Origin of the sequence: Variovorax paradoxus, assembly GCA_016806145.1 — a bacterium.
In the GTDB taxonomy this organism is placed as follows: Bacteria; Pseudomonadota; Gammaproteobacteria; order Burkholderiales; family Burkholderiaceae_C; genus Variovorax.
Map to the genome: position 1 here is coordinate 492501 of CP063167.1, position 455108 is coordinate 947608.

Below are 455108 nucleotides of genomic sequence, written 5' to 3' on the forward strand. Positions count from 1 at the left end.
ATGGGTCTTGTCTCTCGTCTCGTTGTAGGAAGGAAAAGCAGGGCTTCAGCCGGCCAGCAGCGCGCCGGCACCAGGCACCACCGGCGCCAGGTCCAGGTGCTCCAGCATCCGGCGCACGGTGCACACCGCCGTGGAGACGGTGGGAATGCCGGTCGCGTCCTGGATGCGCTGCACCGCCGGCAGCGACGGCATCTGCACGCAGGCCGAGGCGACGATGACGTCGGCACGGCGGGTGTCCAGCCGCTTCACGTCGTCGAGCAGCTGCAGCGGGTCGCGCCGTCCCACCTCGAGGTTGTCGGGGATCTCGAAGCAGATGGCATCGACCACCTCGATGCCCTCGTGCTCGATGTACTGCACGACCAGGTCGGTCAATGGCTTCATATAAGGCGCCATCAGCGCGATGCGCCGCGCCCCCAGGGTCTTGAGGCCCTCGACCAGCGCGCCGGCCGAGGTCATCACCGGCGCCAGGCATCGGTTGGCCCGCGCCACCTCGGTCAGTTCGCGCTCGGTCTGGCGGTGGTAGCCCAGGCCCATGGCCATGATGGCCACGAGGCAGGCCGTGCTCATCACGTCCACCTGCGCGTCGGCCAGTTCGGCGGCGCAGCGCAGGCTCTCCTTGTTCATCGCCGCCAGCTCCTCCTTCGTCACCTTGTGCATTCGCATGCGGCTCGAATGGAAAGTGAAGCGTTCGCCGGGTCGCTGCGCCTCGCGCGCGCGCAGCATGGCCGGGATCTCGGTCTCCATGGTGATGTTGGAGCTCGGCACGATCTGGCCGATGCGGAAGTTGCGGTTCATGGGTTCTCCTTCGATGGGCTCAATCGAGTGCGATGCGGGCGCGCTGCACCACCTGGGCGTAGCGCTGGGTGTCGGCGGCCTGCGCCCGCGCCAGCTCGGCGGGCCCGGCGCGCCAGGGTTCGAAGCCGAAGCCGGCCATGCGCTCGCGCACCGCGGGCTGCATCAGCGCCTTGGCGACGCCGGCCTGGATGCGCTCCACCGCCGGCGCCGGCGTGTTCTTCGGCGCATAGATGGCCACCCAGGTGCCGACCTCCATGCCCGCGGGCCCGCCGGCCTCGGCCAGCGTGGGCACGTTCTCGTAGCCGGCCAGGCGCTTCGCACCGCCGGCATAGGCCAGCAGCTTGACCTTGCCCGCGCGGTACAGCGGCCCCACGGTGGCGGCCGAACCGAAAGCCCAGTCGACCTCGCCGGTGGCCACGGCCGTGTAGAGCTGCGGCAGCTCCTTGAAGGGCACGTGCATCATGCGGATGCCCGCGGCGGCCTCGAACTGCGCGGTGCCCACATGGGCCACGCTGCCCTGCCCCCAGCTGCCATAGCTCACGCCCTCGGGTTTGGCCCGGGCCGCATTCACCAGGTCGGCCACCGATTTCCACGGCGAGTTGGCCCCCACCACGACGAAGAAGCCGGTGGTGTAGAGCCCCGCCACCGGCTCGAAGTCGCGCACCGGATCGAAAGGCAGCTTGCGGTACAGGTGCGGCTGCAGCGCCATGTAGGTGCTGTCCAGCGTCAGCAGCGTGTGGCCGTCGGGACGGGCACGGTTCACCTCGCCGATGGCCAGCCAGCCGTTGGCGCCGGGCTTGTTGTCCACCACCACCGACTGGCTCCAGTCGCGCGCCAGCAGCTCGCCGACATGGCGCATCACGGCATCGGGCCCGCTGCCCGCGGAGTACGGCAGCACGCTGCGCACCGTCTGCGTCGGGTAGCTGCCCTGCGCCAACAGCGGGGTGGTGGCCAGCGCGAGGGCGCAGAACGCCATCGCGCGACGCGTCGTCGCGCGAAAAATCGGGAACATGGTCGTCTCCTGTGGAAAGGCCGCGTCAGGCGGCAGGCTGCAGCGCCTCGCAGGCGCGGGTGAAGTGCGGGTCGCGCTGGCGCAGGTCCTCGTGGCTGACCTTGCCGGTGCGGCGCATGTAGTCGTAGGCAAAGGGCAGTGGGTCCAGGTGCATGCGCTCGCCCACGTTCTCGTACCAGTCGAGGCTGCGGCTGGCCGACTGCTGGAAGCTGCTCGAGGCATCGCGCCGCGCGGACTCGAAGGCCTGCAGCGCGGCCGGCAGGTCCTGCGGATGGGCGGCCACGCCGCGATGCAGCGCGATCGCGTCCTGCATCGCCATGCGGGTGCCCGATCCCAGCGAGAAATGCACCGTGCGCAGCGCATCGCCGAGCAGCACGATGTTGCCGTGGCTCCAGCGCTCGTTGCTGACGATGTTGGCCTCGAACCAGAGCGAGCGGTTGGTCAGCAGCTCGTTGCCGCCGAGCTCGGGACGGAACACCTCGGCGCAGAAGCGCCGGCTCTCCTCTTCGCTCGCGCTGTCGAGCCCCGCGCGCCGCCAGGTGTCGGGATCCACTTCGACCAGGAAGGTCGACAGCTCCGGCCCGTACTGGTAGCTGTGCGCGATGAACACGCCATGCGCGGTTTCACGAAAGATCAGCGAGACCGGATGGAAGCGCTGGTGCGTGCCGTACCAGGCGAACTTGTTGCGCCGGCGCACGAACCGCGGGCGGAACTGCTCGGCCATCTGGGTGCGCACCGCGCTGTTGCCGCCATCGGCCGCGACCAGCAGGTCGCAATCGGCCGCCAGCGCCCGAGCGTCCTCGACGCGCCGGCCATACTCGATGCGCACGCCCTCGCGCTCGCAGGCCTGCTGCAGCACGCGCAGCATGTCGATGCGCGAGGTGCGCGAGAAATGGTTGCCATGCACCTGCACATGGGTGCCGCGATGGACGATCTCCATGTAGTCGCAGCGCTCGTGGTGCGCGATGAAGGCCTGGAAGAAATCCGGATCGGCCTCCTTCAGGAACGACAGCCCGATGTCGGAGAAGACGACGCCCCAGCCGTAGGTGGCGCCCTCGGGGTTCTGCTCGTGCACCGTGATCCGGTGCGAGCGATCGTGCTTCTTCGCCAGCAGCGCGAAGTACAGGCCGGCCGGGCCGGCACCGATGATCTCGATCTTCATGGGGTGGACTCCTCGGGTGTCGATGGAACGCCCGCCGCGGAGCAATCGCGCTGGTAGTCCAGCAGCGCCTGGCGGAACGCGGGCGGTATCTCGATGGAAGTGCGCTCGGGCCGCGCCACGCACACCGGCGTGAGCAGCGCGTCGAACACCGGCTCGCCCTGCGGCGTGGTCGCGGCGATCGCCAGCACGTAGGTGCGGCTTCTCACCTCGGCCACGCGCACCGTCATGTCGAATTCGTCGTCGGGCCGCAGCGAGCGCACGAAGTCGAAGGACAGCGCCCGGCTCGGCGTGCCGAAGCCCTGCGCGTTCTTCGCCTGCTGCGGCGTGGTGCCGAACAACACGCCGTAGAACAGCTCGGCGGCCGAGATCACGTAGTCGGCGAAGGTCGCGGTGTAGACCACGCCGGCCGGGTCGCACTCGCCCCAGCGCACGCGGCGACGCACGACCAGCGGGCGTTCGCTGCGCAGGTACTCGATGGGCACGGGCGCGCTCATGGCTGCTGCTCCTGCTGCAGCAAGGCCGCGATGCGTTGCTTCATGGCGGGCTTGTCGACCTTGCCCACGCGCGTGAGCGGGAACTCGGCCACCACCTCCACGCGCTCGGGGCATTTGTATTTCGCCAGCCCGCGCTCGACCAGGAAGCGCCCGAGCGCCTGCACGTCCGGTGCCGCCATGCCGGGGCGCGGGATGATGAAGATGCAGCCCTTCTCGCCATAGAAGGGATCGGGCATCGCGACCAGCTTGGCATCGGCCACGGCCGGATGCTGGCTCGCATGGCCCTCGACCTCCTCGCAGCCGATCTTCTCGCCGCCGCGGTTGATGTTGTCGCGCAGGCGGCCCTCGAATGCGTAGTGCAGCACGCCATCCACGCGGTGCGCCGTCACCATGTCGCCGGTGCGGTAGAAACCGTCGGCGGTGAACGACTCGGCATTGGCTTGCGCGTTGGCGAAATAGCCGGTCAGGCTCGACGGACCGCGAAAGCACAGCTCGCCCGCCAGCCCCTGCGGCACCGGCTCTTCGGACGCCGGCTCGAGCAGGCGGATCTCGTCGTCGTCGCAGCCCGAGCAGCCCTGCGTCCGATGGCGCGCCTCCACCGATGCATCGGCGGGCGATCCCAGCAGCAGGCCCTCGGTGATGCCGTAGAGGTTGGAGCACGGCACGCCGAGGTGCGCCTCCAAGGTGTCGGCGCGGCTCATGGTGGAGAACAGCCGCAGCGACGACAGGTCGTGGCGCGCGATGTCGCGGTAGGCCAGCAACTGCGGCGCGATGGGACCGATCGACAGCGCATGCGTCACGCGGTGCTTGCCGATCAGGTCGAGCATGCGCGGGATGTCCACCTTCGACATCAGCACCACCGGCACGCCCATCAGCACGGGCGGAATCAGCGCATAGAGCTGGCCGGCGTTGTGCATCAGCGGCAGCGACCAGATCAGCCGGCTGTCGGCATCGATGCGGTAGCGCCGCATCCAGCCCGCCGAATGCCCCAGGTACTCGGCATGAAAGCGCGGAATGATCTTGGGCACGCCGGTGGTGCCGCCCGACAGCTGGAAGCTCAGCACGTCCGCCAGCCCGAGCCGCACGCGCGCGAGCACCTCTCGTGCCCGCGCGAGCGGCATGTCGTCGATCAGCCCCTGCAGGCTGGCCGCACCCGGCCGTTCGCCGCGCACCACGACAAGGTGCCGCAGGGACGCATGGCGCGCCATCATGGTTTCGGCAAAGGCCGGCAGGTCGAAGCTGGTGCCGAAGTCCGCCTGCACGAAGTAGCCGCGCGCGCCCGATTGCGTTGCGAGCTGGCCGATCTCGATCTCGCGATGCTGCGGCAGCGAGCACACCGGCACGATGCCGGCCTTGAAGCAGGCCAGCAGCGCGATGGCGGTCTCCACCGTGGTGCCGAGCTGGAAGATCGCGCGGTCGCCCGGCGCGAGGCCCAGGCTCAGCAGCGCGGCGCCGAGCCGCTCGGTGGCATCGTCCAGCTGCGCGAAGTCGATGGAGCGGTCGTCGCCGATGAAGGCCAAGCGCTGCGGATGGCGCCGCGCGGTCGCGCGCAGCGCATCGCCCACGGTGCTCGAAATCCAGGCGCCGCTGGCCAGCGCGGCTTCGGCCCGCGCCGCCGCCGGGTAGATCACGCCGGCGATGGGGTGTTCGACAAGGGTCGGCATGTGTGTCTCCTGCGTGCCCGGCTCAGGCCCGCGCCGGCGCGATGCGCAGCACGTCGCGGTCGAAGCGCTCGATGCGCCCGTGCACGCCGCCGGTCAGCATGCCGTACCACAGCGCCGGTTTGAAGCCCAGCGCCTTGCGCTCGAACTCGATGGCGGCGTCGGCCTCGATCAGGTCGTACTCCGCGCCTTCGCGCACCCGGCAATCGGGGTGCCGCCGTGCGGCACTCACCAGCGGCGCGAACTCCTCCACGCGCGGCACCGGCAGGCGGATCGGCGCCTCGGACGCCACGCCATGCGCGGCCACCAGCACGGCCTTGCGCTGCCAGATCGCGTCGACCGGGCCCAGTGCATGGCCGGTTTCGCGCACCGCGTCCTCCGCCGCCATCGCGGCCTCGAGCGTGAGTCGCGCATCGGTGGCGTCGAGGGCCGTCAGCGGGCGCAGCTTGTGCGTGAACTCGACGAAGTAGCCGTTCGGATCGCGCACGTAGATCGACTCGATCACCTCGTGCCGCGTCTCCACCGAGACCTCGAGGCCCTGCGACTCCAGGCGCTGCTTCCAGGCGCGCAGCGCCTCGGGCCCCTCGACGAGCCAGGCCGTGTGCGTGGCATCGGCGACATGGTCGTCGGGCAGCGGCCGGGCGGCGGCACGCTCGCGCAACCCCGCCGGTTCCTCGCTGCCCAGGTAATAGAAGAAGGCGATGGTGCTGCCGTTGCCGCTGTCGAAGAAGAAGTGCAGGAAGTCCGGATGCGTGGCCGGCCCCCAGCCGCGCGCGGAGATCACGTGCACCAGCGGCAGGCCGAGCTTGTCGCGGTAGAACTCGACGGTCTCGCGCAGCCGCCAAGTCGGGCGCGCCGTGTGGTCGACGCCGCGCAGGGGCGGCGGTGAAAGGTCTGGAACGGGCATGGCGGGGCCTCCTCGAAGAAAACAGGATGTCGATGGGCGGGCGCCGCGGCGCCCGGATAAAGGAAATCAGCTCAGTGCGGAAACCGCGCCTGCAGCCACTCGGCCAGCAGCCGGCCAGCCTCGAGCCGGCCTGGCGGCTCGCCGCTCGCCAGTGCACGGCCGTGGTGGTCGCCGCGCACGCTCAGGTGGCGCTTGTCCGGCGAACCGATGGCCTCGACGATGCGCTGCACATCGCTCGGGAAGCAGGCCTGGTCGCCCGTGTACTCGATCACCAGCACGGGCTGGGTGATGGCGGGCGCGGTCTTCGCCAGCGAGGCGTTGGACGACAGCGCCGACCAGGTCGACAGCCAGCTCTCGGGCGTGCACTGGCGCGCGAAGCCGACGGCGCCGTAGTTGGAGGCATAGGGATCGGCGCCCCACAGCGAACCGAACCGGCGCTCCGAGGCATCGAGCGACAGGTCGAAGCAGCGCAGGTCGGCGTCGGTGCGCCAGACGTTGAAGATCGGCGTGTGGCCGGCGAGCCGCTGGTCTTCCGCGTCGGGCGTTCCATCGGCGGCCAGCGCCTCCTTCACGCGCTGTCGCGCGGCCTGCCGACGCGCGACGAGCGTTCGCGCGCGCTCGTCGATGCGGGCCACGCGGGCCCGCTGCGCCTGGCGGTAGCGCGCCACGAACTCGGCGCCGTAGCGGGTCTTGCCCTTGCCGGCATAGCCGTTGGCGGGCGACAGCGGATCGAGCGCGGGATCGACCGACAGCGGATCGTTCTCGTCGACCACGCTGGGATCGATGCAGTTCAGCAGCAGCGCGCCCTGGCCCGGATGCGGGCCGACCAGCACGAAGCCGTCGGCCAGCGGCATCTCGAGGTCGGCCAGCTGCGTGGGCCGGCCACCGGGCGTGCGCGCGATGCGCTGCGCGCCCGGCAGCGCCGACTGCTGCGCATACAGCGCATAGAGCCCGGCCCCGCCGGAATTGCCCAGCAGCACGATGCGGCGGAAGCCCGCGGCGCGCAGGTACTGCAGGCCGGCGGCCACGTCGTGCAGCGCCAACTCGTGCTCCAGCCGCAGGTCGTTGCCCACGGAGCGCGGCGACTGCGACCAGGCCGCATGGCCCGCGCCCACGATGTCAGGGATCAGGTAATGGCAGGCCATGAACTCGCGCGGATGCATCACGCACACCACCGTATCGGTGGGCGTGGCCGGGCGGTACAGCGAACCGCCGGTGGCGGCCTGGTCGGCGGTGCGCAGCACCACGTTGGTGGTGACGGTGCCAGGCGGCACATCGCGCGGATTCCAGTCGGTGTTGAGAAAGCCGGCGGTGGCCTGGGCGGCTGGTGGGGAAGACGGGCTTGGACGGCTCATTGGGGCGAATCGCGCGCAGGCGCTCCTGGCATTGACGTGCGCCAATGCTAGGCCTCTTTGACACTAACGTCAAATATTTGACGTTGGTGTTAATACCGATTCGCGGGCCGTGCGATCAGCCCTTGGTGCCGAGCGTGCTCTCGAGCTGTTCCAGCGCATCGCGCATGCGCGACAAGGCCTGGCCGACCTCCGCCTGCCCGGCCGCGCCGCGTGTCGACGCGCGCGCTTTTTTGACGGAACTGTCGACACGCAGCATCCGCAGCCCCAGCTCGGCGATCAGTTCGGCCACGGGCTCGACCGGCTCGTTGCGGCGGCTGTCGAACCACCACGCCGACCAGTTGCACATGCCGATGATCGAGAAGGCCGCGACGTCGGCATCGACCGGCACGAACACGCCCTGCGCGATGCCGCGCCGGATCACGTTCACGAAGTCGTCCCGCACGGCGCGGCGCGCCGCCTGCGCGGCCAGGCGCTGCGCTTCGGGCAGGCTGCTCTCGCTGCGCTCGACCACGCGAAACTGCAGCGGGTGCGCGAGGATCAGGCCGGCGTGGTGCAGGATCAGTTGGCGCAGGCCTTCGTCGGGAGAGATTTCCGCGCGCCGCGCCACTTCCTTCGTGAGGTCGCTGGCGCGCTCGGTCACGTCGCGGGTCAGCGCCTCGAGCATCGATTCCTTGCTCGGGAAGTAGTAGTAGAGCGCCGTGCGCGTCATGCCGACGGCATCGGCGATGTCATTGATGTTGGTGCCGCCGAACCCCTTCTCGATGAACAGCAGCGAGGCCGCGTCGAGGATCGTCTGGCGCTGCGCATCGCCGCGCGTGGGGCGGCTTTTCTTCGCCGGTGCCGGTGCTTTGCTCATGGGCTTTCGCGCCGGCTCGCTCAGGCCGCGGCCCGTCGTCGGCCCGCGCCCGCTTCCTGCAGCTTGCGCACCTGCACGTCGCGCCCGGTGACCAGCGTGCCATCCTGCGCGTGAATCTCGATGCGGCGCAACGGGCGCCCCCCGGAGCGATCCAGCATCTCGGAATGCTTCTCGCCCTTGCGGTACATGAAGCGTTCGCCCCACTGGCGGAAGGCGACCACGAGCGGGAACAGTTCCTCGCCCTTCTTCGTCAGCATGTATTCCTGGTAGGCCGAGCCATCCGACGCCGGCGCCAGCTCGAGCACCTCCTCGTCCACCAATGTCTTGAGCCGGTCGGCCAGGATGTTCTTGGCCACGCCCAGGTCGCGCTGGAAATCGGAGAAGCGGCGCGTGCCGTCGAAGGCATCCCGAACGATGAGCAGGGACCAGCGGTCCCCGACGATCGACAGCGCGCGCGCCATCGGGCACGGGTCGACCCGCATCGCTTCTGACTTGGCCATGGCCTGGACCTCCTTCGTTAGTGGTTGTAATTCTAAACCACTTGGCATATGCTCGTTCTGGTTTTGTTATGAAACCACATAGGCCCACCTCACAACCCGAGACGCTCCTCACCTCCACGAGGCCAACGATGACCCTCATTGATTTCTCTCATGCGCCTTCCGTCCGCGACGCACGACGCACACGCCGGACCTCCCTGCTGCACGGCCTCCTTCTCGCGGCGTGCTGCGCGTTGATGCCCGCCGCCGCGAATGCGGCGGACCCGGTCAAGGTCGGATCGATCTTCGACCTGACGGGCGGGCTCAACATCTACGGCCTGCAGCAAAGCCGGGCGCTGCGCCTGGCGGTCGACGACATCAATGCCCAGGGCGGACTCCTGGGCCGGACGGTGGAGGTGGTGCAGGCCGATGCGCAGTCGGAACTCAACAAGTACCCGCAGTACGCCAACACGATGGTCATGCGCGACCGCGTGGCCGCGCTGTTCGGCGGTCTCACCAGCTCCGCGCGCGAGGCGGTGCGCCCCGTCGCGCGGCGCAGCAACACGCTGTACTTCTATTCGTCGCTGTACGAAGGCGGCGTGTGCGATTCGCACACCTTCCTCACGGGTCCGTCGGCCTCGCAGCAGCTGAGCGTGCTCATCCGCTGGGCGGTGCAGCGTTATGGCAAGCGCATCTACGTGATGGCCGCCGACTACAACTTCGGCACCATCTCCGCCGCCTGGGTGCGGGAGTACGCGCGCCAGGCCGGCGCCGAAGTCGTCGGTGTCGAGTTCCTGCCGCTCACGGTGACCGATTACTCCTCGACGATCCAGAAGATCGAGGCGGCCAGGCCGAGCTTCGTGTTCGCACTGCCCGTCGGCGCCAACCAGACCGGCTTCATGGAGCAGTTCGCCGCGGCGGGCCTGGGCCAACGCATGGGCATCGTGTCGACCAACTTCGGCTCGGGCAACCAGCAGATCGTGGTCTCGCCCCAGGCCACCGCGGGCGTCGTGGTGTCGCTGCCCTACTTCGAGTGGATCGACAACCCGCAGAACAAGGCCTTCCGCTCCGCGTGGCGCCAGGCCTACGGCGAGAAGGAGCCGATCGTCGAGGCCGCGGTCGACGTCTGGAATGCCGCGCAGCTGTGGGCCGCCGCCGTGCGCAAGGCCGGCGCCTTCGACACCGCGAAGGTGCGCGCGGCGCTGGAGAGCGGACTGGAACTGAAGGCACCGAACGGCCCGGTGGCGCTCGTGCCCAGGTCGCACCACCTGCGCCAGAGCATGTACATCGCGCAGGGCAATGCGCAGCGCGGGTTCGACCTCGTGACGCACATCCCCGACGTGGAACCCGTGTACGAGAACGAGCGCTGCGACATACTGAAGCAGCCCGCGCAAGCGACCCAGTTCACGCCCGCCGGCACCTGATCGCCATGGACTGGAACTATCTGCTGCAGGCGGTCGTGCTGGCCCTCACCAGCGCGGCCATCCTGCTGATCGCCACCCTGGGCCTCGGCGTGGTCTTCGGCCTGATGGGCGTGGTGAACCTCGCGCATGGCGAGTTCATCATGTTCGGCGCCTACACCGCATTGACGGCGACGCAGCACGGCGTGCCGTTCTGGCTCGCCTGCGTTCTCGCCGCGGCGTTCACCGGCGTCTTCGGCGCGGTCGTGGAGCGCCTGCTGATCGCCCGGCTTTACGGCCGGCTGCTCGACACCATGCTCGTGACCTGGGGCATCGGCCTGGTGATGTACCAATGCGCGGTGCTGCTCTTCGGCACGGTCACGCCGGGCATCGGCATGCCGCTGGGCTCGGTGCGCATCGGCGGCGGCGTGGTCTCGACCTACCTGCTGGTGCTGGTCGCCATCGCGGCCGGCCTGTCCGTTGCGCTCTACCTGCTGCTCACACGCACCGGCTATGGCGTGCTCGCACGCGCCGTGGTGCAGGACCGGACCACGGCCGCGGCATTGGGCATCGACGCGCGCCGGCTGAGCTGCATCACCTTCGCCATCGGAAGCGCCTCCGCCGGCCTGGCCGGTGCCGTGCTGCTGCCCGTGATTCCGGCCGCGCCCAACATGGGCTTCGCGCTCGCCATCAAGGGCTTTCTCGCCGTCGTCGCGGCGGGGCCGGCCATCGTCTCGGGCACCGTGCTGTCGGTGCTGTCGCTGGGCTCGGGCTCCGCCATGGTCGCGAGCTATGGCTCGCGCGTGCTGGGCGACCTGCTGTTCTTCGGTGCCACCCTGCTGTTGCTGTGCCGGTTCCCGCTCGGCGTCACCCAGGGCTGGCGCCTCAAACTCTAAGGATCGATCGCGTATGTCGTCTTCCCCTTCCAGCACGCCCGTGGCATCGGCACCCGGCCGCGCGCCCGCGGCGATCCTTCGCCTGCCCCGCTGGCTGCCGGCGCCGGCCGCCACTTGCGCGCTGCTGCTCGCGGTGCCGTGGATCGAGCCCTACCTCGCGAACACCATCGCCTCCTGGCTCATCGCCGGCCTGCTCGGCCTGAGCCTGGCCCTCGTGTGGGGCCAGATGGGCTTCCTCAGCCTGGGCCAGACCGCGCTCTACGGCCTCGGCGGCTATGCCGGCAGCGTCCTCGCCATCAACCTGGCGCCGGGCCTGGGCAACCCGCTGCTGCTGGCCGCGCCCTTCGGCGCGCTGGTCGGCGCGCTCGCGGCGGCCGGCATCGGCTGGGTCGTGTTCTACGGCCGCCTCGGGCAACTGCAGGGCACGATCCTCACCTACACCTGCACGCTGATCCTCTGGACCGCCTCGGTGTCGCTGAACGCCGGCATCGGGCGGGCGAGAGTGGGCGGCGACAACGGCATGTCCGACATCCCCGGCTTCGTCGCCGGCCTGGGCCTGGACGCACCGCCGATGACACCGAACCAGACCCTGGCCTGCGTGCTGGTCGTGTGCGCGCTCGTGTACCTCGGCTGCCGCTGGCTGATGGCATCGTCCTTCGGCCGCGTGGTGCAAGGCATTCGCCACAGCGCCGAGAAGACCGAACTGCTCGGCTACGACACCCGGCGTTTCCAGCTGGTGCTGTTCGCGGTGTCGGGTGCGATCGCGGGACTGGCGGGCACGCTGTACGCCGCCTGGGGCGCCTACATCAGCCCCTCGATCTTCAGCGCGCAGGAAGCGCTGCTGGTCCCCATCTACGTTCTTGCCGGCGGCATCGGCAGCCTCGCGGGTGCCTTCCTCGGCGCGGTGCTGGTGGGCGCGCTGTCGTTCTGGCTCGGCGGCGGCGCGGCCGGTGGACAGGCCACGCTGATCCTGGGCCTGTGCCTGATCGCGCTGGTGCTGTTCGCACCGCGCGGGCTGGCCGGCATGGCCGGCGCGATCGCGCGCGGCCTGGCCCGGCAACGCATGCCGTCCGCCACCAATGCTTCGGCGCTGCAGCATGCGAGCGTGAATGCCGAGGGCCTGGCGCGCATCGCCAGCGCGGGACCGCCGCGTGGACGCGTGGCCTTCGATGCCACCGCGCTGATCAAGCGCTTCGGCGGCATCGTGCCGGTGAACACCGTGTCACGCAGCTTCGCCGAGGGCCGTGCCGCGGCGCTGATCGGCCCCAACGGGGCTGGCAAGAGTTCCTTCCTGCGCTGCTGCAGCGGACAGTACCGGCTCGACGGGGGCACGGTCACGATCGACGGGCGCGATGTCACGCGCTGGCCCCTGTTCCGGCGCGTGCAGGCCGGCGCCGGCATCAAGACCCAGGCGCCGCTGGTCTATGCCGAACTCAGCGTGCACGAGAACCTCTGGATCGCCGCCCATCGCGTGGCACGGGATGCGCGCCAGGCCGCCGTCGCCGCCGACGAGGCGCTGGCGGCCATGGGCCTGCAGGCGGTGGCCCGGCTGCCCGCCGGGTCGCTGCCGCATGGCGGGCGCCAATGGCTGGACATCGCGATGGTGCTGATCCAGCGACCGCGGATCGTGTTCCTCGACGAACCCGCCGCCGGCATGTCGGGCGAGGAGCGCCGCGCGCTGGCGCGGTTGCTGGCCACGCTGGGCAGCACGCTGGCCGTCGTCGTCGTCGAGCACGACATGGAGTTCGTGAAACAGCTCGGTGGCCACGTGTCGGTGCTGCACCAGGGGCAGCTGTTCGCCGAAGGCAGCATCGACGCACTGCGTGCCGACGAGCGGGTGCTGGACATCTACCTCGGAAGGAATGCCCATGTTCAAGCTCACTGAGGCTTCGGGTGGCTACGGCGCCCTGCCTGCGCTCGACGGCGTCTCGCTGCGGGTCGGGCGCGGCGAGATCGTCGCGCTGCTGGGCCGCAACGGCTCGGGCAAGACCACGACCTTCAAATACATCATGGGCCTGCTGACCCGCTACGGCGGCGAGGTGCGCGTCGACGGCCAGGCGATCGCGCATGCGCCCGAGGCACGCGCACGAGCCGGTATCGGCTACGTCCCGCAGGGACGCCACGTGTTCGCGCGGCTCTCGGTCGCCGAGAACATCGCGGCCGCGGCCATCGCGCACGGCCACGATCCGCGCCACGCGATCGACGCCGGGCTGGCGCTGTTTCCGGCGCTGGTGCCGCGCGTGCGTGCCCTCGCGGGTCAGCTCAGCGGCGGCCAGCAGCAGATGCTGGCGATCGCGCGTGCACTGGCGATCCGGCCGCGCCTGTTGCTGCTCGACGAGCCCACGGAGGGCGTGCAGCCCTCGATCGTCGGCGAGCTCGCCGACAGCCTGCGGCGCCTGCCTGCCCAGGGCCTGTCGATCCTGATCGCCGAGCAAGACCTCGACTTCGCGCTGGGACTCGCCGACAGCGCCTATGTGCTGCATCGCGGCGCCATCGAACGCAGCACCACCGCGCAGCAGCTGCGCGCCGACACCTCCGCCTTGCAGGAACTGCTGGGCGTCTGAGTCTTCGATTTCGCTTCTGGTTGCAAAACACAACCTGAATTTGCTATGCTCAGCGTGGTTGTAATTTGCAACCAACATCCAAAGGAAACAGAACATGATTCATTCGAACGAAGCGGTCCGCGATACCTTCAGCGCGGTGTCGAAGGACGGGCTGGTGGCAAGCCCCGTGCGCGTCGCGGTGGTCCAGTGCGACCCCAAGGTCGGCGTGGAGAACCTGGAACGCAACCTGCATGCCGCGCAGTCCCACCTCGAGGCCGCGGCCAGGCAGGGCGCAAAGCTCGTGGTCCTGCCGGAGCTGGTGACCACCGGCTATTGCTTCACCGGTCGCGACGAGGCTTTCGCGCACTCGGAGACCATTCCCGATGGCCGCGCCGTGAGCAGCTGGGTCGCCATCGCGGCCAAGCACGACATCTACATCGTCGGCTGCATCGTGGAGCGCGACGAAGACCGCATCTACGACACCGCCGTGCTGATCGGCCCGAAGGGCTACATCGGCCGCTACCGCAAGACCCATCTGTGGAACAACGAGAAGCTCTGGTTCACGCCCGGCGACGAGGGCTTCCCCGTGTTCGACACGCCCATCGGCCGCATCGGCCTGCTGGTGTGCTGGGACATCTGGTTTCCCGAGACCACCCGCATCGTCGCGCAACAGGGCGCGGACATCATCTGCCTGCCGACCAACTGGGTGTGGACGCCGCCGCCGCTGTACGACGCCAGCGGAGTCTGCATGGCCGCCTACCTGACCATCACCGCCGCCCATGCGAACAACGTGTTCATCGCGGCGGCGGACCGCGTGGGCCAGGAGCGCGGTGCCGGCTTCATGGGCAACTCGCTGATCACCAGCACCAACGGCTGGCCGGTCGGCAAGATCGCCGGCCCCGAGGAGGAGACCATCCTCTATGCGGACATCGACCTCGGCGCCGCGCGCCTCGCGCCGATCTGGAACCAGAACAACGACCTGCACCGCGATCGGCGCACCGACCTGTACGACCAGCTGCTCGGCTACGAAGGCGGCCGCGCGCTGCCGCGATAGCTTCGTTGCGCGCCTGGCAAGGCGCGCATTCCTACGACCGACGGCCGCGTGCTCCACGCCATGGCCGTCGGCCCTGCCGCACTGCTCCAACGGAAGCCACCATGAGTCCCCCCGAAGTCCCGCCCCCTCCCACCCTCACCGCGTTCTCCGACGCATTCCGTCGCGGCGAAGCGCGCAGCATCGACGCTGTCGAACGCTGCCTCGCGAACATCGCCGATCCCGTCGGCGAGGGAAGTCGCGTCCACACCCGCGTCTGGCCCGCGTCGGCCCGCGCGGTCGCCGGCGCCATGGACGTGCTGCGAGCGCATGGCCATGTGCCCTCGGCGCTCGCCGGTGTCCCGATCTCGATCAAGGACCTGTTCGACGTCGAAGGCGAAGTCACCCGGGCCGGATCGCCGGCCCTCGACGATCGGCCGCCGGCATCGCGCGATGCGCCGGTGGTCGAGCGCCTGAAGCGCGCGGGCGCCGTGCTGGTCGGCCGCACCAACATGCCGCAGTTCGCCTATTCGCTCGTCGGCCTGAACGCGCACCATGGAACGCCCGGCAACCCCTGGGACCGCCGGCGCATTCCCGGCGGCTCGTCGTCGGGGGCGGCCGTCAGCGTCGCCGACGGCATGGCCATGGCGTCGATCGGCTCCGATACCGCGGGATCGATCCGCGTGCCCGCCGCGCTGTGCGGCGTCGTCGGCTTCAAGCCGACGCAGGACCGGGTGCCGCTCGCGGGCAGCATTCCGCTCGCCCCCTCCTTCGACACCATTGGTCCGCTCGCGCGTTCGGTGCAGGACTGCGCGCGCGTCTTGGGCATCCTCAGCGGCGAAGGCGATCGCGCATTGACGCCGGTGCGGCTGGCCGGACTGCGGGCCGGCGTACCCGCCAGCCTGTTCGCGGCCGGGCTCGACGCGCAGGTGGCCCCGGCCTTCGAACGGGCCACCTCGCGCCTGAAGGAGGCCGGCCTGCACGTCGAGGCCCACGACCCGCCCGCGCTGGAGCGCGTGCTCGCGCAGCGCGGGCATTCGCTGATCCAGTTCGCCGAGGCCTTCGCCTGGCACCGGGAGCTGGTTGAGCGGCGCGGCGCCGACTACGACCCGCGCATCCGTGCGCGGATCCTGATGGGCCGCGACATCTCCGCGGCCGATTACCTGGCGGCGACGGCGCTGCGCCCGCGCCTGCAGCGGCAGTTCGACGCCGAGTCCGCCGAGCTCGACATCCTGCTGCTGCCGACCGTGCCCGTCGTCGCGCCGTTGCTGTGCGACTGCGAAGACAACGAAGACACGGTGCGCACGCAGTTGCTGCGCAGCACCGCGCCCTTCAACTACCTCGACCTGTGCGCGATCAGCATCCCCATCCATCGCCCGGGCCACGCGCCCGTCGGCTTGCAGCTCGTGGGGCGCCGCGGGCAGGACTGGCGGCTGCTGTCCATCGCGCATGCCATCGAGGCCCTCGTTTCCCTACCCTGATCCCGGAGATCTTCATGCCCTACCTTCAGATAGACGTCCACCGGAAGTACCCCGCCGCCGTCAAGCAGCAGCTCGCGCAACGCTTCGGCGCGATCTACAGCCAGCACATGCAGGCCAACGTGCGGCGCATCTCGGTCGCCATCCGCGAACTCGAGGATGGCCTCTGGCGCTGCACCGACCACGAGCCCTACGCAGCCGCGCTCATCATGTGCGACATCCGCAAGGGGCGGCCGCCGGAGCAGCGCGCGGGCCTGGCCGCGGCGCTGGTCGAGGCCACGACGCAACTGCTCGAACTGCGGATCGACCAGGTCAACGTCGAGTTCACCCAGCACAGCGGCGACGAGATGTACCACCCGCTGCTCGGCGGGCTCAGCGACGACTGGCAGGCGTCCGAAGCCGGCGGTTGATTTCGACAGCCCGCTGGACGTCGCTGCCCTGCTCGCCGGCATCGCCGATCCGCTCCACGCATCGCTCCAGGGGACGCAGCACCTCGTCATACGCATCGAGCGAGGGAAAGACCAGCGTCTCGCGCCGCGACAGCGCGTCGGTCTCGCGGCCGAGCTGCTCGAGCATCGCGCCCCGCTCGGCCTGCGTCACATAGGGCACGTGGTAGGCCACGAAAGGCTTGAACACCTCGTAGCCGACATAGCCGAGCGAGCCCTGCAGCAAGGGCCGCAGCATCAGTTCGATCGATCCGTGGATGCCGGTTTCGCCGAACATGTGGCTGCGCCCGCCCAGCGAGGTGACGACCAGGGCTCGCTTGCCCGCCATGGGCGCGCGGTCGTAGATGCGCTTGCCGCCGTAGAAGAGCCCCGACAGGAACACGCGGTCGATCCAGCCCTTCATGATGGCCGGCACCGAGAACCAGAACACGGGGAACACCAGCACCAGCAGCTCGGCCTGCCTGACGGCCTCGACCTCCGCGAGGATGTCGGGGGCCAGGGCGCGGCGCTGCCATCCATGGCGCTGCTCGAGCGAATAGACCAGGTAGTCGGGCTTCTCGCGCTCGACGAAGTCGGCCGCGCTCGCCACCGGGTTGAAGCCCATGGCATGGAGATCCGAGAGCCCGACCTGCCAGCCGTCGGCGGTCAGCCGCTCGGACACGCGGTCGCGCATCGCCGCGACGAAGGACTTCGGTTCGGGATGGGCATACACGATGTGCGCCTTGCGCGGTGTCGGTGCTGTCATGGCTGGATTCATCCGGTCTGCTGCAAGGCGCGGCGCTCGGCCACGCCGGTGTTGATCAGTTCGATCTCCTCGTCGATGCGCGCACGCACCTCCGCGGCCGGGACCAGCAGCGACTTGATGCGTTGGCAGGTCTTCGGGTCCTTGGCCGCCAAGGCGCGGGCCCGGTGCTGCAGGCAGGTCGCGAGTTCATTGGCCGGTGCCAACTCGGAGACGAGCCCCCAGTCGTGGGCCTGCTGCCCGGTGAAGGCTTCGCCGCCCAGCAGCAGGCGCCTCGCCCTGAGCGCACCGATGGCGCGCGCCAGCAGAAGGGAACTCCCGGCCTCGGGGGCGATGCCCAGGTCGACGAACGGCAGCTTCATGACCGCGTCGGGCGTCGCGACCACCCAGTCCGCGTGCAGCAGCATCGTCACGCCGATGCCGGCGGCCGAGCCGTGCACGCCGATCAGCAGCGGCTTGCGCACGTCGGCCAGTGCATGAAGGAAGCACGGCACCGGGTCTCCCGGGCCCTGCGGCCAGCTGTCGAAGGCGCTCAGGTCGTGGCCCGCGCAGAAGTTGGGCCCGAGGCCGGACAAGGTGATCGCCCGCACGGCGTCGTTGGACTGCGCCAGCCCCAGGCTCTCGGCCAGGGCTCTGAACATGGTCATCGTGAGCGCGTTGCGCTTGGACGCGCGATGGATCTGGATGCGCCACACGCCGTCGTCCAGTGTCGAGAGGATGCCTTCGGCCGCGCGCACGGCGCTGCGGCTGCGGCGGTCCGTCGTTGGCGAAGCGTTCGTCACCAGCCGTACTCCAGGTACTTGCCGTAGCCGTCCGCCATCGGTCCCGGCGGCAGCGGCTTGCCGGTGATGGACTCGAAGAGCTCGGCCTGGCGCGCCCGCGCCGCCGCGACCGCGCGCTCCTTCACATGGCCATAGCCGCGGATCTGCTGCGGCAAGCGCGCGAGTTCCAGGCACGGCGACGCATGGCTGCCCAGGTGCGCGACCACGGTGCCGATCGCGGCGCGGTACTCCTCGACGAGCGCGCGCTCGGTGCGGCGCTCGTGCGTGTAGCCGAAGAGGTCGAAGGGCGTGCCGCGCAGCACCTTGCCGTGCCGCAGCACGCGAAAGGCCCGGCCCATCCAGGCGCCGTAGGCCGTCTTCTGAAGCTCGCCCTTGTCGTTCTTCCTGGCGAGCAGGGGCGGCGCGAGGTGATATTGCAGCTGGATCTCCCCGTCGAACTGGCGGCGGATCGAGTCCATGAACTCCGGATCGGAATGAAGGCGCGCGACCTCGTACTCATCCTTGTAGGCCATGAGCTTGAAAAGGTTCTGCGCCACTGCAACAACAAAACTTTGGCGGTGCGTCTCGTCAGCGCACTGGCTGTCGACGAACCGGACGAAGGCGGCGAACCTGCGCGCATACGCCGGTCCCTGGTAGGCCACCAGCCGCTCGGACAGACGCGCGACGGTTTCCTCGGGCGTGCGATTGACGCGCGGCAGCCACTGCACCGTGCTCGCGGGCTTCATCGCGGCGAGCACGCGCGGCGCGTCGTGCGCCCACCAGCGGCCGAGCCGGAACGCCTGCGTGTTCTTCTCGACCTGCTGCCCGTTGAGTTCGATCGCGCGTTCCAGCGCCTGCGACGACAGTGGAATCCAGCCCTTCTGCCAGGCGAAGCCGAGCATGACGAGGTTGGCGTAGATGGCGTCGCCGAGCGCCCAGGTGGCCGCCTCCTGCGCCTTGAGCCACTGGACGTCCGCGCCGCAGGCCTTTTCCAGCGCCGCCTTCAGCGCCTGCGTCGGCAGGTTCCAGTCCGCGTTCTTCACGAACTCCGAGGTCGGCGCCACGTCGAGGTTCACCACCGCGCGGGTGCGGCCCTCGCGCAGGCGGGCGAGGCTGTCGGGATGCGCGCTCACGACGAGGTCGCAGCCGATCAGCACGTCCGCCTGCGCCGACGCGATCCGCGACGACAGGATCGCCGACTGCGTGGGCGCGAGCTGCACGTGGCTCCACACCGCGCCACCCTTCTGCGCGAGCCCTGCCATGTCGAGCACGCTGCAGCCGCGGTGGCTCAGGTGGGCCGCCATGCCGATCAGGCTGCCGATGGTCACCACGCCGGTTCCGCCGACGCCGTTGACGAGGATGCCGCAGGTGCCGTCGAGCTCGGGCACCACCGGCTCCGGCGGCGGCTCCCAGGCAAGCACATCGCTCCTGGACGGGCTCGAGCGAAGCTTGCCGCCCTTCACCGCCACGAAGCTCGGGCAGAAGCCCTGGGCGCAGGAGAAGTCCTTGTTGCAGGACGACTGGTTGATCCTGCGCTTGCGCCCCAGCTCCGTCTCCAGCGGCTCCACCGACAGGCAGTTGCTCTTGACCGAGCAGTCGCCGCAGCCCTCGCACACCTCGGGATTGATGACGTAGCGGATGGCCGGGTCGGGATAGGTGCCGCGCTTGCGTCGCCTGCGCTTCTCGCTCGCGCAGGTCTGGTCGTAGATCAGCACCGACACGCCCTCGAAGGCGGCGAGTTCGCGCTGCACGCGGTCGAGCTCGCCGCGCTCGTGCACCGTCGTCCCTGCGGCGAAGCGCGTGCCCGCGTCGCGGTACTTCCCGATGTCGTCGCTGACGACCGCGATGCGGCGCACGCCCTCGGCGGCGACCTGCTCGGAGATTCGCGAGACCGTGAGCTGGCCTTCCACCGGCTGCCCGCCCGTCATGGCCACCGCGTCGTTGAACAGGACCTTGTAGGTCACGCAGGCATCGGCCGCCACCGCCTGCCGGATCGCCAGCGACCCCGAGTGGAAGTAGGTGCCGTCGCCGAGGTTGACGAAGATGTGCCTGCGCGTCGAGAACAGGCGCTGCGCGATCCACGGCACGCCCTCGGCGCCCATGTGGGTGTAGGCCTTGGTGTCGCGGTCCATCCAGTTCGCCATGTAGTGGCAGCCGATGCCGGCCATGGCGCGCGATCCCTCGGGCACCACGGTGGAGGTGTTGTGCGGGCAGCCCGAGCAGAAGTAGGGCTTGCGCACCGCGGCCGGCGCCGCCGGTGCGCCATGTGCCAGGGCGCGCGGGTCGGCCTCGAAGGCATTCACCGGAAGGCCCAGGCGCTCGGCGATCGCGGCGGCGATCTCCGGCGGCGTGAGCTCGTAGTCGCTGCGCAGCAGGCGCTCTTCGGCGCCCACGCTCCACTCACCGCCGATGCCGCCGCGGCTCTTGCCCGAGATGCGGATGGCCTTGCGGCCCTCGACCGCGTCCGCATAGAGCTCGTCCTTGAGCTGCTGCTCGATCAGCGGACGCTTCTCCTCGACCACGAGCAGTTCGTCGAGGCCGCTCGCGAACGCGCGCACGATCTGCGGCTCCAGCGGCCAGACCATGCCGAGCTTGAGCACCGCGACACCGCGCTCGGCCGCCTGCGCGTCGGTCCATCCGAGCAGGCGCAAGGCTTCGCGCACGTCGTTGTAGCTCTTGCCGGCGCACACGATGCCCAGCCTCGACGAGGCGGTCTTGAGCGCGATCGTGTTGAGCCCGTTGGCGCGGCAGTAGTCGAGCGCGGCGGGCAGCTTGTGCCGCACGATGCGCGGCTCCTGCTCGGCCCACACGTCGGGCCAGCGGATGTGCAGGTCCGGCGGCGGCGCTTCGCCCGCGTCCGGCAGGTTCACCGTCACCCGCTGCGGGTCCACGTCGGCGACGGCCGTCGTCTCCACCACGTCCGACACGCATTTCATGCCCACCCACAGGCCGCTGTGGCGGCTCATCGCCCAGCCATGCACGCCGAGGTCAAGGTACTCCTGCACGCTGCTGGGATACAGCACCGGGATGAACGCCGCCACCAGCGCCTGCTCGCTCTGGTGGCCGAAGGTCGAGGACTTGGCCGTGTGGTCGTCGGCCGCCAGCACCAGCACACCGCCGAGCCGCGAGGTGCCGGCGCCGTTGCCGTGCTTGAGCGCGTCGCCGCTGCGGTCGACGCCGGGCCCCTTGCCGTACCACAGCGCGAAGACGCCATCGACCCTGGCCTCCTCGGGAAACAGCGCGAGCTGCTGCGTGCCCCAGCAGGCCGTGGCGGCCAGGTCCTCGTTGATCGCCGGCTGGAAGCGGATGTCGCGTGCCTCGAGGCGGGCCTGCGCGCCCCACAGCGCCTGGTCGAGCCCCGACAGCGGCGAGCCGCGGTAGCCGCTGACGAAGCCGCCCGTGCGCAACCCCGCGCGGCAATCCCGTTCCCCCTGGTTCAGCAGCAGCCGGACCAGCGCCTGAGTGCCGCTCAGGTAGGCCGCGCCGCCGCCGTCGTACTTGTCGTCGAGGGAAACCGAGCGCAATGCGCGCTGGATCTCCGGGTCACCGTGTCCCATCGGGGTCTCCGCGTCGTAATTTGAGTGTCACTCAACTATACATGCGCAACTCCGAAGTTGGCAACAGGCGCACCAATGCCAGCCGCGCACGCGCGGCTTGAGCTTGACTCATTTTTTGGAGGCCGGCGTCGATATCGGGCCGGGGCCGCCCGACCGACGCGCTAGGCGGCGTCTTCGGCCGAGCCCGCGTCGCGCTCGAGCCGGCGCACCGCCGCGAGCACATCGGACTGGAAGCGGCGGGCGGCGCGCGCCGGCGCCGCCTCGAATGCGAACGCCGCCATCAACATCGCGGTCAGCTGCGAGGCGGTCGATGCGATCGAGGGCTTGGTGCCGGTGGTCACGTAGTCCCACAGCACGTGTTCCATCGAGCCGTACACCATGTCGCGCATCAGGCGCAGCGGCACGTCGCCGCGCACCTCGCCGAGTTCGCGCGCCTCGCTCAACGCCGCCATGAAGGGCGAGGTGTAGCGCCGCTTGAGTTCGGCGATCAGCCCGGAGAACTCGGCATCGACCATCCGCCCCTCGCCGAGGACCAGCGCGCACAGTCCGATGCCGTCGCCCATCAGATGGGTCAGGTGGCGCTGGATCACGAAGCGCAGCCTGGCCTCGAAGCCGGCGATCGCCGGCACCTGCTCCTCGAGCTCGATGCTGATCTCGTCGTACCAGCGGCCCACCACGTCGATGCACAGGCGCCGCTTGCTCTCGAAGTAGGTGAACAGCGTCGCCTCCGACACCCCCGCGCGCTGGGCGATCTCCGAGGTCGTCGAGCGCTCGAAGCCGCGCTCGGCGAAGACCTCGCGCGCCGCCGCCAGCAGGCTCGCCTGGGTGCGCTCGGATTTTTCGCCCCGGGGGGCGCGACGCGGCGTGGCGGCTTTGGTGACGGACATGTCTGCGGAAGGTTCGAGAGAGCTGGACTGGCCGCCATTATGGAAGTGAACCCGCGGCCGCCCCTGACGGGCAGCCCCAGCCGACAGGACTTTCCCCAAGCCCGCAACCGCGCCTCGCCCGTGCATACTCCCGCGCCGTCCAGATCTTTCTGAAAACAAAGGACCCCATGTCAGGACACGGATTTCACGTGCACGGCCCGCACGACCACGAACTCGAACACGCCGCCACCGGCGGCCACGGCCATGGCCACGGCGATGCGGCCGAAGGCGCCGGCATGAGCGTCACGGGCAAGATCGCCGTGTGCACCGCGGCCATCGCCACCATCGGCGCGATCTTCGCGTACATGGGCGGCGCCACGCAGGCCAATGCCGGGCTCTACAAGAACAACGCGGCCATCAAGAAGACCGAGGCCTCGAACCAGTGGAATTACTTCCAGTCGAAGAGCACCAAGCAGGCGCTGGCCGAGTTCGCGCGCGACACCGCCACCGACGACGCGCGCCGCCAGGGCTGGCAGGTCAAGGTCACGCGCTACGAGCAGGAGAAGGGCGAGATCCAGGCCGCGGCGAAGAAGCTCGAGGAAGAGTCCGTCCGCTGGGATGCCTCCTCCGAGGAACAGATGCACCAGCACCACCGCTGGGCGCAGGCCACCACGGTGCTGCAGGTGTCGATCGCGCTCGCGGCGATCGCGCTGCTGACCCGCAGGAAGTGGCTCGAGCGCGCCATGTATGGCGTGGCGCTCGCCGGCATCGCGATCGGCGCGCTCGCGGCGCTGCACATCTAGGCCGTATTCACCAGCACCAATGCGAACAGCTCGTTGCGGTGGTGGATGCCCAGGCGATCGAAGGCCCGGTCCCTGAAGGTCTTGACCGTTCCGGCGGAAATGCCGAGGTCGTTGGCGATGCCTTCGTAGGTCCAGCCCTTGAGCATGCGCTCGCAGACCTCGCGCTCCCGGCGCGTGAGCGCCGACAGCCGGGCATCGAAGGATTGCTCGCGCGCGCCGGCGAGATCGAGGTGGCGCTGCACGCACGAGGTCAGGATCGGCGCGCCCATGCCGACCCACTCGATCTCCTCGCCCGTGAAGAGCGGCAGGCTCTCATGCCGGTAGAGGTTGATCGCCAGCAGGCCGTCGTCCTTGTCCTTGCAGACCACGGAGAGCCGCTCGCGCAGGCCATGCCGCGTGTAGATGCGCTCGCGGTGCGCGGCCGGGATCTCCTTCGCATGCCAGTGCACCAGCGCGCAGCGGGCCTGGCCGATCTGCTCGCGCGCCGCGAGGAAGGTCTGGTCCTGCCGGTAGAGCGACGACCGGTACACCTCCCACGATTCCGCGGTGCCGTCGGGCGCGCGGTAGCTGCCCGACGCCGGCATGCGCGGCGGCGCATGGTCGGACAGCCGGAACACCGACAGCCATGAGACCGGCAGCCAGCGGTTGAGCTGCGCCAGCGCGTCGTTGGCGAAGCCGTGGGCGCCGATGCAGGCGATCAGTCCCGCCATGGCATCGACGGCGCGTCCGTCCGCGCTGGTGGCGAGCGCGGGCATGGCGGGCGAGAGGGGGATGAGCTGCATGGACACGGCCGGTGGGATGCACGGAGCCTATCGGCGTGCCGCCTTCCGGCCGCATCGGGTTTTCCCCGTCAGGGCGCGCCCTGTCTACATCGCAGGGGACAGACGAAAACTTCCCCATCGCGACACTGGCGGCCAAAGGAATCCCCCATGACGCTCTCACGCCGCGCCCTGCTCGCCGCCTCCCTGGTGCCCACCCTCGCGCAATGGCCGCTCGCCGCCCGCGCGCAGGCCTATCCCGACCGCCCGATCCGCCTGGCCGTGGGCTATGCGCCCGGCACGGCGCCCGACGTGCTGGCGCGGCTGTTCGCGATCCGGCTGTCCGAGCTGCTCAAGCAGCAGGTGGTGGTCGACAACAAGCCCGGCGCCGGCGGGCAGATCGCGGCGCTGACGGTCGCCAAGGCGGTGCCCGACGGCTACATGCTGCTGCTCGGCGAGGTCGGCTCGATCTCGATCGCGCCGGCCGCCTTCGGCAAGCTGGGCTACGCGCCGAGCCGCGAGCTCACCGGCATCAGCGAGGTCGCGCGGGTCGACTTCCTGCTGGCCGTGCCCGCGAACTCGCCGCACAGGACGGTGGCGGACTTCGTCAAGGCGGCGCGCGCGCAGACCGGCCGGCTCAACTTCGGCACCTTCGGCGCCGGCACCTCGGGCCACTTCGGCGCCGAATTGTTCGGTGAAGCGGCCGGCTTCCAGGTCGAGCCGGTGCACTACCGGAGCACGGGCGACGCCGTCACGGCAATCCTCTCGGGCGACGTCTCGGCCGCCTTCGTTTCCACGGCGCTCGGCAACGCCCAGATCAAGGGCGGCAAGATGCGCGCGCTCGCCACCACCGCGCCGCGGCGCTCGCCGCTGCTGCCCGAGGTGCCGACCATGGCGGAGTCGGGCTATCCGAAGATCGACATCTCCTCCTGGTTCGCGCTCATGGCGCCCCAGGGCACGCCGCCGGCCATCCTCGACCTGCTCGGCGTGGAGTCCGTGAAGGCCGTCCAGCCCGAGGACGCGCGCGCCAAGCTCGTAGAAGCCGGCTTCAGCATCGTCGGCGCGGGCCGTGCCGACACCGACCGCATGCTGCGCGAGGAAGCGGCACGCTGGGCCACGGTCGTGAAGGCCTCCGGGTTCCGCGGCGACTGAGAACAAGGAAGCGGGCGCCAACCGCGCCCCATCGACCCATGCAACACCACCGGATCCGCGATGCGGAGGACCTCGCGCGCATCGAAGCGCGGCCCTACGCCTCCTTCATGGCCCACGGCCACGTGTACGACGCGCTGTGCGAGGTCGCGGCAACGCACCCCACGCGCATCGCGCTGAGCTACCTGCTCGACGCCGATCCCGAAACGCCGCCGCGGCACTGGCGCTACGCCGACCTGCTCGCCGACATCCGCCGCGCGGCGAATCTCTTCGCCAGCCTCGTGCCCGGCCAGACGCCGCGCGTCGCGATGCTGCTGCCGGCCATCCCACAGGCCTGGCTGACGCTGCTGGGCGCCGAGACCGCGGGCATCGTCTGCCCGATCAACTACCTGCTCGACGCCGCGCACATGGCCGAACTCGTGCGGGCCTCGGGCGCGAACATCCTGGTGGCGCTGGGCCCGCATCCGGAGCTCGACATCTGGTCGCGCGCCGCGACGCTGGCCGACGCCTGCCCCGCGCTGCGCCAGGTGCTCGCCGTCGGCGGAGCACCGGGCGCGATCGACTTCGACGCGGCCCTGTCGCGGATGCCGGCGGATGCGCCACCCGCGCCCTCCACGCGATCCGCCAACGGACTGGCCGCCCTCTTCCACACCGGAGGCACGACCGGCGCGCCCAAGCTCGCGCAGCACACGCATCGCAACCAGCTGCACGCCGCCTGGAGCGCGGCCCAGTTGTATGCAATGCGCGAGGACGACGTGATCCTCAACGGCTTCCCGCTGTTCCATGTCGCCGGCTCCTTCGTCTACGGCCTCTCGGCGCTGCTGAGCGGCGCGCGCATCGTGCTGCCGACCCTGCTCGGATTGCGCAACACGGCATTGATGAGGCGCTACTGGAGCGTCGTGCGGCAGCACGACGTGAGCCTGCTGGCCACGGTGCCGACCGTGATCGCGACGCTGCTCGGCCTCGAGGCCGGACCCGCGGACCACGCCCGCGTCCGCGCCCTGCTCACCGGCGGCTCGCCGCTGCCCAACGAACTGGCCAGCGCCTTCGAGCGGAAGTTCGGCATCCCGGTGCGCAACATCCTCGGCATGACCGAGTGCGCGGGCGTGGTCAGCATCGAACCCTTTCTCGCGCCGCGCGTCCACGGCTCCTGCGGCATTCCGCTGCCGTTCACCGAGGTCAAGGCCGTGGCGCACGACGGCCGCGACTGCGCGCCGGGCGAGAGCGGCGTGCTGCGCCTGCGCGGCCCCAACGTGGGCCCCGGCTACACGGAAGCGCACCGCAACGCCGGCACCTTCGAGGACGGCTGGCTGATCACCGGCGACATCGGCCACGTCGATGCGCAGCGTCGCGTGTTCGTGACCGGGCGTGCCAAGGACCTGATCATCCGCAGCAGCCACAACATCGATCCGCAGGTGATCGAGGCGGCGCTGCTCCAGCATCCCGAGGTCGAGCTGGCCGCTGCCGTGGGCGAGCCCGACGAGTACGCGGGCGAACTGCCGGTGGCCTACGTGTCGCTGCGGCCCGGTTCGCGGGTCGATGCCGAGGCGCTCTCGGCCTTCGCCAACGCGCGCATTCCGGAGCGGCCCGCGTTCCCCAAGCGCATCGAGATCCTCGCGGCGATCCCGCTGACCGCCGTGGGCAAGGTCTACAAGCCGCGGCTGCGGGCCCTGGCCTGCGAGCACGCCTTGACGCAGCGCCTGCGCGACGCCGGCCTGCTCGATGGCGTGGCCGTCGCGGTGGAGGACAGCGCGCGCGGACTGCAGGCGCGCTTCCGCCGGCGCGGCACGGACGATGCGATGCCCGACGCCGAGCGCCTGCACGCGCTCATGCGCGCCTTCGCGATCCCGTACGTGATCGACGAGCGCGCCGGAGGCGGCGCATGAGCCCGCCGGTGCGCCTCGACATCGACGGCGCGATCGCCACCATCACGCTCGATGCGCCCGCCACGCACCACGCGCTGACGCCGCGCATGCTGTGCCTGCTCGCGGATGCCGTGATGCGCTTCGCGGCCGACGACGCCTTGCGCGTGGCCATCGTCACGGCGACCGGCGAGCGCGCCTTCTGCGCCGGCGGCGACCTGTCGCTCACGCTGCCGCTGATGAGCGGGGCCCGCGCGCCACAGGACGCGTGGGACCGGCGCCTGCTGCCCGACCCGAAGGTGCTCGCGGCCTCGGGGCTGCGCGACTTCGAACTCGACAAGCCCGTGATCGCCGCCATCAACGGCGCGTGCCTGGCCGCGGGCTTCGAGCTGATGCTCGGCACGGACCTGCGCATCGCGGCCGAGCACGCCCGGTTCGGCCTGCCCGAGGCCACGCGCGCGCTGATTCCCTTCGCGGGCTCGATGGTGCGGCTGCCGCGGCAGCTGCCGTGGCCGCTGGCCATGGAACTGATGCTCACCGGCGAGCCCATCGACGCCGCGCGGGCGTGCGAGATCGGCCTGGTCAACCGCGTGGTGCCCGGCCCGGCGCTGATGACCGAGGCACGCACGCTGGCCGAACGCATCGCGCGCAACGGGCCGCTCGCGCTGCAGGCGATCAAGCGCACCGCGCGCGCCGCGAGCGGGCTGTCGCTCGCCGAAGGCTTCGCGCTCGAGAACCGGGCCAAGGCCACGGTGTTCGCCAGCGAGGACGCGCGCGAAGGGCCGCGTGCCTTCGTGGAGAAGCGCCCGCCGGTCTATCGCGGGCGATGAGGCCGACAGAGATTTCCAACGCAGATGCAGGAGACGACGAGATGAACAAGAGCTACACCCCCACGACCCATGTTTCGAAGCGAAGGATCTCGCTCGCGGCCTCGGTCATCGCGCTCGCGGTGCAGGCCGGATGCGGTGGCGGCGGCGGAGGCAGCGGATTCGCCCCGGTGGCTTCGGGCCCCGCGGGCGCGCCCGCCTCCAATACACCCACACCGCCTCCCGCACCCGCGCCGAGCGCGGCCGAGGCCTGCGCCGCCCTGAACGGGCTCGTCATCCCCGCCGCCGACATCGCGTTGCCGACTTCGGGCGCCGTGGTCGCCAGCACCACGCTCGTCGCGCCGGCGGGCAGCGGATCGACCGCGGTCGGCGAGTACTGCCGCGTCACCGGATCGATCGCACCGGTCGACGCCAGCGCACCCCCGATCCAGTTCGACCTGGCCCTGCCGACCGCCTGGAACCGCAAGGCCATGCAGCTCACCGGCGGCGGCTACGACGGCAGCGTGATCGCGGGCAACGGCAATGCGCCCGGCGCCTCGGGCCTCGCCACGCCGCTGGCGCGCGGCTATGCCGCCTTCGGCAGCGATTCGGGGCACAGCAGCAGTGCCGCCGAGGCCAGCTTCGCGCTCAACGACGAGGCGCTCGAGAACTACTTCGGCGACCAGCTGCGCAAGACGCGCGACGTCGCGGTGAAGCTGATCGCGCGGCGCTACGGCGCGGCGCCCGTGCGCACCTATGCGGCCGGCGGCTCCGGCGGCGGCCGCGAGGCGCTTTATGTCGCGGACCGCTGGCCCGCGCTCTACGACGGTGTCATCGCCTATTTCCCCGCCTGGTCGCTGACGGGCATGCTGACCAACTACGCGATCACCTCGAAGGCGCTCGCAGCGCCCGGCGCCTGGTCGAACCCGGCCAAGCAGCAGCTGCTGACCCGCTCGGTGGTCGCGGCCTGCGACGCGCTCGATGGCGCGACCGATGGCGTGATCTCCAAGGTCTCGGCCTGCGCCTTCGATCCCGCGACCCTGGCCTGCCCCGGCGGCGCCGACACCGGCGACGGCTGCCTGTCGACGGCGCAGATCAGTGGCTTTCGTGCCTACGCCACGCCGCTGAAGCTGCCCTACCCGCTGGCCAACGGCACCGATGGTTATGCCGCGCTCAACATCTTCAACGGCGGCGTCATTCCCGCGATGGGCAGCAGCGCACCGGCCACGCCCTCGCGCTTCGACATGGCGTTCGCGACCTACATCGGCGAGTCCTTCGTGAAGTACATGGTCTACCGCGATGCCAGCTACGACCCCTTCCTGTTCGCCGTCGATGCCAACGGCTACGTCCAGCAGCGGCTGCGCTACATCTCGTCGCGGCTGGACATCGATCCAGACCTCAGCGCGTTCGCGAACAAGGGCGGCAAGGTGCTGATCGTGCACGGCATGGCCGATCCGCTGATTCCAGCGGGCTCGTCCGAGGAGTTTTATCGGCGCGCCGTCGCGGCGATGGGCAGCGAGCGGGTCAGTGCCTTCCTCAAGTACTACGAGGTGCCCGGCTACGGACATGGCAGCGGCGCCTACGACGTGCGCCTCGACTCGGTCGATGCGCTCGAACGCTGGGTCGAGCAGGGCGTGGCGCCTTCCGGGCTCACGGTGACGGACGCCAACGCCGGCAACAACGGCCGCACCCGTCCGCTGTGCGAGTACCCGGCCTGGCCGCGCTACGACGGGACGGGTGACGTCGATCGCGCCAGCAGCTTCAGTTGCGTGCGCTGACGGCGCCGGTGGGCGGCAGCTGACTAGCGGTGCGCGTCGACGTCGGGCTCGTCGTCCGGCGTCCGGTCGCACATCGCGCGCATGCCGTCCTCCAACGCGTCGATCCATTGGTCGAAGTCCTCGTCGCTGACGGCGACTGACTTCGGGTTGCCGTCCGAGGCGATGATCCAGCGGAAATGGCCGGGAACGGCCTCGTCCAGCTTCAATGACAGGTGGCGATAGCTCATGGGGACATCCTCTCTTCGAAACGCCGACCCTGTGAGCTGATGCGTACCGCCCGTGGAGTCCGATCACCCGACGGCGGTGGCCGGCACAGTTCTTATCCGGCCGTGCCGCCGCCGGGCGAAGTAGGCGAAATGGCCATCCGGTTGCAGGAAAGGTCGGGTCATCGACACCTCTGCGCACCGGTAGCGGCCCCCCGCTCGCCCGCCTACTCGCTCACGGCCACGGCCTTGTACGCCGGGTCGGCCGCGATCTCCGCCTCCGTGTAGGGCACGCGCAGCCATTGCTTGGCGCTGTAGGCCCGCGTGTAGTCGGCGTGGTGCGCCGAAGCCGGGTCGTCCGAGAGCGAATAGGTCAAGAAAGTGTCGGCCTCCACCTTGCCGGCCGGAAAGCGGACGATCTGCATGTAGCTGTTGGCGATGACCGAGTCGCCGTCCAGGCTGTAACCGCCGCGATCGAGCCGATTGAAGGTGGCGGTCGTGGTGAAGACGCCCGTGAGGTCGCTCATGCCGCCGAACAGCGGAATCCTGCGGCCGTTGCGCGTGACGAACAGGTAGTCGCCGCGCGGCGCGTTCACCGGGTAGGGGCTGGCCTCGATGCGCATCAGCGCGGCGCCGAAAACCTGGCGCAAGGCATCGGCCGCGCTGGCCCGGATCTCGCGCGGCGTGTTGAGCGGATCCTCGGTGGAGAAGGGCACGGCATAGAGATCGGTCTTGGGAATCGCGTTCTCCACGCGGCCCCAGAACTCGTCCCAGACGTGCGCGCCGCGCGCATCGATGTTGTCGGTGTCGTCCCAGGCACGCAGCGCGGCACAGGCCTCGGCGGTCTGGACGATGCCCGCGGGCGTGTCGCCCAGATAGGGGTCGTTGGCGGCCGCCACGTCGATGCGGGGCACCGCGCACACCAGCGCCAGCACCTGATCCTTGAAGCGCTCCGCGGTGTAGACGCGGCTGTCGAGCACCATCTGCCGAACCGTCGCGGCGGTGGCCGTCTTGCCCGCATAGCCATCGGTGCCGCTCAGGCGTGCCTGGGCCATCAGGTGGCCGAGGCGAGAGCGGTGGGTGAACCCGGTCTCGACGCCGCCGAAGATGGCCGGATAGCCGGTGAGCCGCTCGTTCGGGTTGGTGAGCCAGGCGCTGGCGTTCATGTTGGCCACGTAGTCGTCGCGCAGCAGGCTGGGCATGCGCGAAGGTCCGACGGCACCCTTCTGCACCGAGTCGGGGTCGGTCTGCCAGTCGCACTCGCTGCGCGATCCGTCGAAGACCGGCACGCGCTCCAGCGCGGCGGCCAGCAACTTGCCTACGGCCGTGGTGCAGCGCTCGGTCTGCTGCGGCGAGACGTTCGGCGCGGCCGTGATGTCGGCATACCAGGCCTTGGCGCTGCCACGGCCCACGGCGGTGGTGTTGACCCACGGGATCGCCGCCTCCTCGCGCTGGATGGCGATGAACTCGTCGAGCGACTTCGCCTGGTCCCAGCGCAGCCAGGTCCGGAAGGCGCGGGAGTTGTCGGCGTTGATGTCGCGGATCGCGAAGGCCGTGCGCGGGCTCCAGGCCAGCGCGGGGCTCATGCCCGCGAGGTTGACGAGCGGGCCGTACTCGCTCTTGTAGAGCGTGCGGGTTTGCGCGGGGCCGCCCTTGACCTCGACCGTGAGGGTGCTGGGCTTCATCTTCACCGCCTTGCCGTCGCGCACATAGCTGGTCGGGTCGCCGTCGGCCAGCGTGAGCTCGTAGAAGCCGAAGCGCCGCGCGGCCGAGACGGTGTGGCTCCAGGCGACGTTCTGGTTGAAGCCGATCAGGATCAGCGGCACGCCCAGAAAGGACGCTCCGCTCACATCGAGCTCGCCGGGGATGGTGAGCTGGGCCTGGTAGAAGCGGTCGGGGCCGCGCCAGTACCAGTGCGGGTTGCCGAACTGCAGCGCGCTGTCGTCGCCCGTTCCCGCGGTACCGAAGGCGTACATGTTGCTGCCCACGCCATGCTTGCCGCCCACCTCCAGTGCGGGCGCCTTCGGAGGCTGCGCGCGCAGCGCGGCGAGTTGCGTGCCCGGCGTGCGGCGCAATGCGCGCGCCGATGCCTGCGCCTGCCCGGCCGTCGATGCGGGCGCGAGCGCACTGGCGATCTGCGTCACGAAATTGCCGTAGCCGGCCGTGAGGTTGGCCGCGTAGAGACGGCGCCAGATATCGCCCGACGTGATCGGAGCCACCCAGGCCTCGCCACGGCAGGCCGCATGCGCGCCCGCTTCGCCGCCGGCCTTCAGGTCGCGCACGTAGCGGCTGTAGCCCGCCGCGAAACCTTCGACCAGCTTCTTCAGCTTGTCGGGCTGCGCCTGCGCGAAGGCGTCGACCGCCTCGCCCGAGAACACATGCTTGTGGAAGAAATCGGATTCGATGTTCTTCGGCCGGCCGATCGTTCCCGGGTACACGACCAGCGCATCGGCGCCGAAGTTCTTCGACCGCTCGCCGCGGTAGGTGAGGAAGGCATCGGCCATGGTGCAGAGGTTGTCCTGCGCCTGCGCATAGCCATAGCCGTAGCCCACGCCGCCCCAGTCGGCCGCCTTGATGTGCGGCACGCCCATCGCCGTGCGGCGGATCTCGGCCTTGAAGGCGGGAGCGCCGGCGCTCGGAGGCGCCGGGTTGCCGGGTACGGACGGTGCGGTGCCGGCGAAGGAAAAGCCGTTGTTTCCCCCACCGCCGCCGCATGCGGCGAGCGCGGCCGCGATGGCCATCAGGCCGAGCGGCCGCGTGGCGCGCCAGGGTTGTCGTTGTCTCATCGTGTCTCCTGTGAATCACTCCGCTGGGGAGTGCCGAGGAGGTTAAGGACGGCAGGCGCGTGCCCGTTGTACGCACCGGCCGTCTTGCTCAGGGTGGACCCCAGGTGTGCAACGCGCCGACGTCGGCGCGCACCTGCACCTGCGCGCCGTTGGCGAGGAAGGAAGGCACCAGGCCGAAGCAGCGCTGGTAGGTGCGGCTCATGTGGGCCATGTCCGTGAAGCCGCCCTGGTGCGCGATCTCCGCCAGCGGGCTGCGGCGACTCGCGAGCTGCTGCACCGTGCGCCGCACCTTGGTCCACAGCAGGTAGCGCTTGATCGACAGCCCCAGTTGCTCGCGAAAGAGATGCGTCAGCCGGTCGGGCGAGAGGCAGGCCTCGGCCGCCAGCTCGCGCAGCGGCAGCGGGCCGACTTGGGTGCGCGCGCGCTCCAGCACGCGCTCGATGCGCGGATCGAGCGGCAGGTTGCCCAGCGGGCGGCCGGCCACGGCCTCGACCATGCGCGTGCTGAGTTCGCGCAACTGGCTGTCGCGCAGTTCGCCCTGCAATGCGGCCTCGAAGCGCTCGCGCAGGCGGCCGAAGCATTGCGCATCGATGACCTGGATGCCGCGATCGCCCTGCACGCCGTCGAGCATGCGCGCCACGCTGAACGAGGGCTCCATGTTCAGCGAGAGCAGGCCGCTGCCGTCGACATCGAGCCGGCGCGGCACATGCGGCGCCACCAGTGCCGCGGTGCAGCGCACCCGCGTCCCGTCCATCCCCTCGAGCGCGAAGGGCCGGCCGCTGGCCGATACCAGCAGCGTGGCCGAGGGCCGCGCCGTCAGGCCCGAGCGAATGGCCGGCGTGATGTAGAGGAAGCGATCGTCCCAGAGATGGAGGTAGTTCTGCATGCCCATGGCGAATGAAACGAGCGGTCTCGCGGCTACGCGCCGTGCTCGGTGGCCTGCTTCAACAGCCTGGTGCCGAACTCGGCCTCCGCCTCGCTCGCCGGCACGCCCTGCGGGCCACGCAGCACGACGACATCCATGCGCAGGCCCAGCATCGCGCGTTCGCGTTCCCGCACGATCTCTATGCCCAGCAGCAACCCGCGCGCCGGTGCGTCAGCGGCATCGTCGCGCTCGAACGATTGCCGCAAGGCGTGCAGGCCGCCGTCGGGCCAGGCATCGGCGCAACCGGCCAGTTCGAGCTGTCGCGGCGCTACCGCGGCCATCTCGCCATCCGCGCGAGGCAGGAAGAAGAAGCCACCGGCATGACGGTCGGTCGCGCAGCGCCGCGGTGTCAGCAATGCCGCCAGCGGCAGCTCGACGCTGAGCGCTTTCGACAGCGAGAGGATGTCGGGCACGTCGCCCTCGATGCCGAGCATCACGCCGGCGCGGCCGTACCGGATCAGGTGCTGGCGGGTATTGGCCCAGAAGGCGGAATCGACGCCGCAAGACATGGAGAGCTCCCTTTGTTCGAGGCCGCGAAGTCTAGGAACGCGGGGAGCCCGCGCCAAGCCAATATTTCTTATTTCAGCTATCAGCGCCGGTTGCGTTCGTGGCCGATCAGACCAACGTGGTTGCAATCAGACCGAATCGGTACGAAAATCGCGCACCCCCGAAATCGCCATGCCTTGAACCGCCATCTCGACATCGACCTGCTGCGCACCTTCGTGGCGATCGCGCAGGCCCGCACGCTGGGCCAGGCCGCGGCCCGGATCGGCCGCACGCAGGCCGCGGTGAGCATGCAGGTCAAGAAGCTCGAGGAGACGCTGAACCAGCCGCTGCTGCATCGCACCGGCCGGGGCGTCGTGCCCACGCTGCACGGCGAACGCCTGCTGGGCCATGCGCGCACCATCCTCCAGCATCACGATGCGGCACTGGCCGAGATCTCGGGCGCGACGCTGTCGGGCACGCTGCGCTTCGGTTGCCCCGAGGACTACGCGGTCGCCTTCCTGCCGCAGATCCTGCGCGGCTTTGCGGATCGGCATCCCGAGGTGCGTGTCGAGGTGTTCTGCGCGCCGACCGCCCGGCTCGACGACCAGCTCAGGAAGCACGCGCTCGACCTCGCGCTGGTCTCCACGCTCGGCATGGGCGGCAGGCTGTCGGTGATCCGCCATGAGCCGCTGGTGTGGGTCGGCCTGCGGCAGGACGTCGCGGCGGCCCGCGAGCCGCTGCAGCTCGCGCTGTCCGACCCCGACACGCTGGACCATCGCGTCGCCTGCGAGCAACTCGATGCCGCCCGGCGCAGTTATCGGCTGGCCTATGCCAGCGCCAGCATCTCGGGCCTGCTGGCCATCGTGCGGTCGGGCCAGGCGATCGCGGTGCTCACCCGATCCGCCGTGCCGCCGGACCTGCAGATCCTGGAGACCGGCGACTTGCTGCCCGTGCTTCCCACGATCGGGCTGGCGGTGGAATTCAGCCTCGAGCCCGCGACGGCCATGGCGGCGGCATTCGCCGATCACCTGCGAGCGACATTGCGGACGCTGTAGCGACCTTGCTCAGTGGCCCAGCGCTTTCATCGCCGACGCGATGATGTCGTCGCGCCATTCCTTCTGCCGACCCAGCCGGACGGCCGAGATCGCCGCGATGCCGAGGCCCGAGAACGCGAGCGTGATGCGCACGATGCGCTGCGCCTTGGCCTTGAAAGGATCGGTGCCGAGCGCCTGGTAGATGAGCAGCGCGATCTCCATCAGCTGCGGCTCGGTGCTCTCCTCGCTGCCCGAGAGCCGGTTGGCAAAAGCCGACACGCCCGGCCATTCGAAAGTGAAGTCGACATAGGAGGCGACGACGGTGCGGTCGCGCCGGATGCCGGGGCGCATGCCTTCGACGCTGGCCAGCAGCGCCGTCACATGGTCGCGGCCGGCCTGGAAGCCCGCCTCGTAGATCGCCTTCTTGCTCGGATAGCGGTAGAGCAGCCCGGTCTTCGAATAGCCGATCGCATCCGCGATCTGCTGCAGCGAGGTGTTCTCGAAGCCATGCTTGGCGAACAGGCCGGCGGCGCAATCGACGATCCGGGCGTTCATCTGGGACTTGGTGGGCCTGAGCATCGCGGCAGTCTAGCGCAGCGTCCGACCGAAGCAGTCGACTTCCGTTCGAATCGGTACGGAACCGGCCGATGCCCGCCGCGCTCAGCGCTGCGCGAACGACTTCACGTGATCGACCAGCGCGCGCAGCTTCCGCGGCTGGTTCCTTCGGCTCGGAAAGTACAGGAAGAAGCCCGCGAAGCTCGGCAGGAAATCGTCGAGTACCGAGACCAGTGCGCCACGATCGATGTAGGGCCGGAAGGTCTCTTCCATGCCGATCGTGATGCCGGTGTCCGCGAGCGCCGTACGGATCATCAGCAGCATGTCGTTGGTGGTGATCCTCGGTTCCACCGTCAGCGCGAAGTCGCGCCCGTCCTCGCGGAACTCCCAGCGGTACGGCGCTTCCTTGGGCGAGCGCCGCCATCCGATGCAGCAGTGCGCGAGCAGCTCGCGCGGATGCGTCGGCACGCCGTGCGCGGCCAGGTAGGCCGGGCTTGCCACGACCATCTGGCGCTGCGGGCCGGTGAGCGGAACGGCCACCATGTCCTGCTCGATGACCTCGCCCAGCCGCACGCCGGCATCGAAGCCCGCGGCGACGATGTCCGACTCGTCGTCGGTCACGGTCACGTCGAGCGTCACGCCGGGATGGGCCGCCGCGAAACTGCTGATCAGCGGGCCCGAGAGAAAGCGCTCGGCGATCGAGGTCACCGCGACCCGCAGCACGCCGCGTGAGGGGCCCTCGACTGCGGCCTCTTCCAGCGCCGCGCCTACCGTCGACAGCGGCTCGGCGATCTGCCGGTGCAGCGCCTCGCCCGCCTCGGTCAGGCGCACGTGGCGCGTCGAGCGCTGGACCAGCGCGATGCCCAGGCTGTCCTCGAGCCGGCGGATGCCCTGGCTGACGGCCGAACGCGTCACGCCCAGATGGTCCGCGGCGGCGCGGAAGTTCTGCTCCTTCGCGACCGCGAGGAAGAAGCGCAGCAGGTTGAAGTCGGCATCCATTGGTTAGCAATGCTAACCGGCGCAGTCAGCGATCGGGGAGTTCTCTTAACCGCCGCGCCTTCCTAAAGTGAGCCCATGACTTCACAAACCACCCCTTCTCCAGCGGCCTGCAAGCGCCGGAAACCCACGCGGCGCGGTCTGCTGAGCCTCGGGCTCCTGGCCCTTGGCACGGCCCTCGCCGCCCCCCACCGAGCCCACGCTCGATCTTCCAAGGAATCGGACATGACAACGCATCCCTATCTCGGCATGTGGGTGACCGGCGACGGCCACGTGCGCCATCAGCTGCTGCCCAACGGCCGCTACGACGAGGCGCGCGGCAGCCGCGAGAGCGCCTACCGTGGCCGCTACGTCATCGAAGGCAACCACATCGAGTACGTCGACGACACCGGCTTCACGGCCGATGGCGACTTCATCGATGGCGTGCTGCACCACGGTGGGATGGTGCTCCGGCGCGTCGCGCCCACCGGCACCCGATGACCCGAACCCTCGTTTCCATCCATAGAAAGAACCCACCATGAACGCAAAGACTTCCAAGGTCATCCTCATCACCGGCGCCAGCAGCGGCATCGGCGAAGCCACCGCCCGCCTGCTCGCGAAGAACGGCGCCACCGTGCTGCTCGGCGCGCGGCGCACCGAGCGGCTGGATCGGATCGTCGCGGACATCGTCGCCGCCGGCGGCATCGCCGAGGCCCGCGCACTCGACGTGACGCGGCGCGAGGACGTGCAGGCCTTCGCGGACCACGCCATCGCGCGCTTCGGCCGCATCGACGTCATCGTCAACAACGCCGGCGTCATGCCGCTGTCGCCGCTCGCCTCGCTCAAGCTCGACGAGTGGGACCGGATGATCGACGTCAACATCCGCGGCGTGCTGCACGGCATTGCCGCCGTGCTGCCCACGATGCAGAAGCAGGGCGCGGGCCATGTGGTGAACGTCGCGTCGATCGGGGCGCACGCCGTCTCGCCCACGGCTGCCGTCTATTGCGCGACCAAGTACGCGGTCTGGGCCCTCTCCGAGGGCCTGCGCCAGGAGCACCAGGACATCCGCGTCACGACGATCAGCCCGGGCGTGACCGAATCGGAGCTGGCCGACACCATCTCGGACGAGAAGGGCCGCGACGAGATGAAGGAGTTTAGGAAAGTGGCGATCAGCGCATCGGCGATCGCGCGCGCCATCGACTTCGCGATCTCGCAGCCCGAGGACGTGGACACGAGCGAGATCGTCATTCGGCCCACGGCCAGCGCGCATTGAGCGGCGCTTCGATTCGCGCCGGGCGTCGCTTCAAGCGTCCGGCGCGCGATCTACATGACAGCCGCAAGCGTCACGCCGCTGACACGCCCACGTCACCCCGTCTTCCTACGCTGCGCGCCTCCATCCTTTCGTTCAGCTTGCAATGAATTTCTCCGACGATCCGCGCGGCACGACCTCGCCGCGCGACGCCTCGCCTTCCACGCCGCATCCGGCCCCCGCTCCCGAATCCATCACGCCGCCGCGCCGCGACCTGCTCAAGCTCGGCGCCTCGCTGCTGACCCTCGGCGGCAGCGGTGCGCTGCTCGCCGCCTGCGGTGGCGGCGGTGGCGGCTCGCCGGTGCTGGGCGCCCTGCCCGCACCCGCGCCGGCAGCCCCCGCGCCGGCACCCGCGCCAGCGGTCGCCGCGAAGATCTCGAGCTTCGCGCTCGCGGTGATGCCCGACACCCAGTTCTACGCGCGTTACGCCACCGCGGCCGAGAGCGACCAGTACGACAAGCGCTTCGGCAGCGCGCCCTTCGCCGCCCAGACGAAGTGGATCGCCGACAACGCCAAGGCGCTCAACATCCCCTTCACCATCCACCTCGGCGACGTGGTCGACCAGGTCGGCAAGCCCGACCAGTGGAAGGTGGCCGATGCGGCGATGAAGCTGCTCGAGGACGCGAAGCTGCCCTACAGCGTGCTGGCCGGCAACCACGACGTGCTGCGCGACATCGACTACGGCGTCGACCCGGTCGGCGGCACCGACGCCGACCGCGATCCGAGCAAGGAGCCCTACCTCCAGTGGTTCGGCACCGAGCGCGCGAAGAAGCAGGCCACCTTCGGCGGGCGCGACCCGAGCGGTTTCCACGAGTACCACGTGTTCGAAGCGCAGGGCCAGAAGTTCATGGTGCTGTCGCTGTCGTGGCGCATCTCCGCCGCGGGCATCGCCTGGGCCCGCCAGGTGATCGCGAAGAACCCGACCCTGCCGGTGATCCTGTCGAACCACCAACTGCTCAACATCGATGCCGACGGCACCAGCCCGCTCGAGACCGACTACGGCAAGATGCTGTGGGAGAAACTGATCCGCGACAACGACCAGATCTTCATGACGCTCAACGGCCACCACCACGGCGCCGCGCACCTCACGAAGACCAACAACTTCGGCCACAAGGTCGAGGAGATGGTGGTGGACTACCAGATGGCCTACCAGGGCGGCAACGGCCTGATGCGCCTCTACGAGTTCGACCTGACGAACAAGAAGATCAAGGTGCTGTCGTTCTCGCCGTGGGTGCCGCAGAAGCCGGCCGCCACGCTCAACGCCTTCGACCAGGCGGTGCTGACCACGCCCAACGAGGCCTTCGAGATCGAGATGGATTTCGCGCAGCGCTTCGCCGGCTTCAACAAGGCCTTCGGCAGCGGCAGCGCGGTCATCGAGGGTTCGCTGGTCGACAAGGCACGCGCGATGATCCTCGCCAACTACAAGGACCCCGAGACCGTCGCGCAGCGCCCCGCCGCCGATGCGGAGGACTATCCAAAGGTCGCGAACACGCTGGCGCACTGGCGCTTCTTCGGCGGCGCGCTCAACCAGCCGGTGCTTCCGGGCACGGTGGTGGCCGACGTCACGGGCAACAACCCGCTGCACCGCGATGCGCTCGACCAGGGCGGCGTGAAGGGCGCGGGCCATGGCGACGTGGTCTGGACCGACGACCGCCATCACCTGTCGGCGGCGCCGGGCTCGGTGCGCTTCCTCAACACCAACAAGAACACGCCGCGCCTGAGCTACTTCCTCACCGACGCCAGCGCGCCGATCAATGCGCAGACGCTGGAGAACGGCTACACGGTCGAGGCCTTCGTCAAGATCGACAAGAGCTGGACCAGCGGCAACCAGGCGTGGATGAACATCATGACGCGCGACGGCCGCCGCGGCGACCTCGCGGGCTATGCGGGTGGCGACGGCGAATCGCCGCCGATGCTGTTCGCGATCTCGAGCCTGCGCGAGGTGCAGTGGGAGGTGGTGCCGAGCCCCGCGGGCCGGCGCGAGCCCAAGGCGAACTGGTCGGGCGAGGTGATCGCCGACCGCTGGGTGCACATCGCCATCGTGAACGACCCGGCCTCGCACGACACCACCATGTACGTCGAGGGCGCACCGGTGCTGCGCAACGCCGCCGCGATCCCCGGCCTGGCCACGCTGTCGGCGAGCTCGCCCTGGGTGGTGGGCGGCGGCTCGTGGGACGGCGCCCGCGCCGATGGCTTCTTCGGCAACATCGGCGAGGTGCGCGTGGTCGCGGCGGCATTGACGCCGTCGCAGTGGCTCACCGCGCGGCGCTAGGGGCGCGGGACAACTTCAGGACGTGGCCGGAAACGCTTCCGGCCTGCGGTCCGCCCACGGCGCCGCGCGCTCGATCTGCCCAGCCAGCTGATACAGCGTGTCTTCCGCGCCGAAGCGCCCCGTGAACTGCACGCCGATCGGCAGGCCTTCGGTCGACCAGTGCAGCGGCACCGACATCGCGGGATTGCCGGCCACGTTCCAGATCGAGGTGTAGCCCGTGTGGCTGCGCGCGATGGCCTTGTAGGTCGCGAGGTCGGTGCTCTCCATGTCGACCTCGCCGAGCTTGTGCGGCGGCGTGGCGCAGACGGGTCCGAGCAGCACGTCCCACTTCTCGAACTGCTGGCCCAGTGCGCGGCTCGCGCGCTGCAGGGTCTGGATGGCGTTGAGGTAGGTCTGCGCGCTGACCTCGCGGCCGGCCTCGGCGAACAGCGCGGTCACGCGCTGCAGGTCGCGGCCGCTGAAGTCGCGGCCGAGCTGCCGGTTGCGGCGCAGCAGCGAGGTGTACATGCTGGCGTGGATGATGTCGGCCCGGCACTGGAGGTACTCCTCGTCGGGAATCACGTCGTCCAGCGCGGGATCGACCCACTCGACCTGGTGGCCCAGCGATTCGCACAGCTTGGCCGCGTTCTCGACGCCGGCGCGCACCTGCGGATCGAGCGCCACGGCCTCGAAGGACTTGAGCGAGACGGCGATGCGCAGGCGCTGCGGATCGCGCTTCGTCAGCTCGAGGTACGAGGCCGCGGGCGGCGGTGCCCAGTACGGATCGCCGGGCGCGGCGCCCTGCGAGACGTCGAGCAGCACGGCGCTGTCGCGCACCGAGCGCGTCACCACGTGGTGGATGGTCATGCCGGCCCAGCTCTCGCTGATGTGCGGGCCGAGCGGCACGCGCGCGCGCGTGGGCTTGAGACCGAACAGGCCGCAGTGCGAAGCGGGGATGCGGATCGAGCCACCGCCATCCGCCGCGTGCGCGCTCGGGATGATGCCGCCAGCCACCGCCGCGGCGGCGCCGCCGCTCGAACCGCCCGTGGTGTGCTCCAGGCTCCACGGGTTGCGGCAAGGGCCGAACATCTCGGGCTCGTTGGTGGCGCTGATGCCGAACTCCGAGAGACTCGACTTGCCGAAGATCACGAGGCCGGCGCGCACGTAGCGCTCGGCCAGGGTGCTGTCGATCGGCGAGCTGAAGTCGGCGAACAGGCGCGAGGCGCTGGTGGTCTTGGTTCCGGCATAGAACACGCCCAGGTCCTTGAGCAGGAAGGGCACGCCACGCAGCGGGCCGTCGGGCAGGCCCTGCGCGATGCGGTCGCGCGCGAGGTCGAAGAAGCGCGTGGTGACGGCGTTGAGCACGGTGTCGCGCGCCTCGGTGCGGGCAATGGCCTCGTCGAGCAGTTCCTCGGCCTTGAGCTCGCGGCGGCGGACCAGGTCGGCCATGGCCACGGCATCGAGCTTGTCGTATTCGGCAATCATCGGTATCGCTTTCCTTGTGTGAGTGGATGTGCAGTCAGCGGAAATGGCAGGCCACCCATTGGCCCGCCGTCTTTTGTTCGAGCACCGGCTCCTCCTCGGCGCAACGCGCCTGCGCCATCGGGCAGCGCGTGTGGAAGCGGCAGCCCGAGGGCGGCGCGGCCGGGTTGGGTGGATCGCCCTTGAGCAGCCGGCGCTGCGTGCGCACGCGCGGGTCGGGCACCGGCACCGCCGACAGCAGGATCTCGGTGTAGGGATGCAGCGGCGCGCGAAACAGCGTGTCGCGCCCGGCGATCTCGACGATCTTGCCGAGGTACATCACGGCCACGCGGTGGCTGATGTGGCGCACCACCGCGAGGTCGTGCGCGACGAACAGGTAGGCGATGCCGAACTCGGCCTGCAGGTCGGTCAGCAGGTTGATGACCTGCGCCTGCACCGACACGTCGAGCGCCGACACCGGCTCGTCGCAGACGATCAGCTTCGGGTTCAGCGCCAGGGCGCGCGCGATGCCCAGGCGCTGGCGCTGGCCGCCCGAGAACTCGTGCGGCAGCTTCTTCATGGCCTCGGGCCGCAGGCCGACCTTCGAGAACAGCCACGCCACGCGCTCGTTGCGCTGCGCGTCGTTGGACTCGCCGAAGTTGCGCAGCGGCTCCGCCACCAGCTCGCCGGCGGTCATGCGCGGATTGAGCGAGGCGTAGGGGTCCTGGAAGATGATCTGCATCTCGCGCCGCTGCTCGCGCATCGCGCCGGCGTCGAGCGAGAGGAGGTCGCGGCCGTTGAGCCGCACCGTGCCCGAGGTGGGCTCGATCAGCCGCAGGATCGACTTGCCGGTGGTGGTCTTGCCGCAGCCCGACTCGCCGACCAGCGCCAGCGTCTCGCCCGCGGCCACCGAGAACGACACGCCATCGACCGCATAGACCTTCGAGGCCTTGCGCCGCGAGATCCACGAGCCCGGCGACTGGTAGTGCTTGCGCAGGTCGCGCACCTCGAGCAGGGGCGTGCCCGCCTCGGTCGTCGCGTTCGTGCTCATGCGCCGGCCTCCTGCAGCAGGACGGCCTGGGCCGTCGGTACTTCGGTCTTGCGCACCAGCTCCTCGACATGGAAACAGGCCGACAGGTGCGACGCGCCCGCGCCGTGTTCCTCGAGCGGCGGCACCTCGTTGCGGCAGCGTTCGCTCGCGAAACCGCAGCGCGGCGCGAAGGCGCAGCCGCGCACCGCCTCGTGCGGCGAGGGCACGATGCCGGGGATCTCGGTCAGCCGGGCGCTGTGGGTGTTCATCGAGGGCATCGAGGCCATCAGCGCGCGCGTGTAGGGATGCAGCGGCCGTTCGAACAGGTCGAGCACGTCGGCCTCCTCCACCTTGCGCCCGGCATACATCACGACCACGCGGTCGCAGCATTCGGCCACCACGCCGAGGTCGTGCGTGATCATCACGATGCCCATGCCGAGCTCGCGCTGCAGGCCGCGCAGCAGCTCGAGGATCTGGGCCTGGATCGTCACGTCGAGCGCGGTGGTCGGCTCGTCGGCGATCAGCAGCTCGGGATGGCAGGCCAGGGCCAGCGCGATCATCACGCGCTGGCGCATGCCGCCCGAGAGCTGGTGCGGGTACTCGTTCACGCGCCGCTGCGGCTCGGGGATCTGCACCAGCCGCAGCATCTCGGTGGCGCGCGCCAGCGCCTCGCGACGGCCCACCTGCTGGTGCAGCATCACGGTCTCGGCGATCTGCCGGCCCACGGTCAGCACCGGGTTCAGCGAGGTCATCGGCTCCTGGAAGATCATCGAGATGCGGTTGCCGCGGATGCGGCGCATCTCGGCCTCGCTGAGTTTCAGGAGGTCGGTGCCGCGGTAGCGGATGGCACCGCCGGCGAAGCGTCCGGGCGGGGTCTGGATCAGCCGCATCACGGACAGCGCCGTCACGCTCTTGCCGCAACCCGACTCGCCGACCACGCCGACCGTCTGGCCGGCCTCGACGCGGTAGGAGACGCCGTGGACCGAGCGCACCTCGCCGGCCAGGGTGTCGAAGTAGGTGTGCAGGCCGTCGATCTCGAGCAGCGGCGCATCGCCCGCGCGGTGCGCCGCGCCCTTGGCGGCCAGGGGGGTGTCGTTCATGGACATGTCCTCAGAGCTGGCGCGCCACGTGCGGGTCGAGCGCATCTCGCAGGCCGTCGCCCAGCAGGTTGATCGCCAGCACCGTGAGCCCGAGCAGCAGGCCCGGGAACACGATGGGATAGAACACGATCGCGATCAGGTTGCGGCCTTCCGAGATCATGTTGCCCCAGCTCGGCACCTGCGGCGGCACGCCGACGCCGAGGAAGGACAGCGCGGCCTCGGCCAGCACGGCCGACGCGGCGATGAAGGTGGCCTGCACCAGCAGCGGCGCGAGGATGTTGGGCAGCACGTGCCGCCACAGGATGGTGCGCAGCCGCGTGCCCAGCGCATGCGCGGCCTCCACGTAGAGCCGCTCTCGCAGCGACAGCGAGAGCGCGCGCACCAGCCGCACCATGCGCGGCACCTCGGGCACGGTGATGGCGACGATCACCGTCGTCAGGCTGGCCTTGGTGAGCGCCATCAGCGCGATCGCCAGCAGGATGCCGGGGATCGCCATCAGGCCGTCCATCACGCGCATGATCGGCCCGTCGGTCCAGCGCACGAAGCCCGCCAGCAGGCCGAGCAGCACGCCCAGCAGTGTGGCCAACAGCGCCACCGAGGCGCCGGTCACCAGCGAGACGCGCGCGCCCCAGACGGCGCGGCTGAAGGTGTCGCGCCCGAGCGCGTCGGTGCCGAAGTAGTGCTCGGCCGAGGGCGCCTTCATGCGCGCGATCGGGTTGATGGCCTGCGGATCGTGGGTCGCGATCCACGGCGCGCCCAGCGCGGCCGTGACCACCAACAGCAGGATCAGCACGCCGAGGATCAGCGTGTAGTGCTTGCGCAGCAGCCGCAGCGCCGGCGAGGGAGGACGCCGCGGGGCGCCGGGGTTCAGGATGGCTTCGGTCATTGGCGGGGCCTCAATAGCGGATGCGCGGGTCGAACAGGCTGTAGCTCAGGTCGACCAGCAGGTTGATCAGCACATAGGCCGCCGCCGACAACAGCAGCAGGCTCTGGATCACCGGGTAGTCGTGGTGCTGCACCGCGTCGACCACCAGGCTGCCGAGTCCGGGGATCGAGAACACGGTCTCGGTGACCACCACGCCGCCCAGCAGCAGCGCGATGCCCACCCCGATGGTGGTGACGATCGGGATCGCCGCGTTGCGCAGCGCATGGCCGAGCACCGGCAGCACGCCCAGGCCCTTGGCGCGCGCGGTGCGGATGTAGTCCTCGTGCAGCACCTCGAGCATCGACGCACGCGTCATGCGCGTGAGCAGCGCGGTGTAGAGCAGCCCGAGGTTCAGGCACGGCAGCACCAGGTGCTTGAGCCAGGGCAGCACGCCCTCGGCGATGCCGCGGTAGCCCTGCACCGGCAGCCACTGCAGCTTGAGCGCGAAGGTGTAGACCAGCAGGTAGCCGGTGAGGAACACCGGCATCGAGAACGCGCAGACCGCGAACACCATCACCAGCCGGTCGATCCAGCTGCCGGCGCGGTAGGCCGCGAGCACGCCCAGCGGGATCGACAGCATCACCGCCACCAGGATGGTGAAGAAGGCGATCGACAGCGTGGCGCCGATGCGCTGGCCCAGCAGCTGCGACACCGGCATCTGGTTGAACAGCGAGACGCCGAAGTCGCCGCGCACCACGTTGCCGACCCAGACCACGAACTGGTGCCACAGCGGCTGGTCCAGCCCCAGGGCGGCGCGCGTCTGCGCGATCTGCTCGGGCGTGGCGAAGTCGCCGACGATCAGCAGCACCGGGTCGCCGGGGGCGAGGTGGATCAGCAGGAACACGATCACCGACACCACCAGCATCACCGGCACCGTGGCGAGCACGCGCCGGATCACATATTCCATGCCGCGGTCCCCTTACTTCTCGACGTTCCACATGATCGGGATGCCCATGCCGAACAGCTCGGTGCCCTTCACGTCCTTGCGCGCCGCGAAGGTGGCCGGGTACTGGCCGTAGGGGATGTAGGGCGGCGCTTCATAGAAGCGGCGCTGCAGGTTGTCGACCAGCTGCTTGCGCTTGGCGGCATCGCCCTCGCGGATCCAGGCGTCACGCAGTTCGTCGATCTTCGCGTCGCAGGGCCAGCCCGGCACGACGCTGCCCTTGCACGACGACAGCACCCAGCCGTTGGTCAGCGGCGTGTCGACGTCGGCGTTCTTCGAGGCCGTGAGGTAGAGGCTCCAGCCGCCTTGCGCCGGGCCTTCCTTCTTGTAGACGCGCGCCAGCACCGAGGACTGGTCCATCACCTGCACGTCGAGGTTCAGGCCGGCCTTCTTGAGGTACTGGATCCAGATCAGCGCGGCCATCGACTGCGTGCCGTCGGTGGGCTGCAGGAACACGATCTTCTCGCCCTTGTAGCCGGCCTCCTTGAGCAGCGCCTTGGCCTTCTCGAAGTCCTGCTTCCTGAACGCTTCCGCGCCCGCGGCGGTCTCGTTGGGCGCGCCGCACATGAACACCGCCGGGCAGTAGAAGGACTTGCCGGGCTCGGGCGTGAAGCCCATGCCCGCGAGGATCTCCTCCTGGTTCACCAGGTGCAGCAGCGCCGCGCGCGCCTTCGGGTTGTTGAACGGCGGCGCCAGCGTGTTGGCCACCATGAACGGCTGCCAGATGCCGGTCTGCGCCAGCCGCACGTTGGCGTCAGTGCGCAGCGCGGCCTGGTAGTCGGGCGGCACCACGTTGACGATGTCGACCTCGCCGTTCTTCAGCGCCGAGGTGGAGGTGTTGGCATCGGGCATGTAGCGCCACTCGACGCGGTCGAGCTTCACGCGCTTGCCGCCGGCCAGGCCATCGGCCGGCTCGCTGCGCGGCACGTAGTTGGGATTGCGCACGAACACCATGCGGTTGCCCGGGATCCATTCGTCGCGCTTGAAGATGAACGGGCCCGAGCCGATGGGTTCGGGGATCGGCGCGTCGGGGAAGGCCTTGGCCTGCTTCTCGGGCACGATGAACAGCGTCTTGGCCGCGAGGATCAGCGGCACCTGGCCCATGCCTTCCTTGAGCTGCAGCGAGAAGGTCTTGTCGTCGACCACCTTCCACTCCGCGCCCGAGTCGGCCAGCAGCAGGCCCATGGTCGCGCGCTTGGCCCAGCGCTGCAGCGTGGCCACCACGTCGGCCGATGTCACGGCGCTGCCATCGGAGAACTTCAGGCTCGGGCGCAGCGTGAAGGTCCAGGCCTTGTTGTCGGGCGACTGCGTGAAGCGCTCGAGCATCTGCGGCTTGGGCTCGCCCTTGCTGTCGCGCGAGAACAGCGTGTCGAAGGCCATGTAGCCGTAGTCGCGCGTCACGTAGGTGTTGCTGAACAGCGGGTCGACCACCTTGAGGTCGTTGTTGATCGCCATGCGCAGGGTCTTGGCGGCCGGCGCGGGTGCGTTCTGCGCGCACACGGCGGTCGCGGCCGCGCCCACCGCGCATGCCACCGCCCAGCCGGCGAGCCGTGCGTACAGGGGAGGGGAATTCTTCATGAGCCGGGTTCCTTTCAGGGTTTCGAGGGTTCGTGGAAAAACGCTGGAAATCTCTCGATATGAAATTTGATACACGATATATCATGTGTCAAACGAAGACAATCCGGGCATCTCCCATGCAAGAGCTGTGCGCGCTTTCTCTTCTCTGCGCCGACCTCGCGGCAGGCGCTGTGCTCGCGATGCCAGCGGCGCTCGCGCGCCGCGGCCTCAGGCCGGCGTGAGCCGCGCGTGCGAAGCGGCCTCGGCCGCGACGGTGCGCCAGTCGTAGTGCATCGGCACCGTTTCCGCGCGCCGCCAGGTGTCGCTCTGGTCGGCGTAGTGCGCATCGCGCGGATCGCCGGCCGCGCCGTGGAACACGATCCAGCGGCAGGCCTCCCACTGCCCCACGTCGAACACGTAGCGCGCCAGCGAGGCGTAGTGCGCGTGCATGCCCAGGTGCGGCAGGTAGCCGGTGGTGAAGACGGTTTCGTTGTCACCGCCGATCGCGCCCATGTCGCGCGGCGCCACCAAGGGCTCGGCAGGAAACACCGGCGCCAGCGGATGGCGCAGCTCGAGCCGGTGCCGCTCGCCCCATGCCGCCACCGGCAGGCGCGCGACCTCGGCCAGGGCCTCGGTCAGCACCTCGTCCCAGCTCGCGCCGCCGAGCAGCGCGCGATCGTCGACACGCAGCAACTGCGGCACGCACCAGCCGAGCTGGTAGTCGATCGCGAGGCCGGGCGGCACGGTGCGCTGCCGGCTCACGTCGAGCGCGGCGAGCCCGCTGCGCCGCGCCACCGCTCGCGCCAGCGCCATGCGCAGCGAAACATAGGCATCGGCTTCCCGCGAATCGGCCTCGAGGCGCGCGTCCCAGGCCACGAGGCGGTCGCGCAATGCACGCGACGGGGCATCGGCCAGCGTCAACGGTGCGAGCCGCGCACAGATTTCGCGCGCCGGCAGGCTCAGCGTATCGCGGTGCACGGCTTCCATGCCGGCGACGTCGGCCGATTCCATCGCAGCGAGCAGCTGCCAGATGCGCTGCGCGCGGTGCGGCGGATGGCAGTCGGTGCAGAGATAGTCGTCGTGGCGCTCGACCACGCGGTTGTTGGCGGTGACGATGAGGCCCGCTTCGGGATCGATCTGGCGCGGCATGCGTTCCCAGTCGATCCAGCCTTTCCAGGCATGGCGGTCGAGCCAGCCCGGCACCGGCAGCCAGCCGTTGGCGGCCGCGCGCCGCGGCACCTTGGCGCGCACGTGGTGGCCGATGTGGCCCTGGGTGTCGCCGGCCACCAGGTTGTGGTCGACCAGGCCCCAGCCGCGCACCGACTCGAACAGCGCATCGACGCTGCGCGCCTCCATCATCGGGCGCATGCAGTCGAGCGAGCGGTCGGCCTCCACGTCGGCCGAGTGGCGCAGCACCAGCGCGCTGCCGCTCTTCGCATCGCCGGCCACCACCGGGCCGCGCGCGGTCACGAGGATCTCGCAGTCCACGTCGGCCTGGCCGCGCACGCGGATGCGCTCCACGCGGCGCTCGACCTCGGCCCATTGCGCATCGCCGCCGCCGGGCGCGTCGCTGCGCAGGTAGCGCCGGCCCTCGTCCGCGAAGCGCTCGAGGTAGACGTCGGCCGTGTCGACGAAGGCCACCGTCACGCACCACGCCACGTCGGGGTTGTGCGCGAAGTGCGGAAAGCCCGGCACGCCCGGCGAGGTCAGGCCGATCACGTCGAAGGCATCGCAGGCCAGATGGCACTGCAGGTACATGTTGGGCATGTCGAGCACGCGGTGCGGATCGCCGGCCATTAGCGGCCGGCCGCTGCGCGTGCGGCTGCCGTGCACTGCCCAGTTGTTGCTGCCGCCGCCGGCCGCCTCGGTGTCGGCCTCGCCGATGAAGGCCGAGATGGCATCGGCCAGCTCGGCCATGTCGGGCGACAGGCGCCCCGCCAGCGAACCCGGCGGCAGGCAGACCAGCTCCTCGCCGCCGTCGTCCATGCGCAGGCGGTCGATCGCCTCGGCGCCGATCACCGGCAGCGCAATGGCGCGCCACAGCTTCGGGTAGACCGAGTTCAGCAGCAGCCCGGTCTGGCGCAGCACCGCGATGCTGTGCCATTCCTCCCAGGGTTCGGGCGTCTCGCCGAGCAGCGCGTACTCGGGAGACAGCTGGCCCTCGGCGATGAAGGCGTTCACGCCCGCGGTGTAGGCCGTGAGCATGGCGCGCGCGGGCGCGCCGAGCGCGGCGAGGTCACGGCGGCTGCACTCGGCCAGGCCGAGCCGGCGCACCAGCATGTCCATCGGCAGCGCGGCCGAGCCGAGCCATTCGGCATAGCGGCCGATCGCGCGACGGCGGAGCGCGTCCATCTGCCACAGGCGATCGCTCGCATGCACGTGGCCGAGCGCGAAGAAGGCGTCGTCGGCATTGGCGGCACGCAGATGCGGAATACCCCAGGCATCGCGCCACAGGTCCACCGGGGCATGCAGTCCCTTCAGCGGGTGGGTCGTGTTCATCGGGGGGTGCTCCTTGTCTCGTTCGTTCTGTGTGTGTGCGGGAGCCCGCCTCTCAATCCATGCGCAGCGCGGGCGGCGCCATCCGCAGGAAGGGACTGAGGCTTTCGTAGAGGTGCGTGAGCTGCAGCACCGACAGGTCGTCGCGCGGACGGCCGATGATCTGCATGCCCATCGGCAGGCCGCGCGCATCGAAGCCCACCGGCAGGCTGATGACCGGGCAGCCCGACAGGGTGCCGGGCGTGACCACCTCCATCCAGCGGTGGTAGCTGCTCATGGCACGGCCCGCGATTTCGCGCGGCCAGTGCGCCTCGATCGCGAAGGGGAAGACCTGCGCGGTCGGCAGCGCGAGGAAGTCGTGCCGTTCGAACAGGCCCAGCAGGCAGTCGTACCAGGCGGTGCGGTCGAGCGTGGCGCGGTAGAGGTCGCCGGCCGAGAGCTTGCGGTACTGCTCGATCTCCCATTGCAGTTCGGGCTTCTGCAACGCGCGCGAGACCGGCACGTCGTAGTGCGCGCCATGCTTGCCGCCGATGATGAACTGGCGCAGCACGGTGAAGGCGTGCCAGACGCGCTTCCAGTCGAAGTCGGTACGCACCGGCTCGACATGCAGGCCCGCATCGCCGAAGCGCGCGAGCGCCGCTTCGCACAGCGCGAGGATGCCGGGCTCGAACGGCAGATGGCCGCCGAGGTCGCCGAGCCAGCCGATGCGCGCGCCGGCGAAATCTCGCTCGAGGCGGTCGTGCCAGTCGGGCACCGCGCCGTCGAGCGACAGCGGCGCGCGCGCGTCGTAGCCCGACTGCACCGACAGCAGCAGCGCCAGGTCGTCGGCGCTGCGGCCCATCGGGCCTTCGGTGGTCAGCTGCCCGGCGAAGGCATCGCCGCGCGGCCAGAACGGCACCCGCCCCTGCGAGGGCCGCAGCCCCAGCACGTTGTTGAAGGCCGCCGGGTTGCGCAGCGAGCCGCCCATGTCGGCGCCGTCGGCCACCGGCAGCATGCGCAGCGCGAGTGCCACCGCAGTGCCGCCGCTGGAACCGCCGGCGCTGAAGCGCGGGTCCCAGGCATTGCCGGTGGCGCCGAACACCGGGTTGTAGGTGTGCGAGCCCAGGCCGAACTCGGGCACGTTGGTCTTGCCGATGAAGATCGCGCCGGCCGCGCGCATGCGCTCGACCATGATCGCATCGGCCGCCGGCAGGTGGTCGGCGAACAGCGGCGAACCGAAGGTGGAGCGCAGGCCGCGCACCGGCGCCGTGTCCTTGATCGCCTGCGGCAGGCCGTGCAGCGCGCCCAATGCGTCGCCGCGGGCCACCGCGGCATCGGCCGCGTCGGCCTCGGCCAGCACCTGCTCGCGCTCGACGCGCGAGACGATCGCGTTGAAGCGCGGGTTGAGCACATCGACCTGCTGCAGGAAGGCGCTCACCACCTCGCGCGACGACAGCGCGCGGCGCCGGATCAGCGCGGCCAGCTCGCGCGCGGGCAGCCGGCAGAGCTCGGGCACCAGCACGGCGTCGGTCATCGCGTCGTCTCGCCCGAAGCCAATGCCGCGCGCACCGCGTCGGCGATGCCCTGTGCCGTGAGGCCGTGGCGTTCGAACAGCCAGGGCATCGACGCGCCCTGCGCGAAGCGGTCGCGCACGCCCAGGCGCACCAGCCGCGTGCCGGCGCCGGCCTCGGCCAGCACCTCGGCCACCGCAGAGCCCAGGCCGCCGACGATCGAGTGGTTCTCCACCGTCACGATCAGACGCCGGCGCGCGAGTTGCCGCTGGATGAAGGCCTCGTCGAAAGGCTTGAGCGTGTGCGCGTTGGCCACGGCGACCGCGATGCCCTGCGCGCGCAGCGCGCGCGCCGCCGCCTTCGCGGGCTCGACCATCAGGCCGCTCGCGACGATCAGCGCCTCGCCATCGCCGTCGTCCAGCGGCTGGATGCGGCCGAGCTCGAGCGGCTCCCAGGGCGTGTCCTCGGACAGGGCCGCGGACGCACGCAGCAGCCGCAGGTACACCGGGCCCTTGTGGTCGGCCGCGGCACGCACCGCGGCCGGCACCTGCGCCGGGCCCGACGGCTCGATCACCGTCATGTTCGGCAGCGCGCGCATCAGCGCGATGTCGTCGATCGCCTGGTGGCTCACGCCGAGGATGGTCGACAGGCCCGGCAGGAAGCCGACGATCTTGACGTCGGTGCGCGGATAGGCGACCTGCATCGCGATCTGGTCGAAGGGCCGGCGCGTGGCGAACACGCAGAAGGTATGGACCCAGGCCTGCAGCCCGCTGCGCGCGAGGCCGCCGGCCACGCCCACCATGTTGGCCTCGGCGATGCCGGGGTTGAGGAAGCGCTCGGGGAAGGTGTCGCGGAAGATGTCGGTCTCGGTCGACGAGGTGAGGTCGGCCGACAGCGCGACGATGTTCTGGCGTTCACGCGCGAGTGCCAGCAGCGCCTCGCCGTAGTAGCGCGGCACCGAAGATGCACCCGCCGACTGCGCGGCCGACATCGCGGTGTGGGCACCGCCCTGCGTGAAGTCCTCGACCTCGAGCGTGCGCGCCGGCGCCTTGATGTTCGCGTTCATGCCATCTCTCCCAGTTCGCGCAGCGCCGCGTCGGCCACCTCGGCCGGCAGCTTCGCGTTGTGGCTGATCACGCCCTCGAGCAGGCTCACTCCTTTGCCGGGCACCGTGGTGGCGACGATCATGGTCGGCCGCGCGGTCTGCCCGCGCGCGGCCGCGAAGGCCGCGAGCAGCGCCTCGAGGTCGTGGCCGTCGAGCTCGATCACCTGCCAGTTGAAGGCGCGGAACTTGTCGGCGATGGGCGAGAGCCGCAGCACGCTGTCGGTGTGGCCCTCGACCTGCATCCAGTTGAGGTCGAGCACCACGCAGAGGTTGTGCAGGCCCTCGGAGCCCGCGAGCATCGCGGCCTCCCAGACCTGGCCCTCCTCGAGCTCGCCGTCGCCGAGCACCACGTTCACGCGGTAGTCGATGCCGCGGATGCGCGAGGCCAGCGCCATGCCGGCGGCCACCGAGATGCCCTGCCCCAGCGAGCCGAAGGTGCCTTCGACCACGGGGCCGAGACGCTCGGAGACGTTGATCTCGAGCGCCGAGCCGTCCTTCACGTAGTCGTCGAGCGAGGCCGAGGGGATCATCCCGCGCAGCGCGAGCGCCGCATGGAACAGCGCGGAGTTGTGCGCGGTCGATAGGATGCAGCGGTCGCGCTCCTCCCAGCGTGCGTCGGCGGGGTCGATGCGCGCCTCGTGGAAGTAGAGGCTGGCGAAGATCTCGGCCGCGCCCAGGCCCTGCTGCACATAGCCCTGGCCATGGCGGCGCACGAGCTCGATGACCTGGCGGCGCAAGGTGTGCGCCACGCGCCGGAGTTCCGGCACGGGCAGCGCGAGGCGGTCGCGGCGTTGCCAGTCGGGAGGGAATGCCGTGGGATGCAGGGCGCTGCCGGGGTCCGTCATGTCGGGCTTTTCTTTCTGCTGGAGGGGGGTTGCTGGTTGCGCAGCGCGAGCAGTTCCTCGGCGCGCGCGGGATTGGCGTCGATTTCCTTCAGCACGCGCACGAAGTCGCGGCCGCCCTCGATCAGGTCGTCCTCGATGGCCTTGCGCACCATCGCCGTGTCGCGCTGCTGCAGGCCGCGCAGCACGTTCACGTGCTGGTGCTCGGCTTCATAGGTCGGATGACCGTGCGGGTAGAGGAAGTTCAGCATCGGTCCGACCTGCACCCAGATGCGGTCCAGCAGCTCGGTGAGCTGCGGCATGCCCGAGTGGCGGTAGATGCCGAAGTGGAAATCGAAGTTGTGCTGCAGCGCCGCGCGGTAGTCCTTGGTCTTCTCCGCGCGCACCAGCAGGCGATGGCTTTCCGTCAACTGCTTGATCGTGGCGTTGTCGAGCAGGGGCACGGCACGCTCGGCCGCCAGCGGCTCGAGCGCGAAGCGGATGTCGCGCAGCTCGAGGTACTCGGCCAGCGAGAGCTGGCGCACGCGGATGAAGTAGCCCTCCTTCATCTCGAGCGCACGGTCGCGCACCAGCTGGATCAGGGCCTCGCGCACCGGCGTCTCGCTGGTGCCCATCGTCTTGGCCAGGTCGCGGATCTTCAGGCGCTGGCCCGGCTGGAAAGTGGCCGACATCAGCTGCTCGCGCAGATGCTCGTAGATCTGGCTCGCGAGGTTGGTGCGTTCGACCACGTTGATGACGGGGGTTGCCATGGCTTCTCTCTCCTTGAGTGCGGGTGCGTGAATCGCGCGGCTATTGTGGCGTTCGCGTTTCAGGGACTCGCACGTGGGAGCGGCTCAGCGGTGGCCGAAGCGTTGGGCGACGGCGGCGAAGGCCGCGTCGGTGGCCTGCAGGGCCCGATCGATGTCTTGCACGGTGTGTGCCAGCGACAGGAACATGTTGTGCTTCGGATGCAGGTAGACGCCGCGGCGCAGCGCCTCGACCGTGAACACCGCGCCCTTGTCGAAGCCCGGGTCCTCGTCGAACAGGATCAGCGGCAATGCCGCCGGGCCGGTCTGTCGCACCGGCACGCCATGGCTCGCGGACTGCGCGGCGATGCCGTCTCTGAAGCGCTGGCCCATGGCCTGTACATGTCCCACCACGTCCTGCGCATCGGCCACTTCGATCGTCGCCAGGCCCGCGGCCATCGCCACGCCACCCGACCAGAACGAACCCGTGGTGTAGATGCGCGTGGCCGCTTCGCGCAGCGCATCGACACCGGTCACGGCCGCGAGCGCGTAGCCATTGGCGATCGACTTGCTCCAGGCGCTGAGGTCGGGGCGCACGCCCACGGTCTCCCAGCTGCCGCCCGCATGCACGCGGAAGCCCGCGCGCACCTCGTCGAGGATCAGCGCGGCGCCGGCCTGGTCGCAGAGTTCGCGGGCACGGCGCGCGAACTCGGGCGTGGGCAGCTCCTGGTCGATGCCCAGGTCGTGCTTGAAAGCGGCGCAGACGATGGCTGCGAGGTCCGTGCCCGCCTGTGCGACGGCAGCCTCGAGGCTCGCGATGTCGTTGTAGGTGTAGTGGATCAGGTGCGCGCGGTCCTCGGGCGTGATGCCCTGCGGGATCGGCGTGCACCAGGGATCGGCGCCGTGATAGGCCTTGGTCGCGACCAGCACCTTGCGCTTGCCCGTGGCCGCGCGCGCCACCATCAGGCAGACGGTGGTGGCGTCGGTGCCGTTCTTCTGGAACAGCACCCAGTCGGCATGGGCGCTGCGCGCGACGAAGCGTTCGGCCAGCTCGACGAAGCGCGCCGTGGGGCCGTCGAGGCAGTCGCCCAGCGCCTGCTGCTTGCGCGCGGCTTCATCGACCACCGGATGGTGATGGCCCAGTAGGTTCGGCCCCCAGCTGCACATGAAGTCGATGTATTCGTTGCCGTCGACGTCCCAGACGCGGCAGCCCTGGCCGCGCTCGAAGAACTGCGGATAGCCCGCGGGCAGCGAGGCCGCATTCAGATGCCCCGTCATGCCGCCGGGCACGACCTTGGCGGCGCGCTGCCGAAGCTGGAGATCGTGACGGTTCGACGAGGTGGACGAGGCGGCGGGAGACACGGACGGCATGCGGGATCCTTGGCAGCTTTTCCGAAGTTTGACACATGATATATCATGTTTGATGTAGTACAAACCCCGGATCGGCAGCCCCGCTCGACGCCCTGGACCGGCGTCCCCTCCCCTCGCGCCCGGCTCAGAAGGCGTGCCGCACACCCATCACGTAGCCGGTCGAGGTCGCGGGCACATAGCCCGCGGTTGCCGTGAACGCGGGCGCCCCGCCGACGGTCAATGCAGCCCCGTTGCGGTTGCGCACCCGCGCGGCCGTGACATAGAGCGCCGTTCGCTTCGAGAGGTTGTGCACGTAGCCGATCGCGAGCTTCGACGCCGAGGGATCGGCTGCGGGGAACGCCGCGTTCAGGTCGTAGCGCACCCGCGCGTACGACGCGCGGATCAGGCCCGGCCCGACCGGCACCTGGACGCCGAGCAGATAGCCCGAAAGCTTCGTGTCCGGCACGGCGCCCACGACAGGCTGCTGCGCGTACTTGCGCACGCGCTCCACGCGCGAGACCTCCGCCGTGAGCTTGGCCACCTCGAAGTCGTAGGCCACGCCGAGATTGGCCGTGCGCACGCTGTCCGTGGTTCCCGCATAGAAGTTGTCGGCCACGGTGTTGGCGCTGTAGGCCACGGCGATGTCGAGCGGACCGCTCGCATAGCCGAAACGCCCGCCGACATAGCGGCCGGCACGCACCGCCGGCACCGCGCCGGCATTGAGCCGGCCGGATGGCCCGATGCCCGGCGGCGTGCTGTCGCCCGGCGCGTAGCGCGTGTTCTCGTGGAAGCCGTACATCAGCTGCCCGTAAAAGCCACCGAGATCCTTCGGCAGGAAGTAGCCCACCGAATTGCCGACGCGCGCGTAATTGCCGTTGGCACCGAAGCCCGGCTCGCTCGTGCTGGCCGCCAGCAGCAGGTTCGTTCCCGGCCCGACTTGGCCGAAGGGGTCCATCACCGAGTCGTTCCAGAAGGTGGGCGTGTAGTCGCGGCCCAGGCGGATCTCGCCGAAGCCGCCCGACAGGCTGACGGTGGAGCGGCGCGAGAACGAGGCGATGCCGGTCTGGCCGTCGTCGTTCGAGATCGGTGCCTCGAGCCAGAAGCTCGCGGCCAGTCCGCCGCCGAGATCCTCCGTGCCTCGAAAGCCGAAGCGGCTCGAGTTGTGGCCCGAATTGATCATCGCGTTGCGGCGCAGGCTGATGCCACCGCGCGCCGCCGCCGCGGGGTCAGCGGCGAGCGTGCGCAAGGAGGGCTCGGCGCGGCTCGAGAATGCGCCGATGGCCGTGTCGACCACGCCGAACATGAGAATCGACGACTGCGCCGAAGCGGCGGAAGCGGCGCAGGCCGCAGCGACTGCCGCGGTCGCGGCAAGGCTTGGTTTCATGGTTTGTCTCCAGTGGTTCTTGTCTGCCTGCACGCACCGCCGGTGCGAGGGCCACTGGAATTTAGAAAGAAGGGCGAGGGCGTGGTTTAGCTTCGAGAGCGGCCGCCCTTCGCCGCTCGAGAAAGCCTCAGTCGCAGGAGCGCCTGGCCGCCTCGATGCAGTGCGCGAGAAAGGACTGCGCGGCCCCCGACAAGCCGTCGTCGCCCGAACGGATGCCGATCAGCAGCTGGCGCTGCGCCCAATCGTCCTCGAGCGCCACCAGCTCGACCGGCGTGGCCGACACGTAGTGCCGCACGATCAGGTAGGGGCTCACGCCGATGCCCAGGCCCTCGGCCACCATCCGGCACAACGCATCGCAGCCGCGCACGTTGATGCGCACCTTGAGCTTGCCGCCGCTCGCCGCCATCAGGTGCTGCGCGATCGAGCTGCTGGGCGACAGGCCGATGAAGTCCTCGTCCAGCGTGTCGGCGAAGCGCACGCTGGCGCGCGCGGCGAAGAGGTGGCCCTTGGGCACCACCAGGCACAGCCGATCGGTATGGTAGGGATGGGTCGTGATCGCATCGTTGCCGCTGGGCCCGATGAAGATGCCCATGTCCACGCGCCCGTCGAGCACGGCGTCGACGATCTGCTCGCTCGTCCATTCCGACAGGTCGATGGCGATGTTCGGATGCAGGTCGCCGAAGCGCTTGAGCTCGCCCGGCAGGAATTGCGTGACCGCCGAGCCCGTCGCCGCCACGCGCACCAGCCCCTTCGCGCCGAGCGCGTACTGGCTCAGATCCATGTGCATGCGATCGACGCCGAACAGGATCTGCCTGGCGTGCTGCAGCAAGGCACGCCCCGCGGGCGTGAGCGTCATGCCGCGCGCATGGCGATAGAAGAACTGGCTGCCCGTCGAACTCTCGAGATCGCTGATGCGCTTGCTGACCGCCGCCACCGCGATATTGCTTTTCTCCGCGGCCGCCGAAAGGCTGCCGGCCTCCGCGACGGCGGCGAAGAGGCGCAGGGTGGTGAACTCGAGTTGCTTCATGGCGGCCGCCTCGTCGACTGGGTGAAGGGTTCGCCGGCTGCGCATCGCAACCGGCGGCTGCCGGCCCTTCGGCGCGGGCGGCGCCTCAATTCTCGGGCTTCAGACCGAGGCGGCGCGACAAGTCCGCATAGCGCGCGATGTCGCGTGCAATCAGCTTCCCGGCCTCCGCCGGCGAACTCGCCACCACCTGGCTGCCCTGCTCCTCGACGAAGCGGGAGACCTCCTTCGACTTCAGCACCCGAACGATCTCCGCGTTGAGCCGCTCGAGCGCCGGCGCCGGAATGCCGGCCGGCGCGATCATCGCCTGCCAGCCGCCGAGATCGAAACCGGGCAAGCCGGCCTCGGCCATCGGCGGAACCTCAGGCATCAGCGCCAGGCGCTTCGGCGTGGTGAGCGCCAGCGCGCGCAGGCTGCCCTGTCTGACCAGCGGCATCGCGACGCCCGCCGCGATGAAGCCGGCATCGAGCTGCCCGCCGACGAGGTCGGTGGTGAAGTTGTTGTTGCCCTTGTAGGGCACATGCAGCAGCTTCACGTCGGCCGACGTCGCCATCAGCTCGCCCGCGAGGTGGCCGACGGTGCCCACGCCCGCGCTGCCGAAGCTCAGGGACTTCTCGGCCGGCCGCGACTTCGCGAGCGCGATGAAATCCGCGAGCGTGCGGGCGGGCAGCGCGGGATGCGTGACCAGCACCATCGGCCCCGTCACCAGCAGCGACACCGGGACGATGTCCCTGGCGGGGTCATAGGGCAGCCGATAGAGGCTGGGACCGATCGCGTAGTTGTTCGCCACCATGCCGATGGTGTAGCCGTCGCGCGGCGCGCGCAGCATCTGGCCGATGCCGATCAGCCCGCCCGAGCCGGGCACGTTCTCGACCACGATCGACTGGCCGAGCGCGGCGCCGAGTCCGACCGAGAGCTGGCGCGCCATGTTGTCGACCGAGGAGCCCGGCGCATTGGGCAGGATCAGCCGGATCGGCTTCGTCGGATAGCCCTGCGCCCACGCGAAGGGAGCGGGCAGGAACGCGGCGGCACCGATGGCCAGCGCGCGACGGCGCCGCGGGTTGAAAGGGATGGTCGTCGATGGCATGTCTTGTCTCCGGCAGCCGCATTTGATGCGGCTTCTGGTCGTTGTTCGAGGCGCAGGTGGGCGCGCGGTTCAACCGCGCGCCAGCGATTCCTGCACGAGATGAGCCCACTGCGCGCCATGCAGGTCGCGGTCCTCGAGCGAACCCTGCACCACCGGCCTCGGCAGGCTGATCTTGATGACGTTGAGCGCCTCGATGCGAAACACCTTCACGCTGGCGGCATCGCCGCGCAGCAGCCGGGCGATCTCGTCGGACTGCAGCCGCGGCTCGTCGCACAGCGCCCGGAAGGCCCGGGCATCGTGGCAGAAGATGTCGATGGTGAGCCAGAACGGCCCGGCATTCTTGGACCGTACGTCGTAGCTGGAAGGATCGGGGCGGGTCACAGCGGTTCTCCGAAGGTGGCGTAGTCGAAACGGAACGGCGACAGCGGATCGGACACCGTCATCACGTGGTTGAGCACGAACTCGTAGACCACGCCCCGGTTCATCGAGGCGGGCGACAGCGGGAAGCAGTGCGTGGGCAGCTCCTCGTCGTCCGGCAGCGGGAAGTGCAGCATCGGTGAGTTGAGGATCGCCAGCAGTTCCCGGGTACGCTCCTGCGTGGGCGAGGTGACGATCGCCATCACCCCGATCTCGGCCGGGTTGCCCGGGAGCGATTCCAGCGCACCGAGCGTCGCGTCGCGGCCGATGGCGCGGAACTGCAGATGGTAGTCGCCGCTCTCCAGCTTGAGCTGCAGCGCGATCAGTTCGCGCGAGCGCCGCTCGAGATTTCCGATCCATTCGTCGAAGCGGTCCTTGTAGCGCGACGCGCGCAGCAGGCACATGATCAGCGCCTGATGGCCGGCCGGCGCCGCGCCCTCGAGCTTGACGGTGTAGGCATCGGCCGGCGTCCAGGTCGAGCCCTCGACGCGCACGCGCTGGTCGTCGATCGATTCGTAGCGGGCCCGCTCGACCTCGAGCGTGCCGCCCGGCTCGACCAGCACGTGCGGGTTCGAGTTCTCGTAGAGCATGTGCGCCAGCACGGTCCGCGGCGTGGCGCGCGCGCCCTCGGCCAGGGCCTGCACGGTGAAGCCGGTCTGGTCGATGGTCGCCATCACGGCGCCGGCCATCGGCTTGGTGGTGCAGTGCGCGCCGCACTCCAGGATCTTGCCCGCATGCCAGGCGGCCCCGGCATGGACGCCGCGCATCAGCGGCACGGCCGCCATCAGCGCCGTGTCCGTCGCTCGCCCGGCGAGCACGATGTCCACGCCCTGCCCGAGCGCATGGATGATCGGCTCCACGCCCATGGCTGCGACGATGTGAGAGCAGCGTTCGATCAGTGCGTCGTCGATCGGCAGCAGTGGCTGCAGACCGGAGATGCGGCCCTGTGCGAGCGCCGTCTTCACCGCCGCGGCCGATTGCTCGCTGTAGATGCAAGCCACACGCAAGGCCTGCCCGAGCTCGATCGCGATCTCGCGGCACAGATCGCGCATGAGGTTCACGCCCGCATCGGAGCCGCAGGTGCCGCAACTGCCCACGATGAGCGGAATGCCGAGCTCGGCACGCGCGACCATCAGTTGCCGCAGCTCGTAGCGCAACGCACCCACCGAGCACTTGGCCTGGCCCGATCCCAGGTAGTGCGGACCGGAATCGGTGGAGCCGCCGTCCACGGCGATCACGTCGGGACGCTCGCGCATGCCGCGCTCGAAGGGCTGCTGCGATCGCGCGCCGGCGCCGATCGAGCCCGAGGGAACCAGGACTTTCACGCTTGTCTGCATCGTTCTTCTTTCATCTGGAGAGGTTGGGAGAGCGGCCATCGGCCAGAAGACATTCGGCGGCGGGCGTCTGACCATCGAGGACCTGCACCACGCAGCGCGCCGCGATCAGGTTCGTGCGTGCGAGGCTCTCGGCCGTCGACGCCCCCGCATGCGGCGTGGCGACCACCTGCGGCAGCCGCAGCAGCGCGTGCGTCACCGCCTGCAAGCCGGGATCGGCCTCGCTTTCGAACACGTCGAGCCCGGCGCCGCCGAGCCGCCCTTCCTCGAGCGCGGCCAGCAGCGCGGCATCGTCGACCAGGCCGCCACGCGCGGTGTTGACCAGGATGGCGCCGCGCTTCATGCGCGTGAGCGCCGCGGCGTCGATCAAGCTGTGGGTCGCCGACGTCAGCGGCGCGTGCAGGCTGACGATGTCGGCGCAGGCCAGCAGTTCGTCGAGACTGGCGAAGCGCGCGCCCTGCTCGGCGACGAAGGCTTCGTCGCGCTCTGGCGTGGCGATCAGCACCCGGGCCTCGAAGCCGCGCAGGCGCCTCACCACGCCGCGGCCGATGCGCCCGAGCCCCACCACACCGACGGTCTTGCGATAGAGCTCGGTGGCCAGCGGAATAGACCAGTCGCCGGCGACGAGTTGTGCCCGCGCTTCGTGCAGGCGGCGGCCCACCGCCAGCATCAGCGCGATCGCATGGTCGGCCACCGCGGCGTCGTTGCCACCCGCTGCGATGGTCGCCACCTTGCCGTGGCGGCGCACCGCATCCTGGTCCACCCGGTCGTGCCCCACGCCGCGCCGCGCGATGACCCGCAGCGCGGGCAGCGCACGCAGCAACTCATCGTCGACGCGCGCGTGGCCGACGATCCAGCCCTGCGCGCCCTCGAGATGGCGCCGCAGCACGTCGACGCCGAGATCCCCGTCGGCCACGCCAGCCGGAAGCTCGAGCTCGCTCACCGTGCAGCCGTGCTGTTCGAGAAAGGCGCGGGCCTGCGCATCGAAGAAGCGCTGCGTGACGACCACGCGCCGCGCCGAAAAGAGCGTGCTCATGGCGCGATGGCCTCCTCGGCCACGTTGCCCCGGCTCGCCGCCACTTCTTGCGCGGCACCGAGCTCGATGACCAGGTTGAAGTGCCGGTCGATGGAGAACACGCAATCGGGACCGAAGCTGCAGCTCGATTCGCGCTCCTCGACCACGGCCGGCCCCTGGAAACGGTCGCCGGGCTTGAGCGCATAGCGGTCATAGACCCGCGCCGGCAGGTCGCCGAATTCCGCGAAGTTCACCACCCGCACGCCACGCAGCGGATCGCTTTGCACCGGTGCATGCGCGAGGCTGATGTCCTGAGCGGGAAGGCTCGCCGACAGGCGCCAGTTGATCGCCTCGATGCCGACGTCGCGCACCGTGCGGTCGAACCGCGCCGCGTAGGTGGCCACGAAAGCATCGCGGATCGCGCCGCGATCGGCCGCGCCCAGGGGGCCGCGCGGAATGTCCACGGTGATCTCGAAGCCCTGGCCCAGATAGCGCATGTCCACCGACCAGCGCATCGAGATCTGGGCCGCGTCGCCGCCGGCGCCCAGCAGCAGCACGCTGGCCGAGGCCTCCATCTCGGCATAGATGCGGTTGACGTGGTCCCAGTCGACCTGCTCCAGGCTGGTCACGTAGCCACGCACCTCGTCGACCGCGGGCGCCGCCACCAGGAACCCGAGCGCCGAGATCACCCCGGCCCCCATCGGCACGATGATCCTGCGCATCTTCAGCAGCCTGGCCAGCGCATAGGCATGGACCGGACCGGCGCCACCGAAGGCGAACAGCGTGTAGGCGCGCGGGTCCTTGCCCTTCTCGGCCAGGTGCATGCGCGTGGCCGCGGCCATGCTCTCGTCGACGATGCTGCGGATCCCGCGCGCCGCCTCCTCGCTGCCGATGCCCAGCGGGCCGGCCAGTTTCTCGCTCACGGCCGAGCGGACCTTGTCGATCGACAGCGCCATCTCGCCGCCGAGGAAGAACGCGGGGTCGAGGCAACCGAGCAGCAGGTCGGCGTCGGTCACCGTCGGCTCAGTGCCGCCGCGGTTGTAGCAGACCGGCCCCGGCACGGAGCTTGCGCTGCGCGGGCCGACCTTCATCAGGCCCACCGCGTCCACCGCGGCGATCGAGCCGCCGCCCGAGCCGATCTCGATCATGTCGATGACCGTGACCTTGAGCGGCAGGCCCGAACCCTGCTTGAACTTGCGCAGGCGCCCGGCCTCGAAGTCGTGCTTCAGGTGCGGCTGCCCCTGCTCGATGAGGCACATCTTGGCGGTGGTCCCGCCGACGTCGAACGACACCATGCGCGGCTCGCCGGCGGTGCGCGCCACGAAGGCGGCCGCCATCGCGCCAGCCGCCGGGCCCGATTCGATCAGGCGCACCGGATAGCGCTTGGCCTCGTCGACGGTGGTGATGCCGCCCCCGGACAACATGATCCGCAGGTCGCCCTCGAAGCCCAGCGCCGCCAGGTCGGCGCCGAGCCGGTCGAGGTAGCCGTGCACGCGCGGCTGCACGTAGGCATTGACGCAGGCGGTGGTGGTGCGTTCGAACTCGCGGATCTCGGGTGCGACCTCGGCCGACAGGCTCACGAGGAGGCCGGGGTACAGCCCGTGCACGATCTGCCGCGCGCGCCGCTCGTGCGCTGGATTGCGGTAGGCATGGAAGAAGGCGATCGCCAGCGCTTCGATGCGGTGCTCCTCCACCAGCGTGCGCACCGAACGCGCCACGCCGTCCTCGTCGAGGGGGGTGCGTTCGCTGCCGTCGGCGAGCAACCGGCCGCCCACGCCCAGGCGCAGCGAGCGCGGCACGATCAGCGGCGCCGGCTGCAGGAACAGGTCGTCGACGTCGTAGCGGCTCTCGCGCCCCATCTCGAGCACGTCGCGGAAGCCCTCGGTGGCCAGCAGCCCGACCTTGGCGCCGGTGCGCTCGAGCACGGTGTTGGTGATCAACGTCGTGCCATGCACGATGCTGGCGATCTGTCCGGCCCGCGTGCCGGTCTCGGCCAGCAGCCGCTCGATGCCCTCGACGATGGCCTGGCTCGGTTGCGCCGGCGTGGTCAGCCGCTTGCCGGTGCGCGTGATGCCGCGTGCCTCGTCGTGCAGCACGAAGTCGGTGAAGGTACCGCCGATGTCGACGCCGATGCGGGTGGTCTTTCTCATTGCATCGCTCCCTCGTCCTGCCCGTAGCTGGCCAGGGCCGCCGCTGGCGACACGAAGCCGTCCGACACATCGCGGCGCAAACGCGCTGGATCGCGCTCTCGCGGCGGGCCGTAGCCTCCGCCGCCCGCGAACAGCAAGGTCACGCATTCGCCGGGCGGGAACTCGACCTTCGACTTCAGCGACAGCGCCGCGCCGTTCGAGAGCAAGGCGGCCGTGGGCGCACCGGGCTGGCCGCCGAGGATGCCGAGCGCGGGATGGCGCTCGCGGTCGGCGAGCAGCGCCAGCTGCATGGGCCGCCCGGTGATGTTCTCGACCTCGCAGCGCTGCCCCAGCCCGCCACGGTGCCGGCCCGCGCCGCCGGAGTCGGTCCGGTATTCCTTGCGGCGCACCAGCACCGGCGCCACCGCTTCGAGCGCCTCGATGCTGCCGGCACCCGAGTTGGTCGGGAAGGCCGTGGTCGACAGCCCGTCGCCCCGCGCCGACGCCCCCATGCCGCCGCTGGCGAACAGAATCTGCGCGAAGCGCGAGCCCGAGCCCGTTGCGCCGCTGAAGCGCACCCGCATCGCCGGCGTGCCGCCGCTGTCGGCCAGCACCTGGTCCGGGATCACGCGCGCCAGCGCCTGGTAAATCGCGCAGCACAGCATGTGGCCGGTGAGGTGGCGCGCCGCCACGGCCGCCGGATGGCGCGCGTTGAGGATGCTGCCTTCGGGCGCCTTGACCAGGATCGGCCGGTACGAGCCCTCGTTCCTGCGCGTCGCGGGATCGAGCACGCACTTGATCGGATAGACCGAGTAGGCCTGCGTGTAGTTCATCGTGCAGTTGGTGCCGCGGTCCACCTGGGGCGAACTGCCTTCGTAGTCCACCGTCATGGAATCGCCGCTGATGGTGATCGCGCAGCGGATGTGCGTGGGCCGGTGCGCGAACCCGTCGGCATCGATGGCGGATTCGTAGCGGCCGTCGGGGATCGCGGCGATCGCCTTGCGCACCGCCATCTCCGAGCGCTCGTGCACCGCCTCCGAGAGGGCGTCGAGCGAGCGCAGCCCGGCGTCGGTCATGAAGTCCACGGTGCGGCGGCGGCACACCTCGTTGGCCGTGACCTGCGCTTCGATGTCGCCGAGCACCTGCTCGGGCAGCCGCACGTTGTTGAGGAACAGCTTGAGCATCTCGTCGTTGCGCCGGCCGGCGCGGTAGAGGTGCATCGGCGGGATGCACACGCCCTCCTCGTAGAGCTCCTGCGCCCCGGCGCCCGGATTGCCGCCGATGTCGGGCGAATGGGCCACCGATCCCGCGAAGCCGGCCAGCTCGCCCGCGAAGAAGATCGGCGTGACGATCGCGATGTCGGGCAGGTGGCCGGTCGCCAGCCAGGGGTTGTTGGTGATCAGGCAATCGCCCTCGCGCCAGCCGGACGCGGGGTAGGTTTCGAGCATCGCCTTGGTGGTGCGCGGCACGATGCCGGCGAAGGCGGGAATCCCGCCGGTGCTCTCGGCGATCGACTGGCCATGCCGGTTCATCAGCACCGTGGCGAAGTCGTTCGATTCGCGCACGATCGTCGAGAAGGCGGTGCGAAGCAGCGCGGTGGCCGCCTCGTCGGCGATGGCGACGAGCCGGCTCCACCAGATTTCGAGGGTGATCGGGTCGATGGTTTCTTTGTCTCGGGAAGGCATCTTTTCTCCTGTTCGCGGCCATCGCCTGTGGCCCGTGGCGCAACTTTAGGAACGCGAGCCCGCGCTTGGTTTAGCTTCGAGGCGCGGAGCTTTCGCGGCGAGCGAAAGCGCGGCGCGGCAGGCGCCGTGCCGGCGGCTACCGAAAACCCGGGATTGCCGCCCTCGCCGGCTGAGCAACAATCACCGCTTTGCGGTTGATCACGTCAGGCGAATGCGCGCTCCCTCCCTCTCGGTCCGGCTCCTGCTGGTGGCCTCGGCAGCCCTGCTGCCGCTGGCCGTCGTCTGCGGCTTCGCGCTCAACGGGCTGCTGCAGGCCCAACGCGCGCAGACCCAGACCTCCACCATGGGCGTGGCGCGCGCGCTCGCCACCTCGGTCGACAGCGAGCTGCGGCTCACGATTTCGGCGCTGCAGGCGCTGGCGCTGGCCGAGCCGCTGGGCGCCAGCGAGGACAGCGGGCTGATCGACGCACTGGTGCTCGCCAAGGCGTTGCGGGCCACGCACCCCGAATGGCGCGGCGTGCTGCTGATCGCGCCCTCGGGCAAGGTGGTCTTCAGCAGCGAGGGCTCGGTGGCCGGACCCGGCGGCGAGGTGGTCGAGGCCGCCAGCCTGGCCGAGGTGATCCGCACGCGCCAACCCGGCATCGGCGCGCTGACGCCGGGGCCGCGCGGCAACCTGGCCTTCGCGGTGCGGGTGCCGGTGGTGCGCGACGACGCGGTGCGCTACGTGCTCACCGCCATCGTGCGACCCGAGGCGATCGGCGCCGTGCTGGCGCGCCAGCGCGTGCCCGAGGGCTGGGCGGTCTCGGTCTTCGATGCGGCGCTGACGCGCGTGGCGCGCTCGCGCGAGGACGATCGCTTCCGTGGCCGGCCGCCCAGCGACAGCCTGCGCGCGCTGCTGCAGACGATGAAGGACCGGCGCGAATACGTCGGCACCACGCACAACGTCGATGGCACCGAGGTGCAGACGGCGGTGGCGCGCATCGACGTCGCGCCGTGGATCGTCGCGCTCGGCGCGCCCACCGCCGTGGCCGACGACGCATTGCGCCGCACCCTGGTCGCCTATGGCGGCGGCCTGCTGGTCTCGCTGCTGCTCGGCGCGCTCGCGGCCTGGTGGATGTCGCGCTCGATCACGCGGCCGATGGCGCGCCTGCGCCGCAGCGCCGATGCGCTGGGGCACGGCCTGCCGGTCTCGACCCATGCCTCGGGCATCGCCGAGATCGACGCCGTGGCGCATGCGCTGGCCGATGCCGTCACCCAGCGCACCGAACACGAGGCCGAGCGCGACAGCCTGCTGAACGCCGAGCGCGAGGCACGCACCGGGGCGCAGGCCGCGCAGACCCAGCTCGAGCGTCTCGTGAGCGCGAGCGCGGTGCTGTCGCGCTCGCTGGAAGAAGAGTCGACCCTGCAGGCCATCGCCGGCATCATCGTGCCGCACGTGGCCGACCTCTGCCGCATCGACCTGCTCGACGAGCACGACGTGCTCGAGCGCAAGCTCACCCACCATGCCGATCCCGCGCGCAGCGCCGAGATCGCGACCTTCGTGGACAACAGCGCGGCCCCGACCACGGGCCCCGGCTCGTTCCCCTGGGCCGTCGCCAGCGGCCAGACCTTCATCGGCAACCTCGACAACCCTGGCGACTTCGAGCTGCTCGACCCGCAGCTGCGCGCCTTCGTGCAGATGCTGGGCATCACGGCCGGCTGCGTGGTGCCGCTGGTGGCGCGCGGCCGCACCATCGGCGCGATGGCGATCCTGCAGGACCGCTCGAAGCGGCGCTTCTCGCCGGCCGACGGTGCCCTGATCGGCGAACTCGCGCAGCGCGCCGCGCTGGCCCTGGACAACGTGCGCCTGCTCGCGCGCGCCCGCAAGGCGCAGACCCAGGCCGAGGTGGCGAGCCAGGCCAAGGACGAGTTCCTCGCCATGCTGGGCCATGAGCTGCGCAACCCGCTGGCGCCGATCTCGCTCGCGCTCACGCTGATAGAACGCAAGGACGAGAAGGCCTTTCCGCGCGAGCGCCAGATCATCGAGCGCCAGGTGCGCCACCTGTCGCGGCTGGTCGACGACCTGCTCGACATCTCGCGCATCGTGTCGGGCAAGATCGTGCTGCGCCCCGAGCCGGTCGATCTGCGCGATGTGGCCGCCAAGGCGATCGAGCTCACGCAGCCCGCGCTGCAGCCGCGCGCGCGCATGCCGCGCCTGAGCCTGCCCGACCAGCCGGTGCCGGTGCTCGGCGATCCGCTGCGGCTGGTGCAGATCGTGTGCAACCTGCTGAACAACGCCGCCAAGTTCACCCAGCCCACCGACGACGTCGCGCTCGACCTGCGCATGGCTGGCGGCCAGGCCGAGCTGTCGATCAGCGACGAGGGCATCGGCATCGCGCCCGATCTGTTGCCCCATGTGTTCGACCGCTTCGTGCAGGGCGCGCAGCAGCTGCAGCGCGCGGCCGGCGGCCTGGGCCTGGGCCTGGCCATCGCGCAGAGCCTCGCGAAGCTGCATGGCGGGCTGATCGAAGCGCAGAGCGCTGGCGAGGGACGGGGCAGCCGCTTCATCGTGCGCCTGCCGCTGGCCGGCGCCGCGGCCCCCGAACCCGAAGCGCCCGCCGATGCGGCCGCCGTCGGCGCGCCCGCGCTGCGCCTGCTGCTGGTCGACGACAACCTCGACGCACTCGACGTGCTGGCCGAGTGGTTCGCGCTCGAAGGGCACGATGTCCGCAAGGCCGGCAGCGCCGAGGAGGCGCTGCAGCTGCTCGAGGCCGGGCCGGTGGACGCGGGCATCTTCGACATCGGTCTGCCCGGGATGAGCGGGCATGAGCTCGCGCGGCGCGTGCGCGAGCGTGAGCGCGAATCGGGCACGCGGCGGATCGCCCTGCTCGCGCTGACCGGCTATGGCCAGGAATCGGACCGGCGCCAGGCGCTGGAGGCCGGTTTCGACGCGCACTTCTCGAAGCCGGCCGACCTCGGCAAGCTGCGCGAGGCGCTGCAGCAGCTCACGGACGACGCGCCGGCCACCGCCTGAGCGGTGGCGTTGTCAGTCGAGCCTTTGCTGCTGCGGCAGCGAGGTGATGAAGAAGCGGATCGGCACCTCGCGCCAGACCACGGTGCCATCGTCGGGCGTGGGCTTGAACTGCCACTTCCAGACCGTCTCGACCGCCGAGCGGTCCAGCCGCGGATAGCCGCTCGATTTCTGCACCTCGATCGCGGCCGGCTTGCCCGCCGGCGTGGTGCGCACGCGCAGCATCACCATGCCCTGCTCGCCATTCGTGCGCGACTCGGCGGGGTACGGCGCATTGGGGTTGGGCGGGTTGGGCTTCCATTCGCCGGGGTCGGCGGGCGGGTTCGAGGCGCAGGCGGCCAGCAGGGCGAGGGTCGCGCCCACGAGCAGCACGCGGGCGGAAGAGGGACGGAGGTTCATGAAGCTGTTGTCGTGGCGGTGGTCTCTGTCGACGGCATTCTGCATCGCCGTGCCGAGGCTGCCGCCTCGCGTCATCCCGGATACAGGCGCGCGCTCAAGCTCGCACTCGCTTTCTGCAGCGCCGGCAAAAAGGCTTCCCGAAACTCCGCCAGCGTCATGCGCTCGGTCCGCACCGCGATGCTCATCGCCGCCACCACCTGCTGCGCGCGGTCGCGCACCGGCACGGCCATGGAGCGCACGCCAAGTTCGAGCTCGCCGTCGTTGCTGGCGTAGCCCTCGCGGCGGCAGCGCGCGACGATGGCCAGCACCTCGGCCGCGTCGGTGACGGTGCGCGGCGAGAGCCGCGGGCGCGGCATGGCGCGGATGCGGCGCTCGGCTTCCTCGGGCGGCAGGCTCGCGAGCAGCACGCGGCCCAGCGCCGCGCAGTAGGCCGGCAGGCGCGAGCCGATGCCCAGGCCGGTGCTGAGGCTGCGCCGCGCGGTGGAGCGCGCGATGATGATCGCGTCGTCGTCCTGCAGCAGCGCAAGCGAGGCCGATTCGCGCGTGCGCTCCGACAGCGCGTCGAGCAGCGGCTGCGCCACCGAAGGCTCGGGCCGCGACGCCAGATAGGCATGCGCCACCAGCAGCGCCTTGGGCAGCAGCCAGAAGCGCTTGCCTTCGCTGTCCAGGTAGCCGAGCGCGCGCAGGGTCAGCAGCGAGCGCCGCGCCGAGGCCGGCGTGCTGCGCGTGAGCCGCGCGACCTCCGACACGTTGAGGCGGCTGTGCTGGCGGCCGAAACAGGTCAGCACGGCCAGCCCCTTCTCGAGCGAGGCGACGAAGTTCTTGTCGGGGGCGGGCTCTTCCTCGCTCGGGGCTTCGGTTTCGTTTTTGCGCATAGCGCAAATCTAGCTTGTCCGCCCACCTGCTCGCAAGGACACTGAAAACCCTCGATGCACGAACAAGACGGAGACACACGATGTTCCACAGACTCGCCGCGCGCACGCTCGGCCTGGCGGCCCTGGCCGCGCTGATGCTGCCCGCGCTGCCGCCCGCCGCGCAGGCGCAGACCGCCAACGAGAAGGTCGCGCGCATGATCGTGCCCTTCCCCGCCGGCGGCACCGCCGACGTCCTGCCGCGCGTGGTGGCCGACAAGCTGCGCGACCAGTTCTCCGGCGGCCTGGTGATCGAGAACCGCACGGGCGCCGGCGGCAACATCGGCGCCGACGTGGTCTACCGCGCCGAGCCCGACGGCAAGACGCTGCTGGCCTCGCCGCCCGCGCCGATCGCGATCAACCAGCACCTCTACAAGAAGCTGGGCTTCGATCCCACGCGCTGGGTGCCGGTGACGGTGCTCGCGACGGTGCCCAACGTGCTGGTGGTGAACCCGAAGCTGCCGGTGCACAACGTGGCCGAGTTCATCGCCTACCTCAAGGCCAACCCGGGCAAGGTGAGCTTCGCCTCGCAGGGCAACGGCACCACCTCGCACCTCACGGCCAGCCTGTTCATGCAGCTCACGGGCACCGAGATGACGCACGTGCCGTACAAGGGCACGGCGCCCGCGCTGGTCGACCTGATCGGCGGACAGGTCGACGTGTTCTTCGACAACATCTCCTCCTCGCTGCAGTTCGCGCGCACCGGCAAGGTCCGCATCCTCGCGGTGGCCGACGAGCACCGCAGCCCCGCGCTGCCCGAGGCGCCGACCTTCGCCGAGCAGAAGCTCCCCGCGATGAATGCCGTGACCTGGTTCGCGGTGGTCGCGCCGCCAGGCACGCCGGCACCGGTCGTGGCCTCGACGCAGAAGGCCATCGCCACCGCGCTCGCGCTGCCCGACGTGAAGCAGAAGTTCGCCGAACAGGGCGCCGAGCCGCGCGGCTGGGACAGCGCCCGCACCGGCCAGTTCATCCAGGCCGAGTCCGCCAAGTGGCACAAGGTCATCCAGAGCGCCAACGTCACCCTCGAGTAAGCCCGCCATGTCCATCGCTTCATCCACCGCGTCCGCGCAACCGATCCACTGGTCGGGGCCCGGCCTCACGCGCATCCCCTTCGGCGTCTACAGCGACGCGCAACTGGCCGCCGACGAGCAGGCGCGCATCTTCCGCGGCGAGACCTGGAACTACCTGTGCCTCGAGGCCGAGTTGCCCGAGGGCGGCAGCTACCGCACCACCTTCGCGGGCGAAACGCCGGTGGTGGTGGTGCGCGACGACGACGACGAGATCTATGCCTTCGAGAACCGCTGCGCGCACCGCGGCGCGCTGATCGCGCTCGAGAAGTCGGGCCGCAGCGAGAACTTCCAGTGCGTCTACCACGCCTGGAGCTACAACCGCCAGGGCGACCTCACGGGCGTGGCCTTCGAGAAGGGGGTGAGGGGCCAGGGCGGCATGCCCGCGAGCTTCTGCAAGGAAGCACACGGGCCGCGCAAGCTGCGCATCGCGCGCTTCTGCGGCCTGGTGTTCGGCAGCTTCTCGGAGGACGTGCCCTCGATCGAGGAATACCTCGGCGACGAGATCTGCGCGCGCATCGAGCGCGTGCTGCACAAGCCGGTGGAGGTGATCGGCCGCTTCACGCAGGCGCTGCCCAACAACTGGAAGCTCTACGTCGAGAACGTGAAGGACAGCTACCACGCGAGCCTGCTGCACCTGTTCTTCACCACCTTCGAGCTCAACCGCCTGTCGCAGAAGGGCGGCGTGATCGTCGACGAGAGCGGTGGCCACCACGTGAGCTATTCGATGATCGACGCGGCCGCGGAAAAGGATGCGTCGTACAAGGAACAGGCGCTGCGCTCCGACAACGACCGCTATCGCCTGAAGGACCCGAGCGTGCTCGCGGGCTTCAAGGAATACGACGACGGCGTGACCTTGCAGATCCTCTCGGTGTTCCCGGGCTTCGTGCTGCAGCAGATCCAGAACTGCCTCGCGGTACGCCAGGTGCTGCCCAAGGGCACAGCGCGCACGGAACTCAACTGGACCTACATCGGCTATGTCGACGACACGCCCGAACAGCGCTGCGTGCGGCTCAAGCAGTCGAACCTGGTCGGGCCCGCGGGCTTCATCTCGATGGAGGACGGCGCGGTCGGCGGCTTCGTGCAGCGCGGCATCGCGGGCGCGGCCGACCACGAGGCCATCGTCGAGATGGGCGGCGACGGCGCCGTCTCGAGCGAAGGCCGCGCCACCGAGGCCTCGGTGCGCGGCTTCTGGAAGGCCTATCGCCAGCACATGGGCGCTTGAGCACCCGACGAGGAAAGAACACCCATGATCGACCTGCTGGCGCTGTGCGCCTTCAACGCGGCCTATGCCGATGCCATCGACAGCGATGCGCTCGAACGCTGGCCCGAGTTCTTCGCCGACGACTGCCACTACCGCATCACCCACGTCGAGAACGAGCGCGAGGGACTGCCCGCGGGCATCGTCTACGCCGACTCGCGCGCGATGCTCGAGGACCGCATCGCCGCGCTGCGCGAGGCCAACATCTACGAGCGGCAGCGCTACCGCCATCTGCTGGGCATGCCGCTGCTGCTCGAGGCCGAGGGCGACGCGGCGCGCGCGCGCACGCCCTTCATGGTGGCGCGCATCATGGCCACGGGACAGACCGAGATGTTCGCCACCGGCAGCTACGAGGACCGCTTCGTGCGGCGCGACGGCCGCCTGCTGCTGCAGTCGCGCGTGGCCGTGTGCGACAGCACCGTGACCGACACCCTGCTCGCGCTGCCGCTGTGACCATCGAGTCTTCTCATCGAACGCCACGTCGGCTCGCGCTCACGGCGGGCGACCCCAACGGCATCGGGCCCGAGATCGCGCTGAAGGCCCTGGCCGCGCTGCCGCGCGAAGACCGTGGACGCATCGCGCTGTACGGACCGGCCAATGTGTTCGAACGCACGGCGGCGCAGCTCGGCCTCGACGCGCTGCTGCGCGATACGGCGCTGGTCACGACCGGCGACCTCGAAGCGCGATCCGGACAGATCGACGCCGCGGCGGGCGCTTCCGCGGTCGCATCGGCCACGGCCGCGCTGCAGGCCTGCCGGCGCGGCGAGGTCGATGCGGTGGTCGCCTGCCCGCACCACGAGACCGCGATCCATCGCGCCGGCATCGCCTTCAGCGGCTATCCCTCGCTGGTGGCGCGCGTCTGCGGCATGGCCGAGGACCGCGTGTTCCTGCTGCTCGTGGGCGGCGGGTTGCGCATCGTGCATGCGACGCTGCACGAGAGCGTGCGCACCGCGCTCGAACGTATGACGCCCGCGCTGGTGGCCGAGGCGATCCGTGCCGGCGCGCGGGCCTGCGCGCTGCTGGGCGTGGCCCGGCCTTCGATCGGCGTGTTCGGCATCAACCCGCATGCCTCCGAGGGCGGGCTGTTCGGGCCCGAGGACGCGGCGATCGTCGCCCCGGCGGTCGAGGCCGCGCGCGCCGAGGGCCTGCGCGTGGCCGGGCCCTCGGGCGCCGACCTGCTGCTCGCGGACCGCGCGCACGATCTCTACGTGGCGATGTTCCACGACCAGGGCCACATTCCCGTCAAGCTGCTGGCGCCGCGCGCCGCAAGCGCTTTGAGCATCGGCGCCGATGCGTTGCTGTCGAGCGTGGGCCATGGCAGCGCGATGGACATCGCGGGCCGCGGCATCGCGAGCCCCGAGGCCGTGCTGCGCACCATCGCACTGCTGTCGGGCGCGCCGCGAGCCACTGGCGAGGTCGTGCCATGAGCCAGCGCATCGCCATCGCCGACAGCGACCTGGCCTTCGACGGCAACGAGGGCGAGACCGTGCTCGACGCCGCCTTGCGCGCCGGCATCGAGCTGCCCCACTCGTGCCGTAAGGGCGTGTGCGGCAACTGCGCGGGCACGGTCGCGCACGGCGAGGTCGCGCCCACGGGCCGCGGCGCGATGGTCAACGAGACCTGCGGGCCGGGCCAGGTGCTGTTCTGCATGTGCACGGCCGCGAGCCCCGCGCTCGAGATCCGGCCGGTGTCGTGGCGGCGCGTCGATCCCGCGGCGCGCAAGCGCTTCGTGGCCAAGGTGTTTCGCCACCAGCTCGCGGCGCCCGACGTCTCGCTGCTCCAGCTGCGGCTGCCCGCGGGCCAGCGCGCGCGCTTCCAGGCCGGCCAGTACCTGCAGCTGAAGCTCGACGACGGCAGCACGCGCTGCTACTCGATGGCCAATCCGCCGCACGAGAGCGACACGCTGACGCTGCATGTGCGCCATGTGCCCGGCGGTGCCTTCAGCGCGCGCGTGCCGCGGCTCGAAAGCGGCGAGCTGCTCGAGGTGGAGCTGCCGTTCGGCGCGTTCTCGCTGGCCGGTGGCAGCGAGGACACCGGCCCGCTGGTCTTCGTGGTCGGCGGCACCGGTTTCGCGCCGGTCAAGTCCATCCTCGACGACCTGATGAAGCGCCGCGTCGACCGGTCGATCACGCTGCTGTGGGGCGCGCGCCGCGCACAGGACATCTACCTGCCCGCGGCGGTCGCGCGCTGGCAGCGGCAATGGCCGTCGCTGCGCTTCGTCGCGGCGTTGAGCGACGAGGACGCGACGCTCGACGAGAGCCTGCGCGCCGAACAGGTTCGCGGCCGGGCCGACGAGGCGCTGGTGCAGGCCTGCCCCGACCTGCGCGGGCATGCGCTGTACTGCTGCGGTTCGCCCGCGATGGTGGCGGCGGTGCGCGAGGCCGCGCTTGCGCGCTGCGGCCTCGATGCCGCCGACTTCCATTCCGACGTGTTCGTGGAGGGTCCGGCGGCCTAGAACCGCGCTCAGCCGTGGCGCTGGTTGATCAGCGCAATCAGCGCATGCGGCTGCAGCGGCTTGCCCAGGTGCGCATCGAAGCCGGCCTCGGTCGCCTTGGTGTGGTCCTGCGGCCGGGTGAAGGCGGTGTGGGCGATCGCGTAGATCCGCGGCTCGCCGCGCGCGACCTCGAGCTGACGCAGCTCGCGGATCAGGTCGTAGCCGTCGCGTCCCGGCAGGCCGATGTCGCTCACCAGCACGTCGGGCCATTTCTGGTCGAGCAGCTGCAGCGCGCTGTCGTAGTCGGGCGCGATGCGCACCAGCGCGCCCGCGTCGGACAGCACCACCGCGAGGATCTCGCTGGCGTCGACGTTGTCCTCGACCACCAGCACCTCGAGCCCCGCGAGCAGGTGGTCGGAGGGCGGATCGCCCGCGGCCTGGCGCGCGTCGAGCAGGATGATCCCGCCGTCGCCATCGGGCACCACGCCGAGCGACACGCGCAGGGTGGCGCCCTTGCCCTCGCCTTCGCTGTGGGCCGAGACCTGACCGCCATGCAGCTCGGCGAGGTTCTTCACGATCGACAGCCCGAGGCCGAGCCCGCCATGGAAGCGGTTGTCGGGCGAGTCGCTCTGCGAGAAACGGTCGAACAGGTGCGGCACGAAATCGCTCGCGATGCCGCGGCCGAAATCCTGCACCGACAGATGGAGCCGGTCGCCGCTGCGCACCAGGTCGACCACGATGCGACCGCCCTCGTTGGAGAACTTGATGGCATTCGACAGCAGGTTCCACACGATCTGCTGGAAGCGCGTGCCGTCGAGCCAGGCGGCCTGCTCGGCGCCTTCCTGGTTGAAGTGGATGGACAGCTTCTTCGCGGCCACGGCCGCGTTCGAGGCCTCGATCGAGGCGCTCACCAGCGCGGCCGGGTCCACCCATTCGCGGTGCAGCCGCAGCTTGCCCGAGCTGATGCGCGAGACATCGAGGATGTCGGAGATCAGCCGCGCCTGCGCCTTCACGCTGCGGTCGATGGCGTTGAGGCCCTTCTCCATCTGCTCGGGCGCGCGATTGCCGACCTTCAGCAGGTGCACCCAGCCGCCGATGGCGTTGAGCGGATTGCGCAGCTCGTGCGAGAGCACGGCCACGAAGTCGTCCTTGGTGCGGCTCAGGCGCTCGGCCGAGGCACGCGCCGCCTGCTCGCGCTCGAGCACCTCGCGCCGGCGCGATTCGAGTTCGAAGCGCTCGGACACGTCGAGCGCAATGCCCACGCGCAGGCCGGGTTCGATCGGCGTGGACATGGTCCACTCGAGGCGGGTCCAGCAGCCATCCTGGCGCAGCAGCGGAAACTCGCCGGTCCAGCGCGCCGCGGGCTTCAGCGGGTCGGTGCTCTCGACGGTGTGGGTGCGCACGAAGTCGGTCCAGTCCGGCGGCGCGAAGGCGCTGACCGCCTGTCCGATCAGTGTCTCGCGCGAGCGCCCCAGCATGCCGAGCATCGCGGGATTGACGTCGGCGAAGCGCCCCAGTGCATCGATCAGCGCGATGCCCAGCGGCGCCTGGTCGTAGATGGCCCGAAAGCGCGCCTCGCTCGCGCGCTGCCGCTCCTCGGCCAGCCGCGCGCGGATCAGCGCCTGCAGGGTGGCGATCAGCACCGGCGGCTCGACCGGATGCACCAAGTAGGCATCGGCACCGGCGTTGAGGCCCGCCACCTTGTGCTCGTTTCGCACGAAGGTCGCCGACAGGTGCACCACCGGCAAGGTCGAGGTCTCGGGCCGCTGGCGCAGCTGCTGGCAGACCTCGAAGCCGCTGAAGTCCGGCAGGTGCACGTCGAGCACCACCGCCGAGATGTTCTTCGGCGCCAGCCGCACGGCCTCGCCACCGGTGCCTGCCTCCTGCGTATGGAAGCCGGCCGCGCGCACCACGCGCGCGGTGGCGTAGCGGGTGGTGGGGTTGTCGTCGACCACCAGCACCGTGTGCTGCGAGCGGTCGATGGTGATGTTGATGACGGGGTCGATGTTCATGCCTGCCCCGCGTGCTGTTCGTTCGCGGTGCCGCCGGCTCCGTTCCAGCCCCATCCGTCCTCGCCGTTCTGCGCCTCGGCGCCGGACTGGCGCCGCAGCTGCACCGGCAGCGTGACCGAGAAGGTCGAGCCCTTGCCGAGTTCGCTCTCGAGCTCGACATGGCCGCCGAGCAGCGTGGCAAGTTGCTTGCTCAGCGAGAGGCCCAGGCCGGTGCCGCGCAGCCGCTTCTGCACCGGCGAATCGACCTGCGAATAGTCGTCGAACACGGCCGCATGGTGCTCGGGTGCGATGCCGATGCCGGTGTCGGCCACCGAGAAGCGCACGCGGTCGTCGCCCACGCGCATCGCGGTCACGCGCACCTCGCCTTCGGGCGTGAACTTGACCGCGTTCGAGATGAAGTTGCGCAGGATCTGCGACAGCTTGCGGTCGTCGGTATAGAGCTTGGGCAGCCCCTCGGGCTCCTCGAAGATCAGCGCGGTGGCCGGGTTGCCCAGTACCGGGCGGAACATGCCGCGCAGCGCCGAGAACAGGTCGACCATCTCGAACCAGGCCGGCGAGATTTCCACGCGGCCGGCCTCGATCTTGGCCAGGTCGAGCAGGTCGTCGACCATCTCGGCCAGTTCCGAGGCCATGGTCTCGACGAAGCCGACCTGCTTCTCCTGCTCGGGCGTGAGCGGGCCGTCCATGCGGTCGTTGAGGATGCGCGTGATGCTGCGGATCGCATTGATCGGCGTGCGGAACTCGTGGCTCATGTAGGCCAGGAAGCGGCTCTTGAGCTCGGTGGCCTTCTTGAGCTGCTCGGCCTGCGCGTCGAGCTCGGCATAGAGCGCCACCACGCCGCGGTTGGTTTCCTCGAGTTCGGCGCGCAGCTCGTCGCTCTCCTGGCGGCTCTCGGCCAGCTGGCGCGCGAGCGCCGAGGCCTCGGTGTCGTGCGCGGTGTCGGGTTCGCTGCTGCTCATCGCCATTCCTTTCGCCGCAGAACCACGACCGTCGCATCGTCGCGGTGACGCGTATGGTCGCGCAAAAGCACCGCGGCTACCAGCGTAGGGTCCTTTTGCAGCAATGGCCGGATGCGGTCGGCCTGCCAGCGCGTCTCGATGCCGTCGCTGTGCAGCACCACCAGCGCGTGCGGCGGAAGTTCCATGGTGGCGGCCTCGGGCTTGCGGATCTGCATGCCGGCGGTGCCGTGCTGGGTCAGGATGCCCTTGTCGAAGATGCCCGAGAGCACGCGCCCGACGATGTTGCCGGCGCCCGACCAGGCGATGGACTCGCCCTCGGTATCGAGCTTCAGCACGCACACGGCCGCGCCGCGCGTGGACTGCAGCCGCTGGTGCAGCTGCTGCAGCGCATCGCGGACCTCGCGCCCAGGTGCTTCCGCGAAGGCCTCGGTCGCGGCCTGCGCGGCCTTGGCCGCCTCGGGCCCGTGGCCCAGCCCGTCGACCAGCAGCAGGTTGAAGTTGTCACCCTCGGGCGACACCGAAGCCGCCCACGCGTCGCCGCTGACGGATTCGTAGGGCGCCGGCAGGCACAGCGCACCGATCTGCACCCGCTGCGCGCCCGGTACCTCGGCCGCGCCGCGGCCGCGCGCCTCGCGCACGCGCGCCACGCAGACCGTGCCCTCGGGCACCGACGAATGGATGTCGAACTCGTCGGCCAGCCGCCGCACCGCGCCCAGGCCGGTGCCGGGCGTGCTGCCCGAGGAGTGGCCGTCCTGCATCGACAGCGCGAGGTTCTCGATGCCCGGCCCCTCGTCGATCGAGACGACCTCGATCTCGTGCATCTGCGGCCGCGAAGCGATCAGCAGCCGGCCCTTGCGCGCATGCCGCAGCAGGTTGGTACCGAGCTCGGTGACGACCAGCGCGACCCGGCCGGCGTCGACCTCGTTCCAGGCCATCTCGGCCGCGGCCTGCGCCGCATGCCGTCGCGCCTCGCCGACCCGGCTCGCATCGTCGATCGGAATCGCCTTGTGGGTCCAGCCCGCGATCACTTCCACTTGGTGATGCTCACGCGGGTGCCTGCGCCGGGCGCCGACTGGATCTCGAAGTCGTTGACCAGCCGCTTGCTGCCCGGCAGCCCCAGGCCCATGCCGTTGCCGCTGGTCCAGCCATCGGTCAGCGCCAGCGCGATGTCCTCGATGCCGCGGCCCTCGTCCTCGAAGTGCAGCTGCAGGCCGCGCCGGCCGTTGCGTTCGACGAACTCCCAGCGCATGCGCCCGCCTCCGCCGTGGATCAGCGCGTTGCGCGACAGCTCGCTGGCGGCCGTGATCATCTTGGTCTGGTCGACCAGCGACAGCTTGAGTTCCTGGCACAGCGCGCGCACCATCTGGCGGCTGGCCACGATGTTGTGCTCGGACAGCAGCGGCAACGTGCCCGTGGGGTCAGCGGCCAAGAGCGTTCTCCAGGCGCGCGCGGCGCAGCATCTCCATGCCGCGCTCGACATTGAGCGCCGTTCTCACGCCCTCGAGCGACAGCCCGAGTTCGACCAGGGTGATCGCCACCGCCGGCTGCATGCCGACCACCACCGTGGTGGCCGACAGGATGCGGGCGATGCCCGAGATGCTGGTCAGCATGCGGCCGACGAAGGAGTCGACGATCTCGAGCGCCGAGATGTCGATCATCACGCCCGAGGCACCGGTCCTGGAGATCTGGCCGGCCAGGTCGTCCTGCAGCTGCAGCGCGGTCTGGTCCTGCATGTCGACCTGGATCGTCACCAGCAGGATGTCGCCCATGCGCAGGATGGGAATGCGGTCCATGGCGGCTCCGCTCAGGCCGTGCGCTCGATGCGCCAGCCCGCCTGCTTCAGGGCCAGCGCGAGCGCGTCGGCCAGCGTGGCCTTGGTCTGCACGCCCTGCAGGTCGATGCCCAGGTGCACGATGGTCTGGGCGATCTGCGGCCGGATGCCGCTGATGATGCAGTCGGCGCCCATCAGGCGGATCGCGGTCACGGTCTTGAGCAGATGCTGGGCCACCAGGGTGTCGACCGTGGGCACGCCCGTGATGTCGATGATCGCGATGCCGGAGCCGGTCTCGACGATGCGCTGCAGCAGCGCCTCCATCACCATCTGCGTGCGGCCGCTGTCGAGCACGCCGATCATCGGCACGGCCAGCACGCCCTCCCACAGCTTCACGACCGGGGTCGAGAGTTCGAGCAACTCTTCCTGCTGGCGGCGGATGATGTCCTCGCGCGCCTGCTGGAAGGTGGTGACCGTGTGCTGCGCGAGCTTGTCGACCGAGGCCGACAGGGTCCACAGCGCGCCGGCCAGCGCGGCGGGATCCTTCGCCAGCCGGCGCTGCAGCGCATCGAACAGCGGCTTCTTGAGCGCCAGCACGAACAGGCTGGTGTCGCCGGCCGACTCGCCCTTGGCCGCGCGCGTGCGCGAGAGGTTGGCCAGCGTGTCGCGCAGCGGTGCCCATTCGGCCGCCTCGAAGCGCGCGGCGTCGCCGCCCGCGGCCAGCACGCCGTCGAGCTGGCGCAGCAGCTCACCGCCCTCGGCCTTGGCCGCGCGACGCGCGCCCGGTTCGCTCACGCGGGCTTCGTCCAGCCAGCCCTCGAGGACGTCGTTTTCTTCCTCGCGCAGCGTCGCGCGCAACGCTTCATGGTCGTTCTTCATGGATTTCCTCTCGGTATTTTCACGGTTCGCGGTCCCACCATCGACCGCCCGTGCGTTCGATCATGCGCGCGGCGGCTCCCGTCCCTGTTTTGAGTATTTGGTTCGCGTCGGGGATCGTAGCCGTCTGCGGAGCGCACCGACGAAGCTGCATTGGTCAAGCGATGCCGCGTCCTCGCGTAGGCCCTGTCCCACAAATGGGATGGGTGAGGCGGTCTTTGACTGGGCCCGGTTTCGCGCCGGCGCGCAATGTCTTTTGACATAGCGCGCGTTTCTTGTTGCCCGACTGTGGGATTCAGGCCTCGCTGCGTATCGATTCGTACGCCGATGTACTGCTTGCGCCTACATGCGCTGCCCGTTGGCGCGGGACAATCGCGCCATGGTGGAGATCAGCAACATGGACATGGATGCACTGGCCGCAGAGGCCGCGGAATGGCGCCGTCGCGCCCTGCGCGGCGACGCGCGCGCACGCGGCATGGCGCATGAACTTGAGCGCAAGCTGCGCCGTCAGCTGCCCTCGATGCCGGTTGCGGGCCTGGAGCTCGACACCCGCCCGCTCGAACTCCGCAAGCCGCCACCGCGCTGGTGGAAGCTCTGGTAGGCAGGGCGCGCAGCCCTGCCCTCCGTCCGGCTCCTTCAGTTCTTGCCAAGAGCCGCGACCACCGCGTCGCCCATTTCCTCGGTGCCCACGCGCGTGCTGCCGGCCTGGTAGATGTCGCGGGTGCGCAGGCCATCGGCCAGCACGCGGCGCACCGCCTGCTCCACGCGATCGGCGTTCGCCGCCTGGCCGAACGAGAAGCGCAGCATCATCGCCATCGACAGGATCGCGGCCAGCGGGTTCGCGAGGTTGCGCCCGGCGATGTCGGGCGCGGTGCCGTGCACCGGCTCGTACAGGCCGAAGCTGCCGGCCGCCATCGAGGCCGAGGGCAGCATGCCGATGGAACCGGTGAGCATCGCGGCCGCGTCGGACAGGATGTCGCCGAAGATGTTGCCGGTGACGATCACGTCGAACTGCTTGGGCGCGCGCATCAGCTGCATGGCCGCCGCATCGACGAACAGATGCGTGAGCTCCACGTCGGGATACTCGGCCCCCACGCGCGTGACCACCTCGCGCCACAGCTGCATCACCTCGAGCACGTTGGCCTTGTCGACCGAGCACAGCCGGCCCTTGCGCGCGCGCGCCGTGCGGAAGGCCACGTGCGCGATGCGCTCGACCTCGGGCTCGGAGTAGCGCATGGTGTTGAAGGCCTCGCGCTCGCCCGCTGCATTGACGCCACTGCCGCGCGGCTCGCCGAAATAAACGTCGCCCGTGAGCTCGCGCAGGATCAGCAGGTCGAGCCCCTCGACCACCTCGGGCTTGAGCGTGGAGGCGCCGATCAGCTCGGGAAACAGGAAGGCCGGCCTGAAGTTCGCGAATAGGCCGAGCTCCTTGCGCAGGCGCAGCAGGCTCGCGCCGGGGCGCATCATGAACGGAATGGCTTCGTCGCCGGGCATGCCGGCCGAGCCGAACAGGATGGCGTCGGCCTGGCGCGCGATCTCGCTGGTGGCCGCGGGCAGCGGATCGCCCGCGCTGTCGATGCCGGCCTGGCCGATCGCGGCATGCGCGAGTTCCAGCGGCTGGGCCGTGCCCACCACGGCCTTCAGCACCTTCAATGCCTGGGCGGTCACCTCGGGGCCAATGCCGTCGCCCGGCATCACTGCGATCTTCATGTCTGGGAACCTTTTCTAGCTGTTCAGAGGGAGGAATGGGACAGCGCGGCATCGGCGGCGCGGCGCCGCTCGAAGTCCTCGATGCGCGCGCGCTGGGTCAGCGTGTAGTCGATCTCGTCGAGGCCCTCGAGCAGGCAGTGCCGCGCGAAGGGATCGATGGCGAAGGACTCGACCTCGCCGCCGGGCCGCGTGACGGTCTGCGCGCGCAGGTCCACGCGCAGGCGCGCGCCGGGGTCGGTGGCGAGTTCGGCCAGCATCGACTGCACCGTGTCCTCGGGCAGGCGCACGGGCAACAGGCCGTTCTTGAGCGCGTTCGAGAAGAAGATGTCGCCGAAGCTCGGCGCGATCACGGTGCGAAAGCCGCCATCGTGCAGCGCCCACACCGCATGCTCGCGCGAGGAGCCGCAGCCGAAGTTGCGGCCCGCGACCAGGATGCGCGCCTGCGCGTACACGGGGTCGTTGAGCACGAAGTCGACGCGGCGCGCGCCCGCGGCATCGTGGCGCACGTCGTGGAACAGGTAGTCGCTGAAGTCGTCCGAGCGCGGCTTCTGCAGGTAGAGCGCGGGCACGATCTGGTCGGTGTCGACATTGATGCGCGCGAGCGGCGCGGCGACCGCGTCGAGGGAGGTGAAGGCTTCCATGGGTTTGGGGCGTGGGTTCGTGGCAACTGCGCTTCAGCGCGCCGGCGGGATGGCGCGCACGTCGGTCAGCCGGCCGGTGATGGCGGCGGCCGCGGCCATCGCCGGGCTCATCAGATGGGTGCGCGAACCCGGCCCCTGTCGGCCGACGAAGTTGCGGTTCGAGGTCGAGGCGCAGCGCTGGCCCGCGGCCACCTGGTCGCCATTGGTGCCCAGGCACATCGAGCAACCGGCATGGCGCCATTGCAGGCCGGCGTCGCGGAACACCGCATCGAGACCCTCGGCCTCGGCCTGCTGCTTCACGAGCCCCGAGCCGGGCACGACCCAGGCTTCGACGCCTTCGGCCACGCGCCGGCCGCGCACCACCTCGGCGGCGCTGCGCATGTCCTCGATGCGGCCGTTGGTGCACGAGCCGATGAAGACGCGGTCGACCGCGAGATCGGTCAGCGCCTGGCCCGGTGCCAGGCCCATGTAGTCCAGGGTGCGCCGCATCGCCTCGCGGCGCTCGGCATTCGGCGCCTGCGCGGGATCGGGCACGCGGCCGGTGATCGGGAGCGCGTCCTCGGGGCTGTTGCCCCAGGTGACCATGGGGGCGATGTCGGCGGCGTGCAGCCGGACTTCGCTGTCGAAGGTCGCGCCCTCGTCGCTCGGCAGCCGGCGCCAGGTGGCCAAGGCGGCGTCCCAGGCCGCGCCGCGTGGCGCCTCGGGCCGGCCGGCCAGCCATTCGAAGGTGGTGTCGTCGGGCGCGACCATGCCCGCGCGCGCGCCGGCCTCGATCGACATGTTGCACACCGTCATGCGGCCCGCCATCGAGAGCGCGCGGATCGCCTCGCCCGCGTACTCGATCACGTGGCCGGTGCCGCCAGCGGCGCCGATGCGCGCAATCACGGCCAGGATGATGTCCTTGGCCGACACGCCCGCGCCGAGCCGGCCGTCGATGGTCACGCGCAGCGTGCGCGGCCTGCGCTGCCACAGCGTCTGCGTGGCCAGCACGTGCGCCACTTCCGAGGCACCGATGCCGAAGGCCAGCGCGCCGAGCGCCCCATGCGTGGCCGTGTGGCTGTCGCCGCAGACGATCACGCTGCCCGGCAGGCTCAGGCCCTGCTCGGGACCGACCACGTGCACGATGCCCTGGCGGATGTCGTCGAGGCCGAAGAAGCGGATGCCCGCGGACGCGCTGTCGTCATGCAGCGCCTGCGCCATCGCGCGCTTCTCGGCATCGGCGATGTCGGCCAGCACGCGCGAGCCGGTGGGCACGTAGTGGTCGGGCGTGGCGAATGCGCGCTCGGGCCGGCGCACCGGCAGTTGCCGCTGGCGCAGCATCTCGAAGGCCGGCGCGGAGCCGTCCTGCACCAGGTGGCGGTCGACGTACAGCAGGCTCTGGCCATCGTCGCGCTGCATCACGACATGGGGCTCCCAGATCTTGTCGAACAGGGTGCGGGGAGCGGGGGAAGCGGACATGGAATCGTCGGGAGCGTGAGAAGAAGAAAGGACTGGGCCGGCGTTCAATCGAGCTTCACGCCCGAGATGCGCACGATCTCGGCATAGCGCTTGGTCTCGCTGGCCATGAAGCGGCCATACTCCTCGGGCGTGCCGCCGCCGACCTCGGCGCCGAAGGCCAGCATGCGCTTCTGGAACTCGGGCGACTTGAGCACCGCGTTGGCCTCGGCATTGAGCTTGGCGATGATGGCCTTCGGCGTGCCGGCCGGCGCCGACAGGCCATACCACGAGGAGGCATAGACGCCCGACAAACCCACTTCGTCGAAGGTGGGCACGTCGGGCAGCGCGGGGTTGCGCTTCTTCGAGGCCACCGCGAGCGCGCGCATCTTGCCGCTGGCGACGAAGGGCAGGCAGGTGGTGGTGTCGAGCATCAGCGAGACATGGCCCGCCGCGAGGTCGGCCTCGGCCGGCGCCGTGCCCTTGTAGGGCACGTGCACGATGTCGATCTTGGCCGCGCTGGCGAACTGCACCGCCGCCAGGTGCTGCGAGGAGCCGATGCCGCCCGAGGCGTAGTTGAGCTTGCCGGGGTTGGCGCGCGCGGCGTCGATCACGTCCTTGGCGGTCTTGAACGGCGAGTCGCCGGGCACCACCAAAATGTTCGGCACCGCCGACACGTAGATCACCGGCTCGAAGTCCTTGACCGGATCGAAACCGAGCTTGCTGTAGAGGCTGGCGTTGACCGCGTTCGGGCTGATCGAGGACATCAGCAGGTTGTAGCCATCGGGCTTCTGCCGCGCCGCGAGCTCGGTGCCGATGTTGCCGCCGGCGCCCGCGCGGTTGTCGATCACGAAGGGATGGCCGAGCCGGTGGCCGAGCATGTCGGACACGATGCGGGCCGTGGTGTCGACGCCGCCGCCCGCGGGCCAGGGCACCATGAGCTTGATCGGCTGGCTCGGGTAGTTGGCGGCCGCGTCCTGGGCCGGCGCGAGCGCGGGGCCGAAGCCCGCGAACAGCACTGCGGCCATCGTGCAGGCATGCAGTTTCTTCATCATTGCGCGTCTCCTGTCTTGTAGTGCCCGCATCCTAGGCCTGCAGAGGAAGGCGCCGCAATCACAATTAACGCATGCAGGCATGAGCTAAAGTCAGACCCCATGACACGCCGCCTGCCACCGCTCAACGCCTTGCGCGCCTTCGAGGCCGCCGCGCGCTGCGGCAACTTCACGCGCGCCGCGCACGAACTCTGCGTGACCCAGGGCGCGGTGAGCCGCCACATCGCCACGCTCGAGGACTGGCTCAAGGTGCAGCTGTTCGAGCGAGGCCGCCACGGCATCCGGCTCACGCCCGCGGGCCAGAGCTATCACGCGAGCATGCGGGTGGCCTTCGACCAGATCGAGCTCGGCACGCGGCAGCTGCAGCAGAGCCCCGACGAGTGGCTGCTGCGCATCAAGCTGCCGCCCACCTTCGCGATCCGCTGGCTGATTCCGCGGCTGGCGCGCTTTCACGCCAGGCATCCGCGCATCGACGTGCAGATCACCACCTCGCACAAGCCGACTGACTTCGAGCGCGACGACGTGGACGTGAGCATCCACTCCGAGCCCAGCCCGCCCGAGGGGCCGGGCTACCGGCTGCTGTTCCGCGAGACGCTGCTGCCGGTGTGCGCGCCGGCGCTGCTGCAGCGCGAGCCGCCGCTGGCGCTGCCGGCCGACCTCGCGCAGCACGCGCTGCTGAGTTCGCTGAACCGGCCGCAGGACTGGCCGGCCTGGCTCGAGGCCGCGGGCCTGAGCGGCGTCGATACGCACCGCGGCCTCAAGTTCGAGAACGCCGCCATGGCCTACCAGGCCGCGGCCGAGGGGCTGGGCGTGATGATGGGCCTGCTGGCCTTCGTGCGCGACGACCTCGCGAGCGGCCGGCTGGTGGCGCCGCTCGCGCTGCGGCTGCCGACCGAGGGCGGCTACTTCATGGCCTGGCGCGCCGACCGGCCGGTGCCGCAGCGGGTGCGCGACTTCGAGCACTGGATGGCCGAGGAAGTGGCGGCCGCCGAAGGCTGAAACAAGGGTTCCGACCGGGCCGCGGGCTTTCCCCGATGCGCCGCGGCGGCCATGCGGCCAAAAATGACTACGTATTCATGAATACGTACCCAAAGACGACTCCACCATGACACTGCACATCCAGAAACTCCCTTCGGTGCTGGGCGCCGAGGTGACCGGCATCAGCCTGCGCACCCTGACCGACCCCGACACGCTCGCGCAACTGCGCGCCGGCATGGACGAGCACGCGGTGCTGGTCTTTCGCGACCAGCCGCTCGAGAACGAGGAGCAGCTCGCCTTCGCCGAGCGCTTCGACGGCACCTTGCACAGCAAGACCTCGGTCGCCGTGCTCGCCAAGAACCGCTTCGGCAACGAGGCCCTGACCGACATCTCCAACGTCGGCGCCGACGGCCAGATCCTGCCGGCCGACCACCGGCTGCGCATGAGCACCATCAGCAACCGCCTGTGGCACACCGACGCCTCGTTCGAGAACCCGCCCGGGCGCTACTCGATGCTGTCGGCGCGCGTGGTGCCGCCGGTGCGGGCCGACACCGAGTTCGCCGACATGCGCGCCGCCTACGACGCGCTCGACGACGCGACGAAGGCCGCCATCGAAGGGCTGCAGGTCTTCCATTCGATCGCCTACTCGCGCCAGATCATGGGCTTCGAGTTCTCCGAGGAAGAGAAGCAGCGGCTCAAGGGCGCGGTGCATCCGCTGGCGCGCACCCTGCCGCGCACCGGGCGGCGCTCGCTCTACCTCGCCTCGCATGCCTCGCACATCGTCGACATGGCCGTGCCCGAGGGCCGGCTGATCCTGCGCGACCTCAGCGAGCACGCGACGCAGCCGCAGTTCATCTACCGCCACGAATGGCGGGTGCACGACTTCGTGATCTGGGACAACCGCACCACCATGCACCGCGCGCGGCCCTTCGACGACAAGAAGTACCGGCGCGAGCTGCGGCGCACCACGACGCTGGACCTCCCGCTGCCCGCGGCCTCGACCTCGACCTCGACCGCGACGGTGGCCGCATGAAGGCGCGTTCGCTATTGCGCGCCGCGGGCCTGTGCGTGGCCTCGCTCGCGTTCTCGGCCGCCGCGCTGGCCCAGGCCTGGCCGGCCAAGCAGCCCGTGCGCTTCGTCGTGCCCTACCCGCCCGGCGGCGCCTCCGACGTGACCGCGCGCCTGCTCAGCGTGAAGCTCACCGAGGCGCTGGGCCAGGCCTTCGTGGTCGAGAACCGGCCCGGTGCCAACGGCCTGATCGCGCTCGAGTACGTCGCCAAGTCGGCGCCCGACGGCTACACCATCCTGATGGCCAACCTCGGACCCAACGCGATCAACCCGGCCGTCTACCGCAAGCTGCCCTACGACGCGATCAAGGACTTCACGCCGATCACGCTGACCTCGGTGGTGCCGCTGGTGGTGCTGGTGCAGCCGTCGATGCCGGTGAACTCGATGAAGGAGCTGATCGCCTATGCCAAGGCCCATCCCGACAAGCTGACCTATGCCTCGGCCGGCAACGGTTCGGCCAACCATCTCGCGGGCGAGATGATGAAGTCGATGGCGGGCTTCAAGATGGTCCACGTGCCCTACAAGGGCGATGCGCCCGGCCTGCAGGACACCATCGCCGGCAACGTGAGCGTGATCTTCCCGACCGTGATCGGCGGCATGTCGCAGATCAAGAGCGGCCTGCTCAAGCCGATCGCGGTGACCGGTGCCAAGCGCTCGTCGGCGCTGGGCTCCGTCCCCACGGTGGCCGAAGGCGGCATCCCGAACTTCGAGGCCAACTCGTGGGGCGGCGTGATGGGTCCGGCCAACCTGCCGCCCGAGATCGTCGCGCGGCTCAACACCGAGATCGTGAAGATCCTCAAGCAGCCGGAGACGGCCGCCAAGCTCACCTCGATGGGTGCCGACATCGTCGGCTCGACGCCCGAGGAGTTCGCGAGCTACCTGAAGAACGAGGTCGCGAAGTGGGGCAAGGTGGCCCACGAGAACAACATCACGTTGGACTGAGCCGCGAGGCGTCGATCAGCCGGCCGTGCCCCGCACGATGAACGCGTGCGGCAGCACCACGCGCGCCGGCTCCATCTGCTGGTTGTCGAGCCGCGCGCACAGCCGCGCGACGGCGGCTTCCACCATCGCCTCGCGCGATTGCGAGACCGTCGTGAGCGCGATGCTGTCCCAGGCGGCCATCGGCACGTCGTCGTGGCCCACCACCCAGACATCGCGCGGCACTGCGAGCCCCTGCGAGCGCACGCCGTCGAGCGCGCCGATCGCCACGATGTCGTTGACGCCGAAGATCGCATCGACGCGGCCCGCCTGCAGGATCGCGCGCGCAGCCTCCTGCCCCGCGGCATAGGAGAACTTCGGCACCCGCGCGACCGCGCCCGGGCTCAGCGCCACGCCGCGCCGCGCGAGCTCCTCGACGAAGCCCTGCTCGCGCTCGCGCAAGGTGCTCGGCAGGTCGTGGCCCGAGATCAGGCCGATCCGCGTGCGCCCGTGGTCCACGAAGAAGCCCGCGGTCGAGGCACCGCTCGCGCGGTTGTCGCTCGAGAACTGGTCGAAGGCATCGGAGCCCACGGTGCGGTGCAGCAGCACCAGCGGCACCTTCTGCGCGATGCGTTCCAGGAGCGGCAGCGAGGCCTCGGTGGCCGTGGTGGTGATGACGCCATCCACGCCGCTCTCGACCATCACGCGCATGGTCGCGTCGCTGAAGTCCTCTTCCTCGTAGACCGAGGCCGAGAGGCCGCGCTTGCGCAGCGCGGCCGAGAGCAGCTGCAGCATCGCCGGATAGAGCGGATTGACCGCGAGGTTGGCGACCACCAGCGCGATGATGCCGGTGCGCTTGGTGCGCATCCAGCGCGCGGCCGCGTTGGGCGCATAGCCCGATTGGGCGATCGCATCGAGCACCGCCTGGCGCGTGGCCGGCTGCACCAGCGGCGAGTTCTGCAGCACGCGCGACACCGTCGCCTGCGACACCCCTGCGAGCCGCGCGACGTCCCTGCTGGTGGGCTTGCCGCCGGAACCGATCATGAAGAAGCCGCTGGAGATGCCATGCGGCGATTCTAGGATGGCGTGCCGACGAGCCGCCCCTGAAGCCGGCCCCCGCAACGGCCTCAGAGATCGAGCGTCAACGCCTCGCCGAACGCGCGCGAACAGCACGGCAGGAACTGGTCGTGCAGCGCCTGTTCCTGCGCCGTGAGAAAGGCATCGCGGTGCTCGACCCGGCCCTCGAGCACCGGTGTGAGGCAGCTTCCGCAGACCCCTTGCTCGCAGGACGATGCGATCTCGATGCCTTCGCGCCGCAGCGCCTGCAGCGCCGTCTCGCCGGCCGCGACGACGATGCGCCTGCCGCTGCGCGCCGCGACCAGCTCGAAGCCGCGATCGCCTTGCGCCGCCGTCACCGGTTGGAAGGACTCGTGGTGCAACCTGCGCTCGTCCCAGCCTGCGGCCTTCGCGGTGCGCAGCACATGGCCCATGAAGCCCTGCGGGCCGCAGACATAGAGCCGCGCTTCGCCGGGCCGGCCGGCCAGCACCCGCGCGGCATCGAAAGCCGCCTCGTCGTCCGGATGCAAGTGCACTGCGTGCGCGAACGGCGAGCGCAGCAGGTCGTCGACGAAGGCCATGGCGCCGCGCGAGCGCGCGCAGTAGTGCAGTTCGAATGGCGAGCCGGCCGCATGCAGTGCCGCCGCCATGCTCAGCAGCGGCGTGATGCCGATGCCGCCCGCGACCAGCAGCGACCATGGGCTTTGCGGTTGCAGCGGGAACAGGTTCCTCGGTACCGAGATTCGCAGCGCGCTGCCCGCGTGCAGCCGGGCGTGCACCGCTTCGGAGCCGCCGCGCGAGGCGGCGGTCTTCAGCACCGCGATGCGATAGCGCGCGGGCGCTGCGCACGGTGCGCCGAGCAGCGAGTACTGCCGCACGAAGCCATCGACATGCACGTCGATGTGTGCCCCGGCATCGAAAGCCGGCAGCGGCGTGCCGTCGCGCGCCTCGATCTCGAGGGCGCAGATGTCGGGCGCCACGCTCGCGCGCACGGCGATGCGCGCCTCGATCGGCCTTGTGTCGGTCATTCGGCTTGCACGGCGTTCGACAGGATGCCCACGCCCTCCACTTCGATCTCCACCACGTCGCCCGCGCGCAGGTACAGCGGCGGCTGGCGCTTGAAGCCCACGCCGCCGGGCGTGCCGGTCACGATCACGTCGCCCGGCTCGAGCGCGGTGAAGGTCGAGATGTAGGCGATCAGGGTGGGCATCGGGAAGATCAGCTGCGCGGTCGTCGCCTGCTGCACCACCTCGCCGTTGAGCCGCGTGGCCAGACCCAGTTCCTGGCCATCGGCGATCTCGCCGCGCGTGACCATCCAGGGCCCGAAGCCGCCCGTGGCGGGAAAGTTCTTGCCCGGCGTCCACTGCGTGGTGTGAGCCTGCCAGTCGCGCACCGAGGCATCGTTGTAGGGCGCATAGCCGGCCACGTGCGCCCAGGCATCCTGCTCGCGGATGCGCCGGCCGCCGCGGCCGATGACGATCGCGATCTCGCCCTCGTAGTCGAGACAGGTGGACTCGCGCGGCAGCACGATCGGCTGGCCGTGGCCGACCTGGGAGGACGCCACGCGCAGGAACACGGTCGGCTGGCCGGTCTTCTCGCGCCGCGCCTCGACGCGGTGCTCCTCGTAGTTGAGGCCGATGCAGAAGATGCGCGGCGCGTCGGGCACGACCGGCAGCAGCGTCACCTCGCCGAGCGCGACGTCGGGGACGGCGCTCCTGGCCAAGGCCTCGATCGCGGGCAGGTCCAGTTGGGCAAGCGCGCTGCGCAGCGTGGGGCAGCGCCCCTGCGACGCGGCCTGCAGGTCGACGATGCGTTCATCGACGAGCGCGCCCCAGCGCGCCCGTCCCTGGTGGGAATAGCTCAGAAGTTTCATGACGGAAAGCGGCCTCCTGACGAGGGGCGGGTGGAAGAAAAACGGAAGAAGGGTCGCGCTCAGTCGGCCGTGACGCCGGCCGACTTCACGATGCGCCCCCACTTGTCGTACTCGGCAAGGAAGTAGCTCCTGAACTGCTCGGGCGTGCCGCCGCGCACGCTCGCGCCCTGCGAGGCCAGCGTCTCCTGCAGCTCTTTCTCGCCGAGCGCCGCGTTGACCGCGGCCGAGAGCTTGTCGATGACGGGCCGCGGCGTGCCGGCCGGCGCCAGCAGCCCGAACCAGGTGCCGGCCTCGAAGCCCGCGACGCCGGCCTGCTGCATGGTCGGCACCTGCGGAAACTGCGGCGAGCGCTCGGTGGAGGTGATCGCGAGCGCGCGCAGCTTGCCGGCCTTGACCAGTGGCGCCGAGGTGCTGAAGACGTCGAACATCAGGTCGATCTGCCCCGCCACCAGGTCGACCAGCGCGGGCCCGCTGCCCTTGTAGGGCACGTGCACCATGTCCACGCCGGTCAGCGTCTTGAAGTACTCCCCGGCCAGGTGCGCGGCACTGCCGTTGCCGAAGGATCCGTACGACAGCTTGCCGGGGTTGGCCTTGGCCTGCGCGATCAACTCGGCCACGCTGTCGGCCTTGAGGCCCGGCTTCACGGCCAGCAGCAGCGGTTGCGTGGCCACCAGCGCGATCGGCTCGAAGGACTTGACCGGGTCGTAGCTCAGCTTCGCATAGGTGTGCGGCGTCACCGTGAGCGGGCCCGCGGCGCTGAACAGCAGCGTGTAGCCGTCGGCCGACGCCTTGGCCACGAAGTCCTGGCCCAGGGTGCCGCCGGCGCCCGCGCGGTTCTCGACCACCACGGCCTGGCCGAGCCGTTCGGACAGCGACTTGGCCATGAGCCGCCCCGTCTGGTCGGTCGAGCCGCCGACCGCGTAGGGAATGATCAGCTTGATGGGTTTGGACGGGTAGGTGCTCGCATGGACGGTGGCGGCACCGACCAGCGCACAGGCCGCGAGCGCCAGCGCGGCGGGCCAGCGAAACTTCTTCATCGGGTTCATCGTGTCTTGTCTCCAGGATTTCTTGTCGGGAACGGGGAAGCGGAAAAAGCTAGCGAGCGCTGGCGGCCTCCTCGGCGCTCGGCGCGCCCGGCGCCGCCGCGATGCGGCCGACGGTGTCGCCGAAGCGCTCGAGCATCACCTGCTCGAAGGACACGCCCTCGGACGCGAACCAGCTTCCCGAGCGCAGACGGTAGGCCTCGTGCCGCAGCGGCGCCTCAGGTTCGATGCCGCGCGCCAGTGCCTTCGCGCCCGTAAGCACGGTGCGGCGAAAGCGCACCACGGCGGCATCGGAGGCCGACAGATGTTCCTGCGTGCGATCCGCGATGCGGCCCTGGCTGTCCTGGATCATCGCGTCCTGCTCGGCCACGCCGCGCACGCCGGTGAAGCTGATGTGCTTCTGGTGGACGCGATCGATCAGGTATTCGTTGGAGCGGTTGCGGATCGGGATGAAGTCCGCATCCACCTCCGCGATCACGCCGTGGCCCTCCTTCAACTTCGCGACCTCCTCCTCGCCGAGCGGGCGATCCGGGTTCCACGCATAGGTGTAGATCCAGCAGTTCTCGTCGTCGATCGGCACCCAGGTGTAGCCGAAGTGGGTCTCGCCGGGCAGCGTGGAGGGGGTGGTGCTGTGCGAGGGCAGCGCGAACTGCGCGCTGCGCCAGTAGCGCACGCCATCGTCGGCGCGCCGCGCGCCGCCCACGACGAAGCCGACCTCGTGCTCGAGGATCGAGAACAGCGGCAGCGGGTCCTCGCGGATCCAGCGCAGGCGCTTCTCGTCGGCCGGCGCATCGGGGTTCGCGTTCGAGGGCACGCCCGGTGCCGGCATGTGCAGGAACGAGAAGTGCGAGGTGTCGAGCGCGCCCTCGATCGATTGCGCCCAATTGCATTCCTGCAGCTTCTTGGTGACGTAGCGGTGCGACTCCGGCAAGGCCGCGAACTCGAGCTGTGGCACGTCGGGCAATTCGCGCTCCCAGGGATCGGGTCCCATGTAGGCCCAGACCACACCGCCGTGCTCGCGCGTCGGATAGGCCTTGAGCCGCAGCGTCTGGTGGTAGCTCGCGCCGGGCGGCACGTTGGGCAGCTCCACCGGGCGCCCCCGCAGGTCGAACTGCCAGCCATGGAACACGCAGCGGATCGCGCAGTTCTCGTTGCGCCCGAAGTACAGGTCCGCGCCGCGGTGCGGGCAGCGCGCGTCGACCAGTCCTACCACGCCCTCGCTGTTGCGGAAGGCCACCAGCCTCTCGCCCATGATGTTCACGCGCATCGGCGCGCCGTCGCGCTCCGGCAGTTCGCGGGACAGCGCCACGGGCTGCCAGAAGCGGCGGAAGAACTGGCCCATCGGTGTCTGGGCCCCGGTGCGGGTGAGCATGTCGTTGTCGGCGGCGCTGAGCATCGCGGTCGTCTCCTCGTGGGTGGTGTTGTTCAGTGCGCGGCCGCTGGCGTGCGCGGATCGCGGATGCCGTGATCGGCGGCCCATTGCAACGTGTCGAGCGTGTGGCCCGAAGGCGCGTACTCGCAGCCGATCCATCCCTCCCAACCCATCTGCTCGATCAGTTCGAACAGGTAGGGAAAACGGATCTCGCCGGTGCCCGGTTCGTTGCGGCCCGGCACGCTGCCGACCTGGATGTGCCCGATGTGAGGCCATGCGGCCTTCAGGCGTTCGGCGATGGCACCTTGCTCCGTCTGGATGTGGAAGGTGTCGAAGCACAGCTTCACGTTGCCGCGACCCAGCGCCTCGACCACCGCCACGCCCTCCTCGATGCGGTGATAGAGGAAGTCGGGAAAGCGCGCGCGGCAGCAGGGCTCGAGGATCAGCGTGAGCCCGCTGGCGCGGGCCTGGTCGGCGGCCCAGGCGATGTTCTCCTGGAACAGCTCCATGCAGCGGGCGCGGTCCATGTCCGGCCCGATGTTGCCGGGCATCACGTGGATCATCGGACCGCCCACCTGCGCCGCATAGTCGATCGCGGTGTGGATGCTCTGCCGGAAGCGCGCCTCGAGTCCCGGCAGCGCCGCGTAGCCACGTTCGCCGGCGTCCCAGTCGAAGGGCGAGAGGATCTGCACCAGCGCAAGCCCGTTGGCCTCGAGCCGCGCCGCGATCTCGCGCGCCGGGTACTCGTAGGGGAAAGCCACCTCGACGCCGCGGAAGCCGGCCCGGGCGGCCGCCTCGTAACGCTCGAGCATCGGGTATTCGGTGAACAGCCACCGCAGGTTGGGATCGAATCGCAGCATCGTGGAATTGCTTCGTGTTTGTCTCGGATGAAGGGCATCGTAGGTAGCGGCTATTGCTAAGACAAGCTAGACTTTTTTAGGCCCTGTTGAGCTTGTCTTATGAATATCGGAAACGTGTCCCTGCGCCAGTTGCGCGCCTTCGTCGCCATCGCCGATGCCGGCAGCTTTGCCGCGGCGGCGCGCCGGCTCCATCTCACGCCCTCGGCGCTGAGCCTCTTGATCCGCGATCTCGAACGCAACGTGGGGGTGCGACTGTTCGACCGCACGACGCGGTCGACCGCCCTCGCGCTGGCGGGCAGCGAGTTCTATCCGCTCGCGCGGCAGGTGCTCGACGATCTCTCGCGCGCGCTCGAGAGCACGCAGGACCTCGAGCAGAAGAAGCGCGGCACGGTGCGAATCGCCTGCACGCCGCTCTATGCGGCGACGACGCTGCCCGAGATGATTCATCGCTACCGCCGACGGTATCCGGCGATCGCGGTCTACGTGCTCGATTCGCTGAACCAGCAGGCCACCGCGCGAGTCGTGAGTGGCGAGGCCGACTTGGGCATTGCGCCGCAGCGCCCGACGCCGCCCGAACTGCTGCAGCAGAGCCTGATGCGCGATCGCATCCGGCTGGTGTGCCCGGGCGACCATCCGCTGGCCGCGCGCACCCGCGTGAGCTGGGCGCAAGCGCTGCAGCATCCGTTCGTGAGCCTCACGCCCGACTTCACGAACCGGCTGCAGGCCGATCTGTTCAAGCACTCGGATGCGCTGGCGCTGCATCCGGCGCACGAGGTGTCGTTCATCACCACCGCGCTCGGCATGGTGCGCGGCGGCTTCGGCATCACGGCCCAGCCCAGCCGCGTGCTGCCGATGCTCGAATCCTTCGGCCTGGTGTCGCGGCCGCTGACTTCACCGACGGTGGACCGCCACCTGTCGCTGTTCTGCGCGCGTGCCCGCGCACTGTCGCCGGCGGCCGAAAGCTTCAGGGACTTCCTGGTCGGCGAGCTGTCGGATACACCGGCCGAACTGCGCCCCGGCGCGGGATGAGACCCGCGCTCAGCGCTCCAAATAACCGTAGGCCGACAAACAAGCTTTCAGAGGCGCGCTCGCGCCCGTTCCGTACTCGAGCCGCTGCGGCGTGGTCGACTGCCGGTTCTTCTCGTCCTGTTCGGCCAGCGTCTTGCCCACGCGGTACTGGCACAGCAGCATCAGGTTTTCGGGCACCGACACGCCCGCGGTGTTGGTGAAGGACTTGGGCCGGTCCGAGTGGTAGGTCTCGCTCGGTGCCGCGGCCTTCGGCGCATCCTTGGACGAACCGGACTTCGGCCACAGGCTGCAGCCCGACAACGCCACGACGATGGCCACGAGGCCGCAAAACTTTGGATGCACTTCGATCTCCTGAGGGGTTGCGGGCGCAACGGCTTGCGCCGCCGCCGGCCGCGATGGGGCCGGCGGAATATAGCGGACGCACGGGCCGCGCGCTCGATCGCCCCCTCGGTCCGACACTCAATCCGACAGCGCCCGCATCCGCGCGTACAGGTCGGCCTTGCCCTCGAAGCCGATGCCCGGCAGCGGCGGCAGCGTGACGTGGCCGTTCTCCACCTTCACGCCATCGGGAAAGCCGCCGAAGGGCTGGAACAGGTCGGGGTAGGACTCGTTGCCGCCGAGCCCCAGCCCAGCCGCGATGTTGAGCGACATCTGGTGGCCGCCATGCGGGATGCAGCGGCTCGCCGACCAGCCGTGCTGCTCGAGCATGTCGAGCGTGCGCAGGTACTCGACCAGGCCGTAGCTGAGCGCGCAGTCGAACTGCAGCCAGTCGCGGTCGGGCCGCATGCCGCCATGACGGATCAGGTTGCGCGCGTCCTGCATCGAGAACAGGTTCTCGCCCGTGGCCATCGGGTTGGCGTAGTAGTTGCGCAGCGTGGCCTGCAGCTCGAAGTCGAGCGGGTCGCCGGCTTCCTCATACCAGAAGAGGTCGTACTGCGACAGCGCCTTGGCATAGGCGATCGCCGTGTCGAGGTCGAAGCGGCCGTTCGCATCCACGCAGAGCTTCTGACCGTCCTGCAGCACGCTCAAGATCGAGTCGATGCGACGCAGGTCCTCGTCGAGCGAGTCGCCGCCGATCTTCTTCTTGACCACCGTGTAGCCGCGGTCGATGTAGCTGCGCATCTCGTCCTTGAGCTTGCCGTGGTCCTGGCCCGGGTAGTAGTAGCCGCCGGCCGCGTAGACGAAGACCTTCGGGTTCGGCGTGCCGTTGCCGTAGCGCTCGGCCAGCAGCTGGAACAGGGGCTTGCCCTCGATCTTCGCCACCGCGTCCCACACCGCCATGTCGATGGTGCCGATGGCCACCGAACGCTCGCCGTGGCCGCCGGGCTTCTCGTTCTTGAACATCGTGTCCCACACCTTGTGCGGATCGAGGTTGCGGCCGCTCGCGTCGAGCAGCGTGTCGGGCTCGGCTTCGAGGATGCGCGGAATGAAGCGCTCGCGCATCAGCGTGCCCTGGCCGTAGCGGCCGTTCGAATTGAAGCCGTAGCCGACCACCGGCTTGCCGTCGCGGATCACGTCGGTGATCACCGCCACGAGGCTCAGGGTCATCTTGCTAAAGTCGATGTACGCATTGCGGATGGGCGAACTGATCGGAAGGGTCTGTTCGCGGATCTCGACGATCTTCACGGGAGGTCTCCAGGAGCTGAGGAAGACCCGATGGTGGCCGCGCGGCGCCGATTCGGCCAATGCCCTTTTTCTAGACTTCGATGCCTTGAAAGCACCGCCATGAATTTCCTCTGGCTCGACGACTTCCTGGTGCTGGCCGAAACGGGCAACTTCTCGCGCGCGGCCGAGGAGCGCCACCTGACCCAGCCGGCCTTCAGCCGCCGCGTGCGCGCGCTCGAGGAATGGCTGGGCACCGAGCTGTTCGACCGCAGCGGCCAGCCGGCCACGCTCACGCCCGCGGGCGAATGGTTCGGCACGGTCGCGCGCGAGCTGCGTGCGCGCGTCGACCGCATTCCGGCCGATGCGCGCGCCGTCAACGAAGCCGATGCCACGACCCTGCGGCTCGCCGCCACGCATGCGCTCTCGTTCACCGTCCTGCCGCGCTGGCTGCGCACCCTCGAGTCGCACGTGGCGCTGGGCCCGGTGCAGCTCATGTCGGACCTGCTGCCGCGCTGCGAGCTGCTGCTGTCGCAGGGCAAGGTGCAGTTCGTGCTGAGCCATGCGCATCCCGAGGCCGCGAACTCGCTCGATCACTCGGGAGCGCTGTCGACGCAGGTCGGTGCCGATGCGCTGGTGCCGGTCAGCGCGCCTGGTGCCAAGGGCCGCGCGCGGCACGTGCTGGGCAAGAGCCCCGCCACGCCCGTGCCGTTGCTCGCCTACAGCCAGGAATCGGGGCTGGGGCGCATCGCGCAGGCCGTGCTGGGCCGCCGGCTCGATGCGCTGGCACCGAAGGTGGTGTTCACCGCGCACCTGGCCTCGGTGCTGCGGACCATGGCGCTCGATGGGCGGGGGATTGCGTGGCTGCCGAGGACCTTGGTCGACGAGGACATCGCGGCGGGCACGCTGGTGCCGGCCGGTGGCGAGGAATGGGTCGTGCCGCTGCAGGTGCGGCTGTACCGCGGGCGCGAGCTGATGGGCAAGGCGGTCGAGGCGTTCTGGAAGGCGGCGCATCGCCACGCTCGACCCTGACATTCACCGGACCCATCGCCATGGGAGCATGGCTCCGGGAATTCCTCTTCGGATTTCGTAGCGTTTCTGACGGCTCGCAACCGGACAAGCGGGCTACCGCGCCTCGAGCGATCCGAGCTTGGACTCGACGCTGCGGACCAGATCCACCAGGCGGGGGCCCAAGCTCCTTTCGAGCTGATCGATATCCGTGGAGTAGGACGGCACGGTCAGGTTGAAGGCCAGTGCCATTCCATTGACGGGCATGCGCATCGGGACTCCCACCGCAGCGAGCGTGGGTTGCCAGTCGCCCGACACCACGCAGAAGTCTCGCGCGGCGATTTGCTCCTGGGCCTGCGCCGCTGCTTGCGAGAACGCAGTCCAGTCTTCAGGCTGCGATTCCTCGAGCCGCTTCAGTACCAAGGCGCGTTCTTGCGGATCAAGCGCGAAGAGCAGCGCCCTGCCCATCGCCGTGCGCAAGATCGGACGCGTGGAGCCGATATCGGGACGGGTCGAGTTGGTGTCCAACCCTTGAACCGTTTCGACGTAGACGACCTGTAGTCGATCCCGTGTCCCCACAGACACAGGACCCCGCACATAGCGCGCGAGCTCCAGCATCTCGGGCGCGGCCACCCGCCGGATCATCAACTGCGACAGCAGCGGATAGCCCAGCGACAGCACCGCAGGCCCGAGCGAGTACTTGCCTGTCTGCGAGTCCTTTCGCAGATACCCCAACCCCATGAGCGTGAAGGCGAGCCGCGAGACGGTGGGGCGCGTCAGTCCCAACTTGTCAGCGATGTCCTTGTTGCCGAGGGTCAGCGCCCCACCCGCAAAGCAGCCAAGCACCGCCAACCCCGAAGCCAGCGTAGACGCGAACTGCGGATGGTTGGCCAACGCTTCGTCGCCGAGGAATTCCGGACCAGGGAGATCCCGCTTGGCGGGTTGTTGAGATGCCATGTTGACATTTTATCGACACGTTTTCATAATTTCGTTCCATTAAATGGTCTTAAAACACATATCGTTCAACTATGTGGAACTAAAACGAAAGGCAGGAAAAATGATCACACGGCCAGCGCTCAAGGACCACGGCTCGCTGCTGTTCTCCTTCGCCGTCGTTGCGGATACCCATGTGAACGAACGCGACGACGCTTCCAGCTCTCCGTATCACACGAATCAGCTGGCCAACGAGCGCGCGCGCCACGTGTTTCAGGACATCGCTGCCATGTCGCCGGCACCGGCCTTCGTCGTTCACTTGGGCGACATCGTCCATCCCGTGCCCTCGCTGCCGACGTTCGGCGATGCGGTCGCGCAATTCAAGGCCATCGCCTCCCCCCTCAAGGTGCCCTTGCATCTGGTACCGGGCAATCACGACGTTGGCGACAAGCGCGTCGACTGGATGCCCGCTGACCAGGTGTGCGGCGACTACCTCGACATCTACCGTGGCGCCTTCGGAGCCGACTACCACGCCTTCGACCGCGAGAACCTTCGCTTCGTCTTCTTGAACTCGCTGTTGCTCAATTCGGGCCTGCCTCAGGAGCAGGCGCAGAAGCAGTGGTTCGAGGCGCAGATGGATGGTGCGGACGACAAGCGGGTGTTCCTGTTCATGCACTACCCCCCGTTCATCTACAAGGAGGACGAGCGCGGCAACTACGACAACGTGGACGAACCGGCCCGGAGCTGGCTGTTGGCGCAGATGAAGCGGCCGCATGTCGAAGGCGTGTTCGCCGGGCACGTCCACAACTTCTGGTACGACAGGACCGGTAACGCCGAGTTCTACATGCTGCCCTCGACCGCATTCCTGCGGCACGATTTCACCGAGTTCTACAAGGTGTCGCCGGGTTACGAGTTCGGCCGGGGCGATGTGGAAAAGTTCGGCTACTTTGTCGTCGATGTCTTCGAGACGGGCCACGTGGCTTACTCGGTCCGCACCATGGGCCGGCAGTCGGCCCTCGGCGCACCCGCCGCACGGATGCCCATGCGCTACCTGGCACATCCAAAGACTTCGACCTTCGATGGCGTGGGCGTCGAGCTGCGACATCCATGGGCCGAGTCGATGCAGATCACGGCCACCGGCGGGGTGCAGGAGTTCGGCCGCAAATGGGCGCGCAATGACTATCCCCTGCTCGCGCTTTGGGAGATGGGCGCACGCCTGGCAAAGGTGCCGGATCTCGACCTGGCGGAGCCGGAATCGCGGGAACGCATGCGGCTCATGGCGAAGCTGGGCCACCGCTACATCGTTTCCACGTTGAAGCTCCCGAAAACTGATGCACTGGCCGAAGCCGACGTCGAAGGCTGCGGCGTCGACGCATTCGAAGTCAACATCACGCTCGACAACTTCTCGCGCCGCAAGGACGAGTGGCGCGCATTTCGCGAGGCCACCGGACGAAAGCTCTATCTGTCCAAGATCCTGACCTACGACGGCTCGCACTACGACGGCAAGCACTTCAGTCATTTCGTCCACGCCGGCTTTTCGCTCGACGAACTCGATGCGCATGCCGAGCGGCTGGCAGCGGGTCGCTTGGCCGGAGAGTTCGACGGCATCACCGTGCGGCTCGAGGCCGAGCAGGATCTTGCCGCGAACGTCCGTGCCTTGAACCGGTTCGTCGAGCGCACGCGATGTCAGGTGCTGGTATCGCTCAAGCTGTCTGGAACGAGCTTGGCGATCGCGCGCACCGACGACCGTGGCAATGTGGCAAAGGTAGCGCAATCGATGATTCTCTCGAAGCTTTCGCCGTCCATCCGCTATGTCTTTGACACCTTCATGGACGTGGACCGAGGCTACTTTCCGCGCCACGCGTTCATCGACAGGCGCTTCAATCCGCGCCCTGCCGCGCAGGCCTTCGCGATGCTCGCGGCATTGTTCTCGGATTTCGAATCCTTCGCGCTGACGGATGCGGCAACAGCCCGCCCGGGCTCGCTGCAGTTCAGCGCCGGCCCTGACCGCTACGTCCTGCTGTGCGAAGACGCGCGGGCCGCGGCAGAGTACCTCGATGCCCATGCGCCGAAGGTGGCATACGACCTGGTCGAAGGCACCACCTTTACCGGCCAGGAACCCGTCGCCGCGTTGCGCGCCCGCCTATCGGACCGCGACCTGCCGAAGGGAACGCAAGTCCTCCTGATCCGCCTGTCCTAGTTCGTCCATCCTGCCCGGAGCGCTGCCATGTCCATCAAGTCTCTTGTCTGCGGCGTGTTCGTCGCAACGCTTTCTGCGGCTTCCACGGCTGCATTCCCCGACAACCCTGTCAAGTTGGTTGTGGCCTACGCGCCAGGGGGTTCGACAGACATCATCGCGCGGCTGCTGGGCGCCCGGCTGAGCGCCAGATGGGGTCAGCAGGTGGTGGTGGAAAACAGGACCGGTGCGAGCGGCATGATCGGCGCGGAGGCCGTCTCGCGCGCGAAGCCCGATGGCTACACCTTGCTGCTGGGCTACACGCCCGAGGTCTCAATGAACAAGCTCGTGTTCAAGAACATGCGCTACGACCCCATCACGGACCTTACGCCCATCGCGCTGATCGCCTCGGCTCCCCTCGTGCTCGCCGCCGGCCCCAAATCGCCGATCGGCAGCATGAAGGAACTGATTGCGCGCAAGGGGAGCGGCCAGTCGATCTCGTACGGATCGCCGGGGACCGGTGGCCAACAGCACATCGCCGGCGAACTGCTTGCACGCCAGACCGGCATGCAGCTTACTCACGTGCCCTATCGAGGAACGGGGCTTGCCGTCGCCGACCTGATCGGCGGGCAGATCGATCTGTTCTGGGCGACGACGCCACCGTTGCTGCAGCAAATCCGTGCAGGCAGGCTCAAGCCCTTGGCGGTCGCGGGGCCGGCAAGAGAGAAGCTGCTGCCGGATGTACCGACCACCACCGAACTGGGCATGCCGAATCTTCAGCTCACCAACTGGTTCGGCGTGTTCGGCCCGAAGGCGATGCCCTCCGCGCTCGCGAACTCCATCGCAGCGGATGTGATGCAGGAATTGGCGGACCCGGCCATGGTGAAAGGCCTCGAAGACCAGGGGCTGACCCCGACACCCATGCAGGGCGGCGCGTTTCGTTCATTCATCGACACCGAGATGAAGAAGTACGAGCAGATCGTCAAGGACACCGGCGTCACTGCCTCGCAGTGACGGATGCGACGGCGTCGATACCGGATCGATTCGGCCGCCGAGCTCCCTCGCACTCGCCATGGTGAGGACGACTTCCCCTGTTTTCGTCTCGCAGGTACAGCCCCCAACGATGCGCGCTCGCGGCGCCACGGGAGGCATCGGTACCAGCCCGCCGGAGTGACCTACCATCCACAACACGCGCGAATCCAAGACGACACGGCAGATCCGAACCTCCAACACACAGAACGGAGACCCGCATGAGAAAGCTCAAGATCATGGAGCACGTATCGCTCGACGGCGTGATCCAGTCCTCCGGCGAGGACGGCTTCCCGCATGGCGACTGGACCGCGCCCTACCGCACGCCCGAAGGCCGCGACGAAGTCCTCGCCGCGCACGGCGAACGCTTCGACCTGCTGCTGGGCCGCCGCACCTACGACTTGTGGTCGGACTACTGGCCCAAGGCACCGGGCGGGCCGATGGCGGACGGCCTGAATGCAGCGACCAAGTACGTCGTGACGCACCGCCCCGACAGCCTAGCCTGGGGCCCGTTCGAAGGCCTCGGGCCGGACATCGCCGAGAGCGTCGGCCGCCTCAAGTCGAGCGCCGGCCCGGACCTCGTGCTCTGGGGCAGCTCGACGCTGACATCGGCGCTGCTCGAGCACGGGCTGGTCGACGAGATGATGCTGATCGTCTATCCGGTGCTGCTGGGCACCGGCAAGCGCCTTTTCGCGCAGGGTTTGCCGGCTCGCGCCTTCGATCTGGTGAGCAACAAGACGACGCCGTCGGGGCTGGTGCTCGGCAGCTACAGGTTCGCCGGTGCTTTGAAGACTTGATAGTCCAACGGCGCGGCGTTCCGATCGACAAGCACGGCCAAACTTCGAGGGCTCACGAAAGGAGGCCTTGTCCTTGGTTGTCTCCAGCCAGATCAGCGAACACTTCGTCGGCATCGCGAAACCGCCCTTGCTCGATCTCGCGATGTCCCAATGCCAGGAGCTTCAGCAACGCGATCGTCTTTTCGCGTTCCTCATGGCTGCGGACATCCATCACCACGAGCTTCGCTTCCCCGTCTTGAGTGATCAGCAGCGCTTCGCGGCTGTCCGAGATCTCCTTGACGATATCCGTCGCGTGGTCCTTGAGATAGCTGATGGGTTTGACTCGGGTCGAGAACTTCATCGGAGTGGTCCTTCCGTGAACATGAAGGATCGATTCTGAACTGGATGAAGTCCCTCGACCCTTCCACTCAAACCACGCCCTGCGCCAGCATCGCATCCGCCACCTTGACGAAGCCCGCCACGTTCGCCCCGTCGACATAGCTCACGCGGCCATCCTCGCGGCGCCCATGAGCCAGGCAGGCCTCGTGGATGCTGCGCATGATCTGCAGCAGGCGCGCGTCGACCTCCTCGCGCGGCCATGACAGGCGCGCGGCGTTCTGGCTCATCTCCAGGCCCGAGGTGGCGACGCCGCCGGCATTGCTGGCCTTGCCCGGCGCATACAGCACGTCGGCCGCCTCGAACACCTTGACCGCCTCGATGGTCGACGGCATGTTCGCGCCCTCGGCCACGCAGACCACGCCGTTCTTCACCAGCGTCTTCGCATCCTCGACGTCGAGCTCGTTCTGGGTCGCACTGGGCAGCGCCACATCCACCGGCACGTGCCACGGCGTGGCATCGGCGACGAACTTCGCGCCGACGCGCTCGGCGTAGTCGCTCACGCGGCCGTAGTGGTGGTTCTTCACGTCCATCAGCACCGCGAGCTTCTCCGCGGTGAAGCCCGACTCGTCGACCACCGTGCCGCTGGAGTCGGACACCGTGACCACCCTGGCCCCGAGCGCCATGGCCTTCTCGATCGTGTACTGGGCAACGTTGCCCGCGCCCGAGACCGACACGCGCAGGCCCTCGAAGCTGCGCCCGCGCGTCTGCAGCATCTCCTGCGCGAAATAGACGTTGCCGTAGCCCGTGGCCTCGGGCCGGATCAGCGAGCCGCCGAACGAGAGGCCCTTGCCGGTGAACACGCAGTCGGCGCGGTTGGTGAGCTTCTTGACCATGCCGGTGAGGTAGCCCACCTCGCGGCCGCCCACGCCGATGTCGCCCGCGGGCACGTCGGTGTAGGCGCCCACGTGGCGGAACAGCTCGGTGGCGAAGGCCTGGCAGAAGCGCATGACCTCGCCCTGGCTGCGGCCCTTGGGGTCGAAGTCGGAGCCGCCCTTGCCGCCGCCCATCGGCAGCGTGGTCAGCGCGTTCTTGAAGGTCTGCTCGAAGGCCAGGAACTTCAGGATCGACAGGTTCACCGACGGATGGAAACGCAGGCCGCCCTTGTACGGGCCGATGGCCAGACTGTGCTGGATGCGATAGCCGCGGTTGACCTGCACGTCGCCGTGGTCGTCGGTCCAGCAGACACGGAAGATGATCACGCGCTCGGGCTCCACCAGCCGTTCCAGCAGCGCCTGCGCCTGGTAGCGCGGATGCTGTGCGATGAAGGGCCACAGGCTCTGGATGACCTCCGTCACGGCCTGCAGGTATTCGGGCTGCCCGGGATTGCGCTGAGCCACATGGGCCAGGAAGTCTTGGGCGCTGGCGTGCTTCATTCCTCTATCTCCAAAAAGGTGCGTTATGACCAAAATAGTGCATTTTGATGCACGAATGGCACAAGGTTATGCACCAAAGTAATGAAACTTGTAGGGATAAGGTTCGAATCTGCACCGATTTGGATTGAAAACGAGTTCGCCGTCAGCGGATGTGTCCGGTGGCGTCACGCGGTGACCAATCCACAGCCTTGAACGACGAGGTGTCCGGGAAGCAGACGCCCGCTGTCCCCGAATCATCCGGACGTCGCCGCGGCGGCGATCGCAAGTCGTTGATTTCAAAGGATTCCGGTGCTGGCATGTTGCGCGCTACTGACGAAAAGGCGGCAGCGCATGCCGCAACTTCCCACCACCGCAAAGCTTCCGAGAACCTCCAAATGCCACATCATCATTCCGCCGAGCACGACGACATCTGGTCCGTGGAGGGCCGCTTCCAGCATCTGATCTACAGCCCCAAAGGTGGCATCGAAGGACTTTTGATCGACACCGAAGGCATCGTCACGCAGTTCGTGGTCGATCCCCACGACTGCGCCAGCGTCGCCCTGTTGCTGGGCCTTCGTCGCGACCAGGCGCTGGTCGTCGAAGGCCGCGAATCCAAACCATCGCCGAAGGGCGACGGCGAACACGTGGTCTACCACTTCGAGCGACTGGCGGCCGTCGACGGTCGCGCGACCGAAGCGGCGGCACGACCGACGCAGGTGCGCGGCAAGGTCGTGCGCCTGAACTTCGCCAGGCATGGCGCCGCCAACGGCGTTGTTCTGGACAGCGGCGATTTCGTTCACCTCCGTCCGCAAGGAATGGAGCGCCTGCAGCTGAAGCCCGGCGATCAGGTGCAAGCGCAAGGCGCGGCCTCTCCGCTCGCCACGGACAGCGGGTGGGTGATCGAAGCGCACAGCGTCAACGGCGAATTGCTTTGACCGGCGCAGGTAGCGCGCGGTATCGGCGCTGACGCTCGCAACCTCCCCGGGCTGACCTAGATCCGCCCGCCGTCCGTCAGCACCGTGCGCCCCGTCACCCAGCGCGCATCGTTCGACGCGAGGAACGCCACCACGTCGGCGATGTCCTCGGGCTCGGCCAGCCGGCCCAGCGGCGTGAGCGCGGTCTCCTCGCGCAGGTGATCGGCGGGGATGCCCGAGGTCATGTCGGTGCGCGTGATGGCGGGCGCCACCGCGTTGACGCGGATATTGCGCGCGCCGAGCTCCATCGCGAAGCCCTTGGTCAGCACCTCGACCGCGCCCTTGGCCGCGGAATACAGCGCGGTGCCGCCGCCGGGGATGTGGACCAGGTCGGTCGACACGTTGACGATGGCGCCGCCCGCCTTCGGGATGTGCGGCAGCACGGCCTGCGTCAGCACGATGGTGCTCCACGCATGGGTGTCCATCTGCTCGACGAACATGGCGCGCGTGAGCTCGCCCACCGGCGCCGCGACGAAGGTGCCGGCCGCATGCACGAGGATGTCGATGTGGCCGTAGGCCTCGGCGATGGCGGCCACGGCGGCGTTCGCCGCGGCCTCGTCGGTGACGTCGGCCTGGAACGCGGAAGCGCGGCCGCCCTCGGCCACGATGCCGCGCACCACGGCCTCGGCCGCGGCGGCATTGCTCCGGTGCAGCAGCGCGACGGTGATGCCGTCGCGCGCGAGGCGGCGCGCCACGGCGGCGCCGATGCCGCGCGAGCCGCCGGAGACGACGGCGATCTTCTGGTTCTGTGTGTTCATGAGGAAGCTTCTTTCTCCGCGAAGAGGGATGACAAGGAAGCTTCGAAGGTAGGGCCGCGCGGCGCGTCGCACGAGCCGTGCGGGCGCAACGGGGCGTTGCCGCCGCTGCAACGCCATCGGCCGCGGCGCGCGCTCTCGTCAACCCGCGCCGGGCGGCTCGAGTTCGCGGTACTTCGTCTCGAGCAAGGCCAGCACCGCGCGCACCGCGGAACTCATGCCCTTGCGGCTCGGGTACAGCACGTAGGCCTGCGTGGCCAGCGAGGGCCAGGCCGGCAGCACGCGGCGCAGCCGGCCGTCGGCCAGCGCATCGCGGCAGGCCTCGATCGGCAGCTGCACCAGGCCCGCGCCGCGCAGCGCGGCCTCGCGCAGGGCCTGGTAGTTGTCGCTGATCAGAAGCGGCTGCGGATGGTGCAGCAGCGTCCGGCCGTCGGCATCGACCAGCGCCCAGGGCCGCACGCTGTCGGGGCCGCCGCCCTGGCCCAGCGCCGGAAAGCGATGCAGGTCGGCCGGCTCGGTGGGCTCGCCATGCGCCGCCAGCAGCGAGGGCGCGCCCACCAGTTCCATGCGCCCCAGGCCGATCGGCCGCGCGACGATGTCGGCCGAGGCCAGCGGCTGGCTCGCATAGCGGATCGCGAGGTCGATGCGCTCGCCCAGCAGGTCGACGAAGCGGTTCGACAGGTCGAGCGTGATGCGCACCTTCGGATGCCGCAGGCTGAACTCGCCGAGCCAGCCGCCGAGCAGCAGCTCGCCCGACACCGGCGAGGCGCTGATGCGCACCGGCCCCGCGGGCTCGCCCAGCGTCTCGTCGACGGTGGCGCGCACCGCCTGCGCCTCGTCGGCCATGCTGCGCGCGTGGCGGTAGACGCGCTCGCCCACGTCGGTGACCTGGAAGCGGTGCGCCGAACGCTGGATCAGCCGCACGCCGAGCCGCTTCTCGAGCGCGCCCACGCGCCGGCTCAGGCGCGACTTGGGCGTGCCGGTCTCGCGCTCGGCCGCCGAGAAGCCGCCCGCCTCGACCACGCGGGCGAACAGGAGCAGGTCGTTGAGGTCTTCCACCATGCTGTCGATGCCTTTCTTGCGTTTGCCTCGAGCGTGGCGCAGAGCGGCGTTCCACGGCTGCAACGCGGCGTGCCAGCGCCGGTATCGCGGCCGCCGCCGCGAATGCGTAGCCTGCGCGGTTTGACGATGCGCCCGCCGATGCCGACCTCCATTCTCACCACTCCGACACCGGCCCCGGCCGATGCCGCCACGCGCGGCGCCACCCTGGCCGCGGCCTGCCTCTCGATGGCCGCGATCGCGATGTCGATCACCGCCGCGGGCGTGGCGCTGGTGCCGATCGGCGCGGCCTTCGGCATCGGCTTCGGCGCGCTGCAATGGGTGCTCAACCTCTTCGTGCTGAGCTTCGCCGCCTTCCTGCTGCCGGCCGGCGCGCTCGCCGACCGCATCGGCCAGCGCCGCAGCTTCATCGCGGGCGGCGCGATCTTCAGCGCCTTCACGCTGATGGCCGTGCTGGCCACGCGCACCGAATGGCTGCTGGCCGCGCGCTTCCTGCAGGGCGCCGGCGGTGCGCTGCTCGCGGCCAGCGGTCCGGCCGCGCTCACGGCCGTGTTCCATGGCGAGGCCGAACGCAAGCGCGCCTTCGGCTGGCTCGGCAGCTGCGGCGGTGTTGGCCTCACGCTGGGCGCATTGCTGTCGGGCGCCGCGGCCACGCAGGGCGGCTGGCGCGCGGCGCTCGCGATCCATCTGCCGCTGGTGTTGGCCGCGCTTGTGCTCGCGCTGTGGAATTTCCGCGGCCATGCGGGCCGGGTGGTGCACACGCGCTTCGATCTCGGGGGCGCGGTGCTGGGCTTCACGACCATCGCGGCCGCGATGGCCTTCGGCATCCTCGGTGCCGAGCGTGGGTGGGGCGCGAGCGCCGTGCTCGCCTGTCTGGCGATCGCCCTCGTCGCGGGGTCGCTGTTCGCGCGCTCGCAACGCCGGCACCCGGCACCGCTGCTGCCCCGCGCCCTGCTGCGCAACCGCGGCTTCGTGTTCGCTTGCCTGCTTACGTTGCTGTTCACCACGGTGTGGGTCGCGATGTTCATCTACGTGCCGCTGCACCAGCAGGCCGCGCGCGGCCACGACGCGGACCATGCGGGCCGCACCCTGCTCGCGCTGCTGATGCCCGCGATGGTGATGCCGGCCCTCGCCTCGCGCCTGGCCGTGCGCATCGGCACGCGGTCCGTGCTGGTCGGTGGCTGCCTCGCGATGGCGGCCGGCCTGGGCCTGTTGTATCTGGCGTGGGCCGATCTCTCGCGTCCCGCCGCGCTCGAATGGCTGGCGCTGGCCCTGTGCGGCAGCGGCGCCGGCTGCCTCTACGGCCTGCTCGACTATCTCGCGATGGCCAGCCTGCCGAACGCGCTGGCCGGCACCGGCTCGGCCACCTTCAACGTGCTGCGGCTGCTCGGCGATGCGCTCGGCGCCATCGTGCCGGGCGCGGTGCTGGTGCTGGTGCAGGCGCTGGCGCCGCGGCTCGCGGCCGCCATCGGCGAGCCCGTGACGCGCGAGATGCTCAACGCCGTGGCGGCCGGGCAGTTCGGCGCGCTGGCCTCGGGCGGCGCGGCGGCGGCCGAGGCCTTTCGCAGTGCGATCGCGTCCGTGCCCGCAGTGCTGGCCGTGGGGGTGCTGCTCGGCGCCGTGCTGGCGTGGTGGCGCGCCGAGCGAACTTGAAGGGACGGCCCCGCAATCCATCGCGCCCTACACTGCCGGCCGATGGTTCCCGTCCCCTTCCCACCTCGCCATGCCTGAGCGCCTGACCTCCTGCTTCTGGCACGGCGATGCCTTGCGCAGCCGCAGCGTGAGCGATGTCGTGCTCGCGTCGAGGCTGGAGATTCCCGAGCCGCCGGCACGCCTGCTCGCCGACTGGCGGCGCGACGCGAGCACGCAGCTGATGCTCGAGCCCGGCGATGTCGAGCCGCTGTCGCTGGCGCGCGCGAGAACGCGCTGGCCCGACTACGGCCGCTGCGTGCAGGCGGTGGCCGACTGGGCCCGATCACGAGGACTGCCCGGCCTGCCAGGCGACGCCGACGTGGCACTGATGGCCTGCCGCGGCGCGCGCTATCACCACGACGGCGCGCAATACGGTGGCGCGCTGTTCTGCAACCTCTTCCTCGGCGAGGACCTCGGCCTCGACGTGCACTTCCCCTCGGCCGGCGTGCGCATTCCGCTCGCGCGCGGCACGGTCATGCTGTTCGACACCTGCCAGCCGCACGCGGTCATACGGCGCGATGGCGAGGGATTCGATGCCGCGGACTTCGGCGCGGAGCGCGACACCCTGCAGGTGTTCCTGACCTGGGAGCTGCCGATCGAGGACGAGGCGCTGGTCCGCGCGATGGGGATCCGCTTCGACGTCGATCCCTCGACCGCATCGCGGCTGACGCAAGAGCAGGTGCTGGTGAACGGCGAAGCGGCGACGCCGGACCCCGCGTCGGGTCGCTGGATCCGCGCCGTCTGAACGCGCCGTCCGATCGCCCCGGCTCGCGTCCGCGAGCAATGACTTTTGATCATTTCTCGCATGAGTTAATTGTGATTGAGCCGCCACAGCCCCTCACGTATCTTCAGCGCTCGAATCATTGAGAGACAAGCCCTTTTCGAGCCGCATGGCATCGAAGGCGGCACGAAGGAACGCATGAGAATTCTGGCCGAGGGTCTGCAATTTCCTGAAGGGCCGGTGGCGCTGGGCGACGGCTCGGTGCTGCTGGTCGAGATGCGCGCGGGCCTCGTCGTGCGGATCTCGCCCGATGGCGAGCGCCACATCGTTGCCGACTGCGGCGGCGGTCCGAACGGCGCGGCGATCGGACCCGACGGCGCGCTCTACGTCTGCGACAACGGCGGCAGCGCCTATGTGCCGGGCCGCTTCACCTCGACCGGGCCCGCGGCCGACTACGAAGGCGGCAGCATCCGCCGCTTCGACCTGCGCACGGGCGCGCACACGCTGCTCTACACGCATCGCGACGGCCATCGGCTGTCGTCGCCCAACGACCTCGTCTTCGATGCGCACGGCGGCTTCTACTTCACCGACTTCGGCAAGAAGCATGCGCGGCTGCGCGACTCCGGCGGCGTCTACTACGCGCTGCCCGACGGCTCGCGCATCGTCGAGGTGGCCTATCCGCTGCTGTCGCCGAACGGCATCGGCCTCTCGCCCGATGCGCGCGTGCTCTACGTGGCCGAGACCGAGACGGCGCGGCTGTGGGCCTTCGACATCGTCGAGCCCGGCGTGGTGCGCAAGCATCCCTTTCCCTCGCCGCATGGCGGGCGCATCGTCTGCGGACTGCCGGGCTTCCAGCGCTTCGACAGCCTCGCGCTCGAGGCCGGCGGCAACATCTGCGTCGCCACGCTGATCACCGGCGCGGTCTCGGTCATCGCGCCCGACGGCACGCTGCTGCGGCAGGTGGTCTTCCCCGACAGCTACGTCACCAACCTCTGCTTCGCCGGGCCCGACATGCAGACCGCCTACGTCACGCTGTCGGGCACGGGACAGCTCGCCTCGCTGCCCTGGCCCGCGCCGGGCCTGCGGCTGCATTTCAACGCGTAGCCCCGGGGCACGCGCACTAGAACACCCCTGGAGACACCCATGATCCGCCGCGAATTCATCGCCACCCTGGCCGGCGCCTGCGCTGCTGCCGCCCTGCCGCCGGCACGCGCCGCGGCGCCCTATCCGAGCCGTCATGTGCGCGTGGTCGTGCCCTTCACCGCGGGTGGCGGCACCGACGTGGTGGCGCGCGCGATCGCGATGGGGCTGTCGGAGTCGATGGGCCAGTCCTTCTTCATCGACAACAAGCCCGGTGCCAGCACCTTGATCGGCTCGGAGCTGGTGGCCAAGGCGACGCCCGATGGCTACACGCTGCTGGTCGCGAGCGTGCCGCATGCCACCAACCCGTGGATGATGAAGAGCATGCCCTTCGACACCGCGAAGGCCTTCGCGCCGATCGGCCTCGCGGTGCAGTCGCCGTTCATCATGGTGGCCTCGTCCACCTCGTCGATCCAGTCCTTCGACGACGCGCTCGCGGCGGCGCGCTCGAAGCGCCTGTCCTTCGCCTCCACCGGCAGCGGCACGGCCGACCACCTGTCGATGGAACTGCTGGCGCTGCAGTCGGGCGTGACGATGACGCACGTGCCCTACAAGGGCACCGGCCCCGCGCTGGCCGACCTGATGGGCGGCCACGTCGACCTGATGTTCGCGAACGTGGTCGCGGCCGCGCCGCTCGTGAAGTCGGGCAAGCTGCGCGCGCTGGCCGCATCGACCGCGCGGCGCTCGCCCTCGCTGCCCGAGGTGCGCACCGTCGCCGAGGCCACGGGCAAGCCCTTCGACGTCAGTGCCTGGACCGGCGTGCTCGCGCCCGCGGGCACCGACGCGGCCATCGTGGAGCGCCTGAGCACCGAGGTGCGCAAGGCCCTGCAGACGCGCGCCACGCGCGAGGCTCTGACGGTGAACGGCGCCGAGCCGGTGGGCAGCACGCCGGCGGAGTTCCAGGCCTTCATCGCGCGCGAGATGAAGACCTGGGGCGAGATCATCGCCAAGGCCGGCATCACGCCGAGCTGAACCGGAGCGCCGCATGCCCTACGTCATCCTCGCGCTCGACCAGCCCGACGCACAGGCGCTGCGCGAAACGCTCAAGCCGGCGCACCTCGACTACCTGAGCGAGCGGCAGCAACGCATGCTGGCCGGCGGCGCGGTGCTCGACGAGCACGGCCGCGCGATCGGCGCGCTGATCATCGTGGACGCCGACGACCGCGCGGACGCGGAACGCTTCATCGGCGACGACCCCTTCGCGCAAGGCGGCCTGTTCGCCTCGGTGCGCGTCATGCCCTGGCGGCAGGCCTTCTTCGACCGCCGCCGCACGAAGTGAACGGTCCCGCCTCGGCGTGACCGGCACCGGGCGTTCACCGCGCCCGTTTTTCCGACACAGACAACGGAGACACCATGAAGCGAATCGGGAAAGTCGCGGCCACCGCCGCGGCCGTGTGCATCGCGGCGGCGCTGCCGGCACAGGCGCAAGTGCTCAAGGAGTTCGGCAGCTTCCACGTCGGCGGCCGGCAGGTCACGCTCGACGGCTACCCCGTCACCGAGAGCGTGTTCACGCAGGGCGCGAAGCCCACGCGCGTCGATCCCAACGGCGACTTCGAGGTCGAGCAGATGTACGTGCAGTACCTCGTGCCCGAACCCACGCGCGCGAAGTACCCGCTGCTGATGTGGCACGGCGGCGGCCTCACCGGCGTGACCTGGGACACCAAGCCCGACGGGCAGCCCGGCTGGATGCAGTACTTCTTCCGCCAGGGCCATCCGGTGTACGTGTCGGACGCGGTCGAGCGCGGCCGCGCCTCGTGGGCGCGCTATCCCGAGATCTTCAAGGGCCCGCCCTTCTTCCGCACCAAGAAGGAAGCCTGGGAGACCTTCCGCATGGGGCCCGAGGGCTCGTACAGCCTCGATCCCGCCAAGCGCACCGCCTATCCCGAGGGCAAGTTTCCCGGCGCCTACCTCGACCAGTTCGCCAAGCAGTTCGTGCCGCGCTGGACCGTGAACGACGGCCCCACGCTGGCGGCCTACAACGCCGAGATCCAGAAGGTCGGACCCGCGGTGGTCATGGTGCACAGCCAGGCCGGCAACTTCGGCTTCCAGGCCGCGCTCGCCGCGCCGGACAAGGTGCGCGCCGTGATCGCCATCGAGCCCGCGGGCGCGCCGCCACCCGGCCCCGCGCTCGACAGCCTCAAGAACATCCCGATGCTCATCATCTGGGGCGACAACGTCGACAAGCAGGAGATCTGGATCCGCCAGCAGCCGGCCTCGCGGGCCTTCGCGGACGACCTCAACGCGCGCGGCGGCAAGGTCGAATGGATCGAGCTGCCGAAGATCGGCATCCGCGGCAACAGCCACATGACGATGATGGACACCAATTCCGACCACATCGCGGCGCTGATTCAGGACTGGATGAAGCGCAACGGTCTGATGCGCTGAGCGCGGTCGCGGCCCTCGGCCGCGTGCCTCAGCCGCCAGCGGGCCGCGCCCTGCGCTCGAACATGGGCACCGTCACGCCCCTGGCCTCGCTGCCGTCGGCCTTCCATACCAGCGTGTCGGCCGGGAACTCGTCCTTGCGCGTCATCGCATCGACCCTGGACGCGACCAGCGCCACGGCCTCCTTGACCTCGGGGTTCCACGCGAAGACGCCCGCGCGGCCATACCAGACCACCGGCGTGGCGGCGTCGAGGCGGCGATCGGGGCACATGGTGATGCGGCGCTGCGCGAGCACGCGCAGGGCACCGACGCCCACGGCGCGGATGCCGGGCCGGGTGTGCTCGGCGGAGTGGCCGGGACACACGCGCGCCGCCTGCTCGATCGCGTTGTCATAGACCTGGGCATCGCTCTGTGCGCGGGCCTGGAAGGCGACGAGGGCGCCGAGCAGGGCGAGGCCGGAAACCGGCCATGAGAGACGGTGGGGCATGCGAATCTTCCTCCTGGTTCATTCATCGGTCGACGAACAGATCGCCGGATGCATTCTTGCAAACGCCGCGCGGGCCGCCTGTAGGCCGACGACGCACCGGCCGCGGCGCTGGCGATAATGGCCGCCCCATGATCGTCCGCCCCCGTCCCCACTGGCTGCGCATGCTGTTCGTCTGGCATGGCTCGGTGCTGTCGTCGATCGTGCCGCAGCTGTTGTGGACCACCGGCTTCGCGATCCTCGTGACCGTGCTGCACGGCCGGCTGTTCCAGTGGAAGGTGCCGCTGAACTTCGTGCCCTTCTCGCTGATCGGGCTCACGCTCGCGATCTTCCTGGGCTTTCGCAACGGCACGAGCTATGCGCGCTACTGGGAGGCGCGCACGCTCTGGGGCACGCTGCTCAACGAAACGCGCACGCTGGTGCGCCAGCTGATCACGCTGCTGCCCTCGCGCGAAGGCACCGAACTGCCGGTCGCGCGGCTCATCGCCTTCGTGCATGCGCTGCGGCATCAACTGCGCGGCACCGATGCCGCGGCTGACCTCGCGCGACTGCTGCCGGAAGCAGACCGCGCGCGGCTGCGGTCCGTGCGCTTCAAGCCCGCCGTGCTGCTGCTGATGGTCGGCGAATGGCTGCAGGCGCAGCGACTGCAGGGCCGGCTCGCGCCCGAGCTCGCGCCGGCCATCGAGCTGCCGCTGGGCCGGCTCACCGAGGCCCTGGGCGGCTGCGAGCGCATCGCGGGCACGCCGATCCCGTTCACCTATGCGGTCATCATCCACCGCACCATCTACCTATATTGCGTGCTGCTGCCCTTCGGGCTGGTCGATGCGATCGGCGCGATGACGCCGGTGGTGGTGGCCTTCATCGCCTACACCTTCTTCGCGCTCGAGGCGCTCGGCGCGGAGATCGAGGAGCCCTTCGGCATGGAGCCCAACGACCTCGCGCTCGATGCGATGTCGGACACCATCGATGCGAGCGTGCGCGAGATGATGGGCGAGACGCTGCCGGCGCCGAGCGCGAAGGGCGTGGGGTACGTGCAGACCTAGGAGTCTGCGGGCCATTCGCTCAATCGAGTCGGATGTTCTTGTCGCGGATCAGCTGGCGCCAGCGCACCGACTCGCGCCGGACCTCCGCCGCCATCTGCTCGGGCGTCGAGACCACGGGCTCGGCATAGGCGAGCCGGAGCTTCTCGATCAGCGCGGGATCGCGGCTCGCACGGGTGATCTCCTCGTTCAGGCGAGCGACGATCTCGCGCGGCGTCTTCGCGGGCGCCCAGAAGCCCTGGAAGCTCGCGACGTCGGCACCGGGCACGAGCTCGGCGATGTTCGGCACCTCGGGCGTGGCGGGGTTTCGCTGGCCGTAGCCCCAGACCGCGAGGGCCCGCACGCGGCCCTCCTTCATGAACGGAATGGCATTCGCGGCCGGCTCCCAGACCAGCGGAACGGTGCCGGCCGCCACGTCGGTGAGCGCGCCGCCCTTGTAGGGCACGTGGAGCATCTCGACCTTCTCCTGCGCCAGCACCAGCTCCATGACCAGATGCGGAAAGCCACCGAGCCCGTACGAGGCGTAGCTGTACCTGCCGGGCGCCGCGCGCGCCAGGGCCATCGCTTCCTGCAGCGTCCTGGCCGGGAAGTCCCGCGCGGTCACGAGGTACAGGCCGTTGCGCACCGTCTGCGCGACGGGCGCGAAATCCTTGTCGACATCGAAGGGCAGCCTCGCGAAGGCGTGGGGGTTGCTCACGAAGGAATTCGAGACCGCGTAGAGCAGCGTGTAGCCGTCGGCCGGCGCCTTGGCCACCGTGTCCTGCGCGATGTTGCCGGTGGCGCCGGGCTTGTTGTCCACCAACACCGGTTGCCCGAGCGCCTTCGACAGCTTCTCGCCGTACATGCGCGCGATGACGTCCGCGGCCAGGCCGGCGGGCAGCCCGATGACGATGCGGATGGGCCGCGTCGGCCAGTTCGCCTGGGCGGTGGCCGCGACGCTCGCCAGCGCGAGCACGCCCGCGGCCAGCAGCCTGCGAATGGAAAGGGAATGGGATTGGCTCATGTCTGTCTCCTGGGCTCTGGTGGCCGCTCAATAGTTCGGGCTGAACGCCGCGGGTTTCAGGAGCTTCGACTCCTGCGTCTCGATGAAGCGGAAGATCTTCGGCGCGTAGGCCTGCCACTGCGGATCGGCCGACAGGGCGGCGCGGCGCCGGTCGCGGTCCGCGAGGTCGTCGTAGGCCCACAGGTGGACGATCTCGTTGAGCGGTCCGAACTCGGTGTGGAAGTAGCCGATCATGCGGCCCAGGTGCTGGCGTTGCAGCGCCAACCCACCCTCGTGCTCGTAGGTGTGGAGGTAGTCGCGCACGGTGCCCGCGCGCACGCGGTAGGTGCGTTGTTCGACGATCATCGGTGGTCCTTTTCTCGGGGCGTGCGGGTCCCCGCGGCGCCGGCCCGAGGCCTGGCATCGCTGCGGGGACGACGCGGGTCGCGTCAGTGCGGCGCGGGGAAGTTGGTGTCGTGCTTCTGGCTGATCAGCGCGACCTCCTCGCCCGAGAAGCCGGGGCCCGCCAGCGCGGAGATCTCCCTGAAGTAGCGGTCCTGCCCGCCCGGCACGCTCCAGTCGAGCATGCGCGCCGTGGTGGTGCCGACATTCCGGAAGCGATGGACGACGCCGCGCGGCAGGTAGACGATGGTGCCGGCGCCCACCGTGCGCGTGGTGTCGCCGGCGGTCACTTCATAAGTGCCTTCGACGATGAAGAAGCACTCTTCCTGCGTGAAGTGCAGATGGTCCGGCGGGCCCTCGCCGGGCCGGTGGCAGGCCATGATCACCGAGAGCCTGCCGCCCGTCTGTTCGCTGCCGAGCAGCACCTGCATGTCGAGGCCGAAGGGCTGGATCGCCTCGGCCTCCTCGGGCGTGACGATGACCGCGCCGGTCTTCGAGGGTTCGTTGTGCATGTCATGTCTCCTGGGGAAATGAAGAGGGCTGGCCGTTCGACACGAAGGCCTCCATGGGATGCACGGGCACGCCGCGCACCAGCGGCACGCAGTCCGGCGGGAACTCCTGCCGGAAGCGGAAGCCTTCGGCCAGGGCCTGTTCGATGTAGGGCTCGAGCTGCGCCATCGCGCCGGTCTCGTAGTCGTGCAGCACGCTGAGTGTCCAGTCCTGTTCGCGCGCCTGCGCGAGCGCCGTCCGCGGCCATCCCTCGGGGTCGTCCCAGTCGCGCGGGATCGAGTTCCAGAGCACGCAGGTGAATCGCCCCTCGCGCAGGAACGCGAGCGCCGCGCGGCTCAGCAGATGCGGACCGAGGACGCCGCCGCCGCCGAAGGGACGGAACAGCCTGTCGGGATGCGACAGCTCGCCGATCAGGTCCTGCGTGCGGCCGATCTCCTGTTGCGGCGCGAGCGGGTCGGACGACGCGCCGAGCGGTACATCGTGCGTGTAGGTGTGGTTGCCGATCCAGTGGCCTTCCTCCCTCGCCCGGCTGGCGAGTGCAAGGCCTTCCTTAGAGGCCAGGTTCTGGCCGAGCGCGAAGAAGGTCGCGCGGATGCCGTGGCGCGCCAGCACGTCGAGCACGTGCGGCGTCACGGCCGAGGTGGGGCCGTTGTCGAACGTGAGCGTGATCGAGCGGCTCATCGGCCGGGCGCGCATGCGCGGTGGGGGTTCAACCTCTTGTCTCCTTCGGTGTCGCGGGGAAGCTGGCGCAATGATCGGCATCGGGCCCGCTACACACAATATGGAAACGAAAGAAGATACTTTTTCCAGATTCGATGCAATGATCGGCCATGCCCGACTTCCTGAACCAGGCCAGCGTGCTGTCGCTGCGCTGCTTCGTGGCGGTGGTGAACGCCAACAGCTTCACGACCGCCGCGCGCCAATTGCGCATGGCGCCCTCCTCGGTCACCAAGCACCTGCAACTGCTAGAGCGCGCGACCGGCGCCGCGCTGGTTCACCGCACCACGCGGCGCATCAGCGTCACCGATGCGGGCGAGGCCTTCTATGCGCGCTGTGTCGACATCCTCGAACAGCTCGAGGGCGCCGTGGCCGGCATCGCGGGCGAGCAGGCCGCCGGCGGCCACCTGCGCGTGACGGCGCCGCCCTCCTTCGCCTCCGCGGTCGTCGCGCCCGCCCTGCCGAAATTCCTCGAAAGCCATCCCGGTGCCACCGTGGACCTGGTGGTCAACAGCAACGTGCCCGATCTCGTGCGCGAGCGGGTCGACCTCGCGCTGTTCATCGGCGAGGAACTGCCGACCAAGCAGGCGCAGCTGGTGCTGGCCCAGAGCCCGCAGGTGCTGTGCGCATCGCCCCAGTACCTGAAGTCGCACGGCACGCCGCGCTCGGTCGACGATCTCGCGCGGCATCGCTGCCTGTGCCCGCGCTTCTCGGAGGTCGCCGAGACCTGGCACCTCGACGTCAAGGGGCAGTGGCAATCGATCCGGCCGCAGGCCGTGCTGCTATCGGACAACGGCGATGCGCTGCGCAGCGCCTGCCTGGCCGGCGCGGGCATCGGCAACTTCTACCGCTTCCATGTGGCCGAGCATCTGGCGCGCGGCACGCTCGTGGAGGTGCTGCCCAGGAACCCGCTGCGCGCGAAGACGATCTATGCGGTGCTGCCCCACCGCAGCATGATCCGGCCCCTGGTGCGCAGCTTCACGGCCTTCGTGCGCGAGGCCGTCGAGCAGGCGCTGCAGGACACGCAGCCGCCGCGCAGAAAGCCTCGCGCGGCCGCCACCCGATGAACCGATCGCTCGCGCCCGACCCAGGCAACTGAGCACTCAGGCTTCGCGCAAGCCCTGCAGCGTCTGCAGCAGCACCACGCGCGTCTGCCCCAGCACCATGCCCTTCCACTCGTCGTTGTCGCAGTAGAAGGCATCGCGCAGCTGCTGGCGGATCTCTCGCCGCTGCGACTCGGGCGCTTCCGGGTGGCGGCGCAGCCAGGTGTCGGCGCTCAGCCGCGGCAGCATGTCGTCGATGGGAATGGTGCCGAACTCGAGGCCCATGGGGGCGATGCGCGCCCGTGGGCATTCGTCGTAGGCCGCCGACACCACCGGCCCCGACACATGCGCGGACACGGAGTCCTCGCCGAACAGCGCGAAGACGTCGGCACCCCACCAGGCGCGCGCGAGCGCGAGGTCCTCGGGCGCGTTGCGACCCGGGTAGACCTTCTCGCCGTGGCCATAGGGGCCGAGGCCCGTGTGCACGTCGATCCAGCCGATGTGGGTGGCCGAGGCCGCGTACTTGCGCAGGATCGACCGGATGGTCCTGTTGCTCCACGAAGGCGCGGTGCCGCCGTAGAACAGGCCGTCGGGCGAAACGTACTGGCCCTTGGTGACGGCGGCGCGGAAGGCGCGCATGCCGTGCTTGTCGATGTAGGCGGCCACGGCCGCCTCGTCGGCCGGCGTGGGCGGCCAGCTCGCGGGCAGCACCAATGGTTCGACATCGGTGTACTCGGCATTCACCGGCAGCGGCGCGCCGAAGTCGATGTGGTTGCGGTTGAGGTCGATGTTGTCCTCGTTCGTGCGGTGCAGGTGCGAGAAGCCGTGCGGATTGACGGCATGCACCAGCAGCAGCGCGACGCCGGCCTGCTCAAGCCGCGCGAGCAGGTCGTCGTCGTGCAGGGTCGCGACCTGCGTGCCCGAGCCGCAGAAGCCTTCGGGGCCGTGCGTGCCCGAGGTCACGAGCAGCAGCTTCTTCGCGTCGATGGCGCCGATCAGCGCGACGTCGGTCGCGAGTTCCTCGCCGAGCGCGCCGCGGTGCGCTTCATTGACGAAGGATTCGATCGACGCGCCCCGGGCGCGCGCGGCCTCGAGGAACTTGGCGCGGGCCTCGACATAGGTGGCCGAGAAATGCCGCGTGGCGGCGCTGCTGTGATTGAAGATGGTCATGGAAAGCTTCGAAGAGGCGAGCGTTTCAGGCGTGCGCACCGGCCGCGTCGATGTCGCGGCCCGTATGGTCGCGCAGCCAGATCAGCCCCAGCAAGGAGACGGCAGTCATCGCGACCAGGTACCAGGCCGGCGCGAGCTTGCTGCCGGTGGCGTTGAGCAGCCAGGTACTGATGAAGGGCGCGAAGCCGCCGAACAGCGCCACGCCCACGCTGTAGACCAGCGACATGCCGCTGGCGCGCACCGCCTTCGGAAACATCTCGGGCAGCATCGTGATGCTCGGCGCGGTCTGGCCCACGAGGCCCAGGCTCAGCACGCCGAGCACGATGAACAGCACGGCGGGCGTGGGCGAGGCGTTGAGCCAGAGGAAGCCCGGGTAGATCAGCAGCACGAGGAACACGCGGCTCCAGAGGATCAGCGGCTTGCGCCCCACGCGGTCCGACAGCGCACCGACCAGCGGCGACACCACGAACAGGATCAGGCCCGTGATCGCCGCGCCGAACAGCGCCACCGAAGGCACGAGCCCCAGTTCGCGCACCGCGTAGGTCGGCATGTAGAAGGTGATCACGTAGGCGGCGGTGGTGCCGCCCACCATGGTGAGGATGGCCGCGAGCACCGTGCTGCCATGCTGCGTGCAGACGATCTTGAGGCTGCTCTCGCGCGGCTTCGCGCTCGCATCGGGCGCGATCTCGAGCGACTCGTGAAGATGGCGGCGGATGTACATGCCCACCGGCGCGATCAGCATGCCGATGAAGAAAGGCACGCGCCAGCCCCAGCTTTCCATGGACTGCGGCGACAGCGTGAAGGTCAGCGTGCCCACCACCACCGCGCCGAGCATCACGCCCAGGCCCTGGCTCGCGAACTGCCAACTCGCCATGTAGCCGCGGTTCTGCGGCGTGGCATGTTCCACCAGCAGCGTGGTGGAAGCACCGACCTCGCCGCCGGCCGAGAAGCCCTGGATCAGCCGCGCCAGCACGATCAGCACCGGCGCCGCGACGCCGATGCTCGCGTAGGTGGGCGTGAAGGCGATCACCGCGCAGCCGAGTGCCATCAGGAAGATGGTGAGCGTCATCGCCTTCTTGCGGCCCGCGCGGTCGGCATAGGCGCCGATCACGATGCCGCCGAGCGGCCGCATGATGAAGCCGACGCCGAAGGTCGCGACCGTGAGCAGCAGCTGGCCGTAGCCGCTGAAGGTGGGAAAGAACAGCTTGCCGATCACCAGTGCGAGGAAACCGTAGACGGTGAAGTCGAAGATCTCGAGGCCGTTGCCGATGGTGGTGGCGACGATGGTCTGGCGCCGGCTGACGGCGGTGTGCGCGGGGTTTGTGCTCATGGGCGTCGAGGGAGGGAAGGAAAGTCAGTCGGTGCCGGTGGCGGCGATCACGGCCACCTCGACCAGCAGCGCGGGCAGCGCGAGCCGCGCACCCACGGTCGCGCGCGCCGGTGCGCATCCGGGCGGCAGCCAGTCGGTCCACACGCGGTTCATCTCGGCGAAGTCGTCGGTGTCGGCGAGCCAGATGGTCGCGCTCAGCAGCCTCGACTTGCCCGAACCTGCCTGCGCCAAGAGCGCGTCGATGCGCCGCAGGATGCGCGCCATCTGTTCGCCCACGGTTGCCGCGGGCTGTACCAGGTCCACCTGGCCGGCGAGGTAGACGATGCCGCCATGCACCACGGCCTGGCTCATGCGTTCGTCGGTGTGCAGTCGTTCGATGTTCATGCCGTCTCCTTTTGCGGTGCCGCGGACGCGGCCCCGCGCACCATGTGGGCGCCGATCGACGCCACGCTGCCGGCGCCCATCAGGCACTGGCAGACCTCGAATTCCTCCTTGAGCAGGGACAGCGCCCTGGCAACGGCCGGCTCGCCGCCCGAGGCGACCGCGTAGAGCGTGGGCCGCCCGATCTGCACGGCCGTGGCGCCGAGCGCGAGCGCGCGCGCGATGTCGCTGCCGGTGCGCACGCCGCTGTCGAGCAGCAGCGGCAGGCGGCTGCCGGTCTCGCTCGCGAATTCCGGCAGGATCTCGATCGGCGCGACGGCACCGTCGAGCTGCCGCCCGCCGTGGTTGCTGATCACGATGGCATCGACGCCGAGCTGCTGCGCGCGGCGACCCTGCGCGGGATCGAGCAGGCCCTTGACGATCAGCTTGCCGGGCCAGCGCTCGCGCACCCAGGCGATGTCGTCCCAGCCCAGCGAGGGATCGAGCTGGGCCTGCATGGTCTGCGCGATGGTGTGGGTGGCCTGCAGGCCGAGCTCGCCGGCCATCAGCTCGAGCCGTGGCGCGCCGGCGCGCAGCGAGCGCCAGGCCCAGCCGGGCCGCGCGAGCACGCTCGCGAGCTTGCGCGGGGTCCAGCGCAGCGGCAGGCTGAAACCGTTGCGCTCGTCGCGCAGCCGCCGGCCCGCGACCGGGTTGTCCACGGTCACCTCGAGTGCCGCGAAGTCGAGGTCGCGTGCCCGGTCGATCAGGCGCGCGCTCATCGCGCGGTCGCGGAACACGTAGAGCTGGAACCAGGCGTTGCCCTGCGCCGCCTCGGCCACGGCTTCCATGGTCGCGGTGGCGGCCGTGCTCATCACGAACGGAATGCCGAAGGCGCGGGCGGCCCGCGCCAGGCAGCGGTCGGCGCCGGGCCAGGCCGCGCCCGCCAGCCCGGTGGGTCCGATGATCAGCGGCAGGGTCCAGGAGCGACCGAACAGCTGCATCGCGGTGCTGCGCTGCGACACGTCGACCGGCGCGGAGCCGAGCAGCCGGACGCGGTCGAAGGCGCTGCGGTTGCCGCGCACGCTCGACTCGGAGCCCGCGCCGCCATCGATGTAGTCGAACACCATGCGCGGCAGCGCGCGCCGGGCCAGTTCGCGGAAGTCGTCGATGCAGTGCGCTTGCAGGTAGTGGGTCATGGTCGAACGAAAATATTAAGCCGTCCAGCCGGCATATTTAATGGCGCTTTGGCCTTCGGCGAGTAGGCCGCGGCATGTTTCATGCGCCGTGCCGGCGGCGCGCGAAAGCCCGATGCGCGCAGGGCTCATCCGAGCAGCAGCGCATCGTCGGCCACCGTCTCGCCGCGCGTGCGCTCGAACAGTTGCAGCAGGTCGGGCACGTCCATGCCGGCGCGCTGCGGTCCGCTCACGTCGAGCACGACACGGCCCTCGTGCAGCATCAGCGTGCGCGAGCCATGGCTCAGGGCCTGCCGCATGCTGTGCGTGACCATCATCGCGGTGAGCTGCTGCTCCTCCACGATCCGCTGCGTGAGCGCGAGCACGAAGGCCGCGGTCTTCGGATCGAGCGCGGCCGTGTGCTCGTCGAGCAGCAGGATGCGCGAGGGCTTGAGCGAGGCCATCAGCAGGCTCACGGCCTGACGCTGGCCGCCCGACAGCAGTCCCATGCGGTCGTTCAGCCGCTGCTCGAGCCCCAGGTCGAGGCTGCGCAGCCGGTCGCGGAACAGCTCGCGCAGTTCGCCTCGCAGCGCCGCGCGCAGCCCGCGCCGCTCGCCGCGCCGCCAGGCCAGCGCGAGGTTCTCCTCGATGGTCAGCGCCTCGCAGGTGCCGGCCATCGGGTCCTGGAACACGCGCGCCACTAGCGCGCTGCGCTGCCAGGCGCTCAGGCGCGTGACCTCCACCTCGTCGATGAAGATGCGGCCGCTATCGACCAGCAGGTCGCCGCTGAGCGCATTGAGCAGGGTCGACTTGCCGGCGCCGTTCGAGCCGATGACGGTGACGAACTCGCCGCGCGGAATCGTCAGGTCGAGCCCGCGCAGCGCGCGGTTCTCCATCGGCGTGCCCGCGTGGAAGGTCACGCGCAGGTCCAGTGCCTTCAGCATGCGCCGGCCACCTTCTTCTTCGATGCGCCAAGGGCGCCGCGCCGCCGCGCCAGGAAGCGCTTCGAGGCCGGCATCACGAGCGCGAGCGTCACCAGCACGGCCGTGACGAGGTTGAGGTCCTGCGCCTTCAGGCCGATGAAGTCGCTGTTGAGCGCCAGCGCCACCAGCATGCGGTAGAGCACCGCGCCGACGACGCAGCCGAGCGTGGCCCAGGCGATGCTGCGCATGGGCAGCAGGGTCTCGCCGATGATCACGGCCGCCAGCCCGATCACGATGGTGCCGATGCCCATCGACACGTCGGCCCCGCCCTGCGATTGCGCGAACAGCGCGCCCGCCAGCGCCACGATGCCGTTGGACAGCGCCAGCGCGAACAGCGACAGCCGGTCGGTCGACACGCCCAGCGCGCGCGCCATTCGCGCGTTGCCGCCGGTGGCGCGCATGGCCAGGCCGGCCTCCGATCCGAAGTAGCGGTCGAGCGCGAACTTGACCGCCAAGGTGACGGCCAGCAGCACCAGCGCGGTGGTCCACGGCCCCGGCAGCGCCTCGAGCGGCGGCGTATTGAACACCGTCGACGCACCCAGCAAGGGCTCGTTGGGCTTGCCCATCACCCGCAGGTTGATCGAGTAGAGCGCGATCATCACGAGGATGCCCGCGAGCAGCTGCATGATCTTGAGCTTGACGTGCAGCCAGCCGGTCGTGAGACCCGCGAGCGCGCCCGCGGCGAAGGCCGCCGCCGTCGCGGCCAGCGGATGCCAGCCGCCCACCAGCAGGGTCGCGGCCACCGCGCCGCCGAGCGGGAAGCTGCCGTCGACGGTCAGGTCGGGAAAGTTCACGACCCGAAACGAGATGAAGACGCCGAGCGCGACCAGCGCGAAGATCAGGCCCACCTCGAGCGAGCCCTGGAAAGCGATGAGGGACATCGATGCTCCGGCCGGCGCTCAGTCGATCACGCGGGTCGCGGACTTGAGCAGCGCGTCGGACAGCGCCAGCCCCTGCCGCCGCGCCGCGGCCTGGTTCACGAGCAGCTCCAGCGTCGGGCTGACCTGCGATGCGATGCTGCCGGGTGCCTCGCCCTTGAGCACGCGCACCACCAGCTTGCCCGACTGGCGGCCGAGGTCGTGGTAGTTGGTGCCGATGCCGAGCGCCGCGCCACGCGCCGCGAGCGAGGGGTCGGCCGCGATCAGCGGCACCCGGCCCTGGTCCGCCACCTTGGCCAGGGCCTCGAAGGCCGAGGTCACGTTGTTGTCGGTCGGCGCGTAGATCGCATCGACCTTGCCGACCAGGCTCTGGGCCGCGCTCGCCACGTCCACGGTGCGCGGCGCGGCACCCTCGATCACGCTCAGGCCGGCCGGCTGCGCGAGCTTCTTGAGCTGCGCGATCGCGGCGACGGAGTTGGCCTCGCCGGGGTTGTAGACCACGCCGATGCGTTTGGCCGTCGGCAGCGCCTGGCGCAGCAGGGCCAGGTGCTTGTCCAGCAGCGGCAGGTCGGACACGCCCGTGACGTTGCCGCCCGTGGCCTCCCACGACTTGACCAGCTTCGCGGCGACCGGATCGGTCACGGCGCTGAACACGATCGGGATCTCGCGCGTCGCCGCGACCACGGTCTGCGCCGAGGGCGTGGACATCGCGACGATCACGTCGGGCCGGTCGCCGACGAACTTGCGCGCGATCTGGGCCGCGGTCGCGGTGTTGCCCTGCGCGCTCTGGTAGTCCAGCCGCAGGTTCTTGCCGACCACGTAGCCGGCCGCGGCGAGTTCCTCGACGATGCCCTGGCGTGCCGCATCGAGCGCGGGGTGGTCGACGATGGCCGTGACACTGACGCGCGCATCGGCGGCGTGCGCCGGCAGCGCGGCGAAAGGAGCGAGGACGAGCGCGAGCAGCGCCACCCGGAAGGGGCGTTTCATCATGGGGAGATCTCCAGGGGTTGAGGGGGTCGAAGAACTCAGAAGAACCCGGTGACCTTGCCGGGGTTCAGGATGCCGAGCGGATCGAGCGCGGCGCGCAGCGCCTGCATGACGCGAAAGCCACCGCCGGCCTCCTCGCGCAGGAACTCGACCTTGCCGTGGCCGATGCCGTGCTCGCCGGTGCAGGTGCCGCCGACCGCGAGCGCGCGCCGGATCATCCGCGCATAGGCGGCCTTCACGCGCGCGATCTCGGCGGCATCCGACGGGTCCACCATGAAGCACAGGTGGAAGTTGCCGTCGCCGACATGGCCGCAGATCGGCGCGATCAGCCCTTCGGCCCGCACGTCCTGCTGCGCGGCCTCGATCTGGTCGGCCAGCTCGGAGATCGGCACGCAGACGTCGGTGGGCAGGCCTTCGGCGCCGGGACGCAGGCCCTTGTTGGCCCACCAGATGTCGTGCCGCGCCTGCCACAGCCGGCTGCGGTCCTCGGGCCGGTGCGCCCACGCGAAGTCCTGGCCGCCGTGCGAGGCCGCGATCTCGCGCACCACCTTCACCTGGTGCGCGACCTCGGGCTCGCTGCCGTGGAATTCGAAGAACAGCGTGGGCGCGACCGCCATGCCGAGCCGCGAGTAGCGGTTCACGGCCTCCACCTGCAGCGCGTCGAGCAGTTCGACGCGGCCGAGCTGCACGCCGGCCTGCAGCGTCTCGATCACGGTGTCGACCGCGGCGCGCAAGGTGCCGAAGGCGCAGGTGGCGGCCGCCACGTGCTCGGGCAGCGCATGCAGGCGCACGGTCGCCGCCGTCACGATGCCGAGCGTGCCCTCGGCGCCGACGAACAGGCGCGTGAGGTCGTAGCCGGCCGCGGACTTGCGCGCGCGCGTGCCGGTGCGGATCAGTTCGCCGTCGGGCAGCACCACCTCGAGCGCCATCACGTTCTCGCGCATGGTGCCGTAGCGCATGGCGTTGGTGCCCGAGGCGCGCGTCGACACCATGCCGCCGATCGATGCGTCCGCGCCCGGATCGACCGGGAACTGCAGGCCGGTGCCGTGCAAGTGCGCGTTGAGGCTCTTGCGGGTCACGCCGGCCTCGACCGTCGCGTCCATGTCGGCCGTGCGAACGTCGCGGATGCGGTCGAGTCCGCGCGTGTCCAGGCTGATGCCGCCACGCAGCGCCGCGATGTGGCCCTCGCAGGAGGTGCCGGTGCCGAAGGCCACGAGCGGCACGCGCCGCACGGCGCAGGTGGCGACGATGCGCTGCACCTCGGCCACGTTCTGCGGGAACGCGACCGCGTCGGGCGGCATCACCGGATGGAAGGTGGTGTCGCGGCCGTGCTGGTCGCGCACGGCCGGCGCCGTGGACAGCCGCTCGCCGAGCCAGCCACGCAGGTCGTCGATGCAGGCCAGGGTCGCATCGCTCATGCGGCCACCGCCTTCTGCTCGATGCGGCCGAACAGCTCGCGGCCGTCGTCGGTGTGGAACGACAGGCCCACGGTGTCGCCCGGCACCAGGTACGGCGCCAGCGCATCGGGCCCCTGCCCCGCGAGCTGCTGCAGCGTGCGCTGCTCGACGATGCAGGCCACGCCGCGCGCCGCGTCGCGGTTGGAGACCGTGCCGGCGCCGACGATGCTGCCGGCGCCGAGTCCGCGCGTGCGGGTGGCATAGCGCAGGATGTCGACGAAGCTGAAGTCCTGGTCGTCGCCGGTGCGCAGCTCACCGCGCACCTGGCCGTTGACCTCGACGCGCAGCCGGCCGAAGGCGCGGCCCTCCCGCCAGTCGGCGCCCAGTTCGTCGGGCGTGACGGCGAAGGGGCCGAAGGCGCTCGCGGGCTTGCCGTGGAAGAAGCCGAAGCCCTTGGCCAGTTCGCCGGGGATCAGCGCGCGCAGCGAGACGTCGTTGACCAGCACCAGCAGCCGCACCTGGGCCAGCGCCTGCTCGGGCGTGGGCGCGGGGCCCAGGTCGCCGGTGATCACGGCGAGTTCGCCCTCGAGGTCGGTGCCCCAGGCCGGGTCGGCGGGGATGTCCTCGCACCAGGCGAGGTTGCGGTCCGACAGCCCCTGGTAGATGACGGGCTCGGTGCGCGCCGACGGCGGCATCTCGGCGCCGCGCGCGCGGCGCACGCGCTCCATGTGCGACAGGTAGCCGCTGGCATCGACCCACTGGTAGGCGCGCGGCAGCGGCGCCAGCAGCGCCGAGAGTTCGAGCGGCTGGCCCGCGGCGGGCTCTGCGTCGAGCCGGGCCGCGGCCGCGCGCAGCAGCGGCGCCGCTTGATCCCAGTCGTCGAGCGCGGCCTGCAAGGTGGGCGCGGCCTCGGGCACTGCGAGGCAGCGCCGCGCATCGGCCGACACCACCACAAGCTGGCCGTCGCGCCGGCCGTTGTTCAGCGTCGCGAGTCTCATGCGGTCACCTGTTCGGTCTTGTCTTCGGGCGCATCGAGGTAGCCGCGCCAGGAGTCGGCATGCTCCGCGCGCTCGAAGGCCGCCATGCCCGGGCCGATGTCGAGCGGATCGCGCGCATCGATGTTGATGGCGACCTCGTGCAGCTCGGTGCGCGGCGCCGACAGGCTGTTGCGGTAGGCCGCGGGATGCGGCCCGTGCGGGAAGCCGGCGGGATGGAAGGTCATCGCGCCCGGCCCCATGCCGTCGCGGCTGAAGAAGCGGCCCGCGTGCAGGAACAGCAGCTCGTCGTAGTCGTCGTTCGAATGGAAGAACGGCACCTTGAGCGCGCCCGGGTCGGTCTCGGCCGGCCGCGGGCAGAAGGTGCAGACGGCCACGCGCTGCGTCAGGAAGGTGGTGTGGGCCGAGGGCGGCAGATGGTAGCGCGCGCTGAGCACGGGCCGGATGTCGCGCCAGTTGAGGCGCACCGGCGCGAGCGTGCCCTTCCAGCCCAGCGCGTCGAGCGGGTCGTGCGGATAGGTCAGCGTGGACACGCGGTGCCGCGCCTGGATGCGCACGGCCCACTCGCGCGGCGCGGCGTGCTGCTGCGCGACGAAGGCCTCGTCGAGCTGCGGCACGTCGAGCACGCCGGCATCGAACAGCGCATGCTCGCCGAGCAGCCCGCGCTCGGGCAGGCGGAAGCTGTCGCCCGTGGCTTCGAGCAGCAGCAGGAAGGACGGCGCCGCGGGCTCGTAGCGCCAGGCGGTGCCGCGCGGCAGCAGCAGGTAGTCGCCGTCGCGCAGGCGCAGATGGCCATAGTCGCAGTAGAGATCGCCGCCGCCCTCGTGGACGAACAGCAGCTCGTCGCCGTCGGCGTTGCGCGCCAGGTGGCGCATGGGCGCCGAGGGCTTCCAGCAGCGCAGCCGCATGTGGGCATTGCCCGCGACCAGCGGCGCGTCGAGCGGGCAGTCGAGGCCCTGCGCGGCGGCCGGCAGCTGGTTGAGGTCGTAGGCGCGCGGGCGGTGCGGACCGTCCCAGCGCAGCCAGGCCGTGGGCGCATGGCGGTGGTACATGTGCGTGGCCTGGCCGCCGAAGCCCTCGCGGCCGATCTCGCGCTCGTAGGTGCCGGGCGGGATGTCCGCGTGGGCCTGGCGCGAGGCGATGCCGGCGCGCATGGGAAGGACGATGGGTTTGTTCATGGACGGTTCACGGGCACTTGCGCAGTTCGGCCTGCAGGAATTCGGGCGTGTGGGGCGGGGTCATCTGGACCAGCGGCGTGAGCTCGACGGTGGCGAACAGGCCCGCGCGGTTGTAGGGCTCGGCGTCGATGAAGCGCCGTGCCTCGGCGCGCGAGGCGACCGACAGCGCGACCACCATGCCGGTCGGCTCGCGCACATCGGCGTCGAGCAGCGCCGCGCCGAACACGGTGCGGGGCAGCCAGGCCAGCATGTGGCGGATGTGGTCGGCGCGCAGCGGCAGGCGGTCCTGCGCGCCGCCGGGGCGATAGAGGCAACGGACGAGCCAGGCCATGGTCTCAGTGCGCGTCCGCGCCGGCCTGCTCGCGCTTGATGGCCTCGAACAGCGCCTTGGCATTGCCCTCGCCGAACGAGGTGTCGCCCTTGCGCTGGATGGCCTCGAAGAAGATCGGCCCGATCATCTTGCGCGTGAAGATCTGCAGCAGGAAGCGCGCCCGCGCGTCGGGGTTCTCGCCGGTGGCGGCGCCGTCGAGCAGCATGCCCAGCGACTTCATGCGCGCCACGTCCTCGCCATGGCCCGGCAGCCGGGTGTCGAGCGCGTCGTAGTAGGCCGCGGGCGTGGGCAGGAACTCCACGCCGGCACCGCGCAGCCGCTCGACGCTGGTGTAGAGGTCGTCGCTGAACAGCGCGATGTGCTGGATGCCCTCGCCGTTGTACTCGTCGATGAACTCCTGGATCTGCGAGCTGCGGCCCATGGGCGACACCACGGTCACGCAGGCGGTGCTCGCGGGATCGCGCACCGCGATCGTGTCGAAGCCGTTGCTGGCGTCGCCGGCGACAAACTTGAACACCTCCTCGAAGCCGAAGATGTTCTTGTAGAAGTCCACCCACTGGGGCATGTTGCCCGGGTGCACGCAGTGCGTGACGTGGTCGACGCGCACGAAGGGGGCGAAGTCCGCGCCGGTGTCGGGCACGGCGGTCGGATCGAACTCGAACTGCGCGTGCAGCGCCGCGAGCGCCGCGTCGTCGACCAGGTAGAGCGCGCTGCCGCCGATGCCCTGCAGTGCGCAGTCCGGCAGCAGCGACGTCGCCGCCGCGTCGAGCGGCTGCGCGCCGCGCTCGCGGGCCAGCGTCATCGCACGCGCGCTGTCGGCCACGCGAAAGGCCATGCCGGCGCACGACGGTCCGTGGTGGGCAGCGAATCGCATCGCATGCCCATCCTGGCGCGTGCCGACGATGAACTCGACACCCGCCTGCCGCATCAGCAGCGCATGCCCCGCGCGGTGCCGCGCGACGGTGCGAAAGCCCATGCGCTCGAGCACGGCGGCCAGCGCCTGCGGGTCGGGACTTGCGAACTCCATGAACGCGGTGCCGAGCACCTCTGCACGTTCCTTCTGGGTCATTGAATTCTCCTGGCTTCAGCTGTCGATGGAAAAACCGGTGGACTGCACGATCGGCGCCCATTTGGCGAGATCGGCGCGCACCATGGCGTCGAGTTCGCGCGGCGTGACCGCGCTCGGCAGGAAGGCGCGCGCGGCATAGGCCTCCTGCAGCTCCTTCGTGGCCACGGCGTCGCGGATCTGCGCGGCCAGTGCGTTCGCGACGGCCGACGGGGTCTTGGCGGGCGCCCAGACGGCGAAGTACTCCTGAATGTCGAAGTCGCGAAAGCCGGCCTCGCGCATGGTGGGCGCCTCGGGCAGGTAGGGCGAGCGCGCGGAACCGGTGGTGGCCAGCACGCGGATGCGCCCTTCCTTCGCGAACGGCAGCGGCTCGCTCAGCACGTTGACCGAGGCCGCGATCTGGCCGCCCACCACGTCCTGGATGGCGGGCGCGCCGCCCTTGTAGGGCACGTGCGTGAGGTTCATGCCCGCGGCCTTGCCGATCACCACGCCCGCGAAGTGGGCCATCGTGCCTTCGCCCGGCGAGCCGAAGCTGGCCTTCGACGGATTGGCGTTGCACCACTGCGCGAACTGCTGCACGGTGCGCACCTCGGGCGGCACCGCGGGCCCCACGCTGAGGCCGAACTGGAAGGTGCACACGGTCGACACCGGCGCGAAGTCCTTGAGCGGGTCGTACGACAGCCGCTTGTAGACGTGCGGATAGATCACCATCACCGAGGCGGGCGCCAGCACCAGCGCGCTGCCGTCGGCCTCCGCCGCCTTCACGTGGTCCATCGCGAGGCGCCCGCCCGCGCCCACGCGGTTCTCGACGAGCACCACCGGCGCATAGCTGCCCTTGATGCGTTCGGCCAGCAGCCGCGCGATCGAATCGCCCGAGCCGCCCGCGGGAAAGCCCATCACGATGCGCGCCGTCTTCGACAGCGTGGGCGGGGTTTCGGCGGCGGCCGCCAGGGGGAAGACCGGGATCAGCGCACCCGCTGCGGCGCAGGCCGAACCGGCAAGGATGTCGCGACGTCGAATCATGGCTTGTCTCCTTTTTTATGGGGTGCGCCGAATTCTAGGCCTATTCATTTCATTATGAAACTGTTTCTTTTGGAAATTGATTTCTTGCTTCTGTCCGTGGGCTCGCCAGCAAGCGAACGCGCACATGCCTCCGCGCGGCGCGGATCGATCGCAAAGGGGGAAGGCGCGGCGCCGGCCGCGCGGGGATTCAGACGGCCGCGGCCGCCGGCAGTGCGTCGACCGGCGCGAGCTCGCGCCAGTCGCGCGTGTCGTCCAGCGTGGCGTTGGCGCGCGCCACCAGCATCTGCATCGCCGCCTGCACGGTCTTGAGCTCCTGGGGCGTGAGCGCGCTGGTCAGCTCCTGCTCGATGGCACGCGCCAGCGGCATCACGCGTTCGTACGCGTCGGCGCCGGTCTTGGTCAGGCGCAGCACGACCTTGCGGCGGTCCTTCGCATCGACGCGGCGCGAGACCAGCTTCTTGGTCACGAGCAGGTTCAGCGCGCGCGTGATGCTGACCTTGTCCATGGCCGTGCTCTCCGACAGCTCGGTCGCCGACATCGGCGAGAACGCGACCAGGTTGGCGAGCACGCGCCACTCGACCACGCCGATGCCGAGTTCCTCCGAGTACATGCGCGCCAGCATGCCGCTCACGCGGTTCGTGATGACCGAGCACTGGTAGGGCAGCCAGTCGTTCAGGCGCAGGATGCCGTCGGGTTGAACGCTGGCGGCATCGCGGGGCATGGGGGAGGCACTCTCTTTGGACGGCATGGCCGGGGACTTTAGCGCAGGCACGCCGCGCGGCCTCAGTCCGATGCCAAGACCCCGCGCGCCGCCTCGCGCCGCAGTTCGTGCAGGAAGCCTGCGCGCGGCTCGGGCAGGTAGCCCGTGAAGAGCGTGCGCCGCACCTCGGCGAACAGCCCGGCGCGCGCATAGGGCTCGCCGGCCAGGAAGTCGTCGGCCTGCGCGGGGTCGTCGGTGGCCAGCAGCAGGTACATGCCGACCAGCTCGCCGTCGGCCAGCAACGGGCCGCCGTGCAGCACGCGCGCCTGGTTCGCGATCATGTAGTCGAGGTGGACCGCGCGGATCGGCAGGCGGTCCCGCGCGCCGCCGGGGCGGTAGCGGCAATCAAGGGCGATGGGCATGGCGGGTGCTGCTCGATCAGGCGGTCTTCAGCGCGGGCGGCTGCATCGCGGGCGGCGGTGCATCGTGCGCCGCCAGCAGCACGGGCAGGTTGCGACGGTACTCGGCGATGCCGCGCGCCTTCACGTGCCCGTAGCCACGGATCTTCTCGGGCAGCGCCGCGACCGCCACCGCGCTGCCGATGCGCTCGTTCGTCAGCCCGTCGAGCAGGCGCCCGACGAGCCCTTCGTACTCGACCACCAGCGCGCGCTCCTCGCGCCGCTCGGCCAGCCAGCCGAAGGGATCGAGCGGCGTGCCGCGCAGGCCGCGCAGCGCCGCGAGCGTGCGGAACACCGGGAGCATCCAGGCGCCGAAGCTGCGCTTTAGCACCTTTCCATCCGCGCCGCGCTTCTCGAAGATCGGCGGCGCCAGGTGGAATTGCAGCTTGAAGTCGCCCTCGAACTGGCTGCGCAGGTTCTGCAGGAACTCGGGCCGCGCATGCAGCCGCGCGACCTCGTACTCGTCCTTGTAGGCCATCAGCTTGAACAGCGAACGCGCCACCGCCTCCGCCAGCCGCGGCCGCCGCGCACCGGGCGCGACCGCGCGCTCGGCGGCCTCCACGCGGCGCACGGTGTCGAGGTAGCGGCGCGCATAGCGCGCGTCCTGGTAGTCGGTGAGGAAGCGCACGCGCTCGTCGAGCAGCTTCTCGAAGGACTGCGGCAGGTTCAGCGTGACGACGCTGCCGCGGTCGCCCATCAGCGTCTGGCGCCATTGCGGATCGGCGGCCGTGAGCCGGCCGGCCGCGAAGGCGCGCTTGTTGGCGGCCACGGCCACGCCGTTGAGCTCGATCGCGCGCATCAGTGCCGCCAGGCTCACCGGCACGCCGCCCTGCTGCCAGGCATGGCCGAGCATCAGCATGTTGGCGCCGATGGCGTCGCCGAGCAGCGCCTTGGCGGTGGCGTTCGCATCGATGCGCTCGACCTGCGCGGCACCCGCGGCGGCCTCGATCTTGGCGAGCAGCGCGTCCTCGCGGTAGGGCAGATCGGGCTGGCGCGTGAACTCGGCCAGGGTCTGCAGGTGGGTGTTGACCACCACGCGCGTGCGGCCCTCGCCGATCACGCCCAGCACGTCGGGCAGCACGCCCACCACCAGGTCGGCGGCGATCAGGGTGCGCGCGGTGCCCGGCAGCAGGCGCACCGCGTGCAGGCGATCGGGCGTGTCGGCCAGACGCACGTGGCTCACGACCGAACCGCCCTTCTGCGCGAGCGCGGTGAAGTCGAGCACCGAGATGCCCTTGCCCTCGAGGTGCGCGGCCATCGCGATCAGCGCGCCGAGCGTGATGACGCCGGTGCCGCCGACGCCCGCGATCATCAGGTCGAAGGGCTGCGCGAGCGAAGGCAGCGCGGGCAGCGGCAGCGCGGCCGCGAGCGCCTCGGGGTCCTGCGCAGGCGCGGCCGCCGTGCCCTTGCGCAGGCTGCCGCCGAGCACGCTCACGAAGCTGGGGCAAAAGCCCTCGGCGCACGAGAAGTCCTTGTTGCAGCTCGACTGGTCGATCTGGCGCTTGCGGCCGAACGAGGTCTCGAGCGGCGCGACCGACAGGCAGTTCGACTGCGTGCCGCAGTCGCCGCAGCCTTCGCAGACCTCGGGGTTGATGAGCACGCGCCGCGCCGGATCGGGATAGCTCTTGCGCTTGCGGCGGCGGCGCTTCTCGGCCGCGCAGGTCTGGTCGTAGACCAGCACCGTGACGCCCGCGATCTCGCGCAGCTCGCGCTGCACCATGTCGAGCTCGCGCCGGTGCCGCACCTGCACGCCCGCGGCCAGCGTCACGCCGTGGTAGCGCTGCGGCTCGTCGGTCACCACCACCACCTTGCGCGCGCCCTCGCTCGCGACCTGGGTGCAGATCTGCGGCACGCTGGTCTGGCCGTCGACGGGCTGGCCGCCGGTCATCGCCACCGCGTCGTTGAACAGGATCTTGTAGGTGATGTTGGCGCCGCCCGCCACCGCCTGCCGGATCGCGAGGTAGCCCGAGTGGAAGTAGGTGCCCTCGCCCATGTTCTGGAACACGTGCGGCACGCGCGTGAAGGCGCCGCGCCCGAGCCAGTCGGTGCCCTCGCCGCCCATCTGCGTGAGGCCGCCGGTGCCGCGGTCCATCCAGCTCGCCATGTAGTGGCAGCCAACGCCGGCCTGCGCCTGGCTGCCCTCGGGCACCTTGGTCGAGCTGTTGTGCGGGCAGCCCGAGCAGAAGTACGGCAGCCGCCGCATGCCGTCGGCCTCGTTCGACAGCGCCGCGCGCTCGACGAAGCGCGCGCTGTCGATGCGCGCGGCCAATGGGTGGTCGACGGCGCGCAGCCACGTCAGCAGCGCGGCGGCGATGCTCGCGGGCGAGAGCTGGCCGGTCCAGGCCAGCAGCGGATGGCCCTCGAGGTCCTGCTTGCCGCAGACCGTGGGCCGGCGCGCGCGGTTGAACACCCGATCCTTGAGCTGCTGCTCGACCACCGAGGCCTTCTCCTCGATCACCAGCACATGCGACAGCCCTTCGCAGAAGCGGTCGGCGCCCTCAGCATCGAGCGGGAACACCAGGCCGGGCTTGTAGAGCCGCAGGCCGAGCGCCGGCAGGTCGTCGGCGCCAAGGCCGCAGCGCTGCAGCACCTCCATCAGGTCGTGGAAGGATTTGCCGACCGCCACGATGCCGGCCGTGGCCTCGGGCGCCGGCACCACCAGGCGATCGAGCGGATTGCCGCGCGCGAAGGCGCTGAAGGCCTCGAGCTTGGCGGCCAGCCGCAGCTCGACGGCCGGCGTGAGGAAGTCGCTGGTGCGGTATTCGAGCGCGGAGGTGTCGGGCAAGTCGGCCGGCGCGGGCCTTGCGAGCGCCGCGCCCGAGGAGGCCTCGACCGAACGCGCGCTCTCGACCGTCTCCGAGATCGCCTTGAACGCGACCCAGGTGCTAGCATGGCGCGAGGCGGCCCAGCCCCAGAGGCCGAAGGCCTCATACTCGTCGACCGAGGCCGGATGCACGATCGGTATGCCCCAGCCCATCAGCGACAGGTCGCTGGCATTGGGAATCGACGACGAGGTGGCCGCATGGTCGTCGCCCACCACCATCAGCACGCCGCCGCGGCGCGAGGTGCCGGCCGCGTTGCCGTGACGGATCGCATCGCCCGCGCGGTCCACGCCCGGGCCCTTGCCGTACCACATGGCGAACACGCCATCGACCTCGCGCTCGGGGTCCAGGCCGACCTGCTGCGTGCCCATCACCGCGGTGGCGGCCAGGTCCTCGTTGATCGCCGGCAGGAAGCGGATGCCGTGCTCGGCCAGGTCCGACTTCGCGCGCCACAGCTCGGTGTCGACGCCCGCGAGCGGCGAGCCGCGGTAGCCGCTCACGTAGCCGGCGGTGTTCCAGCCGCGGGCCTTGTCCTCCTGCTGCTGGCGAAACAGCAGGCGCACCAGCGCCTGGGTGCCCGTGAGGAACACGCGGCCGGTGCGCGCGGTGCGGTTGTCTTCGAGCCGGTAGCCTGTCTCCAGCGCGGGCGCTGCTTCTTCTGTCTGCATGGTGTGGATCCGTCCATCGGGGGGAAGATCAAATATTAATCCGTCTGGACAGCATATATAATTGCGATCCATGCGGTGTTGGTGACAACCCGGCATGTTTCATTCCGGAGATCGCCGCCATGGGAAAGACCGATTCGACGCCGCTGTCCGACGCGCCCACGCGCCGCATCCTCGACCTGCTGCAGGCCGACGGCCGCATGACGGTGCAGGCGCTGGCCGACGAGGTGGGCCTGTCCTCGGCGCCCTGCTGGCGCCGGCTGCGCGAACTCGAGGACAGCGGCATCATCCGCCGCTTCGTCGCGCTGGTCGACCGCAACAAGGTCGGGCTGCACGGCTGCATGTTCACGCAGATCAGCCTCGAGCGGCATTCGGAAACGGTGGTGGCGGCCTTCGAGCGCGCGGTGCAGGCCACGCCCGAGATCCTCGAATGCTGGGTCACCACCGGCGACGGCGACTACATCCTCAAGATCGTGGTGCCCGACGCGCTGGCCTTCGACCGCTTCCTGCACCGCTTCATGCTCAAGCTCGAGGGCATCCGGCAGATCAAGACCTCGGTGGCGCTGCGCGAGGTGAAGAACGACACCCGGCTCGATCTGACGCGGGTGCCGCTGTAGCGGAAAAGATTCAAACGCTGCGTTGCCGCAGCACCTTCCCCGGATTCATGACCCCGCGCGGATCGAGCGCCTGCTTGATCGCCGCCATCACGCGCATCGAGGCGCCGCGCTCGAGTTCGAGGAAGTCGAGCTTGCCGTAGCCGATGCCGTGCTCGCCGGTGCAGGTGCCGCCCATCGCGATGGCGCGGCGCATCAGCCGCGCGTTGAGCGTCTCGGCGCGCGCCATCTCGTCGGCATCGGCGGGATCGACCACCACGCACAGGTGGAAGTTGCCGTCGCCCACGTGGCCGCACATCGGCGCGGTGAGCCCGAGTTCCTCGACGTCGGCGCGCGCCGCCAGCACCGCCTCGCTCAGGCGCGAGATCGGCACGCAGGCATCGGTGGGCATGCCCTGGCAGCCGGGGCGCAGCGCGAGCGCGGCCCACCACACGTCGTGGCGCGCCTGCCAGAGCCGGCTGCGCTGCTCGGGCGTGTCGGCCCAGGCGAAGCCCACGCCGCCGTGCTCGGCCGCGAGCTCCTCGGCCACGCGCACCTGCTGCGCCACGCTCTCGGGCGCGCCGTGGAACTCGAGGAACAAGGTGGGCATGACCGGCAGCCCGAGCTTCGCGTAGCGGTTGCAGGCCTCGACCTGCTGTGCATCGAGGAACTCGATGCGGCCCACCGGCACGCCGGTCTGCATGATCGCGGTGACCGCCTCGATGGCCGCGCGCAGGTCGGGAAAGCCGCAGCGCGCGGCCACGATCTGCTCGGGCAGCGGGTGCAGCCTGAGGCCCACCTCGGTGACGATGCCCAGCGTGCCCTCGGCACCGGTGAACAGGTGCGTGAGGTCGTAGCCCGCGGCCGACTTGCGCGCGCGCCCGCCGGTGCGCACCACCTCACCGTCGGGCAGCACCACCTCGAGCGACATCACGCTCTCGCGCATGGTGCCGTAGCGCACGGCGTTGGTGCCCGAGGCGCGCGTCGACACCATGCCGCCGATCGAGGCATCGGCGCCGGGATCGATCGGGAAATGCAGGCCGCTGCCGTGCAGCGCCGCGTTGAGCTGCTTGCGCGTCACGCCGGCCTGCACGCGGCAGTCGAAGTCGGCCTCGTGGATCTCGAGCACGGCATTCATGCGCGAGAGGTCGATGCAGATGCCGCCATGCAGCGCGGCGACGCCGCCTTCGCACGAGGTGCCGGTGCCGAACGGGATCATCGGCACCGAGGCCGCGTGGCACAGCCGCGCGACCGCGGCCACCTCCTCGGTCGATTCGGCGAACACCACCGCGTCGGGCGCATGCAGCGGATGGAAGGACACGTCCTTGCCGTGCTGGTCGCGCACCGCCTGGCCGGTCGCGCAGCGCTCGCCGAAGCGTTCGCGCAGCTGGTGGATCACGGCGGCGACGGGGCGCTCGCGCAGCGCGAGGGATTCTTCGTTCATCGGGGGTCTCCTTCTTCAGGCCGCCAGCCTCTCGGGCGGCATCGATTGGGTCGGGGCCGAGGGCGCCGCGGCCCGCCCCAGGTAGCTGTCGGCGACCCGCGCATCGCGCGCGACCTCGGCGGCCGGCCCCTGCAGGCTCACGCGGCCCATCTCGAGCACGTAGGCATGGTCGGCCACCTCGAAGGCGGCGCGCGCGTTCTGCTCGACCAGCAGGATCGCCACGCCCTGCGCCTGCAGCCGCCGCACGGTGGCGAAGATGTCGCGCACCACCAGCGGCGCGAGCCCCAGGCTCGGCTCGTCGAGCAGCAGGATGCGCGGGCGCGCCATCAGCGCGCGACCCAGCGCGAGCATCTGTCGCTCGCCACCCGAGAGCGTGTGCGCCAGCTGCGCATGCCGCTCGCCCAGGCGCGGGAACAGCGCATACACGCGCTCCATCTCGGCGGCGATCGCGCGCCGGCCCGCGCGGCGCCAGCAGAAGGCGCCGAGCTCGAGGTTGTCGGCCACGCTCATGGTGCCGAACAGGTCGCGCTGCTCGGGCACCAGCGAAAGGCCCATGGCCACGCGGCGCTCGGGCGAAACGAAGCGCAGGTCGGTGCCGTCGAGCCGCACCTCGCCGCTCATCGGCAGCCGGCCCATGAGCGCGGCCAGCAGGGTGGACTTGCCGGCGCCGTTGGGGCCGACCACGGTGACGATGCCCGAGGGCGGCACCGACACGTCGACCTCGTGCAGCGCGGGGATGCGGCCATGGAACGCGCACAGCGCGCGGGCTTCCAGCGTCATGCCGCGCTCCCCAGATAGGCCTGCTGCACGCGCGGGTCGTCGCGCACCGCCTGCGCCTCGCCCTCGGCGATCTTCTGGCCGAACTGCATCACGACCAGGCGGTCGGCGATGTCCATGATGAATTCCATGTCGTGATCCACGATGAGCACGGTCACGCCCTCGCCGCGCAGCTGCTTGAGCAGCGCGGCCAGGGTCTTCTTCTCCTGGTGCCGCAGGCCGGCCGCGGGCTCGTCGAGCAGCAGCAGCTGCGGGCGGGCGCACAGGGCGCGCGCGATCTCCAGGATGCGCTGCTTGCCCAGCGGCAGGCTGGCGGCCGGCGCATCCGCGAGGTCCTCGAGGCCGCAGCGCCGCAACTGCGCCAGTGCCATGGCCTCGATCGCGGCTTCCTCGCGGCGATCGAGCCGCAGCATGGCGCGCAGCCAGCCGTCGCCGCCGAGCAGGTGGCAGCCGAGCGCCGCGTTGTCGCGCACGCTCATGTCGGCCACCAGCTTCACGTGCTGGAAGGTGCGCGCCACGCCGCGCGCGGCCACATGGCGCGCGCCGAGCGCGTCGATGCGCTGGCCGCGCAGGGTGATCGCGCCTGCGCTGGCGGGCAAGAGGCCGGTGATCAGGTTGAACAGCGTGCTCTTGCCCGCGCCGTTGGGCCCGAGCAGCGCGACGATCTCGCCGCCGCGCACCTCGAAGGAAACGCGGTTGACCGCGACCAGCCCGCCGAAGCGCTTCTCGGCCCCGTCGACGCGCAGCAGCACCTCGCCCGGCGCGGCGGCTGCGTGCTGCGCGGGCGCGCGCAGCTCCGCCGGCGCGCCGCGCAGCGCGGGCCGCCGCGGCACGGCAGCCGCGAAGCGCGTCCAGCGCGCGAGCAGCGGCCACAGCCCCGCGTTGGCGCGCGCCAGGATCAGCAGCATCAGCACGCCGAACACCGCCATCTCGAAGTTGCCCGAGCGGCCGAGCAGCGCCGGCAGCACGTCCTGCAGCACTTGCTTGAGCACCACCACCACGCCGGCGCCCGCGAGCGCGCCCCACAGCGCGCCCACGCCGCCCATCACCGCCATGAACAGGTACTCGATGCTCATCTGCAGCCCGAAGGGCGTGGGATTGAGGAAGCGCTGCATGTAGACGTAGAGCCAGCCCGCCATGCCGGCCAGGCCCGCGGCAGTGCAGAACACCGCGACCTTGAGCCGGAACGCATGCGCGCCGAAGGCTTCGGGCAGGTCGGCGCCAGCGCGCAGCGCGCGCACCGCGCGGCCGAGCCGCGAATCGAGCAGGTTGCGCACCAGCCAGAAGGCCAGCGCGAAGCCCAGCGCGATCAGGCAGAACATCGAGCGCTCGGACGCGAAGTCGAAGCCGAACAGGTTCAGCGCAGGAATGCCCGCGAGGCCGTTGAAGCCACCCAGCGGCTCGATGATGCCCAGCCCGTAGTACACGACCACGCCCCAGGCCAGCGTGGCCAGCGACAGGTAATGACCGCCCATCGAGAGCGTGAGCGCGCCGATGCCAGCGGCCGACAGCGTGGCGAGCGCGACGCCGGCCAGCAGCGTGGCCCAGCCCGGCACGCCGTGCGCCACCGCGAGGTAGCCGGCCGCGTAGGCGCCGATGCCGACGAAGGCCGCCTGGCCGAAGGAGATCAGGCCCGCGAAGCCGGTCATCAGCGTGAGCCCGAGCGCCACCGTGGCGTAGAGCAGCACGAAGCTCGCGACCGTAACGTAGTAGCTCGACGCGAACATCGCCACGCCGGCGGCGGCCGCCACGGCGACGGCCGCGAGCACCCAGGAACGAAAGGTCATGAGGCCTCCTGCGAATGCGGGTCGGCCAGCGAACGCCACAAGAGCAGCGGCACGATCAATGCGAACACGATGATCTCCTTGGCGGCGCTCGCGCCGTAGGACGAGAAGGCCTCGAGCAGGCCCACCACGAGCGAGCCCGCGGCGGCGAGGACGTAGCCCGAGAGCCCGCCGACGATCGCGCCGACGAAGCCCTTGAGCGCGAGCAGGAAGCCCGAGTCGTAGTAGATGGTGGTGAACGGGCCGATCAGCACGCCCGAGACCGCGCCGATGAAGGCGGCGATGGTCAGCGCCAGTTCGCCCGAGTGGTCGGGCGAGATGCCGACCAGCCGCGCGCCGTCGCGGCACACGGCGGTGGCGCGCAGCGCCTTGCCGCTCAACGTGTGGCCGAAGAAGGCGAAGAACACGGCCACCAGCACGGCGCTCGCCGCCACCACCGCCAGCGTCTGCGGCGCCATCGGCAGTCCCGCGAGCAGGCCGGCCGGCAGTTCGAAGCCCGGCAGCCGCGAGCCTTCGGGCCCGAACACGTACAGGCCCAGCGCCACCAGCACGAAGTGCAGTGCGATCGCCGCCACCAGCAGCACCAGCGGCGAGGCACTGCCCATCGGCCGGAACACGGTGCGGTAGATCAGCGGCCCCATCGCCGTGACCAGCGCCACGGCCGCGGCCGTCTGCATCCAGGCCGGCGAGCGCGCATCGACGCCGAACCAGGCGAAGGCGCAGGCCGCCAGCGGCAGCGCGCCGAGCAGCGCGAGCCGGCCGCCCAGCCCCGCGAGGTTGCGCTGCCGCAGGCGCTCGGCGGCTTCCATGCCGCAGGCCAGCAGGGCCACCGCCGCCACCGGCACCGCCAGCCCGGGCGCCTGGCCCTGCTGGAAGGCCGCGATGGTCAGCACGCTGGCACTGACGAATTCGCCCTGCGGGACGAACACGATGCGCGTGACGGTGAAGACCATCACGAGCGCCAGCGCCAGCAGCACGTAGACCGCGCCGCTCGCGAGGCCGTCCTGCACCAGCAGGCCGAAGATCTGCATGTCCATGATCTGTAGGGTCCGTCGCGCGTCAGGGGATGTACTTCCAGCCGCCCTTCTCGATGCGCACCATCACCCGGCTGCGCTGGTCCAGGCCGATGTGGTCCTTGGGCCCGAGGCTGTAGACGCCGTTGGTGGCATGCAGGTCCTGCGTGGACTCGATCGCGTCGCGCAGCGCCTTGCGGAATTCGGGCGTGCCGGGCTTGGCGCCCTTGAGCGCGCGCGGTGCCGCGTCCTGCAGGATCAGCGCCGCATCCCAGAGGTAGGCGGCGAAGGTGGAGCGCTGGCCCGCGTTGGGCAGCGCCTCGTACTTGCGGATGAATTCGAGCGAGGGCTTCTTCGCCGGATGGCTGTCGGGCAGTTGCTCGGCCACCAGCACCGGGCCGGCCGGCACGAAGGTGCCCTCGAGCTTGGCGCCGCCCACGCGCAGGAAGTCGTTGTTCGCCACGCCATGGGTCTGGTAGACCTTGCCGCGGTAGCCGCGGTCGAACAGCGTGGCCTGCGGCAGCACCGCGGGCGTGCCCGAGGCCGCGATGAACACCGCGTCGGGCTGCGAGGCCAGCAGCTTGAGCACCTGACCGGTGACCGAGGCGTCGGTGCGCGTGTAGCGCTCGTTGGCCACCACCTCGATCTTGCGCAGCTCGGCGAACTTGCCGAACTCGCGCCACCAGCCTTCGCCGTAGGCGTCGTTGAAGCCGATGAAGGCCACGCGCTTCACGCCGTTGTCGGCCATGTGCTTGATGATCGCGGTCGCCATGTGGGTGTCGCTCTGCGGCGTCTTGAAGGCCCAGCGCTTGCGGTCGTCCACCGGCTCGACGATGGCGCCCGAGCCCGCGAGGCTGATCATCGGCGTGCCGCTTTCCACCAGCACGTCGAGCACGGCCAGCGAGTTGGGCGTGAGGCTCGGCCCGATCAGCAGGTCGATCGCCGACTCGGAGATCAGCTTGCGCACGTTCTTGACCGTGGTCGAGGTGTCGGACGCGTCGTCGAGCAGGATGTAGTTGATCTTCTCGCCGCCCGCGGTGGCGGGCAGCACCGACACCGTGCGCTGCTGGGTCACGCCCACCGAGGCCGCGGGCCCGGTGGCCGAGACCACCACGCCCACGTTGATGTCGGCCCGCGCGCCCGAAAGCGCCGCGAAGCACAGTGCCGCGCCGAAGGCGGCGGCCCGGAAGCGGGCCTTTGCAATCTCGATCATCGTTGTCTCCTTTTATGTGTCTGTCGTACCGAAAAAAATCGAAGGTTCGCTAGGTCTGCGCCACCGGCGTGAAGCTGTCGGCCGAGATCGCCGTGCTCTCCATGCCCAGCGCGATGCAGGTGTCGGAACAGGCCGCGACGAAGCCCGGCGAGCCGCCGATCACCGCGCGGGCGCCGGCCAGCGAGCCATGGTTCTCGCGCAGCCACGAGGGCGCGTACTGCTGCTTCATGCAGAAGCGGCTGCGCGCCTCGGTCACCAGCAGTGCATAGCGGAAGTTCGGATGCGCGCGGGCCAGCCCCGCGAGGCGGTCCATCAGCATCAGCTCGGCGTCGTCGCGCACCGAGAACAGCAGCGTCATCGGGCTGATGTCGCCATGCGCGAGCGCGTCCTCCATGATCGAGAGCACGGGCGCCAGGCCGGTGCCGCCCGCGAGGCCGAGAACGGTGCCCTCGCCTTCGGGCAGCCGGCAGGTGCCGTAGGGCCCGGTCACGCCGACGCTGTCGCCGGGCTGCAGCAGGTCGTGGATGTGGCCGCTGGCCGCGCCGCCCGGATGGCGCGCCACCAGCAGCTCGATCAGGCCCGTGCTCGAAGGCACGGTCGCGAGGCTGTAGCGCCGGTGCGGCGACAGGCCCGGCAGCGCGAGCTCGACGTAGGCGCCGGCCTGCGCCTCGAAGCGCAGCGGCTCGCTCGCCTGCAGCACCAGCCGCCGCACGCGCGGCGTGAGCGGGGTGTTGCACAGCACGCGCGCCTCGAAGCTCTGCACGGCCGAGCCCTCGCCGCCCGGGATCGGCTGCACGGTGCGCAGATGCACCTCGGCGCTCAGCGGCCGCGCCTGGCACATCAGGCAGAAGCCCTCGGCGATCTCCTGGTCGGAGATCGCGAGGCCCAGCGACCAGCCGTTGTCGACCGTGCCCTGCGTGACGCGTGCCTTGCACATGCCGCAGGAGGCGCCGCGGCACTGGTGCGGCAGCACCACGCCTTGCGACAGCGCGGCGTCCAGGATGATGTCTCCCTCGGGGACGCCGAAGCGGATCGCCTCGTTGACGAGGATCGTTCGGCTCATGTTCATCGATGTCATGCGCCTAGAAGATCGGGATCACCTTCTCGGGATCGAACACCACCTCCTTGCCCTCGATGCCGACTTCGGGCAGCGCGGGGAATTCGATGCCGTAGGGATCGAGGTTGGCCTTCATGCGCAGCACGGCCGTCTTCCAGTTGGCCTTGCGTTCGTCGAGCGTGAGGATGCCCAGGCCGGCGCTGCGCGCGACCTCGTCGATCTGGCGCTGCGCGGGAATGAAGGTGGGCGGCAGCTTCCAGAACTGCTCGGGCGGCTCGTGCAGGATCCCTGAGAGGAACACGAAGCCCGCGCGCAGCTGGATGCTGATCATCTGCTTGTCTTCCTCGGTGAGCACCGGCAGCAGCTTCTGCAGCACCGCCAGGCAGATGCCCAGGTGGCGGCCCTCGTCCTGGCCGATGCGCTTGAAGGCTTCCTTGAACACCGGGATGGTGGTGCGCTGGTACATGCCGTGGAACAGCGTGCTCGAGGCCACCTCGCCGAACAGGAAGGAGGTGAACAGGATCGCGAGCGGGTACTTGTCGACGCCGTTCTTGAAGCCGGTCCAGTAGCGCGAGCCGTTGTAGTAGAGCCACTCGATGTTGTTGCGTGCGAGATGCCCGAGCGGCGTCTCGGGCACGTAGCCGAGCGGGCCGCCGGGCGTGAGGCGCTTGATGGCGCGGCCGCAGACTTCCTCGTGGTTCATCTCGTCGCGCACGACCGAGAAGAAGCACTTGCGCACCGGGTCCTCTTCCTTGCTCTCGTAGGTGTGGATCATGGCGCGCGCGAAGACCGACGGCCCCGAGCCGTCGAACACCGCGAGCAGCGAGAACCAGTAGGCCATGGCGTAGCGCTGGTCGAGGCTGTAGTCCTCCACGCGCAACGTGTCCCAGGCCAGCGTGTGCGGCGACCAGCCCGGATCGCGCGCGGCGTCGTAGATGTCGTAGAGCTTGGGCGTCTCCACAGGCCACTCGAGCGGAAAGATGTTGGGCCCGTCGATGCCGGGCGCGGCCTTGATCTCGGCGAGCAGGGTCTGTGGGTCGGGCATGGCGAGCACCTGCTCGGGCGGCGAGGTCAGCGCGCGCGCGAGCGCGGCGGTGTCCTGGGCGTTGTCCAGGTGGGTGGGGGACGGGTTCATCGGGAATCTCTCCTTGTCATGTGTTCGGATGGGAGGGGTGGTGGATAATTGATTAGCCTTCCAGACGGCATATCAATTGGCAAAGGAAGAACGCGCATGCGGAATCGCGCCCGCGCGGGTGGCTTCGGCGAGCTCGGCTTCGCCAAGGCCGGCGGCGCGCAGCACCTCGAGGCTGTGCGCGCCGAAGGCCGGCGCCGCGGTGCGGTAGCTGGCCGGCGTGCGCGACAGCGACACGGCCGAGGCCACGCCCATCTGGCCGCCGGCCTCGACGAAGCGTTCGCGGTGCAGCGCATGCGGATGGGTGCGCACGCCGCCGACGTCGAGCACCGGGCCGCAAGGCACGCCCGCGCGCATCAGTTCCCGTGCGATGGCCTCGCCGTCGCGCGTGGCCAGCAGCGCCTCGAGCTCGGCCTTGAGCGCCGCCGCGTTCGCGAGCCGCTCGCTGTTGTGCGCGAAGCGCGGATCGTCGGCCAGTTCGGCGCGGCCCAGCAGCGCAACCAGGCGGCGGAACTGGCCGTCGTTGCCTACGGCGATGAACACATTGCAGCTGCGCGTGGCGAAGGCATCGTAGGGACAGATGTTGGGATGCGCGTTGCCGCTACGCCCCGCGACGCGGCCCGACAGGAAGTGGTTGGGCAGGTGCGGGTGCATCAGCGAGACGCCGGTGTCGAACAGCGTGGCCTCGACCGACTGGCCCCGGCCCGACAGCTCGCGCTCGCGCAGCGCCATCAGGATGCCGATGACCGCGTGCAGCCCGGTCGCGATGTCGATCACCGGGATGCCCATGCGCAGCGGCGCGCCGCCGCGTTCGCCGTTGACCGACATCAGCCCGGTCATGGCCTGCGCGACCGCGTCGTAGCCCGGCAGGCCGCCCAGCGGGCCGTCGGCGCCGAAGCCGCTGACGCGGCAGTGCACCAGGCGCGGGAAGCGTTCGCGCAGGAAGTCCTCGTAGCCGATGCCCCAGCGCTCGAGCGTGCCGGGCTTGAAGTTCTCGACCAGCACGTCGGCGTCCGCCAGCAGGCGCAGCAGCAACGCGCGGCCCTCGGGCAGCGAGAGGTCGAGCGCGACGCCCTGCTTGTTGCGGTTGACGCCGAGGAAGTACGACGCCGCACCGTCGAGGAAGGGCGGGCCCCAGTCGCGCGTCTCGTCGCCCTGCGGCGGCTCGACCTTGATCACCTGCGCGCCATGGTCGGCCAGCATCTGGGTGCAGAAGGGACCGCCGAGTACGCGCGACAGGTCGATGACGCGCAGTCCGGCCAGCGCGCCCGGCGTGGTTTGCGTGGTGTGCGTCATGCCGGGCTGGCCTCCGAGGCGGTGAGCCGCAGCACGCGCGTGGCCTTGGCCTCGTAGCGCGGCAGCGCGCCCTCGTCGTGGCAGCGCACCTCGCACGTGAGGCCCAGCCGGGCGTTGAGCCGCGCGCGCACCTCGCGCGCGAGGTCGTCGCCCGTGCAGGCCGTGCCGGGCACGCGCTCCACGGCCACCTCCATGTGGTCGAGCACGCTGCGCTCGCTGTCGATATAGATCTGCCAGGCATCCTTGGCCAGGCCCTCGACGCCAGCGATCACGTCCTCGATCTGCGAGGGATAGACCAGCACGCCGCGCACCTTGAGCATGTCGTCCGAGCGGCCGATGATGCGGCCGATGCGCGCATAGGCATGGCGGCCGCAGGAGCAGCGGTAGGGCTGGGCCGAGCGGCGCACCAGGTCGCGCGTGCGCCAGCGCAGCACCGGCGAGGCCTCCTTGTCGAGCGTGGTGAAGACGATCTCGCCGACCTCGCCCGGCGCCACCGGGCGCAGGGTCTGCGGGTCGAGGATCTCGCTGAGCACGCTGTCGTCGTTGACCAGGTGCATCTCGTCGTCGCCGTGCGAATGCGGGCAGGAAACGCCGAGCACCGGCCCGCCGGCCTCGGTGGTGCCGTAGATGTTGTGCGCCAGGAAGCCCTCGGGCATCAGCGCCTCCATCTCGCTGCGGAAGGTGGTCGACACCGACTGGCCGCCGAACAGCCCCACGCGCAGCGCCCAGTCGCGGCGCGGGTCGATGCCGGCCTTGCGCGCCTGCTGGATCAGCGTCATCAGCCACAGCGGCGACATGGTCGTGACCGTGTGGCGGTGGTCGCGCAGCCACTGCACCATCAGCTCGCCGCGGCCCGGTCCCACCGGGAAGTTGACCGCGCCATAGGCCTTGAGCGCCTCGTCCATCGAGCTGCCGCCGATCCACAGGCCATAGCCGTAACCCTGGTAGACGCGGTCGCCCGCGCGCACGCCCACCGTGCGGTAGATGCGCGCGAGCTGGCGCACCAGCGTGTCTTCCCAGTCCTTCTGCGTGAAACCGAACAGCACCGGCAGGCCGGTGGTGCCCGAGGTCGCGCAGAAGCGCACCACCTGCTCGAGCGGCACCGTGAGCAGCGGGTACGGATAGAGCGCGCGCAGGTGGCTCTTCTCGAGCAGCGGCAGCGCCTGCAGCGCGGCACGGTCCTTCAGGTCGAACGGGGAGGCGCCAGCCGCCGTGAAATGCGCCCGCCACTGCGGCGACTCCGCGAGCCTGCGGCCGAGCGCGGCGAGCTTGGCGTCCTGGCGCGCCTGCAGCTCGTCGAGCGAGAGGAAATCGTCGGCGGCGTCGGCCGCGGCCTGCGCATTGCGGGATTCGGTCATGGGGCGTCTCCTTTGTTCTTTGGCGGGCGGTCGCGCTTCAGGCGGCGAGGTAGCGGCGCGTCTGCAGCACGCGAAAGCGCGGCAGCACGAAGGCGGTGTCGCACAGCGCCGCATTGCCGGCCGCGTTGTGGCCGCTCACGTGCAGGTCGCTGAAGGCTGCCGACTGGTTCACCAGCACCGGGCCGGTCATGTCGAGCGTGAGGTGCACGCCGGCATCGGCGGCCGCGTTCTTCGCGCGGCGCACGAAGGCCTCGTCGCGCGAGTACACCGACCAGGTGATCGCACCGCGCGAGCGCGTGACCTCGTGCGCATGCCGCAGCGCCGCGTCGGCGTCCTCGGTCACGATCAGCAGGCTGATCGGGCCGAAGTGCTCGCGCGCGATGGTGTCCAGGGCTTCGGGCGGCACGGCGTAGAGGGCCGGGGTGCGCAGCACTGCGTCGGGCAGCTCGGGATGCGCGAGCCGGCGCGAGGCGAACACCGGCTCGCCGAGCGATGCCGCCTCGACGGCGCGTGCCTCGGTGGCATCGCTCTGGATCGCGCCGAGCAATTCGATGGCGCGCACCGGATCGGCGACCAGCTTCGCCACCGCCGCGGCGAGGTCGGCCTTGAAATCCTCGACCGTCTTCGCCGCGCCGTCCTGCAGCCGGATGCCCGCGCGCGGCAGGTAGATGCTCTGCGGCGTGGTGCACATCTGGGCGCTGTAGAGGCTCAGCGTGAGCGCGAGGTTGCGCACCAGGCCGGCGTAGTCTCCGGTGCTCTCGATCAGCACCGCGTTGACGCCGGCCTTCTCGGTGAAGACATGGGCCTGGCGCGCATGGCTCTCGAGCCAGTCGCCGAACTCGGGGCCGCCCGTGAAGTCGATCAGCTTCACGCGCGCATCGAGCGCGAGTGCCTTGGTCTTGGGTGCGGCGCGCGTGTCGACCAGCAGCTGCACCACGTCGGCGTCGAGCCCCAGGCCCGCGAGCACCGTGCGCGCCGTGTCGACGCACAGCGCGAGCGGCAGCACGGCCGTGGGATGCGGCTTCACGACCACCGGGTTGCCCGTGACCAGGCTCGCGAACAGGCCCGGGTAGGAGTTCCAGGTCGGGAAGGTGGCGCAGCCGATCACGGCCGCGATGCCGCGCGGCAGGATCTCGAAAGTCTTCTCCACGCGCAGCGGCCGGCGCGCATCGGGCTTCTCCCACAGCACGCGCGCCGGATAGGCGCCCATCTCGCGCACGGCGATGGCCACGGCCTCGAGCGCGCGGTCCAGCGCATGCGCGGTGCCGGCCTGGAAGGCCATTGCGAACGGCTGGCCGCAGGCATGCATGCAGGCGAAGGCCATCTCGAAGGCACGCTGCTGCAGCGCCTCGAGGATCTCGAGCGCCACCGCGGCGCGCTCGGCCGCATCGAGCGCGGCCCAGGCCGGCGCCGCGGCTTCGGCGCGCGCGAGCACGGCATCGACCGGTTCGTCGGCATAGGCGGTGTCGAAGGGCACGCCGAAGGCGCTGCGCTCATCGCCGCGGATCGCGCCGTCGCGCCGCGTCCAGGCCGCGCGCACGGCGGCCTCGCCGGCTGCGCGCGAGCCGTCGGCGTAGACGGGATGCGTCGGATCCTCGGGATAGGCGCTGTGGTAGCCGCGGCGGGCCACGGCGGCGATCGCATCGGCCAGGCGGCCGGCGTGTTTCAGTTGCAGGTCTTGAAGGGTCATGGTGGGTCAGAGCGTGGCGGCGGTGCCGAAGATCGCGGTGCATTGGCTCGACATGTAGCCGCCCGGCGCATGGGCCAGCGCGAGCTCGGCGCCAGCCACCTGGCGCGCGCCGGCATCGCCGCGCAGTTGCACCACCGACTCGATCGCGGTGTAGATGCCGAACATGCCGGGGTGGCCGAGCGAGAGCCCGCCGCCGCTGGTGTTCATCGGGAAGTCGCCGCCCGGCGAGGCGCGGCCGCCATCGAGGAAGGCACCGCCCTCGCCCTTGGCGCAGAAGCCCGTGTCCTCGGCGAAGACGATCGGCATGATCGTGAAGGCGTCGTAGAACTGGACCACGTCGATGTCCTTCGGGCCCACGCCGGCCTGCGCATAGGCGGTGGCCGACGACACGCTGGCCGCGGTGCGCACCAGGTCCGGCATCTGCGCGATGCTGCGGTGCGTGGCTGCTTCGCCCACGCCGAGCAGGTAGACCGGCTTGCGCCGCAGTTGCGCGGCGCGCTCGGCCGAGACCACGACCAGCGCGCCGCCGCCATCGGTCACGAGGCAGCAGTCGCGCACGGTGAAGGGATGCGCCACCGGCCGCGCCGCGATCACGTCCTCGATGCTCAGCGGCCCGGGATCGGGCGCATCGGTGTCGAGCCGCGCCCAGTCGCGCGCGCTCACCGCCACCTGCGCGAGCTGTTCGCGCGTGGTGCCGAACTCGTGCATGTGGCGCTGCGCGACCATCGCATAGGCCGCGAGCGGGCCCGGGTAGCCATAGGGCACTTCATAGGGGTTGGGTTCGGAATGGGTCGCGAACTGCCCGCCCGCGGATTTCTGCGTGCTGCCATAGGCGATCAGCGCCACCGAGCACAGGCCGGCCGCGATCGCGGCGCGCGCATGGTTGAGGTGCGCGAGGAAGGCGCCGCCGCCGACCTGGGTCGAATCGGTGTAGCGCGGGCGCAGGCCCAGGTATTCGCACAGGCTCAACGTCGGCATGAACAGCTGCAGCCCGGCCGCGAACACGCCGTCGACATCGGCCAGCGAGAGGCCCGCGTCGTCGAGCGCGCGCACCGAGGCCAGCGCCATCGCGTCGAGCGGCGAGGACAGGGCCGGCATCGTCGCGAAGCCGGTGCTGCCGATGCCGGCGATCGCGGCCGCGCCGCGCAGATTTGCGGCCATCATGCGAGCGCTCCGAACACCACGCGGTGCGCGTCGTTCCAGGGCTCGATGCGCGCGGCCACGCGCAGGCCGATGCGCAGCGCGCCGGGCGCCGCATCGACCACCGTGGCCATCATGCGGAAGCCCTCGTCGAGATCGACCAGCGCGATGTTGAAGGCACCGTCGCGCCGCTGCACCTCGGTGCAGGCGTGGACTGTGCCCTCGCCGCGGCTGGTGCGCCATTCGAGTTCACTCGGCCGACCGCCCGGTCCCACGGCCTGGGGCGGAAAGACTGCGCGGCCCGCGCCGTGGTCGAACTGGTAGACCAGCCGGCCTTCGGCGAGCGCGGCGAGGAACTGAGCGCGCGGCGAACGCGCGGCGTCGGGAGTGGAGGTCATGCCCATCGCCTAGCGTCCGATGAAGCGCGGCTTGCGCTTCTGCTGGAAGGCGCCGATGCCTTCGATGCCGTCGGGCCCGGCGAGCGCCTCGGCCTGCGCGATCGCCTCAAGCTCGAGCGTCTCCTCGAAGGAACGCGCGCACGACAGGATGCGCTTCGATGCGGCGAAAGCGGCGGTCGGGCCGCTCGCGATCTCGCGCGCCATCTGCAGCGCGATCTCGTCGAGCGCCTCGGCCGCCACGCTGCGGTTCACGAGCCCCATGGCCGCGGCTTCGCGTCCCGAGAACAGGCGGCCCAGGAAGATCAGCTCGGCCGCGCGGTGCGGCCCGACTCTTTCGCGCAGGTGATGGTGGCCGCCCGAATCGAGCACCGCGCCGATGTTGCGGAACGGGCTGCCGAGCAGCGCATCGTCGGCGACCAGCGCGATGTCGCAGGCCAGCGCGAGCCCGAAGCCGAAGCCCAGCGCGGGGCCCTGCACCGCGGCGATCGTCGGCACCGGGCAGTCGCGCACGGCGGCCAGCACCGGGTTGATCCGCTCGCGCAGGATCGCGAGCGTGTCGTCGGTGCCGGGATGCGTGTCCTTGAGGTCGCGGCCGGCGCAGAAGGCATGGCGCGTGCCGCGCACCAGCACGGCGCGCGCACCGGCCGACACGGCCTCGCCGAGCGCATCGGCGATCGCCGTCATCTCGTCGAGGCGCAGGCTGTTCTTCGCGGCGGGCCGGTCGATCGCGATCACAGCGAGCGACGACTCCAAGGTCAGGCGCACTGCATCGGTGGAGGTGGCGCCGCTCATCGCGCAGCCCCCTCGAAGGCCATCAGGATGCGCAGCTCGCTGGCCATCAGAAGCAACCCGTTCTGGTTGTGGACGTTCCACTGCAGCCGCAGCACGCCATCGATGCCGGGGCGCTTCACGGTCTTCTCGAGCACCGCGGCTTCCAGATGGATGGTGTCGCCGATGAAGGCCGGCGCGGTGAAGCGCAGCGCGTCGCTGCCGTAGTTCGCCACGATCGCCGGCGCCGCAGGCGGAATGCCGAGCCCGGCCGCATAGGCCAGCAGCATCAGGCCGGGCGCGATGCGCTGGCCGAAGCGCGTTCGCGCCGCATGGTGCGCGTCGGTGTGCAGCACGTACCAGTCGCCGGTCAGTGCGCACCACTGAACGATGTCCGCCTCGGTGAGGGTACGGCCGCGCGAGCGGAAGCGCGCGCCCTCCTCGATCCGGTCGAAGTGCTGCTCGAGAAATCCGCAGGTGCTGGTGATGTCGGTCATCGTCTTTATTTAACCTTCCGGACGGAATATAAATGAAGACGAAGACCCGGCGGCAGCTAGGGCTTACCCGAAGAGGCAGAGAAAGGGGGTGGCGGTGACGAGGCTGCGCCGGTGCTTTGCGGTGGGGCAGGCATGGCGCCTTCACCCGGCGTGCGCGCGAACCATCGGAAGACCATGCGGTTCGTCGCCCGCTGCCAGCGCAGGAAAAGGAACCCCACCGTCACCTCGCCCCTGTCGTCGACCGGCACGCCGGCGGCGCGCAGCGCCGCGACCTCTTCCTGCGTGCTCATGCCTCCCGGCAGCACGAGCGTGACCGTCGCGCCGTGGTGAATCTTCTGTCTGGACTGCATCGTTCGTTCCTCTGAAGGTGGACGACGCCGCACCCCGCATGCCGCGAGGTGCGATGACAGCCCACCGGAGGCGGACGGCGCCGTTGCAGCCAAACTAGGGCGGCACCCGGCCCCGCACCGTAGGACGGGGCCAGGCCCCGTCGAGGCGGAGGCTCAGAACGGAACAAATGCACGGCGGCGCGCGGCGCCGTCGACTCACCAGGCCACGCGCACGCCCACGGAAGCACCGATCGAGCTGCGCACCCTCGCGTCGCCGCCGGAGGACCAGAGCTTGCCCAGCTCGCCGTGCAGGCTGGTCGACTCGTTCAGCGCGAGCGTGAAGCCGGCCGCGAGCTCGGTGCTGGTGCCGCCGATCGGTGCCGTGATGTCGGTCACCGCGGCCGCATTCACGAAGCGCGCGGTGTCGCTGCCATTGGCGCGTTTGTAGACGTTGAGTCGTGCATAGGGCTGCAGCGCGCCGGCCGCCGTATCGACCCGGCCCTTGAGCCGCACGCCGGCGCGCGCGGTCCAGCCGTTGTCCGCGTGGCTCTGCACCTGGGCACCCGCGATCGCGGTGCTGTCCAGGTCCAGGCGCTGATGGATCAGTTGCAGCTGCGGCTCGACGGACCAGCCGTTGCCCAGCGCGAGGCTCTGGCCGATTTCCAGCGAGGCCAGCAGGCTGCGCCCGCGGGTCTGCGCGCCGGGGTCGAGCGAGGACGCCGCATCGGCGCGATGGCGCGCGCCCTGCAGCACCACGTCGGCATAGAAGCCGCCGTCGCCGGCGTAGGTGCCGTAGGCGCCGAGGTACTGGCTGCGCAGGTCGTTGCGCCCGGCGCGCAGGTTGCGCACGCCGCTGGCGAAGCCGTCGACGCTCACGTCGCCCTCGAGCTGGCCGACGTAGAGGCCCGCGCGCCAGTTGCCCATGGCGAGAAGGTCGGTGCCGGCCTGCAGGCCGGTGACCCGCCCCTTGCTGCCCGGCGAGACGGTGCCACCCTGGCGGATGTCGATGTCGGCGCTGATCAGCCGGCCCCAGGCGCGCCGCGCGGAAGTGCCCTCGGGCGCGGCGGAGACGGCGGTCTCGTCGCCCCGGCGCAGATGCAGGTTGCCGAGCATCGCGAGGTTGCCCTGGCGCAGTTGCGACGGCAGCGCGGCGTACAGCGAGGCCTGCGGCCGGTAGGCGACCACGGGCGCCCCGATGGGCGCACCGGGCGTGGCCGGGGTACCCGGTGTCGCGACATTCGGCGCATCCGCGCGCAGGTACCAGTTCTCGCCCGCGCCGCTCGCATCGGCCGCGTAGAGCCGGTACTCGTACGCCCCCGCGTCGACGTGGCCGCCGGCAAGCACGAAGGCATCGCGCGTGGTCTGCGCGGTCGTGGTGGCGCCGGCCTGCGCGCTCACCACCTCGATGCCGTTGCCGACGGTGCGCGCGCCCAGCCCGCCGAGGTTGGCGATCTGCACGCGGGTGACGCCGCTGGCGGTGCCGCCGTTGATCACCAGCCGGTCCGAGATGCCGGGGCTGTCGAGCACGGCGCCCAGGCGCAGCACGCCGTTGTTGCCCGTGTAGTTGCCGTTGACGGTCAGCGTCGTGCCGGGCACCGCGCCGACCAGCGACACCGTGCCGCCGTTGGCGAGCGACGCCACGGTCTGGCTGAAGCCCGCGAGGTCGAGCGTCGCGCCCGCGGCCACGGTGTGCGACGAGCCCGCGCTCAGCGCGTTCGTGGCCGTGGTCCTGAGCACGCCCTGCCGCACGTCGGTGCCGCCGGCGTAGGTGTTGGCACCGCTCACCGACAGGGTGCCCGCGCCCGTCTTGATGAAGTCCCCGCGGCCCGTGATCGGGCCCGACCAGGCGAGGTCGTGGCCGTTGGTGTCGATGGTGCCGGTGCCGCCGAGATCGACCGCGGCATTGAGGCTGAGCCTGTCGGCGCCGGCGATGACGGTGGCGCTGGCACCGCTGTCGATCGCGATGGCGCCCGTCAGCGAGACGCCCGTGTCCAGGCGCAGGCTGTTGCTGCCGCCGGTGAAGCGGACCGAGGGCGCGCGGCCAGTGCCGTCGCCGCCGAGCCCGCCGACGATGGCCCCGCTGCTCGTGAGCGCGAGGTTGGCGCCCACCACGCCCGCGCCGCCAGCGCCGTTGGCGCCCCGTGGACCGCCGTTGCTGCTGGCACCGCCCGCGCCACCGGCACCGCCGGTGATGGTCGCGCTGTTGACGATGCTGGCCTGCGCGGCGGACGACCGCAGACCCGCGCCGCCATCGCCGCCCTGCCCGGGCGCGCCCGTCCCGCCCACCCCGCCGCCGGCGTTGCCGCCGGCACCACCCGCGCCACCGACGATCGCGCCGGCGTTGCTCACGCTCGAGGCAGCACCGGCGAGCATCAAGCCGCTGCCGCCCTCGCCACCGCCGCCGCCCGAGGCATTGGCGCGCGCCGGCAGCAATTCCGGACCGCCGGCACCACCGGCGCCGCCCGCGAGCGTGCCGAGGTTGCTCAGTGCGAAGCCCGGCGTGGACGTGCTCACGAAGAAGCCGCTGCCACCGCCGCCGCCCCCACCGCCCTGCGAATACGCCGCGCCACCCTGGCCACCGGCTCCGCCGCGCGAGATGCCGGTGCCGAGCGCGGTGAAATTCGCCGTGGGTGCGAGCAGCGTCGAACCATGGGCACCGGCCCCGCCGCCGCCCGCGGCCCAGTAGCCGTTGCCGCCCGCGCCGCCATCGCCGCCGATGTTGCTGCCGGCCGCGACAGCGGCATTCGGCGCCAGGGCGTTGCCGCGGTAGCCACCACCGCCGCCGCCGCCGTAACCGTTGCCGTTGTTCGCATCGCCGGTGCGCGAGTCACCCGCGCCGCCGTTGGCGCCGCGCGAGACGCCGGGACTCACGATGGCGCTGGAACCGCCCGCCGCGCCGCCCGTGCCCGCGGTGGCACCGGCGAAGGTGCCGATATCGGCCGTCGATCCGGCGCTCGCGCCGGTGCCGGGCGCCGACGCACCGCCATCGCCCGCGCTCGAGCCGAGCGCGCTGTCGTTCAATGCGCCCCGGCCACCACCGACCGAGCCGTTGCCATCGGTCGCGCCGCCGGCGCCGCCATGCAGGATCAGGTTGTCGGTGGGCTGCCCGCCGGCGCCACCGGCCGCCCAGACGGGCGCGGCGCAGGCAAGCGCCGAAGCCATCGCCACCCGCAGCAGCGCGGTGCCGGGGACCGTGCCGTGTCGCTTGCCGTGGCGCCGCGCGGCCCCGGGTGCGGCTGCCCCACCTTGCGGTGTTCCGGTCCAGATCGTCTCGAATGTCGTGTTCATCGTGTGCTCCCATTGCGGGTCCAGAAACCATGCCGGTTTCTCCAGCCACGCGATTCGCCCGGATGCACGCAGTGGGCTTGGGATGAGACGTCGGCAGGAGCCGGCCGGCGAAATGTAAATAGACGTACCCCCGCGTGAAATCACCAGGGGGTACCCCATGCCAGGGCAGTTTCTTTTCGTGTCGGGCGCGCGGGCTCGCCGCGGCGCCTGCGAATGAGGAAGAGGTGCGCCGCTCGCAGAAAGCCCCGCGCCGGGAGCCCGTGCAAGGCTTGCAAAAGGTGGGTAGAGCGGGGGTGCTCCAGGAAGTAACTTGCGCGTGTCGAAAGACACAAGTGCCGCGGCGAAGGGCGCGGGAGCCGGCGCGGCCGCGCCGCGCCGCACGCCAGAGGCTAGACGGCCACCAGCGCCTTCAGGCTCGCCAGCGATGCATCGACGATCTCGCTGTAGCTGCGTCGCTCGGAGGCCTGGACCCATTGCGCGAACGCGATGCGGAACACCGCGATGCCCGCCTCGGCCGCGAGGCTTGCATCGGACTTCTCCACGCCCCTGGCGCGCAAGGCGGCCGCGAGGGCCTCGGACAGCCTAGCCAGCTTGATCAGCTCGCGTTCGTGCAACTCGCTCGTGGCGGCGATCACGGTGGCGCGCTGGTGGGCGTAGCGGCGGCGCTCCTCGTCGAAGAAATCCGCGGCGCCCCTCAGCGCGATGGCCACCGCCTCCATGGCCGAGGCCTGCGCAGGCGCGGCCGCGAGCGCGGCCGTCATCGATTGCTGCAGCAGCTCCGAGCCGTTGAACAGCACTTCGCGCTTGTCCGCGAAGTGGCGAAAGAAAGTGCGCGGCGTGAGACCGGCGCGCTGCGCGATGGCCGCCACCGTGGTCTGCTCATAGCCGATCTCCGCGAACAGCTCCATGGCGGCCACGCGAAAGCGTCCTGCCGCATCGGGCTCCCAACGACCCATCGGACCTCCCAAGTGTTGACACAGTGTGACATCATAGGTTTATACTGATGTCACTTAATGACATCACTGGAGCATTCGATGAAGATTCTTGTCACTGGCGCGTCGGGCTGGATCGGCTCGGCCAGCGTCGCCGAACTCCTCGCGGCCGGGCACGAGGTGCTGGGCCTCGCCCGCAACGACGAAGCCGCCGCCCGGATCGAGCAGCTGGGCGCCGAGGTCGTGCGCGGCTCGCTGGACGATGTCGCGAGCCTGCGCGCCGCGGCGGCGCGCGCGGAAGGCGTGGTGCACCTCGGCTACAACCACGACTTCTCCCAGATGGCCGCGGCGGCCCGCACCGACCGCGCCGCCATCGACGCCTTCGCCGACGTCCTGCAGGGAACCGGCGGCCCGCTGCTGATCGCCTCGGGCACGCTGGGCCTGGCGCCCGGGCGCGTGGGCACCGAGGCCGACATGCCCGCGGCCGCGACCCATCCACGCATCGCGAACGCGGCGTACACGCTCGGCCTGGCGCAGCGCGGCATCCGCTCGCTGGTCGTGCGGTTCGCGCCGACGGTGCATGGCGCCGGCGGCGACCACGGCTTCGTCGCAACGCTGGCCCGGATCGCGCGAACCAAGGGCGTCTCCGCGTACCTGGGCGAAGGCCTCAACCGCTGGCCGGCCGTCCATCGGCTCGATGCCGGCAAGCTCGTGCAGCTCGCGATCGACAAGGCGCCACCGGCCACCGTCCTGCATGCGGTCGCCGAGGAAGGCATCGCCACCAAGGACATCGCGACGGCGCTGGGCCGGTTCCTCGACGTGCCGGCGGAGTCGATCCCCGCCGACCGCGCGGCTTCGCACTTCGACTGGATCGGCATGTTCTTCGGCGCCGATGCGCCCGCCGCCAATGCCAGGACGCGCGAAGTGCTCGGCTGGGAGCCGACGCGCGCGACGCTGCTGCAGGACATTGCCGCGGGGCACTATCCCGGGCACTGATCGCAGCTTCATCGCCACGATCGCCGCACCGAGGTCCCGATCGCGATCCCCGCCACGATCAGCCCCGTCGCCAGCAGCAGCGCGCCATCGGGCCTTTCTCCGAGCGCGAGGTCGGCCGCCAGCAAGCCCACCACCGGCACGCCGAGCAGGCCCATCGAGGTCACGGACGCCGGCAGGTCGCGGTTCACTGTGTTCATTGCCCAGCAGGCGAGCACGGTGCCGATGAGGTTGCTGTAGCCCAGCAGCGCGACGAGTTCCATCGACCAGGCGATGCGCGGCACGCCCTCGATGGCGAGCGCCAGCACCAGTTGCGCGCTGCTCGCCAGCAGCATCTGCCAGGGCAGCAGCTGGAACGGCGGCGTGGTCCACCGATGGGCACGCCCGTAGACGATGCAGGCGGCCCAGCAGGCCGCGGCCAGCAGGATCAGGCCGTGGCCGCGCACCACGCCGGCATCACGCCAGTCGACGGCCGCGGGCTGCAGCAGCACCAGCAGCCCCGCCACGCCGAGCCCCAGGCCCGCGGCGCGGCGCGCGGTGAAGGCCTCGCCGAGGAAGAAGCGGGCCGCGGGCAGCACCCACAGCGGCGTGGTGTAGGCCAGCACCACCGAGCGGCCCGCGCTCAGGTACTGCAGGCCCAGCGCGGCCAGCACCGAGAAGGCCACCATGTGCAGCAGGCCGACGCTCAGGATCACCGGCAGGTCGTGCCGCGTCGGCATGGCCAGCCGGCCCGAGACCGGCAGCACCACCCACAGCACGATGCACGCCGGCACCATGCGCAGCGTGGTGGCCCAGATCGGCGTGACGTGTTCCAGCACCACCTTGCCGACGCTCCAGTTCACGCCCCAGGCGGCGATGACGATTGCAAGCAGAAGGACGGCGGTGCCGCGCGGCGAGGCATTCGAGGACATGGCTGACGGTGGGCAGGGGATGGACCGGAAGCCGCTCAAGATAAGCCGGTGCGGCCTTTCGCACCAGCGATCCTTCTCTACACTGGCCGTGAAATCAATTCACACCATGGACCTCCAGCAACTCCCCCCGTTGACTGCCCTGCGCGCCTTCGCCGCTGCCGCCCAGGCCGGCAGCGTGGTCGGCGCCGCCGACCGGCTCAAGGTCACGCACAGCGCGGTGAGCCACCAGTTGCGTCTCATCGAAGCGTGGCTGGGCTGCAAGCTGTTCGAGCGCCATGCGGCGGGCGTGACGCTCACCGACGCCGGCCGGCGGCTGTTCGCGTGCACGGCCCGGGCGCTCGACGACATCGGCACCGTCTGCGCCGAGATCCGCGGCCAGCGGCCCGCCACCGCGCTGACCCTGGCCTGTCCCGGCAGCTTCATGCTGCAGTGGCTGATCCCGCGGCTCGACGACTTCGAGGCGCGGCATCCGCAGGTGGTGCTCAACCTGCAGACCGGCAGCGACCTGGGCCGGTTGCGCGCCGGGCACGTCGATGCGCTGGTCTACTGCGGGCGTGGAACGCATCCGCGCGAGGTGAGCGAGATCCTGCTGGCCGACAACGACATCGGACCGATCTGCACGCCCGCGCAGGCGAAGGCGCTGGCCCGGCCGCGGGACGTGCTGTCGCATGCGCTGCTCGGCACCGAGTCCTATCCGGCCAGCTGGACGATCTGGGCACAGGCCCACGGGCTGGACGCCGCGCGGCTGCGGCCGCGGCGTTCCTTCGGCCAATGGATCTACATGATCCAGGCCACCATCGCCGGTCTCGGCGTGGGCATCGCGCCCTCGGTGCTGGTGCGCGAGGAGCTTGCGCAGGCGCGCATCGCGGCCCCGCTCGGCTTCGTACCCAGCGGCGACCGCATCTCGCTGTGCGTGCTCAGGCGCCGCGCGCAGGAGCCGGCCATCGCCGCGCTCGCCGACTGGCTCGGCACGCTGCACGGCCAGCCGGCAGCCGGTTGACCCCGCGGCCGCTCGGGCGCTACACGATGCCGTGCAGGCACATGTCGCTCGCCTGGTCGGCCAGCGTCTCGAGGCTCAGGCGCCCGGTGGGCTGGTACCAGGTGTAGGTCCAGTTCAGCATGCCGTACATCAGCATCGCGTGCGTGGTTGCGGCCTGGCGGTCCTTGAACTTCTGCGCGTTGATCTCGCGCAGCAGCGCGCACAGGAAGCCGACCAGCTTCTGTTCGTTGGCGTTCACCTGCGCGCGCACCTCGTCGGGCAGGTGGTAGACGTCCTCGATCAGCACGGTGTGGCGGTCGCGCTGCTCGTAGTAGTACTTGAGGTGCGCGAGGAAGTAGTTGCGCAGCCGCGCGCGCGGATCGATGGGCGCCGACACCAGGTCCGAGGCGATCGCCACCAGCGCGCTCACGTGCTCGCCGAGCATCTCCGCGAGCATCGCTTCCTTCGACGGGAAGTAGTGATACATGCGCGACTTCGACGCGTTGCAGGCCGCGCCGATGTCGATGATGTTGGTGTTGCGAAAGCCGTTCTTGGCGAAGAGGGACGCGGCCACGTCGAGGATCGTGGCCCGGATGTCGTCGAAGTTCTCGGATTTGGTTCTGGCCATGTCGGCATCGCCCGCAAAAGAAAAATGGTTCGTTCGAAACACCCGCGCCGCGCGCATGTTTCGTCCGCCCGCCCTGTACGCACCCGGGCGAAACAGCGAAATTTATTCCGTCCGGACGGCCTACTCTAACCGAGGCCTCGCGAGCTCGCGGCGGGGCCACTTCCTGGTCCTTTCGATCCACCCGCCCCACGGAGCCGCGCATGAATCCCTCGCCACGCCACGTCCTCGCCTCGCTCGTCGTCGCCATCGCCACCACCGCGCAGGCGCAGGATGCGCCCGTGCGCATCGGCATCGCCGCGCCGCTGACGGGCGGCATCGCCCATCTCGGCAAGGACATGGAGAACGGCGCGCGGCTCGCCATCGAGGACCTCAATGCGCAGGGCCTCGCGATCGGTGGCCGCCGGCTGCGCTTCGAGGCGGTGGTCGAGGACGACCGGGCCGATCCCGCCAGCGCCACCACCGTGGCGCAGAAGCTCGCCGACCTGCAGGTCAACGGCATCGTCGGCCACCTCAACTCGGGCACCACCATTCCCGCGGCGCGCGTCTACAACGACGCCGGCATCCCGCAGGTTGCACCGGCCGCGACCAACCCGCAGTACACGCGCGCCGGCTACAAATTCGCCGCGCGCCTCATGGCCACCGACGTGCAGCAGGCCGATGGCATCGCGGGCTACGTCGCGCGCACGCTGAAGGCGAAGACCGCCGCCGTGATCGACGACCGCACCGCCTACGGCCAGGGCCTCGCCGACCAAGTCGTGGCCGACCTCGGCAAGGCGCAGGTGAAGGTGCTCAAGCGCGAGTTTGGCACCGACCGCGCGACCGACTTCTCGGCCATCCTCACCACCCTGCGCGGCCTCAAGCCCGACGTGATCGTCTACGCGGGCGCCGACGCGCAGGCCGCGCTGGTCAACCGGCAGATGAAGCAGCTCGGCCTGAGCGCGACCTTCATCGCGGGCGACGGCGTGTGCACCGGCGAATGGAGCAAGCTCGCGGCCGGCGCCAACGAGGGCGCCTACTGCTCGCAGGCCGGCGCGCCGCGCGAGGCCATGGCCGCCTTCGCGGCCTTCAACCAGCGCTACAAGGCGCGCTTCGGCACCGACGTGATCGTGTTCGCGCCCTATGCCTACGACGCGGTGATGGTGCTGGTGGAGGCGATGAAGAAGGCCGGCTCCACCGATCCCTCCGTGTACGGACCGAAGCTCGCGGGCGTGACGCTCACCGGGCTGATCGGGCCGATCGCGTTCGATGCGCGCGGGGACAACCTGCGGGGGACGGTGACGATCTATCAGGTGCGTGGGGGGAAGCTGGTGGTGGCGCCGTAGCGTTGCGCCCTGCGCGACCCCGGTCCTACTTCGTGAACCCCTCGCGCTTGCGGATCTCGTCGAGATAGTTGTAGATCGAGAAGCGCGACATGTCGAGCGCCGCCGCCGCGCGGCCCACGCTGCCCTTCACGATGAACAGGCCGCGCCGCAGCATCTCCTCGACGGCGTGCACCTTTTCCTCCTTGTTCATGAGCTGCACCGGCTTGCCGAAGGTGCGGATCGCCGAACGGATGATCTCGCCCATCAACAGGTCCATGTCGGGCGATTCCTCGCGCGACTCGGGCGCCGCCGCGGGCGCGGGCGCGCCCTGGATCGCATGCTCGAGCCAGGCATGCGCGAGCTTGAACACCGTGAGGTCGGCATTCATGCAAAGCGCCGCGAAGGGCGTGCCGTCGGCATCGCGGTAGATCACGGTGGCCGACTTCAGCGGCGTGCCGGTGCCGGTCAGCGTGGGATAGACGTTGACGACCGAGTGGCCGCTGCCCGAAAGGTCGGTGGCGGCCGACCAGGCGGCGCCGAAGGCGCGGTCGTCCTTCGGGCCGCTGAGGATGGTGCTGCCGACCTTGCGGCCCGACACATGGCCGTTGGCGATCGCGACCACCGAGGCATCGGGCTGCGTCAGGTCGTGCAGCACCAGTTCGGTGTTCGGCCCGAGCATGCGCCCCATCATCTCCACCACGGGCTTGAGCACCTCGACGATGCGCCGGCGCTCCTCGGCGATGGCCGGCGACACCGTCGCGGCCTTCGAGGGCTTGGCCGCGCGCTGGCGTGCGCGCGGCGCCGGCGGCTTCGGCGGCGGCTGCTGCGCGGTCGAAAGGGAGCTGGAGGTCTCGGCAGTCTTGCGGGTGGCTGGCATGGACGCGAAAGTCGAAGGAAGGTCGAAGGGGAGTGAAGGCCCTGATCCTCGATTTCAACAAACTGTTGAATACTTGATCTGGCGTTGATTCTGGCACATGTCGTGCAGGTCCGGCCGGCCCTGGGGTCCGCCCGAAACGACGCGGCAACTGTAGGGCAAGGTGCGCCCAGAAATTCAACATTTCGTTGATAAATCAACAAGGAGTTCATATCATGCCGAGTTCGAACCATCCCGCCGCCACCGCGGCGCCCCTGCCGACGGACATACCCACGCCGCCGGCCACCTCCCGCCGCCATTGGCTCAAGTCCCTCGGCGGCGCCTCCGTCGCGGGCGTGCTCGGCAGCCAGCTCGTCGCCTGCGGCGGCGGCTCGGGTTCGTCGGGCGGTTTCCTGCCCTTCGCCTCGGCCGCGCCGCCGCCGGCCCCGCCCAGCGGCACGCCGACCTTGCCGGCCAAGGCGCTGTTCCCCGGCGTGGCCGACCGCGTGTACCTCAACGGCGCCGCCGACCACCCGTGGAACCAGTACGCCACCGACGCGCTGAGTTCCTACGCGCAATCCAAGCTCTCGCTCGCGAGCGGCAGTGCGACCGCCACCGCGAAGTTCGCGGCGCTGATCAATGCCGATGCCGACGAGATCGCCTACGTGCCCAGCACCTCGATGGGCGAGTACCTCGTGACGCGCGCGCTCGGCCTGCCCGAATCGGGCGGCCGCGTGGTCACCGACGCGCTGCACTTCGTCGGCTCGTTCTACATGTACGAGCAATACCGGCTGCGCGGCCTCGACGTGCTCACCGTGCCGATGGACGCCAACCACCGCATCGCGCTGGCCGACCTCGACAAGGCCATCTCGCCCGGCACCAAGCTGGTGGCGATCTCGCACGTGTCGCTCTACAACGGCTTCACGCACGACCTCAAGGCCGTGTGCGACCTCGCGCATTCGCGCGGCGCGCTGGTCTACGTCGACCTGATCCAGTCGGCCGGCGCGATACCGGTGGACGTGAAGGCGGCCGGCGTCGACTTCGCGGGCTGCGGCACCTACAAATGGTTGATGGGCGACTTCGGCTTCGCCTTCCTCTACGTGCGCAAGAGCCTGCTGCCCAAGCTGCAACGGCCTTGGTACGGCTACCGCCAGACGCGCAACTTCGCGGCGCCGATCCTGCACGTCTATCCGCTCGACCCGCCCGGCAGCGTGCCCTACGAGAGCGTGCAGATCGATTCGGTGTCGGGTTACTTCAGCGGCTCGTTCCCGGCCTCCTCGATCGAAGCGGCCTGCGCGGCATCCATCGACTGGATCCAGAGCGTGGGCGTCGACAGGATCCAGGCCTGGCGCAAGCCGATGACCGATGCGCTGCAGGCCGGCCTGCGCGCCAAGGGCTTCCAGGTGGTGACGCCGCCCGACAGCAGCTCGCCGATCGTGACCTTCGCCTATGCCAATGCCGCCCAGCTCGCGAGCCGGCTCGCGCCCGACAAGATCGAGATCACCCTGCGCGCCAACCATGCGCGCATCTCGCCGTCCGTCTACAACGACATGAACGACATCGCCAGATTCCTCGCCGCGATCGGAACGCCATGAAACGCCACACCCTCATCGGCGGCGCCGCGCTCGCCTGCCTCGTCCTCGCGACCAGCGCCTGCGGCGTCGCGCCGCGGCATCTCAACTCGGGCAAGGTGCTGCCCACCACCCTGCCCTTCTCCGAGGCCGTGCAGGTCGGCCGCACGCTCTACCTGTCGGGCCAGATCGGCAACCTGCCCGGCAGCCTCAAGCTGCCGCCGGGCGGCATCGGCCCCGAGTCGAAGCAGGTGATGGAGAACATCAAGACCACGCTCGAGGCGCATGGCCACACCATGGCCGACGTGGTGAAGTGCACCGCCATGCTGGCCGACATGAGCGAGTGGGGAGCCTTCAACGAGGTCTACAAGGGCTACTTCGCCGAAGGCCGGTATCCGGCGCGCAGTGCCTTCGGTGCGACCGCGCTGGCCTTCAATGCGCGGATCGAGGTGGAGTGCATCGCGGCGAAGTAGCGCCGCTCCGCTTCAGCGCCAGGTTCGGCCGAAATTCCGTCCAATGAGAGAGAAATGTGCATTTGTTCTAAAATGCACACTTCCACTACAGGACCCTCCCATGCAAGTCGTGACCGCCACCGACGTCAAGAGCCAGCTTGGCGAGCTTTTCGATGCTGTCGAGAAGGACGAGGGCGCCAGCGTCCTGATCGAGCGAAATCGCCGCCCCGCGGCGATGCTCCTGAACGCTCATGTGGCCGAGAAGGCCATCTTGGGGGCCTACGCCCACGGCGTGCTGCCGCGTGCCATCGCCATGCAGCAGCTCGGCCTGGACTGGTATGGCGATCTGCTGCAGCGAATGAATCTCCATGGCATCGAGCATCCATCGGCCTCGGCCGAGGACGCGCGTGTCATGAAGAAAGCGGCGGACGATGCGCTGCGATCGCTGGACGCAACCGGTGCGCCTACCGCTCGCTCGAGGAAGGCGAAAGGGTAATGGCCGAGAAGATCCGCATCGTCCTCCCGGACACGGGCCCGCTGATCACGCTAGCCCATGCCAATGCGCTCGAAGTGCTGCTGGCCTTCGATGCGCAACAGGTCCAGCTCGTCGTCACCGACATGGTGGAGTTCGAGGCCACGAGGCATCGCAGCACCCGCGAGGATGCCCAGAGAATCTCCGACTTCCTCGAGAAACACGCCGGGCGGATCGTCATCGAGAAGACCGTCTTCGGCCAGATGGCGATCTCGGCGGCGCGCATCTACGAGCGGTACACGGAAAGCCAGCAGTTGCGAGACTTCTACGCGACCAGCAACATGCCCGCTCCGTCACCGTTGGCGCCCAACAGCGGAGAGCTCTCCATCAACAGCTACGTGTCCGAACTCATCGGGCAACCGCCCGGACCACCTTGCCTGGTCATCGCAGAAGACGACTTCTTCTTGCGTTCCACGCCCGGTGCTCTTCCCGGCAATGCGCACATCATCTCGACGGCCACATTGCTGGCGAAGCTGGAGGAACTGGACCCCCGATTCAAGGTACGCGACGTGCTGGACGCCGCAAGGCACTACAAGGGCCGCGAGCCCAACCGCGCCACGGTCGACTCGCCGGCGCCCAAGGTCAAGGGCGGCAGCACCTGGGACGCTACCGTCGCCGCCGCCCAGCTGACGACCAAACTCACGAAGAAAGGGAATCCTCGGATGAAGGGCTCTGGCAGCGGATCGTAAGCACCCGCCTTTGCCCCGCAAGCCCCCGAGGATGGCATCCCCTTCAATCCTCGACGAACGCCTCTTCACGCTTCGCCTTCACCGAAGGCAGCAGCACCACCACCAGCAGCAGCAGCGCCGCCGCGAGCAGCCCGGCCGACAGCGGCCGCGTGACGAACACGCTCCAGTCGCCGCGCGACAGCAGCAGCGCGCGGCGCAGGTTCTCTTCCATCATCGGCCCGAGGATGAAGCCCAGTAGGAGCGGCGCGGGCTCGCACCGGAGCTTGAGGAACAGGTAGCCCACGATGCCGAAGATCGCGACCATCCAAACGTCGAAGGTGTTGTTGTTCTCCGAGTACACGCCCACCGCGCAGAACAGCACGATCGAGGGGAACAGCCACTTGTAGGGAATGGTCAGCAGCTTGATCCAGATGCCGATCATCGGCAGGTTCAGCACGATCAGCATCAGGTTGCCGATCCACATCGAGGCGATCAGGCCCCAGAACAGCTCGGGGTTGCTGGTCATCACCTGCGGGCCCGGCTGGATGTTGTGGATCGTCATCGCGCCCACCATCAGCGCCATCACGGCGTTGGGCGGGATGCCCAGCGTCAAGAGTGGAATGAAGGAGGTCTGCGCGCCGGCGTTGTTGGCCGACTCGGGGCCCGCCACGCCGCGGATGTTGCCCTTGCCGAACGGCACTTCGCCGTTCTTGAGCTTGATCTTCTTCTCGATGGTGTAGGCCGCGAAGGCCGACAGCAGCGCGCCGCCGCCGGGCAGGATGCCCAGGGCCGAACCGAGGGCCGTGCCGCGCAGCACCGCGGGCGTCATGCGGCGGAAGTCTTCCTTGGTGGGCCACAGGCCCTTGACCTTGGCGGTGAAGACCTCGCGCTCGTGCTCGGGCACCGCGAGGTTGGCGATGATCTCGCCGTAGCCGAACACGCCCATCGCGATGGCGATGAAGCCGATGCCGTCGGTGAGCTCGGGAATGTCGAAGCTGTAGCGCGCCACGCCCGAGTTCACGTCGGTGCCCACCAGCCCCAGCGCGAGGCCGAGCAGGATCATGGTGATGGCCTTGAGCAGCGAGCCCGAGGCCAGCACCACGGCGCCGATCAGGCCCAGGATCATCAGCGAGAAGTATTCGGCCGGGCCGAACTTGAAGGCCAGCTCGGTCAGCGGCGGCGCGAAGGCGGCCAGGATCAGCGTGCCCACGCAGCCCGCGAAGAACGAGCCCAGGCCCGCCGCGGCAAGGGCCGGCCCGGCCCGCCCCTTGCGCGCCATCTGGTAGCCGTCGATCACCGTCACCACCGAGGATGACTCGCCTGGCAGGTTGACCAGGATGGCGGTGGTCGATCCACCGTACTGCGCGCCGTAGTAGATGCCGGCCAGCATGATGAGCGCCGACACCGGGGGCAGTGCGTAGGTCGCGGGCAGCAGCATCGCGATGGTCGCGACCGGGCCGATGCCCGGCAGCACGCCGATCAGGGTGCCCAGCAGGCAGCCGACGAAGGCGTAGACCAGGTTCTGCGCCGTGAAGGCGACGCCGAAGCCGATCGAGAGATTGGTGATCAGGTCCATGGTTCTCTTGTCTTGTCTTTTCGTTCTTCTTGTAGCGAGATCAGCCGGCGATGAAGGTCGGCCAGACCTGGAACTGCAGCTTGAGCGCGACCACGAAGGCCAGGTAGCTGCCGAGCGCGAGCACGGTGGCGAGCACCGTCACGCCCTTCCAGCCGAAGTTGTCGCCCGCGAGGCTGGCGATGAAGGTCAGCGCATAGATCGCGACGATCAGCCCCATCGACGGCAGGCCGATGCTCGGCAAGCCGCCGAGCAGCACGCCGAAGGTGAGATTCGCGCCGATGATGAACACCAGCGGCTTCCACGCGATGCGCCCCACGGGCTCGCCATCGTCGGTCTCGACCGACAGCGCCTTGAGCGTGATCAGCACGCCCATGAGCGCGATGAGGATGCCCACGATCAGGGGAAAGTAGCCCGGGCCCATGCGGGCGCCGGTACCGACGTTGTAGGTCGTGGCGCCCCATGCGAAGGCCACGCCGAAGGCGCTGAAGAGCACGCCCGAGCAGAAGTCTCTCTGACTCTTGATTCTCACCGTTGATGTCTCCTGGGAATTGCCTGGGACCGCGGCGCGGCCCATGCGGCTGGCACGTGAAAGTGCGAGCCGCCGATCCTAGGAATTCGCGCGCGTGCTGTGCGTGAACACAACATTGCCGTTCGGCAATGCGGCGCGCCTCAGTCCTCGCCGGGCAGGTCGATGCGCGCGCGCAGCCCGGGCGCGGCGTCCTCAAACGCGAGCTGCCCGCCGTGCAGCGCGATCACCGCGCGCACGCTGGCCAGGCCCAGGCCATGGCCCGGCGTGCTGCGGTCGAGCCGGTGGAAGCGCACGCCGATGCGTTCGCGCTCGGCGGCCGGTATGCCCGGGCCGTCGTCCTGCACGAAGAGCTGCGCGCGGCCGTTCACGGTGCGCGTGCCGATGCGCACCACCGCGCCGGCGCCGCAGTACTTGAGCGCGTTGTCGACCAGGTTGGCGACCGCGCCCGCGAGCAGGTCGCGGTCGCCGAGCGCCGTGGCCGCCTCGCACGGTTCGCGCCGCAGCGCGATGCCCTGCACCTCGGCCACGGCCTCGTAGAGTTCGGCCACGTCATTCGCGATCACGTCGAGCGCCACCGGCGCGAACTGCTGGCGCCGCGCGCCCGCCTCCACCTCGGCGATCTGCAGCAGCTTCTCGAACACCACCGCGAGTTCCTCGAGCTCGCGGATCGCGGCCGCCACGGCGCCGCGCTGCGCATCGTCGGCCGGCAGGCCCAGTTCCACCGCGCGCAGCCGCACCAACACGCGCGTGAGCGGCGTGCGCAGGTTGTGGGCGATGGTGTTGGAGACATGGCGCACGCCGTCCATCAGCGACTCGATGCGGTCGAGCATGGCGTTGATGTCGTGCTCGAGCAGCGCGAACTCGTCCTCCTCGCCCGAGGGCGCGACGCGCTCCTGCAGCTCGCCGGCCGCGATGCGCGCGGCCGTGCGCCGCACCGCGCCCACGCTGCGCTCGAGCTCCTGCCGGAACACGAAGGTGCCGCCGATCAGCAGCAGCACCGCGACGATGCCGGCCGCCGCGCTCGCGCTCGCCACCAGCGACTCGATCGACTCCTGGTCGCGCAGGTCGTGCCCCACCACCAGCGTGGCGCCGTCGGGCAGCGGCCGCATCACGAGGTAGGCGATGGCGCCCTGGCCGCCGCGCAGCACGCGCCGGTGCACGCCGTCGCCCGCGTCGGGCGAACTCGAGGGCATCTGGTCGAGGTTGCCCGCGAGCTTGCGGCCCTCGCGGTCCACCAGCAGGTAGACCTCGTTGTCGGAATGGCGGTCGTCGGCCAGCAGGTGGGTGATCTCGCCCGCCACGCCCTCGGCGCCGCGCGCCTCGTGGCGCACCACCAGCTGCTGCACGTTGGCTGCCACCTGGCGCACCATGCGCTGCTGCAGCACGCCCACGGTCTGCATGTAGACGATCGCCAGCGAAGCCAGCATGGTGATCGCCACCAGCAGCCCGTAGTAGAAGGCCAGCCGGAAGCCGACCGAGCGCCAGAGCTGGCGCAGCGCCGGGATCATCGGCGCGCGGGCGCGGCGGCCGGCGCGGCTTCGGGGTCGGGCTCGGGCGGCGCCAGCCGGTAGCCCGCGCCGCGCACCGTCTGGATCAAGGTCGGCGCGCCGCCCGCGTCGAGCTTGCCGCGCAGCCGGCTCACCTGCACGTCGATGACGTTGGTCTGCGGATCGAACTGGTAGTCCCACACGGCCTCGAGCAGCATGGTGCGCGTGACCACCTGGCCCGGATGCATCATCAGGTAGGCCAGCAGGCGGAACTCGCGCGGCTGCAGCGCGATGGGGCGGCCCGCGCGCCTCACCTGCCTGCTCGCGAGGTCGATCGACAGGTCGGCGACTTCGAGCGTGCGGATCTCGGGCCCGGTGCGCGAGCGCCGCACCAGCGCCTCGGCGCGCGCGGCCAGCTCCGAGAACGCGAAGGGCTTGGCCAGGTAGTCGTCGCCGCCGGCCTTGAGGCCGCGCACGCGCTCGTCAAGCGCGCTCAACGCGCTGAGCACCAGCACCGGCGTCTTCTTGCCGAGCGCGCGCAGGGTCGCGAGGATCGACAGGCCGTCGACCTCGTTCGGCAGCATGCGGTCGAGGATCACGAGGTCCCAGGCTTCGCTGGTGGCGCGCGCCAGCGCATCGGTGCCGTCGCGGCTGATCACCGCCACGTGGCCGAGCGCGCGAAAGCCTTCGGCGATGTAGCGGGCGTTGTCGGCGTCGTCCTCGACGATGAGGCAACGCCACAGGGGAGTGGGATGGATCACGCCTGCGATTGTGCCGCCCGCTGCCGCCCGCGCCGGCGCTACAGGCCCGCGTCGGCGCGCGCAACGCGCACCACGCGGCCCTGCACCCCGTCCACCAGCAGGTACAGCCCGCCATCGGGCCCCTGGCGGATGTCGCGGATGCGCTCGCCGAGCTCGGCGAACAGCGACTCGCGCCGCACCACGCGCGGCGCGGCGTCCTCGCCCGCGAGCTCGATGCGCCACACGGCCTTGCCGGCCAGTGCGCCCACGAGCACGCTGCCCTTCCACTCGGGAAACTGGTCGCCGGTGTAGAGGATCAGGTTGCTCGGCGCGATCGCCGGCAGGCCCCAATGCACCAGCGGCGGCGCGAGGCCGGCCCTGGCGGTGCCCTCGCCGATAGTCGCGCAGGTGTTGTATTCGCAGCCGAATGTGACGAGGGGCCAGCCGTAGTTGCGACCCTTGCGCACCACGTTGATCTCGTCGCCGCCCTGCGGCCCGTGCTCCGCCACACACAGCTGGCCCGTGCGCGGATGCACGAAGGCGCCCTGCGGATTGCGATGGCCGAGGCTCCAGATCTCGGGCCGCGCGCCCGCGCGCTGCGCGAAGGGGTTGTCGGCCGGAATGCCGCCATCGGTGCGGATGCGCACCGTCTTGCCCTGGTAGTAGCCCAGCGACTGCGCGCGCATGCGGTCCTCGGGCGCATAGCGGTCGCCGAGCGTGAGGAACAGGTGGCCGTCCCCCGAGACCGCGAGCCGCCCGCCGAGGTTCTCGCCGACCGCGATCTTCGGCGTCTGGCGGAACAGCACCTTGAGCTGCTCGACGCGCGCGCCGTCGTCGCTGAGCCGTGCCCGCGCGACCGCGATGCCGTTGCGCCCGGCACGGCTGCGGCGGCGATCGGCCTCGGTGTAGCTCAGGTAGATGAAGCGGTTGGCCTCGAAGCCCGGATCGATCGTGACGTCGAGCAGCCCGCCATGGCTGCGCCGGTCGACGGCCGGCAGCCCGCGCACCGGCGCCGAGACCTTGTCGCCCTGCGCATCCACGATGCGCAGGCGGCCCGCGCGCTCGGTCACCAGCAGGCGGCCGTCGGGCATGAACTCCATGCCCCAGGGCAGTTCGAGCCCGGCCGCATAGGTGCGGGTCTGGAAGGCGGTGGGCGCGGGCCCGCGCGCCGCATCGGCGGCATGCCCGAGCAACAGGCCCGCGCACAGCAGACCGGCCCGCAAGCAGGTCGACAGGGAGGGGCGGGGTGCGGTGTTCATGTCGAGCGGAACGGCGGCCCCATGACAGGGCCGCCATCGTTTCGAATCATAGAAACGAACGGGCGCGCGCGAACGCCGCGAACATTACCGTTTGTCCATGTTCGGCCGCTCGCTACTCGGTCGCGATCAATTTGTTGCACATCTCCACGAGCCGCGCTGCCGCTGGCGAGAGCGAATGGCCGCGGATCGTCACGATGGCGATGGTGCGGCTGAGCGCCGGCCCGATGATGCGCACCACCTTGAGCGGCGTGCGCCGCGGCAGCGCCACGCGCGGCAGCAACGCGATGCCCAGTCCCGCCTCGGCCATCGCGACCAGCGTCGTGACCTGCATGAACTCGTAGTTGCTCTCGTGCGAAAGGCCGTTGGCCTTGAGCGCGTTGTCGACATGGTCGCGAAAGGCGGTCGAGCTCGACAGCTTGAGCAGCGGCAGCTTCGACAGTTCGCGCAGCGAGATGCTCGCGCGGCCGTTGTCCTGGTAGCCGCGCGGCAGCATCGCGCAGTAGTCGTCGACGAAGATCGGCGCGAACTCGAGCTCGCCCTTCTTCTCGGGCACCGGCCCGATCGCGAAGTCGACCTCGCGCCGGCGCACCGCCTCCAGCAGGTCCTGGTTGGCGAGCTCGCGCACGTGCACGCTGATGCCCGGGTACTTCTTCGCAAAGGCCGTGAGGATCGCCGGCAGCCGCGTGCTCGCGATGGTCGGCACGCAGGCGAAGGACAGGTGGCCCTGCTGCACGTCGGCCGCGTGCTGGATGTGCGAGAGCCCGACCTCGAGCTCGGCCAGTGCCTTGCGCGCGCTGATCAGCAGCTGCTCGCCCTCTTGCGTCAGCGTCACCTTGCGCGTGGTGCGCTGGAACAGCGCCACGCCGAGCTGCTCCTCGAGCTGCTTGACCTGCATGCTGACCGCGGGCAGCGAACGGTTGGTCTCCTCGGCCGCCTTGCGGAAGCTCTCGTTCTGCGCCACCGAGAGGAAGGTGCCGATCAGCTTGAAGTTGATGTTCATGGGGCGATCCTGCGTCATTCCAAAAGTCTGAACAATGCCTAAGATTATTTGAGTTGTTGCCACGCGAGGTCAAACCTAGCATTCGAGCCATCCCAATGACTCCGACGAGTCGCGAGAGAGGCAAGATCCGATGACCGCACCCCAGATGACGCTCGTGGCCTTCCTGCAGGCGCAGAACTGCTCGAACCTGGTCGCCTCGTGGCGCCACCCCGACACCGAACTCGGCTATGGCACGCCGGCCTATTACCAGAACATCGCCCGCACGCTGGAGCGCGGCAAGTTCCAGATGGCCTTCTTCGACGACCGGCTCGCGATGCCCGACCGCTATGGCGACGACCACCGCGACACGGTCGAGCACGGCGTGCGCGCGGTCAAGCTCGACCCGATCTCGGTGGTCACGGTCATGGGCCTGGCCACCGAGCGCCTGGGCCTGGGCGCCACCTACTCCACCACCTACTACGAGCCCTTCCACGTGGCGCGCGTGTTCGCCACGCTCGACCTGCTGACGCAGGGCCGCGTGGCCTGGAACGTGGTGACCTCGCTCAACAACTCGGAGGCCGCGAACTTCGGCGCGCAGGAGCACCTCGCGCACGACCTGCGCTACGAACGCGCCGACGAGTTCCTGGAAGTGGTGCTCGGCCATTGGAACACCTGGCAGGAAGGCGCCGTGCTGCACGACAAGGCGAACGGCCGCTTCGCCGACGCATCCAGGGTGCGCCGCCTCGACCACAGCGGCAAGTGGTTCAAGTCGCGCGGCCCCTTCACCGTGCCGCGCTCGGCGCAGGGCCATCCGGTGCTGATCCAGGCCGGCCAGAGCGGGCGCGGCAGCGAGTTCGCGGCGCGCTGGGGCGAGCTGGTGTTCGTGATCTATCCCAACATCGACGTGGCGCGCAGGTCGTATGCCGACTTCAAGCGCAAGGTCGCGGCGCACGGCCGCGATCCGGCGCAGGTCAAGGTGGCGCCCGCGGTCTACGTGGTCGCGGCCGAGAGCCGCGCCGAGGCCGAGGACAAGAAGGCCGCGATCGATGCGCTCGTGAAACCGGTCGACGGCCTCGCGCTGCTGTCCGAAGTGCTGAACTTCGACTTCGCGACCAAGCGGCCCGACGAGCCCTTCACCGACGAGGAGCTGGGCTCGATCACCGGGCTGCGCGCGATCCTCGACCGCGTGATCGCGCAGAGCGGCCTGGCACGGCCGACGCTCGCGGACTTCCTGCGCTTCAGCGGCCGCGGCACCACCGACGAGCTCGCCACCTTCGTCGGCAGCAAGACCGACGTCGCCGACCAGATGGAGCAGTGGTTCCGCACCGGCGCCTGCGATGGCTTCGTGCTCGCGGCCACCAGCATGCCCGGCAGCTACGAGGACTTCGTGCGGCTGGTGGTGCCCGAACTGCAGCGCCGCGGCGTCTTCCATCACGACTACGAGGGCCCGACCCTGCGCGACAACCTCGGCCTGGCGCGCCCGGCTGCGGGCGACTGGAAACATCTCTACCGCTGACACGAGGAGCACCCCATGGAAGCCAGCGCCTACAAGCAACTCATGAAGCATCACGCGGGTGCGCCGGTGGTCATCGCCACCGGCCGGCCCGGCGAGCGCACCGGGCTCACCGCCACGGCCTTCTGCTCGCTGTCGGATTCGCCGCCCACCGTGCTGATCTGCGTCAACCGCGGCGCGAGCGCGCACCCGGTGATCGAACGCACGCGCGCCTTCTCGGTGAACCTGCTGCGCGACGGCCAGGCCGACATCGCCGCGCGCTTCGCGGGCATGACCGGCCTGAAGGGCGAGCAGCGCTTCGAGGGCGGCGACTGGACCGTGCAGCAGACCGGCGCGCCGGTGATGGCCGATGCGCTCGCGAGCCTCGACTGCGAGCTGCTGCAGGCGCACGACCACGGCACGCACTCGGTCTTCATCGGCCTGGTGCGCGAGGTGCACAGCGATGGCGGCGCCGATCCGCTGATCTATTTCCGCGGCAGCTTCAGCGCGCTGCGCGAGCGCGCGCCGGCGGCCTGCGCGGCCTGAATGCGCCCGGCAACCCGCCGGGAATCCGACGACGAGCGACGACAAAAAAACAGGAGACAGCCATGAAGAGAAGAACCCTGCTGCAGGCAGGCGCCGCGGCCGCCTGGCCGCTGATGCACGCGGGCGCCGCGCGCGCCGAGGCCGGCTACCCGAGCAAGCCGGTGCGCATCCTCGTGCCCTACACCACTGGCCAGTCGGCCGACCTGTTCGGCCGCATGGTGGCGATCGAACTCGGCAAGCTGTGGCCGCAGCAGGTGTTCATCGACAACAAGGGCGGCGGCGCCAGCATCCCCGGCATGCTCGCGGGCCGCAATGCCGCGCCCGACGGCTACACGCTGACGGTCGGCGGCAGCGGGCCGATGGCGATCAACCCCGGGCTCTACGGCAAGAAGCTGCCCTACGACCCGCTGGCCGATTTCATCCCGGTGCACGGCCTGTTCCTGTCGCCGCTGGTGGTGCTCGCCCATCCCGCGGCCGGCATCGATTCGTTCAGGCAGCTGGTCGAGTTCGCGAAGCGCAAGCCCGGCGCCGAGAAATGGGGCGTGGCCGGCCTGGGCACCTCGCCGCACCTCGCGGGCGAACTGATCAAGGCCAAGGCACAGATCGACGTGGTGGCCGTGCCCTACCGCGGCAGCGGCGTGATGCTCAGCGACCTGCTGGGCGGACAGGTCACGCTGGGCGTGGACACGGTCTCGGCCGCCATCTCCTACGTGCGCAGCGGGCAGCTCAAGGCGCTCGCCGTCACCTCGGCCAGGCGCGTGCCGCAGCTGCCCGACGTGCCGACCGTGGCCGAGAGCGGCTTCCCGGGCGTCGAGGCCGTGGGCTGGGCCGGCTTCCTGCTGCCGCTGCACACGCCGCCGGCCGTGGTCGCGGCCGCCGAGCAGGGCATCCACCGCGTGATGTCCGACCCCGCGATCCAGGAGGCGATGACGCAACGCGGCGCGCTGCCCGACCTGCGCGGCGGCGGTGCCTTCGGCGCCTTCGTCAAGGCCGAGGTCCCGAAGTGGACCGAGCTGATCGTCGCCAACGGCATCAAGGTCGACCAGTAGGCCGGCTGCATCCCCACACACCCCTTCATCCGCCACAGGAGCCTTCGTGTCCGCCACCCTCACCCCGCCGCGCCGCCAGCGCCTCCAACGTTCCGAACTCGCGGTGCCCGCCACCTCGGAGCGCTTCTTCGCCAAGGCCTGCGCGAGCGATGCCGACGTCGTCTTCCTCGACCTCGAGGACGCGGTGGCCGACGCCTTCAAGGACCAGGCCCGGCGCCAGGCCGTCGAAGCCCTCAACGCGCTCGACTGGGGCCGCAAGAGCATGGCCGTGCGCATCAACGGCCTCGACACGCCCTGGGCCCTGCGCGACCTGGTCGAGATCGCGAGCGAGTGCCCGCGGCTGGACATGGTGCTGCTGCCCAAGGCCGGCACCGCCTTCGACGTGCAGTTCGTGGCGCAGGTGCTGACGGCCATCGAGCGCGAGAAGGGACGCGACAAGCGCGTGGGCATCGAGGTGCTGATCGAGACCTCGCAGGGCGTCGCGCATGCCGAGGAGATCGCCGCCTCGTCCGACCGGCTGGAGGCGATGATCTTCGGCGTCGGCGACTACACGGTCGACATGCGCACCAACGATTTCGTGTTCGGCACGCCGAGCGAGCGCTATGCGGTGCTCACCGCCCCCGACGCGCAGGGCCTGCGCCACCGGCACTGGAACGACCAGTGGCATTTCGCGCTCGCGCGCATCGCCAATGCCTGCCGCGCCTACGGCGTGCGCGCCATCGACGGCCCCTTCACCGACTTCAGCGATCCCGAGGGCTACCGCGCCTCGGCCACGCGCTCGGCGGCGCTGGGCTTCGAGGGCAAGTGGGCCATCCATCCCTCGCAGGTGGCGATCGCCAACGAGGTCTACTCGCCCTCGGCCGGGCAACTGGCCTGGGCCGACAAGGTGCTCGGCACGCTCGAAGCGGCCGCCGCGCAGGGCAACGGGGCCATCGGCGAGAAGGGCGTGCTGATCGACCTGGCCCATGCCAAGCTCGCGCGCTCGCTGCAGCAGCGCCAGGCCACGATCGACCGGCACACGGGCGGCAACGCCGATCGGCGCTGAGATGGCAGAGACTCCATCCGCCCCCCTGGCCGGCGTGCGCGTGCTCGACATCGCGACCTTCGTGGCCGCGCCCTTCAGCGGCACCATCCTCGCGGACTTCGGCGCCGACGTGATCAAGATCGAGCAGCCCGAGGGCGGCGATCCGCTGCGCAAGTTCGGCACGCCCACGGAATGCGGCGACACCCTGGTGTGGCTCAGCGAGGCACGCAACAAGCGCTTCGTGACGCTCGACCTGCGCGTGCCCGAGGGCCGCGAACTGTTCCTCCAACTGGTGGCGCAGTCCGATGCGGTGCTCGAGAACTTCCGCCCCGGCACCATGGAGCGCTGGGGCCTGGACTTCGAGACCTTGCGCCAAGCCAATCCGCGCATCGTGCTGCTGCGCGTGAGCGCCTACGGCCAGACCGGCCCCTACCGCGAGAAGCCCGGCTTCGCGCGCGTGGCGCACGGCTTCGGCGGGCTCTCGCACCTCGCGGGCATGAGCGACGGGCCGCCCGTGGTGCCGGGCTCGACCTCGCTAGCCGACTACATCTCGGGCCTGTGGGGTGCGCTCGGCGTGCTGCTGGCGCTGCGCGTCGCCGAACGGACCGGCGAGGGCCAGGTCATCGACGTTTCGCTCTACGAATCGATCTTCCGGCTGCTCGACGAACTGGTGCCGGCCTACGGCAAGTTCGGCGAGGTGCGGCAGCGGCTCGGCGCCGACGTGCCGCACGTGGTGCCGCATGGCCACTGGCAGACGGCCGAGGGCAAGTGGGTGGCGCTGGCCTGCTCGAGCGACAAGATCTTCGAGCGCCTGGCCCACCTGATGGAGCGGCCCGACCTGGTCGCGCCCGACCGCTTCGCGACCAATGCGCAGCGGCTCGAGGGCCGCGCCGAGATCAATGCCGCCATCGCCGGCTGGATCGGCCGGCTCGAACTGGCCGAGGCGGTGACGCGCTGCGACGCGGCCGGCGTGCCCTGCGGGCCGATCATGGCGATCGACGACATCTTCGCCGACCCGCAGTACGCGGCACGCGGCAACCTGCAGCGGGTACAGGACCCGCGCGTGGGCGAGCTCGTGGTGCCGGCCGCCGTGCCGCGGATGTCGAAGACGCCGCCGCTGCTGCGCCACCTGGGCGGCGCGCTCGGCGCGCACACGCAGGAAGTGCTGGGCGAACTGCTGGGCCTCGATGCCGAGGCGCTGGCGCGGCTGCGTGCCGCCCATGCGCTGTGACCCGATCTCCTTTCATTCACGACAAGCGCTCATGCATTCCACGCCCGTTCATCCCTCGGCCGCACTGTTCTCCGGCGAGACGCTCGTTCCCGCGCTCGCGCCCTGCGAGCACTATGCGGGCAGCGAGAAGCTGATCCACAAGGCGCTGCAGCTGCAGGCCGAACTCGGCCCGGTCTTCGACCTGACCTGCGACTGCGAGGACGGCGCCGCGGCGGGCGAGGAGAAGGCGCACGCCGAGATGGCCGCGCGCGCCATCGCCTCGGACGCCAATCGTCACGGCCGGGTCGGCGCGCGCGTGCACGATGCCTCGTCGGCCTTCTGGCGCGCCGACGTCGACACGCTCATCGGCGAGGCCGGCGACCGCCTGGCCTACCTCACGCTGCCCAAGGCACAGCGCACCGCCGACGTCATCGCCATGCTCGAACACATCGAGCGGCGCCGCGTTGCGGCCGGCCTCGCGCGCGCCATCCCGGTCCATGTGCTGATCGAGACCCACGGCGCGCTGCGCGACGTGTTCGAGATCGCGGCGCTGCCGGGCCTGGAGGTGCTCGACTTCGGGCTGATGGATTTCGTCAGCGACCACCAGGGCGCGATCGGCTTCGAGGCCATGCGCAGCCCGGGCCAGTTCGAGCATCCGCTGCTGGTGCGCGCCAAGACGCGCATCGTGGCTGCGGCGCTCGCCAACGGCCTCGTGCCGGCGCACAACGTATCGCTGACGCTGCGCGATCCGCTCGCCACGCGCAACGACGCCTACCGCGCGCGCCACGAGTTCGGCTTCCTGCGCATGTGGAGCGTGCATCCCGATCAGATCCGGCCGATCGTCGAGGCCATGGCACCCGATGCGAGCCAGGCCGAGCGCGCCGGCGCGATCCTGCTGGCGGCGAGCGAGGCGCAGTGGGGGCCGATACGGCACGAGGGCGAGCTGCACGACCGCGCGAGCTATCGCTACTTCTGGAGCGTGCTGCGCGCGGCCGAGGCCGCGGGTGTCGCGCTGCCCGCGCAGGTGCGCGAGCGCTTCTTCGCGGGCTGACGCGGCACGCGGCGAATAATCCGCGTCTTCGCCGCGATCGATGTCCAGCCCGGAACGCCGCGCAGGCGCATCGAAGGAACACGAGCGGTGAGAAGTTCGCGCAGCCCCCAGCCCTCCGTCTCCCACGGCACGCAAAGCATCGAGCGTGCGCTGCGCATCCTGCGCGAACTGGCCGCGCGCGGCGAATTCGGCTGGCGGCTGTCGGACCTCGCGGCGCGCTGCGAGGTCGACAAGGGCACGGTGCACCGCGTGCTCTCGTGCCTGGTGCGCGAGCGCTTCGTGCAGCAGCGCAGCTCCGACAAGCACTACTTCCCCGGCCCGATGCTCTACGAGCTCGGCCTCTCGCTGCCCGGCTACGCGGCCTTCCAGCAGGCCTGCGAGCGCCGCATGGCGAAGCTGGCGGCGCAGACCGAGGCCATCGCCTGGCTGATCCTGCGCAGCGGCAACGAGTACGTCTGCGCGGTGCGCCAGGGCTCGCTCGAGCTGCGCGGCCTGATGGTGCACGCGGGCACGCGGCGGCCGCTGTTCACCTCGGTCGGCGGCGTCGCGATCCTGCAGACCCTGCCCTCGCTCGAGACCGAGAACATCCTCGCCGACAACATGCAGCAGGAGATCGCGCAGCGCGGCAGCGGCCGCCTCGACGCGCTCGAGAAGATGCGCGACCGCTCGCGGCGCCATGGCTTCGGCGTCAACCTCGGCGACGTGGTGACCGGCGTGCATGCCTTCGCGGTGCCGGTGTGCGCCGACAACGGGCGCGCGATGGCCGCGGTGTGCCTCACCGGGCTGGCCGAGCAGTTCGGCGAGCCGAAGCTGGCCGAAGTCCGCGCGGCGCTCGACGAAGTGGCTGCGGCGGTGGAGCAGGATGCGCGCGAATTGCTCGGCGGCGTCATGCACATGGATCACATGAGCGCGAACGCCGAGCCTTGAGCACCGACGCGCGGCGCTACAAGTTCAAACTGTGAAACTCCGCTGCCCGGCCCTATGGGCAGCGAAAAGACCGCTCGATATTCTCGATCGCAGAGACAACTCACGACGAGAAACGATGAACGTGGACACTGCGGTCAACCTCGAGGACCTGCGCTCGATGGCACGGCGCAAGCTGCCGCGGATCGCCTTCGATTTCATCGACGGCGGCGTGGACGACGAGGACTGCATGCGGCGCAACCGCGAGGCCTTTCGCCGCTTCCAGCTGGTGCCGCGCTACCTCGTCGACGTGTCGCGGCGCGACCAGTCCACCGAACTGCTGGGCCGGCGCCATGCGAGCCCCTTCGGCATCTCGCCCACGGGCCTGGCCGGGCTGTTCCATCCGGGTGCCGACGAACTGCTCGCGCAGGCGGCCAAAGCGGCCGACGTGCCCTTCCTGCTGTCGAGCGCGAGCAATGCCTCGGTCGAGACGGTCGCGAAGCTTGCGCCCGAGCATGTCTGGTTCCAGATCTACGGCACGCGCGAAGAGCGCATCAACCTCGATCTCGTCGAGCGCGCACGCGACGCCGGCGTGCGCACGCTGGTGGTGTCGGTCGACGTGCCGGTGAACTCCAACCGCGAACGCAACCGGCGCAACGGCTTCTCGCGCCCCTTCCGGATGACGCCCGGCGTGGTGCTCGAAGCGCTCGGCCATCCGGCCTGGGTGCTGCGCTATCTGCGCAGCGGCGGCATCCCGATGATGAGCAACTGGGCGCCCTATGGCCGCGCCGGCGCCTCGGCGGCCGAGGTCGCCGACCTCTACGGCACGCTGACACCGGCGCCCATGATCACCTGGCGCACGCTCGAGCGCATCCGCGCGGACTGGCGCGGCCCGCTCGCCGTAAAGGGCCTGCTGCATCCCGACGATGCGCGCCAGGCCGCGGCGCTCGGCGTCGATGCGATCGTGGTCTCGAACCATGGCGGGCGCCAGCTCGACGTGGCGCCCACGCCACTCGAGATGCTGCCCGCGATCCGCGCGGCGGTCGGCGAGCGCGTGGAGCTGCTGCTCGACAGCGGCGTGCGTCGCGGCTCCGACATCGTGATCGCACGGTGCCTCGGCGCGCGCTTCGCACTGTTCGGCCGGCCCACGCTGTTCGGCGCGGCCGCAGGCGGAGCGCGCGGCATCGCGCGTGCGCTGCAGATCGTGCGCAACGAGATCGACATGGTGCTCGCGCAGATCGGCTGCGCCTCTTTCGACGCGCTCGACGCTCGCCATCTGCGCAGTGCGGGCGCCGAGGCCTTCGCGAACCCATCCCCTCCCCTGCACGCCATGCCGGCGGCCAACGGCACCGCCTTCGATCCACCCAGGGCGGCGACCTCACAACCATGAAGGAGACAGCGATGACCTCACTCTTGCGCCTCGCGCGGCGGCTCGCCGCACTGCCGCTGGCCTTCGCGCTGACCGCCGGCGCGCTGGCCCAGGGCTATCCGAACCGGCCGATCAAGATCGTGGTCGCCTACCCGCCCGGGCAGAGCACCGACATCGCCACCCGCTACTTCGCGGCCAAGCTCTCGGCCGCGCTGCACGAGGGCGTGGTGGTGGAGAACCGGCCCGGCGCCTTCGGCAACATCGGCACCGCCTATGCGGCGCGCGCCACGCCCGACGGCTACACGCTGATCATGGGCGCCTCGGGCACGCATGCGATGAACCCGGCGCTCTACGACAACATCGGCTTCGACGCCGAGAAGGACTTCGACCCCATCGTCGCGACCGCTTTCATCCCGATGGTGATCTCGGTGCATCCCTCGCTCGGCGTGCAGACGCTGCCCGAACTCATCAAGCTCGCGCGCAGCCGGCCCGACAAGGTCGACGTGGCGCTGCCCAGCGTCACGGCGCAGCTGGTGCTCGAGATGATCCGGCGCCAGAACGTGCCGCTGTTCTCGATCAAGTACAAGGGTTCGGGCGAGGCGATGACCGCGCTGCTGGGCAACCAGGTGCCGGTGCTGATCGACACGGTGGCGGCCTCGCGCGCGCAGTTCGGCAGGATCAAGCCGCTGGCCGTGACCTCGGCCAAGGCCATGACCGCGCTGCCCGAGATCCGGCCGGTGGCCGAGCAGGGCCTCGAGGGCTTCAGCGTGGTGGCCTGGAACGCGCTGATGGCGCCGCGCGGCACGCCGGTGGAGGTGCGCGAGCGGCTGGCCGCCGAGATGCGCAAGATCCTCGCGCTGCCCGAGACCGCCAAGGCCCTGCACGAGCTCGGCTTCGAGCCCGCGCCGCCGATGGACCACGCCCAGCTCGTCGCCTGGCTGCGCTCGGAGCGCCTGACCGACGCCGAGATCATCCGCAGCGCCGGCATGAAGGCCGACTGACGCGGCGCCCCTCTTTCCCCTTTTTCTTCTTTCATACACACCCAGGAGACATCCCATGACAGTGCTCGCGCAAGAACTCAAGGTCCGCCCGCTGCATTCCGATTTCGTGATCGAGATCGACGAGCGCATCGAGGACATCCTCGCCAATCCCGACGCCATCGAGCAGGTGCGCCGCCTGTGGCAGGACGCGCCGGTGATCGTGTTCCCGCGCCAGTCGCTCGAGGAGGCCGACCAGGTGCGCTTCACCGAGCAGTTCGGCCACTGCGAGAGCGCCAACCGCAAGGACATCCAGTCGCCCTACCACGACGAGATCATCTACTTCAGCACCCTGCGCTATGCCGACGGCCGCTTCGTCGGCGGCTTCGCGGGCGGCGACGACGTGGACTGGCATTCGGACCAGACCTTCCGCGTCAAGCCCGCCACCGGCGCCATGCTCTACGGCCTCGAGGTGCCCAAGGGCGGCGGCGACATCTACTGGGCCGACCAGTACGGCGCCTGGGAGCGGCTGCCCGCCGACGTGCGCGCGCTGATCGACGGCCGCACCGGCACCTACCGCTATGCCAAGCGCATGGCGATCATGAACACGCTCGAGCTCAAGGACAAGGAAAGCGCCCAGGCCAGGGAGATGGCGAAGCTGCCCGATGCCTTCCACCCGGTGGTGCTCACGCATCCGCTGACCGGCCGCAAGGCGCTCTATGCCGACCCGACCACGCTGGTGGCGATCGAGGGCCTGAGCGAGGCCGAGAACGCGCGCGTGCTGCCGCTGCTGTTCGAGGCCGGCGGCAGCGCCGAACTCGTGTACCGCCACAAGGTGCGCAACGGCGACCTGATGATGTGGGACAACGGCTGCACCATGCACCGCCGCGACGAGATGCAGCTCAACCAGCCGCGGCTGATGAAGCGCACCACCTTCCGTCTCGCGGCCGACGCCTACTGCGTGCCGCACTGAACCGGGAGCGACCGTGAACAGCTCCAGAGTGTTCCTGCGCGTCAATCGCGTGGAAGCCGCCCTGTGCGCGAAGGCGCGCGAGGCCACCGTGTCCGACCTGCACGAGGCGGCCGCGCCACGCGGCATCGGCGGCCTGATGTCCAGCCGCATGCGGCCGATCCAGAAGGGCGCGCGCATCGCGGGACCGGCCGTCACGGCCTTCTGCGCGCCCGGCGACAACCTGATGATGCACCGCGCGCTCTACCTCGCGCAGCCCGGCGACGTGCTGGTGGTGGTCTGCGACGCCGAGACCTCGGGCGCCCAATGGGGCGACATGGCGGCACGCTATGCGCTGCGCAAGGGCCTCGCGGGCGTGGTGGTGCAGGGCTGCGTGCGCGACACCGACACGGTGGAGGCGCTGGGCCTGCCGGTCTGGTCCACCCACGTCCTCTCGATCCATCCCGACAAGTGCGGCCATGGCTTCGTCAACACGCCGGTGGTCTGCGACGGCGTGCTGGTGCAGCCGGGCGACCTGGTGATGGCCGATGGCGACGGCGTGGTCTGCGTGCCGCGCCGCGACGCCGGCGAGGTCGTCGAGGCCGCGCTCGCGCGCATGCGCAAGGAAGAAGAGATGGCGCGCGCGGTCGAGCGCGGCGAGGCCGTGTGGGACCTGGGCGGCTCGGCGGCGAGCTATGCGGCGATGAGCGTCGAGGAGATTGATGCGGCGTTCGATGACGTGCGCTGAGTGAAGGCGTCGCCGGTGCTCGCGACCAGGCGTTCAGGTCTTAGCCATGACTCAAGCTGCGCGAGCAGTCCATGTGACAGATTGCCAAGGATGGCGAAAACCACCGCAGCATGACTTGTGCAGCAAAAAAGTGACGCACCGCAAAAGCGACATCGCGGCGCGCCCCGGCAAGCTCACGCGCGCGCTGCGCGACATAGTTATCCAAAGACTCGTTCAGTAAGTACATGACCGAACTCGGACGCTGGCGCCGCCGCGGGGTGGAAGCTGACCGGCACGTGCCCCTGCTCAAGGAGCGTGAAGCGATCCAGCTTTTCGCATGTCCGGCCCGAGCCGGCCGCGCAGCAGCACGACCACGTCGACCAAGGGGCGCGATGGCATGTCGTTTTTCTTGAGGAACGCGTGCCATAGCGCCTGTCGGGATGGATCATTTGCGTACTCATCGCTCAAGCCCACCGGCAACGACCTTGGCACCGCCATGCCGCGCCGCATGAACGTCGCGGCAATGGCATTGGCCAACATGTCGTCATCCAGGTCCTCGCGCTCCAGCAAGACCATCAGGTCCAGGTAGTCCTTGAGACGACTGTTGGTCATGCCCAGCACGACGATCGCATGAAGCTTCTCGGAAACAACGGTATAGGCCGGATAAGTGCGAAGGCGAGGCGCCGGCAGATCGGCGATGAGGACGGGATAGATCGCATCGGCGGGTCCTGGCGTGATGGCGTCGCCAAAGCCGACGTCGATCTGCGTCTTGCAGCGAGCGCGCGCCACGTCGGCATCGATCAAGACCCGCGCCCCGGCATAGCCGGCATCTTTGCGAATCTCCGAGACCCTGATCGAAGCCGGATCGAAGCTGATGCCATCGTCCACCCGCACGCTCGCGATATCACGGAAGGCCTGGGCCATGGACGCCAGATCGCTGGCACCGAAACCGAGCAGATCGGCATCGCGCGTCGCGCGGTGCGGCATGTCGTACCAAAGCGTGAACAGCAGCGCGCCCTTGAGCACGAAGCGATCGGCATGCACCGACTCGCCAAGGCGGTAGAGCATGCGTTCCAGGGCGAAGCGCACCAGCACCTGGTTGAAGTCGACGCCCTGGGCCTTGGCGATGTTGAGCAGGCGCGCTCGCACGGAGGCCGACAAGTCCTTGCTCACTCGATGGCCTCCAGGTAGGGACGCATCACATTGGCGACGCGGCAGATCCTCGCGTAGTGCCAAAGCTCGTCCGCCGACGCCTTGCGCTGGGCCCGCGCATCTCGAAGGGCTTCGAGCGCCACATCCAGGCCGATCTTGTTGCGGTGCTTGAAGCAATCCACCACGGTCTTGGCCACGCCGTAGACACGCAGTGGCACCTGGTCTCGCTCGACTACCTCGATGCCCGCCGAATAGGCTTCGCCGGAAACCTGGACCATCTTGAGCGGCGGGTAGGCGATCCTCGGGACATGGCTGCCGCGCGGCATTGCGATCCAGACCTGGCGCGGCAGCTGCGTGGTGAGCTCATGGAACTGCAGGGCGGTGAGCAGGCAGAACACGGCCTGGGGAACCTTGGTGGCGATCGCCGCAAGGCTCTCATGTTCGGAGCCTCCCGGTTCGGGCAGGCGGTAGAGACCGCGTCCCACCTTCTCCAGCAGGCCTGCATCCGTCATGCGCGTCAGCGCCACACGGGGCGTATTGGTGGCGTCCAGATCGCTGGCGCGGAGCATCCCCTTGCGCCGGAGCAGATCGAGAATTCGTTGAGCGTGGGTGTCCTGGCGCACGGTGTCCGCAGTATGTTCCTTTTTTTCGTTATTTTCTACTATTTGACGAAATTAAGGAACATCCACAAAGCTTGCCGATCCGTGCGGGACGACCGTGCCCGAGGCCTGAACAAGCGCGCTGTCCAGCCCCCCGGACCACGCGCGAAGTGCGCCTGAACGACGCCGGGCAGTTGCTGCTGCGGCGCAGCGCGGCGCTCGTGAATCTCGCCTGCCGCATCCAGTCGGAGTTCGAGGCGCTCGCGCCGCCACGGTGCTGAGCGCTGTGCCCGACCGGTGTCGCCCCTCAGGGCGCCGCGACACACCTCCAAGCAATCAAATCCCGCGCCGTCGGAATCTCCCCCGAAGCATTGCGCGCCAGCGAAGGCGCGCCACCCCGCGCCTGGTCGTCGTGCACCCAGCGGTCGAGATCGGCCAGCGCGTTCCAGTTCAGCTGCAGGGGCGTGAGGCCGAGCCGCTTGAGCACGGCATTCGTGTTGTAGAAGCCGTGGCTGTAGTCCTCGACGAAATAGGCGCGCACGGTGTTGCGGATGTCGCCGGCCGCGACCTGTCCGCCCGCGGGCAGGCCGTTCAGCTGCCTGACGAATTCGCCGGCCTGCGTGCAGGGCACGAGGAAGTCGGAGGTGCCCTGGTAGATCACGATCTTTTTGCCCTTGCCGCCGTCCCGCTTCTGCCGCGCCGACATCCGCAGGAAGGGCACGAGCTCGTCGGGCCGCACGTTCCACACCGGGGCCAGCTGGTCGAGCAGCCGGTGGTAGCCGTCGTAGTCGGCGCCCGATTCGATCGCGACGTCGGCCAGGTAGCGTGAGGTCGCGCCCAGGCCGTCGCTCAGGGTCTGGGGCGACACGTCCTGGCCGAACAGGCTGGTGAGCATGGCCGAGGCGCTGGCCCAGTTGGTCGTCCAGTCGTTGACGGTGTCGGGCACCTGCAGGGTCTTCAGCAGGTTGGTCTCGTCGACCGGCGGCGCACCCGCCACGATGCCGTCGTAGGCGTCGGGCCAGTTGGCGATGGCCTTGAGCGCCTGGCGGCCGCCGGTGGAGATGCCGACGAAGTAGGTGTCGGTGGGCGCCGCGCCGGTGAGCTTCTTCAGCAGGTACAGGCCGACGTCGAGCGATTTCTTGATCGAGTCCTGCCCGAAGTTCTTCACCATCTCCTGCTTCGCGACATCGGAGAGCTTGCGGCCCGGGCGCACGAAGTCGGGATCGAAGGCGCCGTTCGAGCCGTCGGCACCCGCGTCGCTGAGCACCACGGCATAGTTGGCCAGCGCCATGCCCTGCAGCGGCAGCGCGAACTGCTGGCTGGTCTGCGTGCCCGCGGCGACCACGTCGGACTTCCAGGCGAAGCCGCCGCCGCCGAGCTGCACGAACTTCCCGTTCCACTGCGCCGGGATGTAGATCTGGTAGTTGATGTCACGCACACGGTAGCTCGGGTCCTTCACGGCCGGGTCGACGCCGCCGGGCGAGGTGGGCTGGATCGTGCCCTTGACCAGGCAGTAGGCCGGCAGCGCGAGCCAGACCTGCTGGACGGACGTGACCTTGAAGCCGCCGGTCTTCGGCGAGGGAAAGCGGCTGCCGCGAAAGCCGTCGAGCACGGCGTCGCCGTACTGCGAACCATCGAGCTGGTTCGAGCAGGTGCGCACGAGGGTGTTGGAAATGTCGTTGGCCGCCTGGGCCCACGAGGCGAGTGCGCCGCAGGCCAGCGCCACGAGCAGCGAGCGGATGCACCGCGCGAGGTTCTCTGTCTTGGTCAAGATGTGTCTCCAACGTGATCGGTTCGAATTCACAAGACCCCACGCCTGAGCCGGAGCGGGGACCACGCCTTCTTCCAGAGGCGGTGAAATTCTTGATCGCGCTGGAATGGACCGCACTATCCCTGCGGCGCCAATCGAATGACTTCGGGCGCCCGTGGCCCGCGACGCCTCAAGCCTCGCGCCGGATCTGCGGCGCGGGCAATCCCTCGATCATCACGTTGAGGCAGGCGGGCTTGCCGCTGGCGAGCGCGCGCCGTGCCGCGTCGGGCAGTGCATCGGCCTCGGTGACGAGTTCGCCGTGCGCGCCGAAGGCCTGCGCCACCGCGTCGTAGCGCGTGGGCTGCAGCTCGCAGCCGATCAGCCGCTCGGGCCCGTAGTCGCGCAGCTGGATCTGGTATTCGGCGTTCCAGCGCGCATCGTTGCCCACCACGGCCACGAAGGGCAGGCGGTGCCGGATGGCGGTGTCGAACTCGGCGATGTGGAAGCCCACGGTGCCGTCGCCCATGACGGCGATCACCGGCGCCTCGGGCTGCGCGCAGCGCGCGCCGAGCGCATAGGCGAGTCCCGCGCCAATCGCGCCCGCCACCCCGTTGTTGACGCGGTGCGGCGCGCTCAGGCAGGCCATTGCCCACTGGCCGATCTCGCCGCCATCGCAGACCAGCACCGACTCGGGATGGCTGTCGAGCAGCGCTTGCAGCGGCCGCAGCATCTGCACCGGATGCAGGCGCTGCGGCAGCGAGGCGCGCGCGTCGTCCCAGGCGGCGGGGCGGTAGGCCAGCCATGCATGCGCTTCCCGCAGCCACGACGGATCCCTGGCGCCAGCCGCGGCCGCTGTCAGCGCCCGCATCGCCGGCCAGGCATCGGCCTGCGCTTCGGTGCGCAGGCGCTCGCCGAGGGCACGGCGGCTGCGCGCGAGTTCATCGGCATCGGGATCGATCTGGTGGACCCGTGCATCGGCAGCCAACGCGGCGCCGAACTTCAGCGTGAAGTCCAGCCGCTTGCCCAGCAGCAGCACGCAGTCCGCGCGCGCCAGCAGCTGCGCGAAGGCGCCGAGGCTCGCATCGCCGATGCCGCGCGGGCTCTCCATGCCGGCGACCGGCACGCCCGTGGCCTGCTCCAGCGCGGCGATCAGCGCGCGCCCATCGCGCGTGAGGCAGGAGGGGCCCGCGAGGATCAGCGGACGCTCGGCCTCGGCGAGCTGCCGGGCCAGCTCGGTCGCGAGCGCCGGGTCGAGCAGCCGCGGCTCGGGCGCGAAGGCTTCCGGGCCGAAAGCGGGCACGGTGGCCGCGCCCTCGAGCACGTCGCTCGGCAGGCTCAGGTGCACCGGGCCGGGCCGCCCCGACTTCGCGATACGGATGGCCTTGGCGACATCGCCCGCCACCGCGTCGGCACTGGCGCAGCGCCACGCGGCCTTGCAGACCGGCTCGGCCATGTCGGCCTGGCGCATCTCCTGGAACGCGCCCTGGCCCAGCTGCTCGTTGGGCGCATGGCCCGACAGCAGCACCACCGGCGCCTCGGCCATATACGCGGTGTAGAGCGCGGCCACGGCGTTCGCATGGCCGGGACCGCCGGTGACGAGCGCGATGCCGACCTCGCCCGACACTCGCGACCAGGCATCGGCCATGTGCACGGTGCTGGCCTCGTGGCGCACGTGCACGAGTTCGATGACCGAGCCGAAGGCCGCGTCGAACACCGGCATGACGTGGTTGCCCGAGAGGGTGAAGATGCGCGCGACGCGGGCCGCGCGCAGGCATTCGATCAGCGCATCGGCGCCGCGAAAGGTTCGGGTGGAGGGCATGCGGCGGACAAGGGGGAGCTAGGACTTGCGCGATTTTCCGGGCAACAGCGCCGCGACCACGCCGAGCAGCGGCAGGTAGGCGATCGCCTGGTAGACGAAGGCGATGCTGGTGTGGTCGGCCAGCAGGCCCAGCACCGCGGCGCCCAGGCCGCCCATGCCGAAGGCGAAGCCGAAGAACAGCCCCGAGACCATGCCGACCTTGCCCGGCATCAGCTCCTGCGAGTAGACGAGGATGGCCGAGAAGGCCGAGGACAGCACCAGCCCGATCACGATGGTCAGCGTGGTGGTCCAGAACAGGTCCGCGTGCGGCAGCAGCAGCGCGAACGGCGCCACGCCCAGGATCGACACCCAGATCACCGGCTTGCGGCCGATGCGGTCGCCGACCGGCCCGCCGAGCACCGTGCCGACGGCCGAGGCGAACAGGAAGAAGAACAGGTGCAGCTGCGCGCTCTGCACCGTGAGGCCGAAGCGGTCCATCAGGTAGAAGGTGTAGAAGCTGCTGATGCCCGCCACGTAGAAGTACTTCGAGAAGATCAGCACCAGCAGCACCGTGATGGCGCCCAGCACCACGCGGCGTGGATAGGGCGACTCGACCGCGGCCTTCTTGCGCGCGCCGGCCGTGACGTGATGGAAGGCATACCAGCGGCTCACCTGCAGCAGCAGGCCGATGCCCAGCAGCGCGGCCAGGCCGAACCAGGCCACGCTGTGCTGGCCGAAGGGCACGATGACCGCCGCCGCGAGCAGCGGCCCGATCGCCGTGCCGAGGTTGCCGCCGACCTGGAACACCGACTGCGCGAGCCCGTGCTGGCCGCCCGAGGCGAGCCGCGCGATGCGCGAGGACTCCGGATGGAAGATCGACGAGCCGAGCCCCACGAAGGCCGCGGCCAGCAGCACGATGCCGAAGCTGGGCGCGAAGGCCAGCAGCAGCAGGCCGATGAGCGTGGCCGTCATGCCGATCGGCAGCGAGTAGGGCTGCGGACGCCGGTCGGTGAACAGGCCGATCAGCGGCTGCAGCAGCGAGGCCGTCAGCTGGTAGGTCAGCGTGATCAGGCCGATCTGCGCGAAGCTCAGCGAGAACGCGCCCTTGAGGATCGGGTACATCGCGAGGATCAACGACTGCATCATGTCGTTGACCATGTGCGCGCTGCTGATGGCGCCCAGGATGCCGAAGGCCGGCTTGGCCTTCGCGGGACTGGCGGCGGCGCCAGCGGGCGTGGCCTGGGATTCGAGGGAAGCGGTCGCGGAGGGCGGCATGGGGACTTTCACACGGGGGAGACGGGACCGGCCGGCACGAGGGGCGCGAGTTCGGGAGGAACGGGCCGCCGGCGCCCCGGAATTATGGGAGGATGCGCCTCGCCTGTCTTGCGCCAACCGACCAACACCTTTCGCAAAAAGGACATGAACCTCCCGCGCCGTCCCAAGTCATTGCCCGAGGTGCTGCGCGAGATCGAGGGCGAGTCCTCGCCGATCGCGGGTCGCGCCACGGACTACCCCGCCGGCTGGCACATCCGGTCGCACCAGCACACCAAGCACCAGCTGATCTATGCCCTGCGCGGCGTGATGGTGGTGCAGGCCGAGGCCGGCCGCTGGGTGGTGCCGCCCACGCGCGCCATCTGGATGGCCGCGGGCATGGCGCACGAGATCCGCTGCGTCGGCGAGGTCCACATGCGCAGCCTGCTGGTGAAGCCCGAGGTGGCGCCGAAGACCTTGACCGCGACCCAGGCCGTGGGCATTCCGCCGCTGCTGCGCGAGCTGATCCGCGCGGCGATGGAAGTGAAGCAGCCCTATGCGCCCGGCACCCGCGACGGTCGGCTGATGCGCTTCATTCTCGACGAGCTGCGCAGCCTGCCCGTGCTGCCGCTGCACCTGCAGATGCCCGCCGACCCACGGCTGTTGCGCATCTGCGAACGGCTGCAACAGCATCTGGAAGATGCCTCCACCCTGGCCGACTGGGCCGGGCGGCTGTCGCTCGACGTGAAGACCATCCAGCGCCTGTTCACGAAGGAGACCGGCATGACCTTCGGCCAGTGGCGCCAGCAGGCCCGGCTGCTGCGCGCGCTGGAGCTGCTGGCCGACGGCGAGAAGATCATCGACATCGCCCTGCGCCTGGGCTACGACAGTCCCGGGGCCTTCGCGACCATGTTCCGCAAGCACTTCGGGCAGACGCCGAGCCAGTTCTTCGCCGAGCCCTGAGCGGGCGCGCCACGGGTCAGGCGTCGGCGCACTCCAGCGCGAAGGTCGGCACCTCCGCCTGGCGGCTCAGCCACACGCCGCCGCCCATTTCCTTGAAGCCGCGCGTCAGCCCGCGCCGGTACACCTGCGCGCGGTGGCGGAACAGGCGCGGGTCGCTGAGGTCCTCGTCGACCACGTCCTGCTCGAAGTCCTCCTGCGTCACGGCCTCGAGGTAGAGCGCGCCGGCGCTGAGCGACCCCAGGTTGCGCAGCGCGCGCTTGAGGTCGGAGGGTTCGAGGTAGGCCAGCACGCCCTGGCAGATCACGAGGTCGAAGCGCTCCCTCGCGCGATAGTCGACCACCGAGCCCCGCTCCCAGCCGTAGCGCTCGCACAGGTACTCGCTGAACTCGACGCCGTGGTAGCTGGCCTTCGGAAAATGCAACGCGATGGCATCGCGCCAGTGGCCGATGCCGCAGCCCATGTCGAGCACGCGCCGCACGGGCACGCGCAGGTACTTGAGGTACGAACAGACGAAGGCCGCGAGGCGCTCGGCGTGCTGCGGGTCGACCACCTTCGTTTTCTTGTCGAAGTAGTAGCGCCGGTAGTAGGCCTCGTCGAAGGTCGCCGCGTCGGCAGATTGCATGCAGGTTGTCTTTCAGGAAGTGCGGGCCTGCTCGCGAGGCCCGGCGCCATTTTCGCCCCGGAACCCGCCCGCGCCCCACGGTAAAGCCCGACCGGCGCCCGCCCGGCCTCAGGCAAAATGCCATGTCCCCTCCCCGCGCCCGGCGCGGTCCGTGGCTCCCTCACCTCACTCACGCGCAAGACGCCCACCGCCCCTTGGAACGGCCGCCCCACTCCACGTCCACGCAGCCCGTCACGCTGGCCAACTGCGACAGCGAGCCCATCCACATCCCTGGCCTCGTGCAGCCCCACGGCGCGCTGTTCGCGTTCGATGCCTCGACCCTCACGCTGACGCGCGTCAGCGCGAACGCCCGCGAGCTGCTCGGCGACACGGCGCCCGCCCTGGGCGAGCGCCTTGCGGCCGACCATTTCATGGGCGACGCGCTGGTGCACGAGGCGCTGCACGAGGCCAACGGGGTGGCGGTCGATACCGACGAGGGGTCGCCGATCAACCTCGAGGTGAGTCTCGGCGAGCGCCGCTTCGACCTGATCCTGCACCGCATCGGCTACGAGCTGGTGGCCGAGTTCGAGGCCCGCGACGCCACGGCGGACGCGGTGTCGGACTTCGCGCTCAAGGCGCACCGCGCGATGGACCGGCTCAAGCGCCAGGGCTCGATCGACGGCCTGCTCAATCTCTCGGTGGAAGTCGTGCGGCAGCTCACGGGCTTCGACCGCGTGATGGCCTACCGCTTTCGCCACGACGACAGCGGCGAGGTGGTGGCCGAGCGTCGCCACGAGGCGCTCGAGCCCTTCGTGGGCCGTCGCTATCCGGCCAGCGACATCCCGGCGCAGGCGCGCCGGCTCTACGTGATCAACACCCTGCGCCTGATCGCCGACGTGCAGTCGACGCCGGTCGGGCTCGACGTGGCCGACCCGCAGCTGCCGCCGCTGGACATGAGCCACTGCACGCTGCGCAGCGTGTCGCCGATCCACATCGAGTACCTGCGCAACATGGGCGTGGGCGCGTCGATGAGCATCTCGATCGTCATCAACGGTCAGCTCTGGGGCATGCTGGCCTGCCACCACCGCAGCGCCCACCAGGTGCCCTACGCCATCCGCATGGCCTGCGACGTGCTCGCGCAGGTGCTGGCCTCGAACGTGCAGAGCCTGCTGGCGCGCGAGCAGGCGGGCCGGGCCTCGAGCGCCGCGCAGCTGCGCGGCTCGCTGATCGAGGCGGTGCTGCATGCCGAGGACACCTTCAGCGCGCTGATCGGCCTGGCGCGCCCGCTGGCCGACGCCTTCGACGCGCAGGCGGCGGTCATCGCCGAGCAGTCGCGGCTGCACGTGGACGGCGACATGCCCCGCGAGGCCGCGGCGGCGCTGATGCAGTGGCTCACCGCCTCGACGAACGGCGACCAGATCGTGGCGCTGCACACGCGCGAGCAACTGCCCGAGAACCTGCGCTCGCTGGCCGGCGTGTGGTGCGGCTTTCTCGCGCTGCGCTTCGACGCGATCGACAACGGCTGGCTGGTGCTCGCGCGCAAGGAACAGATCGAGACCATCAACTGGGGCGGCAAGCCCGAGAAGCACTACGTGAGCGGCCCGCTCGGGCCCCGGCTCACGCCGCGCGGCTCCTTCGACGTCTGGAAACAGACGGTGCGCGACACCAGCGTGCCCTGGGGCGCCAACGATCTCGACTTCGCGCGCCAGCTGCGCGACGAGCTGATCCGCGCCAGCGCGGCGCGGCTGGCCGACACCTACAAGGCCCGCACCGAGCTGCTGGCCGTGCTGGGCCACGACCTGCGCGACCCGCTGCAGTCGATCACGATGGCCGCCAAGCTGCTCGAACGCAGCCTGCCCGACGGCAGCAACGCCGGCGCGCGGCTGGGCCAGCGCATCCAGACCTCGAGCAGCCGCATGGCGCGGCTGATCGGCCAGGTGCTCGATGCCTCGCGGCTGCAAAGCGGCATGGGCCTGCAGATGGTGCCGGTGCAGATCGACCTGGCGCGGCTGCTGGAGGACGCGGTCGACGAGTCGCGCACCGCCTACCCCGGTTCGCAGCTCGAGCTCGAGGCACCCAAGACGCTGCCCGTGCTGGCCGACCCCGACCGCATGGCGCAGCTGGTCGGCAACCTGGTGAGCAATGCGCGCCACCACGGCCTGCCCGGCGAGGCGGTGCACCTGCGGCTCGAACAGGTCGACGCGCACGTGGTGTTCAGCGTGGCCAACCGCGCACCGCCGATCGACGCCGCGCTGGTGCCCGACTTGTTCAGCGCCTTCAAGCAGCGCAGCGTGCCCAACGAGCGCAACAAGGGCGGACTGGGCCTGGGGCTGCACATCGCGCAAGCCATCGTGCGCTCGCACCGCGGCAGCATCGGCTATGCGCATGTCGACGGCTACGTGGTGTTCACCGTGCGGCTGCCCCAGGTTCCCGCGCCCGCGCCCTGAGCTTTCTCGCGCCCGACGGCGCGCAAGCCGCTCCTATAATCTCGCCCCGCCGGCCGATGCAAACGAAAGCATCACCCAAGCCGGCGCGCGCGAAGGTGCGCCGGTTGCAGGACCGGCGTTAAACGGGAAGCAGGTGACGGGTCCTCCGGACCCCAGTCCTGCGCTGCCCCCGCAACGGTCGGCGGATTCGCGGTCCTCACGGTCGATGCCCTCGCGGGCATCGCAGCCACTGTGCCCCGGCATGGGAAGGCGAGGATCGCGGCAACGGCGCATCTCCCGATGCACCGCTGCGCTCCGCAAGCCCGGATACCGGCCTTCGCCTCGTTCGGTCGCTGCGGGAGTGCAGGCAAGCCGTATCGGTCACGCATGGGCGCGGGGCCGGTCGCTGGCGGGTCCCCTCGGCGTCCGGTTGTTCTCATGGCCCGCGGGAGCGCGGGCCCGAAGGAAACCCTCGTGCGCAACTTCTCCCGGCGCGGCCGCGTCAGACCCCACCAAGCCCTCATCGGATCCGGCGTCATGCTGCTCGCCTCGGTCGCCTCGGCGCAGGACGCCGAGGGCTCGCTGCCGCCCACCACCGTCAGCGACCGCAAGACCATCTCCACCGCCACGCGCCAGGAGGCCGACACGCTGCGGCTGCCCTTCGCCACCTATTCGGTCGAACGCGCGCAGCTCGACGCGGTGGGCGCCGTCACGCTCGAGGACACGCTGCGCAGCGTGCCGGGCCTGCAGTACGGCACGCAGGGCAACTACTACTCGCGCTTCGAGACCCGCGGCCTGCGCGACACGCAGGACGTGCTGGTGCTGATGGACGGCGTGCCGCTGCGCCTGCTGCAGGGCAATGCCGACATCACGCTGATCGCGCCCGACCTGGTCGACCGGCTCGAATTCATCAAGGGCCCGGCCTCGGCGCTCTATGGCAAGAACGCGATCGGCGGCGTGGCGCAGTTCTTCATGAAGCCCGAGCGCGCGGGCGGCAGCCTCACGGCCACCATCGGCAGCTACGGCCGCCTCGACGGCAGCCTGCGCTACCGCTGGGACTTCGAGCGCGGCAATCTCTACGTGGGCGTGGCCAACAGCGACTACAACGGCTTTCAGCGCGATGCCGGCCGCGCACAGTCGGCCGTGCTGGTCGGCGGCGACTTCGCCGTCACGCGCCACTGGACCACCGGCTTCCAGCTCTACGACACGCGCGTGCGCGGCGACCGCGGCTCGATCGTGCCGCTGGTCAACGGCAAGCCGATCTTCGGCATCACATCGCGCGACAACTACGGCATTCCCGACTCCTACGTCACGGGCGACTACCAGTCGTTCTCGTGGAAGAACCGCTTCGAGCTCGGCGCCGGCTGGTCGATCAACCACCTGAGCAGCTTCGCGCGCTACAACCGCTTCTTCGCCGGCGGCATCACCATCGTTCCGCCGTCCGCGGCCGTGAGCAAGGGCTATTCCGAGAGCTACACCGCCGACCGCGGCGTCTACCACGAGCTCGCGGCCACGCACCTGATGGCGGGCAAGGGCTGGAGCAACGAGTTCCAGGCCGGCTTCAACCTCGAGCGCGGCTGGCAGGGCCTCGACTCGCCGAGCTTCAGCAACGCGCCCACCTACCGCGGGCCGTTCTACGACATCCCCGTGAGCAACGTGCGCAACGATCCGCGCGGCGTGCGCGGCAGCATCACCTCCTCGCGCTTCGACCAGGAGGTGCGCAGCGTCTACCTGCAGGACCGCTTCGAGTACGGCCCGGTCGGCTTCACGCTGGGCGTGCGCCACGACCGCTTCGAGCAGACGCTGGGCCGCACGGGCACGCAGGTGATCTCGGCGCAGCAAGGCAGCCACACCAGCCCGCGCGCCGGCGTGGACTGGCTGTTCCTGCAGGGCGATGCCTCCTCGCACGCCGTGTTCGCGAACTGGAGCGAAGGCTTCCGGCCGCAGGCGGTGGCGCTCAACACGCGCGGCGGCGTGATCGTGCCCGACATCCTGCGGCCCGAGATCACGCGCAGCAAGGAAGTCGGCCTGAAGGGACGCGCGGCGGACGACCGCTGGAGCTACCAGCTCAGCCTGTTCGAGGCCGAGAAGATCGACGGCCAGCGCTCCTACCGCAACGGCCCCGACTCCTTCGTCTTCAGCAACGCGACCTCGCGCACCAAGGGCATCGAAACGCAGTTGCAGTTCCAGCTCACGCCGCGCTGGAACGGCTACCTGCACTACACCTGGCAGGACGCGCGGCTCAAGGACTTCCAGACCTACACCGACAGCGGCGCGCGCAGCACCAACTTCGGCGGCTACCGCGTGCGCATGTCGGCCCACAACATCGCGGGTGCGGGCCTGACCTATGCGCACGGCGCCTGGGCCGTGACCGGCACCGCGAGCTACGTCGGCAGCCGCTACCTCCGCGACAATGCGGTCAATCCGCAGAAGCTGCCCGGCTACCTGCTGCTCAACGTCGCCGTGGCCTATCGCGTCAATCCTTCGCTCACACTGCAGGCCGGGGTGAACAACCTGACGAACAAGTACTACATCGCCGACGACCTGTCGGCGCAGGAAGCCGGCAACGCCGGTGCACCGAGGACGGTGTTCGCCCGCGCGCGCTACACCTTCTGAGCGTGAACCGGCGCGACGCGATTCTCGGCATGGTGTGCATGACGGCCGTTCTGCCCGCGGGCGCCGAGCAGGCGCCCCCGGGCGGCTTCCCGCGCGAGCTCGTCGATGCGCTGGGCCGGCGCGTCGTCGTGCCGCGCGCGCCGCAGCGCATCGTGGTGGTGTTCCCGAGCAACGTCGAGCTGGCCTGGGCGCTGGGCCTGGCCGACCGCGTGGTGGCCATCGGCGGGCGCGTGCGCTGGCCCGAGGGCGCGCGCGCCAAGCCCAGCATCGGCGGCGCGCTCGGCTACTCGGCCGAGGCGGTGGCCGCCTTCCAGCCCGACCTGCTCGTGGTCACGCCCTCGCACCATTCGGCGCTGTCGCTGGTCGATGCCTTCGACCGCGCGAAGCTCCCGTGCGTGGTGCTCGCGCATCCCGACCTGCCCTCGGTGTTCCGCAACATCGACCTGCTCGGGCGCGCGACGGGTGCCGACGAACAGGCCCGCCGGGTGCGCGAGGACATGCAGGCGCGGCTGGCCGCGATCGAGCGCCGGCTCGAGGGCGCGCCGCGCCGCAGCGTCTATTTCGAAACGGCGGCCGCCGCGCGCGGCGCCTTCCAGACCGTGGGCACGGGCCACTATGCCAACGACGCGCTGGGCTGGGCCGGCGGACGCAACGTGTTCGCCGACCTGCAGGGCGCGGCCCAGGTCAGCGCCGAAGCGATCTTCGCGCGCGACCCCGACGTGATCGTCTCGCTGCAGCAGGTGCCGCGCGATCCGGCGCTGATCGGCCAGCGCCCCGGCTGGCACACGCTGCGCGCCGTGCGCACGAACCGCGTGGTCGTGCTCGAGCGCGGCCACAAGCTGATTCCCGGCCCGCGCCAGATCGAGGCGGTCGAGCAGTACGCACGCGCGCTGCATCCGGAGCGCTTCGCATGAGGCACGCCACCGACGGCCGACGCGCATCGGCGACCACGGTCTGGCTCGTGCTGCTCCTGCTGCTGGCCGCGGCCGTGGTGCTCGCGCTGAGCGTGGGTGCCGCCACGGTCTGGCCCACCCAGTGGTGGGGCAGCGACACCCTGCAGGCCGAACTGGTGCGCGTGTGGCGCGCGCCGCGCGTGGCCGGGGCCTTCTTCGTCGGCGCCTGCCTGTCGCTGGCGGGCCTGGTGTTCCAGGGCGTGTTCCGCAATCCGCTGGCCGAACCCTACCTGCTCGGCAGCGCCAGCGGCGCAGCCGTGGGCGCCGCGGTCTCGCTGCTGCTGCCGGCGCTGGTGCCCACCGCGCTGAGCCTGCCGGTGCTGGCCTTCGCGGGCGCCTGGGGCGCGAGCTGGCTGGTGCTGCTGGCCGGCAGGCTCGGCGGTGGCTGGCAGAGCAACCGCCTGCTGCTCGCCGGCGTCGGCCTGGCCGCGATCCTGGCCGCCCTGCGCAGCCTCATCGTGATCGTGTTCGGCGACGAGTCGACCAACCTGCGCGCCATCATCTCGTGGCAGCTCGGTGGCGTGCAGACGCCCACGAGCGGCGAGATCGCCGTGCTCGCGCCCGTGCTGCTGGTGCTGGTGCTGCTGGTGCGCGCGCTGGGCCGCGGCCTCGACGCGCTCGGCCTGGGCGAGGACACGGCCCATGCGATGGGCGTGCGCGCCGCCTCCTTCTCGGCCCGTGCCGTGCTCGTGGCCTCGCTCGCGACCGCACTGGCCGTGAGCTGGGGCGGCCTGATCGGCTTCGTGGGCCTGATCGTGCCGCACGTGATGCGCTGGTGGATCGGCCCGCTGCATGCGCGGCTCACCGTTCCATGCGCCATCGCGGGCGGCGGCCTCATGGTGCTGGTGGATGCACTGGCGCGCTCGGCCATGGCCCCGAGCGAGATCCCCGCGGGCCTGCTGACGGCGCTGATCGGCGGCCCCTTCTTCCTCGCGCTGCTGCTGTGGAGGCGCGGATGACGGCCGACGCCCTGCGCCTCGACGGCCTGCGGGTGCAGGCCTCGGGTCGCACCCTGCTCGACGGCATCGACCTTGCGATCCCCGAGCGCGGCCTGTTCGGCATCGTCGGCCCCAACGGCTCGGGCAAGACCACGCTGCTGCGCGCCGCGCTCGGGCTGGTGCGCCCGCGCGAGGGCCGCATCGCGCTGCTCGGGCGCGCGCTCGACCAATGGAAACCGGCCGAGCTCGCGCGCCACCTCGGCTATGTCGCGCAGCACGGCGAGAGCCATTGGGACCTGACGGTGCGCGAGATGCTGCAGCTGCAGCGCCCGGGCCGCGCGCCCGATCCCGCGCTGGTCGCGCGCTTCGAGCTCGACGCGCTGATCGACCGGCGCCATGCCTCGCTGTCGGGCGGCGAGCGTGCCCGCGTCGGCGTGGCGCGCGCGCTCGCGCACGACCCGCGTCTGCTGGTGGCCGACGAACCCGCGGCCCACCTCGACATCCCGCACCACCACCGCCTGATGGCCCTGCTGCGCGACAGCGCACGCACGCGCGCCGTGCTCGTGGTGCTGCATGACCTGCATGTGGCCAGCACCTGGTGCGACCAGCTCGCGCTGCTCGGCCAGGGCCGGCTGGTGGCGACCGGATCGCCCGACGAGGTGCTGCGCGACGAGCGCCTGGCGCAGGCCTATGGCCCGGGCATCGCCGCCTTCTCTAGCGGCGGCCTGCGCTTCTTCACGGCCGCGCCCGCGCCATGACGGCATCGGCATTGCGCATCGACCTGGCCGGCTGGTCGCGCGAGGCCACGCTCGGACCGTCGCGCGAGTTCTTCGCGTTCTTCGAGGAGGCCGAACGGCTGGGCTTCGAAAGTGCGTGGTTCCATGAATTCCGCCTGCTGGCCGAGGGCGGCCCCTACCCCTCGCCGCTGCTGCTGGCGGCCGCATTGCTCGCGCGCACCGAACGCCTGCGCATCGGCGTCTCGGCGCTGGTGGTGCCGCTGCACCATCCGCTGCTGCTGGCCGAGGAGATCGCGCAGCTGGGGTTGCAGAGCGATGGCCGCTTCGACGCGGGATTGGGGCGTGGCACCGACGCATCCACGCTGCGCGCGCTCGAGATCAATCCGCAGCAGACGCGCGAGCGCTTCGCGCAGGGCTGCCGCCTGGTGATCGCGGCCCTGCGCGGCGAAAGCGTGTCGTCGAACGAAGGCCCCTGGCGCTTCGATGCGCAGCAGATCCGCCACCTCTCGACCTCGGCGCCGCCGCTGTACATCGCGGGCTCGACCGAAGAGACGATGCGCTTCGCCGTCACGGAGGACCTGCCGCTGCTGCTGAGCCTGGAGCCACCGGAGCCGGCGCAGCTCGCGCATGTGGAGGCGGCCTTCGCTTCGCTCGGCGGTGAAGCGGTGGCGTCGCGACATGCTTCATTGCTGGCGCGCTCCTCGCTCTCACGCTACGTCTGCATCGGTGCGACCTTGGCCGAGGCACGGCAGCAGTTCGACGAGCTGCTGCCCCTGCTCCACCGCCGGCGCGAGCATTTCGCGATCCTGCGCGGGCAGGCCCCCGGCACCTTGGCGATGCGCGATCCCGCCGAGGTGCTGCGCACGCAGGCGATCGTCGGCGATCCGGCTTCGTGCCTGGAACAGATACAGGCGCTCACCGCGCGCACGGGCATCCGGCAACTGCGCTGCGTCTTCAATGGCAACGGCGTGCTCGATCGCGCGGCGGCCTTGCGCGGAATGCGGTTGTTCGCGCAGGAGGTGCTGCCGACGCTCAAGCGGGGCTGAAGGAAGCGCCTTATCCTCCCGCGAGCCCACTCCTCCGGTACCTCGCATGTCCGCTTCGCCTTTCACCTCCGACGACCTCGCGTTCCTCGGATCGCTTCTCGCCAACGCCGCGCGCGAGGAAATCATGCCGCGCTTCCGCACGCTCCACGCCGTCGACCGCCGGCGCAAGACCTCGTCCTTCGACATCGTGACCGATGCCGACGAGGCCTGCGAGGCGGCGGTGCTCACGGCCTTGCGCGCGCGCCATCCCGAGGCCGTGCTGATCGGCGAGGAGGCCTGCGCGCGCGATCCGGGATTGCTCGAAGCCATCGATGACGCAGTCCTCGCGTTCATCGTCGACCCGCTCGACGGCACCAAGAATTTCGCGAGCGGCCTGCCCCTGTTCGGCACGATGGCCTCCGTGACGGTGCGCGGCGAAGTGGTCGCCGCGGCGATCCACGACCCCGTGCGCGCCGACACGGCCTTCGCGATCCGCGGTGAAGGCGCGTGGATCGAATCCGCCTCGGGCGCGAATCGGCGACTGCAAGTCGCGCCGGCCGTGCCCGTCGAGCAGATGGAAGCCATCGTCGGCACGAACTTCCTGCCCGAGCCGCTTCGCAGCGAAGTCAACGCGCGGCTGTCGCGCCTGGGCATGACCAACTGGTTCCGCTGCGCCGCGCACGAGTACCGGCTCGCGGCCGCGGGCGACATCGACGCCCTGTTCTACAACAAGCTCATGCCCTGGGACCATGCCGCGGGCTGGCTGCTGCATCGCGAAGCAGGCGGCTACGCGGCGCATCACGACGGCTCGGCCTACCGGGCCGCCCATCGGACCGGTGGACTGATCTGCGCTGTCGATCGCGCCCGCTTCGACGCGGTGCGTGCGGCCTTGCTCGGCTGATTCGCAAGGTACGCCTCGGCAAGGCTCGGGAGGCTGCCGGCGGTCGTGACCTTCCTGCGTGGCCCGCCGGCCCCTTCACCGATTTCGCTCGCGTTCCTTCGATTCCGAGGACGGAACCGGCCGCGCCGACGATCCCTGGGCGCTGCGCCCATTGTCCGAAGGCGCGGTGTCCTGAGGATTGGTGCGCGTCAGCCCGCCGTTCGGACCGCCGCCGGGTGGGCGGTTCTGGCCGGTGCGCGCCTCGACGGGACCGTGCTCGCTGCTCAATGGCTCGGTGCCGCGTCCCGTGTCGACACGTGGACCCGTGGCGCCCTGAGCCTTGGGCGTGGAACCCCCCGCAGCCGGAGCGACCGATCCCTTCGGATTTCCGGTGGACGATTGCTGCGCGATCGCGAACGGTGTTGCAAGAGCCAGCGAGATCGAAATAAGAGCAAGCGGTTTTCGAATGAGCATGCCGGGCCTCCAGAAAGAGATCGATTCTTGGAGCCTGCGACGGCACGCACGTAGGACAAGCGCGTTCCTGCTCGCGAATAAGAAAGCCGAATGCGCAGGTCCCCAAGCTCAGCGCTTGCCGGCCTCGTCCGTCCGCTCGGCATTGGTGGTGCTGCGCGATCCCTTGAGATGGAGTTCGATGTCCGAGGCGTTCGAGCCGACGGCGCGGATGGCTTCCTCGACCTGCTCGTGCGTGGCGTCGAGCTTGCGGGCCAGTTCCGCGATGTCCGAAGCGCTCTTCGAATCGATGGTCTGGGTTGGCGGGTTGGTGGATGTCATGGTGTCTCCTGCAAAAAAAAGATGGACGAAAAGTTCTGCCGGGCAGATTCCTAGGCTTGCCCCTGCCCGTCACCCGTGCGGTCATGAACCCACCGCATGGCTTGTTGCTGGCCGTGTCGTAGCGCTTCTTCGGGGGTCGCGTAGGGATCGGCGTCCTGGGGCAGCCGCGTTGCCTGGTCGGGCTGCGCCATCCAGTCCACTGCGACCTGGTATTGCCCGCGCGGGTCCGGCTCGAGCACCAGCCGGAACGCGTGGCCGCTGTAGACAAAAGCATGTTCGTTGGTCATTCGGATCTCCAGGAAGTCGGGACTTGCAGCCGCGCTACCGCGGCATCGCGACGGTCACCACGTCGAAGGGAAGCACGGCCGGCGGGCTCTTCTGGCGATCGAGCTGCCCGTTGACCACCATCAGGCCGGACGGGACCACGGCCGCCGTGGTCGGATAGCGCAGGCGCGTGTCGGTGATGCGTTGCGTGACGCGACCCGCACTCCAGTCGGGCGCAAGTTCCACGCGCACGAGCTCATGGTGCGCATTGCGGACCACGTAGAGATCGTTGCCACCGGCGAGCACGAGCCCATCACCGTCCGTGAGTTCGCCGCCGTCCACGCGCAGCTGCGAGACCGCGCGCGAGCGGGTATCGATGCGCCAGAGCTGGCCGGTCGCGAGCTGTATCGACAGCAGGTAGCGACCATCGGGCGACGCGACGATGCCGTTGAGGTTGATCTTGTTCGGCAGGTAGCGCAGTGGCGTCGACGACAGATCGAGCCACGGCTCCAGCGTCGCGCGCGCACCGGCGCCGGTGCGCACCCGGTAGATCACCGGGCGGAACGAGTCGGTGATGTAGGCCGAGCCATCGCGTGCGATGACGAGGTCGTTGAGGAAGCTCGGCATGTCCTGCGGTGCCTTGGCCACGGCCAGCGTGCTCCCGTCGGTCACGTCGACCGCGGCCAGCGTGCCGCCGGGTCCGCCCGCGATCCACAGGCGTCCGCTGCCATCGAACTTCATGCCGAACGCGCCTTGCCGTCCCACCGCGCCGCCGGCCTGCACCAGCTCGGCCTTCGTGCCGCCCTGCCTGATGCGAAACAGGTCGCCATTGGTGCTCGAGCCGATGAAGGCGTCACCCGTGCGCGGATCGATCGCGATGCCTTCCGGGAACACCTGCGCGCCTTCGAGGGTGGCACGCGCGCGAACGACGCTGGGCGCGGTGGCCTCGATCACGCCGCACAGGACCCGCGCACCGGAGTTGCCCGCGGGGTCGCTGCTGTAGTCGTCGGGATCCGCATGGACGACGACACTGCGGCCGATCACCGACGTGGGCGCGCGATCCAGCGAGAGATTCGTGTTGAGGTAGCGCAGCACCGCGCGACCGCCGGCGTCCGCCTGCAGGGCCGGCAGCTCGCCGGCATGCGCATGGGCCTTGTCGTCGCCCGGTCGCCCATGGTTGCGCGAGTTGCCGGGATCGAAGTGGCCGCCGGCGGCGCCGAAGTCGACGACCCGGCCGGTCGCTGCGTCGGGCCCGGGTGCGCATTCGCCATGCGCGTGCACATGGAAGCCGTGCACGCCCGGCGCGAGTCCTTCGACGTCCGCGTGGAGGACCACCGCGGTGCCGCCACCGGCCGGCGCGAAGCGCACGATGCCAGCCTGTTTGCCGGACGGTGTGAGAAGACGCGCCGACGCCACCGGCGCGGCGTCCGGCTGCGCGGATGCGCCGGCGCTTGCCTGCGTCGGGCCCGCTGCGCCGGCGCCGGGCATCGCGGCATGGGCGTGTGGCGCACTCGGGGGACTGCCGCACGCGCCCAGCAGGGCAGCAGCGCACAGGGCGATCGGGCAGAGGATGCGTCGGGTGTTCATGGTCGGTTCCTCAGCGGGCATAGCTCACGCGATAGATCACGCCGTTCTGGTCCTCGGCGATCAGCAGGGAGCCGTCGGCGGCCACGGCGAGGCCCGCGAGCCTGCCGAACTGGGCCGGTCGACCCGCCTTCGACTGCTCGGCCGCGGGGCCCGCGCCGGGTTGCACGAGGTGGGCCGGCGGTGCCGGCAGCAGCCACCCCGTGACGAAGTCCTCGATCGATTGCGGCTTGCCCGCCGCGTCGAAGCGCACCCGCACCACCTTGTAGCCGCTGGGCTGCCCACGGTTCCACGAGCCTCGCATCGCCACGAAGGCACTGTTCCGATACTCGGCGGGAAACTGGCTGCCGCCATAGAAAACCAGCCCGATGGGCGCGGAGTGCGCCGTGGTCATCAGCGCCGGCGCCTCGGTGGTCGGGCAGAAGTCGGCGCGGGTGGAACCTTCGGGATCGTTCTGCTGCTTCATGTCGACCTGCCTGTCACCCCAGCAGAAGGGCCACCCGTAGTGCCGGTTCGGCCGGATCGCGTTGAGTTCCTCGGGCGGCACGTCGTCGCCACGGTCGTCCGAGCCGTGGTCGAAGCCGTAGAGCGTGCCATCGACCGGACTGAAGGCAAAGCCCAGCGTGTTGCGAAGCCCGCGCGCGTACACGCTGCGCGCGCTACCGTCGGGTCGCATGCGCAGGACCGTCGCGGCCTCGGGATTGGTCTCCACGCAGTTGTTGCACTGCGAGCCCACGGTCACGTACAGGAAGCCGTCGGGACCGGATGCCAGGGTGCGGTAGGGATGCTGTGATCCGTCGGGCAGGTCGTCGAGGAGAACCCGGGGCAGGGTCAGCGAGCCGTCAGGCTGCACATCGGCGACCAGCACCTTCTTGTCGCTGGCCATGAACAGCTTGCCGTCCTTGAGCAGCAGCCCATGCACGTTCTTGATGTTCTGCGCCACGATCTGCTGCGCGTCGATCCTTCCGTCGCGATCGGTGTCGCGCAGCAGCAGCACATCGGCCTGCCTGGGGCGGCTCGCATAGACGTCGCCGTTGGGCGCCACCTGCAGCCAGCGCACATGCTGCATGTCCTTGGCGTACACGTCGATCTTGAAGCCAGGAGGCAGCTTCAGCTGCGAGAGCAGCGACTCGTCGAACTTCACCGGTGAGGGTTCGAGCATCACGGTGGACACGGTGTTCGGACCGTCGCCCGGCGGCAGCTGTGCCCACGCACCCGCGACTTGAAGCGTGCCCAGTGCGAGCACCGTGCGGAAGAATGAAGCTGCATGCATGAGTGGTCCCCGAAAATGATCGCCTCGGCAAGCTAGGAGGCGAGCGGGGTCCGAAGCGCACGAGCTTCACCCGAGCGGGCGTAGGACGTTCAGCCAGACAACCGGCGCATGGGGCGCGCCCGCAGAACTTTCGTTCGATCAGGCAGCGGGTTCGAGCGTCACCCGGTGAGGGCGCGCATCGTCATTGCCGTGACGGCAGCCGCACGGTGAACTTCGTCCCCTCCGCGGCGCTCGACGTGGCGCTGACTTCGCCGCCATGCGCCTCCGCGATCTTGCTGACGATGTACAGCCCCAGGCCGACGCTGCGCGCCGCGCCGCCCGGGTTGCCACAGACCATGGGCTGAAAGAGCAGCGGCAGCGAATCGGCCGGGATCGGAGAACCGAAGTTGTGGACCTCGACGGCCGCGCGACCGTCGTCTCCCCTGCGCGATGTCACAACGATGTCGCGGCCGGGGTCGCCGTAGGCGATCGCGTTCGACACCAGGTTTCCCAGCAGTTGCGAAAGCCGGTCCGGATCGGCATGGCAACCGCCCTCTCCCTCCTGGACGTGCGTGATCCGACGGTCCGGATAGGCAGTGGCGAGTTCCTCCAGGGCCTCCGCCACGACGCCATGGAGATCGATGGACTTGAACGACACCGACAGGCCGCGACCGATGCGGGCGGCGGTGAAGTCCAGGAGATCGGCGATGAGCCGATGCGCGCGCTCGGTCGAACGCGAGACGCGGCCAAGCACCCGAATCTGACTCGAGGTAAGTTCACTGCGCGACAGGGCGATGAGCCCCAGATGGATCGCCGACAGCGGATTGCGCAGATCGTGGCTCACGATACCCACCATCTGCTCGGCGAACAGCGCCCGGTCCTTGGCTTCCTCCTGCATCCGCGTGGCCTCGTGCACCAGAATCCTGAGTTCCTCGCGCGAAGCCACCAGCTCGCGTTCGTACACGTCTCGGTCGCGGGCGATGAACAGCGCCAGATCGTGCACGACGGCGCCGCCGCGCTCGCGGCGCACGGCGTTGAAGATCATGGGAAGCAAGGTGCCGTCGCGATGCCTGACTTCGAGCTTGACCTCGGACACGGAGCCCTGCATCTGCAGCAAGGGCAGCCAGTGCGTCTGGTGGAAGATGCGCCCGCCCATGGTGAGCAGGTCCTGTATCCGCCTGCGGCGCACCAGATCGCTCTTGTCCACGCCGACCCAATCGCAGAACGTCCTGTTGGCCGCGAGGATCAGCCCCTTCGCATCGGTGGCGAGCAGCCCGCAGGCGGCGTCGTCGGGCGACGCCGGTTCCTCGCGGGGAAGCTCGTCGCCCCGGGATGTCAAAGACCTCGCCTCCCCAGAAAGGCGTCGATCGCTTCGGCGCTCGCACCGGGGGCGCTCAGGTGCGGACAGTGGCCGACGTTGTCAATGACCACCATCTCGGCGTCCGGCAGGGTGCGCGCCATGTACTCACCCACGGCGACCGGCGCGATGATGTCGTCGTCGCACTGGAGGATGAGCGTGGGGGTCGTGAGCCGCGAAAGCTCGGCGCGATGGTCGGAGAGAAAGGTCGCACGAGCGAAGCGCGCCGCGTTGTCCGGGTCGGTGCGACAGAAGCTGTTGGACAACTCCGCCCCGAGCTCGGGCTGTCCGGGGGCACCCATGATGACGGGCGCCATGTTGCTCGACCACCCGAGGTAGTTGCCCTCGAGGGTTCGCAGCAGCGAGTCGACATCCTCGCGCGAGAACCCACCCACGTAGTCGCGGTCGTTCACATAGCACGGGGACGGCCCGATCATTGCATGGCCGGCGAACAGACCTGGCGATGCCAGGTCGGCAAGCATGCCGATCATCGCGCTGACCGAGTGGCCCACGAAGATCGATCGACCTTGACCGAACTCGCGGGCAATCTCGACCACGTCTTGCGCATAGCCTTCGAGCGTCGAGTACTTCTCCACCTCGTAGGCCCTCAGGTCCGACTCCCCGGCGCCCACATGGTCGAACATGACCGTCCTGTACCGTGTGGCATAGATCGGCTCGAGCAATCGCCACATGTTCAGATCACAGCCGAAGCCGTGGGCAAAGATGATCGTGTCGACGCCGGCTCCACTGACGCGCACGTTGTTGCGCTCTCGCACGCTCATGGACGCTCCATTGATGCGCCGCGACGCAACGCTCGATGATTCTTGCACAGGGCCGGGCGCGCATTGCACACCCTGTACGCCACGCCCTGCCGCGCGAAGCGCGGAGCGCCTACGCGACGAAGCCCCGCGAGGTCCGAGTGTCCAAGCTTCATCCATTCATCCCAACGACGCGAGAGACACGCATGGCCGATGCTGCCCACGGCACAGAACACGACAACCCACCGACATCCGACGACGCGCCCGCGAGCCAGCTGCGGCGCATCTCCATCCACGTGATCGAGCCCGGCCCTGGCCGCTACCACTGGGTGCTCCTGGAGCAGGGTGTCGACCCGACGACCTGGGGCGAACTGCTCACGAGCCAGCGGCCTTGCAGGCATTGGAACCATGCCTTGACCGACGGCATGGCAGCGCTGATGGAACTGGCGAGCGATGTGCGCGAAGGGCCGCGAGAGATCGGCACGGCCAGGCAATGGTCCGCGAACGAGCCGGAAGCCTCCTTGCGCAACTGGTAGCTCAGCGCCGCGTCGACCTCTTTCCTCACTGTGATCGCTCGGCCCTGGAAATAGCCGCCCGGCCTTCGGGCGTGATGCGGAAGATGACCGAGGCGCCCTGCGTCAGCGGCATGTCGGGCGGAGGAAGCTGCGCCTCGATCATGCCCGCGGCCTCGAGGACGATCGCATTGCGGATGTCGGCCTCGTCGTGCAGCGCGAGTGGGAACTGGGAATCCTTGATACGGCGAAGAAAGTCCATCGGCATGTTGCTGGTCCTCCGGCGATTGCGGAGGATAAATCAGGAATCGGACACTTCCCGGGGAAGTACCGCGATCGCGCAGGGTTCCTGAACCACTCGGCTGGCCTCCTCGGCTGCCCCATCCGCTACCTTGGAAACGCGCCTCGAACGCGGTCGCCGTGCCGGCATGTCGTCGAAATGCTCGGGCTGCTGCCGCCGGGCGCGCGCCAATGCCGAATGCCCTTCCGCCGTCACTTCCAGCACGACCGCGCGCGGAATGTAGACATCGCCCGAGCGTTCCCGCACCGGGGCATCGAAGCTCGCCTTGACGAGGTTGGCGGCGTTCAGGCCGAGCAGCCGCTCGATGTCGTCCCTCGACGTGCATTCGGCGGGCAGTTGCTGCTGCCCGAAATGTGAAAGCAGCTTCATGCTGGCCAGCACGCGCAGTTCGCGCTCGCTCAGTGTCTTTCTACGCACCCGGCCGACCTTCGGTTCGAGGACCCGCGGCGGCCATCTGCTCGCGTGCCTGCAGCGCGGCCGCGTGCAGACGCTCCGCCGTCAAGGCGGCGGCATCCGCCGTCATCGTCACGGCGACCCCATCGGGGCCATCGAGGATCACCACGCCATCCTCGGCGGTGGCGTGGCCGGCGTCTTCGCGCGGTCCGGGAATGGTGCGGCGATCACTCATGGGGGATTCCCGGTGTGGCCGACCGCGTGCGCCGCGGTCTGGGGGTTGAGGTACAGATAGTGAGGGTCGAACCGCGCTCTTTCGACCAGGCCCTTCAGGTCCAGGATCTGCACGTTCGCGCCGCGAACATTGCACAGGCCGGATTCGCGCAGCTCGCGCAACACGCGGTTCACATGGACATTCGTGAGGCTGCAGACCTCGCCGATATCGGCTTGCGTCATGGGCAGCGGGAAGGCGTTGCCCTCGGACGCGCCGATCGCCAGCAGCCGGGCATGGGTCTCGCAGAGGAAGTGCGACACGCGCTGCAAAGCGTTGAGGCTTGCCAGTCTGTAGATCCACTGCCGGTGCATCGCCGCGTCCAACAGCGTGAGAAACCACAGACGCCGCGCGAGGCCCGGCTCCGATGTCTGGATCGCTTCGAGCGAGGCGTGGCGAAAGACCGCGACGGTGATGTCGGTCAACGCGGCGACATCGTGGTCGAGTTTCTTCAAGGCGTAGGCATGCAGGTCGACGAAGTCGCCCGGCACATGCAGCGCCACCGGGTGACGCCGGCCATCGGGCGCATCGACGTGGCGTGTCATGAGTCCCTTCACCAGCAGCGTGCTGATGTCGACCGGCACGCCCTGGCGCACGACCAGGCTGCCGGCCGGGTAGGTCTGCACATGGGAGATGGCGCCTTCCAGGAGACTGCGCTCGGCGTTGGAGATTTCTGCAGCACGGTTGCGGAATACGTTCTCGGTCAGCATGGAGGGTCCTCACATCGGATGTTGCACTGCCTCGCGCGATGGCGCATTAACCTGCATCAAGTTTGAGCCCGTGAGCCCATCGCGCGGCAACGACGGGCCAAAGACGTCCTTGTCCTACGCAGGCCATCGTCGCCGGTCCTCAAAGTCGCGCTCCTCCCACGACCCACTCCACGCGAAGCCCCACACCATGTCCAAGAAAAAAGCCACCCCTTCCATAGCCAACCTCGACGCAGCACGCGCGGCGGCACGCAACACGGACAGCGGTCCCGCCGCGCCCGCTCCCACGGCCGCGGGGAAGGACGACCTTCCCGCCCAGAAGATGATCGACGCGCAGGCGCTCGCCGCCGCCATGCCCGCCAATCCGAACAAGCCACTCGAGCATGGCCTGGCGAATGCCCAGTCTGCGCCCGTGGGTGCGACCGCCACGCCGCCATCGCGCCTGCCCACCGGCAGCACGCTCTCGGAGACCAATGCCTCGGCCAAGACCGGCGGTGCGGCGCTCGAGGGCGTGAACGCGACCATCGATTCGCTGGACCGCGTGCGGGTCGACGCTTCGGGCCGGACGCTCACCACCAACCAGGGCGTGCCGATCGCCGACAACCAGAACTCCCTGAAGGCAGGCGCGCGCGGGCCAGCGCTGCTCGAGGACTTCATCCTGCGCGAGAAGCTCACGCACTTCGACCACGAGCGCATCCCCGAGCGCATCGTGCATGCGCGTGGCTCGGGCGCGCACGGCTTCTTCGAAGCCTACGAGCCGCTGACGAAGTACACCCGGGCCGCGCCTTTCAAGGAAGCGGGAAAGATCACGCCGGTGTTCGTGCGCTTCTCGACCGTGGCGGGCGAACGCGGCTCCAAGGACACGGCGCGCGACGTGCGCGGCTTCGCCGTCAAGTTCTACACCGACGAAGGCAACTGGGACCTGGTCGGCAACAACATGCCGGTCTTCTTCATCCAGGACGCGATCAAGTTCCCCGACCTCGTCCATGCCGTGAAGCCCGAGCCCCACCACCAGATGCCGCAGGCCGCGAGCGCGCACGACACCTTCTGGGACTTCGTTTCGCTGATGCCCGAGTCGACGCACATGCTGATGTGGCAGATGTCGGACCGCGCGATCCCGCGCAGCTACCGCATGATGCAGGGCTTCGGGGTCCACACCTTCCGCCTCGTCAACGACGCGGGCGAGTCCTTCCTCGTCAAGTTCCACTGGCAGCCCAAGCTCGGCACCCACTCGATGGTGTGGGAGGAGGCGGTGAAGATCTCGGGCGCCGACCCGGACTTCCATCGCCGCGACCTGTGGGAGGCGATCGAGGCCGGCGAATATCCCGAGTGGGAACTGGGCCTGCAGATCTTCACCGAGGAACAGGCCGAGCAGTTCAGCTTCGACATCCTCGACGCGACCAAGCTGATTCCCGAGGAGCTGGTGCCGGTGCAGATCGTCGGGCGCATGGTGCTCAATCGCAACCCCGACAACTTCTTCGCCGAGACCGAGCAGGTGGCCTTCTGCACCGCGCACATCGTGCCCGGCCTGGATTTCACCAACGACCCGCTGCTCGCGGGCCGGATCCACTCCTACGTGGACACGCAGATCAGCCGCCTGGGCGGGCCGAACTTCCATGAGCTGCCGATCAACGCACCGATCGCTCAGGTCCACAACAACCAGCGCGACGGCATGCACCGCCAGGCCATCCACCGCGGCCGTGTCTCCTACGAGCCCAACTCGCTCGCGGGCGGTTGCCCGTTCCAGGCTGGCGCCGCGCAGGGCTTCACCAGCGTCGCCAAGCGCCTCGATGCGAAGGAGAGCGCGGACAAGGTGCGCATCAAGCCAGAGAAGTTCGCCGACCACTACACCCAGGCCAGGCTCTTCTTCGAGAGCCAGTCGGAGGTCGAGAAGGCCCACATCGGCAACGCCTTCCGTTTCGAGCTGTCGAAGGTGACGGTGCCCGCGATCCGCGAGCGCGTGGTCGCGAGCCTCGCGAATGCATCGCCCGAACTGGCGGCGCGGCTCGCGCAGGACCTGGGCATGGCACTGCCCGCGCCCCTGCCCAAGGCACTCGAGAACCCGGCCCAGCCCGAGGTCGAGGTCTCGCCGCCGCTGTCCCTGCTGGCCCGGCCCGGCGATGGCGGCATCCGCACGCGCAAGGTCGCGATCCTGATCGCGCACGGCGTGGAAGGAGCGTCGCTGGGCAAGCTGATCAGCGCGCTGGTCGAGGCCGGTGCCGTGCCGCGCCTCGTCGCGGCACGGCTCGGAACCTACAGCGGTGCCGCGGGCGAGAGCTTCGAAGCAGACGCCACGATGGAGAACTCGCCAGGCTTCCTGTTCGATGCGCTCGTCCTGCCCGACGGGGCCGCGGCCGTGGAAGCCCTGGACGCCGACGCCCACACGCTCGAATTCCTGCGCGCCCAGTACTGGCACTGCAAGGCGATCCTGGCCTTCGGCGCTTCGGAAGCCCTGCTGGCCGAGGCACAGATCCCGCTGGCGCTGCCCGACGGCTCTGCGGACGCCGGACTGGTCCTCGCGGACGCCGCCGATGCGGATGCGGCGATCGCGGCCTTCATCGCCGCCATGCCGGTGCGTCATTTCGAGCGGGAGAACGATCCGCCGAAGAACTGATGCGCGCTCGTCGCGGCGCGATGGCGCGCCGGTTCCTTGTCGCCTCAACGAGGCCTTTTGAAGCAGGACCATGATCGGAATCGTCATTCCAGCGCACAACGAAGAGATGGTGATCGGGCCTTGCCTCGCGCATGCACGGGCCTGCGCCCGCGACGCCGCGCTCGGGGGCGAACACGTGGAGATCCTCGTGGTGGCGGACCGCTGCAGCGATGCGACGGCTTCGATCGCCGCGCGATCTGGCGCGCGCGTGCTGGAGGTCGACGCGCGCAATGTGGGGCTGGCGCGGGCCGCGGGCGCCAGCGCGCTGCTCGCGCTCGGCGCCCGCTGGCTCGCCTTCACCGATGCCGACACCCTGGTCGCCGAGGACTGGCTGTCGCAGCAGCTCGCGCTCGACGCCGAGGCGGTGTGCGGCACGGTCGAGGTCACCGACTGGACGCCCCACGGCGAGAACGCCCTCTTTCTCTCGCGGCACTTCGCCACGAGTTATCGCGATGCCGACGGGCACCGTCATGTGCATGGCGCGAACCTCGGCGTGGCCGCGCATGCCTATTTGCGTGCCGGCGGCTTCCAGGACCTTGCCTGCAGCGAGGACGTGGCCCTCGTCACCGAACTGGAGCGCACCGGCGCGAGGATCTGCTGGAGCGCGCGGCCGCGCGTTCGCACGAGCGCGAGGAAGGTGGCGCGTGCGCCGGGAGGTTTCGCCGATGCGCTGCTGAACGCGGTGGCCTCGCAGTTCCTGGGCAAGCCGGCGGTCGCCTGAAGGCCACCGTCTGAACGGCACGCAAGCGTGCCGTTCAGGCGGGCGTGCGTGCCTCGACCTTGTGCCTCACGCAGTACTCGAGCGCCGCCTCGAGCATCGGCCAGCTGGCGAACACGTAGACACGCTCCACCCTGTCCCAGCGCCCGCCGAATTCCTTGAGCGTCAGCGCGAGCCCCGAGAGGCTGCCCAGCACGGCCGGTTTGAATTTTCCATAGGGTTCGCAGTGTTCGGCCACTGTGCAGCCAAGCCGCGCCGCGAGGCCCTGCACGCGGTCCGTACCGCTCGGAGGAGGAAGAAGCATGCGCGGATTTTCGCAAAAGCCCGGGGGCGCATGTTTCTCGTCGCATCCCCCAAACGTGGGGTTGTCAACCGCGTTGCCGGTGTTTGGGCCGCGCCGGCTACCGAAAGCTGGCCTCAGGATGAGGGCAGTTCGATCAGTCCCGCGAGCGGCACCGCCTCGATCCGCTCGGCGCTTGCGATCACTATCGCGCGGTCGTGCCGGCCTGCGCTGTCGGCAAGAGTGCGCCACAGGAAGCGGATCGAGTTGGCATCGAGCGCCGCGGTGGGTTCGTCGAGCAAGGTGAGTGCGCGTCCCGACGCGAGTGCCGCCGCCAGCCAGACCTTCCGCTTCGACCCGGTCGAGAGCATGTACATCGGCTTCTCGAGATGCGGCGTCAGGGAGAAGCCCTCCACGAGGGCTTGCCACCTCTGCGCATCGAAGCCTGGATCGCCCGCACTCAACGACGCGGTGCACTGCGTCGCCGAGATGTTGTTGAACGCGTCGGTCTCCGGGTCGACGAAGAAAACGTTCCGGGCATAGGCGTCGCGGTCCTCGTCCAGACGCACGCCGACTAGCTCCAGTCGGCCTTCGCCACGAAGGCTGCCTGCAAGCAGCCGCAGGACCGTCGACTTTCCGCTGCCGTCGCCGCCGTAAAGCTGGGTCAGACCGGCGCCGATGCGAGCGCTCCAGGCGGTCAGGAGGGCGGGCCGGCGTGGATAGGCGAAGCTCAAGTCTTCGACGACGAGGAGGGGCTCGATGGACGCTGGGTTCATGCCTCGACCCTACCGTAAAACCGGCGCGTGCCGCGCTATGGATGCCACGTCGAGACGACCGCGGGCGTCTGTGCGGTGGGACGTCCGGCCAGTGCATAGGAGAGTTCGTTCGCGGCTTTCATGATCGTCTTCGCGTGACCGATCAACTTGGCTTTGGGCAAGCGATCTGCGGGACCTGAAATGCAGACGGAGCCGAGCAGGGCCCAACGCAGGCCGAACACCGGCGCGGAGACGGTCGCCACGTTCTTCTCGCGTTCGCCGATGGAGAAGTGATAGCCCTTCTTGCGGATGTCCTCGTACTGCTTGCCGGGCTCCCCCGAGAACGCCAGGATCACCCGCCCCGGGGAACCCAGGTCCAGCGGAAGCATCGCGCCCATGCGCGCATGGTGGCGAATGGGTTGCGGCCCCTCCACCCGTGCGAGGCAGGTTCGCGAATTGCCTTCGCGCACATAGAAGGCGGCGCTCTCGCCCGTGGCTTGCGACAGCGCGAGCAGCATCGGCTCCACCACGTTGTTGGCATCGAAGCTCGACTGGTAGCGCGCACCGAGCCAGCCGGCCGCGGGGCCGAGTCGCCACTCGCCGTCGTCGCGCTGCACCACGTAGCCCGCGAGCGCCAGTGTCCGAAGCAGCCGCAGCGCGGTGGTCTTGTGCATGCCGCTGCGCCGGGTCAGCTCGGCCAGCGTGAGCCGCTCGTCGTGCATCCCGAAGGTGTCGAGCAGCTGCAGGGCGCGGGTCACCGCCGTCACGCCACCAGCGGCCTCGAGGTCGGCTTCGCGCGGCGCTTCGACGACTTCAGCCGTGCGCCTGGACTTCGCTGGCCGGGTGGTCTTCGCGGTCGTCATGTTGTTTCACTCCGTGGTCCATGTTGCGCCTGGTGGACCACCATTGTATGGAACGGAACGCAAATCTAAAGTCGCCGCATGGCCTGGAGCAACGCTGTCAGGCACGCATCGACCGATCAGGAGACACCCATGCGCACCTCGAGCAACAGCTCCATTTCCCGTCGGGCCGCACTCGGCCTCGCCCTCGCATTCACCGCCGTTTCGGCGGTGGCGCAGGCCTATCCCACGCGTCCCATCCGGCTCGTCGTGCCGTTCCCGCCCGGTGGCGGCACCGACATCATCGCCCGCGAGGTGGCGAACAAGGTGGCCGTCTCCGAGGGGTGGACCATCGTCATCGACAACAAGCCCGGTTCGGGCGGAAACATCGGCGTCGATGCGGCTGCGAAGGCCAGCCCGGACGGCTACACGCTGGTGCTCGGACAGACCAGCAACCTCGCGATCAATCCGTCGCTCTATGCCAAGCTGCCCTACGACCCGGTCAAGGACCTGGCCGCGGTCGGGCTCGTCGCCTCGGCGCCCCTGGTTCTCGTGGTGTCCGCCGCGTCGCCCTACAAGAAGCTCGCCGACGTGGTGTCCGCCGCCAAGGCGAAGCCGACCGCGCTGAACTACGCAAGTTCGGGCAACGGCACCGTGGCCCACCTCGCCACCGAGCAGTTCCAGAAGGCGGCGGGCGTGCAGTTCACGCACGTTCCCTACAAGGGCGCTTCGCAGGGCCTGACCGACCTGGTGGGCGGCCAGATCCAGATGTACATCTCCTCGATGCCGACACTGATCGCCCAGATCAGGTCCGGCCAATTGCGCGCGCTGGCGGTGACCTCGCTGCAGCGCAACCGCGACCTGCCCGATGTGCCCACCATGGCCGAGTCCGGCTACAAGGATTTCGAAGCCGTGACGTGGTTCGGGGTTGCAGGCCCCGCCGCGATGCCGAAGGAGGCCATCACCAGGCTCAACGTGGCGTTCAACAAGGCTCTCGCCACCGCCGATGTGCAGAAGAAGCTCGCCGCCCAGGGCGCGGACGTGGTGTCCGGCCCGCCCGAGAAGTTCGCATCGCTGATCCGCACCGACGGCGTCCGTTGGGGCGGCATCGTGAAGTCGTCCGGCGTCAAGATGGATTGATTTCGGCATGGCCGAGCTCTTCGCTTCGGATGCAGATGCGCCTGTCGCGCCGTTCTCGGCGGGGCGGGGCCGCACCGCCATCGACGTTCCGCCCGACGCCTGCGATTGCCATGTGCATCTGTACGGCGCGCGCTATCCGGTGGTCGAGGGCGCCAGGCTGAGGCCGCCGGAAGCCAGCGCGGAGGACTACCGTCGACTTCAGCAACGCACGGGAACGCGGCGCGTCGTGTTCGTGACGCCCTCGACCTACGGAAGCGACAACGCATCCCTGCGCGACGCACTCGCAGCCTTCGGCGCGAAGGCACGCGGCGTGGCCGTGATCGACGAGCGCACCAGCGACAGCGAACTGGAAGACCTGCATGACCGCGGCGTGCGTGGCATCCGCCTGAACCTCTCGCTGGGGGTCGTGAACTCGGCGTCGCAGATCGCGCCCCTGTCACGCCGCATCGCGCCGTTGGGCTGGCATCTGCAGCTGCTCGCCCCCGCACACGGCTGGAGCGATCTCGCCGACGTGCTCGAGGACCTGCCCGTGCCGATCGTGTTCGATCACTTCGGCCGGCTGTCGCCCTCCATGGCCGGCAGGCATCCGTCGCACGCGCTGATCCTTCGCATGCTCGAGCGCCGCCGCGCCTGGGTCAAGCTGTCCGGCGCCTACATCGTCAGCGAGCGGGGCGCGCCCGGGTATGAGGACATGGCCGTGCTTGCCCGGAGCTTTCTGGATGCCGCGCCGGATCGCGTGCTCTGGGGCAGCGACTGGCCCCATGCGTCAGCCACCGCGGGCCACCAGGCCTTGCCGGACGACGCACGACTGATGGCCTTGCTCGCCGAGTGGACCGGCAGCGCGCGGCTGTTGCATCGCGTACTGGTCGACAACCCGCGCGAACTCTACGGGTTCGACGCACCCGCAACTCCTTAGGACTCTCCCATGCTTCGCATTCACAGGCGCCGCTTCGGCGCCCTGGGCCTCGCCGCACTCGGCCTCGCCTCGGCTCCCGCCTTTGCGCAGGGCCAATGGCCCACCGGCAAGCCCATCACCTGGGTCGTGCCGTATCCACCCGGTGGCACGACCGACATCCTGGGCCGCGCCATCGCGCTGCGGCTGGGCACGTCCCTGGGCGCCACGGTCATCGTGGACAACAAGGCGGGCGCCACGGGCACCATCGGCTCGGCCTTCGTGGCGCGCGCCGCACCCGACGGCTACACCCTGCTGGGCACCTCCATCGGCCCGCAGGCGATCGTGCCGAACCTGCTGCCCAGGATGCAGTACGACGCCGTCAAGGCGTTCGCGCCGGTGTCGCTCATCGGAACCATTCCGCACGTGCTGATCGTCGGCGCCAGCCAGCCATTCCGCAGCGTCGCGGACCTCGTCGCGCAAGCGAAGGCACGACCCGACGAATTGTCTTTCGCATCCGGCGGCAACGGCACGGTCCTGCAGATGCAAGGCGAGCTCCTGAGGCTGCAGACGGGGGTGAGGATGACGCACGTTCCCTACAAGGGCGACACGCCGGCCATCCAGGACGTGCTGGCGGGCCACGCGACGTTCATGTTCGCCCCGGTCGCCGCGGCGCTGCCCCATGTCCAGAGCGGCCACCTGAGGGCATTGGCCGTGACTTCGGCCGCACGCCTGAAGGCCTTGCCCGATGTGCCGACCATGGGGCAGGCCGGCTTCAAGGACTTCGTCGTGGAGCAATGGCAGGCCGTCTACGCGCCGGCCGGCACGCCCGCACCCGTGGTCCGGCGCCTGCATGACGAGGTGGTGCGCCATCTGAAGGACCCCGAGCTCGTCGCGATGGCCGACAAGCTCGGCGTCACCCTCGTCGGAAGCACGCCCGAACAGCTGGCCGACACCCAGAGATCGGACCTGGCCAAGTGGGCCAAGGTCATCAAGGACGCCGGCGTGAAGCCGGACTGAACCTCGCTCCCCCCTCCTCTCCTTTCCTCTCCTTTCCTCTTCCTTCCTCTCCTTCCCGAAAGCACCTTCATGTCTTCCAACCCACCCGACATCATTCGCGACTTCGAGCGCGTGCCCGCAAGCATCGTGGCGCGAGCCGCCGAGTTCCAGCCCGCCATCCTCGCCGACGTGGCCGGGCGCCGCGGCGCGCTCGACGGGCGCATCAAGGCGCTGCGCCCGCGCATGAAGCTGGCCGGCACGGCGATCACGGTGGAAGTGCGTCCTGGCGACAACCTGATGATCCACGCGGCCATGGCCATCGCGAAGCCTGGCGACGTGCTGGTGATCGACGGCAAGGGCGACCAGAGCTCGGCCCTGATGGGCACGATCATGATGACGGCCTGCAAGAAGCTCGGCATCGCCGGCGTGGTGATGGACGGGGCCTGCCGAGACAGCCTGGAGATCGACGAGATGGACTTTCCGGTCTTCAGCGTGGGCACCAACCCGAACGGACCGACCAAGAACATCGCCGGCCGCATCGGACATCCGGTGTCCATCGGTGGCGTGACGGTGCGCTCGGGCGACTTCGTCGTCGCCGACGGCGATGGCGTGGTCGTCGTGGAGCGCGAGAAGATCGAATCCCTGCTGCCGCTGGCGGCCAGGAAAGTGAGCGACGAAGCGGCGCGCATCGCCGCCATCAAGGAGGGCGACACCGCGGCCAAATGGCTGAACACCGCGCTGCGCACCGCGGGGGTTCTGAAAGAGGGCGAAACGCTGTGACCGCCATCCTCGTGACGGGTGCCGACCTGGCGCCGCAGGCGCTCGCCTTGCTCGAAGGCCATGACATCGTCTATGCGGGCAAGGCACCGACCGAAGCCGATCTGGTCGCGCTGTGCCGCACGCACGATCCCGTGGCGATCATCGTGCGCTACGGCAAGGTGGGAGCGGCCGTGATGGACGCGGCCCCCTCGCTGCGGGTGATTTCGAAGCACGGCAGCGGAACCGACACGATCGACAAGGCCGCCGCGCAGGCGCGTGGCATCGAGGTCGTGGCGGCCGTGGGCGCCAATGCCGCCGCCGTGGCCGAGCAGGCGCTCGCCCTGCTGCTCGCCTGCGCCAAGTCGGTGGTGAGCCTCGATGCACGCATGCATGCCGGCCACTGGGACAAGGCGACGCACAAGAGCGTCGAACTCGGCGGGCGCACCATCGGTCTGGTGGGGCTGGGTGCCATCGGCCTGCGGTTCGCGCGCATGGCCGACGCGCTCGGAATGCGTGTGCTCGGCTACGACCCCTACGCCAGGAACCTCCCGGCCTATGTGCAGGCCGTCGAACTGCCGGTCCTCTGGGCCGAGTCGGATGTCGTCTCCCTGCACTGCCCCCTGACCGAGGACAACCGCGGCCTTCTCGATGCCGGCACGCTGGCGCAATGCAAACGCGGCGTGATCGTCATCAACACCGCGCGCGGTGGCTTGATCGACGAGGACGCGTTGCTGGAGGCCGTACGCTCGGGCCACGTCGCCATGGCCGGGCTGGACAGCTTCGCGGTGGAGCCGATGACCGCGGGCCATCCATTCCAGGGCGAGAAGAACATCGTGCTCAGCCCGCATATCGGCGGCGTGACCGGCGACGCCTACGTGAACATGGGCGTCGGTGCGGCCCGGAATCTGCTGGCGGTGATCGCGCGCCAGCCGGCAACCCTCTGAGGGGACCTGAAATGACGAGACGTGAAACCCCTCGCTGCGCGGCGGCGACGCTCGGGATGGCCGCTTGCCTGGCGGTGCCGCTCCAGACGCAGGCACAGCCGCAGGCATGGCCGGCCAAGCCCGTGCGCCTGCTGGTGGGCTTCTCGGCGGGCGGCCCCACCGACGTGGTGGCCCGCGCCTTCGCCGACCACGCGGCGCGTGCCTTGGGGCAGCCTTTCATCGTGGACAACAAGCCCGGCGCGAACACGATCCTGGCCGCCGAAGCGGTGGCCGCGGCCCCCGCGGACGGCTACACCCTGCTGCTCGGCGCGACCAATCACACGATGATTCCCGCGTTGTACAGCCAGCGGGTGAAGTTCGATGCCGTGCGCTCGTTCGCCCCGGTCTGCTCGCTCGCCGTGAGTCCGACGGTGCTGGTGGTCGGACCCTCGATGCCCGTCAAGTCCCTGGGCGAGTTCCTGCGCACGGTCAAGTCCGAGCCCGGAAAGCGCACCTATGCGACGCCGGGCGCGGGCAGCTCCGGACACTTCGCGAGCGCGCAATTCACCCGGCTGACGGGGACCTCGATGAACCATATCCCCTACAAGGGCGCGGCACAGGCAACGGCCGATCTGCTGGGCGGCCAGGTCGACAGCTCCTTCGCGACGCTGGGCTCCGTGCTCGGCCAGGTGCAATCCGGAAAGCTCAGGGCGCTGGCCGTCGCCTCGCCGAAGCGCTCGGCACTGCTGCCCGAGGTGCCCACCTTCGAGGAGGAGGGCGTGAAGGGCTACACGGCCGACGCCTGGTATGGCCTGCTGGCACCCGCGAGGACACCGCCGGAAGTGCTGGCCACCTTGCGCCGGATCGCCACCGAGTTCGTGGGTACGCCTGCCACGCAGGAGAAGCTTCGCTCGCTCGGCATGGAGGGGCGAAACACCTGCGGCGAGGCTTTCGGCGCGCAATTGACGAGCGAGGTCAGGCTGTATGGCGATCTGGCTCGATCCCTGGACCTCAAAGCCGAATGAGGCCGAGTCACCATCGCACCGCATCGCCAACGACCCCTCACATCGAAGACACCATGACCAAGTTCATCCGACGCCTGCTCGCCGCGTGCCTGTGCGCCACCGCGTTCGCGCACCTCGCCCATGCCGGGTACCCGGAACGGCCCATCACCCTCGTGGTTCCCTACGCACCGGGCGGATCGGCCGACGCGTTGGCGCGCGTGCTCGCGGTTCGCATCGGCGCGAAGCTCGGCACCAGCGTGATCGTCGACAACCGCGCGGGCGCCAGCGGCACGATCGGCGCGAGCTTCGCCGCCAAGGCGGCGCCCGACGGCTACACGGTGCTCTACGACGCGACACCCTACTCGATCAATCCGCATCTCTTTCCCCGCATGCCGTACGCCGATGGCGCCTTGCAGCCGCTGTCGCTCGTTGCGCTGGCGCCCAACATCGTGATCGTGCGTGCGGACTCGCCGCTCAAGAGCATCCAGGACCTGGTCGCCAAAGCCAAGGCCGAGCCGGGCAAGATCAATTTCGCATCCGGCGGCAGCGGCACCGTGCAGCGTCTCGCGGCGGAACTGCTGCGCCAGCGCCTGGCCCTCGACATGGTCCACGTCGGCTACAAGAGCGGCGGCCCCGCCATCGTCGACGTCATGGGCGGCCAGGTCGACTTCATGTTCAGCACCATCGCCGCGTCGTACCCGCTGGTGTCGTCCGGCAAGCTGCGCGCCCTGGCGGCATCCTCGCCCCAGCGCTCGCCGCGACTGCCCGCGGTTCCAACGCTGGGAGAGACCGTCGCGCCAGGCTACGAAGCCTACGAGTGGAACGGACTGCTGCTGCCCGCCGGCACGCCCGCGCCCATTGCGGACAGGCTTCACAAGGCAGTGGTCGAGGTGCTGAAGGAAGACGAGGTGAAGCAGCGCTTCGTCGACGTCGGCGTGCAGCCCGTGGGCTCGACGCCGGCCGAGTTCGCCGAGTTTCTGAAGAAGGAAGATGCGAAGTGGGCGGAAGTGATCCGCAAGGGCCACATCAAGCTCGATTGATGGCCGCCATGACCCTCGTGCCCGACGCGCAGAAGGTTCCCCATTCGGTGGGCACCAACCGCCCCGCGCTGGCGTTGCCCCGCCATGCGTGCGACAGCCACATGCACATCTTCGACCCGCGGTTCGCGCCGTCCCCCCACTGGACGCGGCAACCACCGCGCGCCGAGGTCGATGCCTACCTCCGCCTGCGACAGCGGCTCGGAACCTCTCGCACGGTCGTGGTCAATCCCTCGACCTATGGAACGGACAACGCCTGCACGCTGGACGCGGTCGCTCGACTGGGCGAGCAGGCGCGCGGCATCGCGGTCGTCCCCCACGAGGTGCCCGACAGCGAACTCGACGCCCTCGCGGCGCAGCGCATCTGCGGTTTGCGCGTGAACTTCGTGACGCCGCAGTCGTGGGGCGTCACCACCCCCGGGATGCTGACCACGCTGGCACGCAAGGTGGCCCGGCTGGGCTGGCACATCCAGGTCTTCGTGCATCCCGAGCAACTGATCGAGCTTGCGCCCATCCTCGCGCAACTGCCGGTGCCGCTGGTCATCGACCACATGGCCCGTATCGACCCGCGCGACGGCGTCGACGGCGAGGCCTGCGCCACGGCGCGCCGGCTGTTGGATGGCGGCAACACCTGGATGAAGCTGTCGGGCGTCTACATGCGGTCGCGCGACGGTGCCCCCGCCTACGGCGATGCCTTCGGTCTCGGGCGGGCACTGGTGGCCGCCGCGCCGGAACGGCTGGTGTGGGGCAGCGACTGGCCGCACACCACCGAAGCCCCGGAGACCGTCAACGACGCCGATCTGCTCGATGTCCTCGCGAGCTGGTGTGGCACCGCCGCCATGCGCGACCGCATCCTGGTGGACAACCCCGCGAAGCTCTATGGGTTCTCGAGCGAGCACGCCGGCTCGGAAACGCCCATCATCGGCGGTCGCGACGCCACCCGCCAAGGAGATTGACATGTACCTTCTGCAAGCGCCCCAGGTACTGGAACTGCAAACCTTCACGTCGATGCCGCCGTCGTTGCGGCGGCGCGAGCGCAGCGTCTGGGCCGATGCGAACCGCGGCGGTGTCGCGACCGACTCCTTCCTCGAGGGGCCGGTGTTCGACGACGCCGGCAACCTCTATGTCTGCGACATCCCCTTCGGCCGGATCTTCCGGATCGATCCCGCGGGCACGTGGACCCAGGTGACCGAGTACGACGGCGAACCGAACGGCATGAAGTTCGTCGACGCGACCACCTTGCTCGTCACCGACTACAAGAACGGCCTGATGCGGGTGGACGTGCCGACCGGGCGCGTCACGCCGCACCTGCAGCGACGCAATACCGAAAGCTTCAAGGGGGTGAACGACTTGGTGCTCGATGCCGAGGGCAACATCTACTTCACGGACCAGGGCCAGAGCGGCCTGCACGATCCGTCGGGGCGGCTTTTTCGCTTGCGCCCTGGCGGGCAGCTCGACCTGCTGCTGTCCAACGTGCCCAGTCCGAACGGCGTGGCCCTCTCTCCCGACGGCAGGATCCTCTACCTGGCGGTCACGCGAGGAAACTGCGTCTGGCGCGTGCCGCTGCTGGCCGACGGGAGCGTCGCGAAGGTGAGCCAGTTCTTCACGTCCTACGGACCCAGCGGGCCCGATGGACTCGCGGTCGACGCGCAGGGCCGGGTGCTGGTCGCCAATCCCGGCCTGGGCTATGTCTGGGTGCTCAACCCGCGCGCGGAACCCGTGGTGGTGCTGCGTGGACCCGCCGGTGCGTCGACGACGAACATCGCCTTCGGCGGGCCGGGACGATCCACCTTGTTCGTCACCGACTCCACCCATGGCGATGTACTGATGCACGCACTCGACGTACCGGGCGTTGCGTTGCATGGCCTGCCGCCTCTCGACGAAGCACAAGCGAAACATGGGCACTGAACGGAACGAGGGCCACGATCCATCCCTGCGCGGTCGGGTCGAAGCCGTGAACGAGGCCGGCTGCGACTTGCCTGTTCAGAACCTGTGCGAAGCCCCTGGCGCGCAGGCCCTCAAGCCCTGCGCAACTTCATGTTGAACCTGAACTTCTCCGCCGGATAGAGGTTGACCGAGACTTCAGCCACCTGGTCCGAGGACGTGCGGTAGGTGCGGCGCACCTCCACCACGCTCGATGCGGGGTCCACATCGAGCCCCGCGGCGACTTCCGCCGGCACCGGGCGCACGCGCAGGCTCTGCTCCACGTCCACCAGCCGCTCGCCGTACATGTCCTCGATGAGCTGCCAGATGGGACCGCTGCGGCGCGGCAGGAGCCGTTCGACACCGGCGAACTCCGCGGCGACGAAGACCTCGGTCCAGCAAACCGGCGGCGTGTCCGCGGCCTCGGTGGCCTGCGCCAGTCGGAAGCCCTGCAGGCGCAGCCAGCTGCGCTTCTCCGGCAACGGCAGCTCGTCGGGCGAGACCTGGTGGCTCTCGATGACCTCGGAGCGGTCCACCACGTAGCGGCTCTCCGCCGCGTAGGCGATCAGCTCGTCGATGGACGCGACCTGGTGCACGTTGAACGGCGTGCTCGGTGGCGGCGCCATCACCGTGGTGCCCGACCCCTGGCGCGACGACACCAGGCCGTCGGCGCGCAATTGCTGCAAGGCTACGCGCACCGTGTGACGGCTCACGGCGAAGCGCTCGCACAGTTCTTCCTCGGTGGGCAGCTGCACGCCGACGCGAAAGACGCCCTTGATGATGTCCTCGCGCAGCGCCTGCACCAGCTGGCGCCACAGCGGCTCGCCGGACGTGCCGGCCAGGCGGGTGGGCTGGGGGCCGCGCTGGCCGGCACCCTGCGCCTGGGGCGACTTCTTGCGGGCGACGGCCCCTCGGGCAGGGGCGGACTTCTTCGGAGTGGGCATGCCGCGATTCTGCATCACCCCCCCGCGGGCCCGAGCCCGCGCCGCCAGGGCGCTCAGTCGTCCAGCGCGTGGCCGCGCTTCGGCACCAGCACGCTGCGCTCGAAGCTGATCACCTCTGTGCCGTCGGCCTTGCGGCCCACGGTCCGCACCGTCACGATGCCCTGCGTCGGCCGGCTCGCGGACTCGCGCGTGGCCAGCACGGTGGACTCGGCATAGAGCGTGTCGCCGCAGAAGACCGGCGCGGTCAGCTTGATGTCGTTCCAGCCCAGGTTGCCGATCGCCTTCTGGCTCACGTCGCTCACGCTCATGCCCACCACGATCGACAGCGTGAGGCAGCTGTTGACCAGCGCGCGTCCGAACTCCGACTTCGCCGCGTACTCATTGTCGAAGTGCAGCGGGTGGGTGTTCATGGTGAGCAGCGTGAACCAGATGTTGTCGTTCTCGGTCACGGTGCGGCCGGGCCGGTGCTCGTACACGTGGCCCACCTCGAAGTCCTCGAAGTGGCGGCCGAAGCTCTCGCGGAAGCGGCCGGGCTGGATCTCGATGGCGGTGCGGGTCATGGATGGGGTTCCTCGGAAAACAGTTCGTGGCGGTGCTGGTCGAGCGCGGGCGCATCGAGATCGATGGCCGCGGGTTCGTCCAGGAATCGGATCGGGCTGGCGACATGGGGCCGGCCCTCGGCGTCGCGCAGCACCATGCCGCGCGCAAGCAGCTGCGCATCGGCGAAGGCTTCGGGCAGGGTGTTCACCGCGCCGAAGCAGACATCGAGCGCACCCAGGCGCTGCTCCCACTCGGCGCGCGTGGCCTGCCGGAAGGCATCGGCCAGGAAGTCCATCACCGGCTGCTGGTGCGCACCCGGCCCGCGCAGCACCAGCGGTGCGAGATCGGCGCGGCCGAGCGCGCCCAGCAGCGCATGGATGAACTTCGGCTCCTGCCCGGCCAGCGCGATGTGCCGGCCGTCCCGTGTCTCGTAGAGCCGGTAGAAGGCGCTGCCCCCGGTGGTTCGCTCCAGCTTCGGATCGGGCTGCCGTCCTTCGGCGAAGGTCGGGCCGGTGACGTTGCGCAGCGCGGCCGCCATGCAGTCGAGCATCGCGATGTCGATGCGATCGCCGCGCCCCGTGCGCTCGCGCCGCAGCAGCGCCATCAGCACTCCCGACAGGCCCTGGAGCCCGGCGAGCAGGTCGGCCACCGGCAGGGCGGGAATCGCGGGCGTGCCGTCGGCACCGAGGCTCAGGCTCAATGCGCCGCTGAGCGCCTCCACGGCCAGGTCGTGCGCCGGTCGCGCCGCGCAGGGCCCGTCCTGGCCGAACGCGCTGATCGAGCAGTACACGAGCCGGGGGTTGCGCTCGCGCAGGGTCTCGGCGTCCATCCCCAGCCGTTGCGCGACGCCCGGACGGAAGGACTCGATGAACACATCCGCGCTGTCGGCCAGCTGCAGCAGACGCGCGCGCCCCGCTTCGGTCTTCAGGTCGAGCACCACGCTCTTCTTGCCGCGATTGAGGTTGCGGAAGAACACGGTGTGGGGACCGTCGGCCAGGCCGATGTGCCGCCCCGGGTCGCCTTCGCCGGGCTGCTCGACCTTGATCACCTCGGCGCCGTGATCCGCCATCTCCAGGCTCAGGTAGGGGCCGGGCAGGAAGTTGCTCAGGTCGACGACGCGAATGCCTGCCAGCTTCATGCCAGGTCCTCCTGCACGGGTTTCTCGACGGACGAGAGCACCGCCTCCGTGTCCGCGCCAAGCGCGGCGCAGGGCCGCAGCGCGGGGCGGCGACCATCGAACTTCAACGGATTGGCCAGCATCCGCAGGCGCGCCCGGGCCGGATGGTCGAGCTCGGCCAGCATCCCGCTTTCGGCGAAGAAGTCCGAATGCAGCGCCTCGTCCAGGCTGCGCACCGGCGCCACCGGCAACACGCCCTGGAGCTTTTGCAGCCAATGGGCCGTGTCGTGGGTGCGAAAGTGCGCATCGAGCATTCCGGTCAGCAGGCCGCGGTGGCGATTGCGCGATTCGGCATCGGCGAACTCCGGCATCTCGCCCAGCGCGGGCTGGCCGAGCGCGGCCACCAGGGCTTCCCAGAACTTCTGCGTCATGCACATGACGAAGATCCAGCCGTCGGCCGTCGGGAAGGTCTGCACCGGCGCGAGCGAATAGTGGCCGCTGCGAGGCTGCCGCTGCGCCACGTGGTCCTCGTTGAGCAGCCAGGTCGCCGCGTAGCCGAGCTGGTGCAGCGTGACGTCGAAGAGACTGGTGTCGACGTCGCAGCCCTGCCCCGTCTCGCGCGCCCGCAGCAAGGCGGCCAGCAGGCCGACCATCGCGGTGATCCCCGTCATGTGGTCGACGATCGAGGGCGCGCCCACGCGCGCGGGTGGCGTGTCGGGCTCGCCGGTCAGGTGCATCAGGCCGGTCTCGGCCTGCATCAGGTAGTCGTAGCCCGGCCATGCGGCCCGGCTGTTGTCGCGGCCGTAGGCGGAGATATGGGCACAGACGATGGCCGGCTTGATCAGGCCCAGCGTCTCGTGGTCCAGGCCCAGGCGCGCCGGCAGGTCGCCACGCAGGTTGTTGAGCACGACGTCGGCATCGCGCACCAGCGCTTCGAAGGCGGCGCGGCCTTCGGGCGACTTGATGTCCAGCGCCACGCTGCGCTTGTTGCTGTTCCAGCCCTGGAAGTACTGGCTGTCGTCGGGCCCGAGCATGTAGGGGCCGGTCTGGCGCGAAGGATCGCCCCGGGTCGCGGGATTCTCGATCTTGATCACCTCGGCACCCAGGTGCGCGAGGAACATGGTGCCGTAGGGACCCGCGCCGAATTGCTCGACCGCCAGGATCCGCACGCCGGCCAGGGGCTGGTCGGAAGGGCGCCGCGCGGGCTGAGTTCGCGCGTTCATCGTGGAGCCTCCGCGCTGGTCGTCCGGGAAAAATCGCCGCGGCTCATGCGACCGGGTTCCTCTTGACCCACTGCTTCGCGATGATGATGCGCTGCATCTCGTTCGTGCCTTCGCCGATGCAGGTCAGCGGCGCATCGCGGTACAGGCGCTCGATGTCGTACTCCTTCGAGTAGCCGTAAGCGCCGTGGATGCGCATCGACTCGATGCTGTTCTCCAGCGCGGCCTCGGACGAGAAGTACTTCGCCATGCCCGCTTCCATGTCGCAGCGCTCGCCCCGGTCGAAGCTCGCCGCGGCATCGAGCGTGAGCAGCCGCGCCGCGCGCGCGCGGGTGGCCATCTCGCCGAGCTTGAGCGCGATCGCCTGGTGCTCGGCGATCGGCTTGCCGAAGGTCTTGCGGACCTGCGCGTACTCGGTCGCCAGGCGCAAGGCACCCTCGGCGATGCCCACGCCGCGCGAGGCGACGTTGATGCGCCCGAGCTCGAGCCCGCCGGTGGCCTGGTAGAAGCCCTGGCCTTCGACACCCCCGATCAGATGCTCGGCCGACAGGCGGAAACCATCGGCCACCAGTTCGCCGCTGTCGATCGACTTGTAGCCCAGCTTGGGCAGCTTGCGGCTGCTGAAGAAGCCCTCGCCCTTCGGCGCGATGAACAGGCTCATGCCCGCATGGCGCGGCTGCGACTGCGGATCGGTCTTCACGAGCAGCGCGAAGCAGGAGCCCTCGACCGAGTTCGTGATCCAGGTCTTGGTGCCGTTGATGAGGTAGTGGTCGCCCTCGCGGCGCGCGGTCATGCGGATGCCCTGCAGGTCGGTGCCGGCGTCGGGCTCGGTCAGCGCCAGCCCGCCGCGCACTTCGCCGGAGGCCAGTTTCGGCAGCCACAGGGCCTTCTGCTGCGGCGTGCCGAACTTCTCGATCGCCAGCGCCAGCATCAGGTGCGAGTTGAAGATGCCGGTGACCGCCATCCACACCGACGAGATGCGCATCACGATCTTCGCGTAGGTGCTCGCGGGCAGGCCCAGTCCGCCGTATTCGGTCGAGACGGTGGCGCCGAACAGGCCGAGCGCCTTCATCTCCTCGACGATGCGATGCGGATAGGTGTCGGCGTGATCGTGTTCGCGCACGACTTCGGGCGTGAGCGAGCGCTCCACCCAGCGATCGATGGCGGCAAGAAGCTCGGCCTCTTCGGCCGGGTCGATGGTGCGCAGGTTGCGGTGCAGGTCCATTCGGTCTCTTTCTGAATATGTACGTACAACTATATTTGGATCTTCACCCTCCTGTCAACGAATCGCGTGCATTCGATTCCATTGTTTCCCTCATTGAAATCCGTACGGGAAAACCCGAAAGCGCACCCAGGGCATGATCGCTAGTATTCATTGTTGTACGTACAACATGAAGCAATGACCCCGAAAGGATTCCGATGAACGACCTGGCCGCCATCCACGCCTCCGCCAGCGACGACGCAGCCCGCCTGCGCTTCTCGATGCGCAACCTGCCGCTGCTCGAAGGCGGCGCCACCATGGAGCTTCTCGGCCTGTCGCCGATGCTGTGGGCCCACTCGAAGGTCTATTCGTCCGGCGGGGAGAACGCGCTCCACAGCCACGACATCGAGGACCATGTCTTCCTGATCCTGCAGGGCGAAGCGACCTTCAACTTCGGCGACGGCAGCACCACGCAGGTCAGGGCCTTCGAAGGCGTGACCGTGCCGCGCGGCACGCGCTACTCGTTCCAGGCGAACGAGGCCGGCGGCAATCTGGTGATGTTCCGGGTCGGCGCGGCGCTGGTGAAGGACTCGTCCGAGCTCGACCCCAAGTTCGCCATTCCGCGCGAGGCGCTGCAAAGCCGCCGCGATCCTTCGGGCGGCTATGCCGCCGGCGATGCGCGCAAGAACGGCGCCGCCTCGCAGCCCACGGTCTTCAAGGCGGGCGCCTTCTTCGCGCCCGACTGAAGCGTCGCGGCACCGCACACCCAGCAACCACCGGAGACATCCTCATGCAACGCAGAACCTTGCTGCGCGGCGCGGCCGCGGCCGTCGCGGCGCAGGCCTCGCAGTCCTTCGCGCAATCCTCGGCGCAGGGCTATCCCAACCACGCCGTCACCCTCATCGTTCCCTACGCCGCCGGCGGCAACGCCGACCTGACGGCGCGCCTGTTCGGCGATGCGCTCGGCAAGGCGCTGGGTCAACCCGTGGTGGTGGACAACCGCGCGGGCGGGGGCGGCGCGATCGGCGCCAACGCGGTCGTCAACGCGCGCCCCGACGGCTACACCCTGCTGTTCTCCGCGCCCAGCGTGTTCTCGGTCACGCCGCACCTGGTGAAGGTCAACTACAGCACCGCGAGCGTGCGTCCCGTGTGCCTGGTCAGCAAGACGCCGCTGGTGCTGGTGGTCAAGAAGGGCAGCCGCTACAAGTCGCTGGCCGATGTGGTCACGGCCGCCAAGGCCGCGCCGGCAGGCGTCGCCATGGGCTACAGCGGCCTGGGCACGCCCAACCACCTGGCGATGCTGAACCTCGAGGCCGTGGCCCAGGTGCGCTTCAACGGCATTCCCTACAAGGGCTCGGGCCCGATGCTGCAGGACATGCTGGCCGGCCAGATCGAGGTCGGCGCGGACCAGATCTCGACCTCCAGGCCCTACATCGAGTCGGGCGACCTGATCCCCCTGGCGGTGTTCGGATCGAAGCTGGAGGCCCTGCCCGAAGTGCCCTCCGTGTCCACGCTCGGCAAGGAGCCCTTCGACGTCACGACCTATCTCGGCATCGCCGCGCCCAGCGCGACGCCCGATGCGCTGGTGGCCGCACTGCAGAAGGCCGCCGGCACGGCGCTGCAGGACGCCCGCTTCACCGCCGGCATGGCCAAGCTCGGCGCGCTGGTGCAAGGCGGCAGCGGTGCCGACTACGAGCGCCTGATGCGCACCGAGAACGAGTTCATGGCGCAGATGGTGGCTTCGGGCCGGGTCAAGCAGGAGTGATGCACGCATGAATGCAGCCCACGCCCCGGCGCCGCATGCCGGACAACCCGGCCATGCGGCGCGCGCCCCCGACGACATCGACCCGCCACCGGACCCGGCGCCCCATCCGCCGCGCGGTTTTCGGCTGCCGGCTGGCGCGGTCGACACCCATGCCCACGTGATCGGCCGCGCGTACATCGCCGGTCGCAGCTACACGCCGCGGCCCGCCCCCGCATCCGACTATCTGCGCATGCTCGACGCCACCGGCATGCAGCACGGCGTGCTGGTCCAGGTCAGCGTGCACGGCAGCGACAACACCCTGCTGCTGCAGGCCTTGAGCGAGCAGCCCGGGCGCCTGCGCGGCATCGCGGTCGCGCCGCACGACCTCGCGCACGCCGAGTGGGAGACGCTCGCGGCGGCCGGCGTGGTGGGCCTGCGGTTGAACACCACCACCGGCGGCGGCGTGGGCGTGGCGGCGCTGGCCGAATACGAGGCGGTGTGCCTCGAGTTCGGCTGGCACCTGCAGTTCCTGGTCGAGTCGCGCCGCCTGCCCGAACTGGCGCCCGGCATCTCGCGCCTGCGCGTGCCGGCCGTGTTCGACCACATGGGCTACGTGCACGCCGGCCAGGACCGTGGCGTCGAAGGACACACGCTGCGCGCGCTGGTGCGCGACGGCGCCTGGGTCAAGCTGTCGGGCGCGTTCCGCAATTCCGAGGCCGGGCCGCCCTACGACGACACCCTCGAGTTCACCGCGGCCCTGGCCGAAGCCGGGCCGCAGCGCTGCGTCTGGGGATCGGACTGGCCGCATGTGAGTTTCCGCGGGCGCATGCCCAACCCGGGCGACCTGCTCGACGTGCTCGGGCGCGCCGTGCCCGACGCGCAACGGCGCGACGCCATCCTCGCGACCAATGCGCAGCGGCTCTACGGCTTCACGCCATCCGCGGCGTAGCAAGGCGCGCGGAGCTGCGCCGCGCCCCGCTCATGCGCGGGCCCTGGACAGCAGACTTCGCGCGCGCTCGATGACGGGGCGATCCACCATCTCGTTGCGATAGCGGATCGCTCCCGCGCCACCGCCGGCCGCCTCCACCGCCTGCATCACGCCGTGCGCCCATTCGAGGGCGGCCGCATCCGGGGCAAAGGCTTCGCGCACCGGCGCAATCTGCGCCGGGTGGATGCACAGCTTGGCGCCGAAGCCCAACCGCCGCGCGCGCACACCGTCCGCATGGATGCGGGCCAGGTCGCTCGTCGACAGGGTCACGCCATCGACGGGGGCGCCGATGCCGGCCAGGCGCGAGGCCAGGACGAGCTCCGAACGCGCGAACAGCAAGGCCTCGTCATCGCCCTCGATGCCGAGGTCCTGCTGGAAGTCCACGGAGCCGAACACCAATCGCAGCACGCCCGGCGCCCGCGCCAGTTCACGCGCGGCGGCAAGGCCAAGCGCCGACTCGACGATCGGCAACAGCGCTGCGTCGTGCGGCATCGCCGCGCGCACGCGCGAGAGGTCTTGCGCGCTGCACGCCTTCGGCAGCATCGCCGCGGCCACGCGGGGCAGCGACAGCAGCGCCAGGTCCTGCTCGAAATGCGGCGTGTCGGCCGCGTTGATGCGCACGCAGACGCGCGCGCCCGGCGCGCCCAGCGCCTCGCGCAACTGCTCGCGCGCGCTGCGCTTCGCGACTTCGGCCACGGCGTCCTCGAGGTCGACGATCACCGCGTCGGCCCCGCTGGCAAGCGCCTTCGCGAGGCGCTCGGGGCGATCCGCCGGCACGAACAGCCAGGCGCAGGCGGCCGCGAAGGAAGCATTCGGGTGTTCTTGGTCCATCTTCATATTGTACGTACAACTATGAGAATCCATGAATTGGTGCTCTTGCTCTTCAGGGATTTCCACTAGCAGTGGTTGACTTCTGGTTGTCCGTACACGATGATTTATTTGTTCGTACAACTTTGTACGACCACCGGATCGCGCGGCACCCGCGCAGACCGCCCCCACACCGCCGCCCCGGAGCCACCCATGCCTTTCCTGCAACCCTCTCGCCGAAGCGCGCTGCTGTTCGCGCTGTGCATCGCCTGCGGTCCGTGGCATGGCCTCGCCGCGGCCGAGCCGGCCTTTCCCTCGAAGCCGATCCGCGTGATCGTGGCCTTCGGCCCCGGCAGCGGCGGCGACAACCTGGCACGGCTGCTGGGCCAGTACCTGCAGCCCGAGCTCGACACGCCGGTGGTGATCGAGAACAAGGTGGGTGCGCTGGGCCAGATCGCCACGACCGCGCTCGCACGGGCCACGCCCGACGGCTACACGCTAGGCATGGGCAGCTCCTCCACGCATTCGACCGCGCCCTTTCTCACGCGCAACCTGCCCTACGACCCGGTACGGGACTTCACCACCGTCGGCGGACTCAACAACTACACCTTCGTGCTGCTGGTGAATGCGAGCGCCCCCGATAGCGACGTGCCGGGGCTGGTGGCACGGCTGCGAGCGAAGGGCAGCGCGTTCTATGGCTACGGCAACGCCTCCGGCCGCGTGGGCGGCGCGCATTTCCGCCGCGTCGCGGAATTCGCCGCGACCGAAGTGGCCTACAAGAGTTCGCCCGAGGCCCTCACCGACCTGGCGGCGGGACGGGTCGACTTCCTCTTCACCGACTGGGGCTCCGCGCGGCCCTTCGTCGAATCGGGACGGCTGCGCGCCCTCGGCGTGATGGCGAACGCACGCTCGCCGATCCTGCCCGAGCTGCCCGCGGTCGGCGAGCGCTATCCGGGCTTCGACTTCGACAACTGGGGCGGGCTGCTCGCCCCCGCGGGCACGCCGGCGGCGGTCGTCGTCACCCTCAACACCGCCTTGCTGCGCGTGCTCGGCAAGCCCGAGGTGCGGCAGCGCATGGCGGCCATGGGCCTCGAGGTGCGCCCCGGCAGCCCGGCCGAACTCGCCGCGCTGGTCCAGGCACAGCAGCGCGCCTGGGGCGCGGCCATCCAGGCCGCCGGCCTCCAGCCCGAATGAACGGGCCGCCCCCGAACCCTTTCAACCATCACGCCGAAAGAAGCTTCATGCAGACCGAGACACCGCAGTTCCAGAACCACATCGCCGGCCGCACCGAACCCGCGCGCGCCGGACGCAGCTTCACCAGCACGAACCCCGCCACCGGCGCTCCCTGGGGCCGTTTCGCCGACTCGGACGCCGACGACGTGGATCGGGCGGTGCGCGCCGCGCAAGCGGCGCTCGACGGCGAATGGGGCCGGCTGTCGAACACCCGGCGCGGCCGCCTCCTGATGGCCTGGGGCGAGCGCATCGCCGCCCACAGCGAGGTCATCGCGCGCCTGGAATCGGCCCAGAACGGCAAGCTGCTGGCCGAGATGAAGGCGCAGGCCACCGTGGTGCGCGAGTGGCTCTACTACTTCGGCGGGCTGGCCGACAAGATCGAGGGCCGCGTGATCCCGCTCGAGCGCCAGAGCGTGCTGAACTACACGCTGCGGGAACCGCTCGGCGTGATCGGCGTGATCGTGCCCTGGAACTCGCCGACCTTCCTCACCATCATGAGCTGCGCGCCGGCGCTGGCGGCCGGCAACACGGTGGTGCTCAAGCCTTCCGAAGTCACCTCGGCCTCGGCCTTCGAACTGGTGCGCCTCGCCGAGGAGGCGGGCATCCCGCCGGGAACCATCAACGTCGTGACCGGCGCGCGCGCGGCCGGCGAAGCGCTGGTCGACCATCCGGGCGTGGCCAAGATCTGCTTCACCGGCAGCGATGGCGCGGGCCGTGCGATCGCCGCGCGCGCCGGGGCACGGCTCGCGAGCTGCACGCTCGAGCTCGGGGGCAAGAGTCCGAACATCGTGTTCGACGACGCGCCCGTCGACAACGCCGTGGTGGGCCTGCTGTCGGGCATCTTCGCCGCCGCCGGCCAGACCTGCATCGCCGGTTCGCGCGCGTACATCCACGAGCGCATCTACGACCAGGTGGTGGAGCGGCTGGTCCAGCGCGCCCGCGCGATCCGCCTGGGCGACCCGCTCTCCGCCGACACCCAGATGGGGCCCGCGGCCACGGCGGCGCAGCTCGACAAGAACCTGTCGCTGGTCGCCAAGGCCGTGTCCGCCGGTGGCGAAGTGCTGCAGGGCGGGCGCCGCGCCACGGTGCCGGGCCTGGAGCAGGGCTACTTCTTCGAGCCGACGATCCTGCATCGGCTCGGCCGCGACAACCCGATCCTCGAGGAGGAGGTGTTCGGCCCGGTGCTCGCGGTGCTCCCCTTCTCCGACGACGACGAGGTGCTGGCCCTGGCCAACGGCAACCGCTTCGGCCTCGCCGCGGGCGTGTGGACGCGCGACCTGCGCCGCGCGCATTCGATGGCGCGCAGGCTGCAGGCCGGCACGGTGTGGATCAACACCTACCGGGCGATGGCCTTCAACTCGCCCTTCGGCGGCTACAAGGACAGCGGCATCGGGCGCGTCAACGGCATGGAGTCGGTCGAGCAGTTCCTGCAGACGAAGAGCGTCTGGTGCGAGACCAGCGACGAGATCCAGGACCCCTTCGTGCTGAAGGTCTGAGCATGACGCAGCAATCCATTGCGGAACTCGTCGCGCGCGGCTGCGCGGCCCATGGCGTGAAACGCGCGTTCGGCGTGCCGGGCGGCGGCAGCTCGCTCGACCTGATCGAGGCCTTCGACCGCCACGGCATCGACTTCGTGCTGTGCCGCACCGAAACCGGTGCCGCGCTGATGGCCGCGGCCGATGCGGAACTGCGCCATGGCTTCGGCGTCGCCGTCGCGACGCAGGGCCCGGGCGCCGCCAGTGCGATGAACGGACTGGCCCATGCGAGCCTGGACCGGGCACCGGTGCTCTTCATCAGCGATGGCTGGACCGACGCGCAACGCGCGCTCGATGCGCACCAGGTGTTCGACCAGCACGCGATGTCCGCGCCGGTCGTCAAGGCCGCGGCACGGCTCGAGTCCGAGGCTCCGGCGCTCGAGTTCGACAGGCTGGTCGACGCGATGCTGGCCGCGCCCTGGGGACCGGCGCACCTCGTGTTGACGGGCGCCAACGCGAAACGGCGCGTGGTCATCGATGCGACCGCGCCGCCGCGGCCGGCGCCGGCAAGCGCGCCGCAGCCACAAACACGGTTGCAGGCCGACGCCACGGCCCTGCTCGCGCGGGCGAAGCGACCGGTCGTCCTGCTGGGCCTGGAAGCGCGCGAGCCCCGAACCCTGCAGCAGGTGGTGCGGCTCGTGCAGCAACTGCATTGCCCGGTGCTGACCACCTACAAGGCCAAGGGACTGTTCAGCGACGACGCCGAATGGACGGTCGGCCACGTCACGGGCGGCGCCGCCGAACGAGCCACGCTCGATGCGGCGGACCTCGTGCTCTCGATCGGGCTCGACCCGGTCGAGCTGATCGGCCCGGTGCGCTGCGGCGACACGCCGGTGCTCGAGCTCGCCCTGTTCACGCGGCCGGTGCAGCCGGTGCGGGCCGCGGCGAGCCTGCTGGGCCCGCTCGCGCCCGCGCTGGCCTCCCTGCTGCCCGAATGCCGCCGCTCGCAGTGGAGCTCCGAGGAGATAGCCGCGCTGCGCCTCGGAATGCGCGAGCGCCTCGGCTGCGCGGGCGGCGAGGACGGTGCGGCGCTGTCGCCGCAGGCCGTGGTGGAGGTCGCGCTCGACGCGGCCGCGTCGCCGCGGCCCGCGATCACGGTCGACGCCGGTGCCCACATGTTCTCCGCCATGGCGCTCTGGCGCGCCGATGTGCCGGGCGGCGCGCTGATCTCGAACGGCCTGGCGACCATGGGCTTCGCCCTGCCCGCCGCCATCGCGCGCGCGCTGCACGATCCCGCCCGGCCGACGCTCGCGTTCACCGGCGATGGCGGCCTGATGATGTGCGCGGGCGAACTGGCCACCGCGGCGCAGCAACGCGCGCGGCTGTGCGTGGTGGTCTTCAACGACGGCGCCCTGTCCCTGATCGCGCTCAAGCAGCGCAACCGGGGCATGGCGCCCGCCGGCGTCGGCTGGTCCCGCGCCGACTTCGCCGACGTCGCCCGTGGCTTCGGCCTGCGCGCCTTCAGCGTGCACGACGAGGCCGGCTACCGCCAGGCGCTGCGCGCCGCGCTCGACCACGACGGTCCGAGCCTGATCGACGTGCGCGTCGATCCCACCGGCTACCAGGCGCAGGCGCGCGCGCTGCGCGGCTGAACCGCGCCCTTCTTTTCCCCTTCGACAAAAACCCCTGGAGACATCCATGCCCAAGTGCTTCAAGAACCTGCTGGCCGGCCTGATCGGCCTCGGCCTCCTGCTGTCCGCGCTCGTCGCGGGCGCGCAAACGTCCGCGCCGAACTGGCCGACGCGGCCGATCCGCTGGATCGTGCCCTTCGCCGCCGGCGGCACGGCCGACGCGACCGCGCGCCACATCGCGCAGAAGCTCACCGAACGCTGGGGCCAGCAGGTGATGGTGGACAACAAGCCCGGCGCCAACACGATCATCGCGGCGGTGGAGGCCGCGCGCGCCGCGCCGGACGGCTACACCCTGTTCCAGCCGATCAACTCCACGCTCACCGTCAACCAGTTCGCCGTCACGAGGCTGCCGTACGACGCGCTCAAGGACTTCACCCCGATCGCCGTCATCGCCTCGGTGCCGCTGATCTTCGTGGCCAACGACACGATGCCGGCGCACACCATGCAGGAGTTCATCGCGCTGGCGAAGAAGTCCCCCGAGGCCTTCACGATGGGCGGTGGCGTGGTCGGCGTGCAGCTGGCCGCCGAGCGCTTCATGCGCGACGCGGGCGTGAAGACGCGGTACGTGGCCTACAAGAGCGGCGCCGACGTGACCAAGGGGCTGCTGTCGGGCGAGATCCATTCGGGCCTCGATGGCGTGCCGGCCTATCCGCCGCTGTTCAAGGCGGGCAAGCTGCGCCCGCTGGCGACCAACAGCGCCCGGCGCATCGCCTCGCTGCCCGACGTTCCCACGCTGGGCGAACTCGGGCTGAAGAATTCGGAGGCCCCGATGTGGCACGCCCTCATGGGCCCGGCCGGCCTGCCCGCGCCGATCCGGCAGAAGATCTCGGACGACCTCAAGGAAGTGCTCGCCATGCCCGACCTGCGCGACAAGATGGGCGCGCTCGGCCTGGAAGCGAACTGGATCGGCGCCGACGACTTCGTGAAGCTCATCAAGTCCGAATCGGCCAACATGGGTCCGCTGGTGAAGGACCTCGGCATCCGGATGGAGTGAGCACCATGTACGCCGCACCGCCAAGCCGGAAGTTCGAAGTCTTCGCCACCGTTCCCGAGCGCTTCCACGTCAGGAACAGAAGCTCCACCTGGGTCGACGTGCAGCTGCACGGGGCCAAGGCGCCCGCCTTCCTCGAAGGCCCGTCCTTCGACGCCCGGGGCGACCTCTGGGTGACCGACATCCCCTGGGGCCGCCTCTTCAGGATCGACCCCGAGGCGAACATGCACTGCGAGCTCGAGTACGACGGCGAGCCCAACGGCCTCGCGTTCCATCCCGACGGCCGCGCCTTCATCGCCGACAACAAGAACGGGCTGATGGTGTTCGACCCGCGCACCGGAAAGGTCGAGCCCTTCCTCGATCGCGCGCTCGTCCAGCGCTTCAAGGGGTTGAACGACCTGAGCTTCGCCTCGAACGGCGACCTGTACTTCACCGACCAGGGACAGACCGGCCTGCACGATGCGACCGGCCGCGTCTATCGCCTCGCCGCCGATGGCCGGCTCGACTGTCTGCTCTCGAACGTGCCCAGCCCCAATGGCCTCGTGCTCAACCTGCACGAGGATGTGCTGTTCGTCGCCGTCACGCGCGCCAACGCGATCTGGCGTGTGCCGCTCGTGAAGCAGCACGGCCTCGTGACCAAGGTCGGCAGCTGGATCCAGCTGTCGGGTGGCGGCGGTCCCGACGGCCTCGCGCTCGACGAGGGCGGAGGCATCGCCGTGTGCCACGTGGGCCTGGGCGCGGTCTGGATCTTCGACGAGCTCGGCCAACCCGCGCTGCGGCTGGATTCGCCGGTCGGGCGCATGACCACCAACTGCGCCTACGGCGGGCCCGGCCGCGGGCGGATCTTCGTCACGGCCGGCGAGCACGTGCTGGTCGCCGAAGTGCAGACCCCCGGCGCGCCCACGCAGGCGCAGCGGACGGCATCCGGCCAAGCGAAGGGCGCGCACGCATGAGCGCCACGCCTGCCCAATGCCTGAGCATCGCGGATCTGCAGCGCCAGGCACGTCGCTATCTCCCGCGGGTGATCTACGACTACCTCGAGGGCGGCGCCGACGACGAGGAGGCCCTCGCGCGCAACGAGCGCCGCCTGCGGACGCACCTGCTGCGGCCGCGCTATCTGGTGGACATCTCGACGCGCTCGCAGCAGGTCACCGTGTTCGGCAAGACCTACGGCTCGCCGTTCGGCATCGGCCCGATGGGCATGCTGGGAATGGTGCGCCACCAGGGCGACCTGCTGCTGGCCGAGACCGCGCATCGCAACGGGCTGCCCTTCGTGCTGTCCGGCGCCTCGAATGCCACGACCGAGGCCATCGCGGAGAAGGCACCGGGCGCCTGGCTCCAGTACTACCCGTGCAAGGACGCGAAGATCGAGGCCGACCTGCTGCGGCGGGCCGCAGCCAGCGGCATCGAGACGCTGGTGGTCACGGTCGACGTGCCGCTGCATGCCAAGCGCGAGCGCAACATGCGCAGCGGCTGGGTGCGTCCCTACAAGCCGACACCCGCGGTGATCCTCGAGTCACTGCGCCATCCCGCCTGGGTCGCGCGCTACCTGCGCAACGGCCTGCCGGTGATGGAGAACGTCCTGCCCTATGCGCCCGCGGGCATCGGTGCGCGCGAGCTCACGAGCTTCTATGCGTCGCAGGTCCCCACGCCGCACCGCTGGTCGCTGGTCGAGCGGCTGCGCCAGCAATGGACGGGCCACCTGGTCCTCAAGGGCATCCTGAGCGCGGAAGACTCGCAACACGCCGCGACGCTGGGCGTGGACGGCGTGATCGTCTCCAACCACGGCGGCCGGCAACTCGATCGCGGGGTCGCTGCCATCGACGCGCTGCCCGAGGTCGTCGCCGCCGTCGGCAAGCGGATGGTCGTGATGTTCGACAGCGGCATCCGGCGCGGCTCCGACATCGCCGTGGCGCTGTGCCTGGGCGCGCGGCTGTGCTTCGTGGGCCGCGCCGCGGGCTATGGCCTGGCCGCGCACGGTGCCGCCGGCGCGCAGCGCGCGGTCGAGATTCTTCGCGCCGAACTGGACCTCACGCTCGGCCAGATCGGCTGCCCCAATGCAGCCGATCTGGCCCGCGACTTCCTGTGGGAGGAGCGCGGGCACCCGCCCGAGCCAGCGGACATCCGCGTCCCGCCGCGGGAGGTGGCCGCCGATGTCCAGTGACCGTTCCCGCATGGCCGCGAGCCCGAATGCCTTCACCGCCCGGCTGCGCGCGCGCGAGCCCGTGACCATGGTCAATGTGGGCGGACGCAATCCCGACCTGATGCCGCTGCTTGCGCGCCACGGTGCGGATGCGGCCTTCATCGACTGCGAACGCACCGGGATCGGGCTGGATGCGGCCGCGGAGCTGATCGTCGCCGCGCGTGCCTGCGGCCTGCCCGCGGCCGTGCGCTCCCATTCGCGCGCGGGCCCCGAGCTGATCCGTCTGCTGGACCGCGGCGCCGATGCGCTCGTCGTGCCGCACATCGAGACCGCGGCCCAGGTCGAGGAGGCCGCGGAACTCGTGCGCTACGCCTGCGGCGAGGACGCGATCCGCAAGTCGCTGGTGATCCAGATCGAGACCCGGTCATCGCTCGAGTCGCTGCATGCGATCGCCGCGGTCCCGGGCGTGGATGCCTTCCTCATCGGTCCGAACGACATCGCCTACGAACTGGCCGGCCGACGCGGACGCCACACGCCGCAGACCCTCGCGGCCATCGACGAGGCCTGCGCCACCCTGCACGGCCTCGGTCGGAGCTTCGGCTATCCGGCCACGACCGAGGAACTGCCCTTGTTCCAGCGCCGTGGCGCCAACCTGCGCTACGTCTCGGTGGACTGGCTCATCGAGGCCGGCATGCGCGCCTGCGTCCCCCAAGAGCCGATCGGAGCACGGCCATGACGCGGACCGTGCGCCTCGAGGACCTGGACCTCGCCAGCTACGTGCGGCCCGGCGACGGCATCGTGTTCGGCCAGGGCACGGGCGAGCCGCTGAGCCTGACCGAGAGACTGGTGGCGCAGCGCGCCGCCTTCAGCGGCGCCGGCGTGTTCTTCTGCACCACCGCCTTCTCCAGCACCTTCGGTCCGCAGCACGCCGACCACCTGCGCTTCAGCGGCATCGGCGGCATCGGGTCGCTCAGGAAGCTCGTGGCCGCGGGCGCGCTCGACCCCATGCCGTGCCACTTCTCGTCGATCGGCCCGATGCTCGAGGCCGGGCAGATCCGCAGCGACGTGGTGATGCTGCTCGTGAGCCCCGCCAATGCGCGCGGCGAGCACAGCTTCGGCCTGGTCAACGACCATCTGCGCACGGCCCTGCGCCGCGCCCGCGTCGTGATCGCCGAGGTGAGCGCGAACGTGCCCTGGACGCCCTGCGACGAACCGCTGCGCGCCGACGAGATCTCGGTGGTCGTGCCCACCGATCGCATGCCGATCGAACTGCCCACGGCGCGCTTCGGTGCGATCGAGCGGCAGATCGCCTCCAGGCTGGCCGACGCCATTCCCGATCGGGCGACCTTACAGATCGGCGTCGGTGCGATCCCCGAAGCCGTCGTCGCGATGCTGTCCGATCGCCGCGACCTCGGCATCCATTCGGGAATGATCGGCGACTCGGTCGTCGACCTGGTGGAAAGCGGTGCCATCAGCAATGCGCACAAGGGCATCGATCCCGGCGTGACCGTCACCGGCATGCTGTTCGGCACCCGGCGCCTCTACCGCTTCGCGCACGAGAACCGAGGCCTGCGCCTGTGCCACGCGAGCTACACCCACGCCGCCGCGACGCTGGCGCGCGTCAAGCGGCTCGTGTCCATCAACTCGGCGCTCGAGGTCGACCTGACCGGACAGGTCAACGCCGAAGCGATCGAGGGCGACCACATCGGCGCGGTCGCGGGGCAGGTCGATTTCGTGCGCGCCGCATCGCAATCGGACGGCGGGGTCTCGATCATCGCGCTGCCGTCCACCGGGAAGGACGGCCGCTCGAAGATCGTCAGCCGGCTCCATGGACCGGTGACGACGGCCCGCAGCGATGTCGACGTGATCGCCACCGAGCACGGCATGGCCCGGCTGCGAGGGCTGACGATCCGCGAGCGCGTGGCGGCCATGGTGTCGATCGCGGCGCCCGAGCACCGCGAGGCGCTGCAGCGCGAAGCAGGAGCACTGCTTCGCCGCGCGTGAGCGAATCAGGACGCCGCGATCACCGGAAAGTCCGTCCCCAACCACTTCTGATAGAGCTTGTTGAGCTCGCCATTCGCACGGTTGCGCGCGACGAACTCGTCGAGCGTCTTCTTCAGCTCGGCCTGGCCGGGCCGCATGGCGATGGCCATGACCTGCTCGCGCACGGTGAACTTCTTCTCGTAGGTGTCGGGCGGCACGCGCTTGGCGATCTGCGCGGCGACGGTGGTGGAGCAGCCGATCGCATCGACCTGGCCCGAGATCAGCGCCTGCATGCCCGAGGCATCGTCGTCGAAGCGGCGGATCTCGGTGCCCTCGGGCGCCATGGCGGTCAGCGCCACGTCCTGGACGCTCGCGCGCGCCACGCCGATGCGCCGCCCCTTGAGGTCGGCCGCGCTCTTGATGTCGACCTTCTTCGCGCCGTACAGGATCACGGTGGCGGTCGCATAGGGCGCCGAGAAGTCGACCTGCTTCGCGCGCTCGGGCGTGATCGCGAGCGAGGCCACGAGCAGGTCGACCTTGTTGGTCAGCAGGAACGGGATGCGGTTGGGCCCGGTGACGGGCACGAGGTTGAGCTTGACGCCGAGGTCCTTGGCCAGCAGCCGCGCGACATCGGCGTCGTAGCCGTCGGGCTGGTTCTGCGCATTGGTGGTGCCGTAGGGCGGAAAGTCCACGAGCAGCCCGATCGTGAGCTGGCCCTTCTTCTGGATTTCCGCGGCGCTTTGCGCCGCGGCGGCGCCGGACAGGCCGGCCATGGCGGCACCGGCCGCGACCGCCAGCAGCTGCCGGCGCGACATCGAATCGAACATGTGAGTCTCCTTGTTAATTAGTCGGCGAGTACGGGAGAAAAGCGAGGCGGCCCCGTCACATCACGCCGAAGGTCTCGAAGGCTTCGACCGTGCTCATCCCGTTGCGGATGGCGGTGCGCACCGCGTTCTCGGTGCTGGCCTTCTCGAGCGCGCGGCGCAAGGCCTCGACCTCGGCCTCCTTCGGCACGATCAGCACGCCGTCCTGGTCGCCGAAGACGATGTCGCCCGGACGCACGCGCACGCCCTGGATCTCCACCGGCACGCGGTAGTCGACGACCTTGCCGCGCGGGCCCTGGTCCTGCGAATAGCCGCCGAGCGAGAAGACCGGCAGGCCCAGCTCCAGCACCTCGTTGGTGTCGCGCGAGTAGCCGTCGAGCACCGCGCCCGCCGCCTTCAGGTGCTGGGCCCGCGTCGTCATGAGCCCGCCCCAGAGCGCGAACTGCGGCGCGCAGCCGGTCGCGACATAGACCTCGTGGGGCTTCAGGTCGTCGAGCGCCTGGAACAGCAGGCCGAAGGGCTGCCGGCTCAGCGGCGTCTTGCCCTCGGGCTCGGTGCGCGCGAAGCAGTTGGTCTCGAGCACCGGCATCGCGCGGCCCGCGATCACCATCGAGCGCTCCACCGGCCGGATGGCGGGCGGCAGGAACTGCCGCAGCAGCCCCATGGTGTCGAGGATGTCGCCCACGACGGCGGGGAACAGCTTGGTCTTCATGAGCTGGAACAGCTCGTCATCGTCTTTCCACATGCTTGTCTCTTCGTTCGTTCAGCCAGTCGATCAATGGCCCGATTGAACGGGGCGCCCGCCTGGGTCGCAAGCTCTCACCCTATATGATAGGTAGCGATGACCGCCCACCCCTTCGTCCTGGACAAGCTCGAGCGCGTGCCGCTGTCGGAGCAGGCCGTGCAGAGCCTGCTCGGCTACATCGAGCGCTCGCGGCTGGCGCCCGGCGCCGCGCTGCCCGGCGAAGGCCGGCTGGCCGAGATCCTCGGCGTGAGCCGGCCCGTAGTGCGCGAGGCGCTGCGCACGCTCAAGGGCATGGGGGTGGTCGACATCGCCAACGGCAAGAGCCCGATCATCCGGCGCGACCTCGACGCCACCGCGATGTCGATCTACTTCGCGCGCGCGCTGCAGGTGCTCGACAACTCCACCGAGGACCTGATGGCCGTGCGCGCGGCGCTCGAAGGCCAGTCCGCGGCGCTCGCGGCCGCGCGCCGGCAGCCGGCCCAGATCGAGCGCATGACGGCGCTGGTGACGCGCATGCAGGGCTGCCTGCGCGACCCGGCCACCTATGCGGCGCTCGACACCGAACTGCACGTCGAGATCGCGCGCGCCAGCGGCAACCCCTTGCTGTGGCAGATGATCGGATCGATCCGCGCGTCGCTGGAATCGCTGTCGCGCCAGGGCATGGAACGGCGCAAGACGCGCAAGAGCCTGCAGCAGGTGCAGGATGGCCACGCCGAACTCGTGGCCCGCATCTGCGAGGGCGACGTGGCCGGCGCCGCGGCCGCCATGCAGGCCCACATGGCGGCGGCGCTGCATGCGCTGCTGCGCGAACCTCAGGCGTGATCGGTCGAGCGCGTCACCGCTTCCCAGGCATCGATCTCCCCGGACGTCGCCGCGAGACCGGCGCGCACGAGCCCCAGCGCATCGGTGCCCAGCAACAGGTGCGCCGGCGGATTCGGCGCATCGACCAGCGCGAGCAGTGCCTGTGCCGCCTTCGCGGGGTCGCCGGTCTGCGCCCCGCTCTTGGCCTGCCTGGCCGCGCGAATCGGGTCGAAGAGCGCGTCGTAGTCCGCGATGCTGCGCTCCGATCGCACCATCGAGCGCCCGGCCCAGTCGGTACGGAACGAGCCTGGCGCGACGGCGGTGACATGGATGCCGAAGCCCGCGACCTCCTTGCCGAGCACTTCGGAGATGCCCTCGAGCGCGAACTTGCTGCCGCAGTAGTAGGCGATGCCGGGCATGGTGATGTAGCCGGCCATCGAGGTGATGTTGACGATGTGGCCGCGGCGGCGCGTGCGCATCGAGGGCAGCACGGCCTTGATCATCGCGACCGCGCCGAAGACGTTCACGTCGAACTGGCGCTGCATCTCGGCCAAGCTGGACTCCTCGAGCGTGCCCTCGTGCCCGTAGCCCGCGTTGTTGACCAGCACGTCGATGGGCCCGTGCTGAGCGAGCAGGTGGGGAACGGAACGCTCGATCGCGTCGAAATCGGTGACGTCGAGCACCACGGCATGCGATCGGCCGGGCACGCTGCGCTCGAAGGCTTCCTTGTTGCTTTCATTCCTCACGGTGCCGAGCACCGTGTGCCCCTGCGCCAGGGCGGCTGCAGCGAAGGCTTTTCCGAATCCCGAGTTGACGCCCGTGATGAGGAAGGTTTTGGGTGTGGTCTGTGTCATGGTCGGCTCCTTGAAGATCAGGCACCGATCGTAGAAATCGCAGCACGGTCGCGATATGCCGAGTCGCACACATGGCTTGCCTAAAACTACGAAGCCGTGGACCCGGCGGCCCGGCTGTGGCAGATTCGCGGCTCCCATGAACGACGCTCGTCCACGCAACGCACCGCCGCAGGTCTCCCATGTGCAGCAGCAGATGGTCGATCTGGTGCAGCCCCTGGCGCCGATCGAAGGCTACAACCTGACCGTGCTGCCCGATGTCCGGATCCTCCGGTCCGACCGGCCGCTGGCCCGCGCGCCGGTGCTCTACGAGCCCGGCATCGTCATCGTGTTGCAGGGCCGCAAGCGCGGCTTCCTCGGCGACGAGGTCTACCTCTACGACGCGCAGCACTACCTGGCCGTGTCGGTGCCGGTTCCCTTCTCGATGGACACGGACGCATCGGCGCAGGAGCCGCTGCTGGCCATCTACTTCCGCCTCGACTTCCAGGTCGCGGCGGAACTGATGATGAAGCTCGACGAGCACGGATCCGACGAAGGCGCGGCGCCCAAGGGCCTGATGTCGACCCCGATGGACGAGCGCCTGGCCCGCGCCGTGCTGCGTTTTCTCGAGGCGATGAACTCGCCGCTCGAGGCCCCCATCCTCGGCCCCGACCTGGTTCGCGAGATCTACTTCCGCGTTCTCACCGGCGAGCAGGGCAGCGCCATCCGGGCCTCGCTCACGCGCCAGGGCCATTTCGGCAAGATCGCGAAGGCCATCCGCACCATCCATGCGCGCTTCGACCAGAAGCTCGATATCGACGGTCTCGCCGACGAAGCGGGCATGAGCCCCACCTCGTTCCACGCGCACTTCAAGGCGGTCACGTCGACCTCGCCGATCCAGTACCTGAAGACCACGCGCCTGCACCAGGCCCGGCTGATCATGGCCCGCCACCAGGTCACAGCCGCGCATGCCAGCGCGCAGGTGGGCTACGAAAGCCCCTCGCAGTTCAGCCGCGAGTTCAAGCGCATGTTCGGCCGCGGCCCGGCCGAGGAGGCCGCGCGCATGCGCGAGGCGTTCGCGCGGCCCGATCCCTCGCCGCATGCGCTGTACGTGGCCGCGCACTGAAGACCATGACGCCGCTTCCGCCACTCAACCCGCTGAAGATGTTCGAGGCCGCGGGGCGCCTGCTGAGCATCTCGAAGGCGGCCGAGGAACTGTTCGTGACACCGGCGGCCGTCAGCCGGCAGATCCGCGTGCTCGAGGAGTTCCTGAACTTCCAGCTCTTCCGCCGCGAGCATGGCGGCCTGTCGCTGACGCCCGCGGGCGCGAAATATCTGGCGGAGATCACGCCCCTCTTCATGGCCCTGCGGGAGACCACCAACGCTGCGATGGGTGGCGGCTACCGGCGGCGCGTGCTGCGGATCCGCTCGCCGGCCACCTTCGCGGTGCGCTGGCTGATTCCTCGGCTCGCGGGCTTCCATCAGCTGCACCCGGGCATCGACGTCCAACTGACCGCATCGGCGGCGCCGCTGGACTTCAGCCGGGAAGACATCGACGCCGGCATCGAACTCGGCGACGGCCACTGGCCGCGGCTGATCGTGCAGAAGCTGGTGCCGAACGAGCTCGTGCCGGTGATGGCGCCGCGCGCGGGCGCCACCGGTCCGCGGGAGCCGCGCGAACTGGCCTCCGAGACGCTGCTGCACTCGCTCGCGCGCATCGACGACTGGGCGCTGTGGCTGCGCGCGGCCGGCGCGCCCGGCGTCAACGCCTACCAGGGCATGAAGTACGAGACCTCGCTGCTGTCCTACCAAGCGGCGGTCGAGGGACATGGCGTGGCCATGGCGCAGAAGGCGCTGGTCGAGAAGGACCTCGCCGAGGGAAGGCTGGTGATGCCGTTCGGGCTCGCGCTCGATCGCGGCGATCACACCTACTACTTCGCCTCGCCCCGCGAGCGCGAAGAGTCGGTCGAGCTGGCCGCGTTCCGGCGCTGGCTGGCGGACGCGGTCGCCGCGTCGAGCACCACGATGCCCTCGGCGCTTTAACAAAAAGTCAAAGCCTCGGCAGCAAATGTCGTTTGCCCGCGAGGCAGCCGATTTCTATTCTCGAGCCTCGTTGAAACCACCCCCTGACGGTGGGCGCCGGCATACCGCCGGCTTCGAGAACAAGAGGCAAGAACACATGTTGGGAACCAGTTTGGCCGGGCTGCGCGTGCTCGACTTCTCGCACGTCGTCGCGGGTCCGTTGTGCGGCATGCTGCTCGGCGACCTCGGCGCCGAGGTCGTCAAGATCGAGTCGCCCCAAGGCGAGATGGGGCGGCGCATCGGACCGCCCTGGCTCCACGGCGAGAGCGTGATCTCGCTCAGCGTGAACCGCAACAAGCAGGGCCTCGCGGTCGACCTCAAGACACCGCAGGGCCGCGACCTCGTGCGGCGCCTGATGGCCTCCGCGGACGTGGTCATCGAGAGCTTCAGGCCCGGCGTGATGAAGCGCTTCGGCCTCGACTTCGACAGCGTGCGCGAGGCCAATCCCTCGCTGGTCTACTGCTCGATCTCGGCCTACGGGCAGCACGGCCCTTCGAGTGGCAAGGCCGGCGTGGACGGGATCATCCAGGCGGTCGCGGGCTTGATGAGCACCCTCGGCCCGGCGGGGTCGCCACCCTCGAAAGTCCCGAGCCCCATCGCCGACATGGCGACCGGCTACTTGGCGACCATCGCGATCCTCGGTGCGCTCGTCCCGGTGCGGCAAGGACGCGAAGGCCAGCACATCGACGTCAGCCTCTACAACGCCACGCTGATGCTCCAGCAGGTGGGACTCGCGTCCTACCTGGCCAGCGGCATCGAGCCCGGCAAGAGCGGGAGCGCCGCACCGTATGCGGCGCCGAACGAAGCCTTTCCGACCGCCGATGGCTGGATCATGGTGGCGGCCTACCAGCCCGAGCGCTGGAGCGCGCTTTGCCATGCCATCGGCCAGCCCGCGCTCGAGAGGGACCCGCTGTTCGCGGACAACGTGTCGCGGGTCAGGCATCGCGACGCGCTGTTCCAGCAACTGGCCGCGGCGTTCCAGCAGCGGCCGACCGAGGCCTGGCTCTCGACGCTCGAAGCGGTGGACATCCTCTGCGCGCCGATCGCCGGCTATGCGGAGGTCACGTCCTCGCTCCAGTACCGCAGCAGCGGCGTCGAAACCGTGATCGAGCATCCGATCGCCGGCGCGGTGCGCATGCCCGGATTCGCGATCCGAAACGCAGGCGGCGATGGCCCACGCGCCACACCGCCACCGCTCGTGGGACAGCACTCCGCGGCGGTGCTCGCGGCCTACGGCATCCCCCAGCAAGAGATCGACGCGCTGCTTCGCTGCGGCGCCATCACCACCACTCCCCCCTCCCAAAGCCTTACCGCATGACCTCCTCCCCTTCCGACCTCGTCGCATCGCGCATCGATGGCGCCGTTCTCACGATCACCATGCAGTCCGCCGCCACCGGCAACGCGCTGAACCTCGCGATGACCTCGGCGCTCGCCGATGCGCTCGAGCGCGTCAACGCGCACGAGGAGGTCCGCTGCGTGGTCCTGCGCGCCAGCGGCAAGAACTTCTGCACCGGCGGCAACGTCAACGACATGCGCGACGGCACCGACCTGATGGCGGGCAGCACGACGCAGGTGCGCGAACGGCTGCTCAAGAGCCTGCATCGCATCACGCACGCAGTTCACGGCATCGAGGTGCCGGTCATTGCCGCGGTCAACGGCCTCGCGATCGGCGCGGGCTTCGACCTGTCGCTCATGTGCGATGTGCGCCTGTGCAGCGACGACGCCCGCTTCTCCGAGAGCTTCCTGCGCCTAGGGCTCGTATCGGGCATCGGCGGCGCCTGGTTCCTGACGCGCCTCGTCGGCCTGTCGAAGGCCATGGAGCTCACGCTGACGAGCGAGTTCATCGACGCGCAGGCCGCCTTGCGCCTGGGCGTCGTTTCCCAGGTGTTCGGCGCGGGCCAGCTCCAGGAGGAAGCACGCAAGCTCGCCGAGCGGATCGCGATGAACCCGCCGCATGGCATGCGCATGGCCAAGCGACTCGTGCGCGATGCCAGCCAGTCGACGCTGTCCGGCGCGCTCGAGCAGGCGGCCTCGATGCAGGCCATCCTGCTGTGCGGCGACGAGCACAAGAACGCGGTGCGCGGCTTCCTCGCGAACGCGCGCGGCGCCCGCTAATCATCGAGAACGAGCAAGACAGGAGACAAGCAGATGAACAACACCGCCAGCCAGCTTTTCCGAATCGTCCGTTCGGCCTGCGTCCTCGCGGCCGCGACGATGGCGATGCCCGCCGTGTGGGCGCAAGCCGCCCCCTATCCGAGCAAACCGATCGTCCTGGTCGTTCCCTTCGGCGCGGGCAGCGCCACCGACCAGCTCGCGCGGGCGGTCGGTGCCAGCGTCGCGGAGCGCCTCAAGCAGCCGGTCGTCGTCGAGAACAAGGGCGGAGCGAGCGGGCTCATCGCGAGCCAGGAGGTGGCCCGGGCCGCGGGCGACGGCTATACGGTACTGATCACGACCAACACCACGCAGGTCGCGAACCCGCACCTGTTCAAGAAGCTTCCCTACGATCCGGTGAAGGACTTCAAGCCGGTGACCGGCCTGGGCCGCGGCGGCATGGTGCTGGTGGTGCGCCCGGACTCGCGGCTGAAGAGCCTCGCCGACGTCATCGCCGCCGCGCGCGCCGCTCCCGGAAAGCTGTCGTTCGGCGCCGGCAACTCGTCGAGCCGCATCGCCGGCGAGATGTTCAAGCAGATGAGCGGCACCGACCTGCTCTACGTGCCCTATCGCAGCAACCCTAGCGCCATGACCGACCTCATCGGCGGGCAGCTCGACATGATGATCGTCGACACCGTGACGGGCATTCCGAAGATCGAGGGCGGACGACTGCGCGCGATCGCCGTCTCGTCCGCCAAGCGGGTACCGGCGCTCGCCGGCGTGCCGACCTTCGACGAGTCGGGCATCAAGGGCTACGACCTCGGCTACTGGTTCGCGGCCTATGTGCCCGCCGCCACGCCGGCGCCCGTGGTGTCGAAATTGCGCGACGCACTGGCCGCTGCCGTCGGCGGCCGCCGGACGCAAAGCTTCCTGCAGGCCTCGGGCGCCTCCGCGTGGACGACCGAGCCAGAGGAACTCGCGAGATTTCAGGCCGCAGAGTCGCGCCGGTGGAGCGAGGTCATCCAGGCCGCAGGCATCGAGCCGGAGTGACCCACGCTCTTCTTTACTGAGGGCTTGTCGTGCGGCCCTGTCCCGTGGCTTGCGTGTTGGGGTTCTCGCCCATTCGGGAACCCGTCGTCGAGCTCGTTCCGGGGCGTGCCTGCTGGTTCGACGCCTTGCCCTGCGGGTTCAGGTTGCCACCCGACATCGAATTGCCCTGGCTGGTCGCGGAAGGCTGGGTGGTGGCCGAGGTGCCGCCATTCTTCGGTTGCGTCGCGACGCTGTCCGAGCTGTTCAGGCCCGGCCCGCCGCCGCCACCGCCGCTGCCACCGGACTGGGCCACGGCGGGCACGACGGCCAGCGCGAAACCGCTGGCGCAAAGGATTCGAGTGATTCGGTTCATGGAGAAGACTTTCGTGAAGTGATGGAGAGAAGACTTCAATGGACCGCCATGCCGCATCGGCCAGGGTGGGGCATCCGCGCCCTCCCGTGTCAGCCAACGCGCATCCCGCGCGACCCACGTCATGAGCCGCCGGTCTCCTACGGCCGGCCCGCGAACGCGCCGGCACGGTGACGGCCATGGCCTCCTCCTCGACCCGAACCATCCCCGCGACCCCAAAGCCCTCAAAGCCCTCTCTCCCGCGCCTGTGCAAGGACGCCGTGATGGCATGGATCGACGATTTCGCGCCGAGCATGGGCGCGGCGATTTCGTACTACACGATGTTCTCGCTGGCGCCGCTGCTGGTGATCGTGATCGCGATCGCCGGCGCGCTGTTCGGCGCCGAAGCCGTGCAGGGTCAGATCGCGGCGCAGCTGTCGGGCCTGATCGGCGCGGAAGGTGCGCTCGCGGTGCAGGGGTTGATCCGCAGCGCCAGCGAACCCTCGCGCGGCCTGGTGGCCGGCGCGATCAGCATCGTCGTGCTGGTCGTCGGCGCGACCACGGTCTTCGCCGAACTGCAGAGCGCGCTCGATCGCATCTGGCATGTGCCCGAGCGCGCGAAGCCGCAGGGCGTGTGGGGCATCCTGCGCGCGCGCGTGCTGTCGTTCGGACTGATCCTCGGCCTCGCGTTCCTGCTCATGGTCTCGCTCGTGGTGAGCGCGGCGCTGGCCGCCCTGGGAAGCTGGAGCGCCGCGCTGCTGCCGGGATGGGAGGCGCTGCTGCAGGGCGTCAACATCCTCGTCTCGCTCGCGATCCTCACCGTGCTGTTCGCGATGATCTTCAAGTTCATGCCGAGCGCGCCGATCGCCTGGCGCGACGTGTGGGTCGGCGCCGGCGTGACCGCGGTGCTGTTCGAGATCGGCAAGGTGCTGATCGGCCTGTACCTCGGCAAGAGCGGCGTCAACGAATCCTTCGCGGCCGCGGGCTCGCTGGTGGTGCTGCTGGCCTGGGTCTACTACGCGGCGCAGATCTTCCTGCTGGGCGCGGAGTTCACCAAGGTCTATGCCAATGCCCACGGGTCGGTGGCCGCGAGCAAGGCGCAGGCGGCCACGCAAGAAGCCGCGCGGCAGGCGGAAGTAGGCACGGACAGCCTGGGCCCGAGCGTGCGCGTGTCCCCGAAGGATGCTCCTCGCGCACCGCGCGGGCTGGCAGCGCCCCTGGCCATGTTCGCCGGCGGCGCGCTGTTCATGGCGGTGGCGATGCGGCGGATCAGGCCGGCACGGGTGCCGCGAAGCTAGCGGCGCCAGCCATCGCGAGTGCGGCGGGTTTCTTGCGCGACGCGCGCCGGCGGCTCACGTAGTCGGGATGGAAGCAGCGCCGGCTGCCATCCTCGAAAGCCACCGTGACCATTCCGTCGGTCGATGCCACGACGACGCCGGCGCCGAAGCGCTTGACCTTCACGGGATCGCTCTCGGCGAAGGGCATGCGCTTGCTCGTCGCGGCCTGCGCGGTCTCTTCGCTCACCACGATGGGCTGCGCCATCGCGGCCTCGTGGGCCGCGATGCGCCGGCAGTTGTCGCAGGTGCCGCAGCGCTTCGCGGTGGCCGAGGGATCGAGGTCGTCGAGCAGCAGCTGCCAGCGGCACTGGCCCGACTGCGCATAGGCGAGCATGCGCTCGAGGGTCTCGCGGTCCTGCTCGCGCCGCGCCTTGTAGCCGTCGAGCATCGCGCCGAAATCGGCGCGCTCGGCCATCGCCTGGCGCAGCGCGATGCGCCCGCGCCGGTCGATGGCCAGCAGCTTCTGCTGCCGCAGCAAGGCGATCGCCGCCTGCATGCGCGTGCGCGGGCGCTCCAGCGCATCGAGCAGGTTTGCGGCGGTCCAGCCTTCGGCCGTTGGTGGCTCCGCGAGCAGTTGCCGGTACACGGCATCGAGGTCCTCGAGCTGCGGATAGCGGCCCGCGAGAAAGAACTGCTGCACCGACCGGTCCTTGGAGTGGAACAGCAGCACGCAGCGTGCGCGCTCGCCGTCGCGCCCCGCGCGGCCGGCCTCCTGGTAGTAGGCATGCAGGCTCGACGGCATCTGGCAATGCACGACGAAGCGGATGTCGGGCTTGTCGATGCCCATGCCGAAGGCATTGGTCGCGACCATCACGCGCGCACTGCCCGCCATGAATGCTTCCTGCGCCTCGGCGCGCTCGCGCGCGCCGAGCTTGCCGTGGTAGAGCGCGACCGATTGATCGGCCGCCTTCAGGGCGTCGAAGGCCTCCTGCGCGGCCTTCACCGTGGCGGCGTAGACGATGCCGCTGCCGGCCTCCTCGCGCACCAGTTCGACGATGCGGCGCTGGCGATCGGGCTCCTGCATCATCTGCTCGACCGCGAACTGCAGGTTGGCGCGGTAGGCGCCGGTATCGATGAGGCCGGCGCGCGGAATGCCCAGGTTCTTCATGACGTCCGCCGCCACCTCCTCGCCCGCGGTGGCCGTGAGCGCGAGCACGGGCGGGTTGCCGAGCGCGCGGACGGCCGGACCGATCTCGAGGAAGGCGGGCCGGAAGTCATGGCCCCACTGGGAAATGCAATGCGCCTCGTCGACCGCCACCAGCGCCACGGGATGGGCCGACAGGCGCTGCATGAACGCGGGGTCCGACAGCCGCTCGGGCGTGACCAGCACGATGCGCGCGCTGCCGTCGTCGATCGCCTGTTCGGCCCGCTCGAGTTCGTCGGCGCTCAGTGCGCTGTTGACCTGCACGGCGGCGATGCCCAGTTCCTGCAGCTTGTCGCACTGGTCCTTCATCAGCGCGATGAGCGGCGACACCACCACCGTGCGGCCCTCGAGCAGCAGGGCCGGCAGCTGGTAGCACAGCGACTTGCCGGCGCCTGTGGGCATCACGGCCAGCGTCGAGCGGCCGGCCATCACGCGCTCGATGACCTCGGCCTGGCCCGCGCGCAGGCGGGCATGGCCGAACACGTGGCGCAGCGTGTGCTTCAGGCGCGCGGCCGCATCGGGAACGCCCGGCATCAGGCGGTCTCTTCGTCGTTGTCCTCGCCGTCGTTCTCGTCGGCAAGTTCTTCGGGATTCAATGCTTCGGGATCGTCGACGGCGTCGGCGACTTCCGTCGCGGCGTCCGGGAAGACGCCCACGCGGTCGGGCAGGATGTCCGCGTTGGTCGCCGGCTCCTCGCCGCCGTCGATGACCGCGCGGTCGTCGCCCGCGGCATCGCTGCCGCTGTCGCTGGAATCGCTGGGGCCGAGGGCGTCGGCGTCGGTGCCCTTGGGGGCGGTCGGGGCGTGCTCGCCGCCGAGGATGCTGCTGGTTGCCATGTGCGTCGTTTCCTTTAGAGACAGATGCACAGACTGGGAGCCATCGGGCGCGTCGGAAGTAGGAGATTCGCGCATCCGGGCCGCCATCGATGTCTACGGCTGCGGGTCGCCTCGACGGACGCCTCAGACCGGCGGGTAGCTCCCGGTCCCGTCGGGCCAGCGCGTGAGCACCTCGTGGCCCTCGGGCGTGACCGCCACCATGTGCTCCCACTGGGCCGACAGCGAGCGGTCCTTCGTCACCACTGTCCAGCCATCGGGCAGGTGGCGGATCTCGCGCCCGCCCGCGTTGAGCATCGGCTCGATGGTGAACACCATGCCCGGCACGAGCCGCAGGCCCTCGCCGCGGCGTCCGTAGTGCAGCACCTGCAGGTCCTCGTGGTAGACCTGCCCGATGCCGTGGCCGCAGAACTCGCGCACCACGCCGAAGTGCTCGCGCTGCGCCACCGACTGGATCGCATGGCCGATGTCGCCCAGCGTGGCGCCGGGCCTGACGGCGAGGATGCCGGCGCGCATCGCCTCGTAGGTCGTTTCCACCAGCCGGCGCGCGACCACGCTGGGCGCGCCGACGAAGTACATGCGGCTGGTGTCGCCGAACCAGCCGTCCTTGATGACGGCCACGTCGATGTTGACGATGTCGCCCTTCTTCAGGACCTTGTCGGGCGAGGGAATGCCGTGGCAGACCACCTGGTTGACCGAGGTGAGGATGGTCTTTGGATACCCCAGGTAGCCCACGTTGGCCGGGACGAGTCCCTGCACGTTCACGATGTAGTCGTGGCAGATGCGGTCGAGGGTTTCGGTGCTCACGCCCGGCACCACGTGCGGCTCGATCATGGCGAGCACCTCGGCCGCGAGGCGCCCGGCCTGGCGCGCCTTCTCGATCTCTTCGGGGGACTTGATGTGGATGCCGGAAGCCATGGATGCTCGAACCTCAATGCATGTCGAATATACGAAACATATATGAATCATACACGTTCCGTAGCATCCACCCTCGCCCGCAAGGAGGGGCCGACGTGACACGGGCGCTGCCTATACTGGTTCGCAGGAGGGGAACATGCTGTCATTCATCCGCCGCCTTTTCGACCGGAAGCCCGGCACCGAACAGGTCGCCCGATTGCTCCTGCAGGAGCTGCAACGCCTGCTGCCCGACGAGAAGCTCGTCCTCGATCCCGAGCAGTTCCTGATCCGCCGCGCCGACGGCGGCACGGTCTACCTGCACAACCTCTACACCGACTACTGCCAGGCCCGGCCGGCGGAGCGCCGCGAGCAGATCGCGCGCTTCGCGCTGGGGGTGGCGGGCATCGGCAGCGACCGGCCCGCCGACTTCGACGAGGCCCGGCCGCGGCTGCTGCCGATACTGCGGCGCCTCGCCGGCGTGGACCTCGCGCGGATCTCGCATGGCGACTTCTCGAAGAAGCTCGAGGACACCATGGCGTGGAGCCCGTTCTCGCCGACGCTGGGCGCGGCCGTCGCCATCGACAGCGACCATGCGATCGCGCAGGTGAGCAACGACGACCTCGAGCGCTGGGGCATCGGCTTCGAGCAGGCCTTCGAGATCGCGGTCGACAACCTGCGCCACAAGGCCGCGCCGGCCTTCGGCCAGCTCACGCCCGGGCTCTACGTGTCGAACTACGGCGACTACTACGACGCCGGCCGCATCTTCCTGCACGAGCTGGCCTGGCAGCTGCCGCTCGATGGCGATCCGGTGGCGATGGCGCCGAACCGCACCTGCCTGCTGGTCTGCGGTGCCGACGATGCGGAAGCGCTCGAGAACATGATCGCGACCGCGCGCCGGGTGCTGCGCGAACAGTCGCGCCCGCTGAGCGCCGAGATGTTCAGGCTGCGCGACAGGACGTGGTCGCTGTGGACCCCGCCCGGGCAGGCCGGCGTGCAGCTCACGGCGCTGCTGCGCGAGGAAAAAGCGGTCGACTACAACGACCAGCGGGAAGTGCTCGAGAAAGCCCACGAGGCGGCGGGCGTCGACGTCTTCGTCGCCAAGCACAGCCTGCTGCAGCGCGACTCCGACGGCGCCGTGATCAGCTATGCGGTGCTGCCCAAGGGCGTCGACACCTGGCTGCCCGAAGCCGACTTGGTCTTTCTCTGCGAGGTCGCGGGCGAAACCCCGACCATCGTAGCGTGGCCGCATTTCGCCGAGCATGCGGGCCACCTGCTCGAACGGCTGCCGCTGGCCGTGCCGCGCTGGAAGGTGCTCGGCTATCCCGAGGGCGACTGCCTGCGAAGACTGCAGGAACTGGCAACGACGGTGGAGGCCGTGCAGCGCCAGTGAGTGGAGCGGCGGACGCCGCGTTCAGACCGCCGCATCCTCCACGCCGTCGAGCAGGCGCGCGGCCTCCTGCAGGTCGGTCGTCTCGAAGCCCTCGGTGAAGTTGGCGAACACCTCCGCGAGCAGATCCCTTCCTTCCTGCGCGCGCTCGCCATCGGCCCACAGCCGCGCCAGGTCCATCGCCACGCGCAGCTCCCACGAGCGCGCGCCCTGCTGGCGGCTGACCGCCAGCGCTTCGTCCAGGCATTGCCGCGCCTGCGCGAGGCGCGGGGCCGGCCCGCCCGACAGCGCGCGCGCCTTCACGCGCAGCAGCTCCGGCAGGTTGTAGAGGTCGCCCTTGGCATGGACCAGCGCGAGCGTGTCGTCCATCAGGGCCAGGGCTTCGTCGTGCCGGCCGGTCATGACCAGGCCTTCCGCGAGCGTGAGGTTGAAGGCCGAGGTCAGCAGCTCGTAGCGCGATTCGCGCAGCTCGACCAGGCAGCCCTGCAGCGCGCGCACGCCCTGCTCGGCATCGCCGCGCCGCACGCAGAGCTCGCCCTTCACGCCGCGGCCCACCGCGAGGTAGGGCGTGAGCGAATGCGATTCGGCGAAGGCGATGAAGCTGTCGATGTCGCGCTCGGCGCGCTCGAGATCACCGGCCCAGAGATAGACCGACACGGCCCAGATCAGCGCGATGCACAGCGTGACCGGATGATTGAGCTCGCGCGCCTCGTCGACCGCGCGCTGCGCCAGCGCCATCGCCTGCGAGGGATGGCCCTGCAGCCACAGGGTGCGGGCCAGCGAGATGCAGGCGCGGTTGTGGAAGTCGAAGCCCGAGTAGATGCTGGTGCCCTGCCGCGACAGCGTCGACCCCGCGATCGCGGCCTCGAGGAAATGCCGCGCGCCGGCCTGGTCGCCCAGCAGGTGGTTCGACAGCCCCACGAGCGAATCCGCGGTGGCGCGGGCGGTCGGGTCGTCGATCGAGGCCGCCACGCGTGCGCAGCGCTTGGCGTAGCTCAGCGACTCCACGAAATCGCCGATGCGCTCGTGGAAGATCTGCAGCCGCGCCAGCAGCTGGACCTGGCTCGCGCCGTCGCCGAGCGCCTCGGCCACCTGCAGGCTGCGCTCGAGCGCATGCCGCACCTCGTCGCTGTTGCCGCGCGTGAACATCTGCGAGAGGCCCACGGCCGCCTGCAGATGCATCTCGACCGCGCTGCCGCGCGCGGCGGGCGTGAGTTCGGCCAGCGCGCGCTTCGACCAGGCATGGCACTCGGCCAGTAGCGACATCGCCATGAAGGCTGGCACCGCCGCCACCGCCAGCGAAAGGCCCAGGTCTCTGTCGCCGCCGCGGTCGAAGCACCACGCAAGCGCCGAGCGCACGTTGCCGAGGTCGGCCAGGTCGGAGGCGCGCGCGGTATCGCCCGAGAACGCATCGTGCTCGGCGGCCATGCGCTCGAGCCGCGTCCGGAAGTGCAGCGCATGGCGGCGCGCGCTCGCCTCGGCGGTCGGCGCATCGGCCTTGGCGAGCGCATAGGCGCGCGTGCTCTCGAGCAGGCGGTACTGCGCGGAACCACCCGCGCGATGCACCGCGAGCAATGATTTCTCGGCCAGGCTCGCGATCGCGTCGACCACCTGCGCCTGTGTCAGCGCCTCATCGGCCACCACCTGCCGTGCAGCCTCGAGCGAGAAGCGGCCGACGAAGACCGCGAGCCGGCACAGCACCTCGCGCTCGCGCGGGTCGAGCAACTCGTAGCTCCAGTCCAGCGTGGCCTGCAGCGTCTGGTGGCGCGGCCGCGCCGTGCGCTGCCCGAGCCACGACAGCGCCAGCCGCTCGTCGAGCAGCGCGGCGGTCTGGCGCAGGCCATAGGTCGTCACGCGGCGTGCCGCGAGTTCGATCGCGAGCGCGAGGCCGTCGAGCTTCCTGCAGATGCCCGCGACGACCTGCGCGTCGGCATCGTCGAGCGCCGGCATCGCGCCGCTCGCGCCGGCCCGGTCCATGAACAGGCGCGTGGCCGGATACAGCAGCACGTCGCGCGCGAGCAGGCCGGGCTGGTCGGGCGGCGTGGCCAGCGGGTCGAGCGGATGGATGTGCTCGCCCGGCACGCGCAGCGCCTCGCGGCTGGTCGCGAGCAGGTGGATGCCGGGCGCGGCCTGGAAGATGCGCTCGGCCAGCGACGCGGCCGCTGCGATCACGTGCTCGCAGTTGTCGAGGATCAGCAGCATTCGCCGCCCGCGCAGGTAGGCGACGAGGCTGGGCACCGGATCGGCCGAGCGCACCGACAGCCCGAGCATCGAGGCGATGGCGCTCGGCACCAGGCCGGGGTCGGCCAGCATCGAGAGGTCGACGAAGACCACCGCGCCGTCGAAGCCGCTCAACATGTCCTGCCCCACGCGGATCGCGACCGAGGTCTTGCCCACGCCGCCCGAGCCCACGATGGTGACGAAGCGGCTCCGGGCGAGCTGGGCCGGAATCGCCGCGAGGTCCTTGGCGCGGCCCAGCAGTTCCAGCGGCTGCGCCGGCAGGCCCGGTTCGATCGCTCCCACCGCGGCTGGCGCGTCGGCCCGCATTTCGGGCGCGGCCTCGCCGCGCGTGACACGCGCGACGAAGCAGTAGCCGCGGCCCACCACGTTCGACAGGTAGCGCGCGCCGTCCTGGCCGTCGTTCAAGGCCTGGCGCAGCATCGTGATCTGGTAGCGCAGGCTGCCGTCGGACACCACCATGCCGGGCCAGGCGCGCGCCATCAGCTCCTGCTTGCTCACGATCGCGTTGGCCTTCGCGACCAGCACCAGCAGCACGTCCATCGCGCGACCGCCGAGCTCTACCGGTTCGCCGTCGCGCGCGAGCAGGCGTTCGCCCACGCGCAGCGTGAAGGGTCCGAAGTGAAGGATGTCATCGGCCCCGGAGGGCGGTGCGTCGCTCATGGCGGGTGGGGGGTCTGCGGGCGTCGGGGCGCGCCGAGGATACCCGAGCCACAGCGCCGACACGGGCTTCGCGGAGCCGGCGCGCGGCGGATTTGTATGACCGTGTGTCGCGTCGCCCTTCGAATACACAGGCATGCGAATCGGCCGATTCTTCACACATGCGGGATACATCGGCTGGCTTCAATCGAGTGGCTTTCACTTCACAGAGACCACGCCATGACCGAACCGATTTCCTCCCTCACGCGCCGCCGCCTGCTCGCCACCTCGATGGCCTTCAGCGCCGCGTCGGCCGCCACCGCCGCCTTCGCCATGCTGCGCCCGCCTTCGGCCACCGGCCCCGACGACACCTCGGTGCGGCCCTTCCGCGTCGCCGTCGATCGCGAGGCGCTCGTCGACCTGCGCCGACGCCTCGCCGCCACGCGCTGGCCGAGTGCCGAGACCGTGGCCGACACCTCGCAGGGCGTGCGCCTCGCCACCCTGCGGTCGCTGGTGCGCTACTGGGCCACCGACTACGACTGGCGCAAGGGCGAGGCGCGGCTCAATGCCGTGCCGCAGTTCGTGACCACCATCGACGGCCTCGACATCCAGTTCGCCCACATCCGCTCGCGCCACGCCGATGCGATGCCGCTGATCATGACCCACGGCTGGCCCGGCTCCATCTTCGAGCTGCTCAAGGTCGTGGGCCCGCTGACCGACCCCACCGCGCACGGCGGCCGCGCCGAGGATGCCTTCCATCTCGTCCTGCCCTCGCTGCCGGGCTTCGGCTTCTCGGGCCAGCCCGAGGCCACCGGCTGGGACTCCAACCACATCGCGCGCGCCTGGGGCGTGCTGATGGCGCGGCTCGGCTACGAGCAGTTCGTCTCGCAGGGCGGCGACTGCGGCTCCGTGATCTCGCACCGCATGGCGATCCAGAAGGTGCCGGGCCTGATCGGCATCCACGTCAACATGCCCGGCACCGTGCCCGCCGAGATCGCCGCCATCCTCGCCGCCGGCGGCCCCGCGCCCGCCGGCCTGCTGCCGAAGGAACGCGCCGCCTTCGACAAGCTCGACGACTTCTACAGGAACAGCTCGGGCTACTCCGCCATGATGGTCACGCGCCCCCAGACCCTGGGCTACGCCCTCGCCGACTCACCCGTGGGCCAGGCCGCCTGGATCTACGACAAGTTCGCGACCTGGACCTATTCGGGCGGCGTGCCCGAGCGCGTGCTCCCGCGCGACGAGATGCTCGACGACATCTCGCTGTACTGGCTCACCAACAGCGCGACCTCGGCGGCGCAGATCTATTGGGAGGACCACTCGAACAACTTCAATGCGGTGGATATCTCGCTGCCCGCGGCCGTGACGGTGTTTCCGGGCGAGATCTATCAAGCGCCGCGCAGCTGGGCGGACCGGGCCTATCACAAGCTCGTCTATTGGAACGAGGTCGACAACGGCGGGCACTTCGCGGCCTGGGAACAGCCGGAGCTGTTCAGCCGGGAGGTGCGGGCGGCGTTCAGGTCGTTGCGCTGAGCCGGGCGCGCGGGCCCTGTCGTCAATCCGCCGCGTGCGGACTGGGCCCGCGTTCGACCAGCGTGCGCAGCGCCATCTGCGTACGCGTTCCTTCCACGCCCTCGACCTCGTGGATGCGTGCCAGCAGCACTTCCAGCGCCTGCGCATCGCGCGTGCGCACCTTCAACAGCAGGCCGCTGTCGCCGGTGACGATGTGGATCTCCTCGATATCGGGAAGCGATTCGAGCGCCGCAACCTGGCGGGCACGCTTCACGGTACTGGTGATCACCTGCACGAAGCACAGCAGCGGCCGCCCCAGCTTCGCGCCATCGAGGCGCGCCACGGTCGCGAGGATCACCCCGTCGCGTTTGAGCCGCTTCACCCGCTCGTGCACCGCGGGCGCCGACAGATGAAGCAATTCGCCCAGCGCGGCATAGCTGAGCGTGCTGTCGTTCGCCAGAAGCCCTAACAGTCTTCGGTCGACGGCGTCCAGCCGGGCGGGTGCCTTGCTCTCCGGTTGAAGCGGGTTCGTATTTTTGGCCATGGTTCTGAAAGCGCTAGGGCAGCTGAATGATGTTCGGGAGAATAAGCCAAAGACGGAACATCATTCGGTGAACAACATGCCTGCACTTTCGGACCTCGCTCTTCCTCTCCCAGCATCAGAGGGAGCCCCACCCAGCCGCCTGCTCGGAGCGGTGCCACCGGAAGCATGGGCGCGGGTCCTGTCTCGCATGAGTCCCGTCGGCCATTCATCCCGCGCACAACGTCCGGTGGAAGTGATCGATCACGCCAGCGCCGAGTCGCTTCGCGCGATCGGCGTGCCCGCACAGGCCCGGCCGCTGGAAGAGGTGATCGACCAGATGCTGGTCGAGATCTACCCCTGGCGAGCGCGCATGGACCATCCCCGGTTCCTGGCCTTCATTCCGGGACCGTCTTCGCCGCTGTCGGCCCTGGGCGACTACTTGACCGCCGTTCACAACATCCACGCCGGCAGCTGGCTGCAGAGCTCGGGGGCCAGCGTCATCGAGGCGGCGCTGATTCAATGGCTGGCGGCGCAGGTCGGGCTCCCGCCTTCGGCTGGCGGCCTGTTCGTGTCGGGGGGCTCCATGGCCAACCTGACGGCGCTTGCGATGGCACGCGATTTCAAGCTCGAGCCGGCGCAGCGCCTGCAAGGCGTTGTCTACGTCTCGGAGCAAACGCATTCATCCGTTGCCAAAGGTCTGAAGATCCTCGGGCTGCTGCCGCATCAGATCCGCCGCATGCCCACCGATGCCGCGTTCCGCATGGACATGACGGCCCTGGCGGCCGCGGTCGAGCAGGACATCTCCGATGGGCTCAGGCCTTTCGCCGTGGTGGCGAGCGCGGGCACGACGAATACCGGCAGCATCGATCCACTGCGACGGATTCGCGCACTGTGCGACGCACACGACATGTGGATGCACGTAGATGGCGCGTACGGTGCATCCGCCGCGCTGTCGCCATCGCATCGGGGTTTGCTCGACGGCATCGGCGAAGCCGACAGCCTGAGCTGGGATGCGCACAAGTGGCTGTTCCAGACCTACGGCTGCGGGATGGTCTTCGTGCGTCAGCGCAAGCACCTCTCACAGGTCTTCCATACCCGACCCGAATACCTGCTCGATGCGCACGCCGACACCGACGCCGACCAGATCAATTTCTGGGACCTCGGCGTCGAACTCACCAGACCGGCACGCGCACTGAAGCTGTGGCTCACCTTGCAGGTGCTGGGGTCGGACGCCATGGGCGAGGCGATTGCGCATGGTTGCCGATTGGCAACCTGGGCTCAGGACGAGCTCGAGAAGGATCCTCGCTGGGACATCGTGTCGCCCGCGCAGTTGGGCATCGTCACCTTCCGCATGACGGATGCGGCCATGAGCCCGGAGGCGCTCGATGCGCTGAACAGCGAGATTTCATCGCGGGCACTTCAGGAGGGCTTTGCGACGGTGTTGACGACACGCTTGCGCAATCGAACCGTGCTGCGAATCTGTGCCATTCATCCGGATGCCACTGAGAGCGACATGCGGGAGACGATTCGGATGCTGTCGTCATGCGCCGACGCGGTGCTCGCTTCAGGCGTTCATATCTACAAATCCTTTTCTTAACGAACCACCGGCCGTGCCCTTGAGCCGGTCGCTAACCAGGGAAGCTTTATTTGCCCGTGATGCGACGTAAGACTGAATAAGGGAACCCCGGCGCGTCTCGATCTATAGCCCTTCTCCGTCCGCACCACACTGAGTGTGACAAATCCGCGCCGCCCCAATCGCACCCGCCCCACTCTCCTCTGCCACGGCGTCACGCCACCACCAACGGCAACGTCAACCGCGCCTCCAACCCTCCAGTACGCCGGTTCTGCAGCAACAACTCCCCCTGCATCGACCGCGCCAACCGCCGCGCAATCGCCAGCCCAAGCCCAGACCCAGGCTTGTCCTCCTGCCCCTGCCGCCCCCGCACCCACGGCGCGAACACCGCATCGATCTGCGCCGGCTTGATCCCCGGCCCCGAATCCACCACCGCCAGCACCAGCCGTTGCGCATCGACGTGTGCGCACACCCGCACGTCGCTGCCATAACGCAACGCGTTGTCGATCAGGTTCGCCAGCACGCGCCGCAGCGCGAGCGGGCAGGCGACCACAGGCTGGCCGATGCGGCCGTCGAGTGCGATGGCACGGCCGGAGTCGCGGTAGCCGCGCACGAGGTTGTCGAGCAGGCCGTCGGCATCAACGCGCTGCAGTGGCTCGGCCACGCTGCGCTGCAGGCGCGCGCTGGCGACGCTGGCCTCGACCAGCTCTTGCATCTCGGCGAGATCGCGCTGCATCGCTTCGCGCAGCGCGGGGTCGTCGAGCATCTCACAGCGCAGGCCCATGCGGGTGAGCGGGGTGCGCAGGTCGTGGGCATAGGCGGCCTGCACGTCGAGGTGCTCGGCCTCGCGTTCGACGCGGCGGCGCCGGCCCTTGTTGATGGCGCGTGCCAGCCGCGCGATGGCGCGCGGGCCGCTCTCGGGCAGTTCGGGCATGCGGGCATCGCCGCCGTGCGACTCGAGGGCGCGGGCGATGCGCACGGCGCCGGCGCGGTAGGCCAGGACCTCGAGGCCGAGGCAGACACCGATCAGCGCGAGCACGACGAGCACTGACACGCCGAGGATCCACAGCAGGCCGTCGTCGATGCTGCAGACCATGGGCGCGAGCGTGGCGGCGTGCGTGTTCTGGCCGAGGGCGGCGAGCGCCAGCGCGCGGGCGGCGTACAAGGCCAGGCCCTGCGTGCGCGGAACCGCCTTGGCAGGTGTTGCGGATGCGAGGGCGATGGGTGTCTGAAGGCTGCGGGTCATCTGGAATCTCCTGTCGCCGACGCACCGGCCGGCATGGAAGCGATGACATCACGCGAGGTGGGCCGCCCACCATCGCACCAGCGTTCGCCCAACCCCTACGAAGGTTTGCCCCCGGCATGCGCGCGGCTGGCGCGGCAAGAGACGATGGCGCGGGCGACGCGCCTCAGCGCCGCGCCGCGGCGTCGTGCAAGGCGTGCCGGATCCAGGCCTCGAGTTCGGCGGCGTCGATCGGTTTCTCGATCAGGCACAGCGCGGTACTGGCGCGCACGCGCTCGCGCGTGCGCGCCGAGGCATAGGCGGTGATGAACAGCGTGGGCACGCGCAGGCCGTCGCGGTCGAGGCGCTCGAGCAGTTCGATGCCGTCCATGGCCTCCATGCGGATGTCGCACACGAGGCAGCGGGTCTGCCGCTGCAGGCCCGAGGCCAGGAAGTCCATTGCCGATTCGAACGCGCGCGTCTCCCAGCCGAACGAGCGCACCAGACTGCTGGTGGCGGCGCGCACGAAGGGGTCGTCGTCGACGATGGAAACGAAATCGATGGCTGACAGGGACAAGAGGCTTCCCGTTCTCTACCGGGCTTGGGACGAAGGCGCAGGACACGCGGGCACGACCCGGGCTTGCAGAATACCGGCGGCACGGCGCGGCGCCATCATCTCTAGGTATGGTGCGAGACGGCCGGCTGCGCGCGTGGCAGGCCCTGCACGACGCCGAGCGCTTCCATCTTGCGCACCAGCTCGGCGACCGAGCGCGATTCCATCTTGCGCATGGCTTGACCGCGGTGGATCTTCGCGGTGATCTCGGCAATGCCCATGCGGTCGGCGATCTGCTTGTTCATGAGGCCCGAGGCCACGTGCTGCACCACCTCGCGCTCGCGCGGCGTGAGCAGGGCCCAGCAGTCGCGCGAGGCCTGGAGCGCGCGGTCGGTGTCGAGCCGCCTGGCGTCGGCATCCAGCGCGGCGGCCACGGCGTCGAGCATGTCCTGGTCGCGAAAGGGCTTGGTGAGGAAGTCGACGGCGCCGGCCTTCATGGCGCGCACGGTCATCGCGATGTCGCCATGGCCGGTCATGAAGATGATCGGCATGTGCGGCCGGCCGGCCTCGCGCAGGGCCTGCTGGAACGCAAGGCCGCTCTGGCCGCGCAGGCGCACGTCGAGCACCAGGCACGAGGGCCCGGACGCGCGCGGCGCGGCCTGGAATTCCTCGGTGGTGGCGAAGGCGCGCACCTCGAGGTCGACCGAGCGCAACAGGCTGCCGATGGCGGCGCGCACCAGGTCGTCGTCGTCGACGACGAACACCACGCGCGCGTCGCCGGCCAGCGGAGCGCCCGGGGATCTGGTGAGGAGGCTTTGGGAAGAGGTCATGGGGCGAGGCCAGGTTCGGACAGGGGCAAGGTGAAGACGGCGCGCGTGCCCGCGGGCTCGCGCCGCGACAGCGACAAGGTGCCGCCATGCGCGTCGAGGATCGATTTGCAGATCGCCAGGCCCATGCCCATGCCGTCGGCCTTGGTCGTGAACAAAGGCTTCAGCAGGTGCTCGCCCGCTTCGTCGCCGATGCCGGTGCCGGCGTCGTCCACGGTCACGCGCACCCGGCCCTCGCCATCGCCACCACAGCTCAGGCACAGCGGACGCGGGCCTGGCGGCAGCGAAGCCATGGCCTCCGCGCCGTTCATCAGCAGGTTGACCACCACCTGCTGCAACTGCACGCGGTCACCGTGCACGAGCACGGCCGCCTCCAGGCCGCGCAGCTCGAGCGCCACGCCGAGCGTGTCGAGCGGGCCGGCCACCAGCACGGCCGCTTCGCGCAGTGCCTCGTTGAGGTCGAAGGCCGCGAGCCGCGGCTCGGCATTGCGTGCCTTGGCGCGCAGGGCCTGGATGATGCTGCGCGCGCGCAGCGCGCTCTTGCCGATGTGGGCGAGCATCTCGCGCGCCTCGGCGATGTCGGGCGGGCTGCGGTCGAGCCAGCGCAGCGCGGCGCTCGCGGAGGTGTCGACGGCGGCGATCGGCTGGCCGACCTCGTGCACGATCGACGCGACCAGTTCGCCCATGGCCTTGAGCCGGGTCGCGCGCTCGAGGTCGGTGAGCGCGCCGCGCAACTGCTCCTCGGCGCGGGCGCGCTGGCGGTTCTGGTCGACCAGCTCCTCGTACAGGCGCGCGTTCTCGAGCGCGAAGGCGGCCTGCGAAGCGATCACCTCGAGCACCTCGGCCTTGGCCGGCGTGAACACGTGCGAGGCGAGGTTGTTCTCGAGGTAGAGCACGCCGACCAGGCGCGCATGGCGCATCAGCGGCACGCACAGCACCGAGCGCGGCCGGCGCCGGCGGATGTAGTCGTCCTGCGCGAACGAAGCGTTCTCGCGCGCATCGTCGATCACCATGTGCTGCTGGGTGCGCGCGACGGCCTGCACGATGCCGAGCGGCAGAACGTCGGGACCGAAGGCCGCGGCCTCCTGCGTGACGGCGATCGTGCCGTCGACCACCGAGGCCCGGGCGCGCAATTGCCAGGAGTCTTCGCGCAGCAGCGCCAGCGTGCCGTGCTCGGCACCGGCGTTCTCGAGCGCGGTGCGCAGCAGGGTGTCGACCAACCGCTCGGGCACGATCTCGCTGGCCAGCGCGTTCGAGATGCGCAGCACGGCCTGCGCATCGAGCGCCTGCAGCCGGCTGCCGGCGCCCACCTGCTCGTCGCTCTCGAACAGGCCCGGGTACTCGGCCTGCAGCAGTCGCACCTTGGCCATGGCGCCCCAGCGCTGCCAGGCGCCGCGCGCATGCCGCAGGTTGCCGTAGGCCGACAGCTCGTCGCCACGCGCCGCATGGAAGGCACCGGCGCGTTCGGCCGCCAGCGCCTCCACCTGCGTGAATCCGTGCCGGCGCGCATGCGTCACGGCGCGCGCATAGGCCTCGACCGCGGCAGCGGGATCGCCGTCGATGCGAAGACGCTCCGCGCGCACCAGCTCGTGCCGCGCGAGAAAGTTGCCGGGGCAGGCCAGCGCCCAGGTCTCGAGCTGGGCCAGGTCGCGCCGCAGCGCGGCCTGCTGTGCAGGGTCGCGCTCGGGCAGCGCGAGCAGCGCCAGCGCGCCGTAAAACGGCAGGTCGCCACTCTCGGCGAAGGTGCGTGCCGAATCGGCGCAGGCCTCGGCGCGCCGGCGCGCCTCGAGTGCCTCGTCGAGCCGGCCGAACAGCAGCGCGGCCTGCAGGCGATAGACCCAGAACGCGAAGTCCACGAGCGTGGCGGGATCGCCCTCGCGCGGCACGCGCGGCTGCGCCTGCGGGTCGCCGTCGCTGCCGTCCTGCAGTTGCGACAGCAGCTGCTTCTGCGCGAGCAGCGCGTCGATCACGAGCTGGAAGTTGGCATCGCGCGCAATCGCCAGGCCGCGCTCGACCGTGTCGCGCACGTCGCCCAGCAGCTCGCCCGCGAACAGCATGCCCGTGGCCTGGTTGCGCCCGCAGTAGATCGCGAAGGTGTGGTCGCCGCTCGCCACAGCGAGCTCGTAGGCGCGCCGGATGTAGTCGCGTGCCGCGCGCGCGGGCTGCGACCACGGAACGACCATGGTGCCGAAGGTCATGTAAACCCGGCCGCGGTAGCGCGCGAGGCCGCGCTCGTCGACCAGGTGCAGCGCGAGCGCGCCGAACTCGCGCGCCGTGGCGTAGTCGCCGTAGCGCACGCCGAACACCTGCGTCATGCAGACGTAGCCGTCGGCCGAGGCATCGGCATGGCCGTGCGCGATGCCCAGCCGCGCCATGTGCAGCAGGATCAGGTCGACCAGGTTCTGGTCGGTGTAGAGCGCGGGTGGGATCAGGTCGGCAAAGATGTCGGTGATGGCGCGGCGCAGCGGGTCGGCCACGATCGGCAACTGCCGGAAGGCGGCCATGCCGTGGCGGTCGATCCAGGCCTGCAGGGCCGCATGCTCGCGGTCCACCGCGGTGGCATCGGGCTGGCGCGGCAGCTCGATGCCGGCCTTGCGCAGGAAGGCCAGGCCGACGTCGAGCGCGCGGTCGAAGCGGCCCAGCGTGGTGTAAAGCGCCGCGCGCAGGCGCGTGAGATCGGCGGCGAAGATGCCCTCGCCCGCAACCTGCTCGAGCGCTGCCAGCCGTGCCTCGGCCACCTCGAGCGCACCGGTCATGAACTCGGCCTCGCCGCACAGGGCGCGTGCATGCAGGCCATCTTCGCTCGCGTCGTCTTCGCTCAGGAAGGCCAGTGCGGCGCGGAAGAAGCCGAGCGCCGAATGATGGGCGGTGGCGGCCTTGGCCTGCCGGCCGGCCTCGAGGTTGAGCCGCGCGAAGGCACGCCGCTCCTCGGGCGCGTCGACGGCCGGGCGCGCGAGGCTGGCCTGCACGGCGAGCGTGAAGCGCTGCGACGGCGCGCCTTGATGCGCGCTCTGGTGCGTGCCCTGATTCGCGATCTGGCGGCGCACGATCTGCAGGTGCAGGCCCGGACGCTCGCCGGCCGCGAGCGAGAGGTAGGCGGCTTCGCGGATGCGGTCGTGCCAGAACACCCAGTCCTCGCCCTCGCGGTGCACGCTGCCGGCCTCGAGCGCGGGTTCGAGCACCGCATCGAGCGCACGGACCGCCTCGGCGCCGGGCGCCAGGCCTATGGCCACCGCGAGCGACTCGGCCGAGGCACGGTGGCCGAGGCAGGCCATGACGCGCAGCGCTGCTTGCGCGGACGCGGGCAGCAGCTCGAAGCGGCGCGCCATCAGCTCGGCCACGTTGTCCACGCCCGGATGCGAGGCAAGGCGCTCGAGGCTCCAGCGCCATGCGGCGCTGTCCGCGTCATAGACGAGCACGCCGTCATCGGCCAGAAGGTGCAGCAGGTGGTGCGCAAAGAGCGGATTGCGTCCGGTCTTGTGGCCGATGGCGCGCGCCAGTTCGTCGACCTCGTCGGGTGCCTGCTGCAGCGCCTGCGCGATCATCTCGCGCAGCGCGGCTTCGTCGAGCGGGCCGAGTTCGATGCGCGCGGCGCCGGGCACCTGGGCCAGCGGGCCGGCGCGCAGCGGATGGTCCTCGGCGACCTCGCCCGCGCGGTAGGCGCCCACCAGCAGCAGGGCCGCGTCCTCGTGCTGGTGCAACAGGCGCTCGAGCACCTGCAGGGTGCCGGCATCGGCCCACTGCAGATCGTCGAGCAGGATCACGAGTGGCCGCGCCGAGCTCGCGAAGCAGGCCAGCAACCGCGCCATGCCCTGCAGCACGCGTTCGCGCTCGAGCCCGGGAGCGGCGTCGGGCGCATCGGGCGCCTCGGGCTGCGCGCCGAGCACGACGGCGAGCGCGGGCAGCAGTCCCGCGAGCGTGCGGTCGACCGGCTTGGCCGCGGCGGCGATGCGGCGGCGCCAGAGCGCGAACTCGTCCTCGGCGCAACCGAGCACGAACTGCAGCAGCTGCTCGAGCACGTCGACCACCAGCGCATAGGGCCGGCCGCGGCGCCCCTCCTCGCTCTTGGCCGTGGCCAGCAGCGGCGCGCACGACTGTTGCATGCGCAGCATGGCCTCGCGCAGCAGCGTCGACTTGCCGATGCCCGAGTGGCCCGAGACCCAGGCCACGCGCGAGCGCGCATCGAGCGCAACGCCGCGGTACAGCGCGAGCAGCGCCTCGAGCTCGGCATCACGGCCCAGCACGCGCGTGAGGCGCGGCAGCCGGCGCAGCGCCGAGTGCGCATCGAGCGCGAAGCGCGGGATGCTGCCGCGCTCGCGCAGCAGGGTGTCGCACCGGCGCAGGTCGGCCAGCACGCCAGCGGCGTCTGCGTAGCGCTGCTCGGGCGCCTTCTCGAGCAGCTTCATGATCAGCAGCGAGAGCTGCTCCGGCACATCCGCCACCAGCTCGCCCGGCGCGCGCGCGGTGCGGGTTGCATGCGCATGGACGCGTGCCGCGGCATCCTCGCCCTGGAACGGCGGGCGGCCCGTCAGCAGCTCGTAGAGCACGCAGCCCAGCGAATAGAGATCGGCGCGCGCGTCCACGCGCAGGTTCATGCGCGCACCCAGCTCGGGCGCCATGTAGTGGAAGCAGTCCTCGTCCCAGGCGGCCTCGCCGTGATCGGGCGCGCCCTCTGCGTCCGACATGGTGGCGGCATGGCCGAAGCCGGTGAGGCAGGCCCGGCCGTCGGGCACGAGCAGCAGGCGGTCGGGCGTGATCGCGCGATGCAGCACGCCGGCCGCGTGCATCGCGCCGACGGCGGCGACCAGCCGCAGCGCGAGATCGAGGAAGGCGGCAGTGTCGCTGGCGCCCGCGCTCGCGCCGCTGCCGCGCAGGGTCTCGCCGCCCGGGTCGCGCAGCACCAGCAGCGCGCCTTCGCCGTGCGGCATCAGCGCGACGGGAAGCGCGGCCCAGTCGTCGCGCAGCACATGGCGCAAGCCGTACTCGCGCTGCAGCAGCGCGGCCGCGGCCGGCGTGGCCTGGCCCCGGCCCGCGACCAGCGAGGTGGGCCCGGCGCCCGCTCGCGCGCGTTCGAGCCGCGGCATGCCGCCGCTGAGTTCGCGAAAGTCCTGGAACGGCATGGCCTGCCGTTCGAGCGGATCGGGCGCCGCCACCGGGTTGCGTTCACCGAGTTCCTGATCCTGCATGGTGTGAGCCTCCTGCGTTGAGCGGGCCGCCGCGGCGGCCGTGCGATGCAGATGCGCCGTCCATGTTTCGGTGTCCCTCGGCTGCTTCTGACTGTCGGCTTCGATTGGAACCGCGCTGGTCGCGCAGCGACGGCGGCTGGCGTTGGCGGGTGTTAGGCGTTGTTAGGCAGGGGCGCCGAAGCGGGGTTTTGGCGCCCCGGCATGAAAAGTAATGTGCTCATGGGCCGCCTGGACACACAGGCATACAGAGGCAAGGGAGCCAACGCGGCAGCGCCCCTAGATTCAGCGCCATCGGCCGATGCCGACGACCCTCCTCCCCCTGTTCAAGCAAGGAAAGACACCATGACCACGATCTCCCGCCGCCTCGGCGCCACCCTCCTCGCCGGCGCCTTCGGCCTCGCCGCCCTCGCGCCGTTGGCCACCTTCGCGCAGCCCGCGCCTGGCACGCCGGCGCCCAAGCCCACCATCGTGCTGGTGCACGGCGCCTTCGCCGACTCGTCGAGCTGGGACGGCGTGGTGCGCGACCTGCAGAAACGCCACTACCCCGTGATCGCGGCCGCGAACCCGCTGCGCGGTCCGGCCTACGACGCGGCCTCGGTCGCCGCCGTGGTCGATTCGGTGAAGGGGCCCGTGGTGCTCGTGGGCCACTCGTATGGTGGCTCGGTCATCACGGCGGCCGCCAACGGCAAGCCCAACGTGAAGGCGCTGGTCTACGTGGCGGCCTTCGCACCCGAGGCCGGCGAAACCGCGCTCGGCCTCACCGGCCAGTTCCCGGGCAGCACGCTAGGCCCGACGCTGGCGCCGCCGGTGCCGCTGGCCGACGGAGGCAAGGACCTCTACATCGACCAGGGCAAGTTTCCCGCGCAGTTCGCCGCCGACGTGCCGCTGGCCCAGGCGCGCCTGATGGCCGTGGGTCAGCGCCCGATCGCCGAGGCCGCGCTCAACGAAGCGGCGCGGGCGCCGGCCTGGAAGTCGGTGCCTTCGTGGTTCGTCTACGGTGACCGCGACAAGAACATTCCGCCGGCCGCGATGGCTTTCATGGCCGAGCGCGCGCATGCGAAGAAGACGGTGGTGGTCAAGGGCGCCTCGCATGTGGTGATGACCTCGCAGCCCGAGGCGGTCACGCGCGTGATCGTCGAGGCCGCGGGCGGTTGAGAAGGAGCACGCCATGAACGACATGAACGACATAAACATCGAAAAAGGCATTAACGGCGCGAAGACGGCACTGGTGTTCGGCGGGGCACGCGGCATCGGGGCCGCCGCCGTGCAGCGCCTCGCGGCCGACGGCCATGCCGTGGCCTTCACCTACGTGTCGCGCCCCGACAAGGCCAGCGAACTCGTGGCATCGGTGGAATCCGGCGGCGCGCAGGCGCTGGCGATCGAGGCGGACAGCGCAGATCCCGCGGCGATCCGCCACGCCGTGGCGCGCGCGGTCGAGCGCTTCGGCAGCATCGACGTGCTGGTGGTCAACGCCGGCCTGCTGCGCATGGGCACCATCGACACGGTGAGCCTCGAGGACCTCGACCGCATGCTCGACGTGAACGTGCGCGGCGTCTACCTCGCGATCCAGGCCACGCTGCCGCATCTGCGCGACGGCGCGCGCGTCGTCACGATCGGCAGCAACGTGGCGATCCGCACCGGCCTGGCCGGCGCGAGCGTCTACCAGCTGACGAAGACCGCGGTCGCGGGCCTCGTCAAGGGCGTGGCGCTCGACCTCGCGCCGCGCGGCATCACGGTCAACAACGTCCAGCCCGGCCCGACCGACACCGACATGAATGCCGGCGCGATCGACGCGCTGGCCGGCATGAGCCCGCTCAAGCGGGTCGCGCAGCCGCGCGAGATCGCGGGCCTGATCGCCTATCTGGCGAGCGACGAGGCCCGCTACGTGACCGGCGCGAGCTTCACGATCGACGGCGGGCTCACGCTCTGAAGACTACGGCGCGACTTCACTCGAGCTGGATGTCGGCCCGCTTGATCAGCGCATTCCATCGCGCCTCCTCCGCCGCGATGTGCGCGCCGACCTGCGCCGTGGTTGCGGGCCGCGACAGCTCGACGCCGCCCACGGGCTTGACCTTGCCGTAGAAGGCATCGCTGCCCACGACCTTGTTGGCCGCGGCGTTGAGCTTGGCGAGCACATCGGGCGGCGTCTTCTTCGGGCCGACGAGCACGAAGTTGACCGTGGCCTTGAAGCCGGGCATGCCCGACTCCTCCATGGTGGGCAGCTCGGGGTAGGCCGGGTCGCGCTGGCTGGCAGCCAGGCCGAAGGCCTTGAGCTTGCCGGCGCGCACGTAGTCCATGGTGCCGGTCGGCAGGAAGGCGTAGGTCACGCGGTCGCTCATGAGGTCGAGCTGGACCTGGTTGGCGCCCTTGTAGGGCACGTGCAGGGTCTTGACGCCGAGCTCCTTGTTGAACATCTCCGCCATCAGGTGGATCGGCGTCGAGATCCCCGAGGAGCCATAGGAGTACTTCGACGGGTCGGCCTTGAGCAGCGCGACGAACTCCTTGAGCGTGGTGGCCGGCACGTTGGGCGCGGTCACGAGCATGAAGCCGATGGTCAGCACGTCGGACACCGGCGCGAAGTCGCCCACGCCCTGGTAGGGCAGGCTCGCGCGCAGCGAGGGCGCGACCACGGCCGGCAGGTTGGCGAAGAACAGGGTGTAGCCGTCGGGCGCCGCGCGCGACACGTAGCTGCCGGCGATGGTCTGGTTGGCGCCGGGCTTGTTGTCCACCAGCACCGGCGTGTTGAGCGCAAGCGAGAACTCGCTGGCGAAGGCGCGCGCGACGATGTCGGTGGGGCTGCCCGCCACGAACGGGACCACGACGGTCACGGGCTTGGCGGGAAAACCCTGGGCCAGCGCCGCGGCGGGCCCGAGGGCCAGTGCGAGCGATCCGGCCAGCCGTCGAAGGAAGGTCTTGCGCGAAATGAAGGGTGGCATGTCGTCTCCGTTGTTCTGTGATGTCCGCGGCGGGCTTGCCCGGGCCCTGCGCAGAATATCGAGCCCCCCCGCGGCGTGCGCTCGTGGCGGCGCGCGAAAGTTCAACCCATGAAATTCCGCTGCCCACGGTGCGGCCAGGGCGCGGACCGGACGGCTATCGTCGCCACAGCATGACGACACCATCGATACAGCGGCCCTCGTCGCAGCTCCCGCCCGACGCCTGCGACTGCCACACGCACGTCTTCCTCGACGAGCGCGAGTTTCCGTTGCTGCCCGCGCGCCGCTACACGCCGCCGCCGGCATCGATCGAGGCCCTGGCGCAATGGCATGACGCGCTCGGCATCGCTCGCGTGGTGATCGTGCAGCCCAGCGTCTACGGGCTCGACAACGCGGCGACGCTGCAGGCGCTGCGGCAGCTGGGTCCGACGCGGGCACGCGGCGTGGCGGTGATCGACGACGCCACGACCGACGCGCAATTGCAGTCACTGGACGCGGCCGGCGTGCGCGGCGTGCGCGTCAACCTCGAGATCGACCGTGAGGGCGATGCCCGCCGCGCCACCGCGCAGCTTCGGCGCACGGCCGAACGCGTGGCGCCGCTGGGCTGGCATGTGCAGGTCTATGCGAGCCTGCCGCTGCTGGCCGATTGCGCCGCGGCGATCCGCGAACTGCCGGTGCCGGTGGTGCTCGATCACTACGCGGGCGCGCAGGCGGTGGACGGACCCGACACGCCGGCGCTGGCCGCGGTGCTCGCGCTCGTCGAGGAGGGCCGGGCCTTCGTCAAGCTCTCGGCCCCCTACCGCTGCAGCACGATGCCCGGCCATGCCGACATGGAAACGCTGGCGCGCCGCTTCATCGACTGCAACCCCGAACGCATGCTGTGGGGCAGCGACTGGCCGCATCCGCAGCCGGGCGCGGCCGCCTCGGCCACCGAGGTCAGCGCGCCGCACGAGGTCGACAACGCCGGCGTGCTCGCGCAGTTGCGGCAGTGGTCGCCGGACGCGCGGACCTTCGATCGCATCCTTGTGGACAACCCGGCGCGGCTCTATGGCTTCGGCGGCGACTGAGGAGCGAGCCGCGGTGTCTTCGCTGATCGCGCGCATCCCGCGTGTCCCTCCATCGCAGAATGCATGGTTCGCGCCCGCCGCGCCCCTGTCCGGTGGGCCTCCCCCGCATCTGCCCGAGGAAGCACCGACGATGGACACCGACCAGCCGATCATCCAGGACGCATTCGCCGCCACCGCCCCCGAACGCCCCGGCACGCGCAGCCTGGGCCGCGCGATCAAGCTGATGCGCGTGGTCGCGTCGCGGCCGCAATTCGGCTGGCGGCTGTCCGACCTGGCCGTGGCCTGCGAGCTCGACAAGGCGACCGTGCACCGCATGCTGGCCTGCATGGTCGAGGAGCGCCTGGTGACGCAGCGCGCGGCCGACCGGCACTACCTTCCGGGGCCGCTGATGCACGAACTGGGACTGGCGCTGCCCGACCACCTGCTGTTCCAGCGCCGCGCCGAGGCGATGCTCGAAGCCTTCGCGCGCCGCATGCGCGGCATCGCGGTGCTGCTGCTGCGCAGCGGCAACGAGCATGTGTGCAGCGTGCGCCAGGGCCAGCTTCCGCTGACCGGCTCGGTGCTCTATCCGGGTGCGCGCCGGCCGCTGTTCACCACGGCGGGCGGGGTCGCGATCCTGCAAACGCTGGACGCGGCGCAGGCGCGCGCGGTGCTGCTCGACAACGTGGCGCAGGAAGTGGCGCGCTGCGGCTCGGGGCGGCTCGCCGCGCTGCAGCGCATGCGCGAGCGCTCCGACCGGCACGGCTTCGGCGTGAACCTCGGCGACGTGGTGCCCGGCATCCATGCCTTTGCGTCGCCGGTGCGCGGTGCCGATGGCGAGGCCTTCGCCGCGCTGTGCCTGCTCGGCACGCCCGAGCTCTATGGCGAGCAGCACCTGGCGCAGCTGCGCGGCGAACTCGAGGGCGCGGCCGCCGAGCTGGGCACGGAGGCGCGCGGCTTCAATCTCTGAAGCGCGGCGCCCACCCCTTCGGGCGGCTGGCGACGCGCTTCGCGTTTTCAACCGATCGAAGAAGGAGCAACGGATGACGCGGATATGCATCGTGGGCGCGGGGGCCGTGGGCGGCTATGTGGGCGCGCACCTGGCCAGGGCGGGGGTCGATACCACGCTGGTGGACGCCTGGCCCGAACACGTGGAGGCCATGCGGCGCGATGGCCTGCGCGTGAGCGGAATGAACGGCATGGACGGCGCGGGCGCGGTGCATGCGAAGGTGCGCGCGCTGCACGTGGGCGAGGTGGCGCAGCTCGCGCGCGAGGCGGCCTTCGACGTCGCCTTCATCGCCGTGAAGTCCTACGACACGGCCTGGGCCACGCAGCTGATACTGCCGCTGCTGGCGCCCACGGGCTGCGTGGTGTCGCTGCAGAACGGCATCAACGAGGACAGCATCGCGGCCATCGCCGGCTGGGAACGCACGCTGGGCTGCTCGGTGAGCGCGCTGGCGGCGGAGCTGGTGGCGCCGGCCCGCATCGTGCGCAACTCGCCGCTGGGCGACGAGAAGAAATGGGGCATGCGCGTGGGCGAGCTGCACGGGCGCGTAACGCCGCGCGCCGAAGCGATCTCGGCGCTGCTCGCGCATGGCGACACCAGCCGGGTCACGACCAACCTCTGGGGCGAGCGCTGGTCCAAGCTCACGATCAACGCGATGCGCAACGGCGTGTGCGCGCTCACGGGCCTGAGCGGCAAGCAGCGCGACATGAACGAGGTGGCGCGCGAACTCACGATCCGGCTCGGCAGCTCGAGCATCCGCGTGGGCCGCGCGCTGGGCCTCGCGCTCGAGCCGGTGGGCGGGCTCGACCTCGACCTGCTGGCGCGCGCGGAGGAAGACGCCGCGGCGCGCGACGCGATCACGCGCATGATCCTCGAGGTGGCGAACTCGCGCAGCGACGGCCAGCGGCCTTCGATGGGCCAGGACATCCAGAAGGGCCGGCGCACCGAGACCGAGTACATCAACGGCCTGGTGGCGCGGCGCGGCGAGGAGGTCGGGGTGGACGTGCGCTACCACCGGCGCGTGAACGAGATCATCGGGCGCATCGAGCGCGGCGAGCTGGTGCCGAGCCCGGATCTGCTGGCGGACGTCATGGCCTGAGGGGCCGGCCGTTCTATGCCGCGTCGGAGCGCGGCCGTCGCACCAGCACCTCGCTGGCCTCGACGCGGTAGCGCGTCGCATCGACTGCCAGGCCAGGCAAAGCCGCGAGGCCGGCGCGGAATTCCTTCATGTGGGGCGTCTCGAAATGGGCCTGCAGGGCGCCGTCGTCATCCCACAGCTCGCTGAGCCATGCACGCCCCGCCACCTGCGCGTCGAACCCGATGGCGTAGTGGCGGCAGCCCGGCTCCGCGCGCGTGGCGCGTTCGAGCCTCATGCCCAGTTGCCGCAGGCGTTCGGCGGCCCGAGGCTCGACCTCGATATGCCCGATCACCGCGATCATGCGTCGCTCCCTTCGAGCGCGGCGGCATGCGCCACGGCCTCGATCTCGATCAGCCATTCGGGCCGCACCAGGCGCTTGACCACGACGAAGCTGCTGGCCGGCGGCCGCTGCGTGTTCACGAAGCGGTCGCGCACGACGACCACCGAGCGCAAGGCCACCTGGGGCACGCGCTCGTCGCAGAAGTAGTTGAGCTTGACGAGGTCGGCCATCGAGGCGCCGACCGCTTCGAGCGCATGCTGGATGTTGAGGAAGCACTGCTGCAGCTGCGCGGTGAAGTCGCCTTCGCCGACCAGCGTACCATCGGCATCGCGCGCGGCCTGGCCCGACACGTGGATGAGGCGGCCGCCCCGGGACTGCACCACGTGCGAGTAACCCACCGGTGGCGGCAGGGTGGCGGGGTTGTGGAACAGCGTGGAGCTTGGTGCATGGGTCATCGGGAGCGGTCCTTTCAATGGCGGTGGAAACATCGGCCCATCTGGGGGCCGCCACCATTGCAAGGGCTCGAGTGCACTGGAGGTCAAGCACTTTCCGCGCGCCGGAGGCGACGCGGAAAACCCGCCTGGCGCTGCGCCCGCGGCTGGCCGGAATCGACGCAGCCGCAAGGAGACACAGCTGGCGCTGGTCTGGCCGAAGATCAGGCGTCTTTCTTGTCGCCCCCGGCCTTCTCGGCCTTTTCGGCTTTCTCTGGCGTCTTGTGCTCGGCCAGCCCCGGCTCGTGAAGCTTCGGGTTCTTCACCTCCTTCATCAGCTTCTCGCCCTCGGTGTCGCGGCCATCGGTCGGCACCGACTCCTCGCTGCCGACCTCGGGTTCCTCGCGCGGAAGCGGCCCGGTGTTCTCTGCATGTTCGGCGCTGCGGGTGCTGGCTGGCATGGGGACCTCCTTGTGCGGATGAAACCATCAGCCTCGCCAGCGGCCAGGGCGCGGCACGCCATCCTTCGGCGACAGCGCATGCAGGACATTGGCCATGGTCGGCCGGTGCTTCGTTACTTCTTGAGCAAGGTCACGACGCCGGTGACCACCGACACGATCGCCGTCACGATCGGCGTGACCAGCGTGATGAAGTCGCGGATGCGCTCGGTGTACTGGCGCAGCCGCTGCGCCTTGCCTGGCGCCGGCGAACCGTCGGTGAGCGCGCTCGCGAGGCGGTGCGAGAGCCGGTCGATGCCGCGGTTGCGGCGATGGAACACCAGCAGGCCGGTGAAGATGCCGGTGATGTGGCTGAACGCGATGCTCGTCACGTAATAGAGGATCTCGCGCCATTCGCGCGCGCCCCGCGGCATCAGCGGCACGTCGTCGGCATAGGCGATGACGGCCGCCATGCCGAGCACCGACAGCACGGCGATGGCCACGGCCATCAGCAGCTGGTAGGGCAGCCGCACCCTGAACAGCGCGACGAACAGCATGCCCAGGCCCAGCGGCAGGATCACGGACGCCACGCGCAGGTACAGCTCGTTGAGGTCGAGCAGCACGATGGTCACGGCATGCATCGCGACCAGGCACAGCACGGGCAGCACGAGGAACAGCAGCACCGAGCCGATGCCGGGGCGCTGGGGTTGTGCCGGGGTTGGCGGGATCGCGGGCTCGGCCGCTTCCGGTGCCGGGAGCACCGGCGCGGCCGGCGCGGCAGCGGCAGCGGCAGCGGCAGCGGCAGCGGCAGCGGCGCTGCGCGATGCGCTCAGCGCACCCTCGAGTTCCGCGACCCGCCGCGACAGCGCCTCGAGCTCGCGCCGCAGCGGCGCGAAGAAGAACAGGTCGCGCCCGCAATGCCGGCATGCCAGCGCCTGCTCGGCGATGGGCTCGGCACAGTAGGGACAGGCGACGGTGCGCGGCGTATCCGATGCGTCCGGCGAGGTGGCAGCAACGCCCATGCGGCCTACTGCGCCTTGAACTGGATCAACTTGCTGCTGACGCGCCCCTCGGCATCGCCGACCTGCACGCGCAGCTGGTGTTCGCCCGCTGGCACGCGCGCGGCATCGATCGCGATGCCGGTGTCGCTGATGTAGGGCCGCACGCGCTCGGTGAGATCGACCACCGGTTCCTTCATGTACTGCACCTTCACCGTCTTCGGATCGATCACGACGCCGCCGCGCGGCTTGAAGCCGATCCTCAGCGCGACCGCCTCGCGGCCGGCCTCGGTGCTCGGGCTCGCGACCTCGATGCCGGGCCCGCGCGTGAGACCGGCGCGCTTGTTCTCGAGATAGGCCGAAGGCAGCTTCGCCTCGGCATCGGTGATCAGCTCGAGGCTGGAGGCGGCCTGGCAGTACGCCGCGCCGCAGAGCAGGAAGACCAGGGGTGTGAACTTTCCTCTAAACATCGATTGCCTCGCCATTCGCCATTGCCGAAGACGAAAGTCTCGCGCCATCGCCGCGGGCCGCGCGCTACGAAAGCTCGTAGTCGTGCAGCGGCGCCGGCGCCCTTAGCTTCGGGGCATCCACCGCGCGAAAGATGCCATTGCCCAAGTCGCTCCACCGCCTCCTGCTTTCACTGCTCCTGCTGCCGCTGGCCACTGCGGCCGCGCCGCCGTTTCCGCCGCTGGGCCCGGCCTATACGGAAGTCGGCGGCCTCGTCCGCGAATCCGACGCGTTCGACAAAGCCGGCCGCTTTCGCGACAGCGACGAACGGCTTCGCCGCGCGCTGCAGCAATTGCCGCGCGAGCAAGCCGCTTCGCTGTCGATGGAGGCCTTCCTCGCGAAGGACCTGATCCTCGGCCGGCTCGCCGACACCAGCGATGCGCGCGCCGACGATGCCGCGCTGCTGGCCTGGCTCGAACAGCGCGCGGCCTGGCGCGATGCCTTCTGGGGCCGCGAGGCCAATGCGGCGCTGTCGGGCCGCAACGCACTCGCGCTGCAGTTGTGCAAGGTCGGCCGCTGCCGCGAGGCGCTCGCGCTGCAGGAAGAGATTTACCGCCTCACCTTGAAGTCGGCCGGCCCGGCCGCGCGCAACACGCTGGTCGCGCGCCACAATCTCGCGGGCACGCTCGGCGAATCGGGCCGCTATGGCGAGGCGCTGGCGATCGGCGAGGAACTGGCCGCGGCCGCGCAGGCGCAATGGGGCGCCGACGATCCGACAACCCTGCGCATGCGCAATGCGGTGGCGGTGAACCTCAGCGACCTCGGCCGTTTCGCCGAGGCGCTGAAGCTGCACGAGCAGGTCTACGAAGCGCGTCGCCGCGTGCTGGGCGCGCAGGCACCCGACACGCTGAGCTCGCTGGCCAGCCTGTCGGCCACCTACTCGGCGCTGTACCGCCACCGCGAGGCCCTGGCCTATGCGCAGCGCGTGCACGAACTCACGGCCGCCGCCCATGGCGACGCCGATCCGCGCAGCGCGCGAGCCGCGAGCGCCGAGGCCATCGAGCTGCGCCGCATGGGCCGGCTCGGCGCCGCGCACGACAAGGCGCGCATGGCCTGGACGCAGCTCGCGACCGCGCGCGGCGCGGGCCATCCCGACACGCTCTATGCGCTCAACGTCTATGCGAGCGTGCTCGAGGCGCAGGGCCGGCACGAAGAAGCGGCGCAGCGCTCGCGCGAGGCGCTCGACATCCGCGTCGCGCTGATGGGCGAGCAGCATCCGTTGACGCTGGCCGCGGTCCACAGCCTGGGTCGCTCGGTGTTGTCGGCCGGCGATGCGAACGAGGCGCTCGCGCTGTTCGAGCGCGCGCACGAGGGCCGGCGCGCGCTGCTCGGCGACGCGCATCCCGAGACGCTGCTGTCGCTGATCGAGCGCATGGGCGCCGCGCTGGCGGCCGACCGGCTCGACACGGTGAAGCCGCTGATGCTGCGGTTCCAGCGCCACGTGGAGTCGCTGCGCGCACAGCATGGCCTGAGCGTGAAGAGCCGGCGTGCGCTGTTCGAACGCTATGTGGAGGGCTATCGCCACCACGCGCTGGCCAGCGTGCGCGACGGCGAGAACGCGCGGGCCTTCGAGATCGCTGAGCTGTCGAAGGCGCGCACGCTGATCGAGAGCACGGCGCTGCAGCAGGCCAACCGCGGCCGACTGCTGCCCGCGAAGGAGCAGGAGGCGGTCGATCGGCACGAGGCCGAGCTGGCGCGCATCGACCGCAGCCTCGACGAGACCGGCGCGCAGGTCGACCGGCGTCAGACGCTGGAGGCCGAGCGCAACCGCGTGGTGCTGTCCTATGCCGACCTGCAGCGGCGGCTGCGCGCGCAGCATCCGAAGTACGCGCAGCTGTCGCAGCCGCACTTTGCCTCGCTGGCCGATGCGAAGCGCCTGCTGGCGGCCGACAGCGTGTTCGTGAGCTACCTGCTCGATGGCGATCGCGTGATGGCCTTCGTGGTCGATGGCAGCGGGCTGCTGCAGGCTGCCGAGCTCGCACCGCTGCCCGGCCTGGCCGACAGCATCGATGCCTACCGGCGACTCGTGGGCGATGCGCTCGGCGAAGGGCAGGCGGTGTGGCAGCTCGGGCCCGAGCGCTATCGCGTGGCACCGGCCGCGCAGCCGCCTCAGGAAGGCGCTCAACGCGTGAGCGATGCGGCGCCGATCGGGCAATGGCTGTCGAAGCGGCTCATCGCGCCGCTGCAGGCGAGCATCGGCGCGCGGCGGCGGCTGATCGTTTCGCCCGATGGCGCGCTCGCGATGCTGCCGTTCGAGGCGCTGCCGGTCGACGGCGAGCTGCTCGCACAGCGGCACAGCGTGGGCTATGTGCAATCGCTCTCGATGATGGAACTGCTGCAGCGCCGCTCGGCCAGTTACGGCCGCCTGCCACCGCGCAAGGCCATGCTGGCGATCGGCAATCCGGTGTACGAAGGCCAGGCTGGCGCGGCGCAGCCATCGGGCAAACGCGGCGCGGCCGCCGGCGACGATGCGCTGCTGTCGGCCCGCGCCTCGGCCGAGAGCGAGGAAGGCATCGGCGCGGCAGTCGAGGAACTGCGCGAGAACAGCTGGGAGAACTTGCCCGGCACGCAGCGCGAACTCGAGAGCATCGCGCGCGTGTTCCGGCATCGCCAGGTCGACCTGATCAGCGGCACCGACGCGACCGAGCAGAACCTGCAGCGGCTCGACCGCGGCGGCGAGCTCGCCAAATACCGGCACCTGCTGTTCTCGGTGCACGGCTACCTGAGCCCGAGCGTGCCGGCGCTGAGCGCGCTGGTGCTGGGCCAGGTCGACAACCCGCCGTCGGTGGACGGCTATGTCACGGCCGCGGAATGGCCGGGCTACACCTTGCGCAGCGACCTGGTCGTGATGTCGGCCTGCGAGACCGGCATCGGCAAGGTGGTGGCGGGCGACGGCGTGATGGGGCTGCCCTATGCGCTGTACGTGGCGGGCAACGTCAACACGGTGATGACGCTGTGGCCGGTCAGCGACGAGAGCACGGCGCGCTTCATGGAGGCCTTCTTCGCGCGCATCGAGCGCAGGCTGCCGGTGGAGCGCGCGCTGGCGGAAACCAAGCGCGCCTTCGCCGAGGGCGAGTACGGCGAACGCTTGCGCAAGCCCGCCTACTGGGCGCCGTTCGTGCTCTACGGCACCTGAAGCGCGGGCGCCAAGGGCACGTGACGCGCCATCGCCTCGGAGGTGGCGCGATCGCGCGGGAACCACATTTCGACCCGCAGCGAGGCCGGCGTCACGTCCTGCGGCAGCGCGAACACGCTCTGCATGACCTCGAAGGACAGCGCGCCGAACTCGGTGTCGAAGACGAAGCTGAAGTAAGGCACGCCGACCGCGCGGCCGCGCTCGGGCATGCGGCCCGGGTAGCGGCGCTCGAGCGCACGCGCAAGCCATTCGACGCGCGCGGCGAGCGCGGGGCGGCTCCAGGTTTCGGCGCGCAGCTGCGTGAGCAGCGCGGCGGCCGTGGCCTCGGGATCACGGGCACGCGACAGCAGGCCCTGTGGGTGGCCGATGGCCGTGATAATGTCCAGGCCCATGCCGCCGCCGCCGGCCGTGCGCCAGAGCCCGGGCATCACGACCGACGACAGCCAGCGCGCGCCGCGGTTCTGCTCCACCGTTTTCCAGTCGGCATCGAAGGCCAGGCCCGGATGCGGCAGGTGTGCCTCGAGCGTGCGGCGCACGGCCTCGCGCACGAGGCTGGCTTCGGCGCCCTGCGTGTCCTCGTCGGGCTGCGGCAACGCGAAGCCGCATTGCAGCAATGCGGCGTTGCGCACCGACACCGGCACGCCCAGCTCGGCCATCCACGCGAGGATCAGGCCGCGGCTCGGCAGCGCGCGGCCCGACTCGAGAAAGCTGACGTGCCGCTGCGAGACGTCGAGGCGCCCCGCCAGTTCAAGCTGGCTGATGCCATGCTCGAGGCGCGTGCGACGCAGGATCAGCGCGATGCTCACGTGGCCGGCCGCTCGCCCATCGCGGAGATCGTGCCTTGCGCGACGGCCACCAGCTTCTCGCCGCCGTCGGCATCGAGCGCGAAGATCTCGCAGGCACAGACGGCCTGCCGCTTGCCGCCGTGCAGCACGCGGGCGCGCGCGAGCAGCGTGTCGCCCTGCGCGGGGCGCAGATAGTTGATCTTGTACTCGGCGGTGACGACCGCATCGGACAGCGCGCTGCCGCCCGCGAAAGTCAGCGCGTTGTCGGCCAGGTAGCTGAGCACGCCACCATGGGCGAAGCCGTGCTGCTGCTTGAGCTCGGGCCGCAGCGCGAGGCGCAGTTCGGTGAGCACGGGGCTGAAGGCCAGGATCTCGGTGCCCAGCAGCACGCTGAAGGGCTGGGCCTGAAGCACCGCGCGTGCATGGGCCAGTTGCTTGGGCTCGCTCATGGCGCGGGCTTCTTCGGCGCCATCTGCGCGGGGTCGTAGAAGAACTGCTCGGACGCGATGCGCTCGCCCGACCAGCGTTGCCAGGCGATCTCCTCGATGCGGCTGCTGCTGCCGTCGAGCCAGTCGAACTCGAAGAGCCAGCGGATCGCGACATGGTCGCCCTGCACGAAGGCCGGCCGCACGCACTGCGAGCGAACCGCGGAGGCGCGGGCTAGCGTGGCGCGCTCGCGCGCGATGTTGGCGGCCAGGCCCACGCGCGGGGGCGACTGGTTCTCCTGCATGGACGAGTTCTCGGTATAGAACTCGGCGAGGGCTTCGGCGTGGAAGTTGGACTCCACGCGGGCGATGAATTTCTCGAGGGTCTCTGCTGTGGGCATGGGGAGGCTTTCGAATCCGGGAGGGGTGCCGGGGCCCAACTGGCCGGCCGACGTCGGCCATCATGCGACGCGCCGCCTGGGTTGTCGATGACCTCACACGTAGTCGAATGCGCTCCCTGCGCGATTCATGCCGAGGCTGATCCAGGCGTCGCGCGCCGCGCGACACGGCGTAGATCGTGCGTATTGAGACGTCGAACCCGCGATGCCTGCAACTCGTCCAGTCCCTGTGCCGCCTCGAGCAGGAAACGCTTCATCGCCTTGTGCAATCCCGAAGCCGACCAGGAGCGGGTCTGAGCCCCCCCCGCATCGAAGCGCGCAAGTACCGCAACGCCGCGATTGCTTTGCGCGTCCACACGTGGCTCGAGTCCATGGCGCGCCAGTTCCTCCTCCAGCTCGCGTACATGCGCGGCCGCAATCGGCAGTCGCTTGGTCACGCCTTCCGCATCCTTGACCTCGAGTAGCCACGCCGTATCGGCGTCGGCAGCTTCTTCGAGACTAGGCGGAACAAGGTGTTCGCAACGCAGCGCAACCACTTCACCAATTCGCAAACCGGTGGCGCGGATCCATCGCAGCGCCCGACGCAGCCGACGCGCCGCCTCGTCGTCGCTCTGTAGTCCCAACTGCCGATCTAGGAGATCCCACTGTATTGGATCTGCGTGATCAGGCTGCACTGTCAACGGAGCAATCACAGGCAAAGCGTGGCTCACAAAGGGGCTGCACGTAAGATACCCCCGATGCACAAGATGCGAAAAAAGTCCTCGCAGGATCACTAGCGCCTGGCGCTGTGCTGATGGAGAGAGCGCACCCTCAAAAGGTCGCCACATCGGCGACCAGCGTTGATGGTGACGCGGACCGCACCATGCGGCGGGCGGTGAGACGATGAAATCCGCGTAAGCACTGACGTCATCTGCTGTGAGCGACGACAGAGGCTTGCCCCGCTCGAGGGTAGCCCACAGAAGCAGACGTTCGGCTTCCTTGCGATAGGACCGCTGAGTGGCCGTGAGCACCGCTGGCATCGACGAGAACTCCCAACCCGATGGAGCACCCCGGCTGTGAAGCCATTCGAGAACAGCCTCGACATCGTTGTTCGAAGACGACTTGCTTTCAATCGATGGAGCACACCGAAAAGCTCCACTGCTGCCGTCCAGAGAAGGCGGGAGCATCAGCTTCTCAAGAGGCCGAAGCTCCAACGCGGGCTGCACCACCGCTTGGAGCTCATCGAATGCAAGTTGTGAGCGCTTTCGTAGCGCGTGTCGCCCCACGCGCAGACCGAGTGCTTGCTCAGTCGCTTGAAGCCACTCGACCACTCGAGCCGCCTTGTGCGCACCGATCCCGGGCACCCTGACCCACCAACGCGAACCGCTCTGATTGACGTGCTCCACCAACTCCCGCAGCGTACTCAAACCACTACGCTCCAATCGGCCAGCCAGCAAGGGATTCAGCCAAGCGGATACGGGATCGTCAGCTCGAGGATCTTCAGCCGTCAGGTCTTCGAGCCAGCGCAGCGCTTCAAGCTGGCGTTGCACCACCCGCGCGCGACGAGAACTCGCGGCGCCTTGCCCAGCACCATCGCTGGAACCCGCGCCCGGATGCGCAGCCTCGTAAGCCTCGATCTGCTCGGCATGGGAAAAGTCTTCCAAACCTTGCTCGCGCGCGAAATCCTCCAGCGTCGGCAGCTTGGGCGAGCCTGAGAAGCGTTCAGGGTCCAGCAGGATCAGCCGCGCTGTGCCGGGGCGACGCTCCCGCCGCGCAGCGGCTGCGAAGGCATCGCGCATCCAGCCGATCGTGCGCCTTACGTTGCGCATGTCTGCCGATTCCCCCTCGAGCCGCAGATACCGATCCCAGCTCGCTCGCGCATCGAGCCCCTGAATCAACGCCCGCATGAACGCGAAGTGCGCGCGCTGCAAGCGTTGACGGTGGGTTTTCATGTGGGATCTCGCAGACGGGACGATAGTAGCGTCCCAGCGTGCCTTGCCGGTGCCGGACAACGCATGCAAGGCCTGCGATATCGGGCGCTCTATCCTGGCTCATTCTAACTATTGTCCCAAGCAAGAATCTGGCTTGGAAGACACCTCATGATGCACCTTTCCACCGTCCCTCCGAAACTGCCCTCGCCCACCAACAACCTCTCATAGGGAGCAGAAACGAACCGTAACCGCCAAATCGATCGCGCATGCGATTCGCTCAAGAACGTCCGGCCGCGGTTGGATCTGACCAAGTTCTAGATGAGAGATCATCGCGCACGACACGCCGGAGATTCCGGCCAACTGCTTCTGGGACAGGCAAGCCGCTGTACGGAGATCGAGCAAGTTCCTGCCGCTTTGCCTATCCCATCGGGCACTCAGCAGTCCTGGGGGATTCCCGATCGCAGAGCGGCTTCCTGCACCATCACTGTGTGACGAGGAATGTCCTACCAAGGCATCTGATCCAGCCGCTCGCAGCCGCCGCACCGACGTCAGCTCAATCCGCTGTCGCATGGCGTCTTCATGGCTTCAAGCTCGAGGCGACATGCCTCATCGATGATCAGCGAATAGAGCGCTTGCATAAAGCCGCCGCGAATGCCGTGGTCGGCTCCAAACCTCACAGCCTTTCTCTGGACGAAATCCATACGCCGAGGCTCCAAAAGCGACATACCGTGCTTGCGCTTGTGAAGACCGATGCGCCAGCAGCAGTCCAACCGCTGGCGAAGTGCCTGGAGCAGTCGCTCGTCTACACCATCAAGCTGAACGTGAAGTGCTTGCAGAGTAACGAGCGCTTGATCGGAGCTGGCGCCTGGTGCCTGATCGTCAAGCGCGTAGAACGAGGATGGTGATTGCATGAGTCCGATGAAAAGTGTTTCCTGGACGCAATCCTTATCGCTTCCGCCATCGTCAGCAAGGCTTGCATAGCAAGCAAATCACAGGGCTCGGATCTCGGCGCGCAGCGACCGCCGAGCCGCGCCAGGCAAGGACCATCCCGCTGTGCGCCGGCACAGGTTTCGTGCGACGCAATTTCCCTCGAAGGCCCCGGCATCGTGAAAGTCCCGGCGAAAGGCTTTCCGGTGCCACGTGCGCCGAAAAGTCCTGGAGTTTTCTCTCCTAGCTAGATCCTCAGACAACGTGTTCGGGCTCGCCAAGCAGTCGCCTAGCCGTGGCCCCTGCCGATGGTCCTCGTCAAATCTGGTAGTTCCTAAATTGCGTTCGCTTTCATCTAATCCATCTGCTCAACCCAGCGAAAGCGAACCATGCACATCGTCGCAGGCACGGCCAGCAATTTGTCGACCAGCGCGTTCGCCGCAATGGCGCACTACCGCTATCGCGTATTTGTCGAAAAACTTGGCTGGAAGCTCGCAAACGACGGCGTCACCGAACTCGATCAATTCGACCGTGACGACACTCTGTATGTCATGGCTCGGGAACGAGACGCTCGGTTGAGCGGTGTTGCGCGGCTTCTTCCGACCGATCGGCCCTACCTTTTGAGCGACGTTTTTCCGGACCTGCTCGACGGCCGTCCGCCTCCGCGCAGCGCGAAAGTATGGGAGCTTTCCAGATTCGCTGTGACCGACCTCGACGCTTCCAATGCAGCTACCCAGTCGCTAAGCGACGCATCTTGTCGCGCGTTGGCACTTCTGGACGTCGTCATGCGGCTCGCGGCCTTTGGCGGAGCGGACGAACTGATCACGGTTTCGCCGCTCGGCGTTGAGCGCATTCTTCGACGCGCCGGAATCGTCGCGCATCGCATGGGCAGACCGGTTCGCCTGAACCAGCATTTCGTATACGCATGTCGGATTGAAATCGAACCCTCGATGCGCAGTCGCTCATGCTTTCGATCCGTTCTCTGAATGCTGACTCGATGCTCGTGGTCTGCCTGCAACGCCAACCTCTCGCGGGCTAACGAACGGCCGCTCGGGCTACATCGTCACGACATCGCGCAAGCTCACATCAGCAACCGAAGACGCAACATACGCGCAACCGCCGCAGCCTTGTTTGTCACATGCAGTTTTCGGATTGCGTTCTTGACGTGGTAGTTGACTGTATTACACGAAACACCCAGCAGAATGGCAACCTCCTCTGACGTTTTCCCGTCCGCCGTCCATCGCAGAACATCCAACTCCCTAGCCGTGAGCGCCGGATACACCCGATGTTGGCCCGGCCAGAGCGCCTCGGAAAGGTGAAAGTGCGCGGCATCCGCCAACCATTGCATCTGCGCTCCTCGCCCCAAGAGCTCTGCCGCCGAGAGCACCTCTCGCGACCGCGCCAGCGTGAGCATTCCGATGCTGCCATCCGGATCAAAGGAAGATTGAGCCCAACCCACACGCAAGCCTGCCTCACGCGCTTCCGACCAAAACTGCGGCGTGGCTTCGAAGACTTCGCGACGCCAGACCAACGAAGCTCGCGAGCGAACTCCGTGCGCCACCGTCGGATCGATCGCGAGGTAGTCCTGTTCACGATAGCGCTGTTGCCAGGCCGGCGCATAGTTATTGAGCATCAGCGTCTTCGGGCGGGCGAACGAGTCGAAGAACCTCCCGCCATAGGCGCAGTGCTCAAACCCCAGACGTCTCGCACCCCGCGCAACAACTTCGAACTTTGAAGCTGCCCCTATCGCTCGCCTCAGCGCATCGTTGATTTCTAGAAAGAAGCCGTTCGTTCGAATGGAGCTCTCGTTCAGCCGAAGCCTCGAAAGCCGCAGTGTGCCGCCGAGTCGTTTTTCCGAAGAGGAAAGGTAGCGATATTTTTTCACTGTCGATCTTTCATTGAACGAATGTCTACGTCAATCGGCGTGCACTTCCGAAAAACATGAAGACGAAAAACCAATCTGCCACAACACAGTCTAAGAACATGTCTTATTCGGCACACCGACAAATATTCCACCTTTTTCGCCACGCCAGCACATTTGCAGTCATTTCGAATCAGGGGCATCTAGGATCCAACACGAGCGTTGAGGCCGAACTTCTCGGCGCGCCAATCACCTCAAGACTCTTTCAATGGCGCAAATCTGGCTGATCGTTGTTGACGGATTCGAACTTTTCGATGTTGCGGCAGCGATACACGTCTTCGAGGCCGCCAACGTGGCTCACACCGAGCGGCATGGGAGATCGTTCTACGAGATCCACACGTTCGTTTCTTCGCCAATGCCGGTCCGAGGCGCTGGCTGTGCCTTCTTGAACGCACGTGAGTTGCCTTCCGACGTGTCAGAAGCCATCCACACGGTAATGGTGATCGGTGGGGGAGCCTTGAACATGCTGGGTAGCTCCTCCACGCATGCGAGACGAGCGCGAGAGTGGATTTTCGAACATCGATCGCAGATCGATCGCATCGCATCGGTCGGGACCATTGGCTTCACAGTCGCAGATGCTGCGCATCAAAGAACTGACCCATCGGATGCGCGTCGCCTATGGGATGCAGTGGCGGCCTCTTCGGGAATGAAGCTTGCGCTGAAAATGGTGGCAGACGACCTCGGACAGCCAATCGCAATCAGCGTGACCGCGCAGCTTGGGGCTTCCTGGGAGCCCATCGCCACACCGTTTCGGTTTCGCAGCGACCTTGCCGAACGCGCAACCGGAGACAGCCGTGTCATCGCCCTGCATGCTTGGATGGTCGAGAACCTGCACGAGCGCCTATCAGTGGACAGGCTGGCCGACAGGTTGTCGATGAGCCCGAGAACCTTTGGCCGCTTTTACCTTCGGACCACTGGCATCACCCCAGCACGCGCGCTGGAGCAGCTCCGTCTCAGTCGGGCTTGCGATGAGATCGAGACAACGCCGATGTCTTTCAAAGCCATTGCCTTACGCTGCGGCTTCTCCGCAGAAGAAGTCATGCGGCGGGCATTCTTGCGGGTCCTCAAGATGTCGCCGAGTGAGTATCGCCGACAGTATGGGCCGGGACTCTCAAGAGCGCACACCGCTGACAAAAAGGCTCCCGGTCGCTCTTTCGGATTTCCAGAGGCGTGAACGCCAGGCGAGGCCAGACCAAGTCAGGTGCGAGGGGGACTGTTTCGCACCTTTCCCATTGCTTGTCAGTTCGCAAGCTGCTCGCTGCCGACGATCCCGATCTTGACCACACCGAGGCGCTGCGCGCTCGCCATGATGCCTGCCACATGCTTATAGGGAACACTGTTGCTGGGGCGCAAATGAACCTCTGGTTGTTCGGGCTGCGCGGCAACTGTCGCCAGCCGTCGCTCGAGGTCCGGTCGACCTGCAACGACTTCCCCATTCCATCCGATCGTTCCATCAGCCTCGACCTCGATGCGGATCTCTTTCGTAGCGATCGGCGGGTTCGGGTCGCTGCTGGGGATCGGCATATTCATCTTGACAGCATGCGTCTGGATAGGGATCGTGATGATGAACATGATCAACAAAACCAACATGACATCGATCAGTGGTGTTGTGTTGATATCGACGATGATCTCTTCATCGTCGTGTCCGCTTCCTGCACTCATTGCCATTTTGTTTACCTATCGACTCGCGCTGCCCGCAGGCGGCTCGGTGATGAATCCAACCTTGTGAATGCCTGCCCGTCGGCAGGCCGTCACCAGTCGCCCGACCGCCTCGTAAGGAACTTCCGCGTCGCCGCGGATGTGCACCTCGGGCTGCGGCTCCTTGACTGCGATAGTCTTCAGTCGAGCGACTACGGTCTCCACGTCGGGCATACGCTCGATCCCCCAGTACAGTTCACCGTTGCGGCTGACCGCAAGCACGATATTCTCTGGTTTGGTTTGTGTCGGGACATTCCTCTCTTTGGGGAGTTCAAGCTTGATCGACTGAGTCACAACCGGAATGGTGATCAGGAAGATGATCAGAAGTACCAACATCACATCGACCAAAGGGGTCGTGTTAATGCTCGAGTTCAAAGCCTCATCATCGCCGTCGGCGCTGAGGTTCATTCCCATTTGATGGACTCCGTATTGACGGTGGGCGACGATAAGCCCACCGTTCCATGGGCTCGGAGAAGGTAGGCGGGTATGAGAACGACGAGGCTCACCGCTTGGCTCCGATCAACACATTGTGCAGATCGCCACTGAAATTGCGCACCCGCTCCATGGCACTCTTGTTGCGCCGGATCAGCCAGTTGTACCCCATTACCGCAGGCACAGCGACGGCCAAGCCAATGGCGGTCATGATCAACGCCTCCCCGACGGGGCCTGCCACCTTATCGATTGAAGCTTGGCCAGACACGCCGATTGCCGTCAGCGCGTTGTAGATGCCCCAGACAGTTCCAAAAAGTCCCACAAAAGGCGCGGTGGAACCGACAGTCGCAAGAAAGGCGAGCCCGTCCTGCAGCCTACTTTGCACCTTCTCCACAGCGCGCTGGATGCTCATCGTCACCCATGTGTGCAGGTCGATCTGTTCGACCAGTGTGCCCTCGTGATGCTGGCTGGCGGTCAAGCCCTGTTCGGCGATATAGCGAAAGGCACTTCCGTTGCGCAGCGTTTGCGCCCCAGCCTGCACACTGCCAGCCTTCCAGAAGGACTTGCTGGCCGCACTGGCGGCATTGAGCAGCTTTTGCTGTTCGTACAGCTTGACGAAGATGATGCACCAACTGCCGATGCTCATGATCACCATGATGATCAGCGTGCCTCTGGCGACAAAGTCACCCTGAGCCCAGAGGGCGCTCAGTCCGTAGGGGTTCTCGACGGCGTGGGTCGTAGACGATGCAACGGCAGCATTGCCCTGGCCTTCGCCCTTCGCCGATGAGGATGCGCTTGCATCGGTGTTCGCTGCGGGCGCCGCATTGGCCACCGGCGCCGGCGGGGTCGACGCATTTTGGGCGGATGCAGTCAGCGCGCCAAGAAGCAGGGTGACGGATATGACAGCGAGCATGGCGCTGCGAAAGAATTTGACGAAGGACATGAGAGCTTCTCCATTAGAAAATTTGACAGGACGTGCATCGCTGGCACGTGGATCGAGCGTGGCCGCTTTTCGGGCGACCTGGGACGCGGATGTGGGGCGGGTTAGCACGATGGCGGACGAGGCACTATTCGAGCTTCCACACGTACTCGACAGTGGCCACTGCACCACCGACTGGCTGTCCCTCGGTATCGGTCCCGGGCTTGAACGGGCATCTGCTCAAGACCTCCACCGCCGCCGCGTCCAACGATCGATGCTCTCGGGTGGGTCCTGAGGGTCGATCTATCTCCGCTTTCGCCACGCGTCCCGAGGCATCGATCGTGAAGCGGATGCGTGTGGTCCCGGTGACTTCCGCACGCAGTGCCGACCTCGGATACTCAGGCTTCTCGCAAGACGACACGTCGATCCGTGCAGGAGTGCCCAAGGCTCGAGGCGCAGCAGGCGGTGCCGGCGGCGCAATCACCACCGGCGCGGGCGGGGGCGGTACAGAGCTGGCCGTGATCGACGGCTGCGGGTCTGCGGGCGGAGCGACATTGACCTCCGGTGGAGGCATGTAGCTTGGCGGAGGCGGCGCCACTTTGCGGGGAGGCGGAGGCCTTCGGGGTGACTCTGGCGGCGGCGGTGGAGGTGGTGGCGGGGGAGGCGGCGCCTTGGGCTCCTCCAGGATGCTGACTTCCACGGGTGCTTTCACGACCTCCACGACCCGACGCGCCAATCCGCTTATCAGCGCCCAGCCCAAGAGCAGATGCAGCCCGACTACGATAAAGAACCCGACTACCCTGCTTCCGGGTCTTCGGCTTTCACTGAAATCCATTGATCAATCCCCTAGCCGTCGATCTGCCAACCAGATGCCAGCAAAGTGCGAGTCGATGCGGACGCATCGACGTCAAAAAAAGCGTTGAGCGCCTCGTTCATGCGAACCTCGAAGGTGAAAACGCCTTCGCTTCCGTGTATGGCTGCTTGGACTCGATGAGGTCAGCCAGAAGCCGTGCCCCCGCAGGTCCCAGCGTGAATCCGTGATGCCCGTGCCCGAAGTTGAACCACAAGCCCCGGTGTCGATGCGCCCGCCCGATGACCGGCTTCATATCGGCGCAGCATGGCCGAGCGCCGATCCAAGGCTCGTCTTCCACGGGAATGCCCAGACTCAACAGTTCGCGCGCCTCGGCTTCCGCGCCGGCAAGTTGCCGTGGGGTCGGCTGCGCATCGATGCGTGCGATCTCCGCGCCGGTCGTGATGCGCAGGCCCCGGCGCTGCGAGGACATCACGTAGCCGCGCTCAGCGTCCAACGTCGGAACGAGCACCCCGTCACCTCCGACGTAGTGCCGGTGGTAGCCACGTTTGACAAACAGTGGTAGGCGGTAACCCAAGCGCCTGATCAAAGCATCGGACCATGGCCCAAGTGCGACCACCACATGCCGTGCGTGCAGGATGCCCCCGTCGAGTCGAGCCTCCCACCCGACGGAACGCTCCCGCAACGCGATCGCATCGGCACGCAAGAAATGGCCGCCCCGTCGCTGGAATGCTTTGGCGTAGCGTTCGACCAGCGCCCCCGGGTCGCTCACACTCCACGACTGCACCCAATGAACCGCGCCGGCGACGGACCTTCGAAGCGACGGCTCCGCTAACGCCATGTCATGGCTGTCGAGTGCGTCAAAGGCGATGCCGTACTCCTGGTTCAGGCGCTCAGAGTGGGCGACCGCATCCTCGAACGCGCTTTCGGTTCGGTACATCAAGCGAAGGCCCTTGCGCCGTACGAGATCCTCTGCTCGAGCAAGGGCGATGTAGCGCCCATGTTCATCGGTAACATGTTCGATGAGACCGGCATACTCACGGCTGATGCGGCGGTGCTGCGAAGGGGCGGAGTTCCTCCAATAGCGAACCAATTGCGGCAGGGCGGCCAACAAGCCGGTGAAGTGATAGTTGATGTCCAGCCCATGTCCAAGGGCGGCCCGCATCAACGCCTTCAGGTCGCGCGGAAACGTGTAGGGCTCGACGGCCTCGCGCTGAATGACACCCGCATTGCCATAGCTCGTCTCCCGACCAATCGGCGAGCGATCGACCAACGTGACCGAATGCCCTCGCAGCGTCAGTTCGAGGGCCGTGCAGGTGCCGACCATCCCGGCCCCCAACACCACGACTTCATCTGGCATCGGATGAGACTTCAGTTGCAAGTTCGATGGCTGCGATCACCGTGATCTCGATGAGCGCTCCGGGAATCAAGAGCTGCGCGACCACGGTCGTGCGTGTAGGATACGGCGCTTGAAAGTGCTTGCGGTACGCTGCATTGAACGCCGCAAAGTCTTCCGCGCGCGCCAGGTGGACCGTGACCTGCACCACATTCGCGAGGCTCAGGCCGACATTGCGGAGCGAAGCGTCGATGCGATGAAGCGTCAGATCGGTTTGCAGCGCAATGTCATCAGGCATTGGTCCTGCTTCCGGAATCGGGAGTTCCCCGGAGAGGAAAAGCAGCCCATTCGTACTGCGAAGCTTGGAGAACGGAAGTTGGTCAGCGGTGAAGTTCATCATGGGTTGTGTCTTGCCCTGGGGGCACGGGAAAACTTGTTGGAGCCAAAGGTGGAAGCGCTCGACTCGGCGTTTCGAGCGATCGAGCTGCGTGTTCTCTACAGCAGCTTGCGCAATGCCTCGAGCAACTGAGCGATCTGCTCGGGCGTGTGGTCCGCGAAGGCAGCGCAACGCAGCACGCCCATGGGGCCGGCACCCACATAGGTGGAGTACGCCACGAAAATGCCCTGGTCCCAGAGTGCGCGCTGGATGCGCTGCATGTGAAAGCTGTCCCCATGCACGAAGGCAGCGATGGGTCCAGGGTTGTCCTCGACCGTCAAACCCAGTGCACGCAGCCCCGCCTTCAGCGAACGCGCGTTTTCTCGCAAGCGTTCAAGGATTTCAGGTCGTTTGCGAATCAGGCGCAGGCTTTCCGCTGTCATTGCGGCGCCAGCGGAGCAGCCCAGTACGGCGCCACGTGACACCGGAGTTCGCCAGAGTTGTGCGATGGCTTGCGCGTCACCAAGCGCCAGTCCTCCGTGCGCTCCGAACGCTTTGGCGGCGGAGCCACCGATCACCAGGTGATGGAATGGCAGCTGCGCGAGCTCTGCGCTGCCCCGGCCGTGTGGCCCGATCGTTCCGAAAGCGTGCGACTCATCAACGACCAGCCATCCGTCTGAGGGTGCGATGACCTGTGCATACGCCGAAAGCGGCGCGATCGCCCCCGTAGTCGCAAACATGCCGTCAGTTGCAACAAGTGGCCGTTGACCAGGCTTCAGCGTATGCGCGAGCACGCGAGCCAGGTCTTCCGCATTGCAGTGAGCGAACGAATGGATAGGCTTGCCTGTCGCGTGCGCGCCGTCTCGCAGGCTGTAGTGACCCGATTCGTCGATGTATATAGCATCGCAGTCGGGTGCAAGACCGGTGAGTGCGATAAGGCCGAACAAGTAACCGGTCCCGAAGTACATCGCGGCTTCCGCGCCGAAAAATCGACGCGCTTCAGCCTCGGCCTGCTGATTCGCGCCCGAGCTGAAGCCATAGTGGCGAGGGAGATGGGTGCTCGCGCCGAACTGCCGCAATGCGGAGCAGCCAGTCTCGATGAGTTCGGGCAGGCCGCCCAGCCCGAGATAGGCCGAGCCGCCGAAGCAAAGCACCTCGTGCCCGTCAACCATCATCGACGCGCCGCTGGGCGAGCCGACAAGGCGGAGCTGTCGCTCGCCGGCAGCAAGAGAAGTAGTGGTACTCATGCCAGATGCGGAGACGGGTTGTCCGTGGCGGGGAAGAAGTGCATGTGCCGATTGCGGTACGGAAGATGCGCAAAATCCATCGACAGTGCGGCACCGGTCTCGATCACGTGCCGATCCGTCGATAGCTTGGAGAACTCCGCGTAGTAGTGGTGGCTGGACTTCACCGCGATGACCTGTGCTTCGTGCAGAGGAACGCCCAGCCCGGTGAAGGCAGTGGGCGACAGCGTCTGTTGCCTACGGCTGGTCAAGACGATGTCCGTGGCATTGACTCGAATCCATGCAGCGCGGCCGAGTGGATCGCGAATATCCCCAACCCACTGGACATGGTCGAGTGCGAGTCCCCGAACACTTGCTTCGACTTCGAGCGGTCGTCCAGATACTGCGCCACCCTTCCCGCCCAGGCTCAGCTGCAAACGAGCCCCGATACCTGACTCGAAACACGCCTGAACACTCTGCGGGTCTACCAACATCCCCAGGGCGCTGCGCAAGTTTTTGCGCTGAACCAGTTCTGCGAGCAGCACTGTGTGATCGCCTGGCGCCCCGCCACCCGGGTTATCGCCTGCGTCTGCCAGCAGCCGTGGCATTCCGCCCTGTGCATCGAAGCCTTCTAGCGCCTGTCTGACGGTTTCCAGACGGGGCAGCATCGCATGGCGGATCCGATAGAGCGCCTGTGCGAGCTCCGTCGCCTGGGTCATGGCAAAGGCGGGGTCGCCGTCTGCCACCACGAGCACTTTGGTCCCCGCATCAGCAACGTCGCCCCATGGGAATCCATGCACGAGACTTACGGAGACGATGCCGGGGCGCGCTTCGATCTCGCTCATCCAGTTCACGAGGCCGCGCATCGGCTCGATGGTCGTGGGGTAGAAGCCAACCATGCGGCAATCCGCCACCGCCATGACCGGACGCGTGACGCCGCTTGCCGCGGCCCGGCACGCATCGAACAATTCCGCAGCCCGAGCTTCGTAGTCCGTATGCGGGTACTCGCGCATGAGGATGATGACATCGGCATGCTGGGTCATGGTGGACGTCATGTGGCAGTGTGGATCGAGTTCAACGCCGATCACGCACTGGGGGCCCACGAGTTCACGCATGGCCCGAATCAGATCCCCTTCGCAGTCGTCCTCGCCTTCTGCCACCATCGCGCCGTGAAGGAACAACAGCACCATGTCCAACGGCATCGCCGCGCGTGCTGCATTGAGAATCTCCCCACGCAACTGTGCGTACGCCTCGGCCCGGACGCGCCCCGCGGGTTGCGCGATGGCATACACGCCTTCGACCACCTCATCACCGTAGCGGCGCGCGCGAAGGCGCCACTGCTCGACAATCGGCCCAACGTCGCCCAGCGCTCGCGCCGGCGTGGGCCCACGAATGATGCCAAGCTCCTCGAATGATGCGAGCGTCGTCGGATGCTCAGAGAACGTGTTGGTCTCCGTGACCAGCGCAGATGTAAAAATCTTCATGAAAAAGCCTGTCTTAAAGCGCACGCAAACGCGGCGCGAGCGAAGCGACCATCACCAGCGCGAGCACCAGTACCGAAGCCGGCGCCGCCAGCCACAGCGAAGCCAGGCGCTGTAGCGAAGGCGCATCGGGCGTCGCGCCCAGGGTTCCGACCCAGTCGAGCCCGATCCCGACGACGATGCCGCCGAGCGATTGGCCAAGCTTTTCGGCAGAAAAGAGAACACCGAGGTAGAGCCCGAGGCTTTCGCCTTTCGCGGACGACCGCGTGGCGGTCTCCATTGCCAGTGTGGTGATCAGTACCGTCAGTCCTCCGCACGCGACACCGAACATCGCGCCCCCGGCAACCATCGACATCAGCGTGCGCGGCCCGGCCGTGAACCAGACGACGCCGACGAGCGCCAAAAATAGCGCGCCGCCGAGGATGCGCGCGGGGGCAACGCGACGCGCGACCCATGGCGCCGCGGCGACTCCCGCCAGCAGGGCGACAAAGATCGGCGTGAGCAGTACCGAGAGGTTTTCTGGACCTGCCTGGAGCAAATGCTTGTTGGCGTAGGGCAAGGCGCTGAAGAGCGCCGTCGAACTGGTGCCGAGCAGCACAAGGATCAGAGCGACGCCGTAGAAGGCCTTGTTGCGTAGCGTCGCCCGCAGGGCCTTCGGCAGCGACGGCGGCCGCTCTCGCTCGACTCCGGTGCGCAATGGAACCCGCCGCACAAGCCACCAACAGACACCCAAAGCGACAAAAGCGCCGGCGGCGAGGACCAGTGCTGCGCCGAGGTAACCGCCATGAAATGCGCTGAAGCGTGCGACGATTTGCGGCGCCAACACGGTCACCAAAAGTCCTGCGATGGTTTGTCCAAGTGCGCGTGAGGACATTAAGGTGCTGCGATGTTCCATGCCATCGCACATGTCGCTCGCAATCGCAGTGTGGGCAACCGTGAATACGGTGAGCAATAGGGATTGCAAAACCAGGAAGGATCCCAGCACAAAGATCCTGATGGGCATCGGAAAGCTAACTGTGGGCACGAAGAGCAACACCAGAATCAGAGGCAGCGAGAAGACGCTGAAGCCAACCAGATGACTTCGGCTGCCCGCGGCGCGCGCGGCGCTGTCGCTTCGGCGCCCGATCCATGGGTCGAGCAGCAGATCGGCGAGCTTGGGAATCGCCAACAGCACGCCTGCCAGCGCGGGAGGTACCTTTGCAAACTCTGTCAGATAGAAGAGGAAGAGCAAAGGCACCACGCCAGAGCTTAAAGTCGAGCCGAACGCCCCGGCACCAAATCCAGCCAGGGCTATGCGCGGAGGCGCACGCATCTCAGCCATGGGTGCGATCCCTTGTGAACCGTAGCTTTCGGGTGCGAGCGGTATCTAAGAGCAACTCGCGTTGCCCATCCTTGCCGGTCACGAGCCGAAGCGTGCCGTGCAGGGGTACTGCGGGGTCTTCACTGGCCATCAGACATGTGTCTTCGAGCAAGGGTTCCAACTTGTAGGTGCTCCGGCCATACAGTCCCGCGACGCGCATCGACTCGGGTCGCCCCTCGCCAATCACGACATCGCCACCGAGTTCGCTGCTGTGCCACTTTCCCGCGAAGCGCTCAACGACCTGCGGCCCTTTTTCAGCTTCCCCAACCCGATCACACCGATAGCGACGTCCTTGCTCGATGACGTCGATGGCGATCACCCTTTCGGTATCGCCGCGCACGAGTTCGACCGTCAAGGCAATCACCGACAGCAGGTTCACGCGCAGCACATCGGATGCCGCCTGAGTCAACGGCAGCGGAAGCCCGAAGCTGCGAAGAACCAGGGTCTCTTCGTGCTTCGCGATGGCAAAGTGGCGACCGTTCAAGGCGCAGTGGTAGTCACCGCACAGCGCATCCGAATGCTGCGGGCTCACCGGAGCCTCCGGCGGTTCGAGTTCATCCTCGAGCATCACGATCAACAACTGTTGTGCGATCTCCGCCGCGGTCACGTCGCTGCGGTTGCTCATGACCACGATCTGTACGCTATGCTCCGGCGCCGCGAGCATCTGACATGTCCCGCCCACCACGCCCCCGGCATGATGAAAGATCCGCACGCCGCGCCAGGTCTCACGAATGAGACCAAAGCCGTACGGATTGACGTATCCATTGTTCAGTTCGGTCGGCGTCATCATTTCCTGCGACAGGGCCTGCGGCCAGATCCTGGGCGTGATGAGATGGCTCAGCCAGCGCTGCATGTCATCCAATGTGGAGGCGATGCCACCTTCGCCCAGAATGACGGAAGGGAAGATTCCCTTTGAAAACCCGCCTTCGGCCTTGGCAATGTGCGATGTTGCGCTGCCCAGCAGCGGATCGAGGTCTGTGCACCAAAGGAAGGTGTCGTGCATCGACAGCGGCTCGAACAACCGCTCTCGCAGCCCCTGTGCCAACGATACGCCAAGCACACGCTCGAGCACTTTCGACAACATGCGGTATCCACCGTTGTTGTACATGAACTGCTCGCCAGGCTCGAAGTTTTCCTCCTGCTGTCGGCATTGATACTCGAAGGCCCCTTCGCTTGGCACCACGGTCATTCCATTGGACAGCAACGAGAGATCCAAATAATCGCGCGTGCCTCCCGTATGGTTCATGAACTGCCGAAGCGTACGCACGCCCTGGCTTGCTGGAAGCTCGGGCAGCCAGCGGCTCACCGGCTCATCGATCGAAAGCAGGCCTTCGTCGCGAAGCAGCAGCGCAAGCGCGCAGGCGAAATGCTTGCTCGTCGAGCCAATACGCATCTTTGTGGAGGGCGTGTTGATGACGCCCGAATCCAGGCTTGCCATGCCATAGCCCCGGCGCAGCAACGTTTTGCCATGGTGCTGCACGCTCGCGACCAAGCCGGGCGCGTCGTTTCGGTGAAGCGCGGAGAGCACGGCTTCCAGCTTTTCAGTGCGGTCAAGGGTCATGGTTTGTATTTCAGTCCTAAAATGAACAATCAATCATTATTTTTTTTGAAGCGGCATGCCCAAACGAGATGAGAGCCACATGGCGTCGGTGCGCAAGCAGATCCTGGACGCCGCCCGCGTCGTTTTTGAACGGAAGGGAGTCGCCGACGCATCGATGGCTGAAATCAGCACGCAAGCGGGACTTTCGATCGGCACCATCTACGTGCACTTTCGTGCGAAGGAGGACGTCCTGCTCCAACTGATCGAGGCGGCAGACGTCAATGCATCGCCCTTCCAGCAGTGCACTTCGGCGGGCGAGTTGCTCGGTCTGGTGGAAAGCCTGCTGAAAGCTCAGGAGCGGCCGGATGCCAGCAACCAGACGGCGCGCACGGCACTCGAAGTTGCGGCCATCACGCGACGCAACCCCGAGGTCCAAGCCGTTGTCACCAGAAACTTCAAGAGCCTGCGCCGGGCCTTGCTCGAAGCGGTGGTTCGCATCGGCCAGGCATCCGGTCATGCGGATGACAGTGAGACGCTCGCAATCGGCGAATCGATGCTGGCGCTGCTTGTGGCGGCTCAAGCTCAAATGCTGATCGGCGTTCCTACCAATGCGGAAGCCAAACTCAAGGCCGCACGGCTGCTGATCAAGTTGCTGCATGGCGCCCCAGTGAGGGTGAAGCGCTAGCCCACAACGGCTGTTCGCTTGTTTCGATGGCAAAGGCTGTCTCCTCGAAGCCGATGTAGCCATCTGCATAGGTTGCCGCTGGCGTGGTGTCCGAAGCCATCAGCAAGGGTGAGTCAAGGTCGACCATGTCGGCCCATTGGGCTGCAATGAACGCTGGCTGGATGGCACGAGATCGTCCGCCCATGCACCCGACCATCACTTTCAAGCCGCGCTCGCGTGCGGCGCGGATCAATAGCATGGCAGCGCTCAGACCGCCACACTTGTCGAGCTTGATGTTGGCGACTTGATACCTTTGTGCGACTTGGTGCAAGTCCTCGATGGTCTGCAGCGACTCGTCCGCGGCGATTGGGATTGGAGAAAAGTAGCCTTCAAGGTCACGGTCGTTAGCTGCAGGCAGTGGCTGTTCGATCAGCGCCACCCTGCTGGCAAGCAGCACACCCATCATTCGCTCTAGATGGGCCATCGACCACCCTTCGTTTGCGTCGATCGAAAGCGTGACGTCAGGCCGCGCCGAGCGCACCGCGCTGACCCGTTCGATGTCAAGTTCGTCGCCAGAGAGCTTGAGCTTGAGTGCCTTGGCGCTGTGGTGTGACCGCGCCGCCGCCGCCATGCATTGCGGTTCGTCCACGCCAAGGGTCACCATGGTGAGGAGGGGGCGCAGTGACGGCAGAAACGCCATGCGATAGACAGGCTCCCCTCGTTGGGCGGCCACGAGTTGCCAGAGCACCCAATCGAGGGCGTTGCGAGCGCCACCCGCGGGCATCTTTTGAACTTCACGCCAGGCGCCAAGAAGGTCTCGCGGCAGCCAGTCGCACATGGCCTGAATGTCTTGCTTCATCCCTTGCCCGTCCTCGCCGCGGTAGAACACACCAGCAGCCTCCGCGTGCACGACATGACGCCCGCTGCGCCCATCGACGTTGAGGACGCACTGACCTGACAGCACGCGTCCGGCGATGGCGAGAGGCTGCTTGAAGAGGATGTCCTGCGCGGACGCGAGAATTTCCATGGCGCTTTGCTGCTCAGGAGAAGTCCATCGAGAACTGCAGACCGATCGTGCGCGGTGTGATGAGGTTCACCCGTGCTGGTCCGCCCGCGGTGCTCAGGGTCGTGTCGGCCGCCGTCTGCCCGCGGCGATTGGTCAGGTTGCGCACGAACAGACCCACATTGACCTTGCCCAGCTGGACGCCGCCTCGCAGGTCGATGGCCGTGTACGCCGGCAACCTGTATTGAGGAATCCCAGGGGAGGACTTGAAGCTGTTCAAGCGGTCGCCCGTGTAGCGCAGCGTCGCGCCGAAGTACGCCGGATATCCGCTGACGTTGAAGTTGTAGTCAGCCTGTACCGCGGCCGATACGCGCGCCGTATTGGGCAGTCGATCGCCAGCCCTCCCGCCCAGATCGGGACTGTTGTCCACCAACTTCGCGTCGATCACGCTGAGAGAGGTGGCCAGTCGCAGCGAGTCGATCGGGGCCGCTCGCATCGTCCATTCGAGACCGCGCGAACGCGCGCGCCCCGCATTTCCGATACCGGAGAAGCCCGCGCTCGATGTGAACACCTGCATGTCTTTCCAGTCGATCTGATACAACGCCACCTCCGTCGACAGGCGACCCGGTATCACGTCGCCTTTCCAGCCCAGTTCATAGCTCCACAGGCTGTCCGACTTGAAGGAGGAGTTGGTGAGCGGTGCTCCGGTCAGGGGATTCACGATGAGTGGCAGCGGCCCCCCTGGCCGGTATCCACTGGCAGCCCGTACGTAGATCGCTTGGTGTTCGGCAGGACGCCATCTTCCTGTGAGCAGCCAGGTCGTCACACCCTCCGATGACTGCGACGCAGGCTGGGGTTTTGGCGCGAAGATGCCGCTGAACTGCTGATCCAAGCGTTGGCTGTTGCGGCTGTGGCGCACCCCCATGGTGACGTCGGCGTCCGGCGTGATGTAGTAGGTGCCGGTGCCGAAGATGGCGGTTTCACGGAAGGTCGATGGAAACTTGGCGTCCGCCAGAATCGGATTCGTCGGCTGCGCGAACGCGTTGAACGGGCTGAGATGCTGCGTCTTGGAGCCCGTCTCGTCGGTATAAAAGAAGCCCCCCAGCCATTCAAACTGCCGACTGCGTGGCGAGGTCAGGCGCACCTCCTGGGTGAACTTCCGGTTGCTGAACCCATAGTCCATGCCGTAAGCACTGTTGACGATCCCTTGCGGAGCGAGCAAAGGCACGTAGAGTGCGGAAGTGTCCACACGCCCCGCGCTCGAGGTGCGCTGCCATCCGGTGATCGCATCGAGCGTAGCCCACTTGAGGTCCACCCTGAGTGCTGCAGAGACCAGGTCGTTTCGGACCTCGGATGGCTCGCTCAACATGAGCCGCTTTGTCAGTGCGCCGTATAGCGGGCGACCTGTCGCGATGTCCATGTCCTGCGTAGATGCGCCATCGCGTTCCTGGTTCTGAGTCAACGCGGTCAGGCGAACGGTCACGTCCTTCGAAGGCGTCAGCAGAAGAGCGACGCGAGCACCGTCCGTCTTCGAAGCGTCTACCAGGCGCCCGGAGCGATTGACGTCGCGGATAAATCCGCCGTCCGAACGCTGATAGACAGTCGCCCGTAAGCCAGCGACACCATCGCTCAGCGGAGCGTTCAGCATGCCGCGCATGACGTGACCGGTCTTGCCGCCGTGCACACCGGAGGCTTCAGCGGTCACTTGACCGCTGAAGGCGCTCGTGTCGGGCTCCACGGCCACATATTTGATCAAGCCTCCCATGGCGCCGGCGCCGTATAGCGTGCCCTGGGGGCCACGAAGGGACTCGACGCTTGCAAGATCGAACAAGCCGAGATCGAGAGAGGAGGATCCTCCGCCTGCATAAGCGGAGCTCGAGCCGAATGGAACGTCGTCGACGTACATGCCGACGGTGGCACCCACTTGCGAGCCCGTCGAAATTCCGCGCATGGTGATCTGGCTTCCTCCGGTACCCCCTCCCGACTGGTTGTGATTCATGCCTGGTAGCAATGCAGCCAAGTCGCTCAACGACTGGTAGCCGCCGCGCTCCATGTCCTCGCCTTTGAGTACATCCGCTGTTAACGGAACCTCCCTTGCCGGCTCCCTCCGTCGCTGCGCAGTGACGCTGATGGACTCGATCGCCTTGGGTGTGGCGGACTCGGGCGTGGACAACGCAGGTGCCGCATCTGACTGAGCACTTGCGTACAAATGCACGCTACTACAAGCGATGGCGATGGTGGCTCGCACCCAAGCAGGGCGCAGGTGCGCGCGAGGTTGACCCTGAAGAACTAGCATTTGTCTCCTATCAAAATGAATGAGGCTTCGTTTTTTTTGGATTGTGCGGTTTTTCGTTCCCGGGTGCAAGGGGTAGTTCAAAAGTCCGTGCATGCCTCCAAAAAAAAGCGCGTGTGGGCGCCTGCCGCGCCCGCACAAGGGATCGGGTTGCTAGATTTGGTGCACCACGCGTCGCCGAGCTGCATCGAAGCCCGGAGCGGTCGCTGTCGGTTCGTTGGGCATGAAGCGCCAGAACCCAATCAACGCGTAGTGCGCCGAGTACCGTGCGGCCCGTCCTGCGGCCGCTTCGGTCTTGCAAGGGTCCTCGCATGACGTTTACGCCCTTGGGGCTGTGGGTCAGCGGGCGTGAGCGGGCCGCTCTGTCGTGCTACTGCGTTGCCGTGGTTTTCCACCGAGCTCGGGCCTTATTGCAGCGGCCGAAGATGCCGCTATCTCCGGGCCTTGTATGCGAGTCTCAGCCCATCGACCGTGCGAGGGGAAAACGCGCCGTGGAGCATTCGCACTCGAAACCCAGCGACTCTCTTTGCCGGCCTCGTAGTGGGGTTCTGAACGCGGCTACGGTGCCGGATAACGGGGCCATCCGGTTTTGTAACTTCTATCGCCTTGCACGGTGTTGCAGCGCGCTACACCCGGTAGGACTGCGTGGACTGCGTGGACTGCGTGGACTGCGTGGACTGCGTGGACGGCGTGGACGGCGTGGACGGCGTGGACGGGAACGATTTCACAGGGCCAAGCGGCCGCCCTGGCCGTGATCGCGCGCGTCCAGCTCGGTAACGGCGATCTGGGACATGGGCGCCAGTGGATCGATCTCGCGCGTGTGGCGCAGGCAGCGCACCATGTTCTCGGGCGTGTTCGCGAGCCCGCCCGCGATCAAGCCGCGCTGGCCGATACCGGCCAGCGATGCGCCGAGGTCAAGCTACGAGCTAATGAGTCGGGAATCGCATGGCAAACGTTGCAGACGTACTGCGTCAGCACGGTGCGCCTGTACTGCGCATCGCCCGGGCCGCGTAGCGGGCTGCGCGGCAAGCGCATTGCATCCGATCGCACTACCGAGCGTCCATGCGCGTGGCGCGCTGCACATGGGCTCGAAGGTTGGGGCCTGCCGATAGGCCTGCGGCGTCACGTCGGGCACGCTCGACGAAGTCCACCACGACCCACAGCTCCTGGCACGAGGCCCAGCACTCTTGCAGATCACCTGCCCTCTGCAGGACCAAGAGCACGAGCAAGAGCAGATGACGCTCCTCACCGGCGCGTCCACCGATGGCGACAACGACTGCGGTCAAGTGCAAAGACGCGGTCGGCGAGCCTGCAGCCTGGTCTCGTCGTCTACGAACTCCACGTCCGAGAACGTTTCCTTCGAGAACAACCATCTCGCGATGCCGCGCGCCAGCCAGAGCAGGTAGCGCTTGAGCTTGTCGCACGCACTTTGCACCGCATATCCATCGACGACGCGTGCGAGAAACCGCCATCGATCCGCGCCATCGGCAGCGTCGACTTGCCAAGCTCGAAGTGCACTTGCTCGAACAGCCAACCAGCGTCGCGGCGGTGGCCGCTCATCTGCTCGCACACTTCGTCGAGAGGGGTAGCCTAGCCTTCATTCGGCTCATCGAGCGCGGAACGCGTATGCGACGGCGTGCGGTAACCGCACTGCCGCGTCTCTAAGTGAAGTTGTCTAGGAATCTACCGATCAGCTCATCTTCACCCAGTCCAGCGATCGGAATCCTTGCTGATAGGGACTCGCCTTTCGCTTGGCAACGAGGTTTTCTAGTTGCAAGGAGCGCAACGCCTTTTCCAAACCACGCTTCACCTGACTAGGTGTACGGTGCCCGACGTACAGAACGCTCGACGGCGACTTCCTGAGTAGCGCTGCGAGCGCGGCCTTGCGCTTCGCCAGCGGCTGCTCCGTGATATCAACGTTTCGGTCCACCAACAGATCGACAGCGCAGAAGACGACAGGGTCCGCGCCTGCGTACAACCGCCGCTGCTCGGCGCGGCCCTGCAGCCGGCCGAAGTCACTGTTGCCTCGCGCATCCAGCACGTAGACTTCCCCATCGAGGATGTAGTGCCTGCCCCGCAGCATGCCCAGGCTGGCGAGGATCTCAGGAAACCACTTCGTCGCATCGATCCCATGGCGGGTGCGCAGACGCACCTGGCCGTCGATCTCCACGAGCAGCCTGTATCCGTCGAACTTGATCTCGTACAACCATCCCGGGACGCTCAGATCGGATGGCCGCTGTGCCAGTAGCATGGGCGTCAGGGAGTCGAAGGTAATCATGCATCAAGCTGAGCCGTATTGCAGTACGCCCCTGTCAGCCGACACGCCAGTTCTCCCGGTCAACCACTAATGGCGCGAACTGCGATGGCTGCGCGCACAGACAGTCTAGGCTTTTGTCGCGCCCGCTCTAGCGCCGGGATCGGCTTGATCGGCTTGATCGGCTTGATCGGCTTGATCGGCTTGATCGGCTTGATCGGCTTGATCGGCTTGATCGGCTTGATCGGCTTGATCGGCTTGATCGGCTTGATCGGCATTGGTAGCCTCCTTGCCAATACTCAGCGCATCGTTGCGAAAAAACACCTGCGAGCCGATGTTCCGGTGAGCGATTCGTGCGCGGAGCGGCCAGCGAGGTCGATATGAGCGACACGACAGATGTCGCGCTGGGCCCGACTGCCGGACGATCGATCCTTATCGGCCGCACCGTATGCCGCCTGCACGTCATGACGGCCTCGGCGCCCCGCGGCCCTGCGATCCTCGATGTCAGTTTGGCCCTGGTTACGCCGGGTTTGGATACTCGCCTCGATTTGGGTGCGGCCGCGATGCCGCAGCGCAACGCTCATCTGGAGCGTCGAAAAGAAGACACTACGACGCCGTCATGCGCCCCACCCTGTCCCCATCAGTCAAACGCTAGAGGGGACCCCGTTCGCCGCTACCTCCACGGGCATACAGGCAGTTCCGGTTCCTGATAGCGCTTCACTGTCGGCTCTCGTCGAGAAATCGTTGTACACGTTCGCAGCGAGGCCCTGTCAACCAAGGCATCGAAGACGAAGATCGACACTGAGAGTGGTGTTGTCGCTCGATGGTATTCATAAGGTATCAAAGAAAAAAAACCGGCCATCAGAGCCGGTTTTTTTCAGGAAGATGTCCTATGCTCAGTAACGACCGCCACCGAAGCCGCCATTGCCGTACCCAACGTCGGACCGGTTGCTCGCACTGTAGCCTGCCGCACTGTAACTACCCGCGCCACTACCCGCTTCGCGCGGGCGCGCTAGGCTCACGACAATCGAGCGTCCATCGACGGACACACCGTTCAAGCCACTGATAGCGGCCTGGGCGAGTTCAGCAGACGCCATTTCCACGAAGCCAAAGCCCTTGGAGCGGCCGGTTTCACGGTCCATCATTACCTTGGCCGAGGAGACGCTCCCGAATTCAGCAAAGTTGCTTTCAAGGCTGGAATTGGTGACGGAAAAAGGCAGGTTGCCTACGAAGATTTTTCTGCTCATTGAATAAGCCTTTCGGAAAAAGGTGCGCACCGGATGTGGCACCGTTGGAACAAGAGTGTGTGGATTGCGCAAGGAGTCCGCGCACCAAAAGTCATCGAAACGAACGCGCGCAAGAACAGGTTTTATGCACGCGCGCATCCAGCCTTGTGTGACCGCAAAATTCGGGCAGCTTCACGCGAAGCGAAGGCCTAGTCAAAGTGGAGCACCCGGCGGGGGTTGCCGTTTCCCTTGACTCGATGAAGAAGCGCGACAGCGGCTGCCGTTGGTCGGGTGTGTCGAGGGCGAGACGACGAACGAACCCACAGAAATGGCGATGGAAGAAACCTATTTCGATCAAGATCGCAGGTGAGAAAACATCTGCGCTGAGCATCGGGAACTCATTGGCTGCAGCTCAACAGCCCAAACGGGCGACGACAGTCGCGACATTGGCAGCTACGGGAAGTCCCCACCCCGTCACAACCTCTGAAATGACGAACGAGCGTGAGCTCTCGCCACCATAAAAGGATTATATCACCTTATCTCATTTAAGGGTTGATTAATATTCCAACCGAAACCGAAACTCGTGTTTGCAGGCCGCTTCGTAGGCCTCGCAATTTCTTGTTCTAACCACTAGCGAGGTCCGGCTCGACCTGGCATCGGCCTGACCGCGCGAGCGATCCAACGGCTTGCTGTCGCGGCCCGTTTCGACGATGCGCCTCTCGGTCCTCGAATGGACTTCGGCGTGAAAATCCTCGCACTGAACGCGGCCGACGTCTTGAAACTTCTCGTGCCGGCATCCTGAGCGACTGCCGCCGAAGTACCGAAGCGGAGAGCATCGCGAAAGCTCCTGTCAGCGCGAGCGGACGAGATCTTCGTCGGAACATGGCTTCTCCTTGGATTGGAGAGTAGCGAACACGGATCGCCCAGATCATGCACAGTGGCGCACCAACGATTGCCTCGGTGCCTCTCCCGTGGCCGCGCCAGATCTGATCGTCTGCTAGTCAACGCGTTTTCAACCGAAGGACACCGGTTCGCATTTGAAGATCAAGTAAGGACAGTTCCACGATCTGGCCACCGAACTGTGTGAAGTTGGCCTGGAAGTGATCTTGGCGCCGACTCCTCCAGGCGCTAAGGACTGCGAGGCGTCCCCTTTCGAGCGGATTTGACCGAGCGTTATCGCCGATGATGGTGCCCCGAACTTCACACCGAAGCAACGGCCACTTCCAGCTCCGCCTTGCACGATAGGGGGTTGGACGCGGCCGCGGCAACCAACGCCTGCTGGAATGCGTGACTTAGCCAAGACGCGTTGCACAGCGCACTACTCGGGCCGGGGCGCCCAGGCTCCTCCCTTACGGCGATGGGCCCGCGGCGTAACTGGAACGCGGGGCGCGAGCTGCTCGCGCAATATGATTTACTGCACACTGTCGCGGCGGCAGCGAGACTTGAGTTCCGCCATGCGGAAGCCAACGGTGCGGCGTCAGGCAGCAACTTGACTGCATCGGGAAAGTCTCGGCAAATGGACATGGCGTCAATCAGAAACACGACGTGTTTTTCGGCACTTGCAGATTCGAGAAGGCGCGAGGATCGTGAAAGCATGGAGCGAGCGAACGCTTGAACGCCTCGGCCTTGTTTATCGGGAAGGGACTTCCGTTAATACGATGTGGAGTCATTTGCGACCTCCCCTGCGCCGCCGACGCCACTACACAGTTGCTCAAAGCATCAAAACTGGGCGTCCATCCGGCTGAATCACGCAGTTGCATCTAGAACTGCTGCGAATCGAGACACCGCTTCGGCAAATGACGTTGCGAGGAACAGTCGTTTACTGATTTCTTTTGATCGCGTTCCGCTTCTTGCTGCGGCGCGGGGCGGATCAGTGGGCGTGGCGGACCTGTGTCACCTTGATCGCCGAGCGCCTCGAGCAACGCAAAGCAACGCGACTACGAGACAGTCGTGAATGGCCTAGTAAGCATCTCAACGTTGATCGGGTGAAACCACGCATTGGGTTAGCTAAGCGACCATCCTCCGAAGGTTTCTCGGCGTCTGCACCGTCGGCCGAATCGTTGGTCAAGCACGGCAAGATCATTCAGCGACCGCTGCAGCGCAAATTGACCACCAACGAGAAATTGATGTCCAAACTGCGCGAAAAATGGATCTCGAATCTGTCCGACGTACGAATGGCGCGGGTAGAAAGTGACGGCAAACTCAGCGTTTTCAGGTATTGGGAATGAGGACCATAGGCATGCGTCCGACAGCGCAATCGCCGTAAACCGACATTCTGGCCTCGGGCCTCGCCGCAAGCTCGTGCTTCTTACCGTCTAGGAGCAGCAGCATGGAGCGTTTCACCGATCGCGTCGTCATCGTCACGGGCGCCGGTTCCGGCATTGGCGAGGCCACGGCCCACCGTTTCTCGCAGGAGGGCGCCAGCGTCGTCCTTGCCGGCGACACCAAGGTCAAGCTCGAGCGCGTTGCCGCCAACCTGCCGCCGGAGCGCACGTTGATCAAGGTCACCGACGTGTCGAACTACAAGCAGGTGCAAGCGCTGGTGGCCGCTACCATCAAACGCTTCGGTGCGCTACACGTGCTCTTCAACAATGCGGGCATCGCGGTCGAGGGCAGCGTGACCGAGGCGCCTTTCGACGGTTGGGCCAAGACCATGGCGACCAACGTCGGCGGCGTCTTCCATGGCTGCCGCGCGGCTATGCCGCACCTGATCGCAAGCCGAGGCTGCATCGTGAACACCGGATCGGTGTCGGGACTGGGTGGCGACTGGGCGCTCGGCTTCTACAACGCCTCGAAGGGCGCGATCGTCAACTTCACCAAGGCCCTCGCGCTCGACCACGGCAAGGACGGTGTGCGCGTCAACGCGGTCTGCCCGAGCCTGACCTTCACGCCGATGACCCAGGACATGAAGGGCGACCGCAAGCTGATGGCGAAATTCCGCGAGCGCATTCCGCTGGGGCGCGGCGCCGAACCCTCGGAAATCGCGGCGGTCGTGGCTTTCTTGGCAAGCGACGACGCCAGCTTCATCTCAGGCGTCGCGCTGCCGGTCGATGGCGGACTTATGGCGTCGAACGGGCAGCCCAACATGGCATGACCCGGCAAGCCTCAGGGATTCGTTTTCGCGGTTAGGCCGGCAGGTACGTGCATGGAACGCCCATTGGCGCTACTGCCAAGCGCGACGGAAGCGGGAGAAACCTCTTCTCGCGCGCGTATCACCCCGCCCAGGAGGCGGCGGTCCCCCGTCCGTGCCAGGGGTTGACCGAAAGGCCGGCATCGATCGCGCAGGACCTTGCCTTGTTCCAGCTAGACTAGATGTTGATGTTGAACCGCGCGACTGAAACGCACAGGCTTGCCGCCTGCGACCACTCGACGGAATAGTCTTTGATCGGCAGGCGTTCCAGATCGGTTTTGAGCTGGGCCCGCAATTCCCATTCCCCGAGCTACTTAAGACGGACCGGTTCACGCGCCGCGCACCGCGTCGGGATCGTTCTGCCGGTCCGGGGCGAGCGGCTCTTCTACGAGCGAAGTAGAGACGGGTGCCAGCGAGAGTTGGGCGACGTGATCGCCGAAGCGATGAGGCGCTTGAGTAAAGAAGGCTGCGCCAAGCGGATAGGCCCTAGGTTGGCCTCCCATCGATCGCAGCGGGGTGGCCCCGTCCCGTACGGCTTCCAGAGCTGACGCCGGGCCGTTCAGCAGGGAGGACTACACCGGCTTGCTTCCTTCCGCCTTGTCCCTCGTAACGCAGCAACTTCAGCTGTTGCAGGAAGCGCTCGCCGCCCTTGGCGGCGAAAGCAGTACTGTCCACCATGAGAAAGTCCTGCATCGCGTCTAACTCATGGCCGTGCACCCTCCAGCCGTCGACGCGAGCGGTCTTGAGCGAGACCGCGCAGGGCAAGGAGACTCGGTCATCGAGCTGCGCCAACGGGCGCCGTAGAACATCAAGCGATCCATCGTAGGGCCTGGGACCTCGAACAGCACCTGCGCCGGCATCGCCGGAAGCTTGCGAAACACTTCGAGGCTACTGCACAGCAGGCCGAAGCTCTTCGTATGCATGCTACGGGTGCCATGGCGGCTGTGGCCGAGCATCGTTTTAGACATCTGATCATGGTCTCATGCAGTTCCGCGGTGACCTCGGCTTCGTCCTCCTACTCCGTTCTGACGTCCTCCGAGTACGGCACCGCATTGATGGGAAAGGTGTTCATCCGAAGGTGACTAGGTTGGTTCGGAAATGAATGGCTTTCAGGCTTGCTCGAAAGCAGGCCCTGATGGAGGTGTGCAATGCGTGCGAGGTCATGTCGTCTGTGAACAGACTCCACCGAAGGTAGGCGCGCCGACAAGTACCAGCGGTTTCTGTGCATCCATGGCGTCGCGTCCGAGACGTCCCTTCGGAGCGGTGCGCAACCCGCCTACGAGACGTGCACTGGGGTCGGTTGAATTTATCGGTCCCCCCGAACCAACCAGGAGCTACTCCATGACCACCAAACGTGCCGAATCCGATGCCTGCAGCCTTCTCGACACCGACCACAAGAATGTGAAGAAGATATTCACGGCGTATGAAGAACTCGCGGGATCGAAGGCCGCAAGCGCCACAGGCAAGAAGCGGGACCTCGCCCAGCAGATCTGCGCTGAACTCACAGTGCACACACAGATCGAGCTATCCCGCGTTGCGCGAAGCCTTGAAGGAGACCGACCTGCTCGACGAGGCCTAGGACGAGCATGCAAGCGCCAAGGACCTGATCGCCCAGATCCAGAATGCCGCCGAGATCGACGACATGTTCGACGCCAAAGTCAAGGTTCTCGGCGAATACATCGATCACCACGTCAAGGAAGAGCGCAACGAAATGTTCATCAACGCACGAGCAGCCAAGGGCTTCGATTTGGTGACCGTGCGCGACCTCCTCGCGGCGCGCAAGGAAGAGCTGATGGCCGAGCTCACGGCCACTGCCTGATTTTTGCTCCCCAAACCCAAGCCCGCTTGGAACGGGCATACTGCCGCCTCAGCGCACGATCTTCTCGGGAGTCAACGGAGTGCTGCGAACGTGCTTTCCGATGGCATGGAAGATTGCATTGCTGAGTTCGTCCGCCACGCGGATGATGCCGAGCACGAGCTCACCAACCTCGCTACCTCCGCTCCTGCGAATGCGGGGACGCTAACGGCTACGCCATCCTCAACGAGAAACGTGGCTGGCGAATGTTCTGACTGATGAACGACAAGCAATCGTCGAGCGGTTAGCGTGCAAATTGCCCTTCCGCCGTCTGAATGCTTGCGATGGGAGTCTCGGCGAATGACCTGCATTCGCTTGAATCCGGACTACCTGCCGGCCATTTTTCTTTCGCCACGGCTATCGCGCCAGAGGCACAACATTTTCCTCAGAATCAAGCAGCCAGCTTATGGGCGCGTACGAAGCTAAGTGTCTACCGAATGCGTTCGGATCTTTGGCGACACTGCTGCGCTCTAGGCCCAGCGCGCGTTCGAGACCTACGACTGACCCGAGTGATCGGACAAGTAGTTCGAGAGGATGCGCGCAGCGGCCCTCAGGTGGGCCATTTTCTCCTCAGCGATATCGTGTGAGATCACGTCGAAGTGGCATGCGGTCCCAACTGCGCGGCCCTCGAGATCGAAGATGGGGATCCCGCAATAGGAAAGCATCACGCCCTGATACGGATGACCATTCAGCCGACGATCGCTGCTTGAATCGCCAGTCAGAAACGAGCCGTCGCGCAGCACGTACTGGCAAAAGCTGGAAGCGATCGGGACCTCGGCGAGAAATTCAGGAAGCGGCTCACCGTGCTTGTCGACCAACGCCACATTTACCATCCGCCTGTCGCTGAGTCGGAAGACAGCCGTGTATCGATGCGGAACGGCTGCATTGAGCACAGCCAAGGCTGAGGAAATCCCCTCTTGCGTACACACCTCATCAAACAGCTGACCGAAGCTCGCGTAAGCAGTGAGCTCCTCTGCTTGCTGCTGAATCGCAAAGAGGCGCTCAACCTCGTTCTCCCAAACCGTACCCGCCTGAAGGAGCATCTTGTTGGCTGTCTCCGAGTCGGCATCCGAGAGGAACTTGTTGAGCATTGGATAGGGGCGCAGGGCGACTCCAGCCTTGCGCAGCCGCTGTTCCATCTCAAAGTGCGTGAGGCCCATAAGTCGATTGTGACGAAGTCGCACACTGTATCCCTATCGATGGCCGGACGTTGTAGGAGGCGGTTTCGACATGCGGCAGCCCCCGCCCGTCGGCACACAACGGCCAGCACCCCTCTCGAACTACATGGCTGACGCTCACGCCGTGTAGTCCGAACGTCTTACACCACACCGCCCAAGGCGGCGTCGCTTCATGCAGCGGACCTCCACGCGCAGCCTCCGCCGGAACTGGCAATCTGGATACACGCCTCTGGCGCAAACGCGGATCTTGCCGGCGGTGTCGTCGGTGACGGCACCACAGCTACGTACATGTGAACGGCGCCTTCAGCGCGCGGAATGCACGGGTCCGCATCGAACAAGAGTCCCGGCAATTGCGCTCCTTGGATTTTGACGATGGCACTGGTCCTGCATAAGAGCCTTGTGCGGTGCGTCGTAGGTTGGAAGGGGCGACATACCACTGGCTTCTTCGATTCACCCCCCCCATTGCCCCCCGCCTGGGGAGTTCCGCCGACCATTGCGTCGGCTGAGCCGCGCGAGCCTAAAGGGGCTCACGGTTGCAGCCTGTATCAGACACCTCTCTCTATTCGCTCGGGTCGAACACATCTCGCTGGGAACAGACGCTAGTGGCGCGTCGTTTCGCTATACGCAGATATGCCCCCGCACCGAGCGTGCTAGATCGATTGAGACTTTCGAGCGCTTAACAAGCACTTGGATTCCGCTTGAGCTGCCGGCACTTCCGTATACGCCGATGGAAATGCGTCAGCGTGAGCCGGTTGCTAGGTTGCAGTTAACAGAACGGTTGGCTCCCTACTCCTCGATCCTGCCCACGATGCACAGCCCGAGTCCGACACTGCACGCCACGCCGCTAGCGGCCGCAGGACGCTTGACGATGGGCTCGGTCTGCTATTTCGCCTCCGCCACCGGTTTCTCTCTCGCGTCTGAGGCATAGCGAATACAGCTTCGGCTGCCGATGCCTGGCAATGCTTCGCTCGAGTCTTACCAGCCGGGCCGCGTCACTAGCGACAAGAATGGAAGCCAGCAGCATCTTCAGTACCAATGACGCGAGCCGAAGTTCTGGACCTTTCGAGCCGGATTCCTTGGCCAACTGGTGACTTACCTGGTCCGGCGATCCTGAAAGGTCTCGCCTGCATCCGTCCAACCTAGACCGGTGACCGGAGGAGCCTGGCTTACACAACCACGCGACGACCGCCGACGCTATCGGTGATGCCGAGGCCTAACCTTCCGCGCCTCACTTCATAGAGAGAGGATCATGAGCACACCGGACTTCTATGCCCAATTCTTTCGCGACGGCTGGGAGGTGCGTTGCGCAGTTACTCGCGCCGCGCCTAACGGTAACCTGGCCGGTCGAGCGGAGATTCTTCGAGGCGATCACGTCAAGTCCACTATCAATTCCGCTGGCGTTTACAAGAGCCGGCTCCAGCTTGCCGAAGCCCTCAAAAAAGATGCGTTTAGGTGGATATCCGGTCAGGAGCGCGACCTCAATGCTTGAACCGCCTCACAAGCGCATCTGTCCTGTCTCACGCTTTCACAAGGGAGCCCGTGCCTCATGAGCAAGTCAGAAGCAAACACATCGTCGACCGACTCCGAATTCTTAGAATTTGCGCAACAGGTCTTTCAGCTGGCACGCACCGGCGATGCTCAAACGTTAGAGCGTCTGCTGCAGAACGGGCTTCCCCCCAACATGAGCAATCACAACGGCGATACCCTTCTGATGCTGGCCGCGTATCATGGCCACGCCGAAGCTACCAGTGCGTTGCTGGGGGCCGGCGCCGACCCAGATAGATTCAACGATAAGGGCCAGACGCCACTTGCGGGAGTAGCATTCAAAGGCTTTCAGCCAATCGTGGAACTGCTGCTGAAGTACGAGGCTCAGCCGAGCTTCGCACCGCCGGGGGGCAAAACGCCGCTCATGTTCGCTGCCATGTTCAACCGGCTCGACATTCTGAAGGTACTGCTAAAGCACGGCGCCGACATCAACGCTCGGAGCACAGAAGGCTTGTCAGCACTGGACCTCGCGCGAAGCATGCGGGCGCCCGACACGGTGGCCTTCTTGGAAGCGCAGACAGTCTCATGAGATCGCTGCTGCCTTAAGCAGCGGGCCGCGGGGTGATTTCGCAAGGCCCATGAGAGCAGACTTCGCCGTCGTTAGGCCTTGCCTGTCGGTCAAATCCAAATTTTCCTACGTCGCACTCAACGCCGATGTCCGACAACCGAGGTGTTCTGGAAGCTAGGAGACTTCTATGCTTGAAGATCCGAAGAAGGTCGGGCTCGACAGGGAACTGATTTCCTTGAGAGAACCCTACCAACTGAGGCCCCGGACCGGAGTGGGTAGTTGCAGCGAAACGCCATTGCAGGTCGCGTTGAAGGCGGAGGGGAATTCAGCTGAAGAGGTTCGTGAGCGCTCAAAGGGGCGGACATGACCCACCTTCGGCGCATTTCGGTCCATGTTGACGAGCCGGATCCCGGGACTTTTTACTGGGTGCTGATGGAGGAAGGCGACGACGCGTCGCAGTGGGTCGAACACTCTTCTAGCCCTCATCCATACAAGCGCTGGCGCCAAGCCCTGACGGATGGCTGTCTGGCGCTGATGGCGATAGCGGAAGATGACCGACACGGCCCCAGGACCAGTGCCGAGGACGAGGACGCGTCGCCGGTTGGCACCCCTGTTCCCCAGCCCTCCATGAGGCCCGGGCAGCCGCCGGGTGAACACCTGCGCGACGTAGGTGACTGAGAGCTCTTCCATCAGCTCTGCAAAAGTCGCGGTAATCAGCGCCGCCGCTCGCCCTCCTCCCGCACATCGGCGGCGCACATTGGCGACTATCCATTATTTGATAGGTTGCGAAGCTCTATCAAGCAGGGCGGCCAGTTCGGTCCTAGCGCTCTTTCCTTGGCCAAGCATTCAGCTCTCCACCTCGTGGCGACACGCCGGGCAAGGTGCCACCCGGACGGAACGTTTCACGCGGCTGGGAACTCCGGTGTAAACAGCCATGACAACCCACGGGAGATCTTGCAAGAGCTCCGGCCGGCCCAAGGAATCCCAAGCCCTTTCGCACAGGAAAAATGGCCGGAATTCCACGTCATCGCTCGATGGGATGCAATGATGACCCTGCGCAGCAATATGGTCTTCATTAAACGTCCGGCTTGTTGGGAGTAGCGTTCCCGACGACGTCGATCGGGCTCGACGGCTCCGAAGATACGACCGAACGCGAGTGGAAAGATGAAGCCACGTAAGAGCAGGCTATCGACCGCTGCGCGGGCGAACTCATAGTCTGCGCGATCGCGGTCACGATGTTAACTTGGGGCTTTGTATTCCGGCCGTGGCCGTCATTGCGCAACCTTGGAGGCAGCGTCGACCGCCGCTCCGAGCACGATAGCTGGAGACCGAAGCGGCAAGGAAAGCTGCATGCTCGATCTTCCCGACATTCACGCCTTCATGTCGGTTGAAAATTCTGCCGAGCAGCAGACCCTCGCTGAGTTTCCGCTCAGGCCTGCAAACTGCTCTGGGCGAGCTTGGCCGCTTTTCCGATTTTTGCAACGTCCGATTTTGATCCTTCCTCCTGGAGCATCAGGATCCCTGGTGTCGTCAGCCCAAAGATCTTCGCAAATCCAGCTTCTCGGTACGTGCGTCGAATATGCCTGGGGGTCGATATCTCGGCATCGATGAGCTCAAGATAGGCCAGCTTGGACACGAGCTGCAACTGTGCTTCATCTGTGATGGTTGCCGGGAATGAGACCGTACTCAGGATACGAAGGAAGTCGAGAGGCGTCATTTTAAGAATGCGCGAAATGTGCGGTTTCGGCGTCCCCGTCGAAATTTTCTCCCTTTTGGAAAGGGAGTGGGAGCCGGCTCATTCGCAGTTAACGTGTTCCGGTCGTGCCGGTGGTGCCTGTGCCTGGAACTAGACCAAAGCCGCCGCCGGAGTTGCCACTGCTGCCGCTAATCGCCGCGGCGAACATGGCAATACCCGCTCCGGCAGCAAGCCACTGCTCTGACGTCAATCCGCCCTGCGCATTGGCAGTAGCAACGTTGCCTCCGGCCGGGCCAGGCGTAGTCGGAGGTGCCAGGTTCTGCGCGAGTGCTGCAGACATTGCGAACGCGCACCAGGCCGTGGCGGAAATGAGCTTCATGTACTTCACGGGGACCTCACAGAGAGTCACGTCAATGGACACGCCGCCAAGGTTGGACAGGCGCAGCGTTCATGGTGCTCTTCACCCATCGAAGTGTCTCCACCGTATTCTGTGGTTGCCGTCAGAAGACTTCGCCTTTTCAGCAAGGGTTTTCCCTGAAAGCACGATGAAGCCCACCGGGAAGCGCTAGCGCACCACGTCACCAGGTTGCTAGGACGACAATGTGTTCCCACCAAGCCACGCTGGGTCGCCTGGGCGGCTTTCGCGTTCGCTGATGAGTTCCTTTTCGGAAGCGAACAGCCCTCCGAGCCATCGAGCCGAGATCGCTCTCCAGGTTTCGCTCGCGATTTCCAGCCAGATGCCAAGCAGGTCATCGATCGCTGACTTGAAGGCTTGGTCCGGCCCGACATTTTCCCCAGTGAAGGCAAGGACTGATGCGCTGCGCAAATGCCACGGCTGGACGAGCAGTGACTGCCTACGAGGAACTGCCGCGGTGGGCAAGTCGATGGACCTGCCGTCTGAAATCAGCCATCTCGATCACCGCCCGTCCAGCCCAGTTCGATTTTTGACTGCCGAAACGAGCCCCTTCCCCGCATCGTTCGGCGAAAAAGGGGGCGATAGAGCGCCATTGGCATTCGCTGCATAGGCGGTAGCACTGAAAAATGAAAGACCAACTACAAGGCGTTCGGCCCGCGGTCTCGATTCACGCGCAAGCACCTATGGCAATGCTATCTTGCCCTGCTTTTGGATATCGCGGCCCTTCCCTGCGCCGTGATCCGGAGGACGATGGCCCTTGCGTCAGTCAACGGAGCGTTGACGACGGGTAGTTGAGCTTCGATCAGTTCTGCAGCCTCAAGGACAATCGCATTTCGAATGTCGGCTACATCATGAAGTTCAAGCGGAAACTCAGCATCTTTGATGCGCCGCAAAAAATCCATTGGCATGCCACCCCTCCCAAAGGGCGAAAAACTGGTGAGCTTGGCGAGTTCTGCACATGATTGTATCTATGCCCTCGCTCGACCTATCAATGACCGACAAGCTTTCGGCCGGTCGCAAAGCGCACGGTAACGCCTACCCAAGGAAATTCGTGGTAAAGCTAGCGCAGCATGTGCGATACATCGGCTTTCGACGACCTGATGGAGTGGCCTGGCTTCGATCGACTGTACGAGCTCGAGGCAATCCTTGTGCCCGCCAATGCAGCGGAAAAATCGCAGTGCTGCGCCGTCGTCGTCGGCAAGTCTGGGGGCTCGTGGCCTAAAGGCCGCGGTCCCTGGCTGAAGAAAAACACCCGATGTGCTGGCGTTGGGCGCGCTGTGGTGCCCGCACGCTGTCGGCCCGCAGTGCCTGTCTGACCAGACGCCCAGAGCTAGTAGCCGACTTCAGCAGGAACTGAAATCCACGAGTGTCCGAGTCGGAAGCGGTCGACCCCAATCACGACTGCGCCGGCGGTATCAGGATCGCCCGACGCAAGTCGCGATCCGCTCAGCATACTCATTTGGGACCTCGCTCTGCAAAATCCCAATCAGGCAATGAAGACGGGATTGGCCGGACGCCGCGCGATGACTGCGTCCGGCCATAAGCCAAGTGGGTCGCCAGTTATGCGATCTGCACTTCAATGCGCCGCGGCTGCGCATGCTCGGCTTTTGGAATGCAAAGTTTCAGCACGCCCTGCGCCAGTTCCGCCGACACCTTTTCGGTGTCCAATTCCTTGCTGAGCGTGAACACGCGCCGGAACCTTGCCAGGCCCACTTCGGTGTGATGGGAAGTCAACCCATCAGGAACAGTGAGATCGCTCTCGGCCTCGATGGTCAAGGTGTCTGATTCGACTTGCAGCGTTAACTTGTCACGGCTCACCCCTGGCAGGTCGGCATAGAGCGTGATGCCGTTGGCGTCCTCGACCACGTCCACAGGCGGCGTCAACGCCGCGTCGCTGTAACGCGAACGATCCTGCGAGGCAGTGCCGCTACGAGGAGAGTTGCTGGTGGTAGTGTGAACATCGTTGCGCATGGCGTTTACTCCTTTCTAAGTTGGCAACGTCTGGGGTCACTGGATAGTGATGCGGCGCGGCTGCGCAGAAGCCCGACGCTGGACAGTGATGTGCAGCACGCCGTCACGCAATTTCGCGTCCACTGCCTCTGGATCAGCGTCATCGGGCAACGTCAGCACCCGGCGGAAGCGCCCCTCGAAGCGTTCATTGATGTGCACGGCCACCTTGGCTTGGGCATCTGGCAGCGGACTCTTGCGCTCACCGGCGATAGTCAGCAGACCGCGCTCAAGATTGACCTCGAGCGTGGCCGGATCGACGCCTGCTGCGAAGGCATAGATCTCGATCGTCTTGGACGTGCCGCCGACGTTTAAGGCGGGGAACCCGTTGCGGGCAAAGCCGCGAATGCTGGGCGATAGATCGAAGGCCTGCTGCACATCGCGCTGCAGGCGATCCATCTCCGCGAAAACGTCGCGAGGGAACAGGGATCGGTACATGGCGAAAACCTCCATTCAAAGCGTTGAACAGAGCGCCGGAGGCGTCTCCAGCGCTTCCGACAAGTGACATAGCGATTCAGCGAAAAGATTCAAGAGATAAAAAAAACTATCCCGAGCCTGGGCGCGATTGCTACCCCAAGGATAGACGGCACGATCGGTAACTTCATTGCCACAAGCAGCCGGCGCGCCGCGTAAGTGCACCGGATGGCAATCGAGGCTTCTGGTTTCTGCTGGGTCAATGCGGACCTACGCGGCCGCCTTTGTATCGATACCGCTACACAGCGGTTGCTGAGCCCTCCAGATCTTCCTCGCGCGGTCCGATTGCAGGGTCTTGAGACGGCCCCTTTGTTTTACCAGACCGGAGTCCACTGCGGCGCCGTTGGTCCTCTCGGCTTGAAGCTCCTCGTCAATGGCAGACCACTGACCGCCAGGGTTAAGTTCCACCAAGCGTCAGCGATAAGTCTTGTCGACTGACTGGAATAGCGGGACGGTGAGGGAGCGAAGCGTTTGCATGCACGCAGCTTCATGGCTGCGTCCGCCTGCAAAGCGATCAATCATCGCGATCCGGTGGAACGGCACCCAACCTCGCGCGACCCGAGTCGAAATTGAGCGATACAGAGCTCCTCGCGTATGCGTCCGGCCAAGTCATCTTGAACTGAAGAGAAGCGGCGGCAAGGATCGCGTCCACGTAACTTAGGTGGACGCGATGACAAGCGAGAAGACACAGTCCCGGCGACGCTACAGCGCTGCGGCTAAAGCCCAGGTGATAGCCGAATGCAATGAGCCCGGCGCGTCGGTGGCCAAGGTAGCGATGGCGCACGGCATCAACGCCAACGTCGTGCACCGCTGGCGGCAATTGGCCCGCGAAGGCCAAGTGAGATCCGTCAAGGCTGGCGAGTTCATCGCACTGCCGCTGATGGCGTCACCCGAGGCTGCTGCCTCGTCGGCAGACATCCGCGTCGAACTGCGCCGCGGCCCGATCACGATGACCATCACATGGCCGGCCAGTGCCGCAACGGACTTCGCGATCTGGACACGCGAGTTGCTGCGGTGATCCGTGTGGAGGCGGTGTGGCTGGCCTGCGAGCCGCTGGATATGCGCGCTGGAACCGAGTCGGCGTTGGCCCGCGTGGTCAAGGTCTTCGGCGAGGCCAGGCCCCACCACGCCTACCTGTTTGCCAACCGACGGGCCAACCGCATGAAGGTGCTGGTACACGACGGCATCGGTGTGTGGCTGGCAGCGCGGCGGCTGAACAGCGGCCGCTTCGTCTGGCCCAGGGATGGCAGCACGCTGTCGCTGACCCACTCGCAGCTGAACGCCTTGGTGCTCGGACTGCCGTGGCAGCGTGTCGGCGAGGCCGGCGTGATCAAGGTGGTGTGAGCCCTTCCATTGCGGACTGTGCCGATGGTGGCCGGCTGAGCCTGCTGGCACCATCACCGCCGTGATGAACTGCAGCAGCGCCAACGCCCTTGATGCAGCTCCTGATCCGGCGTTCTCGGGCATGAGCTTCGCCGAGGTGTGCGCCTTGGCTAGCCGACTGCAGACCGAGGTACGGCACGCCCAGGCGCTGAACGCCAAGATGGCCCATGAGATGGCCGTGCTCAAGCGGCTGAAGTTCGCCGCCAGCGCCGAACGCTTCAGTCCCGAGCAGCGCAACCTGCTGGAAGAGGCCATCGACGAGGACCTGCAAGCCCTGGAGCGCGAGGTAGGCATGCTGCAGTCGCCAGCCAAGGCAGCAGGGGAGAAGCGGACCCCGAAGCGGCAGGCGCTGCCGGCCCACCTGCCGCGCTACGACATCCACCACGAACCCGACGACACCACCTGCACCACACCGGGCTGCGGCTGCCAGATGAAGCGCATCGGCCAGGACGTGGCCGAGAAGCTCGACTATGAGCCTGGACGCTTCAGCGTGCAGCGCCATGTGCGCGGCAAGTGGGCCTGTACCCGGTGCCAGACGCTAGTCCAGGCACCAGTGCCGGCCTGCGTGATCGACAAAGGCATGGCCACCGCGGGCCTGATGGCGCACGTGGCAGTGGCCAAGTACATCGACCACCAGCCGCTGTACCGCCAAGAGGCGAGCCTGGGTCGCGCAGGCTTCGCAGTGCCGCGCTCCACCCAGGCCGAATGGATCGGCGCCATCGGCGTGGAACTGGCGCCGTTGGTGCAGGCCATGCGCGAGGACCTGCTCGGGCACCACGTGCTGCACTCCGACGAGACCCCGGTGGCGATGCTCAAGCCAGGTCATGGCAAGACGCACAGAGCCTACTTGTGGAGCTACTGCACCACGGTCTGGGACGAGGTCAACGCCGTGGTCTTCGACTTCGCCGAAAGCCGTGCCGGGCACAACGCACGGCGCTTCCTGGGCATCGCCGAAGACGGCAGCGGCGGCTGGCGAGGTACGCTGATCTGCGACGACTACGCGGGCTACAAGCAGGTGATGAGCGCTGTCGTGACCGAGGCCGGTTGCCTGGCGCACGCACGGCGCAAGTTCCATGAGCTGTGGGCCAACCACAGCAGCATGCTTGCCGAGGGGGTGCTCAAGCTGTTCGCCAACCTCTACGACATCGAACGCGAGGTCAAGGACCTCGGGCCGGGCGAGCGGCTGCGCGTGCGGCAAGCCAGGTCCAGGCCGGCGGCCGACTTGTTGCACGCCTGGTTGATGGCTAATCGTCAGAAAGTGCCAGATGGCAGTGCAACGGCCAAGGCCATCGACTACAGCCTCAAGCGCTGGGCTGCGCTGACGCGCTTCATCGACGACGCCGACCTTGCCGCAGACAACAACCGCATCGAGAACCTGATCCGCCCCATCGCGTTGGGCAGGAAGAACTGGCTGTTCGCCGGTAGCCTGCGCGCGGGCCAGCGCGCCGCCGCCATCATGAGCCTGCTGCACACCGCCAGGCTCAATGGCCATGAGCCATACGCTTACCTCAAGGACGTACTGCAGCGGCTGCCGATCCAGCGAGCATCCGCACTGCGTGATCTGCTGCCGTACCGCTGGACGCCCGCGGCCTGAACTGCGGCATCTCCGGCGTCAAGATGACTTCGCCTGGCGCATACGTCGCAGTAGCCGGCCAGCAAGATCGGGAAGTTGATGCCGCACTACTGAATGGAACCCACGAGCTCAGCCAATAGAGCGGCGCGCCGCAGCCGTTAAGCTTTCGCCCGCGGCTTCATGCGGAAGCTGATGCCCATGCGGTTAATGGCGTTCATCGCGGCGATGGTGAGGGTCAGGTTGACCAAGTCCTTCTCGCCGAACACTGCCAACGCCGCCTCGTAGGCTTCATCGGAAGCGTGTGTTTCGCTGACGCGGGTGACTTCCTCGGACCAGGCGAGGGCCGCTCGCTCTTGCTCCGAGAACAGGTACTCCGCTTCGTGCCACACCGGCACGAGGACTACTTTCTCAACCGACATTCCGCCAGTCATCAGGTCACGGGTATGGATGTCGATGCAGTGGGCACAGCCATTGATCTGCGAGACTCGCAGGAACACCAGATGGATAAGCTGGCTGGGCAAGGACGTGCCAGAGGTGACGAAGTGATGCAGGCCACCGATGGCCTTGGCGCCCTCCGGGGATACTTGGAACCAAACTGCGCGGGTCATGAAACGCTTTCTTCAAGTTGAGACTGGATGCGGCTGCAGGAGCAACCTGGTCCCAAGACGTTTGACGTGATCGCGTTGTGACAGTCGCAGGGGAAAGAAATGTCGCCCCAGGCCTCAGGTTCCTGGTGGCGGCGCGTTTGGCCGGGAGCTCAGGAGACGAGTGGCTTCTCCTTCAACGTTGCCAACTTCACCGGATTCCGCTGGATGCGAACCCGAGAGACCTGGACATTGGTGAACTCAAATGTCTGTACGGAGTCAAGCGCACCATCGATGTAGCGCAGGAGGGACCATTCGCCATTCAGTATGGCCAGCTCAAGTCGCATAGCGTCACCGTGGCGAAGGTGCATCGCGTAGTAAAGCTGAGCGATGCGTTGAGCGCCAAACAAAGGCCTCGCCAAGCTTGGCCTGACGTCGCCAAAGTCGCCCAGCATCTCCGCTTCCTCTGCGAGCAGCCTCTTAATGCCCTCAAGGTGACCGCTCGAAATTGCTTGAACGAGTCGTCGCAACAGTTCCAGCTGAGCCACTGCTGGCATTGGCGGCGCCTTCATGCCCGCTGATTCGCGTGCGTTCTCCAGCCTTCGCTTGGCTCTATGGACAATCTGCCGGGCGGAGGCTTTGCTTCGGCCAATGGCCTCGGCTACTTGCTCGTACTCAGCGTCAAACACCTCACGCAGCAAAAACGCGGCCCGCGCTTCCGGCGACAGGCAGTCCAGAAGTAGCAAGAAGGCGATGGACACATTGTCGGCGGTCTCACACGCTTGCTCAGGCGTGGTCGGCGCCTGTTCCAATAGCGGCTCGGGGAACCACGCGCCCGCGTACGTCGCTCTCCGCAGTTTGGCCGCCCGAAGACGGTCAATCGCCATCCGCGTGGTCACGGTCACGAGCCAAGCTTCAGCATTCAAGACTTGGGCCTGGGACGACTTCGTCTCCTCATGCCAGCGCAACCATGCGTCCTGCACCAAGTCCTCCGCCTCCTGTACGGACGAAAGCATGCGATAGCCAATAGCCATCAACCTGGGACGCACGTTCGAGAACAGTTCGGTAGACGCGGACGACATGGCGAGCAAGTCTAGTACGAAGGTCAAGCTCCTTGGTGGGCGTGGCCATCTCCTCGGCGCGAGCTAGTTTCGGCCATCCGTCTACGACGTAGGGGGTGATGCCATACTTCATCGCTACCCTGCTCCTGTAATCAAGTCCACCTAAGTTGGGTGGACGCGATCCTTTCTGCCGTCAGCCCCGGTTTCAAGATGACTTGGCCGGACGGATACCTCCTCGCGCCGAAGAGAGCGGCGTACCTCTCATCTGCTATGGCCTTCATCAATCTGAACCTTTCCTCCCACTCGGTGGAGTGTTCCGACGGCCAGTGATCGAGCGCCTCGTACAGATCTGCTTCCGCATCGGTCCAGGCCCCGAACAGCTTCTAAAACGTCCCGCCAGACATTCGCATCCTCCAGAATCAAAATCGTGAGGCGAGAATCTAAAAGAGCTAAGTCAGTACGTAATGTAGGAACTCACCGCATGCAACTCTCTCCGCCTCTAAAAAGTCTGCGCCCCCAAGCGGCAGGCCCCTCGTGCTCCTCGAGCGCAGGCCACCCGTCCTCAAGCTACCATCGGGAACCGTAGTGTCGGTAGCCAAGGACGGGGTTCGCACCGGAGCCCTTGCACTACGCGCCGGCCCTCGCCGCGAGCGCTGCTTAGACGCCCGCGCCCACGGCGGCGTCCGGACGAAAACGCTTCGGAACCCAGATCTCAGTGCCGACTGGAACGTCCGCCTTCGAGGCGCTTGGAAGGACGCAAGTCCAGCGAGGCTCGACAAGCGGTGGGGAGAAAAAGGCGCGCTCGATCCTGAGCGTCGCCGTGGCGACTTCACCGTCGGGTAAACGTAGCTCAACCAGAGGCGCCTCCGGGCCCGTGTACTCGTCAATTTTCGGACAAGGAACGACGACCAACCCGCGTCCAGAAATCTGAAAAGAGTCTTCGACAGTCAAAAGTTTTCGCATCGCTGGCAGCTCGATCAGGTATTCGTGACTCCCTTTGCACAAATCTTAGCGAGCCGATTCGTCTGTTGCCCAGGAGCCGATCACGCATCGCGCCACTGGCCAAGCCTCGCCCTCACCCGTGCCCACGGCCGAGGTCCAAACCGCTCTCATCTATGCGCCCGCACTCGCAAGCCGCTCGCTGCACGTGAGCCGGGTGTGGTGCCGTCCAGTTCGTGTGGCCTGGGCTCAGACCTTGTCGACCTGATCACCGAAGACGGATGGGCACGCGAGCGCGCATGAGTCAGATGTAAGCCGTGCGGCTCGATCAGATCCGGTCGTTTGGGCCATCGAGCGTTGCGTTGCTGCCAGCTCCCGCAGTCGACCTTCCGAGCCACCATGGTCTTGCGGCGCTCGATGGGCGACCCGATGTAGATGCAGTCGCCCATTGCAACTTGTGTTTTGGGGGCGAGGCGTCCCAATGCCCTACACCGCCATGTGCAGAGACAATGCCGACGTAGCTGTACGGCACCGCTCGAAGGAGAGGATCTCTGCCGACAGGCCTTCGATCTCAGCGCGATCGCAATACAAGGTCTTTCATACGCTGCAGCTTTGGCGACACGACCGGTACAGTCAGCATCGTGCTTACCACCGCCATGATCAACAGCGCTGTAAAGGTCTCGTTAGTGATGATCCCCTTGTCCAGCAGCACGTTGGCGAAGATGATCATGATGAGGGCTTTGGTCTGCAGCAGCCAGCCGATCAGTGAGGCTTCCCCGGGTCGCCAGCTCAACAACCGCCCTGCCAGGCGAAGCCCGATCAGCTTGCCAGCCACCGAAGCAACCAGCAGCACTGCCGCCACGAGGAAGACCTCCGCGCCGCCTACCTGCCAATTGGTACGCAGGCCGGTGCTGAGAAAGAAAACTGGCATGACGACGAGCAGCACGTTGTGGCGCAGCCAGTCCATCTGCTGCTGGTCAAACCACTCCGCGTCCATCACTGCGCCGGCGATGAATGCACCTACCATGTAATGCAGGCCCGACCAGTCGGCGCCGAGCCCGCAGGCCGCCAACCAGATCAGCCCGAGATACCAGCGATCGCGCTCCGGAACGAAGACCATCAGTCGACGAAAAAGGATCGAAGCGACTGCGAACGCTGCCAAGAAGCCTGCCTGCCTGCCGACCCGCTCCCAATCCATGAGGATCAGTGCCAAGACGCCCCAGATGGCGATATCGTCCAGGCTTGCGTAACGCAGGATCCGCTGGCCGATAGGCTGGCGCAGGATCTGAAGCTTCTCCATCAGCAGGATGAGAATAGGCAGGGCTGTCACCGCGCACGACATGCCGATGCCCAGCACGAACTGCCAAGACGTCCCACGTACCCCCATCCAGCCGGGGTAGGGCAGCAAAGCGAGCGCCGCGACCGCGCCGAAGGCCATCGGTACGCCGAGCGCCAGTCCTGCTGTGACGCCACTTTCGCGACGATGCACCCAAGCCTTGCGCAAGTCGAGCTCAATGCCTGCGATCCAGACGAACATCATGACAGCCCACTGAGCGACGGCGTTCAGCGACTGTACAACCGGTCCGTTGAAGACGAATGTGTAGTAATCGGGAAACGCCGCACCCAGCACGCCCGGCCCCAGCACGATGCCAGTGATGATCTGCACCACCACCAGCGGCGCAAAGTACTCAGTGCGCCCCAGGCGCCAGACGAGGTACGGCACCGAAAAGATGATCAACATCGCGACCAGGAAAATCTCGGAAGTAGTCATTCAAGCGACGTTTGAAAGCGGGCCGGAAGCGCAAACTGCAGAGATCCAGCGGCGCGAGACAGTTTTGCTGACGTGTGTTTGATCGTAAGCAAGCTATTGGGGAGCGCCTAAATGTAGCGGAGCGCGCAGACCGAAGATCGGCCCACTACCTACGGTGGTTCCCTATGCGCGATTTCGGCCGATTCCTAGGTATTAGCGTGGAAAGCGGCGCCGGCACTTCAGCAGACGGGGAGCCCGGAATGAGGCTGTCCCCCGGATGACGGGCTAAAAGCAGATCGGTTGATGATGGCGTACAGCGTCTTCTCCTACAACCGTTCAACGCTGAGAAAGGGACTTTTTAGCTGGCCGGATTCATCATCGGTTGACGGCACGGATGCTCATGAGCGATCGAATTTAGGAGGTGAGTTGTCTGAGAGTTTTCCGGGGGTCTCGGAGTGTTTGGCAAATCCTCATCGGCGTTCGTCGGCTGGGCCTGCGTCTCATGCGGAGCATTCCTGAAGACATGCCGAGGCCTCTCCGAGGCCCCGGCTGAGCCACTCCTGATTCACCCGCCTCCTTTTTTCAGCTCAGCAACGACGATTTCGCTAGGTTCTGGCGCTGGGCGTCGCAACCCTCATATCTCAATGGCTGGCTGTGTTCGCACAGACGGGCAAAGTACCGTCATCTGAAACGCCCCCGAGTTCGCCGCTGCATGAGCTACCGCTTCTGCTACGCGCTCCAGGGGAAAAACAGTCGGTGTGAATTGCGCCAGGTCGAGGAGACCGGCCCGGATCAATGCCACCAATCGCCCCGGAGCCCAGCGCGGATACATCCACTTGCCCCGCACGGTGACGTCGTTGCGCATGAGCCAAGGGTAGGGCAACGAGAACTCGTCCCCGCCCTCCATGCCAACGCCGCCCATCAGAATCACTCGCCCACCCGGGCGCACGGTCATGGCGGCGGCGCGCACCGCCGAGGCCGGCACCGAGGGCGGCATGAGATCGAGCACGCAGTCGATCGGCCCCAGCGCTGCTGCCCGCATCGCGACAAGATCGACTGCTGCATCGCCTGACAGCACGACCGTGCGGACGCGGTCGCCGAAGCGGCGCACGAGCTCGTCGAGCATCGCTCGGTTGCGCCCCGGCGCGACGACGCACCCGGCCCCCAGGGCCAATGCGACGGCAACACCTGCGCTGCCGAAACTGCCGGTTGCCCCGTGAAGCAGCAAAGTCTCGCCTGCTTGTAATTCGGCGGCCAGCAGCCCCCCGAAGGGCACCAACAGTGTGCCCAAGGCACACCACTGCAGCGCCTCTTTCGTCCCGATCTCCCCAAGCGGCGTCACGTTCTCGGTGGGCACGAGGATCTGCTCGGCCCATCCACCATCACCGACCCACGCGCGAAGCCGCTGAGGGCCCGCCCCTGGCGCGATCAATCCCTGCAACATGATGTCCGGTGTCAAGGCATCGTCCCTCGCTCGGATCGTCGGATCGCAGTAGACCCAATCACCAGGTTTGAGCTTCGTGGCATCGTTGCCAGTTGCCCTCACCCGGCCGATAGGGCCCGGGCCGGGCACGGCAGGCAAATCAAACGGGTAAGTACGTTGCCCGCCGAACACCTCGCCTGCGTATGACAGCACCCGGGACGCCGTAACATCCACGATCACCTCGCCGCTGCCCAAGACCGGCGGGGGGACATCGCGGACCACGAGTGGCGCACCGATGCGCTCGAAAACAACTGCTTGCATAGGTCGATCTCCAATGATGAGCCTGCAGTCTCTCCAACTCGTTCCGGGCCATCCAGACATGGCACTATCCTGGGATCGAGCAATCCTCGGACCGATTCCCATGACCTCCCAAGCAGCGCTAGGCGACTTCCTTTATTCGCGCAGAGCCCGAATGCGGCCCGAAGCTGTCGGTCTGCCCAGCGGTCCACGTCGTCGCACACCCGGCTTGCGTCGCGAAGAAGTGGCCGAGCGCGCCGGCATTTCGACGGATTGGTATGTTCGACTCGAGCAAGGTCGCATGGTGAGCCCATCGAGCAGCACCATCGACGCGTTGGCCCACGCACTGCGCCTTGATGCGCAGGAGCATGCCCACCTTCGACAACTTGCCGGCCACGCGCCAGCAAAGACGTTCGTGCGCGAAACGGTGCCGCAGACGATTCGCAAGATCGTCGCCGGCCTGCCCCATCCGGCGTATGTCACCGGCCAGCGCTGGGATCTTCTCGCATGGAACGACGCGACGATCGAGCTGTTCTGCGACTTCAACGCCCTGCCGAAGGTCGAGCGGAACATCCTTGTGTTCGTCTTCGCCGATCCGCGGGCGCGTGCCCTCTTCGGCGACGGCTGGCCGACCGTCGCACGTGCCATGTTGGCGCAGTTTCGTGCCGTGCACGACCTTTGGGCCGGGGATCCGGCCTTTGCCGAGCTGGTCGAGCGGCTGCACGAATCGAGTTCGGAATTCGTCGTTTGGTGGCCAGACCACGACATTCGCGCACCTTTGTCCGGACGCAAGACGTTGCACCACCCGACCAACGGCTTGATGCGCTTCGATCACGCCAGCTTCCAGGCAAACGACAATCCGGCGCTGAAGCTGGTCATCTACACGCCAGCTTGACAGCCGCAGCTTCGGCGTCCGCTTTGCATGCGAAAACAAAGTTTTGTCGACGACTTTTCGGTTACTCGCTACGGGTGACCGCTCGCATGCCGACGCCAGTGTGAACGACACACGGCAAGGCACGGTTCTCAGCCAAATTCTCTCTCAGCAAAGCGTCAGAGCCGGCTTGGAGCAATGTCGCTCGAGCAGGCGAGCTCCACCGGTCTGAGCGAGGATCTGTCGCACGGCCCCCTGCGACCCATCAAACAGGTGAGCGGTCTGATGAAGGGTTCAGCCAGTTTTCCGGCACTTCGGCATCAATGCCACCTGGCTGTTCCAGCAGCAGGTTCGTACCCGGAACTTCATCTACAACATTCCCTCTGCCTACGCAGTTCATAGCTTAGAGCATTGAACGGTTGAATCCACCGTCTTCACCGGTAGGGGCGCGCTTGGGTCACGCCACCATCCACCACCAGGGTGGCACCCATCACGTAGTCTCCTGCACGCGAGGCCAGGAAGATGGCTGCGCCGGCAATGTCGTCCGGCGTGCCGATGCGCCGGGCGGGAATGTGCCCCGACAGTGCCTCCCCATGGTCGCGCGCATTGCGGTTCATCTCGGAAGGAAACGCCCCGGGCGCAATGGCGCTGACTGCGATGTTGTCCTGCGCCAAGCGCATCGCCATGCGCCGCGTCAGGTGAATCAATCCTGCCTTGCTCGCGACGTAAGAGTAGTTTTCCTGCGGGTTGAGCCCGATGCCGTCGGTAGAAGCGATGTGAATGATCTTCCCAACCCGCGCTTTTGCCGCGGCGCGCAGCGGTGCGATGAGCGCCTTCGTCAGGAAGAAAGGCGATTTCAGGTTCAGGTCGACCACTTTGTCCCAGCCGCTCTCCGGAAAAGCATCGAAGTCTTCACCCCATGCTGCGCCGGCGTTGTTGACCAGGATGTCCAACGTCGATTCATGACGGGCATAGGCATCGGCCATGGCCTGGCAGCCCCCCACCGTGGACACGTCGTGCGGCAGCGAAATGCAGTGGCCCGTGCTCGAGAGTTCTCGCGCGGCCAGGTCGCAGGCTTCGGCCTTTCGCGCACTGATGTAGACGCGTGCGCCATGTGCAAGAAACCCCTCAGCGATCATGCGGCCTATGCCTCGTGAGCCGCCAGTAATCAGCGCCGTACGGCCCTGCAGCGAGAAAAGATTCTGGACGCTCATGGCAATGTCGCTACCGCACCGGTGCCTATGGACGTGCTTTGCTCGGCGGGCGCCTCGAGGCGCGATCGCCGCACATAGGCGATTCCGTCGAACAGGCGGCGCGCCGTGCGCGTGAAGTGCACTTCGCGCACCGACCATTTGTCCTCGCCCGCATGCTCGACATTCGCGAAGATTTTAAGCACCCCGCTCGGATGGCCAATGCGAATGCGCGTCGGGCCGGCATGCGTGCCGCGCGCTTCGGCTGGAATTGTTCCCGCGATCTGTGCCGCAACAGAGAGGCAGACCGAGCCGCCGCCGGGGAATGCCTTGTGCATGGCACCACCATTGAGCACCATGCGCGCGACGAAGTCGATCTCTGCTGCCTGCACGACGCGGTTTCCGGCAATGGTCCGGTAATCCTGCGCTTCGCTAATCAAGATCTGGTATGGCGTGAGGATCCCCGACGACGGAAGATTGCAACGTTCGACGACCCAGCGCCTCACCTCCTCGGCCATCTCGTAGATCTCGGAACCGAGCTGCCCCGGCAGTTCCGTGCCACTGATTCCCAAGTCCGCCGCGCGAATGAACACACATGCCGTGCCTACATCGACCACCGACACAGGTATTTCGCGGCCGAGCCTCGATACATGTACCCAATCGCGCGCCTGCCCCGTGGGCAGGAGCTTTCCGGTCGTGGAGCCGCTGGTATCGGAGTAATCCAGTGCCACCTCTGCGCCGGTTCCCGGCACACCATCCACTTCGCTATCGCCCTCCACACGCGGCTCGCCGTCGGCGCATTGCACGGACATCCGAAGGATCTTTCCGGTGTTCGTGTTGTGCACCCGAACGGTGGTGACGGGTTCTTGCACAGGAACCAGCTGCTCCTGCAGCGCATAGACCCCTGTGGCCGATGAAATGTTGCCGCAGACAATCTCGAAACTGACGGTTGGCTGGTCGATGCCGATCTGCACGAAGGTGTAGTCGATGTCTGCATCGGGTCGCGACGGCGGCCCGATGATGGCGCACTTGCTCGTCAAGATGTCGGCGCCGCCGAGCCCATCGATCTGACGCACGTCCGGGCTGCCGAACAAAGCCAGCAGGAATCGAAGGCGCGCATCCTCATCGGCGGGCACATCTTGCTGCGAGAGAAAAACAGCCTTGCTCGTGCCACCGCGCATCAAGGTGACCGGTACGTTGATTTGTTCTTTCATCGGCCCAGTATGCAGTTGCATTCGGCCCGCTGTCCTTTCAGTTTGGCTGGCCATTGTTTAGCCAGTCTGATTGCTTCGAATGCTTTAGCGCCGCTAAAGAATGCCGAGCAGAAATCCAATGACCACGACGGCTTTCGTCTCAATACTTCCTGTCGCTGTGGCCAGTTCCACACGAACAGGAGACACTTTTTGAAGATCATCAAGCGAACGGAATCCCCTTTCCGTGACACCCCCGGCGGCATGGTGCTTGTCGCCACACGCATGGCGAGCCAGCCACCCCAGTTCCCGCCGATCGAATTCGTTCACGACGACCAGAAGGTCGAAGAGGTCGAACTCGGCCCCACGGGCTCCCTCTACAGCTTCACGATCGTCCACCCCGGCAAGGAGAAGCAGCCCTATGGCCTGGCCATGGTCGACTTCGCGCCCGGCGTTCGTGCGTTCGGGCGACTGCTGTTCGGCAACCAGCCGCCCGCCATCGCCAGCCGCCTGCGGGTGGTGCCCTTCACGTTGCCGGACGGCACCCCCGACTATGCCTTCCAGGAGTAATGCGAGATGAAGCAACCACTGATCACCGGGGTCGGTATCACGGACTTCGGGCGCTTTCCTGAATTGACCGAAGAGGCCATGGCCCAGGCAGCAATTCTCGATGCCCTGGCCGATGCCGGCACGCAGCTTTCGGAGGTGCAGGCGTTCTACTGCGGCAACGCGCTCGGAGCCATGCTGCCCGGCCAGCGTACATTGCGCGAGCTGCACGTCAACGGCGGTGCTGTCTACAACGTGGACAACGCTTGCTCCAGCGGCGCCACTGCGTTGAATCTCGCGCTGCAGGCGCTCAAGGTCGGCCAGTACGACACCGTGGTGGTGTTCGGCATGGATCACCTGAGCAGCCTCGGTGGCGGGCCGCTGCCGCTCAGCCAGAAGGACTGGAACAACCGGCGCGGAATGATCATGCCGGCCCTGTACGCCATGCGCGCAAGGCGATACATGCACGATCACGGCCTTACGCTTGAGACGCTGGCGGACATCTCCGTCAAGAATCGAAAGCACGGTGTCCTGAATCCCATCGCCACGTTCGCCAAGCTGGCGAGCCGCGAGGAGATCTTGGCGTCCCGCCCGGTGGCCGAGCCGCTCACTCTGCTCCAGTGCTGCCCCGCGGTGGTCGATGGGGCGGCGGCGCTGGTGCTCAGCACCAAGCCTTCCAAGGGCGTCGCAACGCCCGTCCGAGTGCTGGCGTCGGTGGTGCAGTCTGGCTTGTTCGAAACCTCACCTGTCGACATGACTGAGGCCGAGATCACCGCGCGTGCCGCCAGGCTAGCCTATGAACAAGCCGGCATCGGACCGCAGGATCTCAGTCTGCTGGAGGTGCACGACGCGTTCACCATCTCCGAACTGCTCTACTACGAGGCCCTCGGACTTTGCAGCCGAGGCGATGCGGCGATCCTCCTGCAGAGCGGTGCAACCACGCTTGGCGGACGCGTGCCGGTCAACCCCAGCGGCGGACTGATCGCCAAGGGGCATCCGCCCGGAGCGACAGGTGTCGCACAGGTCGTCGAAGTCTGCGAGCAACTGCAAGGCCGTGCCGGCGCAAGGCAGGTCCACGCAGCACGCATCGGCCTCACGCAGGTGACAGGCGGAGGCATCTGGGGCGTGGACCACGCCGCCTGCTCCATCAACATTCTTTCGCTTTGATCGCAAGTACCATGAACCTTACAAGCACAAGTGCGCCTGCATCGCTACACGGCCTCGTTGCCGTCGTGACCGGTGGCGCCAAGGGCATCGGCCTCGGCATCGCCCGCGAGCTCGCACAGGCCGGATGCCGCATCGCGCTCTGGGACTTTGATGAGAAAGCGCTGGAGGGAGCAGAGCTTGCCCTTTCGGGCGAGGGCTTCAATGTGCGGACCTTCAAGGTCGACGTCAGCTCGGTGGAGCAGGTGGAGGCGGCCGTGGCCCGGCTTCTCGCGTCTCATGGCCGCATCGACATCTTGGTCAACAACGCAGGCATCGGTGGCGACAAGCTCGTCTCCAAGATGGATCTCGCATTCTGGACCCGCGTGATCGAGGTCAACCTTCATTCGCAGTTCATCTGCTCCAAGGCAGTACTGGCGCAAATGGCAGAGAACCGGTTCGGCCGCATCATCAACATCGGCTCGCGCGCATGGCTGGGCAACCGCGGCCAGGCGGCCTACTCCGCCTCCAAGGGAGCGGTGGTAAGCCTGACACGCTCGCTAGCGCTCGAATATGCGCGCAAGGGCATCACCGTGAACGCCATCGCTCCCGGCATCGTGGAGACGCCGCTGTTCGAAACGCTGACCGAGGAAGTCCGACAGAGCCTTCACAAGACCGTACCGATGGAACGCATTGGCCAGCCCGAGGACATCGGCCGCGCCGTCCGGTTCTTCGCGGAACCCGGCTCGAGCTACGTCACCGGCCAGCTCCTGTACGTCTGCGGCGGGCGCAGCCTCGGCAGTCCCTCCGTATAGCACGTCGACATCACGACATGAGCAATCCGACAAAACGGAAGGTCGCATGCTTGCCAATGCATTGAGCGGTTTGAAAGTGATCGACTTCACGCAGGTGATGGCTGGTCCGACCTGCACGCTGTGCATGGCGGACCTGGGCGCCGACGTCGTAAAGATCGAGGCGCCCGTCGGCGATCTTTCGCGAGCCCTTTCGCCCTGGGTCCACGGCGAGGGAGTTGCCTTCCTGGCGCTCAATCGCAACAAGCGCAGTGTGGTGCTCGATCTCAAACACCCAACGCACTTGCAGGCGGCGCAGGCGCTGGTCGCGCAGGCGGATGTGCTGGTGGAGAGCTTTCGCCCGGGCGTCATGGCGCGCTTGGGGCTGGACTATGCTGCGGTGTCGGCGGACAACCCGCGCCTCATCTACTGCTCGGTCTCAGCGTATGGCCAGCACGGCGACAGCAAGGATCTTCCCGGGGTCGACGGTGTGCTTCAGGCCGTGAGCGGCCTGATGAGCGTCACCGGCGCACGCGATGGGGAGCCGTGCAAGGTGCCGGTGCCGGTGGTCGACTTGGTCACAGGGTCGCTGGCGGCCATCGCAGTCCTAGCCGCCCTCGCGGACCGCCAACGCACAGGACACGGGCAGCACGTCGAAGCCAGCATGTTCGCCAGCGCCATCGCGCTTCAGCACGTGAGTCTCGCGTCCTACTTCGCGGACGGCGTTGTGCCCGGACCGCAAGGGCATGCAGCGCCATATTCGACTCCGAATGAGGCCCTGCGCTGCGCTGACGGATGGATCATGGTGGCCGCCTATCACCCCGCACGGTGGCAGGCTTTGTGTTCAGCCATCGGGGCACCGGAACTGGCCTGCGATCCACGGTTCGCTGACAACAAGAGCCGACTCCAGCATCGCGAGACACTGCTGCGCCTGCTCGAAGGGCGCATGCTCGCGCAGCCCCGCGCCTTCTGGCTGGAGAGGTTCGCAGCCGTCGACATCATCTGCGGCCCCATCAACAACTACGCGGAGGTGGCGCAGTCAGCGCCTTTCCTCGAAGCGGCCCTCGCCGAGCAGCTGGAGCACCCGACCGCCGGGCTGATGACGCTGCCTCGCAGCGTCATCAGCGCCGTCGGCGAGCGGCCCCGGGCGAGACGTCCAGCCCCCACCCTGGGCCAGCACACCCGTGAGGTGCTGGCCGAACTCGGCATGCCAGCCGCAACCGTCGATGCGGTGATCCCCCTCAGCCCTTCCCAGAATTGAGCACAGCTATGCCCATCGTGAAGACCGTCCAGAACGGCGTCGCCGTCGTCACCCTGAATCGGCCCGAAGCCATGAACTCCATCGACCCGGAATCAAACGAGCAATTGCTCGAGATCTGGGACGAGGTGTCGAACAACGAGGACATCCGCGTGCTGGTCCTCACGGGTGCGGGCGAGCGCGCCTTCTGCACAGGCGCGGACCTCAAGAAGACCATGCCGCCCGCCGACAGCGCAGCACGGCAGGTCTTTCGCTGCGGCACTGGGCATTTCAACTTCGGCACGCTGCAGACAGACAAGCCCGTCATCGCCGCCATCAATGGCTACGCTCTGGGCGGCGGGCTGGAGCTGGCCTTGCTGGCGGACATACGCATCTGCTCTGATAACGCCCAGTTCGGCTTGCCGGAAGTGCGGGTCGGCAGCATCCCAGGCGCCGGCGGCACGCAGCGTCTTATCCGCGCAATCAGCCAGTCGGACGCGATGTGGATGCTGCTCACCGGAGAACGCATCGACGCCGCGGAAGCGCTGCGCATCGGGTTGGTCAGCAAGGTGGTGCCCTTTTCCGAATTGCAGCAATCAGCCATGCAGCTCGCAGGCGCGATGGCAGCCAATGCCCCGCTCGCGATGACCGCTGCAAAGCGCCTCGCGATGAATGGACGCGAGCTGCCGCTGGCAGGCGGGCTGGCCCTGGAGCGCCAGGCCTTCGGGCTGCTCAGGGATAGCGAGGATCGGCTGGAAGGGCGTCGCGCCTTCGCCGAGAAGCGCCACCCCGTTTTTCGCGGCCGTTGAAACTCCTTGCCCGGAAGACGAATGCGCCTCTGGGCAAGCCTTCCATTTGCTCGCACGCGCGATTCGACACTCGAACAACCGATGTGAGCGTTCTTCTGGAGCAGCTCTTGAAGACACCGCGTACCGCCTGGCTCAACAACCTCGCACTTATCGTTGCCGCGTTCGTCGGCGCATCACCGGCCCTCGGGCAGCAAGCCGACCGTCCACCCGCCAGGATCCTGGTTGGCTTCTCGCCCGGCGGCACGCTCGACGTGGTGACGCGCGCGCTTGCAGATCAATTGCATGGCCCGCTTGGTCGCACCGTGGTGGTGGAAAACAAGCCTGGCGCGGGCGGGAAGATCGCGATCGATGCGATGCGGGCCGCCCCTGCCGACGGGAGCGTGGCGATGCTGTGCCCCGACTTCTTCACATCGATCTACCCCTTCGTCTTCAACAAGATCAACTACAACCCGCAGAGAGACATCCTGCCGGTATCGACGGTGGTCGAGTTCCCAATGGCGCTGGCCGTGCCCTCCTCCTCGCCCATCAAGACCTTCGGCGAATATGCCCCATGGGTACGTGCGCATCCGGACAAAGCCAACTTCGGCCACGCCGCATCGGGCGGCCCGACGCATTTCCTGGGACTTCAGATCGCCAGGATCATCGGGACACCGCTGCAGGACATCCCTTTTCCGGGTGCGGCGCCCATGATCGTGAACCTGACTGGCGCCAATGTCGCGGCGGGCACGTCCACGGTCGGAGACTTTGCGCAGCACCACAACGCTGGCAAGCTGCGCGTGCTGGCTGTCACCTCCGCAGAGCGCTCGCCGCTACTGCCGAACGTGCCGACCTTCGGCGAACTCGGCCGCAAGGAACTCACCGCGGTCGGGGTGCTTGCCATATGCTTGGCACCTGGCACGCCGACCGGGGTGGTCTCCGAGTGGAGCGCCGCCGTGCGCACGGCGGCTGCCACCGAACAGTTCTCGAGCAGGGTTCGCAAGCTCGGCTTCATGAACACGGAAAGCTCGCCTGACGAAGCGCGCGCCCGGTTCGCCGAAATGCGCGGGTTCTGGGAACCGATCGTCAAGGCCTCGGGATTCAAAGCCGACTAGGCGATGGCGCGCTGCTCGCGGCGCGCCTAGCGCACCGAGCGGATCCAGTCCCGAAAGAGCCGAACCGGCGCCGTGGCCGCTTTCAACGGGTCGCAGACCAGGTAGTAGCCGAGCTCTGTCTTCGCGACATGGTCCACCGCAACCACGAGGCGCCCGGTGCGCAGGTCGTCTTGCACGTAGGCCCGCTGCGCCATCGCCACGCCCAGGCCGTCCGCTGCAGCCTGATAGCACAACGCGGCATTCGCCAACGCGATGCCCGGCAGACTTGGAGTGTTCAGCAGGCCGGCCGAACCGAGCCACAGCGGCCAGGCTTGAGGGCGCAGCATGGAGTGCAGCAGGTCGGCTCGCAGCAGATCGCTAGGCTCCTGGAACTGTTCCGCCAGGACGGGTGTGCAGACCGGGACGAACTCATCGTCGAAAAGGTGGTCCAGCTCGACATCGGCCCACTCGCCCATCCCGTGCCGAATCGCGCAGTCCGCGCCTTCAAGCCGGACATCATCCGCAAGTGCAATCGTTGCGATCTCCAGCGCGATGTCGGGGTGAAGCGCATGGAAGCCGTGCAGGCGGGGAACCAGCCAGCGAATGGCGATGCTCGGAGGCACCTTGAGACGCAGCCGCTGCTCCCGCTGGCTGTCCGCCAGGTCGCCCAACGCTTCGTGCAGCCGATCGAACGCGTCACAGACGCGGGTGGCGAGTCGTTCGCCCACCGCGGTGAGCTCGATCTCGCGACCGGCCTTCTGGAAAAGTTGCACGCCGAGCCCCGTTTCAAGCTGCTTGATCTGCTGGCTAACGGCTCCTGGCGTGACGTGGAGCAACTGCGCGGCTCGCGACACGCCTTTGGCCCGATACACCGCATCGAACGCCCGCAGGGGGCTCAGGAGTGCGCGAAGGTTCTGCATGACAGGATGAGACTGCCGGCGCACTCAATGTGCGCCGAGGTGGCAGCTGCCTGCCACCGCACTCGCAGGGATTGGCTTCAGCACTTCTGGATACCGATGGTGCGGTTCAAAAGATCCTCTTCTTCGCGCAGCGCCGCTGCGGAGCCGGAATAAGCGGCAACGCCCCGCTCCAGCACGATGACGTTCGTGGAGAAGTCGAGAACGACGTCGACGTGCTGCTCCACAAGCACGCAGCCAACTCCGAGCCGGTCGCTCATCCGGACGATGGCATCCATCAGTTCCTCGCGCACCATGGGAGCAAGGCCCTCCAGCGGCTCGTCGAGCAGAAGGATGCGCGGCTGGCCAACAAGTGCCCGCGCCACGGACAGCATCTGCTGTTCACCGCCTGACAGTTGCGTGCCACCGTTGCGCCGGCGCTCCTTGAGTCGCGGAAACAGGGCGTAGATCGGTGGCAGAGCCACGCCGGCCGACCGCCCCTGCAGGCCCGACAGCAGGTTCTCCTCCACCGTCAGCGAAGGAAAGATGTCGCGGCTCTGCGGCACGTAGCCGAGCCCAGCCCGTGCGCGCGCATGCGTCGTAGCGCTGCCGATGTCGTTGCCGCCGAAGTGGATCCGGCCCTGCATCAGGTCGGCCAAGCCGATCGCGGTTGCCAGGGTGGTGGTCTTGCCGGCGCCGTTTCGCCCGATGAGGCCCAGCCGTTCCCCTTCGCGCACGCTGAAGCTGAGATGCTCGACGACCGGCACAACGCCGTAGCCGGTCGTGACATCGTCGAACCGGAGTTCAATGGGTTGCTTGGGCATGTCCGTCTCGTCCGAAATAGATTTGCTTGACTTGTTCGTTGGCGGCGACTTCTTCCGGCGTGCCTTCGACCATCACCGCACCGGCAACGAGCACGATGATGTGCGAGGCGAAACGGAACACCAGGTCCATGTCGTGTTCGATGAGCAGCACCGACAGTTCCTTCGGCAGGCTCTCGATGGCGTCCATGATGCGACCGCCTTCTCCTTGCGGCACACCCGCGCCGGGCTCGTCCAGCAGCAGAACCTGCGGCTTCATTGCGAGCGCCAGCGCGATTTCAGCAAGCCGCTGTTCGCCGAGCGCGAGGTGTCCTACGACCCGGTTCGCGTAGGGATGCAGGCCGAGCATGCCGAGCGTCTCGTGGACCTCGTCGCGAACGCGCGCGGAACGCGCCGGTGAGGGCCACCACTGCATCGAGGCCCGCAGCCGCTGCAGCACTGCGACCCGGACGTTCTCCGCCACGGTAAGGTCCTTGAACAGTCGGCTGATCTGGAACGTGCGAACGATGCCGCTGCGCACGCGCGCGTATTGCGGTAGCTGGACGATCGAGCGGCCGTCCAGTTGGATGTCCCCAGACTGCGGGCGCATCGCCCCACTCAGCAGGTTGACCAGCGTCGTCTTGCCGGCCCCATTGGGACCGATCAGCGCCGTGCGCGCACCCTGCGGCAGCGAGAGCGTGACGTTCTGCGTGACGGCCAGACCCCCAAAGGAATGGCAAAGGTTCTGGGTTTTCAGCCGATGGGTCATCGCGTTCCTCCGCTGCCGCCCAACCGCTTGGCGTACGCTACGGCCCGGTCCAGAAGTCCGATGAGGCCTTCCGGCAGGACAATGAGCACGACAATCAGCATCGACCCGATGACGAACAGCCAGTGATACGGATTCAAGGTTGACGCGATGTGATGGATCGTCATGTACGCAACGGTGCCGAGCACCGCACCCGCCAGGCGGCGCGTGCCGCCGAGGACGATCATGACCACCACACCCGCGGACGTCGTGAAGTCCAGCATGAAGAGATTCGCCACCTTGCTGGTCTGTGCCGTCAGGGCTCCTGCCAGCCCCGCCACGACGCCGCCGACGGTGTAGACGGCCAGCAGGTGCAGATACACGCGCCCGCCCAACGCCTGGACGCGTCCCGGGTCCTGTCGTATGGCTCTGGCCGTCAAGCCAAAAGGTGATTCAACCAGGTTGCGCACGAGGAAAAACATCAACACCAGCGCGCCCAGCGCGTAGAAATAGCCGGTGTGACCCATGAAGTTGAACTCCCAAATACCGAACAGCGGAGCGACCTCGAAGCCGGCAAGTCCGTCGTCGCCACCTGTAAGCCATCTGGCCCAATTGGCGAGCTCGAGCAGCAACTGCGCCACCGCGATGGTGAGCATGACGAGCGTGAGCTTGGTCGAGCGCAGCATGACTGCACCGCTCAGCAGCGCTATCAGCCCTCCGCCCAGCCCGCCGAGCAGCAGCCCGATGATGGGATCGGACGTCAGATACAACGCGGTCCAGCCCGCGACGTACGCACCTGCGCCGTACAACGCGGCCTGGCCCAGGGTCGCGATGCCCGCCTGTCCGAGCACGAGGCTCAGCGACAGCGCAAAGATCGACATCGTCGCCATGTTAGTCAGCAGTCCAAGGTCCTGCGGGAACACTACGAAAGCCAGCAACCCCGCGAGCGTCAGGACGATCTCGGCGCGCAATTGCTTCCACGGGCGTACGCGCGCTGGCGTCGCCATCGCCATGGGCGGAATCATTGCGCTCATGCTTGCCTCCCGAACAGCCCCTGTGGGCGAACCAGCAAGACGATAATCATCGTCAGGAAAAAGGCAGCCGATGCAAGCTGCGGAACCATGTATTTCATCGAAGTCTCCACGATGCCGAGCAGCAACGCTGCGAAGAAAGAGCCGAACAGATTTCCGTTGCCTCCCACGGCGACAACCGCCAGAAGGATCACGAGATATTTGGAGGCGTAAGTTGGCTCCATTGGCAGCATCTCTGCCCCGGCGATGCCGCCCAGAGCCGCGAGCGCGGCACCGATCGCGAAAGTCGCCGCATAGATCCTGGTCGTGTCGATACCGATGGCCCGGGCAATCGGCGCGTTGTCGACCGCAGCGCGCACCCGGATGCCAAAGGATGACCGGTCCACGCTCAACCACAGGACGCCGACGACCGCAAGCCCGCAGGCAACGACGATGAGCCGATGACGGGGAATGGAGCGGAACCCCAGGTCCACCGACCCGCCGAATGCCTCAGGAAGCGCGACGGATGTCACCGACGATCCGAACATCAGGTTGACCGCAGCCGTCGCGACGAACATCAGGCCGATGGTCACCAGCATCTGGTCGAGATCGTCGCGCCGGTAGAAGCGGCGCAACAGGATGCGCTCGAAAAGCACCGCCACGAGCGCCACGATCGCGATCGCCAGTACGAAACCCAGCCCGATCGGCACACCCAGGCGTTGAGGAATGCTGGCCGCCAGAAACCCGCCGAGCATCGCGAAGGCGCCATGAGCCAGATTCACCACCCGCATCAGACCCATGGTCATCGACAGGCCCACCGTGATCATGAACAGGATCATGGCGTACGTGATCCCGTCGACCAGGATGCTGCTAAGAAGCGCAACGGACATGCTGCAGCCTCCGCACTACTTGGTCGCATTCTGGATGCGGCCGTAGTCGGGCTGCATCTCGAACGTGCGGAACTCACGATTGACGAAGCGTCCGGCCGCATCCTTTTCCACCACTCGCATGTAGACGTTCTGCACAAACTCGCGGGAGGCCGGATCGATCTTCACCGGGCCACGCGGGCTTTCCCAGGAAAATCCCTTGGCGGCGGCCATGGCCTTGGGCCCGTCGCGCTTGCCGTCCGTCGCCTTGACCATGTGATAGATCACATGCAGGCCGTCGAACGCGTTCGCGAGCTGGACGGTCGGAATGGCCTTGGGCGTAACCTCAGCCAGGGCATTGACGGCGGCCTTGTTCAGCGGCGAGTTGTGCGTCGCCGAATAGAACATACCGGTTTCGATTCCCAGCAGCTCGGGGCCGATCGCGCGCAGCTGGTCCTCATCCGTCTCGCCCGTGCCCAGGAAGCGCACGCCCGCAGCTCTCAACCCCGCTTCGTTGTAGGCCTTGACCATCGCATAGGTGGCCGGCCCGCCCGGACCGAAGACATAGAGCGCGTCCGGCTTGAGTGCTTTCACGCGCTGCATCAGGGGGCCGAAGTCCGTCGTCTTCAGCGGCGCACGGATTGCTTCAAGCACCTTGCCCCCGCCGGCAACGAAAGCGGTGTTAAAGGCTTTCTCGGCGTCGAGGCCGGGACCGAAGTCGCTGACCAGGGATACGACGTTCTTGACGTTCTTCTCGAGCGCGTACTTGGCCACCGGCACGGCCATCTGCGGCAGCGTGTACGAGGTCCGCAAGAGGTAGTCGGACTTTTCAAGAAGCGACGAGGTCGACGCATTGAAGATCACGACGGGCACCTTCGCCTCCTGCGCAAGCGCGGCGACAGCCAGCGTATCGGGCGTGAAATACAAGCCCGCGATGTACTGCGCGCCTTCCTTGATGATGAGTTCCTGCGCCAGTGCCTTGGCCTGCGCGGGATTGATCTCCGGCAGGTCGCGGTAGATCACCTCGATCGTGTGTCCGCCCGCAGTGGTGCCGTTGAGCTTTTGGTAGGCCTTGGTGGCGCCCTCCCAGGTCTGCCCGACCGCTGAGAACGGTCCGGACATGGGGGCGATCACACCCACCTTGATGACATCGGCGCGGCTTTGGAAGGCGAACGTCGCGAGTGAGACCGCCATCGCGGCCATGAGTTTGAGGGTCATGTTCTTCTCCAGGGTGGTGCGGGTCGCTGGCGAGCCATGCGCCCGGGTATTGACGAGAGGTGGGGACGGGAATCGTGGGGCGCGGGCCGGCTTCAGGGCGGCTCGGCGTGCGACTGCGCTGCTGCAGTCGCCTGCAGGGCGTCGTCGCGGGACATCAACGTCGCGTACTTCTGTTGCATGTCGAACAGATTGGCTTCGTGCGCCCGCAGTGACCGGTCGCCCACGCAATCTGTGACGACGAGAGGACGAAAACCGTGGCACATGGCATCGACCACGCTGGCACGGACACACCCGCTGGTTGTGCATCCCGCGATCAGCAAAGTCTGCACCCCGCGCTGGGAAAACCAGGAAGCCAGTGAAGTCCCGAAGAACGCCGACGGGTGGATCTTGCGCAGCACGAGTTCACCGTTGCAGGGCTGCAGTTGCGGAACGATCTGGCTTTGCGGCGCGTCCTCCCGCAGGGCGAGGATGGGCGGCACCTTGAGCGCGAAGATGTTGGCGTCGGCTCCATCGTCCTGGTACACGACGCGCGTGTGGGCGATCGGCCATCGACGCGCGCGTGCCACATCCAGCAGGCCCCGCGTGCATTCGATGGCTGGCTCGATGTTGCCGCCGCCGAACGTGAGCGGGTCGGCGAATCCGTTGACGAAGTCGATGATCAGCACGCCATACGGCGCCTTCGGCGTGAGGACATGGCCGAAGCCCTGCTGCTTGTAGATGTCCGGAGCGGTGCTCATTGGAAAGCCTCGTCGATGACCTTGCCGTTGCGAACCACGACGACGTCGTCGAGCTCCACCGTGCAGTTGCGCAATGGGATGTCAAGGTGGCAAGGCGTGGTGCGAGTTCCCCCGGCTTCGTTGTTCGGGCCCAGCGAGAACAGGAAATTGCCTTCGAACGCACGCGCGTCCTGCCCGGAAGTTGCCTCGCGGTCCACCAGGGACAGCGTGTGCCAGAAGCAGCGCGGCTGCATCCCCCATCCGATGTGCGCGATGGCGTAGGCCTCGGGGTCCTTGTAGGCCTCCATGAACTCGCGCAGCAAGGCAGCATCGATGTCACCTTCGATGCTGCGCACGAAGCCTTCGCGCAGACGCATCGTGATCTTGTCGGAGACGTAGTTCTTCTGCGGTAGCAAGATGTCACCGCGGTCGATCACGATGGTGCCGTCGCTGCCGCCTTCGTTGGCGAAAGTGAAGAGGAAACCGCTCGGCCAGTGGTCCCAGCGCCCGGGCTCTTCGCAGAAACCGTATTCGGAGATGGTCGGGAAGTCGCCGAGCTTGAAAGTCACGTCCGTGCCGGCCGGCGAGGTCACGTGCATCTTTTTAGCGGCCTTGAGCAGCTTCGACGCGGCGAGCACGCGTTCGCGGTCGGCCTCGGTTGGCACCGCCCGAACCAGCACCTCGGGCGGCTCGACGGCAAGAAGGATCTTCGTTCCCGATTCGAGGATCTCCATCTGCTCTGGCGAGAACAGCAGCAGCATCAAGTCCAGGACGATGTCGCTGTTCTTCATGGCCGCGAGAGCGACGGGGTTGTTGGTGAGCGGCGTTTCCCCCAGGTAGTTCATGAGGTCGCGGCTCGGGGCCTTCTCCGCGTTGATAGGCTGCAGCTCGATCCTGGTCACGACTGCGCCCGCGGCTTGAGCTGCAATGGTGGCGGTTTGAAGCGTTTGCGGATGGGTGTGGGGACCGCACAGGATCGAGACCTTCTGTCCGCGCTCCACCTTGCTGAGCTTCAGAACCTGGTCCCAGGCCTTGACCATTTGATAGTCGCTGACTGGCATTTTTTGTCCTTTGTTTGAAAGTGTCAGATCTGTAGGAGCGCCAGATCCTGCGGGCTGCCCAGCTTGAAGAGCCGGCGGGCATTGCCGTAGCAGACCAGCGCACGAGTTCGCTCATCGAGCGGCGCCCCTTCAATGAAGGTGCAAGCCTCGGCGGTGGACTCGTAGGGATAGTCCACGGAGAAGAGCACGGCTTGCGCACCGAGCTCGCCAATAGCGCCAAGCAGTGCCGGCGCGGAGCACACGCCAGATGTCGTGATCAGGATGTTGCTGCCGATGTACTCGCTGGGCTTGCGTGCCAACTTGATGCCCGAGGGATAGGCAGCGAAGCGGCTGTCGATGCGCCGGCGTTGATATGGCAGGGCCTCGCCCATGTGGCCCAGCAACAGGGTCAGTCGCGGGTAACGATCGAACACCCCGCCGAACAGCAGGCGCAGGGCGTGCCCTGCCGTCTCCACGCCCCATCCCCAGACGGCTCCCTGGAGCACCGGCATGCCTTCCAGCAGCGCCGGTGGCTGGCTGAACGCGTTGGGATGCAGGTAGATGGGCACGCCAAGCGCCTGTGCGCGCTCCCAAAACACATCGAATTCGCCGCCCTCGTAGTAGCGCCCCAGGGTATGGCCGTTGATCAACGCACCCTTGAAGCCGTGCTCTACGACCGTGCGCTCCAGCTCTCGCGCAGCCTCGTGCGGGTCCTGCAATGCCACATGGGCAAAGGCGCCGAATCGTTTCGGATGGCGCGCCACGCGCTCGGCGAGGAACTCGTTGTTCTCGCGTGCGCGCCGGACGGCGGAAGCAACATCCGTCTCGGCCTGCACGCCGGGCATCGTCTGCGACAGCACGGCGAACTCGATGTTTCCGGCGTCCATCTCGGCCAGGCGCTGGTCGTCGAAGTCGCTCAGCCTAGCGTCGAGCCGAGCCACGAAGTCGGCTGGCAATGCGCGTGTGTACTTGGCAGAGTACGCATCGAAGCCAGGGGCGGAGAAGTGCTCTTCGAGCGCGATCTTGGGAGTTCGATTCATCATTGTCTTCATCGGGTTCAGACCGGGTAGGCCAGGGCTGTGTCAAGAATCTCGGTGTCGTGCACCACTTCGCGGCTGGCGATGAGCAGTCGTTCGCCTTCGCGCACAAAACGGTCGTGGTAGATGCCGGCGAGATGCACGGTGGAAGGCCCCTCGACGAGGGTCTGCATCAGGATGAAGGGTGTCTGCGAGCTGATCGTGTCGCTCGTCTCTTGCAGCACCCGCGTAATGCCCAGGACATGCAGCATGTGGCGAGGCGCAAACATCTGCGAGTGCGCCACGGCGAGCGCGCGATCAGTGATCATGTCCCGGCCCTCGCAATAGACGAGGCCAACGGGCATGTTCAGCAGCGCGTTCTGACGCGAGGTGATCCGGTATTTCGCTTCATTGCTGAAGAACTCGGGCCAGCGCTCCACGTCGTTGGCGTCGAGGACGGCACAGTACTCGACATGGAAGGAGTCGATCTCCGCCCGCAGTTCGGCGGCGCGACGGGGCAACACCACAGAGCGGGTGTAGGCGAGTTGCTCCTTCATGCTGCCATCTCCGCGACACGGATGTCCATGACTCCTCGGTAGTACTCGTAGAGCGAGCGGATGCACGACTCCGAGATCAGGTTGCGTGCCGTGCCCTGGTGGCCAGCATCGAGCTTGACCACGTTGTTATCCGAGGACGAATTGCGGATGCCTTCCTGCACGAACTTCAGCGCCTCGTTGTCCTCAAGGCCGAGGAAACCCGACGGACCCATCAAGTTGCCCTGGCGGAGGCGGTGCCGGGTCATCTCCGGCGTGTCGTCTTCGTAGCCGAACATCGTCCACTGCATCACCATGCTGTTGGGACCGTTCGGGATGATCTGACGCACGCCCATCGTGTTCATCTGGCGCTGCACAATCAGGTTCGGCCACATGGTCATCATGTTGGCGGACCAGGGCGAGTCGAACTCGCGCACATAGTCCAAGAACCGCTCGTCGCGCAGCCGAAGGTTGTCGCTGAACGAACGCATCTCCGCCTTGTCGTCGGCGGCGACGGTGGCATAGACCTGGTCGGGCTTGGACGATGCCATGTAGCCGTGGCGTCCATGTTCCTTGTCTGCGAACACGATCGACTTGATACCCGGCACGAGAAGGCCGAACACCACGAGGAACGAGTGCAGCAACGTCGCGTGATACGGATCCTTGAGGTTCTCGTGGTACATCTTCCAGTTGCACGGAAGCTCGTTGCGGCAATAACCCAGGATCCGGAGCTTCTTGCCCGAGAAGGGAACGTCGAACTCCTCGACAATCTCTTTGGTCATGTACTCCTCCAGCGGCGGGGTCTTGTCGGAGTAGGTGGCGAACACCACGCCGTTGCGCGTGGCCACGCGCAACTGGCGAGTCCCGTGCTCCGCGTTTTTGAAGTCCGATGGCATGCCGCCGATCTTGTTGATTCCGCGCTTGAATGGAACGCCCTGCAGATTGCCTTTGAGGTCGTAAGACCACTGGTGATAGGGGCAGACGAACTCCTTGGCGTTCCCGTGGCTGGAGCGGCAGAATTCGGCGCCGCGGTGGGCGCAGCGGTTCTCGAAGACGGAGATCGTGTTGTCTTCCGCGCGAACGATCACCACCGCCGTGGCGCCCACATAGCCGCGCTTGTAGTCGCCAGGGTTTGGAATTTCGGCTTCCAGGGCCACGAAGTTCCAGGTGTCTCCACGGAAGATCCGCTCGATCTCCTGGTCATAGATGGCCTGGCTGGTGTACACCCAGTCGGGGATGTTGTTGAGCGCGTCGGCGGGCCAGACGCACTGCTCCAGGGGCGGGTTCTTTCTGGCATTGGTGATGCCGATGACCGCCTGCGATTGATACATGGAAAGCTCCTTGGCTCTGAGAGGTGGTTAAACGATGGCCGCGGCACCGGCCTGGATCTGCCTGGCCCAGGCGCGCAGGTTGGTGGCGTCCAGCAGGAAGTCGTCAAGCTGCACGGGCAGCCTTTTTTCGAAGAGGGGACGAATGGCGCGCAGATCGGCGCCCGCATTCAAGGCGACGCCATGGAGCGGAACGCCGCCGCGATGGCCGATCCATAACGCCTTGCCTGAGCCCGGATCGCCTCGGCGCAGGTAGTCGAGATCCAGTGCCGGCAATCCAAGCATCTGGATGTTGTGTTTCCCCTGGTCGGTCCAGAACCAGGGCACTGCCGGCACGGGGATGGGCACGCCGAGCATGGCGGCTGCGGCAGTGCGTGCCTGATCGTTGGCGTTCTGCCAAGATTCCAGTCGCATGGGCGCCGCCTGTCCGGGTCGTTGCTGGCTGGTGCAATCGCCGCATGCGAAGACTCGCTCGTCGCTGGTGCGGCACAGCGCGTCGACCAAAACGCCACCTCCCGCTGCAATCGCCAGCCCTGCATCGCGAGCCAGCGAGTCGTTGGGCGAGAGACCGATGGCGACGACGACCTCATCGACGTCCAGATCGCCCGTATCCGTGGCAAGGCGGATTCGACCGCCGGGCAGTGAGTGGATGCCGCCAAGGGAGGCTCCGAACAGCAACCGTGCGCCGGCTTCGCGCAGCCCGGATTCGAGCCACATCGACGCATCGGGGGGCAGGAAGCGATCGAGCAGGGACGTCGCCCGTTCGAACACGCTCACTGATGCGCCCATGAACATCGCGGCGTGAGCGATTTCGAGGCCGAGGAAACCACCTCCCAGAATAGCGACCTGCGGTTTGCCATGAAGGGCAACGCGCAGCCTGCGTGCATCCTCTAGGGTGCGCATGTAGTGCACATGCGGATGGCCAGCCGGAGCCGATGCCAGTGCATTCGGCTCCCCGCCCGTAGCAAGAAGGCACATGTCGTATGCGAGCACCTGGCCCGAGGCAAGGCGGATCTGCCGCTTCGCGACATCCAGGTCAACTGCATCGCTGCCGTTCAGCAAGTCGATGTCGCCGAGTGCCCAGACCTCCTGCGGTAGAACGTCGAGACGTGGCTCTTCCGCCGCCACCAGGACAGCCTTTGACAACGGCGGACGCTCATACGGCTTGTGGCGTTCCCGCCCCACCATCGTGATGCCGCCGCGAAAGCCTCCCTCGCGCAGCGCACGGGCCGCGACTGCCGCCGCCTGGCCCGCGCCGACGATGAGAACATCTGGCGACGTCATTGGGCCCGGGGCGACAACACATAGATGTCGTCGCCTTCTCGCTTGACGGGATGGGTGCGCAGATCCACGGTGACCGGCGCACACATCGCCTTGCCCGTGCGAATGTCGAAGCGGCCCTGGTGCAGCGGACATTCGACGCAACCATCCTCCACGTAGCCTTCCGAGAGCAGCGCCGTGGCATGCGTGCACATGCCGTCGGTGGCAAAAAACTCGTCCTCGATACGAAAAAGCGCGACGCCCTGGCCCGCGACGTTGACGGTCTTCGCTTCGTCGTTACTCAGCTCCTGCGCTGAAGCAACCTTGATCCATTCCATCGTTCGATCCTGTCGATCTTGAGCATCAAAAGTAGTCAGTGTACTGACATAAATGGAGATTTGTCCCAAGTTTTTTGTTCGGGTTTCTACGGAATTCCGACGCCCCAAGATGGACTTGCAAAGTCTGTCTTTTTGCATCGATACGGGGCGCTCTCATTGGTAAAGCGCACCATTTATGGAACATCGCCTCACTGTCTACCGCGCTTGAGAGAAACATCTTTCCACGCGAACCAATGCCGCATACACTTATGACAGTTAACTGACTTAATCGGAACGCCAGCGGGCTGACCAACACTTTGAGTCGAGGGGCTACGCGTGCGAGCCGGCCTCTCGATCCAAGCGCTGAACGGCGTGTGAAGTAGCTTTGATGCCGTCCCTTTGTGGGGAACGTGGCTGGGATGCTTGGGCGCGATCGATTTGGCTGGTTCGTATCTCGCGTGTCAGACGCTGCACAACCGGTACAGCTCGGCACATGGAAATCGGAAGGAGAAGAAAACTGATGGACCACGCAGACATCCCCGCGCGTCTGTTAAAGCGCGAAGGCATCGGTGCCAGAGTCCCGCGCAAGGAAGACGCGCGTCATCTGGTGGGCAAGGGCAACTTCGTCGGCGACTTCGTGCTGCCGGGCCTACAGGAGGTTGCCTTCCTGCGGAGCTCACTGGCCCATGCCGTCGTCACCGGCGTCGAGGTTCCCGAGACGCTGGCCGGGAAGGTGTTCCTGCGGGAAATGATGTCCGACGCGGCAGACATAGGCTCGCCGTCTTCGCTGCCCACCTACCAGTACTCGGCATTGCCGCCACTGGCCTCCGGCAAGGTTCGCCATGTCGGCGAGGCCATCGCGATGGCGGTTGCCCCGACGCGCGCCATGGCGGAAGACCTGCTGGAGGAGGTGGAGGTCTCGTATGACGAACTGCCCGTCTACCACAGCGCTGAGTCCGCCCTCGCCGCCACGAAAGAGTTCATGCATCCCGAATGGAAGGACAACGTGTTTCTCACGCTGCGGGCCAATCGCGACTTCGAGGAGCTTGCCGCGAAGGCCGAGGTGAAGGTCAGCCGCACGGTCGAGCTGTCGCGTCAGTGCATCGTCCCGCTGGAGGGCAAGTCGGTGCTCGCCTACTGGGACTTCCAGACTGATCAACTCGTGGTCGTCAGTGCGACCCAGGTTCCGCATCTGCTGCGTGTGGGGATCGCCCAGCACCTCTCGATGAACGAAGAGGCCGTACGCGTCGTGTCACCGGACGTCGGGGGCGCCTTCGGCTACAAGGGTCAGCTCTACCCTGAAGACCTGTGCGTTGCCTGGCTCGCCAAGACGTACCGCACACCGTTTCGCTACCTCGAAGATCGACGCGAGCACCTGATCGTCGGCGCCAACACGCGGCAGCATCACTATCAGCTCACCGCCTATGCGGACCGCACCGGCAAGCTCCTGGCGCTGGACGCAGTCATCACCATCGACGGCGGCGCATATTCCTACTATCCCTTCTTCGTCGGCCTGGAGCCAGGACAGGCGATCGGCAATCTACCCGGCCCCTACACCTTTCGAGGCTATCGATGCGAGACCCTCTGCGTCGCGACCAACAAGCCCGGGTTCATGGCCTATCGCGGCGTCGCGCGCACGGGTGTCTGCTTTGCCATCGAACTCCTCATGGATGCGGTGGCGCGTGAAGTGGGGCGCGAGCCATGGGAAGTGCGGATGGAGAATCTCGTGCCGGCGGCTGCTATGCCCTATGTCAACGTCGCCAACAAGCACTTCGACAGCGGCGACTTCCCTGCAAGCCTGCGCCGCGCCGTGGAGATGATCGGACTGGACGCGGTACGCGAGCGCCAGGCGCGCGGTGAGCCGGACGGCCGTCTCATCGGCTTCGGCACGGCCACCTATACCGAGCAGTCTGCCCACGGCACGACGGTGTTCGCCAATTGGGGCCTGCCAGTGGTACCCGGCTTCGACCAGGCAGTCGTCAGAATGACAGCTGACGGCGGACTCGAAGTGCGTGTCGGCGTGCACTCGCATGGCCAGGGCATGGAGACCAGCTTCGCGCAGATCGCCAACGACGTGCTCGGCATCCCGGTGGCCAGAATCCGGGTGGTGCATGGAGACACCGCGCTGACCCCGTTCTCCTCGGGCACCTACGCCTCGCGCGCCACGGTCATGTCAGGAGGGGCCATCTCGGTCGCGTGCAAGGAACTCCTGCCCCGCCTCCAGTCGATCGCGGGCTACCTCATGGGCGTGGATGCACCGACCGTCGCGTTGATCGAGGGTCGCGCCGTGGCCGGCGACAAGTCAATCCCGCTGTCGGACGTCGGTGGCGCGTGGTACCTCACGCCGCAAGATCTGCCTGCCAACGTTTATCTCGGTGGTCTGGAGGTGTCGCGGGCGTACAAACCCAACGTTGATACCGGCACCTTCACCTATGCGACGCACGCAGTGGTGGTGGCCGTCGACACCGAAACCGGCGAAGTCGAGATCCTCGACTACGTCGTCGTCGAAGACTGCGGAACCATGGTCAATCCGATGATCGTGGAAGGGCAGACCATCGGCGGCATCGCGCAGGGCATCGGCACCGCCATGTACGAGGAGAGCCCGTACGACGACCAAGGCCAGCCGCTTGCTTCCACCTTGGCTGACTACATCCTGCCGGGCGCCACGGAAGTGCCACGCATCCGGATAGAACACTTCGAGACACCTTCACCGCACACCGAATTCGGTGCCAAGGGCGTGGGCGAAGGCGGCGCGATCGCACCGCCGGCCGTGATCTTCAATGCCGTGAACGATGCCCTGCGGGGCACAGGTGCCGCCGAGGTGCTGATGACGCCGTTGACACCACGCCGCCTGCTCACGGCACTCGAAGGTGCGAAGCGCGAGCAGGAGCACGCACGATGAAAGCGCCGAAATTCGCGTACGCGCGCGTCCTCGAGGTGGATGAGGCAATCGCGACGCTGGCCGCCGGCGCCGGCGCCGCAAAGGCAATGAGCGGAAGCCAGTCGCTCGGACCGATGCTCAACCTGAGGCTGGCGCGGCCCGCACAGGTGGTCGACGTCGCACACATTCCCGGCTTGCGCGCGGTAACCCGCAAAGCCGACTGGGTCGAGATCGGTGCTGCCGTCACCCATGCCGAGATCGAGGACGGCGTCCACGCGCCGCTGACTGATCATCCCATGCGCCAAGTCGCGCGCGGAATCGCCTATCGCGCGATTCGCACTCGAGGTACCTTGGGCGGCAGTCTGGCGCATGCCGATCCTGCGGCCGACTGGGTCGTGACCCTCGCGGCACTCGGCGCTCGCGTAGCAATCAGATCGCCGAGAGGCGAGCGCGCAGCCGAGGCCGACGCGTTCATGCTCGGCGCCTACACGACCGTGCTCGAGCCCGATGAACTCATTGTCGCCATCTCGGTGCCTTCGCAAACCCCCACCACGCATTGGGGATACCACAAAGTCTGCCGCAAGCCGGGCGAGTTTGCAGAAGCCAGTGCGGCGGTCTATTTCGATGCTTCGCGAAAGTGTGCCCGGATCGTGCTGGGAGCCGTCGATGGCCCTCCCCTGCTGCTGCACACGTTGGCCGCGGAGATCGCGCTCAAGGGCACGGTCGTGGCGGGACGCGAGGCATTGCGCGCGGCCGTGCATGCGGCACTCCCCGAACGCGACGCCATCGACCGGAAACTCTTCACGGCCTGCCTGGAGCGCGCACTCGATCAGTCCGGCATCTTTGCCGGCCCAAAACAAGCGGAGTAAGAGACTTGGACCCCATTTCCATTCAAGTGAACGGCCGCAGCTTCAGCCGGCAGGCCGAGCCGAGAATGCACCTTGGCGACTTCCTGCGTGACGAACTACACCTGACAGGAACGCACCTCGGCTGCGAACACGGCGTCTGCGGCGCCTGCACGGTGCTCGTTGACGGCCAGCCCACGCGCTCGTGCATCACCTTCGCCGTGGCCTGCGAAGGCCGTGAAATCACCACCATCGAAGGCTATGAAGATGACGCGGTCATGCGACGGCTGCGGCAGGCGTTCACGCACCACCACGCACTGCAGTGCGGCTTTTGCACGCCGGGAATGCTTACCACGGCGCGCGACATCGTGCTTCGCCTGCCCGAGGCCGATGAGGCGTGCGTGCGTCTTGAGCTCTCCGGGAACCTGTGCCGTTGCACGGGCTACCAAGGCATTGTGGACGCCATCCTGGACGTCTTGCAGCAGCAGCGGGTCAGCCCCGACGCACAGTTCGAGCAACTGCGGCAACGATTGACCGCCCCGCGATCGGTCGCGATGACGCGTGTCGCCGCGGTGGCGCCAGTCGGATCGGCCTCCCCGTCCACTTCGAACTCCGCTCCATCGAGCAGCAAGTCGGCCGCGTCCGCATCGAGCGCTGCTGCGGATATGGCGGAAGTCGATCCGGTGGCGATGGCCAAGGCCAAGGCGAAGGGCAACGCGATTGACGTCCATTTCGACGTGCCGTATCCGGTCGATCGGGTGTGGGAATTCATGGGCGACTTGCCCGTCGTGGCTTCATGCCTGCCGGGCGCAACCATCGACTCGCATGAGGGCGAAAGAGTCAAGGGCACCATCGCCATCAAGTTCGGCCCGATGTCGGCGGCTTTCGCGGGTGCTGCTCGGCTGGAGCGTGACGACGCAGCCAAGCGTGCCGTCCTCCGGGGCGCGGGCCAGGACAGCTTGAGCAAATCGCGTACCCAGGGCGACATCAGCTATCGGCTCGAGGCGCTGTCGGTCGACAACACCCGGGTGCACGTGGACATGATCTACGCGCTGCAGGGGCCGCTCGCGCAATTTTCCCGCTCTGGCCTTGTGAAGGATTTCGTGCGCCGCATGGTGGCGGACTTTGGAAAACAGATCACCCGCAGACTGGGCGGGCAGGCGGTGTCGACCAACGAGCCGCAGCCCACCGTGTCCATGGCGGCAATGATGTGGAGCGTGCTCTGGAACCGCATCCGCGGCTGGTTGGGAAAACCGCCGCGGCCTTGATACGCGCCACGCCGGGTTTCACAAGCCCGGCGCAACGGACAGGTTTTTTTCATCGATGCAATCTTCAACACCAGCCGGGAGCGAGAGCGACTGTGTATGGAACAGCTCGGAGTCGCAATGAGTTCCCTTCTTCATGGCTATCACGTACGTGCGAACGGGGTGCGGCTGCACCTGCTGCGCTATGGTGGGCAGGGCCCGCGCATGCTCCTGCTGCCGGGCATCACGAGCCCCGCGATCACCTGGGGCTTCGTCGCCGAGCGACTGGCTCGCCACTTCGACGTCCATGTCCTGGACTTTCGGGGACGCGGCTTGTCCTCGAGCGCGCCCGGCATGGACGCGAGTCTCGATGCCATGGTGACCGACGTGCTCGAGCTGTTGGGGGTTCAAGCATGGTCTTCCGTGACGCTGCTGGGCCATTCGATGGGCGCGCGCGTTGCGATTCGGGCGGCTGCGCGCGACGCCCGACGTATCGACAGGCTGCTGCTGGTGGACCCCCCAGTCTCCGGTCCCGGCCGCCGCCCGTATCCCGTGCCACTGCCTTGGTATCTGGAATCGATTCGGATGGCCATCAAGGGCGTCACGGCAGAAGAACTTCGGCCCTATGCGCCGACCTGGACGGACGAACAGCTGCAACTGCGAGCTGAGTGGCTGCATACCTGCAGCGAGGAAGCCATCGTGCAGGCGCATGCCGGTTTTCATAGCGACGACATCCACACCGACCTTGCCAAGTTGCGGACGCCCGGACTTCTCATGACGGCAGGTCGAGGTGGTGTGGTACTTGCGGAAGACTTGGCAGAGCTTGAAGCACTCGCGCCTGGCTTGTCCCATTGCACGGTGCCTGGCGCCGGCCACATGATCCCCTGGGACGACGAGGCAGACTTTCATCGCCAGCTGGGCGAGTTTCTGAAGGTCGACCTGCTGTAGCGGGCCCGGAGGCAGATTGGCATTCTATTCGCACAGGGAGGAGCCGATACACTCGTCGGCTGACACTATTGGCGATCTCGAGATGATGACGAAGCGTTCTCCGGCCCGAAAGAAGAACACAGGCAGCGTGACGGAGGTGCAAGCGGCCAAGCCCCCTGGCCCCGAGCCTTTCAATCCGCTGCGCGAAGTGATGTGGCGGCGTCCGGGCTTCCTGATTCGTCGCTTGACCCAGATCGGCCAAGCACTCTTCTTCGACCTGTGCAAGTCAGAGAGCATCACGCCGCTGCAGGTCGGCATGTTGACGGCGCTGTCGATGAATCCCTGGCTTGATCAAAAGGCCATCGGCAGGGAGCTTTCCCTGGACCGGACGACGACGGCGGAAGTGCTCAAACGCCTGGGCGACAAGGGACTCGTCGAAACGCGCGTCAACCCCGACGACCGGCGCTCGAGGCTTTCGGTGATTACCAAGGACGGCCTGAAACTGATCAACGACCTACAGGAAAGCATCCACCGATCTCAGGAGCTGTTGATCCAGCCGCTGTCCCCAGAAGATCGCGCTGTCTTCATGAAACTGCTGGTCCAACTCGTGGATGCACACGAAAAGATGGACAAGCAAGGCTAGTCCTTCAGGTTCATACCGAGTGGCCTCCTGCCGCCCGGCCGGTGCCTTCTGTTGGGCCCAGCCGTATTTCCCGACTACTTTGGAATTGCTGCAAGAAGCAAGATCGAGATGAGCTACACCGCCCCCCTCAAGGACATGCTGTTCGACATCGAGCACCTGGCCAACATCGGCGAGATTGCCAGGCTGCCCGGCTTCGAGGACGCCGGCCTCGAGACCGCGCAGGCCGTGCTCGAGGAATGCGCGCGCTTCAACCAGGACGTGATCGCGCCGCTCAACGTCGCGGGCGACCGCAATCCCTCGTCGTTCAAGGACGGCGAGGTCACGACCACGGCCGGCTTCAAGGACGCCTTCGCGCAGTACGTGTCGGGCGGCTGGCAGGGCCTGCAGCATCCGGCCGACTTCGGCGGCCAGGGCCTGCCCAAGACCATCGGCGCCGCCTGCGGCGAGATGCTCAATTCGGCCAACATGAGCTTCGCGCTGTGCCCGCTGCTCAGCGACGGCGCCATCGAGGCGCTGCTGACCGCGGGCTCCGACGAGCTCAAGGCCACCTACCTCGAGAAGCTCGTGAGCGGCCAGTGGACCGGCACGATGAACCTCACCGAGCCGCAGGCCGGCAGCGACCTCGCGCTGGTGCGCAGCCGCGCCGAGCCGCAGCCCGACGGCAGCTACAAGGTCTTCGGCACCAAGATCTTCATCACCTACGGTGAGCACGACATGGCCGAGAACATCGTGCACCTCGTGCTGGCGCGCGTGAGCGGCGCGCCCGAGGGCGTGAAGGGCATCAGCCTGTTCGTGGTGCCGAAGTTCCTGCTGAACGCCGACGGTTCGCCTGGCGCGCGCAACGACGTGCACTGCGTGAGCATCGAGCACAAGATGGGCATCAAGGCCTCGCCGACCGCGGTGCTGCAGTACGGCGACCACGGCGGCGCCGTCGGCTATCTCGTGGGCCAGGAGAACCGCGGCCTCGAGTACATGTTCATCATGATGAACTCGGCCCGCTACGCGGTGGGCATGCAGGGCATCGCGATCGCCGAGCGCGCCTACCAGCATGCGGTGGCCTATGCCCGGGAGCGCGTGCAGAGCCGCCCGGTCGACGGCTCGATCAATGCGAGCGCGGCGATCATCCATCACCCCGACGTGAAGCGCATGCTGATGACCATGCGTGCCTACACCGAAGGCTGCCGCGCCATGGCCAGCGTGGCCGCCGCGGCCTACGACGCCGCGCACCACCATCCCGATGCCGACGCGCGCAAGCAGAACCAGGCCTTCTACGAATTCATGGTGCCGCTGGTCAAGGGCTACAGCACCGAGATGAGCCTCGAGGTGACCTCGCTGGGCGTGCAGGTGCATGGCGGCATGGGCTTCATCGAGGAGACCGGCGCGGCGCAGTACTACCGCGACGCGAAGATCCTCACGATCTACGAAGGCACGACCGCGATCCAGGCCAACGACCTCGTGGGCCGCAAGACCGCGCGCGGCGGCGGCCAGACCGCCAAGGCCATCGCCGCGCAGATCGAGAAGACCGAGGCCGAGCTCGCGAAGAGCGACAGCGCCGCCGCCAAGGCCGTGCTCAAGCGCCTGAAGGCCGCGCGCGAGGCTTTCGTCGAGGTGGTGGATTTCGTCGCGGGCCAGACCAAGGCCTCGCCCAATGCGGTGTTCGCGGGCAGCGTGCCCTACCTGATGCTCGCGGGCAACCTGGTGGCCGGCTGGCAGCTCGCGCGTTCGCTGATCGTGGCGCAGGACCAGGCCTCGCACAACGTCGACGTCGACTTCATGCAGGCCAAGATCACCACGGCGCGGTTCTATGCCGAGCACATCCTCGCGAAGGCGCCGGGCCTGCGCGACAGCATCGTCGACGGCGCCGAGAGCGTGAACGCGCTGGCGCTCGAGGCCTACTGATGACTTGCAGACAGCTTCGTTCGAGGCAGCGTCTATGAAGACGGCGCTGTATGGGGCTGTATCGAGGCTTGTGGTGGCATGTCACCCACCCCACCATCCACTTTGCTATGGCACTGCGCCGCCGGCGCCGCTGTTCGCCGGCGCGAGACGGGCTCAGCGCTCAATGGCTGGGTAGTTTTCGGTCATGACCACGATCAACCGAGCCAAGTGACGGCCCGTACTGACATAGGTATGCCCGATTCGACTGTCAAAGTAGAGCGAATCACCTCGGGCGAGTTGGATGCAACGACCGTTTTCGAAATGAACGTCGACCTCTCCGCGCAGTGCATAGACGAATTCTTCGCCATCGTGTCGAGCGAAATCGTCCGGCCCGTCGATGCTGCGGGCATGGATGGTGGCCAAAACTGGTCGCATAGTCTTCCCTAGTGCTGTGGCACCCAGAAACTCGTAGGACACGTTTAGACCTTTGTAGCTCACGCCTTCGCTTGCACGCGTGAGCACCGGTTCGGCCAGCGGGCCCTGCTGTTTGCCGTCCTCCGCGAAGAGCGTGCCCATGTCTATGTTCAGCGCCTGCGCCAACGCCGAGATGTTGTCGTAACCCAAGGCCAGTTGACCGCGTTCAGCGCGCGAGATAGTGGGGATGGAGACGCCAGACAGATCAGACACCTTTTGCAGGGTCCACCCGAACTGCTTGCGCGCCAAGCGCAGACGCTTGCCGAATGTCACGCGGTCCAGCGTGACCGTCGTGGGCGCCGCCGATGGACGCGTTTCGAGATGCGGTTTCAAGTAGTGCTCGAGGGGGCTGGGCAGCGTCAAGTTTAAATCGGATCGCTGGCTATAAAAATTTGCATATATGAAAAAAGAGCCTTAGCATTCGCGCACCGCCCAGCAGCCGCCGGGCGACCCTCTCTGTATCGAAGCACGCTGGGACGTGTTCATATCCAATGCACAAATCGGAGTTCATGGTGCTTGGCGCGGGTATCGTTGGTGTCAGCACCGCCCTTGCCCTGCAGGAACGCGGCCATGCGGTCGTGCTGGTGGATCCCCATGGGCCCGGCACCCGAGCTTCGTACGGCAATGCGGGACTGATCCAGCGAGAGGCGGTAGAGCCCTATGGTTTTCCGCAAGACCTCGCCACGCTGCTGCTCGCGGCGGTTGGCCGCTCCAACGCCATCTACTATCACTTCAAAGCCTTGCCAAGCCTGGTGGCACCACTGCTGCGCTACTGGCGCCATTCGCGACCTGGTCCCTATGCACGCGCAGTGGCGGCTCACAGCAGCCTCATTGCCCACTCCACTGAGGCACATGCACCCCTGATCGCAGCGGCCGGCGCCGACGCGCTGATCGGCAAGCAAGGCTGGCACCAAGCCTTTCGCAGTGTCAACCGCCTTGCCAAGGCGGTTGCCGATGTCCAGCGAATACGCGCGAACTACGGATTGAACTGCCAGGTAATGGACGGCGAAGAATTGGCGGCCGCAGCGCCTGCGCTCAAACAAAGGATGGCCGGCGCCGTCCTCTGGGAGGACGCATGGAGCGTGTCCAACCCCGGTGAATTGGTACGGCGCTACGCCCGTCTGTTCGAGCGTCGCGGCGGGACCATCCTCCGCGAGGACGCGAATTCGCTGCGCAGCGATGGCGCCGGATGGGCCGTGGGTGCGACGGACGTGGGATCGTCGTTGACCTCTGCTCAGGTGGTCGTGGCCATGGGCGCTTGGTCGGACGCGCTGGTACGGCGCTTGGGGTACCGCTTCCCAATGTTCGTCAAGCGCGGCTATCACCTTCATTACCGGATCAAGACCACTTTAGCGAAGCCAATGCTCGACACCGAGAACGGCATCATGCTGTCGCCCATGTCACAGGGCTTACGCGTGGCCACAGGCGCCGAGTTCGCGCGGCTCGGGGCGTCCCCCACACCAGTGCAGATGCATCGTTCGAACAGCATCGTGCGCGAGCTTTTGGACCTTGGGGAGACGGTGGAGTCGCAACCCTGGATGGGCGCCCGCCCATGTACGCCAGACATGTTGCCTGTCATTGGCAAAGGCCATCTACACCAGGGCCTGTGGTTCAATTTTGGTCATGCGCACCAGGGACTGACGCTAGGGCCCGCCACTGCGCGACTTCTGGCTGAGCAGATAGAAGGCGGCGCGACCTATATCGACCACCAGCCCTTCGTCCCGCAGCGCTTCGCGCGCTGACGGTCGGTTCACCAGTCCTCGAGAGAATCTATGCCGAAATATCCACACTACGACCTTTTGGTGCGCGGAGGCACCGTCATTGACGGATCAAAAGCGCCTCGCTTCGTCAGCGACGTGGGGGTGCGACAGGGCCGTATCGCTGCGGTGGGCGATCTGCGATCACACACGGCCGACGAGGTCCTGGACGCGACGGGCATGATCGTGGCTCCCGGCTTCATCGACTCGCACACGCACGATGACCAAGCGGTGCTGTCCCAGGCGGAGATGATTTTTAAGGTTTCGCAAGGCGTTACCACGGTCGTCACCGGGAATTGCGGACTCAGCGCGGCGCCGCTGAAGACCGACATGCATTTGCCCTCGCCCATCGACATCCTGCAGACTCCGCCGAGCCAGCGTTACAGCACCTTCGCAGCCTATCTGGCAGCATTGCGCGCCACGCCATCGTCCGTGAACGTGGTCCCGTTGGTCGGCCATACCACCTTGCGCGCCGTCGTGATGGATTCGCTGGACCGTGCCGCCACGCCGGACGAGGTGGCCCAGATGCGGCTGCTGCTGGAGGAGGCACTTGCAGCCGGCGCGTTGGGAATTTCAACCGGAACCTGGTATCCACCAGCCCGGCATGCAACCACCGAGGAGGTGCTCGGCGTTTGCGCTCCGCTTGCCAGCCACGGCGCCATGTATGTGACCCACATGCGACATGAGGACCATCGCGTCATGGACGCGCTGGAGGAGACGTTCCACATCGGCCGCACGCTGGGCGTGACAGTCCTTGTCTCGCACCACAAGGTCATGCACAGCGCCAACTTCGGCCTGACGCGCGAAACGCTGCCCTTCATCCTCGAGACCATGAAGAAGCAGCCGGTCTGCCTGGATTGCTATCCCTACACCGCCGGTTCCACCATGATCCTGACTGACCCGGACATGCTGAAGAACCGGGTCACCATCGCTTCTAGCGAGCCGCATCCAGAGTGTGCCGGGCGTGACCTCGACAACATCGCGCAGGAATGGGGTGTGTCCGTCGTCCAGGCTGCAGAACGCCTGCGACCCGGTACAGCGATCTACCACTTCATCGACGAGACCGAAATGCAGAAGATCATGGCTTTTGATGAAACCATGATCGGCTCGGACGGCATCCCCGTCGGCAACAAACCCCATCCTCGGTTGTGGGGTACCTTTCCAAGGGTGCTGGGACGTTACTCGCGCGATCTGTCCCTCTTCCCCCTGGAGACGGCAGTCTGGAAGATGACCGGTCTGACAGCTCGCAACTTCGGGCTCCTCGATCGGGGCGAGATCAAGCAGGGTCACCATGCCGACTTGGTCGTTTTCGACGCCGACACGGTCAAGGACCGCGCGACTTATGAAAACCCGACTCTGGCGGCGGAGGGCATCGCGCACGTCGTCGTCAATGGGTCGCTGACCTGGAGCGCGGGAGCTCACACCGGCGCACGACGCGGCGCAGTGCTGTGCCGAGCATCGGCAACGGTCGAAGGCCCGTAGCCGAATCGCGCGCGGGGTCGCGGACTGCCAGGGCCAGGCGCGTGTGCCTGCGGCAACGCGGGCACTGGATACAGTGCTCAGCGGCCGCGGAAAAACCTCAGGGTTTCGACGTATGCCAGTTTGCTGCCGTTGTCTTCAGATTCGGCCAGTGTCATACCGACCTCTCGCGAGACAAGTTCGTAATTTGCAGACCTGTCGAATCTGCTAGTCGGCTTTGCGCTGCACGGCCTCTACACACGCGGCTTCCCGTCGTGCCAGCATCGCCCCTGCCATCACCTTCACCGCGGCCTGCGTGTCCGCATCCGCTACGCTCGGGTGCCCACTGTTGAAGGGCGGCGCCGGGTCGTATTCCAACATCAGTTGCAGCCTCTTGGCCACATCCTCACCGCGCAGCAGATCCAGCAATACGAAAGCAAAGTCAAGCCCCGAGGTCACGCCGGCGCCGGTGACGCGATTGCGATCAATCACCACGCGTTGCGGCGTGACAAGCACAGGAAACATCCGCAGGAAGTCGAGCGACAGCCAATGGCAGGTGGCCTTGTAGCCATCGAGCAACCCGGCCGCCGCCAGGAGCAACGAGCCAGTGCAGACCGAGGTGACCCATTGCGCGCCAGGTGCCTGCCGGCGCAAGAAGTCCAGAAGTTCGTCGTCGCCCATCAGATCGTTTTGACCTGGCCCCCCAGGCACAACGATCACGTCCAACTGCGGCGCCTCGGAGAACGACATGGTTGGCGTGACGAGCAGGCCGGTGTCGCATTTCACTGGCTGGCGGCTTTTCCAGACCAAGTGGCAGACGCTGTCGGGCGTACGCGCCAGCACCTCAAAGGGTCCGAGCGCATCCAGCGAGGTCATGCCCTCGAACACGAGCACGCCGATCTGTAGGGAAGTTTTGGAGTTCATAGCATGGAGCCTGCACTCAGGCGTTGGTGAGAAGTCGTTGCGGTATGCCCACTGTGCACGTGAAACCCCTACCGCGCTCTACATGGCCAGACATGGTGGCCGTTGTTGTTGGTGTTTATCGGATCGTCGGTTCCGCCGCAGGCGTCAGCACCTGACGTACAGACGGCTGCGAAGGCCGACGCCACGATCCCGCCAGGCTGCCCACGATACCGCCGCGGAAAGCCAGCACCACCACGCAGAACACCAGGCCCTGCGCAACGGTCACCCAATCCTGTAGCTCAGACATATAGGTCTGCATACTGATGAGCGCAAGCGCGCCAACGATGGGGCCAACGATGGTCCCGAGGCCACCTACGAGAGTCATCAACAGCAATTCGCCCGACATATGCCAGCCCACGTCGGTCAACGTGGCGATCTGTACCGCAATGGCCTTAGTGGCGCCGGCCAAACCGGTGATGGCAGCGGAGAACACAAACACCGAGAGCTTGATGCGGTTGGCGTTGTAGCCCAGCGAGACAGCGCGCGGTTCGCTGTCGCGCACGGCGGCCACGATGCGGCCGTAAGGTGAATGCACCAGTCGCGCGACCATGAGCAAGGCCGCACCGCATACCAGCAGCACGAAGAAATAGACCGACAGATCGCTCTTCAAGTCCCAGACGCCGAAAGCCATGCCGCGCGGGATATCTTGGATGCCATCTTCGCCATGCGTGAAAGGCGCCTGCAAGCAAAAAAAGTAGACCATTTGCGCCAGGGCCAGCGTCGACATCGCGAAGTAAATGCCCTGCAGACGAATGGCAAGCAGCCCCACCACGGCCCCCAGAGCCGTGGCCACCAGTGTGGCCCCTAGGATGGCCAGTTCTGGCGTAACGCCCCAGACCTTGGCCAGGTATCCGGCCACGTAAGCCGCGAAGCCGAAGAACATGGCGTGGCCGAACGACAGCACGCCCATGTAACCCAGCAGCAGGTTGACTGCACTGGCGGCCACCGCGAAGCACAGCACCTTGACCAGAAACACTGGGTACAGCACGAACGGCACCGTGGCCAGCGCCGCCAGCGCCAATGCCAGGAACGCCCAGCGGAACGGGGCTCTCCATTGAGGCATCCGGCGCGGCTTGCTGTCGAGCGCGGTGCTGGCGTGCTGCGCGATAGCGCCCTTGCCGAACAGACCCGCCGGCTTGATGAGCAGCACCGCCGCCATGATGATGAAAACCACGGTGTCCGAAAGCGGTGGGTAGTAGTAGCGCACCAAGCCCTCTGTCAGGCCCAGCAAGTAACCAGTGACAATGGCACCCTTGATCGAGCCCATGCCGCCGATTACTACCACTGCAAAGATAACTACGATGAGGTTGGAGCCCATGGTCGGGCTGACGTTGTAGATAGGCGCGGCAAACACGCCGGCCAGCCCCGCCAAGCCCACGCCGAACCCGTAAACCAGCGTGACCATGCGCGGCACGTTGATGCCGAAGCTGCGCACAAGATCGGGCCGCTCAATGGCGGCGCGCAGGTAAGCCCCGAGCCGGGTCTTCTCGATGAGATACCAGGTGGCCAGACAGATCAACAGCGAAGCAAACAGCGCCCAGAGCCGGTAGTAGGGCAGGTAGCCCAGACCTGTGCGCAAGCCACCCGGCATGGGGTTGGCGTAAGGCAGCCCGGCGGACCCGAAAGCCTTGCGATACAGACCCTCCACGATGAGCGTGATGCCAAAGGTCAGCAGCAGCCCATAGACATGGTCCAGGTGGTAGAGCCGGCGCACGAACAAGCGCTCCAACACGACACCCGAAAGGCCCACGATCAAAGGCGCAAGCAATAGCGCCCACCCGTACGGAATACCTGCCCACTGCAGCAGCATCCAGGCCGTGAACGCGCCCATCATGTACTGCGCGCCATGCGCAAAGTTCACCACGTTGAGCAAGCCGAAGATGATGGCAAGGCCCAGGCTCATCATGGCATAGAAGGAGCCGTTGATCAGGCCCAGCAACAGCTGACCGAACAGCGCGGGAGAAAGCAGTCCCAACGATTCAAGCATGTCCCATCCCCAAATAAGCCTCGACGCGGCCAGTGTCGCGCTGCATGTCTTCACGCGTCAGCATGTCGACCACGCGGCCGGTTTCCATGACGTAGTGCCGGTCGGCCAGTTCTGCGGCGAAGCGCAGGTTCTGCTCCACCAGCAAGATGGTGAAGCCGCGGCGCTTGAGTTCCAGCACGGTGCGCGCTATGAGTTTGACGATTACGGGTGCCAAGCCCTCGCTAGGTTCATCCAAAAGAAGGGTCTTCGCCCCGGTCCGCAGAATGCGGCCTATAGCCAGCATTTGCTGCTCGCCGCCCGAGAGCTTGGTGCCCTGACTGGCGCTGCGCTCGCGAAGGTTGGGGAAAAGCGCGTACACCTCGTCCAGCGAGAGCCCGCCATCGCGCAGCACGGGCGGCAGCAGGAGGTTTTCGCGCACGCTCAGCTGCGAAAAGATGCCGCGCTCCTCGGGGCAGTAAGCCATGCCGAGTTTGGCGATCTGCTCGGGAGGGCAACGCACGATGGGCTGGCCTTCGAAAGTGATGCTGCCTGTCTTCTCGGCGATGAAACCCATCAGGCACTTGAGCGTGGTCGATTTGCCTGCGCCGTTGCGGCCCAACAGCGTCACGACCTCGCCGCGCAGTAAATGGAACTGCACGTCGTCGAGCACTTGGTTGCCCGCGTAGCCTGCGCTGAGCTTGCGCACGTCGAGGAGGGCCTGTGTGTCGTGGATGTCGTGCATATTCAGTGTCCGATGTAGGCCTCGAGCACGCGCGGGTCGGCAGCCACCTCCGCATAGCTTCCCTCTGCCAGCACCTCTCCGCGACATAACACGGTGACGGTATCGGACAGCCGCTCGACCACCTTGAGGTTGTGCTCCACCATCACGATGGTCCGCGCGCCGGCTTGCGCGGCGATGAGGTCAGTGACGCGCGCCACGTCTTCCGTGCCCAGGCCGGCCATCGGTTCGTCCAACAGCGCGAGCTCCGGCTCCAGTGCGAAGGTCGTCGCCAGCTCAAGCGCGCGCTTGCGGCCGTACGGCAGTTCGCCCGCGAGGGTATCGGCCCAATCGCTGAGGCCGAACTGGTGCAGCAGCCCATGGACTTTGTCGTCCAAGGCGCTCAGGCATGAGGCAGAGCGCCAGAACACCTTTTGCAAGCCCGATAGCCGCTGCAGCGGTACGCAGACGTTCTGCGCCACCGTGAGATGCGGAAACACCGCGGAAATCTGGAACGAGCGCACCACGCCGAGGCGCGCCAACATCGCGGGCGGCATTCGCGTGACGTCCGCGCCGCGGTAGACGATGCTGCCCGCATCTGGCTCCAGGAAGCGTGTGAGCAGATTGAACAGCGTACTCTTGCCAGCGCCGTTGGGGCCGATCACGGAATGCACAGTGTTGTGCTTCACGGTAAGGTCCACGTTCTTGACAGCCGTGAAGCCCGAAAAGCTACGCGTGAGGCCGCGCGCAACGAGAACGGTCGATCCACCGATGGCGGACTGCATCACTTCGCCTTGGCGGCCACGACCAGCGGGCAGTCGCTCTGGGGCAGAGGGATGTAGGCCTCGCTCGCAGGAATGACGGCGGAGATCTTGTAGTAGTCCCATGCGGCTTTGGATTCAGTCTTGGACTTCACCGTGACCAGGAGGAAGTCGTGCGCCAATTTGCCATCGTCACGCAATGTGGCGTTTTTCGCGTACATGTCGTTCACCGGCGTCTTGCGCATCTGCGCGGCCACCGCATCGGTCGCATCGGTCTTGATGGCGAGCACGGACTTGAGGTAGTGCGTAGTGGCGGAGTACATGCCAGCTTGCGACTCGGTGGGCATGGCCTTGTGCCGCTCGAAGAATCGGCGCGCGAACGCGCGCGTGTCGTCGTTGCGATCCCAGTACCAAGCGGAGGTGCCGGACAGGCCCTGCATCACATCGATACCGGCCGCGTGAACATCGGTGATCGACAGCAACAGCGAGACGGGGCGCTGCTTGCCGTCCTGCATGCCGAACTCCTTCCATTGCTTCATCGAGTTCACCAACTGCGCGCCGGCATTGGCAAAGGCGACGACCTTCGCACTGGATGCCTGGGCCTGCAGTAGAAAGGAGCTGTAGTCCGAGGTGCCCATGGGATGGAAGACCTCGCCCACGACCTTACCGCCGCTGGCGTTAACGAAATTCTTGGCTTCCTGCACCATGTTCTTGCCGAATGCGAAATCGGCCGCCACGAAGTACCAGCTGTCTTGCCCGGCCTTGGTCAGGGTGCGGGCGGGACCGGAGACCAGCGCGTAGGAGTCGTGCACCCATGAGAAGCCTGTCTTGGCACACTGCTTGCCGGTCAGTTCGGTCGTGCCAACGATGCCGTACAGCGCAATCTTGTTCTTTTCCTTGATGACGGACTGCACGCCCAGCGCCACTGCAGAATTGGCGATGTCGAGCACGGCATCCACCTTGTCCACGTCAAACCAGCGCTTGACGATGGTCAGCCCTACGTCGGGCTTGTTTTGATGGTCGGCGACCAGCACTTCGACCTTCGTGTCGCCAAGCTGTGCCTTCATGTCCTCCACGGCCATGCGCACCGCAAGCGCGGAACCCGGGCCAGTCAGCGCGGCGTATGGACCGGACTGGTCGTTGATGACCCCCAAGCGGACGACGCCGTCCGAGATCTGTGCAAAGGATGGCAGCGCTGTGAGCAATGCGGCCGCGAGGGTGCAGGTACGGAGTGTCATGGGGCTTCCTTCGAGATGTGGGTTCGAGATCAGGGAATAGTGGCGAGCCGGCGCGCGGCCTGTGCAATCTGCGGTTCAGCCACGTCCCGCAGCCATGCCGCCGGCACCGCACGCGCCCGTGCGACGCGATCGGCCCCGGCCTTTTCCGGTGAGCCGCTGTCCAGCGGTGGCTGAGGGTCGTACTCGAGGCCCAACTGAATCATTCGCGCTGCTTCTTCCCCGGCCAGTTCGGTGGCCAAGGTAAAAGCGAAATCGATGCCAGAGGTCACCCCGGCGCCTGAAAGGCGGTTACGGTCACGCACCACGCGCGCAGCCACAGGCTCGGCGCCGAACTGCGTCAGGTAATGCCGCCACATCCAGTGGCAGGTTGACCGGTAACCCTGCAGCAGCCCCGCCGCGCCCAGCAGCAGTGAGCCGTTGCAGACAGATGTGACGTAGCGCGCGCTGGCGCCCTGCTGGCGCAGGAAGGCCAGCGTCTCTGCATCATTGATCTGCCCGACAACGCCCATACCACCAGGCACGCACAGCACGTCCAGGGGCGGGCAATCCGCAAAGCTGGTGGTCGGGTTGAGGCTGAAGCCCACGTCTGTCTTCAGGGGTTCGAGCGTCTTCCACGCCAGGTGGACCCGGGCACCCGGCACGCGGCTGAGCACCTGCGCAGGGCCGGTGAGGTCGAGCTGCGTGACATCGGGGAAGACCAGAAATCCAATCTGCAGAGGGTTTGTCATGAATCTGTTGTAGGCGTCGTGTTGATGGCGAATTGTTGGAGCCGTCAGCTTTGGCGTAAATGACAAACGCAGGCTAATATCCGCCAAATGTCTGACCCGCTGAACGTTGCGATCCTGACCTTTCCGGGCTGCCAAGTGCTGGACGTGACGGGTCCGGCGATGGTGTTCGAGGCGGGCAACGACGCGCTGGGCAAGGCCCACTACAAGGTGCACATCCTTTCGGCCGACGGCGGAACCGTGCAGACCAGCAGCGCCGTGGCCATGGTGACCCGGCCGGTCCAGGAGCTGCCCGCCAGTGAGGTCGACACCTTGCTGATCGCCGGCGGCGATGATTCGGGCCTGCAGCAGTTAGTGGCCATCGATGCCGTGCGCAGATGGGCCGTCAAGGCAAGCAGGAGCGCGCGCCGCTACGGTTCCATCTGCACCGGCACCTTCGCGCTGGCACATTTCGGCCTGCTAGAGGGAAAGCGCGTGGCCACCCATTGGTCGGCCTGTGGCAACCTTGCCGAGCGCTGCCCTGGGGTATCCGTTGACACCAACGCGCTGTTCGTCAACGATGGGCGCCTGTGGACCTCCGCTGGCGTTACCACGGGCATCGACATGAGCCTGGAAATGGTGGCCGCAGACCTGGGCAATGCCGTCGCCCACGTGATCGCCAAGCGCTTGGTGCTTTATGCGCGCCGGCCCGGCTACCAATCGCAGTTCAGTCCGGTGCTGACAGCGCAGTCGCATGCCGATGCACCCTTCGCAGCTCTGATCGACTGGATGCGCGAGAACCTCACGCAGCAGCTGGACGTGCCGCGCCTGGCCGAGAGAGTGGCAATGTCCGAGCGCACCTTTTTACGCCGCTTCACCAAAAGTACGGGCGAGACGCCCGCGCATTTCGTCGAGACGCTGCGGCTGGACCAGACACGCAACCTGCTCGCGGCCGGCATGTCACTGAAAGAGATCGCGGCGCGCACAGGCTACCTCACGGGCGCACAGCTGTCCAAAGCCTTCGAGCGGCGCTTCGGCATGACACCGCTGCTGTTCCGCGAACTGCATTGCCGCACGCAAGCGGCGTCGCGGCCGGATGGCAAAAGTACGAACTACGCGCAGGATCCCGCGGCACAAGGAGTGCTGGCAAGCCAGCGTGTTGTCTGAAGGTGTCCACCAGTAGTGCCTTTCTCAATTGGGTAGGTGGAGGGCCCCGATGCTTCAACGTGGGAGGCAAATGACCAGGAGCTTGCTCACGAAGGCTGCTCGCTGGCTCTAAAAGCTTGTCCAAAGATGGGCGTGGGCGGAGCATTGAGATCTTCCGACGGATCGATGTAGAGGGACTGGGCAAAGGGCTTGAAGCCCTGGTGCAGCGGGTGCGACGGCCGCGCGACCGGCTACAGTCGGCCAGATGCCGACCTTCGCTGCGACCCCTCAGTTTCAAAGCTCATATCCAACTCCATTCGGTGCCTCTCCCGGGATAAGGCGGCCTCTCAGGCAAAAGTGCTTGCCCTGAAGTTTGCAAAGTCCAGCGGAATGTAAGGTTCGCTCCTGGACATCCAGCCTGACCGTGTGCTGAGCGAGCGCGAGGGAAAGACACCGAGCATGGGTCCGCCGTCCTCACGTCGTTACACACGGGCGCCGAGCTCGACAGTCCGACGGTCTTGCTTGTGGACCTAAGCGCTCAGAGGCTCGCGTTCAACGCATGAGGCGGCAGGCAGAATGCGGCCGAAAGTGGTCGGTCGCTAGCTCGGCCAAACTGGCTCGCTGCGACACTCGCACTTCTGAGAATGCCAACCGAGCCAAAATGTACGAGCTGCGACCTTAGGCTCTCCATCGGCGGCTACTTCACCAGTCCTAAGGACGACTTGAGCGACAGAAGTCTCGTTCCTTGTGGAGCGTGCGGGACGCAACACTCGGTCAAGCATGGGTACACTGCCAAGCAATTGCAGTTCTGGTAGCCATCAACAAGTTCCATTGCCGCATTGCTCAGGACTCCACCTGATCGCGAAGCTGATCGAAACTCAAGATCCGCCCGGCGAGCGCACTCGCGGCAACAGTCGATGGACTCCCTAACCAAAGCGCGCCAGGCCCTGAGCGCCCGGGGAAATTGCGATTGATCGCGCTGATGGTGATCTGCTCGGCCCGCTCGGATGCACCGGGCCCCGCATTGATGCAAGCACCACAACCCGGATCGACAAGCTGGACCCCGAGGTCCTTGAACAACTGTACGAACCCTGCTTGCTCACTTCGACGCCTAACGTCCTGGCTGCCGAACTGTAGGAAGAACTGAACCCCGGATGCGATCCGCAGTCCGCGCTCGACGCCCCAAGCGAGTACTTCGTGATAAGCCGCGATGTCCTCGAACTTGCCGCCGGTGCAAGATCCACCATAGGCAATGTCCACCGGGACGGCGGCCTCCAGAGAAGAGACTGGAACGCCCTGACCTGGGTCTCCAGGCAGTGCAACCATCGGCGTGAGGCTGGAACAGTCGACGACGATCTCGTGGGCATACAGTGCCTCTGCATCGCTGTGCATCCAATCTTCCAAGACAAAATCCACGCCCCGGCGCTCGCGCAGAAATCTCACCGTCTCATCGTCCGGGGCGATCAGGCCGGTCATTCCGCCGATCTCGGCCACCATGTTGGTCAGCGTCGCTCGGGCATCGGTGGTCATGTGCAACACGGCCTCTCCGCAGTACTCGAAGACTAGGCCGACAAGAGCGCCGCTCTTGATCTCGTCGAGCTGCAGCAAATGCAGGACGACATCCTTGGCATCGACGTGGGCGTTGAGGCGACCGTCGAGCCTGACGCGGCATACTTTGGGCGTGGCTACTCTTACGTCGCCGGTGATCCAGGCATTGGCCATCTCAGTCGCTCCGACGCCGAACGCGAACGCGCCGAGCGCTCCACAGTGCGGCGTGTGCGAGTCGGTGCCAATTGCCACTTGTCCCGGCAAGACGTAGCGCTCGGTCATGATCGAGTGGCAGATACCTTCGGCGCCGCTGCGGCCCGGGGCGTGGTGGTGAAGCTGTACGCCATAGCGCTCGCAGAATTTGTGCTGCATGACGCCCATGGCCATCGCGGAGTCGAGCAGTCCCATTGCTCGTTTTTCGGCCGACATCGTCTGCGGCACGTAGACGAGATGGTCAGCGAAGCATTTGATGGACGAGACATCGTGCAGCTGCACTCGGGAGCCCATGGCCTTCTCCATGAACGCAGCACACATGCCTGTCACGTAGTCATGGGAGTAGCGCCAGTCGACGCGAAGGAAATGAATCTGCTGACTGGCTTCAGCACCCGCCGAAGCGCTGAGCGCTGAACGTGCCATGATTTTTTCGACAAAGCTCATGGGCTTCATTGGGAGTTCGGCTCGGGGTAATTCAATCTGGCCGTTCTGACGCGCTTTGGTGAAATTGAAGAGCCCTCCACGCCAGAGGATTTCAGTCGTGACCGAGTCGAGGCCTTCGACGAGCTCGGCAACAGGGATTTCTTCTCCTGCCTGAATGCGATCGATCAGTGCAAAGTCATTTGAGGTGTAGATCCCTAGGTTGTGGCAGTTCTGACGGTAGATGCGCTCAAACTTTTTTGCGATCACAAGGCGGATTCCTGCCACGCGCTCCGCGTAAGGACTTGCCTCTCGCGAGGATCCTTTTCCATAGCGGGCGCCGGCGACTGTGACCGTGAAGCCACCGCGTTTCACGTCATCGGCCTGAACCGGTCGCCTGCCGCCGCACGTCAATCCGACGTAGGGGTAGCGTCCCAAGGTTTCGTCGACGTAGAAGCACGTCCAGCCCGGCGTGATTTCATCGGTCGACACATCGTCGCGCAGCTTCCCGGCCTCTGCAAGGCGGAGATCTTCGCCTTGGAGCTGCCGCTCGATAAGGTGGGGATCCTCAGCCAGGAAGAGGATTCGGCCGGAGAAATTTATCTTTTCCATGTGTTCCCGATCTGACTATTCGACAAGCCTCACGTTGGCGTCACGGACGATACCTTCGCGCTGTTTCCTCTCGGACTTCATTCGCTCGGCGAAGACCTTGGGCGATCCTCCTGTGGGTGTGAGGCCCAGTTCCGAGAGTTTGCTGCTGACAATTGGACGCTTCATCGCCTCGTTGAAAGCTTCATTCAGCTTGGCCACAACCGCCGGCGGCGTACTGGCAGGTGCCATCAAGCTGTAGCTGACGAGCATGTCTGTGCCTTTGAGGGTCTGCCCGATTGGAGATAGCTGCGGTAGCGGTGCATAGGGCTGCGTCGACGCCACCCCGATCAGCTTGATTCGACCCGCGCTCAACATAGGTTGCGCGGTTGAAACCAGGGTGATGAGCGAATCGATCTGCTTGCCGGCTAAGTCGCCAAGGGCCGCGCCCGCACCCCGGTATGGCACATGATTCAACGGCGCCTTGGTAGCTTTGCTGATGAGCTCTCCGAGCAGATGATGGTCGGTGCCGATCCCAGGAGTCCCGAAGCTGAGCGGCTTAGGGCTCGATCTAGCCCACGCAAGAAAGCTGGGGAAATCGTTCGCTGGCGATTCATTGTTGATGGCGATCACCAGCGGGGCCTCGGCGAGATGCACCACTGGAGTCAGGGCAGATATTGCTTCTTCAGCTTTCTTCCCGTACAGCGCTGGGTTGATGGCGTACAAGCTGTCTGTTGCGAGAAGTAGGGTGTATCCATCTGCAGGTGCCTTCGCTACCAGGCTCGTGCCGACCAAGCCGCCAGCCCCCGACCGGTTGTCTACGATGATGGATTGCTTGAGCAACTCCCCGACGACGTTCCCTAGCACACGTGCGAGGATGTCGGCGCTTCCTCCCGTCGCAAAGGGCACGACGAGCGTGATCGGCTTTGCGGGATAGGTCTCTTCCGCCGGTGCAGGCATTGCAACTGCCGCCAAGCTGCAAGCAAGTGAGCCGACAGCGATGACCTTTAAAGGAACTGGCATTTTTGTCTCCGTCTTTCTGTGGGAGAGACAACTCTAGATTGCCCTACAGGCCGGGAGATGGCATTTCGTGCATAGTGTTTTCCGAAAGGGAAAATTCATGCGATCAGACTTCGACCCGTACACGCTTCGCCTTTTTCTTTCTGTGTGCGAGGAGGGAAGCATCGTCAGGTGCGCAGACCGTGAGGCTACTGTGGCGTCTGCAGTCAGCAAGCGAATGGCTTCGCTGGAAAGCCAGGTTGGACTTACCCTGTTGCGCCGCGGCGCTCGAGGAATGGAGGCAACGGAAGCCGGCCAAGCGCTCGCACGGCACGCCCGGGAGGTGCTAGGCAGCATGGAGCGAATGCGCACCGCAATGTCCGACCTGGCTCATGGCGGCGAAGGAAGCGTGACCATCCTCTCCGGCCTAGCGCCCCTTTCTAGCAGCCTGCCTCAGGACATCGTCACCGTGCTTCAACAACACCAGTCACTCAAGATTCGACTGAAGCAGGCTGCGTCCACCGAAATGGTACGTCTTGTGCGCGAGGGGAGCGCTGACCTAGGCATCTGCTGGGATGCTGCCGACCTTTCCGAACTGGAGGCAATTCCCTATCGCGAAGACCATGCCTGCGTGGTGGTGCAGAACCGTCATCCACTCTCGCGGCGAAGCTCAGTCGCGTTCAGCGAGACCTTGGACTATGAGCACATTAGCGCAATGCCAGGCAGCATGATGGAAATCATGCTACGCCGGTATGCTGCGGTAACAGGCAAGAGCATTGCCGCCCACATCGAGGTGCAAAGCTTCGAGGCAGTGGTGCGCATTGCGGCGGCCGGGTTCGGGGTCGCAATCTTGACTGCGGAGGTCGCGGAGCCATTCGCGAGGGATCTTCCTGTCAAGCTCATACCTCTTTCGGATCAGTGGGCGCGGCGACGCTTCGTCATTTGCTTTCGAAAGGAGCCTTATGTATCTCGCGCTGCACTGCTGGTGGCAGAAGCGTTGCGGCAGCGGCTCACCGAGTAAGCGGCTTTATCGAATGCTAGGGTCACTGCGAGTCTTCTGGCCGCTCGCGCGGACGTCGCATTAGAGCCGGAAGTTTCGCTAGCGACCGCCCACGGCTGCAGCTCGTCTATGCGGTTGATGGGAGATCGGCGATGCGCTCGAGCACGTGGCGTAGGTAGGCCTGTGGGTCAATACTGGCGAGCTTGGCCGAGCTTATCAAGGTGTAGATCACCACAGCGCTGATCCCGCCGTTGTCCGAGCCGAGGTGCAGCAATTTCTTGCGTCCGATCGCGACGTCGCGCAGCGCGCTCTGCGGCGTTGTTGTGGGCCTCGACTCGACCCTCGGTCACGAAGCGCGTCAGCGCCATCCAGTTGCTCAGCAAGTAAGGGCCCGAAGCAGCTGTAAGGCGTGCTCTGAACCGAACATTCAGCGAGCGTCCGCTTTCGAGAACCTCGTATGTCGGCTATGGGCCCGTATGCGACACTCGAGCCACCGATCGTACTGCCCGAGACCGGACACTCGTGACAGTCAGCTGCTGCCGACTGAGGATACCGCCCAAGAACTCCGCAGTGTTGCATCTGGAATTGGCGCGTGCATCAATCTGGCCCGGGCAGGCCCGAGATGGCGGCCGGGCCGCGCTGCACGATAGGCGTGTCCTCGCGATGCGCCAGCACCCAGCGGGCGATCTCGTCCTTGCGCGCGAACCACACGTCCGGCTTGGAACGCGCGTAGGTGAAGAACCGATCCAGCACCCGGATGCGGTTGGCGTGTCCGTTAATGCGGTCGTGGAATCCCACAAGCATCATGCGCCGCCCATTCGCGCCTTCTTCGTAGAGCTGGTCGAATTCGTCTTTCAACGCCTGCTCGTAGGCGATCGGGTTGTAGCCCTCGAACGGGTAGGCCGAGATGTCGTTCAGGTGGAACGTATACGGCACCGTCACGAAGTCCTTGCCGTTGACCGGAATGATGAACGGCTCATCACGGCTCGGCTCGTCGATGTGATACACGAAGCCGAGTTCCTGCAGCGTCTCGAGGATGTGCACCGAGTTGCGCAAGAAGAACGCGTTCCAGCCCACCGGCTGCTGGCCCGTGACCTTGTGGATGATCTCGGCCGATTCCGCGATGAAGCGCTTCTCGTCGCTGCGCGAGAGGTTGTACGAATTGCTCCAGGTGGGCCCGTGAGCGGCCGCCTCGTGGCCGCGGCGCACGATCTCCTGGGCCAAGTCGGGGGCGTTCTTTATGGCCTCGCCGATCATGAACGACGACACCTTGATGCGGTGCTTGTCGAACAGGTCCAGCGCGCGCGGGATGCCTTCATAGCGGCCATAGGCGAAGAAGGCGTTGGTCGGCAGGTCGGGCACGCCTTTGTCGATCGGAATCGGGATCGGCCCCGCGGCACCCGAGATGGGCTGGCCGCCGCCCTCGAACATCATCGAGACGCTCACCGCCAGGCGAGCACCGTTCGGCCAGAGGCCCTTACCGCCGCGGGAGGCGGCCGGTGTCGCGCCGTCGGGCGCGCGGCCCGCGGGCGTGCCGGCGGACTGCGCGTGCGCATCGCCCAGCAGCGCGCCCGTGGCGATCGCGCCGGCCACGGCGCCGCCGGCCTGGGCCAGGAAGGAGCGGCGGCCCGTTCGCAACCCGTCGGCGCCGCGTAAGGAAAGATCGAATTCGGTCATGTCGTGCCCCTCGTCGGTGATTCAGGAAACGCTGGCGACCAGGTTCTCGCCGCCGGCCACCTCGAGCACGGTGCCGGTCACGTACGGATTGGTCATGAGGAAGACTGCGGCATGGCCCACGTCCTCAGGCTTTCCCGCGCGCCGCGCGGGGAAGGTCTCTTCCACCTTCTTGCGCAGGCCGTCGCGATGTTCGGCCGGCAGGAAGGCCCACATGTCGGTGTCGATGAAGCCGGGGCGAATCGTGTTCACGCGGGTGGGTGCGAGCTCGATCGCGAGCGAGCCCGACAGCGCCTCCACCGCGGCGAACGCCGATGTGACGGCGGTGAAGCCGACCTTCGGCCGCACGGCCATGCCGCCGGTCAGGAATGTGATCGTGCCGCCGGCGTTCAGGTGCGGCGAGCCATGGCGGGCGCAGGCCCAGCTGCCCAGGTACTTGCCCTCCATGTAGCTGCGCGCGCCGCTCATGTCCGCGTCCATGAACGCGCCCCAGGTGCCGAGATCGGGCGCGGCGGTGACGACCAGGTGGTCGAACACGCCGATGGCGTCGAACGCCGCTCTCACGCTCGACTCGTCGCGGATATCCAGGCTCACCTGCTGGAAGCCGGCGAGATCCGGACGCTCCTGCGGCGACGAGAGGCGGCGGCTGGCGACGACTGCCGTCGCGCCCGCTGCCCGCGCGGCCTGCGCCACGCCGAAGCCGATGCCGGACTTGCCGCCGACGACGACGACCGTCTTACCTGCCAGGGAGGTGGATACGGCGGGTGCCGCGGCTTGCGGGTGGGTTGTTGAAGTCATGTTGAATTCCTTGGTTCGCTGATCACGGGGTAAGCCGGCGCCGCGGCGTCGGCCTTCACGGGTGCAATGCCATCCAGAGGCATTGCAGTCATGCTAATTAGCTTCCAAGTCGGTGATAATCTGGCTCGTCGTGATTACACTTAGTCCGTTTTGGAATAAATCCGTCGCGGAGCATCGGCCACGGCTGCCACCTCCCGGCCGCACGCAACAGGGCACACCCCATGGATCGATTCCAGGAGCTGACCGCCTTCGCGGCGGTTGTCGAGGCCGGCGGTTTCTCGGCCGCCGCCCGCCGCATCGGCGAATCCCAGTCGGCGGTCAGCAAGTCCGTCGGCGCGCTGGAGCGGAGGCTGGGCGCGCAGCTGCTCAACCGCACCACGCGCAGCGTGACCCCGACGGAGGCCGGGAGGCGGTACCACGAGCGCATCAAGCCGCTGCTGGACGAGATGTCGCAGGTGGACGGCGAGCTCATGAGCAGCATGGGGGAGCTTTCGGGACTGGTGCGGATCGCGGCGTCGACCACCTTCGGCCGCCTCCACGTGCTGCCCATCGTGCCGCGACTGCTGGCGCTGCATCCGAAGCTCCGCTTGGAGCTCAAGCTCACGGATGGCGTGCAGGACCTGCTGACCGAGGGCATCGACCTAGCCATCCGCATCAGCCCGCTGCGCAGCCCCGACGCCGTGGTCAAGCGCGTGGCCACCACGTCGCTGGTCTGTGTGGGGTCGCGCTACTACTTCGAGCGGCACGGGGTGCCGAAGACGCCCGAGGACCTCGTGCACCACAACTGCATCGTCTATAACGGCATCGACCAGTGGACGTTCAGCCGGCCCGAGGGGCCGTTCAGCGTGCGCGTAGGCGGAAACCTCGCCTCCAACACCGTCGACACGATCCTGTCGGCAGTGCAGGCCGGCGTGGGCATCGGGATGTTCTACCGGGCTTCGTTCACCGATGACCTGCGCGCGGCGGGCGTCGTGACAGTGCTAGATCAGTTCATCGGCGAAACCCGGGATGTCAGCCTCATCTGGCCCAACCGAAAGTTCATTCCGGCACGCGTGCGCCAGGTGACCGACTACTTCGCGGCCGGTCTAGCGGAACGCGTCTGAAAAAGCACTCGACAGTCGACTTCCGGTCGTAAGCGCTACAGCCCAATGACTGGGTCATTCCACGGTGCGGCGGGAAGCTTGGCGACTCGATCGCTGTTCGACGTCAGTCACGCAGCGCGCGCGGGGTGGCCTCTAACGCGTCGAGCGCGATAGCCCGGCTCGCCGCGTCCGTATGCCCGGGGGCCAGAGTATGTTCAACGTGGCCAGTGGCCGACAGCGGCGCAATCGATTGTCTCGAACGTCACGCCGTGGCTGGCCGGCGCCGCTTGGAACGCGTGCCACCGCACGGCGTCCCGTAGGCGCAGCACGAGATGGACGGCGCCGTCGCCGCCCTGCAAGATCAGGGCATCTTGGAAGTGCGCCAGACCCCGGCGGATCTCGGACGCTAGCGCCCGGCCGTGGTCGCGTGCGCGGCGATCAAGCACTCACACATGTGGCCGCCGAGCTCTAGAACCATTGATTTTGGATCGAGGCGCCAAATTTCACTGCCCTGAAGCGGCCGTTGCCGGGAGTCTGCTCCTGGCCGAATGCCGTCAACGTATCTGAGGCTCCATCGGTACAAAGCCGAAGTTCAATACCCCGCAAAGTCGTCGTCGGTCAGATGATCCGAGAGGCGTTCATAAGCTACCCCATAGATACAGCGACTTCTGTTCAGCAATCGCCTGTTTAGCGAGTCTTTGAAGATCCAGCACCACAGGTCGCAGTTCCGCCACATCCACTTGAAGCTCCTCGGTGTCGGCCCATCGGGGGAGTGCAGCATCAAGCGCCGAGTGTTCGACGTGAGTAAGAAGTTGGACTAGCCGATCTGGGAACCGGAAGAGCCAGGAGTCCCCTTCATCGCCGCCCTCGTCACTTTCCAACGCGTGCAGGTCAGCATCCCATTCCTTCCCTTCTAGGATTGCCCACAAAGTGCCTACTTCAAGGTCGGTGAAGCCTTTGTACTCAGCCGGGCGCAATTGCAATGCAATGGCCTTGCCCTGGTCATCTTCGCTCATCCGGTCCGCATAGCGCGCGGCTTCTCCTTCATTCGCGACGAAGAAGTCGGAAAGTAATCCCATTGCATTCCTCCTATGTTTCTATGCTGCCACTGAGCTGCGTAACGCGGATTTAGATGACTAGACCGCTTCCGAGGGTGTCTGGCTCCGACGCCAAGTGACCGGTCCTGGCCGTATGCCGCCTCGTTCAGCGAATTTCGATGCGGCCATCTGCACAACGTACTACCTCAGCACGCCATTCGGGCTTGTCTATTCCATCGTTGCTCTGGATACCAAAGGTCTCGACTTCGCCAGTTTCCGAAAGTGGGTCGCAGGTCCACCAAGCCGACTCATAGGGCGTGTCGCCACGTTCGTGCTCGTATTCGATCGCGACCGGTTCGGAAACTGCGACGGCAATTTGTCGAAGCCATGTAAGGAAATCCAGATTCCACTTTCCGAGGTAGCCCTCCTTTTCGCCATCGCGGAGGTCGGCTTCGTGCAATACAGGACGAGCGTTCTCCGTACGCCAAAGTAGTTCATCAGAATCCGGTGGTTTATGTGTATGCCCGTAGACGTCTTCGAGCAACAAGGCGGACTTCGCGTCGATGAGCAGAAGTTGCTCACTCACCTTCGCAACGCTCAAGGCGTCGCGAAGCGATGCGCAAAGCAAGAGATACTGCGCGGTCTTTCCGCCGGCGGGAACCGAGAGCAGAACGTCAATTGGCATGAGGTAGATGCATGGGAGGAACGACCGCCTTGGAGCAAATTTGAGGGCCCGAATGACTGGTCTTGGCCGACTGTAGCCGGTCGCGCGGCCGCCGCAGTGGGGCCCGAAGCGGCGATTGGGCCGAGACCTGTCAGGCTGTCGCATCACGCCAGAGCAGTTGAAGATCTTCAGGCATACCTGAATACGGCGTTGTCATATCCAGATCGTTAAGAGCCGACGGCGGCTCGCCAGCCACGATGCTGCTATGCATTCGCAACAAATGCAGGAGGCTTTCCGCCGCCCACGCGTTATTCGGCATCGCGTCGCCACCGTATTTCGCTCGGATGATCACGCCAGCACGAGCGGCGGCAGTCCAAAACGTCTGTCGATGTTCGTCCGACAGCCCGCGTATGTCGAACTCACAGAAGGGTGCAGTTCGGTCGGAGAGGTCCTCCAACCATGTGCGTAGCCTCTTGTGCTGTTCGGGAATTTCGCGAGCGATTAGGACCAGCATGCCGCAGTAGCCTAGATTGGAACGGTTCAGTGCCCGCCCATCTTCGAGATACATCAAGGATGACAAATTGCCCCTCCAAACTTCTGCTCTTGGCCGATTCAAGACTTGAAGATCATCGCTTCAAAGTCGTGAAGTCCTTGGGCCGCCCGAACTATCTCTCCGCTTCGATACAGGCCGAGCGCCTCGTCGAGCACGCTCTCCAAATCGTTGATGCGCGGCAAGTCGGGAGCGTCAGCCATGACCAACTTGACTCCGTGGCGCAGTTCAGCAAACGCCCGATCCAGCGTCATTTGCTGATCGGCCGTAAGGTAGTCCCTGACCGGAAAATTGTCCGGTGCGCAAAGCACGACATAGCCGATGAAGTTGTAGAGACCGTTGATGTCTCGAATCCAAGCCATCGATTTCTTTCAAGCCGTGAGTGTGAATGTCCGGTTCTGGCCGGATTCAGACTCACGCCGACAGGCCCCGGCAGGCCCAAATCCGATCCGCAAAAATTGATTCAGAAGTCAAGGCGATCCTCGGCCCTCCTTGAGGGCGCAAAGCGCTCCTTGTGCGTTCGCATAAGCGTCGCACAGGGTAGCACTACCGCCAGATAGGCTCTCTCCTTTTCAACCTGCGGACTCAGCAACGATGCAACATCGTAGAGGGAGCAGAAGTCGACCCCATCGCAGGAGAAGTGGTGGCAGATCATCTCGCGCAAGGCGAACTCACGCAGCGATCGAGGCTGGCGGTGCGAATCGATCACCGTGCCTTCGGCAAGTGCCGGCAGTTGCAAGCCGTGTGATTGGTAGTAGTAGTCGATGATGTGCGTCACCGCCCTGAGCTTGGCCACGACGACAGCCTTCGCCTGTTCAAACTGTGGGGTACCTAGCTCTAGGTACTCGTTCCAAGGGGAATAGCACGGCATGTGGGTGATTGGTGTGGTGAAGAACTTCTGAAGGCATTCGCCGAATTCCTTCGATGTCCTCTTGTGGCCGAAAGTGGCTTGTGGCTGTATTTTGCCGCTCTAGCGGCGAAGCAGGCGAGAGAGGCCACGGCCGCGTCGGCGGGGATCCTTGCGTTTAGTTCGACGATCGATCGCAAGCTGCGCATTCTGCGTGGCCGCGTTCTCGAATGTTCCATGGCGTTCCGCACAGGCAGCCGGACATGACCCTTTAAGGAGCGCAGCTGTTTCGATAAGTCGTCTTATCGCAACAGCAGCTTGGACGCGCTCGATCTTTCAATCTGGAGACGAGCCGCGAAGTCGGCGGCTGAAAATGGTTTCCACTGGAAATCCTTCAGCAAATCAACAACTTAGAACAGCTTTTCGCCCATCAGCTTGAGCTCACGTGAAGTCGGGAACACATTCCTGAACTTTCCGGGACAGTTCTGCGCATAGACGGCGGGGGCTGCTCGACACCGCCATGATCGATGCCGGCACGCGACTCAGATCGTACTGAAGGCCGATGCCGTGCGCATCCGCACTCAGGCCGCCGCGGATGGCGTGGGCCACAGCGTACTGCCGTGTTCGGCGCCGTCGAAAATGATTGACGCCGGGACGATCGACGTGCGCAAGGTGCAGGACCTGACGGTCACCTGGTCACTGCTGCACGTTTGCAACGTCGCATCGCCCCCCAGCGTCGTCGCGCCCGTCGACATCACTGCCTGCGCCGCAAGATGCGCACCGGATGACGGCCGCTGGCCCTGCGTCACCGTCCTGCATGACGGGGGCCGGGCCGCATCGAAATGAGGTCACCGTTCTGGCGGATGTCACTGTCCAGATCCGCTAGCCAGTGAATCCGCTTCACATAGGCCAGGAAGCGGGCAAACGCAGCTTCATCTGACGCGGGAATCGGCACCGGCTGGCCCTTCGTGTTGATCATGCACGGCGTCAGTTCGACGACCGGGTCGTGACCCGCCCGAAGCCCGACATGGGCCACCACCGTCATCCGCGACTCCTCATGGAAGGGCACGGTCGAGTAACCTTCGCGCGAGAAAATGCCGTACTCGCCGTAAATCTCGATGGTCTCGCGCACCGCGGCGGGCGACGCGATCTTCTCGATGTCCACGAGGTCGAATGCGAAGTTGCCGAGCCCGTGCAGGATGGGCTTGCCCTTGTGGAAGTCCACGCCCTTGAGAATGTGCTGGTGGTGCCCCAACACGACGTCCGCCCCATGGTCGATGGCGAGCCGCGCCAGGATGCCTTCGTACTCCGCCAAGCTGGCGGGAAAGCAGTGCACGCCCCAGTGAAAACTTGCCACGACGAAGTCCGCGTCCTTCTTCGCGGCCTCGAAGCTGCGGGCCACACGCGCCGCGGCCGCTCCGGTCGGCCGTGACCGCACATGCGGCGGGCTGCCGGGTTGCCGGTGCAGGTCGTGGTACTCCGTCTCGATCTCCAGCATGGCAACGCCGTCGCCATCGGCCGTGGCCGCAGCGTTCCACGAACCGATCATTGATGCGGCGACGAAGGCCACCCGCTTGCCGTCGGATGTCACATGGACCGGGGCAAAAGCTTTGTCCAGGTTGCGTCCATAACCCACGGGCTGGATGCCCTCGCGGCGCAGCCTTTCGACGCTGGACTGCATGCCCGCGCGGCCCCAGTCGTTGATGTGGTTGTTGGCTACCGACATGACGTCGAACCCGGTCTGCGCCAGCGCGTTGATGTTGTCGGGCGGTGCGATGATCGCGGCCATCATGTGGGCGTCAGGTGTCTGGTTGACCGCGTAGGTGCCTTCCGAATTGCCGAAGGTGATGTCTCCTGCCTTCAGGAGCTCGCCGACGTGGGCGAACGACTCCGCCGGGTTGTCGCGGTTCAGGAAGACATCGCCGACGGCAACGAGGCGAACCAGCCCCGAGGCCTGCTGCGGGCCGCCCGTCATGCGTCCGCCCGTTGCGCCCAAGGGCGGGCCATACGGTCGCCCTGCTCGAAGCGGCGGATGTCATCTTCGGCCTGTAGTGTGAGCGCCACCTCGTCCGTCCCGTCGATCAGACGCTGCCTGTGCGCCGGGTCGATCTCGAAGGGAAACCACAGGCCCGTGCTGAGGGCAATGCGCTGCGCCTGCAGGTCGATGGCGGCGTCAACCGGCTCCTGAGAGCCTGCGATGGCCTCGTGGACACTGTCCAGGTCGGCTTGGGAAAGCATGATGGGCAGGATGCCGTTCTTCAAACAGTTGCTGTAGAAGATGTCGCCATATGAACTTGCGACCATCACGCGCACACCGAGGCCGGCCAGCGCATAGACCGCACCTTCGCGCGAGCTGCCGCAGCCGAAGTTGCGGCCGGCCACGATCACGCTGGCGCCGCGCCCTTTGGTGGTGTTCAGCTGGAAATCCGCGCGCTCATTGCCTTGTTCGTCGTAGCGCAGCGCATTGAAGGCGCAGCGCCCGAGCTCGCTGCGCGGCACGCTGAGCAACTGCTGCATCGGGATGATCACGTCGGTGTCGATGTTGTCCAGCGGCAGGCTGGCCGCGCGGCCGGAATGGCGAAGGAATGGGACGGTCATGGCTGTGCATCCATCAGGGGTCGGGGATCGGCGATCGTCCCGGCCAGCGCCGAGGCGACGGCCGTCGCCGGGCTGGCCAAGTGGGTCCGCGCGCCGGGGCCCTGCCGGCCCACGAAGTTGCGGTTGGAGGTGGACACGCAGCGCTCGCCCGCAGGCACGGTGTCGCCGTTGGTGCCCACGCACATGGAGCAGCCGGGCTTGCGCCATTGGAACCCGGCCTCGCGGAAGATCACGTCGAGCCCCTCCGCCTCGGCCTGCCGCTGCACGGCCTGCGATCCCGGCACCACCCAGGCCCTCACACCGCTGGCCACCTTGCCCTTGCGGGCAATGCCGGCGGCGATGCGTAGGTCCTCGATGCGGCTGTTCGTGCATGAGCCGATGAAGACGTGCTGGATCGGCGTGGCCTCCAGCTTCTGCCCCGGCTTGACGTCCATGTAAGCGCGCGACGCCTCCAGTTCGCTGCCGCCGGGGACGGCTGCGTCGATCGCCATCCCATGCTGGACGCTGGTTCCCCACGTGATCTGCGGCAGCAGGCCGGACACGTCGAACTCGACTTCCTTGTTGTAGACCGCGCCCTCGTCGGGCCGCAGCGCGCGCCATGCCTCGACGGCGGCGTCCCACATGTCGCCCACCGGCGCCGACCTCGCCCCCGCGAGGTAGCTGAAGGTGGTCTCGTCGGGCACGACGTAGCCGATGCGGGCGCCAAGTTCAACCGCCATGTTGCAAAGCGTCGCGCGCTCCTCGATGGACATGCGGTCCACAGCCTCGCCCTCGAAGGCCAGCGCATGCTCGCGGCCGAAGTCTGCCTGCAGGCTGGCGATCAGAGCCAGCGCGATGTCCTTTGCAAATACGCCCGCGCCGGTGCGCCCGATAAGGCGGACCCTGGCCTGGTGCGGCTTTTTCACCCAGATCGCCTGCGTGGCCAGCACGTGCGCCACCTCGGTGGAGCCGATGCCCAACGCCAGCGCGCCGACCGCGCCGTGGGTCGTCGTGTGGCTGTCACCGCAGACCACCAGCAGCCCGGGCAAGGTCAGGCCGTCTTCCAGCGCGGTGACATGGACGATGCCCTGCCGTCCCGACTCGCGGCCGAGATGCTGGATCGAGGCCTGCGCGGACAACTGCTTCAGCGGTTCCACGAACCGGCGGTTGGCCGGCAGCGTTGCCGCCTCGCCGTTGGGCTCGGTTTCGATCATGTGATCGGGAATGGCCACGCTCAGGTCGGGTCGCCGGATGGGGCGGCGCGCCGCCTGCAAGTCCTCCAGGCCGAGCGTGCCGCTCAGGTCTGTCAGGTAGTGGCGGTCCACGAAGAGCAGGTCCAGGCCATCGGCCGAGGACTTGATTCTGTGCGCGTTCCAAATCTTGTCCAGTGTGGTGGATGGCATGTGGCTATCCATTGGTTGTGGTGGCCGCCGTCACATCCGGCAACCGGTAGTCCCTGAGCTGCTCGCGCAGCCCCGTCTTGAGCATCTTCCCGGTCGCGCCGAGCGGGATCGACTCGACGAACACCACGTCGTCGGGCACCTGCCACTTCGCCACCGTCTTGCCGCGGTAGAAGTCCAGCAGTTCCTCCTTTGCGAGCTGCGCGCCGGGGCGCACCACGACCGCGATGATCGGCCGCTCGTCCCACTTGGGGTGGGATACGCCGATGCAGGCGGCCATGGCCACGGCAGGGTGCGCCACGGCGATGTTCTCTATGTCGATGGAGCTGATCCATTCGCCGCCGGACTTGATCACGTCCTTGCTGCGATCGGTGATCTGCAGGTAGCCGTCGGCGTCGATGGCGGCCACGTCACCCGTGGGAAACCAGCCGGCGCCGTCCGCGTCCCTGACCAGCGGGTTACCACCCTCACCCTTGAAGTATTCGCGCACGATCCAGGGGCCGCGCACCAGCAGGTCGCCGCAGGCCTTGCCGTCCCAGGGCAAGTCCTCGCCCTGTTCGCCGACGATCTTCATCTGCACGCCGAACAGCGCACGCCCCTGCTTTTGCAGGACCGCCAGTTGTTGCTCGGCCGGCCACGCGAGGTGCTTCTTCTTCAGCGTGCACACCGTGCCCAGCGGGCTCATCTCGGTCATCCCCCAGCCGTGCAACACCTCGACGCCGTAGCGCTCCCTGAAGGCGCGCAGCATGCTCGGCGGGCAGGCCGCGCCGCCGATCACGGTGCGGTTCAGCGCGGTGAAGCGCAGTCCGCCGGCCTCCATGTGGGCCAGCAGCATCTGCCACACGGTCGGCACGCCGGCGGCAAAGGTAACGCCTTCGCCCTCGATCAGGTCATGGACGGACTTGCCGTCCAGCGCCGGGCCCGGAAACACGAGCTTGCAGCCGGTCAGTGCGCCCGCATAGGGAATGCCCCAGGCGTTGACATGGAACATCGGAACGACCGGCAGGACCGAGTCGCACGACGAGATGCCCATGGCGTCAGGCAGCGCCGCGGCGTACGCGTGCAGCACGGTGGAGCGGTGGCTGTACAGCGCCGCCTTCGGGTTGCCGGTGGTGCCGCTGGTGTAACACATGCTCGACGCCGTGTTCTCGTCGAACACGGGCCAGTCATAGCGGTCGCTGCATGCGTCGATCCAGGCTTCATAGCTGAGGAGGCCGGGTATGCCGCTGTCCTGGGGCAGCCTGTCCGCATCGCACAGAGCGATCCACTGCCGCACCGAGGGGCAACGCGCATGCACCGCCTGTACCAGCGGCAGGAAGCTCAGATCGAAGCACAGCACGTCGTCTTCGGCATGGTTGATGATCCAGGCCACCTGGTCGGGATGCAGCCTTGGGTTGAGCGTGTGCAGCACCCGGCCCGCGCCGCTGACGCCGTAATACAGCTCCAGGTGGCGGTAGCCGTTCCAGGCGATGGTGCCGACGCGGCCGGAGGGCGCGACACCGGCCGCGTCCAGCGCGTTGGCGACCTGCCGCGAGCGGCGGGCGATTTCGGCCCAGCTGGTCCTGTGGATGTCGCCCTCCACCCGTCGCGAGACGATCTCGCCGTCTCCGTGATGCCGCTCGGCAAACACGATCAGGCTTGATATCAGCAGGGGCTGTTCCTGCATCAGCCCAAGAAGCGCCGGCCCGCTCATTCCACGCCTTTCAGGCCAAACTCGTTCAGGTGCCCCGAGGGCAGCTGCTCGAAGCCAGGATCAGGTGGCAGCTCGAGGCCGAACCAGCGCCTGAGCACGCCGGAGATCAGCTCGTAGCAGGCGCCGATGCGCACGACCTGCAGGGTGTCGAAGTTGATCAGCGTCCCGGCGCGCCGGTAGGTGTGGTAGCGGCGCAGGCCGTAGTCGATCGTGATGTCGGCAATGGCCTTGATCTCCGGCGGAATTTCGTCGACCGAAAAGCGCGGCCCGGTGCCGGTCAGGTTGGCGGACGAGCCGAACAACGGCACCACCTCCTCGCGGCTCAGGCGCGACAGTTCCTTGTGGAACGGGCCCGCATTCAGCAGGATGCCGATGGTGCCGACGGCCGAGCTGGCGCGCATGCCTTCGTCGCCGAGCTTCTGCAGCAGCGGATGGCCGGCGCGGAAGCTGCCGATCACGCCCACGGGCAGGTCGTGGTCGGCCACCAGCGCCTCGACCATCTGCTGCGCGCGCGGGCTCAGCCGCTGCAGCTCACGCTGGGTCTCGAGGTCCGCGCCCATGGCATTGCGCTTGTGGCTGCCGCGCTGCTTGGTGTCGTAGATCCTCTGCAGCGGGTCCATCGACGAGCCGCAGCAGGCATAGCCGGTGTCGTTCGGCACAATGGCGATGCCGCCGGCCTTGATGATGTCCATGGTGCGCCGGGCGTCGCCAGCGATATCGATGCTGTTCATGTCGCCTGCCCTTTCAGCTGTAGCTGACTTCCTTGAATGCGAACTCCTGCAGGTGGCCCGAGGCATTGACCTCGCGCCCCGGGTCCTTTGCCAGGGTGACGTTGAAATGCCGCTGCAGCACGTCGCAGATCAGCTCGTAGCAGGAGCCGATGCGCAGGCACTCGACCTCGCCGGTCGCAAAGCTGAGCGTGGTGGCCGAGCGCTGGTAGTGGTGGTACTTGCGCAGGCCGTAGTCGATGATGACGTCGGCAATCGCGCGCAGCTCGGGCTGGATGTCTTCCACCCGGAACTTCGGGCCGGTGCCGGTCAGATTGGCCGACGAGCCGAACACGGGCAGCTCGGCTTCGCGGCAGAGCCGGCAGACTTCCTCAAACAGCGGCCCGGCATTGAGCAGCAGGCCCACCGTGCCGTGGCCGGTGCTGGCCTCGATGAGGCGCGGATCGACCTTGGCCATGAGCGGATGGTCCTTGCGGTAAGGCGCGGCCACGCCGACGGTCAGGTTGTAGTCCTGCGTCAGCATCTCGACCATGTCCTGCGAGCGCTGGTCGAGCACGTGCAGTTCGCGCTGCGTTGCCATGGAAGCCAGCATCGCGTTGCGCTTATGCCCGCCGCGCTTCTTAGCAAGGAAGATGCGGTGCACGGCGTCATACGTTCCGCCCATCAGCGCATAGCCCGCGTCGTTGGGGATGATGGCGATGCCGCCACTCCTGAGGGTGTCGAAGATGCGACGGGCATCGCCCTTGATGTCAAGTCTGGTCATGGTGATTCCTTGGGTTATTCGAGGGGGTGGCGTTTGACGAGCGCGCCGAGGCGGTCGCCCTCGGCCTTGACTTGGGCGGCGAATTCGTCGGGCGTGCTGACCAGCGGCTCGGCGCCCGCGGCAACGATGGCGGTGCGCACGTCCGGCGCCTTTACCGCCTCGCGAAGGGCCGCCACCAGGCCCTGCGCCGCGTCGGGCGGCAGGCCCCGCGGCGCGAACAGGCCGAACCAGTTGACGGACCGGTACTGGGCAAAGCCCGCCTCAGCCGTGGTGGCGACGTCGGGCAAAGCACCCGCGCGCCTGTCCCCTGTCGTGGCGATGAAGCGCAAGGCACCCGTCTTGTGGTGGGGCAGCGCCGCGGCAATGCCGGTGAACGCCATGTCGACGTTGTTGGCGATCATGTCGGTCACGATGGCGGCCGTGCCCCGGTAGTTGACGATGACCGTGCTGTCCAGCTTCTCTTCCGAGACGAACTGGCGCGACATGATGCGCGACTGGTTGTCGGTCGTGGCGACCGAGCAGCGCTGGCCGGGTCGGCGGCAGTACTCGACGAATTCAGCGAGCGATTTCGCCGGCAGCTTGCCGCTGATCACCACCGCATTGGAAGCCTGCGCCACCGCCGTGATGGGCTGCAGCTGGCTGACAGGGTCGACGCCCTTCAGGCCCGGCGTGTACCGGGTCAGCACGATGGCCGGCACCTGCATTAGCAGCGTTGTGCCATCGGGCTTCGCGTCGATGACCTTGCGGGTGCCGATGAGGCCGTCCGCGCCCGGCAAGTTCTCGATGACCACCGGCTGGCCCCAGATCACCGAAAGCTGTTTGGAGACGGCACGCGCCACGCTGTCGGTGCCGCCGCCCGGCGTGTAGGGCACGACCACGGTGACGGGGCGAGTTGGCTTCCAGGGCGTGGGCGTCGCCGCCACTGCGGCCAGGGACATGCACAGGAGCGCCAGTGCTGCCGAAGTCCGGAGGGTTCTGCGTGTCATCTCAGCGCCCCATCGTTTCGCCGGCGTTGAAGCGGGTGCGCAGCGCGTCCCACTCGTCGGCACCGAACCGCCGGAACGTCTCGGCGACGCCGCGGGTGATGGTGGGCGGCATCTGGGTCGCCTTGAGCTGGGCGAGCGCGGCGTCGGCCGCTTCCATGGCCGCGACGAGCACCAGCCCCGGCAGGATGGCCAGCTTGTAGCCCATGGCCCCGGCCTCGCGCAGGTCGATGTTGGGCGTGCGGCCGCCCGGCACCACATTCAGCAGACAGGGCCCCTGCACCCGCCTGGGCACCTCGGCCATTTCCTCCAGCGACTGCGTGGCTTCGACGAAGGCGATGTCGGCGCCGGCCTGCAGCGCGGCATTGGCCCGCCAGATCGCCTCGTCCAGGTCCATCATGGCGCGTGCGTCGGTGCGGGCAATGATCACGAAGTCAGGCGTGCGCCGCGCCTCGACCGCGGCGCGAATCTTGGAGACGAATTCCTCGCGCGAAATGACCTGCTTGCCGTCCAGGTGGCCGCAGCGCTTAGGGCTGACCTGGTCCTCGATGTGGATCGCCGCCACGCCGCGCGACTCGTACTCGCGCACCGTGCGGGTCACGTTCAGCTCGTTGCCGTAGCCGGTGTCGGCATCGGCGATCAGCGGGAGGTTGATCGAGCGCGCCATCACGGCCGCGTTCTCCACCATTTCGCTCATCGTGAGCAAGCCGAAATCGGGGTAGCCGCGGGCCGCAGACGTGCCGGCGCCGGTCATGTAGACGGCGCCGAAGCCGGCCTGTTCGATCTGCCGCGCGCCGATGCCGTCGTAGGCGCCGGGGGCGATGACGAGGCCGGGCGCGGCAAGCTGCTGGCGCAATGTTGGGTTGGTCTTCAAAGGTTTTCTCCGTTTGGCGGTACGCCGGTCATTCGCTCAGGTGCAGGCCATTGGCCACGATCAGCGCCTTCCACTTCTGCAGCTCGTTTTTGAAGACCAACTTGGTCGCGGCGGGCGGCTGGTACGCCACGTTGAATCCGCCGGTCTCCAGCAGCGTGATGGTTGCGGCGTCCTGCGTGACCTGCTGCAGGGCGGCGGTCAGCTGCGCCTCGATGGCAGCCGGCAGGCCGGGCGGCGCGACAATGGCCGAGCGGTAGATCGAGTTGATCTGCGGGTAGCCCGCTTCCGCCATGGTGGGCACGTTGGGCATCAGCGCGATCCGCTTGGGCGACGTGATCGCCAGCGCGCGGACACTGCCGGCCTTGACGTGGCTCAGCACGCCCGTGGTCGCGGGGAAAGCGAAGGCCACGCGGCCCGACATGAGGTCGGGCAGCAGCGCGCCGGTGCCCTTGTACGGAACGTCGGTCAGGTCCGCGGCGATGAGGCTCTTGAACTGCTCGCCGAGCAGGTGGGGCAGGCTGCCCACGCCGCTGGTGGCATAGCTCACCGTGCCCGGATGGGCCTTGATGTGGCTGACCAGTTCGGCGACGGTGTTGACTGGAAGGCTGGGCGGCGTGCACAGCACCAGCGGCAGGCCGCCCGGGCTTCCGATGAAAGTGAATGCCTGCGGGTCGTAGTTGATCTTGCGGGTGGCCGGCCCGATGGACAACGCACCGTCGTCGGTCAGGTGGAGGGTGTAACCGTCGGCGGGCGACTTCGCCACCAAGTCGGCCGCGAGCATGCCGCTGGCGCCGGGCCTGTAGTCCATGATCACCGGCTGCTTGAGCAGTTTCTGCATGCCCTCGGCCAGCAGCCGCGCCGTGGTGTCGCCGGCGCCGCCGGGGCCGTAGCCGATCACCAGCTTGATGGGCCTGCTGGGCCAGGCGGCCGGTTGTGCGAAGGCCGGCAGGGCCAGCGCTGACAGCGCCGCCTGGGCCAGGAAGTCACGGCGGCCCGCCGATGCGGGGCGTTGGGTCAGGTTCTTCGACATGTCATGCTCCTTGTGCGGTCGGTTACTTCATCAGGCCGTTGGCGCTCATCCACGCCTGGATGCGGGCGGCGACCTGGTCGGAGTTGCGGTCCATCATCACCATGTGCGAGTTGCCCTTGATGCCGCTGGCCGGCAGGTCCAGCAGGTCGGCCACGCCGCCCTGGGCCAGCAATGCGGCGCGATAGCGATCGGGCGCGGTGCGTAGCCTGGCCCAGCCCTCGTTGCCGGCCAGGTTGTCTCCCCACACGAACAGGTGCGGTACACCCTTGACGGTGGTGAGGTTCACGCCGGCCGGGTCGGGCGCGCCACCCGGCTCCACCGCGACGATGCCCTTGACCATGCCCGGCGCGTTCAGCGAAGCCTGCATGGCAAAGGCCGAGCCCTGGCTGTGCACGACGATCACGCATGGGCAGACCTTGGCCACCAGCGCGTCGTAGGCGGCCTGGGTCGCGACGTTGTTGGTGGCCCAGCGCGGCACGGCCTGCTTGGCAAACTGGTCGAAGGCCTCCACCGGGAACTGCCCACCTGGGTACGCCACCCGCTGCGCCGGATCCTTGCTGTAGCCGGCGCCGATGCGGAAGCCTTCCCAGGCCTCCTGCTTGGGCCGGAAAAACGGTTCGCTGGTGTAGATCTCGGGGTAGCGTGACCAGGATGCGCGCCCGCGCTCGACCGCGTCGGACACATAGACGTCGTGCCCCGCCTGGAGGAAGTACTGCTGCCAGCCGGATGCGCCGTCCGGCTTGGTCTCCCAGGTCACGCCCGTGAGGCCACCGCCATGCCACATCAGCAGCGGATAGCGGGCGCGCGGCGCGGCCAGCCTCACGTACTGCACGTAGAGCTGGCCGGTTTCGAACTCGCCGTTGGGGTTGACCTTCATCACCGGCGCGCTGGGCGTCAGGCGGAGCTCGCGTTCGGCGAGGCCCGACAGCGCGACCTGCGTCCCGCCGGCATGGAAGCTGCCGACTTCGCTGACCTGAAAGCCGCCCGTCGTGGCGCAGCCGCCAACGAGGGCCGCCGCTGCCAGCAGCATGACGCTTGCGAACGACCTTTCCATCTACTGCTCCTTGTCTCCGACGACGGGCTGTGAAACTCGCCCGCCCGAATCTGTTGTTGTCATATTGTTATTACAACATAAACTTGAGTCAAGGGGCGAAGCACATGCCTTATGCTGTTTCTTTCAACAGCACCGGCCATGACCCCTTCCCCACTCGAGCACAACGCCACGCCCGCCCCGTTCTCCAAGGGGACTTCGCTGCACAGGCAACTCTTCCTCGTACTGAGGGAGGAAATTTCGCGGGGCGTTTTCGGTGACACCGGCGCACTGCCCAAGGAGGAGGCGCTGTGCGAACGCTTCGGCGTGTCGCGCATCACGGTGCGGCGTGCGCTCGCCGACCTGGCCGCGCTCGGGCTGGTGGAGCGCCGCCATGGGCGCGGCACCTTCGTGCGTCAGGACCGCGTTCCGATGGCACGCCCCAACCCCAGCCTGGGGCTGATCGACAGCCTGCGCCAGACGGCCAGCGGCACCGACGTCCAGGTTCTGCTGGTGGAACGCGCCGAGGCGCCGGCCGATGTCGCCGCCATGCTGCAGCTGGCCGCGGGCGAGAAGGCCGTGCATGCCCTGCGCTTGCGTAGCGTGAGCGGCATGCCCGTCATGCTGAGCGACGCCTGGGTGCCCGCGCAATTGGGCAAACAGGTCACGATGGCGTCACTGCGCAAACATGCGCTCTACGAGATCCTGCTGGCGCAAGGTGTGAAGTTCGGCCGGGTGATCCAGGAAATCTCGGCCGACATCAGCGACCCCGCGCGAAGCCGGCTGCTGCAGACCGAAGTGGGCGTGCCACTGCTAAAGGTAGTGCGCGTGATCCACGACCCTAAGGGCCGGCCGATTCAGTTCATCACCGTCAGCATGACGCCTGAGCGCAGCCGGATCCTGATGGACTTTGCTGGCGATGCCGTCAACACGCTGAGCGCCGGGTACTTCATGCACGACATCCGGCCTTCACGCCAGCCGTAGGCCGCAGGCCGCAGGCCGCAGGCTCAGCCTGGCAGCGCGTGCGCGATGGTGTTGATTTCCATGGAATCCTGACTCGCGGCGGGTGCGGATAAAAACTTGGACTGGTTTATGCCGCAAGTCCAAGGCTCATCCGGTATTCGATAGGGCGAAGAGAGCCAAGAGCGATCTTGATCCGCTTCTCGTCATGCGCCGCTTGCCGGCTTCATGGAACCTAAGCCATGGACACCAGCACCTGCGGCTCATCGTCGTCGACAAAGACCGAGGTGACGACCTGGCCTGGGTAGCGCTGCCGGCTTTACGCCACCAAGCCGTCGAGATCGGCCGCCGGGGCGTCGGCCGGGAGTACGGCATAGGGCGGATCGTGGTCGAGCCAAATCTCCTCCGAGAACACCAGCGGCAGGCCCGTGGGGCACGAGGGCCGCGTGTCGGATGCCACAGCACTGCTGCGTAAGCACATACTGGGGACTGTAGAGGCTCTCGCTACAAAGGTCCGCCATGGATAGCCATCTTCGTAGCAGTTGTTGAAGATGGCGTCCATACTCCAGATCTCGTAGGCGAGGCGCGTCGCTTTCGCTGCCCTCGGGCAGGCCCCTCACTGGCGACTGCAACCGGTACGCGCGCTTCAGCCTTGTAGGCGATGCAGTACTCGAGCGCAGCCTCGAACATCAGCAGCCGGCGAAAACCTTTGATTCATTAAATCCTGTCCCAGGGCCGGCGAGTTCCTTGAGAGTGGTCGCGAGTGTTGGCAGACATTCAACACGGCCGATCGTTGGCCGACGGAGGACGGACAGTGTTCGCGCCGTACAGCAAGCTCTCGCAACGAGCCCTGTGCGCATTTCGCGCCGAAAGGAGAAGAGAAGCCGTAGACCCATTTTGCAAACGCAGGGGGCATGCTGTTCTCCATCCTCTCCCCGAACGTGGGAGCGCCCAAATAGCCACCGCAGGCGCTATCGAAGGTGCCGCACCGGCTCCATGCCCCATACCGGCGTATCGATCCCCTCCATTCGTGCCTTCAACTGCAGCGCCAGGTAGAGCGAGTAGTGACGTGACTGGCTGAGATTTCCGCCGTGGAACCACAGCGCCGCCTGGCGAGTCGGCTTCCACATGTTGCGCAGTTCACCTTCCCAAGGGCCAGGGTCGCGGGCAGTGTTGGAGCCCACGCCCCAGCACTTGCCCACCCGATCGGCGACCTCGGGCGACACGATGTCCGCCACCCACGCATTCATCGAGCCATACCCCGTGGCATACACCAGCAAGTCGGCCTCTAACGTCTCACCGTTGGTCAGCACCACGCGGTTGGCTTCGATGCATGCGATGCCCACCCCGCTGCGCAAGCCGATCTTGCCTTCTGCCACGAGCTCGGAGGCGCCCACATCGATGTAGTATCCAGATCCACGGCGCAGGTACTTTGTATGCAGGCCTGAGCCATCCTCTCCGAAGTCGAGCATGAAACCGGCCTTGCGCAAACGCGCGTAGAACTCGGCATCCGCCTCGGCGATCTCCTCGTAGATAGGTACATTCATCCGCGCCGAGAGCTTCAGCGGCGTGGAGGCCTGGATCAAATCGGCCTGGTCCGCGTCGATGCCACGCTCGAGGGCATCCTCCGAGTAGAGCTTGCCGATTACACGTTGCATCAGGGTGTCGGACTTGACGATCAGCGTCGACGAACGCTGGAGCATCGTGACCTGTGCACCGTGCTCCCACAGATCTGCGCAAATGTCATGCGCCGAATTGTTCGAGCCGAGTACCACGCAGCGTTTTCCGCGCCAACCCTCACCGCCCTCGTAGGCACTCGAATGGCATTGCGTACCCGCGAAGGTCTCATGCCCTTCGATGACCGGGGTGCTCGGATAGCCTGAAACACCCAGCGCGAAGACCAGTTGCTTGGGGCGCAACATGATGGTTTCGCCCTCGCGCCTCACCGTGACCACCCACTCTTGGGTCGCTTCGTCATAGCAGGCGCTGTCGCAACTCGTGGACGACCAATAGTTGATCTCCATGATGCGCGTATACGCCTCGAGCCAATCGCCGAGCTTGTCCTTGGGCGTGAACACCGGCCAGTCCTCAGGGAAGGGCAGGTAGGGAAGGTGGTCGTACCACACGGGGTCGTGCAGACACAGCGACTTGTAGCGCTGGCGCCAAGAATCCCCTGCTTTTGCGTTTCGCTCGATCACGAGGGTCGGCACGTCCAGACGACGCAACCGCGCCGCCAGCGCGATGCCGCCCTGCCCGCCGCCAATGATCACGCAGTAGGGCTGCTTGGTGAGGCCAAGGGTTGCAGCTTCGCGCTCGCGCTCCTCCAGCCAGGTCGTACGCCCCGGGCCATAGTGGTGGGCGGCCCCCAATGGGCGCAGGCGCCCCTTGCGCTCCTCGAAACCCTTGAGTTCACGCAAGGCGGTAAAGAACGTCCAGCATCGGCCGGCGCGCAGCCGCAGGTGCCCCTGGCCTCGCCCCACTGCCGTCTCGAAGCGGAACCATGCACTCACCACGTCCCCCTCGCACTGCACACTCGCACGATCGAGCGCCCAAGAGATGGCACCGTCCATGCGCGGCAGCGCGTGCGAGAGCATCTCCTGCACCGACGCTGCGCCCTCGACCGTCTTGATGTTCCAAGTGAACGCAAGAAAGTCGCGCCAGAAGCAGTCGGCCTCGAACAAGCCTGGAATTGCCTCGAGCCTGCGTTGGGACAGTGTGTCGGCCAGGGCGTCGAGCCACTCGGCGACTTGCGCGGCAGCCGTCGATGAGTCGTGAAAGTCAGGAGAGGTCTGGGCGGTCATGGGAAATAGCGATGGTTGTCTCTATGGCTCTGGTGAGGTGATGGCTCGTCAATCAGGCAGTTTCTGCAAATGGCACGCCGCCTGATGGCCTCCCCCCTTGTCCTGCAGCGCGGGCGCTTCGCTGCGACAGCGGTCGAACGCGTGACTGCAGCGGGTATGGAAATGACAACCCGCCGGCGGGTTAACCGGACTTGGCACGTCGCCCTTGAGCACGATGCGCCGATGGCCTTTGGGTTGACCCGGTGCAGCCGACAGCAATGCTTGTGTATAGGGATGGCGAGGCGAGGCGAACAGCTCACGCGCAGTACCCTGCTCCACGATACGGCCGAGGTACATCACGGCCACGCGGTGTGTCATGTGTTCGACGATGCCCAGATCGTGACTGATGAACAGCAAGGCCAGTCCGAGCTCCGCCTGCAAGTCCTGCAGCAGGTTGACGATCTGTGCCTTCACCGACACATCGAGCGCCGAGACCGCTTCGTCGCAGATCACGAGCTGTGGATTCGAGGCCAATGCGCGCGCGATGCAGATGCGTTGACGCTGGCCGCCCGAGAACTCGTGGGGATAGCGGCGCGCGGCATCGCGCGGCAGCCGAACAAGGTCCAGCAATCGCTCCACGCGGGCACCCTGCGCTTGCCCGGACAGGCCTGGCTCGAAGTTCTCGATCGGTTCGGCAAGCACCTGCGCCACGGTCATACGAGGGTTGAGGCTCGCGAACGGATCCTGGAACACCACCTGCAACTTCTGGCGCATCGGTCGCAGCTGCCTTGCAGACAGGTTGTCGATACGCTGTCCATCCAGGCGCACTTCCCCCCCCGTGAGATCGAACAGGCGCAGCACGGATCGACCCACAGTCGATTTTCCGCATCCCGACTCGCCCACCAGCGACAAGGTCTCACCCCGCTCCACATGGAACGAGACGCCGTCCACCGCATGCACTTTCCCCGTCGCCTGGCCAAGCCAGCTGCGCTTGAGCGGGAAATGTTTCTTCAGGTTCGTGACCTCGAGCAAATGGCTCATGCAACAAGCTCCATGGGAATCGTCTCGGCGGGCGCATGATGACAAGCCGCAAAATGCCCACTGGACTTTGCCTCGAGGGCCGGCATCGCGCGGTGGCACAGCTCGGTCGCCTGAGCACAGCGGCCAGCGAACAGGCAACCATCGATGCGCTGCTTCAGGCTGGGAACCATGCCTGGAATCTCGGTCAGCCTCGAGCGCTGGCCATGCTGCGAGGCTCCAGGCCGCGGGATCGCAGCGAGCAAGCCGCGCGTGTAGGGATGCCGTGGGCGCGCGAGCAACTCCTCCACTGGCGCCTCCTCAACCTTGCGTCCGGCGTACATCACCATCACGCGCTCCGCCACATCGGCCACCACACCAAGATCGTGTGTGATCAATACGATGGCCGCTCCGGTGCGGTCCTTGAGCTCGGCCATCAGGTCGAGGATCTGCGCCTGAATGGTGACGTCCAGCGCAGTCGTCGGCTCGTCGGCGATCAGCAGCTTCGGATTGCAGGCCAGCGCCATCGCGATCATCACGCGCTGCCGCATCCCGCCAGAGAGTTGGTGCGGATACTCGTGCAAACGCCGCTCCGGCGCCGGGATACCCACCAATTGCAGCATCTCGACGGCTCGCCGGGCGGCTGCGCGCTTGTCGAGTTTCTGATGCAAGCGTAGCGTCTCAGCGATCTGGAAGCCTACCGTCAGCACCGGATTCAAGCTGGTCATCGGCTCCTGAAAGATCATCGAGATCTCGTTGCCACGCACCGCACGCAGCGCGGCGTCGTCCAGCGCCAGCAGATCGCGCTGCTGAAAACGGATGCGCCCGGCGATCTTCGCCGGCGGCTCAGGCAGCAGGCGCAGCAGCGACATCGAGGTGACGGACTTTCCGCATCCCGATTCCCCCACTATCGCCAGCGTCTCGCCTTCGTTCACGTGAAACGACAGGCCGTCGACGGCCCGGTTGATACCGTCGGGCGTACGGAAGTGCACGCGCAGGTTTTCCACTTCGAGCAGCGCCATCTCTTAGATCCCCTTGGCCACGCGCGGATCCAGCGCATCGCGCAGACCATCGCCCAGCAGATTGATGGCCAGCACCGTGGCCGACAGAAACACGGCCGGGATGAAGACGATGTAGGGCTTCACCTGCCACAGCGCCCTGCCCTCGGCCATGATGTTGCCCCAAGAGGGCGTCGACGGCGGAATGCCCGCCCCGATGAACGACAGCATGGCCTCGATGATCATCGCGCTGGCGCAGATGTATGTGGCCTGCACCATCATCGGTGCGATGGTGTTGGGAAGGATGTGGCGCCGGATGATTCGCTGCGTGGGTGTGCCGGTAGTGATGGCCGCGTCCACGTAGGCCTGCTCACGCAGCGAGAGCACCACGCCGCGCACCAGTCGTGCCACGCGAGGGATTTCCGCGATCGTGATGGCGATGATCACGTTTCCAATGCTGCCGCGCGTGAGCGCCATCAGTGCAATGGCCAGCAGGATCGGAGGAATCGACATGAGCGCATCCATCGCGCGCATCACTGGACCGTCGGCCCAACGCACGAAGCCTGACAGCAAGCCGATGGCAAGCCCGATGGCAGTTGCGATGCAAGCCACCGAAAACCCCACGACGAGCGAGACGCGGGTGCCCAGCAGAACGCGCGAGTAGACGTCCCGACCGAGCATGTCGGTGCCGAACCAAAAGTCCGCGGACGGCGCACGGGTACGCCGCGCTGGCGCAATCGCACTTGGGTCGACCGTGCCGAGCCAGGGGGCGAAGATTCCGATCAGCACCAGGAGCAACAGCAAACCGCCGCCGATGGCGATCGTGGGATGGCGGCGCACGAAGCCAATCCAGCCGCGGCGCACCTTGACCGGCGGGAGCAGCTCAGGCTGCGAAGCGGCCTCGGACGGAGACACGGGCACCGCGCGCACTTCCACGGGGATGTGAAGGGAGTTCAATACCGGATCCTCGGATCGAGCAAGGTGTAGGAGACATCGATCAACAGGTTGATCAGCATGTAGACGAAGCTGAACATCAGAACCACGCCCTGGATGACGGGGTAGTCACGCCGCAGGATGGCGTCCACCGTGAGTCGACCGATGCCAGGAATCGCAAAGACGCTCTCGGTCACCACCGCACCACCGATCAACATGGCGATGCCTAAACCGATGACGGTGACGATTGGCACCGAGGCATTCTTCAGCGCATGCACGAAAAGCACGCCACGGCTTGCGAGCCCCTTGGCCCGAGCGGTACGCACATAGTCCTGCTGCAGCACCTCCAGCATGGTGGTGCGTGTGATCCGCGCGATCAGCGCGACGTAGCCAAAGCTCATTGTCAAGGCCGGCAGCAGCAGCCGCTGCAACCAGGGCCACGCGCCCTCCGATAGCGGGACATAGCCCTGCACCGGCAGCCACTGCATCTGCAGCGCGAACACCCAGGCCAGCATGTAGCCCACGGCGAAGACTGGCACCGAGAAGCCGAACACGGCGAAAGCCATGATCGCGCGATCGAACAGACTGCCCGCCTTCCAGGCGGCGATCACCCCAAGCGGGACCGCAATGAGGACAGCCGTGACGAGCGTCATCACCAGCAAAGAGGCTGTCGCCTCCATGCGCTGGCCGATCAGCGCAGTCACTGGCGTGCCGGTGAAGATCGACTTGCCTAGATCGAAGTGCAGCACGCGCCACGCCCAGTCGGCGAACTGCGCGAGAAAGGGGCGCGACAAGCCGAGACTCTCCCTGATGCGTGCAAGATCCTCAGGAGTGGCCTGGTCACCCGCGATCATCGCGGCCGGGTCGCCAGGCGCGAGGTACAGCAGGCTGAAGATGAAGAACGCAACCATGGCCATTACGGGCAGCGTGGCTCCCGCACGGCGAAGGATGTAGGCAAACATGGTACTCAGTCCCTCCCGGCTGCAGCCATGGACTCTTCGACCGCCGAAGGCGACTCAGGCAGCGACTGCCCGCCGTCGACGATCAATGTCTGCCCCGTGATTGCGCTGGCCTCGCGGCTTGCGAGGAACAGAGCGCCGTTGGCAATGTCCTCGACTGCCGCGAGACGGCCCAGCGGGCTCATCACGAGCTTCTTGCGCTGATAGTCGGTCTTGTGTGCAGGCTGTTCGTCGGTGCGCACATTGCCCGGCAGCACCGCATTCACGGTGATCCCCCAAGGAGCGAGTTCAATCGCGGCGCAGCGCATGAAGCCCAGTTGTCCGGCCTTGCTGGCCGCGTAGTGTGCATAGCCCGGATAGCCGCCGGTCGTGCCGGTGATCGAGCCGACGATGACGATGCGCCCGTCGCGCTGTGCCTTCATCGCATCCAGACAGGCCTGCACCGACAGGAATGTGCCCTTAAGGTTGACGCTGGTCATGACGTCGAAGTCGCCTGCTGTCATCTCGTCGATGCGCGCGCGCGGGAAGATTCCAGCGTTCGCGCACAGCACGTCGATGGCACCATATCGGGCAAGCGCCGCGGCGGCCATGCCGCGCGTGGCCTCTGGGTCGGTGATGTCGGCGGCAAAGCCCGAAGCGGCACCACCGATCTCCTTGGCGGTGCGCTGGGCGTCTTCCAGCCGCCGTGCCACCACGAGCACCTGCATGCCGGCGGCCGCGAAGCGTGCGGCGATGCCACGGCCGATGCCCCGGCTCGCACCGGTAACGATGGCCGTACGCCCTTGCATGGATGCGAACATCAGCGCGCCTCCGCGTCGGTGGCGTCGAAGCCCGGGAATGGCGCAGGATCGACGAACCGGCGCAGCACGTTGGCGGTGATGCGGCTTACGTTGTTGTCGTAGTCCCGGTGCGCAAGCGCCATGCCCCAGGCGATGGAACCGGTGGTGAACACGGCGCCGCCGCGCGCGGTGGGAAAGAAGGTCATATCAGCACAGATCTGGTTGTTTTGATCTCCGCCCAGGCCGCGGTGGCTCACGCCAAACTCCTCCGGGGTGGCGAGGCCACCCGAGCCAAAGTCATCGGCCGTAGCCACGCGCAGAAGGTGCGGTGGCGACCCCAGACGCGTGTCGACGCGATCGATCTCATGACCGCCCGCGCCCCCGCGAAGACCGAAGTCGCCGATGACCTCCTGTTCACCCACGCCCTCGAAGATGAACGCTACACGTGGATCGAAGCTGTCGGGCAGCCGCCGATAGGCACAGCCGCGGTCGAACACCTGGGCATCGAAGCCCACACCGACCAAACGCTGTGGCGCACGTCCATTGCTTCGCCATAGGCCGCTGGGCTCACCGGTGCTGGACAGGCCGTTCTCGCCAGGCTCACCCTCCCAGGTACGCGTGCCGGTGAGACCGCGGCGAATCTCGATGCGACCGGGCTTTGTCGGGTGGAAGGCCGTGCGCCAGTAGAAGCCGTTGCCGCCGAGGTAAACATGCCGGCCACCGCCGGCCTGGTAGGTCTCGAAAGCATCGAGCATCTGTCGGGTGTAGTACTCGGGGTGGCAGCCGGTGAGCACACAGCCATAGCCTGCGAGCAGCTGCGCGCCATGGCGGTGGATATCGGAGTCGGTGATGACGTCGTAAGGAATGCCCGTACTGTCGAGCCAGTCGATCACACGGGTGTCCATCTGGTAATAGCCACCACCATGGGGACGCATATTGAGGATAGGCCGCGCGGCGCTCGCGTAGCACCAGCCGCTGCCGTCGGCGTGGGTGTCGTAGGTCGAGAGCCCCAGCTCGCGGTGCTCCTGCAGGTAGGCATCGTCGGGTCCCAGCACCAACAGTTGCTCGAGCATTGCCTCGGTAGGTTGCAGGTCGAGGCGGATCGCACTGTTCGAGTAGGCGAGGAAGGTCGCGGTCGAAGCAACGAAGGCCAGTCGCGCTCTTGCCTTTCCGGGCTGCGCGCCGATGAAGAACGGCACGTGGCTCTCGACCGGCTGCCCGTCGACGTCCGTGGCATTCAACCGCAGCGCGTAGAAACCACTGGGCCAGTCTGCGGGAATTTTCAAGGACAGATTGGTCTGCCAACGGCAGTCGTCGATGTCATCGTTGTGGAAATGGATGGCGCCGTACTCCTCGGTCGCTTCGGTCCAATGCGGCGTGCGCGCGCTCCAGTTGGCACCGGTCACAGCTCGCGTGGGCGCGTTACGCAACACGCCATGCAAGCCGTGAGGGCCACGATCAACGATGTTGTCGCTGCTGATGCCCTCCGAGAAATCCCAGGCCGCGACGAGCTCGGCGTCGCCACGTGCGGGCCACAGCGATGCGGCGCTCGCGCGCAGAGCCTCGGGAGAATGCACGCCAGCGTGCAAGCGCGGGCGATCGATCTTTCCGTTGAAGTGCCCCACCGCAAGGCGTTTTGCGCCATCACCATCGAGCAGGTGCGCGGCGAAGCACAGCGACAAATCTACGGGCCAAGCAGCGTGCGGCGGCGCCATGCCTGCACCCGAAGCACTGCGATCTCGCCCGGCAAGAACGTCCAGACTGAGCTGAAACACCTCCAGCTTGCCGCTGGTTGCGTCGTAGCTCGCTCCAATGAACGCCCACTCTCGCTCAAGTAGCGCGCGAGAGGCGGTGGCCGAACAGAGGCGGCCAGCCACTCCGATCGCGAAGCTCGCATGACCCTGCGGATCGAGCCCCAGACGCCAGCCTTCCTGTGTGTCCTCACGCCAGCGCGCCACAACGGTCTGCGCGCCGGCGTCGAGCAAGGTCGGCCAGACCCAGCAACCGAGGCTGAATGAACCCAGGGCGCGCAGCGCGGGCGCATCGTCAACCAGTCCGCAGGAGCCGGCACGGATCGGCTGATGGTTGAGCGCGACCTCACCATCCAACGGTGAGGGCATAGCCAACAGCCGAACGCCTGGCCCCGAGGGATCGGGGTCGCCGCAGCGGATCTTTACGATCTGCGCGCGGGCCGAGGCGAGCGTGGCGCTGCTGAGCTTGAATTCGACGGTCGAGCCGCAAGCGGCTTCGATCGGCGCGGCATAGCCGATGACGGCAACGGTATTCAGCATGGGGGCCTCAGTCGAGGTTCAGGTTCGAGATCGATTCACCGGTGAGCAATTCCCAGCGCAGGCAGAACACCGCCCATTCCGCATCCGCGATGCTGGTGAACACCTGCGCGGGGAAGGTCTTTAACGGCTCGCCGCGCCGCGCGGGCAGTTGCGCCAACATCCAGCGCCGGCCCGGCTCCAGCACGAGCAGCACGTGTCGCAGCCCTGCCCCGGACCAACGCATGCGGTAGAGCACCTGTTGCAACTCCAGGCTGTAGTGCCCGCGAGGGGTGCGGCGGAACTCTCGCGCCAGGTCAAGGCGCTTGGGATCGATGAGATAACGTGCCTGGGATGCGTCTGTGGTGAGCATGAACGGGCCACTTTCGTGATGGCGAAGGAACGTCTCGATCAGGCCTTCTTGATGTTGTGAAACAGCGGCGAGCCATCGAGCATGCCGCTCAGGCTCTTACGGTAGGCAGCTGGCTGCAGCATCAGTCCCGTCGGGATGTAGGGCACATCCTGGAAGGCCTGCAGTTGCATCTCTCGGGCCAACCGCTGCTGTTCCGGCAGCGCCGCGGCACTGAAAAAGGAATCGAGCAATGCCTCGTGCTTGGCGCTCTCAGGCCAGCCGAAGGTGCCCTTTGCCCCAACCCCTCGCATGTAGGTGTGCAGCGGCGGGCTTGTGGTGATGATGCCCGGCACGAAGTTACAGAAGAGGCTCCAACCACCTTTGTCGATTGGCTGCTTCGATGCCAGGCGCTGCAGCACCGTGCCCCAGTCGAGCGACTGGTAGTCGAGGTTGATGCCCACACGTTTGAAGAAGTCGCCCGCTACTTCGCTCATGGCATTGAGCACCGCAAAATCGGTTGGCACCAACATGACCACCTTTTCGCCCTTGTAACCGGCGGCCGCGAGATCCTTCTTCACCTTGTCCAAGCTTCTTGCGCTCGTGAGCGACGCCATGCCGCCGTCATTGGCATAGGGGGTGCCGGGCAGGAAAAAGCCCACGTTGTCGCGCCAGCGCAGCTTGTCCTCGCCCATCGCAGCCATCATGTAGTCCGACTGCGTGATGCCAGCGAGCAGCGCGCGTCGCACTGCGGGCTTGTCGAACGGTGCGTTGAGCTGGTTGAAGCGGATCATCGCCATGGAGCCGGCCTTGTCATGGACCTGCACATTGATGTCCTTGTGGCCACGCAACACCGGGATCAGGTCGGGAATCGGCTGTTCCCACCAATCCACTTCGCCAGACTGCAGCGCCGCCGCGGCGGTGGCGGCATCGGGGATGGTGTGCCACTCGACGCGATCGACGTAGGCGATCTTCGCACCCGAGGTGAAGGCGGGTGCCCCTTCCCGCGGCACGTAGCCCGTGAACTTCTGATACACCACGCGCGATCCCGGCACTCGCTCACCGGACACGAAGCGGAAAGGCCCACTGCCCACCATCTCGGTCACCTGCACCGAGGGCTCGGTGGCCGCCAGTCGCGCCGGCATGATCGGACACATGCCGCTGGTCTTGCTCAGCGCAAGCGGCAGCAGAGGAAACGGCTTCTTGAAGCGGAAGCGTAGAGTTTTGTCGCTCGGCGCGCTGAGTTCGTCGAGCTGCGCGCGCATCAGTTGCCCGAGTACGTCGACCTTGGCCCATCGCTCGATGCTGGCAACGGCATCACGCGCGAGGACCGGCGTTCCGTCATGAAACACGAGCTTGTCGCGCAGCGTGAGCGTCCAGGTCTTGCCGTCATCGCCGACCTGGTGCCCTCCGACCATCTGCGGCTGCGGCTGGAACTGGTTGTCCATGCCGTAGAGCGTGTCGAAGACCATCATTGCGTGATTGCGCGTGACAAGGCCCGTGGTCTGCACCGGATCGAGCAGCGCGAGATCGGCCTGAGGGACGAACTTGATCACCTTGGCTTGCTGGCCGATGGCGAAGCCCGGCATCAGTGCACCGGCGGCGCCGGCCTTGAGGACATCTCTGCGTTTCATGCGAATCTCCAGGAGCGATGAGGGGGGTCGAAGGTTTGGGAAGCAGTGACTCAGGCGGGCTCGGTCGCGAGTGCGGCGCGGCGCAGGCGCTCCATCACGCGTGCATCGTTTTGCGGTGGCAGCGCAGCGTGGCTGCGACGCAGTTCAGCGAAGGCGTCGTCCGTGCGCTCGAGGGTTCGGTCCACATCGTCGGGCGTGAGCGCCGCATTGATGAACATGTTGTGGTACGGGTGCAGATAGACACCGCGGCGCACGGCAGCCGCGGTCCATGCATATCCCACACGCATGTCCGCGTCGTCTTCGAAGAAGATCTGGGGCATCTGTACGGGGCCGGTCTGGCGCAGCGCAAAGCCGTGGCTGGCGGCCTGCGCGTGCAGGCCATCACGCAGGAGTTGGCCCGTCTGCGCGATGCGCTCGAGGTAGTCGGTGTCGCGGATCAGTTGCAGCGTGGCGATCGCCGCTTCCATGGGAACGGCCGAGAACCAGAAGGAGCCGGTCACGTAGATGCTCTTGGCTGCGTCGCGCGCCTTGTCCGACCCCAGCATGGCCGAGATCGGATGCCCGTTGGCAATGCACTTGCCCCAGGTGCTCAGGTCGGGCTGTACGCCAAGCGCGGACCAACTGCAGTCGCGCGCCATGCGAAAACCTGCGCGCACGTCGTCCACGACCAGCAGTGCATCGCGCTCGTCGCACGCGCGCCGCACCTCTCGTGCATAGTCGGCGCCCGGCAAGTATTGGTCGCTGAAGGCCTCATGTCGAAACGGCGTGGCGAAGATGCCCGCAAGATCGTCGCCGGCGAGTTCAACGGCCGCCGCCAGGCTGGCAAGATCGTTGTAGCGAAACGGGATGATGTGCGCGCGGTCTTCGGGCGTGCTGCCCACGGCTTGCGGCATGCACCACGGCGCCGCGCCGTGGTAGGCGCCCTGTGCGAGCAACACCTTGCGGCGCTGGCGATAGGCCCGTGCACACACCAATGCCATGGCCGTGGCATCCGTGCCGTTCTTGCAGAACATCGCCCAGTCGGCATGGCTCACCATATCGACGAACAACTCAGCCAGACGCACCATCGCGTCGGTCGGCCCCGTCATCGTGTCGCCACGCTGCGCCTGCGCGCGTGCGGCCGCCTCGACCTTGTCATGCCCGTAACCCAGTAGGTTGGGGCCGAATGCGCACATGTAGTCGATGTATTCGTTGCCGTCTACGTCCCACAACCGCGTGCCCTGCGCGCGCTGGAAAAACTGGGGGAAGTCTGCCGGCAGCAGCCGCGTCGATTCATGGCCGTACATGCCGCCTGGCATGACGCGCTGTGCGCGCGCTTGAAGCGCCTTGTCCTGGGTATTCGTCCACATGGGAGACCGTCCTTTGGTGGTGTTGATGTCGATGATCGGCAACGAAACGCCATCCAGCGTCACGCCTTACTCGATATTAATTGATAGAAAATTCGACTTCAACAAAATTTTGCCCTCACGGGCTTCTGTTCAAAATGGTGCATCGCAGCGAATTTCAGGCACCCAAGCGTCCCACTTGCGGGTAGCGCCCAGGCGACAACGACACTGATGCAAGGTCAGTGCCAAGACGAATACTATTTAAAGATTATTCGACTATGAACGCGGAAAACCCGCATGGCCAGGACACGGCCGAGGCCCCGACCTCTCAGCGTCGGGGTTCCATTACCTCGGGCATGAAGCAACGCAGGTAGACCACCGCGGCACGCACCGACTCGGTGATGTACTCGTCCGTGATGCGCCCATGGGCGCTGTATGACAGCGCCCAGACGCCGTCGGAGATCGCAAGAGCGACGGCCAGGCGCCTCTCAAAGTCCGGGATCCGGGGCGTCTCGAAGTACCGCAGGAACTGATCCGCACGCATGCGCGTGAGCACCGTGTTGCCGTGCATGTCGAGGTTGCGCACCTGCACGCTCACTCCCGCTCCCATGAACAAGCGCAAGGCAGCTGGATGTGCATTCAAGTAAGACGACGAGCGCCGCTGGTTGCGCTCCACCATCTCCTGCCAGGTTTCCGGAATCGGATCGTGCGGCTGGGCGGCCAAGCGCCACAGCTCGGCATGGAAGCGCTGGGCCAAGGCCACGAAGGCAGCGTTGCGATTGGGGAAGAAGTGGTAGACCGAGGCCAGAGGAACACCTGCGATCTCCGCGATCTGCGCCAAGCTGATCTCTTCGTTCTGGTTGTCGGCCAGCAACTTTTCCGTTGCGTCGAGCAACGCGTCGAAACGCTCCTGGGCGTGCTTTCGCACGGGATTGCGGGGGCCGCTGCGCGGCCGGGCGACGGGTTCGGAACTCATGGGGTCCTCGGACTGGTGCAGAAGCGTTCTCGCTTCCGGATGAGAGCGATCCTAGCGCCCCTCGCACCCTGAGCCCTTCACATCCACCACGGCCAACCCACACGGGGCACAAACTCCATACAAATGCATGCGCCCCAAGGTCTGCATTCAATCAACTGCTCTGCGCAGCCATCATCGGTTTTGTGAACGAGTGCATCTACGCCATGCTGGCGCTGGTCATGATCTATCGCGCGACCCATCACGTGAACTTCGGGCAAGGCGAGATGGCGATGTTCTCCACCTATATCGCCTGGTCGTTGCTCGAGGCCAGCGTGCCGTACTGGGTCGCAGGCATTGCAGCCATTGCTTTCGGTTTCGCTGCCGGCGCCCTGATCGAACGCGTCGCCTTGCGGCCGCTGCATAACGCGCCGTTGCTTTCGATCGTGACGGTCTTCGTGGCACTGATGATCATCATCCAGAGCGCGGCCGGGCTGCTGTTTGGCCATGAAAGCCACAGCTTCGCGAGTCCGTTCGAGGCCTGGAGCCCCTGGGCCAGGGCATGTTGTCGGGCCGTCACCCCAGAATCCCATCGACATGAAGGAGAAATGAAGCATGCTGAATCGCAACAGGCCGCTTGAGGGGCCTAGTGGCCGTGGTGACGGGCGCAACGCGAGGCGTCGGCAAGGGCGTCGCGCTGGCGCTCGGTGAAGCGGGGGGCGTTGGTCTATGCGACCGGGCGCACGCTCGAGGCTGGCGCGTCGAACTGGCCGGGTTTTATCAAGAGCGAGAAGTTCCTCGCTCAGCCGGACCGGGTCCCTGCACCACTGGCCAAGCGGATCATGGAAAGCGGGGAGTCCTCCGAGTTCGCTGGGCGGGCTATGGTCGGCTTGGCGGCCGATCCAGCGATCATGGAGAAGAGCGGTCGACTGCCTCTTGCCGTCGCGGATCTCGTACTGCTCCCCGCTGAAAAGCATGGATGCCGCGGGCCGTGCGATGCACGCCAAGCGGCGGCTCCTCGGTCATCTCCGCCTCGGCGACGATGCTCCTGGTCGTTGCCTCCCATCCCGGAAACGCGGTGCTGGCCGTCTTGCGCACGAGGCTGCGGCCGCCGTCGCAGCCGACGAGATACGCGGCGCGCAACGCTTCCCCCCGGAAAGCTCGACGGTGACGCCCGCCTCGTCCTGCACGAAGCCCGCCAGGTCGCGCCACCTGTAGATCGCCACCGCGAGCTCGTCGATCCATGCGGGCATAGATGCGCTCGATGTGCTTCTGCCGCAGCCCCAGTCCGAAATTGTGCCGGGTCGGAAAGTCGCTGATGTCGAGTCAGGTGACCCCGAACCCCGTGACCTAAGCCTTCTGCCCCTGCGCGAGGAACCGCTCGAAGATGCCGCGCTGGTCCAGAACCTCGAGCGTGCGCGAGCCCAGGCCGCCGGCGCGCGAGCCGGCAAGCGCCTGGTCCGGGCTGCGCTCGACGATGGAGACGTCGACGCCTGCCAGTGCCAGTTCGCCGGCGAGCGCCAGGCCCGTCGGCCCCGCGCCAGCGATCATGACTGCATGTTCTTTCGTCCGTGAATCCTTCTCATTTGCTCACAAGTGGATGGGAGGTAACGGGCAATCGTTGCCCGACATGCGCGAAGGATCGCAAACGCCGCAGCAGGCCGCGCGGCGCAGTGACATTTGGGAACGTTCTTCACCGTCGCGATGTGCGCAGTATCGGGTCGCCGTCCGTTGGAAGCGCATCACGGCGATTCCCGCCCTCTGGAGTTGAAACAAATGATTCTCTCGCGAACCGTCTTCAAGCTTGCCGCCGCAGGCCTCGTTGCCGCTGGCGCCCTGACCGTCGCCGCAACGGCCAACGCCGACACCAGCTGGTCCGTCGGCATCAACGTCCCCGGCGTGGTCGTGAACGAGCCGGCCCCCGTCTACACCTATCCGGCGCCGACCTACTACCAGGCTCCGCGCCCGGTCTACTCCGTTCCGCCGCCCGTCTACTACGAGCCGGCCGCGCGCTGGGAGGAACGTCGCGCCGAACGCTGGGAAGAGCGCCGTGCCGAGCGTCGCGAATGGCGCCGCCGCCAGTGGGAGCGCGAGCAGTACCACCGCTACTACGAGAATCGCGACTGAGGTCGGCGGCCTCGCGTGCAGGGCCGCCTCCTCCGCACCTGCGCTTCAGCCCTGCGCGGGCAATGGCTTCGTGAGCGCTGCGGGCGCGACCTGTCGACCGACCAGCCCGCCCACCGCCAGCAGCGCGAGCACGTAGGGCAAGGCGATCAGCAAGGCGCTGGGCACCTCGATGCCCATCGCAGGAAGCTGGAACTGCAGCGCAGTGGCGGCTCCGAAGAGACAGCAGGCCATCACGGTCCGGCCAAGGCGCCAGTTGCCGAAGATCACCGCCGCGATCGCCAGGTAGCCGGCGCCGCCGGTCATGCCTTCCGTGAAGGTGTGGATGTCACCGATCGACAGGAAGCAGCCCGCCAACGCGGACGTGAAGCCGGTGAATAGCACAGCGCCGTACCGGATGCGGCTCACCTTCAACCCCGAATGGCTCGCCGCCTGCGGCGACGTGCCCGCAGCATGGATCGCCAGGCCGAGCGCAGTGGCGCGCATCACCCAGCCCACCAACACGATCAGCACGATGGCGGCATAGAGCAGCCATGCCTGCCGGAAGACCTGCTCGCCCAGGTGCGGGATCTCCGACAGGCCGGGTGGCGCCCACTTGTCCAGGCCCGGGATCTCGGCGCGCGAGCGGCTGCCGAAGATCGCCCGGTAACCCAGGGTGGTCGCGCCGAGCACCAGGATGTTGATGCCGATGCCGGTGACGATCTGGTTGGCGCGCAGCGTGATGCTCAGAAAGGCCTGGAGCCACGCGATGGGCAGCACGCACAGCACGCCGCAGAGCAGGCCGAGCAACGGCGAGCCGGTGGCCCACGAGGCGGTGGCGCCTGCGAAGGCGCCGGCCAGCATGAGGCCCTCCACGCTCATGTTGAGCACGCCGGCCCGTTCGCTCACGAGCTCGCCGGTGGCGGCGAGCAGCAGCGGCGCGGCGAGCCGGATGCTCGAGCCGACGAAGACGGCGGCCAGTTCGGGATCGATCATTTGCGTCGCGCCTCCATGCGCTGGATGCCGATGGCTGCCCCGGCGAGCGTCACGATGATGAGACCCTGGATCACCACGACCAGGGCGGTGGGCACTTGCGCCACCATTTCCATGTTGATCCCGCCCGAACGCAGGAAGCCGAAGAGCAGCGAGCCCGCAACCACGCCGGTCGCGCTACCGCGTGCGAGCAGGCCCACCACCAGGCCGTCGAAGCCGTAGCCCGACGAGAAACCGGCCTTGAGCGTGTACTGCTCGCCCTGCAGCATGAAGGCGCCGGCAAGTCCACCGAAGGCGCCGGCTGCGCAGAGCGCGCCGATGGCGAGGCGGTCGATGGGCATGCCGGCGCGGCGGGCCGCGCGCGGGTTCAGGCCGGTGGCGCGAAGCTGCAGTCCCGTCACCGTGCGGTTGAGCAGCAGCGCCACCGCCACCGCCAGCACCACCCCGATCAGCAGGCCGACGTGCAGCGGCGTACCCGCATCGCCGGTGAGTAGCGGCAGCTGGGTCGCCACCGGAATCTCCAGCGACTCGGGCAGCGTCGCGCTGCTCGTCATCGGCCGGCGCAGCAGGTGCTCGGACTGCACGCTGCCGTACACCATCCAGATGGCGATGAAGGAAAGCAGCAAGGTCGCGATGACCTCGTTGGTGCCCATCTTGACGCGCAGGACGCCGGCGATGCCGCCCCAGAACGCGCCCGCCGCGCAGGCGCCGAGCATCGGAACGATGAAGGCCAGCCCCCACGGCAGCTGCGCCACTGGTGGCCACAGCGCGAGCGCCGTGGCCGTGATGCCGCCGACGGCAATCTGCCCTTCTCCGCCCACGTTCGTGAGGTTCGCGCGCTCGGCCAGGATGAAACCCAGGCCGACCAGCATGAGCACCAGCGCACGGTTGATAGAGGCAGCCAGCGCATAGGACGAGCCCCAGGCGCCGTCCGCGAACGCGGCGACCGCATCGCCCACGGGCACGCCGAGCGCGGCGATCAGCAAGGCACCGACGCCAAAGGCCAGCAGCACCGCGGCTGCCGAGACCTGCAGCGCAGGGGTCGGCCTAAGCCGCGACCAGGCAAGTACAGGACCGCTCATGGGGCGACCTCCTTTGCAACATCTTCCTTGTCACGGTGCCCGGCCATCCAGGCACCGATGCGCGCGCGGTCCGCGCCCGCCGTGGGGCATGTGCCCATCACCCGGCCCCGGTAGAGCACCAGCACGCGGTCGGCGACGCTCAGCAGTTCGTCGAGCTCCGACGAGATGAGCAGCACGCCGACCCCGCGGTCCGCGGCGGCCCGGATGTGGCCGTAGACGGCCTCGACCGCGCCGACATCCAGGCCGCGCGTGGGCTGCGCCGCCAGCAGGAAGCGCAGGCCCTCGAGCGTGAGCTCGCGCGCGAGCACCGCCTTCTGCTGGTTGCCGCCCGAAAGGCCTCCGAACGGCACGTCGGGACTGGCGGCGCGCACGTCATAGCGCTGCATGAGGTCGAGTGCCTCGCGGCGCATAGCCGCGCGGTCGAGGAGGCCGAAGCGCCGGAACCGGTCCAGGCGGTCGAGCATGATGTTCTCTGCGACGTTCATGCCTGTCACGCAGGCCAGCGCATGCCGGTCTTCGGGCACCACGCCGCAGCCCGCGGCGCTGAGCTGGCGCGGCGTGGCGCGCGTCATGTCCTCGCCGCAGACGAAATAGCGCCCCTCGGTGGGACGCAGCATTCCCGAAAGCACCGCGCCCAGCTCGCTCTGGCCATTGCCCTCGACGCCGGCGATGGCCACGATCTCGCCCGGCTCCACCACCAGGGTGAAGTTGTCCAGGCGCACCACGCCATCGACGTCGCGCACGGTGAGGCCGTCGGCCAGCAGCGCTGCCTCGCGCGTCGGGCTGCCCGGTGCCGGCCGGGACGCACGAGACGCCCGTACCGGCGCAGCGGCAGGCGCCTGCAGGTCGCGCTGGATCATCGCGCGCACCAGCGCGTCGATATCCTGTGCGGGCGCGTCCGAGCGCGCCACCACGCGGCCGCCGCGCAGGACGGTCGCACACCGCGCAACGCGCTGGATCTCGGCCAGCTTGTGGGTGACCAGCACCACGCCGCAGCCCTGCTGCGCCACGCGCGTACACACCGAGAGCAATGCCTCGATCTCCTGCGGCAGCAACACGGCGGTGGGTTCGTCGAGCACCAGCAGGCGCGGCTCGCGCACCAGGCACTTCACGATCTCCACGCGCTGGCGCTCGCCCACCGACAGGTCCTGCACCTTCGCATGCGGATCGAGCGCGAGCCCGTAGCGCTCCCGCATCGCGGCGATACGCGCCGCGCCGGCCTTGCGGTCGAGGACGCCGCGCACCTGGCCGAGCAGCAGGTTGTCGAGCACCGTCATGTCGGGCACGAGGCTGAAGTGCTGGTGGACCATCGCGATGCCGTGCGAAAGGGCATCCGCCGGCGAGCGCGGGCGAAACGCCCCGCCGGCCAGCGTCATCTGGCCCGCGTCCGCGGCGTGCACGCCGAAGACGAGATTGCATAGCGTGGACTTGCCGGCGCCGTTCTCGCCCAGCAGGCAGTGGACTTCGCCGGGATGGAGCGCCAGCGAGACGTCCTGCAGCGCCTGCAGCGCGCCGAAGCGCTTGGACAGCCCCTCCAGCTGCAGCAGCGGCGCGGCGGCTGGCGTTGCGGCGAACCCCGGGCCGCCGCCGCTGATGCCGTCACCGAGGCCGATGGCGTGGCGCTCGCGCATCAGCCCTCCAGCACCTTGATCTTGCCAGACAGGATGTCCTTCTTGATCTGCTCGAGCTTGGCCTTCTGTTCGTCGGTCGCCCCGCAGATGACCATGTCCGATGCGTTCGGCCCCATGGCCAGTCCGAAGGGCTTGTAGCCAGCCTTCCAGGTACCGCCGACGGCCTCCTTGATGGCGTACTGCACCTGATAGCCGACGCCGGTGATGCTGTAGGCGGGATAGAGCGGATCGGTGCCGCAGCGGTTGGTGTAACTGCCGATGATCTTCGTACCCTTCTCCTTTGCCGCCTGCTCCATGCCGCGCAGGCCGAGGTTCAGGATGTGATAGTGCACGTCGGCGCCCTGCGCGATGGCCGCCAGCGTGGCTTCCTTGGCCTTGGCCACGTTGTCGAAGTCGCCGGTGTAGTTCTCGAAGTACTTGATGCCGGGCTTGATGTACCTGGCGCCGTTGCCGAACTCCTTGCCGGCGTTGACGATGGAAGGGATCTCCATGCCGCCCACGTAGCTCACGGCCCCGTTCTTCGAGAGCATCGCGGCGGCGGCGCCCGCGACGAAGGCGATCTCGGCCTGCTTCACGTCGTAGCCGGCCACGTTGGCCGTCTCCTCGGCCTTGTTGCCGCCGACGATCGAAAAGTGCGTCTTGGGGAAGCGCTTGGCCACCTTGAGCACGGCGGCCTGCGTCTGGCCGCCTACGCCGATCACGAGCGCGTTCTTGCTGGCCAGGTTGGTCAGCGCCTGCTCCATGTCGGCGTAGTTGATGTTCTCGATCATCTGCACCTTGATCCTGGCGCCGTACTCCTTCTGCGCGGCCACGAGGCCGTCGTAGCCGGACTCCATCCATCCCTTGTCCGACTTGGACCCGGGAATGAGGATGCCGACCGCGAACGGATCGGCGGCCGAGGCCGGCAGGCTCAGCACGAGGGCGGTGAAGGCGCTGACGCCTGCGAGGACGGCGGCGCGGCGGGAGGGATACGGAATCTGCATGGCATGCCTTTCGCTAGTTGGAGGGTTAAGTAACTAATCAATTACTTACCGACAACGCATCGCAATAACAGTGCCAATGAATTCGCCGACTTTTTGCCGCATATCGGTGCGGCGACCGCAACGAATGCACCAGCCTGCGGCGATGCGCCCTTCGCCCGCACACCACCGGAGCCTTTGATGAAACGCCACCCTTATCTTCCCGATGCCCGGCCCGACGGCGCCCTGGGCCTGGGCCAGCAGTACTACTGGGTCGCCAGCGAGCGCGAGGTCGATATGTCCGTGGAGCCGCCCGCGCCGCTGCGCGCCCGGGTGCAGGCGCAGCCGCAGAACGTGGTGCTCGACCTGCGCCGCACGGCCATCGTCATCATCGATCTGCAGAACGACTTCTGCACCGAGGGCGGATGGGTCGACCACATCGGCGGCAACTATGCGGCGGACCGCACGCCGATCGCCCCGCTGCAGAAGCTGCTGCCCGGGCTGCGCCGCGCCGGCGTGCCGGTCGTCTGGGTCAACTGGGGCAACCGCCCGGACCTGGCCAACATGCCGCCCAACCAGATCCATCTGTACAAGAACAGCGGCACGGGCGTCGGCCTGGGCGACCCGCTGCCCGGCGGCAAGGGCCACGTGCTGCAGAAGGACTCGTGGGCCGCGGCCATCGTGGACGAGCTCGCACCGCACGAAGGCGACTTTCTGGTCGACAAGCACCGCATCAGCGGCTTCTGGGACACGCCGCTGGACAGCATCCTGCGCAACCTCGGGGTGCGCAGCATCCTCTTCGCGGGCTGCAACACCGACCAGTGCGTGCTGCACACGCTCACCGACGCCAACTTCCTGGGCTACGGCTGCGTGATGCTGAGCGACTGCTGCGCCACGAGCTCGCCGGACTTCTGCACCGAGGCGACGATCTGGAACGTCAAGAAGTGCTTCGGCTTCGTGACCGACTCGGCCGCCGTGCTCGCGGCGCTGCCCGCCTGATGCACACGGAGACCGCGCACGGCTCGGGCGGCTGGATGCCCGGCCCCCGCTGCGAGCGGCCCGCCACCGGCGTCGGCGCGCTGAACGGGGTGCGCCTGGGCGTGAAGGACCTCATCGACATCGCAGGTGCCCTCACCGGCGGCGGTAACCCGGACTGGGCCACCAGCCACGCGCCGGCCGTGCACGACGCGCCCTGCGTGGCCGCGCTGCGTGGCGCAGGCGCGCGGGTCGTCGGCAAGACGATCAGCGACGAACTCGCCTTCAGCCTGGAGGGCGAGAACGCCCACTACGGCGCGCCGCGCCATCCGCGCGACCCCGATCGGCTGCCCGGGGGGTCGTCCAGCGGCAGCGCCGCCGCGGTCGCATGGGCGGAGGTCGACTTGGCGCTGGGCACGGACACGGGCGGCTCGGTGCGCGTACCGGCGGCGTTCTGCGGGGTCGCCGCGATGCGGCCCACGCACGGCCGGATCCCGCTCGGCGGGGTCCTGCCCTTCGCACCGAGCTACGACACGGTGGGGTGGTTCGCGCGCGATACCGACCTGCTGCGCCGCGCCGGGCATGCGCTGCTCGGCACCGAAGCCCGCATCGGCAGCGCCCGGTCCGCGCCGCCCCTGCGCGTGTGCGTGGCCACGGACGCGCTGGCGCTGGCGGAGCCCGCGGTGCGCGAGCCGCTGGCCGCGTGGGCCCGCCTGATGCGCATCGACAGCGAGCGCAGCGCCTATGGCGGCAGCGACTGGCGCGACTGGTTCGAAGCCTATGCCGTGCTTCAGGGCCTGGAGATTCAGGCCCACGTCGGCCCGTGGATCCGGCGGCAGCGGCCGCGCTTCGGCGCTGCCATCGCGCCGCGCTTCGAGGCGGCGCTGGCGCTCGATGCCGCACAGGGAACGCGCTGGAGCGACTGGCGCGCCCAGGCCGCCGCGCGGCTGGCGCAGAGGATGAGCCCCGACGAGGCGTGGCTGATTCCCGCCGCACCCTGCTTCGCGCTGTCGCGCCGGGCCGATGCGGCTCAGCGCGGGGCCTTCTACAAGCGCGCACTGGCGCTCGGCGCGGTGGCCGGCCATGCGGGCCTGCCGCAGGTGGTGTTTCCGCTACCGGCTGCCGAGGGCCTGCCGCCTTACGCATCCTTCATCTCGGCCAGGGGCAATGACGAACGGCTGCTTGAACTTGCCGCGACACTAGCGCCTGCATTCCCATCCACACGATGAGCAAACTTTCCCCACGGCGGGCACCGGCCCAGGAGACGATCGCGCGGCGCGACGCCACACTCACGCGCGCGAAGCTCCTGGAAGCGGCGATCGACGAGTTCTCGAACGAGGGCTACAGCGGCGCGCGCACCGAACGCATCGCACGACTCGCCGGCACGAACATCCGCATGCTGTACCACTACTTCGGGAGCAAGGACGACCTGTACGTCGCCGTGCTCGAGGCGGTGATGGCCGACCTGCGGCACGAAGAACTCCGGCTGGACCCGGAGGCCGAGGAGCCGCTGACCGGCCTGCTGCACATCGCCGATTTCGTGGACCACCACTTCGCGACGCACCCGCGGCTGCGCAAGCTGCTGGCCTTCGAGAACCTCAACGAGGCGCGGCACCTCGCGCGCTCGAACCGGATCCCGGAGATGTCATCGCCGGTGATCGCGCTGATCCGCCGCCTGCTGGTGCGCGGGGTGGCGGCAGGCGTCGTGCGCAGCGGCATCGATGCGCTGCACCTGTACGTGGCGATGGTGAGCCTGTCGTACTACGGCCGCGCCCATGCGTTCACGCTGTCACGCATCTTCAACAAGGACCTGCAGGCCGCGGCCTGGCAGAAGGCGCACCAGAAGATGACCCGCCAGATGGTGGCAGCCTTCCTGACGCAGGCGCCATGAACGAACTTCCGCATGACTGCTTCCATGTCCGCTGAGCCCACGCACCATCCCGCCGCACCTGCTTCGGCCACCTCCCGGCGAGGCATGGTGACGAGCCCCCATCCGCTGGCCAGTGCGGCGGGCCTGGAGGTGCTGGCCGATGGCGGCAATGCGATCGAGGCCGCCATCGCCATGGCGGCCGTACTGTGCGTCGTGTGCCCGCACTTCACCGGGCTCGGAGGCGACGGTTTCTGGCTCATCGCGCAGCCCGGCGCGCCCGTGCGCGGCATCTCCGGCGTGGGGCAGGCCGCCGCAGCGCTCCCGCCGCTGTCGGGACCAGTCCCGCTGCGCGGCGGCGCGTCGGCATTGACCACGGCCGCGGCGGTGGACAGCTGGGCCCGGGCCTTCGACATCTCGGCGCGCAACTGGCAGGGCCGCCAGCGCTGGGCGTCACTGCTGTCTCGCGCGATCGAACATGCGCAGGAGGGCTTTGCCGTGTCGGCCTCGCAGCGCTTCTGGCACGAGATGCGGGCCGCGGAGGCGCAGCACTGGCACGGCTTCGACGCGGCGTTTCCCGTGGGGCCTTCGCACCAGCACCAGCGCCAGCCCGGGCTGGCGCACACGCTGTCGCGGCTCGCGGCGCACGGCCCGCGCGAGTTCTACGAAGGCGAAGTCGCGCACCGCCTCGCGGCCGGCCTGCAGGCCGCGGGTTCGCCGCTCACGCTGGACGACATGCGCGGCACCCGCGCCCGGGAAGTGACGCCGCTGGCCGTGCCCTACCGCGGCGGCACGCTGCTGAGCCTGCCGCCGCCGACACAGGGCTTCGCCACGCTGGAAGCCATGGGCATCCTCGGCGAGCAGGATTTCTCCGGCATCGCCGAAGGCAGCGCCGAGCACTTCCACCGGATGGTCGAGGCGATCAAGCTGGCCTTCGTCGACCGCGACCGCTTCCTGGCCGACCCCGATTTCACCGAGGTGCCCGTGCAGCGGCTGCTCGACGCCGCCTACATCCAACAGCAGGCGGCGCGGGCGCAGGCCGGCGCACGGGCGATGCCCTGGCCCCAGCGATTCCGCCACGGCGACACCGTGTTCTTCGCGGCCGCGGACGCCTCCGGGCGCGGTGCGGGCGTGCTCCAGAGCATCTACTACGACTGGGGCAGCGGTGTCGTGGCCGGCGACACCGGTGTGCTGTGGCACAACCGCGGCGCGGCCTTCCACCACGATGCGAACCATCCCAACGGGCTGCGCGGCGGCAAGCGGCCCTTCCATACGCTGAACCCCGTCGCTTTCATGCGCGACGGTCGGCCCGAGCTGCTGCTGGGCACGCAGGGCGCGGACGGGCAGCCGCAGACCCTGGTGGCGCTGCTCACCCGGCTGATCGACTTCGGCCTGGACCCCGCGCAGGCACTGGCAAGGCCGCGCTTCCTGCTCGGACGGACCTTCTCCGACAGCCGCGACAGCCTGAAGCTGGAGCAGGACGTGGGGCCCGAGGTGATGGCATCGTTGACCGCGCGCGGCCACGAGGTCGCGCCCATCGCCGCGCACAGCCCACTGGCAGGGCTGCCCGGCGTGATCCGCTTTGAAGCCGACGGCAGCCTGGCGGGCGCGCACGACCCTCGCGGTGATGGGGTCGCACTGGGTCTTTGAATGCCAGGCTGCCGGCAGCCCGGCCCTCAGGCCTTCTTCGCCCAGGCGCTGCACCCCCTGGCGTTGACCTGCTTGCCGGAGAACAGCGCGCAGCTGCTCTTCGGGTCGGTCGGCTTCGATTGCCACAGTGCGCAGCCGTTGCACAGCTGGGCGTTGTCGTGCTTCGGGGATTTCTTCGTATCGGCCCTGGCCGAATCCGCGACGTAGCCGAGCGCCACGGCTTGCGGCTCTTTCTCGTCGAGCTGGGCCTGCCCGAACGCACCGGAGGCGCAGGCGGCAGCGCCCGTCGCGGTGAGGGTCAGGATGAAGATGCGGCGGCTGGATGTGATCTGGAACTTTTGTCGTGTGTGGAACGGGTGCAAGGCCGTCCGGCGCGGCGTTGCGCTCATTCAGCCTCGCCAGCACGAGAACGCCCGTGGCCAGCAGCGTGGCGATGCAGAACCCGACGACCTGCAGAACTGCGTCCGATGTGACGTTCTTCATGGGGCGACCTCGCGGTGGATGTCTGGACTGGCCTGCGCTCATTCTTGAGCGGCCTGCTGCATGCTTGAGCAGGCTGCCGCACGCGGCGTTGCGCAGGATCAACCGCGCGAGTCGATGGGCGCGGGCGATGCGTCGACCGGAACCACCTCGTACAGCAGTTGCCCCTGGATCCCGGCCAGCGAGATCGCGCCGGTCAGCACCGCGGCGAGGTTGGGCGCGCAAAGCAGCGGCAGCTACTCGATGGTGACCCAGCGGAATGCGTCCGTCTCGGGACGCCCCCGTCCTGAACGGATGAGCAGATCAAAGACATCGTTCCCCTCAAGGCCATCGTGAACGACAAGGTGGTCTACGAAGCGCGCGAATGAGCGTCATGCACGGAAGACGCGGCCAGCGCCGCATTGCCGTTTTTCAGCACACGGAGGGTGGGGGACCCGCCGCACGTCCAAGGGGACGGTTGTCACCAAGCTTGGGCCCGTACTCGCGAGCGCACTTCCCGTCCTCTTCCATCTCATCCGCAGCGATTGCGAAGACGTGCTCTTCACACCGCGCATCTAAACCGCATGCCACGCGTTTTCGGAGGCTAGGTTGCATCAGCTGAATGGGGCAGTGCACCCGCATTGGCTCTTTCAAGACGCCTCGTGTGTCGCCGTCCTAGAGTTATTCGGGAACCTCATTAGAGTGTTCGAACGTGGCGCCAAAGCCGGCCGCGCGCAGCAGGTGCACGAGGACTATCACCGCAATCGCCTGCACGAAACGAAGGCCTACTTCAGCAAGACTGCGCGCGTGCACCCTTTCGGCCAGCTCCTGCGCGTCGAACTGGAAGTGGCCCTGGACGGAACCGCGGATCACCGCACCCGGTACCTCCACATGCAGAAGCTCAGCGGCGCCTTCGGCCGCCAAGTTGCCCTAACCTACGGTGGCGCTGTGGTGGGCGACGCCCGGCTCATCGACCGCGCAGGCGGCATCGGCTATCAAGCCAACGTGATGCTGGTTTTCGATGGTCCGGGCCGCTCGGAAATGCTCGCGATCGAAGAAGCGCTGCCAAGCATTTGGCGCAACTTGGCCGCAACTGGGCGACTGCCGGCAACCCACGCAATGCCGAGCTCCCAGTACCGCGGCACCGGGATCGAGACCGCGACTACGAGTCGCTTGCGAGCCAGTTGGACAAGGCGGCGGTCTACAAGGCCGGCACAAGCGAAATTTTTCGCGTGAGCGTTGCGCGGGTATTTAACGGTCTCGTGCTGGCAGAAGTTTCGGTCATCGACCCCAACCGAAAGAAGTAGGTCCACCAACGCGAACAAGCGGCTGATTCTTGTGGGCTCCAGCCGCTTTTATTTATTGATGCCACCCTCGATATGCACGAACCGCGTGTGCGCGCCACCCAGCGGGAGCGCCGCACGCCGCGCATATCGAGCACGCGTTCCTGCGGCGCGAGGGGGCGGACCGCTTCGAAAACCATGCGGCCCCTCCAGTCAAAGCGCCTGACACCCATTGTGGTTAGACGCACGTCTCCTCGACGGGCGGAGACAAGGCCTTGGCGACAACCAAGAATCTTCGAAAGGCACCCGCCCGCATGCCACCACGGTCGGCGAGGCCAGCGGCGACCGCCGCCAAGACCTCCAATTCAACTTTCCGACCGACTCTTCATGTCACTCCTGATAATTCTGTTTGCGCTGGGCTTGCTGATCTTCGCCGCCTATCGCGGCCACAGCGTAATCCTCTTCGCGCCGATCGCCGCGCTCCTGGCCGTCCTGCTGACACACCCCGCGCTGGTCGCGCCGGTCTACGTGGGCGTGTTCATGGACAAGATGGTGCAATTCATCAAGCTGTACTTTCCGGTCTTCATGCTCGGAGCACTATTCGGCAAGCTGATCGAAATATCCGGCTTCGCCAGAGCCATCGTCGCTTCCACCATCGACCTCGTGGGAAAGCAACGCGCCATGCTTTCAATCGTTCTCGTCTGCGTCGCACTCACGTACGGCGGTGTTTCGCTGTTCGTCGCGGTCTTCGCCGTCTATCCATTCGCTTCAGAACTATTTCGTCAGCTGCACATCCCCAAGCGCCTGATTCCCGGGACCATCGCGCTGGGCGCGTTCAGCTTCACTATGGACTCGCTTCCTGGAACTCCCCAGATCCAGAACATCATTCCGACCACGTTTTTCGGCACTACGACCTGGGCGGCACCATGGATGGGGTCGATCGGCTCCGCCTTCATCCTCGTTTCCGGCATCGCGTATCTCGAATGGCGGCGACGTGCGGCTTCCAGTCGTGGCGAGGGCTATGGGAACCACACCCTCAATGAGCCGATGCCTGTGACCGGTGCAAGGCTACCGAACGTATGGGTCGCCGTCTCCCCCCTGCTCGTCGTCGCTGTCGCCAACAAGTTCCTCACGGGCTGGATACCTACCGCCTTCGGCAAGACCTATGTCATCGCCCTTCCAGGCCTCGCAAACCCGGTGACCGGCGAGGTGGCATCCGTGGTAGCCATCTGGGCAGTCGAAGGCGCGCTGCTTCTGGGTATAGCCAGCGTGCTCCTCTTTGCGTGGACCAACGTCACGACGGGCTTCATTGAGGGGAGCAAATCAGCGATCAGCGGCTCGCTTCTGGCAGCCATGAACACGGCCTCGGAGTACGGATTCGGCGCAGTCATCGCGGCGCTACCCGGATTCGCGATCGTCGCACATGCTTTGACCGGCATTCCCAACCCTCTGATAAATGAAGCCGTGGCGGTCACCGTGCTCGCAGGCATCACAGGTTCCGCCTCTGGCGGGATGAGCATTGCGCTTGCGGCCATGGCGAACCAATTCATCCAGAGCGCACAGGCCGCTGGCATCCCGCTGGAGGTCCTTCATCGCATTGCGGCCATGGCAAGCGGAGGCATGGACACATTGCCGCACAACGGCGCCGTGATCACGCTTCTTGCCGTTTCCGGGCTGACACACCGAGAGGCTTATCTCGACATCTTCGCGGTCACATGCCTCAAGACGGTGGCCGTCTTCGTCGTCATTGCCCTCTATCTCGTGTTCGGCATTTATTAACCCTTCGCTTCTGGAGCACCTCCATGCTTGAAAGCCACGTTCGCAACAACGCGTTCTCTATGCCCTTTTCTTCCCCCGCCTTCACGTGCGGGCCCTACCGCTTCATCAACCGTGAGTATCTAGTGGTGAGTTACGAAACGGACATCGACGCTCTGAGGGAAATCGTGCCAGAACCGCTTGAGGTGCGGGATCCGATCGTCAACTTCGAGTTCATGAGGATGCCCGACTCGACGGGATTCGGCGACTACACAGAGGCGGGCCAAGTCATTCCTGTGCACTACGACGGTAAGCAAGGCAACTACGTGCACGCCATGTACCTGGACAGCGAGGCGCCGATTGCTGGTGGGCGCGAGATCTGGGGATTTCCAAAAAAGCTTGGCTCACCGGTCCTCGTTGTCGCGGGCGACACCCTGCTTGGAACTCTGGACTACGGGCCGGTGCGCCTCGCAACAGCCACCATGGGGTTCAAGCATAGTGCGACCGATCCTGCTGTCCTTCAACAAGCCCTGTCCGCACCGAACTACCTCTTGAAGGTCATTCCCCACGTGGACGGCTCTCCGCGCATCTGCGAGCTGGTCGAGTACCACACCACAGAAGTCACAGTCAAAGGCAGTTGGACCGGGCCCGCCGCGCTGGATCTGCACCCGCATGCCCTGGCCCCCGTCACTCGTCTCCCGGTGCGCAGGGTGGTGTCCGCCCAGCATTTCGTCACCGACCTCACTCTCGCGCTCGGTACTGTCGTCCACGAGTATTGACCATCAACCCAAGGAAACATCCATGTCCAAACTCGAAGGTAAAGTTGCGTTCATTACAGGTGCTGCCAGCGGCATCGGGCGACAAATCGCCGAACGCTATGCGCGCGAAGGCGCCATCGTGGTCATTGCCGACATGAACGAGGGCGCTGCGCACGAGACGGCTCAGCGATTTGCCGACAAGGGATGGCGAACATTTGCCGTCGGCGTCGACGTCACGGACGAGGAGCAAGTCGATCGCGCGGTTGATCTGGCTGCCCGCGAACTCGGCGGCATCGACATCCTGGTGAGCAATGCCGGCATCCAGATCGTCAAGCCGGTGGAGGAATTTTCGCTGTCCGAATGGAAGAAGATGCTTTCCATCCAGCTAGACGGTGCGTTCCTGACGACGCGCGCCGCCCTCAGGCACATGTACGCCGCTGGCAAGGGCGGCAGCATCATCTACATGGGTTCGGTACATTCGAAAGAAGCTTCGCTGCTGAAGGCGCCTTACGTCACCGCCAAGCATGGGCTGATCGGACTGGCGAAGGTGATCGCCAAGGAAGGCGCAAAACACGGCGTGCGTGCCAACGTCATCTGCCCCGGCTTCGTGCGCACGCCCTTGGTGGACAAGCAGATTCCCGAGCAGGCCAGAGCCCTGAACCTCTCCGAAGAGGATGTCATCCGCAAGGTCATGCTCAAGGAGACGGTGGACGGCGAGTTCACGACGCTGGACGACGTCGCAGAGGTAGCCCTGCTGTTCGCCTCGTTCCCGAGCAACGCACTGACGGGCCAGTCGCTGGTCGTCAGTCACGGGTGGTCCATGCATTGAACACGTGCAAGGCATTGCCTGCTAATTACCGCAAAAGCCTAGGCCACCACGCCCCGGGCTCGACACTACCGGTGTGGGCCCGAGCGCAGGAGGGTGCCCTGCGAGCGAAGACATCAACCAGAAACAGCGCCCGCTATCCCTTTTTTCCGTTGTGGCAGGTTGAGTCCGATGAAACCCTCTGGCTTCGTTCCGCTCTCCTGCCGCAGAGCGGTATTGAAATGCCGCGCTGGACGGCTTCGAACTACCTGTGCTCGACCATGACCCGCCTGCCCGTGCACGAGATTGCCACCGCGCCCGAGGGCGCCCGCCAATCGGCCGAGAAGGTCCTCGCTGCCAATGGCTTCATCCCGAACCTGATCAATGTGCTGGCAAATGCGCCTGAAGCACTTGACCCCTACCTCAGGGTCGGCCAGATCAACGCCAAGAGCGCATGGAAGGCGCGTGCGAGAGAGGTCGTGCAGATCACGGCAGCGAGAATCTGCGGCTGCGACTTCTGCATAGCAGGCCACACCAAGATCGGGCTGCACCAGGCCAAGGTCACCCGAGCCCAACTCCTCGTACTGCAGGCGGTCGAGGGTTGCGGTGACACCAGCCTCGACGCCGTCCGTGAGTTCACGGAGGCGATCGTCGCGACAGGAGGTGCGGTCAGTGACGCGCAACTCGAGTACTCCTACGCCTCAGTCTATGCACGACGGGCGCTGGATGTCAGCCTCGGCGTAGATCTGGCCACGCTGTGCAACTTCGCGAACAATCTTGCCCGCAGCCCCGTCGATCCGCAGCTCCAACCCTACCTTCCAAAGAGCTTCCGGCCAGCCAAAGAGTTGCGGGGCCAACATGCTCGTTGAGACCGATGCCGCATGGCTGGCAGCACAAGCCCACGCGTTGGACAGCGACGCATCGCTCGCTGCTGAAGTCGTTCCGCGGCTGGCCAGAGCCGGTCTGTTCGCCCATGGCGTCCCTGAGCATCTTGGGGGCCTTGGCGGCAAGATCAGCCTGGCCATCGAATCGGTTGCGCAAGTTGCCTCGCTGTCGCTTTCCGCCGCGTTCGTCCTCTGGGCACAGTGCGTGATGATTCAGATGCTGAGTCAGTCGGACCGTACCGCGCTGCGCGACCTGCATGTCGAGCGACTGATGGCCGGCCGAACGGCCGGCGCTCCGGGGCTGTCAAACATCATAAAGTTCCTGAGCGGAATCGAGGCAATCAACGTGGTTGCGACGCCGGCGCCGCATGGTGGCTGGACGCTCAAGGGCACGGTCCCCTGGTGCACCAACCTGCGTCGGGAGCGATTCCTTGTGGCGATTGCCGTGGCAAAGGACGAGGGCGGCCCGCCAATGATCGTGGCGCTCCCGTCGGACAGAACCGGCCTCATGCGCTCTGGCGACCTTGATCTCATCGCGCTGCGCGGAACCAACACCGCCTCGATCACCCTCGACGCCGTCCAAATCGAAAGCAGCGACCTCCTAGCTGACATAGCTCCGACATTCCTGCCCAGAGTGCGCCCGGTCTTCCTGGGCCTCCAATGCGGCCTGTCCATTGGCCTAGCTCGGGCCTCGGTCGCCCAAGCACTTCAAAATGCCGCGAGTGCGGAGCACATTCTTGCCGCGCCCATCAAGGAACTCGCTCAACGGCTCGAAGCGACGGCAGACACCCTTAAGTCCGGCGTCGACAACGGAACCTTCGTCGACTCGCCCCATCGCCTCTTCCGACTTCGCCTGGAATTGAACGCTTGCGTGCAGGAAGCAATCCAGTTCGAACTCCAGGCCAGCGGCGGACGGGCTTTCCTGCGCAGGGGGGATTTCATCCGCCGATGGCGCGAGTCGGCATTCATTCCCATCGTGACGCCCAGCGTTACGCAATTGCTCGCTGAACTGGCCAAGCACCCTACGCGCAGTGCAGCGGCGGGAAACTCTTCAGGTCTGTTCTGACGGTCGGTCCCTGCGCCGCGGTACCCCCATCCTCGAGCTACGTGACGTCGGCTTCGCCTACGGCGCCGCCACACCCGTCTTCGAGAATGTCTCGTTCGAGATTGCGGAGCGTGAAATCGTCTGCCTGCTCGGTAGCAGTGGATGCGGCAAGTCGACGCTCCTGTGCATGGCCGCACGCCTGGGAAACCCGGAGGGCACACCGACCAAGGGCGAGGTGACCATGGCGGGAAATACCTTGTATTCCCCTGACGCCCAAGCCGCGACGACTTTCCAGCACCCTGCACTGCTGCCGAGGCTGACATCGCGCCGGCACGTCGCGTTCGGCCTGGACTCCGGACGTGGCGGTGCGAGGATGCGACGCAGATCCATCACCGTGTCCAAGCCGCATTGCAGGCCGTGGGCCTCGGGGATCAAGGCGAGAATTATCCCCGGCAGTTGGCCGGGGGCATGGCGCAGCGGGCTGCCCTCGCTCAAGCCCTCCCGCGCGAACCCAAACTCCTCATGGCCGACGAACCATTTTCTGCACTGTATGCGATCACGCGATCAGGCATGCAGGAGATACTCATCCAGCTCGTCCATCTCTTGCACCAGTGGCGCCCCGCCGCACCCTGGTGAGCCACGACATCGACGAGGCTATCTCGGTCGGCGACAGGACCCTGTTGATGAGCGGGCGCCCTGGACGCATCGTAAAGAGCTGTCAGGTCGAAATTGCCAGTCCCCGCGAGAAGCACCTCGAGGCGGTCACGGTCTTGAGCTTTCAGGTCCTTGCGACACTCCACGCTGCTCGACTATGAGCATGGAGGTCAACCTGGGTACACGAGTGGTGACGAGATCGCCGCGTTCAACGTCCTGGATCCCTGTGACAACCGCATAGCCGGGCCAGAGCTCGACCTGAAGACTCCATTCCAGGGGTCATTGACCGCCGTCTGATGCGCGCCGAGTCGTGACCTGGATGCACACGGTGGCGTCTATTGCGAAGATTGCGACGTTGCGCCATCGCCGCGGTGCCAAAAATGGTGGCATACACCCGTGCGCAGGAGTACGTCCGTGGGCTATTGATGCCGAGTTGGCCGAACGGCTTTGGGAAGTCAGTCTCAACGAGGCGCGACGGGAAGCGCGGCGCCGATTCCACCGACCGCGCCCCCTTTGATGCGCTCGCGAGCGCGGTCGGCAGGTCACTCGATAAACTGCATACCTGCCTTGGCTCATGAGTTGGACGGTGAGGCTAGGATCTTCTGCGCTAGCAGTCGCTCGGGAAACTCATCCTGGGGCGCATAGCCTTGCAAAGCTTCATCTAATACGCGGCGAGCCGCCGCCAAATCATCACGCTCGCCAAGCAAGTTGGCCAAGGAGATGGATGCGCGCATTTCCCAAACCCTTGCACCCTGCCGTCGAGCGAGCGCGAGTGCGCGCAGATAAAGTGAGCGCGCTTCCTCAAACGCACCGTGTCGCTCATGTCGCAGCCCCGCTGCACGGTACACCTCAGCCGCTGCCCACTGTCCTTGGCCATGCCAGGCACGCGCGATCATGGCGTCATCCACGTAGTCGGGGCAGAACGTCAGCAGCGTCTCTTTCTGCGGATCCTCCATGGCAGCCCAAGCTCGAGGCTTCTGCAACGGCCGGTCCTCGCTGAGCATCGGAGCCATTCCTGCGAGACCCTCAGCAAAGCAACGTGCCCAGCGGTTCCAATAGACAAGTCCGCGCTGCTCTGCCTCGTCGATCATCATCTGCACATATTCCCTGGCCTGATCCAGGTTGCCGGACCAGATCGCCACAGGGCAAGCGCCGAACAGGGCGAAGCACAACGACAGCGCCTGGCCGGTTGCAAGCGCGCTGCGAATTGCCTCGGCAGAAGCAGCATGAGACTGCGCTGGATGACCTTTGATCCATAGCGTCCTCGCCAGGATCGCGTTGGATGCAACATTGGCATCCACTTGAAGCATGTTGCCCCGCACACGCTTAGCACCGCCAACGACGGAAAGCGCTCGCTGACCGTGCAATTGTGCTGCCACAAAGTCACCTGCAAAGTGGGATGTCAACGCAAGCATCCGATGTGAAAGATTCACGCCAATCGGATCTGCCCACGCGGCAGTGTGATCCCGCAGTGCGTGTGCGTGACGCAGACCGGCGGCGTAGTCGCCTCGGCAGACGTCGAAGAAGCACATCCCCCAACGCGCCTGCACCAGCAAGATCGGTGACTGGCTCGCATAAGCACCGGCAGATGCGCGTTCGCCCACCTGACCCATCTCCGGGACCGGGCCGACAGTGTGCAGGATCGCATTAGTCAACGCCACACGCAACCACGTCATGGTCTCGGAATCCGGATGTTGCTCGGCCTCCAAGCTCTGAAGCGCAAGCGCAAGGCGCTGACGGAACTCGTTCAGCTGGAAAACATGGAACCACAGAGGGGCCGATGCCACGCTCAGCGCCGAAGCAGCTTTCACAGCCCCGCGTACGAAACACTGGTCGATCGCAAACCGTACGTCATCCAGCCAGTGGGCATACTGCTCGTTCCAGCGCGCCACCGTCAGGACGGAAAGGTCTTCGGTCGCCGCATTCATCACGTCGAGCATCTGCATGGCATGGCGCTCAATGGCAACCTCCTTTTCTCCAAGCTCCATCAACAACTTGGCCGCGTAGCTGCGCGTCGTGTCCAGGAGCCGATACCGGGCCGAGGGCTCGGAGCGGTCGAAACTGATCAGCGATTTCTCCGTCAGGCCTATCAGTGCCTGCAGTGAGAGATCTGAATCGGGTTCATCGGCCACCATGCTGAGGGCCGCCTCCACATCGAAACGTCCGCGGAAGACCGACAGGCGTCGAAACAGCCGCATCTCCTCAGGCGAGAGCAGCGCGACGCTCCAGTCCAGAGCCGCTGCAAGCGTCCGGTGCCGCGGCATGGAGGCGCGGTTTCCTTCCATGTACAGACCCATGTGGTCGTCTAGCCTCAACAAGAGATCATCGACCGACTGGACGCAGAGTCGGCCCGCCACCAGTTCAATGGCCAGCGGGATGCCGTCCAGGTAGCGGCTGACCTGCGACAGCGCTGGCGCATGCGAATCATCGAACGGCTGAGCGCCGGCCGCCTCCGCTCTTTCGACAAGCAACCGAACCGCCGAGGACTGCAACGCCACTGCCAACGACGTATGTGCCGCAGCAGGGACGTCTAGAGGCGACAGCCGAAGAACGAATTCCCCCTCCACCTGCAGCGCCTCGCGACTCGTAGCAAGGATGCGCAGGCCGGGCAGCGCGACGAGAAGCCGCATGACGAGGGGCGCCAAGGCTTCGAGCACATGCTCGCAGTTGTCGATGAGCAACAGCAAGTGGGTGCCTGCGATTCGGGACTGCAAGAGGCGAAAAGTGTCTGCCTCCTCGATGGGCACGCCCAGCGATCGGGCCAGCGTGCTGAACACGTGGTCTCCAGAAACAAGTGGCGCCAGATCGGCGAATGCCACGGAGCGCGGACGATTCGCGTCGCGCGTGCGATATACCTCCGTCACGCGAAGCGCAAGCCGAGACTTACCGATTCCGCCCGATCCGACGACCGAGACGAGACGTCGATCGGCGAGCGCGGCCAAGGCTTTGTCAACATCCGTATCGCGCCCCATCAACTGAGTGAGACTCAGCGGCGGCGCCACGAAACCAGCGACACGCAAGGGTTCGTTCGGCAACGCGTTATGCGTGACTTCAGCGACCATCCCACGCTCCACTCGACCCGTGAAGGTGTACCCCTTAGAAGGCACGTTCAGGATCCAATCGGCGCTGTCCGGCTTCGACGAACTATCGGCAAAGGCCTTGCGAAGCGACGAAATGTGGACCCGAACGCTGCCCTCGTCCACCAGGACGCCCGGCCATACCGCCTGCAGCAACTCCTCCTTGCTCACAACTTCTCCGGCGCGCCAAAGCAACTGGATAAGGATGTCGAACGATCGGGAACCAAGCCGCACGGGCATTCCGTCGCGGTCGACCCGGCGCTCGGATTCCCGGACCGTGAACGGACCAAAACGCCAAAGCGTATCCGCTCGCGGCATCAGCTTGCTCGTATCGGGCTGAGAGGACATTTACGTATGCATAGGACAATAAATTCAGGTGCGAACGCACGTCGCTGCTTCCGCGCACAGGCAGTCGCGGAATACCTTGGACGCTGGCAGCTACCTGCCGGCCCATGGCAGCTCCTGCCGCGCATACACTGACCAAAGTATGCACGTGCCGCTGGCGCGCCTTCAGCGACCTGGGCGATCTACCTTCGTTCGCTGGATCAAACCCGAAGGCATGCACGAAATGCGCCCGGCGCCTCGGGGAGCGCTCCCTTAGGGCTGCCCGTCGGCTATGGTTGCGCGCCCAATGCCACCAACGACGCCTCAGCACGCCGCTGCCAGGCAACGGCACACTGCGCACGCGCTTTGTCCACAGCCATGCGAAACAAGCGCTCCGCGCCAGCCCGATCGCCATCGCGCTGACGTCTGACGCCGGCGGCACGCCACACCTCCGCGGCACACCACTGGCCCTCCCCCCGTTCGACCCGCACCAGCATCTCATCGTCGAACCAGTCCTCGCAAAAGGTGACTAGGACGTCACGCGTGCGCGTGTCCAGTCGCGGCAGCATCGTCACCACTTCCTGATGGACACGCTCGCGGTCCTCCCCCATTCGCACGCGCAGCCCGTAGTCGAACCAGATAACCCACTTGTGCCAGTAGTCCAGACCTCGCCGCTGGCTCACCTCGCGCATCCGCTCGATCCATCTGCGCCCGACGTCGTGCCGTCCGGCCCACACTGCCACTGGACATGCCCAGTAGAGCGCGAATATCAGCCCTAGAACCTGTCCAAAATCCTCGGCGTACTCCACCACACGCGTGGCTGCCTCCATGGCCTTGTCCTCCTCGCCCATGATCCAAAGCGTGCGTCCTAGGCTGCACAAAGGTGTCGTGCGCGGGTCTGACTGCAGCATCAACGCGGGATTGAGCCGGTCGATGTAACCGAGCGACGCCGCAGCCACGACGTGGGCGCGTGATACACGGAAGTTGCCGCAGAAATGATTTGCGTACGCCATCATTCGCGCCGCCATGTATTTCCCGATAGGATCGCCCGACGCCTTTGCTGTCACATCGAGCCGCTCAGCATGCCACAGGGATCGCGCATAGTTCCCAAGCACCATGTTAAGTGTCACCAAGCGCCAGCGCGACTCCAGCTCGACCTCCAGCGTCGCCGTCTTAACGCTGTTGACCAGCGCCTGTTCGCACGCCTCGACGCATTCGCTGGTTGCGCCGTCTGTGTATGCAATGGCATTGCTGAGTGCGATCTGCAGTCTTGCCATCATGGCCTCGTCGCGTGGGATCTGCGCCGAGGCGTGCTCCAGCGCGGCTCTCGCACGCGTGCGGAACTCGGCCAGCTGAGACATGTAAATCCACAGTGGGCCGGAAGCGACGGTCAACTCGCCGCGAGCCTCCAAATTCGAGTCAAGCGCGAATCTCACGTCGTCGATGCGATGTGCGTACCGATCTATCCACGTAGCCATGTCAACGTCAGTGAGTTCGACGTTGGCCGCCCGCATGACGCTGAGCATCCAGTGCGCATGACGAGCACAGACAAGGCCCCATGCACCTCCTTCCGTCAGTTTCTTTTGCGCGTAGCCGCGCGTGGTGTCAAGCAGGCGGTAGGCTGCACTGCCGTGGGAATGATCGAATGCGACAAGGGACTTGTCCACCAATGAGGCGAGCGCGTCCAGTGCAATATCTGCATCCAGTTCACCGTCCACGATTGCGAGCGCAGACTCAGCGTCGAAGCGACCCCGAAAGACCGACAGGTGGCAAAACAGCCGAAGCTCCGCTGTCGTGAGCAGCGCAGTGCTCCAGTCCAGCGTCGCGGCTAGCGTCCGGTGCCGTTTCTGCTCCGAGCGATTTCCCATCGAGTAGATCTGCAGGTGGCCGTCCAGGTCCTCGGCGAGCGAACGAGCCGACTGGACGGGAAGGCGAGCCGCAATGAGCTGTATCGCGAGCGGGATTCCGTCCACATTCCTGCACAGGCGTGTAAGAAGCTCGGCTTCCGCATCCTCGAAGTCTGGCGCGCCGGCTGCCGTTGACAGGTCGATCAACAACTCGACAGCCGCGGAGCGCATTGCCTGTCGTATGTTGTAGACGGGGCCCGCCTGCAACGACAGGGGGGGCAGTCGCACGACATGCTCACCTTGCACTCGCAGACGTTCACGACTGGTCGCCAGGACTTTCAGTTCAGGCAGCAGAACCAGCAGCTCCTCCACCAGCCTCGCCACTGCAGTGACTACATGCTCGCAGTTGTCCACCAGAAGAAGAAGCGAGCGACCAGACAGGCCTCGCGCAATGGCAATAGACGAGTTAGAACCATCACCAGGCAGGCCGACCGCCTGCGCGACTGCGCTGAGCAGGTGGTCAGCCGACACCAAGGGGGCGAGATCGACGAAAGTGACTTCGCTCCCAGTCTCTTGTTGCACCAACCGCGCAACATGCACCGCGACACATGTTTTGCCGATCCCTCCGGGTCCAGCTACCGTCACGAGGCGCCGCTGCAACAAGCGCTCGTGCAATTGTCGAATCTCCGTCTCTCGGCCGATCAGACGAGATATGGGCGACGGCAGCCGGGATGGCCGAAAGCAGGGGACGTGGTCAGGATGCTCAGCACTTCGGCCCGACAGCGACGGGCCGCCAGGCCACGGTGACGTCGCACGCTCGACTTTGCCGATGAAGCGGTAGCCGCGCATGGGCGCTGTCGAAATCCATTCGTGGCACCCTTCGTGATCGCCAGGCGGACCGAGGGCCTTTCGCAGCGTGGACATATGAACCCTCACGCTCACTTCGTCCACGTCCGCGCCCGCCCACACACGCTCGAGCAATTGCTCCTTAGTAAGGTGCTCGTTCCGCCCCTTGATCAACTCCAGCAAGAGTTCGATCGACCGGGTCCCAAGCCTGACCGGCGCACCCGAGCGCTCGAGCCGCCTTGGCGATTCCCACAAAACGAAGGGACCAAACCGCCAGCCCTCCGCCTGCTGGATCAGAAGCGTCTCCTGATTAACCGTATCCTCCTGAGTGCGTCTCAACCTAGCCTACCTCCTTCATTGGACGAGGAGCGACCTCGCCGACTTGCCCACTATCGCGCTACCGCCAGAACCGAAGACTCTGGACCGCTGACGCTAAGAAGCCGTAGATCGCGTCTCCAGCGATCGCTCCGGCCGCAAAGACCTCCAACTTCCCGCGTACCTCATTGCCAGGCAAGCGTTGGGCCAACAGGCGCACTAGAATTCCAAGTCCAACCGCGACGCCTGCTAGTCCGTTGGCGATCAAGAGACCGGTGGCCAACATCACGCCCATCTGACGCTTGGGCCCGCCGATCCACTGCACAGTAGCCCCCACGACAGCCCAAGCGACGAGCTTGGTAGCTACGCCGTCCGCCACGCCGGCGGTGATCGTGGCTAGATACACCTTCGCCACCGGTGGCACAAGGCCATGCGAGAAATACACCTTGTGCACGAGCGCGACCACCAAGATGGCGACGCACAGGCCGAGGCTCGACGCCATGTACTGCTGACGCCGCCCCGCTTCCTCAAGGCGGGGATCCGAGCCATTTCCTCGCAGGATGTATCCGGCCTTCAGATCAAAGCCCATGTCCGCGGCAGCGGGACCCGTCGCCACAGAATAGGCACACAGTACAACCAGCGCCACGGGAGGGAAACCCAGCACCAACCCCACGATCAAAGTAATTAACGCGACGGCGAATGCAGGAAACCACCCCGAGTGCATGGCCGCCACTCCAACGATGACGCAGTGCGCATAGGCTGCAGCAGCGCTGTACAGGACAAACCCGATCAGTTGCGCCAAGCCCATCTGAACGTAAAGCCCGCAGCCAACCGCGAGAAAGACAGCAATCGCCAAGTAGGCAAGTCCGGCACTTCCTAGAACGAATCGCACCTGCGTCGTCGTGACCGTCTCACGCCCAGGATCGACGGAGGCAGCGGCGCTCGGACGGCGCACCTGGTTGAAAACCTGCACCAGTGCGACCAACCCCGCTCCTATCATCACGCCGTGGGGAAGGTACATCGCGTTGATGTCAATCCCGGAAAACGGTGCACCGTAGTTGCGGACCAGCAAACCACAACCGAACAGCGAGAGGGCCCAAACGTTGCCAATGAAAGCCGTGCCGAACGCCGCCATCGGGATCCCGGCCAGCCACGCACCGCCTGCGGCGACCGCCACCCCGAGGCCCAACAAGAAGACGTGACCGTCACCCTGCGCGGCGCGGATCGCCTGAGCTGCCGCGACGCCCGGCGGCCATGCACCTGCGGCCGGAAAGACCCTCGAGTTAAAGAGCCGATACAGGAGCCACGCGTCCAGGAGGATGGCTGCACCCAGGCCGCACAGCAGGGGCAAGATCAACTGCTCGCTGCCGTACAGGTAGGGAATTGCAATGGGCAGGAGCATTCCGTTGGCGGCGCCGAAGGTCGCCGAGGAGATCGCCGTCTGCGCCATGTTCTGCATATGTACCGAACGAAGCGGTAGGAATGCCGAAACAGGAATCCGAGACACGATCACCGTGATCAACACCCCTATCAGCGTCGTGTTCGGCGTCACTCCGAGCGTGGTGAGCAACTGCATGCCAATGACCGCGCCGAACAGGCTCAACATGCCGAGGTATAGCCACGTTCCAATGGCGGAGCGCGAAAGTCGCAAGCTCGTAGACGACGAAGGATCTGAAGTTCGGTACAAGTCCACCTCTAAATTGCAGTCCTGGCACGAGCCCTTTCGCCGCCAAGTCGTTCACAGCCCGCATGTGCCGATGACCGCGCGACGCACGCCCGGCCGCCTTCACGACGTTCATAGCTTACCTACAAGCGCGCGCCGCCCGCGCTCCGCATGTAGGACAAGGCTCATAGGCAGACTTCTAGCCCATAACGCATCCACCGCCATCCGCCAGAAGGGATAGGCCGCTCCCCTCGCACAGTGACCACGACGTCTGCGCGCATTGCTAAGGTCTGTCTGTGCTGCGTCGATACATGCCAGGCCCACATCGCTGACACCAGGATACCTCGCCCGCACAACTGATCCTTGGCCGGCAGGCCGACAGGACGCCCATCCCGCCTCGAACAGGAGTCTGGCTAGTAAGTATGAACGACACGATCACCACGACCGATGGGACGCGCATCTTCTTCAGGGACTGGGGAAGCGGCACGCCGGTAGTTTTCTGTCACGGATGGCCCCTGACCTCCGCCAGCTGGGAGGCCCAGATGGTCTTCCTGGCAGAGCGGGGCTTCCGTGTGATAGCAGCAGATCGACGTGGCCATGGCCAGTCCGGCCAGGTGTGGCATGGCCATAACATGAACACCTATGCCGACGACCTCGCCCAACTGTGCCAAGAGCTCAATCTTTCCGACGCGGCATTAGTCGGGTTCTCGATGGGAAGTGGTGAAGTCGCCCGCTACATTGGTCGCCACGGTGGCGCACGCGTGCGCAAGGTCGCACTTATCTCAGCGGTAACCCCCTCGCTCCTCTGGAGTCCCCAGAATGCCGCTGGACTGCCGATGGAAGTTTTCAACGGGCTGCGCGAACGAAGCGTCATCGACCGCGCGCAGCTCTACCGGGACCTTGCCAATGGTCCATTCTTCGGGTTCAACCGTCCCGCGGCCAAGATGTCACAGGGTGCGATCGACTGGTTCTGGATACAGGCAATGCAAGCAGCTGCCAAGGCTGCGTTGGAAGGAATCCGGGCCTTCTCCGAGGCCGATTTTACCAAGGACCTCGGGTACATCGACGTCCCAACACTCATCATTCACGGCGACGACGACCAGATCGTCCCTATCGAAGCAGTCGCACGCCGGTCATGCCAGCTCATACCCAATTCACGGCTGCTTGTCTACGCAGGCGCCCCCCACGGTCTCATCGAGACCCACAAGGCCCGGCTTAACGCAGACTTGTTCGATTTCCTCTCGGAATAAGCCAAACCGCGCACCGGCTCTGGCCGCGGCGTTGGCTCGGACCTTCTTGCGCGCCACGCACATCCCATCATCCTGATATTTCCGGAGCCTTCCCGATGAACAGCACACCGGACGCGGCAAGAAGCCGAAGTGGCTGGCCGACCACGTACGGCGTACATCAAGGCTCGAATCACCCAAAATTGATAAGGTCCAGGCGTCTAAATCTTTCGAGAATCAGTTCAGTCATGTCGCTCCCACGCCTGTTCACTTGGAGAAAGGCGTTTATCGCCGTGCTTGGAGCATCGGCCTTCGGCGGGGTGCACACGCAGGCCGCAGAAGACCTCGCGCGGCGCATGGCCGCTTGCATCACCTGCCACGGCCGCGACGGGCAGGCTACCAACTCGGACTACTTCCCACGGCTGGCGGGCAAGCCGGCCGGCTACCTCTATAACCAGCTGCGCAGCTTCCGTGACGGGCGGCGCCAGCAGGCGGACATGAGCTACCTGCTAGCTAACCTGTCGGACGCGTACCTCCACGAGATGGCTCACCACTTCGCATCACTCGACTTCCCCTACCCACCGCCAGCCGCTTCGGACCTGGCGCCGGTCACGCTGGCACGCGGGCGCGAACTGGTGCGGAGCGGCGACGCGACGCGCGGCATCCCGGCCTGCGTACGATGCCACGGCGAGGCGCTGACGGGCGTGCAGCCCGGCATCCCGTCGCTGGTCGGCTTGCCGCGGCTGTACATCGCATCGCAGCTGGGGGCCTGGGTTACCGGCGACCGGCGCGCGATGGCGCCGGACTGCATGGCCGACGTCGGCCGCCGGCTAGACAGCCACGACATCATCGCCATCGCCGGCTGGTTGGCCGCGCAGCCGGTGCCTACAGGCGCCAAGCGCGCCACCTCGTTGCCCAGTGGCCCACCGGTCGCGTGCAGCGCGATGGAGGCTCACCAGTGAGCGCACGCCGCGTGCTGCTGCGCACGGTGCTAGGGCTGGGGCTGGCGGTCGCGTTGCTGGTCGGCATGGGGGTGGCGCTGAATCGACGCGGCGAGGACCAGGTCCCAAAGACCGCGACGCCCTTCGTCGCGGCGCCCGGCCAGGTTGAGCGTGGCCGCTACCTCGCCCTGGCGGGCAACTGCGCCGGCTGCCATACCGCGCGGGGCGGTGAGCCCTACGCAGGCGGGCGCAGCATCGACACGCCCTTCGGCTCGATCTTCACCAGCAATCTGACGCCCGATCCCATCACGGGCATCGGGCTGTGGAACGCCGACCATTTCTGGCGCGCCATGCATAACGGCCGCTCGCGAGACGGGCGACTGCTCTACCCGGCCTTCCCGTACACCAGCTTCACGCAGATGACGCGCGAGGACGCCGACGCGATCTACGCCTGGCTGCGCACGCTGCCGCCGGTGGCGCGGGCCAACCAAGCGCACACGCTCGGCTTCCCCTACGACACGCAGGTCGCCCTGGCGGTGTGGCGCGCCCTCTTCTTCACACCCGGCCGCTTCGAGCCGCAGCCACAGCGCTCGGCCGAGTGGAACCGCGGCGCCTACCTGGTCGGCGGCTTGGGCCATTGCGTCGAATGCCACGGCAGCCGCAATTCGCTGGGCGCCACGGACACCGCCCGCGGCTTCGTTGGCGGCATGCTGCCGGGCGAGAGTTGGTACGCGCCAGCACTCGATGCGGCCGCCGAAGCCGGTGTCGCCGCATGGCCCGTGGAAGAGGTCGTCACGCTGCTCAAGACGGGGCGCACGGCCCGCGCCTCGGTGCTCGGCCCGATGGCAGAGGTGGTGTTTCGCAGCACCCAGCACCTGAGCGATGCCGACCTGAGGGCCATAGCGACCTACCTGCAGGCGCTGCCCCCCGCGGCTCAGGCGCCGTCGGTGACGCCGGTGCGCCGCAGGGAGAATGTGATGCTGCGCGGCGAGAAAATCTACGCTCAGCAGTGCGCGTGGTGCCACGGCGAACGCGGCGAGGGCGTGCTCGACGTGTTCCCGCCGCTGGCGGGCAACCGCGCGGTGAACATGCACAACGCCAGCAACCTCGTGCAGGTGGTGCGCCGCGGCGGCTTCCTGCCCGCGACCGAAGGCAACCCCCGCCCCTACGGCATGCCGCCTTTCGGCCACCTGCTGGACGACCAGGAGCTCGCAGCCGTACTGAGCTATGTGCGCGGAAGCTGGGGCAACACCGGCGCCGAGGTCACGCTGCGCGAGATGATGCAGCGCTGAGCAAGAACGAGTCACGCAATGAAGCGGGTTCTCAAATCACTCAAGACCGTGCTCTGGGCGGCCGACGCGCCGACCCCGACCCGCACGCGGACCGTAATTCGATCGGCATTGCGCTGGTCATCGCAGTATTCGCTGTTCTCGCGCTGGTCATCGGTCTCGCATTCTTGGCCCGCTTTTTCACTGGACATTGACACGCTACGAGGCCCCATGCAGGCTTCGGACAGCACTTGGCTGGCATCAAGTGCATCTTCCGGGCACGGCGGCGCTGGTCGCGTGCTTACGGGAAGCTAAGCCGGAACGGCTTGGCCGTGCTTATTACAGGCATGCTCGCGACGTCCTCGGACGCAGAATCCGCCAGCGAGGGGCGTGCGCGATGCCATCAGGTCGCTCCGTCAGCTCGAAGCGGATTCGGGTCGCAGCTCAACAACGTTCCGGCCGGTGCCGTGCGGCGCGGCGCGCAGAGACGCGCCGCCCACATGACGATCAGCTGCGGATAAAGGCGAGCATATCGGGGTTGATAACGTCGGCCTGCGTCGTGCACATGCCATGCGGGAATCTCGGATACACCTTGAGCGTTGCTTTTTTCAACAGCTTTGCAGCCAGCACGGACGCATCGGCAATGGGAACCACCTGGTCGTCGTCGCCATGCATGAGCAGTGTCGGCACGTCGATGCGCTTGAGGTCTTCCGTGAAGTCGGTCTCCGAGAAGGCCTTGATGCCGTCGTAGTGCGCCTTGGCACTGCCCGTCATCCCCTGCCGCCACCAGTTCTCGATGACCGCCTGGATCGGCTGCGCTCCCGGACGGTTGAAGCCGTAGAACGGGCCGGATGCGACATCGACATAGAACTTGGAGCGATTCGCAGCAAGTCCGCTGCGGAATCCGTCGAAGACCTCCATCGGAAGGCCACCAGGGTTGGCAGGCGTTTTCAGCATGATCGGCGGAACTGCGCCCACCGTGATGAGCTTGGCGACACGGCCCTTGCCATGACGAGCGACATAGCCGACCGCTTCGCCACCGCCAGTGGAGTGACCGACATGCACGGCATTGCGAAGGTCTAGGTGTTCGAAAACCGCCGCGGCATCTGCCACATAGTGGTCCATGTCGTGACCATCACTGACCTGCGCGGAGCGGCCATGGCCCCGGCGATCGTGGGCCACGACTCGGTAGCCGTTGTTCAGGAAGAACAGCATCTGGGCATCCCAATCGTCGGAGCTCAGCGGCCAGCCGTGGTGGAAGACCACGGGCTGTGCGTTCTTGGGACCCCAGTCCTTGTAGAAGATCTCCACGCCATCCTTCGTGACGATAGTGCTGCCGGCGTAGCGTGAGCCGGGAGAAGACTTCGCAGCAGGTGCGGCCGCGACCGTTGTGGACAGGGCACCCGCGGCGAAGACGCCTGTTACAGCGGCAGCGCCGCTCGCCATCAGGCTGCGACGCATTGCTTGGTTGGAGGCATTCATTTCGGGCATGGAAGTTTCCTTTCAGGGCAATGAGTGGGAGGACGTGAATGACGTACGCGAGTTGCGACGCTCGGACTGAAAGGTAGGCCGCATTCGATCGACACGCCCCCACTGTTCGGGGCGTCGATGCTCTACCTTTCGGACGAGCGGCCTGCCACAACGGCCGGTCAGTCCCATGGCGCGTCGCCATCACGCGCGCGCCCCGATCAAACCCTATGAACTGATTGGCAAGACCGCTCCCACTTTTGAGGGGGCCCGCGACTGCGACGAGGGAGTAAGGTCACGACAACCACATCCCGGACTAATACCATCAGGAACACTCATGCCCCCAACCGCGCTGACCGTCAAGCTCTTCCAAAGACACGTGAGCGTCGATGTGGCAGGAGTCATCGGCACCTATATTGTCGCGGCGGCGCTCGCGCTGTACATGTCCATCATTGAGCCCGTCCACGCCGCCGAGCATGAAAACAAGTCTCGGCCCACCATCGTCATGGTCCACGGCGCCTTCGTGGAGTCCGCCAGTTGGGAAGGCGTCACCGCGCGTCTGCTGGACCAGGGATACCAAGTGGTCGCGGTCGCCAATCCGCTACGCGGGCTCGAGAACGACGCCACCTACGTACGCGACATCATCAAGGCCGTCGGAGGCACGACAGTTCTTGTGGGGCACTCGTACGGTGGTGCTGTCATCAGCAACGCAGCCTACGACAACCGACAGGTGAAGGCACTTGTCTATGTGTCCGCATTCGCGCCAGACGCCGGCGAGTCCGTGTCGGACTTGTTGAACCAATTCTCAGGGTACACGCTCGATACGGTCCTTGCCGCAGCTGTGGTGCAGTCTGGTGGCGGTCGCGACCTCTATATGTCGGCGTCACAGTTCCGCCGCCGCTTGGCAGAGGACATCCCGGTCGCACGAGCCGAACAGATGGCTGCATCGCAACGTCCGATCTCCGAGAGCGCGCTCCGGGACCATGCCGGACCACCTGCGTGGAAGCAGAAGCCTTCCTGGTTCCTCTTTGGCTCCCGCGACAAACATGTGCCGCCGGCGGCGCTCCAGTTCATGGCCGACCGCGCACGCTCGCAAAGGACACAGAGCGTGCATGGCGCATCGCACCTCGTCATGGTCTCGAGGCCTGAGCTTGTGGCCAACATGATCGTCGAGGCGGCCCTGTCGAAGTAGCCTTGAGGCGGTGTTTTGATCGGTCGCAAGCAGGAAGCATGCAGGCGCTTCTTACTGCCTGAAGGTCCGGGCATGCATGGGCAACTGCCAGCCCGTGATCTCGGGCAGCATGACAAAGAAGCCAGTAACCCAGCCCCAACCTGATCCGAGCACTCCGGAGATTGCCACGCGCGGGGACTTCTCCATTGCGGCTTGTCGACTGAATATCTCCAAGGCCACCGTCAGATAGTGTGTCGTCGAACCGGAGAAGCGGTTCCAGACTGGCCATTCCAGCACGCCGGCGACGTGATCAATATCCAGATGATGAGTCCACTGGGGTCCGGAAGGTGCTCCGCTCTTTCAGGTTGCCCTTAAAGGCAGAGGAGTGACCTATGTTCCGCGATTGGTCGTGCAGTCACACATCGAAAATTGCGAGCTCGTCTGTGTCCAACTGCCGGCGAAGATCCAACAGCCGCTCATAGTCATTCCATCATCTCGCAACTGTGCAAAGCCAGAGACCTGCTCTCCTGCCTTGCGCACCAGCTTTGTGCAATCCGTCGGTCCGCGAAGGTCTTCCAGGGCACGTCCGTTGTACTCCTTGGCCACTTCGGCCGACATCGGCTCGCTCGCGTGGGCGTAGGGCCACCACAGGTTTTTGATCGGCTCGGGGAACTTACTGCCTTGCTTGGTGTAGAGCTTCCTCATGCGCAGGTGCAAACCCGACGTGATGCGGAGTCGGTCCAGGACTCGCCCCGCGGCTCGGCGGCCTTCCAGTGCCAGTGAAGCACACGGGACGAACTGACGACCGTCCCCTCTTCCTCGGCAAAGCAGGTGATGGGCAGGTGGCACACTTCGGTTTGGATCTTGAAGGGATCGACGTCGTTGTACTCACCGTAGTTCCTCCAGAACTCCGAGATCTCCGTGGCCAGCGGGTCCATGATGACCAGAACTTTAGCTTGGCCAGAGCCTCGCGATTGCGGTTCTTACCGGACAACGCGGCCAGCAGGTTGAAGCCCTGGGCCAAGTAACCATTGACCTTACCTTCCCGTATGAGCTCGAAGGTCTGGAGCATGTCGTATTCCTTGTCGAGCTTGGGCAGGTAGTCGTAGGCCCAGTTGTTCTCGGCCGTAGCGGAAGGACCGTATCAGGCCCTCATGAGGCTCGAGAAACTTGAGGTAGTCTGCCAGTAGCTCATCTGGTTGGTGCGCAGGGGTTTCTGCGTGCGCGCGGTGATGTAGCCCTGATAGTCCTGTTCAGCCTCGCACGGCTTCGTGAGGTCGCCCGGGAGGCTGGCCGACAGTAGGCCCAGGTCGGTGACGCCCTAAATGTTGGAGCGGCAGTGCATTCATACCGCCGCCGTCCACGCCGATGTTGCCGCATAGCAGCTGCACCATGGCCGCGCAGCGCAGGATCTGCGCGCCGGTGGAGTGCTGCGTCCAGCCCAGCGCGTGCATGATGGTCGCAGCCCGGCCGGCGACGGCCGTGGACGCGAACTTCTCGCACACGCGCAAGAACTTCGCCATGGGCGTGCCGCAGGCGCTCTCGACCTTCTCGGGCGTGCAGCCCGCGTAGTGCTTCCTCAGCAGCTGGTATGCGCAGCACGGGTCCTGTAGGGACGGGTCGGCCTTGACGAAACCGTCATCGCCGAACTGGTAGTCCCAGCTGCCCTTTTCGTAGGGCGCTGGTCCTCGCTGTAGCCGAGGAAGTAGCCCTCGTCGAAGTTGAAGTCCTCGCGCATAAGAATGGTGAAGTCGGTGTATGCCCTCACGTACTCGTGGTGGATCCTGTCGTTCGTCAGCAGGTAACCGATGACTCCCCCAAGGAAGCCGATGTCGCTGCCCGAACGGATCGGCGCATGGTAGTCGGCCACCGCCGCCAAGCGGTTGAAGCGCGGATCGACCACCATGCAATGCCCCTTGCTGTGCGCCCTCGCTTCAGTCACCCCTTTAAATCCGCAGGGGTGCGCCTCGGCGGCATTGCCACCCATGGTCAGAATTACATCCGCATTTTTGATGTCGATCCAATGGTTCGTCATCGCGCCACGGCCGAACGTCGGGGCAAGACCTGACACCGTCGGGCCGTGTCAGACACGCGCTTGATTGTCGAAAAGAAGAAGGCCCCAGCTACAGGCGACCTTGTAGGTGATGTAGCCGGCTTCGTTGCTGCAGGCCGAGGCGGCCAGCATTCCGGTGAACGTCCAGCGGTTGACGCGCTCGCCGTCGGCCGTGGTCTCAAGAAAGTTCGCGTCGCGATTGACCCTCATGAGCTTCGCGATGCGGTCAACAGCATCGCCCCGGGACAGGCGCTTCCACTCGATTGAACCAAGGCGCGGTGCTCGGGGTACAGCAGCCGTTTGAGGCTGTTAATAATGTCGAGTAGGCTCGCGCCTGTTGGACACAGCTTGCCGCGATTGACCGGGTGGTTGGGATCGCCCCCGACGTGGAACCGAGGCCTTGGCGTTTTTAGCGCCGTCGCCCAGCGAGTACATGAGGATGCCGCAACCTACCGAACAGTAGGTGTTGGTCTGGCGCGTGACTGTCAAGCCCGCAAGTTTTGTACTGACGAAGTTCTGCCAGCGTGGCCGCTGGCGAGAAGCCCGTCTGTGCCAAGCTTGAGCCCGCCAGGTGGGGCCAGTCACTTTCATGAACTGGCGACGAGGGAGTTGCATCTGCTACACCTGATCGTGTCGTGTCGTTGGCGGCTGCCATCGCCTCAAGCGAGTGCGGACAGCGCCGCTGAAGAAGAGGCAGTAACCACATTTCATATGTTCTACCTCGCGACCCTTTCCCGTGACTTCTCTAGGACGTCAGGCCTTTGCTCGCGGCTTGAGCCGGAAGCTGATCCCCATGCGATTGATGGCGTTCATTGCTGCGATGACGAGCGTGAGATCAACCAGATCCCGCTCTTCGAACTGCGTGGCGGCCGCGGCATACGCCTCATCCGAGGCATGCGTTTCGCTGACTCTGGTGACCTCTTCAGCCCAAGCCAGCGCCGCGCGTTCCTGATCGGAAAACAAATAGGTTGCTTCGTGCCAAACAGGGATCAACACGATTTTTTCCACCGACATACCTTCCTTGACAAGGTCGCGGGTATGGATGTCGATGCAGTGCGCACACCCGTTGATCTGCGAAACACGCAAGAAGACGAGATCGACAAGCAATGCTTTAAGTCTTGTGCCGGTGGTGACGTAGTGATGAAGCGCGCCAATCGCTTTGGCACCTTCCGGCGAAGCGGTAAACCAATTTGATCGATTCATGTGTAGACCTTTTCGTAAGATTCAAAAGCGCGCGGCAGTCACGCAATCGCACAAAACGGTGCGGCAATGCACCGCGCGATCCGATGATGGGTCGCATTCCCCCTTGGATGCATCGCCCGAACTGGATAGGTGGGGCATGCTCCAAAGAGGAGACCAATTTTTTGAAATGCGGAGTACTGTCTGGTGACGGAAACTCGGTACACCCACCAAATTTACCGCCAGCACATTCGATTCCTCCAAAGGGGAAAAGTGGCTGCTTCGTCGCCTGATCCCAGCCGTAGGTCGCTCATCGACGCGATCGGCGCGGTTGGATCGCAACCGCAACGCGGTCGCAAAACGCCCTTCCTTCGAGACCAATCAGTTGAACCGTTCCCTGGCCAGCGGGTGGCGAAGCCGACTTCGTCGCCAGAACGCTGGCTGAAAAATGGATCCACAAGAGACATTCAGCTTTATCCAAAGCTGAGAGTCATGTTGCTTCAATTCTGAACCCACGGTTCTTGACGCAGACCTGCAATGTTTCTTTCCCGTGCCAATCTGCAGAGTCTCAGCGCATCGTCAAAGATCACGCGGTGCAGGTGCAAAGCGCCGGCAAGCTCGCGCTCGCATTCCGCATCGGCCCATTGCTCGAGCTTGACATGTCCGAGGCGATAGACGTAGACGACGAACAACAGCCCCTCGACGGTCCCGAAGCGAAGGAACGCGCCACGAAGCTTTTCCTAGGTCGCTCCGTTCAGTTGAGGTTCGTTCTCGATGAAGACCTGTCTGAGGGCGTCTTCCTAGTCGCGGTCTGACGGGTCAAAGATTTCGTCGTCAAATCGGCGGCTGATAAGAAGCGATTCACTCAAGCAAAGCCTCCTGACGGCCGGTAGCGGAAGTCTATCCACCACGTGCGCCACTCTCGACCAAGATTGGGATGGCCGGCCGCTTCACCTGCTTGACCGCCTCTTCCTTGAATTCGGGCGTAAACCTCTGGGTGCTCATGGCACTCCCTCCTACGCCTAAAGGATAGGTGGGGTTTGTCTACCGGACCAGGAGCAGTCCAGCTTCAAGCGACACAGCAACTCTGCGAGGTCGGCAGCGTTGTGCGCGACCTCCAGGCGTTCGCGCACACTGCCCTGTCCATCGATGATGCACACCGCGTGCGACTGGCTGGCCCAATCCAGCCCGCCGAAGGAAGTACCCACGGACAACCTCGCTGCTTTTGCGGTTTGACTTGCCGTGTCGGAAGCCCAAGCGGGTCGCTCAGTGATCGGCGCTCCTGGCGGTACACCCTGGGGCAACACCCTGTCCCGTGTCACCCGTTTGGGTCTTCCGGCACCCCAAGGGCCGCGGCCTCATACGGTACATCGCATGGTCAGCGTTACAGGCAGTCACTCCCGGGGGCACGGAAGTCGGATCGAACGTTCTGCCGCGCAACTCCCTCCGTCAAGCCAAAAGCCTATTCACGTCTCAACAGTGCCGCTCAGCACGGGTTGACCACCCTGCGTCGTGCCCAATCCAACGCATCGAGGGAACCGAGGGCAGGCCAGTGAGCGTTGGTGCTACTTACCCTAGATCGCCGTGGCCACGGCAACTTGACAAGCTGATCATCATTTTGCTTTGTCGTGCGGACTGGGCGTCAAAGAAGTACAAACATAAATATGAAATCCGATTTCAAAAAAAATTGACACATCCTCAGATCGCAGATAGAGTTCGGCCATGGCTGACAAATCGCCTTCATCTGACCAAGCTGGTACGGAGCGCGGCGCTGACACAGTGAGTGCGCTCGAACGAGGTTTCCGCGTACTCGACTGCTTTGCAGCAGCGAGGCGGCCATTGAGCAACAGCGAAGTCGCTGCAATGACTGGCATTCCTCGGCCAACGATGACACGTCTCATCGCGACGCTCCAGGAACTGGGACATCTCAGACTCGCCGGCATGCCCGATCGGTGGGAGATCGGATCCGGTGTGGTTCGTCTTGCAGAGGCGTTCCTCGGGGGATTGGACATCCGCGCTAGCGCCAGGCCGCACATGATCGAACTAGCTGAGACTGTGGGCAGTACATGCTTCCTCGGAATTCGGGATGCGGACGACATGCTGGTCGTGGAAACGGCTCGGTCAAGGGCGGTGATTGCAGTGATTGCGGCGGACGTGGGAACGCGAATGTCCATCACCCGTTCAGCCTTAGGTCGCGCTTGGCTTTCCGGAGCGGACGACGCAACCCGAAATGCGGTCCTTCGAAACTGCAATTGCGACGCCAAGACTAAACAGTCGCTAACTTCCGCCCTGGTTGACGCTCGTCGCAACGGCTACGCGTTATCTCTGGGAGATTGGCATCCTGCCATTAATGCCGCCGCAGTTGCGATCCGCACGCCCAAAGGTGAAGTGATATCGATCAACTCGGGCGGCCCTTCTTTCGTGATTTCCGCGGGAAAGCTCGTTGAAGAAGTGGTTCCCGCTCTTTTGACGGCAGCGGACGCAATCGCTCGAGAGATCGGCGGTAAATCAGGAAGAGAGATCGTGCAAGCCGGAGTCTAAGGCATCTGCTTTGCGATAAGGCCTCGCTTCTGGAGAGCAATTGATGAAATGCGGAGAACAAATGAGAGACCAAGTTGCTTTGAACCGCCGCGATCTGCTGAAACTGACAGCTTTGCTTGCGGCAAGCGTTCCTGGAGCGGATTGGGCGGCTTCGCCGCCTTGGCCGGAACGCCCGGTCAAACTGATCGTTCCGTTTTCATCTGGTGGGCCGACCGATACGCTCGCACGTCTGATCGCAGATGGATTACGTGAGAAGTGGGGCCAGCCGATCGTAGTGGACTACAAGCCTGGCGCGGGTACGTTGCTAGGCACACAGTTTGTCGCCCGTGCACCAAGGGACGGTTACACGCTGGGGATGGCAACGAGTGCGCTGATGATCAACCCGGCGCTTCAGTCCCAGATGCCTTTTGACACGTTGCGAGATATCAGTGGCGTGTCGCAGCTCGCCTATACGCATTACGGAATCTTCGCGCACCCGTCTGTCCCATTTGATGACGCGGCGGGACTTCTTGAATTCGCGCGCAAGAATCCTGGAAAGCTCAGCTATGCGTCGCCGGGTGTTGGCACCGGTACTCACTTGGCCGGCGAGCTTCTCAATCGAATGGGAAAAATTGATCTCGTGCATGTGCCATACAAAGGGAGTGCGCCAGCGCAGCAGGATGTTCTAGGCGGTCAGGTGCCGCTGTTGTTTGACGTGCTCTTCTCCGCGATGCCGTTCGTGCGGGAAAAGCGTCTGAAGCCAATCGCTTTGGCCAGTCCTAAACGCGCTGCAATAGCGCCGGACATCGGGCTTATCTCAGACGCAGTCCCAGGGTTCGCAGCACTGAGCTATATGGGGATCATTGCTCCAAGTGGCGTACCACCTAACCTGCTCGAACGTATCAGTACGGACATCGCAGCAGTGATGCGAACTCCTGTTGTTGTGAATCGATTTATCCAACTTGGTAGCGACCCGCTCGGTTCATCGTCTCAAGAATACAACAAAGCCATAGCTTCAGAACTTGATAAGTGGTCACATCTAATAAAAGCCTCTGGAATTAAGATTGAATAAATTCCGAAAAATAGGAAAGCGAATGAATTCGAAACTTGAACTCACCCCTCTGACAGCTAGTATTGGCGCTCTTGCGCACGGTATTGATATCTCATCAGAACTCCGGCTTGACGAGGTGAAGGAAATCGAATCTGCTATGGACCGCTTTGCCGTTCTGGTTTTTAGAGATCAGCTTCTTGATCAAGACCAGCAGATCCGCTTCGCAAAGAACTTTGGTCCCCTAGATACAGGCCTACGTAAACTGCGGCGAGGCACGCACCGCTTCGCGTACAACGAACTGGCCGACATTTCGAACGTGACGGCAGAGGGTGAGGTTGCAGAGCGAAGTCACTCCAGAATCGTCAGCAATGTCGCCAACCAGCTTTGGCACAGCGATAGTTCATTCCAACAAGTACGCGCCAAGTACTCAATGCTGTCGGCGCATGTTGTACCTCAGTTTGGAGGCGATACAGAGTTCGCCGACCTGCGAGCTGCCTACGACGAGCTACCAGACTGGCGAAAAACCAAGATTGATAACTTAGTGGGAGTGCACTCATCGCTGCACTCACGATTCCTCCTTGGAGACACGGGCTACGATGAAGCTCAGAAGACCGCGATTGCTCCGGCCCGCTGGCCGCTGGTGCAAACCGATCCGCGGTCAGGTCGCCGATGTTTGTACGTCGGCCATCACATTTGCGAAATCGAAGGCATGACTTTGCCTGAGGGACGCATGCTGGCGATGGACCTTATTGAGCATGCAACGCAGCGGCAGTTTGTTTATCAACACAAGTGGCGGGTCGGAGACCTTGTGATGTGGGACAACACGGCAACGCTGCACCGAGGAAAATGGTACGACTTCGCCGAGCGGAGGGAGTTGCGGCGCGCAACTACAGAAGAGGTTGTGCGCTCAAGCGAAGCCGCGCGTCTGCAACAAGAATTAGAACTGGCTCAATAAAATAATTCTCAGAAACGTAAGTTTATTCGCTTTGGGAGCTGTCTTTATTTGAGAGATCTGTGAGTGGCTGTATTGCCGACGCCCCAAAGCGATCACACGAACGCAGTGAACATCAGCCAAAGTTTATAAATGAATAGGAGACTATAAAAATGAAGCGCCGAAATTTGCTCGCTTTTGCATGTGCCTCAATGATAGCTTCCGCCGCGCTTGCGGACGATAGAACAATTCGCATCATCGTCGGTTACTCACCGGGAGGTTCGGTGGATGCAGTGGCCAGATTGCTCGCAGAACGACTACGAGTCTCACTTGATCAAAATGTGATTGTTGACAACAAGCCTGGGGCTGGTGGACGCCTTGCGCTTGTAGAGTTGAAGCGCTCGGCGCCTGATGGAAACACGCTTGTTTTTACCCCCAGTGGTGTACTTGTCATTCATCCGTGGCTTTATCAGAACATCGGCTACGATCCTCTAAAAGACTTCACTCCACTGGCGCTGACGAACAAGTTCGACTTTGCCATCACGTCTGGGCCCGGTGCTCCCTCTGGCGACTTAAAAGCAGTCATGGAGTGGATGAAGAGCAACCCTCAAAAGGCAAATTACGCTACGTCTGGAGCGGGGACAGTTCCTCATTTTGTAGGGCAGTTGCTAGCACAAACAACCGGTGTACCACTGACGCACGTGGCCTATCGCGGCGGAGCGCCCGCTGCGCAGGATCTCATTGCTGGCCAGGTCCCGCTGATGATCGATACCGCTTCAGAAACTCTTGAACACCATAGGGCTGGTCGAGTCAAAATCTTGGCGATGACCGGCGATCGCCGCAATCGCGCTGTTCCCGACATTCCAACAGCAAAGGAGGCGGGGTTCGACTTCACGGCGGACGCGTTCTTCGGCCTGTACGGCCCGAGTGGCATGCAACCGGCAAGGGTTCAGCGTATTTCCCGGGCGGTAGAGCAAGCCGTGTCTGCACCTGCTTTTCAAGATCGAATCTACGCTCTTGGGCTGACACCTAGCTATGCGGGGCCCACCGAGCTGACGTCTTTGCAGGCAGAACAGTTCAGGCGCTGGGAGGCCCCTATCAAGAGTTCGGGCTTTAAGGCGGAGTAATTTCGGCGCGAAAGCGCCAGGCAACTCTCAGCGTGGGTAGGGCTCGTTCCTCGACAACATTAAACCGGCGGCAAAGCAACGTTGCTGGGCATCAGCAAGCGCGGCGACACATACCTTCGAACGCTTCTAATCCAAAGCCCATGGTCAGTAATTCTGGCTGACCAACGCAAGGCCACCAAAGAAGATAGTTGGGTGGGGAAACTGCTGCTGCGACGAAACCTCAACGTCGTGGCGGTAGCTCTCGCCAACAAGAACGCCCGTGTCGTATGGGCCTTGCTCGCGAAGGATCGGACATATAGCAACGAGTGTGTAGCGATGGCTGCCGGCGCATGAGGCAAGAGACGAAATCGGCAAGACCGCAGCTTAGAGGAGAGAACTGAACCACCGATTGCTCAGGGGAGTAGGACATGATGGCACGATAGGTCAGACCGAGGTAGGAAAACCCGAGAAGTACCTCGCACCTTCAGTGCACATCAGTGATTGGGGAACCAACATTCGAATTCATCAGCGACCGCAAGCATCGCCTGCACTGAAGTTCGGACGCATGTCTGCAATCGATAACTTCGAGTCATCGTGAACTGAAAGCTTGGCAAACCGGGGGCGTCCATGCATGGTACTTCGGTATGAAAGCTCATACCGGCGTGAATGCCGCGTCGGGGCTGGTGCACACGGTGGAGGGTACGGGGGTGAACATCAGCGATATCAACATCGCTGGGTCGCTGCTTCACGTTGAAGAACACTCGGCCTTCGGCGACTCGGGCTATCAAGGGTTCACAAGCGTTCCGAGGCTGCAGGACCGACTTGGCAATGCGTAGGGGCGAACGTCGGGGGCTCATCCCGTTCATCGAGCCGGAGTTCGTGGCCGAGCGCGTGGAGAAGATGAAGGCCAGCATCAGAGCCAAGGTCGAACACCCGTTCCGAGTGTTCAAGCGGCAGTTCGGCTTAAACACGGTTCACTATCGAGGCCTGACGAAGAACACGGTGCAGATCGTCACGCTGTTTGCACTGTCGAATATGTGGATGGCGCGGCGGCGTTTGATGGAGGCCGAGGCATGAGTGCGGCCGCGACGCCCGATTCGGGCTTGCAGGGCCGCGAATACATACGGCCGCGGTGCCCAGAAGCCGAACGTGCTCGAATGAGCAAAGCGGATGCATCGTCATCCGCGGGTTCATTCCATCGCGGCCGCAGATCACGTTCTGCAGACCATCCTTAGTCGAGCCAGCCGGCTGCCGGGCGACAGGCACCCGATCACCAGCACTGACTACTTCGGTGTACCGCCCTGCGTCGAACGACGCTTGAGCGATCCATCCTTGTTGCGCCGGCGTTCGTCGCGCGACTCCGCACGCAGTTCGCCATTGACGGCGGATTTGTCCGCACCAATCGCGCCGCCCTCGGGCGTTTTGATGATGTCGCCGCCAGCTACCTTGACTTGGCCCCTCGCCTTGGCGTCACGCTTCGCCTGTGCCGCAAGTTGCCCCTTCGAGTCGGTCACGGACTGCTGCTCGGACGTGGTTCCCGGCGGATTCTGCGCATAAGCGCTGGCCGTAAGCATGGCAACGATCAGACTTGCTACGTACTTCTTCATATTTACCTCTATGGTTGATAAGAACTTTGATGGAGTGGTGGATGGACAATGGATCTCGACGTGCGGGCGGCGCCGCCGCGCGCATCCGAGGAACAATGTCGTGGCAGCGCCGATCGATCAGCCACGCGCGACAAACCGGTCGACGCGTGCAACCCGTCGCAGTTCATCCACGTCTAGATCGATCCTGGAGAGCGGCGTGACATTTGCGAGTGCGACATGCGGGGTCACAAACCATTGCGCGATCTCCCAGTCGTCCATCGCGCCCACCAGTTCGGCAAATATCTCCGACACACCTGGCCGAAGAGCCAGCGAGGCCGGGCAAAACTGGAACATCGGAACCCAAATGCTCTCGTGCCACTTGAAGCTTAACAGTTCCCTCGAAGCGATGCGACGGGCCATGGAAAGCACCGCGGTCTGGCGCTGTGCGCCTGCATCGTCGATGAGCATCTCGGCACGTACGAGGCCGCCTCTGAGGCGATAGCCTTGTAGCAACTCAATAAACTCCGTATCGCGTCGGCAATAGGATGTCAGGTGCGCAGGCGCCTGGGCCTGCATCCGTGATGCGGCATACATGTCATCACCTATTGCGACCGAATGCCAGCGAAAAGCCACTCCAGTCGCTGCAGGCGACCGGCACGGCGGGAAGAACGGGGTCTGATCATGTAACCTCCGACAGGGATTGGATCGGGTTGATGTGCAAGCTAGAAGGTTGGGTATCTATTGGTTGCGCTGGCTCTCGGGCACCGAGGTACAGATCGCCGGCTCCGGCAGTTCAACCTTCACCGCGTTGCCGCCTCTTTTGGGCGGTATCGTCGAGGCGAATGCCCACGAAACCGCGGCCGCGACCAAAAGGATCGACGCTGCCACTGGCCACGCCGCATCTGCCATCGATCGATTACGAGACAGGCTTCTCATCGTTTGCTCCGTTGGTTTGAGTCAATTCGTTCGCAGGCGTCGTCTCGAAGGATTTGGCCGCGCTCTTCGTTTCATCAGTGGTTCAGGCGTCCTGCACGGGTTGGTTCCCCTGCGCCACTGCCGCCTGTTTCTTTGCGCGAGCCACCCACTAGTCCAGGGGATGCGTGGATGGCGGGATACGCATCCCGATCGCGACGCGGTTCCACGTGTTGGTCGCGGCCACCAGCCAAGTGAGGTCCACGATGTCCTCGTCTGTGAAATAGGGCTTGAGCGCAAAGTACGCTTCGTCCTGGTCGCCGCATCCATCTCCCAGGCGAGTTAGCGCTTCGGCCCAACCGAGCGCTGCGCGCTCCTGCTCGTCATACAACCCCACCCCCCGCCATGTGGACACATTGTTGATCCGCTGCCAGCACTCCCCAAGATCTCGCAGGTCACGAACATGCAAGTCGAACCCGAACGCACAACCGTTCATCTGCGAGACTCGTGTCCGCACCAGCTCTCTCAGCACAGGGGTCAGTTGCGATCTGGCGATCGTCGTGTTGAGCGCAGTCATCGCTTGGAAGCTCTGGGGCGAGAGCTCTATCCAGGGAAGTCTTGGCTTGTCCATGGTGATCCCCAATTCAATGTTCCGTTCCGGTTGCATGGCGCTGCACCAGATGCTGCGCTCCTCCAAGCAATCGGGGCGCTACTTGGTTGGGGTGAAGAACGGCTTCTTCTCGTCCTTCACAAGAAAGACCACGAATTTTGCGGGTGCCGTCGTGCTCGCATTGCGGCCGACGGTATGAATGTCGTCGGGGCCTTCGTAGAACGTCTGGCCCGGACCCAGAGTGACCTCTTTGCCTCCACGCAAGCCCATGACGATGGTACCTTCCAAGACATAGACGAAGGCATGCGCATCGTGCCGATGGACCGGATCCACGGCGCCGGGCGGGAAGTCTACCGTGATCATCAACACCTCCTTGCCCTTGATGTCCGGCAGCGGCTTGGTCAACAACGTGCTAACCACTGCGTCGCTGGCCAACGCGACTTGCGCGCTAAAGCCCGCCGTCAAGATTGCCGCAGAGGCGACGAGCTTCTGAAACTTCCGCATGATTAACTCCTTTTTTGCATTGAACAGGCGATCTTTGGTAGTGCGCCGACACTGCCGGCACGAGGCGCTGCTGGCAAACTCATCGGTTCGACGCGGTGGCCACAGCGCAAGAACAAATTCTGGGATGCGACGGGAATCGCTGGTACGTCTGAGGTGGTGAGAGCTGACTCTCCCTTTGTGTGGAGCAGCGGATGTCGAGCGGCCCGACCACGTTTTACCGGGACGCGGGTATCACCCCCGGGAACTGCTCAGCCTTGCTCAAGCTCGCGCCTGACGCTCGTCTTGGAGGTCGCTCGCTTCCTACCCATCCCTCGGCAAGACTCTGCCCGCTGCGGCGGGTACCTGCGACTAGCCACTTGGCGTGGCGGGTGGATAGGCGTCCCTTGGATCGCATAAAAATTCTAGGAGGCGCTGCGTTGCACGCTGGCCTGGCTTGCAATGGATGCCGTTGACGCTCAGGAATCGCGTTAACGGCGCTCGAGTAACCGCGCCCCGCCCGGCCCATTCATGCACTTGGAGGTACGAGTCGTGCGGCGCACTTTGGCTTCTGCGCGTCTTCTCCGCCCGTTCGAGGCGCGACGGCAATGAGGCGCGGCTCACTGACCCCGGCATCGGAAGATGGAACGGGACCATGTGCGAACAAGTCGCAAGTGTGTTTCTCCTGGGGCAACAGGGCTAGGCGGAAAGTGTGGCCGGCTCCGGTTCGCTGGTCGCGCGCGGCTGCGCTATCTGCCGCTGAAGTTCAGCCGCATTCCCGTCATCGCCAGCGTGATAAGCGTCATGAGGAGCAAGCCGAAGGCCGTGCCCCAGATCACCAGCGCGTCCGTGCGCCGCCGGCTCACTCCATGCCCGAGCAGCACGATGCGTGCGCCGGCAAAGGCGTGCGCGGTCACTGCAGCAACCGCCAGGGCGTAATAGGGAAGCAGACGAATGTTCCAAGGATCGACGATCAGCCCTGCCGGTGCCCCGATCGCGAATCCCCAGTCGGTCGGAATCTTCATGTGGACGCGGGCAAGCCAGAAAACAGCCTGCAGATGGCTTGTCACCGCTACAGAGAGGTACACACCCGTCGCGACTTGAAATGCCCGGAAGCCATCGGACGAGCGCTCACTCCAGCGCCACGCCATGGCTAGGCCCGAACACACGAGGTAGGCGGCGGCTGCAAGCAGCAGGGGCTCGCCCAGCGGTGTGCGGTACCACTTGCGCAAGACCTCTATGACCGCATGGTGCATGTCCACACTGATCAGGGCAAGCAAGTGGTTGCTGAAGTGCAATGCCAGAAATCCCGCGATAAATAGCAGGGCCACCGTGCCATGCAGCACTCGCCAGACCGGCTTGATCAGCGGCTTCGGCGGATCTGCGGGCGCGTTAGGATCAGCCAGCCCTATGGCTACGGCAAGCGCGCACCAGAAGATGGCTAGGATCCAGAAGTCAACCTTCGGCAGTCCGGCCACAAAGGTTCCGACGCCAACAAGCACGAACAGCGGCGGGGCAGTCACCGAGAACAGCGCCACTCGCCTGGCCAGGAGCTCTGCGCGGGTAGGCCCTGGCTGGCGCATTAGCTTGGCGAACACCCAAAGCGCGAGCATTGGCACAAAGAAGGCCAGACACAGGCAGACAGCCGCGCCCAGCCAGTGCGCCGCGTTTCCCCCAGCCATGAACCTCGCGACGCTTCCGTGGAACCCCACCAGGGACAGCGGATAGAGAGCCGCAGCAAGCGGTGGTAGAAACCAGTAGAGCCGGGCAGACTGATGACGTGTCGCGCTCGTCGCGCCATTGATTGGGATAGCGTTCATCGAATTTCTCCGTGGGGTCACTGACAGTTCTTCGGGGACATTTCGCTACGAGCCGCTTGCTGGCCAACACGCTCCTGGCGCGCCAGCCCCGGGCTAGGCGCCAAGGAGAGTGTTCAGTGCTCGCGGGCATTCGCGGGCACTCCATGGAAGGAGTGCCGCCTCTACTTTTTGTCGGCCAACACTGCCGCCACTAGCGTCGTGCCACCGGTGAATGACGCCCGAAATGGATAGAGGGCAGACGCCGAACGGGCGATGGATGCAGGCGAAGCTGCGCCTAGGCTTGGCGGATGAACACGTGCTGCTGTTGCCGCGCGAATCGATCGGGCGCCGTCCGGCTGACTCGCCGGTCCATGCATCAACCGAGCGCGCCGCCACGGTTTGACGACCAGTCGTTGCCGCACACGGTGACCGACGGAAATGCCATGGCGCGTAGATCAATCCAACCGGGCAATGCCCCTAATCTTCGATGAACGACAGGCCCGCTGCCCACCGGATCTGGCTCTTTCTGCTCGTTGGCGCTCTGCCGTTCAGCGATTTCCTGCAGATCGGGATCTTCGCCTTCAACGCCGCGCCCGTGATGGGCGATCTTGGCGCTAGTCCGGAGGAATACAGTGTGGTGGCGACCCTTTATGCTGTCACCGCCATCGGGATCATCTTCAACCATCGCTGGCTCGTCGAGCGCATGGGCTGGCGATGGTTCATCCGGCTTTCGTGCGCATTCTTCGTCGCCGGCTCCCTCACATGTGCGGCAAGCCAGTCTCTCGGGGGCTTTACCATCGGACGACTCCTGACTGCACTCGGATGTGCGTCTTTTATGACCGCTGCCCGCGTGCTGGTCAATCTCTTGCCTCCATCGCCCCTGCGCTTCACCGGCATCCGATTCCTTGCCTCGGGAATTGCCTGGGGAGTGACATGCGGGCCGCTGGCTGCATCGATGGCGTTGGCATCATCCGACTGGCGGATGGCATACCTTGCGCAACTCATTCCTGCCTTTGTCATTGCCGTTCTGGGAGAGCTTGCGCTCCCATGTGAGCGCTTAGCGACGCGCACACCCTTCGATCTAAGAGGCTTACTGGCCCTGGCAGGTGGCAGCGCTCTCTTGCTGTTTGCCGAGCAACGAAGTACGTTCGATTTCTTCTCGATGCGCTCTCCGCTGTATGGCTACGTCGCACTAGGCCTCATGACCCTCGTTCTCACAGTGTGGCTGGTTCTGTCGAGCAAGCAACCCGCCCTCCGTTTGCATGACATGTCGCAGCGACGATATCTGATCGGCCTTGCTGTGTTCGGGCTGTGCTACGGCATTCTCGGCGCCAACAACACCGCCATTCCGATGCTGCTTCGCAGTCTAGACCTGCCGCTTTACATCGCCGCCCGCTACGTGGCCATTGGATCCTCGGGCGGTATAGTGGCATGGATCATCCTGTCCCGCCTAGTTCCGCGCAACCAAGGACCTGCGCGGTACTACTTCGCCGGCTTTCTCCTTCTCACCACCGCGGGCGTACTTATCGGCCGCATGAGTGAGACGGCAAGTATCGAGTACGGCATCCTTCCGGCGCTGTTCTGTGCAGGCGCCTTCGTCATCACAGTGCTGTCGACTACCGCGGTTCAAACATTCCGGGACGTACAGCGCGACGAGACCGTTTTCTCCCACGCCAACCAGATCAAGAACGTGCTGGCGCAATTGGGTATCGCTTCGGGCATCTGCGCGGCGACGCTCTTCTCCCAATGGCGCCTGGCGCAGCACTATGTGCGGTTCAGCGAAGTCCTCGGGCCGGATAGCCTCGCTCTTCAGGGCACCTTGCGCATTCTGACCCAGCGTTACGGTGCCAGCGCTGATCCCGCCAAGGC

420 protein-coding genes, 8 pseudogenes and 1 riboswitch (2 of these 429 cut by a window edge) are annotated in these 455108 nt (G+C 67.4%); of the genes and pseudogenes, 164 read left to right on the forward strand and 264 right to left on the reverse strand.

The window, feature by feature from the left end; genetic code table 11:
* The 10 genes and pseudogenes from INQ48_33245 to INQ48_33290 form a co-directional block, all read right to left on the reverse strand.
* Positions 1-2, reverse strand: a pseudogene (locus INQ48_33245) (porin); it reaches 1284 nt to the left of the window's first position.
* A gap of 43 nt (positions 3-45) precedes the next feature.
* Complete coding sequence (locus INQ48_33250) at positions 46-795, reverse strand: aspartate/glutamate racemase family protein (GenBank protein ID QRF62406.1); 750 nt, start codon at positions 793-795, stop codon at positions 46-48.
* Between the two features lie 19 nt (positions 796-814).
* Entirely contained in the window at positions 815-1771 is a 957-nt protein-coding gene (locus tag INQ48_33255; GenBank protein QRF63055.1) for a tripartite tricarboxylate transporter substrate binding protein, read from the reverse strand.
* Positions 1772-1832: 61 nt separating this feature from the next.
* Positions 1833-2969, reverse strand: a complete 1137-nt coding sequence (locus INQ48_33260; protein QRF62407.1) for an FAD-dependent monooxygenase — start codon at positions 2967-2969, stop codon at positions 1833-1835.
* The gene (locus tag INQ48_33265) at positions 2966-3463 is read right to left on the reverse strand and encodes a thioesterase family protein (protein QRF62408.1); all 498 of its coding nucleotides are present in this window, start codon (positions 3461-3463) and stop codon (positions 2966-2968) included. The genes INQ48_33260 and INQ48_33265 overlap by 4 nt, the downstream gene beginning before the upstream one ends.
* Complete coding sequence (locus INQ48_33270) at positions 3460-5127, reverse strand: AMP-binding protein (GenBank protein QRF62409.1); 1668 nt, start codon at positions 5125-5127, stop codon at positions 3460-3462. Before INQ48_33270 ends, INQ48_33265 begins: the two co-directional genes overlap by 4 nt.
* A 22-nt stretch (positions 5128-5149) precedes the next feature.
* A complete protein-coding gene (locus INQ48_33275; protein QRF62410.1) occupies positions 5150-6031 on the reverse strand; it encodes a VOC family protein in 882 nt (293 codons plus the stop codon).
* A gap of 71 nt (positions 6032-6102) precedes the next feature.
* Positions 6103-7386: an alpha/beta hydrolase gene (locus tag INQ48_33280; protein QRF62411.1), complete on the reverse strand. Its 1284-nt coding sequence runs from the start codon at positions 7384-7386 to the stop codon at positions 6103-6105.
* 115 nt (positions 7387-7501) lie between these two features.
* Positions 7502-8242 carry a TetR family transcriptional regulator gene (locus tag INQ48_33285; GenBank protein QRF62412.1) on the reverse strand — a complete coding sequence of 247 codons (741 nt, stop codon included), beginning with the start codon at positions 8240-8242 and terminating at the stop codon, positions 7502-7504.
* A gap of 20 nt (positions 8243-8262) precedes the next feature.
* Positions 8263-8742 carry a helix-turn-helix transcriptional regulator gene (locus INQ48_33290; GenBank protein QRF62413.1) on the reverse strand — a complete coding sequence of 160 codons (480 nt, stop codon included), beginning with the start codon at positions 8740-8742 and terminating at the stop codon, positions 8263-8265.
* A 233-nt stretch (positions 8743-8975) separates the two neighbouring features.
* Here INQ48_33290 and INQ48_33295 point away from each other — a divergent pair, with 233 nt between their 5' ends.
* The 7 genes from INQ48_33295 to INQ48_33325 all read left to right on the forward strand — a co-directional run bounded on the left by INQ48_33295 (position 8976) and on the right by INQ48_33325 (position 16475).
* Complete coding sequence (locus INQ48_33295) at positions 8976-10142, forward strand: ABC transporter substrate-binding protein (protein QRF62414.1); 1167 nt, start codon at positions 8976-8978, stop codon at positions 10140-10142.
* Positions 10143-10147: 5 nt separating this feature from the next.
* Positions 10148-11014, forward strand: coding sequence for a branched-chain amino acid ABC transporter permease (locus INQ48_33300; GenBank protein ID QRF62415.1), 867 nt, complete (start codon positions 10148-10150; stop codon positions 11012-11014).
* A gap of 13 nt (positions 11015-11027) precedes the next feature.
* On the forward strand, positions 11028-12899 hold the full coding sequence (locus INQ48_33305) for an ATP-binding cassette domain-containing protein (protein ID QRF62416.1): 1872 nt from the start codon (positions 11028-11030) through the stop codon (positions 12897-12899).
* A complete protein-coding gene (locus INQ48_33310; GenBank protein ID QRF62417.1) occupies positions 12883-13578 on the forward strand; it encodes an ABC transporter ATP-binding protein in 696 nt (231 codons plus the stop codon). Before INQ48_33305 ends, INQ48_33310 begins: the two co-directional genes overlap by 17 nt.
* Positions 13579-13672: 94 nt before the next feature.
* Positions 13673-14611, forward strand: a complete 939-nt coding sequence (locus tag INQ48_33315; protein ID QRF62418.1) for a nitrilase family protein — start codon at positions 13673-13675, stop codon at positions 14609-14611.
* Positions 14612-14712: 101 nt separating this feature from the next.
* On the forward strand, positions 14713-16068 hold the full coding sequence (locus tag INQ48_33320) for an amidase (GenBank protein QRF62419.1): 1356 nt from the start codon (positions 14713-14715) through the stop codon (positions 16066-16068).
* A 14-nt stretch (positions 16069-16082) separates the two neighbouring features.
* On the forward strand, positions 16083-16475 hold the full coding sequence (locus INQ48_33325; GenBank protein QRF62420.1) for a tautomerase family protein: 393 nt from the start codon (positions 16083-16085) through the stop codon (positions 16473-16475).
* On the opposite strand, the gene INQ48_33330 is transcribed toward INQ48_33325, so the two are convergent.
* From INQ48_33330 to INQ48_33345, 4 genes are all read right to left on the reverse strand, one after another.
* Positions 16438-17256: an NAD(P)H-dependent oxidoreductase gene (locus INQ48_33330; protein ID QRF62421.1), complete on the reverse strand. Its 819-nt coding sequence runs from the start codon at positions 17254-17256 to the stop codon at positions 16438-16440. The two genes, INQ48_33325 and INQ48_33330, sit on opposite strands and share 38 nt — an antisense overlap.
* Before the next feature lie 8 nt (positions 17257-17264).
* Positions 17265-17990 carry an enoyl-CoA hydratase/isomerase family protein gene (locus tag INQ48_33335; protein QRF63056.1) on the reverse strand — a complete coding sequence of 242 codons (726 nt, stop codon included), beginning with the start codon at positions 17988-17990 and terminating at the stop codon, positions 17265-17267.
* Positions 17991-18031: 41 nt separating this feature from the next.
* Positions 18032-21571 (reverse strand): indolepyruvate ferredoxin oxidoreductase family protein, encoded by a 3540-nt coding sequence (locus tag INQ48_33340; protein ID QRF62422.1) that lies wholly within the window; start codon positions 21569-21571, stop codon positions 18032-18034.
* Between the two features lie 161 nt (positions 21572-21732).
* Positions 21733-22458 (reverse strand): TetR/AcrR family transcriptional regulator, encoded by a 726-nt coding sequence (locus INQ48_33345; protein ID QRF62423.1) that lies wholly within the window; start codon positions 22456-22458, stop codon positions 21733-21735.
* A gap of 167 nt (positions 22459-22625) precedes the next feature.
* Here INQ48_33345 and INQ48_33350 point away from each other — a divergent pair, with 167 nt between their 5' ends.
* Positions 22626-23240, forward strand: coding sequence for a DUF4337 domain-containing protein (locus INQ48_33350; protein ID QRF62424.1), 615 nt, complete (start codon positions 22626-22628; stop codon positions 23238-23240).
* On the opposite strand, the gene INQ48_33355 is transcribed toward INQ48_33350, so the two are convergent.
* Positions 23237-24022, reverse strand: a complete 786-nt coding sequence (locus INQ48_33355) for a LuxR family transcriptional regulator (GenBank protein ID QRF62425.1) — start codon at positions 24020-24022, stop codon at positions 23237-23239. The genes INQ48_33350 and INQ48_33355 overlap by 4 nt on opposite strands.
* 147 nt (positions 24023-24169) lie before the next feature.
* Here INQ48_33355 and INQ48_33360 point away from each other — a divergent pair, with 147 nt between their 5' ends.
* The 4 genes from INQ48_33360 to INQ48_33375 are packed head-to-tail and all read left to right on the forward strand — an operon-like array spanning position 24170 to position 29593.
* On the forward strand, positions 24170-25150 hold the full coding sequence (locus INQ48_33360; GenBank protein QRF62426.1) for a tripartite tricarboxylate transporter substrate binding protein: 981 nt from the start codon (positions 24170-24172) through the stop codon (positions 25148-25150).
* A gap of 38 nt (positions 25151-25188) precedes the next feature.
* Complete coding sequence (locus INQ48_33365; protein ID QRF62427.1) at positions 25189-27033, forward strand: AMP-binding protein; 1845 nt, start codon at positions 25189-25191, stop codon at positions 27031-27033.
* A complete protein-coding gene (locus tag INQ48_33370; GenBank protein ID QRF62428.1) occupies positions 27030-27839 on the forward strand; it encodes an enoyl-CoA hydratase/isomerase family protein in 810 nt (269 codons plus the stop codon). The genes INQ48_33365 and INQ48_33370 overlap by 4 nt, the downstream gene beginning before the upstream one ends.
* A 41-nt stretch (positions 27840-27880) precedes the next feature.
* Positions 27881-29593: a tannase/feruloyl esterase family alpha/beta hydrolase gene (locus INQ48_33375; protein ID QRF62429.1), complete on the forward strand. Its 1713-nt coding sequence runs from the start codon at positions 27881-27883 to the stop codon at positions 29591-29593.
* A 23-nt stretch (positions 29594-29616) separates the two neighbouring features.
* Here INQ48_33375 and INQ48_33380 read toward each other — a convergent pair whose 3' ends face one another.
* The 4 genes from INQ48_33380 to INQ48_33395 form a co-directional block, all read right to left on the reverse strand.
* Positions 29617-29820: a hypothetical protein gene (locus INQ48_33380; protein ID QRF62430.1), complete on the reverse strand. Its 204-nt coding sequence runs from the start codon at positions 29818-29820 to the stop codon at positions 29617-29619.
* Positions 29821-30023: 203 nt separating this feature from the next.
* On the reverse strand, positions 30024-32537 hold the full coding sequence (locus INQ48_33385; GenBank protein ID QRF63057.1) for a penicillin acylase family protein: 2514 nt from the start codon (positions 32535-32537) through the stop codon (positions 30024-30026).
* Positions 32538-32670: 133 nt separating this feature from the next.
* Entirely contained in the window at positions 32671-33474 is an 804-nt protein-coding gene (locus INQ48_33390; protein QRF62431.1) for a helix-turn-helix transcriptional regulator, read from the reverse strand.
* 26 nt (positions 33475-33500) lie between these two features.
* Positions 33501-34016, reverse strand: a complete 516-nt coding sequence (locus tag INQ48_33395) for a hypothetical protein (protein QRF62432.1) — start codon at positions 34014-34016, stop codon at positions 33501-33503.
* A 174-nt stretch (positions 34017-34190) separates the two neighbouring features.
* On the opposite strand from INQ48_33395, the gene INQ48_33400 reads away from it, so the two are divergent.
* Positions 34191-35048, forward strand: coding sequence for a LysR family transcriptional regulator (locus INQ48_33400; protein QRF62433.1), 858 nt, complete (start codon positions 34191-34193; stop codon positions 35046-35048).
* A gap of 9 nt (positions 35049-35057) precedes the next feature.
* Here the strand turns inward: INQ48_33400 and INQ48_33405 are convergent, their stop codons facing one another.
* Positions 35058-35606, reverse strand: a complete 549-nt coding sequence (locus INQ48_33405; protein QRF62434.1) for a TetR/AcrR family transcriptional regulator — start codon at positions 35604-35606, stop codon at positions 35058-35060.
* Positions 35607-35687: 81 nt separating this feature from the next.
* Positions 35688-36581 (reverse strand): LysR family transcriptional regulator, encoded by an 894-nt coding sequence (locus INQ48_33410; protein QRF62435.1) that lies wholly within the window; start codon positions 36579-36581, stop codon positions 35688-35690.
* 75 nt (positions 36582-36656) lie between these two features.
* Here INQ48_33410 and INQ48_33415 point away from each other — a divergent pair, with 75 nt between their 5' ends.
* The 3 genes from INQ48_33415 to INQ48_33425 all read left to right on the forward strand — a co-directional run bounded on the left by INQ48_33415 (position 36657) and on the right by INQ48_33425 (position 40138).
* Entirely contained in the window at positions 36657-37058 is a 402-nt protein-coding gene (locus INQ48_33415) for an Atu4866 domain-containing protein (protein ID QRF62436.1), read from the forward strand.
* Between the two features lie 37 nt (positions 37059-37095).
* Complete coding sequence (locus INQ48_33420) at positions 37096-37830, forward strand: SDR family oxidoreductase (GenBank protein QRF62437.1); 735 nt, start codon at positions 37096-37098, stop codon at positions 37828-37830.
* Positions 37831-38263: 433 nt separating this feature from the next.
* Positions 38264-40138 carry a metallophosphoesterase gene (locus INQ48_33425; protein ID QRF63058.1) on the forward strand — a complete coding sequence of 625 codons (1875 nt, stop codon included), beginning with the start codon at positions 38264-38266 and terminating at the stop codon, positions 40136-40138.
* Positions 40139-40153: 15 nt separating this feature from the next.
* Here the strand turns inward: INQ48_33425 and INQ48_33430 are convergent, their stop codons facing one another.
* The 20 genes from INQ48_33430 to INQ48_33525 form a co-directional block, all read right to left on the reverse strand.
* Complete coding sequence (locus INQ48_33430; GenBank protein ID QRF62438.1) at positions 40154-41602, reverse strand: amidase; 1449 nt, start codon at positions 41600-41602, stop codon at positions 40154-40156.
* A 34-nt stretch (positions 41603-41636) separates the two neighbouring features.
* Positions 41637-42629, reverse strand: coding sequence for an ATP-binding cassette domain-containing protein (locus INQ48_33435; GenBank protein ID QRF62439.1), 993 nt, complete (start codon positions 42627-42629; stop codon positions 41637-41639).
* On the reverse strand, positions 42626-43753 hold the full coding sequence (locus INQ48_33440; GenBank protein QRF62440.1) for an ABC transporter ATP-binding protein: 1128 nt from the start codon (positions 43751-43753) through the stop codon (positions 42626-42628). Before INQ48_33440 ends, INQ48_33435 begins: the two co-directional genes overlap by 4 nt.
* The gene (locus INQ48_33445) at positions 43719-44594 is read right to left on the reverse strand and encodes an ABC transporter permease (protein ID QRF62441.1); all 876 of its coding nucleotides are present in this window, start codon (positions 44592-44594) and stop codon (positions 43719-43721) included. The genes INQ48_33440 and INQ48_33445 overlap by 35 nt, the downstream gene beginning before the upstream one ends.
* A gap of 10 nt (positions 44595-44604) precedes the next feature.
* Positions 44605-45540 (reverse strand): ABC transporter permease, encoded by a 936-nt coding sequence (locus tag INQ48_33450; GenBank protein ID QRF62442.1) that lies wholly within the window; start codon positions 45538-45540, stop codon positions 44605-44607.
* A 12-nt stretch (positions 45541-45552) separates the two neighbouring features.
* On the reverse strand, positions 45553-47154 hold the full coding sequence (locus INQ48_33455) for an ABC transporter substrate-binding protein (GenBank protein QRF62443.1): 1602 nt from the start codon (positions 47152-47154) through the stop codon (positions 45553-45555).
* 207 nt (positions 47155-47361) lie between these two features.
* Positions 47362-49632 carry a penicillin acylase family protein gene (locus INQ48_33460; GenBank protein ID QRF62444.1) on the reverse strand — a complete coding sequence of 757 codons (2271 nt, stop codon included), beginning with the start codon at positions 49630-49632 and terminating at the stop codon, positions 47362-47364.
* A gap of 52 nt (positions 49633-49684) precedes the next feature.
* Positions 49685-51142 (reverse strand): amidase, encoded by a 1458-nt coding sequence (locus INQ48_33465; protein QRF62445.1) that lies wholly within the window; start codon positions 51140-51142, stop codon positions 49685-49687.
* Positions 51139-52185, reverse strand: a complete 1047-nt coding sequence (locus INQ48_33470; GenBank protein ID QRF62446.1) for a transketolase — start codon at positions 52183-52185, stop codon at positions 51139-51141. Before INQ48_33470 ends, INQ48_33465 begins: the two co-directional genes overlap by 4 nt.
* A complete protein-coding gene (locus tag INQ48_33475) occupies positions 52182-53069 on the reverse strand; it encodes a transketolase (protein ID QRF62447.1) in 888 nt (295 codons plus the stop codon). Before INQ48_33475 ends, INQ48_33470 begins: the two co-directional genes overlap by 4 nt.
* Complete coding sequence (locus tag INQ48_33480; GenBank protein ID QRF62448.1) at positions 53066-53815, reverse strand: GntR family transcriptional regulator; 750 nt, start codon at positions 53813-53815, stop codon at positions 53066-53068. Before INQ48_33480 ends, INQ48_33475 begins: the two co-directional genes overlap by 4 nt.
* 84 nt (positions 53816-53899) lie before the next feature.
* Positions 53900-55162, reverse strand: a complete 1263-nt coding sequence (locus INQ48_33485) for an aminotransferase class III-fold pyridoxal phosphate-dependent enzyme (protein ID QRF62449.1) — start codon at positions 55160-55162, stop codon at positions 53900-53902.
* A 124-nt stretch (positions 55163-55286) separates the two neighbouring features.
* A complete protein-coding gene (locus INQ48_33490) occupies positions 55287-56525 on the reverse strand; it encodes a porin (protein QRF62450.1) in 1239 nt (412 codons plus the stop codon).
* 127 nt (positions 56526-56652) lie between these two features.
* Entirely contained in the window at positions 56653-57552 is a 900-nt protein-coding gene (locus tag INQ48_33495; GenBank protein QRF62451.1) for a LysR family transcriptional regulator, read from the reverse strand.
* 85 nt (positions 57553-57637) lie between these two features.
* Positions 57638-58636: a tripartite tricarboxylate transporter substrate binding protein gene (locus INQ48_33500; GenBank protein ID QRF62452.1), complete on the reverse strand. Its 999-nt coding sequence runs from the start codon at positions 58634-58636 to the stop codon at positions 57638-57640.
* A 69-nt stretch (positions 58637-58705) separates the two neighbouring features.
* A complete protein-coding gene (locus INQ48_33505) occupies positions 58706-59017 on the reverse strand; it encodes a DUF4387 family protein (protein QRF62453.1) in 312 nt (103 codons plus the stop codon).
* The gene (locus INQ48_33510) at positions 59014-60390 is read right to left on the reverse strand and encodes an acyclic terpene utilization AtuA family protein (protein QRF62454.1); all 1377 of its coding nucleotides are present in this window, start codon (positions 60388-60390) and stop codon (positions 59014-59016) included. Before INQ48_33510 ends, INQ48_33505 begins: the two co-directional genes overlap by 4 nt.
* Positions 60391-60400: 10 nt before the next feature.
* Complete coding sequence (locus tag INQ48_33515; GenBank protein ID QRF62455.1) at positions 60401-61423, reverse strand: phosphoglycerate dehydrogenase; 1023 nt, start codon at positions 61421-61423, stop codon at positions 60401-60403.
* On the reverse strand, positions 61420-63552 hold the full coding sequence (locus INQ48_33520) for a hydantoinase/oxoprolinase family protein (protein ID QRF62456.1): 2133 nt from the start codon (positions 63550-63552) through the stop codon (positions 61420-61422). Before INQ48_33520 ends, INQ48_33515 begins: the two co-directional genes overlap by 4 nt.
* Positions 63549-65216: a hydantoinase B/oxoprolinase family protein gene (locus INQ48_33525; GenBank protein QRF62457.1), complete on the reverse strand. Its 1668-nt coding sequence runs from the start codon at positions 65214-65216 to the stop codon at positions 63549-63551. The genes INQ48_33520 and INQ48_33525 overlap by 4 nt, the downstream gene beginning before the upstream one ends.
* A gap of 211 nt (positions 65217-65427) precedes the next feature.
* On the opposite strand from INQ48_33525, the gene INQ48_33530 reads away from it, so the two are divergent.
* Positions 65428-68229 carry a response regulator gene (locus tag INQ48_33530; protein ID QRF62458.1) on the forward strand — a complete coding sequence of 934 codons (2802 nt, stop codon included), beginning with the start codon at positions 65428-65430 and terminating at the stop codon, positions 68227-68229.
* Positions 68230-68241: 12 nt separating this feature from the next.
* Here INQ48_33530 and INQ48_33535 read toward each other — a convergent pair whose 3' ends face one another.
* Entirely contained in the window at positions 68242-68625 is a 384-nt protein-coding gene (locus INQ48_33535) for an energy transducer TonB (GenBank protein ID QRF62459.1), read from the reverse strand.
* Positions 68626-68696: 71 nt separating this feature from the next.
* Positions 68697-69500 carry a helix-turn-helix domain-containing protein gene (locus INQ48_33540; protein QRF62460.1) on the reverse strand — a complete coding sequence of 268 codons (804 nt, stop codon included), beginning with the start codon at positions 69498-69500 and terminating at the stop codon, positions 68697-68699.
* Positions 69501-69634: 134 nt separating this feature from the next.
* Here INQ48_33540 and INQ48_33545 point away from each other — a divergent pair, with 134 nt between their 5' ends.
* The 5 genes from INQ48_33545 to INQ48_33565 are packed head-to-tail and all read left to right on the forward strand — an operon-like array spanning position 69635 to position 74319.
* Positions 69635-70567 carry a tripartite tricarboxylate transporter substrate binding protein gene (locus INQ48_33545; GenBank protein QRF63059.1) on the forward strand — a complete coding sequence of 311 codons (933 nt, stop codon included), beginning with the start codon at positions 69635-69637 and terminating at the stop codon, positions 70565-70567.
* 7 nt (positions 70568-70574) lie between these two features.
* A complete protein-coding gene (locus tag INQ48_33550) occupies positions 70575-71828 on the forward strand; it encodes a Rieske 2Fe-2S domain-containing protein (GenBank protein QRF62461.1) in 1254 nt (417 codons plus the stop codon).
* A gap of 24 nt (positions 71829-71852) precedes the next feature.
* Entirely contained in the window at positions 71853-72317 is a 465-nt protein-coding gene (locus INQ48_33555) for an aromatic-ring-hydroxylating dioxygenase subunit beta (GenBank protein ID QRF62462.1), read from the forward strand.
* 2 nt (positions 72318-72319) lie between these two features.
* Positions 72320-73291 carry a 4-hydroxythreonine-4-phosphate dehydrogenase PdxA gene (locus INQ48_33560; GenBank protein QRF63060.1) on the forward strand — a complete coding sequence of 324 codons (972 nt, stop codon included), beginning with the start codon at positions 72320-72322 and terminating at the stop codon, positions 73289-73291.
* The gene (locus INQ48_33565; GenBank protein QRF62463.1) at positions 73288-74319 is read left to right on the forward strand and encodes a 2Fe-2S iron-sulfur cluster binding domain-containing protein; all 1032 of its coding nucleotides are present in this window, start codon (positions 73288-73290) and stop codon (positions 74317-74319) included. Before INQ48_33560 ends, INQ48_33565 begins: the two co-directional genes overlap by 4 nt.
* Positions 74320-74327: 8 nt before the next feature.
* Here INQ48_33565 and INQ48_33570 read toward each other — a convergent pair whose 3' ends face one another.
* The 6 genes from INQ48_33570 to INQ48_33595 are packed head-to-tail and all read right to left on the reverse strand — an operon-like array spanning position 74328 to position 79919.
* Positions 74328-76310: a response regulator gene (locus tag INQ48_33570; GenBank protein QRF62464.1), complete on the reverse strand. Its 1983-nt coding sequence runs from the start codon at positions 76308-76310 to the stop codon at positions 74328-74330.
* Positions 76307-77269 carry a histidine kinase gene (locus tag INQ48_33575; GenBank protein QRF62465.1) on the reverse strand — a complete coding sequence of 321 codons (963 nt, stop codon included), beginning with the start codon at positions 77267-77269 and terminating at the stop codon, positions 76307-76309. Before INQ48_33575 ends, INQ48_33570 begins: the two co-directional genes overlap by 4 nt.
* Complete coding sequence (locus INQ48_33580) at positions 77266-78303, reverse strand: ATP-binding protein (GenBank protein ID QRF62466.1); 1038 nt, start codon at positions 78301-78303, stop codon at positions 77266-77268. The genes INQ48_33575 and INQ48_33580 overlap by 4 nt, the downstream gene beginning before the upstream one ends.
* Positions 78294-78698 carry an anti-sigma regulatory factor gene (locus INQ48_33585; GenBank protein QRF62467.1) on the reverse strand — a complete coding sequence of 135 codons (405 nt, stop codon included), beginning with the start codon at positions 78696-78698 and terminating at the stop codon, positions 78294-78296. Before INQ48_33585 ends, INQ48_33580 begins: the two co-directional genes overlap by 10 nt.
* Positions 78688-79062 carry an STAS domain-containing protein gene (locus INQ48_33590; protein QRF62468.1) on the reverse strand — a complete coding sequence of 125 codons (375 nt, stop codon included), beginning with the start codon at positions 79060-79062 and terminating at the stop codon, positions 78688-78690. The genes INQ48_33585 and INQ48_33590 overlap by 11 nt, the downstream gene beginning before the upstream one ends.
* A gap of 11 nt (positions 79063-79073) precedes the next feature.
* Complete coding sequence (locus tag INQ48_33595; protein QRF62469.1) at positions 79074-79919, reverse strand: STAS domain-containing protein; 846 nt, start codon at positions 79917-79919, stop codon at positions 79074-79076.
* A 376-nt stretch (positions 79920-80295) separates the two neighbouring features.
* Here INQ48_33595 and INQ48_33600 point away from each other — a divergent pair, with 376 nt between their 5' ends.
* Positions 80296-80517 carry a hypothetical protein gene (locus INQ48_33600; GenBank protein ID QRF62470.1) on the forward strand — a complete coding sequence of 74 codons (222 nt, stop codon included), beginning with the start codon at positions 80296-80298 and terminating at the stop codon, positions 80515-80517.
* 35 nt (positions 80518-80552) lie between these two features.
* On the opposite strand, the gene leuB is transcribed toward INQ48_33600, so the two are convergent.
* From leuB to INQ48_33620, 4 genes are read right to left on the reverse strand one after another with little or no spacing between them, the layout of a single operon-like run.
* Positions 80553-81626: a 3-isopropylmalate dehydrogenase gene (gene leuB, locus INQ48_33605; protein ID QRF62471.1), complete on the reverse strand. Its 1074-nt coding sequence runs from the start codon at positions 81624-81626 to the stop codon at positions 80553-80555.
* 23 nt (positions 81627-81649) lie between these two features.
* Positions 81650-82267: a 3-isopropylmalate dehydratase small subunit gene (gene leuD, locus INQ48_33610; GenBank protein QRF62472.1), complete on the reverse strand. Its 618-nt coding sequence runs from the start codon at positions 82265-82267 to the stop codon at positions 81650-81652.
* Positions 82268-82300: 33 nt separating this feature from the next.
* Entirely contained in the window at positions 82301-83725 is a 1425-nt protein-coding gene (gene leuC / locus INQ48_33615) for a 3-isopropylmalate dehydratase large subunit (GenBank protein QRF62473.1), read from the reverse strand.
* Positions 83726-83769: 44 nt separating this feature from the next.
* Positions 83770-84756 carry a tripartite tricarboxylate transporter substrate binding protein gene (locus INQ48_33620; protein ID QRF62474.1) on the reverse strand — a complete coding sequence of 329 codons (987 nt, stop codon included), beginning with the start codon at positions 84754-84756 and terminating at the stop codon, positions 83770-83772.
* A gap of 99 nt (positions 84757-84855) precedes the next feature.
* Here INQ48_33620 and gcvA (INQ48_33625) point away from each other — a divergent pair, with 99 nt between their 5' ends.
* The 3 genes from gcvA (INQ48_33625) to INQ48_33635 all read left to right on the forward strand — a co-directional run bounded on the left by gcvA (INQ48_33625) (position 84856) and on the right by INQ48_33635 (position 87741).
* The gene (gene gcvA, locus INQ48_33625; GenBank protein ID QRF62475.1) at positions 84856-85752 is read left to right on the forward strand and encodes a transcriptional regulator GcvA; all 897 of its coding nucleotides are present in this window, start codon (positions 84856-84858) and stop codon (positions 85750-85752) included.
* Between the two features lie 106 nt (positions 85753-85858).
* Positions 85859-86764 (forward strand): TauD/TfdA family dioxygenase, encoded by a 906-nt coding sequence (locus INQ48_33630; protein ID QRF62476.1) that lies wholly within the window; start codon positions 85859-85861, stop codon positions 86762-86764.
* Positions 86761-87741, forward strand: a complete 981-nt coding sequence (locus INQ48_33635) for a tripartite tricarboxylate transporter substrate binding protein (protein ID QRF62477.1) — start codon at positions 86761-86763, stop codon at positions 87739-87741. Before INQ48_33630 ends, INQ48_33635 begins: the two co-directional genes overlap by 4 nt.
* 15 nt (positions 87742-87756) lie before the next feature.
* Here the strand turns inward: INQ48_33635 and INQ48_33640 are convergent, their stop codons facing one another.
* The 6 genes from INQ48_33640 to INQ48_33665 all read right to left on the reverse strand — a co-directional run bounded on the left by INQ48_33640 (position 87757) and on the right by INQ48_33665 (position 93921).
* Positions 87757-88761 carry a LacI family DNA-binding transcriptional regulator gene (locus tag INQ48_33640; GenBank protein ID QRF62478.1) on the reverse strand — a complete coding sequence of 335 codons (1005 nt, stop codon included), beginning with the start codon at positions 88759-88761 and terminating at the stop codon, positions 87757-87759.
* A gap of 83 nt (positions 88762-88844) precedes the next feature.
* Complete coding sequence (locus INQ48_33645; GenBank protein ID QRF62479.1) at positions 88845-89801, reverse strand: oxidoreductase; 957 nt, start codon at positions 89799-89801, stop codon at positions 88845-88847.
* Positions 89798-90646, reverse strand: a complete 849-nt coding sequence (locus tag INQ48_33650) for a fumarylacetoacetate hydrolase family protein (protein QRF62480.1) — start codon at positions 90644-90646, stop codon at positions 89798-89800. Before INQ48_33650 ends, INQ48_33645 begins: the two co-directional genes overlap by 4 nt.
* Positions 90647-90705: 59 nt before the next feature.
* Complete coding sequence (locus INQ48_33655; protein QRF63061.1) at positions 90706-91683, reverse strand: tripartite tricarboxylate transporter substrate binding protein; 978 nt, start codon at positions 91681-91683, stop codon at positions 90706-90708.
* A 58-nt stretch (positions 91684-91741) separates the two neighbouring features.
* Positions 91742-93085: a Rieske 2Fe-2S domain-containing protein gene (locus tag INQ48_33660; GenBank protein ID QRF62481.1), complete on the reverse strand. Its 1344-nt coding sequence runs from the start codon at positions 93083-93085 to the stop codon at positions 91742-91744.
* 29 nt (positions 93086-93114) lie between these two features.
* Positions 93115-93921 (reverse strand): TIM barrel protein, encoded by an 807-nt coding sequence (locus tag INQ48_33665; GenBank protein QRF62482.1) that lies wholly within the window; start codon positions 93919-93921, stop codon positions 93115-93117.
* 99 nt (positions 93922-94020) lie between these two features.
* On the opposite strand from INQ48_33665, the gene INQ48_33670 reads away from it, so the two are divergent.
* A complete protein-coding gene (locus INQ48_33670; protein ID QRF62483.1) occupies positions 94021-94950 on the forward strand; it encodes a LysR family transcriptional regulator in 930 nt (309 codons plus the stop codon).
* Between the two features lie 9 nt (positions 94951-94959).
* Here the strand turns inward: INQ48_33670 and INQ48_33675 are convergent, their stop codons facing one another.
* On the reverse strand, positions 94960-95292 hold the full coding sequence (locus INQ48_33675) for a hypothetical protein (protein QRF62484.1): 333 nt from the start codon (positions 95290-95292) through the stop codon (positions 94960-94962).
* Positions 95293-95409: 117 nt separating this feature from the next.
* On the reverse strand, positions 95410-96576 hold the full coding sequence (locus INQ48_33680; GenBank protein ID QRF62485.1) for a mandelate racemase/muconate lactonizing enzyme family protein: 1167 nt from the start codon (positions 96574-96576) through the stop codon (positions 95410-95412).
* A 99-nt stretch (positions 96577-96675) separates the two neighbouring features.
* On the opposite strand from INQ48_33680, the gene INQ48_33685 reads away from it, so the two are divergent.
* Positions 96676-97584 carry a LysR family transcriptional regulator gene (locus tag INQ48_33685; GenBank protein QRF62486.1) on the forward strand — a complete coding sequence of 303 codons (909 nt, stop codon included), beginning with the start codon at positions 96676-96678 and terminating at the stop codon, positions 97582-97584.
* A gap of 93 nt (positions 97585-97677) precedes the next feature.
* Here the strand turns inward: INQ48_33685 and INQ48_33690 are convergent, their stop codons facing one another.
* Positions 97678-98517 (reverse strand): IclR family transcriptional regulator, encoded by an 840-nt coding sequence (locus tag INQ48_33690; protein ID QRF62487.1) that lies wholly within the window; start codon positions 98515-98517, stop codon positions 97678-97680.
* 100 nt (positions 98518-98617) lie between these two features.
* On the opposite strand from INQ48_33690, the gene INQ48_33695 reads away from it, so the two are divergent.
* The 3 genes from INQ48_33695 (at position 98618) to INQ48_33705 (ending at position 102495) form a co-directional block, all read left to right on the forward strand.
* On the forward strand, positions 98618-100693 hold the full coding sequence (locus tag INQ48_33695) for a metallophosphoesterase (protein QRF62488.1): 2076 nt from the start codon (positions 98618-98620) through the stop codon (positions 100691-100693).
* A gap of 27 nt (positions 100694-100720) precedes the next feature.
* On the forward strand, positions 100721-101683 hold the full coding sequence (locus INQ48_33700) for a tripartite tricarboxylate transporter substrate binding protein (protein ID QRF62489.1): 963 nt from the start codon (positions 100721-100723) through the stop codon (positions 101681-101683).
* Between the two features lie 236 nt (positions 101684-101919).
* Entirely contained in the window at positions 101920-102495 is a 576-nt protein-coding gene (locus tag INQ48_33705; protein ID QRF62490.1) for a dihydrofolate reductase family protein, read from the forward strand.
* Between the two features lie 52 nt (positions 102496-102547).
* Here INQ48_33705 and INQ48_33710 read toward each other — a convergent pair whose 3' ends face one another.
* Positions 102548-102835 (reverse strand): type II toxin-antitoxin system Phd/YefM family antitoxin, encoded by a 288-nt coding sequence (locus INQ48_33710; protein ID QRF62491.1) that lies wholly within the window; start codon positions 102833-102835, stop codon positions 102548-102550.
* A gap of 67 nt (positions 102836-102902) precedes the next feature.
* Positions 102903-104246: an NADP-specific glutamate dehydrogenase gene (gene gdhA / locus INQ48_33715; GenBank protein ID QRF62492.1), complete on the reverse strand. Its 1344-nt coding sequence runs from the start codon at positions 104244-104246 to the stop codon at positions 102903-102905.
* Positions 104247-104620: 374 nt separating this feature from the next.
* Between gdhA and INQ48_33720 the strand changes: the two genes are divergently transcribed.
* The gene (locus INQ48_33720; GenBank protein ID QRF63062.1) at positions 104621-105160 is read left to right on the forward strand and encodes a hypothetical protein; all 540 of its coding nucleotides are present in this window, start codon (positions 104621-104623) and stop codon (positions 105158-105160) included.
* A 56-nt stretch (positions 105161-105216) separates the two neighbouring features.
* Here the strand turns inward: INQ48_33720 and INQ48_33725 are convergent, their stop codons facing one another.
* Positions 105217-105957 carry an SDR family oxidoreductase gene (locus tag INQ48_33725; GenBank protein ID QRF62493.1) on the reverse strand — a complete coding sequence of 247 codons (741 nt, stop codon included), beginning with the start codon at positions 105955-105957 and terminating at the stop codon, positions 105217-105219.
* Positions 105958-106095: 138 nt separating this feature from the next.
* On the reverse strand, positions 106096-107013 hold the full coding sequence (locus tag INQ48_33730; GenBank protein ID QRF63063.1) for a LysR family transcriptional regulator: 918 nt from the start codon (positions 107011-107013) through the stop codon (positions 106096-106098).
* A gap of 141 nt (positions 107014-107154) precedes the next feature.
* On the opposite strand from INQ48_33730, the gene INQ48_33735 reads away from it, so the two are divergent.
* The 6 genes from INQ48_33735 to INQ48_33760 all read left to right on the forward strand — a co-directional run bounded on the left by INQ48_33735 (position 107155) and on the right by INQ48_33760 (position 112951).
* Entirely contained in the window at positions 107155-108666 is a 1512-nt protein-coding gene (locus tag INQ48_33735) for an MFS transporter (protein ID QRF62494.1), read from the forward strand.
* 70 nt (positions 108667-108736) lie between these two features.
* Positions 108737-109450: a hypothetical protein gene (locus tag INQ48_33740; protein ID QRF62495.1), complete on the forward strand. Its 714-nt coding sequence runs from the start codon at positions 108737-108739 to the stop codon at positions 109448-109450.
* A gap of 174 nt (positions 109451-109624) precedes the next feature.
* A complete protein-coding gene (locus tag INQ48_33745) occupies positions 109625-110530 on the forward strand; it encodes an SMP-30/gluconolactonase/LRE family protein (protein ID QRF62496.1) in 906 nt (301 codons plus the stop codon).
* A gap of 39 nt (positions 110531-110569) precedes the next feature.
* On the forward strand, positions 110570-111538 hold the full coding sequence (locus tag INQ48_33750; protein QRF62497.1) for a tripartite tricarboxylate transporter substrate binding protein: 969 nt from the start codon (positions 110570-110572) through the stop codon (positions 111536-111538).
* A gap of 13 nt (positions 111539-111551) precedes the next feature.
* Positions 111552-111845 (forward strand): YciI family protein, encoded by a 294-nt coding sequence (locus INQ48_33755; GenBank protein QRF62498.1) that lies wholly within the window; start codon positions 111552-111554, stop codon positions 111843-111845.
* Positions 111846-111919: 74 nt separating this feature from the next.
* A complete protein-coding gene (locus tag INQ48_33760) occupies positions 111920-112951 on the forward strand; it encodes an esterase (GenBank protein QRF62499.1) in 1032 nt (343 codons plus the stop codon).
* Positions 112952-112979: 28 nt separating this feature from the next.
* Here the strand turns inward: INQ48_33760 and INQ48_33765 are convergent, their stop codons facing one another.
* Entirely contained in the window at positions 112980-113396 is a 417-nt protein-coding gene (locus INQ48_33765) for a hypothetical protein (GenBank protein ID QRF63064.1), read from the reverse strand.
* Between the two features lie 167 nt (positions 113397-113563).
* On the opposite strand from INQ48_33765, the gene INQ48_33770 reads away from it, so the two are divergent.
* Positions 113564-114475 (forward strand): hypothetical protein, encoded by a 912-nt coding sequence (locus INQ48_33770; GenBank protein QRF62500.1) that lies wholly within the window; start codon positions 113564-113566, stop codon positions 114473-114475.
* 19 nt (positions 114476-114494) lie between these two features.
* On the opposite strand, the gene INQ48_33775 is transcribed toward INQ48_33770, so the two are convergent.
* From INQ48_33775 to INQ48_33790, 4 genes are all read right to left on the reverse strand, one after another.
* Positions 114495-115316, reverse strand: coding sequence for a tripartite tricarboxylate transporter substrate binding protein (locus INQ48_33775; GenBank protein ID QRF63065.1), 822 nt, complete (start codon positions 115314-115316; stop codon positions 114495-114497).
* 186 nt (positions 115317-115502) lie between these two features.
* Positions 115503-115820 carry an NIPSNAP family protein gene (locus INQ48_33780; GenBank protein ID QRF62501.1) on the reverse strand — a complete coding sequence of 106 codons (318 nt, stop codon included), beginning with the start codon at positions 115818-115820 and terminating at the stop codon, positions 115503-115505.
* 83 nt (positions 115821-115903) lie between these two features.
* Positions 115904-116368 carry a cupin domain-containing protein gene (locus tag INQ48_33785; GenBank protein QRF62502.1) on the reverse strand — a complete coding sequence of 155 codons (465 nt, stop codon included), beginning with the start codon at positions 116366-116368 and terminating at the stop codon, positions 115904-115906.
* Position 116369: 1 nt separating this feature from the next.
* The gene (locus INQ48_33790) at positions 116370-117047 is read right to left on the reverse strand and encodes a polysaccharide deacetylase family protein (GenBank protein ID QRF62503.1); all 678 of its coding nucleotides are present in this window, start codon (positions 117045-117047) and stop codon (positions 116370-116372) included.
* Between the two features lie 149 nt (positions 117048-117196).
* On the opposite strand from INQ48_33790, the gene INQ48_33795 reads away from it, so the two are divergent.
* Positions 117197-118150 carry a LysR family transcriptional regulator gene (locus tag INQ48_33795; protein ID QRF62504.1) on the forward strand — a complete coding sequence of 318 codons (954 nt, stop codon included), beginning with the start codon at positions 117197-117199 and terminating at the stop codon, positions 118148-118150.
* Positions 118151-118186: 36 nt separating this feature from the next.
* Here the strand turns inward: INQ48_33795 and INQ48_33800 are convergent, their stop codons facing one another.
* The 16 genes from INQ48_33800 to INQ48_33875 all read right to left on the reverse strand — a co-directional run bounded on the left by INQ48_33800 (position 118187) and on the right by INQ48_33875 (position 135644).
* Positions 118187-119296, reverse strand: a complete 1110-nt coding sequence (locus INQ48_33800) for a M14 family metallopeptidase (GenBank protein QRF62505.1) — start codon at positions 119294-119296, stop codon at positions 118187-118189.
* A gap of 25 nt (positions 119297-119321) precedes the next feature.
* Positions 119322-120626 carry an MFS transporter gene (locus tag INQ48_33805; GenBank protein ID QRF62506.1) on the reverse strand — a complete coding sequence of 435 codons (1305 nt, stop codon included), beginning with the start codon at positions 120624-120626 and terminating at the stop codon, positions 119322-119324.
* Between the two features lie 24 nt (positions 120627-120650).
* Positions 120651-121010 (reverse strand): RidA family protein, encoded by a 360-nt coding sequence (locus INQ48_33810; protein ID QRF62507.1) that lies wholly within the window; start codon positions 121008-121010, stop codon positions 120651-120653.
* The gene (locus INQ48_33815) at positions 121007-122182 is read right to left on the reverse strand and encodes an alpha-hydroxy-acid oxidizing protein (GenBank protein QRF62508.1); all 1176 of its coding nucleotides are present in this window, start codon (positions 122180-122182) and stop codon (positions 121007-121009) included. The genes INQ48_33810 and INQ48_33815 overlap by 4 nt, the downstream gene beginning before the upstream one ends.
* Positions 122183-122307: 125 nt before the next feature.
* Positions 122308-123102 carry an ABC transporter ATP-binding protein gene (locus INQ48_33820; GenBank protein ID QRF62509.1) on the reverse strand — a complete coding sequence of 265 codons (795 nt, stop codon included), beginning with the start codon at positions 123100-123102 and terminating at the stop codon, positions 122308-122310.
* Positions 123096-124022 (reverse strand): ABC transporter permease, encoded by a 927-nt coding sequence (locus INQ48_33825; protein QRF62510.1) that lies wholly within the window; start codon positions 124020-124022, stop codon positions 123096-123098. The genes INQ48_33820 and INQ48_33825 overlap by 7 nt, the downstream gene beginning before the upstream one ends.
* An 18-nt stretch (positions 124023-124040) precedes the next feature.
* The gene (locus tag INQ48_33830; GenBank protein QRF63066.1) at positions 124041-125006 is read right to left on the reverse strand and encodes an ABC transporter substrate-binding protein; all 966 of its coding nucleotides are present in this window, start codon (positions 125004-125006) and stop codon (positions 124041-124043) included.
* A 38-nt stretch (positions 125007-125044) separates the two neighbouring features.
* Positions 125045-126424, reverse strand: coding sequence for an FAD-binding protein (locus INQ48_33835; protein QRF62511.1), 1380 nt, complete (start codon positions 126422-126424; stop codon positions 125045-125047).
* A complete protein-coding gene (locus INQ48_33840; protein QRF62512.1) occupies positions 126421-127401 on the reverse strand; it encodes a fumarylacetoacetate hydrolase family protein in 981 nt (326 codons plus the stop codon). The genes INQ48_33835 and INQ48_33840 overlap by 4 nt, the downstream gene beginning before the upstream one ends.
* Entirely contained in the window at positions 127398-128576 is a 1179-nt protein-coding gene (locus INQ48_33845; GenBank protein QRF62513.1) for a homogentisate 1,2-dioxygenase, read from the reverse strand. Before INQ48_33845 ends, INQ48_33840 begins: the two co-directional genes overlap by 4 nt.
* Positions 128577-128583: 7 nt before the next feature.
* Complete coding sequence (locus INQ48_33850) at positions 128584-128907, reverse strand: hypothetical protein (protein ID QRF62514.1); 324 nt, start codon at positions 128905-128907, stop codon at positions 128584-128586.
* A 4-nt stretch (positions 128908-128911) separates the two neighbouring features.
* Positions 128912-129976, reverse strand: a complete 1065-nt coding sequence (hppD, locus tag INQ48_33855) for a 4-hydroxyphenylpyruvate dioxygenase (protein QRF62515.1) — start codon at positions 129974-129976, stop codon at positions 128912-128914.
* A gap of 15 nt (positions 129977-129991) precedes the next feature.
* On the reverse strand, positions 129992-130996 hold the full coding sequence (locus tag INQ48_33860) for a Bug family tripartite tricarboxylate transporter substrate binding protein (protein ID QRF62516.1): 1005 nt from the start codon (positions 130994-130996) through the stop codon (positions 129992-129994).
* Between the two features lie 187 nt (positions 130997-131183).
* Entirely contained in the window at positions 131184-131717 is a 534-nt protein-coding gene (locus tag INQ48_33865; protein ID QRF62517.1) for a winged helix-turn-helix transcriptional regulator, read from the reverse strand.
* Positions 131718-131779: 62 nt separating this feature from the next.
* Positions 131780-132118 (reverse strand): hypothetical protein, encoded by a 339-nt coding sequence (locus INQ48_33870; GenBank protein ID QRF62518.1) that lies wholly within the window; start codon positions 132116-132118, stop codon positions 131780-131782.
* Positions 132119-132134: 16 nt separating this feature from the next.
* Positions 132135-135644: an indolepyruvate ferredoxin oxidoreductase family protein gene (locus INQ48_33875; protein QRF62519.1), complete on the reverse strand. Its 3510-nt coding sequence runs from the start codon at positions 135642-135644 to the stop codon at positions 132135-132137.
* Positions 135645-135763: 119 nt separating this feature from the next.
* On the opposite strand from INQ48_33875, the gene INQ48_33880 reads away from it, so the two are divergent.
* Complete coding sequence (locus tag INQ48_33880) at positions 135764-136258, forward strand: Lrp/AsnC family transcriptional regulator (GenBank protein QRF62520.1); 495 nt, start codon at positions 135764-135766, stop codon at positions 136256-136258.
* 10 nt (positions 136259-136268) lie between these two features.
* Here INQ48_33880 and INQ48_33885 read toward each other — a convergent pair whose 3' ends face one another.
* The 17 genes from INQ48_33885 to INQ48_33965 all read right to left on the reverse strand — a co-directional run bounded on the left by INQ48_33885 (position 136269) and on the right by INQ48_33965 (position 156374).
* Entirely contained in the window at positions 136269-137678 is a 1410-nt protein-coding gene (locus INQ48_33885; protein QRF62521.1) for an FAD-binding protein, read from the reverse strand.
* A gap of 15 nt (positions 137679-137693) precedes the next feature.
* Complete coding sequence (locus tag INQ48_33890; GenBank protein ID QRF62522.1) at positions 137694-138458, reverse strand: ABC transporter ATP-binding protein; 765 nt, start codon at positions 138456-138458, stop codon at positions 137694-137696.
* Positions 138455-140242 carry a branched-chain amino acid ABC transporter ATP-binding protein/permease gene (locus INQ48_33895; protein QRF62523.1) on the reverse strand — a complete coding sequence of 596 codons (1788 nt, stop codon included), beginning with the start codon at positions 140240-140242 and terminating at the stop codon, positions 138455-138457. Before INQ48_33895 ends, INQ48_33890 begins: the two co-directional genes overlap by 4 nt.
* Positions 140239-141276: a branched-chain amino acid ABC transporter permease gene (locus INQ48_33900; GenBank protein QRF62524.1), complete on the reverse strand. Its 1038-nt coding sequence runs from the start codon at positions 141274-141276 to the stop codon at positions 140239-140241. Before INQ48_33900 ends, INQ48_33895 begins: the two co-directional genes overlap by 4 nt.
* Positions 141277-141298: 22 nt before the next feature.
* A complete protein-coding gene (locus tag INQ48_33905; protein QRF62525.1) occupies positions 141299-142465 on the reverse strand; it encodes an ABC transporter substrate-binding protein in 1167 nt (388 codons plus the stop codon).
* A 49-nt stretch (positions 142466-142514) separates the two neighbouring features.
* Positions 142515-143528, reverse strand: a complete 1014-nt coding sequence (locus INQ48_33910; GenBank protein QRF62526.1) for a 2Fe-2S iron-sulfur cluster binding domain-containing protein — start codon at positions 143526-143528, stop codon at positions 142515-142517.
* 19 nt (positions 143529-143547) lie between these two features.
* Positions 143548-144567, reverse strand: a complete 1020-nt coding sequence (locus INQ48_33915) for a hypothetical protein (GenBank protein ID QRF63067.1) — start codon at positions 144565-144567, stop codon at positions 143548-143550.
* Between the two features lie 162 nt (positions 144568-144729).
* Positions 144730-145950 carry a CoA transferase gene (locus tag INQ48_33920; protein ID QRF62527.1) on the reverse strand — a complete coding sequence of 407 codons (1221 nt, stop codon included), beginning with the start codon at positions 145948-145950 and terminating at the stop codon, positions 144730-144732.
* A complete protein-coding gene (locus tag INQ48_33925) occupies positions 145947-147422 on the reverse strand; it encodes an AMP-binding protein (GenBank protein ID QRF62528.1) in 1476 nt (491 codons plus the stop codon). Before INQ48_33925 ends, INQ48_33920 begins: the two co-directional genes overlap by 4 nt.
* Positions 147346-148998, reverse strand: coding sequence for a phenylacetic acid degradation protein PaaN (paaN, locus tag INQ48_33930; protein ID QRF62529.1), 1653 nt, complete (start codon positions 148996-148998; stop codon positions 147346-147348). Before paaN ends, INQ48_33925 begins: the two co-directional genes overlap by 77 nt.
* Positions 148999-149004: 6 nt before the next feature.
* Complete coding sequence (locus INQ48_33935; protein ID QRF63068.1) at positions 149005-150159, reverse strand: thiolase; 1155 nt, start codon at positions 150157-150159, stop codon at positions 149005-149007.
* Positions 150159-150536, reverse strand: coding sequence for an OB-fold domain-containing protein (locus INQ48_33940; GenBank protein QRF62530.1), 378 nt, complete (start codon positions 150534-150536; stop codon positions 150159-150161). The genes INQ48_33935 and INQ48_33940 overlap by 1 nt, the downstream gene beginning before the upstream one ends.
* Before the next feature lie 9 nt (positions 150537-150545).
* Positions 150546-151328 carry an enoyl-CoA hydratase/isomerase family protein gene (locus INQ48_33945; GenBank protein QRF62531.1) on the reverse strand — a complete coding sequence of 261 codons (783 nt, stop codon included), beginning with the start codon at positions 151326-151328 and terminating at the stop codon, positions 150546-150548.
* Positions 151325-151801 carry a dehydratase gene (locus INQ48_33950; protein ID QRF62532.1) on the reverse strand — a complete coding sequence of 159 codons (477 nt, stop codon included), beginning with the start codon at positions 151799-151801 and terminating at the stop codon, positions 151325-151327. The genes INQ48_33945 and INQ48_33950 overlap by 4 nt, the downstream gene beginning before the upstream one ends.
* Before the next feature lie 56 nt (positions 151802-151857).
* Complete coding sequence (locus INQ48_33955; protein QRF62533.1) at positions 151858-152151, reverse strand: hypothetical protein; 294 nt, start codon at positions 152149-152151, stop codon at positions 151858-151860.
* A 195-nt stretch (positions 152152-152346) separates the two neighbouring features.
* Positions 152347-155418 (reverse strand): autotransporter outer membrane beta-barrel domain-containing protein, encoded by a 3072-nt coding sequence (locus INQ48_33960; GenBank protein ID QRF62534.1) that lies wholly within the window; start codon positions 155416-155418, stop codon positions 152347-152349.
* Between the two features lie 389 nt (positions 155419-155807).
* Positions 155808-156374: a helix-turn-helix transcriptional regulator gene (locus tag INQ48_33965; protein ID QRF62535.1), complete on the reverse strand. Its 567-nt coding sequence runs from the start codon at positions 156372-156374 to the stop codon at positions 155808-155810.
* 78 nt (positions 156375-156452) lie between these two features.
* Between INQ48_33965 and INQ48_33970 the strand changes: the two genes are divergently transcribed.
* Positions 156453-157346 (forward strand): SDR family oxidoreductase, encoded by an 894-nt coding sequence (locus INQ48_33970; protein QRF62536.1) that lies wholly within the window; start codon positions 156453-156455, stop codon positions 157344-157346.
* Positions 157347-157354: 8 nt separating this feature from the next.
* Here INQ48_33970 and INQ48_33975 read toward each other — a convergent pair whose 3' ends face one another.
* Positions 157355-158254 (reverse strand): DMT family transporter, encoded by a 900-nt coding sequence (locus tag INQ48_33975; GenBank protein QRF62537.1) that lies wholly within the window; start codon positions 158252-158254, stop codon positions 157355-157357.
* A gap of 106 nt (positions 158255-158360) precedes the next feature.
* On the opposite strand from INQ48_33975, the gene INQ48_33980 reads away from it, so the two are divergent.
* Entirely contained in the window at positions 158361-159254 is an 894-nt protein-coding gene (locus INQ48_33980; protein QRF62538.1) for a LysR family transcriptional regulator, read from the forward strand.
* 19 nt (positions 159255-159273) lie between these two features.
* On the opposite strand, the gene INQ48_33985 is transcribed toward INQ48_33980, so the two are convergent.
* Positions 159274-159861 carry a TetR family transcriptional regulator gene (locus INQ48_33985; GenBank protein ID QRF62539.1) on the reverse strand — a complete coding sequence of 196 codons (588 nt, stop codon included), beginning with the start codon at positions 159859-159861 and terminating at the stop codon, positions 159274-159276.
* Between the two features lie 200 nt (positions 159862-160061).
* Between INQ48_33985 and INQ48_33990 the strand changes: the two genes are divergently transcribed.
* Positions 160062-161183, forward strand: coding sequence for a branched-chain amino acid ABC transporter substrate-binding protein (locus INQ48_33990; GenBank protein QRF62540.1), 1122 nt, complete (start codon positions 160062-160064; stop codon positions 161181-161183).
* 25 nt (positions 161184-161208) lie between these two features.
* On the opposite strand, the gene INQ48_33995 is transcribed toward INQ48_33990, so the two are convergent.
* Complete coding sequence (locus INQ48_33995; GenBank protein ID QRF62541.1) at positions 161209-162039, reverse strand: PAS domain-containing protein; 831 nt, start codon at positions 162037-162039, stop codon at positions 161209-161211.
* Positions 162040-162251: 212 nt separating this feature from the next.
* Between INQ48_33995 and INQ48_34000 the strand changes: the two genes are divergently transcribed.
* The 4 genes from INQ48_34000 (at position 162252) to INQ48_34015 (ending at position 165259) form a co-directional block, all read left to right on the forward strand.
* The gene (locus tag INQ48_34000; protein QRF62542.1) at positions 162252-163610 is read left to right on the forward strand and encodes an aminotransferase class V-fold PLP-dependent enzyme; all 1359 of its coding nucleotides are present in this window, start codon (positions 162252-162254) and stop codon (positions 163608-163610) included.
* Positions 163607-164059: a RidA family protein gene (locus INQ48_34005; GenBank protein QRF62543.1), complete on the forward strand. Its 453-nt coding sequence runs from the start codon at positions 163607-163609 to the stop codon at positions 164057-164059. Before INQ48_34000 ends, INQ48_34005 begins: the two co-directional genes overlap by 4 nt.
* Before the next feature lie 100 nt (positions 164060-164159).
* On the forward strand, positions 164160-164534 hold the full coding sequence (locus INQ48_34010) for a type II toxin-antitoxin system Phd/YefM family antitoxin (protein ID QRF62544.1): 375 nt from the start codon (positions 164160-164162) through the stop codon (positions 164532-164534).
* Positions 164534-165259 carry a hypothetical protein gene (locus INQ48_34015; GenBank protein ID QRF62545.1) on the forward strand — a complete coding sequence of 242 codons (726 nt, stop codon included), beginning with the start codon at positions 164534-164536 and terminating at the stop codon, positions 165257-165259. Before INQ48_34010 ends, INQ48_34015 begins: the two co-directional genes overlap by 1 nt.
* 43 nt (positions 165260-165302) lie before the next feature.
* Here the strand turns inward: INQ48_34015 and INQ48_34020 are convergent, their stop codons facing one another.
* From INQ48_34020 to INQ48_34045, 6 genes are all read right to left on the reverse strand, one after another.
* Positions 165303-166814: a tripartite tricarboxylate transporter permease gene (locus tag INQ48_34020; protein QRF62546.1), complete on the reverse strand. Its 1512-nt coding sequence runs from the start codon at positions 166812-166814 to the stop codon at positions 165303-165305.
* A gap of 40 nt (positions 166815-166854) precedes the next feature.
* Positions 166855-167343, reverse strand: coding sequence for a tripartite tricarboxylate transporter TctB family protein (locus INQ48_34025; protein QRF62547.1), 489 nt, complete (start codon positions 167341-167343; stop codon positions 166855-166857).
* Between the two features lie 140 nt (positions 167344-167483).
* Positions 167484-168851 (reverse strand): HAMP domain-containing protein, encoded by a 1368-nt coding sequence (locus INQ48_34030; GenBank protein ID QRF62548.1) that lies wholly within the window; start codon positions 168849-168851, stop codon positions 167484-167486.
* Positions 168848-169573, reverse strand: coding sequence for a response regulator transcription factor (locus tag INQ48_34035; protein ID QRF63069.1), 726 nt, complete (start codon positions 169571-169573; stop codon positions 168848-168850). Before INQ48_34035 ends, INQ48_34030 begins: the two co-directional genes overlap by 4 nt.
* Before the next feature lie 56 nt (positions 169574-169629).
* Positions 169630-170829: a PQQ-dependent sugar dehydrogenase gene (locus INQ48_34040; protein ID QRF62549.1), complete on the reverse strand. Its 1200-nt coding sequence runs from the start codon at positions 170827-170829 to the stop codon at positions 169630-169632.
* Positions 170830-170941: 112 nt separating this feature from the next.
* The gene (locus tag INQ48_34045; GenBank protein ID QRF62550.1) at positions 170942-171829 is read right to left on the reverse strand and encodes a LysR family transcriptional regulator; all 888 of its coding nucleotides are present in this window, start codon (positions 171827-171829) and stop codon (positions 170942-170944) included.
* Between the two features lie 130 nt (positions 171830-171959).
* Between INQ48_34045 and INQ48_34050 the strand changes: the two genes are divergently transcribed.
* The 11 genes and pseudogenes from INQ48_34050 (at position 171960) to INQ48_34100 (ending at position 183126) form a co-directional block, all read left to right on the forward strand.
* On the forward strand, positions 171960-173324 hold the full coding sequence (locus INQ48_34050; GenBank protein ID QRF62551.1) for an LLM class flavin-dependent oxidoreductase: 1365 nt from the start codon (positions 171960-171962) through the stop codon (positions 173322-173324).
* Positions 173325-173339: 15 nt separating this feature from the next.
* Positions 173340-173846 (forward strand): flavin reductase family protein, encoded by a 507-nt coding sequence (locus INQ48_34055; GenBank protein QRF62552.1) that lies wholly within the window; start codon positions 173340-173342, stop codon positions 173844-173846.
* 62 nt (positions 173847-173908) lie between these two features.
* Positions 173909-174895 (forward strand): tripartite tricarboxylate transporter substrate binding protein, encoded by a 987-nt coding sequence (locus INQ48_34060; protein ID QRF62553.1) that lies wholly within the window; start codon positions 173909-173911, stop codon positions 174893-174895.
* Positions 174896-174941: 46 nt separating this feature from the next.
* On the forward strand, positions 174942-175940 hold the full coding sequence (locus INQ48_34065) for a CoA ester lyase (GenBank protein QRF62554.1): 999 nt from the start codon (positions 174942-174944) through the stop codon (positions 175938-175940).
* Position 175941: 1 nt separating this feature from the next.
* The gene (locus tag INQ48_34070) at positions 175942-177150 is read left to right on the forward strand and encodes a CoA transferase (GenBank protein ID QRF62555.1); all 1209 of its coding nucleotides are present in this window, start codon (positions 175942-175944) and stop codon (positions 177148-177150) included.
* A gap of 31 nt (positions 177151-177181) precedes the next feature.
* A complete protein-coding gene (locus tag INQ48_34075) occupies positions 177182-178180 on the forward strand; it encodes a CoA ester lyase (GenBank protein QRF62556.1) in 999 nt (332 codons plus the stop codon).
* Positions 178181-178216: 36 nt separating this feature from the next.
* Positions 178217-179107: an IclR family transcriptional regulator gene (locus INQ48_34080; GenBank protein ID QRF63070.1), complete on the forward strand. Its 891-nt coding sequence runs from the start codon at positions 178217-178219 to the stop codon at positions 179105-179107.
* A gap of 115 nt (positions 179108-179222) precedes the next feature.
* Positions 179223-180368 (forward strand): annotated as a pseudogene (locus INQ48_34085) (alpha-hydroxy-acid oxidizing protein).
* A 116-nt stretch (positions 180369-180484) separates the two neighbouring features.
* Entirely contained in the window at positions 180485-181453 is a 969-nt protein-coding gene (locus INQ48_34090) for a tripartite tricarboxylate transporter substrate binding protein (GenBank protein QRF62557.1), read from the forward strand.
* A 55-nt stretch (positions 181454-181508) separates the two neighbouring features.
* The gene (locus INQ48_34095; protein ID QRF62558.1) at positions 181509-182402 is read left to right on the forward strand and encodes a TauD/TfdA family dioxygenase; all 894 of its coding nucleotides are present in this window, start codon (positions 181509-181511) and stop codon (positions 182400-182402) included.
* Positions 182403-182415: 13 nt separating this feature from the next.
* Positions 182416-183126, forward strand: a complete 711-nt coding sequence (locus tag INQ48_34100; GenBank protein ID QRF62559.1) for a 4-carboxy-4-hydroxy-2-oxoadipate aldolase/oxaloacetate decarboxylase — start codon at positions 182416-182418, stop codon at positions 183124-183126.
* A gap of 40 nt (positions 183127-183166) precedes the next feature.
* Here INQ48_34100 and INQ48_34105 read toward each other — a convergent pair whose 3' ends face one another.
* The 6 genes from INQ48_34105 to INQ48_34130 all read right to left on the reverse strand — a co-directional run bounded on the left by INQ48_34105 (position 183167) and on the right by INQ48_34130 (position 189679).
* Positions 183167-183352: a hypothetical protein gene (locus INQ48_34105; protein ID QRF62560.1), complete on the reverse strand. Its 186-nt coding sequence runs from the start codon at positions 183350-183352 to the stop codon at positions 183167-183169.
* Positions 183353-183411: 59 nt separating this feature from the next.
* Positions 183412-184278 carry a nucleotidyl transferase AbiEii/AbiGii toxin family protein gene (locus tag INQ48_34110; protein ID QRF62561.1) on the reverse strand — a complete coding sequence of 289 codons (867 nt, stop codon included), beginning with the start codon at positions 184276-184278 and terminating at the stop codon, positions 183412-183414.
* The gene (locus INQ48_34115; protein QRF62562.1) at positions 184275-184880 is read right to left on the reverse strand and encodes a type IV toxin-antitoxin system AbiEi family antitoxin domain-containing protein; all 606 of its coding nucleotides are present in this window, start codon (positions 184878-184880) and stop codon (positions 184275-184277) included. The genes INQ48_34110 and INQ48_34115 overlap by 4 nt, the downstream gene beginning before the upstream one ends.
* A 283-nt stretch (positions 184881-185163) precedes the next feature.
* Positions 185164-186627, reverse strand: coding sequence for a tannase/feruloyl esterase family alpha/beta hydrolase (locus tag INQ48_34120; protein ID QRF62563.1), 1464 nt, complete (start codon positions 186625-186627; stop codon positions 185164-185166).
* Between the two features lie 169 nt (positions 186628-186796).
* Positions 186797-188425, reverse strand: a complete 1629-nt coding sequence (locus INQ48_34125) for a thiamine pyrophosphate-binding protein (protein QRF62564.1) — start codon at positions 188423-188425, stop codon at positions 186797-186799.
* Between the two features lie 18 nt (positions 188426-188443).
* Positions 188444-189679 (reverse strand): MFS transporter, encoded by a 1236-nt coding sequence (locus INQ48_34130; GenBank protein QRF62565.1) that lies wholly within the window; start codon positions 189677-189679, stop codon positions 188444-188446.
* A 144-nt stretch (positions 189680-189823) separates the two neighbouring features.
* Between INQ48_34130 and INQ48_34135 the strand changes: the two genes are divergently transcribed.
* Positions 189824-190618, forward strand: coding sequence for a helix-turn-helix transcriptional regulator (locus INQ48_34135; protein QRF62566.1), 795 nt, complete (start codon positions 189824-189826; stop codon positions 190616-190618).
* 16 nt (positions 190619-190634) lie between these two features.
* Here INQ48_34135 and INQ48_34140 read toward each other — a convergent pair whose 3' ends face one another.
* Positions 190635-191240: a class I SAM-dependent methyltransferase gene (locus INQ48_34140; GenBank protein ID QRF62567.1), complete on the reverse strand. Its 606-nt coding sequence runs from the start codon at positions 191238-191240 to the stop codon at positions 190635-190637.
* Between the two features lie 122 nt (positions 191241-191362).
* On the opposite strand from INQ48_34140, the gene INQ48_34145 reads away from it, so the two are divergent.
* The 7 genes from INQ48_34145 (at position 191363) to INQ48_34175 (ending at position 200815) form a co-directional block, all read left to right on the forward strand.
* Positions 191363-193666 (forward strand): GAF domain-containing protein, encoded by a 2304-nt coding sequence (locus INQ48_34145; protein ID QRF62568.1) that lies wholly within the window; start codon positions 191363-191365, stop codon positions 193664-193666.
* A gap of 91 nt (positions 193667-193757) precedes the next feature.
* Positions 193758-193984, forward strand: a riboswitch (cobalamin riboswitch).
* Positions 193985-194083: 99 nt separating this feature from the next.
* The gene (locus INQ48_34150; protein QRF62569.1) at positions 194084-196261 is read left to right on the forward strand and encodes a TonB-dependent receptor; all 2178 of its coding nucleotides are present in this window, start codon (positions 194084-194086) and stop codon (positions 196259-196261) included.
* A gap of 29 nt (positions 196262-196290) precedes the next feature.
* A complete protein-coding gene (locus tag INQ48_34155; protein ID QRF63071.1) occupies positions 196291-197175 on the forward strand; it encodes an ABC transporter substrate-binding protein in 885 nt (294 codons plus the stop codon).
* Entirely contained in the window at positions 197172-198173 is a 1002-nt protein-coding gene (locus tag INQ48_34160) for an iron ABC transporter permease (protein ID QRF62570.1), read from the forward strand. Before INQ48_34155 ends, INQ48_34160 begins: the two co-directional genes overlap by 4 nt.
* Positions 198170-198910, forward strand: coding sequence for an ABC transporter ATP-binding protein (locus INQ48_34165; GenBank protein QRF62571.1), 741 nt, complete (start codon positions 198170-198172; stop codon positions 198908-198910). The genes INQ48_34160 and INQ48_34165 overlap by 4 nt, the downstream gene beginning before the upstream one ends.
* An 11-nt stretch (positions 198911-198921) precedes the next feature.
* Positions 198922-199935: an LLM class flavin-dependent oxidoreductase gene (locus INQ48_34170; GenBank protein ID QRF63072.1), complete on the forward strand. Its 1014-nt coding sequence runs from the start codon at positions 198922-198924 to the stop codon at positions 199933-199935.
* Positions 199936-199981: 46 nt separating this feature from the next.
* Positions 199982-200815: an inositol monophosphatase gene (locus INQ48_34175; GenBank protein QRF62572.1), complete on the forward strand. Its 834-nt coding sequence runs from the start codon at positions 199982-199984 to the stop codon at positions 200813-200815.
* Positions 200816-200890: 75 nt separating this feature from the next.
* On the opposite strand, the gene INQ48_34180 is transcribed toward INQ48_34175, so the two are convergent.
* From INQ48_34180 to INQ48_34210, 7 genes are all read right to left on the reverse strand, one after another.
* On the reverse strand, positions 200891-201268 hold the full coding sequence (locus tag INQ48_34180) for a hypothetical protein (protein ID QRF62573.1): 378 nt from the start codon (positions 201266-201268) through the stop codon (positions 200891-200893).
* A 108-nt stretch (positions 201269-201376) separates the two neighbouring features.
* On the reverse strand, positions 201377-201586 hold the full coding sequence (locus INQ48_34185; GenBank protein QRF62574.1) for a DUF3606 domain-containing protein: 210 nt from the start codon (positions 201584-201586) through the stop codon (positions 201377-201379).
* A gap of 50 nt (positions 201587-201636) precedes the next feature.
* Complete coding sequence (locus INQ48_34190) at positions 201637-201873, reverse strand: hypothetical protein (GenBank protein QRF63205.1); 237 nt, start codon at positions 201871-201873, stop codon at positions 201637-201639.
* Positions 201874-201907: 34 nt separating this feature from the next.
* Positions 201908-203437 (reverse strand): superoxide dismutase family protein, encoded by a 1530-nt coding sequence (locus INQ48_34195; GenBank protein ID QRF62575.1) that lies wholly within the window; start codon positions 203435-203437, stop codon positions 201908-201910.
* Positions 203438-203447: 10 nt separating this feature from the next.
* Positions 203448-204707, reverse strand: a complete 1260-nt coding sequence (locus INQ48_34200) for a PQQ-dependent sugar dehydrogenase (GenBank protein QRF62576.1) — start codon at positions 204705-204707, stop codon at positions 203448-203450.
* A gap of 181 nt (positions 204708-204888) precedes the next feature.
* Positions 204889-206025: a PAS domain-containing sensor histidine kinase gene (locus tag INQ48_34205; protein QRF62577.1), complete on the reverse strand. Its 1137-nt coding sequence runs from the start codon at positions 206023-206025 to the stop codon at positions 204889-204891.
* On the reverse strand, positions 206022-206825 hold the full coding sequence (locus tag INQ48_34210; GenBank protein QRF62578.1) for an alpha/beta hydrolase: 804 nt from the start codon (positions 206823-206825) through the stop codon (positions 206022-206024). Before INQ48_34210 ends, INQ48_34205 begins: the two co-directional genes overlap by 4 nt.
* 182 nt (positions 206826-207007) lie before the next feature.
* Between INQ48_34210 and INQ48_34215 the strand changes: the two genes are divergently transcribed.
* Complete coding sequence (locus tag INQ48_34215) at positions 207008-207337, forward strand: hypothetical protein (protein ID QRF62579.1); 330 nt, start codon at positions 207008-207010, stop codon at positions 207335-207337.
* Positions 207338-207362: 25 nt separating this feature from the next.
* Here the strand turns inward: INQ48_34215 and INQ48_34220 are convergent, their stop codons facing one another.
* Genes INQ48_34220 through INQ48_34235 form a run of 4 tightly spaced genes read right to left on the reverse strand, consistent with a single transcriptional unit; the run spans position 207363 to position 208988 of the window.
* A complete protein-coding gene (locus INQ48_34220; protein QRF62580.1) occupies positions 207363-207581 on the reverse strand; it encodes a hypothetical protein in 219 nt (72 codons plus the stop codon).
* 33 nt (positions 207582-207614) lie between these two features.
* Complete coding sequence (locus INQ48_34225; protein QRF62581.1) at positions 207615-208031, reverse strand: hypothetical protein; 417 nt, start codon at positions 208029-208031, stop codon at positions 207615-207617.
* Entirely contained in the window at positions 208024-208242 is a 219-nt protein-coding gene (locus INQ48_34230) for a hypothetical protein (GenBank protein ID QRF62582.1), read from the reverse strand. Before INQ48_34230 ends, INQ48_34225 begins: the two co-directional genes overlap by 8 nt.
* Entirely contained in the window at positions 208239-208988 is a 750-nt protein-coding gene (locus INQ48_34235) for a Crp/Fnr family transcriptional regulator (protein QRF62583.1), read from the reverse strand. Before INQ48_34235 ends, INQ48_34230 begins: the two co-directional genes overlap by 4 nt.
* Positions 208989-209175: 187 nt before the next feature.
* On the opposite strand from INQ48_34235, the gene INQ48_34240 reads away from it, so the two are divergent.
* Together INQ48_34240 and INQ48_34245 are read left to right on the forward strand one after the other, a co-directional pair.
* Positions 209176-211599, forward strand: a complete 2424-nt coding sequence (locus tag INQ48_34240) for a catalase (protein QRF62584.1) — start codon at positions 209176-209178, stop codon at positions 211597-211599.
* Positions 211600-211669: 70 nt separating this feature from the next.
* Positions 211670-212359, forward strand: coding sequence for a glycosyltransferase (locus tag INQ48_34245; protein ID QRF62585.1), 690 nt, complete (start codon positions 211670-211672; stop codon positions 212357-212359).
* Positions 212360-212393: 34 nt separating this feature from the next.
* On the opposite strand, the gene INQ48_34250 is transcribed toward INQ48_34245, so the two are convergent.
* The 3 genes from INQ48_34250 to INQ48_34260 all read right to left on the reverse strand — a co-directional run bounded on the left by INQ48_34250 (position 212394) and on the right by INQ48_34260 (position 214254).
* Complete coding sequence (locus INQ48_34250; protein QRF62586.1) at positions 212394-212660, reverse strand: hypothetical protein; 267 nt, start codon at positions 212658-212660, stop codon at positions 212394-212396.
* A 113-nt stretch (positions 212661-212773) separates the two neighbouring features.
* Positions 212774-213412 (reverse strand): ATP-binding cassette domain-containing protein, encoded by a 639-nt coding sequence (locus INQ48_34255; protein QRF62587.1) that lies wholly within the window; start codon positions 213410-213412, stop codon positions 212774-212776.
* A 35-nt stretch (positions 213413-213447) separates the two neighbouring features.
* Positions 213448-214254, reverse strand: a complete 807-nt coding sequence (locus tag INQ48_34260; protein ID QRF62588.1) for an IclR family transcriptional regulator — start codon at positions 214252-214254, stop codon at positions 213448-213450.
* 129 nt (positions 214255-214383) lie between these two features.
* Between INQ48_34260 and INQ48_34265 the strand changes: the two genes are divergently transcribed.
* The 9 genes from INQ48_34265 to INQ48_34305 all read left to right on the forward strand — a co-directional run bounded on the left by INQ48_34265 (position 214384) and on the right by INQ48_34305 (position 222892).
* Positions 214384-215370, forward strand: coding sequence for a tripartite tricarboxylate transporter substrate binding protein (locus tag INQ48_34265; GenBank protein ID QRF62589.1), 987 nt, complete (start codon positions 214384-214386; stop codon positions 215368-215370).
* A 7-nt stretch (positions 215371-215377) separates the two neighbouring features.
* On the forward strand, positions 215378-216286 hold the full coding sequence (locus INQ48_34270) for an amidohydrolase family protein (protein QRF62590.1): 909 nt from the start codon (positions 215378-215380) through the stop codon (positions 216284-216286).
* A 9-nt stretch (positions 216287-216295) separates the two neighbouring features.
* Complete coding sequence (locus INQ48_34275) at positions 216296-217282, forward strand: tripartite tricarboxylate transporter substrate binding protein (protein ID QRF62591.1); 987 nt, start codon at positions 216296-216298, stop codon at positions 217280-217282.
* A gap of 69 nt (positions 217283-217351) precedes the next feature.
* Complete coding sequence (locus INQ48_34280) at positions 217352-218041, forward strand: RraA family protein (protein QRF62592.1); 690 nt, start codon at positions 217352-217354, stop codon at positions 218039-218041.
* Positions 218038-218964: a 3-phosphoglycerate dehydrogenase gene (locus INQ48_34285; GenBank protein ID QRF62593.1), complete on the forward strand. Its 927-nt coding sequence runs from the start codon at positions 218038-218040 to the stop codon at positions 218962-218964. Before INQ48_34280 ends, INQ48_34285 begins: the two co-directional genes overlap by 4 nt.
* Positions 218965-218975: 11 nt before the next feature.
* Complete coding sequence (locus tag INQ48_34290; GenBank protein ID QRF62594.1) at positions 218976-219968, forward strand: tripartite tricarboxylate transporter substrate binding protein; 993 nt, start codon at positions 218976-218978, stop codon at positions 219966-219968.
* A 53-nt stretch (positions 219969-220021) separates the two neighbouring features.
* Positions 220022-220987, forward strand: a complete 966-nt coding sequence (locus tag INQ48_34295) for a tripartite tricarboxylate transporter substrate binding protein (GenBank protein ID QRF62595.1) — start codon at positions 220022-220024, stop codon at positions 220985-220987.
* A gap of 8 nt (positions 220988-220995) precedes the next feature.
* Complete coding sequence (locus INQ48_34300; GenBank protein ID QRF63073.1) at positions 220996-221940, forward strand: amidohydrolase family protein; 945 nt, start codon at positions 220996-220998, stop codon at positions 221938-221940.
* A gap of 1 nt (position 221941) precedes the next feature.
* Positions 221942-222892, forward strand: coding sequence for an SMP-30/gluconolactonase/LRE family protein (locus INQ48_34305; GenBank protein ID QRF62596.1), 951 nt, complete (start codon positions 221942-221944; stop codon positions 222890-222892).
* A gap of 110 nt (positions 222893-223002) precedes the next feature.
* Here the strand turns inward: INQ48_34305 and INQ48_34310 are convergent, their stop codons facing one another.
* Genes INQ48_34310 through INQ48_34330 form a run of 5 tightly spaced genes read right to left on the reverse strand, consistent with a single transcriptional unit; the run spans position 223003 to position 227953 of the window.
* Positions 223003-223851 carry a GntR family transcriptional regulator gene (locus INQ48_34310; GenBank protein ID QRF62597.1) on the reverse strand — a complete coding sequence of 283 codons (849 nt, stop codon included), beginning with the start codon at positions 223849-223851 and terminating at the stop codon, positions 223003-223005.
* Positions 223852-223904: 53 nt separating this feature from the next.
* Positions 223905-224411 (reverse strand): MaoC family dehydratase, encoded by a 507-nt coding sequence (locus tag INQ48_34315; GenBank protein QRF62598.1) that lies wholly within the window; start codon positions 224409-224411, stop codon positions 223905-223907.
* Complete coding sequence (locus INQ48_34320) at positions 224408-225529, reverse strand: CoA transferase (GenBank protein QRF62599.1); 1122 nt, start codon at positions 225527-225529, stop codon at positions 224408-224410. The genes INQ48_34315 and INQ48_34320 overlap by 4 nt, the downstream gene beginning before the upstream one ends.
* Positions 225526-226731, reverse strand: coding sequence for a CoA transferase (locus INQ48_34325; protein ID QRF62600.1), 1206 nt, complete (start codon positions 226729-226731; stop codon positions 225526-225528). The genes INQ48_34320 and INQ48_34325 overlap by 4 nt, the downstream gene beginning before the upstream one ends.
* A 43-nt stretch (positions 226732-226774) precedes the next feature.
* The gene (locus tag INQ48_34330) at positions 226775-227953 is read right to left on the reverse strand and encodes an acyl-CoA dehydrogenase family protein (protein ID QRF62601.1); all 1179 of its coding nucleotides are present in this window, start codon (positions 227951-227953) and stop codon (positions 226775-226777) included.
* 194 nt (positions 227954-228147) lie between these two features.
* On the opposite strand from INQ48_34330, the gene INQ48_34335 reads away from it, so the two are divergent.
* From INQ48_34335 to INQ48_34345, 3 genes are read left to right on the forward strand one after another with little or no spacing between them, the layout of a single operon-like run.
* The gene (locus INQ48_34335; protein ID QRF62602.1) at positions 228148-228675 is read left to right on the forward strand and encodes a cupin domain-containing protein; all 528 of its coding nucleotides are present in this window, start codon (positions 228148-228150) and stop codon (positions 228673-228675) included.
* A gap of 44 nt (positions 228676-228719) precedes the next feature.
* On the forward strand, positions 228720-229694 hold the full coding sequence (locus INQ48_34340; protein QRF62603.1) for a tripartite tricarboxylate transporter substrate binding protein: 975 nt from the start codon (positions 228720-228722) through the stop codon (positions 229692-229694).
* 7 nt (positions 229695-229701) lie between these two features.
* The gene (locus INQ48_34345; protein QRF62604.1) at positions 229702-230622 is read left to right on the forward strand and encodes an amidohydrolase family protein; all 921 of its coding nucleotides are present in this window, start codon (positions 229702-229704) and stop codon (positions 230620-230622) included.
* Positions 230623-230652: 30 nt separating this feature from the next.
* On the opposite strand, the gene INQ48_34350 is transcribed toward INQ48_34345, so the two are convergent.
* Entirely contained in the window at positions 230653-231492 is an 840-nt protein-coding gene (locus INQ48_34350) for a CoA ester lyase (GenBank protein ID QRF62605.1), read from the reverse strand.
* A 189-nt stretch (positions 231493-231681) separates the two neighbouring features.
* On the opposite strand from INQ48_34350, the gene INQ48_34355 reads away from it, so the two are divergent.
* The 8 genes from INQ48_34355 to INQ48_34390 are packed head-to-tail and all read left to right on the forward strand — an operon-like array spanning position 231682 to position 241005.
* A complete protein-coding gene (locus INQ48_34355) occupies positions 231682-232662 on the forward strand; it encodes a tripartite tricarboxylate transporter substrate binding protein (GenBank protein QRF62606.1) in 981 nt (326 codons plus the stop codon).
* A gap of 47 nt (positions 232663-232709) precedes the next feature.
* A complete protein-coding gene (locus INQ48_34360; protein ID QRF62607.1) occupies positions 232710-234197 on the forward strand; it encodes an aldehyde dehydrogenase in 1488 nt (495 codons plus the stop codon).
* Positions 234198-234199: 2 nt separating this feature from the next.
* Positions 234200-235828 (forward strand): thiamine pyrophosphate-binding protein, encoded by a 1629-nt coding sequence (locus tag INQ48_34365; protein ID QRF62608.1) that lies wholly within the window; start codon positions 234200-234202, stop codon positions 235826-235828.
* 46 nt (positions 235829-235874) lie between these two features.
* Entirely contained in the window at positions 235875-236861 is a 987-nt protein-coding gene (locus INQ48_34370) for a tripartite tricarboxylate transporter substrate binding protein (protein QRF62609.1), read from the forward strand.
* Positions 236862-236866: 5 nt separating this feature from the next.
* Positions 236867-237811, forward strand: coding sequence for an SMP-30/gluconolactonase/LRE family protein (locus INQ48_34375; GenBank protein ID QRF62610.1), 945 nt, complete (start codon positions 236867-236869; stop codon positions 237809-237811).
* Complete coding sequence (locus INQ48_34380; GenBank protein ID QRF62611.1) at positions 237808-239022, forward strand: alpha-hydroxy-acid oxidizing protein; 1215 nt, start codon at positions 237808-237810, stop codon at positions 239020-239022. The genes INQ48_34375 and INQ48_34380 overlap by 4 nt, the downstream gene beginning before the upstream one ends.
* The gene (locus INQ48_34385) at positions 239012-239737 is read left to right on the forward strand and encodes a hypothetical protein (GenBank protein ID QRF62612.1); all 726 of its coding nucleotides are present in this window, start codon (positions 239012-239014) and stop codon (positions 239735-239737) included. Before INQ48_34380 ends, INQ48_34385 begins: the two co-directional genes overlap by 11 nt.
* Entirely contained in the window at positions 239734-241005 is a 1272-nt protein-coding gene (locus INQ48_34390; protein ID QRF62613.1) for an acetyl-CoA hydrolase/transferase family protein, read from the forward strand. Before INQ48_34385 ends, INQ48_34390 begins: the two co-directional genes overlap by 4 nt.
* 5 nt (positions 241006-241010) lie before the next feature.
* On the opposite strand, the gene INQ48_34395 is transcribed toward INQ48_34390, so the two are convergent.
* Both INQ48_34395 and INQ48_34400 read right to left on the reverse strand, forming a co-directional pair.
* Positions 241011-241811 (reverse strand): transporter substrate-binding domain-containing protein, encoded by an 801-nt coding sequence (locus tag INQ48_34395; GenBank protein QRF62614.1) that lies wholly within the window; start codon positions 241809-241811, stop codon positions 241011-241013.
* A gap of 55 nt (positions 241812-241866) precedes the next feature.
* Complete coding sequence (locus tag INQ48_34400; GenBank protein ID QRF62615.1) at positions 241867-242553, reverse strand: RraA family protein; 687 nt, start codon at positions 242551-242553, stop codon at positions 241867-241869.
* A 96-nt stretch (positions 242554-242649) separates the two neighbouring features.
* Between INQ48_34400 and INQ48_34405 the strand changes: the two genes are divergently transcribed.
* Entirely contained in the window at positions 242650-243375 is a 726-nt protein-coding gene (locus tag INQ48_34405) for a FadR family transcriptional regulator (GenBank protein QRF62616.1), read from the forward strand.
* Here the strand turns inward: INQ48_34405 and INQ48_34410 are convergent.
* On the reverse strand, positions 243366-244208 hold the full coding sequence (locus INQ48_34410; protein ID QRF62617.1) for an oxidoreductase: 843 nt from the start codon (positions 244206-244208) through the stop codon (positions 243366-243368). The genes INQ48_34405 and INQ48_34410 overlap by 10 nt on opposite strands.
* A 136-nt stretch (positions 244209-244344) precedes the next feature.
* On the opposite strand from INQ48_34410, the gene INQ48_34415 reads away from it, so the two are divergent.
* From INQ48_34415 to INQ48_34435, 5 genes are all read left to right on the forward strand, one after another.
* A complete protein-coding gene (locus tag INQ48_34415) occupies positions 244345-245310 on the forward strand; it encodes an AraC family transcriptional regulator (protein QRF62618.1) in 966 nt (321 codons plus the stop codon).
* 5 nt (positions 245311-245315) lie between these two features.
* Positions 245316-246227 (forward strand): transcriptional regulator GcvA, encoded by a 912-nt coding sequence (gcvA, locus tag INQ48_34420; GenBank protein QRF62619.1) that lies wholly within the window; start codon positions 245316-245318, stop codon positions 246225-246227.
* Positions 246228-246363: 136 nt separating this feature from the next.
* Positions 246364-247584, forward strand: coding sequence for a CoA transferase (locus tag INQ48_34425; protein ID QRF62620.1), 1221 nt, complete (start codon positions 246364-246366; stop codon positions 247582-247584).
* On the forward strand, positions 247581-248381 hold the full coding sequence (locus tag INQ48_34430; protein QRF62621.1) for an enoyl-CoA hydratase/isomerase family protein: 801 nt from the start codon (positions 247581-247583) through the stop codon (positions 248379-248381). Before INQ48_34425 ends, INQ48_34430 begins: the two co-directional genes overlap by 4 nt.
* 33 nt (positions 248382-248414) lie before the next feature.
* Positions 248415-249407 (forward strand): tripartite tricarboxylate transporter substrate binding protein, encoded by a 993-nt coding sequence (locus tag INQ48_34435; GenBank protein QRF62622.1) that lies wholly within the window; start codon positions 248415-248417, stop codon positions 249405-249407.
* Between the two features lie 13 nt (positions 249408-249420).
* Here the strand turns inward: INQ48_34435 and INQ48_34440 are convergent, their stop codons facing one another.
* The gene (locus tag INQ48_34440) at positions 249421-249759 is read right to left on the reverse strand and encodes a hypothetical protein (GenBank protein QRF62623.1); all 339 of its coding nucleotides are present in this window, start codon (positions 249757-249759) and stop codon (positions 249421-249423) included.
* A 176-nt stretch (positions 249760-249935) separates the two neighbouring features.
* On the opposite strand from INQ48_34440, the gene INQ48_34445 reads away from it, so the two are divergent.
* Positions 249936-251033, forward strand: a complete 1098-nt coding sequence (locus INQ48_34445; protein ID QRF62624.1) for a YihY/virulence factor BrkB family protein — start codon at positions 249936-249938, stop codon at positions 251031-251033.
* Here the strand turns inward: INQ48_34445 and INQ48_34450 are convergent.
* The 3 genes from INQ48_34450 to map form a co-directional block, all read right to left on the reverse strand.
* Positions 251005-252750 carry an ATP-dependent DNA helicase RecQ gene (locus tag INQ48_34450; protein ID QRF62625.1) on the reverse strand — a complete coding sequence of 582 codons (1746 nt, stop codon included), beginning with the start codon at positions 252748-252750 and terminating at the stop codon, positions 251005-251007. The two genes, INQ48_34445 and INQ48_34450, sit on opposite strands and share 29 nt — an antisense overlap.
* Entirely contained in the window at positions 252750-253052 is a 303-nt protein-coding gene (locus tag INQ48_34455) for a hypothetical protein (protein QRF62626.1), read from the reverse strand. The genes INQ48_34450 and INQ48_34455 overlap by 1 nt, the downstream gene beginning before the upstream one ends.
* Positions 253053-253175: 123 nt before the next feature.
* A complete protein-coding gene (gene map / locus INQ48_34460; protein QRF62627.1) occupies positions 253176-253967 on the reverse strand; it encodes a type I methionyl aminopeptidase in 792 nt (263 codons plus the stop codon).
* Positions 253968-254103: 136 nt separating this feature from the next.
* On the opposite strand from map, the gene INQ48_34465 reads away from it, so the two are divergent.
* Complete coding sequence (locus tag INQ48_34465; GenBank protein ID QRF62628.1) at positions 254104-255336, forward strand: hypothetical protein; 1233 nt, start codon at positions 254104-254106, stop codon at positions 255334-255336.
* Between the two features lie 21 nt (positions 255337-255357).
* Here the strand turns inward: INQ48_34465 and INQ48_34470 are convergent, their stop codons facing one another.
* Positions 255358-258234: a winged helix-turn-helix domain-containing protein gene (locus INQ48_34470; GenBank protein QRF62629.1), complete on the reverse strand. Its 2877-nt coding sequence runs from the start codon at positions 258232-258234 to the stop codon at positions 255358-255360.
* A 216-nt stretch (positions 258235-258450) separates the two neighbouring features.
* On the opposite strand from INQ48_34470, the gene INQ48_34475 reads away from it, so the two are divergent.
* On the forward strand, positions 258451-259743 hold the full coding sequence (locus INQ48_34475) for an epoxide hydrolase N-terminal domain-containing protein (protein QRF62630.1): 1293 nt from the start codon (positions 258451-258453) through the stop codon (positions 259741-259743).
* A gap of 22 nt (positions 259744-259765) precedes the next feature.
* On the opposite strand, the gene INQ48_34480 is transcribed toward INQ48_34475, so the two are convergent.
* Positions 259766-260266, reverse strand: a complete 501-nt coding sequence (locus tag INQ48_34480) for an Lrp/AsnC family transcriptional regulator (protein ID QRF62631.1) — start codon at positions 260264-260266, stop codon at positions 259766-259768.
* Between the two features lie 226 nt (positions 260267-260492).
* On the opposite strand from INQ48_34480, the gene INQ48_34485 reads away from it, so the two are divergent.
* Positions 260493-261842 carry an aminotransferase class I/II-fold pyridoxal phosphate-dependent enzyme gene (locus INQ48_34485; GenBank protein ID QRF62632.1) on the forward strand — a complete coding sequence of 450 codons (1350 nt, stop codon included), beginning with the start codon at positions 260493-260495 and terminating at the stop codon, positions 261840-261842.
* A 190-nt stretch (positions 261843-262032) separates the two neighbouring features.
* On the opposite strand, the gene INQ48_34490 is transcribed toward INQ48_34485, so the two are convergent.
* The 4 genes from INQ48_34490 to INQ48_34505 form a co-directional block, all read right to left on the reverse strand.
* A complete protein-coding gene (locus INQ48_34490; protein QRF62633.1) occupies positions 262033-263064 on the reverse strand; it encodes a sensor histidine kinase in 1032 nt (343 codons plus the stop codon).
* A gap of 163 nt (positions 263065-263227) precedes the next feature.
* Positions 263228-263617, reverse strand: coding sequence for a response regulator (locus INQ48_34495; protein ID QRF62634.1), 390 nt, complete (start codon positions 263615-263617; stop codon positions 263228-263230).
* Between the two features lie 101 nt (positions 263618-263718).
* On the reverse strand, positions 263719-264423 hold the full coding sequence (locus tag INQ48_34500; GenBank protein QRF62635.1) for a response regulator transcription factor: 705 nt from the start codon (positions 264421-264423) through the stop codon (positions 263719-263721).
* The gene (locus INQ48_34505; protein ID QRF63074.1) at positions 264420-269540 is read right to left on the reverse strand and encodes an AAA family ATPase; all 5121 of its coding nucleotides are present in this window, start codon (positions 269538-269540) and stop codon (positions 264420-264422) included. Before INQ48_34505 ends, INQ48_34500 begins: the two co-directional genes overlap by 4 nt.
* A gap of 408 nt (positions 269541-269948) precedes the next feature.
* Here INQ48_34505 and INQ48_34510 point away from each other — a divergent pair, with 408 nt between their 5' ends.
* Both INQ48_34510 and INQ48_34515 read left to right on the forward strand, forming a co-directional pair.
* A complete protein-coding gene (locus INQ48_34510) occupies positions 269949-270761 on the forward strand; it encodes an alpha/beta hydrolase (protein QRF62636.1) in 813 nt (270 codons plus the stop codon).
* Positions 270762-270783: 22 nt separating this feature from the next.
* Entirely contained in the window at positions 270784-271536 is a 753-nt protein-coding gene (locus INQ48_34515) for an SDR family oxidoreductase (GenBank protein QRF63075.1), read from the forward strand.
* Between the two features lie 16 nt (positions 271537-271552).
* Here the strand turns inward: INQ48_34515 and INQ48_34520 are convergent, their stop codons facing one another.
* Positions 271553-272542 (reverse strand): tripartite tricarboxylate transporter substrate binding protein, encoded by a 990-nt coding sequence (locus tag INQ48_34520; GenBank protein QRF62637.1) that lies wholly within the window; start codon positions 272540-272542, stop codon positions 271553-271555.
* A gap of 170 nt (positions 272543-272712) precedes the next feature.
* Between INQ48_34520 and INQ48_34525 the strand changes: the two genes are divergently transcribed.
* The 3 genes from INQ48_34525 (at position 272713) to INQ48_34535 (ending at position 275690) form a co-directional block, all read left to right on the forward strand.
* Positions 272713-273606 carry an amidohydrolase family protein gene (locus INQ48_34525; GenBank protein QRF62638.1) on the forward strand — a complete coding sequence of 298 codons (894 nt, stop codon included), beginning with the start codon at positions 272713-272715 and terminating at the stop codon, positions 273604-273606.
* 130 nt (positions 273607-273736) lie between these two features.
* Entirely contained in the window at positions 273737-274555 is an 819-nt protein-coding gene (locus INQ48_34530; protein QRF62639.1) for a helix-turn-helix domain-containing protein, read from the forward strand.
* A 73-nt stretch (positions 274556-274628) separates the two neighbouring features.
* The gene (locus INQ48_34535) at positions 274629-275690 is read left to right on the forward strand and encodes a 2-dehydropantoate 2-reductase (protein ID QRF62640.1); all 1062 of its coding nucleotides are present in this window, start codon (positions 274629-274631) and stop codon (positions 275688-275690) included.
* Positions 275691-275703: 13 nt separating this feature from the next.
* Here the strand turns inward: INQ48_34535 and INQ48_34540 are convergent, their stop codons facing one another.
* The 5 genes from INQ48_34540 to INQ48_34560 form a co-directional block, all read right to left on the reverse strand.
* Positions 275704-276030 (reverse strand): antibiotic biosynthesis monooxygenase, encoded by a 327-nt coding sequence (locus tag INQ48_34540; protein ID QRF62641.1) that lies wholly within the window; start codon positions 276028-276030, stop codon positions 275704-275706.
* On the reverse strand, positions 276027-276464 hold the full coding sequence (locus INQ48_34545) for a RidA family protein (GenBank protein ID QRF62642.1): 438 nt from the start codon (positions 276462-276464) through the stop codon (positions 276027-276029). Before INQ48_34545 ends, INQ48_34540 begins: the two co-directional genes overlap by 4 nt.
* Before the next feature lie 200 nt (positions 276465-276664).
* Entirely contained in the window at positions 276665-276901 is a 237-nt protein-coding gene (locus INQ48_34550) for a hypothetical protein (GenBank protein ID QRF62643.1), read from the reverse strand.
* 113 nt (positions 276902-277014) lie between these two features.
* Positions 277015-277899, reverse strand: coding sequence for a zinc ribbon domain-containing protein (locus INQ48_34555; protein QRF62644.1), 885 nt, complete (start codon positions 277897-277899; stop codon positions 277015-277017).
* Positions 277900-277904: 5 nt separating this feature from the next.
* On the reverse strand, positions 277905-278345 hold the full coding sequence (locus INQ48_34560; protein QRF62645.1) for a hypothetical protein: 441 nt from the start codon (positions 278343-278345) through the stop codon (positions 277905-277907).
* Between the two features lie 131 nt (positions 278346-278476).
* On the opposite strand from INQ48_34560, the gene INQ48_34565 reads away from it, so the two are divergent.
* Positions 278477-281518: a CHAT domain-containing protein gene (locus INQ48_34565; protein QRF62646.1), complete on the forward strand. Its 3042-nt coding sequence runs from the start codon at positions 278477-278479 to the stop codon at positions 281516-281518.
* On the opposite strand, the gene INQ48_34570 is transcribed toward INQ48_34565, so the two are convergent.
* From INQ48_34570 to INQ48_34595, 6 genes are all read right to left on the reverse strand, one after another.
* Complete coding sequence (locus tag INQ48_34570; GenBank protein QRF62647.1) at positions 281506-282324, reverse strand: helix-turn-helix domain-containing protein; 819 nt, start codon at positions 282322-282324, stop codon at positions 281506-281508. The two genes, INQ48_34565 and INQ48_34570, sit on opposite strands and share 13 nt — an antisense overlap.
* Positions 282321-282752 carry a PaaI family thioesterase gene (locus INQ48_34575; GenBank protein QRF62648.1) on the reverse strand — a complete coding sequence of 144 codons (432 nt, stop codon included), beginning with the start codon at positions 282750-282752 and terminating at the stop codon, positions 282321-282323. The genes INQ48_34570 and INQ48_34575 overlap by 4 nt, the downstream gene beginning before the upstream one ends.
* Complete coding sequence (locus INQ48_34580) at positions 282749-283129, reverse strand: nuclear transport factor 2 family protein (protein QRF62649.1); 381 nt, start codon at positions 283127-283129, stop codon at positions 282749-282751. Before INQ48_34580 ends, INQ48_34575 begins: the two co-directional genes overlap by 4 nt.
* A gap of 125 nt (positions 283130-283254) precedes the next feature.
* Positions 283255-285057, reverse strand: a complete 1803-nt coding sequence (locus INQ48_34585) for an integrase (GenBank protein ID QRF62650.1) — start codon at positions 285055-285057, stop codon at positions 283255-283257.
* Between the two features lie 201 nt (positions 285058-285258).
* The gene (locus INQ48_34590; protein QRF62651.1) at positions 285259-285438 is read right to left on the reverse strand and encodes a helix-turn-helix transcriptional regulator; all 180 of its coding nucleotides are present in this window, start codon (positions 285436-285438) and stop codon (positions 285259-285261) included.
* A 146-nt stretch (positions 285439-285584) separates the two neighbouring features.
* Positions 285585-285947, reverse strand: a complete 363-nt coding sequence (locus tag INQ48_34595) for a chorismate mutase (protein ID QRF62652.1) — start codon at positions 285945-285947, stop codon at positions 285585-285587.
* 405 nt (positions 285948-286352) lie between these two features.
* Between INQ48_34595 and INQ48_34600 the strand changes: the two genes are divergently transcribed.
* Entirely contained in the window at positions 286353-286949 is a 597-nt protein-coding gene (locus INQ48_34600; protein QRF62653.1) for a GNAT family N-acetyltransferase, read from the forward strand.
* Between the two features lie 95 nt (positions 286950-287044).
* Here the strand turns inward: INQ48_34600 and INQ48_34605 are convergent, their stop codons facing one another.
* A complete protein-coding gene (locus tag INQ48_34605; GenBank protein QRF62654.1) occupies positions 287045-287848 on the reverse strand; it encodes a LuxR family transcriptional regulator in 804 nt (267 codons plus the stop codon).
* Positions 287849-288092: 244 nt separating this feature from the next.
* Here INQ48_34605 and INQ48_34610 point away from each other — a divergent pair, with 244 nt between their 5' ends.
* On the forward strand, positions 288093-289058 hold the full coding sequence (locus tag INQ48_34610) for a helix-turn-helix domain-containing protein (GenBank protein ID QRF62655.1): 966 nt from the start codon (positions 288093-288095) through the stop codon (positions 289056-289058).
* Between the two features lie 65 nt (positions 289059-289123).
* On the opposite strand, the gene INQ48_34615 is transcribed toward INQ48_34610, so the two are convergent.
* The 10 genes from INQ48_34615 to INQ48_34660 form a co-directional block, all read right to left on the reverse strand.
* Positions 289124-289552 (reverse strand): biopolymer transporter ExbD, encoded by a 429-nt coding sequence (locus tag INQ48_34615; GenBank protein ID QRF62656.1) that lies wholly within the window; start codon positions 289550-289552, stop codon positions 289124-289126.
* Between the two features lie 9 nt (positions 289553-289561).
* Positions 289562-289996 carry a biopolymer transporter ExbD gene (locus tag INQ48_34620; protein QRF62657.1) on the reverse strand — a complete coding sequence of 145 codons (435 nt, stop codon included), beginning with the start codon at positions 289994-289996 and terminating at the stop codon, positions 289562-289564.
* Positions 289997-290084: 88 nt separating this feature from the next.
* A complete protein-coding gene (locus tag INQ48_34625) occupies positions 290085-290957 on the reverse strand; it encodes a MotA/TolQ/ExbB proton channel family protein (protein QRF62658.1) in 873 nt (290 codons plus the stop codon).
* Positions 290958-291081: 124 nt separating this feature from the next.
* Positions 291082-291768 (reverse strand): energy transducer TonB, encoded by a 687-nt coding sequence (locus INQ48_34630; GenBank protein ID QRF62659.1) that lies wholly within the window; start codon positions 291766-291768, stop codon positions 291082-291084.
* 97 nt (positions 291769-291865) lie between these two features.
* Positions 291866-293104: an FAD-binding oxidoreductase gene (locus INQ48_34635; protein QRF62660.1), complete on the reverse strand. Its 1239-nt coding sequence runs from the start codon at positions 293102-293104 to the stop codon at positions 291866-291868.
* Positions 293094-293477 carry a RidA family protein gene (locus tag INQ48_34640; GenBank protein QRF63076.1) on the reverse strand — a complete coding sequence of 128 codons (384 nt, stop codon included), beginning with the start codon at positions 293475-293477 and terminating at the stop codon, positions 293094-293096. Before INQ48_34640 ends, INQ48_34635 begins: the two co-directional genes overlap by 11 nt.
* Positions 293478-293575: 98 nt before the next feature.
* A complete protein-coding gene (locus tag INQ48_34645; GenBank protein ID QRF62661.1) occupies positions 293576-294703 on the reverse strand; it encodes a pyridoxal phosphate-dependent aminotransferase family protein in 1128 nt (375 codons plus the stop codon).
* The gene (locus INQ48_34650; GenBank protein QRF62662.1) at positions 294700-296163 is read right to left on the reverse strand and encodes a M81 family metallopeptidase; all 1464 of its coding nucleotides are present in this window, start codon (positions 296161-296163) and stop codon (positions 294700-294702) included. Before INQ48_34650 ends, INQ48_34645 begins: the two co-directional genes overlap by 4 nt.
* 13 nt (positions 296164-296176) lie before the next feature.
* Entirely contained in the window at positions 296177-297481 is a 1305-nt protein-coding gene (locus INQ48_34655) for an MFS transporter (GenBank protein QRF62663.1), read from the reverse strand.
* The gene (locus INQ48_34660) at positions 297474-299081 is read right to left on the reverse strand and encodes a beta-lactamase family protein (GenBank protein ID QRF62664.1); all 1608 of its coding nucleotides are present in this window, start codon (positions 299079-299081) and stop codon (positions 297474-297476) included. The genes INQ48_34655 and INQ48_34660 overlap by 8 nt, the downstream gene beginning before the upstream one ends.
* A gap of 79 nt (positions 299082-299160) precedes the next feature.
* Here INQ48_34660 and INQ48_34665 point away from each other — a divergent pair, with 79 nt between their 5' ends.
* Positions 299161-299745 carry a TetR/AcrR family transcriptional regulator gene (locus tag INQ48_34665; protein QRF62665.1) on the forward strand — a complete coding sequence of 195 codons (585 nt, stop codon included), beginning with the start codon at positions 299161-299163 and terminating at the stop codon, positions 299743-299745.
* Here the strand turns inward: INQ48_34665 and INQ48_34670 are convergent.
* The 6 genes from INQ48_34670 to INQ48_34695 all read right to left on the reverse strand — a co-directional run bounded on the left by INQ48_34670 (position 299705) and on the right by INQ48_34695 (position 306521).
* Positions 299705-300751: a dipeptide epimerase gene (locus INQ48_34670; GenBank protein QRF62666.1), complete on the reverse strand. Its 1047-nt coding sequence runs from the start codon at positions 300749-300751 to the stop codon at positions 299705-299707. The two genes, INQ48_34665 and INQ48_34670, sit on opposite strands and share 41 nt — an antisense overlap.
* Positions 300752-300764: 13 nt before the next feature.
* On the reverse strand, positions 300765-302900 hold the full coding sequence (locus tag INQ48_34675) for a TonB-dependent receptor (GenBank protein QRF62667.1): 2136 nt from the start codon (positions 302898-302900) through the stop codon (positions 300765-300767).
* 844 nt (positions 302901-303744) lie between these two features.
* The gene (locus INQ48_34680) at positions 303745-303897 is read right to left on the reverse strand and encodes a hypothetical protein (GenBank protein ID QRF62668.1); all 153 of its coding nucleotides are present in this window, start codon (positions 303895-303897) and stop codon (positions 303745-303747) included.
* A gap of 813 nt (positions 303898-304710) precedes the next feature.
* A complete protein-coding gene (locus INQ48_34685; protein QRF62669.1) occupies positions 304711-305298 on the reverse strand; it encodes a hypothetical protein in 588 nt (195 codons plus the stop codon).
* Positions 305299-305357: 59 nt separating this feature from the next.
* Positions 305358-305552 carry a hypothetical protein gene (locus INQ48_34690; protein QRF62670.1) on the reverse strand — a complete coding sequence of 65 codons (195 nt, stop codon included), beginning with the start codon at positions 305550-305552 and terminating at the stop codon, positions 305358-305360.
* Positions 305553-306170: 618 nt separating this feature from the next.
* Positions 306171-306521, reverse strand: a complete 351-nt coding sequence (locus tag INQ48_34695) for an RNA-binding protein (GenBank protein ID QRF62671.1) — start codon at positions 306519-306521, stop codon at positions 306171-306173.
* A gap of 1811 nt (positions 306522-308332) precedes the next feature.
* Here INQ48_34695 and INQ48_34700 point away from each other — a divergent pair.
* The 3 genes and pseudogenes from INQ48_34700 to INQ48_34710 all read left to right on the forward strand — a co-directional run bounded on the left by INQ48_34700 (position 308333) and on the right by INQ48_34710 (position 311449).
* Complete coding sequence (locus INQ48_34700; protein ID QRF62672.1) at positions 308333-308728, forward strand: DUF421 domain-containing protein; 396 nt, start codon at positions 308333-308335, stop codon at positions 308726-308728.
* A 101-nt stretch (positions 308729-308829) separates the two neighbouring features.
* Entirely contained in the window at positions 308830-309594 is a 765-nt protein-coding gene (locus INQ48_34705; protein ID QRF62673.1) for an SDR family oxidoreductase, read from the forward strand.
* A 1377-nt stretch (positions 309595-310971) separates the two neighbouring features.
* Positions 310972-311449, forward strand: a pseudogene (locus INQ48_34710) (hemerythrin domain-containing protein).
* A 530-nt stretch (positions 311450-311979) separates the two neighbouring features.
* Here the strand turns inward: INQ48_34710 and INQ48_34715 are convergent.
* The gene (locus INQ48_34715; protein ID QRF62674.1) at positions 311980-312645 is read right to left on the reverse strand and encodes a hypothetical protein; all 666 of its coding nucleotides are present in this window, start codon (positions 312643-312645) and stop codon (positions 311980-311982) included.
* 1267 nt (positions 312646-313912) lie between these two features.
* Here INQ48_34715 and INQ48_34720 point away from each other — a divergent pair.
* The 3 genes from INQ48_34720 to INQ48_34730 all read left to right on the forward strand — a co-directional run bounded on the left by INQ48_34720 (position 313913) and on the right by INQ48_34730 (position 315083).
* Entirely contained in the window at positions 313913-314152 is a 240-nt protein-coding gene (locus tag INQ48_34720; protein ID QRF62675.1) for a hypothetical protein, read from the forward strand.
* Positions 314153-314209: 57 nt separating this feature from the next.
* Positions 314210-314737 carry an ankyrin repeat domain-containing protein gene (locus INQ48_34725; protein QRF62676.1) on the forward strand — a complete coding sequence of 176 codons (528 nt, stop codon included), beginning with the start codon at positions 314210-314212 and terminating at the stop codon, positions 314735-314737.
* A 166-nt stretch (positions 314738-314903) separates the two neighbouring features.
* Positions 314904-315083 carry a DUF3606 domain-containing protein gene (locus tag INQ48_34730; GenBank protein QRF62677.1) on the forward strand — a complete coding sequence of 60 codons (180 nt, stop codon included), beginning with the start codon at positions 314904-314906 and terminating at the stop codon, positions 315081-315083.
* Positions 315084-316145: 1062 nt separating this feature from the next.
* Here the strand turns inward: INQ48_34730 and INQ48_34735 are convergent.
* The gene (locus INQ48_34735; GenBank protein ID QRF62678.1) at positions 316146-316433 is read right to left on the reverse strand and encodes a hypothetical protein; all 288 of its coding nucleotides are present in this window, start codon (positions 316431-316433) and stop codon (positions 316146-316148) included.
* An 88-nt stretch (positions 316434-316521) separates the two neighbouring features.
* Complete coding sequence (locus INQ48_34740; GenBank protein QRF62679.1) at positions 316522-316800, reverse strand: hypothetical protein; 279 nt, start codon at positions 316798-316800, stop codon at positions 316522-316524.
* A gap of 818 nt (positions 316801-317618) precedes the next feature.
* On the opposite strand from INQ48_34740, the gene INQ48_34745 reads away from it, so the two are divergent.
* Positions 317619-317789, forward strand: coding sequence for a hypothetical protein (locus INQ48_34745; protein QRF62680.1), 171 nt, complete (start codon positions 317619-317621; stop codon positions 317787-317789).
* A gap of 598 nt (positions 317790-318387) precedes the next feature.
* On the opposite strand, the gene INQ48_34750 is transcribed toward INQ48_34745, so the two are convergent.
* Positions 318388-318798: an Hsp20/alpha crystallin family protein gene (locus INQ48_34750; GenBank protein ID QRF62681.1), complete on the reverse strand. Its 411-nt coding sequence runs from the start codon at positions 318796-318798 to the stop codon at positions 318388-318390.
* Between the two features lie 36 nt (positions 318799-318834).
* Positions 318835-319272, reverse strand: a complete 438-nt coding sequence (locus tag INQ48_34755) for an Hsp20/alpha crystallin family protein (GenBank protein ID QRF62682.1) — start codon at positions 319270-319272, stop codon at positions 318835-318837.
* 706 nt (positions 319273-319978) lie between these two features.
* Between INQ48_34755 and INQ48_34760 the strand changes: the two genes are divergently transcribed.
* From INQ48_34760 to INQ48_34770, 3 genes are all read left to right on the forward strand, one after another.
* Positions 319979-320326 (forward strand): transposase, encoded by a 348-nt coding sequence (locus INQ48_34760; protein QRF62683.1) that lies wholly within the window; start codon positions 319979-319981, stop codon positions 320324-320326.
* Positions 320269-320652 carry an IS66 family insertion sequence element accessory protein TnpB gene (tnpB, locus tag INQ48_34765; GenBank protein ID QRF62684.1) on the forward strand — a complete coding sequence of 128 codons (384 nt, stop codon included), beginning with the start codon at positions 320269-320271 and terminating at the stop codon, positions 320650-320652. The genes INQ48_34760 and tnpB overlap by 58 nt, the downstream gene beginning before the upstream one ends.
* A 121-nt stretch (positions 320653-320773) precedes the next feature.
* Positions 320774-322285, forward strand: a complete 1512-nt coding sequence (locus INQ48_34770; protein QRF63077.1) for an IS66 family transposase — start codon at positions 320774-320776, stop codon at positions 322283-322285.
* A 137-nt stretch (positions 322286-322422) separates the two neighbouring features.
* Here INQ48_34770 and INQ48_34775 read toward each other — a convergent pair whose 3' ends face one another.
* The 4 genes from INQ48_34775 to INQ48_34790 all read right to left on the reverse strand — a co-directional run bounded on the left by INQ48_34775 (position 322423) and on the right by INQ48_34790 (position 328342).
* Complete coding sequence (locus tag INQ48_34775) at positions 322423-322872, reverse strand: carboxymuconolactone decarboxylase family protein (protein ID QRF62685.1); 450 nt, start codon at positions 322870-322872, stop codon at positions 322423-322425.
* Positions 322873-323021: 149 nt separating this feature from the next.
* Entirely contained in the window at positions 323022-323930 is a 909-nt protein-coding gene (locus INQ48_34780; protein QRF63078.1) for a sigma-70 family RNA polymerase sigma factor, read from the reverse strand.
* A gap of 1489 nt (positions 323931-325419) precedes the next feature.
* A complete protein-coding gene (locus INQ48_34785; GenBank protein QRF62686.1) occupies positions 325420-326619 on the reverse strand; it encodes a cation:proton antiporter in 1200 nt (399 codons plus the stop codon).
* A gap of 613 nt (positions 326620-327232) precedes the next feature.
* Complete coding sequence (locus INQ48_34790) at positions 327233-328342, reverse strand: zinc-binding alcohol dehydrogenase family protein (GenBank protein ID QRF62687.1); 1110 nt, start codon at positions 328340-328342, stop codon at positions 327233-327235.
* Between the two features lie 100 nt (positions 328343-328442).
* Here INQ48_34790 and INQ48_34795 point away from each other — a divergent pair, with 100 nt between their 5' ends.
* Positions 328443-329213 (forward strand): helix-turn-helix domain-containing protein, encoded by a 771-nt coding sequence (locus INQ48_34795; protein ID QRF62688.1) that lies wholly within the window; start codon positions 328443-328445, stop codon positions 329211-329213.
* Between the two features lie 410 nt (positions 329214-329623).
* Here the strand turns inward: INQ48_34795 and INQ48_34800 are convergent, their stop codons facing one another.
* Together INQ48_34800 and INQ48_34805 are read right to left on the reverse strand one after the other, a co-directional pair.
* Positions 329624-330403, reverse strand: a complete 780-nt coding sequence (locus INQ48_34800; GenBank protein QRF62689.1) for an SDR family oxidoreductase — start codon at positions 330401-330403, stop codon at positions 329624-329626.
* Positions 330400-331593 carry a 3-methylitaconate isomerase gene (locus tag INQ48_34805; GenBank protein ID QRF62690.1) on the reverse strand — a complete coding sequence of 398 codons (1194 nt, stop codon included), beginning with the start codon at positions 331591-331593 and terminating at the stop codon, positions 330400-330402. The genes INQ48_34800 and INQ48_34805 overlap by 4 nt, the downstream gene beginning before the upstream one ends.
* A gap of 240 nt (positions 331594-331833) precedes the next feature.
* Here INQ48_34805 and INQ48_34810 point away from each other — a divergent pair, with 240 nt between their 5' ends.
* From INQ48_34810 to INQ48_34835, 6 genes are all read left to right on the forward strand, one after another.
* The gene (locus INQ48_34810; protein ID QRF63079.1) at positions 331834-332139 is read left to right on the forward strand and encodes an OB-fold domain-containing protein; all 306 of its coding nucleotides are present in this window, start codon (positions 331834-331836) and stop codon (positions 332137-332139) included.
* 6 nt (positions 332140-332145) lie between these two features.
* Positions 332146-333282, forward strand: coding sequence for a thiolase family protein (locus tag INQ48_34815; protein QRF62691.1), 1137 nt, complete (start codon positions 332146-332148; stop codon positions 333280-333282).
* An 11-nt stretch (positions 333283-333293) separates the two neighbouring features.
* On the forward strand, positions 333294-334073 hold the full coding sequence (locus tag INQ48_34820) for an SDR family oxidoreductase (protein QRF62692.1): 780 nt from the start codon (positions 333294-333296) through the stop codon (positions 334071-334073).
* 46 nt (positions 334074-334119) lie between these two features.
* A complete protein-coding gene (locus INQ48_34825; GenBank protein QRF62693.1) occupies positions 334120-335310 on the forward strand; it encodes a CoA transferase in 1191 nt (396 codons plus the stop codon).
* A gap of 8 nt (positions 335311-335318) precedes the next feature.
* Complete coding sequence (locus tag INQ48_34830) at positions 335319-336095, forward strand: enoyl-CoA hydratase/isomerase family protein (GenBank protein ID QRF62694.1); 777 nt, start codon at positions 335319-335321, stop codon at positions 336093-336095.
* 107 nt (positions 336096-336202) lie between these two features.
* Positions 336203-337186: a Bug family tripartite tricarboxylate transporter substrate binding protein gene (locus tag INQ48_34835; GenBank protein ID QRF63080.1), complete on the forward strand. Its 984-nt coding sequence runs from the start codon at positions 336203-336205 to the stop codon at positions 337184-337186.
* 26 nt (positions 337187-337212) lie between these two features.
* On the opposite strand, the gene INQ48_34840 is transcribed toward INQ48_34835, so the two are convergent.
* From INQ48_34840 to INQ48_34900, 13 genes are all read right to left on the reverse strand, one after another.
* Complete coding sequence (locus tag INQ48_34840) at positions 337213-338085, reverse strand: LysR family transcriptional regulator (GenBank protein ID QRF62695.1); 873 nt, start codon at positions 338083-338085, stop codon at positions 337213-337215.
* 77 nt (positions 338086-338162) lie between these two features.
* Positions 338163-338885, reverse strand: coding sequence for an ABC transporter ATP-binding protein (locus INQ48_34845; GenBank protein QRF62696.1), 723 nt, complete (start codon positions 338883-338885; stop codon positions 338163-338165).
* Positions 338866-339630, reverse strand: a complete 765-nt coding sequence (locus tag INQ48_34850; protein ID QRF62697.1) for an ABC transporter ATP-binding protein — start codon at positions 339628-339630, stop codon at positions 338866-338868. Before INQ48_34850 ends, INQ48_34845 begins: the two co-directional genes overlap by 20 nt.
* Positions 339627-340640, reverse strand: coding sequence for a branched-chain amino acid ABC transporter permease (locus INQ48_34855; protein ID QRF62698.1), 1014 nt, complete (start codon positions 340638-340640; stop codon positions 339627-339629). Before INQ48_34855 ends, INQ48_34850 begins: the two co-directional genes overlap by 4 nt.
* Positions 340637-341506 (reverse strand): branched-chain amino acid ABC transporter permease, encoded by an 870-nt coding sequence (locus INQ48_34860; GenBank protein QRF62699.1) that lies wholly within the window; start codon positions 341504-341506, stop codon positions 340637-340639. The genes INQ48_34855 and INQ48_34860 overlap by 4 nt, the downstream gene beginning before the upstream one ends.
* Before the next feature lie 15 nt (positions 341507-341521).
* Positions 341522-342700 carry an ABC transporter substrate-binding protein gene (locus INQ48_34865; protein QRF62700.1) on the reverse strand — a complete coding sequence of 393 codons (1179 nt, stop codon included), beginning with the start codon at positions 342698-342700 and terminating at the stop codon, positions 341522-341524.
* A gap of 92 nt (positions 342701-342792) precedes the next feature.
* Positions 342793-343437 (reverse strand): isochorismatase family protein, encoded by a 645-nt coding sequence (locus INQ48_34870; protein ID QRF62701.1) that lies wholly within the window; start codon positions 343435-343437, stop codon positions 342793-342795.
* Positions 343434-344477 (reverse strand): 2,5-dihydroxypyridine 5,6-dioxygenase, encoded by a 1044-nt coding sequence (locus INQ48_34875; protein ID QRF62702.1) that lies wholly within the window; start codon positions 344475-344477, stop codon positions 343434-343436. Before INQ48_34875 ends, INQ48_34870 begins: the two co-directional genes overlap by 4 nt.
* 23 nt (positions 344478-344500) lie before the next feature.
* Positions 344501-345496: an amidohydrolase gene (locus tag INQ48_34880; protein ID QRF63081.1), complete on the reverse strand. Its 996-nt coding sequence runs from the start codon at positions 345494-345496 to the stop codon at positions 344501-344503.
* 17 nt (positions 345497-345513) lie between these two features.
* Positions 345514-346029 carry a nuclear transport factor 2 family protein gene (locus tag INQ48_34885; protein ID QRF62703.1) on the reverse strand — a complete coding sequence of 172 codons (516 nt, stop codon included), beginning with the start codon at positions 346027-346029 and terminating at the stop codon, positions 345514-345516.
* The gene (locus INQ48_34890) at positions 346026-347336 is read right to left on the reverse strand and encodes a Rieske 2Fe-2S domain-containing protein (GenBank protein QRF62704.1); all 1311 of its coding nucleotides are present in this window, start codon (positions 347334-347336) and stop codon (positions 346026-346028) included. Before INQ48_34890 ends, INQ48_34885 begins: the two co-directional genes overlap by 4 nt.
* A gap of 27 nt (positions 347337-347363) precedes the next feature.
* The gene (locus INQ48_34895; protein ID QRF62705.1) at positions 347364-348617 is read right to left on the reverse strand and encodes an FAD-dependent oxidoreductase; all 1254 of its coding nucleotides are present in this window, start codon (positions 348615-348617) and stop codon (positions 347364-347366) included.
* On the reverse strand, positions 348614-348931 hold the full coding sequence (locus INQ48_34900; GenBank protein ID QRF62706.1) for a non-heme iron oxygenase ferredoxin subunit: 318 nt from the start codon (positions 348929-348931) through the stop codon (positions 348614-348616). The genes INQ48_34895 and INQ48_34900 overlap by 4 nt, the downstream gene beginning before the upstream one ends.
* A gap of 499 nt (positions 348932-349430) precedes the next feature.
* Here INQ48_34900 and INQ48_34905 point away from each other — a divergent pair, with 499 nt between their 5' ends.
* The 6 genes from INQ48_34905 (at position 349431) to INQ48_34930 (ending at position 357349) form a co-directional block, all read left to right on the forward strand.
* Positions 349431-351812 carry a xanthine dehydrogenase family protein gene (locus INQ48_34905; protein QRF62707.1) on the forward strand — a complete coding sequence of 794 codons (2382 nt, stop codon included), beginning with the start codon at positions 349431-349433 and terminating at the stop codon, positions 351810-351812.
* Positions 351809-352660 carry an FAD binding domain-containing protein gene (locus tag INQ48_34910; protein QRF62708.1) on the forward strand — a complete coding sequence of 284 codons (852 nt, stop codon included), beginning with the start codon at positions 351809-351811 and terminating at the stop codon, positions 352658-352660. Before INQ48_34905 ends, INQ48_34910 begins: the two co-directional genes overlap by 4 nt.
* Positions 352661-352665: 5 nt before the next feature.
* Entirely contained in the window at positions 352666-353904 is a 1239-nt protein-coding gene (locus INQ48_34915; GenBank protein ID QRF62709.1) for a 2Fe-2S iron-sulfur cluster binding domain-containing protein, read from the forward strand.
* A gap of 117 nt (positions 353905-354021) precedes the next feature.
* Positions 354022-354828: an alpha/beta hydrolase gene (locus tag INQ48_34920; protein QRF62710.1), complete on the forward strand. Its 807-nt coding sequence runs from the start codon at positions 354022-354024 to the stop codon at positions 354826-354828.
* A gap of 82 nt (positions 354829-354910) precedes the next feature.
* On the forward strand, positions 354911-355450 hold the full coding sequence (locus tag INQ48_34925) for a MarR family transcriptional regulator (protein QRF63082.1): 540 nt from the start codon (positions 354911-354913) through the stop codon (positions 355448-355450).
* A gap of 108 nt (positions 355451-355558) precedes the next feature.
* Positions 355559-357349 carry an acyl-CoA dehydrogenase gene (locus tag INQ48_34930; protein ID QRF62711.1) on the forward strand — a complete coding sequence of 597 codons (1791 nt, stop codon included), beginning with the start codon at positions 355559-355561 and terminating at the stop codon, positions 357347-357349.
* Between the two features lie 153 nt (positions 357350-357502).
* On the opposite strand, the gene INQ48_34935 is transcribed toward INQ48_34930, so the two are convergent.
* On the reverse strand, positions 357503-358135 hold the full coding sequence (locus tag INQ48_34935; protein ID QRF63083.1) for a helix-turn-helix transcriptional regulator: 633 nt from the start codon (positions 358133-358135) through the stop codon (positions 357503-357505).
* A 158-nt stretch (positions 358136-358293) separates the two neighbouring features.
* On the opposite strand from INQ48_34935, the gene INQ48_34940 reads away from it, so the two are divergent.
* The gene (locus tag INQ48_34940) at positions 358294-359544 is read left to right on the forward strand and encodes an FAD-binding oxidoreductase (protein ID QRF62712.1); all 1251 of its coding nucleotides are present in this window, start codon (positions 358294-358296) and stop codon (positions 359542-359544) included.
* Between the two features lie 30 nt (positions 359545-359574).
* On the forward strand, positions 359575-361041 hold the full coding sequence (locus INQ48_34945) for a D-aminoacylase (GenBank protein ID QRF62713.1): 1467 nt from the start codon (positions 359575-359577) through the stop codon (positions 361039-361041).
* A 204-nt stretch (positions 361042-361245) separates the two neighbouring features.
* Here INQ48_34945 and INQ48_34950 read toward each other — a convergent pair whose 3' ends face one another.
* From INQ48_34950 to INQ48_34975, 6 genes are all read right to left on the reverse strand, one after another.
* Positions 361246-361941, reverse strand: coding sequence for a DJ-1/PfpI family protein (locus INQ48_34950; GenBank protein ID QRF62714.1), 696 nt, complete (start codon positions 361939-361941; stop codon positions 361246-361248).
* Positions 361942-362056: 115 nt separating this feature from the next.
* Complete coding sequence (locus INQ48_34955) at positions 362057-363967, reverse strand: ABC transporter permease (protein QRF62715.1); 1911 nt, start codon at positions 363965-363967, stop codon at positions 362057-362059.
* A complete protein-coding gene (locus INQ48_34960) occupies positions 363960-364688 on the reverse strand; it encodes an ABC transporter ATP-binding protein (GenBank protein QRF62716.1) in 729 nt (242 codons plus the stop codon). Before INQ48_34960 ends, INQ48_34955 begins: the two co-directional genes overlap by 8 nt.
* Before the next feature lie 2 nt (positions 364689-364690).
* Positions 364691-365449, reverse strand: coding sequence for an ABC transporter ATP-binding protein (locus INQ48_34965; protein QRF62717.1), 759 nt, complete (start codon positions 365447-365449; stop codon positions 364691-364693).
* Positions 365449-366663: an ABC transporter substrate-binding protein gene (locus tag INQ48_34970; GenBank protein QRF62718.1), complete on the reverse strand. Its 1215-nt coding sequence runs from the start codon at positions 366661-366663 to the stop codon at positions 365449-365451. Before INQ48_34970 ends, INQ48_34965 begins: the two co-directional genes overlap by 1 nt.
* A gap of 29 nt (positions 366664-366692) precedes the next feature.
* Positions 366693-367391, reverse strand: a complete 699-nt coding sequence (locus tag INQ48_34975) for a DJ-1/PfpI family protein (protein QRF62719.1) — start codon at positions 367389-367391, stop codon at positions 366693-366695.
* 87 nt (positions 367392-367478) lie between these two features.
* On the opposite strand from INQ48_34975, the gene INQ48_34980 reads away from it, so the two are divergent.
* Complete coding sequence (locus INQ48_34980; protein ID QRF62720.1) at positions 367479-368534, forward strand: DJ-1/PfpI family protein; 1056 nt, start codon at positions 367479-367481, stop codon at positions 368532-368534.
* A gap of 822 nt (positions 368535-369356) precedes the next feature.
* Here the strand turns inward: INQ48_34980 and INQ48_34985 are convergent.
* Both INQ48_34985 and INQ48_34990 read right to left on the reverse strand, forming a co-directional pair.
* On the reverse strand, positions 369357-371306 hold the full coding sequence (locus INQ48_34985) for a 3-isopropylmalate dehydratase (GenBank protein ID QRF62721.1): 1950 nt from the start codon (positions 371304-371306) through the stop codon (positions 369357-369359).
* A gap of 15 nt (positions 371307-371321) precedes the next feature.
* Complete coding sequence (locus INQ48_34990) at positions 371322-372305, reverse strand: tripartite tricarboxylate transporter substrate binding protein (protein QRF62722.1); 984 nt, start codon at positions 372303-372305, stop codon at positions 371322-371324.
* 97 nt (positions 372306-372402) lie between these two features.
* Here INQ48_34990 and INQ48_34995 point away from each other — a divergent pair, with 97 nt between their 5' ends.
* Entirely contained in the window at positions 372403-373302 is a 900-nt protein-coding gene (locus tag INQ48_34995; GenBank protein ID QRF62723.1) for a LysR family transcriptional regulator, read from the forward strand.
* A gap of 74 nt (positions 373303-373376) precedes the next feature.
* On the opposite strand, the pseudogene INQ48_35000 reads toward INQ48_34995, so the two are convergent.
* The 3 genes and pseudogenes from INQ48_35000 to INQ48_35010 form a co-directional block, all read right to left on the reverse strand.
* Positions 373377-373667: pseudogene (locus INQ48_35000) on the reverse strand (transposase domain-containing protein).
* A 211-nt stretch (positions 373668-373878) separates the two neighbouring features.
* Positions 373879-374958: a polysaccharide deacetylase family protein gene (locus INQ48_35005; protein QRF62724.1), complete on the reverse strand. Its 1080-nt coding sequence runs from the start codon at positions 374956-374958 to the stop codon at positions 373879-373881.
* Between the two features lie 21 nt (positions 374959-374979).
* Positions 374980-375753 carry an SDR family oxidoreductase gene (locus INQ48_35010; GenBank protein QRF62725.1) on the reverse strand — a complete coding sequence of 258 codons (774 nt, stop codon included), beginning with the start codon at positions 375751-375753 and terminating at the stop codon, positions 374980-374982.
* A 221-nt stretch (positions 375754-375974) separates the two neighbouring features.
* Between INQ48_35010 and INQ48_35015 the strand changes: the two genes are divergently transcribed.
* The gene (locus INQ48_35015) at positions 375975-376856 is read left to right on the forward strand and encodes a LysR family transcriptional regulator (protein ID QRF62726.1); all 882 of its coding nucleotides are present in this window, start codon (positions 375975-375977) and stop codon (positions 376854-376856) included.
* 617 nt (positions 376857-377473) lie between these two features.
* Here INQ48_35015 and INQ48_35020 read toward each other — a convergent pair.
* The 5 genes from INQ48_35020 to INQ48_35040 all read right to left on the reverse strand — a co-directional run bounded on the left by INQ48_35020 (position 377474) and on the right by INQ48_35040 (position 379957).
* Positions 377474-377914, reverse strand: coding sequence for a hypothetical protein (locus tag INQ48_35020; GenBank protein QRF62727.1), 441 nt, complete (start codon positions 377912-377914; stop codon positions 377474-377476).
* A 124-nt stretch (positions 377915-378038) separates the two neighbouring features.
* Positions 378039-378557 carry a hypothetical protein gene (locus INQ48_35025; protein ID QRF62728.1) on the reverse strand — a complete coding sequence of 173 codons (519 nt, stop codon included), beginning with the start codon at positions 378555-378557 and terminating at the stop codon, positions 378039-378041.
* 130 nt (positions 378558-378687) lie between these two features.
* Positions 378688-379050 (reverse strand): hypothetical protein, encoded by a 363-nt coding sequence (locus tag INQ48_35030; protein QRF62729.1) that lies wholly within the window; start codon positions 379048-379050, stop codon positions 378688-378690.
* Between the two features lie 98 nt (positions 379051-379148).
* Positions 379149-379448 carry a hypothetical protein gene (locus tag INQ48_35035; protein ID QRF62730.1) on the reverse strand — a complete coding sequence of 100 codons (300 nt, stop codon included), beginning with the start codon at positions 379446-379448 and terminating at the stop codon, positions 379149-379151.
* Between the two features lie 101 nt (positions 379449-379549).
* Positions 379550-379957, reverse strand: coding sequence for a hypothetical protein (locus INQ48_35040; GenBank protein ID QRF62731.1), 408 nt, complete (start codon positions 379955-379957; stop codon positions 379550-379552).
* 543 nt (positions 379958-380500) lie between these two features.
* Between INQ48_35040 and INQ48_35045 the strand changes: the two genes are divergently transcribed.
* Positions 380501-380779 carry a hypothetical protein gene (locus INQ48_35045; GenBank protein QRF62732.1) on the forward strand — a complete coding sequence of 93 codons (279 nt, stop codon included), beginning with the start codon at positions 380501-380503 and terminating at the stop codon, positions 380777-380779.
* On the opposite strand, the gene INQ48_35050 is transcribed toward INQ48_35045, so the two are convergent.
* The 10 genes from INQ48_35050 to INQ48_35095 are packed head-to-tail and all read right to left on the reverse strand — an operon-like array spanning position 380739 to position 391035.
* Positions 380739-381908 (reverse strand): CapA family protein, encoded by a 1170-nt coding sequence (locus tag INQ48_35050; protein QRF62733.1) that lies wholly within the window; start codon positions 381906-381908, stop codon positions 380739-380741. The genes INQ48_35045 and INQ48_35050 overlap by 41 nt on opposite strands.
* A complete protein-coding gene (gene leuD, locus INQ48_35055) occupies positions 381905-382531 on the reverse strand; it encodes a 3-isopropylmalate dehydratase small subunit (GenBank protein QRF62734.1) in 627 nt (208 codons plus the stop codon). The genes INQ48_35050 and leuD (INQ48_35055) overlap by 4 nt, the downstream gene beginning before the upstream one ends.
* Complete coding sequence (locus tag INQ48_35060) at positions 382528-383925, reverse strand: 3-isopropylmalate dehydratase large subunit (protein QRF62735.1); 1398 nt, start codon at positions 383923-383925, stop codon at positions 382528-382530. Before INQ48_35060 ends, leuD (INQ48_35055) begins: the two co-directional genes overlap by 4 nt.
* Positions 383918-385603 carry a fatty-acid--CoA ligase gene (locus INQ48_35065; GenBank protein ID QRF62736.1) on the reverse strand — a complete coding sequence of 562 codons (1686 nt, stop codon included), beginning with the start codon at positions 385601-385603 and terminating at the stop codon, positions 383918-383920. The genes INQ48_35060 and INQ48_35065 overlap by 8 nt, the downstream gene beginning before the upstream one ends.
* Entirely contained in the window at positions 385600-386334 is a 735-nt protein-coding gene (locus tag INQ48_35070) for a Sua5/YciO/YrdC/YwlC family protein (protein QRF62737.1), read from the reverse strand. The genes INQ48_35065 and INQ48_35070 overlap by 4 nt, the downstream gene beginning before the upstream one ends.
* Before the next feature lie 13 nt (positions 386335-386347).
* A complete protein-coding gene (locus INQ48_35075; protein QRF62738.1) occupies positions 386348-387094 on the reverse strand; it encodes a Sua5/YciO/YrdC/YwlC family protein in 747 nt (248 codons plus the stop codon).
* 14 nt (positions 387095-387108) lie between these two features.
* Complete coding sequence (locus INQ48_35080; GenBank protein QRF62739.1) at positions 387109-388080, reverse strand: tripartite tricarboxylate transporter substrate binding protein; 972 nt, start codon at positions 388078-388080, stop codon at positions 387109-387111.
* A gap of 1 nt (position 388081) precedes the next feature.
* Positions 388082-388951, reverse strand: coding sequence for an isocitrate lyase/PEP mutase family protein (locus INQ48_35085; GenBank protein QRF62740.1), 870 nt, complete (start codon positions 388949-388951; stop codon positions 388082-388084).
* Between the two features lie 28 nt (positions 388952-388979).
* Entirely contained in the window at positions 388980-389981 is a 1002-nt protein-coding gene (locus tag INQ48_35090; GenBank protein ID QRF62741.1) for a tripartite tricarboxylate transporter substrate binding protein, read from the reverse strand.
* Between the two features lie 22 nt (positions 389982-390003).
* A complete protein-coding gene (locus INQ48_35095) occupies positions 390004-391035 on the reverse strand; it encodes an esterase (protein QRF62742.1) in 1032 nt (343 codons plus the stop codon).
* 138 nt (positions 391036-391173) lie between these two features.
* Between INQ48_35095 and INQ48_35100 the strand changes: the two genes are divergently transcribed.
* The gene (locus tag INQ48_35100; protein ID QRF62743.1) at positions 391174-391995 is read left to right on the forward strand and encodes a GntR family transcriptional regulator; all 822 of its coding nucleotides are present in this window, start codon (positions 391174-391176) and stop codon (positions 391993-391995) included.
* Positions 391996-392290: 295 nt separating this feature from the next.
* On the opposite strand, the gene INQ48_35105 is transcribed toward INQ48_35100, so the two are convergent.
* The 12 genes from INQ48_35105 to INQ48_35160 all read right to left on the reverse strand — a co-directional run bounded on the left by INQ48_35105 (position 392291) and on the right by INQ48_35160 (position 405988).
* Positions 392291-392431, reverse strand: coding sequence for a hypothetical protein (locus INQ48_35105; protein ID QRF62744.1), 141 nt, complete (start codon positions 392429-392431; stop codon positions 392291-392293).
* A 511-nt stretch (positions 392432-392942) separates the two neighbouring features.
* On the reverse strand, positions 392943-394772 hold the full coding sequence (locus tag INQ48_35110) for an NAD(P)/FAD-dependent oxidoreductase (protein ID QRF62745.1): 1830 nt from the start codon (positions 394770-394772) through the stop codon (positions 392943-392945).
* A gap of 48 nt (positions 394773-394820) precedes the next feature.
* Positions 394821-395792 carry an ATP-binding cassette domain-containing protein gene (locus tag INQ48_35115; protein ID QRF62746.1) on the reverse strand — a complete coding sequence of 324 codons (972 nt, stop codon included), beginning with the start codon at positions 395790-395792 and terminating at the stop codon, positions 394821-394823.
* Positions 395789-396790: an ABC transporter ATP-binding protein gene (locus INQ48_35120; protein QRF62747.1), complete on the reverse strand. Its 1002-nt coding sequence runs from the start codon at positions 396788-396790 to the stop codon at positions 395789-395791. The genes INQ48_35115 and INQ48_35120 overlap by 4 nt, the downstream gene beginning before the upstream one ends.
* Positions 396791-396793: 3 nt before the next feature.
* Positions 396794-397708 (reverse strand): ABC transporter permease, encoded by a 915-nt coding sequence (locus tag INQ48_35125; GenBank protein ID QRF63084.1) that lies wholly within the window; start codon positions 397706-397708, stop codon positions 396794-396796.
* An 11-nt stretch (positions 397709-397719) separates the two neighbouring features.
* A complete protein-coding gene (locus INQ48_35130; GenBank protein QRF62748.1) occupies positions 397720-398661 on the reverse strand; it encodes an ABC transporter permease in 942 nt (313 codons plus the stop codon).
* Between the two features lie 5 nt (positions 398662-398666).
* Complete coding sequence (fabG, locus tag INQ48_35135; GenBank protein QRF62749.1) at positions 398667-399458, reverse strand: 3-oxoacyl-ACP reductase FabG; 792 nt, start codon at positions 399456-399458, stop codon at positions 398667-398669.
* Positions 399458-401728 (reverse strand): N,N-dimethylformamidase, encoded by a 2271-nt coding sequence (locus INQ48_35140; protein ID QRF62750.1) that lies wholly within the window; start codon positions 401726-401728, stop codon positions 399458-399460. The genes fabG and INQ48_35140 overlap by 1 nt, the downstream gene beginning before the upstream one ends.
* 7 nt (positions 401729-401735) lie before the next feature.
* Positions 401736-402077, reverse strand: a complete 342-nt coding sequence (locus INQ48_35145) for a hypothetical protein (protein QRF62751.1) — start codon at positions 402075-402077, stop codon at positions 401736-401738.
* A gap of 38 nt (positions 402078-402115) precedes the next feature.
* Positions 402116-403687: an ABC transporter substrate-binding protein gene (locus INQ48_35150; protein ID QRF62752.1), complete on the reverse strand. Its 1572-nt coding sequence runs from the start codon at positions 403685-403687 to the stop codon at positions 402116-402118.
* A gap of 50 nt (positions 403688-403737) precedes the next feature.
* Entirely contained in the window at positions 403738-405036 is a 1299-nt protein-coding gene (locus tag INQ48_35155; protein QRF63085.1) for an aminotransferase class III-fold pyridoxal phosphate-dependent enzyme, read from the reverse strand.
* Positions 405037-405340: 304 nt separating this feature from the next.
* On the reverse strand, positions 405341-405988 hold the full coding sequence (locus INQ48_35160; protein ID QRF62753.1) for a TetR/AcrR family transcriptional regulator: 648 nt from the start codon (positions 405986-405988) through the stop codon (positions 405341-405343).
* Between the two features lie 203 nt (positions 405989-406191).
* Here INQ48_35160 and INQ48_35165 point away from each other — a divergent pair, with 203 nt between their 5' ends.
* Complete coding sequence (locus INQ48_35165; protein ID QRF62754.1) at positions 406192-406605, forward strand: hypothetical protein; 414 nt, start codon at positions 406192-406194, stop codon at positions 406603-406605.
* A gap of 294 nt (positions 406606-406899) precedes the next feature.
* Here INQ48_35165 and INQ48_35170 read toward each other — a convergent pair.
* Positions 406900-407515: pseudogene (locus INQ48_35170) on the reverse strand (FAD-dependent monooxygenase).
* Positions 407516-407740: 225 nt separating this feature from the next.
* Between INQ48_35170 and INQ48_35175 the strand changes: the two are divergent.
* Entirely contained in the window at positions 407741-408091 is a 351-nt protein-coding gene (locus INQ48_35175; GenBank protein QRF62755.1) for a hypothetical protein, read from the forward strand.
* Positions 408092-408136: 45 nt separating this feature from the next.
* Here INQ48_35175 and INQ48_35180 read toward each other — a convergent pair whose 3' ends face one another.
* The 4 genes from INQ48_35180 to INQ48_35195 are packed head-to-tail and all read right to left on the reverse strand — an operon-like array spanning position 408137 to position 412756.
* Positions 408137-409063 (reverse strand): ABC transporter permease, encoded by a 927-nt coding sequence (locus INQ48_35180; protein ID QRF62756.1) that lies wholly within the window; start codon positions 409061-409063, stop codon positions 408137-408139.
* Complete coding sequence (locus INQ48_35185; protein QRF62757.1) at positions 409060-410142, reverse strand: ABC transporter permease; 1083 nt, start codon at positions 410140-410142, stop codon at positions 409060-409062. The genes INQ48_35180 and INQ48_35185 overlap by 4 nt, the downstream gene beginning before the upstream one ends.
* Entirely contained in the window at positions 410139-411773 is a 1635-nt protein-coding gene (locus INQ48_35190) for an ABC transporter ATP-binding protein (protein QRF62758.1), read from the reverse strand. Before INQ48_35190 ends, INQ48_35185 begins: the two co-directional genes overlap by 4 nt.
* Complete coding sequence (locus INQ48_35195; protein QRF62759.1) at positions 411773-412756, reverse strand: BMP family protein; 984 nt, start codon at positions 412754-412756, stop codon at positions 411773-411775. Before INQ48_35195 ends, INQ48_35190 begins: the two co-directional genes overlap by 1 nt.
* A gap of 177 nt (positions 412757-412933) precedes the next feature.
* Between INQ48_35195 and INQ48_35200 the strand changes: the two genes are divergently transcribed.
* The 4 genes from INQ48_35200 to INQ48_35215 all read left to right on the forward strand — a co-directional run bounded on the left by INQ48_35200 (position 412934) and on the right by INQ48_35215 (position 417224).
* Entirely contained in the window at positions 412934-413731 is a 798-nt protein-coding gene (locus tag INQ48_35200) for a cysteine hydrolase (protein QRF62760.1), read from the forward strand.
* Between the two features lie 35 nt (positions 413732-413766).
* A complete protein-coding gene (locus INQ48_35205; GenBank protein ID QRF63086.1) occupies positions 413767-414936 on the forward strand; it encodes an amidase in 1170 nt (389 codons plus the stop codon).
* Positions 414933-415598 carry a TetR family transcriptional regulator gene (locus INQ48_35210; protein ID QRF62761.1) on the forward strand — a complete coding sequence of 222 codons (666 nt, stop codon included), beginning with the start codon at positions 414933-414935 and terminating at the stop codon, positions 415596-415598. Before INQ48_35205 ends, INQ48_35210 begins: the two co-directional genes overlap by 4 nt.
* Positions 415599-415682: 84 nt before the next feature.
* Positions 415683-417224, forward strand: coding sequence for a gamma-glutamyltransferase (locus tag INQ48_35215; GenBank protein QRF63087.1), 1542 nt, complete (start codon positions 415683-415685; stop codon positions 417222-417224).
* A gap of 26 nt (positions 417225-417250) precedes the next feature.
* Here the strand turns inward: INQ48_35215 and INQ48_35220 are convergent, their stop codons facing one another.
* Positions 417251-417613, reverse strand: coding sequence for a high-potential iron-sulfur protein (locus INQ48_35220; GenBank protein ID QRF62762.1), 363 nt, complete (start codon positions 417611-417613; stop codon positions 417251-417253).
* A 772-nt stretch (positions 417614-418385) separates the two neighbouring features.
* Between INQ48_35220 and INQ48_35225 the strand changes: the two genes are divergently transcribed.
* The 8 genes and pseudogenes from INQ48_35225 to INQ48_35260 all read left to right on the forward strand — a co-directional run bounded on the left by INQ48_35225 (position 418386) and on the right by INQ48_35260 (position 424849).
* Positions 418386-418919 (forward strand): hypothetical protein, encoded by a 534-nt coding sequence (locus INQ48_35225; protein QRF62763.1) that lies wholly within the window; start codon positions 418386-418388, stop codon positions 418917-418919.
* Positions 418920-419353: 434 nt separating this feature from the next.
* Positions 419354-420745 (forward strand): GntP family permease, encoded by a 1392-nt coding sequence (locus tag INQ48_35230; protein QRF62764.1) that lies wholly within the window; start codon positions 419354-419356, stop codon positions 420743-420745.
* Positions 420746-420768: 23 nt separating this feature from the next.
* Positions 420769-421500: an acetoacetate decarboxylase gene (locus INQ48_35235; protein QRF62765.1), complete on the forward strand. Its 732-nt coding sequence runs from the start codon at positions 420769-420771 to the stop codon at positions 421498-421500.
* A 22-nt stretch (positions 421501-421522) separates the two neighbouring features.
* Positions 421523-422308 carry a 3-hydroxybutyrate dehydrogenase gene (locus INQ48_35240; protein ID QRF62766.1) on the forward strand — a complete coding sequence of 262 codons (786 nt, stop codon included), beginning with the start codon at positions 421523-421525 and terminating at the stop codon, positions 422306-422308.
* Between the two features lie 257 nt (positions 422309-422565).
* Positions 422566-423153 (forward strand): carboxymuconolactone decarboxylase family protein, encoded by a 588-nt coding sequence (locus INQ48_35245; protein QRF62767.1) that lies wholly within the window; start codon positions 422566-422568, stop codon positions 423151-423153.
* Complete coding sequence (locus tag INQ48_35250; protein QRF62768.1) at positions 423143-424234, forward strand: acyl-CoA dehydrogenase; 1092 nt, start codon at positions 423143-423145, stop codon at positions 424232-424234. The genes INQ48_35245 and INQ48_35250 overlap by 11 nt, the downstream gene beginning before the upstream one ends.
* Positions 424173-424586 (forward strand): annotated as a pseudogene (locus tag INQ48_35255) (ATP-binding cassette domain-containing protein). The gene INQ48_35250 and the pseudogene INQ48_35255 overlap by 62 nt, the downstream one beginning before the upstream one ends.
* Before the next feature lie 35 nt (positions 424587-424621).
* Entirely contained in the window at positions 424622-424849 is a 228-nt protein-coding gene (locus INQ48_35260) for an ATP-binding cassette domain-containing protein (protein QRF62769.1), read from the forward strand.
* A 590-nt stretch (positions 424850-425439) separates the two neighbouring features.
* Here the strand turns inward: INQ48_35260 and INQ48_35265 are convergent.
* From INQ48_35265 to INQ48_35275, 3 genes are all read right to left on the reverse strand, one after another.
* The gene (locus tag INQ48_35265; GenBank protein QRF62770.1) at positions 425440-428292 is read right to left on the reverse strand and encodes a winged helix-turn-helix domain-containing protein; all 2853 of its coding nucleotides are present in this window, start codon (positions 428290-428292) and stop codon (positions 425440-425442) included.
* A gap of 266 nt (positions 428293-428558) precedes the next feature.
* On the reverse strand, positions 428559-431300 hold the full coding sequence (locus INQ48_35270) for a winged helix-turn-helix domain-containing protein (protein ID QRF62771.1): 2742 nt from the start codon (positions 431298-431300) through the stop codon (positions 428559-428561).
* A 58-nt stretch (positions 431301-431358) separates the two neighbouring features.
* Positions 431359-432882, reverse strand: coding sequence for an OPT/YSL family transporter (locus tag INQ48_35275; protein QRF62772.1), 1524 nt, complete (start codon positions 432880-432882; stop codon positions 431359-431361).
* A gap of 479 nt (positions 432883-433361) precedes the next feature.
* Between INQ48_35275 and INQ48_35280 the strand changes: the two genes are divergently transcribed.
* From INQ48_35280 to INQ48_35290, 3 genes are all read left to right on the forward strand, one after another.
* Positions 433362-434189 (forward strand): alpha/beta hydrolase, encoded by an 828-nt coding sequence (locus INQ48_35280; protein ID QRF62773.1) that lies wholly within the window; start codon positions 433362-433364, stop codon positions 434187-434189.
* 224 nt (positions 434190-434413) lie between these two features.
* On the forward strand, positions 434414-435127 hold the full coding sequence (locus INQ48_35285) for a c-type cytochrome (GenBank protein QRF62774.1): 714 nt from the start codon (positions 434414-434416) through the stop codon (positions 435125-435127).
* Between the two features lie 65 nt (positions 435128-435192).
* Positions 435193-436398: a cytochrome c gene (locus INQ48_35290; protein QRF63088.1), complete on the forward strand. Its 1206-nt coding sequence runs from the start codon at positions 435193-435195 to the stop codon at positions 436396-436398.
* 11 nt (positions 436399-436409) lie between these two features.
* Here the strand turns inward: INQ48_35290 and INQ48_35295 are convergent, their stop codons facing one another.
* Entirely contained in the window at positions 436410-436586 is a 177-nt protein-coding gene (locus INQ48_35295; GenBank protein QRF62775.1) for a hypothetical protein, read from the reverse strand.
* Positions 436587-436881: 295 nt separating this feature from the next.
* Positions 436882-437835 carry an alpha/beta hydrolase gene (locus INQ48_35300; GenBank protein QRF63089.1) on the reverse strand — a complete coding sequence of 318 codons (954 nt, stop codon included), beginning with the start codon at positions 437833-437835 and terminating at the stop codon, positions 436882-436884.
* A gap of 343 nt (positions 437836-438178) precedes the next feature.
* Here INQ48_35300 and INQ48_35305 point away from each other — a divergent pair, with 343 nt between their 5' ends.
* Positions 438179-439033 (forward strand): alpha/beta hydrolase, encoded by an 855-nt coding sequence (locus INQ48_35305; GenBank protein ID QRF62776.1) that lies wholly within the window; start codon positions 438179-438181, stop codon positions 439031-439033.
* A gap of 369 nt (positions 439034-439402) precedes the next feature.
* On the opposite strand, the pseudogene fdnG reads toward INQ48_35305, so the two are convergent.
* Positions 439403-441680, reverse strand: a pseudogene (fdnG, locus tag INQ48_35310) (formate dehydrogenase-N subunit alpha).
* Between the two features lie 138 nt (positions 441681-441818).
* The gene (locus INQ48_35315) at positions 441819-442268 is read right to left on the reverse strand and encodes a carboxymuconolactone decarboxylase family protein (protein ID QRF62777.1); all 450 of its coding nucleotides are present in this window, start codon (positions 442266-442268) and stop codon (positions 441819-441821) included.
* 497 nt (positions 442269-442765) lie between these two features.
* On the opposite strand from INQ48_35315, the gene INQ48_35320 reads away from it, so the two are divergent.
* The 6 genes and pseudogenes from INQ48_35320 (at position 442766) to INQ48_35345 (ending at position 448929) form a co-directional block, all read left to right on the forward strand.
* Positions 442766-443059, forward strand: a complete 294-nt coding sequence (locus INQ48_35320; GenBank protein QRF62778.1) for a hypothetical protein — start codon at positions 442766-442768, stop codon at positions 443057-443059.
* A gap of 907 nt (positions 443060-443966) precedes the next feature.
* A complete protein-coding gene (locus INQ48_35325) occupies positions 443967-444785 on the forward strand; it encodes an IclR family transcriptional regulator (protein QRF62779.1) in 819 nt (272 codons plus the stop codon).
* A gap of 61 nt (positions 444786-444846) precedes the next feature.
* On the forward strand, positions 444847-445836 hold the full coding sequence (locus tag INQ48_35330) for a tripartite tricarboxylate transporter substrate binding protein (GenBank protein ID QRF62780.1): 990 nt from the start codon (positions 444847-444849) through the stop codon (positions 445834-445836).
* A 22-nt stretch (positions 445837-445858) separates the two neighbouring features.
* On the forward strand, positions 445859-446770 hold the full coding sequence (locus INQ48_35335; GenBank protein QRF62781.1) for a TauD/TfdA family dioxygenase: 912 nt from the start codon (positions 445859-445861) through the stop codon (positions 446768-446770).
* Between the two features lie 149 nt (positions 446771-446919).
* Positions 446920-447873 (forward strand): Bug family tripartite tricarboxylate transporter substrate binding protein, encoded by a 954-nt coding sequence (locus tag INQ48_35340; protein QRF62782.1) that lies wholly within the window; start codon positions 446920-446922, stop codon positions 447871-447873.
* Positions 447874-448478: 605 nt separating this feature from the next.
* Positions 448479-448929: pseudogene (locus INQ48_35345) on the forward strand (transposase).
* Positions 448930-449135: 206 nt separating this feature from the next.
* Here INQ48_35345 and INQ48_35350 read toward each other — a convergent pair.
* The 6 genes from INQ48_35350 to INQ48_35375 all read right to left on the reverse strand — a co-directional run bounded on the left by INQ48_35350 (position 449136) and on the right by INQ48_35375 (position 453260).
* Positions 449136-449459, reverse strand: a complete 324-nt coding sequence (locus tag INQ48_35350) for a cell envelope biogenesis protein TolA (protein ID QRF62783.1) — start codon at positions 449457-449459, stop codon at positions 449136-449138.
* A gap of 117 nt (positions 449460-449576) precedes the next feature.
* On the reverse strand, positions 449577-450032 hold the full coding sequence (locus INQ48_35355) for a hypothetical protein (GenBank protein ID QRF62784.1): 456 nt from the start codon (positions 450030-450032) through the stop codon (positions 449577-449579).
* A gap of 144 nt (positions 450033-450176) precedes the next feature.
* Positions 450177-450374 carry a hypothetical protein gene (locus INQ48_35360; protein ID QRF62785.1) on the reverse strand — a complete coding sequence of 66 codons (198 nt, stop codon included), beginning with the start codon at positions 450372-450374 and terminating at the stop codon, positions 450177-450179.
* 148 nt (positions 450375-450522) lie between these two features.
* The gene (locus INQ48_35365; protein ID QRF63090.1) at positions 450523-450981 is read right to left on the reverse strand and encodes a carboxymuconolactone decarboxylase family protein; all 459 of its coding nucleotides are present in this window, start codon (positions 450979-450981) and stop codon (positions 450523-450525) included.
* A 78-nt stretch (positions 450982-451059) separates the two neighbouring features.
* On the reverse strand, positions 451060-451464 hold the full coding sequence (locus INQ48_35370) for a cupin domain-containing protein (protein ID QRF62786.1): 405 nt from the start codon (positions 451462-451464) through the stop codon (positions 451060-451062).
* A gap of 725 nt (positions 451465-452189) precedes the next feature.
* The gene (locus INQ48_35375; protein ID QRF62787.1) at positions 452190-453260 is read right to left on the reverse strand and encodes a hypothetical protein; all 1071 of its coding nucleotides are present in this window, start codon (positions 453258-453260) and stop codon (positions 452190-452192) included.
* 466 nt (positions 453261-453726) lie between these two features.
* Here INQ48_35375 and INQ48_35380 point away from each other — a divergent pair, with 466 nt between their 5' ends.
* Positions 453727-455108 carry the 5' portion of an MFS transporter gene (locus tag INQ48_35380; GenBank protein ID QRF62788.1) on the forward strand. Its footprint extends 157 nt past the window's final position, so only the first 1382 of its 1539 coding nucleotides appear in the window; the start codon lies at positions 453727-453729; its stop codon lies beyond the right edge, outside the window.

Excerpts from the sequence above, each read along its gene's own strand:
- INQ48_35360 (QRF62785.1), bottom strand. The coding sequence starts at position 450,374 with ATGAGAAGCCTGTCTCGTAATCGATCGATGGCAGATGCGGCGTGGCCA.
- INQ48_35180 (QRF62756.1), bottom strand. The coding sequence starts at position 409,063 with ATGATCGATCCCGAACTGGCCGCCGTCTTCGTCGGCTCGAGCATCCGG.
- INQ48_33975 (QRF62537.1), bottom strand. The coding sequence starts at position 158,254 with ATGTCCTCGAATGCCTCGCCGCGCGGCACCGCCGTCCTTCTGCTTGCA.
- INQ48_35145 (QRF62751.1), bottom strand. The coding sequence starts at position 402,077 with ATGCTCACCACAGACGCATCCCAGGCACGTTATCTCATCGATCCCAAG.
- INQ48_33415 (QRF62436.1), top strand. The coding sequence starts at position 36,657 with ATGACTTCACAAACCACCCCTTCTCCAGCGGCCTGCAAGCGCCGGAAA.
- INQ48_33345 (QRF62423.1), bottom strand. The coding sequence starts at position 22,458 with ATGTCCGTCACCAAAGCCGCCACGCCGCGTCGCGCCCCCCGGGGCGAA.
- INQ48_34565 (QRF62646.1), top strand. The coding sequence starts at position 278,477 with ATGCCATTGCCCAAGTCGCTCCACCGCCTCCTGCTTTCACTGCTCCTG.
- INQ48_34395 (QRF62614.1), bottom strand. The coding sequence starts at position 241,811 with ATGTTCGATTCGATGTCGCGCCGGCAGCTGCTGGCGGTCGCGGCCGGT.
- INQ48_34825 (QRF62693.1), top strand. The coding sequence starts at position 334,120 with ATGCTTGCCAATGCATTGAGCGGTTTGAAAGTGATCGACTTCACGCAG.
- INQ48_33255 (QRF63055.1), bottom strand. The coding sequence starts at position 1,771 with ATGGCGTTCTGCGCCCTCGCGCTGGCCACCACCCCGCTGTTGGCGCAG.
- INQ48_34140 (QRF62567.1), bottom strand. The coding sequence starts at position 191,240 with ATGCAATCTGCCGACGCGGCGACCTTCGACGAGGCCTACTACCGGCGC.
- INQ48_34805 (QRF62690.1), bottom strand. The coding sequence starts at position 331,593 with ATGAAAGAACAAATCAACGTACCGGTCACCTTGATGCGCGGTGGCACG.
- INQ48_35295 (QRF62775.1), bottom strand. The coding sequence starts at position 436,586 with ATGTCCAGTGAAAAAGCGGGCCAAGAATGCGAGACCGATGACCAGCGC.
- INQ48_33445 (QRF62441.1), bottom strand. The coding sequence starts at position 44,594 with ATGACCGAAGCCATCCTGAACCCCGGCGCCCCGCGGCGTCCTCCCTCG.
- INQ48_33785 (QRF62502.1), bottom strand. The coding sequence starts at position 116,368 with ATGCACAACGAACCCTCGAAGACCGGCGCGGTCATCGTCACGCCCGAG.
- INQ48_34255 (QRF62587.1), bottom strand. The coding sequence starts at position 213,412 with ATGAACCCAGCGTCCATCGAGCCCCTCCTCGTCGTCGAAGACTTGAGC.
- INQ48_34325 (QRF62600.1), bottom strand. The coding sequence starts at position 226,731 with ATGAACGCGCGAACTCAGCCCGCGCGGCGCCCTTCCGACCAGCCCCTG.
- INQ48_33695 (QRF62488.1), top strand. The coding sequence starts at position 98,618 with ATGATCACACGGCCAGCGCTCAAGGACCACGGCTCGCTGCTGTTCTCC.
- INQ48_33640 (QRF62478.1), bottom strand. The coding sequence starts at position 88,761 with ATGATCGGTTCCGGCGGCAAGCCCACCAGCAGGGACGTCGCGCGGCTC.
- INQ48_33350 (QRF62424.1), top strand. The coding sequence starts at position 22,626 with ATGTCAGGACACGGATTTCACGTGCACGGCCCGCACGACCACGAACTC.
- INQ48_33620 (QRF62474.1), bottom strand. The coding sequence starts at position 84,756 with ATGATGAAGAAACTGCATGCCTGCACGATGGCCGCAGTGCTGTTCGCG.
- INQ48_33370 (QRF62428.1), top strand. The coding sequence starts at position 27,030 with ATGAGCCCGCCGGTGCGCCTCGACATCGACGGCGCGATCGCCACCATC.
- INQ48_34375 (QRF62610.1), top strand. The coding sequence starts at position 236,867 with ATGTACGCCGCACCGCCAAGCCGGAAGTTCGAAGTCTTCGCCACCGTT.
- INQ48_34660 (QRF62664.1), bottom strand. The coding sequence starts at position 299,081 with ATGACCCTTGACCGCACTGAAAAGCTGGAAGCCGTGCTCTCCGCGCTT.
- INQ48_33955 (QRF62533.1), bottom strand. The coding sequence starts at position 152,151 with ATGCAGTCCAGACAGAAGATTCACCACGGCGCGACGGTCACGCTCGTG.
- INQ48_35015 (QRF62726.1), top strand. The coding sequence starts at position 375,975 with ATGGATCGATTCCAGGAGCTGACCGCCTTCGCGGCGGTTGTCGAGGCC.
- INQ48_34190 (QRF63205.1), bottom strand. The coding sequence starts at position 201,873 with ATGACCAACGAACATGCTTTTGTCTACAGCGGCCACGCGTTCCGGCTG.
- INQ48_33525 (QRF62457.1), bottom strand. The coding sequence starts at position 65,216 with ATGCCTTCCCGAGACAAAGAAACCATCGACCCGATCACCCTCGAAATC.
- INQ48_33450 (QRF62442.1), bottom strand. The coding sequence starts at position 45,540 with ATGGAATATGTGATCCGGCGCGTGCTCGCCACGGTGCCGGTGATGCTG.
- gdhA (QRF62492.1), bottom strand. The coding sequence starts at position 104,246 with ATGAAGCACGCCAGCGCCCAAGACTTCCTGGCCCATGTGGCTCAGCGC.
- INQ48_34510 (QRF62636.1), top strand. The coding sequence starts at position 269,949 with ATGACCACGATCTCCCGCCGCCTCGGCGCCACCCTCCTCGCCGGCGCC.
- INQ48_33275 (QRF62410.1), bottom strand. The coding sequence starts at position 6,031 with ATGCCCGTTCCAGACCTTTCACCGCCGCCCCTGCGCGGCGTCGACCAC.
- INQ48_34880 (QRF63081.1), bottom strand. The coding sequence starts at position 345,496 with ATGAATCGAACTCCCAAGATCGCGCTCGAAGAGCACTTCTCCGCCCCT.
- leuD (QRF62472.1), bottom strand. The coding sequence starts at position 82,267 with ATGGAAGCCTTCACCTCCCTCGACGCGGTCGCCGCGCCGCTCGCGCGC.
- INQ48_35190 (QRF62758.1), bottom strand. The coding sequence starts at position 411,773 with ATGCGCGAGCGCCACGCCATCGGCCTCGGTGACGGCATCAGCGGCGGC.
- INQ48_34750 (QRF62681.1), bottom strand. The coding sequence starts at position 318,798 with ATGCGCAACGATGTTCACACTACCACCAGCAACTCTCCTCGTAGCGGC.
- INQ48_35330 (QRF62780.1), top strand. The coding sequence starts at position 444,847 with ATGAGAGACCAAGTTGCTTTGAACCGCCGCGATCTGCTGAAACTGACA.
- INQ48_35110 (QRF62745.1), bottom strand. The coding sequence starts at position 394,772 with ATGACCGCCCAGACCTCTCCTGACTTTCACGACTCATCGACGGCTGCC.
- INQ48_34340 (QRF62603.1), top strand. The coding sequence starts at position 228,720 with ATGCAACGCAGAACCTTGCTGCGCGGCGCGGCCGCGGCCGTCGCGGCG.
- INQ48_34830 (QRF62694.1), top strand. The coding sequence starts at position 335,319 with ATGCCCATCGTGAAGACCGTCCAGAACGGCGTCGCCGTCGTCACCCTG.
- INQ48_33515 (QRF62455.1), bottom strand. The coding sequence starts at position 61,423 with ATGAGCACGCTCTTTTCGGCGCGGCGCGTGGTCGTCACGCAGCGCTTC.
- INQ48_33380 (QRF62430.1), bottom strand. The coding sequence starts at position 29,820 with ATGAGCTATCGCCACCTGTCATTGAAGCTGGACGAGGCCGTTCCCGGC.
- INQ48_34790 (QRF62687.1), bottom strand. The coding sequence starts at position 328,342 with ATGCAAGCAGTTGTTTTCGAGCGCATCGGTGCGCCACTCGTGGTCCGC.
- INQ48_35095 (QRF62742.1), bottom strand. The coding sequence starts at position 391,035 with ATGGAAAGGTCGTTCGCAAGCGTCATGCTGCTGGCAGCGGCGGCCCTC.
- gcvA (QRF62619.1), top strand. The coding sequence starts at position 245,316 with ATGACGCCGCTTCCGCCACTCAACCCGCTGAAGATGTTCGAGGCCGCG.
- INQ48_33710 (QRF62491.1), bottom strand. The coding sequence starts at position 102,835 with ATGAAGTTCTCGACCCGAGTCAAACCCATCAGCTATCTCAAGGACCAC.
- INQ48_35150 (QRF62752.1), bottom strand. The coding sequence starts at position 403,687 with ATGAAACGCAGAGATGTCCTCAAGGCCGGCGCCGCCGGTGCACTGATG.
- INQ48_33470 (QRF62446.1), bottom strand. The coding sequence starts at position 52,185 with ATGAACGCGAACATCAAGGCGCCGGCGCGCACGCTCGAGGTCGAGGAC.
- INQ48_34410 (QRF62617.1), bottom strand. The coding sequence starts at position 244,208 with ATGACACAGACCACACCCAAAACCTTCCTCATCACGGGCGTCAACTCG.
- INQ48_33530 (QRF62458.1), top strand. The coding sequence starts at position 65,428 with ATGCGCGCTCCCTCCCTCTCGGTCCGGCTCCTGCTGGTGGCCTCGGCA.
- INQ48_34720 (QRF62675.1), top strand. The coding sequence starts at position 313,913 with ATGAGCACACCGGACTTCTATGCCCAATTCTTTCGCGACGGCTGGGAG.
- INQ48_34885 (QRF62703.1), bottom strand. The coding sequence starts at position 346,029 with ATGAAGGAGCAACTCGCCTACACCCGCTCTGTGGTGTTGCCCCGTCGC.
- INQ48_35250 (QRF62768.1), top strand. The coding sequence starts at position 423,143 with ATGCTCGTTGAGACCGATGCCGCATGGCTGGCAGCACAAGCCCACGCG.
- INQ48_33310 (QRF62417.1), top strand. The coding sequence starts at position 12,883 with ATGTTCAAGCTCACTGAGGCTTCGGGTGGCTACGGCGCCCTGCCTGCG.
- INQ48_34655 (QRF62663.1), bottom strand. The coding sequence starts at position 297,481 with ATGGCTGAGATGCGTGCGCCTCCGCGCATAGCCCTGGCTGGATTTGGT.
- INQ48_34125 (QRF62564.1), bottom strand. The coding sequence starts at position 188,425 with ATGCCCTCCACCCGAACCTTTCGCGGCGCCGATGCGCTGATCGAATGC.
- INQ48_34780 (QRF63078.1), bottom strand. The coding sequence starts at position 323,930 with ATGTCGTCCGCGTCTACCGAACTGTTCTCGAACGTGCGTCCCAGGTTG.
- INQ48_34390 (QRF62613.1), top strand. The coding sequence starts at position 239,734 with ATGACGCGGACCGTGCGCCTCGAGGACCTGGACCTCGCCAGCTACGTG.
- INQ48_33665 (QRF62482.1), bottom strand. The coding sequence starts at position 93,921 with ATGCTGCGATTCGATCCCAACCTGCGGTGGCTGTTCACCGAATACCCG.
- INQ48_35175 (QRF62755.1), top strand. The coding sequence starts at position 407,741 with ATGATTCTCTCGCGAACCGTCTTCAAGCTTGCCGCCGCAGGCCTCGTT.
- INQ48_34155 (QRF63071.1), top strand. The coding sequence starts at position 196,291 with ATGGTGTGCATGACGGCCGTTCTGCCCGCGGGCGCCGAGCAGGCGCCC.
- INQ48_34480 (QRF62631.1), bottom strand. The coding sequence starts at position 260,266 with ATGGCCAAAAATACGAACCCGCTTCAACCGGAGAGCAAGGCACCCGCC.
- INQ48_34535 (QRF62640.1), top strand. The coding sequence starts at position 274,629 with ATGACGCGGATATGCATCGTGGGCGCGGGGGCCGTGGGCGGCTATGTG.
- INQ48_33365 (QRF62427.1), top strand. The coding sequence starts at position 25,189 with ATGCAACACCACCGGATCCGCGATGCGGAGGACCTCGCGCGCATCGAA.
- INQ48_33460 (QRF62444.1), bottom strand. The coding sequence starts at position 49,632 with ATGAACACGACCCACCCGCTGAAGGGACTGCATGCCCCGGTGGACCTG.
- INQ48_33250 (QRF62406.1), bottom strand. The coding sequence starts at position 795 with ATGAACCGCAACTTCCGCATCGGCCAGATCGTGCCGAGCTCCAACATC.
- INQ48_34450 (QRF62625.1), bottom strand. The coding sequence starts at position 252,750 with ATGCCGGGCGTTCCCGATGCGGCCGCGCGCCTGAAGCACACGCTGCGC.
- INQ48_33395 (QRF62432.1), bottom strand. The coding sequence starts at position 34,016 with ATGTCTTGCGGCGTCGATTCCGCCTTCTGGGCCAATACCCGCCAGCAC.
- INQ48_35090 (QRF62741.1), bottom strand. The coding sequence starts at position 389,981 with ATGTCGAAGAACCTGACCCAACGCCCCGCATCGGCGGGCCGCCGTGAC.
- INQ48_34335 (QRF62602.1), top strand. The coding sequence starts at position 228,148 with ATGAACGACCTGGCCGCCATCCACGCCTCCGCCAGCGACGACGCAGCC.
- INQ48_35060 (QRF62735.1), bottom strand. The coding sequence starts at position 383,925 with ATGGATAGCCACATGCCATCCACCACACTGGACAAGATTTGGAACGCG.
- INQ48_34500 (QRF62635.1), bottom strand. The coding sequence starts at position 264,423 with ATGACCTCTTCCCAAAGCCTCCTCACCAGATCCCCGGGCGCTCCGCTG.
- tnpB (QRF62684.1), top strand. The coding sequence starts at position 320,269 with ATGGCCGGCCAGTGCCGCAACGGACTTCGCGATCTGGACACGCGAGTT.
- INQ48_34380 (QRF62611.1), top strand. The coding sequence starts at position 237,808 with ATGAGCGCCACGCCTGCCCAATGCCTGAGCATCGCGGATCTGCAGCGC.
- INQ48_34630 (QRF62659.1), bottom strand. The coding sequence starts at position 291,768 with ATGGATTTCAGTGAAAGCCGAAGACCCGGAAGCAGGGTAGTCGGGTTC.
- INQ48_35035 (QRF62730.1), bottom strand. The coding sequence starts at position 379,448 with ATGGCTTGGATTCGAGACATCAACGGTCTCTACAACTTCATCGGCTAT.
- INQ48_33565 (QRF62463.1), top strand. The coding sequence starts at position 73,288 with ATGAGCCAGCGCATCGCCATCGCCGACAGCGACCTGGCCTTCGACGGC.
- INQ48_33480 (QRF62448.1), bottom strand. The coding sequence starts at position 53,815 with ATGGCAACCCCCGTCATCAACGTGGTCGAACGCACCAACCTCGCGAGC.
- INQ48_33325 (QRF62420.1), top strand. The coding sequence starts at position 16,083 with ATGCCCTACCTTCAGATAGACGTCCACCGGAAGTACCCCGCCGCCGTC.
- INQ48_34030 (QRF62548.1), bottom strand. The coding sequence starts at position 168,851 with ATGATCCCGGCGCTGCGCCAGCTCTGGCGCTCGGTCGGCTTCCGGCTG.
- INQ48_35025 (QRF62728.1), bottom strand. The coding sequence starts at position 378,557 with ATGCCAATTGACGTTCTGCTCTCGGTTCCCGCCGGCGGAAAGACCGCG.
- INQ48_34475 (QRF62630.1), top strand. The coding sequence starts at position 258,451 with ATGACCGAACCGATTTCCTCCCTCACGCGCCGCCGCCTGCTCGCCACC.
- INQ48_33510 (QRF62454.1), bottom strand. The coding sequence starts at position 60,390 with ATGCAGACAAGCGTGAAAGTCCTGGTTCCCTCGGGCTCGATCGGCGCC.
- INQ48_34615 (QRF62656.1), bottom strand. The coding sequence starts at position 289,552 with ATGGCAATGAGTGCAGGAAGCGGACACGACGATGAAGAGATCATCGTC.
- INQ48_33840 (QRF62512.1), bottom strand. The coding sequence starts at position 127,401 with ATGAGACTCGCGACGCTGAACAACGGCCGGCGCGACGGCCAGCTTGTG.
- INQ48_35130 (QRF62748.1), bottom strand. The coding sequence starts at position 398,661 with ATGTTTGCCTACATCCTTCGCCGTGCGGGAGCCACGCTGCCCGTAATG.
- INQ48_33960 (QRF62534.1), bottom strand. The coding sequence starts at position 155,418 with ATGAACACGACATTCGAGACGATCTGGACCGGAACACCGCAAGGTGGG.
- INQ48_33815 (QRF62508.1), bottom strand. The coding sequence starts at position 122,182 with ATGACCCACTACCTGCAAGCGCACTGCATCGACGACTTCCGCGAACTG.
- INQ48_34625 (QRF62658.1), bottom strand. The coding sequence starts at position 290,957 with ATGTCCTTCGTCAAATTCTTTCGCAGCGCCATGCTCGCTGTCATATCC.
- INQ48_33270 (QRF62409.1), bottom strand. The coding sequence starts at position 5,127 with ATGCCGACCCTTGTCGAACACCCCATCGCCGGCGTGATCTACCCGGCG.
- INQ48_33315 (QRF62418.1), top strand. The coding sequence starts at position 13,673 with ATGATTCATTCGAACGAAGCGGTCCGCGATACCTTCAGCGCGGTGTCG.
- INQ48_33745 (QRF62496.1), top strand. The coding sequence starts at position 109,625 with ATGAGAATTCTGGCCGAGGGTCTGCAATTTCCTGAAGGGCCGGTGGCG.
- INQ48_33655 (QRF63061.1), bottom strand. The coding sequence starts at position 91,683 with ATGAAGAAGTTTCGCTGGCCCGCCGCGCTGGCGCTCGCGGCCTGTGCG.
- INQ48_35120 (QRF62747.1), bottom strand. The coding sequence starts at position 396,790 with ATGGCGCTGCTCGAAGTGGAAAACCTGCGCGTGCACTTCCGTACGCCC.
- INQ48_33265 (QRF62408.1), bottom strand. The coding sequence starts at position 3,463 with ATGAGCGCGCCCGTGCCCATCGAGTACCTGCGCAGCGAACGCCCGCTG.
- INQ48_35240 (QRF62766.1), top strand. The coding sequence starts at position 421,523 with ATGTCCAAACTCGAAGGTAAAGTTGCGTTCATTACAGGTGCTGCCAGC.
- INQ48_34185 (QRF62574.1), bottom strand. The coding sequence starts at position 201,586 with ATGACATCCACCAACCCGCCAACCCAGACCATCGATTCGAAGAGCGCT.
- INQ48_34465 (QRF62628.1), top strand. The coding sequence starts at position 254,104 with ATGCTGTCATTCATCCGCCGCCTTTTCGACCGGAAGCCCGGCACCGAA.
- INQ48_33990 (QRF62540.1), top strand. The coding sequence starts at position 160,062 with ATGAATCCCTCGCCACGCCACGTCCTCGCCTCGCTCGTCGTCGCCATC.
- INQ48_33280 (QRF62411.1), bottom strand. The coding sequence starts at position 7,386 with ATGAGCCGTCCAAGCCCGTCTTCCCCACCAGCCGCCCAGGCCACCGCC.
- INQ48_35210 (QRF62761.1), top strand. The coding sequence starts at position 414,933 with ATGAGCAAACTTTCCCCACGGCGGGCACCGGCCCAGGAGACGATCGCG.
- INQ48_34695 (QRF62671.1), bottom strand. The coding sequence starts at position 306,521 with ATGAGCAGAAAAATCTTCGTAGGCAACCTGCCTTTTTCCGTCACCAAT.
- INQ48_34670 (QRF62666.1), bottom strand. The coding sequence starts at position 300,751 with ATGGAAATTCTCGCGTCCGCGCAGGACATCCTCTTCAAGCAGCCTCTC.
- INQ48_35350 (QRF62783.1), bottom strand. The coding sequence starts at position 449,459 with ATGAAGAAGTACGTAGCAAGTCTGATCGTTGCCATGCTTACGGCCAGC.
- INQ48_35365 (QRF63090.1), bottom strand. The coding sequence starts at position 450,981 with ATGGACAAGCCAAGACTTCCCTGGATAGAGCTCTCGCCCCAGAGCTTC.
- leuB (QRF62471.1), bottom strand. The coding sequence starts at position 81,626 with ATGAAGATCGCAGTGATGCCGGGCGACGGCATTGGCCCCGAGGTGACC.
- INQ48_35235 (QRF62765.1), top strand. The coding sequence starts at position 420,769 with ATGCTTGAAAGCCACGTTCGCAACAACGCGTTCTCTATGCCCTTTTCT.
- INQ48_33940 (QRF62530.1), bottom strand. The coding sequence starts at position 150,536 with ATGACCTCCACTCCCGACGCCGCGCGTTCGCCGCGCGCTCAGTTCCTC.
- INQ48_34505 (QRF63074.1), bottom strand. The coding sequence starts at position 269,540 with ATGCCGTTCCAGGACTTTCGCGAACTCAGCGGCGGCATGCCGCGGCTC.
- INQ48_34890 (QRF62704.1), bottom strand. The coding sequence starts at position 347,336 with ATGTATCAATCGCAGGCGGTCATCGGCATCACCAATGCCAGAAAGAAC.
- INQ48_33575 (QRF62465.1), bottom strand. The coding sequence starts at position 77,269 with ATGAGCAGCAGCGAACCCGACACCGCGCACGACACCGAGGCCTCGGCG.
- INQ48_33690 (QRF62487.1), bottom strand. The coding sequence starts at position 98,517 with ATGGCATCTCAACAACCCGCCAAGCGGGATCTCCCTGGTCCGGAATTC.
- INQ48_34200 (QRF62576.1), bottom strand. The coding sequence starts at position 204,707 with ATGCATGCAGCTTCATTCTTCCGCACGGTGCTCGCACTGGGCACGCTT.
- INQ48_33465 (QRF62445.1), bottom strand. The coding sequence starts at position 51,142 with ATGACCGACGCCGTGCTGGTGCCCGAGCTCTGCCGGCTGCCCGCGCGC.
- INQ48_34995 (QRF62723.1), top strand. The coding sequence starts at position 372,403 with ATGCGATCAGACTTCGACCCGTACACGCTTCGCCTTTTTCTTTCTGTG.
- INQ48_35100 (QRF62743.1), top strand. The coding sequence starts at position 391,174 with ATGACCCCTTCCCCACTCGAGCACAACGCCACGCCCGCCCCGTTCTCC.
- INQ48_33800 (QRF62505.1), bottom strand. The coding sequence starts at position 119,296 with ATGACCATCTTCAATCACAGCAGCGCCGCCACGCGGCATTTCTCGGCC.
- INQ48_34900 (QRF62706.1), bottom strand. The coding sequence starts at position 348,931 with ATGGAATGGATCAAGGTTGCTTCAGCGCAGGAGCTGAGTAACGACGAA.
- INQ48_33650 (QRF62480.1), bottom strand. The coding sequence starts at position 90,646 with ATGAAACTTCTGAGCTATTCCCACCAGGGACGGGCGCGCTGGGGCGCG.
- INQ48_34010 (QRF62544.1), top strand. The coding sequence starts at position 164,160 with ATGCAAGTCGTGACCGCCACCGACGTCAAGAGCCAGCTTGGCGAGCTT.
- INQ48_33705 (QRF62490.1), top strand. The coding sequence starts at position 101,920 with ATGAGAAAGCTCAAGATCATGGAGCACGTATCGCTCGACGGCGTGATC.
- INQ48_34520 (QRF62637.1), bottom strand. The coding sequence starts at position 272,542 with ATGCCACCCTTCATTTCGCGCAAGACCTTCCTTCGACGGCTGGCCGGA.
- INQ48_33805 (QRF62506.1), bottom strand. The coding sequence starts at position 120,626 with ATGAGCACAAACCCCGCGCACACCGCCGTCAGCCGGCGCCAGACCATC.
- INQ48_33535 (QRF62459.1), bottom strand. The coding sequence starts at position 68,625 with ATGAACCTCCGTCCCTCTTCCGCCCGCGTGCTGCTCGTGGGCGCGACC.
- INQ48_34135 (QRF62566.1), top strand. The coding sequence starts at position 189,824 with ATGAACCTCCCGCGCCGTCCCAAGTCATTGCCCGAGGTGCTGCGCGAG.
- INQ48_34840 (QRF62695.1), bottom strand. The coding sequence starts at position 338,085 with ATGCAGAACCTTCGCGCACTCCTGAGCCCCCTGCGGGCGTTCGATGCG.
- INQ48_35005 (QRF62724.1), bottom strand. The coding sequence starts at position 374,958 with ATGACCGAATTCGATCTTTCCTTACGCGGCGCCGACGGGTTGCGAACG.
- INQ48_33985 (QRF62539.1), bottom strand. The coding sequence starts at position 159,861 with ATGGCCAGAACCAAATCCGAGAACTTCGACGACATCCGGGCCACGATC.
- INQ48_33455 (QRF62443.1), bottom strand. The coding sequence starts at position 47,154 with ATGAAGAATTCCCCTCCCCTGTACGCACGGCTCGCCGGCTGGGCGGTG.
- INQ48_34895 (QRF62705.1), bottom strand. The coding sequence starts at position 348,617 with ATGACGTCGCCAGATGTTCTCATCGTCGGCGCGGGCCAGGCGGCGGCA.
- INQ48_33635 (QRF62477.1), top strand. The coding sequence starts at position 86,761 with ATGAAGGCGCGTTCGCTATTGCGCGCCGCGGGCCTGTGCGTGGCCTCG.
- INQ48_33885 (QRF62521.1), bottom strand. The coding sequence starts at position 137,678 with ATGAACGAAGAATCCCTCGCGCTGCGCGAGCGCCCCGTCGCCGCCGTG.
- INQ48_34400 (QRF62615.1), bottom strand. The coding sequence starts at position 242,553 with ATGTGGAAAGACGATGACGAGCTGTTCCAGCTCATGAAGACCAAGCTG.
- INQ48_35355 (QRF62784.1), bottom strand. The coding sequence starts at position 450,032 with ATGTATGCCGCATCACGGATGCAGGCCCAGGCGCCTGCGCACCTGACA.
- INQ48_35075 (QRF62738.1), bottom strand. The coding sequence starts at position 387,094 with ATGACCAGACTTGACATCAAGGGCGATGCCCGTCGCATCTTCGACACC.
- paaN (QRF62529.1), bottom strand. The coding sequence starts at position 148,998 with ATGACCCTTCAAGACCTGCAACTGAAACACGCCGGCCGCCTGGCCGAT.
- INQ48_34425 (QRF62620.1), top strand. The coding sequence starts at position 246,364 with ATGTTGGGAACCAGTTTGGCCGGGCTGCGCGTGCTCGACTTCTCGCAC.
- INQ48_34690 (QRF62670.1), bottom strand. The coding sequence starts at position 305,552 with ATGCCGATCAAGCCGATCAAGCCGATCAAGCCGATCAAGCCGATCAAG.
- INQ48_33435 (QRF62439.1), bottom strand. The coding sequence starts at position 42,629 with ATGAGCACGAACGCGACGACCGAGGCGGGCACGCCCCTGCTCGAGGTG.
- INQ48_33790 (QRF62503.1), bottom strand. The coding sequence starts at position 117,047 with ATGAGCCGCTCGATCACGCTCACGTTCGACAACGGCCCCACCTCGGCC.
- INQ48_34950 (QRF62714.1), bottom strand. The coding sequence starts at position 361,941 with ATGAACTCCAAAACTTCCCTACAGATCGGCGTGCTCGTGTTCGAGGGC.
- INQ48_34260 (QRF62588.1), bottom strand. The coding sequence starts at position 214,254 with ATGACGACCGCGAAGACCACCCGGCCAGCGAAGTCCAGGCGCACGGCT.
- INQ48_33770 (QRF62500.1), top strand. The coding sequence starts at position 113,564 with ATGATCGTCCGCCCCCGTCCCCACTGGCTGCGCATGCTGTTCGTCTGG.
- INQ48_33410 (QRF62435.1), bottom strand. The coding sequence starts at position 36,581 with ATGGATGCCGACTTCAACCTGCTGCGCTTCTTCCTCGCGGTCGCGAAG.
- INQ48_34990 (QRF62722.1), bottom strand. The coding sequence starts at position 372,305 with ATGCCAGTTCCTTTAAAGGTCATCGCTGTCGGCTCACTTGCTTGCAGC.
- INQ48_33490 (QRF62450.1), bottom strand. The coding sequence starts at position 56,525 with ATGAAACCAAGCCTTGCCGCGACCGCGGCAGTCGCTGCGGCCTGCGCC.
- INQ48_34965 (QRF62717.1), bottom strand. The coding sequence starts at position 365,449 with ATGCAGTCCGCCATCGGTGGATCGACCGTTCTCGTTGCGCGCGGCCTC.
- INQ48_34075 (QRF62556.1), top strand. The coding sequence starts at position 177,182 with ATGCATTCCACGCCCGTTCATCCCTCGGCCGCACTGTTCTCCGGCGAG.
- INQ48_33950 (QRF62532.1), bottom strand. The coding sequence starts at position 151,801 with ATGACCGACATCACCAGCACCTGCGGATTTCTCGAGCAGCACTTCGAC.
- INQ48_34640 (QRF63076.1), bottom strand. The coding sequence starts at position 293,477 with ATGAACTTCACCGCTGACCAACTTCCGTTCTCCAAGCTTCGCAGTACG.
- INQ48_34550 (QRF62643.1), bottom strand. The coding sequence starts at position 276,901 with ATGCCAGCCAGCACCCGCAGCGCCGAACATGCAGAGAACACCGGGCCG.
- INQ48_34435 (QRF62622.1), top strand. The coding sequence starts at position 248,415 with ATGAACAACACCGCCAGCCAGCTTTTCCGAATCGTCCGTTCGGCCTGC.
- INQ48_33540 (QRF62460.1), bottom strand. The coding sequence starts at position 69,500 with ATGCGCAAAAACGAAACCGAAGCCCCGAGCGAGGAAGAGCCCGCCCCC.
- INQ48_33260 (QRF62407.1), bottom strand. The coding sequence starts at position 2,969 with ATGAAGATCGAGATCATCGGTGCCGGCCCGGCCGGCCTGTACTTCGCG.
- INQ48_34015 (QRF62545.1), top strand. The coding sequence starts at position 164,534 with ATGGCCGAGAAGATCCGCATCGTCCTCCCGGACACGGGCCCGCTGATC.
- INQ48_33920 (QRF62527.1), bottom strand. The coding sequence starts at position 145,950 with ATGACGCACACCACGCAAACCACGCCGGGCGCGCTGGCCGGACTGCGC.
- INQ48_34820 (QRF62692.1), top strand. The coding sequence starts at position 333,294 with ATGAACCTTACAAGCACAAGTGCGCCTGCATCGCTACACGGCCTCGTT.
- INQ48_34240 (QRF62584.1), top strand. The coding sequence starts at position 209,176 with ATGTCCAAGAAAAAAGCCACCCCTTCCATAGCCAACCTCGACGCAGCA.
- INQ48_33945 (QRF62531.1), bottom strand. The coding sequence starts at position 151,328 with ATGAGCGGCGCCACCTCCACCGATGCAGTGCGCCTGACCTTGGAGTCG.
- INQ48_34215 (QRF62579.1), top strand. The coding sequence starts at position 207,008 with ATGGCCGATGCTGCCCACGGCACAGAACACGACAACCCACCGACATCC.
- INQ48_35230 (QRF62764.1), top strand. The coding sequence starts at position 419,354 with ATGTCACTCCTGATAATTCTGTTTGCGCTGGGCTTGCTGATCTTCGCC.
- INQ48_33735 (QRF62494.1), top strand. The coding sequence starts at position 107,155 with ATGCCGACCTCCATTCTCACCACTCCGACACCGGCCCCGGCCGATGCC.
- INQ48_34775 (QRF62685.1), bottom strand. The coding sequence starts at position 322,872 with ATGACCCGCGCAGTTTGGTTCCAAGTATCCCCGGAGGGCGCCAAGGCC.
- INQ48_33485 (QRF62449.1), bottom strand. The coding sequence starts at position 55,162 with ATGCCGTCCGTGTCTCCCGCCGCCTCGTCCACCTCGTCGAACCGTCAC.
- INQ48_33925 (QRF62528.1), bottom strand. The coding sequence starts at position 147,422 with ATGCGGCGCTGTGCGACACCGCCTTCGTGCTGCCGCGCTTTCGCGTGC.
- INQ48_35370 (QRF62786.1), bottom strand. The coding sequence starts at position 451,464 with ATGCGGAAGTTTCAGAAGCTCGTCGCCTCTGCGGCAATCTTGACGGCG.
- INQ48_34985 (QRF62721.1), bottom strand. The coding sequence starts at position 371,306 with ATGGAAAAGATAAATTTCTCCGGCCGAATCCTCTTCCTGGCTGAGGAT.
- INQ48_34445 (QRF62624.1), top strand. The coding sequence starts at position 249,936 with ATGGCCTCCTCCTCGACCCGAACCATCCCCGCGACCCCAAAGCCCTCA.
- INQ48_33385 (QRF63057.1), bottom strand. The coding sequence starts at position 32,537 with ATGGCCATCGCGGCCGCGCTCGCCGCATGCGGCGGCGGTGGGGGAAAC.
- INQ48_35325 (QRF62779.1), top strand. The coding sequence starts at position 443,967 with ATGGCTGACAAATCGCCTTCATCTGACCAAGCTGGTACGGAGCGCGGC.
- INQ48_34060 (QRF62553.1), top strand. The coding sequence starts at position 173,909 with ATGAAGAGAAGAACCCTGCTGCAGGCAGGCGCCGCGGCCGCCTGGCCG.
- INQ48_34955 (QRF62715.1), bottom strand. The coding sequence starts at position 363,967 with ATGCTTGAATCGTTGGGACTGCTTTCTCCCGCGCTGTTCGGTCAGCTG.
- INQ48_35280 (QRF62773.1), top strand. The coding sequence starts at position 433,362 with ATGAACGACACGATCACCACGACCGATGGGACGCGCATCTTCTTCAGG.
- leuC (QRF62473.1), bottom strand. The coding sequence starts at position 83,725 with ATGTCCGCTTCCCCCGCTCCCCGCACCCTGTTCGACAAGATCTGGGAG.
- INQ48_35065 (QRF62736.1), bottom strand. The coding sequence starts at position 385,603 with ATGAGCGGGCCGGCGCTTCTTGGGCTGATGCAGGAACAGCCCCTGCTG.
- INQ48_34770 (QRF63077.1), top strand. The coding sequence starts at position 320,774 with ATGAGCTTCGCCGAGGTGTGCGCCTTGGCTAGCCGACTGCAGACCGAG.
- INQ48_34530 (QRF62639.1), top strand. The coding sequence starts at position 273,737 with ATGGACACCGACCAGCCGATCATCCAGGACGCATTCGCCGCCACCGCC.
- INQ48_33825 (QRF62510.1), bottom strand. The coding sequence starts at position 124,022 with ATGTCCCTCATCGCTTTCCAGGGCTCGCTCGAGGTGGGCCTGATCTTC.
- INQ48_34095 (QRF62558.1), top strand. The coding sequence starts at position 181,509 with ATGACAGTGCTCGCGCAAGAACTCAAGGTCCGCCCGCTGCATTCCGAT.
- INQ48_33775 (QRF63065.1), bottom strand. The coding sequence starts at position 115,316 with ATGTACGGCGAGAAGCTGTCGAAGGCGCTCGGGCAACCGGTGTTGGTG.
- INQ48_34785 (QRF62686.1), bottom strand. The coding sequence starts at position 326,619 with ATGACTACTTCCGAGATTTTCCTGGTCGCGATGTTGATCATCTTTTCG.
- INQ48_33910 (QRF62526.1), bottom strand. The coding sequence starts at position 143,528 with ATGAGCCGAACGATCCTCGTCAACGAGGCGATCCGCTTCGGCGTCCCC.
- INQ48_34280 (QRF62592.1), top strand. The coding sequence starts at position 217,352 with ATGTCTTCCAACCCACCCGACATCATTCGCGACTTCGAGCGCGTGCCC.
- INQ48_34245 (QRF62585.1), top strand. The coding sequence starts at position 211,670 with ATGATCGGAATCGTCATTCCAGCGCACAACGAAGAGATGGTGATCGGG.
- INQ48_34665 (QRF62665.1), top strand. The coding sequence starts at position 299,161 with ATGGCGTCGGTGCGCAAGCAGATCCTGGACGCCGCCCGCGTCGTTTTT.
- INQ48_35165 (QRF62754.1), top strand. The coding sequence starts at position 406,192 with ATGCTGGCGCTGGTCATGATCTATCGCGCGACCCATCACGTGAACTTC.
- INQ48_34090 (QRF62557.1), top strand. The coding sequence starts at position 180,485 with ATGACCTCACTCTTGCGCCTCGCGCGGCGGCTCGCCGCACTGCCGCTG.
- INQ48_34860 (QRF62699.1), bottom strand. The coding sequence starts at position 341,506 with ATGTCCGTTGCGCTTCTTAGCAGCATCCTGGTCGACGGGATCACGTAC.
- INQ48_34130 (QRF62565.1), bottom strand. The coding sequence starts at position 189,679 with ATGCCGCCCTCCGCGACCGCTTCCCTCGAATCCCAGGCCACGCCCGCT.
- INQ48_34000 (QRF62542.1), top strand. The coding sequence starts at position 162,252 with ATGCCGAGTTCGAACCATCCCGCCGCCACCGCGGCGCCCCTGCCGACG.
- INQ48_34940 (QRF62712.1), top strand. The coding sequence starts at position 358,294 with ATGCACAAATCGGAGTTCATGGTGCTTGGCGCGGGTATCGTTGGTGTC.
- INQ48_33555 (QRF62462.1), top strand. The coding sequence starts at position 71,853 with ATGATCGACCTGCTGGCGCTGTGCGCCTTCAACGCGGCCTATGCCGAT.
- INQ48_33905 (QRF62525.1), bottom strand. The coding sequence starts at position 142,465 with ATGATCGAGATTGCAAAGGCCCGCTTCCGGGCCGCCGCCTTCGGCGCG.
- INQ48_34870 (QRF62701.1), bottom strand. The coding sequence starts at position 343,437 with ATGAGCACCGCTCCGGACATCTACAAGCAGCAGGGCTTCGGCCATGTC.
- INQ48_35285 (QRF62774.1), top strand. The coding sequence starts at position 434,414 with ATGTCGCTCCCACGCCTGTTCACTTGGAGAAAGGCGTTTATCGCCGTG.
- INQ48_34360 (QRF62607.1), top strand. The coding sequence starts at position 232,710 with ATGCAGACCGAGACACCGCAGTTCCAGAACCACATCGCCGGCCGCACC.
- INQ48_35160 (QRF62753.1), bottom strand. The coding sequence starts at position 405,988 with ATGAGTTCCGAACCCGTCGCCCGGCCGCGCAGCGGCCCCCGCAATCCC.
- INQ48_33590 (QRF62468.1), bottom strand. The coding sequence starts at position 79,062 with ATGGACCGCATTCCCATCCTGCGCATGGGCGACATCCTGCTGGTGACG.
- INQ48_33305 (QRF62416.1), top strand. The coding sequence starts at position 11,028 with ATGTCGTCTTCCCCTTCCAGCACGCCCGTGGCATCGGCACCCGGCCGC.
- INQ48_35305 (QRF62776.1), top strand. The coding sequence starts at position 438,179 with ATGCCCCCAACCGCGCTGACCGTCAAGCTCTTCCAAAGACACGTGAGC.
- INQ48_34545 (QRF62642.1), bottom strand. The coding sequence starts at position 276,464 with ATGACCCATGCACCAAGCTCCACGCTGTTCCACAACCCCGCCACCCTG.
- INQ48_34540 (QRF62641.1), bottom strand. The coding sequence starts at position 276,030 with ATGATCGCGGTGATCGGGCATATCGAGGTCGAGCCTCGGGCCGCCGAA.
- INQ48_34635 (QRF62660.1), bottom strand. The coding sequence starts at position 293,104 with ATGCCAGATGAAGTCGTGGTGTTGGGGGCCGGGATGGTCGGCACCTGC.
- INQ48_35300 (QRF63089.1), bottom strand. The coding sequence starts at position 437,835 with ATGCGTCGCAGCCTGATGGCGAGCGGCGCTGCCGCTGTAACAGGCGTC.
- INQ48_34310 (QRF62597.1), bottom strand. The coding sequence starts at position 223,851 with ATGCCCACTCCGAAGAAGTCCGCCCCTGCCCGAGGGGCCGTCGCCCGC.
- INQ48_34845 (QRF62696.1), bottom strand. The coding sequence starts at position 338,885 with ATGCCCAAGCAACCCATTGAACTCCGGTTCGACGATGTCACGACCGGC.
- INQ48_34865 (QRF62700.1), bottom strand. The coding sequence starts at position 342,700 with ATGACCCTCAAACTCATGGCCGCGATGGCGGTCTCACTCGCGACGTTC.
- INQ48_34365 (QRF62608.1), top strand. The coding sequence starts at position 234,200 with ATGACGCAGCAATCCATTGCGGAACTCGTCGCGCGCGGCTGCGCGGCC.
- INQ48_33670 (QRF62483.1), top strand. The coding sequence starts at position 94,021 with ATGAATATCGGAAACGTGTCCCTGCGCCAGTTGCGCGCCTTCGTCGCC.
- INQ48_33660 (QRF62481.1), bottom strand. The coding sequence starts at position 93,085 with ATGCTCAGCGCCGCCGACAACGACATGCTCACCCGCACCGGGGCCCAG.
- INQ48_35020 (QRF62727.1), bottom strand. The coding sequence starts at position 377,914 with ATGGGATTACTTTCCGACTTCTTCGTCGCGAATGAAGGAGAAGCCGCG.
- INQ48_34455 (QRF62626.1), bottom strand. The coding sequence starts at position 253,052 with ATGGCAACCAGCAGCATCCTCGGCGGCGAGCACGCCCCGACCGCCCCC.
- INQ48_34980 (QRF62720.1), top strand. The coding sequence starts at position 367,479 with ATGTCTGACCCGCTGAACGTTGCGATCCTGACCTTTCCGGGCTGCCAA.
- INQ48_33520 (QRF62456.1), bottom strand. The coding sequence starts at position 63,552 with ATGAGAAAGACCACCCGCATCGGCGTCGACATCGGCGGTACCTTCACC.
- INQ48_34715 (QRF62674.1), bottom strand. The coding sequence starts at position 312,645 with ATGGGCCTCACGCACTTTGAGATGGAACAGCGGCTGCGCAAGGCTGGA.
- INQ48_33570 (QRF62464.1), bottom strand. The coding sequence starts at position 76,310 with ATGAACATCGACCCCGTCATCAACATCACCATCGACCGCTCGCAGCAC.
- INQ48_34045 (QRF62550.1), bottom strand. The coding sequence starts at position 171,829 with ATGAACATCAACTTCAAGCTGATCGGCACCTTCCTCTCGGTGGCGCAG.
- INQ48_34290 (QRF62594.1), top strand. The coding sequence starts at position 218,976 with ATGACGAGACGTGAAACCCCTCGCTGCGCGGCGGCGACGCTCGGGATG.
- INQ48_34555 (QRF62644.1), bottom strand. The coding sequence starts at position 277,899 with ATGGGCGTTGCTGCCACCTCGCCGGACGCATCGGATACGCCGCGCACC.
- INQ48_33645 (QRF62479.1), bottom strand. The coding sequence starts at position 89,801 with ATGACCGACACAAGGCCGATCGAGGCGCGCATCGCCGTGCGCGCGAGC.
- INQ48_34350 (QRF62605.1), bottom strand. The coding sequence starts at position 231,492 with ATGGACCAAGAACACCCGAATGCTTCCTTCGCGGCCGCCTGCGCCTGG.
- INQ48_34795 (QRF62688.1), top strand. The coding sequence starts at position 328,443 with ATGACCTCCCAAGCAGCGCTAGGCGACTTCCTTTATTCGCGCAGAGCC.
- INQ48_34920 (QRF62710.1), top strand. The coding sequence starts at position 354,022 with ATGAGTTCCCTTCTTCATGGCTATCACGTACGTGCGAACGGGGTGCGG.
- INQ48_33550 (QRF62461.1), top strand. The coding sequence starts at position 70,575 with ATGTCCATCGCTTCATCCACCGCGTCCGCGCAACCGATCCACTGGTCG.
- INQ48_33865 (QRF62517.1), bottom strand. The coding sequence starts at position 131,717 with ATGCCCCGCGATGCCGCCAGCGTTCAACCCGACGGCATCCTGCGCCTG.
- INQ48_34295 (QRF62595.1), top strand. The coding sequence starts at position 220,022 with ATGACCAAGTTCATCCGACGCCTGCTCGCCGCGTGCCTGTGCGCCACC.
- INQ48_33760 (QRF62499.1), top strand. The coding sequence starts at position 111,920 with ATGAAGCGAATCGGGAAAGTCGCGGCCACCGCCGCGGCCGTGTGCATC.
- INQ48_33895 (QRF62523.1), bottom strand. The coding sequence starts at position 140,242 with ATGACCTTTCGTTCCTGGGTGCTCGCGGCCGTCGCCGTGGCGGCCGCC.
- INQ48_34875 (QRF62702.1), bottom strand. The coding sequence starts at position 344,477 with ATGCCAGTCAGCGACTATCAAATGGTCAAGGCCTGGGACCAGGTTCTG.
- INQ48_34180 (QRF62573.1), bottom strand. The coding sequence starts at position 201,268 with ATGCTCATTCGAAAACCGCTTGCTCTTATTTCGATCTCGCTGGCTCTT.
- INQ48_34440 (QRF62623.1), bottom strand. The coding sequence starts at position 249,759 with ATGAACCGAATCACTCGAATCCTTTGCGCCAGCGGTTTCGCGCTGGCC.
- INQ48_35340 (QRF62782.1), top strand. The coding sequence starts at position 446,920 with ATGAAGCGCCGAAATTTGCTCGCTTTTGCATGTGCCTCAATGATAGCT.
- map (QRF62627.1), bottom strand. The coding sequence starts at position 253,967 with ATGGCTTCCGGCATCCACATCAAGTCCCCCGAAGAGATCGAGAAGGCG.
- INQ48_34945 (QRF62713.1), top strand. The coding sequence starts at position 359,575 with ATGCCGAAATATCCACACTACGACCTTTTGGTGCGCGGAGGCACCGTC.
- INQ48_35010 (QRF62725.1), bottom strand. The coding sequence starts at position 375,753 with ATGACTTCAACAACCCACCCGCAAGCCGCGGCACCCGCCGTATCCACC.
- INQ48_34685 (QRF62669.1), bottom strand. The coding sequence starts at position 305,298 with ATGATTACCTTCGACTCCCTGACGCCCATGCTACTGGCACAGCGGCCA.
- fabG (QRF62749.1), bottom strand. The coding sequence starts at position 399,458 with ATGTTCGCATCCATGCAAGGGCGTACGGCCATCGTTACCGGTGCGAGC.
- INQ48_34810 (QRF63079.1), top strand. The coding sequence starts at position 331,834 with ATGGTGCTTGTCGCCACACGCATGGCGAGCCAGCCACCCCAGTTCCCG.
- INQ48_34230 (QRF62582.1), bottom strand. The coding sequence starts at position 208,242 with ATGAGTGATCGCCGCACCATTCCCGGACCGCGCGAAGACGCCGGCCAC.
- INQ48_33915 (QRF63067.1), bottom strand. The coding sequence starts at position 144,567 with ATGCCCGACCCACAGACCCTGCTCGCCGAGATCAAGGCCGCGCCCGGC.
- INQ48_34560 (QRF62645.1), bottom strand. The coding sequence starts at position 278,345 with ATGTTTAGAGGAAAGTTCACACCCCTGGTCTTCCTGCTCTGCGGCGCG.
- INQ48_34490 (QRF62633.1), bottom strand. The coding sequence starts at position 263,064 with ATGACCCGCAGCCTTCAGACACCCATCGCCCTCGCATCCGCAACACCT.
- INQ48_34275 (QRF62591.1), top strand. The coding sequence starts at position 216,296 with ATGCTTCGCATTCACAGGCGCCGCTTCGGCGCCCTGGGCCTCGCCGCA.
- INQ48_33900 (QRF62524.1), bottom strand. The coding sequence starts at position 141,276 with ATGGACATGCAGATCTTCGGCCTGCTGGTGCAGGACGGCCTCGCGAGC.
- INQ48_33440 (QRF62440.1), bottom strand. The coding sequence starts at position 43,753 with ATGCGCTCGACCCGCACGTGGCGCGCCAGCTCTGAGGACATGTCCATG.
- INQ48_35200 (QRF62760.1), top strand. The coding sequence starts at position 412,934 with ATGAAACGCCACCCTTATCTTCCCGATGCCCGGCCCGACGGCGCCCTG.
- INQ48_34430 (QRF62621.1), top strand. The coding sequence starts at position 247,581 with ATGACCTCCTCCCCTTCCGACCTCGTCGCATCGCGCATCGATGGCGCC.
- INQ48_33425 (QRF63058.1), top strand. The coding sequence starts at position 38,264 with ATGCCCGACACCCAGTTCTACGCGCGTTACGCCACCGCGGCCGAGAGC.
- INQ48_35220 (QRF62762.1), bottom strand. The coding sequence starts at position 417,613 with ATGAGCGCAACGCCGCGCCGGACGGCCTTGCACCCGTTCCACACACGA.
- INQ48_34760 (QRF62683.1), top strand. The coding sequence starts at position 319,979 with ATGACAAGCGAGAAGACACAGTCCCGGCGACGCTACAGCGCTGCGGCT.
- INQ48_34105 (QRF62560.1), bottom strand. The coding sequence starts at position 183,352 with ATGTACTTACTGAACGAGTCTTTGGATAACTATGTCGCGCAGCGCGCG.
- INQ48_33685 (QRF62486.1), top strand. The coding sequence starts at position 96,676 with ATGAATTTCCTCTGGCTCGACGACTTCCTGGTGCTGGCCGAAACGGGC.
- INQ48_34850 (QRF62697.1), bottom strand. The coding sequence starts at position 339,630 with ATGACCCATCGGCTGAAAACCCAGAACCTTTGCCATTCCTTTGGGGGT.
- INQ48_34645 (QRF62661.1), bottom strand. The coding sequence starts at position 294,703 with ATGAGTACCACTACTTCTCTTGCTGCCGGCGAGCGACAGCTCCGCCTT.
- INQ48_33600 (QRF62470.1), top strand. The coding sequence starts at position 80,296 with ATGGTGGAGATCAGCAACATGGACATGGATGCACTGGCCGCAGAGGCC.
- INQ48_33405 (QRF62434.1), bottom strand. The coding sequence starts at position 35,606 with ATGCTCAGGCCCACCAAGTCCCAGATGAACGCCCGGATCGTCGATTGC.
- INQ48_33870 (QRF62518.1), bottom strand. The coding sequence starts at position 132,118 with ATGCCCATCGCCCTTGATTGCCGCTACCGCCCCGGCGGCGCGCGGGAC.
- INQ48_33725 (QRF62493.1), bottom strand. The coding sequence starts at position 105,957 with ATGAACACACAGAACCAGAAGATCGCCGTCGTCTCCGGCGGCTCGCGC.
- INQ48_33980 (QRF62538.1), top strand. The coding sequence starts at position 158,361 with ATGGACCTCCAGCAACTCCCCCCGTTGACTGCCCTGCGCGCCTTCGCC.
- INQ48_35275 (QRF62772.1), bottom strand. The coding sequence starts at position 432,882 with ATGTTGAGCCTGTTCGGCGCGGTCATTGGCATGCAGTTGCTCACCACG.
- INQ48_34160 (QRF62570.1), top strand. The coding sequence starts at position 197,172 with ATGAGGCACGCCACCGACGGCCGACGCGCATCGGCGACCACGGTCTGG.
- INQ48_33875 (QRF62519.1), bottom strand. The coding sequence starts at position 135,644 with ATGCAGACAGAAGAAGCAGCGCCCGCGCTGGAGACAGGCTACCGGCTC.
- INQ48_35050 (QRF62733.1), bottom strand. The coding sequence starts at position 381,908 with ATGACGGGCGGCCCGCAGCAGGCCTCGGGGCTGGTTCGCCTCGTTGCC.
- INQ48_35070 (QRF62737.1), bottom strand. The coding sequence starts at position 386,334 with ATGAACAGCATCGATATCGCTGGCGACGCCCGGCGCACCATGGACATC.
- INQ48_34405 (QRF62616.1), top strand. The coding sequence starts at position 242,650 with ATGACCGCCCACCCCTTCGTCCTGGACAAGCTCGAGCGCGTGCCGCTG.
- INQ48_33880 (QRF62520.1), top strand. The coding sequence starts at position 135,764 with ATGGGAAAGACCGATTCGACGCCGCTGTCCGACGCGCCCACGCGCCGC.
- INQ48_33430 (QRF62438.1), bottom strand. The coding sequence starts at position 41,602 with ATGATTGCCGAATACGACAAGCTCGATGCCGTGGCCATGGCCGACCTG.
- INQ48_35245 (QRF62767.1), top strand. The coding sequence starts at position 422,566 with ATGACCCGCCTGCCCGTGCACGAGATTGCCACCGCGCCCGAGGGCGCC.
- INQ48_34650 (QRF62662.1), bottom strand. The coding sequence starts at position 296,163 with ATGAAGATTTTTACATCTGCGCTGGTCACGGAGACCAACACGTTCTCT.
- INQ48_34055 (QRF62552.1), top strand. The coding sequence starts at position 173,340 with ATGGAAGCCAGCGCCTACAAGCAACTCATGAAGCATCACGCGGGTGCG.
- INQ48_33355 (QRF62425.1), bottom strand. The coding sequence starts at position 24,022 with ATGCAGCTCATCCCCCTCTCGCCCGCCATGCCCGCGCTCGCCACCAGC.
- INQ48_33495 (QRF62451.1), bottom strand. The coding sequence starts at position 57,552 with ATGAAGCAACTCGAGTTCACCACCCTGCGCCTCTTCGCCGCCGTCGCG.
- INQ48_34300 (QRF63073.1), top strand. The coding sequence starts at position 220,996 with ATGACCCTCGTGCCCGACGCGCAGAAGGTTCCCCATTCGGTGGGCACC.
- INQ48_34210 (QRF62578.1), bottom strand. The coding sequence starts at position 206,825 with ATGAGCGTGCGAGAGCGCAACAACGTGCGCGTCAGTGGAGCCGGCGTC.
- INQ48_35315 (QRF62777.1), bottom strand. The coding sequence starts at position 442,268 with ATGAATCGATCAAATTGGTTTACCGCTTCGCCGGAAGGTGCCAAAGCG.
- INQ48_34320 (QRF62599.1), bottom strand. The coding sequence starts at position 225,529 with ATGAAGCTGGCAGGCATTCGCGTCGTCGACCTGAGCAACTTCCTGCCC.
- INQ48_34515 (QRF63075.1), top strand. The coding sequence starts at position 270,784 with ATGAACGACATAAACATCGAAAAAGGCATTAACGGCGCGAAGACGGCA.
- INQ48_34345 (QRF62604.1), top strand. The coding sequence starts at position 229,702 with ATGAATGCAGCCCACGCCCCGGCGCCGCATGCCGGACAACCCGGCCAT.
- INQ48_34330 (QRF62601.1), bottom strand. The coding sequence starts at position 227,953 with ATGGACCTGCACCGCAACCTGCGCACCATCGACCCGGCCGAAGAGGCC.
- INQ48_33285 (QRF62412.1), bottom strand. The coding sequence starts at position 8,242 with ATGAGCAAAGCACCGGCACCGGCGAAGAAAAGCCGCCCCACGCGCGGC.
- INQ48_34525 (QRF62638.1), top strand. The coding sequence starts at position 272,713 with ATGACGACACCATCGATACAGCGGCCCTCGTCGCAGCTCCCGCCCGAC.
- INQ48_34220 (QRF62580.1), bottom strand. The coding sequence starts at position 207,581 with ATGCCGATGGACTTTCTTCGCCGTATCAAGGATTCCCAGTTCCCACTC.
- INQ48_34705 (QRF62673.1), top strand. The coding sequence starts at position 308,830 with ATGGAGCGTTTCACCGATCGCGTCGTCATCGTCACGGGCGCCGGTTCC.
- INQ48_33845 (QRF62513.1), bottom strand. The coding sequence starts at position 128,576 with ATGAACAAACCCATCGTCCTTCCCATGCGCGCCGGCATCGCCTCGCGC.
- gcvA (QRF62475.1), top strand. The coding sequence starts at position 84,856 with ATGACACGCCGCCTGCCACCGCTCAACGCCTTGCGCGCCTTCGAGGCC.
- INQ48_34415 (QRF62618.1), top strand. The coding sequence starts at position 244,345 with ATGAACGACGCTCGTCCACGCAACGCACCGCCGCAGGTCTCCCATGTG.
- INQ48_34370 (QRF62609.1), top strand. The coding sequence starts at position 235,875 with ATGCCCAAGTGCTTCAAGAACCTGCTGGCCGGCCTGATCGGCCTCGGC.
- INQ48_33290 (QRF62413.1), bottom strand. The coding sequence starts at position 8,742 with ATGGCCAAGTCAGAAGCGATGCGGGTCGACCCGTGCCCGATGGCGCGC.
- INQ48_34150 (QRF62569.1), top strand. The coding sequence starts at position 194,084 with ATGGCCCGCGGGAGCGCGGGCCCGAAGGAAACCCTCGTGCGCAACTTC.
- INQ48_34725 (QRF62676.1), top strand. The coding sequence starts at position 314,210 with ATGAGCAAGTCAGAAGCAAACACATCGTCGACCGACTCCGAATTCTTA.
- INQ48_34960 (QRF62716.1), bottom strand. The coding sequence starts at position 364,688 with ATGCACGACATCCACGACACACAGGCCCTCCTCGACGTGCGCAAGCTC.
- INQ48_35335 (QRF62781.1), top strand. The coding sequence starts at position 445,859 with ATGAATTCGAAACTTGAACTCACCCCTCTGACAGCTAGTATTGGCGCT.
- INQ48_34020 (QRF62546.1), bottom strand. The coding sequence starts at position 166,814 with ATGGACCTGATCACCAATCTCTCGATCGGCTTCGGCGTCGCCTTCACG.
- INQ48_35115 (QRF62746.1), bottom strand. The coding sequence starts at position 395,792 with ATGAGCCATTTGCTCGAGGTCACGAACCTGAAGAAACATTTCCCGCTC.
- INQ48_35155 (QRF63085.1), bottom strand. The coding sequence starts at position 405,036 with ATGTGGACGAATACCCAGGACAAGGCGCTTCAAGCGCGCGCACAGCGC.
- INQ48_34800 (QRF62689.1), bottom strand. The coding sequence starts at position 330,403 with ATGAGCGTCCAGAATCTTTTCTCGCTGCAGGGCCGTACGGCGCTGATT.
- INQ48_34250 (QRF62586.1), bottom strand. The coding sequence starts at position 212,660 with ATGCTTCTTCCTCCTCCGAGCGGTACGGACCGCGTGCAGGGCCTCGCG.
- INQ48_34195 (QRF62575.1), bottom strand. The coding sequence starts at position 203,437 with ATGAACACCCGACGCATCCTCTGCCCGATCGCCCTGTGCGCTGCTGCC.
- INQ48_35080 (QRF62739.1), bottom strand. The coding sequence starts at position 388,080 with ATGACACGCAGAACCCTCCGGACTTCGGCAGCACTGGCGCTCCTGTGC.
- INQ48_35290 (QRF63088.1), top strand. The coding sequence starts at position 435,193 with ATGGGGGTGGCGCTGAATCGACGCGGCGAGGACCAGGTCCCAAAGACC.
- INQ48_34145 (QRF62568.1), top strand. The coding sequence starts at position 191,363 with ATGTCCCCTCCCCGCGCCCGGCGCGGTCCGTGGCTCCCTCACCTCACT.
- INQ48_33780 (QRF62501.1), bottom strand. The coding sequence starts at position 115,820 with ATGATCGTCGAACAACGCACCTACCGCGTGCGCGCGGGCACCGTGCGC.
- INQ48_34270 (QRF62590.1), top strand. The coding sequence starts at position 215,378 with ATGGCCGAGCTCTTCGCTTCGGATGCAGATGCGCCTGTCGCGCCGTTC.
- INQ48_33720 (QRF63062.1), top strand. The coding sequence starts at position 104,621 with ATGCCACATCATCATTCCGCCGAGCACGACGACATCTGGTCCGTGGAG.
- INQ48_34930 (QRF62711.1), top strand. The coding sequence starts at position 355,559 with ATGAGCTACACCGCCCCCCTCAAGGACATGCTGTTCGACATCGAGCAC.
- INQ48_35140 (QRF62750.1), bottom strand. The coding sequence starts at position 401,728 with ATGCTGAATACCGTTGCCGTCATCGGCTATGCCGCGCCGATCGAAGCC.
- INQ48_34600 (QRF62653.1), top strand. The coding sequence starts at position 286,353 with ATGCACATCGTCGCAGGCACGGCCAGCAATTTGTCGACCAGCGCGTTC.
- INQ48_33740 (QRF62495.1), top strand. The coding sequence starts at position 108,737 with ATGCCTGAGCGCCTGACCTCCTGCTTCTGGCACGGCGATGCCTTGCGC.
- INQ48_33995 (QRF62541.1), bottom strand. The coding sequence starts at position 162,039 with ATGCCAGCCACCCGCAAGACTGCCGAGACCTCCAGCTCCCTTTCGACC.
- INQ48_33330 (QRF62421.1), bottom strand. The coding sequence starts at position 17,256 with ATGACAGCACCGACACCGCGCAAGGCGCACATCGTGTATGCCCATCCC.
- INQ48_33755 (QRF62498.1), top strand. The coding sequence starts at position 111,552 with ATGCCCTACGTCATCCTCGCGCTCGACCAGCCCGACGCACAGGCGCTG.
- INQ48_34305 (QRF62596.1), top strand. The coding sequence starts at position 221,942 with ATGTACCTTCTGCAAGCGCCCCAGGTACTGGAACTGCAAACCTTCACG.
- INQ48_33860 (QRF62516.1), bottom strand. The coding sequence starts at position 130,996 with ATGATTCGACGTCGCGACATCCTTGCCGGTTCGGCCTGCGCCGCAGCG.
- INQ48_34620 (QRF62657.1), bottom strand. The coding sequence starts at position 289,996 with ATGGGAATGAACCTCAGCGCCGACGGCGATGATGAGGCTTTGAACTCG.
- INQ48_33970 (QRF62536.1), top strand. The coding sequence starts at position 156,453 with ATGAAGATTCTTGTCACTGGCGCGTCGGGCTGGATCGGCTCGGCCAGC.
- INQ48_34385 (QRF62612.1), top strand. The coding sequence starts at position 239,012 with ATGTCCAGTGACCGTTCCCGCATGGCCGCGAGCCCGAATGCCTTCACC.
- INQ48_34175 (QRF62572.1), top strand. The coding sequence starts at position 199,982 with ATGTCCGCTTCGCCTTTCACCTCCGACGACCTCGCGTTCCTCGGATCG.
- INQ48_33360 (QRF62426.1), top strand. The coding sequence starts at position 24,170 with ATGACGCTCTCACGCCGCGCCCTGCTCGCCGCCTCCCTGGTGCCCACC.
- INQ48_34975 (QRF62719.1), bottom strand. The coding sequence starts at position 367,391 with ATGACAAACCCTCTGCAGATTGGATTTCTGGTCTTCCCCGATGTCACG.
- INQ48_35265 (QRF62770.1), bottom strand. The coding sequence starts at position 428,292 with ATGTCCTCTCAGCCCGATACGAGCAAGCTGATGCCGCGAGCGGATACG.
- INQ48_34855 (QRF62698.1), bottom strand. The coding sequence starts at position 340,640 with ATGAGCGCAATGATTCCGCCCATGGCGATGGCGACGCCAGCGCGCGTA.
- INQ48_33820 (QRF62509.1), bottom strand. The coding sequence starts at position 123,102 with ATGCTGAAGGCACTGGACCTGCGCGTGACCTTCCACGCGGGCACGCCG.
- INQ48_33320 (QRF62419.1), top strand. The coding sequence starts at position 14,713 with ATGAGTCCCCCCGAAGTCCCGCCCCCTCCCACCCTCACCGCGTTCTCC.
- INQ48_35185 (QRF62757.1), bottom strand. The coding sequence starts at position 410,142 with ATGAGCGGTCCTGTACTTGCCTGGTCGCGGCTTAGGCCGACCCCTGCG.
- INQ48_34755 (QRF62682.1), bottom strand. The coding sequence starts at position 319,272 with ATGTACCGATCCCTGTTCCCTCGCGACGTTTTCGCGGAGATGGATCGC.
- INQ48_34595 (QRF62652.1), bottom strand. The coding sequence starts at position 285,947 with ATGCAATCACCATCCTCGTTCTACGCGCTTGACGATCAGGCACCAGGC.
- INQ48_34165 (QRF62571.1), top strand. The coding sequence starts at position 198,170 with ATGACGGCCGACGCCCTGCGCCTCGACGGCCTGCGGGTGCAGGCCTCG.
- INQ48_34315 (QRF62598.1), bottom strand. The coding sequence starts at position 224,411 with ATGACCCGCACCGCCATCGAGATCCAGCCCGGCCGCTTCCGCGAGAGC.
- INQ48_34470 (QRF62629.1), bottom strand. The coding sequence starts at position 258,234 with ATGAGCGACGCACCGCCCTCCGGGGCCGATGACATCCTTCACTTCGGA.
- INQ48_33630 (QRF62476.1), top strand. The coding sequence starts at position 85,859 with ATGACACTGCACATCCAGAAACTCCCTTCGGTGCTGGGCGCCGAGGTG.
- INQ48_33420 (QRF62437.1), top strand. The coding sequence starts at position 37,096 with ATGAACGCAAAGACTTCCAAGGTCATCCTCATCACCGGCGCCAGCAGC.
- INQ48_34580 (QRF62649.1), bottom strand. The coding sequence starts at position 283,129 with ATGCCCACAGCAGAGACCCTCGAGAAATTCATCGCCCGCGTGGAGTCC.
- INQ48_33795 (QRF62504.1), top strand. The coding sequence starts at position 117,197 with ATGCCCGACTTCCTGAACCAGGCCAGCGTGCTGTCGCTGCGCTGCTTC.
- INQ48_34265 (QRF62589.1), top strand. The coding sequence starts at position 214,384 with ATGCGCACCTCGAGCAACAGCTCCATTTCCCGTCGGGCCGCACTCGGC.
- INQ48_34585 (QRF62650.1), bottom strand. The coding sequence starts at position 285,057 with ATGAAAACCCACCGTCAACGCTTGCAGCGCGCGCACTTCGCGTTCATG.
- INQ48_34815 (QRF62691.1), top strand. The coding sequence starts at position 332,146 with ATGAAGCAACCACTGATCACCGGGGTCGGTATCACGGACTTCGGGCGC.
- INQ48_33340 (QRF62422.1), bottom strand. The coding sequence starts at position 21,571 with ATGGGACACGGTGACCCGGAGATCCAGCGCGCATTGCGCTCGGTTTCC.
- hppD (QRF62515.1), bottom strand. The coding sequence starts at position 129,976 with ATGACCCAGAAGGAACGTGCAGAGGTGCTCGGCACCGCGTTCATGGAG.
- INQ48_35195 (QRF62759.1), bottom strand. The coding sequence starts at position 412,756 with ATGCAGATTCCGTATCCCTCCCGCCGCGCCGCCGTCCTCGCAGGCGTC.
- INQ48_35205 (QRF63086.1), top strand. The coding sequence starts at position 413,767 with ATGCCCGGCCCCCGCTGCGAGCGGCCCGCCACCGGCGTCGGCGCGCTG.
- INQ48_34050 (QRF62551.1), top strand. The coding sequence starts at position 171,960 with ATGACCGCACCCCAGATGACGCTCGTGGCCTTCCTGCAGGCGCAGAAC.
- INQ48_33595 (QRF62469.1), bottom strand. The coding sequence starts at position 79,919 with ATGAAGAACGACCATGAAGCGTTGCGCGCGACGCTGCGCGAGGAAGAA.
- INQ48_33965 (QRF62535.1), bottom strand. The coding sequence starts at position 156,374 with ATGGGTCGTTGGGAGCCCGATGCGGCAGGACGCTTTCGCGTGGCCGCC.
- INQ48_33810 (QRF62507.1), bottom strand. The coding sequence starts at position 121,010 with ATGAACATCGAACGACTGCACACCGACGAACGCATGAGCCAGGCCGTG.
- INQ48_34905 (QRF62707.1), top strand. The coding sequence starts at position 349,431 with ATGGACCACGCAGACATCCCCGCGCGTCTGTTAAAGCGCGAAGGCATC.
- INQ48_33545 (QRF63059.1), top strand. The coding sequence starts at position 69,635 with ATGCTGCCCGCGCTGCCGCCCGCCGCGCAGGCGCAGACCGCCAACGAG.
- INQ48_34730 (QRF62677.1), top strand. The coding sequence starts at position 314,904 with ATGCTTGAAGATCCGAAGAAGGTCGGGCTCGACAGGGAACTGATTTCC.
- leuD (QRF62734.1), bottom strand. The coding sequence starts at position 382,531 with ATGACCGTCCCATTCCTTCGCCATTCCGGCCGCGCGGCCAGCCTGCCG.
- INQ48_34355 (QRF62606.1), top strand. The coding sequence starts at position 231,682 with ATGCCTTTCCTGCAACCCTCTCGCCGAAGCGCGCTGCTGTTCGCGCTG.
- INQ48_34925 (QRF63082.1), top strand. The coding sequence starts at position 354,911 with ATGATGACGAAGCGTTCTCCGGCCCGAAAGAAGAACACAGGCAGCGTG.
- INQ48_34040 (QRF62549.1), bottom strand. The coding sequence starts at position 170,829 with ATGAACACCGCACCCCGCCCCTCCCTGTCGACCTGCTTGCGGGCCGGT.
- INQ48_34910 (QRF62708.1), top strand. The coding sequence starts at position 351,809 with ATGAAAGCGCCGAAATTCGCGTACGCGCGCGTCCTCGAGGTGGATGAG.
- INQ48_34005 (QRF62543.1), top strand. The coding sequence starts at position 163,607 with ATGAAACGCCACACCCTCATCGGCGGCGCCGCGCTCGCCTGCCTCGTC.
- INQ48_33890 (QRF62522.1), bottom strand. The coding sequence starts at position 138,458 with ATGACGCTGGAAGCCCGCGCGCTGTGCGCGTTCCATGGCCGCATCCCC.
- INQ48_34735 (QRF62678.1), bottom strand. The coding sequence starts at position 316,433 with ATGACGCCTCTCGACTTCCTTCGTATCCTGAGTACGGTCTCATTCCCG.
- INQ48_33935 (QRF63068.1), bottom strand. The coding sequence starts at position 150,159 with ATGGCCGCAAATCTGCGCGGCGCGGCCGCGATCGCCGGCATCGGCAGC.
- INQ48_35215 (QRF63087.1), top strand. The coding sequence starts at position 415,683 with ATGGTGACGAGCCCCCATCCGCTGGCCAGTGCGGCGGGCCTGGAGGTG.
- INQ48_34610 (QRF62655.1), top strand. The coding sequence starts at position 288,093 with ATGGCGCAAATCTGGCTGATCGTTGTTGACGGATTCGAACTTTTCGAT.
- INQ48_33500 (QRF62452.1), bottom strand. The coding sequence starts at position 58,636 with ATGCCATCGACGACCATCCCTTTCAACCCGCGGCGCCGTCGCGCGCTG.
- INQ48_35375 (QRF62787.1), bottom strand. The coding sequence starts at position 453,260 with ATGAACGCTATCCCAATCAATGGCGCGACGAGCGCGACACGTCATCAG.
- INQ48_33700 (QRF62489.1), top strand. The coding sequence starts at position 100,721 with ATGTCCATCAAGTCTCTTGTCTGCGGCGTGTTCGTCGCAACGCTTTCT.
- INQ48_33830 (QRF63066.1), bottom strand. The coding sequence starts at position 125,006 with ATGAAACGCCCCTTCCGGGTGGCGCTGCTCGCGCTCGTCCTCGCTCCT.
- INQ48_35030 (QRF62729.1), bottom strand. The coding sequence starts at position 379,050 with ATGCTGGTCCTAATCGCTCGCGAAATTCCCGAACAGCACAAGAGGCTA.
- INQ48_33850 (QRF62514.1), bottom strand. The coding sequence starts at position 128,907 with ATGGCCTGGCTCGTCCGTTGCCTCTATCGCCCCGGCGGCGCGCAGGAC.
- INQ48_34575 (QRF62648.1), bottom strand. The coding sequence starts at position 282,752 with ATGAGCGAGCCCAAGCAACTGGCCCATGCACGCGCGGTGCTTCAGGCC.
- INQ48_34235 (QRF62583.1), bottom strand. The coding sequence starts at position 208,988 with ATGCTGACCGAGAACGTATTCCGCAACCGTGCTGCAGAAATCTCCAAC.
- INQ48_33300 (QRF62415.1), top strand. The coding sequence starts at position 10,148 with ATGGACTGGAACTATCTGCTGCAGGCGGTCGTGCTGGCCCTCACCAGC.
- INQ48_34970 (QRF62718.1), bottom strand. The coding sequence starts at position 366,663 with ATGACACTCCGTACCTGCACCCTCGCGGCCGCATTGCTCACAGCGCTG.
- INQ48_35040 (QRF62731.1), bottom strand. The coding sequence starts at position 379,957 with ATGCCGTGCTATTCCCCTTGGAACGAGTACCTAGAGCTAGGTACCCCA.
- INQ48_33835 (QRF62511.1), bottom strand. The coding sequence starts at position 126,424 with ATGAGCGATGCGACCCTGGCCTGCATCGACGACCTGCGTGGCTGGCTC.
- INQ48_33750 (QRF62497.1), top strand. The coding sequence starts at position 110,570 with ATGATCCGCCGCGAATTCATCGCCACCCTGGCCGGCGCCTGCGCTGCT.
- INQ48_33295 (QRF62414.1), top strand. The coding sequence starts at position 8,976 with ATGCCCGCCGCCGCGAATGCGGCGGACCCGGTCAAGGTCGGATCGATC.
- INQ48_33375 (QRF62429.1), top strand. The coding sequence starts at position 27,881 with ATGAACAAGAGCTACACCCCCACGACCCATGTTTCGAAGCGAAGGATC.
- INQ48_33475 (QRF62447.1), bottom strand. The coding sequence starts at position 53,069 with ATGACGGACCCCGGCAGCGCCCTGCATCCCACGGCATTCCCTCCCGAC.
- INQ48_34070 (QRF62555.1), top strand. The coding sequence starts at position 175,942 with ATGGCAGAGACTCCATCCGCCCCCCTGGCCGGCGTGCGCGTGCTCGAC.
- INQ48_33390 (QRF62431.1), bottom strand. The coding sequence starts at position 33,474 with ATGGGCATGCAGAACTACCTCCATCTCTGGGACGATCGCTTCCTCTAC.